The sequence below is a fragment of the Pseudomonas sp. KH_017 genome (assembly GCF_057840285.1).
Window position 1 is genome coordinate 4,079,727 of the sequence record NZ_CM174509.1, and the last position, 461,373, is coordinate 4,541,099.

General features: G+C 59.4%; 373 protein-coding genes, 12 tRNA genes, 3 rRNA genes and 15 pseudogenes (1 of these 403 cut by a window edge). 187 read left to right on the top strand and 216 right to left on the bottom strand.

Annotation, left to right across the window (positions count from 1 at the left end; all coding sequences use genetic code 11):
• On the top strand, positions 1-342 hold the 3' portion of the coding sequence (locus tag AC3IT6_RS18570; RefSeq protein WP_489351826.1) for a LacI family DNA-binding transcriptional regulator. It extends 651 nt beyond the left edge of the window; 342 of the gene's 993 nt are visible here — the last part of the coding sequence; its start codon lies beyond the left edge, outside the window; the stop codon is at positions 340-342.
• Positions 343-892: 550 nt separating this feature from the next.
• Here AC3IT6_RS18570 and AC3IT6_RS18575 read toward each other — a convergent pair.
• From AC3IT6_RS18575 to gabT, 4 genes and pseudogenes are all read right to left on the bottom strand, one after another.
• Positions 893-1,048: pseudogene (locus tag AC3IT6_RS18575) on the bottom strand (acetyl-coenzyme A synthetase N-terminal domain-containing protein); the annotation flags it as partial.
• Positions 1,049-1,259: 211 nt separating this feature from the next.
• Positions 1,260-1,748: an Lrp/AsnC family transcriptional regulator gene (locus AC3IT6_RS18580; RefSeq protein ID WP_489351828.1), complete on the bottom strand. Its 489-nt coding sequence runs from the start codon at positions 1,746-1,748 to the stop codon at positions 1,260-1,262.
• Between the two features lie 47 nt (positions 1,749-1,795).
• Positions 1,796-2,452, bottom strand: a complete 657-nt coding sequence (locus AC3IT6_RS18585) for an HAD family hydrolase (protein ID WP_489351830.1) — start codon at positions 2,450-2,452, stop codon at positions 1,796-1,798.
• Between the two features lie 93 nt (positions 2,453-2,545).
• Positions 2,546-3,838 carry a 4-aminobutyrate--2-oxoglutarate transaminase gene (gabT, locus tag AC3IT6_RS18590; RefSeq protein ID WP_489351832.1) on the bottom strand — a complete coding sequence of 431 codons (1,293 nt, stop codon included), beginning with the start codon at positions 3,836-3,838 and terminating at the stop codon, positions 2,546-2,548.
• A gap of 287 nt (positions 3,839-4,125) precedes the next feature.
• Here gabT and AC3IT6_RS18595 point away from each other — a divergent pair, with 287 nt between their 5' ends.
• From AC3IT6_RS18595 to AC3IT6_RS18615, 5 genes are all read left to right on the top strand, one after another.
• Positions 4,126-5,052: a 2-hydroxyacid dehydrogenase gene (locus tag AC3IT6_RS18595; protein ID WP_489351834.1), complete on the top strand. Its 927-nt coding sequence runs from the start codon at positions 4,126-4,128 to the stop codon at positions 5,050-5,052.
• A 409-nt stretch (positions 5,053-5,461) separates the two neighbouring features.
• On the top strand, positions 5,462-6,319 hold the full coding sequence (locus tag AC3IT6_RS18600; RefSeq protein WP_489351836.1) for a GNAT family N-acetyltransferase: 858 nt from the start codon (positions 5,462-5,464) through the stop codon (positions 6,317-6,319).
• A gap of 57 nt (positions 6,320-6,376) precedes the next feature.
• Entirely contained in the window at positions 6,377-7,084 is a 708-nt protein-coding gene (locus tag AC3IT6_RS18605; protein ID WP_489351838.1) for a cupin domain-containing protein, read from the top strand.
• An 84-nt stretch (positions 7,085-7,168) separates the two neighbouring features.
• Positions 7,169-7,390 carry a twin-arginine translocase TatA/TatE family subunit gene (locus AC3IT6_RS18610; RefSeq protein ID WP_489351840.1) on the top strand — a complete coding sequence of 74 codons (222 nt, stop codon included), beginning with the start codon at positions 7,169-7,171 and terminating at the stop codon, positions 7,388-7,390.
• 135 nt (positions 7,391-7,525) lie between these two features.
• Positions 7,526-8,710: an aminotransferase class V-fold PLP-dependent enzyme gene (locus AC3IT6_RS18615; protein ID WP_489351842.1), complete on the top strand. Its 1,185-nt coding sequence runs from the start codon at positions 7,526-7,528 to the stop codon at positions 8,708-8,710.
• Positions 8,711-8,884: 174 nt separating this feature from the next.
• Here AC3IT6_RS18615 and AC3IT6_RS18620 read toward each other — a convergent pair whose 3' ends face one another.
• Both AC3IT6_RS18620 and AC3IT6_RS18625 read right to left on the bottom strand, forming a co-directional pair.
• Positions 8,885-9,754 carry an NmrA/HSCARG family protein gene (locus tag AC3IT6_RS18620; protein ID WP_489351844.1) on the bottom strand — a complete coding sequence of 290 codons (870 nt, stop codon included), beginning with the start codon at positions 9,752-9,754 and terminating at the stop codon, positions 8,885-8,887.
• Between the two features lie 34 nt (positions 9,755-9,788).
• Positions 9,789-10,724, bottom strand: a complete 936-nt coding sequence (locus AC3IT6_RS18625; protein WP_489351846.1) for an NADP-dependent oxidoreductase — start codon at positions 10,722-10,724, stop codon at positions 9,789-9,791.
• Between the two features lie 102 nt (positions 10,725-10,826).
• On the opposite strand from AC3IT6_RS18625, the gene AC3IT6_RS18630 reads away from it, so the two are divergent.
• Positions 10,827-11,702, top strand: coding sequence for a LysR family transcriptional regulator (locus tag AC3IT6_RS18630; protein WP_489351848.1), 876 nt, complete (start codon positions 10,827-10,829; stop codon positions 11,700-11,702).
• Positions 11,703-11,920: 218 nt separating this feature from the next.
• Here AC3IT6_RS18630 and AC3IT6_RS18635 read toward each other — a convergent pair whose 3' ends face one another.
• From AC3IT6_RS18635 to AC3IT6_RS18690, 12 genes are all read right to left on the bottom strand, one after another.
• Positions 11,921-13,000, bottom strand: coding sequence for a tartrate dehydrogenase (locus AC3IT6_RS18635; protein WP_489351850.1), 1,080 nt, complete (start codon positions 12,998-13,000; stop codon positions 11,921-11,923).
• A 41-nt stretch (positions 13,001-13,041) separates the two neighbouring features.
• Positions 13,042-14,499: an NAD-dependent succinate-semialdehyde dehydrogenase gene (locus AC3IT6_RS18640; RefSeq protein ID WP_489351852.1), complete on the bottom strand. Its 1,458-nt coding sequence runs from the start codon at positions 14,497-14,499 to the stop codon at positions 13,042-13,044.
• Positions 14,500-15,551: 1,052 nt separating this feature from the next.
• Positions 15,552-16,709, bottom strand: coding sequence for an acetylornithine deacetylase (gene argE / locus AC3IT6_RS18645; RefSeq protein WP_489351853.1), 1,158 nt, complete (start codon positions 16,707-16,709; stop codon positions 15,552-15,554).
• Complete coding sequence (locus AC3IT6_RS18650; protein WP_489351854.1) at positions 16,706-17,860, bottom strand: NAD(P)/FAD-dependent oxidoreductase; 1,155 nt, start codon at positions 17,858-17,860, stop codon at positions 16,706-16,708. Before AC3IT6_RS18650 ends, argE begins: the two co-directional genes overlap by 4 nt.
• Positions 17,857-19,248: an FAD/NAD(P)-dependent oxidoreductase gene (locus AC3IT6_RS18655; protein ID WP_489351855.1), complete on the bottom strand. Its 1,392-nt coding sequence runs from the start codon at positions 19,246-19,248 to the stop codon at positions 17,857-17,859. Before AC3IT6_RS18655 ends, AC3IT6_RS18650 begins: the two co-directional genes overlap by 4 nt.
• Entirely contained in the window at positions 19,230-19,538 is a 309-nt protein-coding gene (locus AC3IT6_RS18660; RefSeq protein WP_489351856.1) for a (2Fe-2S)-binding protein, read from the bottom strand. The genes AC3IT6_RS18655 and AC3IT6_RS18660 overlap by 19 nt, the downstream gene beginning before the upstream one ends.
• Complete coding sequence (locus AC3IT6_RS18665) at positions 19,535-21,379, bottom strand: ABC transporter ATP-binding protein (protein WP_489351857.1); 1,845 nt, start codon at positions 21,377-21,379, stop codon at positions 19,535-19,537. Before AC3IT6_RS18665 ends, AC3IT6_RS18660 begins: the two co-directional genes overlap by 4 nt.
• A 1-nt stretch (position 21,380) precedes the next feature.
• Positions 21,381-22,253, bottom strand: a complete 873-nt coding sequence (locus tag AC3IT6_RS18670; protein ID WP_489351859.1) for an ABC transporter permease — start codon at positions 22,251-22,253, stop codon at positions 21,381-21,383.
• Positions 22,250-23,206 carry an ABC transporter permease gene (locus AC3IT6_RS18675; protein ID WP_489351861.1) on the bottom strand — a complete coding sequence of 319 codons (957 nt, stop codon included), beginning with the start codon at positions 23,204-23,206 and terminating at the stop codon, positions 22,250-22,252. The genes AC3IT6_RS18670 and AC3IT6_RS18675 overlap by 4 nt, the downstream gene beginning before the upstream one ends.
• Before the next feature lie 46 nt (positions 23,207-23,252).
• Positions 23,253-24,899 (bottom strand): ABC transporter substrate-binding protein, encoded by a 1,647-nt coding sequence (locus AC3IT6_RS18680; RefSeq protein ID WP_489351863.1) that lies wholly within the window; start codon positions 24,897-24,899, stop codon positions 23,253-23,255.
• A gap of 93 nt (positions 24,900-24,992) precedes the next feature.
• Entirely contained in the window at positions 24,993-26,267 is a 1,275-nt protein-coding gene (locus AC3IT6_RS18685; RefSeq protein WP_223458797.1) for an NAD(P)/FAD-dependent oxidoreductase, read from the bottom strand.
• A 36-nt stretch (positions 26,268-26,303) separates the two neighbouring features.
• Entirely contained in the window at positions 26,304-26,972 is a 669-nt protein-coding gene (locus AC3IT6_RS18690; RefSeq protein ID WP_489351866.1) for a haloacid dehalogenase type II, read from the bottom strand.
• A gap of 862 nt (positions 26,973-27,834) precedes the next feature.
• Between AC3IT6_RS18690 and AC3IT6_RS18695 the strand changes: the two genes are divergently transcribed.
• Positions 27,835-29,322, top strand: coding sequence for an aldehyde dehydrogenase family protein (locus tag AC3IT6_RS18695; protein WP_489351868.1), 1,488 nt, complete (start codon positions 27,835-27,837; stop codon positions 29,320-29,322).
• Positions 29,323-29,526: 204 nt separating this feature from the next.
• On the opposite strand, the gene AC3IT6_RS18700 is transcribed toward AC3IT6_RS18695, so the two are convergent.
• The 7 genes from AC3IT6_RS18700 to AC3IT6_RS18730 are packed head-to-tail and all read right to left on the bottom strand — an operon-like array spanning position 29,527 to position 35,810.
• Complete coding sequence (locus AC3IT6_RS18700; protein WP_489351870.1) at positions 29,527-30,231, bottom strand: 2-oxo acid dehydrogenase subunit E2; 705 nt, start codon at positions 30,229-30,231, stop codon at positions 29,527-29,529.
• A gap of 3 nt (positions 30,232-30,234) precedes the next feature.
• Complete coding sequence (locus tag AC3IT6_RS18705) at positions 30,235-30,468, bottom strand: biotin/lipoyl-containing protein (protein WP_489351872.1); 234 nt, start codon at positions 30,466-30,468, stop codon at positions 30,235-30,237.
• A 4-nt stretch (positions 30,469-30,472) separates the two neighbouring features.
• On the bottom strand, positions 30,473-31,498 hold the full coding sequence (locus tag AC3IT6_RS18710) for an alpha-ketoacid dehydrogenase subunit beta (RefSeq protein WP_489351874.1): 1,026 nt from the start codon (positions 31,496-31,498) through the stop codon (positions 30,473-30,475).
• A 24-nt stretch (positions 31,499-31,522) separates the two neighbouring features.
• On the bottom strand, positions 31,523-32,602 hold the full coding sequence (locus AC3IT6_RS18715) for a 2,3-butanediol dehydrogenase (RefSeq protein ID WP_489356612.1): 1,080 nt from the start codon (positions 32,600-32,602) through the stop codon (positions 31,523-31,525).
• Between the two features lie 56 nt (positions 32,603-32,658).
• The gene (locus AC3IT6_RS18720) at positions 32,659-33,648 is read right to left on the bottom strand and encodes a thiamine pyrophosphate-dependent dehydrogenase E1 component subunit alpha (protein WP_489351876.1); all 990 of its coding nucleotides are present in this window, start codon (positions 33,646-33,648) and stop codon (positions 32,659-32,661) included.
• A gap of 12 nt (positions 33,649-33,660) precedes the next feature.
• Positions 33,661-35,241 (bottom strand): GMC family oxidoreductase, encoded by a 1,581-nt coding sequence (locus tag AC3IT6_RS18725; RefSeq protein WP_489351878.1) that lies wholly within the window; start codon positions 35,239-35,241, stop codon positions 33,661-33,663.
• Between the two features lie 50 nt (positions 35,242-35,291).
• The gene (locus AC3IT6_RS18730) at positions 35,292-35,810 is read right to left on the bottom strand and encodes a gluconate 2-dehydrogenase subunit 3 family protein (protein ID WP_489351880.1); all 519 of its coding nucleotides are present in this window, start codon (positions 35,808-35,810) and stop codon (positions 35,292-35,294) included.
• A 496-nt stretch (positions 35,811-36,306) separates the two neighbouring features.
• Between AC3IT6_RS18730 and AC3IT6_RS18735 the strand changes: the two genes are divergently transcribed.
• On the top strand, positions 36,307-38,256 hold the full coding sequence (locus AC3IT6_RS18735; RefSeq protein ID WP_489351882.1) for a sigma-54-dependent Fis family transcriptional regulator: 1,950 nt from the start codon (positions 36,307-36,309) through the stop codon (positions 38,254-38,256).
• Positions 38,257-38,317: 61 nt separating this feature from the next.
• Here AC3IT6_RS18735 and AC3IT6_RS18740 read toward each other — a convergent pair whose 3' ends face one another.
• The 3 genes from AC3IT6_RS18740 to AC3IT6_RS18750 form a co-directional block, all read right to left on the bottom strand.
• Positions 38,318-38,869: a VOC family protein gene (locus tag AC3IT6_RS18740; protein WP_489351884.1), complete on the bottom strand. Its 552-nt coding sequence runs from the start codon at positions 38,867-38,869 to the stop codon at positions 38,318-38,320.
• A gap of 262 nt (positions 38,870-39,131) precedes the next feature.
• A complete protein-coding gene (locus AC3IT6_RS18745; RefSeq protein ID WP_489351887.1) occupies positions 39,132-40,544 on the bottom strand; it encodes an aldehyde dehydrogenase family protein in 1,413 nt (470 codons plus the stop codon).
• A gap of 5 nt (positions 40,545-40,549) precedes the next feature.
• A complete protein-coding gene (locus tag AC3IT6_RS18750) occupies positions 40,550-41,599 on the bottom strand; it encodes a homoserine dehydrogenase (protein ID WP_489351889.1) in 1,050 nt (349 codons plus the stop codon).
• A gap of 676 nt (positions 41,600-42,275) precedes the next feature.
• On the opposite strand from AC3IT6_RS18750, the gene AC3IT6_RS18755 reads away from it, so the two are divergent.
• A complete protein-coding gene (locus tag AC3IT6_RS18755; protein ID WP_489351891.1) occupies positions 42,276-42,638 on the top strand; it encodes a DUF6124 family protein in 363 nt (120 codons plus the stop codon).
• Between the two features lie 165 nt (positions 42,639-42,803).
• On the opposite strand, the gene AC3IT6_RS18760 is transcribed toward AC3IT6_RS18755, so the two are convergent.
• From AC3IT6_RS18760 to AC3IT6_RS18780, 5 genes are all read right to left on the bottom strand, one after another.
• A complete protein-coding gene (locus AC3IT6_RS18760) occupies positions 42,804-43,241 on the bottom strand; it encodes an Lrp/AsnC family transcriptional regulator (protein ID WP_477778217.1) in 438 nt (145 codons plus the stop codon).
• A gap of 22 nt (positions 43,242-43,263) precedes the next feature.
• The gene (thrC, locus tag AC3IT6_RS18765) at positions 43,264-44,643 is read right to left on the bottom strand and encodes a threonine synthase (protein WP_489351894.1); all 1,380 of its coding nucleotides are present in this window, start codon (positions 44,641-44,643) and stop codon (positions 43,264-43,266) included.
• Positions 44,644-44,659: 16 nt separating this feature from the next.
• A complete protein-coding gene (locus AC3IT6_RS18770) occupies positions 44,660-45,550 on the bottom strand; it encodes a LysR substrate-binding domain-containing protein (RefSeq protein ID WP_489351896.1) in 891 nt (296 codons plus the stop codon).
• 60 nt (positions 45,551-45,610) lie between these two features.
• Complete coding sequence (locus AC3IT6_RS18775) at positions 45,611-47,041, bottom strand: amino acid permease (protein ID WP_489351898.1); 1,431 nt, start codon at positions 47,039-47,041, stop codon at positions 45,611-45,613.
• 150 nt (positions 47,042-47,191) lie between these two features.
• Positions 47,192-48,469 carry a cystathionine gamma-synthase family protein gene (locus tag AC3IT6_RS18780; protein ID WP_489351900.1) on the bottom strand — a complete coding sequence of 426 codons (1,278 nt, stop codon included), beginning with the start codon at positions 48,467-48,469 and terminating at the stop codon, positions 47,192-47,194.
• A 155-nt stretch (positions 48,470-48,624) separates the two neighbouring features.
• Between AC3IT6_RS18780 and AC3IT6_RS18785 the strand changes: the two are divergent.
• Positions 48,625-48,825, top strand: a pseudogene (locus tag AC3IT6_RS18785) (S-(hydroxymethyl)glutathione dehydrogenase); the annotation flags it as partial.
• Positions 48,806-48,988: pseudogene (locus AC3IT6_RS18790) on the top strand (site-specific integrase); the annotation flags it as partial. The pseudogenes AC3IT6_RS18785 and AC3IT6_RS18790, both read left to right, overlap by 20 nt.
• 11 nt (positions 48,989-48,999) lie before the next feature.
• Here the strand turns inward: AC3IT6_RS18790 and AC3IT6_RS18795 are convergent.
• From AC3IT6_RS18795 to AC3IT6_RS18815, 5 genes and pseudogenes are all read right to left on the bottom strand, one after another.
• Positions 49,000-49,158, bottom strand: a pseudogene (locus AC3IT6_RS18795) (helix-turn-helix domain-containing protein); the annotation flags it as partial.
• Positions 49,159-49,300: 142 nt separating this feature from the next.
• Positions 49,301-50,554, bottom strand: coding sequence for an OprD family porin (locus AC3IT6_RS18800; RefSeq protein ID WP_489351902.1), 1,254 nt, complete (start codon positions 50,552-50,554; stop codon positions 49,301-49,303).
• Positions 50,555-50,646: 92 nt separating this feature from the next.
• Entirely contained in the window at positions 50,647-51,951 is a 1,305-nt protein-coding gene (locus AC3IT6_RS18805) for a CitMHS family transporter (RefSeq protein ID WP_489351904.1), read from the bottom strand.
• Positions 51,952-52,087: 136 nt separating this feature from the next.
• On the bottom strand, positions 52,088-53,413 hold the full coding sequence (gene dctA / locus AC3IT6_RS18810; protein ID WP_429382069.1) for a C4-dicarboxylate transporter DctA: 1,326 nt from the start codon (positions 53,411-53,413) through the stop codon (positions 52,088-52,090).
• 44 nt (positions 53,414-53,457) lie between these two features.
• Positions 53,458-54,540, bottom strand: a complete 1,083-nt coding sequence (locus AC3IT6_RS18815) for a 4-oxalomesaconate tautomerase (protein WP_102668720.1) — start codon at positions 54,538-54,540, stop codon at positions 53,458-53,460.
• Positions 54,541-54,706: 166 nt separating this feature from the next.
• Here AC3IT6_RS18815 and AC3IT6_RS18820 point away from each other — a divergent pair, with 166 nt between their 5' ends.
• The 12 genes and pseudogenes from AC3IT6_RS18820 (at position 54,707) to AC3IT6_RS18875 (ending at position 69,703) form a co-directional block, all read left to right on the top strand.
• On the top strand, positions 54,707-55,597 hold the full coding sequence (locus AC3IT6_RS18820; protein ID WP_015095835.1) for a LysR family transcriptional regulator: 891 nt from the start codon (positions 54,707-54,709) through the stop codon (positions 55,595-55,597).
• A gap of 594 nt (positions 55,598-56,191) precedes the next feature.
• On the top strand, positions 56,192-57,220 hold the full coding sequence (locus tag AC3IT6_RS18825) for an AraC family transcriptional regulator (RefSeq protein WP_489351906.1): 1,029 nt from the start codon (positions 56,192-56,194) through the stop codon (positions 57,218-57,220).
• 288 nt (positions 57,221-57,508) lie between these two features.
• Positions 57,509-58,786 (top strand): OmpP1/FadL family transporter, encoded by a 1,278-nt coding sequence (locus tag AC3IT6_RS18830; RefSeq protein WP_489351908.1) that lies wholly within the window; start codon positions 57,509-57,511, stop codon positions 58,784-58,786.
• 95 nt (positions 58,787-58,881) lie between these two features.
• Complete coding sequence (locus AC3IT6_RS18835; protein ID WP_489351910.1) at positions 58,882-60,360, top strand: DUF1254 domain-containing protein; 1,479 nt, start codon at positions 58,882-58,884, stop codon at positions 60,358-60,360.
• Positions 60,361-60,511: 151 nt separating this feature from the next.
• The gene (locus AC3IT6_RS18840; RefSeq protein WP_489351912.1) at positions 60,512-61,189 is read left to right on the top strand and encodes a DUF3313 domain-containing protein; all 678 of its coding nucleotides are present in this window, start codon (positions 60,512-60,514) and stop codon (positions 61,187-61,189) included.
• Between the two features lie 59 nt (positions 61,190-61,248).
• A pseudogene (locus AC3IT6_RS18845) lies at positions 61,249-61,676 on the top strand (hypothetical protein).
• A gap of 14 nt (positions 61,677-61,690) precedes the next feature.
• Positions 61,691-62,149, top strand: a complete 459-nt coding sequence (locus tag AC3IT6_RS18850) for a glycine zipper 2TM domain-containing protein (RefSeq protein WP_489351914.1) — start codon at positions 61,691-61,693, stop codon at positions 62,147-62,149.
• 495 nt (positions 62,150-62,644) lie between these two features.
• Positions 62,645-63,457, top strand: coding sequence for a transporter (locus AC3IT6_RS18855; RefSeq protein ID WP_489351916.1), 813 nt, complete (start codon positions 62,645-62,647; stop codon positions 63,455-63,457).
• A 319-nt stretch (positions 63,458-63,776) separates the two neighbouring features.
• On the top strand, positions 63,777-65,165 hold the full coding sequence (locus tag AC3IT6_RS18860; RefSeq protein WP_489356614.1) for a DUF1254 domain-containing protein: 1,389 nt from the start codon (positions 63,777-63,779) through the stop codon (positions 65,163-65,165).
• 291 nt (positions 65,166-65,456) lie between these two features.
• Entirely contained in the window at positions 65,457-65,933 is a 477-nt protein-coding gene (locus AC3IT6_RS18865) for a 2,4'-dihydroxyacetophenone dioxygenase family protein (RefSeq protein WP_489351918.1), read from the top strand.
• A 79-nt stretch (positions 65,934-66,012) separates the two neighbouring features.
• Positions 66,013-68,376: an arylsulfatase gene (locus tag AC3IT6_RS18870; protein WP_489351920.1), complete on the top strand. Its 2,364-nt coding sequence runs from the start codon at positions 66,013-66,015 to the stop codon at positions 68,374-68,376.
• A 58-nt stretch (positions 68,377-68,434) separates the two neighbouring features.
• Positions 68,435-69,703, top strand: coding sequence for an anaerobic sulfatase maturase (locus AC3IT6_RS18875; RefSeq protein ID WP_489351922.1), 1,269 nt, complete (start codon positions 68,435-68,437; stop codon positions 69,701-69,703).
• Between the two features lie 4 nt (positions 69,704-69,707).
• Here AC3IT6_RS18875 and AC3IT6_RS18880 read toward each other — a convergent pair whose 3' ends face one another.
• The 8 genes from AC3IT6_RS18880 to AC3IT6_RS18915 all read right to left on the bottom strand — a co-directional run bounded on the left by AC3IT6_RS18880 (position 69,708) and on the right by AC3IT6_RS18915 (position 83,388).
• Positions 69,708-71,342 carry a 3-(methylthio)propionyl-CoA ligase gene (locus tag AC3IT6_RS18880; RefSeq protein WP_489351924.1) on the bottom strand — a complete coding sequence of 545 codons (1,635 nt, stop codon included), beginning with the start codon at positions 71,340-71,342 and terminating at the stop codon, positions 69,708-69,710.
• A gap of 96 nt (positions 71,343-71,438) precedes the next feature.
• On the bottom strand, positions 71,439-73,874 hold the full coding sequence (locus AC3IT6_RS18885; RefSeq protein ID WP_489351926.1) for an efflux RND transporter permease subunit: 2,436 nt from the start codon (positions 73,872-73,874) through the stop codon (positions 71,439-71,441).
• Between the two features lie 36 nt (positions 73,875-73,910).
• Positions 73,911-74,975 (bottom strand): WD40/YVTN/BNR-like repeat-containing protein, encoded by a 1,065-nt coding sequence (locus tag AC3IT6_RS18890; RefSeq protein WP_489356616.1) that lies wholly within the window; start codon positions 74,973-74,975, stop codon positions 73,911-73,913.
• A 77-nt stretch (positions 74,976-75,052) separates the two neighbouring features.
• Complete coding sequence (locus AC3IT6_RS18895; protein ID WP_489351928.1) at positions 75,053-76,414, bottom strand: DUF1329 domain-containing protein; 1,362 nt, start codon at positions 76,412-76,414, stop codon at positions 75,053-75,055.
• Positions 76,415-76,447: 33 nt separating this feature from the next.
• A complete protein-coding gene (locus AC3IT6_RS18900; protein ID WP_489351930.1) occupies positions 76,448-78,277 on the bottom strand; it encodes a DUF1302 domain-containing protein in 1,830 nt (609 codons plus the stop codon).
• Positions 78,278-78,345: 68 nt separating this feature from the next.
• Complete coding sequence (locus AC3IT6_RS18905; protein ID WP_489351932.1) at positions 78,346-79,509, bottom strand: thiolase C-terminal domain-containing protein; 1,164 nt, start codon at positions 79,507-79,509, stop codon at positions 78,346-78,348.
• A gap of 174 nt (positions 79,510-79,683) precedes the next feature.
• A complete protein-coding gene (locus AC3IT6_RS18910) occupies positions 79,684-82,350 on the bottom strand; it encodes a winged helix-turn-helix domain-containing protein (RefSeq protein WP_489351934.1) in 2,667 nt (888 codons plus the stop codon).
• A 183-nt stretch (positions 82,351-82,533) separates the two neighbouring features.
• Positions 82,534-83,388 (bottom strand): helix-turn-helix domain-containing protein, encoded by an 855-nt coding sequence (locus AC3IT6_RS18915; RefSeq protein ID WP_489351936.1) that lies wholly within the window; start codon positions 83,386-83,388, stop codon positions 82,534-82,536.
• A 146-nt stretch (positions 83,389-83,534) separates the two neighbouring features.
• On the opposite strand from AC3IT6_RS18915, the gene AC3IT6_RS18920 reads away from it, so the two are divergent.
• From AC3IT6_RS18920 to AC3IT6_RS18950, 7 genes and pseudogenes are all read left to right on the top strand, one after another.
• The gene (locus tag AC3IT6_RS18920) at positions 83,535-84,818 is read left to right on the top strand and encodes an acyl-CoA dehydrogenase family protein (RefSeq protein WP_489351938.1); all 1,284 of its coding nucleotides are present in this window, start codon (positions 83,535-83,537) and stop codon (positions 84,816-84,818) included.
• A 41-nt stretch (positions 84,819-84,859) separates the two neighbouring features.
• Positions 84,860-85,990, top strand: a complete 1,131-nt coding sequence (locus tag AC3IT6_RS18925) for a saccharopine dehydrogenase family protein (RefSeq protein WP_489351940.1) — start codon at positions 84,860-84,862, stop codon at positions 85,988-85,990.
• A gap of 21 nt (positions 85,991-86,011) precedes the next feature.
• Complete coding sequence (locus AC3IT6_RS18930; RefSeq protein ID WP_489351942.1) at positions 86,012-87,568, top strand: class I adenylate-forming enzyme family protein; 1,557 nt, start codon at positions 86,012-86,014, stop codon at positions 87,566-87,568.
• Between the two features lie 55 nt (positions 87,569-87,623).
• Complete coding sequence (locus tag AC3IT6_RS18935; RefSeq protein ID WP_489351944.1) at positions 87,624-88,862, top strand: thiolase family protein; 1,239 nt, start codon at positions 87,624-87,626, stop codon at positions 88,860-88,862.
• Positions 88,863-88,919: 57 nt separating this feature from the next.
• The gene (locus tag AC3IT6_RS18940; protein WP_489351946.1) at positions 88,920-89,714 is read left to right on the top strand and encodes an SDR family NAD(P)-dependent oxidoreductase; all 795 of its coding nucleotides are present in this window, start codon (positions 88,920-88,922) and stop codon (positions 89,712-89,714) included.
• Between the two features lie 64 nt (positions 89,715-89,778).
• Positions 89,779-90,156 (top strand): hypothetical protein, encoded by a 378-nt coding sequence (locus AC3IT6_RS18945; RefSeq protein WP_489351948.1) that lies wholly within the window; start codon positions 89,779-89,781, stop codon positions 90,154-90,156.
• 478 nt (positions 90,157-90,634) lie between these two features.
• Positions 90,635-90,985: pseudogene (locus tag AC3IT6_RS18950) on the top strand (Arm DNA-binding domain-containing protein); the annotation flags it as partial.
• A 139-nt stretch (positions 90,986-91,124) separates the two neighbouring features.
• On the opposite strand, the gene AC3IT6_RS18955 reads toward AC3IT6_RS18950, so the two are convergent.
• Positions 91,125-92,234 (bottom strand): XdhC family protein, encoded by a 1,110-nt coding sequence (locus AC3IT6_RS18955; protein WP_489351950.1) that lies wholly within the window; start codon positions 92,232-92,234, stop codon positions 91,125-91,127.
• Between the two features lie 320 nt (positions 92,235-92,554).
• Between AC3IT6_RS18955 and AC3IT6_RS18960 the strand changes: the two genes are divergently transcribed.
• Entirely contained in the window at positions 92,555-93,220 is a 666-nt protein-coding gene (locus tag AC3IT6_RS18960) for a TetR/AcrR family transcriptional regulator (RefSeq protein WP_489351952.1), read from the top strand.
• Here the strand turns inward: AC3IT6_RS18960 and AC3IT6_RS18965 are convergent.
• The 4 genes from AC3IT6_RS18965 to AC3IT6_RS18980 all read right to left on the bottom strand — a co-directional run bounded on the left by AC3IT6_RS18965 (position 93,214) and on the right by AC3IT6_RS18980 (position 99,167).
• On the bottom strand, positions 93,214-96,783 hold the full coding sequence (locus AC3IT6_RS18965; RefSeq protein WP_489351954.1) for a molybdopterin cofactor-binding domain-containing protein: 3,570 nt from the start codon (positions 96,781-96,783) through the stop codon (positions 93,214-93,216). The two genes, AC3IT6_RS18960 and AC3IT6_RS18965, sit on opposite strands and share 7 nt — an antisense overlap.
• 14 nt (positions 96,784-96,797) lie before the next feature.
• Positions 96,798-97,286 (bottom strand): (2Fe-2S)-binding protein, encoded by a 489-nt coding sequence (locus AC3IT6_RS18970; protein WP_489351956.1) that lies wholly within the window; start codon positions 97,284-97,286, stop codon positions 96,798-96,800.
• Between the two features lie 258 nt (positions 97,287-97,544).
• Entirely contained in the window at positions 97,545-98,009 is a 465-nt protein-coding gene (locus AC3IT6_RS18975) for a MarR family winged helix-turn-helix transcriptional regulator (RefSeq protein ID WP_223531270.1), read from the bottom strand.
• Between the two features lie 105 nt (positions 98,010-98,114).
• Positions 98,115-99,167: a 2,5-dihydroxypyridine 5,6-dioxygenase gene (locus AC3IT6_RS18980; protein WP_489351959.1), complete on the bottom strand. Its 1,053-nt coding sequence runs from the start codon at positions 99,165-99,167 to the stop codon at positions 98,115-98,117.
• A 343-nt stretch (positions 99,168-99,510) separates the two neighbouring features.
• Between AC3IT6_RS18980 and AC3IT6_RS18985 the strand changes: the two genes are divergently transcribed.
• From AC3IT6_RS18985 to AC3IT6_RS19010, 6 genes are all read left to right on the top strand, one after another.
• Positions 99,511-100,659 carry an FAD-dependent monooxygenase gene (locus tag AC3IT6_RS18985; RefSeq protein WP_489351961.1) on the top strand — a complete coding sequence of 383 codons (1,149 nt, stop codon included), beginning with the start codon at positions 99,511-99,513 and terminating at the stop codon, positions 100,657-100,659.
• A complete protein-coding gene (locus AC3IT6_RS18990) occupies positions 100,656-101,474 on the top strand; it encodes an alpha/beta fold hydrolase (protein WP_223531268.1) in 819 nt (272 codons plus the stop codon). The genes AC3IT6_RS18985 and AC3IT6_RS18990 overlap by 4 nt, the downstream gene beginning before the upstream one ends.
• 30 nt (positions 101,475-101,504) lie before the next feature.
• A complete protein-coding gene (locus AC3IT6_RS18995) occupies positions 101,505-102,260 on the top strand; it encodes a maleate cis-trans isomerase family protein (protein ID WP_489351964.1) in 756 nt (251 codons plus the stop codon).
• A gap of 9 nt (positions 102,261-102,269) precedes the next feature.
• Positions 102,270-102,902 (top strand): N-carbamoylsarcosine amidohydrolase, encoded by a 633-nt coding sequence (locus tag AC3IT6_RS19000; protein ID WP_489351966.1) that lies wholly within the window; start codon positions 102,270-102,272, stop codon positions 102,900-102,902.
• A 268-nt stretch (positions 102,903-103,170) separates the two neighbouring features.
• On the top strand, positions 103,171-104,487 hold the full coding sequence (locus AC3IT6_RS19005) for an MFS transporter (protein WP_489351968.1): 1,317 nt from the start codon (positions 103,171-103,173) through the stop codon (positions 104,485-104,487).
• Between the two features lie 205 nt (positions 104,488-104,692).
• Positions 104,693-105,985: an OprD family porin gene (locus tag AC3IT6_RS19010; RefSeq protein ID WP_489351970.1), complete on the top strand. Its 1,293-nt coding sequence runs from the start codon at positions 104,693-104,695 to the stop codon at positions 105,983-105,985.
• 608 nt (positions 105,986-106,593) lie between these two features.
• Here AC3IT6_RS19010 and AC3IT6_RS19015 read toward each other — a convergent pair.
• The 9 genes from AC3IT6_RS19015 to thrS form a co-directional block, all read right to left on the bottom strand.
• Positions 106,594-106,670: transfer RNA gene (locus AC3IT6_RS19015), tRNA-Pro, on the bottom strand.
• An 89-nt stretch (positions 106,671-106,759) separates the two neighbouring features.
• Entirely contained in the window at positions 106,760-107,116 is a 357-nt protein-coding gene (locus tag AC3IT6_RS19020; protein WP_003179985.1) for a MerR family transcriptional regulator, read from the bottom strand.
• Positions 107,097-107,399: an integration host factor subunit alpha gene (ihfA, locus tag AC3IT6_RS19025; protein WP_002553164.1), complete on the bottom strand. Its 303-nt coding sequence runs from the start codon at positions 107,397-107,399 to the stop codon at positions 107,097-107,099. The genes AC3IT6_RS19020 and ihfA overlap by 20 nt, the downstream gene beginning before the upstream one ends.
• 3 nt (positions 107,400-107,402) lie before the next feature.
• Positions 107,403-109,781, bottom strand: coding sequence for a phenylalanine--tRNA ligase subunit beta (gene pheT / locus AC3IT6_RS19030; RefSeq protein ID WP_489351973.1), 2,379 nt, complete (start codon positions 109,779-109,781; stop codon positions 107,403-107,405).
• A gap of 26 nt (positions 109,782-109,807) precedes the next feature.
• Complete coding sequence (gene pheS / locus AC3IT6_RS19035) at positions 109,808-110,824, bottom strand: phenylalanine--tRNA ligase subunit alpha (RefSeq protein ID WP_007975711.1); 1,017 nt, start codon at positions 110,822-110,824, stop codon at positions 109,808-109,810.
• Positions 110,825-110,933: 109 nt separating this feature from the next.
• Entirely contained in the window at positions 110,934-111,290 is a 357-nt protein-coding gene (gene rplT, locus AC3IT6_RS19040; protein WP_007905879.1) for a 50S ribosomal protein L20, read from the bottom strand.
• A 28-nt stretch (positions 111,291-111,318) separates the two neighbouring features.
• Entirely contained in the window at positions 111,319-111,513 is a 195-nt protein-coding gene (gene rpmI, locus AC3IT6_RS19045; RefSeq protein ID WP_002553160.1) for a 50S ribosomal protein L35, read from the bottom strand.
• A 60-nt stretch (positions 111,514-111,573) separates the two neighbouring features.
• Positions 111,574-112,125, bottom strand: coding sequence for a translation initiation factor IF-3 (gene infC / locus AC3IT6_RS19050; protein WP_172668659.1), 552 nt, complete (start codon positions 112,123-112,125; stop codon positions 111,574-111,576).
• Positions 112,125-114,047, bottom strand: coding sequence for a threonine--tRNA ligase (gene thrS / locus AC3IT6_RS19055; RefSeq protein WP_489351975.1), 1,923 nt, complete (start codon positions 114,045-114,047; stop codon positions 112,125-112,127). The genes infC and thrS overlap by 1 nt, the downstream gene beginning before the upstream one ends.
• A gap of 375 nt (positions 114,048-114,422) precedes the next feature.
• Here thrS and AC3IT6_RS19060 point away from each other — a divergent pair, with 375 nt between their 5' ends.
• On the top strand, positions 114,423-114,725 hold the full coding sequence (locus tag AC3IT6_RS19060) for a hypothetical protein (protein WP_223448450.1): 303 nt from the start codon (positions 114,423-114,425) through the stop codon (positions 114,723-114,725).
• Between the two features lie 292 nt (positions 114,726-115,017).
• On the top strand, positions 115,018-115,230 hold the full coding sequence (locus tag AC3IT6_RS19065; RefSeq protein ID WP_003179963.1) for a cold-shock protein: 213 nt from the start codon (positions 115,018-115,020) through the stop codon (positions 115,228-115,230).
• Between the two features lie 70 nt (positions 115,231-115,300).
• On the opposite strand, the gene AC3IT6_RS19070 is transcribed toward AC3IT6_RS19065, so the two are convergent.
• Both AC3IT6_RS19070 and AC3IT6_RS19075 read right to left on the bottom strand, forming a co-directional pair.
• Positions 115,301-115,621 carry an I78 family peptidase inhibitor gene (locus AC3IT6_RS19070; RefSeq protein WP_489351978.1) on the bottom strand — a complete coding sequence of 107 codons (321 nt, stop codon included), beginning with the start codon at positions 115,619-115,621 and terminating at the stop codon, positions 115,301-115,303.
• 165 nt (positions 115,622-115,786) lie between these two features.
• Positions 115,787-116,092, bottom strand: coding sequence for a hypothetical protein (locus tag AC3IT6_RS19075; protein WP_007992468.1), 306 nt, complete (start codon positions 116,090-116,092; stop codon positions 115,787-115,789).
• A gap of 132 nt (positions 116,093-116,224) precedes the next feature.
• Here AC3IT6_RS19075 and AC3IT6_RS19080 point away from each other — a divergent pair, with 132 nt between their 5' ends.
• On the top strand, positions 116,225-116,416 hold the full coding sequence (locus tag AC3IT6_RS19080; protein ID WP_150752671.1) for a hypothetical protein: 192 nt from the start codon (positions 116,225-116,227) through the stop codon (positions 116,414-116,416).
• Positions 116,417-116,470: 54 nt separating this feature from the next.
• Here the strand turns inward: AC3IT6_RS19080 and AC3IT6_RS19085 are convergent, their stop codons facing one another.
• From AC3IT6_RS19085 to AC3IT6_RS19120, 8 genes are all read right to left on the bottom strand, one after another.
• Entirely contained in the window at positions 116,471-117,448 is a 978-nt protein-coding gene (locus AC3IT6_RS19085) for a nucleoside hydrolase (protein ID WP_489351981.1), read from the bottom strand.
• Positions 117,449-117,541: 93 nt separating this feature from the next.
• Positions 117,542-117,946, bottom strand: a complete 405-nt coding sequence (gene rbsD, locus AC3IT6_RS19090; protein ID WP_223448447.1) for a D-ribose pyranase — start codon at positions 117,944-117,946, stop codon at positions 117,542-117,544.
• A complete protein-coding gene (rbsK, locus tag AC3IT6_RS19095; protein WP_489351983.1) occupies positions 117,943-118,860 on the bottom strand; it encodes a ribokinase in 918 nt (305 codons plus the stop codon). Before rbsK ends, rbsD begins: the two co-directional genes overlap by 4 nt.
• Before the next feature lie 91 nt (positions 118,861-118,951).
• Positions 118,952-119,971: a LacI family DNA-binding transcriptional regulator gene (locus tag AC3IT6_RS19100; RefSeq protein ID WP_489351985.1), complete on the bottom strand. Its 1,020-nt coding sequence runs from the start codon at positions 119,969-119,971 to the stop codon at positions 118,952-118,954.
• A 3-nt stretch (positions 119,972-119,974) separates the two neighbouring features.
• On the bottom strand, positions 119,975-120,952 hold the full coding sequence (locus AC3IT6_RS19105) for an ABC transporter permease (protein ID WP_347907568.1): 978 nt from the start codon (positions 120,950-120,952) through the stop codon (positions 119,975-119,977).
• Entirely contained in the window at positions 120,949-122,502 is a 1,554-nt protein-coding gene (locus AC3IT6_RS19110) for a sugar ABC transporter ATP-binding protein (RefSeq protein WP_489351988.1), read from the bottom strand. Before AC3IT6_RS19110 ends, AC3IT6_RS19105 begins: the two co-directional genes overlap by 4 nt.
• 55 nt (positions 122,503-122,557) lie before the next feature.
• Positions 122,558-123,514 carry a sugar ABC transporter substrate-binding protein gene (locus AC3IT6_RS19115; protein WP_489351990.1) on the bottom strand — a complete coding sequence of 319 codons (957 nt, stop codon included), beginning with the start codon at positions 123,512-123,514 and terminating at the stop codon, positions 122,558-122,560.
• Positions 123,515-123,706: 192 nt separating this feature from the next.
• Complete coding sequence (locus AC3IT6_RS19120) at positions 123,707-124,168, bottom strand: hypothetical protein (protein ID WP_489351992.1); 462 nt, start codon at positions 124,166-124,168, stop codon at positions 123,707-123,709.
• A gap of 350 nt (positions 124,169-124,518) precedes the next feature.
• On the opposite strand from AC3IT6_RS19120, the gene AC3IT6_RS19125 reads away from it, so the two are divergent.
• The 3 genes from AC3IT6_RS19125 (at position 124,519) to AC3IT6_RS19135 (ending at position 126,753) form a co-directional block, all read left to right on the top strand.
• Complete coding sequence (locus AC3IT6_RS19125) at positions 124,519-125,607, top strand: asparaginase (protein ID WP_046041594.1); 1,089 nt, start codon at positions 124,519-124,521, stop codon at positions 125,605-125,607.
• Positions 125,608-125,789: 182 nt separating this feature from the next.
• Positions 125,790-126,059: a DUF1654 domain-containing protein gene (locus AC3IT6_RS19130; protein WP_150727134.1), complete on the top strand. Its 270-nt coding sequence runs from the start codon at positions 125,790-125,792 to the stop codon at positions 126,057-126,059.
• Positions 126,060-126,063: 4 nt separating this feature from the next.
• Positions 126,064-126,753 carry an endonuclease gene (locus AC3IT6_RS19135; RefSeq protein WP_489351994.1) on the top strand — a complete coding sequence of 230 codons (690 nt, stop codon included), beginning with the start codon at positions 126,064-126,066 and terminating at the stop codon, positions 126,751-126,753.
• Between the two features lie 85 nt (positions 126,754-126,838).
• Here AC3IT6_RS19135 and AC3IT6_RS19140 read toward each other — a convergent pair whose 3' ends face one another.
• Entirely contained in the window at positions 126,839-127,204 is a 366-nt protein-coding gene (locus AC3IT6_RS19140; protein ID WP_150727132.1) for an SPOR domain-containing protein, read from the bottom strand.
• Positions 127,205-127,454: 250 nt separating this feature from the next.
• Between AC3IT6_RS19140 and csrA the strand changes: the two genes are divergently transcribed.
• Positions 127,455-127,646, top strand: a complete 192-nt coding sequence (csrA, locus tag AC3IT6_RS19145; RefSeq protein ID WP_053161267.1) for a carbon storage regulator CsrA — start codon at positions 127,455-127,457, stop codon at positions 127,644-127,646.
• A 185-nt stretch (positions 127,647-127,831) separates the two neighbouring features.
• Here the strand turns inward: csrA and AC3IT6_RS19150 are convergent, their stop codons facing one another.
• Positions 127,832-128,287, bottom strand: a complete 456-nt coding sequence (locus tag AC3IT6_RS19150) for a DUF2214 family protein (protein ID WP_150727131.1) — start codon at positions 128,285-128,287, stop codon at positions 127,832-127,834.
• Between the two features lie 203 nt (positions 128,288-128,490).
• Between AC3IT6_RS19150 and AC3IT6_RS19155 the strand changes: the two genes are divergently transcribed.
• On the top strand, positions 128,491-129,243 hold the full coding sequence (locus AC3IT6_RS19155; RefSeq protein WP_489351997.1) for a carbonic anhydrase: 753 nt from the start codon (positions 128,491-128,493) through the stop codon (positions 129,241-129,243).
• A gap of 75 nt (positions 129,244-129,318) precedes the next feature.
• Here AC3IT6_RS19155 and AC3IT6_RS19160 read toward each other — a convergent pair whose 3' ends face one another.
• Positions 129,319-129,513 carry a hypothetical protein gene (locus tag AC3IT6_RS19160; RefSeq protein ID WP_150727129.1) on the bottom strand — a complete coding sequence of 65 codons (195 nt, stop codon included), beginning with the start codon at positions 129,511-129,513 and terminating at the stop codon, positions 129,319-129,321.
• A 251-nt stretch (positions 129,514-129,764) separates the two neighbouring features.
• Between AC3IT6_RS19160 and AC3IT6_RS19165 the strand changes: the two genes are divergently transcribed.
• Entirely contained in the window at positions 129,765-129,983 is a 219-nt protein-coding gene (locus AC3IT6_RS19165) for a hypothetical protein (protein ID WP_489351999.1), read from the top strand.
• Between the two features lie 209 nt (positions 129,984-130,192).
• Complete coding sequence (locus AC3IT6_RS19170; protein WP_489352001.1) at positions 130,193-131,617, top strand: DUF1254 domain-containing protein; 1,425 nt, start codon at positions 130,193-130,195, stop codon at positions 131,615-131,617.
• Between the two features lie 297 nt (positions 131,618-131,914).
• On the opposite strand, the gene AC3IT6_RS19175 is transcribed toward AC3IT6_RS19170, so the two are convergent.
• Positions 131,915-132,571 carry a serine protease gene (locus AC3IT6_RS19175; RefSeq protein ID WP_223448431.1) on the bottom strand — a complete coding sequence of 219 codons (657 nt, stop codon included), beginning with the start codon at positions 132,569-132,571 and terminating at the stop codon, positions 131,915-131,917.
• 1,559 nt (positions 132,572-134,130) lie between these two features.
• Between AC3IT6_RS19175 and AC3IT6_RS19180 the strand changes: the two genes are divergently transcribed.
• Positions 134,131-134,286, top strand: a complete 156-nt coding sequence (locus AC3IT6_RS19180) for a hypothetical protein (RefSeq protein WP_489352004.1) — start codon at positions 134,131-134,133, stop codon at positions 134,284-134,286.
• Between the two features lie 1,029 nt (positions 134,287-135,315).
• Here AC3IT6_RS19180 and AC3IT6_RS19185 read toward each other — a convergent pair.
• A complete protein-coding gene (locus AC3IT6_RS19185; protein WP_257605568.1) occupies positions 135,316-135,447 on the bottom strand; it encodes a hypothetical protein in 132 nt (43 codons plus the stop codon).
• Positions 135,448-135,760: 313 nt separating this feature from the next.
• Positions 135,761-137,380, bottom strand: coding sequence for a hypothetical protein (locus AC3IT6_RS19190; RefSeq protein ID WP_489352006.1), 1,620 nt, complete (start codon positions 137,378-137,380; stop codon positions 135,761-135,763).
• 352 nt (positions 137,381-137,732) lie between these two features.
• Between AC3IT6_RS19190 and AC3IT6_RS19195 the strand changes: the two are divergent.
• A pseudogene (locus AC3IT6_RS19195) lies at positions 137,733-137,831 on the top strand (histone deacetylase); the annotation flags it as partial.
• Positions 137,832-138,283: 452 nt separating this feature from the next.
• On the opposite strand, the pseudogene AC3IT6_RS19200 reads toward AC3IT6_RS19195, so the two are convergent.
• The 5 genes and pseudogenes from AC3IT6_RS19200 to galU all read right to left on the bottom strand — a co-directional run.
• A pseudogene (locus AC3IT6_RS19200) lies at positions 138,284-138,400 on the bottom strand (glycoside hydrolase family 19 protein); the annotation flags it as partial.
• A gap of 70 nt (positions 138,401-138,470) precedes the next feature.
• Positions 138,471-140,612 (bottom strand): hypothetical protein, encoded by a 2,142-nt coding sequence (locus AC3IT6_RS19205; protein WP_489352008.1) that lies wholly within the window; start codon positions 140,610-140,612, stop codon positions 138,471-138,473.
• A gap of 90 nt (positions 140,613-140,702) precedes the next feature.
• The gene (locus AC3IT6_RS19210) at positions 140,703-140,948 is read right to left on the bottom strand and encodes a hypothetical protein (protein WP_489352010.1); all 246 of its coding nucleotides are present in this window, start codon (positions 140,946-140,948) and stop codon (positions 140,703-140,705) included.
• Positions 140,938-141,132, bottom strand: coding sequence for a hypothetical protein (locus AC3IT6_RS19215; RefSeq protein WP_489352012.1), 195 nt, complete (start codon positions 141,130-141,132; stop codon positions 140,938-140,940). The genes AC3IT6_RS19210 and AC3IT6_RS19215 overlap by 11 nt, the downstream gene beginning before the upstream one ends.
• A 609-nt stretch (positions 141,133-141,741) precedes the next feature.
• Complete coding sequence (gene galU / locus AC3IT6_RS19220) at positions 141,742-142,581, bottom strand: UTP--glucose-1-phosphate uridylyltransferase GalU (RefSeq protein ID WP_489352014.1); 840 nt, start codon at positions 142,579-142,581, stop codon at positions 141,742-141,744.
• A 355-nt stretch (positions 142,582-142,936) separates the two neighbouring features.
• Here galU and AC3IT6_RS19225 point away from each other — a divergent pair, with 355 nt between their 5' ends.
• Positions 142,937-143,293 (top strand): tyrosine-type recombinase/integrase, encoded by a 357-nt coding sequence (locus AC3IT6_RS19225; RefSeq protein ID WP_489352016.1) that lies wholly within the window; start codon positions 142,937-142,939, stop codon positions 143,291-143,293.
• A 113-nt stretch (positions 143,294-143,406) separates the two neighbouring features.
• On the opposite strand, the gene AC3IT6_RS19230 is transcribed toward AC3IT6_RS19225, so the two are convergent.
• A tRNA-Val gene (locus AC3IT6_RS19230) sits at positions 143,407-143,483 on the bottom strand.
• A 184-nt stretch (positions 143,484-143,667) separates the two neighbouring features.
• Between AC3IT6_RS19230 and AC3IT6_RS19235 the strand changes: the two genes are divergently transcribed.
• A complete protein-coding gene (locus AC3IT6_RS19235; protein ID WP_489352018.1) occupies positions 143,668-144,951 on the top strand; it encodes an NAD(P)/FAD-dependent oxidoreductase in 1,284 nt (427 codons plus the stop codon).
• 35 nt (positions 144,952-144,986) lie between these two features.
• Here AC3IT6_RS19235 and AC3IT6_RS19240 read toward each other — a convergent pair whose 3' ends face one another.
• From AC3IT6_RS19240 to AC3IT6_RS19260, 5 genes are all read right to left on the bottom strand, one after another.
• Positions 144,987-145,958: an XdhC family protein gene (locus AC3IT6_RS19240; RefSeq protein WP_489352020.1), complete on the bottom strand. Its 972-nt coding sequence runs from the start codon at positions 145,956-145,958 to the stop codon at positions 144,987-144,989.
• A gap of 1 nt (position 145,959) precedes the next feature.
• On the bottom strand, positions 145,960-147,198 hold the full coding sequence (locus tag AC3IT6_RS19245; protein ID WP_489352022.1) for a c-type cytochrome: 1,239 nt from the start codon (positions 147,196-147,198) through the stop codon (positions 145,960-145,962).
• A gap of 2 nt (positions 147,199-147,200) precedes the next feature.
• On the bottom strand, positions 147,201-147,740 hold the full coding sequence (locus AC3IT6_RS19250; RefSeq protein WP_007982256.1) for a (2Fe-2S)-binding protein: 540 nt from the start codon (positions 147,738-147,740) through the stop codon (positions 147,201-147,203).
• Positions 147,733-150,564 carry a xanthine dehydrogenase family protein molybdopterin-binding subunit gene (locus AC3IT6_RS19255; protein WP_489352024.1) on the bottom strand — a complete coding sequence of 944 codons (2,832 nt, stop codon included), beginning with the start codon at positions 150,562-150,564 and terminating at the stop codon, positions 147,733-147,735. The genes AC3IT6_RS19250 and AC3IT6_RS19255 overlap by 8 nt, the downstream gene beginning before the upstream one ends.
• Positions 150,565-150,740: 176 nt before the next feature.
• Complete coding sequence (locus AC3IT6_RS19260) at positions 150,741-151,682, bottom strand: LysR family transcriptional regulator (RefSeq protein ID WP_489352026.1); 942 nt, start codon at positions 151,680-151,682, stop codon at positions 150,741-150,743.
• A gap of 125 nt (positions 151,683-151,807) precedes the next feature.
• On the opposite strand from AC3IT6_RS19260, the gene AC3IT6_RS19265 reads away from it, so the two are divergent.
• The 4 genes from AC3IT6_RS19265 to aldA are packed head-to-tail and all read left to right on the top strand — an operon-like array spanning position 151,808 to position 156,573.
• Positions 151,808-153,103 (top strand): MFS transporter, encoded by a 1,296-nt coding sequence (locus AC3IT6_RS19265; RefSeq protein ID WP_489352028.1) that lies wholly within the window; start codon positions 151,808-151,810, stop codon positions 153,101-153,103.
• A gap of 17 nt (positions 153,104-153,120) precedes the next feature.
• A complete protein-coding gene (gene rhmD / locus AC3IT6_RS19270) occupies positions 153,121-154,305 on the top strand; it encodes an L-rhamnonate dehydratase (RefSeq protein ID WP_489352030.1) in 1,185 nt (394 codons plus the stop codon).
• 14 nt (positions 154,306-154,319) lie between these two features.
• Positions 154,320-155,120, top strand: a complete 801-nt coding sequence (locus AC3IT6_RS19275; protein ID WP_489352032.1) for an aldolase/citrate lyase family protein — start codon at positions 154,320-154,322, stop codon at positions 155,118-155,120.
• A gap of 19 nt (positions 155,121-155,139) precedes the next feature.
• A complete protein-coding gene (aldA, locus tag AC3IT6_RS19280) occupies positions 155,140-156,573 on the top strand; it encodes an aldehyde dehydrogenase (RefSeq protein ID WP_489352034.1) in 1,434 nt (477 codons plus the stop codon).
• Positions 156,574-156,649: 76 nt separating this feature from the next.
• Here aldA and AC3IT6_RS19285 read toward each other — a convergent pair whose 3' ends face one another.
• The 27 genes from AC3IT6_RS19285 to leuC all read right to left on the bottom strand — a co-directional run bounded on the left by AC3IT6_RS19285 (position 156,650) and on the right by leuC (position 184,762).
• Positions 156,650-157,432 (bottom strand): IucA/IucC family C-terminal-domain containing protein, encoded by a 783-nt coding sequence (locus AC3IT6_RS19285; RefSeq protein WP_489352036.1) that lies wholly within the window; start codon positions 157,430-157,432, stop codon positions 156,650-156,652.
• Positions 157,429-158,220: an ABC transporter ATP-binding protein gene (locus tag AC3IT6_RS19290; RefSeq protein ID WP_223448418.1), complete on the bottom strand. Its 792-nt coding sequence runs from the start codon at positions 158,218-158,220 to the stop codon at positions 157,429-157,431. Before AC3IT6_RS19290 ends, AC3IT6_RS19285 begins: the two co-directional genes overlap by 4 nt.
• Positions 158,221-158,232: 12 nt before the next feature.
• Positions 158,233-159,264, bottom strand: coding sequence for a FecCD family ABC transporter permease (locus AC3IT6_RS19295; RefSeq protein WP_489352039.1), 1,032 nt, complete (start codon positions 159,262-159,264; stop codon positions 158,233-158,235).
• Entirely contained in the window at positions 159,257-160,246 is a 990-nt protein-coding gene (locus AC3IT6_RS19300) for a FecCD family ABC transporter permease (RefSeq protein ID WP_489352041.1), read from the bottom strand. Before AC3IT6_RS19300 ends, AC3IT6_RS19295 begins: the two co-directional genes overlap by 8 nt.
• Positions 160,246-161,187: an ABC transporter substrate-binding protein gene (locus AC3IT6_RS19305; RefSeq protein WP_489352043.1), complete on the bottom strand. Its 942-nt coding sequence runs from the start codon at positions 161,185-161,187 to the stop codon at positions 160,246-160,248. The genes AC3IT6_RS19300 and AC3IT6_RS19305 overlap by 1 nt, the downstream gene beginning before the upstream one ends.
• A 78-nt stretch (positions 161,188-161,265) precedes the next feature.
• A complete protein-coding gene (locus tag AC3IT6_RS19310) occupies positions 161,266-163,689 on the bottom strand; it encodes a TonB-dependent siderophore receptor (protein ID WP_489352045.1) in 2,424 nt (807 codons plus the stop codon).
• Between the two features lie 67 nt (positions 163,690-163,756).
• Positions 163,757-164,707 carry a FecR domain-containing protein gene (locus tag AC3IT6_RS19315; RefSeq protein WP_489352047.1) on the bottom strand — a complete coding sequence of 317 codons (951 nt, stop codon included), beginning with the start codon at positions 164,705-164,707 and terminating at the stop codon, positions 163,757-163,759.
• The gene (locus tag AC3IT6_RS19320; RefSeq protein WP_489352049.1) at positions 164,704-165,213 is read right to left on the bottom strand and encodes a sigma-70 family RNA polymerase sigma factor; all 510 of its coding nucleotides are present in this window, start codon (positions 165,211-165,213) and stop codon (positions 164,704-164,706) included. The genes AC3IT6_RS19315 and AC3IT6_RS19320 overlap by 4 nt, the downstream gene beginning before the upstream one ends.
• Before the next feature lie 378 nt (positions 165,214-165,591).
• A tRNA-Asp gene (locus AC3IT6_RS19325) sits at positions 165,592-165,668 on the bottom strand.
• 105 nt (positions 165,669-165,773) lie between these two features.
• Positions 165,774-165,850 (bottom strand) — tRNA-Asp (locus AC3IT6_RS19330).
• A gap of 53 nt (positions 165,851-165,903) precedes the next feature.
• A tRNA-Val gene (locus AC3IT6_RS19335) sits at positions 165,904-165,979 on the bottom strand.
• Between the two features lie 232 nt (positions 165,980-166,211).
• Positions 166,212-166,988 (bottom strand): SDR family oxidoreductase, encoded by a 777-nt coding sequence (locus AC3IT6_RS19340; protein WP_489352051.1) that lies wholly within the window; start codon positions 166,986-166,988, stop codon positions 166,212-166,214.
• The gene (locus tag AC3IT6_RS19345) at positions 166,985-168,196 is read right to left on the bottom strand and encodes an O-succinylhomoserine sulfhydrylase (RefSeq protein WP_489352053.1); all 1,212 of its coding nucleotides are present in this window, start codon (positions 168,194-168,196) and stop codon (positions 166,985-166,987) included. The genes AC3IT6_RS19340 and AC3IT6_RS19345 overlap by 4 nt, the downstream gene beginning before the upstream one ends.
• 81 nt (positions 168,197-168,277) lie before the next feature.
• Positions 168,278-169,783, bottom strand: coding sequence for an amidophosphoribosyltransferase (gene purF / locus AC3IT6_RS19350; RefSeq protein WP_007975670.1), 1,506 nt, complete (start codon positions 169,781-169,783; stop codon positions 168,278-168,280).
• Between the two features lie 41 nt (positions 169,784-169,824).
• The gene (locus AC3IT6_RS19355; protein WP_150727110.1) at positions 169,825-170,385 is read right to left on the bottom strand and encodes a CvpA family protein; all 561 of its coding nucleotides are present in this window, start codon (positions 170,383-170,385) and stop codon (positions 169,825-169,827) included.
• A gap of 98 nt (positions 170,386-170,483) precedes the next feature.
• Complete coding sequence (locus AC3IT6_RS19360; RefSeq protein ID WP_489352056.1) at positions 170,484-171,152, bottom strand: SPOR domain-containing protein; 669 nt, start codon at positions 171,150-171,152, stop codon at positions 170,484-170,486.
• Positions 171,136-172,443: a bifunctional tetrahydrofolate synthase/dihydrofolate synthase gene (folC, locus tag AC3IT6_RS19365; RefSeq protein WP_489352058.1), complete on the bottom strand. Its 1,308-nt coding sequence runs from the start codon at positions 172,441-172,443 to the stop codon at positions 171,136-171,138. Before folC ends, AC3IT6_RS19360 begins: the two co-directional genes overlap by 17 nt.
• Positions 172,440-173,360, bottom strand: coding sequence for an acetyl-CoA carboxylase, carboxyltransferase subunit beta (gene accD / locus AC3IT6_RS19370; protein ID WP_489319124.1), 921 nt, complete (start codon positions 173,358-173,360; stop codon positions 172,440-172,442). Before accD ends, folC begins: the two co-directional genes overlap by 4 nt.
• Before the next feature lie 217 nt (positions 173,361-173,577).
• On the bottom strand, positions 173,578-174,204 hold the full coding sequence (locus AC3IT6_RS19375; RefSeq protein ID WP_489352060.1) for a phosphoribosylanthranilate isomerase: 627 nt from the start codon (positions 174,202-174,204) through the stop codon (positions 173,578-173,580).
• Positions 174,205-174,267: 63 nt separating this feature from the next.
• Entirely contained in the window at positions 174,268-175,092 is an 825-nt protein-coding gene (truA, locus tag AC3IT6_RS19380; protein WP_095943676.1) for a tRNA pseudouridine(38-40) synthase TruA, read from the bottom strand.
• A 281-nt stretch (positions 175,093-175,373) separates the two neighbouring features.
• Positions 175,374-177,986 (bottom strand): motility hub landmark protein FimV, encoded by a 2,613-nt coding sequence (locus AC3IT6_RS19385; protein WP_489352062.1) that lies wholly within the window; start codon positions 177,984-177,986, stop codon positions 175,374-175,376.
• 206 nt (positions 177,987-178,192) lie between these two features.
• Positions 178,193-179,203 (bottom strand): aspartate-semialdehyde dehydrogenase, encoded by a 1,011-nt coding sequence (locus tag AC3IT6_RS19390; RefSeq protein ID WP_489352064.1) that lies wholly within the window; start codon positions 179,201-179,203, stop codon positions 178,193-178,195.
• Positions 179,204-179,469: 266 nt separating this feature from the next.
• Positions 179,470-180,582, bottom strand: a complete 1,113-nt coding sequence (gene asd, locus AC3IT6_RS19395; RefSeq protein WP_007975660.1) for an aspartate-semialdehyde dehydrogenase — start codon at positions 180,580-180,582, stop codon at positions 179,470-179,472.
• Between the two features lie 66 nt (positions 180,583-180,648).
• Positions 180,649-181,731, bottom strand: a complete 1,083-nt coding sequence (gene leuB / locus AC3IT6_RS19400) for a 3-isopropylmalate dehydrogenase (RefSeq protein ID WP_223448403.1) — start codon at positions 181,729-181,731, stop codon at positions 180,649-180,651.
• Between the two features lie 51 nt (positions 181,732-181,782).
• Positions 181,783-182,550, bottom strand: a complete 768-nt coding sequence (locus tag AC3IT6_RS19405) for a class I SAM-dependent methyltransferase (RefSeq protein WP_223448402.1) — start codon at positions 182,548-182,550, stop codon at positions 181,783-181,785.
• A gap of 137 nt (positions 182,551-182,687) precedes the next feature.
• On the bottom strand, positions 182,688-183,332 hold the full coding sequence (gene leuD, locus AC3IT6_RS19410) for a 3-isopropylmalate dehydratase small subunit (protein WP_007905962.1): 645 nt from the start codon (positions 183,330-183,332) through the stop codon (positions 182,688-182,690).
• Positions 183,333-183,343: 11 nt separating this feature from the next.
• Entirely contained in the window at positions 183,344-184,762 is a 1,419-nt protein-coding gene (gene leuC / locus AC3IT6_RS19415; protein ID WP_489352068.1) for a 3-isopropylmalate dehydratase large subunit, read from the bottom strand.
• Between the two features lie 147 nt (positions 184,763-184,909).
• Between leuC and AC3IT6_RS19420 the strand changes: the two genes are divergently transcribed.
• The 5 genes from AC3IT6_RS19420 to AC3IT6_RS19440 all read left to right on the top strand — a co-directional run bounded on the left by AC3IT6_RS19420 (position 184,910) and on the right by AC3IT6_RS19440 (position 192,122).
• The gene (locus AC3IT6_RS19420; protein WP_008047336.1) at positions 184,910-185,800 is read left to right on the top strand and encodes a LysR family transcriptional regulator; all 891 of its coding nucleotides are present in this window, start codon (positions 184,910-184,912) and stop codon (positions 185,798-185,800) included.
• Positions 185,801-185,865: 65 nt separating this feature from the next.
• Positions 185,866-189,144: a sensor domain-containing protein gene (locus AC3IT6_RS19425; RefSeq protein ID WP_223448400.1), complete on the top strand. Its 3,279-nt coding sequence runs from the start codon at positions 185,866-185,868 to the stop codon at positions 189,142-189,144.
• Between the two features lie 292 nt (positions 189,145-189,436).
• Positions 189,437-190,900, top strand: a complete 1,464-nt coding sequence (locus tag AC3IT6_RS19430) for a PAAR domain-containing protein (RefSeq protein ID WP_489352070.1) — start codon at positions 189,437-189,439, stop codon at positions 190,898-190,900.
• Positions 190,897-191,511 (top strand): hypothetical protein, encoded by a 615-nt coding sequence (locus AC3IT6_RS19435; RefSeq protein ID WP_460057067.1) that lies wholly within the window; start codon positions 190,897-190,899, stop codon positions 191,509-191,511. The genes AC3IT6_RS19430 and AC3IT6_RS19435 overlap by 4 nt, the downstream gene beginning before the upstream one ends.
• The gene (locus tag AC3IT6_RS19440) at positions 191,508-192,122 is read left to right on the top strand and encodes a hypothetical protein (protein WP_489352073.1); all 615 of its coding nucleotides are present in this window, start codon (positions 191,508-191,510) and stop codon (positions 192,120-192,122) included. The genes AC3IT6_RS19435 and AC3IT6_RS19440 overlap by 4 nt, the downstream gene beginning before the upstream one ends.
• A 167-nt stretch (positions 192,123-192,289) precedes the next feature.
• Here the strand turns inward: AC3IT6_RS19440 and AC3IT6_RS19445 are convergent, their stop codons facing one another.
• The 10 genes from AC3IT6_RS19445 to gltX form a co-directional block, all read right to left on the bottom strand.
• Positions 192,290-192,736 carry an Hsp20 family protein gene (locus AC3IT6_RS19445; protein ID WP_095965286.1) on the bottom strand — a complete coding sequence of 149 codons (447 nt, stop codon included), beginning with the start codon at positions 192,734-192,736 and terminating at the stop codon, positions 192,290-192,292.
• A 121-nt stretch (positions 192,737-192,857) separates the two neighbouring features.
• A complete protein-coding gene (locus AC3IT6_RS19450) occupies positions 192,858-193,817 on the bottom strand; it encodes a tRNA dihydrouridine synthase (protein ID WP_008050845.1) in 960 nt (319 codons plus the stop codon).
• 184 nt (positions 193,818-194,001) lie between these two features.
• A complete protein-coding gene (locus AC3IT6_RS19455; RefSeq protein WP_347907601.1) occupies positions 194,002-194,451 on the bottom strand; it encodes an acyl-CoA thioesterase in 450 nt (149 codons plus the stop codon).
• A 49-nt stretch (positions 194,452-194,500) separates the two neighbouring features.
• Positions 194,501-195,334 (bottom strand): alpha/beta fold hydrolase, encoded by an 834-nt coding sequence (locus tag AC3IT6_RS19460; protein ID WP_489352076.1) that lies wholly within the window; start codon positions 195,332-195,334, stop codon positions 194,501-194,503.
• A gap of 29 nt (positions 195,335-195,363) precedes the next feature.
• Positions 195,364-195,903 (bottom strand): TetR/AcrR family transcriptional regulator, encoded by a 540-nt coding sequence (locus tag AC3IT6_RS19465; RefSeq protein WP_057715584.1) that lies wholly within the window; start codon positions 195,901-195,903, stop codon positions 195,364-195,366.
• Positions 195,904-196,089: 186 nt separating this feature from the next.
• Positions 196,090-196,165, bottom strand: a tRNA-Glu gene (locus tag AC3IT6_RS19470).
• A gap of 80 nt (positions 196,166-196,245) precedes the next feature.
• Positions 196,246-196,321: transfer RNA gene (locus AC3IT6_RS19475), tRNA-Ala, on the bottom strand.
• 53 nt (positions 196,322-196,374) lie between these two features.
• Positions 196,375-196,450, bottom strand: a tRNA-Glu gene (locus AC3IT6_RS19480).
• Between the two features lie 79 nt (positions 196,451-196,529).
• Positions 196,530-196,605: transfer RNA gene (locus AC3IT6_RS19485), tRNA-Ala, on the bottom strand.
• Between the two features lie 202 nt (positions 196,606-196,807).
• Positions 196,808-198,289 (bottom strand): glutamate--tRNA ligase, encoded by a 1,482-nt coding sequence (gene gltX / locus AC3IT6_RS19490; RefSeq protein ID WP_007997532.1) that lies wholly within the window; start codon positions 198,287-198,289, stop codon positions 196,808-196,810.
• Between the two features lie 230 nt (positions 198,290-198,519).
• On the opposite strand from gltX, the gene AC3IT6_RS19495 reads away from it, so the two are divergent.
• Positions 198,520-199,608 carry an HlyD family secretion protein gene (locus AC3IT6_RS19495; RefSeq protein ID WP_489352078.1) on the top strand — a complete coding sequence of 363 codons (1,089 nt, stop codon included), beginning with the start codon at positions 198,520-198,522 and terminating at the stop codon, positions 199,606-199,608.
• Positions 199,598-201,148: an MDR family MFS transporter gene (locus tag AC3IT6_RS19500; protein WP_489352080.1), complete on the top strand. Its 1,551-nt coding sequence runs from the start codon at positions 199,598-199,600 to the stop codon at positions 201,146-201,148. The genes AC3IT6_RS19495 and AC3IT6_RS19500 overlap by 11 nt, the downstream gene beginning before the upstream one ends.
• A 119-nt stretch (positions 201,149-201,267) precedes the next feature.
• Here AC3IT6_RS19500 and uvrB read toward each other — a convergent pair whose 3' ends face one another.
• A complete protein-coding gene (gene uvrB / locus AC3IT6_RS19505) occupies positions 201,268-203,283 on the bottom strand; it encodes an excinuclease ABC subunit UvrB (RefSeq protein ID WP_489352082.1) in 2,016 nt (671 codons plus the stop codon).
• 335 nt (positions 203,284-203,618) lie between these two features.
• Here uvrB and AC3IT6_RS19510 point away from each other — a divergent pair, with 335 nt between their 5' ends.
• The gene (locus tag AC3IT6_RS19510) at positions 203,619-204,815 is read left to right on the top strand and encodes an amino acid aminotransferase (RefSeq protein ID WP_008050829.1); all 1,197 of its coding nucleotides are present in this window, start codon (positions 203,619-203,621) and stop codon (positions 204,813-204,815) included.
• Between the two features lie 235 nt (positions 204,816-205,050).
• Positions 205,051-205,260 carry a hypothetical protein gene (locus AC3IT6_RS19515; RefSeq protein ID WP_150672795.1) on the top strand — a complete coding sequence of 70 codons (210 nt, stop codon included), beginning with the start codon at positions 205,051-205,053 and terminating at the stop codon, positions 205,258-205,260.
• On the opposite strand, the gene AC3IT6_RS19520 is transcribed toward AC3IT6_RS19515, so the two are convergent.
• Positions 205,257-205,487, bottom strand: a complete 231-nt coding sequence (locus AC3IT6_RS19520; protein ID WP_007978659.1) for a hypothetical protein — start codon at positions 205,485-205,487, stop codon at positions 205,257-205,259. The two genes, AC3IT6_RS19515 and AC3IT6_RS19520, sit on opposite strands and share 4 nt — an antisense overlap.
• A gap of 227 nt (positions 205,488-205,714) precedes the next feature.
• Here AC3IT6_RS19520 and AC3IT6_RS19525 point away from each other — a divergent pair.
• Together AC3IT6_RS19525 and AC3IT6_RS19530 are read left to right on the top strand one after the other, a co-directional pair.
• Positions 205,715-205,790 (top strand) — tRNA-Asn (locus AC3IT6_RS19525).
• 162 nt (positions 205,791-205,952) lie between these two features.
• Positions 205,953-206,564, top strand: a pseudogene (locus tag AC3IT6_RS19530) (tyrosine-type recombinase/integrase); the annotation flags it as partial.
• Positions 206,565-206,846: 282 nt separating this feature from the next.
• Here AC3IT6_RS19530 and glyA read toward each other — a convergent pair.
• The 5 genes from glyA to serC all read right to left on the bottom strand — a co-directional run bounded on the left by glyA (position 206,847) and on the right by serC (position 212,653).
• Positions 206,847-208,112 carry a serine hydroxymethyltransferase gene (glyA, locus tag AC3IT6_RS19535; protein ID WP_489352084.1) on the bottom strand — a complete coding sequence of 422 codons (1,266 nt, stop codon included), beginning with the start codon at positions 208,110-208,112 and terminating at the stop codon, positions 206,847-206,849.
• Between the two features lie 48 nt (positions 208,113-208,160).
• Positions 208,161-209,333, bottom strand: a complete 1,173-nt coding sequence (locus tag AC3IT6_RS19540; protein ID WP_489352087.1) for an aspartate aminotransferase family protein — start codon at positions 209,331-209,333, stop codon at positions 208,161-208,163.
• A gap of 57 nt (positions 209,334-209,390) precedes the next feature.
• Positions 209,391-210,224, bottom strand: a complete 834-nt coding sequence (locus tag AC3IT6_RS19545; RefSeq protein ID WP_489352089.1) for a YggS family pyridoxal phosphate-dependent enzyme — start codon at positions 210,222-210,224, stop codon at positions 209,391-209,393.
• Positions 210,224-211,471 carry a benzoate/H(+) symporter BenE family transporter gene (locus AC3IT6_RS19550; RefSeq protein WP_489352091.1) on the bottom strand — a complete coding sequence of 416 codons (1,248 nt, stop codon included), beginning with the start codon at positions 211,469-211,471 and terminating at the stop codon, positions 210,224-210,226. The genes AC3IT6_RS19545 and AC3IT6_RS19550 overlap by 1 nt, the downstream gene beginning before the upstream one ends.
• Before the next feature lie 99 nt (positions 211,472-211,570).
• Positions 211,571-212,653, bottom strand: a complete 1,083-nt coding sequence (gene serC, locus AC3IT6_RS19555; RefSeq protein WP_489352093.1) for a 3-phosphoserine/phosphohydroxythreonine transaminase — start codon at positions 212,651-212,653, stop codon at positions 211,571-211,573.
• Between the two features lie 134 nt (positions 212,654-212,787).
• Between serC and pdxR the strand changes: the two genes are divergently transcribed.
• Complete coding sequence (gene pdxR, locus AC3IT6_RS19560) at positions 212,788-214,287, top strand: MocR-like pyridoxine biosynthesis transcription factor PdxR (protein ID WP_489352095.1); 1,500 nt, start codon at positions 212,788-212,790, stop codon at positions 214,285-214,287.
• An 89-nt stretch (positions 214,288-214,376) separates the two neighbouring features.
• On the opposite strand, the gene AC3IT6_RS19565 is transcribed toward pdxR, so the two are convergent.
• The 3 genes from AC3IT6_RS19565 to AC3IT6_RS19575 form a co-directional block, all read right to left on the bottom strand.
• On the bottom strand, positions 214,377-217,463 hold the full coding sequence (locus AC3IT6_RS19565) for an efflux RND transporter permease subunit (RefSeq protein ID WP_489352097.1): 3,087 nt from the start codon (positions 217,461-217,463) through the stop codon (positions 214,377-214,379).
• Positions 217,460-218,581, bottom strand: a complete 1,122-nt coding sequence (locus AC3IT6_RS19570; RefSeq protein WP_489352099.1) for an efflux RND transporter periplasmic adaptor subunit — start codon at positions 218,579-218,581, stop codon at positions 217,460-217,462. The genes AC3IT6_RS19565 and AC3IT6_RS19570 overlap by 4 nt, the downstream gene beginning before the upstream one ends.
• A gap of 177 nt (positions 218,582-218,758) precedes the next feature.
• Positions 218,759-219,379 carry a TetR/AcrR family transcriptional regulator gene (locus AC3IT6_RS19575; protein ID WP_109633246.1) on the bottom strand — a complete coding sequence of 207 codons (621 nt, stop codon included), beginning with the start codon at positions 219,377-219,379 and terminating at the stop codon, positions 218,759-218,761.
• An 87-nt stretch (positions 219,380-219,466) separates the two neighbouring features.
• Between AC3IT6_RS19575 and AC3IT6_RS19580 the strand changes: the two genes are divergently transcribed.
• A complete protein-coding gene (locus AC3IT6_RS19580; protein WP_489352102.1) occupies positions 219,467-220,984 on the top strand; it encodes an efflux transporter outer membrane subunit in 1,518 nt (505 codons plus the stop codon).
• 181 nt (positions 220,985-221,165) lie between these two features.
• Here AC3IT6_RS19580 and AC3IT6_RS19585 read toward each other — a convergent pair whose 3' ends face one another.
• From AC3IT6_RS19585 to AC3IT6_RS19595, 3 genes are all read right to left on the bottom strand, one after another.
• Positions 221,166-222,161, bottom strand: a complete 996-nt coding sequence (locus tag AC3IT6_RS19585) for an AraC family transcriptional regulator (RefSeq protein ID WP_489352104.1) — start codon at positions 222,159-222,161, stop codon at positions 221,166-221,168.
• Between the two features lies 1 nt (position 222,162).
• Positions 222,163-223,176, bottom strand: coding sequence for an AraC family transcriptional regulator (locus AC3IT6_RS19590; RefSeq protein ID WP_223448392.1), 1,014 nt, complete (start codon positions 223,174-223,176; stop codon positions 222,163-222,165).
• A 259-nt stretch (positions 223,177-223,435) separates the two neighbouring features.
• Positions 223,436-224,686, bottom strand: coding sequence for an OprD family porin (locus tag AC3IT6_RS19595; RefSeq protein WP_489352107.1), 1,251 nt, complete (start codon positions 224,684-224,686; stop codon positions 223,436-223,438).
• Positions 224,687-225,047: 361 nt separating this feature from the next.
• Here AC3IT6_RS19595 and antA point away from each other — a divergent pair, with 361 nt between their 5' ends.
• The 15 genes from antA to AC3IT6_RS19670 all read left to right on the top strand — a co-directional run bounded on the left by antA (position 225,048) and on the right by AC3IT6_RS19670 (position 239,189).
• Positions 225,048-226,451, top strand: a complete 1,404-nt coding sequence (gene antA, locus AC3IT6_RS19600; protein ID WP_489352109.1) for an anthranilate 1,2-dioxygenase large subunit — start codon at positions 225,048-225,050, stop codon at positions 226,449-226,451.
• Between the two features lie 2 nt (positions 226,452-226,453).
• Positions 226,454-226,945 carry an anthranilate 1,2-dioxygenase small subunit gene (gene antB, locus AC3IT6_RS19605; protein WP_150755152.1) on the top strand — a complete coding sequence of 164 codons (492 nt, stop codon included), beginning with the start codon at positions 226,454-226,456 and terminating at the stop codon, positions 226,943-226,945.
• A 19-nt stretch (positions 226,946-226,964) separates the two neighbouring features.
• Positions 226,965-227,987: an anthranilate 1,2-dioxygenase electron transfer component AntC gene (antC, locus tag AC3IT6_RS19610; RefSeq protein ID WP_489352112.1), complete on the top strand. Its 1,023-nt coding sequence runs from the start codon at positions 226,965-226,967 to the stop codon at positions 227,985-227,987.
• A 104-nt stretch (positions 227,988-228,091) separates the two neighbouring features.
• Positions 228,092-229,252, top strand: coding sequence for an ABC transporter substrate-binding protein (locus tag AC3IT6_RS19615; RefSeq protein ID WP_489352114.1), 1,161 nt, complete (start codon positions 228,092-228,094; stop codon positions 229,250-229,252).
• 66 nt (positions 229,253-229,318) lie between these two features.
• Complete coding sequence (locus AC3IT6_RS19620) at positions 229,319-230,230, top strand: branched-chain amino acid ABC transporter permease (RefSeq protein WP_489352116.1); 912 nt, start codon at positions 229,319-229,321, stop codon at positions 230,228-230,230.
• Between the two features lie 10 nt (positions 230,231-230,240).
• Entirely contained in the window at positions 230,241-231,257 is a 1,017-nt protein-coding gene (locus tag AC3IT6_RS19625) for a branched-chain amino acid ABC transporter permease (RefSeq protein ID WP_489352118.1), read from the top strand.
• Positions 231,254-232,003, top strand: a complete 750-nt coding sequence (locus AC3IT6_RS19630) for an ABC transporter ATP-binding protein (RefSeq protein WP_489352120.1) — start codon at positions 231,254-231,256, stop codon at positions 232,001-232,003. Before AC3IT6_RS19625 ends, AC3IT6_RS19630 begins: the two co-directional genes overlap by 4 nt.
• The gene (locus AC3IT6_RS19635) at positions 231,996-232,682 is read left to right on the top strand and encodes an ABC transporter ATP-binding protein (RefSeq protein WP_423505495.1); all 687 of its coding nucleotides are present in this window, start codon (positions 231,996-231,998) and stop codon (positions 232,680-232,682) included. The genes AC3IT6_RS19630 and AC3IT6_RS19635 overlap by 8 nt, the downstream gene beginning before the upstream one ends.
• A gap of 6 nt (positions 232,683-232,688) precedes the next feature.
• Positions 232,689-233,492, top strand: coding sequence for an alpha/beta hydrolase (locus tag AC3IT6_RS19640; RefSeq protein WP_489352123.1), 804 nt, complete (start codon positions 232,689-232,691; stop codon positions 233,490-233,492).
• A 242-nt stretch (positions 233,493-233,734) separates the two neighbouring features.
• The gene (locus tag AC3IT6_RS19645; RefSeq protein ID WP_489352125.1) at positions 233,735-234,679 is read left to right on the top strand and encodes a PDR/VanB family oxidoreductase; all 945 of its coding nucleotides are present in this window, start codon (positions 233,735-233,737) and stop codon (positions 234,677-234,679) included.
• Positions 234,680-234,696: 17 nt separating this feature from the next.
• The gene (locus AC3IT6_RS19650) at positions 234,697-236,028 is read left to right on the top strand and encodes an aromatic ring-hydroxylating dioxygenase subunit alpha (protein ID WP_489352127.1); all 1,332 of its coding nucleotides are present in this window, start codon (positions 234,697-234,699) and stop codon (positions 236,026-236,028) included.
• A complete protein-coding gene (locus AC3IT6_RS19655) occupies positions 236,018-236,551 on the top strand; it encodes an aromatic-ring-hydroxylating dioxygenase subunit beta (RefSeq protein WP_489352129.1) in 534 nt (177 codons plus the stop codon). Before AC3IT6_RS19650 ends, AC3IT6_RS19655 begins: the two co-directional genes overlap by 11 nt.
• The gene (locus tag AC3IT6_RS19660) at positions 236,551-237,144 is read left to right on the top strand and encodes a cysteine hydrolase family protein (protein WP_223448380.1); all 594 of its coding nucleotides are present in this window, start codon (positions 236,551-236,553) and stop codon (positions 237,142-237,144) included. Before AC3IT6_RS19655 ends, AC3IT6_RS19660 begins: the two co-directional genes overlap by 1 nt.
• Positions 237,141-237,929 (top strand): SDR family oxidoreductase, encoded by a 789-nt coding sequence (locus AC3IT6_RS19665; RefSeq protein ID WP_150755161.1) that lies wholly within the window; start codon positions 237,141-237,143, stop codon positions 237,927-237,929. Before AC3IT6_RS19660 ends, AC3IT6_RS19665 begins: the two co-directional genes overlap by 4 nt.
• A 27-nt stretch (positions 237,930-237,956) precedes the next feature.
• Entirely contained in the window at positions 237,957-239,189 is a 1,233-nt protein-coding gene (locus AC3IT6_RS19670) for a dienelactone hydrolase family protein (protein WP_489352132.1), read from the top strand.
• Positions 239,190-239,256: 67 nt separating this feature from the next.
• On the opposite strand, the gene AC3IT6_RS19675 is transcribed toward AC3IT6_RS19670, so the two are convergent.
• On the bottom strand, positions 239,257-240,774 hold the full coding sequence (locus AC3IT6_RS19675) for a nucleobase:cation symporter-2 family protein (RefSeq protein WP_458370003.1): 1,518 nt from the start codon (positions 240,772-240,774) through the stop codon (positions 239,257-239,259).
• 254 nt (positions 240,775-241,028) lie between these two features.
• Between AC3IT6_RS19675 and AC3IT6_RS19680 the strand changes: the two genes are divergently transcribed.
• On the top strand, positions 241,029-241,310 hold the full coding sequence (locus tag AC3IT6_RS19680; protein ID WP_150755163.1) for a BrnT family toxin: 282 nt from the start codon (positions 241,029-241,031) through the stop codon (positions 241,308-241,310).
• Positions 241,311-241,313: 3 nt separating this feature from the next.
• A complete protein-coding gene (locus AC3IT6_RS19685) occupies positions 241,314-241,619 on the top strand; it encodes a BrnA antitoxin family protein (RefSeq protein WP_489352135.1) in 306 nt (101 codons plus the stop codon).
• 55 nt (positions 241,620-241,674) lie between these two features.
• On the opposite strand, the gene AC3IT6_RS19690 is transcribed toward AC3IT6_RS19685, so the two are convergent.
• Positions 241,675-242,505: an arylamine N-acetyltransferase family protein gene (locus AC3IT6_RS19690; protein WP_489352138.1), complete on the bottom strand. Its 831-nt coding sequence runs from the start codon at positions 242,503-242,505 to the stop codon at positions 241,675-241,677.
• Between the two features lie 308 nt (positions 242,506-242,813).
• Between AC3IT6_RS19690 and AC3IT6_RS19695 the strand changes: the two genes are divergently transcribed.
• Positions 242,814-243,140, top strand: a complete 327-nt coding sequence (locus AC3IT6_RS19695; protein WP_489352140.1) for a hypothetical protein — start codon at positions 242,814-242,816, stop codon at positions 243,138-243,140.
• Positions 243,141-243,175: 35 nt separating this feature from the next.
• Here AC3IT6_RS19695 and AC3IT6_RS19700 read toward each other — a convergent pair whose 3' ends face one another.
• Complete coding sequence (locus AC3IT6_RS19700; protein ID WP_489352142.1) at positions 243,176-244,582, bottom strand: DUF1254 domain-containing protein; 1,407 nt, start codon at positions 244,580-244,582, stop codon at positions 243,176-243,178.
• Between the two features lie 112 nt (positions 244,583-244,694).
• Positions 244,695-246,266 (bottom strand): sensor domain-containing diguanylate cyclase, encoded by a 1,572-nt coding sequence (locus AC3IT6_RS19705; protein ID WP_489352144.1) that lies wholly within the window; start codon positions 246,264-246,266, stop codon positions 244,695-244,697.
• Between the two features lie 211 nt (positions 246,267-246,477).
• On the opposite strand from AC3IT6_RS19705, the gene AC3IT6_RS19710 reads away from it, so the two are divergent.
• Complete coding sequence (locus AC3IT6_RS19710) at positions 246,478-246,945, top strand: hypothetical protein (RefSeq protein WP_489352146.1); 468 nt, start codon at positions 246,478-246,480, stop codon at positions 246,943-246,945.
• Between the two features lie 128 nt (positions 246,946-247,073).
• Here the strand turns inward: AC3IT6_RS19710 and AC3IT6_RS19715 are convergent, their stop codons facing one another.
• Complete coding sequence (locus tag AC3IT6_RS19715) at positions 247,074-248,828, bottom strand: L,D-transpeptidase family protein (RefSeq protein WP_489352148.1); 1,755 nt, start codon at positions 248,826-248,828, stop codon at positions 247,074-247,076.
• An 85-nt stretch (positions 248,829-248,913) separates the two neighbouring features.
• Between AC3IT6_RS19715 and AC3IT6_RS19720 the strand changes: the two genes are divergently transcribed.
• The 6 genes from AC3IT6_RS19720 (at position 248,914) to AC3IT6_RS19745 (ending at position 254,566) form a co-directional block, all read left to right on the top strand.
• Positions 248,914-249,642 (top strand): murein L,D-transpeptidase catalytic domain family protein, encoded by a 729-nt coding sequence (locus AC3IT6_RS19720; protein WP_489319099.1) that lies wholly within the window; start codon positions 248,914-248,916, stop codon positions 249,640-249,642.
• A gap of 79 nt (positions 249,643-249,721) precedes the next feature.
• Complete coding sequence (locus tag AC3IT6_RS19725; RefSeq protein WP_489352150.1) at positions 249,722-251,428, top strand: copper resistance system multicopper oxidase; 1,707 nt, start codon at positions 249,722-249,724, stop codon at positions 251,426-251,428.
• Between the two features lie 10 nt (positions 251,429-251,438).
• Positions 251,439-252,326 (top strand): copper resistance protein B, encoded by an 888-nt coding sequence (locus AC3IT6_RS19730; protein WP_489352152.1) that lies wholly within the window; start codon positions 251,439-251,441, stop codon positions 252,324-252,326.
• 52 nt (positions 252,327-252,378) lie between these two features.
• Positions 252,379-252,762 carry a copper homeostasis periplasmic binding protein CopC gene (gene copC, locus AC3IT6_RS19735; RefSeq protein ID WP_489352154.1) on the top strand — a complete coding sequence of 128 codons (384 nt, stop codon included), beginning with the start codon at positions 252,379-252,381 and terminating at the stop codon, positions 252,760-252,762.
• Between the two features lie 3 nt (positions 252,763-252,765).
• On the top strand, positions 252,766-253,701 hold the full coding sequence (gene copD / locus AC3IT6_RS19740; protein WP_489352156.1) for a copper homeostasis membrane protein CopD: 936 nt from the start codon (positions 252,766-252,768) through the stop codon (positions 253,699-253,701).
• Positions 253,702-253,804: 103 nt separating this feature from the next.
• Positions 253,805-254,566: a transporter substrate-binding domain-containing protein gene (locus AC3IT6_RS19745; protein WP_489356618.1), complete on the top strand. Its 762-nt coding sequence runs from the start codon at positions 253,805-253,807 to the stop codon at positions 254,564-254,566.
• A gap of 68 nt (positions 254,567-254,634) precedes the next feature.
• Here the strand turns inward: AC3IT6_RS19745 and AC3IT6_RS19750 are convergent, their stop codons facing one another.
• The 3 genes and pseudogenes from AC3IT6_RS19750 to AC3IT6_RS19760 form a co-directional block, all read right to left on the bottom strand.
• Positions 254,635-254,856: a hypothetical protein gene (locus tag AC3IT6_RS19750; protein ID WP_489352158.1), complete on the bottom strand. Its 222-nt coding sequence runs from the start codon at positions 254,854-254,856 to the stop codon at positions 254,635-254,637.
• Positions 254,857-254,989: 133 nt separating this feature from the next.
• The gene (locus AC3IT6_RS19755) at positions 254,990-255,343 is read right to left on the bottom strand and encodes a DUF6124 family protein (protein ID WP_489352160.1); all 354 of its coding nucleotides are present in this window, start codon (positions 255,341-255,343) and stop codon (positions 254,990-254,992) included.
• Positions 255,344-255,731: 388 nt separating this feature from the next.
• Positions 255,732-255,833 (bottom strand): annotated as a pseudogene (locus AC3IT6_RS19760) (DUF6124 family protein); the annotation flags it as partial.
• A 374-nt stretch (positions 255,834-256,207) separates the two neighbouring features.
• Between AC3IT6_RS19760 and AC3IT6_RS19765 the strand changes: the two are divergent.
• The 8 genes from AC3IT6_RS19765 to AC3IT6_RS19800 all read left to right on the top strand — a co-directional run bounded on the left by AC3IT6_RS19765 (position 256,208) and on the right by AC3IT6_RS19800 (position 264,074).
• Positions 256,208-257,158: a glycosyltransferase family 2 protein gene (locus AC3IT6_RS19765; RefSeq protein ID WP_489352162.1), complete on the top strand. Its 951-nt coding sequence runs from the start codon at positions 256,208-256,210 to the stop codon at positions 257,156-257,158.
• A 2-nt stretch (positions 257,159-257,160) separates the two neighbouring features.
• Positions 257,161-258,057, top strand: coding sequence for a DapH/DapD/GlmU-related protein (locus tag AC3IT6_RS19770; RefSeq protein WP_489352164.1), 897 nt, complete (start codon positions 257,161-257,163; stop codon positions 258,055-258,057).
• Positions 258,054-258,683 (top strand): hypothetical protein, encoded by a 630-nt coding sequence (locus AC3IT6_RS19775; RefSeq protein WP_489352166.1) that lies wholly within the window; start codon positions 258,054-258,056, stop codon positions 258,681-258,683. Before AC3IT6_RS19770 ends, AC3IT6_RS19775 begins: the two co-directional genes overlap by 4 nt.
• 224 nt (positions 258,684-258,907) lie before the next feature.
• The gene (locus tag AC3IT6_RS19780) at positions 258,908-259,144 is read left to right on the top strand and encodes an acyl carrier protein (RefSeq protein ID WP_200667110.1); all 237 of its coding nucleotides are present in this window, start codon (positions 258,908-258,910) and stop codon (positions 259,142-259,144) included.
• A 133-nt stretch (positions 259,145-259,277) separates the two neighbouring features.
• On the top strand, positions 259,278-260,240 hold the full coding sequence (locus tag AC3IT6_RS19785) for a lysylphosphatidylglycerol synthase transmembrane domain-containing protein (RefSeq protein ID WP_489272784.1): 963 nt from the start codon (positions 259,278-259,280) through the stop codon (positions 260,238-260,240).
• A gap of 17 nt (positions 260,241-260,257) precedes the next feature.
• On the top strand, positions 260,258-261,010 hold the full coding sequence (locus AC3IT6_RS19790; protein ID WP_223442100.1) for a class I SAM-dependent methyltransferase: 753 nt from the start codon (positions 260,258-260,260) through the stop codon (positions 261,008-261,010).
• A gap of 14 nt (positions 261,011-261,024) precedes the next feature.
• Positions 261,025-262,164, top strand: coding sequence for a dTDP-4-amino-4,6-dideoxygalactose transaminase (rffA, locus tag AC3IT6_RS19795; RefSeq protein WP_489352169.1), 1,140 nt, complete (start codon positions 261,025-261,027; stop codon positions 262,162-262,164).
• A 266-nt stretch (positions 262,165-262,430) separates the two neighbouring features.
• Positions 262,431-264,074, top strand: a complete 1,644-nt coding sequence (locus tag AC3IT6_RS19800; protein WP_489352171.1) for a hypothetical protein — start codon at positions 262,431-262,433, stop codon at positions 264,072-264,074.
• Between the two features lie 55 nt (positions 264,075-264,129).
• Here the strand turns inward: AC3IT6_RS19800 and AC3IT6_RS19805 are convergent.
• Positions 264,130-264,351: pseudogene (locus tag AC3IT6_RS19805) on the bottom strand (site-specific integrase); the annotation flags it as partial.
• A gap of 98 nt (positions 264,352-264,449) precedes the next feature.
• Between AC3IT6_RS19805 and dusA the strand changes: the two are divergent.
• A complete protein-coding gene (gene dusA / locus AC3IT6_RS19810; RefSeq protein WP_489356620.1) occupies positions 264,450-265,454 on the top strand; it encodes a tRNA dihydrouridine(20/20a) synthase DusA in 1,005 nt (334 codons plus the stop codon).
• A gap of 54 nt (positions 265,455-265,508) precedes the next feature.
• Here dusA and AC3IT6_RS19815 read toward each other — a convergent pair whose 3' ends face one another.
• Positions 265,509-266,342: an undecaprenyl-diphosphate phosphatase gene (locus AC3IT6_RS19815; protein ID WP_489356622.1), complete on the bottom strand. Its 834-nt coding sequence runs from the start codon at positions 266,340-266,342 to the stop codon at positions 265,509-265,511.
• A 524-nt stretch (positions 266,343-266,866) separates the two neighbouring features.
• Here AC3IT6_RS19815 and AC3IT6_RS19820 point away from each other — a divergent pair.
• The 4 genes from AC3IT6_RS19820 (at position 266,867) to AC3IT6_RS19835 (ending at position 270,845) form a co-directional block, all read left to right on the top strand.
• Positions 266,867-267,607, top strand: a complete 741-nt coding sequence (locus tag AC3IT6_RS19820; RefSeq protein WP_489352173.1) for a winged helix-turn-helix domain-containing protein — start codon at positions 266,867-266,869, stop codon at positions 267,605-267,607.
• A gap of 29 nt (positions 267,608-267,636) precedes the next feature.
• Positions 267,637-268,380 (top strand): EAL domain-containing protein, encoded by a 744-nt coding sequence (locus AC3IT6_RS19825; protein WP_489352175.1) that lies wholly within the window; start codon positions 267,637-267,639, stop codon positions 268,378-268,380.
• 34 nt (positions 268,381-268,414) lie between these two features.
• Entirely contained in the window at positions 268,415-269,101 is a 687-nt protein-coding gene (locus AC3IT6_RS19830) for a winged helix-turn-helix domain-containing protein (RefSeq protein WP_489352177.1), read from the top strand.
• A gap of 349 nt (positions 269,102-269,450) precedes the next feature.
• A complete protein-coding gene (locus tag AC3IT6_RS19835; protein WP_489352179.1) occupies positions 269,451-270,845 on the top strand; it encodes an undecaprenyl-phosphate glucose phosphotransferase in 1,395 nt (464 codons plus the stop codon).
• A 56-nt stretch (positions 270,846-270,901) separates the two neighbouring features.
• Here AC3IT6_RS19835 and AC3IT6_RS19840 read toward each other — a convergent pair.
• Positions 270,902-271,113: pseudogene (locus tag AC3IT6_RS19840) on the bottom strand (IS66 family transposase); the annotation flags it as partial.
• A 380-nt stretch (positions 271,114-271,493) separates the two neighbouring features.
• Positions 271,494-272,024 (bottom strand): transcription/translation regulatory transformer protein RfaH, encoded by a 531-nt coding sequence (gene rfaH / locus AC3IT6_RS19845; protein WP_489356624.1) that lies wholly within the window; start codon positions 272,022-272,024, stop codon positions 271,494-271,496.
• Positions 272,025-272,672: 648 nt separating this feature from the next.
• Between rfaH and AC3IT6_RS19850 the strand changes: the two genes are divergently transcribed.
• From AC3IT6_RS19850 to AC3IT6_RS19915, 14 genes are all read left to right on the top strand, one after another.
• A complete protein-coding gene (locus AC3IT6_RS19850) occupies positions 272,673-273,113 on the top strand; it encodes a low molecular weight protein-tyrosine-phosphatase (RefSeq protein ID WP_458370021.1) in 441 nt (146 codons plus the stop codon).
• A 37-nt stretch (positions 273,114-273,150) separates the two neighbouring features.
• The gene (locus AC3IT6_RS19855) at positions 273,151-275,379 is read left to right on the top strand and encodes a polysaccharide biosynthesis tyrosine autokinase (RefSeq protein ID WP_489352182.1); all 2,229 of its coding nucleotides are present in this window, start codon (positions 273,151-273,153) and stop codon (positions 275,377-275,379) included.
• A gap of 338 nt (positions 275,380-275,717) precedes the next feature.
• Positions 275,718-276,836, top strand: a complete 1,119-nt coding sequence (wecB, locus tag AC3IT6_RS19860) for a non-hydrolyzing UDP-N-acetylglucosamine 2-epimerase (protein ID WP_489352184.1) — start codon at positions 275,718-275,720, stop codon at positions 276,834-276,836.
• 88 nt (positions 276,837-276,924) lie between these two features.
• Positions 276,925-278,193 carry a UDP-N-acetyl-D-mannosamine dehydrogenase gene (wecC, locus tag AC3IT6_RS19865; RefSeq protein WP_489352186.1) on the top strand — a complete coding sequence of 423 codons (1,269 nt, stop codon included), beginning with the start codon at positions 276,925-276,927 and terminating at the stop codon, positions 278,191-278,193.
• Positions 278,194-278,350: 157 nt separating this feature from the next.
• Positions 278,351-279,427, top strand: coding sequence for a hypothetical protein (locus AC3IT6_RS19870; RefSeq protein ID WP_489352188.1), 1,077 nt, complete (start codon positions 278,351-278,353; stop codon positions 279,425-279,427).
• The gene (locus tag AC3IT6_RS19875; RefSeq protein WP_489352190.1) at positions 279,424-280,641 is read left to right on the top strand and encodes a hypothetical protein; all 1,218 of its coding nucleotides are present in this window, start codon (positions 279,424-279,426) and stop codon (positions 280,639-280,641) included. Before AC3IT6_RS19870 ends, AC3IT6_RS19875 begins: the two co-directional genes overlap by 4 nt.
• A gap of 522 nt (positions 280,642-281,163) precedes the next feature.
• A complete protein-coding gene (locus tag AC3IT6_RS19880; protein ID WP_489352192.1) occupies positions 281,164-282,165 on the top strand; it encodes a glycosyltransferase family 4 protein in 1,002 nt (333 codons plus the stop codon).
• A gap of 225 nt (positions 282,166-282,390) precedes the next feature.
• Positions 282,391-283,080, top strand: coding sequence for a WecB/TagA/CpsF family glycosyltransferase (locus tag AC3IT6_RS19885; protein WP_489352194.1), 690 nt, complete (start codon positions 282,391-282,393; stop codon positions 283,078-283,080).
• A gap of 650 nt (positions 283,081-283,730) precedes the next feature.
• Positions 283,731-284,843, top strand: a complete 1,113-nt coding sequence (locus AC3IT6_RS19890; RefSeq protein WP_489356626.1) for a polysaccharide biosynthesis/export family protein — start codon at positions 283,731-283,733, stop codon at positions 284,841-284,843.
• 13 nt (positions 284,844-284,856) lie between these two features.
• The gene (locus tag AC3IT6_RS19895; RefSeq protein ID WP_489272757.1) at positions 284,857-285,516 is read left to right on the top strand and encodes a YjbF family lipoprotein; all 660 of its coding nucleotides are present in this window, start codon (positions 284,857-284,859) and stop codon (positions 285,514-285,516) included.
• A complete protein-coding gene (locus tag AC3IT6_RS19900) occupies positions 285,513-286,280 on the top strand; it encodes a capsule biosynthesis GfcC family protein (RefSeq protein WP_489352197.1) in 768 nt (255 codons plus the stop codon). Before AC3IT6_RS19895 ends, AC3IT6_RS19900 begins: the two co-directional genes overlap by 4 nt.
• A complete protein-coding gene (locus AC3IT6_RS19905; protein WP_489352199.1) occupies positions 286,277-288,361 on the top strand; it encodes a YjbH domain-containing protein in 2,085 nt (694 codons plus the stop codon). The genes AC3IT6_RS19900 and AC3IT6_RS19905 overlap by 4 nt, the downstream gene beginning before the upstream one ends.
• Positions 288,358-288,777: a VanZ family protein gene (locus AC3IT6_RS19910; protein ID WP_489352201.1), complete on the top strand. Its 420-nt coding sequence runs from the start codon at positions 288,358-288,360 to the stop codon at positions 288,775-288,777. Before AC3IT6_RS19905 ends, AC3IT6_RS19910 begins: the two co-directional genes overlap by 4 nt.
• A 214-nt stretch (positions 288,778-288,991) precedes the next feature.
• Positions 288,992-289,450, top strand: a complete 459-nt coding sequence (locus AC3IT6_RS19915) for a mannose-1-phosphate guanylyltransferase (RefSeq protein ID WP_489352203.1) — start codon at positions 288,992-288,994, stop codon at positions 289,448-289,450.
• 29 nt (positions 289,451-289,479) lie between these two features.
• Here AC3IT6_RS19915 and AC3IT6_RS19920 read toward each other — a convergent pair whose 3' ends face one another.
• Positions 289,480-290,106, bottom strand: a complete 627-nt coding sequence (locus tag AC3IT6_RS19920) for a hypothetical protein (protein WP_489352205.1) — start codon at positions 290,104-290,106, stop codon at positions 289,480-289,482.
• A 74-nt stretch (positions 290,107-290,180) separates the two neighbouring features.
• Entirely contained in the window at positions 290,181-290,549 is a 369-nt protein-coding gene (locus AC3IT6_RS19925) for a hypothetical protein (RefSeq protein ID WP_458370036.1), read from the bottom strand.
• 476 nt (positions 290,550-291,025) lie between these two features.
• On the opposite strand from AC3IT6_RS19925, the gene tal reads away from it, so the two are divergent.
• The gene (gene tal, locus AC3IT6_RS19930; protein WP_489352208.1) at positions 291,026-291,952 is read left to right on the top strand and encodes a transaldolase; all 927 of its coding nucleotides are present in this window, start codon (positions 291,026-291,028) and stop codon (positions 291,950-291,952) included.
• Between the two features lie 271 nt (positions 291,953-292,223).
• Here tal and rssC read toward each other — a convergent pair whose 3' ends face one another.
• The 3 genes from rssC to AC3IT6_RS19945 form a co-directional block, all read right to left on the bottom strand.
• Positions 292,224-292,706, bottom strand: coding sequence for an anti-sigma factor antagonist RssC (gene rssC / locus AC3IT6_RS19935; protein WP_008003418.1), 483 nt, complete (start codon positions 292,704-292,706; stop codon positions 292,224-292,226).
• The gene (gene rssB / locus AC3IT6_RS19940) at positions 292,706-293,887 is read right to left on the bottom strand and encodes a two-component system response regulator RssB (RefSeq protein WP_056722032.1); all 1,182 of its coding nucleotides are present in this window, start codon (positions 293,885-293,887) and stop codon (positions 292,706-292,708) included. The genes rssC and rssB overlap by 1 nt, the downstream gene beginning before the upstream one ends.
• A gap of 388 nt (positions 293,888-294,275) precedes the next feature.
• On the bottom strand, positions 294,276-294,965 hold the full coding sequence (locus AC3IT6_RS19945) for an MlaA family lipoprotein (protein ID WP_489352210.1): 690 nt from the start codon (positions 294,963-294,965) through the stop codon (positions 294,276-294,278).
• 201 nt (positions 294,966-295,166) lie between these two features.
• On the opposite strand from AC3IT6_RS19945, the gene pcrP reads away from it, so the two are divergent.
• A complete protein-coding gene (gene pcrP, locus AC3IT6_RS19950; protein WP_489352212.1) occupies positions 295,167-295,787 on the top strand; it encodes an HAD superfamily inactivated hydrolase PcrP in 621 nt (206 codons plus the stop codon).
• A 122-nt stretch (positions 295,788-295,909) separates the two neighbouring features.
• On the top strand, positions 295,910-296,173 hold the full coding sequence (locus AC3IT6_RS19955) for a DUF4404 family protein (RefSeq protein ID WP_008020667.1): 264 nt from the start codon (positions 295,910-295,912) through the stop codon (positions 296,171-296,173).
• A 173-nt stretch (positions 296,174-296,346) separates the two neighbouring features.
• Here AC3IT6_RS19955 and queF read toward each other — a convergent pair whose 3' ends face one another.
• Complete coding sequence (gene queF / locus AC3IT6_RS19960) at positions 296,347-297,177, bottom strand: NADPH-dependent 7-cyano-7-deazaguanine reductase QueF (protein WP_150717086.1); 831 nt, start codon at positions 297,175-297,177, stop codon at positions 296,347-296,349.
• A 61-nt stretch (positions 297,178-297,238) separates the two neighbouring features.
• Entirely contained in the window at positions 297,239-297,775 is a 537-nt protein-coding gene (gene copI / locus AC3IT6_RS19965) for a copper-resistant cuproprotein CopI (RefSeq protein ID WP_489352215.1), read from the bottom strand.
• A gap of 155 nt (positions 297,776-297,930) precedes the next feature.
• On the opposite strand from copI, the gene AC3IT6_RS19970 reads away from it, so the two are divergent.
• Positions 297,931-298,611, top strand: a complete 681-nt coding sequence (locus AC3IT6_RS19970) for a heavy metal response regulator transcription factor (RefSeq protein WP_489352217.1) — start codon at positions 297,931-297,933, stop codon at positions 298,609-298,611.
• Complete coding sequence (locus tag AC3IT6_RS19975; protein ID WP_489352219.1) at positions 298,611-299,960, top strand: heavy metal sensor histidine kinase; 1,350 nt, start codon at positions 298,611-298,613, stop codon at positions 299,958-299,960. Before AC3IT6_RS19970 ends, AC3IT6_RS19975 begins: the two co-directional genes overlap by 1 nt.
• 120 nt (positions 299,961-300,080) lie before the next feature.
• Here AC3IT6_RS19975 and AC3IT6_RS19980 read toward each other — a convergent pair whose 3' ends face one another.
• From AC3IT6_RS19980 to AC3IT6_RS19990, 3 genes are all read right to left on the bottom strand, one after another.
• Positions 300,081-301,325 carry a lipoprotein-releasing ABC transporter permease subunit gene (locus AC3IT6_RS19980; protein WP_489352221.1) on the bottom strand — a complete coding sequence of 415 codons (1,245 nt, stop codon included), beginning with the start codon at positions 301,323-301,325 and terminating at the stop codon, positions 300,081-300,083.
• Positions 301,326-301,388: 63 nt separating this feature from the next.
• Positions 301,389-302,072 carry a lipoprotein-releasing ABC transporter ATP-binding protein LolD gene (gene lolD, locus AC3IT6_RS19985; protein WP_173677889.1) on the bottom strand — a complete coding sequence of 228 codons (684 nt, stop codon included), beginning with the start codon at positions 302,070-302,072 and terminating at the stop codon, positions 301,389-301,391.
• 7 nt (positions 302,073-302,079) lie between these two features.
• A complete protein-coding gene (locus tag AC3IT6_RS19990) occupies positions 302,080-303,330 on the bottom strand; it encodes a lipoprotein-releasing ABC transporter permease subunit (protein ID WP_150724712.1) in 1,251 nt (416 codons plus the stop codon).
• Between the two features lie 94 nt (positions 303,331-303,424).
• On the opposite strand from AC3IT6_RS19990, the gene AC3IT6_RS19995 reads away from it, so the two are divergent.
• Together AC3IT6_RS19995 and AC3IT6_RS20000 are read left to right on the top strand one after the other, a co-directional pair.
• Positions 303,425-304,006 (top strand): PilZ domain-containing protein, encoded by a 582-nt coding sequence (locus AC3IT6_RS19995; RefSeq protein ID WP_489352223.1) that lies wholly within the window; start codon positions 303,425-303,427, stop codon positions 304,004-304,006.
• Between the two features lie 14 nt (positions 304,007-304,020).
• Positions 304,021-304,743, top strand: coding sequence for a glycerophosphodiester phosphodiesterase (locus tag AC3IT6_RS20000; protein ID WP_489352225.1), 723 nt, complete (start codon positions 304,021-304,023; stop codon positions 304,741-304,743).
• A gap of 42 nt (positions 304,744-304,785) precedes the next feature.
• Here AC3IT6_RS20000 and sthA read toward each other — a convergent pair whose 3' ends face one another.
• The 3 genes from sthA to AC3IT6_RS20015 all read right to left on the bottom strand — a co-directional run bounded on the left by sthA (position 304,786) and on the right by AC3IT6_RS20015 (position 309,200).
• Complete coding sequence (sthA, locus tag AC3IT6_RS20005; RefSeq protein WP_489352227.1) at positions 304,786-306,180, bottom strand: Si-specific NAD(P)(+) transhydrogenase; 1,395 nt, start codon at positions 306,178-306,180, stop codon at positions 304,786-304,788.
• Between the two features lie 207 nt (positions 306,181-306,387).
• Positions 306,388-307,404 (bottom strand): FAD:protein FMN transferase, encoded by a 1,017-nt coding sequence (locus AC3IT6_RS20010; RefSeq protein ID WP_489352229.1) that lies wholly within the window; start codon positions 307,402-307,404, stop codon positions 306,388-306,390.
• A 332-nt stretch (positions 307,405-307,736) separates the two neighbouring features.
• Positions 307,737-309,200 (bottom strand): glyceraldehyde-3-phosphate dehydrogenase, encoded by a 1,464-nt coding sequence (locus AC3IT6_RS20015; RefSeq protein WP_489352231.1) that lies wholly within the window; start codon positions 309,198-309,200, stop codon positions 307,737-307,739.
• A 363-nt stretch (positions 309,201-309,563) separates the two neighbouring features.
• Here AC3IT6_RS20015 and mfd point away from each other — a divergent pair, with 363 nt between their 5' ends.
• From mfd to AC3IT6_RS20030, 3 genes are read left to right on the top strand one after another with little or no spacing between them, the layout of a single operon-like run.
• Positions 309,564-313,013 (top strand): transcription-repair coupling factor, encoded by a 3,450-nt coding sequence (gene mfd / locus AC3IT6_RS20020; protein WP_489352233.1) that lies wholly within the window; start codon positions 309,564-309,566, stop codon positions 313,011-313,013.
• Between the two features lie 10 nt (positions 313,014-313,023).
• A complete protein-coding gene (locus AC3IT6_RS20025) occupies positions 313,024-313,602 on the top strand; it encodes a CsiV family protein (protein WP_223442024.1) in 579 nt (192 codons plus the stop codon).
• A gap of 11 nt (positions 313,603-313,613) precedes the next feature.
• On the top strand, positions 313,614-316,307 hold the full coding sequence (locus tag AC3IT6_RS20030) for an SNF2-related protein (protein WP_489352236.1): 2,694 nt from the start codon (positions 313,614-313,616) through the stop codon (positions 316,305-316,307).
• A gap of 144 nt (positions 316,308-316,451) precedes the next feature.
• On the opposite strand, the gene AC3IT6_RS20035 is transcribed toward AC3IT6_RS20030, so the two are convergent.
• From AC3IT6_RS20035 to AC3IT6_RS20045, 3 genes are all read right to left on the bottom strand, one after another.
• Positions 316,452-317,189 (bottom strand): S-methyl-5'-thioinosine phosphorylase, encoded by a 738-nt coding sequence (locus AC3IT6_RS20035; protein ID WP_007974037.1) that lies wholly within the window; start codon positions 317,187-317,189, stop codon positions 316,452-316,454.
• Positions 317,190-317,201: 12 nt separating this feature from the next.
• Positions 317,202-318,212 carry a beta-N-acetylhexosaminidase gene (nagZ, locus tag AC3IT6_RS20040; RefSeq protein WP_056722002.1) on the bottom strand — a complete coding sequence of 337 codons (1,011 nt, stop codon included), beginning with the start codon at positions 318,210-318,212 and terminating at the stop codon, positions 317,202-317,204.
• Positions 318,213-318,370: 158 nt separating this feature from the next.
• Positions 318,371-319,078, bottom strand: a complete 708-nt coding sequence (locus tag AC3IT6_RS20045; protein ID WP_223442011.1) for a TetR/AcrR family transcriptional regulator — start codon at positions 319,076-319,078, stop codon at positions 318,371-318,373.
• Positions 319,079-319,307: 229 nt separating this feature from the next.
• Between AC3IT6_RS20045 and lexA the strand changes: the two genes are divergently transcribed.
• Both lexA and sulA read left to right on the top strand, forming a co-directional pair.
• Entirely contained in the window at positions 319,308-319,916 is a 609-nt protein-coding gene (gene lexA, locus AC3IT6_RS20050; protein ID WP_007995278.1) for a transcriptional repressor LexA, read from the top strand.
• 10 nt (positions 319,917-319,926) lie between these two features.
• Positions 319,927-320,403, top strand: a complete 477-nt coding sequence (sulA, locus tag AC3IT6_RS20055) for an SOS-induced cell division inhibitor SulA (protein WP_489352239.1) — start codon at positions 319,927-319,929, stop codon at positions 320,401-320,403.
• 93 nt (positions 320,404-320,496) lie between these two features.
• Here the strand turns inward: sulA and AC3IT6_RS20060 are convergent, their stop codons facing one another.
• The 7 genes from AC3IT6_RS20060 to AC3IT6_RS20090 form a co-directional block, all read right to left on the bottom strand.
• Positions 320,497-320,730, bottom strand: coding sequence for a hypothetical protein (locus AC3IT6_RS20060; protein WP_046041430.1), 234 nt, complete (start codon positions 320,728-320,730; stop codon positions 320,497-320,499).
• 94 nt (positions 320,731-320,824) lie between these two features.
• Positions 320,825-321,349 carry a DUF6586 family protein gene (locus AC3IT6_RS20065; RefSeq protein WP_150724703.1) on the bottom strand — a complete coding sequence of 175 codons (525 nt, stop codon included), beginning with the start codon at positions 321,347-321,349 and terminating at the stop codon, positions 320,825-320,827.
• A gap of 143 nt (positions 321,350-321,492) precedes the next feature.
• On the bottom strand, positions 321,493-324,120 hold the full coding sequence (topA, locus tag AC3IT6_RS20070) for a type I DNA topoisomerase (RefSeq protein WP_150755196.1): 2,628 nt from the start codon (positions 324,118-324,120) through the stop codon (positions 321,493-321,495).
• 114 nt (positions 324,121-324,234) lie between these two features.
• The gene (locus tag AC3IT6_RS20075; protein ID WP_008050054.1) at positions 324,235-324,471 is read right to left on the bottom strand and encodes a DUF1653 domain-containing protein; all 237 of its coding nucleotides are present in this window, start codon (positions 324,469-324,471) and stop codon (positions 324,235-324,237) included.
• Positions 324,472-324,570: 99 nt separating this feature from the next.
• The gene (gene fadA / locus AC3IT6_RS20080) at positions 324,571-325,746 is read right to left on the bottom strand and encodes an acetyl-CoA C-acyltransferase FadA (RefSeq protein WP_053160736.1); all 1,176 of its coding nucleotides are present in this window, start codon (positions 325,744-325,746) and stop codon (positions 324,571-324,573) included.
• Positions 325,747-325,775: 29 nt separating this feature from the next.
• Positions 325,776-327,923, bottom strand: coding sequence for a fatty acid oxidation complex subunit alpha FadB (fadB, locus tag AC3IT6_RS20085; RefSeq protein ID WP_423502097.1), 2,148 nt, complete (start codon positions 327,921-327,923; stop codon positions 325,776-325,778).
• 513 nt (positions 327,924-328,436) lie between these two features.
• Positions 328,437-328,874, bottom strand: a complete 438-nt coding sequence (locus tag AC3IT6_RS20090) for a hypothetical protein (RefSeq protein WP_423502096.1) — start codon at positions 328,872-328,874, stop codon at positions 328,437-328,439.
• Between the two features lie 104 nt (positions 328,875-328,978).
• Between AC3IT6_RS20090 and AC3IT6_RS20095 the strand changes: the two genes are divergently transcribed.
• Entirely contained in the window at positions 328,979-329,419 is a 441-nt protein-coding gene (locus AC3IT6_RS20095) for a universal stress protein (protein ID WP_008050059.1), read from the top strand.
• Positions 329,420-329,625: 206 nt separating this feature from the next.
• Here the strand turns inward: AC3IT6_RS20095 and AC3IT6_RS20100 are convergent, their stop codons facing one another.
• Entirely contained in the window at positions 329,626-331,545 is a 1,920-nt protein-coding gene (locus tag AC3IT6_RS20100) for an ATP-binding cassette domain-containing protein (RefSeq protein ID WP_423502095.1), read from the bottom strand.
• A 215-nt stretch (positions 331,546-331,760) separates the two neighbouring features.
• Here AC3IT6_RS20100 and AC3IT6_RS20105 point away from each other — a divergent pair, with 215 nt between their 5' ends.
• Complete coding sequence (locus AC3IT6_RS20105) at positions 331,761-333,689, top strand: transglycosylase SLT domain-containing protein (protein ID WP_489352244.1); 1,929 nt, start codon at positions 331,761-331,763, stop codon at positions 333,687-333,689.
• 71 nt (positions 333,690-333,760) lie between these two features.
• On the opposite strand, the gene AC3IT6_RS20110 is transcribed toward AC3IT6_RS20105, so the two are convergent.
• On the bottom strand, positions 333,761-334,825 hold the full coding sequence (locus tag AC3IT6_RS20110; RefSeq protein WP_489356628.1) for a Fic family protein: 1,065 nt from the start codon (positions 334,823-334,825) through the stop codon (positions 333,761-333,763).
• Positions 334,826-334,879: 54 nt separating this feature from the next.
• Positions 334,880-336,697 (bottom strand): ABC transporter transmembrane domain-containing protein, encoded by a 1,818-nt coding sequence (locus AC3IT6_RS20115; protein WP_489356630.1) that lies wholly within the window; start codon positions 336,695-336,697, stop codon positions 334,880-334,882.
• A 251-nt stretch (positions 336,698-336,948) separates the two neighbouring features.
• On the opposite strand from AC3IT6_RS20115, the gene AC3IT6_RS20120 reads away from it, so the two are divergent.
• A complete protein-coding gene (locus AC3IT6_RS20120; RefSeq protein WP_007987263.1) occupies positions 336,949-337,128 on the top strand; it encodes a PA1571 family protein in 180 nt (59 codons plus the stop codon).
• 193 nt (positions 337,129-337,321) lie between these two features.
• Here the strand turns inward: AC3IT6_RS20120 and pdxB are convergent, their stop codons facing one another.
• Positions 337,322-338,464 carry a 4-phosphoerythronate dehydrogenase PdxB gene (gene pdxB, locus AC3IT6_RS20125; RefSeq protein ID WP_489352246.1) on the bottom strand — a complete coding sequence of 381 codons (1,143 nt, stop codon included), beginning with the start codon at positions 338,462-338,464 and terminating at the stop codon, positions 337,322-337,324.
• 283 nt (positions 338,465-338,747) lie between these two features.
• Here pdxB and AC3IT6_RS20130 point away from each other — a divergent pair, with 283 nt between their 5' ends.
• Positions 338,748-340,157 carry an MATE family efflux transporter gene (locus AC3IT6_RS20130; protein WP_489352248.1) on the top strand — a complete coding sequence of 470 codons (1,410 nt, stop codon included), beginning with the start codon at positions 338,748-338,750 and terminating at the stop codon, positions 340,155-340,157.
• Positions 340,158-340,204: 47 nt separating this feature from the next.
• Here AC3IT6_RS20130 and tusA read toward each other — a convergent pair whose 3' ends face one another.
• Complete coding sequence (tusA, locus tag AC3IT6_RS20135) at positions 340,205-340,456, bottom strand: sulfurtransferase TusA (RefSeq protein ID WP_056721984.1); 252 nt, start codon at positions 340,454-340,456, stop codon at positions 340,205-340,207.
• A gap of 57 nt (positions 340,457-340,513) precedes the next feature.
• Here tusA and AC3IT6_RS20140 point away from each other — a divergent pair.
• Positions 340,514-340,618: pseudogene (locus AC3IT6_RS20140) on the top strand (metal ABC transporter ATP-binding protein); the annotation flags it as partial.
• Between the two features lie 16 nt (positions 340,619-340,634).
• Here AC3IT6_RS20140 and rlmM read toward each other — a convergent pair.
• Positions 340,635-341,708, bottom strand: coding sequence for a 23S rRNA (cytidine(2498)-2'-O)-methyltransferase RlmM (gene rlmM, locus AC3IT6_RS20145; RefSeq protein WP_057715663.1), 1,074 nt, complete (start codon positions 341,706-341,708; stop codon positions 340,635-340,637).
• Between the two features lie 222 nt (positions 341,709-341,930).
• Between rlmM and acnA the strand changes: the two genes are divergently transcribed.
• The 3 genes from acnA to AC3IT6_RS20160 all read left to right on the top strand — a co-directional run bounded on the left by acnA (position 341,931) and on the right by AC3IT6_RS20160 (position 347,375).
• Positions 341,931-344,672 (top strand): aconitate hydratase AcnA, encoded by a 2,742-nt coding sequence (acnA, locus tag AC3IT6_RS20150; RefSeq protein ID WP_489352250.1) that lies wholly within the window; start codon positions 341,931-341,933, stop codon positions 344,670-344,672.
• A gap of 240 nt (positions 344,673-344,912) precedes the next feature.
• Positions 344,913-345,704, top strand: a complete 792-nt coding sequence (locus AC3IT6_RS20155) for a CPBP family intramembrane glutamic endopeptidase (RefSeq protein ID WP_489352252.1) — start codon at positions 344,913-344,915, stop codon at positions 345,702-345,704.
• Positions 345,705-345,809: 105 nt separating this feature from the next.
• A complete protein-coding gene (locus AC3IT6_RS20160) occupies positions 345,810-347,375 on the top strand; it encodes a methyl-accepting chemotaxis protein (protein ID WP_489352254.1) in 1,566 nt (521 codons plus the stop codon).
• Positions 347,376-347,534: 159 nt separating this feature from the next.
• Here AC3IT6_RS20160 and AC3IT6_RS20165 read toward each other — a convergent pair whose 3' ends face one another.
• Positions 347,535-348,212, bottom strand: coding sequence for an alpha/beta family hydrolase (locus AC3IT6_RS20165; RefSeq protein ID WP_489352256.1), 678 nt, complete (start codon positions 348,210-348,212; stop codon positions 347,535-347,537).
• Between the two features lie 96 nt (positions 348,213-348,308).
• On the opposite strand from AC3IT6_RS20165, the gene ccoN (AC3IT6_RS20170) reads away from it, so the two are divergent.
• The 18 genes from ccoN (AC3IT6_RS20170) (at position 348,309) to AC3IT6_RS20255 (ending at position 364,777) form a co-directional block, all read left to right on the top strand.
• On the top strand, positions 348,309-349,733 hold the full coding sequence (ccoN, locus tag AC3IT6_RS20170) for a cytochrome-c oxidase, cbb3-type subunit I (RefSeq protein ID WP_223532575.1): 1,425 nt from the start codon (positions 348,309-348,311) through the stop codon (positions 349,731-349,733).
• A 10-nt stretch (positions 349,734-349,743) separates the two neighbouring features.
• Positions 349,744-350,352, top strand: a complete 609-nt coding sequence (gene ccoO, locus AC3IT6_RS20175; protein WP_057715669.1) for a cytochrome-c oxidase, cbb3-type subunit II — start codon at positions 349,744-349,746, stop codon at positions 350,350-350,352.
• Between the two features lie 3 nt (positions 350,353-350,355).
• Positions 350,356-350,550 (top strand): cbb3-type cytochrome oxidase subunit 3, encoded by a 195-nt coding sequence (locus AC3IT6_RS20180; RefSeq protein WP_489352259.1) that lies wholly within the window; start codon positions 350,356-350,358, stop codon positions 350,548-350,550.
• The gene (gene ccoP / locus AC3IT6_RS20185; protein ID WP_489352261.1) at positions 350,547-351,500 is read left to right on the top strand and encodes a cytochrome-c oxidase, cbb3-type subunit III; all 954 of its coding nucleotides are present in this window, start codon (positions 350,547-350,549) and stop codon (positions 351,498-351,500) included. The genes AC3IT6_RS20180 and ccoP (AC3IT6_RS20185) overlap by 4 nt, the downstream gene beginning before the upstream one ends.
• Before the next feature lie 482 nt (positions 351,501-351,982).
• Positions 351,983-353,425: a cytochrome-c oxidase, cbb3-type subunit I gene (gene ccoN / locus AC3IT6_RS20190; RefSeq protein ID WP_008050393.1), complete on the top strand. Its 1,443-nt coding sequence runs from the start codon at positions 351,983-351,985 to the stop codon at positions 353,423-353,425.
• Positions 353,425-354,033 carry a cytochrome-c oxidase, cbb3-type subunit II gene (gene ccoO, locus AC3IT6_RS20195; protein ID WP_009042961.1) on the top strand — a complete coding sequence of 203 codons (609 nt, stop codon included), beginning with the start codon at positions 353,425-353,427 and terminating at the stop codon, positions 354,031-354,033. The genes ccoN (AC3IT6_RS20190) and ccoO (AC3IT6_RS20195) overlap by 1 nt, the downstream gene beginning before the upstream one ends.
• Positions 354,034-354,038: 5 nt before the next feature.
• Positions 354,039-354,224: a CcoQ/FixQ family Cbb3-type cytochrome c oxidase assembly chaperone gene (locus AC3IT6_RS20200; RefSeq protein ID WP_003175465.1), complete on the top strand. Its 186-nt coding sequence runs from the start codon at positions 354,039-354,041 to the stop codon at positions 354,222-354,224.
• Positions 354,221-355,198: a cytochrome-c oxidase, cbb3-type subunit III gene (ccoP, locus tag AC3IT6_RS20205; protein WP_489352263.1), complete on the top strand. Its 978-nt coding sequence runs from the start codon at positions 354,221-354,223 to the stop codon at positions 355,196-355,198. The genes AC3IT6_RS20200 and ccoP (AC3IT6_RS20205) overlap by 4 nt, the downstream gene beginning before the upstream one ends.
• A 181-nt stretch (positions 355,199-355,379) precedes the next feature.
• A complete protein-coding gene (locus AC3IT6_RS20210; RefSeq protein WP_095943287.1) occupies positions 355,380-355,634 on the top strand; it encodes a type II toxin-antitoxin system Phd/YefM family antitoxin in 255 nt (84 codons plus the stop codon).
• Positions 355,634-356,044 carry a type II toxin-antitoxin system VapC family toxin gene (locus AC3IT6_RS20215; protein ID WP_489352265.1) on the top strand — a complete coding sequence of 137 codons (411 nt, stop codon included), beginning with the start codon at positions 355,634-355,636 and terminating at the stop codon, positions 356,042-356,044. Before AC3IT6_RS20210 ends, AC3IT6_RS20215 begins: the two co-directional genes overlap by 1 nt.
• 204 nt (positions 356,045-356,248) lie before the next feature.
• Positions 356,249-357,664 (top strand): cytochrome c oxidase accessory protein CcoG, encoded by a 1,416-nt coding sequence (gene ccoG, locus AC3IT6_RS20220; protein ID WP_489352267.1) that lies wholly within the window; start codon positions 356,249-356,251, stop codon positions 357,662-357,664.
• A gap of 11 nt (positions 357,665-357,675) precedes the next feature.
• Positions 357,676-358,215 (top strand): FixH family protein, encoded by a 540-nt coding sequence (locus AC3IT6_RS20225; RefSeq protein WP_489352269.1) that lies wholly within the window; start codon positions 357,676-357,678, stop codon positions 358,213-358,215.
• A gap of 154 nt (positions 358,216-358,369) precedes the next feature.
• On the top strand, positions 358,370-360,823 hold the full coding sequence (locus tag AC3IT6_RS20230; RefSeq protein WP_489352271.1) for a heavy metal translocating P-type ATPase: 2,454 nt from the start codon (positions 358,370-358,372) through the stop codon (positions 360,821-360,823).
• 22 nt (positions 360,824-360,845) lie between these two features.
• On the top strand, positions 360,846-361,064 hold the full coding sequence (gene ccoS, locus AC3IT6_RS20235; RefSeq protein WP_007971444.1) for a cbb3-type cytochrome oxidase assembly protein CcoS: 219 nt from the start codon (positions 360,846-360,848) through the stop codon (positions 361,062-361,064).
• The gene (locus tag AC3IT6_RS20240; protein WP_489352274.1) at positions 361,057-361,740 is read left to right on the top strand and encodes a sulfite exporter TauE/SafE family protein; all 684 of its coding nucleotides are present in this window, start codon (positions 361,057-361,059) and stop codon (positions 361,738-361,740) included. The genes ccoS and AC3IT6_RS20240 overlap by 8 nt, the downstream gene beginning before the upstream one ends.
• Positions 361,741-361,940: 200 nt before the next feature.
• Positions 361,941-363,323 (top strand): oxygen-independent coproporphyrinogen III oxidase, encoded by a 1,383-nt coding sequence (gene hemN, locus AC3IT6_RS20245; RefSeq protein ID WP_489356633.1) that lies wholly within the window; start codon positions 361,941-361,943, stop codon positions 363,321-363,323.
• Between the two features lie 90 nt (positions 363,324-363,413).
• Positions 363,414-364,148 carry a fumarate/nitrate reduction transcriptional regulator Fnr gene (gene fnr, locus AC3IT6_RS20250; RefSeq protein WP_046041331.1) on the top strand — a complete coding sequence of 245 codons (735 nt, stop codon included), beginning with the start codon at positions 363,414-363,416 and terminating at the stop codon, positions 364,146-364,148.
• Positions 364,149-364,228: 80 nt separating this feature from the next.
• Positions 364,229-364,777: an adenine phosphoribosyltransferase gene (locus AC3IT6_RS20255; protein WP_489352276.1), complete on the top strand. Its 549-nt coding sequence runs from the start codon at positions 364,229-364,231 to the stop codon at positions 364,775-364,777.
• Positions 364,778-364,907: 130 nt separating this feature from the next.
• On the opposite strand, the gene AC3IT6_RS20260 is transcribed toward AC3IT6_RS20255, so the two are convergent.
• Entirely contained in the window at positions 364,908-366,056 is a 1,149-nt protein-coding gene (locus AC3IT6_RS20260; protein WP_489352278.1) for an acyl-CoA dehydrogenase family protein, read from the bottom strand.
• Between the two features lie 207 nt (positions 366,057-366,263).
• Positions 366,264-367,883, bottom strand: a complete 1,620-nt coding sequence (pvdP, locus tag AC3IT6_RS20265; protein ID WP_489352280.1) for a pyoverdine maturation tyrosinase PvdP — start codon at positions 367,881-367,883, stop codon at positions 366,264-366,266.
• 242 nt (positions 367,884-368,125) lie between these two features.
• On the opposite strand from pvdP, the gene pvdM reads away from it, so the two are divergent.
• From pvdM to AC3IT6_RS20290, 5 genes are all read left to right on the top strand, one after another.
• Positions 368,126-369,475, top strand: coding sequence for a pyoverdine-tailoring dipeptidase-like protein PvdM (gene pvdM, locus AC3IT6_RS20270; RefSeq protein WP_489352282.1), 1,350 nt, complete (start codon positions 368,126-368,128; stop codon positions 369,473-369,475).
• 31 nt (positions 369,476-369,506) lie between these two features.
• Positions 369,507-370,787, top strand: coding sequence for a pyoverdine-tailoring periplasmic protein PvdN (pvdN, locus tag AC3IT6_RS20275; RefSeq protein ID WP_489352284.1), 1,281 nt, complete (start codon positions 369,507-369,509; stop codon positions 370,785-370,787).
• 16 nt (positions 370,788-370,803) lie between these two features.
• The gene (pvdO, locus tag AC3IT6_RS20280) at positions 370,804-371,676 is read left to right on the top strand and encodes a dihydropyoverdine dehydrogenase (protein WP_489352286.1); all 873 of its coding nucleotides are present in this window, start codon (positions 370,804-370,806) and stop codon (positions 371,674-371,676) included.
• Between the two features lie 207 nt (positions 371,677-371,883).
• Positions 371,884-373,533: a cyclic peptide export ABC transporter gene (locus AC3IT6_RS20285; RefSeq protein ID WP_489352288.1), complete on the top strand. Its 1,650-nt coding sequence runs from the start codon at positions 371,884-371,886 to the stop codon at positions 373,531-373,533.
• Between the two features lie 127 nt (positions 373,534-373,660).
• Positions 373,661-376,078, top strand: a complete 2,418-nt coding sequence (locus AC3IT6_RS20290; protein WP_489352290.1) for a TonB-dependent siderophore receptor — start codon at positions 373,661-373,663, stop codon at positions 376,076-376,078.
• 170 nt (positions 376,079-376,248) lie between these two features.
• Here AC3IT6_RS20290 and AC3IT6_RS20295 read toward each other — a convergent pair whose 3' ends face one another.
• The 3 genes and pseudogenes from AC3IT6_RS20295 to relB form a co-directional block, all read right to left on the bottom strand.
• On the bottom strand, positions 376,249-376,755 hold the full coding sequence (locus tag AC3IT6_RS20295; protein WP_489352292.1) for a PaaI family thioesterase: 507 nt from the start codon (positions 376,753-376,755) through the stop codon (positions 376,249-376,251).
• Between the two features lie 66 nt (positions 376,756-376,821).
• Complete coding sequence (locus tag AC3IT6_RS20300; protein ID WP_008049764.1) at positions 376,822-377,358, bottom strand: glyoxalase superfamily protein; 537 nt, start codon at positions 377,356-377,358, stop codon at positions 376,822-376,824.
• A gap of 674 nt (positions 377,359-378,032) precedes the next feature.
• Positions 378,033-378,209 (bottom strand): annotated as a pseudogene (gene relB / locus AC3IT6_RS20305) (type II toxin-antitoxin system RelB family antitoxin); the annotation flags it as partial.
• Between the two features lie 537 nt (positions 378,210-378,746).
• Between relB and AC3IT6_RS20310 the strand changes: the two are divergent.
• Complete coding sequence (locus tag AC3IT6_RS20310) at positions 378,747-379,106, top strand: DUF6124 family protein (RefSeq protein ID WP_489352294.1); 360 nt, start codon at positions 378,747-378,749, stop codon at positions 379,104-379,106.
• Positions 379,107-379,252: 146 nt separating this feature from the next.
• Here the strand turns inward: AC3IT6_RS20310 and AC3IT6_RS20315 are convergent, their stop codons facing one another.
• The 7 genes from AC3IT6_RS20315 to AC3IT6_RS20345 form a co-directional block, all read right to left on the bottom strand.
• Positions 379,253-380,218, bottom strand: a complete 966-nt coding sequence (locus AC3IT6_RS20315) for an alpha/beta hydrolase (protein ID WP_489352296.1) — start codon at positions 380,216-380,218, stop codon at positions 379,253-379,255.
• Positions 380,219-380,311: 93 nt separating this feature from the next.
• Positions 380,312-392,116: an amino acid adenylation domain-containing protein gene (locus AC3IT6_RS20320; protein ID WP_489352298.1), complete on the bottom strand. Its 11,805-nt coding sequence runs from the start codon at positions 392,114-392,116 to the stop codon at positions 380,312-380,314.
• A complete protein-coding gene (locus tag AC3IT6_RS20325) occupies positions 392,113-395,211 on the bottom strand; it encodes a non-ribosomal peptide synthetase (protein ID WP_489352300.1) in 3,099 nt (1,032 codons plus the stop codon). Before AC3IT6_RS20325 ends, AC3IT6_RS20320 begins: the two co-directional genes overlap by 4 nt.
• Before the next feature lie 11 nt (positions 395,212-395,222).
• Positions 395,223-396,281, bottom strand: coding sequence for a TauD/TfdA family dioxygenase (locus tag AC3IT6_RS20330; RefSeq protein WP_489352303.1), 1,059 nt, complete (start codon positions 396,279-396,281; stop codon positions 395,223-395,225).
• A 52-nt stretch (positions 396,282-396,333) separates the two neighbouring features.
• Complete coding sequence (locus tag AC3IT6_RS20335) at positions 396,334-405,582, bottom strand: amino acid adenylation domain-containing protein (protein WP_489352305.1); 9,249 nt, start codon at positions 405,580-405,582, stop codon at positions 396,334-396,336.
• 273 nt (positions 405,583-405,855) lie between these two features.
• Positions 405,856-406,590 (bottom strand): thioesterase II family protein, encoded by a 735-nt coding sequence (locus AC3IT6_RS20340; RefSeq protein WP_489352307.1) that lies wholly within the window; start codon positions 406,588-406,590, stop codon positions 405,856-405,858.
• Positions 406,591-406,761: 171 nt separating this feature from the next.
• Positions 406,762-407,934 carry an MFS transporter gene (locus tag AC3IT6_RS20345; RefSeq protein ID WP_489352309.1) on the bottom strand — a complete coding sequence of 391 codons (1,173 nt, stop codon included), beginning with the start codon at positions 407,932-407,934 and terminating at the stop codon, positions 406,762-406,764.
• Positions 407,935-408,205: 271 nt separating this feature from the next.
• On the opposite strand from AC3IT6_RS20345, the gene AC3IT6_RS20350 reads away from it, so the two are divergent.
• Complete coding sequence (locus AC3IT6_RS20350; protein ID WP_489352311.1) at positions 408,206-410,029, top strand: glycoside hydrolase family 15 protein; 1,824 nt, start codon at positions 408,206-408,208, stop codon at positions 410,027-410,029.
• Between the two features lie 39 nt (positions 410,030-410,068).
• Here the strand turns inward: AC3IT6_RS20350 and AC3IT6_RS20355 are convergent, their stop codons facing one another.
• On the bottom strand, positions 410,069-411,052 hold the full coding sequence (locus AC3IT6_RS20355; protein ID WP_489352313.1) for a GlxA family transcriptional regulator: 984 nt from the start codon (positions 411,050-411,052) through the stop codon (positions 410,069-410,071).
• An 88-nt stretch (positions 411,053-411,140) separates the two neighbouring features.
• Between AC3IT6_RS20355 and inhA the strand changes: the two genes are divergently transcribed.
• Positions 411,141-411,827, top strand: a complete 687-nt coding sequence (gene inhA, locus AC3IT6_RS20360; protein ID WP_489352316.1) for an isonitrile hydratase — start codon at positions 411,141-411,143, stop codon at positions 411,825-411,827.
• A 267-nt stretch (positions 411,828-412,094) separates the two neighbouring features.
• On the opposite strand, the gene AC3IT6_RS20365 is transcribed toward inhA, so the two are convergent.
• The gene (locus AC3IT6_RS20365; protein WP_489352318.1) at positions 412,095-412,601 is read right to left on the bottom strand and encodes an SRPBCC family protein; all 507 of its coding nucleotides are present in this window, start codon (positions 412,599-412,601) and stop codon (positions 412,095-412,097) included.
• Positions 412,602-412,800: 199 nt separating this feature from the next.
• On the opposite strand from AC3IT6_RS20365, the gene AC3IT6_RS20370 reads away from it, so the two are divergent.
• On the top strand, positions 412,801-413,199 hold the full coding sequence (locus tag AC3IT6_RS20370) for a GFA family protein (RefSeq protein ID WP_489352320.1): 399 nt from the start codon (positions 412,801-412,803) through the stop codon (positions 413,197-413,199).
• Between the two features lie 62 nt (positions 413,200-413,261).
• A complete protein-coding gene (locus tag AC3IT6_RS20375; protein WP_489352322.1) occupies positions 413,262-413,663 on the top strand; it encodes a lysozyme inhibitor LprI family protein in 402 nt (133 codons plus the stop codon).
• A 140-nt stretch (positions 413,664-413,803) separates the two neighbouring features.
• Here AC3IT6_RS20375 and peaD read toward each other — a convergent pair whose 3' ends face one another.
• From peaD to AC3IT6_RS20400, 5 genes are all read right to left on the bottom strand, one after another.
• Positions 413,804-414,922: a quinohemoprotein amine dehydrogenase subunit beta gene (gene peaD, locus AC3IT6_RS20380; protein WP_489352324.1), complete on the bottom strand. Its 1,119-nt coding sequence runs from the start codon at positions 414,920-414,922 to the stop codon at positions 413,804-413,806.
• 21 nt (positions 414,923-414,943) lie between these two features.
• Positions 414,944-415,267: a quinohemoprotein amine dehydrogenase subunit gamma gene (qhpC, locus tag AC3IT6_RS20385; RefSeq protein WP_008016081.1), complete on the bottom strand. Its 324-nt coding sequence runs from the start codon at positions 415,265-415,267 to the stop codon at positions 414,944-414,946.
• Position 415,268: 1 nt separating this feature from the next.
• On the bottom strand, positions 415,269-416,699 hold the full coding sequence (gene peaB / locus AC3IT6_RS20390) for a quinohemoprotein amine dehydrogenase maturation protein (RefSeq protein ID WP_008056152.1): 1,431 nt from the start codon (positions 416,697-416,699) through the stop codon (positions 415,269-415,271).
• A 96-nt stretch (positions 416,700-416,795) separates the two neighbouring features.
• On the bottom strand, positions 416,796-418,376 hold the full coding sequence (peaA, locus tag AC3IT6_RS20395; RefSeq protein WP_489352327.1) for a quinohemoprotein amine dehydrogenase subunit alpha: 1,581 nt from the start codon (positions 418,374-418,376) through the stop codon (positions 416,796-416,798).
• 289 nt (positions 418,377-418,665) lie between these two features.
• Positions 418,666-419,613 carry an IS110 family RNA-guided transposase gene (locus tag AC3IT6_RS20400; RefSeq protein ID WP_489352329.1) on the bottom strand — a complete coding sequence of 316 codons (948 nt, stop codon included), beginning with the start codon at positions 419,611-419,613 and terminating at the stop codon, positions 418,666-418,668.
• Positions 419,614-420,078: 465 nt separating this feature from the next.
• Here AC3IT6_RS20400 and AC3IT6_RS20405 point away from each other — a divergent pair, with 465 nt between their 5' ends.
• Positions 420,079-421,569, top strand: coding sequence for an aldehyde dehydrogenase family protein (locus tag AC3IT6_RS20405; protein WP_489352331.1), 1,491 nt, complete (start codon positions 420,079-420,081; stop codon positions 421,567-421,569).
• A gap of 142 nt (positions 421,570-421,711) precedes the next feature.
• Here the strand turns inward: AC3IT6_RS20405 and qhpG are convergent, their stop codons facing one another.
• The 6 genes and pseudogenes from qhpG to AC3IT6_RS20435 all read right to left on the bottom strand — a co-directional run.
• On the bottom strand, positions 421,712-423,007 hold the full coding sequence (gene qhpG, locus AC3IT6_RS20410) for a flavin-dependent monooxygenase QhpG (protein ID WP_489352333.1): 1,296 nt from the start codon (positions 423,005-423,007) through the stop codon (positions 421,712-421,714).
• The gene (qhpE, locus tag AC3IT6_RS20415) at positions 423,004-423,681 is read right to left on the bottom strand and encodes a subtilisin-like serine protease QhpE (protein WP_489352335.1); all 678 of its coding nucleotides are present in this window, start codon (positions 423,679-423,681) and stop codon (positions 423,004-423,006) included. The genes qhpG and qhpE overlap by 4 nt, the downstream gene beginning before the upstream one ends.
• Entirely contained in the window at positions 423,671-425,389 is a 1,719-nt protein-coding gene (locus AC3IT6_RS20420) for an ABC transporter ATP-binding protein (RefSeq protein ID WP_489352337.1), read from the bottom strand. The genes qhpE and AC3IT6_RS20420 overlap by 11 nt, the downstream gene beginning before the upstream one ends.
• Complete coding sequence (locus AC3IT6_RS20425) at positions 425,389-427,293, bottom strand: sigma-54-dependent Fis family transcriptional regulator (protein ID WP_489352339.1); 1,905 nt, start codon at positions 427,291-427,293, stop codon at positions 425,389-425,391. The genes AC3IT6_RS20420 and AC3IT6_RS20425 overlap by 1 nt, the downstream gene beginning before the upstream one ends.
• 246 nt (positions 427,294-427,539) lie before the next feature.
• Positions 427,540-428,565 carry a histone deacetylase family protein gene (locus AC3IT6_RS20430; RefSeq protein WP_489352341.1) on the bottom strand — a complete coding sequence of 342 codons (1,026 nt, stop codon included), beginning with the start codon at positions 428,563-428,565 and terminating at the stop codon, positions 427,540-427,542.
• 151 nt (positions 428,566-428,716) lie between these two features.
• Positions 428,717-429,061: pseudogene (locus AC3IT6_RS20435) on the bottom strand (M20/M25/M40 family metallo-hydrolase); the annotation flags it as partial.
• Positions 429,062-429,324: 263 nt separating this feature from the next.
• On the opposite strand from AC3IT6_RS20435, the gene AC3IT6_RS20440 reads away from it, so the two are divergent.
• From AC3IT6_RS20440 to AC3IT6_RS20460, 5 genes are all read left to right on the top strand, one after another.
• Positions 429,325-430,176, top strand: a complete 852-nt coding sequence (locus tag AC3IT6_RS20440; protein ID WP_489352343.1) for a sugar phosphate isomerase/epimerase family protein — start codon at positions 429,325-429,327, stop codon at positions 430,174-430,176.
• Between the two features lie 14 nt (positions 430,177-430,190).
• Entirely contained in the window at positions 430,191-431,261 is a 1,071-nt protein-coding gene (locus tag AC3IT6_RS20445) for an isopenicillin N synthase family dioxygenase (RefSeq protein WP_489352345.1), read from the top strand.
• Positions 431,262-431,307: 46 nt separating this feature from the next.
• Positions 431,308-432,102 (top strand): ABC transporter substrate-binding protein, encoded by a 795-nt coding sequence (locus AC3IT6_RS20450; RefSeq protein ID WP_489352347.1) that lies wholly within the window; start codon positions 431,308-431,310, stop codon positions 432,100-432,102.
• A 64-nt stretch (positions 432,103-432,166) separates the two neighbouring features.
• Positions 432,167-433,714, top strand: coding sequence for an amino acid ABC transporter permease/ATP-binding protein (locus AC3IT6_RS20455; protein WP_489352349.1), 1,548 nt, complete (start codon positions 432,167-432,169; stop codon positions 433,712-433,714).
• 46 nt (positions 433,715-433,760) lie between these two features.
• Positions 433,761-434,549 carry an SDR family oxidoreductase gene (locus AC3IT6_RS20460; protein WP_489352351.1) on the top strand — a complete coding sequence of 263 codons (789 nt, stop codon included), beginning with the start codon at positions 433,761-433,763 and terminating at the stop codon, positions 434,547-434,549.
• 77 nt (positions 434,550-434,626) lie between these two features.
• Here AC3IT6_RS20460 and AC3IT6_RS20465 read toward each other — a convergent pair whose 3' ends face one another.
• The 5 genes from AC3IT6_RS20465 to AC3IT6_RS20485 are packed head-to-tail and all read right to left on the bottom strand — an operon-like array spanning position 434,627 to position 440,427.
• Complete coding sequence (locus tag AC3IT6_RS20465; protein ID WP_489352353.1) at positions 434,627-435,460, bottom strand: class I SAM-dependent methyltransferase; 834 nt, start codon at positions 435,458-435,460, stop codon at positions 434,627-434,629.
• Positions 435,454-436,611: an acyltransferase family protein gene (locus AC3IT6_RS20470; RefSeq protein ID WP_489352355.1), complete on the bottom strand. Its 1,158-nt coding sequence runs from the start codon at positions 436,609-436,611 to the stop codon at positions 435,454-435,456. The genes AC3IT6_RS20465 and AC3IT6_RS20470 overlap by 7 nt, the downstream gene beginning before the upstream one ends.
• Positions 436,608-437,474, bottom strand: a complete 867-nt coding sequence (locus AC3IT6_RS20475) for a class I SAM-dependent methyltransferase (protein ID WP_489352357.1) — start codon at positions 437,472-437,474, stop codon at positions 436,608-436,610. Before AC3IT6_RS20475 ends, AC3IT6_RS20470 begins: the two co-directional genes overlap by 4 nt.
• Positions 437,471-438,775 (bottom strand): glycosyltransferase, encoded by a 1,305-nt coding sequence (locus tag AC3IT6_RS20480; protein WP_489352359.1) that lies wholly within the window; start codon positions 438,773-438,775, stop codon positions 437,471-437,473. Before AC3IT6_RS20480 ends, AC3IT6_RS20475 begins: the two co-directional genes overlap by 4 nt.
• Positions 438,769-440,427, bottom strand: a complete 1,659-nt coding sequence (locus AC3IT6_RS20485; protein WP_489352361.1) for a glycosyltransferase — start codon at positions 440,425-440,427, stop codon at positions 438,769-438,771. The genes AC3IT6_RS20480 and AC3IT6_RS20485 overlap by 7 nt, the downstream gene beginning before the upstream one ends.
• A gap of 423 nt (positions 440,428-440,850) precedes the next feature.
• Here AC3IT6_RS20485 and AC3IT6_RS20490 point away from each other — a divergent pair, with 423 nt between their 5' ends.
• Genes AC3IT6_RS20490 through AC3IT6_RS20525 form a run of 8 tightly spaced genes read left to right on the top strand, consistent with a single transcriptional unit; the run spans position 440,851 to position 449,854 of the window.
• A complete protein-coding gene (locus tag AC3IT6_RS20490; protein ID WP_223443474.1) occupies positions 440,851-441,765 on the top strand; it encodes a GDP-mannose 4,6-dehydratase in 915 nt (304 codons plus the stop codon).
• Positions 441,762-442,733, top strand: a complete 972-nt coding sequence (gene gmd / locus AC3IT6_RS20495) for a GDP-mannose 4,6-dehydratase (protein ID WP_489352363.1) — start codon at positions 441,762-441,764, stop codon at positions 442,731-442,733. The genes AC3IT6_RS20490 and gmd overlap by 4 nt, the downstream gene beginning before the upstream one ends.
• 3 nt (positions 442,734-442,736) lie before the next feature.
• Complete coding sequence (locus AC3IT6_RS20500) at positions 442,737-444,179, top strand: mannose-1-phosphate guanylyltransferase/mannose-6-phosphate isomerase (RefSeq protein WP_489352365.1); 1,443 nt, start codon at positions 442,737-442,739, stop codon at positions 444,177-444,179.
• Entirely contained in the window at positions 444,180-444,977 is a 798-nt protein-coding gene (locus AC3IT6_RS20505; protein WP_154947769.1) for an ABC transporter permease, read from the top strand.
• On the top strand, positions 444,977-446,236 hold the full coding sequence (locus AC3IT6_RS20510) for an ABC transporter ATP-binding protein (RefSeq protein ID WP_489352367.1): 1,260 nt from the start codon (positions 444,977-444,979) through the stop codon (positions 446,234-446,236). The genes AC3IT6_RS20505 and AC3IT6_RS20510 overlap by 1 nt, the downstream gene beginning before the upstream one ends.
• Positions 446,233-447,609 carry a glycosyltransferase family 4 protein gene (locus AC3IT6_RS20515; protein ID WP_489352369.1) on the top strand — a complete coding sequence of 459 codons (1,377 nt, stop codon included), beginning with the start codon at positions 446,233-446,235 and terminating at the stop codon, positions 447,607-447,609. The genes AC3IT6_RS20510 and AC3IT6_RS20515 overlap by 4 nt, the downstream gene beginning before the upstream one ends.
• Complete coding sequence (locus AC3IT6_RS20520; RefSeq protein ID WP_489352371.1) at positions 447,593-448,723, top strand: glycosyltransferase family 4 protein; 1,131 nt, start codon at positions 447,593-447,595, stop codon at positions 448,721-448,723. Before AC3IT6_RS20515 ends, AC3IT6_RS20520 begins: the two co-directional genes overlap by 17 nt.
• On the top strand, positions 448,724-449,854 hold the full coding sequence (locus AC3IT6_RS20525) for a glycosyltransferase family 4 protein (RefSeq protein ID WP_489352373.1): 1,131 nt from the start codon (positions 448,724-448,726) through the stop codon (positions 449,852-449,854).
• 97 nt (positions 449,855-449,951) lie between these two features.
• Here AC3IT6_RS20525 and mrdA read toward each other — a convergent pair whose 3' ends face one another.
• The 6 genes from mrdA to AC3IT6_RS20555 all read right to left on the bottom strand — a co-directional run bounded on the left by mrdA (position 449,952) and on the right by AC3IT6_RS20555 (position 457,334).
• Positions 449,952-451,844 carry a penicillin-binding protein 2 gene (mrdA, locus tag AC3IT6_RS20530; protein ID WP_489352375.1) on the bottom strand — a complete coding sequence of 631 codons (1,893 nt, stop codon included), beginning with the start codon at positions 451,842-451,844 and terminating at the stop codon, positions 449,952-449,954.
• Between the two features lie 202 nt (positions 451,845-452,046).
• Positions 452,047-452,162 (bottom strand): 5S ribosomal RNA (rrf, locus tag AC3IT6_RS20535).
• Positions 452,163-452,325: 163 nt separating this feature from the next.
• Positions 452,326-455,219 (bottom strand): 23S ribosomal RNA (locus AC3IT6_RS20540).
• Between the two features lie 236 nt (positions 455,220-455,455).
• Positions 455,456-455,531 (bottom strand) — tRNA-Ala (locus tag AC3IT6_RS20545).
• 30 nt (positions 455,532-455,561) lie between these two features.
• Positions 455,562-455,638: transfer RNA gene (locus AC3IT6_RS20550), tRNA-Ile, on the bottom strand.
• A gap of 159 nt (positions 455,639-455,797) precedes the next feature.
• A 16S ribosomal RNA gene (locus AC3IT6_RS20555) occupies positions 455,798-457,334 on the bottom strand.
• The 16S, 23S and 5S rRNA genes sit together here with 2 tRNA genes alongside, the layout of an rRNA operon.
• A 613-nt stretch (positions 457,335-457,947) precedes the next feature.
• Here AC3IT6_RS20555 and rhtA point away from each other — a divergent pair.
• Together rhtA and AC3IT6_RS20565 are read left to right on the top strand one after the other, a co-directional pair.
• Entirely contained in the window at positions 457,948-458,835 is an 888-nt protein-coding gene (gene rhtA, locus AC3IT6_RS20560) for a threonine/homoserine exporter RhtA (protein WP_489352377.1), read from the top strand.
• A gap of 169 nt (positions 458,836-459,004) precedes the next feature.
• Entirely contained in the window at positions 459,005-459,286 is a 282-nt protein-coding gene (locus tag AC3IT6_RS20565) for a hypothetical protein (RefSeq protein WP_489352379.1), read from the top strand.
• A gap of 14 nt (positions 459,287-459,300) precedes the next feature.
• Here the strand turns inward: AC3IT6_RS20565 and AC3IT6_RS20570 are convergent, their stop codons facing one another.
• Positions 459,301-459,861 carry a TetR/AcrR family transcriptional regulator gene (locus AC3IT6_RS20570; protein WP_489352381.1) on the bottom strand — a complete coding sequence of 187 codons (561 nt, stop codon included), beginning with the start codon at positions 459,859-459,861 and terminating at the stop codon, positions 459,301-459,303.
• A 93-nt stretch (positions 459,862-459,954) separates the two neighbouring features.
• Between AC3IT6_RS20570 and AC3IT6_RS20575 the strand changes: the two genes are divergently transcribed.
• Positions 459,955-460,683, top strand: coding sequence for an SDR family oxidoreductase (locus tag AC3IT6_RS20575; RefSeq protein WP_489352383.1), 729 nt, complete (start codon positions 459,955-459,957; stop codon positions 460,681-460,683).
• A 36-nt stretch (positions 460,684-460,719) separates the two neighbouring features.
• A complete protein-coding gene (locus tag AC3IT6_RS20580; protein ID WP_489352385.1) occupies positions 460,720-461,310 on the top strand; it encodes a 2-hydroxychromene-2-carboxylate isomerase in 591 nt (196 codons plus the stop codon).
• Positions 461,311-461,373 lie beyond the last annotated feature (63 nt).

Genomic DNA, 461,373 nt, shown 5'->3' on the forward strand with positions numbered 1-461,373 from the left:
CTTTCCGATCATGATGCCTATGGTGAAACCGCAGCCATCCTCGACCGGCACATCATCGAGGGTCGTCCCCAGTTCGATGTTCTGATCTGTGGTAACGACCGCATTGCCTTTTGTGCCTATCAGCTATTGTTGGGCCGTGGCCTGAAAATTCCCGACGATGTCGCCGTGCTCGGTTACGACAACATGATCGGTATGGCTGAGCTGTTCATCCCGCCGCTGACCACGGTGCAACTGCCGTACTACGAGATCGGTCGCAAGGCTGCCCGGCACCTGATCGAGACCCTCGACGTATCGGGAGCCCAGCCAGTTGATTGTCCATTGGTGGTCAGGGCATCGCTATAAGATTTAGTTAATTCGGTGATTGCGCGCCCGCTTGCTTTCGATTTGCCACTAGCCTGTCACCGACCGCTTATGGCCCAAAGTGTGCTGCATTCCCCGCACTCCAAGCCTACCCTTCCGTTTTTGCACTACCTACAGTTCTATGTGCACTCGCGGAATCGAACCAATCAAGGCGCAGCTAAGAGCTAGTCTTGATATCTGTGATATGTGGTCGACAGTTTCCTCATATGCTAACTCGGTTAAGCGAGCGATTAGCGTGCTCGGAGCACGCCAGTTGAAGGTATTAATGGGCTGAAAGGCTTCTTTTCAGCACAAAAACAAACGCCCCGAACATGTCGGGGCGTTTGTTGGCGCCTTCGCCAGAGTGTTTTCACACAGCCTGTGAAGGGCCCTTTTGTACTCAAACCCAGCCCTTTCAAGGTCTTCGTTTAGAATCCCCTAAAAACCAGTCAGGGTGACGAAAACGATGTGGGCAGAAGTTCTAGCGCGGTTTGAAAAAAAGACACCGGCCAGTGTCATGACTAAATTGATACTGGAGCAGGCTGTTCCTGCCGAATGGGTTGATCCAGTCGAGGCGCTTGGCTTGCTCGCGCCAGAAGCCGTCGGGGTTGACGACCGACTGCTGGTATATGGCCTTGTAGGTCGCCTCGTCGGTCAGCGTGTTGGCCAGAACCTCGGGACGAACGGGATACAGGGAAGCCGCACTCATCTTTCTTGCCTCGGAGAATAGTTATTTTTGTTAAATGTTTTGCACTGATTGAACGTGCTCGGCTCGCAAGCGCTGCAGATGACATCTCAAGCCCGTCCGCGATGGTGTTGCGCTCTTTTAACGACAAGTCATATCCCGAAGCGGCTGAGCAATATGGATTTGGACTTCGTACTGTTTCTTACTTCGCCTGATCCAATTGACCTGGGTCGCATCAGTGACGTAATAGCTTACGCAGCGGGACCCCATCTTTAAGTACTGGGGATTTAATGACGATGTAACTGAAGTACTTGGAGATACCGATATTCTTGTCCAGCAGCCCTTCGATCACTTCCTGATAATGCTGAATGCTGCAGGTCATGAAGCGCACCAGGTAATCGTAACCGCCGCTGACTAAATGGCACTCCAGTACCTCATCGACCAAACGAATATTGGACTCGAACTTGGCGAAGTCCTCCCGTTTATGGTCGCTGAGCGTGATTTCAGTAAATACCGTGACCGAGTCGGTGATCTTGGCAAGGTTTAGATGAGCTCTATACCCGGAAATATATCCGGCCGATTCAAGTCGCTTTACCCGCTGCAAGCATGGACTGGATGACAGACCCACCGCATCGGCCAGACTGACGTTGGTCATTCGACCGTCTTTTTGAAGCTCAACCAGGATACTGATATCAATTCGGTCTAGTTTAATTAAACCTTCCATCGGGTACCTCTTGATTGCCGTTCAGATAGACAGTGGTTTTAGCAAACTCAACGTCGCAAAGATAGCTGATGCTGAGCGACCAGGTCAGCCATGCTAGTGATGTAAAAATCTGCGGAATTTTCCTGAGTATAATTCTCATGGCCACGGCGGATCAGGCACAATCCAGCCGATTTTGGCGGCTGCGCAGGAGGCCTGGAAATCTGCAGAATATTTTTGGGCTGCAGGTTGTTGGCCAGCAACCACTCGCTGTCCTCCAATGGATTACTGGCTCGGGAATGCAGGTCTTCGGGCATAATCCCCAAACGCTCGCAGAGCTGTTCGCGATCCTCGGCATCACGATCGCAGTACACCAGCAGCCGATAGAATTTGCGCAGATACAACATGGCACCGGGCGCGTCCTCGAACAGCGACCAGTTGCATGCCGAACGGGCGAAACTCATGCCCTCTTCCCAACTGGCCTTGAGCCCAAAACGCTCTGCCAGCTGACGATGGGCAAAGCACAATAAGCCACTGAAGCCCAGCTCGGAAAAACGTGGGTAGAGCGTGCGCACCGCCTCGTCAAACTCAGCCAATACCTCTTCCCTGCCTGGCATGCCCGGATGGTTTTCGAGCAAAGGTTGCAGGGCCGTCCAGATACCGGAATCCCGATCGACCAGGACTTCGTCGCAATCGATCAGCAGTGCACGATAATCAGTCAGGTACATGGTGTGTAGCCTCCCATGATGCATTCATCAATCCATGTGTGCTAAATGCCCTCGGTCGGCGCATTGCTACATTGCGCCAACCGAGACCTGAGATTAATCCAACACTCGTAATAATGCCGCTTCAAGAATTGTCAGCGCTTCGTCGATCTGAGTTTCTTCGGTTACCAGAGGAGCCAGGAAGCGCAGCACATTTCGGTACACCCCGCATTTGATCACCAACAGCCCACCAACCCTGGCCTGATCGATCAGTTGTTGGGTGAGTTCTGCATCGGGGCTGCGGGCCTCATCGTCTTTGATCAATTCGATTGCCAGCATGAAGCCGGTGCCGCGCACATCACCAATACGAGGGTGACGTGCCTGCAAGCGCAGCAGGCCCTGACGCAGTCGCTCACCCAATACCTCACCACGCTCGAGCAACTGATCCTGCTCGTAAGTTTCGATCACCGCCAACGCGGCCGCACAAGCCAGGGCGTTACCGCCGTAGGTACCGCCGAGACCACCGGGTAATGGCGCGTCCATGATGTGCGCACGACCTACCACGCCCGATATTGGCAAACCACCGGCCAGGCTCTTCGCGACGGTGACCAGATCCGGCTGAATCCCGGCGTGCTGAAAACCGAACCATTTGCCGGTACGGCCGAAGCCGGTCTGAATTTCATCGAGAATGAGCACGATGCCATGTCGTTCGGTCAGAGCCCGCAGCGCCTGGAGAAATTCCGGTGGCGCGGATAGGAAGCCTCCGTCGCCCTGCACTGGCTCGATGATGATCGCAGCCACTCGATCCGGAGCGACTTGGGTCGCCAGCAATTCGTTAAGCGCTTGCAAAGCCATCTCGCTGCTGAAACCGCGATAGGCGTTAGGGTATGGGGTATGGAAGACTTCTGGAGCGAAGGGCCCGAAGTTCTGCTTGTAGGGTTGGCTCATGCCCGTCAGCGTCGTACCGAGTAAAGTACGCCCATGGAAACCACCACGAAAGGAGATAACGGCTGGACGATTGGTATGTGCGCGGGCGATCTTCACCGCGTTCTCCACAGCCTCTGCACCGGACGTAAACAGAGCCGCCTTGTAGGCTTCTTCACCACCCACCAACTCGCACAAACGCTGTACCAGGTCGATATAAGGTTTGTACGCCACCACCTGAAAGCAAGCATGGCTGATCTTTTGCAACTGGGTCTGCACTGCCGCGACCACCTTCGGGTGATTGTGACCGATGTTCAAAACGCCAATGCCGCCGACGAAGTCCAGGTAGCGCGTCCCGTCCACGTCCCACACTTCAGAACCCTGGGCCCGGTCGATGACCAGCGGGTGTGCCGTGACCAAACCCCGTGGCACGAATTGATCGCGCTGACGGAGCAAACTCGGGGTTTCTTCGACTTTACTGTTCATGGCATCTCCCATAGTGAACCTGGCAACCGGGAAACGGCTGCGATGTGTTCCAAAGGTTAAGCTTTCGACGCAATTGTCTAAGCCGAACTTGGCCTCTGAGAAATTCGGATCGACTGTTTTCACCCCGGTAAACAGCAGAATCCTTCAGCTGTAGCCAGCTCCCATGGAATCTGCCGACGCGCACCCCATACAACGCAACGTTATGCGTTTACGCAGACTCTTTCGACATATCCTGCTCTGCCACTCGGGCATGCTGGATACTCCCAATCTGAAACGAGAAGTTACCCATGGCCCTGCTCTATAAAGCTGACCCGGTGCGCGGCGAACAATGGAAACGCCTATTCGCTGAGCACGCTCCGGATATCGAATGGCGTGCCTGGCCGGACATCGGCGACCCGAAGGATATTCGCTACCTGGCAGCCTGGCAGGCGCCGGACAATCTCGAAACATTGTTGCCAAACCTGCAGGTACTGTTCGCCTTGTCGGCCGGGGTCGACCAACTTGACCTTGACCGTCTGCCAACGACCCTGCCGGTGGTACGTTTACTCGACCCGAGCATCACCCGGGGCATGTGCGAGTACGCCAGTTTTGCGGTGCTCAGCCTGCACCGGGATATGCTCCGTTATCGCCAGCAACAAATGGCCCGGTGCTGGCAGGCTCACCTGCTGCAACCGGCAGCCAAACGTCGGGTAGGTGTGATGGGGCTCGGCACGCAGGCTCAACAGATTCTGGCCACCTTGCAGACCTTTGGATTCGACTTGTCAGGCTGGGCACGCAGTGAGCATCGCATTGCCGGGGTGGACTGCTTTGCGGGTGCCGAGCAACTTCCGGCCTTCCTCGGCCGTTGCGACATCGTGGTTTGTGTCTTGCCATTGACCGAGCAGACTAAAGGGATTCTCAACCGACAGTTGTTCCAGCACCTGCCCAAAGGCGCTGCCTTGGTCAACATGGGCCGGGGTGGGCACCTGATAGAAGAGGATCTGCTTGAGGCTTTGGCCAGCGGCCAGCTCAGCGCGGCGGTGCTCGACGTACTGGAACAGGAGCCAGCGGCGCCGGACCATCCCTTCTGGCACCACCCGCAGATATTGCTGACACCGCATATCGCTGCGATGACCCAACCGGAAAGTGCGTTTAGCGTGTTGCTGGAGAATATCCGCCGGCATCAACGTGGTGAATCAATGCTTGGCCAGGTTGACCGCGAGCGAAGTTACTGAGCAACGCGCGACCTCGTTCGAGAGCGATATCGACGAGGTCGCCTGATCATCGAGTACCCGCTGAGTATTCTGTAGCGGTTGAACCTGGCCGATCTTGTTCGTGGACCGGCCATTTTCTGAAGGTCTGCTTCTCGCTCCCCTAGCCTTGAGGCGTCCATCCGGGCGCAACTTTTTAAGCAATGTACCCATCAGCAGCGCCTTTTGCTTTGGCCTGTATCCTGAAAACCGACCCAGTATTTGCTGCCGATCCTGCCTCTCATTTGAGCAGCAACTGTGGCCTGTAGCGCTGTCACTTACAGAATCTGCCGAATCAATGGGGGCCTCTTGTCAGGCCTCGCAGCAGGTGAGATACCAATACTTTCAGCGGAGAAATCCGACCGGTCACGCTCCCTGTCTACGGAGATCTGTCATGTCCAACTCGCAACGCCCTGCGTATACCTATCGCCCCATGACCCCGGCCGATGTGCCGCTGGCCCACGCCTTGTCCGTACAGTTGAAATGGCCCCACCGCCTGGAGGAATGGGCCATGTTGCAGCGTATCGCCCAGGGTTTTGTCGTAGAAGATGGAGGTCATCTGATCGGTACCGCTTTCACCTGTGCGCAGGGAGATTACGCCACTATCGGCCTGGTGATCGTCAGTGATGAGTACCAGGGCCAGGGTATCGGTCGCAAGCTGATGGAGCTGGCACTTGAGGCTTGCGGATCACGTACCGCCATGCTCAATGCGACGCTGGCCGGGGCCCCACTTTATGCCAGCCAGGGATTCATTGACTTTGGACATATTCAACAACATCAGGGGCATGCGCTGTCCCCAGTACCCAATGATCTGCCATCTGGTGAGCGCTGCCGCCCGCTGACCGAAGCCGATCGAAGCGATCAAATCGAACTGGCCAACGCCGGCAGCGGCCTGAACAGACACGCCGTGCTCAATGATCTGTTCGATAGTGTCGAACACTCGGTCGGTATCGAGCGCGAGGGTCAGCTACGCGCCTTCGCCATGCTGCGCCCATTCGGCCGTGGTCGCTGCATCGGCCCGGTCATTGCGGAAAGTCCAGAGCAGGCCAAGCACTTGATCGCGGTGTTGTTGGCCCAAGTGCCGGACGCCTTCGTGCGCATGGACATACCGTCCGACAGCGGTCTGGCCCCTTGGCTGGAAGAGGCTGGGCTGAAGCACGTCGACACCGTCGCACAAATGGCTCGCGGTACCCCACCGCAGGCTATTGGCGCAGTGCACCAGTTTGCTCTGGTGACTCAGGCCATCGGCTGACAAACCGCACCGTTACATCCAACGCTATACGATGCATTTTCCTGGAGAAAGACCTTCATGCTAGAGCCCACTGCAGTGCTGTTGGCACACGCCGACGGCAGTCCCGTTCTAACAAAATTTACCCCCGGTTCGTTGGGGGCAAACGATCCTTTCGACAGGCACATTGCTTATGTCGGGCCGGATGACATTGCTGCCGGCGTGATCCAGGCGAGCGGACAATTCAGCGTCAATGAATATCCCTACAGCGAAATGATCGTGGTACACGCGGGACAAGTCACCCTGCAGAGCCAGGATGGCACTCTCCAACTCAACCCCGGTGATAGCGCAGTGATTGCCCGGGGTACGTCTCTTCAAGTCGATGCGCAACCCGACTCTCTCTGGGCATTCTGCGCCGATACCCAGTTCGTTGAAGCGTGTAATCCCGGGTTAACGCCTCTCCCCCAACTAACCCTGCTCTCTCCCTCGGCAGCACCTGATGCAGAAATTCTGCTAAGCCCGGCACCGCAATGTCGCTCGCACAATGTGTTTGTCGAAGAAGCGACCAACCTGCGCATCGGCGTCTGGGACTCGACACCCTATAGCCGCAGGGCGAGGCCGCACATGCTGCATGAACTGATGCACTTGCTCGAAGGCAGCGTCACCCTCCAGGTAGCGGACGGGACGCATCTGACGGTCAACACTGGCGATACGGTGTTCGTGCCCCGAGGCGCACCATGCGCCTGGAACAGCAGCGTCTATGTGCGCAAGTTTTACGTCGTCAAATAACTCGAACCGCGTTAGCGCCGGCAGATGAGTTTTCCTCCGCCGGCCCCACCACAAAACCGATCAATCAGTTGCGGAGTACAGACAATGGGATTGGGTGGCTTCAGTACCGGAAAACTCCTGATCATCCTGTTGATCGTGGTCATGCTGTTCGGAACCAGGCGCCTGAAAGGCTTGGGGTCGGATCTCGGCGACACGATCAGGGGATTGCGCAAATCCATGGGCGACGATAAGCCAGTCACTGAACCGCCCAGCGACCCGCCCATTGACGCTCAGGCGCGCACACTCGAAGACTCGGTAAAACCCTAATCTATATCGGCTTTCACGAACGGCTATTGATGGTCCAGGCAGCTCTAAAGAGATCACTAATCGTGGCGTTGAAGATCGTGGGTGTGGCGAGCACCCAAGCCCCAGTCACAATTCAAACAGAGGTGAGAAGCGGGAATGGAAGTGCAGCTGATGTCAGACAAGTCTGTCGCTGGGGAAGCATTCTGGGAGCGCGTGTGCGCAGCCTATCCTGAGCAGCGCCCCCTATTGAACCTGAACAACGCGGCCGTGAGTCCGCCGCCGCTGGTGGTAGAGCAGGCCATGATCGATGCCTATCGGCTGATCAGCCAAAACCCGGACGTCAATATGTGGAGCAAGCTCGACGCCTCGCTCCCAACGATCAAGCAACAGCTGGCTGACCTGGCCGATTGCGATCCCGATGAGATCGCCCTGAACCGCAACTCATCCGAAGGCTTGTCGACAGCCATCTTCGGCATTCCATTGAAGGCCGGCGACCAAGTGCTGGTCTCACAGTGGGACTATCCGAGTGTAATAGCCGGATGGTTGCAGCGTCAGCAGCGCGAAGACATCGAAGTGGTGACCGTCGACTTCGACCTGATGGACGATGAGAATGTCATCGTGCAAGCGTATGCTCAGGCAATTACCCCGCGTACCCGGGTGATCCAGCTGACCCACATGCTGCACTGGACCGGGCGGGTTCTACCGGTAAAGCGCATCTGTGCGCTAGCCCGGGCGCGGGCGATTATCACTGTGGTGGACGGTGCCCAGACGTTTGCACAGATGCCGCTCAGCTTCCGCGAACTGGATTGCGACTACTTCGTCACCAGCCTCCACAAATGGCTGGGGGCGCCGGTCGGCAATGGCCTGCTCATTGTCAGGCGCGACCGAATCGACAGCACCTGGCCGTTGCTGGGGCCTTTCGATCCTCCGCCGCTACAGATCGACAAGTTCGACCACTGGAATCTCGGCACCTATAACTCGGCGATACAGGCGGGCATTGCCCCGGCTATCCGTTTTCATGCGCAAATCGGCACGCGAGCCATTCACGCGCGCCTGCAGGAGCTGACCCGCTACTGGGTTGACCTCGCCAAAGACATTCCCGGTTTCAGGCTCCACACGCCACTTGATACCGTCGAGCTGGGCGCAGTAAGCCTGTTCTCCATCGATCAATGCGATGCTCGATGGGTGGAGCAGGAGCTTCGAAAAACCCACAAGGTGCATGTCAAATTCCGCCAGATCAGACACATCAGCGGACTTCGGGTATCGCCGGGCATCTACACGCAGAAGAGCGATCTGTGCCGCTTTGTCGAGGCGCTAAAGCAGGTGGTTGCAAGCAGGTAGCCCGGCGGGACGGGGGGGCAGCGCACTGGCCAAAAATAAATCTCCCTTGCCCTAACGCCAGTCAGTTAAGCGTGATACTGAACCTGTGGCGAGGGAGCTTGCTCCCTCGCCACAGGTTACTCATCGCTTGTTCTATCTCTTAACTGACTGGCATTACCCTCTTGCCCTGACTGTTTAAACCCCGGCAATGGCTTCGCGAACGAAGTCTTCATAGGTGCGCAGCGGGTGCCCAATGACGGCCTCTAGCCGGTCCACTGTTCCGTCAGCCGCTTGCATGCCGAACTTCTGGATACCCGCCATCATCAGGCGCATGTCATAAGCCAACCAGGTGGGACCGTACGAAGCCAGCTGTCCTTCGAAGGCCGCTACATCGTCACCGCCGTAGGCAATGTCGCGCCCCAGGGCGGAGCTCCAGATCTTCGCCACGGAGGCACCGGTAAGTGCCTGCGGCCCGACTAACTCCAGCGTTACACGATCCAGGGCAGAAGATGCTTTGTCGCGTCGCAGCAACTCTGCAACGGCAACATCTGCGATGTCACGCGCATCTATCATCGAAACGCCCGTCGTGCCGATCGGCATCGGGTATACCGAGTAGTTCTGAATCGTCTGCTGGACCATGAGTTCGTTTTGCATGAAGTAAGCCGGACGCAGAATGGTTGCGGGGATGTCGAGGCTTTCGATCATGCGTTCAACCGTATGCTTGCCGGTGAAGTGCGGAACATTGGTGAACTTGTCGGCATGAATCACCGACAGGTAGACGATGCGCTCGATGCCAGCTTCCTGAGCGAGGTTCAGCGTGATGAGGGCTTGCGTCACCTCATCGGGCGTAACGGCGTTGAGCAGGAACAGCGTCCGCACCGACGACAGCGCGACGCGCATCGACGGTACATCGGTGAGGTCTGCGACAACTTCAGTGACGCTGGCCGGGAAGTCGCGCTTACCCGATTGGCGCACAAGGGCTTTGACCTCGGCGCCCGCGTCGGCAAGGCCCTGAGTGATGAGTGAACCAATGGTGCCCGTGGCACCAATAACGAGAATGCTCATTTGTGAATCTCCTGCATTGAATATATAGGGTGGGTCAGCGAGAGAAGTCCGCAACGACCTTGCCAGTCCGTGAAACGCTGCGATTGCGTTCGATGGCCTCAGGGATGTCGGCGAAGCCAACGACCTTGCCGATCCTGTACTGCAGCGTGCCGCTGGCGATTTCCTGGGCCAGCGACTCCAGAAGTTCGGGGTCGGGTTTATTCATGAACCAAAGGCCTCGGCGATTCGCAGGTGTACGCGCCAAGATCTCGGGTGATGACGTGCCGACAACGACGCCGTTTTCCGCCAGCACCTGCCACGAGCGATTCAGTACCTCACCCCCGACGTAGTCGAGCACCAGGTCAATGTCCCGGACTACGTCCTCGAAACGTTGAGATTGATAGTCGATGACATGATCGGCGCCGAGGCTGCGCACATAATCCAGGTCAGCAGTGCCCGCAGTTGCGAAGACCTCGGCGGCGGCCCGTTTGGCGTACTGCACGGCATAGGCGCCCAGCCCACCTGCAGCGCCGTGAATAAGGATTCGCTGGCCAGGATGGATCGGTCCCGCATGATGGAGGCTCTTCCAGGCCGCCACGGCTGCGACGGGTACAGCGGCAGCATGGACGTCATCAAGATCCTCAGGCGTAAGGGAGAGGCTCGCTTCACTGACGCTCACGAATTCGGCGTAGGCGCCCAGTCCTCCCACCGCACCCATGACGCGATCGCCGACACGGAAGCGAGAGGCACCGGGGCCGACTGCATCGACAACCCCCGCCAGTTCGGCGCCCAGTACTATTGGCAATTGAAGTGGGAAGGCATTTCGCACATGGCCTTCGCGGACCTTCCAATCGATGCCGTTCACGCCGGCGGCCCGAACTCGAATCAGAACCTGGTCTTGTCCAGGTTCTGGCTTGTCGATTTCGGCCACTTGCGCGGCGTCAGCGCCACCGTATGCCCGGATCAGTACAGCGCGTTGCATGGTGCTCATAACAATTCCTCGTATCGAGTTCCGATGACGAGAAGATATGCTGTTGCACAGATAAAGCGGAGATACCAAAATACAGACACTTCGTTTCAAAAATGGAACACCATGAACCTGAACGCTCTGATCGATTTCACGCTCGTCGCAACGAATGAGGGGCTCGGGAAGGCGAGCCGTGCGAGCGGTATCTCCAAAGCCACCTTATCGCGCCGAATCTCCGACCTTGAGGAACAACTGGGCGTGAGGCTGATCGAGCGCAGCGCTCGCGGCCTGAAGCTCACCGAAGCCGGCGAAATGCTGATGGCTCGAACAGAAGGTCCGTTGAGCGAGGTGGCCGAAGCCATGACGGCGGCCCGTGAGGGCGTATCGACACCTCGCGGACGCTTGCGTGTTGCTTCCCCAGTCCTGTTCTCGCAGCTTGCAATGGGCCGCATTGGCGCTGAATTCTGTGCGGCCTACCCAGAGGTCGTAATCGAAGTGGTGGCGGAAGATCGCCTGGTCGACCTTGTCGAGGAACAATTTGACGTCGCCATCCGGATCAATCCGAGCCCAGACAGCAGTCTGGTCGGCCGCTGCTTCGCCAAGGACCGGCTGGTTGTAGTGGCTGCGCCTGAAGTACCTAAGCCAATGCCCGGCGCGACCAGACCGGTTCCCAGCATCGTGGTTTCGAGTTTCCAGCCCACCCACTGGAAACTCGATGGAGGACACTTGGTCCTGGAGCCCATCCCCAAGCTGCGGTTCTCTTCCTTCATGATGATCCGCGATGCTGCTGTCGCAGGTGGTGGTGCCGCCCTCATTCCACAGTCCATCGCATGGAACCAGCTTGCCAGTGGCGAGTTGGTTCAATGGGGCACGGTATCGGGTGTAGAAGCTGAACTCTGGGTCTTGCACACGTCCAGGCGCCTTGCTGCTCCCAAGGTTCGCGCATTTGTCGATTTCATGTGCGCTAAATACCCGGACATGTCTCTGGTACTCAAAGGGTAGAAGACCATTCATAGGTCTCGGGTACAGTTGCGCCAGGCGAGTTGCTACATTTCTGGCTTGAGCCGCCATCCGGTCGGATGGACTTTCCCCTGATGTTCAAGAAACTCTACCCAGTGCACATCGCTATTTACCAAAAAAAAGCCCGCAGTGTGAACGGGCTAAAAGGGTGATGCACAAGTATGAACAGAGCTTTCTGACCGACCTGTTGTTACCTCAGCTCAAAGTGCTGCGGCGATTGCCATACCGACATCCTGGGTCGAGCCCTGCCCGCCCAGATCGGGGGTGATCGGTCCTTGGGAGATAACCTGCTCGATGGCCTTGAGAATACCGTCATGGGCCGCACGGTAGCGCTCATCGCCATTGCCCAGGAAATCCAGCATCAAGGCACCGGACCAGATCATTGCAATCGGATTGGCAATGTTCTGCCCATAGATATCCGGCGCCGAGCCATGGACCGGCTCGAACAGCGAGGGAAAGCGCCGCTCCGGATCGAGGTTGGCCGAGGGGGCGATGCCGATGGTACCGGCGCAGGCCGGTCCCAGGTCGGACAGAATGTCGCCGAACAAATTGGACGCCACCACCACATCGAAACGATCTGGCTGCAGCACGAAGCGCGCACAGAGAATGTCGATGTGTTGCTTGTCCCAAGTGACGTCCGGGTACTGCTGTGCCATTAACGCCGTGCGCTCGTCCCAGTAGGGCATGCTGATGGAAATGCCGTTGGACTTGGTGGCCGCGGTCAGACGTTTGCGCGGCCGGGTCTGGGCCAGATCGAAGGCGAACTTGAGAATCCGGTCCACGCCGCGCCGAGTGAACACCGACTCCTGCAGCACGAACTCATGCTCGGTGCCTTCGAACATCTTGCCGCCGACCGACGAATACTCGCCCTCGGTGTTTTCGCGGATCACCACGAAGTCGATGTCCCCGGCTTCGCGTCCGGCCAGCGGACACGGCACACCGGGAAACAACCGCACCGGACGGATGTTCACGTATTGGTCGAAGTCACGGCGGAACTTCAGCAGCGAACCCCACAGGGAAATGTGATCCGGCACTTTGTCCGGCCAGCCCACGGCGCCAAAGTAAATCGCGTCGAAACCCTTGAGTTGTTCGAACCAGTCAGCGGGCATCATTTGCCCGTGTTCCAGGTAGTAATCGCAGTGCGCCCAGTCGAGCACTTCGATGCTCAAATCCAGCTGCCATTTCTTCGCGGCCTGCTCCAGTACCCGCAGCCCTTCAGGCAAGACTTCCTTGCCGATACCATCGCCGGCAATCGCGGCGATTCTGAATGTTTTACTCATCAATCGTGGCTCCTCAATGTCCTGTTCAAACGGTGACCGGATCACAGCCCACCGATGTGGAAGGCTTTGACTTCCAGGTATTCATCCAGGCCGTACTTGCTGCCTTCACGGCCCAGACCCGATTGTTTGATACCGCCGAATGGGGCGACTTCCATGGAGATGAGCCCGGTGTTTAGACCGATCATGCCAAACTCCAGCGCCTCGCCGAACCGCCATGAACGGCGCAAGTCCTGGGTGAAGAAATAGGCGCCCAAGCCATAAGGTGTGGCATTGGCCAAGGCCAGCGCCTCTTCCTCAGTAGTAAAGCGCATCAGCGGTGCAACTGGGCCGAAGGTTTCTTCGTTGGCCAGCAACATCCCGGCATGGGCCTCACCGAGCACCGTCGGCTGGACAAATTGGCTGTCGCCCTCGGGGACGCCGCCACAGAGCAGACGGGCTCCCTGACTCAAAGCGTCGTCGATATGTCGAGCGACCTTGCTCACCGCGGCCGCATTGATCAGCGGGCCAATGGTCACCTCAAAGTCCAGGCCATTGCCGACCTTGAGCTTGCCCACCTCCTCCACCAGGCGCTGGGCGAAGCGCTCGTAGATCCCGTCCTGCACCAGAATCCGGTTGGCGCAAACGCAGGTCTGGCCGGCGTTGCGGAACTTGCTGAGCATGATGCCGGCCACTGCCTGTTCCAGATCAGCGTCGTCGAACACAATGAACGGCGCGTTACCGCCCAGTTCCAGGCTCAAGCGCTTGATGTGTTCGGCGCTCTGGCGCATCAGCAGCCGACCGACAGCGGTGGAACCGGTGAAGGAGATCTTGCGCACCGTCGGGTTGCCGGTCAGTTCTTCGCCGATGCCGATGGGCATACCGGTCACTACGTTGAACACCCCGGCCGGAATGCCGACGCGCTCGGCGAGCACCGCCAGAGCCAGGGCGGACAGTGGAGTCAGATCCGAGGGTTTGACGATGACCGGGCAGCCGGCCGCCAAAGCGGGTGCACATTTACGGGTGATCATCGCGTTGGGGAAGTTCCACGGGGTGATCGCGGCGCAGACGCCAACCGGCTGTTTAAGCGTGAGCAAGCGGCGGTCGCCGCTGGGAGCCGGTATAGTCTCGCCATAAACCCGGCGGGCTTCTTCGGCGAACCATTTGACGAAACTGGCGCCATAGCGGACCTCGCCCTTGGCTTCATTCAGCGGCTTGCCTTGCTCGCAGGTCATGATCAACGCGAGATCGTCCAGGTTGTCGATCATCGCCTGATACCAGCGCTCCAGCAGCGCCGCCCGTTCTGCCGCCGGGCGTGCGCGCCAGGCCGGCCAGGCGCGTTCGGCAGCTTCGATGGCCCGTCGGGTTTCGCTGCCTTGCATCGCGGGTACGCGGGCGAGCAACTGGCCGCTGGCCGGGTCGATAACGTCCAGGGTGGCGTCGTTGTCGGCGCTGATCCACTGACCGTCGATGTAAGCGAGTTCTACCAGCAGGCTGGGGTCTTTCAGGCGATTGTTGAGCATGGTCGAGTCCTGTTCCGAGACAGCCTTCAGTCTATTGTGTCGTCCCGGACGAGGATGCTGAAAGCGCCGCCCCAGCAGTCGTCGAATGCTGAAAATCGGTATTCGACGGCAGGCTCTACTGTTGGTGGAGGGATGGATATTGTCGTGGGATTCACTGTCGGGGCCTGGTGGTTGGGAGTACATATCCGTTTCTGCGGTAACGGCCGCTGGCGGTTTCGCTTTTACAGCGAGTCACTTTCGAAAAGCGCGAAAGTAACCAAAGCGCTCTTGCCCCGCCATTCGGTGCCTCGCCTAGGCTCGGCATGCCCTCACTCCGGCATTGCTCCGGGGGCCCGTCGCCATCGGCCATCCATGGCCGGGGGCGACTACCTCGGCATCCTTGCCGCGGTGCCCCCTACGCAATACCTGCGTTCGGCCTCTGGGAAAGGGGCAACAGATCAAGATCAAAAGCCAAAGCCAAAGCCAAAGCCAAAGCAACGGCAACGGCAACGGCAAGATCAACAGCTTCGCGAGCAAGCCCGCTCCCACAGTTGGACTGGGTACATCCGGGGAAGATTGGTTGACTGACAGGCCGCCTTCGCAGGCAAGCCAGCTCCCACAATTGGAGTGGGTACATCCCGGGAAGATTGGTCGGCTGACAGGCCGCCATCGCAGCGATGCGGCGACCCGACAAGCCAGATCCCACAAAAAATCAGAGCACACCCGCTCTGCTTTTCAACACTCAACAGGCCGAGCGTTAGCTCGCCTGCAGCTGTTGATCTTGATGCACCGCCCCATCGAGAGGCCGAGTGGAGGTTCTGCGTAGTGGGCAACCCGGCATGGATGCCGGGTTAGCCGCGCACGGCCATGGATGGCCGATCGCGGCGGGCCCACGGAGCAGGACCGGAGCGAGGGCATGCCGAGCCTTAGCGAGGCACCGAACGACAGGGGCAGAAGCGCTTTGGTTACTTTCGCGCTTTTCGAAAGTGACTCGCTGTAAAAGCGAAACCAATAGAAGCCATGACCGCAGAAACGGATATGTACACCAGCAAAATCGGGAAGCAAACCGAACTCTAAAGCCGCATCGAGCCCAACAACCCTTGCAGGAAGTGCTCGCCGGCTTCCATCTGGCTGATCTCGATGAACTCGTCAGGCTTGTGCGCCTGTTCTATCGAGCCCGGGCCACAGACCACCACCGGCACATCCAGGCGTTGTTTGAACAACCCGCCCTCGGTGCCGAATGAGACTTTGGCAGTGCCGGTGTCCGGGGCGGCGAAGTTTTTCAGGAAGCGCACCGCTTCGACGCTCGGGTGGGTATCGAGGCCCGGATAGACGTTCAGGGTCTCGATCTCGATATCCGCCGCGCTGGACAGCTTTTTGGCTTCACGCACGACCACTTCGGCACGCTCGCGCATCTGTTCCAGGAACTGATCCAGGTCGTCCGCCGGCAAGTTACGCACTTCGAAATCCAGGGTGCACAAGTTCGGCACGATGTTCAGCGCCTTGCCGCCGACAATCTGCCCGACATGCACGGTGCTGTAAGGCACGTCGTATTCGGTGTCCTGAGCGCCCTGCTCTTGCAACTCCTGCTGGCTTTGGCGTAGCGCGGCAATGAAATCGCAGGCCACGTGAATCGCATTGACCGAACGCGGCGCCAGCGAGGAATGCGCTTCCAGGCCGCGACAGTAAGTGCGGTAAGAACCCTTGCCCTTGTGCCCGAGCACGAACTGCATGTTGGTAGGTTCGCCAATCACGCACAAAAACGGCCGTACCGGCGCCAGGTGCAGCACGTCGAGTAAACGCCGCACGCCGACGCAACCGATCTCTTCATCATGGGACAGCGCCAGTTGCAATGGCCGACTCAATGAATGGTCGGCGGCATCGAGCATGGCGTCGATAGCCAGCGCGACAAAGCCCTTCATATCGCAACTGCCACGGCCATAGATCCGACCGTCCTGCACGGTCGCCTGAAACGCCGGAAAGGTCCAGGCCTGCCCCGCTGCCGGCACCACGTCGGTATGGCCGGACAGCAGAATCCCCGGCACCTCCCGCGGACCGGTACTGGCGAACAGGTTGGCCTTTTTGCCGCTGGAGTCCTTGACGATCAGCGACTCGATGCCCTTGGTCAGCAGCAGATCGCGCACGTACTCGATCAAGGCCATATTCGATTCCGAAGAAACGGTTTCAAAGGCCATCAGGCGTTCAAGAATGTCCAGTACACGGGGCTTCATGAGGCCTTGCTCCGTTGCTCGACTGAGGAGGCGAAGCGGTTGATGGAGAACGGCGAAATCGAAGTGCTGGTGCTGCCGGTGCTGATCAGTTCCGCCATCACATCGCCCACCCCCGGCCCAAGCTGGAAGCCATGACCGCTGAAACCGAACGCATAGAACAAACCATCAACGGTGCCGCTCGGCCCCATTATGGGCAGGGAATCAGGCAGGTAACCTTCGATACCACTCCAGACCCGAATGATGTTCAGGTTGCCGACACCCGGCAGCAGGCGACGCATCTGATCGAACTGATTGAGAATGCTGCGCGGCTCGACATAGGCCCGGCGGTTGAGCATGTCCGGCTCGCTACGATAGCCACCACCGATGATGATGTTTCCACGGGGTATTTGGCGGAAATAAATCACTTCCTCGGGAATCTTGGTATAGACACCGATGACTGTCGGCAAGGCGTAAGGCACTGGCTCGGTCACGGCCATTTGCGGACCATGGGTTTCCAGCGGCACCGGTTCGCCGAATTGCGCCGAGAGTTTTTGGCCCCAGGCGCCAGCGGTGATCAACAGCTGAGCGGCGCAGAACTGACGACCGTCGGTGGTGCTGATGCTGAACTCGCCGCCGACCTTTAGCACCTCGGCCACTTCCGTGCGCTCTTCGATCTGCGCACCGAGGCGTCGTGCCGCGCGGGCAAATGCCGGGGCCGCCAGACGCGGGTTGGCATGCCCATCGTGGGGGGCATAAGAACCGCCTTTCACATCCGGGCCGAGAAACGGAAAGCGCTTATGCAATTCGTCGCCACTAAAGATCTTCAGCTCCAGCTGCTCTGCCTCAGGGGCGTCTGCGTAGGCTTGCAGCTCGGCGATCTCGTCTTCGCGGTAACACACCCGCATATGTCCACTTGCGATGAATTCCAGGTCATCGTCAATCAGTTCTGGCAGACGCTTCCATAACGCCCAGGAACGATTGGCCAGTTCCAGCTGCCCGAGGTAACGCCCTTGACGTCGCACGTTGCCGAAATTCACGCCGCTGGCGTACTGACCGATCTGGTCGCGCTCCAGCAAGATCACCGACTGCCCGCGCAGGCGCAGGAAAAACGCCGCCGCTGAGCCCATCAGGCCGCCGCCAACAATCACGACATCGGCTTTCTGTACCGTCATGGCGACACCTCCTCGGTGAGTATCGAAAGGGGTTTGACCGGCGCTTGACCCCGTTGTCGGCCAACCTGTTGCACACTGACACCCGCGGCGGCGGCAATCACCTCTGCCCCGGCCTGGGAGCAATAACGCCCCTGGCAGCGGCCCATGCCGACCCGGCTGAAGGCCTTGGCCCGGTTGACTTCACAGGCACCCTTCTCACTGACAGTACGGCGCAACTCGCCGGCCGTGATCATTTCGCAACGGCAGACGATCGCTTCGTCCGGCAGCACTTTGGCCTGGGCAGAAGGCCACGGAAACGCCTGGGCCAGTCCGAGACGAAACTGATCCATTACCGCCAGCGCGTGCCGTTGTTCGTCGCGCAACCCGATGTTCACCGGTTGCTGCAGATCCTCCAGCAGCGCCATGGCCACCAGGCGCCCGGCGTGCTCGGCCGCATCGGCACCGCGAATCTTCGAACCGTCACCGGCGGCATACACGCCGCTGACCGAGGTCCGGCCGTCTTCATCCGTGGCCAGCCACCATTGGCTCGACGCTTCATCGAAGCGCATACGGCAACCGGCCAGGTCGGCCAATTGAGTTTCCGGGCGCAGGTGATAACCCAGCGCGACGGCATCGCAATCCACCGTCAAGGTCTCACCACGTGCCGTGCGCACGCGTACGCCACTGACACCGTTGGCCGCATCGCCCTGCACTTGAAGCGGCGAAATGCCCAGATGCACCGGGATCTTCGCGCGATACAACTGCGCCAATAACTTCATCCCGGTGAACAGCAACCCCGGGCGTGCCAACAGTTTCGGCATGGCAAGAATCCGTTTGCTCAGAGGCGAAGTGTCGAGCACTGCCGCGACCTTCGCTCCCGCCTTCACATACTGACTGGCAACCAGATACAGCAACGGCCCGCTGCCCATGAACACCACGCGGTGGCCGATGGAAACCGCCTGGGATTTCAGGGCAATCTGCGCACCGCCGAGACTATACGTGCCCGCCAACTGCCAGCCTTCGATCGGCATCAAGCGGTCGGTGGCACCGGTGCAGAGGATCAGCGCATCGTAATCCAATGTCGAGTGCTTGCCCTGGCTGACACAGCACAATTGCCCCGGTGTAAGGTTCCACACCAGCGTGTCCGGGCGATAGTCGATCTGCCCGCGCAAGCGATCGAAGCTCTGGTGCAGGTCGTTGGCCTTGGCGGCTTCGGTACCATACAGCGTGGCGTAATCCCGGGTAAAACCTTCGGGCTGGCGACGGTAGATCTGCCCGCCATCCCGGCGATTTTCATCGATCAGGATGGGCTTGAATCCAGCGGCGACCAGGGTTTCGGCACAACGTATGCCGGCCGGCCCGGCGCCGACGATAACGACTCGGTGAGTGCTCAGCCGCGCAGTGGCCATGTCGCCTCCGGTTGTGTGGTGACAATATCCAGGCCTTCACGGACCTCATTGGAACAGGCCCGTAGACGCTCGCCGCTGCGGGTCCAGACCCAACAGTCCTGGCAGGCTCCCATCAGACAGAAACCGGCGCGGCGGCCCGAATCGAACTCCGATTGGCGCAAGGCCGAACCCTGAGTCAGCAACGCGACCATCAGCGTATCGCCCTGCAACGCCTCGATGGGCATGCCGTCTACCTTCAGTTTGACGATGGACCGGCCCTGTTCGGCCAGCCTTACGAAACGCCCGTTCATGCATAGGCTCCCGCGGTCATGCTGTTTGAATCCTTCTGGGTTTTCAGCAACTCGGCACTGTCGTGATGACAAAGGACTTCACTGCCGCCAACAATCAACCGACGATCCGGCGGGACGCAATTACACAGACCGTCAACCCGCACCGGGCAGCGATTGAGGAAGGTGCACAACCCTGGCGCATTGGCCTTCGCACCTATGGGCGGCAGCGTGCCACAGGTCGTTGTTCCGCAGCTTTCCAGCCAGCCCTGACGCAACTCCGGCACCGAATGGATCAACAGGTCGGTATAGGGATGGAAGGGTGCTTCAGCGTACGATTGTCGAGTACCGGCCTGAATCTTGTGGCCGCTATACATCACCACAATGTCGTCGCACAGGGCTCGCACGGTGGAGATGTCATGGCTGATGAACAGATAGGACACCCCCAGTTCCTGTCGCAGGTCGCGCAGCAGTTCGAGAATCGCTGCACCGACCACGGTATCCAGCGCCGAGGTCACCTCGTCGCAGAGAATCAGGTCTGGCTTGGCCGCCAGGGCCCGGGCCAGATTGACCCGTTGTTTCTGTCCGCCGGACAGTTCGTTCGGACGACGTTCAGCCAGCGTGCGCGGCAAACGAACGAGATCCAGCAACTCACCGATACGCTCGCGCAAAGCCGCACCCTTGAGGCCGAAATACATCTTCAGCGGGCGACTCAGAATAGTGCTGACGCTGTGCATCGGGTTGAGTGCGGTGTCGGCATTCTGAAAGACCATTTGAATGCGTCGGAACTGCTCATCAGTGCGCGACGACAGGCTGCCTCCCAGGGGCTGGCCATCGAAGGTCAGCCCGCCGAGGGCCGGCTCCAACAACCCGGCCACCACCCGCGCCAAAGTCGACTTGCCAGAACCTGACTCACCGATGACGCCAATCGCCTGGCCCCGCCGCACGGTCAGATCGATGTCCTCCAATACGAGGATCGATGGCATGCCATGCGCGTTCTTGTTGCCGTAACCGGCGGTCAGACCCTGGATGGTCAGCAAAGGCGTTTCTTCAGCAACACCGCAGGGTGGACGGATCGTGGTGTCCGGTCGTGCTGCCGCCAACAAGCTGCGGGTGTATTCGTGGGCCGGGCCTTTGAGCAAGGGTGCCGTGGCGCTTTGTTCGAAGATCTCTCCGCCATTGAGAACCACGATCTGATCGGCCATCTGCGCCACCACGGCCAAATCGTGGGATACGTAGACCGCCGTCGCGCCACGTTCACGGACCACCCGTTTGAAAGCGCGCAGTACATCAATCTGGGTCGTCACATCGAGTGCCGTCGTCGGTTCGTCGAGCACTACCAGCAATGGATCGCTGATCAGCGCCATGGCCGCCATCACCCGTTGCAATTGCCCGCCGGAAACCTGATGAGGGTAACGCTGGCCAATGTGATCGGGGTCTGGCAGGGCCAGGTCGCGGAACAACTCGATGGCCTTGGCCTCAAGCACAGTCCTGCTGCCCAGGCCATGAATCAACGCGCCCTCCACCACTTGGTCGATAAGTTTTTTCGCCGGATTGAACGCCGCGGCGGCGCTCTGGGCGATGTACGACACACGGTTGCCGCGCAAGCCTTGCAGCTCGCCTTCGCTCAACGCCAGCATGTCGTGTTCGCCGATCTGCACCACCCCGCCCGCCAACCGACAACCGCGTCGGGCATAACCGAGTAACGCCAGGGCGATAGTGGTCTTGCCGGAGCCAGACTCACCGATCAACGCCAGCACTTCGCCTTTCTGCAGGGAGAAGCTTACGCCCTTGACGATTTCCACCTCACCAAGCTCGCCACAGGCGACCACTCGCAGGTCCTGAACGCTAATTAATGCACTCATTTCAATGACCTCCCGAACGTCGACTACGTCGCGACGACAGTCGGTCGATAAACAGATTCACACCGATGGTCAGGGTGCCGATGGCCAACGCCGGAATCACGATGGCAGGCGCACCCTGGTAGAGACCGCCGATGTTCTCGCGAACCAGCGAGCCGAGGTCGGCATCCGGTGGTTGCACACCCAACCCGAGGAAACTCATGCCACTGAGCAGCAGCACGATGAAGCCAAAGCGCAAACCCAGGTCCGTCAGCACCGGGTTAAGCATGTTCGGCAGGATTTCCACGCAGGCGATGTACAGCCGACGCTCGCCGCGAGTACGGGCCACTTGCACATATTCCAGCGCTTCGATGTTCACCGCCATGCTGCGGGCGATGCGGAATGCGCCCGGGGTGAAGCTCAATACCGCCGTGCAGATCAGCAAGGTGACCGAGGAGCCGAAGGCCGAGACCATGATCAACGCCAGCATCTTGCTGGGGATCGAAATGAAGGCGTCCATCAAGCGACTGATCAACTCATCCAGCCACTTCGGCGACACCACCGACAGCAATGCGAAGCTAGTGCCCAGACCGCTGGCCAACACCGCCGCCACCAAGGCCAGGCCGACGGTGAATCGTGCGCCGACGAGGATCCGACTGAGCATGTCGCGGCCCAGGTAATCGGTGCCGAACGGGTAAGTAGCGCTCAGGGTGTCGAAGACATTATCAGAGACCACTTCCCCGACCGGATGCGGTGCCAGCCATGGACCGAAGATGGCCACCAGCAACCAGATCACACACATCGCAGCGCCGATCAGGCCGACCCAGGACGATCCGTGGGAAACCTTGCCCAGTGCCAATTTGGTAGTAGTCGGCGATTTCACAATGAGATTGTTCATTGATTTCTCAGCCTCGGATTGGAAAGAATCGCGCACAGGTCGGCAATCAGCACCAACGTCAAATACGCCGTACAAAACAACATGGTGCAGGCTTGAACCAGGGCCATGTCGCGGTTGGTCACGGCATCGACCATCAGGCTGGCGATGCCGGGGTAGTTGAAGATCGTTTCAACGATCACCACCCCGCCCAACAGGTAAGACAGGCTCAGGGCGATGGCATTGGCAATGGGTCCGATGGCGTTGGGCAAGGCATGGCGTAAAACGATCCGAATCTTGCTCACACCTTTGAGCCGGGCCATTTCCACGTAAGCGCTGTCGAGCTGATCGATCACCGCCGCCCGGGTCATGCGCGACATTTGCGCGACAATCACGCAGCACAGCGTCATCACCGGCAACGCGTAAGTGCGCATGAATTGCCAGGGTGAAGTGATGTCACTGGCGTAGGACAGCGCCGACAACCAACCCAGGTTCACCGCGAAAATCAGAACCGCCAGGGTCGCGACCAGAAACTCCGGCACCGCCACCATGGTCAAGGTGAAAAAGCTCAGGACACTGTCGATGCGCCCGCCCCGGCCCATGGCCGAACCGATGCCCAGAAACAACGCCACCGGTACTGACACCAGCGCCGTCGCGGCCGCAAGCATCAAGGTATTGGGCAGACGCCCGGCCATCAAGTCACTGACCGGCATGGCGTTGGACACCGACTGCCCCATATCACCGCTAAGCAGGTTCATCAACCAGTGCAGGTAACGCAACACACCGGGCTGATCCAGCCCCATTTTCAGGCGCAAGGCGGCCACTTGTTCCGGCGTGGCGAACTGCCCCAGAGACTGTTGCGCCGCGTCCCCCGGCAGCACCGCCGTGATGGCGAAAACCACCATGGACACAATCAACAAGGTCACGATCGCCGCGCCCAGGCGCCGGCCGATCAACCACAGTGTGTTGCTGTTCATCACCCTATCCTCATGCAATGTAGCTGCAGCAAAAACCCGACTTTCATCAAGCGTCCAGCCAGACCTGCTCGGCAAACATGTACCCCATGAAACCGCCCAGGGGGTTGGTGCCGTAGCCCTTGACTCGCTGATCGGCGCCATCGATGTTGCTGATGAACACTGGCACGCCGATACCGCTGTGCTCGTGCACCAGGGTTTGCATATCTGCGTACATCTTGCCGCGCTTGGCCTCGTCGGTTTCACCTCGGGCTTGTACCAACAGTTGGTCGAACTGTTCGTTTTTCCAGCCGGACTCATTCCAGGGTGCTGTCGACTGGAAGAACTGCGAGAAAAGCATGTCGGCATTGGGCCGCGGATTGATGTTGCCAAAGCTCAGCGGGTGCTTCGCCCAATGGTTGGACCAGTAGCCATCGCTCGGTAGGCGGTTGACGTCGAGCTTGAGCCCCGCCTGTTTGGCTGACTGCTGCAGCAGCACGGCGATGTCCACCGAACCGGTCGCAGCCGGCGAGCACATCAGCGGCATGGTGATGCTTTCCATGCCGGCCTTTTTGAGCAGGAACTTGGCTTTTTCCGGATCGTAGGCACGTTGTGGCAGGTCTGCGTTGAAGAAGCGCGCACCGGGTGCGATCGGGTGATCGTTGCCGACCCTGGCGTAGCCACGGAATATCGCCGACTTGATCTGGTCCCGGTCCAGCAGCAATTTCATGGCCTGGGTGAATTCCGGGCTTTGGCCTGGCAGCTGGTCCTGACGAATGATCAGGTCAGTGTAGTTACCCGACGGCGAGTCCACGACCCGATGCCTGGTGCTGCCTTTGATGCGAACCGTTGAGCGCGGGTTAACCTCGTTGACGATGTGTACGTCGCCCGACAACAGGGCGTTGACCCGTGACGACTCGTCGGCAATGGCAATAAATTCGATCTCGTCCAGATAGGGCAAGCCGGGTTTCCAGTAATTGGAATTGCGCACACCAATCGAACGCACCCCTGGTTTGAACTCCTTGGCCTTGAACGGGCCGGTACCGATGCCCTGACTGAAATCGCTCGTACCCTCGGGAACGATCAACATGTGAGAGATGGCAAGAACCGACGGCAATTCAGCATTCGGGCCGCTCAATTGTATCTGCACTTCGTGGGTGCCGACGGCCTTGACCTCGGCGAACTGCGACGCCAGCGGCAGGACCTTGGAACCGGTGATCGGGTCCTTGTGCCGCAACAGGGAAAACACCACGTCAGCGGCGGTCAGGGGCTTGCCGTTGTGGAAGGTCACTTCCTTGCGCAGGCTGATCACCCAGAGCGTGGCGTCAGTGGTTTCAATTCGCTCGGCCAACTCCAATTGCGGCACCATATGGCTGTCGAATCGGGTCAGGCCGTTGTAGAACATGTAGTGACGCACGTAGTCGGTGGACGACGAACCTTTGGCTGGATCCAGGGTGTCGGCGGTGGAGCTGGACGAGCCTGCAACGCGGATACGACCGCCGGGCTTGCCTTTGCCAGGGCTTGCACCTTCATCATCGGCAAACAGTTTGCCAGCGGCGCCGAACAGACTGCCAGCCCCCACTGCGGCCACCCCTGCCAACCCCAGCATTTGCAATGCATTGCGGCGTGACATGCCGCGATTGAGCCCTTCAAAAACACGCAGACTTTCTTCACCGGTGATCAACTGGGAGTCGATATTCTTTTTATCGTCAGTCATGTCAGTCCAACCTTTCGCAAATGATAAGGCTCAAGTGCTGGCGATTAAGCGCAGCGTGATTGAAACGTAAAAATGAGAAGCAACCACATGAACTCAGTGCAGGTAGTCCTGCAGGCGGTAATACGCACCCACCAGAGGCAGGAACCAGGGTTTGCCGAAATGCCCGGGAATGGCTGGCCAATCGAGTTCGCGCCACGGGTTGGCCTCGACCTTGCCGGCCATTACCTCGGCCATGACCTGCCCCATGTGTACCGACATTTGCACCCCATGACCGCTATAACCCATGGAGTAATAAACCCCTCCATGCTGCCCGGCCCGGGGCAACCGATCGGAGGTCATATCCACGAGACCACCCCAGCAGTAATCGATCTTCACGCTAGCCAGTTGCGGAAACATCTGGACCATCGCCGCCTGCAATACCTTGCCGCTCTTGGCGTCGGAAATGCTGTCGGACATGGCAAACCGGGCACGACCGCCAAACAGCAAGCGGTTGTCCGGCGTCAGGCGGAAGTAGTTACCGATCATGCGGCTGGTGACATAGGAACGCCGTGCCGGTAGCAAGCTGTCGATCAGGGCCTGCGGTAGCACCTCGGTGGCGATCACGAAACTGCCCACCGGCACGATCCGCCGCCGATACCAGCCCAATCCGCCCTGCTGGCATGTACCTGTGGCCAGCAGAATCTGCGTGGCGTGTAGCGAGCCCTTGGTGGTGTTGACCTGATAGCCGCCAGCGCTGGCTTTCCAGTCCGTCACTGACACGCCCTGAAAGATCGATGCGCCGTGACGTGCTGCTGCTTCGGCAAGCCCGACACCGAAGCGCCCGACATGCATCTGCACGCCGTTGCGCTGCAGCATGCCTCCATGGAACTGGGCCGAGTTGGCTTCAGCACGGGCTTCTTCTGGAGAGAGCAACTCGACGTCGGCGTCGACCTCCCGCCGAATCAATTCGCAGGTGCGCGCCAAACCTTCGTAATGCATCGGTTTGGCGGCCAGCTTCAGCTTGCCATTGCGCTTGAGGTCGCAGGCAATCTGCTCCTGCTCCACCAATGAAACGACGCTCTGTACGGCGCTTTCATAGGCTTGGTAATAAGCACGCGCCTTATCAGCGCCGAGGCTGGCGCTGAGTGCCGCGTAGTCCTGGGCAACGCCGGTGCTGCAGTGGCCACCATTGCGCCCCGAAGCCTCGCCAATCACCCGCCCTCCTTCCAGCACCACCACACTGGCCCCCTTCAAGGCCAGGGCTCGGGCCGCCGCCAGGCCGGTGAGACCACCACCGACGATGGCCACATCGACCTGCCCGGGCAATGCGCCGAGCTGAGCACCGGTGAATTGCGGTGCGGTATCGAGCCAATAGGACTCACTGCCCATATCTAACCCCTTTTGCCTTGAAGAGTGCCCTGAGGCTCAGAGACCGACCAACCCGGCCAAACCGCCGATATCCGGGATCTGGTGGTAGCCATAGACGGCATTCGCCGGCTGCTCGTGACCACGGGCAACGAAAGCCTTGTTCTTGATCTTCATGTCGTGAGCAGGCATCAGGTCATAACGGAAGCTCGAAGATACGTGCAGAACGTCCTCCGGCCCGCAGCCGAGGTTGTCGAGCATGAACTCGAAGGCGGCCAGGCGCGGCTTGTAGGCCTGGGCTTGCTGGGCGGTGAAGACTTTATGGAAGGGCGCGCCGAGCTTGTCGACGTTGGACATGATCTGCTCGTCCATCGCGTTGGAGAAAATCACCAGGGGAATCTTGTCGGCGATTTTCGCCAGGCCAGCCGGCACGTCGGCATGTGGCCCCCAAGTCGGTACGGCGTCGTAGTAGAGCTGGCCTTCACCTTTGTACTCGACACCCCAACGCTTGCAGACCCGCGCCAGGGAGGTCTTGATAATCTCATCATACGGCCGCCAGTCACCCATCACCTGATCCAGACGATAGGCGGAGAAGTCCTTGACGAACTGATCCATTTGCTCAAAAGGGACACGATCGGCGAACAGTTCGCGCGTCATGTTTCCCATTTGAAAGTTGGTCAACGTGCCATAGCAGTCAAAGGTAATAAACTTGGGTCGAAGAAAGCTCATGAGTGCGGTCCTTAATGATTGTTGAGGTCATGACGGGGCAAACAGTTACTCCGCTCTGGAAGCATCGGAGCAACGCTGCATCACGGATTTATTACAACACCAAGAGACCATGCATAAACTGTTAAAAGTATAGGCTGCTTGGTACAAACCACCGTTTTGCAGGGCTTGCTCAGCAGACTTTGCGGGACGCTCCAGACTCGGGCGCTCCACCCCCTGTTCTTAAGCCTTTGCGGGCTTTTATGGTGCGTTGGCAAGCCACGCACAACGCAATGTGCGGCAGTATTCATGACTGGCGAAAGGAGAACGGGGGCATTTTCTGAGGCGCGCCCGCTGATTGTGCTGCGAGGTGAGGCGGGGCCAGGCAAGACTTCAATGCGCTTGGGAACAACCTTGTTTCTATTAGCGATAGGTGTGACATACCGGTCAAAGCAACATCTGTACGCGTCGTGACAGCTCTACAAAGGCGGCGCATTGCACGATGCAGCACCACGTCCTTTCCTGCTTATCTATATGGCCCACCACCGCCACCGATGAGCCTGCGACCGCATTGACTGGTAATGGTCTCATCGAGCTGTCTATCAGCAAGGTTTCTGACGAAATCGGGTCAACTTGCTCTCATACAAAGTCAGCCTGACAGATACGGCAGATTCTCCCTTGCAAACCTCAAGAACAGCACATTTTATCTGGCACGCTTTGTTAGCTTATCGAGAAGACGCGGCATAGCGATGTCCTGGTCGCCACGGCGATGTTCTGGTGATTTCCACGTTCGGCTTGATCTATGTTTCAGCTGCCTTGCAGGGTCGCGAGCCAGACCGCCCTCTGCTGCTTGCAGTGCCTATTACCGCTCAAGGGAGCCAGTTGGATGACAATACAATCTTCGAATAGCTACAGCGCTGATCCGCAAACGGCTCAGAAATTTTATATCAATGGCTGTTGGTCTTCCCCGGCAATCCCGGCAAGTTTGCCGGTGGTCAATCCGGCAACTGAAGAGGTCGTTGCGCAGGTCGCGCAAGGCTCCGCCGCGGATGTTGATCGGGCAGTAGCGGCGGCGCGCGCAGCATTTGCTGGTTGGTCTGCTACCCGCGCAGAGTCACGCGCGCTTGTCCTTGGAAAGATCCATGAGCTCATCCTTGAGCGAAAAGAAGTGCTCGCGCAGGCCCTCTCCCTCGAAATGGGCGCTGCCATCGGTTCCGCCCGGGCAATGCAAGTGCCTCTCGCGGCCGAACACGTTCGGGTCGCCCGCGACCTGCTGTCCACTTATCGTTTCCAGACGGTTGAAGATGGAACCGCGATTGAACGCGAACCTATAGGCGTCTGCGGTCTCATCACTCCGTGGAACTGGCCGCTTTATCAAATCACCGCGAAAGTCGCCCCGGCTATTGCTGCCGGATGCACTGTGGTCCTCAAACCAAGCGAACTGTCGCCGCTGAGCGCCCTTCTTTTTGCACAACTGGTCCACGACGCGGGCCTTCCACCTGGCGTCTTCAACCTCGTGAACGGAAGTGGATCCGAGGTCGGCGCAGCGATGGCTGCGCACCCTGACATCGATATGATTTCGATTACCGGCTCCAACCGCGCGGGCGCGCTGGTCGCACAGGCAGCCGCCCATACGGTGAAGCGCGTCACACAAGAATTGGGAGGTAAATCCCCGAACATTCTGCTTCCCGACGCCGACTTTGCCAAAGCAGTCCCACTGGGCGTGATGTCAGCGTTCCGCAACGTCGGACAATCGTGCAGCGCCCCGACACGAATGATCGTACCTAAGGACCGGCTGGCGGAGGTTGAATCGCTGGCAGCCGAAACCGCCAATGCGATCATCGTGGGTGATCCGCGATCGGAAGCTACGGTGCTCGGTCCCATTGCCAACGAGGCCCAGTTCAATCGCGTGCAAGCCATGATCGAGGCTGGCCTGAGTGAGGGCGCAAAACTCGTTTGCGGCGGACCAGGACGTGTGCCGGGTTTTGAAAAGGGCTTCTACACTCGACCAACAGTATTCTCCGAGGTAGATACGGCAATGCGGATCGCCCAAGATGAAATTTTCGGGCCGGTGCTGTGCATCATTCCGTATGAAACGATCGATGAGGCGGTCGTTATCGCGAACGATACGGTATACGGGCTGGGCGCCCATGTTCAGTCTCAGGACCTTGATCTAGCGCGTGCAGTGGCCTCTCGTATCCGCGCGGGACAAGTGCTTCTGAATTACCCCGCCTGGAATCCGATGGCTCCATTCGGTGGTTACAAACGTTCTGGTAATGGTCGTGAGTATGGTGTCTATGGCTTGGAGGAATACCTGGAAACCAAGGCAATCATTGGATTCGGCGGATCACTTGATAGTACTTCCCGCACGTAAAACTCATTCAAATGTCCGGTACTGTCCAATTCGGCTAGCCACCGATGCGGACGCCCATCGCACAGACCGGTTGAATCCACAGCCAAAAGCGGACGCTTTTCAAACGTCCGCTTTTGGCTGGATTGTCTTAAGGAAATCGACTCGTCCTCAGTCTTTTTCGCTCAGCCTCCAGGCCGGCCTCGATACTGACGCGCCAGATCCGGCTCATGGTGGCTCTACCCCTTCGATTCGCTGGCACAGATCATCGAGGAAGTCTGCGGCAGGAACACCGTTCACGGCCCGGTGATCAAAGGTCAGCGAAAGGCCCATGAAGTCGCGCTCTGATAACGAACCATCGGCGCCTCGTTGCAGGCGACGCTGGATGCCTCCCAGCCCGATAATGGCCACCTGAGGGACATTGAGGATGGGCGTGAAGAAACGCACCCGCGACAGCCCCAGGTTGGTCACGGTCACCGTGGCACCCGTCAGTTCCTTCACCGAGAGCTTCCCGGACAGTGCCTTGTCCACCAGGGCCCGGCGTGCAAATGCCAAGCCCTGCGCATCCAGTTGGTCGGCATCGAACAGTGCGGGCGCCACCAGCAGATCGTCCGGCAGCGGGATCGCCAGACCGAGATGCACCGAACCATGCCGCGTGATTTGGTTATCCTGCAGGGTTGCGTTGAGTCCCGGATGGTTCTTCAGGGAACATACGATCTCATACAGCAGCAGGTCCTGGAGCGATACCTGGCTACCCACAGCCTTCAGTTGCGCCCGTTTCGCCTGCAGGTTGGTCAACTCGCATTCAGCGTGGTGAGTCAGTTGCGCGGCAGTCTGCAAGCTTTCGCTCATCTTTGCAGCGATCATTTTTCGCATGCCTTTCAAGAGCACGGTGCTACCGGAACCGGCAGCGACATTCTGTAGGTGCCCCATGGCTCACTCCACTAACCCGATGGTCGCGCCTTTGGCGACCACCGCGTCTTCTTCTTCGAGGATTTTCAGCACGCCGCAAGCCGGCGCCTCGATCTCGAACTGGGCCTTTTCAGACATGATTTCTGCCACCAGGTCGCCTTGACCAACTTCGGCGCCATCACTGACCAGCCAGGAAGTGATTACGGCTTCGGCGTCGCCTTCCCAGAGGTCGGCGGGAATCAGGATTGAGTTGGACATGTTGTTATTCCTCGTTCTTCAGGTTCTGGAAGGCCGCAACGATCTTTGCTGCGCAAGGCAGCGCCCATTGCTCCATAGGCGGTGTGAAAGGAATCGGAATGTCGGGGAAAGCCACTCGCTGCGGGCGCGCCTTGAGCATCCCGATGTCGTGTTCGACGACGCTAGCGATGATTTCGCCGCTCACACCAAAGCTGTGATAGTCCTCGTCGACAACGATGAGTCGGCCGGTCTTGCGCACAGAGGCGATGACGTGCTCACGGTCCAGCGGCACCAGACTGCGCAGGTCCACGACTTCGGCGCTGACACCCTGCTGCTCCAACTGCCGGGCAGCGCGCAGCGCGTGATGCACGCCGGCGCCCAGGCTGACGATACTGACATCACTGCCTTCGCGAACCGTCTTCGCCTTGCCGATCTCCACGGTATAGGGTTGCTCCGGTACAGCCACCGTGGCGCCCTTTTCGGTACCCAGCCAGCCCATGCCCTGCAGCGACTTGTGGAACAGGTAGACGACCGGGTTGTCATCACGAATGGCGGCGGTCATCAGACCCTTGGCGTCGTAGGCGTTGCTCGGCACCACCACCTTCATGCCTGGCAGGTGAGCGAAGGTGCCGTAAAGGCATTGCGAATGCTGCCCGGCGTCGGAGTAGCCGGCACCGGTGGATGCCATCAGCACCATGGGCACGCTGACCTTGCCGCCGGAGAAGTAGGTGTTCTTCGCCATCAGGTTGTAGATCGCGTCCATACAGACGCCGAAGAAGTCGACGAACATCAGTTCGACAATCGGACGCATGCCGTCAGAGGCCGCGCCCACGGCAGCGCCGATGAAGGCGGTTTCCGAGATAGGCGTATCACGAATGCGCGCGCTGCCGAATTCTTCATGCAGGCCACGGGTGTTGCCGAACACCCCGCCGAGTTGGCCAATGTCCTCGCCCATCACGAAGACGCGTGGGTCGAGGCGCATTTCCTGGGCCATCGCCTCGGCCATGGCGCGGGCGACGGTGAGTTTGCGTTCTTTGATTGTTGCGGACATGTCTGATTTCCTCCGTCGATGGGATCAGTGACCGGCAGCGGCAGGCGCGGACGGCCTGACGATGATCTTCACGTTCTGGTCCTTGTTGTTAACCAGCTCCTCGAAGCCCTGCTCGAGGATGTGTTCCAGTTCGATCCGCCCGGTGATCAGCGGAGTGACGTCCAGGCGGCCGTCGGCGATCAGAGCGATGACATCGGCGAACTCACCGTTGTAGGCCAAGGCGCCAATGACCTGCTTTTCGGTGGCGACGATTTCGAAGAAGTTGAATTCGCTGGGCTCCTCGAAGATGCCCACCATCACGCAGCGCCCGCCCTTGCGAATGACATCGATAGCCAACTTGGCAGTGGTCTTGTGGCCGATGCACTCGAAGGAAACCGCGGCACCATATCCATCGGTCAGTTCGCGCACCGAAGCAATGGCATCGCACTGGCTGGGGTCAAGCACCTCGGTGGCCCCCACCTCAAGCGCCTTCGCCTTGCGCGCCGTGGACATTTCGAGCGCGATGATCCGGGCCGCACCCGCGGCACGGGCGCACATGATGGTGCACAGACCGATGGTTCCAGCGCCGACTACCACCACGGTCTGGCCGAGGAGGCTGCCGGCCTTCTTCACCGCGTGCATGCCAACTGCCAGAGGTTCGATCAGCGCGCCGGCCTCATCAGGGAAACCTTCCGGTAGGCGGTACAGCAGATTGGCCGGGATGTTGACCAGTTCAGCGAACGCACCGTTGTTCATCAATCCGGTGAAGGCAAGGTTCTCGCACAGGTTGTATTGGCCCTGCTGGCAGAACCAGCATTTGCCGCAATGCTGGCAAGCATCGGCGGCCACACGCTCACCTACTGCAAAGTTCTGAACCCCCTCACCCAGGGAGACAATCTCGCCGCAGAACTCGTGGCCGAGAATGCACTGCCCTTTGAGGCCAGTGAGTGGATGGGCAGTATCAGTGGGAATGAATACCGGCCCGGCCAGGTATTCGTGCAGGTCCGAGCCACAGATGCCGCACCATTGCACACGGATTTGCACCCAACCCGCCTGAGGTTGCGGCGGGCAGGCAACGTCCTGCAGGCGGATGTCGCGTCGGCCATGCCAAACTGCGGCCTTCATCGTCGGTTGTCGGTACATGTCGGTCTCCTTCTTGTCGTTGTTGTGGCGGGCTCCGTTCACACGAACACCCTTTCCAGAGCTTCTTGCGGTGCCGGATAGGCACTGTCGCGGGCGAACTGCACCGCAGCATCGACGCGTCCCCGGGCACGTTCTTCAATGGCGGCGGCGCCGACCTCGTCCAGCACGCCCAGATCCAACAGGCGTTGGCGGTAAGCCGGAATCGGGTCCTTTGCCAGCAGGGCTTGCTTCTCGCCGGCAGGACGGTAGGTTTCGCCGTCACCCATGAAATGGCCGGCCAGGCGGTGAGTTTCGATCTCGATCAGGCTCGGCCCTTCACCGGCACGGGCCCGAGCAATGGCCTCACCGGCCGCGGCGAAGATGGCGTCAGCGTCGTTACCCGGGACGAACACGCCGGGCATGCCATAAGCGGCAGCACGCAGGTAGTTGCGCTCGATGGCAGTCGAAGAGGCCTTGGCCACCGAGATGCCCCAGGCGTTGTCCTCGATGACGAAGACTACCGGCAGCTTCCACAGCGCGGCCAGATTCAGGGTTTCGTGGAAGGCTCCCTGGTTCGCTGCGCCTTCGCCCAGGTAGGCCACGGCGACTCCGGACTTACCCTGTAGTTGGCGCGATAGCGCAGCACCCACCGCAGGGCCCATGCCTTGGGCGATGATGCCGGAGCAGGAGAAGTTCACCCGTGCGTCGAACAGGTGCATATGGCCGCCGCGGCCGCCAGACAGGCCGGTCTTTTTGCCGAAGATCTCGGCGACCATCTCGTCCAGGTCTACGCCCTTGGCCACGGCGATGTGGTGTGGGCGGTGGGTGGCGGTGACGATGTCCTCCACCGCGAGGTGGGCGCAGACACCGACGGCGCAAGGCTCCTGACCGTTGGACAGGTGCATCTCACCGGGAATTGGCCCATTGGCCATGTTGAATACAGGCGTCTTGCCTTCCATGTAGATTCGTTCGATAGACTCTTCCAGGTAACGGCTGACGAGCATCTGCTCGAGCATCCAGAGTCGCTGGGCTTTGCTGGGTGTGGTCATGGGATTGGCTCCTCAGAGGGCGCGCTGGTTCATCAACGCGCCGATGTGCTCGGCCTGGCGCAAGGCCAGAGCGACAATGGTCAGGGTCGGGTTCTGCCCGCCGCTGGTGGTGAACTGGCTTCCGTCGGAGACGAATAGATTGGGGATGTCGTGGCTCTGGCCCCATTTGTTCACCACGCCGTCGGAATCTTTGGCGCTCATGCGGTTGGTGCCCATGTTGTGACTGGCCGGGTATGACGGCAGGCGGATCACCTCGGTGGCACCGACCGCCTCGTAGCACTTGCGGGTCTGCTCCACGCCGTGATTACGCATGGCGATGTCGAAGGCATGGTCGTCCTTGTGCACCACCGGGACGGGCAGGCCGTACTGGTCCTTCTCGGCGCCGTGGAGGGTGATGCGGTTGCTCTCCATGGGCAGGTCCTCACCGCATAACCACACGCCGGACATATGGTCGTAGCGCTCCATCCGCGAAGCGAAGGCACGGCCCCAGCCCTGCGGGGTCGGATCGAGGAAGGCGGACATGAACGGCAGGCCGAGGGACAGAATTTCCAGCCGGTAGCCACCGACGAAGCCCCGCGAAGTGTTGTTGTAGGACTCGTCGGAAATGATTCCGGCACAGGTGGTGCCCCGATACATGTGAATCGGCTTGGGCAGCACTGCGTAGATGCCCGCGGTGGTGTGACACATGTAGTTGCGCCCAACCTGACCGGAGGAGTTGGCCAGGCCGTCCTTGAACATCGAGGACTCGGAGTTGAGCAACAGGCGCGGCGACTCGATGGAGTTACCGGCCACGCACACCACTCTGGCCTTCTGGCGCTGCTGGCGACCCTCGGCGTCGGCGTAAACCACCCCGGTGACTCGGCCGCGGGCATCATGTTCGATGCGAAGCGCCATGCTCTGCGGACGCACCTCACAGTTGCCGGTAGCCTCCGCGCGGGGGATATCGGTGTAGAGAGTCGACCACTTGGCGCCGATGCGGCAGCCCTGCATACAGAAGCCGATCTGCATGCAACCAGGACGACTGTCATAGGGCTGCGTGTTGATCGCCATGGGGCCGGACTGGATTTCCTTGTAGCCAATGCGTTGGGCGCCTGAGGCCAGGACCTTGAAGGAGTTGTGCCATTGGTGATAAGGCATTCCGGTGCTTGGACCGGTCACGCCCATGTGCTTCTCAGCCTTGACGTACCAGGGCTCCAGCTCCTCATAGCTGATTGGCCAGTCCAGCACATTGGCGCCCTTGATATCGCCGTTCTCGGTGCGCATGCGAAACTCGAAGTCGCGAAAGCGCAGGGCCACGCCGGCCCAGTGCACGGAACTGCCACCCACCGCTTTGACGATCCAGGCCGGCAGGTTCGGGTGGTTGCGCGCCACGTCCCAGCCGCCGGTGGCGATGCGTTTGTCGAGCCAGGAAATCTTGTTGAACATGGCCCACTCATCGTTTTCGATGTCGGACATCTCGTAACGCTTGCCGGCTTCCAGCACCACGGTACGGATTCCTTGCTTGGCCAAGGCGTGAGCCAGGGTCCCGCCGCCGGCGCCCGAGCCAATGATGACGACGACATCGCTGTCGTCCTGGGAGTATTTCGCTGCCATGGGGTTAACCCTCATTGTTGGAATGGATGGAGCCGCGAAGAGAAGGCTGATCAGAGCCAGTCGAGGTCGTTGAAGCCGCGCGCGATATAGCCACCTTTCTCCACCGACGAGCCCTCGTAGCCAAACAGTGGGAACAGCGTCTTGTTGTCGTAGATGCCAAACATCAGCGTACTGCGGGTTTCGCGGAAGAACGGCGTGGTCTCGATCTCGCGAAGCAGGGCGACACGATCGTCCTCACTGACGATCTCTTCGAAAGGCCGGCCATGTGTGGCGCGGGAGCGCCCCTGCAGGGCCTTCAAGCCATCGTTGACCAGGTCCGAGTGTTTACCGAGCAGCTCGACCAGCGACTTGGCATACGGCGCATCGCCGAGCCGGTCATGGGGATAGATATCGCGCCCCATCTGCAGCAGCCCGGCGGGCAACCGGGGCAACACGTCGTCGGCGATGGCGGTGACGGGAATGAGCTGGCTGAAAACGGCGGTAGCGCCGATGATCAGGGCCGATTGCCCCGAAAGACTGAGGAAGCGCCGACGGCTCAGAGGGCCACTCAGGGGTGAAGAGTCATGCATGGCAGAGCTCCAGGCTTTTGCCGGCACGCCTGTAAGGTGGGAACAGGTGTGGCCGACGTTATTGTTATTAGTCCGGGTGCCTTTTCGGCCCCTTCGGTAGTGAAGGGGCAACTTGTGTGCCAATGCCAAAAATAGATCTTAACCTACTGTTTTTAAATGATTTTTTAGCAATCAAAAAACATCTTTCGAGCATGACCTGTAAAGCGAAGGCTTTACACCTGTAAGCATCCGTCCAAGCCTTTTACATAAGTAAAGGCTGGCGATACCTGAACTGAGTGCGAGATCGCAGCGGCGGCATTGCCGGGCACCGCCAACCAATAAGGGGGACCATTTACCGGTCTTCTGGCGGTGGTCCAGCCGCGATCAACGAGGGAAGTGACAGCGCAGGGCTAAACTCGTAATGTGATTGCAACCGTGCCAGCCCGCCCCCCCACGTGCTGATGCCAAACAAGAACAAGATCGTCACGGGCTCCTCATCCCGTGTCCGGGAGGCCGCATGAGCACCCTTTCGACCCCCAGCCTGCACATCGACACTGTGCTGTCCTACGCCAGCGATAACGCCGGACACGAATCCATCATCACCCGGTCCTGGAAGCGTTGTATTCAGGATTACGGTCTGGATCCGGCCAAGCCCGCGCCGCCGCGGTTTGTTCCGCGTCAGGTATTGCGGGAACACCAGGACCACGCGGACGAGCTGATCAACGTGGCCCGTGCAGGCGTCGAGCAGCTGTACCGCCACATCGCCGAGCTGGGGTACGTCATTCTCCTCACCGATAGCCGGGGGATCACCGTGCAGTTCCTCGGCGATCCACTGGATGAGGCGGCGCATCGCAAGACCGGCCTGTACCTCGGCGCCGACTGGAGCGAGAACCACGCAGGAACCTGCGCGGTGGGGACCTGTATCAAGGAGCAACTGCCGCTGACCTGCCACCACCATGATCATTTCAGCGCCCATCACATCGCCCTGACCTGCACCGCAGTGCCCATCTTCAATCCCCACGGGCAGCTGCTGGCCGTGCTGGATATCTCGGCATTGAATTCACCACCGTCCAAGGACTCCCAGCAATTCGCCCTGCAACTGGTCAAGCAGTACGCGCGAATGATCGAGGATGCCTACTTCCTGCGCCGCTACCGTGAAGCTCATATCCTCTGCTTCGACCGTTCCCGCGAGTTCGTCCTGATCAATCGCCAGTACCTGCTGGCGATTGCCGGGGATGGCAGTCTCCTGGCGGCGAATACCGCGGCCCGTGTACTGCTCGCCGAATGTGGCTTGCAGTTGCCGGAGCGGCCTTCGGCACTGGCGCGTCGGATCGGTATCCAGGATCTGTTCGACTGCGAACCTGAAGACATCTTCGGCATCCCCCGCGCCAGCCCCGACCAGGTACGCGCCTTCCGTACCCACCGTCAAAACGCCCTGTTCTTTGCCGCGTTGATGGAGCCCAGCCGAACGCCCGTTGCCCCTCAAGCTCAACGTTCGAGTCAGGAACGCTGCCCACTCGATGAGCTCTCCGACGATGACCCCGCTATGCGCAAGATGCTCGCTCGTGCCAAGCGACTGTGCAACGAGCCGCTGAACGTGCTGCTCAATGGCGAAACCGGTACCGGCAAAGAACGCCTTGCCCGCGCTTTGCACGACAGCAGCAACAGGCGCAAGGCCCCCTTCGTCGCCATCAACTGCGCGGCAATGCCTGAGTCATTGATAGAGAGCGAACTCTTCGGCTACCAACCAGGCACCTTCACCGGTGCACGCAGCAAGGGTATGCGAGGGCTGATCCAGCAGGCCGATGGCGGCACACTGTTCCTCGATGAAATCGGTGACATGCCGCTGCATCTGCAGACGCGGCTGCTGCGCGTGCTTGCCGAGCAGGAAGTGATGCCACTGGGCAGCGAAAAACCGATCAAGGTCAATATCCGCTTCATCGCGGCCAGTCACCGCGACCTGCGGCAGTTGATTGAACGAAACGAGTTTCGCGAAGACCTCTACTACCGCCTCAATGGCGCGGTCCTGCGCCTGCCGGCGCTGCGCGAACGGGCCGACAGGAACTACCTGATAGAACGCATTTTCAGAGAGCTCTGTGAACAGCGCCAACGTCCCGCACGAATCCGGGGCGACGCCATGAGTGCTCTCCTCGGCTACGCCTGGCCAGGCAATATCCGCGAGCTGCGCAATGCGTTGCAGTACGCGCTGGCCACTGCGGAGACGGATGAAATCACTGTGAACGACCTGCCCGAAGAATGCCTGCCGAGCGTCAATCAAAAACAGGCCAGGAGTTCGGTTCCCGTACAGGAACAACAGACATCCCACGCACGCGAAATCGAGGACTGCTTGCGCAGGCAGCGCTGGAATGTCAGCGCCGCGGCACGCGAGCTCGGCATGTCGCGCCCGACCCTATATCGCTGGATGAAGCTTCACAACATCGTTCCTCCCAACGCCCTGGACAGCTAAACCAAAAATTTCAAATGCCCGTAACCGGGCCGAGCCGGGCCGGCCGGGCTTTCAAGTCGAATCAGTGCTCAGGTGTGCGCGGGTCCCAGAGAAGGCGCGTCACTCCTTTCTCGTAGCCCATCCCGTCCGGGAAACTCACCAGCTCCAGCTGCAGCCCCCAGGGCGCCAGGAAGTACACCCAGGTCAGGCCCTTGGCCGGGCCATCGGTGAAGGTCGATGGAGTATCCAGTACCTGCACGCCACGAGACTGCAGGTACTCCACCGCCGCCTCCATGTCGTCCACATAGAACGCCAAGTGGTGCCCGCCGACGTCGCTGTTGCGGGGCAACCGACGATTCTGGTCGGGAGCTGTGTACTCGAAAATTTCCAGGTTGGTGCCATTGCCACATCGGACCATCTGGAAGTCGCGAATAGACGTGCGCGGATGCACGTTGAGGTGCCGCTCCATCCAGTCGTCTTCAAAACGGAATTCGCCAAAGGTGAAGTATGGCTCGCAGCCAAGCACCTCGACGAAGAAGGCAACAGCCTCAGACAGGTTCGGCACCGTGATGCCGATATGCTGCATGCCGCGCATTCCCGGCAGAGCGTCATTCAGGTTGTTCTTGTGGGTCATGAGTGTCTCACTTGTTGTTGTACGAGATTAGCCAGCTTCGTGCTGACTCATCCCCTGCTGCACACCCAATGCCACAAACTAACCCATTGATTTTAATAGTAGTCACTCCCGCCGTTGGCAGCAGCGGTGTAAAGGCCTTTACAGCTGCAAGGCGTTACAACAGCCACCTCCCATCCTCTCTCGCCCCATTCAGCAAAACGCATTGGGCCGGTGACCAAACCGACCCAATGCCATACGAGCTGATCCATTTACCGCGAATCGACTAACCCAACGTGTTAAGGCACACCACCTTGGGTTGGGTCATTTCCTCGTAGGCAAAACGCACCCCTTCCCGGCCCAGGCTACCGTACTTGGAACCGCCAAACGGCATCGCATCGAAGCGGTAGTCGGAAGAGTCGTTGATCATCACTCCCCCAGCTTCGATCCTCCGTGCGGCGCTCATCGCGGTTGCCAGATCATTGGTGAAGATCCCCGCATGCAGGCTGTATTCGGGTTCATTGGCCAACGCGATGGCTTCATCGAAGGTTTCGAACAGCTGCAATACCACCACCGGAGCGAAGACTTCATTGCGCCAGAGTCGACTGGCGTGATCGACGTTTTCCAGCACGGTGGCGGCGTAGCACGATCCTGCACGCCGATGGCCGCAGAGCAACGTGGCGCCCTCTTGCAAGGCCTCGTTGACCACTTGCTCGGCATTCTGCGCAGCTTGCGCAGTAATCATGGGGCCGATATCGGTAGCGGCCAGCAATGGATCGCCGACCACAAGCGCACGGGCCTGGCTGACGAATCGCTCTCGGAACGCTTCATAAATCGACGCCTGTATCAGCAAGCGCTGAGTGCCGACGCAGTTCTGCCCCGCTGCCCAAAAGGCTCCGGACACGCAACTCTCGACAGCGGCCTCAAGGTCGCAGTCGCCCATAACGATTACCGGCGCATTGCCGCCCAGGTCCATGGCCAGTTTCTTCAACCCGGCCGTGCGGGCGATCTGCTCTGCGGTGACGAAACCGCCGGTGAAGGAAATCATCCGCACCTCACGGGCGGCAACCAACGCCTTGCCCAGTTCCGCACCGCCGGTGGCGACTGTGACCACGGATTCAGGCAAGCCTGCAGCGACCAGATAAGACACCAGTTTAATGGCCGACAATGGCGCGAGCTCGGAGGGTTTGAGAATCACCGCGTTACCGCCCGCAATGGCCGGACCGAGTTTGTGCGCCACCAGGTTCAACGGATCGTTGTACGGCGTGATCGCAACGATCAGCCCCAGAGGTTCACGGGAAAACCAGCCCTGACGCGATTCGGAGCCTTCATAAGCGTCGAAAGGCACCACCTCCCCGGCATTGCGCCTGGCCTCCTCGGCCGACAGCTTGAGGGTGTTGACGCAGCGCTTGACCTCCTTTTCCGCCTGTTTGAGGGTCTTCCCGGCCTCGTCGACGATCAGCCTGGCAAACACGCCGGCATCACGTTCGATATTGATTGCGGCTTGCTCAAGAATGCGAGCCCGACGATGACGTGCTAACGCGGCGCACGCTCGTGCGCCGCTGCGTCCTGTCTCCAACAACTGCGGAACTTGCGAGGCACAGACATTCGTTACGCTGCCGATGACGGAACCGTCATAGGCGTTAAAGACTTCAATGGGCGGCTCCACGATATCCAGAACCAGGCGCGATAATTTCACAGGGTTTACTCCTGGTTGCGGGCAGTGGATTGATGGATGCTGATGATGTCCGAGAGCAGCGCAAACGCTGTTTCCGTACGCCCGGCTCCCGGCCCCGAAACCGTCACCGCACCAAGCAGTTCGGAGGTAAACGACACCGCGTTGGTCGCGCCACCGACACTGGCCAGCGGATGGTCGTTGTTCAACAGCCGCGGTTCGACACTGGCACTGATCGAGCCGTCGGCATGGCGCATCGCCGACCCGATCAGCTTCCAGCGAGCGCCGTCCTGCCGGGCTTTTTCGATGTCGCCAAGGTTGAGGGACGAAATGCCGCTGCACGTGACGTCGCTGACCGTCAGCTTCGCGTCCAGCAGTTCATTCGCCAGGATCACCACCTTGAGGCGTACGTCATGACCCTCGACATCCGCCGTCGGGTCGGCTTCGGCGTAACCCAGCTCCTGAGCCTTGCTGACAGCCTCGGCAAAACCCAGGCCGCCTTCCATACTGGTCAGCACGAAGTTGGACGTGCCGTTGAGAATTCCTTCAAAACCGACAATGGAGCTGCCGGCCAGTGCCTGCCTGGCCAGGCGGATAACCGGCGTGCCGCTCATGACCGAACCTTCGTATTCAAAGGCGACATGCTTGCGTCGAGCCAGTGCCTTGAGCTCGGCGCCGTGCAAGGCGATCGGGCCCTTGTTGGTAGTGACGACATGCTGGCCGCCCTCCAGCGCCCAACGGCAGAACGAAGTCGCCGGTTCACCGTCAACTGGGTTGGTAAACGTGGCTTCAACAATAATGTCCGCGCCGGAATCCTTGATCACTGCTTCATTGAGGGCTGTGACCTCGCCACCCGACAGTTGCGCCAATGCACCTTTGACTGCCGGCAATTGGGCGAGCACATTGGCGTCCAGCCCTTCGCGGCCAATCACCGAACCGAGAAACAAGTCAGTCACGCCGACGATTTTCAGGGTGAAACCCAGTTCTGTTTTCCACTGTTCGTTACGTTCGGCAATCAGCTGAGCCAATGCCCGGTTAACACCACCAAAGCCAACCAGCGCCAATTTGTATTCAGTCATTTTGTTATGCCCTTGATCCGGGTGATGGGTTGTTGGGCACTAGGTTAGGGCTGAGTCCAGGGCAGTGACATAGGCCAATTTGCTCTATTTTGTGGGCGTTTTGACCAGTGTCAGGACAAAGCTTCAGAATCGAGCAGGAGGCGGATTTACATCTGCCTCCTACTTGATCCGCACCAATCTTGACCACCGCATCCCCCTTGTGGGAGCGGGCTTGCTCGCGAAGACGGTGTGTCAGGCAACATGAATGTTGAATGTGCCGGCCTCTTCGCGAGCAAGCCCGCTCCCACAGGTTTTGTGGAAAGCTCGCGCCACCGATTTGGCCTTTGAACAGTGCCTGTTTAACGCCTGTCAGTGTTACTCGATGAAAGCTACAACGCCTTGCGTCGTTGCCTACAGGTACGCCAGAATCCGCCGGCTTGTGCGCCTTGGAAGCCATCGGTAACTTGGCCCGCGTCACTGATTTCCAGTGATCGGGTTTAGCAGCCCGTGGTATTTGAAGATCGTACGAGTGTCCGTCAGGCAGGTATTCCATACCTGCATTTGATGGTGGCTGTGCGTAGGGCGCCCTTGGGCGCGCCGGCTTTCTTCTTTTCCCCGGTCTGCTAACCTGCGTACAGCCGCCACCCCCTCGTTTAGCAGCGACGGCGTGGCTGGACTACAACAGGAAAAGAAAATCATGTTCAAAGTCACACCCAATCCCCCGGACACCGATCCAGCCTCCCCATACGAAAGCTCCGACTCAAAAAAACTCAACGAAGCCGCCGAGCGCGCCCTCAACTTTCACTTCCCCACGACCGCCGACATCAAAGCCACCCCGCGAACAATCAGCACGCTGTTTACCGTCGACCCCGAGACCACGACCGAAACACTGGTCGTCTATCTGGTCGAGACCCTGGCCTCGGTCGATGTGATGGTGCATCAACTGGTGGATCATCTGGAGGGTGGTGACCGCAATGCCCTGCTGGGTATTTCCAATAACGTGATGCTCGCCGAAATCACCGCGAACCGCGTGCTCGATCAAATCGAACCGGTCGCATAAACCCGCAATACCACATACCCCTGTGGGAGCGAGCCTGCTCGCGATAGCGGTGGGGACATGGTTGCTTTTGCCCTGGCAACATTGGGATGAAACGGGTGAGAGTGCCATGCCTGGCGTACGCATAAAAGCCAACACAGGTTGGCTTTTGGCGGTACGAAAAATGGGCTATACGACAGACGACAGCACGAAGGAGGTCACGGTGTTTTCCACCCCGGGCAACGCGGCAATTTCAGTCCAGACCTTGTGCACCCGCTGCGGGCTCGCAGCGCCCACCCGCAGCATCAGGTCGAACTCGCCGCTCATGACATCGCACTGGATGACTTCCGGAATTGCGCGCAGCGCTTGCAACACCTCCGCCCCCCGCATCCGGTCGTAGCGGTAAACGAAAATCACCGCATTGATGTTCGATGTCGCTTGTCGCCCCTCCCCCGTGCGTACCGTATATCCCTGTATTACACCGTCGCGTTCAAGTCTTTCTATACGCTGGCGCACCGCATTGCGTGACAGATTGACCTTGGCTGCCAGCTCGGCATGTGCAGCCCTGGCATTGAGCTGTAGTTGCGCGATGATGTGTTCATCGAGAGGGTCCAGAATTCGCTTCACTTGGCCTCCTGTTGTCGCGCCTTCACAGCGCGCCGAGCAGTTCATGGATGGTGTCGAGATCGTCCGGTTGAATCCGGTAAACCTGCGCCTGTCCTTGCGTCGCGACCTCAGGTTTCAGCTCCGCCACACTGATGCCCAACTCGCCAAGCAGTGCCGCCGACTTGACCGGTGAGATTTCCCCCAGGGTCACCATGGGCGCCACCAGGCTTCGCCGATACAACCTGGCGGCCAGCACGCCAGTGGCCGTGTGCGGGTCGATGACGTATCCCGTGTCGCGATACAGCGAGGTGATTTCCGCCAGCGTCTGCTCATCACTGACCGCGTAGGAGTCGATGATCATCCGCGCCTGCAACCAGAACTCGTTGGCGATGACCATCTCGCCGCTGGACTCGAACCCCTCCATCAGGGCACACACCGCCTGGTCGTCTTGCCCGTAGAGCTCCCAAAGGAACCGTTCCAGATTGGAAAAGATCGACAGGTCCATGGCAGGCGAAAGCGTCTTGTTGGCTCGTGACCTGCTGTAGTGGTTCTTCTGAAACAACTGATGCAACGCGTCGTTCTGGTTGGTCGCAACAATCATCTGGGTGATCGGCAGGCCCATTTTTTGCGCGATGTAGCCGGCATACACCTCGGCAAAACTCGCCGCCGGCACACTGAAACCAATCGGTCGCTGGCCGCCTCCCAGTTGCAACACGGCGTGGAAGTAAAACACCAGTTGCGCCAACACACTGACCCAGTTACTGGAGTTGAAACTGATCACCTCGTACTGCGCATACGGCCATTGTCGGAACAGCCGGGTGACGATGGTCTGGCACTCGTCGAAGCTGCCGTTGACCGCGAACTGATGAACCCCTGGGTGCGCTGCTGCTTGCAGATGCTGGAGTTGGTCCCGGGGTACGCCCGTCTCCGGGTAAAACACCACCACGGGGGTGTCCTCGCAGTGCTTGAACGCCTCGATGGCCGCCAGCCCGGTATCGCCGTTGGTGGCACCGATCATCACCCCGCGACGCCCGCGCTTGCGCAGAAAATACGGCACCAGCCGCGCCTGCAATTGAGCGGCAAAATCCTTCGAGGAGCGAGTCGGCCCGTGGAACAATTCCAGCACCCACTCGTTACGATCGACCTGATGCAAAGGTGCCAGGGAGCGATGCCTGAATTGGCTGCCCGCCTCTTTGAGCAGGCGCTTGAGGTCTGTCTCGGGGATCGCTTCCCCCACGAACGGACTGATCACCCTGTAGGCCAGTTCGTCATAGGGCAAGGTCGACCAGTTGGCAATGTCCTGCGCTTCAAACAGCGGCAGTTCGAGCGGTACGAACAGTCCACCGTCCTCGGCAATGCCAGACAATACGACCTGTTCGAAGTCGACCTGTACGGCCGAATTTCGGGTACTCACATAACGCATGGTTGGCTCCGGCCATTCATTTGAAACGATGTGCCTGCTCGACCAGCCAGGTGGAAAACATCACCGCGTCGGGGTGCTGCTCGGCCCCGGAACCGCGCACAAGGTAAAAAGACTCGCTGGCTTCGATACGCTGGGTAAAGGGTTCGACCAATCGTCCATCCTGAAGCATCTCCTCCACCATCGAGGACCGCGCCAGGGCGATCCCCTGCCCTAACTCGGCCATGCGCAAAGTCGAGATCAATGTGTCGAACTGCATGCCGGTCGAGGAGTCGACGGTGTCCGCACCGACCATGTTCAACCAGTAACCCCAACCCTCTTCGTAACCCAGAACATGCAACAGCGGATGGTGCGACACGTCCGCGGGGACCGTCAGCGGCGACCTCGCCATCAGGTCCGGCGAACACACCGGGAACAGCGTGTCCCAGGTCAGGCGCTGCGACACCAGGCCGGGCCATTGACCGTGGCCCCAGCGAATCTCCATGTCATCCTCCCCGTCCAGTTCCTTGACCCAGATATTGCTGATGTAGCGGATATCGACATGCGGATGCGCCTGGCTAAACCCCGCCAGCTTGGGCGCCAGCCAATGCACGAAGAACGCCAGGCTGCCACGTACCTTGATCGGCCGACGTTTATGCTGGCCAAAAATCTCGTTGGTCCCCACTGCCAGTCGTGTGATCGCATCCTGCACCACCGGCAGATAAGCCTGGCCTTCCTCGGTCAGCCCCAGGCCTCGGGGCAAGCGCTTGAACAGTGCCACCCCAAGATGGCTTTCCAGTTGGCGGATCTGCTGACTGACTGCGCCCTGGGTCAAAAACAGTTCTTCGGCGGCATGGGTGAAGTTCAAACAGCGGGCAGACACCTCGAATGCCCGCAACCAGTTCAATGGGGGTAGCGTCTTTTGCTTCATGGCTTGAACCTCTTGGACGCCCCCTCCACCGAGCACGCTTGCCCATCCCGTCGACGCTGACTAGAACGCGTCCGACGGTTGTGCCAAGGGGGCAACCGACAAGCGTCGCTCGCGGCTTTTGCGGGTAATGTAATACACGAAATAGCACCAGGCGATGAAGGGCAAACCGAAGTACAACGCCACTCGCTGCTCCGGATCGAACGCAATCCCGACGCACGCCAGACTGCAGCAGACCAGCGCTCCCAGCGGCACCCATGGATAACCCCGGACACGGAATTTCAAGTCGCGGATGTCACCGCCGTTGGCCACATAGTGACGGCGGAAAGCAATCTGGCTCGCAGCGATGCTCATCCAGACCACTACCACCGCCAATCCGGAGATCGACACCAGCGCCAGATAGATGGTGTCGGCAGCAAACACGCTGCTGAGCAACGAGGCAGCCCCACCCGCCATGCTGACGATAATGGCGTTGAGCGGCGTCCCCATGCGAGTCAGGGCCGAGAACCGCTTGGGCAGGTGACCCTGGTCACTCAGCGTCCAGAGCATCCGTGACGCGGCATACAAACCGGAGTTGGCGGCCGACAGCAAGGCACTGATGATCACGAAGTTCATGATGTCAGCCGAATATGGAATCCCGATGTAAGTGAACACCGTGACGAATGGACTCTCTACCAGGCCGGCCTGCTCACGGGGTAACAGCGTCGCCAGGACGAAAATGGTACCTACGAAGAAGATCGCCAGGCGCAGCACGGTCGTGCGAATGGCACGCGGCACGTTGCGCTGCGGGTCCTTGGTTTCCCCAGCGGCAATACCGATCAACTCAGTGCCGGAGAACGCAAAAGACACCGCCAATAACGTCATGGCTATCGGCATGACGCCGGTAGGAAAAAGTCCTTCGCGAGTGAAGTTGCTCAACCCGATGCTGTGGCTCTGCTCAATGTGCAGCAAACCGAGAATCGCGCCACCGCCAATCATCAAAAACACAATGACGGTCACCACTTTAACCAGAGACAACCAGAACTCGGTCTCAGCGAACAGGCGCACCGAAATCACATTGGTCAGGAACACCAGACCTGCAAACAACGCACTCCAGATCCATACCGGTGTATCCGGGAACCAGCGCACCATCAAGATACCGGCGGCGGTGAATTCAGAACCGATGGCCACCGTCCAGGTCAGCCAATACAACCAAGCCACGGTATAGCCGGTACCAGGCCCCAGAAAGCGGGTGGCATATGTACTGAATGAACCGGTTTCCGGCATCTGTACCGCCAGTTCGCCCAGGCACATCATCACCATGTAAACCATGAGCGCGCCGATGATGTAAGCGATCACCGCGCCCAAGGGACCGGCCTGGTTAACCGTGTACCCGGACGTGAGAAACAGTCCGGTACCGATGACGCCGCCTAATGCCAACATGACAATATGCCGTGTCTGCATTTCCTTTTTAAAACCGGAACGCGAATGAAGTTGTTCTTCTTTTATGGACATGATTGTTCTCATGAAAGTTATTAGGGCGCGAATTAACGTCTGCGATGACTGACTGGGCAGAGAAAAAACAGATCGCCACTAAGTTTTATTATTATTCCACTTCATGAACGCCCCACTCACATCCTTGCAGTGAGGTTTAACGCTAACGCTTCAGTTTGCAACTTCGGCGCAATTTTCATTGATTGAAAGCTGCGTGTTTGATGGTGCGGGATCGTTGCCCGCCCCCCTGACAATTGCGAACGCCTGTTTCAGGTCGTCGAGCAGATCGTCGGTGTCTTCGATGCCGACAGAGATCCGCACCAGCCCCTCTGAAATACCCAGGGCCAGGCGTTCCTCCAGCGTGTTCTCGACATGGCTGGTGGTGCGGGCCGGACCGTAGATGGTTTCCACCGCACCGAGATTGCCCGCGCAGTGGGCGAATCGCAGTCGTGGCAAGAGCACCTTGACCGTGTCCATGCCGCCCGCCACGACAAAGCTGACGATGGCACCGAAGCCGGACATTTGCGCGCACGCCACCGCATGATTCGGATGGCCGGGCAAACCGGGATAATTGACCGACTCCACCAAGGGTTCAACGCAGAGGTACTCGGCCAGTGCGCGGGCACTGCGTTGCTGCTGACGCATGCGCAGCACCAACGTTTTCATGCCGCGAATGATCAGGTAGGCGGAGAACGGGTCGAGCGTCGCACCGTTGATTTCCCGGTAATGACGCACCTTGGCCATCAGCGATTCGCTACCGCACACCAGGCCGCCAAGCACGTCGCCGTGGCCACTGAGAAACTTGGTGGCACTGTGAATGACCACGTCCACACCCAGCGCCAGCGGGTTCTGATTCAACGGCGTGGCGAAGGTGTTATCCGCCACCACAATGGCACCGACACGCTTGGCTGCAGCCACCAGACGCTCAATATCGAGTATTTTCAGCGTCGGGTTGGTCGGTGTTTCCAGATACACCAATTGGCAGCCTTTGGCGATTTCGCGTTCGATTTCTTCGTGATCGAACGTCTCGCACAACGTCACGTTCACACCGGTACGCGGCAGGAACTCTTCAAAAATCTTGTTGGTGCCGCCATAGCTGTCCTTGGTCGACACCACCCGATCGCCATGGGCCAGGAAGGTGTAAAGCACACTGCTGATCGCCGCCATCCCGCTGCTGAAGGCCACGGCAGATTCGGCCAACTCCAACTCGCGAATCTTTGCCTCAAGGGTCTCGACTGTCGGGTTGCTCATGCGGCTGTAGATAAAGCCGGGCGCCTTGCCCAACGCTACGTCGTACCAGACGTCGATATCGTCATAACCATAAGCGGCACTGACCACGATGGGGGTTTGAGTGGCGTTGTAGGGATGCCTGACTTGCTCTCCACCCCACACTGCTCGGGTTCCCGCACCCGCATTAACAAACCCTGAGTTGCCTGGTTTTTTATTCATAAAGACTACTCGCACTGAGGGTGGCGAATGTTGAGTCACTCACCGGATCTGGCGGCCAATATATTGAAAAGCAGCGCCGCCGAGAAACGATGTTATCGGTGCCAAAGGGCTGCTTTTTTTAATGGCTGTGATTGCGTAGAGCCAGGTTAAAACAATCATCCGAAGGCGAGCCGATCCATCACTACACGGGGTGTTCGACGTTTTCTGAATACACCGTATTACCAGCAATCTCGTTGGCGAAAATCCCCAAGGAAGCGCCGCTGGAGAAGGTGTGTTTGCTCGGTTGCGGCGTCACCACCGGCATCGGTGCGGTACTGAATACCGCCAAGGTCGAGGCAGGCGCCACAGTACGCCTGCGGCTCCTGGCCGCGCAAATCCCTGACGGACATCCGCAAGGCCCGCAACCAGGGTCGAGCGCTTATTGATGAGCAGATCAAGCCCAACGAGCAAACGAAAACCGCCAAGGCACAGGCATACGCCGCTGCTAACGTAGAGGCCGGACAAGTAAAGACGTCAAAGAATACGTCCTAGTGTTCATTGTGCATCAACCGTCTTGTTTCATTCAGTCGCAGCCATTTTTGGTACTGCAGAGGGCTCATTGCGGCGAGTTGGCGGAAGTGGTGGTGAAAGGTCGGAGTGCTCATCTGCACACAGGCCGCAAGTTCATCGACGCGAAGCGCCGAAGCATGTCTTGCGGTTTCGGTGGAGGATACGCTCTGAAATTGGACGTAACCGTCAGCGTGCGCTGTCGATGATTTGGCCACCGTCCAATCCTTTGAAGCAGCCACTGAAAAGGCGGCCTGCGAAAATCGCGAGGGCGCAATCAGGGGATCACCAGAGTGCGATGTCGTAGGTAAAGTAGATTCGGTTGCTATCTCGGCCACGGGAATAATCAGAGCGGTAAACGTAGTTACGCAACCGCACACCCAGCCCCTTGAAGGAGCCTTGTTGCACGACGTAAGCCAGTTCGGCATCACGCTCCCACTCCTTGACTGAGGTGTCGGACTTACCGTCGTTGCCGCTCAGATACCGGGCGGAAAACGTCAGGCCCGGTACGCCGACGGCAGCAAAGTTATAGCCGTAATTAAGCATCCAGGTTTTTTCATCCTCCTCGACAAATTTGCCTATCCCGGCGTTGCTGAACGAATAAACCGTTGCGCCACTGATAAAAGGTAATCCGGCATCACCACTGAGGGTCTGGTATCCGCCACCGAAGGTATGGCCGGAAATGGCGTAGGACAATTGACCGCTCAGCATGTTGTTGTCGATCTTGCCACCGTAGGCTGAGCCGTTATCGACACTGTTGAAGTAGCGCAAGTCACTGGTCAGCACACCGCCGCCCAAGGGTAGATCGTGCTGGATACCTGCGAAATTCTGTCGGTAAAAGTTTTCCAGTTCGCCGTAGAAATAACTCAAACGAACGCTCTTTCCCAGCTTGTACTCGGCGCCTGCATAGCTGAAGTCGCCTGATTTATCTCCGCCGTAACCGTCGGGCACAATCGGCATGCTGTCGCTGGAATCACGCAGTTTGAATCGATCCAGGTAACCCCCGGTAAGGGTGAGGTTTTCAATGTCGACGCTACTGATCTGAGTGCCTTGGTACGTTTGCGGCAACAGACGCGCGTCGTTATAGATCAGCACCGGAGTCTTGGGTAGCAAGGTGCCGTATTTGACCGTGGTCTTGGCCAGTTGGGCTTTGGCAGTCATACCCAGACTTGCGAATTCGTCAGCCGCACGACCGTCATCATGCACCGGCAACAAGCCCGTGCCGCTGCGGCCACGGCCGGAGTCGAGCTTGACCCCGAGCAGGCCAAGGGCATCAACACCAAACCCGATAGTGCCAGGTGTAAATCCCGACTGGTAATCCAACAGAAATCCCTGGGCCCACTCGGTTCGTTCGCTCTTCGCCGTCCTTGCTGATTTGGCACTCATGCCATGCTCGTCGCGGAAATTCTCATTGAAATAGACGTTGCGCAATTGCAGCTTGAGCTTGCTGTCGTCGATAAAGCCTTCTGCACTGGCACTGGCCAGCGGCAACAAGCCAAGAAGTGAAAACAGCGCCCGTTGGGTATGCAAAGTGGTCATTGGCAAACTACTCATTGTTGTTATTTGGAGTGCAGAACAGCGCACGCCTCGCAAGCGGGGCGCGTCAGGAGAAAACAGATGCTTGGTGTGAATCAGGAGAAGAGACTGATCGCCCCGGTCAGCAGGGCTAGCGCGGTGACTACTAATGAAGTGAGTACCGCCCATTTGACGGTGGCTTTCTGGAAATCGCCGATATCACGATCGACCATACCCACCAGCAACAGGGTCGAGGCTACCAACGGACTCATCAGGTGTACTGGCTGACCGAGAATCGACGCGCGGGCGATTTCCACCGGGTCAATGCCATAGGCTGCGGCCGCGTTGGCCAGGATCGGTACCACACCAAAGTAGTAAGCATCGTTGGACAGAACAAAGGTCAACGGCATGCTGGTGATCGCCACCACCAGTGGGAACAGGTGTCCCCAGGATGGCGGAATCCAGTCCACTAGCGTTTGCGCCAGGGAGTCGACCATCTTGGTGCCCGAGAAGATCCCGGCAAAAATACCGGCGGCAAACACCAGCAGCACCACCGTCATTGCATTGCCGGAATGGGCGAGAATGCGCTCTTTCTGAATATCCAGTTGCGGGTAGTTGATCATCAGTGCCAGGACAAAGCCGATCAGGAACAGGATCGCCGAGTGCATGATGCCCATTACCAGCGCGACCATGACCGCGATCACCAGCAACAGGTTCACGTATGCAAGTTTAGGCCGTTTGTGCGGGGTATCACCCAGGATCGCGTCGATGTAGCAATTACCGCCACCGCTCTGTAGCTGCACATTACCGATGCGCTTACGCTCGGCACGGCCCAGGAGGAAAGCGGTGAACACCACCCACATCGCGCCGCCGATCATGGTCGGCAGCAAGGGCACGAAGTACTCGCCGGCATCCAGGCCCAGTGCCGCGATCGCCCTTGTAGCGGGCCCGCCCCATGGGGTCATGCCGCTCATGATGCTCAAGGACAACATGGCGATGGTCGCCAGAATCATCGGGTTCATGCCGATACGCTTGTACAACGGCAGCATTGCCGCGCAGGTGATCATGTAGGTGGTTGTGCCGTCGCCGTCGAGGGCGACCAGCAGTGACAGCAGCGCGGTGCCGATAGCGATTTTCATCGGATCGCCGTTTACACGCTTGAGGATTTTACGAATCAACGGGTCGAACAACCCGGCATCAATCATCAGGCCGAAGAACAGGATGGCGAACAGCAGAAGCGCAGCCGAAGGCGCAACCATCTTCAGGCCGTCGAGCATCATCTTGCCCGTAGTACCGCCAAAACCGCCAATCACCGCAAACACAATCGGCACCAACGTCAGGGCGACAATCGGCGATAGGCGTTTCGACATTATCAGATAGGTAAAAACCACCACCATGGCCAAACCAAGAAATGCGAGCATAGGTCAGTTCTCTTGTTCTTATCAGTAGCGTGGCCGATGCGCAGGCGCACGACCTCGAGCCCGCCAGACGGCACGATCAGCCGTGCCTGGCGGGGAGTTGAATGAAATGTTTGTTGGGTGTTTCAGGCGTGTCCGGTCAGACGTGTTCCGTGACCTTGCGACCATCCCAGTTTTCACTCTGGGTTTGTGCCAGGGCGGGCGACGGTTCGCCGTCAAGAGTCCGCATCAGTGTCTCGCGATCACAAGCGTTCTCCGAGATGGACATCACCACGGTAGCCACGGCGTTGCTTGCCAGACTGGTCAAGGCCCGGGCTTCCGACATGAAGCGGTCGATACCGATCAGCAGTGCAAGGCCGGCCAAGGGAATGTCATGGATCACAGTCAGTGTCGACGCCAGCGCGACAAACCCGGCTCCGGTCACACCTGCTGCACCCTTCGAGGACAACAGCATGATGGCCAGCATGGTCACGGTCTGTGTCAGGCTTAGATCGATGTTGCAAGCTTGAGCAATGAATACCGCTGCCAGCGATAGGTAGATTGCCGTACCGTCGAGGTTAAACGAGTACCCCGTTGGCAGCACCAACCCCACCACGCCTTTTTTGCAACCCAGGGCTTGCAGCTTTTCCAACATCCGCGGCATCACCGGCTCGGTTGAGGAAGTCCCGAGCACCACCAGGAACTCTTCGCGGAAGTAGCGCAGCAACTTCCAGAGACTGAAGCCATTTGCCCGGCAAATGCTGCCCAGCACCACAAAGACGAAGAAGGCACAGGCTACGTACAAGGTCATGATCAGCTTGGCCAGCGAGCCCAACGATGTAATACCGTACTGGCCTACGGTGAATGCCAACGCGCCAAAAGCACCGATCGGAGCGAAGCGCATCAGATAGGAGAAAATCTTGAACACCATGTGCGAGGCGGATTCCAGTACATCCAGTACCGGCTTGCCACGCTCGCCGATGGCCGACAGTGCGAAACCGCAAAGCACCGCGATGAACAACACCGGCAGCACTTCACCCTTATTGAAAGCGCCGATGAAAGTGTCCGGGATGATGTGCATGAAAAACTCGACCACTCCCAGCTTCGCGGCGGAATCGGTGTATTGCGACAGTCCCTTGGTGCTCAACTGGGCGGGGTCAATGTTCATGCCCACACCGGGTTTGAACAGGTAGACCGACACCAGGCCTATGATCAAACTGATCACGGTCAGTGCCAGGAACAGCAGCATGGTCTTGCTCAACAGACGCCCGAGGGAGCGTTTGTCGCTCATGCCGGCAATACCGGTGACGATGGTGCAGAACACCACCGGAGCGATCATCATCTTGATCAACTTGATGAAGGCATCACCAAGCGGCTTCAAGGCGATGGCCTGTTGCGACCAAAAATGTCCGACCAGCACACCCAACAGCACGGCGAGGAGAATCTGGAAGTAGAGCGATTTTACAACTTTCATGGCATCACCCATTTTTAGAATTGTGCTGATGCAAGAACGGCAATGACCAGGGGAAATTATCCGGCAAGTCGTTGGGAAGCCGTGGCGTAGACAAAACCGGAGAACAGCCTGCGCGATGTACGCACCACTGAGGCACGAATTGTCTCACCCTGATCGCCCGTGTAGGACAATACGACATCTATCCCGCCACTTGGATGTTCAATGCGTACTTGCTTCAAGCGCGGCTCGCTAACCCCGCCGAGCAATTGCGCGACCACACTGCCTTCAGTGACACAAGCGGTGGCAAGGCCGATGGAACCGGTGATCGCCAAGGCCCGGTGGCAGTTGTGTGGCATGAAGTAGCGCACCTGAATTGTGCCGCCAGCCTTGGCCGGTGACACCAGTACAGGCTTGGGAATCACTTTGTCGCTGACGTCACCCAGGCCCATTGCCAAGCCGGCTTGCAGTCGCAAGGACTCGAGGCGACGCAGGAACTCTTTGTCGGCATCCAGTTCAGCAGGACTTTCATCGCCGCGCTTACCCAGTTGGCCAGCTTCGATGATCATCATCGGCATCGCCATGTCGATGCAGGTCACTGGAATACCGTCGATCAAATCCTGCGTTTGCCCAGTCGGGAAAAGCTTGCCGGTCTTGCTGCCCGCAGCATCCAGGAAGGTGAGTTGCACAGGAGCGGCGGTACCCGGCACACCATCGATGGCGGTGTCACCTTCATAGCTGACCTTCCCACCGGGCGTCTGTACCTCGGCGTTCACAAAAGTGCCCGTGTTGAGGTTGCGAATACGCACACGTGTCAGGTCTTTGGAAGCTTTTACCAGCCCCTGCTCGATGGCGAACGGGCCAACGGCGCAAAGCATGTTGCCGCAATTAGGCGCGGTGTCGACTCGACGCTGGGAGACCATGACTTGAACGAACAGATAGTCGACATCCGCCTCAGGATGCAGCGACGGGCTGACGATCGCCACCTTGCTGGTTTGTGGGCTGCCACCACCGATGCCGTCAATTTCCAGTTCATGCCCAGAGCCCATGAGGTTGAGCAGCAGTTCATCACGGTCTTCGATCGCAACAGGTAGATCCCAGGCGAGGAACACTGGGCCCTTGGAAGTACCACCGCGCATTAGCACACAGGGAATTCGTTGCATGAACACTAACTCTTGTTGATCAATCGGGGTAATTGATGTCTTGTGAGCAAGAGTCGCAGGCTTTAAAAATTGTTTCCAATGCAAATATCAGCCTGATTATTGCGTTTTACGAATGATGAATTTAGGCTGACTGGGCTTAACAACTCTCGGCTAGTGAGATAAAAAAGTGAATTATGAGCTCAATGACATCCGATCTTTCGTGAAAATCGCCGAACTTGGAAGCTTCCACGAAGCTGCCGATGCATTGCATCTCTCTCAACCCGCGCTGAGTCGGAGAATGAAAAAGCTTGAAGAGGGATTGGGAACAGCGCTTCTTGATCGCACGACAAGAAGGGTAAGCCTCACCAGCGTTGGGCGAGACTTCCTGCCCAAGGCACGACGCTTATTGGATGACTTCGACGACTCGATACTTAACATCCGAGAGTTGGCGGAGCGGCAGAGCGGCCGTGTAACCCTTGCCTGCATCCCAACCGCAGCCTTCTACTTCCTCCCTTCGGTAATCCGCCTCTACAACGAGCGCTATCCACAAATCCGCATTCGCTTGCTTGATCTCAGTGCGAACGAAGGGCTGGAGGCTGTTCTGCGTGGCGAAGCCGACTTTGGCATCAACATGATGAGCGGACAGCACCCAGACATAGAGTTCGTGCCATTGGTCAACGAGCCTTTTGTTTTAGCTTGTCGACGCGATCATGAGCTGGCCGAGCGTAGCTCGGTAACCTGGTCTGAACTTAGCAATTACCGCCTTATCGGGGTCGGTCGCCTAAGCGGCAACCGCATGTTGCTTGACCACGCTTTGTCAGGCTTGAGCTGGCGTCCACAATGGTTCTATGAGGTGCAACACCTGTCTACATCGCTGGGCCTGGTAGAAGCTGGCTTAGGAGTCTCGGCAATGCCGAGCCTCGCAATGCCTGCTGTGGATCATCCAACATTGGTAAGCGTCCCTTTGATAGAGCCCATAGTTAACCGATCGTTGGGACTGGTTTACCGTCGAGGAGCTTCACTCTCTCCGGCAGCGGAAAAATTCGTCTCAATACTGCTCGAACAATGGGAAAAATGACCTCACGTTCTTAAGTCAGCATCTCTAGTATTGAGTCCTCATAGTGCGCAAACATCGCCGAGCACGTTCTTCAGCTTGATTTCGGCTTCATGGCCGGCAGAAATCGGCCAATAGCAGTCTTCGCAGATAAACGACATCGGACACATCTGCGTTCCCAAAGCGCCGGCAAGCTGCAACCCTTGAGCGCGGACAGTCGCCTTGCTAATCCAGAAAAAGAGGGCCCACTCCCCCTGTTGGCTTCACTTCATTTTTTATTTCTGACCAAGTACTCGAAACGAAAACACCAGAAGAATGCCCTCTAACCAATCTTCGTCGATGTATGGAAGCGGCTATTAGGATGGAGCATGGTCTCTATGGACCATTTGAAAAAAAGCGCATCCGTGCTAAAACCAATGTATTCAATATTATGTATTTTTGGATTCAATTAATGCGCACGACTCGTGTATTCGATGATTCGGTCCAAGGACTGGCGGCGCAGAACGGCCGCGAGGTGCCAGGCGCTGGCTCATGGGCGCTACGCTCTTTTGCTCGTCATGTGTCAGATGTTCGCCAGCGTGGCCAATGCGCCGGTTTCAGGAATGATAGCGAGCTAATATGCCCTCCAAAAAATCATCTTTAAGAATGGGCGGGCCTGGAGAAATTAGTACAAGCCCATTCCGTAGGTTCCCGGAAGTAGTTGACGCGATAGGGGGTTCCTCGAGAGGCGTTTTCAAAGACGCTGGTATCAGCCTTGAGCAATTTGCATATGAAGACAACCATCTCGCCTACATGGACGTTGCTCGTCTGTTCAACACGGCATTCGAACACACTCAGTGCCCCCATATTGGCCTGTTGATCGGTGAGCGCTTTTCGCTGGATAATTTGGGTCCGGTGGGTCAGCTTATGCGTCTTGCGACTACACCAGGCGATGCATTGAACGACCTGGTCGGGCATGCCAATCTCTATGATCGTGGCGCGACCCCACTCCTTCTTCCCTTGGCGGGCCAACACAGTTTGTTGGGATATGTCATTTATCGCCACGACCTGCCCAATCAATCATTACTTGTCGACACTGCCGTCATGGTCGGCCTGCAAATGTTGCGGACATTGTTAGGCGCTAACTGGACACCCGTTCGTGTGCAGTTTTCATATCGCAAGCCATCAGACATTACCCCGTACGTCAGAAAATTTCGCTGCAACATTCAGTTCAACGCAAGCATCTCCGGACTTGTAATAAACAATCAGCAACTCCGGCAAATTCAATGTACGGCGAACCCACGCTTACACCATCAGCTTAAACTGGCTATTTCAACCGCCACGTCACCTTTGACGATTTCAGAACAAATCAAGAGCCAGGCATACGCTCTATTATTGAAAGGCCAGGCAAACTCCAGGCACATCGCCAGTCAATTCTCATTGAATGAAAGAACGCTGCGACGCCGGCTGGATGCGGAAGGTTCTCACCTCAAAGAACTGATCACCGACTCCAGAAGCAACTTCGCGCGGCAGCTCTTGAAAAATACGGATTTGCCGATATCCACAATCTCTCAGACCCTTCAATACCAGGATCCAAACGCCTTCTCCCGTGCATTCAAAACGTGGACAAATACGTCACCGCAGCATTGGAGAAATGGGCTGGGGTAGCCTCCATTGAGGGTTGATTCAACAATTTCCATACACCCGTGATACCGCGCGTCGGTGTCCGAAAATGCAAGATGCCTTTCTGATGATTGCCGTAAAGTGAACGCGACAACAGGCTGGCTGCAAAGCTGATCTTCGGTTTTTTGTGCTGTTCATGAGGCTGGCGATTAGTTGCACCTGCGGTTGGAGTTCCGTGCAGACACTCAAGAAAGCCGCACGAGTAAAAGACGGCGCCCCGGCCTTGGGGCGATCCAAGCGATATCGATTGAGTGATCTGAAGAGAGGGATCTCATGCCATTAAATAAAAGTGTGTTGTCGATTACTGTTCTTGGTGCACTGACACTCCTTACCAGTGGTCGCAGTGTTGCCGGTGGCCTGATGTTGTACGAAATCGCCACCGACAACGTCGGACTGGCCAATGCCGGTGCAGCGGCCCGGGCACAGGGCCCTTCGACCATCGCCAGCAACCCCGCAGGCTTGAGTTACCTCAGCGGAACACAGATCTCCGCTGGCGCTCAGGTTCTTTTTGGTGACTTATCGTTTGATAAAGACAGTGAAACCAATACACCGGGCACTGGCAGTGGTAACGCGCTCGATCCCATACCGGGCGGCAGTTTCTTCATCAGCCATCAACTGGATGATCGGTGGTCCATCGGCTTCGGCTCCTATGGCGATTTCGGCCTCGCTGAAAACTACGACAACGACTGGTCCGGCCGTTATTTCGTGCAGAACGCGAGCATTGCGGGACTGTCACTGGTGCCCAGTGTCGCCTATCGCTTCAACGATCAATGGTCCGTCGGCGTCGGACTGAAAGCCATGTACGGGACGCTGAAGAGCGAAGCTGCGATTGATCAGGCGCCGCTCGGACTGACACAACGGGGTGACGGCCAATACAAATACCGGGACAGCACCTGGGGTTACGGCGCCAACGCAGGCGTGATTTATGCCCCAAAGCCCGGTACCCGGATTGGCCTGGCTTACACCAGTCAGGTTGACCTCGACTTCGAGGATCGCCTGGATGTGAAGAGCAGTGCTCCGTTGGTGAGTCGCCTCAACAGCCTCAACACCAAAATCGACCTGAAAGTACCGCAAACGGCGACCCTCAGCCTGTACCAGCAACTGGATACGCAATGGGCTGTCCTGGCCTCGGTCAATTGGCAGGACTGGTCGAAATTCGGTGACATCGGCATTGACGTAGACACGTCCAGAACCGGTTCACGGGCCACCTCAATCGATGCGCATTACAAAGACACGTATCAATTGGCGCTTGGCGCTCAATACCAGATGAACCAGGACTGGGTCTGGGATTTCGGTGTCGCCTATGACACGTCCGCCGTGTCCGACGGTAATCGTACGCTCACCGTGCCCATGGGCGCCGCCTGGCGCTTCGCCACTGGCTTTACTTATTCGCTGAATAAAGAGACAGACGTGAATTTCAGTTGGGTCACGGTGTGGATGGGGGACATGCCAGTCAATCAGCAAAAATCTCTGTCTGGCAATCGTGTATCAGGGGAGTTCGACAACGCCTGGATTCAAGCCCTGACCGCCAACATGACTTGGCGCTACTGAGAAAAATCCAAGAGCGTTTCCGGTGTCATGCCTAGTATCTAACCGTGGGCATGAACGCTCACGACGCCGGTTTGTACAAAACTAACGAGGTGAAAATGAACAGGAAGTCTCACAGTGGCTGGACATTGGCTGCGGCGGTCGTCGTAGGTTCAACGCTTTTCACCGGGTGCACGAGCAAGCTCGATCCGATCACACAGGCCGACAAGGCGGATGTGGCCAAGGGCGTTCCCGCGCCGAGCCTGGAGCAAACCAAGGCGATCGCCGAGGAAGGCTTTATCTACGGCTTGCCGCTGGTCATGAACTACGCCGTGATGAACGAATTCGCAGTGGACTCCAAGTCCAGCCAGTTCAAGGCGCCCTTCAACCAACTGCACAACGAGCATCGGGTCGCGACGCCCGCTGATACGGCCGTCATTACGCCAAACAGCGACACGCCCTACTCGATACTCTGGGCCGACCTGCGCGCAGAGCCACTCGTGATCACCGTGCCTGCCATCTCCAAAAAACGCTACTACTCGGTTCAGTTGATCGACGGCAACACCTATAACTACGGCTATATCGGGAACCGGGCCACGGCCAGCGCACCCGGGAGCTATCTGATTGCAGGCCCCGACTGGAAGGGTGCGCCCCCCCCTGGCATCGACAAGGTGTTCAGTTCTACGACCCCTTTCGCACTGACGTTGATCCGCACCCAGTTGTTCAATCCGGCCGACATGCCGAATGTCGAGAAGGTGCAGGCGGGTTACAAGGTCCAGCCGCTGTCCGCCTTCCTCCATCAACCCGCGCCGCCCGCTGCGCCGAAGATTGACTTCGTGCCGGCCACGACGGGGGGCATCAAGGCCAACTTCTTCGAGTACCTGTCAGCCGCGTTGGAGTATGTGCCGCCATCATCGGAGGACAAGGAGATCCGGTCCAAGCTGGCCAGCATCGGCGTAGGCCCCGGCCGGAGCTTCGAATTCAAAGACCTCTCGCTCGAGCACAAGGCCGCGGTCCTGCTCGGGATGAAGGCCGGCGATGAGAAAGTCGACAAGTTCCTCTCGAGCGGCATGAAAAACATCAACGGCTGGAGCGTCGGCGCGTTCTTCGGCGACCAGGCGTTCTACAAAGGCGACTGGCTGATGCGGGCTGGCGCCGCGAAGGCTGGTCTGTACGGCAATGACGCCGCCGAGGCGATGTACCCCATTACGCGTACCGATGGCAATGGCCAGACGTTGAATACCGGCAAGCACAACTACACGCTTACCTTCCCTGCCGGCAAACTGCCGCCCGTCAATGCCTTCTGGTCGGTAACCATGTACGACGGCAAGAGCCAGTTGCTGATCAAGAATCCGATCAACCGCTACCTGATCAATTCGCCGATGCTGTCGGCCATGAAGAAGAACGCGGATGGCTCACTGACGCTGTACATCCAGAAGGAGTCGCCGGGTAAGACCAAGGAGTCCAACTGGTTGCCGGCGCCTGACGACACGGCTTATCTGGTGATGCGCCTCTATTGGCCGAAGGCCACGCCGCCCTCAATTCTTCCCGCTGGCGCGGGCAACTGGCAGCCGCCGGCAGTGGTGGCATCGAAGTAACGCGACGCTTGCGACTGCTTGCAGTTGGCAAGCAGTCGTTCGATTGCTCAGGCTGAGATCCAGTGGGCCCTATTCCGAAAGGGCTGAGGCCACAGGGTCTGACCTTGAATAAAAGACATTCAGGAACACATCCCTCAAGGAGTACCGTTATATGAACTTCTCGCACAAATGGATAACGGGTGCCGCACTGAGCAGCTTGTTATTGACCGGCTGCGTATCGAAAGTCACTGAAGCCGAGCAATACTCGGGCTACCTGTCCAACTACAACAACTTGCAGGAAGTCAAAACGGCAAGCGGCGGCACAACAATGCGTTGGGTCAGTCCGTCGTGGAGCCCGAATGCCTATGACACGGTGGTGTTCAACAAGCTGGAGCTCTATCCCGCGCCCAAGCCCGATGAGCGGGTCAACCAGCAAACGCTGACCGACATCCAGAACTACATGACCAGTAAGGTCAAAGGCACCCTGGGTCAGAAATACCGTGTGGTTTCCAATACCAGCGCCGCGCCGGTGGGTTCCAACACCCTGCTGATGCGTGCGGCGATCACCGGGGTGAATGCCGAAAACGAAGGGATGAAATGGTACGAAGTGGTGCCGATCGCCGCCGTGGTCGGAGCAACACAGGCCGCCACCGGCCACCGTGATCAGGACAGCACTTTGTTCATCGAGGCCGAGATTATCGATGCGAGAACCAACCAGACGGTAGCCAAGGTTGTACGCAAGGTGTTTGGTACAACGCTGGAAAACGAAAGCCAGAAGATCACCGCCCAGGACTTCAAAGCGGCGATCGACAAGTTGAACGTCGATCTCTGGGCGTTCATTCGCAGTTAAGCCTTGATTGAACTGCCAACAGACGTTGGCTCAATACACGTCCAGCAGAGGCTGCTGACATGTCTTCCTCTTCATCGCTTCGACTCTCAGGATTGCAGCGGCCGTTACTCTTTGCGGCTCTCGTTACCAGTGTGCTTGTGTTAAGCGCCTGCGCATCGGTAGACGCACAGACAACCGCATACGTCGGGGTCGAACATTCCGCGCCGACCTTGCCTAGCGAAGTCCAGGTGCTAGGCACAGAACCGACAAGACCCCATGTGCGGTTGGGCGAGATCCTGATCGATGCCTCGGTCGCCCCTGCCCCGCCGATCACCCAGGTCGAACAAAAACTGCGTGAAGAAGGCGCCAAACCTGGCGCAGACGCCGTGGTTGTCGTTTACGACCGGATTCAACCCGTCACGGCCTATGTCACAGGTCCTCTGTGGAGCCGGGACATAGAAACGATTCAAGGACGCAGCTGAAAGGCATTGCAATCAAATACCAATAACGAGGTGCACCGCAATGAAAGTAATCCTGTCCTGGCTGTCAGTCACGTTGATGACGGTGCTGATAAGTGCCTGCTCCGCCGTCGGGTCAACCGATGGCGGCGCCGGTGAAATCGAGATTCGCTCAGGGAAGATCGAGCAGATATCGCTGACGCAGATGCAAACCAACCACGACAGTGGTGTCGGCGCCGTACTCGGTGGCCTTGGCGGCCTGGCGGTTGGCAGCTTGATCGGGGGCGGCACCGGGCGTGACGTCGCCATGGTTGCCGGCGCGCTCGCCGGTGCTGCTGGCGGTAACTACGCCGAGAAGAAAAAGTATGACCAACCGGTCGAGGCGCAACAGATCATCGTGCGGGTCAACAGTGGCGTGCTGGTATCGGTGACCCAACCGATCAATCCGTCCCTGACTAAAGGCTCGAAGGTGTATATCCAGGGCTCAGGCAATGATGCCCGCGTTGAGCCGCAAGGCAGTTAAGGCTGACTGTTCGGATTCGTAAAACACCGTACCTGCCTTCTTAACAAATTTTGTAGGAGCGAGCTTGCTCGTGATGGACTCAAGAGCGCTGCGTTTATTCTGTAAACACGCGATTTCGTTAACGACCATCGCGAGCAAGCTCGCTCCTGCAAAACCTCCCACCGGCAAAAAAAAGCAAAATTGCCAAATGGCCATTAGAGGCATGACCAGCGAGAGGCAGAGGCTACTCATGTAGTCATCACTGCAACGGTAAACTTTACGCCTCTCCTACCTAGACCCGACAAATACTTGACTGAGTGGGGAAGTTAAACTTGTAAAGTAAGTAACCTCAGCATAAAACAAGACGTGTCAACAACAGAATGGGGGGCTGATCGCTGTGCTTCAGTTAATTACGGCCCACTGAAATTGAGGTATTCAAGTAACTTCTGCTTGTCGTTGGCAGGCTCCCGTTGATAATCGAGGAGCCCGCGGCGATCCGCATTCAAGGATTTCGACATGTACAAGCGCATTGAACGGCTTTTGCTCTTACTTTCGGTTTTCGGTATATCCGTTTCCAGTCAGGCTGACGATCAGGCGGAGCTGGCTAAACAGTCATTGAATCCAGTCGCGGCACTGTACAGCTTGCCCATCCAATACAACTGGAATCAGAAAATGGGGCCCTCCGGCGATGGAATCCAGAGTGTCACCAATATCCAGCCGGTATTACCCTTCACACTTAATGACGATTGGAATCTGATCTCTCGCACGATCCTCCCGATCATTGATCAGCATGGACTGGCACCGGGGGGCATCGCCGATAAAAGCGGAGTGGGCGACACCTCGCAAAGCTTCTTTTTCTCTCCCAAAAAGCCCACCGAGGGCGGCTGGATCTGGGGCGCAGGTCCCGCGTTGTTGTTACCGACCGGCAGTGATGAGCTACTGAGTAGCGAACAATGGGGGATTGGACCGACAGCGGTGGCATTGAAGCAGGCCAACGGCTGGACGACCGGTATTCTGGCGAACCACATCTGGTCGCTGGACAACAACCCGGCCAATGACAAGGAGAAGGTCAATCAGACGTATCTGCAACCCTTTCTGGTCTACACCACAGCGTCGTACACCAGTTTGGGCATTAATACAGAATCCACTTACGACTGGGAAGCCAGGGAGTGGAATGTGCCGATCAACCTGTTCGTGACGCAATTGTTCAAAGTCGGCAAGCAGCCCATGAGCCTTCAGGTGGGGCCGCGATACTGGGCGGACAGTCCTGAAGAGGGTGCACACGGTTGGGGCTTTCGGGTGGCGTACACGCTACTCTTTCCTAAGTGAAACTATCCGCAAGATTTACTTTTAGCATCAGAGGACAAGTTGCTGTCATGTCAGCAGCGTTGTTTGATTTTCTGCTTATACTGACCGAGCAGTCTGAGCTTGTCATCCGTCGTGTTTCTCCTCGGTCAGCGTCGCGCTCGCGTCGACCAGTTTCAGAAAAAAACAAAGACTTACAGCAAGACAAGGAGCGTTATGAGATATCAATTCGTGAACAAACGCGACATTGAATATCACCTGATTAGCAGTTAAACCCATCTAATACGAAAAATGGAGTTTCAAGTTCATGATAACCACACTACCGAGAACATTTGGCTGTGCGATGGTATTGCTCGCGTCCTTTGGATTTACGCACGCCCAAGCAGCGGACATCACTCCCGCCGAAACGAAAGCCATCGCCGAGGAAGGCTACATCTACGGTCTGCCTATCGTGATGAACTACGCGACCATGTACGACTATGCCGTGGACAAGAACTCCGGCCAGTACAAGGCGCCGTTCAACCACATTCACAGCATGCACAATGTCTTTAGCTACAAGGACACGGCCATCGTCTCGCCGAACAGCGACACGCCGTATTCCTTGATGTTCATGGACCTGCGTAGCGAGCCGGTCGTGCTATCGGTACCGACGGTGGAGAAACCGCGGTACTACTCGGTGCAGCTCATCGATAACAACACCAACAACTTCGGTTACATCGGCAGCCGTACCACCGGCAGCGAAGCCGGCGATTACATGCTGGTCGGCCCAGACTGGAAGGGCGTGACCCCGCCAGGGATCAAGAAGGTGTTTCGTTCCAATACACAACTCCTCTTCGTGATCTTTCGCACCCAGCTCTTCAATCCGGCGGACATGCCAAACGTCGAAAAGATCCAGTCTGGTTATGCGGCCCGGCCGTTATCGGCTTATCTCAAGCAGCCCGCGCCGCCTGCCGCGCCGGCGATCAACTTTCCGAAGTTCGACAAGGCCATGGCGAAGACCGACTTCTTCAAGTACCTGGGCTTTGCCTTGCAGTTTGCCCCGGCCACACCGGATGAAGTGGCGATCCGCGCGAAGCTGGCCCGTATGGGCATTGGTGCCGGCAAGGACTTCAACTTCCAGGATCTCTCCGCCGAGCAAAAGGCCGCTGTGGTTGAGGGCATGCAGGCTGGGCATACGAAGGTCCAGAATGCGGTCAATCATCTCGGCACGCAGGTCAATGGCTGGAACATTGTGAGTTCCGGCGGTGATGCTGCGTTCTACAATGGTGATTGGCTAAAGCGTGCCGCCATCGCACAAGCGGGCATCTACGCCAACGACGCCGAAGAGGCCACGTATCCGATGGCCAAGATCCTGTCCGATGGTACGCCGCTTGACGGTAGCAAACACAACTACACCATCACCTTTCCCGCTGGACAGCTCCCGCCGGTCAATGCCTTCTGGTCGGTGACCATGTACGACGGCAAGTCGCAACTGCTGATCAAGAATCCTATCAATCGCTACCTCATCAACTCGCCGATGCTACCTGACATGAAGAAAAATGCAGACGGCTCGTTGACGCTCTATGTCCAGAAGGACTCACCCGGCGCGGACAAGGAAAGCAACTGGCTGCCCGCACCGAATGATCTGATCTACATGGTAATGCGCCTGTATTGGCCGAAGACGGAAACCCCTTCCGTCCTGCCTCCTGGCAAAGGCACGTGGAGTCCACCCGCGATCGTTAAAATCAATTGAACACCTAACGACCGGTTGCAGCGGACGGCGCTGGCGCGCCGCCGCTGAACCGGGGCGTCAGGGTTTCGCAGAGGCCTTGACCGTCCGCTGTGATGACCCAAAGGCCGGCGGTGGCCGCAAACCGTAGATGTTGTTGTTCTGGCGTTATTTGCACGGCACTCCGCATGCCGCGATTCAACGCCATTGGATGGATCCCCCTCCTCAAGAGGGGGGCGGTGTGAGCACGGCCTGTTCACGATGCTCTTGACGCACCGTGTAAATCCTTCCACCGTCCAACAGAGAACAACAAGCATGTTTTATGAAAACATCGACACCTCCTCCATCAACGACGAGGACCTGCCGTGGGTTCCGTTCGCACCTTACAGCGACGAAATCTTCATCAAATACATCAAATGCGACCCGGTTCGCGGGGAGACCATCACCCTGCTCAAGGCCCCGGCCGGGTCTTCTCTGCCCAAGCACCATCACTCCGGCACGGTCATCGTTTACACCGTCAAGGGTGGTTGGAAATACCTGGAGCACGACTGGATCTCAAAACCGGGCGGCGTGGTGTTCGAAACCGCAGGTTCCAGCCATACGCCGATCGTGCTGACTGAATATGGCGATGAACTGATCACCTTGAACATCACCCAGGGCGACCTGCTGTATTACGACGATAACAACAACGTCGTGGCCATCGAGAACTGGAAATCCAGCGTGGATCGTTACCTGGCGTTCTGCAAAGCCAATGATATCGAGCCCAAAGACATCACCAGCTTTGCGGTCTGACCAGCCCTCCAATCTCTCGGCCGTCCGGTGTTCGACCGGGCGGCTGCGCCGTTGTAATGAATAAAAAACGGAGACACCCATGTCCCAGAAGCTGCAACCCGCCGGACGTTTCACCCTGAAACTCTGCGCACTGTTGGCCAGCTCGGTCGCATCCGCACAAGACTCACTGCCCTTCCCGCCGACGCCTTCGGCCAGTGACGCCAAACCGACGCTGCAAGAATCCAAGCACCAGAAACGTCAGCATCAATCTCAGCTTCCTGCCGAGGCCCCCAATATTCTGGTGATCATGCTCGATGACGCCGGCTTCGCGCAGTCCGACACCGTCGGCGGCGCAGTCCATACGCCGACCCTGAGTCGAGTCGCCGACAGCGGTGTGCGCTACAACGCTTTTCATACCGCTGCGATCAGCTCCGCAACTCGCGCCGCTTTGCTTACCGGACGCAACCATCACCGAGTTGGCAACGGCGTCATCGCAGAACTGGCCACTGACTGGGATGGCTACACCGGCAAGATACCCAAAAGCTCGGCGACCATGGCCGAGGTGCTCAAGCAATATGGCTACAGCACCGCCGCGTTCGGCAAATGGCATAACACACCACCCCTGGACACCACGGCGGCCGGTCCTTTCGATACATGGCCGACGGCCTACGGTTTTGAACATTTCTACGGTTTCCTGGCCGGCGAAACCTCTCAGTACGAACCGCGTCTGTACCGCGACACAACGCCAATCGAACCGGCGCGAGATCCGAAATATCACCTCAGCGAAGATCTCGCCAATCAGGCCGTAAACTGGTTGCAAGACCATCAGACCTACGCGCCGGCAAAACCATTTTTCATGTATTGGACACCGGGTGCCGTGCATGGCCCGCACCAGGTGAATGCGCAATGGGCCGATAAATACAAAGGCAAGTTCGACGGTGGTTGGGACGCCTATCGTGAGCAGACGTTCGCTCGCCAGAAAGCTCTGGGCTTTATCCCGCAGGACGCCGTCCTTACCCCACGCCCGGCGGAACTCCCAGCCTGGGACAGCTTGTCTTCCGAACAGAAACAGTATCAGGCGCGGTTGATGGAGGTGTATGCCGGTTTCCTGGAACATGCCGACACGCAGGCCGGCAAGATCCTCGACGAACTGGAGCGTGAAGGTAAGCGCGACAACACGCTGATCTTTTATGTCTTCAGCGACAACGGCGCTTCTTCCGAGGGAATGGAGGGCACGATTAATGAGTTGTTGGCCCAAAATGGAATTCCAGTTCCCAAAGAGCAGCAGTTGAAAGTCCTCAACGAGATGTATGGCGGCTTGTCCGCACTCGGCGGCCCAAAACTTGAAAGCATGTACAACGCCGCGTGGGCCTGGGCAGGTTCAGGGCCATTCGTAGGCACTAAACTGGTCGCCGGCTACTTCGGCGGTACGCGTACGCCGCTGGCCGTTTCCTGGCCGAAACAGATCAAGGCCGACGCCAGAGTTCGCGCACAATTCCACCATGTCAACGACATTGCCCCGACTGTCTACGACGTGCTGTCGATCACGCCACCCAAAGAGGTTAACGGTATCGCTCAGGACCCAATGGATGGCATCAGCCTGCGCTACACCTTCAACGACGCTCAGGTGAAGTCGAAAAAACCGGCGCAATACTTCGAAGTCCTAGGCAGTCGTGGCATCTACAAGGATGGCTGGATGGCCTCGGTTTTTGGCCCGCGCAAACCCTGGGTGCAAGGTTTTGCGCAGTTCATGGGCTGGAATCCGGCGAATGATCAATGGTCGCTCTACAACCTGCAAAACGACTACTCCCAGGCCAACGATGTAGCCGCGAGTCATCCGGAAAAACTTGCGGAGCTGAAGGCGGAGTTTGACCTACAGGCCAAGGCTAACCATGTCTTTCCGATTGGTGCCGGTCTCTACCCCTTCCTCGATCCGACTGCACGAATCTCCAGCAGCCAACGCGAATGGCATTTCAGTGATCGCATCCATCGCTTTCCGGAATTTGCTGCCCCCAACCTGCGTAATCAGAACAGCAAAGTTGTCGTCGACGCCGACGTTCCAGCTAACGCCACCGGCGTGTTGTATGCCTTGGGCGGTATCGGTGGCGGGGTCAGCCTGTACATGGATGACGGTTTCCTGATCTACGAGTACAACGCGCTGGCTATCTCTCGAGTCAAACTGCGTTCGACCGAACGAGTACCCGCAGGCAAAGTCAGTATCGAAGTGCTGACGACCCTGTCGTCAGCCAAGCCCGGAGCGCCGGCCAATCTGAGCTTGCGACTTGACGGGCAGGAAGCCGCCAAAGGGGTGACACCGTTCACTCCGGCACTGACGTTCACCGCCAGCGAAACCTTCGACGTCGCTCAAGACCTCGGTTCCCCCGTCACCCTGGACTATTTCGAGCGTGCGCCCTTCGCATTCAATGGCAAGGTCAAGGATGTACACGTGACGTATTTGCCTTGACCCTCAATGCCGCCCGGACAACCGGGCGGCAGATTGATTACTCCCGGACCCTGCCCCCATGCCTACCCACGAAACCCCGCCCCAGGGCTTGCATCTCATGGCCAAACCCGTCGGGCCGATCTGCAACCTCGATTGCAGTTACTGTTTCTATCTCGAAAAAGAACAGCTTTACCCGCCCAGGGAACGCTTCAGCATGACCGACGAGGTGCTGCGTCTGTATGTGCAGCGCTACATCGAGGCCCAGCCCACGCCTGAAGTCGAATTTACCTGGCAAGGCGGCGAACCGACGTTGCTGGGGTTGGATTTTTTCCAACGCGCGGTCCTGTATCAACGCCAGTTCGCGGGGAACAAAGTCATTCGCAACACGTTGCAGACCAATGGCACGTTACTCAGTGACGACTGGTGCGCATTCCTCGCCCGTGAACGCTTCATGGTGGGGATCAGCCTCGATGGCCCGCGATTCGTCCACGACCTCTATCGCCCCGACAAGCGCGGACGCTCCAGTTTCGATGACGTGATGCGCGGTCTGGAACTGCTCAAGCAGCATGGCGTCGACTTCAATGTGTTGGTTACCGTGGCGCGCGATGTCGCCAGATTCCCCTTGGAAATCTATCGATTCCTCAAGTCTGAAGGCGTTCGTCATATTCAGTTCAACCCCGTGGTGGAACGCGAGCCCAGCGCCTCACAGGTCAGTCTGGGTCTGCATTTCGCTATCCCGCCAGAATTGCGCTTGCACGTAGTACCGGAGCCCGCGAAGGTGACGGAGCAAACGGTTGCCCCCGAGGCCTATGGCGATTTTCTCATCACGATTTTTGACGAGTGGGTGCGCCAGGATGTCGGAGAGGTGCATGTCATGAACTTCGAATGGGCACTGGCCTCATGGTGTCAGCTGCCGGCCTCGGTGTGCCTGTTCAGCCCGCGCTGCGGCAAAGCGGCGATCGTGGAGCACGACGGCAATGTCTACTCCTGCGATCACTACATGTATCCCGAGTATCTGCTGGGCAACCTGAAGACCGATGATCCTGCCGTGCTACTCGCCTCTGCTGCGCAACAAGCCTTTGGCGCCGCCAAGGAAGAGACACTGCCGACGTATTGCCAGCAGTGCGATTACCGCTTCGCCTGCCATGGCGAATGCCCGAAAAACCGCTTCATGAATGCGCCCAACGGCGAGCCGGGCCTGAACTACCTGTGTCCGAGCTACAAGAAATACTTCCGTCACCTGACGCCCTACATGAACGCCATGGCCCAACTGGTCAGCCACCGGCAACCCGTGGCGTTGATCATGCAGGCCTTCGCCGGCCCGCTGATCGTGCCCCTGGATAAATAGCCTTTCAGCTCTGAAATCTGAAGTCGCGAAACTGTTCGCGAAGCTTCATCTTTTGCAATTTGCCGGTGGCGGTATGCGGCAGCGCTTCGACGAAGGCCACACCGTCCGGCAGCCACCACTTCGCCACGCGGCTTTGCAGTACCTTCAGCAGATCGTCTTTGCTCGCGGTTTTACCAGGTTTGAGCACCACCACCAACAACGGCCGTTCCTGCCACTTGGGATGAGGGATGCCAATCACCGCCGCTTCGGCGACGGCCGGATGACTGACGGCAGCGTTTTCCAGATCAATCGAGGAAATCCACTCGCCACCCGACTTGATAATGTCCTTGGCGCGGTCGGTGATCTGCATGTAGCCGTCAGTGTCGATCGTTGCGATGTCACCGGTATCGAGCCAGCCCTCGCTATCAAGAATCTGCCCTCCCTCGCCGCCGTAATACTGGCTGGCGATCCACGGTCCCTTGACTAGTAGAAGACCGCTAGCCTTGCCGTCTCGCGGTAGTTCAGCGCCTTGCTCGTCGACAATCTTCATCGACACCCCAAACAACGCCCGCCCTTGTTTGGCCTGCAAGTCGAGCACTGCTTCCAGCGGAGCATCACGGTGTTTGGGCAACGGATTGCAGATGGTGCCCAGCGGGGACATCTCGGTCATCCCCCAGGCATGCAAAACACGCGCATTGAAACGGCTTTCAAACGTATCGACCTGGCTGCGCGGCGCGGCGGCACCGCCGATCACCACCCGGTTCAGGCACAGCTCTGTCGCCGGTTGCAAAGCCTGCGCCTCAACATGCTGTTGCAGCATCATCCACACCGTCGGCACACCCAGCGCCAGGGTCACCTGTTCATCCCGCATCAGCGTGTAGAGGCTCTCGCCGTCAAGTGCGGCACCCGGCAACACCAATTTGGCGCCACACATTGCGGCGGCATACGGCATGCCCCAGGCATTGACGTGGAACATCGGCACGACCAACAACGCTGAATCCGCCGCCGATAGACCGAAGCCATCCGAGGTACACAGCGCCAGCGAATGCAGGATCGAAGAACGGTGCGAATACAGCACACCCTTGGGATTGCCAGTGGTGCCCGAGGTGTAGCACATGGACGACGCCGTGCGCTCATCGAACTCAGGCCAGATGAAGTCATTGCTGTGCTCGGCGATCAGATCTTCGTAGCACATCAAACCAGGCACATCGATTGTCGGCATTTGCTCCCGGTCACACAAAGCGATGAACGCTTTGACTGTCTTCAGGCGCGGCGCGATCTGCTCGACCAGCTCAGCGAAGGACAGGTCGAAAAGCAGGTACTGATCCTCGGCGTGGTTGGCGATGAACTCGATCTGCTCGGCGAACAGCCGTGGGTTGATCGTATGCAGTACCGCGCCCATGCCCGACACACCGAAATACAGTTCCATGTGCCGGTAACCGTTCCAGGCCAGGGTGCCGATTCGCTCGCCAGGTTGCACGCCCAACGCAACCAGCGCATTGGCCACTTGTTTAGCGCGTTCGCCGATGTCGGCGTAAGTGCAGTGATGCACCGCTCCATCTGCCGTGCGTGAGGCAATTTCAGTGTGCGGATGCGCCTTCAGCGCATGTTCCAGAACGGAAGAAATCAACAGCGGTTGATCTTGCATCAAGCCCAGCATGGTTTTGTGTTCCTTTTATTCTTGTTTCATGTCGACGTTTCAGAAGCGGCAGAGACTCACAGGTAGCCGAGCGGAAAAATCATGCAAGCAGCCGTTTCAAGGCGCACGACGGAGCAAGAAATGCGACAGTGCAGGGATCAGCACCAGGGCGCCGACCATGTTCCAGATGAACATGAAGGTAAGCAGGATGCCCATGTCGGCCTGGAACTTGATCGGCGACCAAGCCCAGGTGATCACGCCCGCCGCCAGGGTGATGCCGACCAGCGCCACCACTTTGCCGGTGAATGCAACGGAGTTTTTGTAGGCTTCGGTCAACGACAGACCGGCACGCTGCTGAGCCAATTGAACGCTGAGCAGGTACAGCGCGTAATCGACACCGATGCCGACACCCAAGGCAATCACCGGCAAGGTCGCGACCTTCACGCCCATGCCCAGCCAGACCATCAACGCCTCGCAGAGAATCGACGTCAGCATCAACGGCACGACCGCCACCACCACCGCCCGCCAACTGCGGAAGGTGATGAAGCACAGCACGATCACCGCGCCATACACATAGAACAACATGGTGCGATTGGCGTCGCGCACGACGATATTGGTCGCCGCTTCGATCCCGGCGCTACCGGCGGCGAGCATGAACTGCCGATCGTCGTTACTGTGTTCACGGGCGAACTGATCGGCCACTTTCACGACGTGATCGAGGGTTTCGGCCTTGTGGTCGGAGAGATATGCGATCACCGGCATCATCGAACAATCACTGTCGAACAGTTCCGGGTTGTTCACCGAGGCCTGTTGCGCGCCGTAGTTCAGCACGTTCTGGTTGCGCGCGACGGTCAGCATTTTCGGGTTGCCTTCATAGGAACCCGCCGTGATCTGGCGCACAGCGTTGACCAGCGACACGGTAGTCTGCACGCCCGGTTGCTGTTGCAGCAGCCAGCCGAGACGATCGGCTTCCACCAGGGTTTCGTACTTCAGACAACCTTCGCTGGCGGTTTTGACCATGACCGCAAACTGGTCGCTGGACAGCGAATAGTTGGCAGTGATGTAAGCGTTGTCGCGGTTGTAACGTGAGTCGGCGCGCAGTTCGGGTGCGCCCGGATCGAGATCGCCAATCTTCAAATGCGTGCTGACCATGAAGCCACCTGCCGCCAGCAATCCGGCCACCACCACCGCCACCGTCGCCCAGCGACGCTCGGTAAAGCGGTCAAGCAGGCTCCACAAATTGCCCAGCCCTTTCCCTTTCAGCTCCTGACTTTCCTGACGCAAACTGCGCGCCGCCGCCTTGGGACTGACACCCCAATAAGACAGCAGCACTGGCAGCAACACCAGGTTGGTAAAGATCAAGACCGCCACACCAATGCTCGCGGTGACGGCCAGGTCCTGGATCACCGGAATGTCGATCAGCATCAGTACCGCAAAACCCACGGCATCGGCCAGCAATGCGGTCAGTCCGGCCAGGAACAGACGGCGGAAGGTGTAACGCGCGGCGATCAACTGATGGGTGCCGCGTCCGACGTCCTGCATGATCCCGTTCATTTTTTGCGCACCGTGGGACACGCCGATGGCGAACACCAGAAACGGCACCAGAATCGAAAACGGGTCGAGTACGTAACCGAACAAGGAGATCAGGCCCAGTTGCCAGACCACCGCAACCACCGAGCACAGAATCACCAGCGCGGTGCTGCGCACGCAACGGGTAAAACCAAAGATGATGGCAGTGGCGATCAGCGCTGCGGCGCCGAAGTACATCATGATCAGCATCAGGCCATCGATCAGATCGCCCACCAATTTGGCGAAACCGATCACGCGGATCTTGATCGGGCCTTTGCCCTCTTCACCGGCGATGTGTACCGCGCTGCTGCCGGCAAACTCAAACTTGTTGCGTAGCTGCTCTTCAAGCATCCGCGAAAAATGGTGATAGTCGAGTGCGGCGCCCGTGACCGGATCCTTCTCCAGCAGCGGCACCACAATCATGCTCGATTTGAAATTATTGCCGACGAGACTGCCGATGATTCCGGAACGGGTAATGTTCAAGCGCAATTGCTCGACGCCACTGGCCGAGCCGTCGTAGGAGTCCGGCATGACCGGGCCACCACGGAAGCCCTCCTCCGTGACCTCGGTCCAGCGCACGGCAGGCGTCCACAATGACTTTATCCAGGCCCGGTCCACGCCTGGGGTCAGGAACAAGGTGTCATTAACCTGCTTGAGCACCTCCAGGTATTTCGGGTCGTAGATATCACCGTCGGTGTTTTCCACCACCACCCGAACCGTATTGCCCAGCCCGCGTAACGACTGGCGATTCTCAAGGTAGTTTTTGATGTACGGCTGACTCTGCGGAATCATCTTTTCGAAGCTGGCATTGAGCGTCAGCCGAGTGGCCGCGAAATAGCTCAGCACTACCGTCACGATAAGGCAGGTCAGTACCACCAGCAGGCGATTGTTGAAAATCAGGCGTTCAAGGACATTGCCGGAGCGTGCATCGAAGCCCTTCAGCTCTCGGATCACCGGCATCGTATCGAGGTTGTAGTTACCCATGAAGTGGCTCGTCTCTTTTTATTTTGTGGGGTGGGCTCATTCGAAGGGCAACTGGCGCAAGCCCCGTGCGCCTGCGACCACCACGACGCCTGATGCGATGGCCTGCGCCGCAGCGGCGGGCCCCAGGCGGTCTTGTGGCTTTAGCGTGAAACTGGCTCCGTCGTCGGTGCTGACGAGCACATGCCCGGCCTGGCTGACCAGGATGATTCGGCCGTCGGCGGTGATCGTGCTCGCGGTGATGCTTGAGGACAGACCCAGCTCAACCTTGTCCCAGTTCACGCCGTGATCGACGCTGCGATAAACATTGCCCCGCAGGCCATAAACGAGCACCGAGCCCGGCTTGCCGGTGATGCCGAAATAGCTGCCGCTGTAGGGCGTCGGGATGTTGATGAAGCGTTGCGTTGCCGGGTCCAGTTTCAATACCAGGCCTTGCTCGCCGACAATGAACAGGTCATCACCGATTGCACGCATCCCGTAGAAATTCAGCGCCCCCGGATTGTCGGTGCGATCCATCAACGGAACCCAGCTCCGGCCGCCGTCTTCGGTGCGGAAAATCAGATTGAACGCGCCGACGATATATCCGGTTTTATCATTAGCGAACCAAACGTCCAGAAAAGGTTTGTCAGCCCCTTCATCGACCATTCGTTGAACCTCGGCCAATAACGCATCATCGGGCTGTTGCCCTTCTTGCCTCTGAATATGTTCGAGCATGATCTGCCCCATCTGACGGCCATCGAGCTGACGCGTCCAGGTTTCACCACTGTTGTCGCTGTGCAACACAATGCCGTCGTGCCCGACCGCCCACCCTTGCGTCGGGCTCGGAAACTGCACGGCCACCAGATCGGAACTCACCGGCACTTGTGCCTGGTGCCAGCGGCCACCGTCATCATCGGAATAAAAAATATGGCCGCGTTGGCCCACGGCGACCAGGCGCTTACCTGCACTGGTCAACCCGGTGAACATCCCGCTGATCGCCTTTTCACTCTGAATCGCGGGGCTCGACAGCACGTCGACAAATTCGGCGGCGACTACGGCTCTGGTGAATGGGGCAGCCAACGCCACAATTAGCGCAGTGAGCGCAATCCATCTAAATGTATTCATGAGATCTACTCGGCAAAAAAAACCGCCGAACAGTGCGGTACACACTGTCGGCGACAAAAAAACCCCTGCGTTATGGCTCAGCGAATACCCGTGCCGGCCAATGACTCAGGTGCCCACTGCGCTTTCGAAAGCGGGTCGATGTACTTGACGCCGCCGTACGGCCCGTAGATGCCGGTGATGTTGTAGCTGCCAGAGACCAGGTCATAAATCATGTGGTTATCGGAGTTCGGCGCCTGCACGTCATAGCTGTATGCCAGGTGTGCAAAGGATCCGCGGTACAGCTTGCCGCTGGCGTCATATTCATCCGAAGCCAGGGCGATCCAGCTGTCTTCGTCGAGGTAGAAGGTGCGCTTGCTGTAGATGTGGCGTTTGCCCGGTTTCAGCGTGGCTTCGACCACCCACACGCGGTGCAACTCCCAGCGCATCAGGTCCGGATTGACGTGATGTGGCGTGGTGATATCCGCAGCGTCCTTGTGATAGTTCAACTTGTAGGTGTTGTAAGGAACGATCATTTCCTTCTTGCCGACGAGTTTGAAGTCGTAACGGTCCATGGCGCCGTTGAATACCCAGGCATCGTCATAGGTCGAAGCACCGGCCGAGCCAGGGTTTGGCGTGTCGTAGGCGATATCCGGGGCGAGTTTCACGCGACGCTGACCTGGCAGGTATTGCCAACCACGACGCTCCATTTTCAGAGGGTTGACGGCATCCTGCACCAGGATGGCTTCGCCTGCGCGACGGGCCGGGGCCTGGTAATAGAGTTTGGTCTTGAAGAACAGATCCGTCTCTTTCGCCGGTTCCGTACGCTTCGGATCGTACAGCGGGTACTCCAGATAGCCATTACCGGTCGTGGCCAGAATTGCCCTCCCGGAACTGTCGACGTTCCAGGAGTCATATTTGATATTGGTGGCATAACCCTGATAACGCAGCAGGTGGTTCCACATGGCCTCATAGCCATCTTTCGGGATCGGGAACGGAACGCCCGGCAACGCGTTTTCCAGCGCTACTCCGCCTTCGAGTGTTTTGGTGCCGACGGCATTTTTTGCGGTGTTATCCAGCAACCGTTGAGGCAGCGCAACGCTGCGATGGGTCGGAAACACATCGACCCGGAACGTCGGGTAACGCTTGAGCAGTTCTTGCGTGGTCGCGGTCAGTTTGTCGGTGTATTGACTGACGTTTTTGCCATCGACGACGACGCGTGGCTTGTCGGCCTCATAAGGGTCCGGACGGAACGAACTGCCCGGTTGAAAACTGGCCGGCGCCGTGGTGAGACCGCCGGTGTAGGACGGAATGGTGTTGTCGGCATTGCCGGCCTTTTCAGCGCCGACGCCTGTCAGGCTGTTGCCGAGTCTGGCCGCTTCATCGGGGGCCACGGCTGCGTGTGCCGTACTCGCGATGGCAACGGTCAATGCAGTGAACAAAAGCGTGTTGACGAATTTCATGGAATGACTCCTGCTATCAAGCAAAGACTTCGATCAAATGGTCGTTTTGAAGGTAAAAGTGACCATGCCCCGATCCTTGAGCTGAGGCTGAGTACCGCCGAAAGCAGTGGTCTGCCCCGGTACGCAGTTGTATTGGCCGTTGGCCCCTGGTGCGGCACCCTCGCCCTGTGCACCTGCACCACCGGCTGAGCCGCAGGTGTCGAACGGACCAAAGTTGTCCACGTACTTCAGGTCAAACCGGTACTGGTTGTGCACGTCCATGCCAACACCCACCGAGTAGCTGCCGGAGTCCTTGTTACCTCCGAGCTGAACCGACGAGTTGCCCGCAAGGCCGACGCTGTAGTTGGCCGGCAGGTACATATCGATGCCGGGGAACACCTGATACCAGGTCGGGTTGAAGTTGACGCCCAGGACGTAGTTGTCCTTAGTGACCTTGTCGACACCGCGATACCAGTCTTCGCCTTTGAACAGCTGCTTGTTCTCGGTGACGTCCAGCCAGCGGCTGTAGCCGAGTTCAACCAGCAAGGTCGAGCTGTCCCAGACCGGTGTCGCACCGAAAGTGGTCAAGCCGTTGAGCACCGCGTGCACGGTGTTGCCTCGGGCCACGCCGTTGTCACCATCAAAGCTGCTGATGAAGCCCGGCAAACCGGCAGCACCGGCTGCCGGATTGACCGTTGCCGGCACGCTGGCCAGCGGCATGTTGTGGCGATAGTTCAGGTCGAGACCGACGCTGACACCTTCGATGCTTTTCGACAGGCTGATGCCGTAGATATCGATGTCGTCGACATAGAACTGGTTGTAGCTGCCGGCATTGCCGGAGATCAGTTGCGCAGGGCCGACCGCCGTTGGCTGCAACACCAGGTTCGGCAGAATGTCGGAGGTTTTGCGGTAGTAGAAACCCAGCGTACCCTGCAGCCATTCCGGGCTCCACTTGGCCATCAGGCCGAAGTCACCCTGGTTGTCCGGGGTAAACGTATGCCCGTTGGACAGCCGTAAAAACTGGTTGGCCCCCAGTGGGCCAGGTGTGCCGAACAGCGGGTTTCGGCCGCCGATCAACGACAGGTTGTGCCCGCCATTTTGAATGCCGTCGTTGAACCCCAGATAAGTGCCCGATTCCGGCAACCGCGCGGCGTCCCAGTCCAGGAAGTACTGCGCGGCGAGAGTCAGTTCCGGGTTGACCGTGAGGCTGGTGGACAACTGATTACGCGGAATGAACAGTTCTTTGGCTTCTGTTCCCGGGACCGCCAGCGACTTGGAGATATCCAGGCCGGACTGGCCATAACTGTTGCCATGGGCAAAGGCGAGGATGCTTTCGCCCCAGTAAACGGTGTGCTTGCCGAGCTTGCCGCTGAGCAGTGATTCATCGCCGACTTCAGTGCTGCCAAACACGAAGGCATCAAGGATTTCCGAAGAAGGACCGTTGTAATACCGATCGGCGTAACCGCTTTGATGACGAGAGTCCGGCTTACCGTTGTTGAGCTGATTGGTCGAGGCGTTATCGCTGCCAATATCGTCGTAGGCGTGGTCGTACCAGGTGTTGGCGCTGACACGGAAACCGACTTTTTCTTTGTAAACCACGTCCAGTTCGGACAGCACATCCAGTCGCTGAGCAACGGGACTGCCGGAGGAGAAGTTGCGATCCCCGTCATTGTTGTTCCATGAATTGGCCAACTTACTATTGGGGGCTTCCACGCGCTGGGCGTAGTTGAACTTCAGCGTGTTGTCGAAGCGAACCGCAAAGTCTTCATTCCCCGTGTTGATCTCCACAGCCCCCACGGGCGCGATGCCCAGGCCGGTGAGAATGGCGGAGGCCAACAACCCTTTGCGAAGGTTTGCATGGCAGATCTTATTATTTTTGTTCATCTAGCTTGCCACCTGCTCTATGGTTTACGAAAAGTCATGGGGTGAATCACGGCGTAATGAGCCTCCTCTCAGGTGCGCTGCAAAAGGGTGACCGACACCGCCCGGCCCAGGGCGGTGCTATGTTGTAAAGCCGTGCGGGCACCAGCAATTTGCCTGCCGTCGGCCATGTCGCGCAGTTGCCAGACCAACTCGACCAATTGCGCCAACCCGGTGGCACCCGGGGCGTGACCACGTCCCAGCAAGCCACCCGATGGGCACACCGCATTCATCTGTCCTTTCAGGCGGTGTCCTTGCTGCACGAATCGATCGATCTCGTCATCCCGGCAAAAGCCCAGCGCGGCGCTATTGATCATGAAGTCGCCGACGCTTTGGTCGTGCAGTTCAACCACGTCGATGTCTTCCGCACCGAGGCCCGCCTGCTGATAGGCCAGTTGTGCGACTCGCCGGGTGGTCGCCTGTCCGAGCACATCCAGCACGCAACCCGATTCCTGCTCTGAAGCGCTGTCACTGCCCCTGGCACTGGCCAGCACGGTGACGTCCGCCCGAGCGCCGAAGCGCAGGGCGAAGGCTGGGGTACAGAGCAGGATGGCCGCCGCACCGCAGGCTGGCGGGCACAGATAAGGCGGGAGCCAGCCGTCGCGATCCGGCACGCGGTTCAACACGGCGTAGGGATTGAGCCCGGCCTGGACCCGTGCCCGCTCAAGCACTTGATCGAAGCTGCTTTGAGCAATGCCCATGCGTGTCAATAACCAGCTGGTTTGGGCAGCGAACAGCAGCGCCGGTTGTTGTCGACGCTCGATAAAGCCGATGGGGTTCTCACCCTGCCTGACCTTTGCCGACTCATCGCGAGCGAGATCTTTCAAACCGAAAAACTCATGATGGGAAATGCGTGCCGGAATGCACTCGACGCCAACCAACAGGACACATTCAGCCTGACCGCACAGCAGGCTATTGCGGGCCAACTGGAAAGCACTACTGGCCGACCCACAGCCATCGCCGAGGCTGAAAATCGGCACGCCCGAGTAGCCAATCTGCGACAACATCTGCTCGGCGATACCGGCTTCACCGTGTACGCAGGAAGTAAACACCTGGTCGACCAGGTCATAGTCGATCCGCGCATCGGCCAGCGCCACGCGAATGGCTTGCCCCGCCAACGCCGCATGACTGTCAGAGCCACCCAGCGGTAGAAACGGCACCATTCCTGCACCGGCGATCAGCACTCTTTCAGACATGAACCTGCTCCCACTCGTCGATACGTTGGCGCTTTTGTGGGGGTCAGACTATTGCGAAGTCGAAAAGCGAACCCCCCCATTGACTGGGGGGGCGGCTGGAAATCGATTTTTTTGGGGGACGGGGGGGGGATTGAAGGATGATCCGAACGGATCACCTCGGGTGGTGGGCTCGCATTAGCCCGCCGTCTCGAGAATTCCCAGCATGTATGCACGCGCGACAACATGCTGTCTTGTACCGGCCTGGAATTTTCCAAACAGGTTTTTCAGGTGCCACTTCACGGTTTCCTCGCCGACATTCAGCGCCAGGGCGATTTGCTTGTTGGACAGGTTGCGAGCCAATAACTGCAATACCTCGCGTTCCTTGGGCGTCAAAAGACGACTTGGGGACACGCTCAATGGGGTGGATTCCGGTCGCGCAACAGGTGCGGGCGTAGAGGTCGCCGCGAGCAAATCGACGGTATCGCGCTGGAGCGTCTGCTCCCATTTGATCAGGTCCGGATGGGTGTCCTGCACCACGCGTAACATACCGTTTTCTTGCGCGAGGCTGACAGCCTCCAGCAAATAGTCAGTGCCGCCCTGCCCGGTCGCCCTGAGTGCCAGTGCCCTGAGCAGCTTGATCTGCACGATGTCTCGCCCACGACGCAGGTATTCGGCTGTTTCGCTAACCTTGTCCAGCACCGCCAGCATAGCCTCCCAATCACGTTGGGCCAGTAAGGCATAAGCGTTGGCTACCCCGGCCAGCAAGTCCAGCTCCGGCCCCAGCAACCCTGCTCGCTCACGGGCAATAACCGGCGTAAAACTGTCCAGCCGTCGCCATAATGCCTGACAGGTATCGCTGCGTCCCTGCAAGGCATGCAGGCGTATTTGTTCTCCCAGGGAGGCAATGCAAAATCGTGGAATATTTCGCTCTTCTCCAAGGGCGAATAACGCCTCAAGCAGATCCTGCCCGCGATGCCCCTGCCCCTGGATTGAAGCCAGCCGAGCGGCGGCGAGAAAACCCTGCACGATGGCATCGGGGGACGCCAATCGTTCAACGATATCCAGCCTGTTCGCCAGCACCGTAGCGGATTCCTGAATTTCCCCCTGTTCCAGCAACACCGTCGCCAGAGCGCTCGCTAAAATGACCGCCACCGGACTGCGCCGACCGATGTCCCGTTCGGCATGCAACAGGCTGTCGTGCAACGCCGTGCGCGCCGACACCATTCGGCCCTCGTATAAATAAGCAAGACCGACCACCCACTCGCCATACCCGCGAATGGCATCAAGGCCAGGATTACCCGCGTAACGCGGTGCTCGCTGAAGGATTCGTCGGGCTTTCTCCGGTTGTCCCTGCAATAGCGTCAGCCGGGCGATCTGGCTCGCGACAATGGCTTGCACCTTGATTGAGAATGAAGGCAATCGATCGACCCAAGGCATGATGAGTTCATGCGATTGATCCGGATGGTCCGCAAAGTAGGCGGCTGCGGCGGCGATGGCGGCCGCTTCACAACGTGTCGCCTCGTCGGCGGACGGATGCTGCTTGATAGCAGCAATCAATTGCGCCGCTTCTGCCTGACGCTCTCCCAATGCTAATGTCCAGGCCGCCGCCAGGCAGATGCGTGGATGCGACAACACGTCAGCGGGGCCAAGCTCCTCGACCCACTCCAGCACCCGGCTGAACTGCCCTTGCAACATGACTTCGTACAGGCATTTGCCGATCAACGTATAGGCCGGTTGAGGCATGCCGGCCAACAGATATTGCCGGGCGGCCTGCTCCAGGAAACCGTGGTGCTCCAGCCACACAGCGCCGCGCCGGTGATAACCCTGACGTTCCTCCAACTGTAAGTCGGCAAAACGGCCGAGCAGAAATTCCCGCGCCAATGGATGGATGCGCACCCAGTCACTGTCGATACTTTCAACAAAAATCGGTGTCGAGGCACATAACTCCTTCAGCAATTCACCCGAGCGACAGTTGCCCGTCAGCGCCTCGCATAACAAGGGCTGGACCATTTCCAACAATGCAATGCCGGTCAGAAAGCGAACCTGCTCCTCCCGAAGATGTGCGAGCAAACTGTCGACGAAATAACGCTGGATATCACCCAGACAAGTCGACAACTCTTCGACTGCCGCACTCCGATTCGGGCTCTTCTCCAACGCCGAAATCGCTAATTGCAGGCCAAGCGGCCAGCCTTCGGTTATCTCGTGCAGTCGCACGCAGAGGTCGGCATCAACCCTTGTGCCGAAACGGTCATTGAGGATGGCGATCGCCTCTTCCACATTCAGTCGTAAAGCCGCAGTCATGATCGTCGTGAAAAGCCCTCTTGCCACGAGGTCCGCCACCTGCAGATTCAACCGTGTGCGAGAGGCCATGATGATGCGCAAATTGGCCGGCGCGTTGTGCAACAGGTACGTCAGGGAGTAACGGATCGTCAGCTCGGGCAGGGTATCCACTTCATCCAGAATCAATACGGTTTCGCTACCCAGATCAGCCACTTCCGCCAACCACTGCGTCAGCCCTTCCTGTTCGTCACGCCCCAGTCCCGCAATAGGCTCGAATGCGCGGGCAAACGACGGCCGACCGCTACCAATTGCCATGGCAGCTCCCAGCCCCTGGACAAAACGAGCACCATCATCCTGTGCATCCAGCGTCATCCAGGCCACCACGGCGCCGTGAGACAAACATTCACGGCGCCATTGGGTCAGCAGAAAGGTTTTGCCGAAGCCTGCCGGCGCTTGAACGGCGATCACCACTTTGTCTGTCAGTTCCTGGGTATGGATACCCAGGCGGTTTCGCATCCGTGCTGATTTCTGACTGCGCGGCGGTGTCGTTTTGAGGATCAGTTGGGGCTCTATGCAATCCATTTCTTTCAGACCCTGGTGGTTGAGAGACGCTTACCCAAGGAGCGTCTGAAGGTCGCTGGATACAGTTCCAAACGGTCGAACACTACCATGGAATAGTCCGGGGGTTTGAACCCCGGTGCAATCCAACGCAAGCCGCTTGCGTACTTTCGGTGGAGTGACCTGCTCGCCACGCCAAAGCATCCGTTACCTTCCAGCCAGGGCTCTGTATTCGGCCGGCGTACTGGCGTGCGCAACCTTGAACGCTGCAGTCAGGTGGCTCTGAGAGCTGAAACCACACTCCAGTGCCACATGCAAAATAGGCAGATCGGTCTGCATGAGCAGATCACGTGCATGTTCCAGTCGTAGATTCATCACATAGCGATGGGGCGGCATACCCATGGCGCGCTGGAACAGCCGTCGGAAATGAGCCGGGCTGACACCCGCCTGGCCAGCCAGCGTGCTGATCGAGAGTTCCTGCCCAAGATTCTCGCGAATGAAGACCAGTACTGTATGCAGGCGCGCCAGATGAATATGCGGCGGATAAATACCTCTGCTCGCGTCAACTCGTAGCGCACGATACACCTGCTCAAGCATGACCATGGCCAACCTTGCCATGAACCCCTGATCAGCCCCTTTCCCAAGACTTAGCTCATCCATCAATTGCCGGGCCGCTACGCTCACCAAACCATCACTGACGGGCAATGGTGCCTGCGCGCCAGCGCATATCTCACGCAATTGTCGAAACACGCCATCAGTGCGCTCGGGCAAATAAAAAACCGCGAAATCAATGCTGCCGGAATAGTGCCATTGAGTGGCACAACCTGCAGGCAGCAGCATTGACAAGCGGGGCATCGATGTTGAGCGCAACTCGCCCCCTGCTCCCTCATCCGCCCGCGAGCCACCGAACTGGGTCAACAGGGCCATGAAGTCAACTGGCGGGACGGATAGATCAGTTTTATGCAGGAAGTAGCGCTCCGCATACAAGGGGATTTCACTGCACACCAAGCCGCCCAGCAAGGGCAATCCCAGTGTTTCATGGACCTGTTGTTGCGGATTCATGGGCATCTCGGGATGAGCATATTTTGACAAATATGACCGCTTTTCAGGTGAGTTGTCGATGCCGGGAGGAACAATAATCAACCGAATTTCCGCCGCTCGCATAAGTGCGAGGCAGATCGATCACAACTCCAGGTGAGGCCTTCACAATGATCACATTGCACGAAACCCTGCGATTGCCTGCCGTCGGTCTGACTGGCTTTGAAACGCCGCTGACTGAAGAAGAGCGCGCCATACAGCAGACGGTGCATCAGTTTGCCAAGCACGTACTACGTCCCATCGGCCGGGAGCTCGACAAAATGAGTGCCGCCGACGTGTGCGCACCAGGTTCGCCATTCTGGTCGGTGTTTCAAGAGGCCGCCAAGCTCGGTATCGAGCCAACTTTCTTCTCTCAGTTCGAACCCCAGACCGCTGTTCGTCTTGAGTCACTGATCGGCGAGGAAATGGGCTGGGGCGATGCCGGCCTGGGGATTTCACTGGTTGTCTGCGGTGCTCCCTTGCAGATGGCCATGGCCGCCGGTAATCAGGAGCTCGTAGAGCTCTGCGCGGGCAAGATCGGCTGCTGGATGGTTACTCATCCGGACAAAGGCAGCGATCTGATGATCTACGACATGAAGCGCGAATGGCCGCCCGGGCAGGAAGGCAACAAGGGCAGCCTCTGCGCCAAAGTCGGCAAGGACGAGATCGTTATCAATGGCCAATGTTCGGCCTGGGTTTCAAACGGTGCCGTGGCGCAAGTCGCGCTGGCTCACATGACCGCTGACTATGGTGACGGCTACTTCGATGCCGATGGCCGACCCCACGGCGTAGCTGTGATCATCCCGCTCGACCTGCCCGGTATTTCACGCGGCAAGCCGCTGGACAAAATCGGTCAACGCGCCCTGCCACAGGGTGAAATCTATTTCAGCAACGTGAAAATACCACGCCGCTTTGCCGTCGCCCTGAAAGATCAATATTACGGCAACCAATCCTCGGCCTGGTCCTACGCCGGTACGCACATGTCGCAGGTGTTCACCGGCGTCGCCCGCTCGGCCTTCGAAATGGCTTTGCAGTATTGCCATGAACGTAAACAGGGCGGCCAATTGCTGATCGACCATCAGCTCACACGCTACCGCCTGGGCGACATGATGCGACGCGTCGAACTGGCGCGCGGCGTCGCACGGCGGTCACTGGCCTATGCGCGTTTGTCGCCGTGCGCGCACCCCTACGCGACAGCTTCAGCAAAGGTGACGGTCACCGAAGAGTGCATGAAGGTTGCCAGCGAGGCGCTGCAGCTGTTCGGTGGCGCGGGCACTTCACGTGAATACCCGATTGAAAAGATCTTCCGCGATGCCCGCTCTGCACTGATCGAGGATGGTGAGAACACCATCATCACGATGCGCGTTGGCCTCTTGTGCCAACAGCTCTATGCCGAAGGTTGGTCACAGAATTGATGTTTGCAGTTATCCAATAACCAAAAACAAGAGACGCAAAAATGGCTAAATTCCCCGTAGTTGTCTATGGCGCCAGTGGCTACACCGGCATGCTGACCATGGATTGGCTGATCGACCAGAACATCCCGTTCACCGCCGTAGCGCGCAATGCCAAGCGCGCACAGGAAATGATGGCGCAACGTGTGGTACGCCTGGAGTCCGCGACCTATGAAATCATTGAGGCCGAGCACAACGTCGAGTCGCTGAGCGCCGCCTTCAAGGGGGCCAAGGTGGTCTGCAACACCGTTGGCCCCTTCGTCAACTTCGGTCTGACCACCGTCGAGGCCGCGCTCAAGGCCGGCTGCCACCACATAGATACCACCGGCGAGCAAAGCTATGTTCGTCAGGTTCGCGAGCAATTTGGTGAACTCTATCGTCAGGCTGGCTTACTGGTTTCGCCATCGCTGTCCTACATGTTCAGCTTCTCCGAGATCGCCGCCGAACTGGCGCTGGAAACCCCCGGCATCGACGTGCTGGAAACCGCCGCCCTGTGCCGCGGCCCGCGTGATGTCGCCGGGGTCAGCCTGGGCTCGGCGGCCTCGATTTTCGAATTGTTCCACAGGGAGCAGTTCTACCTGTGGGAAAACAAGCTGGTGCAGCACCCCGCCACCGCTTCGTTCAACATTGTCGACCCCAACTTCATGCAGCCGGTTTTCTCTCTGCCTTGGGGAGGAACCTCGCTGCCGATTTACTTCGAGCATGATCCGCGCGTGCGCGCCTGCACCTCCGCGGTCGGTTTCTACGACAACAATGTGATGCCGATGGTGCATGGTCTGAGCCAGAAGTGGGAAGCGGAATACAAGCACTTGTCCAAGGAGCAGCAGGACGCGGTGGTGAGGAGCCTGGTAGAAGCCACCACGCCGAGCATGCCGCCCCGCGAACGCACCACCTTGCAACGTAGCGTCGACATCGCTATCGGCCGCGGTCACCTGGCCGCCGTGCGCGCTACCGTGCATGGCGTCACACCCTATATTTCCACCGGTGCCCTACAGGCCGCGGCGGCGGTCAAGCTGCTCGACGGCGACACCAACAAGGTCGGCTTCGCTTCCGGTTCCAAGGCTTTTGGACACCGCTATCTGCTCGGCTTCCTGGAAGAGCGCGGCCTGGCCCGTGCCACCGTTACCAAACTCTGATTACCGGCACAGGAACCACTTATGGCCATCATCGACTTTTACGATCGCGGCTGGGGCATCAACCCTGCCGGGGTCGCCTACATCCAAGGCGAGCGCTCTTACACCTTCAACGAAATCGGCGAGCTCTCGTGTCGCATCGCCAACAAATTGCTCGCACTGGGCTTGCCGAAGGAAACCAAGGGGGCCGTCTGGTCAGGTAACGACGTCACCGCCTGGGCCTGCACACTGGGTCTATGGCGCGCCAACATGACCTGGATTCCAGTCAACGCGCGCAACTCGAGCGAAGAGAATCACTACATCCTCGATGCATTCGACTGCGAGGTGATGTTCTACCAGAACGACTTCGCGCAAATCATCACCGAGCTACGGCCCAAGCTGCCGAAGATCAAGCACTGGATCTGTATCGATGCCGACGCTGTCGATGCACCTTCGCTGGAGCTATGGAGTGCCGGCCAGCCGGCGAGCCGTCCCGAAGTCGCCTATGACATGGACGACGTGGTGGCGGTCTCACCCACGGGTGGCACTACGGGCACGCCAAAGGGAGTGATGAACACCCACCGCAGCCTGCAGACGTTCATCGCCCACTTCATGCTGACCTGTGCTTATCGCAATGGTGAAAAGCCGGTGAATATGGCCGCCGCACCGATGACCCACACTGCCGGCCTGTTGTCCGTACCCTGCACGGCGCAAGGTGGCACTGTAGTAGTTATTACCAAACCTGATCCGGCATTGATGTTGAACGCCATTGCGCAGCACAAGGTCAGCGAGCTCTTTCTGCCGCCAACGGTGATCTACAGGCTGTTGGAAATTCCCGGTATCGAGACGCTGGATTTCTCCTCGGTGAAGTACCTGATGTACGGCGCGGCTCCCATGTCGGTAGACAAGCTGAAGAAAGCTATCGAGATTTTCGGTCCGGTCATGACCGGCGGCTATGGTCAGACCGAAGCACCGGCCAGCATCGCCAACTTTCGTCCCGACGAACATCTGGTGGGTGACCAATTCGCCGACGACGAACGCCTGTCCTCGGTCGGCCGCCCTAACCCGCTGGTCCGCGTCGAAGTGATGAGCGACACCCACCAGATCCTGCCGCGCGGTGAAACCGGTGAAATATGCGTGCGCGGCGACCTGATCATGAAGGGTTACTACAAGCAGCCGGAGAAGACCGCCGAGACCATCATCGACGGTTGGCTGCATACCGGCGACATCGGCCATATCGATGCCGAAGGCTATCTGCACCTCACCGATCGCAAAAAGGACATGATTATTTCCGGCGGTTTCAACGTCTATCCCAGCCAGGTCGAGCAAGTGTTGTGGGGACATCCGGCCGTTCAGGACTGCGCCGTGATTGGCGTGCCCGATGAGAAATGGGGCGAGGCCGTCAAGGCCGTGGTCGAGCTCAACCCAGGCCAGGAAACCACAGAGCAGGAGCTTATCGAGCTGTGCAAAGTCAAGCTGGGGAGCGTGATGGCACCGAAGTCTGTCGACTTCACTACCAGCCTGCCACGCAGTCCGGTGGGCAAGGTGCTGAAAAAAGAACTGCGTCAGCCGTATTGGGAAAACGCAGCTCGCAAGATCTGACACAACCGGAGGGGTGCGAACTGGACACCGACCAACTGAATATAAGGAATTTTCAATGAGCAATATCTATATCGCCGGCATCGCCATGACCGTCTTCGGTCGCCACACCGAACGCAGCCTCGACGACTTGGCACGCGAGGCATTCCATGGCGCATTGAAGGACGCCCACTGCACTGCCGCCGATCTCGATATCGCATTTTATGCCGGCATGACCAATGGCCCATTGCAAGGCCAGCTCTCGATCCCCGGTCAAGTCGTGTTCAGCAAGATCGGTATTCAAGGCATTCCTATCTATAACGTCGAGAATGCCTGCGCTTCGGGTAGCTCAGCCTTCAATCTGGCCGTGCAAAGTCTCAAGGCCGGTACGGCCAGTATCGCGCTGGCGTTGGGTGCGGAAAAGATGAACATCCCGGATAAACTGAAAGCCCTCTCGCTGTTCGAGGCTGGATGGGATGTTTCTCGCGCCGAAGAGAATTATCAGACGCTGGTGAAAATGGGCGAAGGCGTGGTGCCGCCCGCCGGGTCGGAATCGGACAAGCCTTACAGTAAGTTCATGGCCATCTATGCCGCATTATGCCGCCAGCATATGAAAACCTACGGCACCACGCAGCGGCAGATCGCAGCGGTGTCGGCGAAAAACCACACCCACTCGGTCCATAACCCCTACTCGCAATTTCGCAAAGCCTTCGGTATCGACGAAATCCTTGCCGCCCCTCCGATCACCTACCCGCTCACCCTGCCAATGTGCGCGCCGCTGTCGGACGGCGCAGCAGCAGCCATCCTGTGCACCGAGGAAGGACTCGCACGCATCGGTGCCGACAGAAGCCGCTGCATCAAGATAGCGGCCAGCGTCATCCGTAGCTTCAGCCATCGCCGGCTCGATCAGCCGGAACTGAACGTCAGTCACCTGGCAGCTAACCAGGCCTATGAACAGGCGGGCCTGGGGCCGCAAGACATGCATGTCGCCGAAGTCCATGACGCCTCGGCGATGGGCGAAATCATTCAGGTCGAAAACCTGGGCCTGGTCCCGTTCGGTCAGGGCGGACCTGCGGCTGAACGTGGCGAATTCACGCTGGGCGGGCGCATCCCGGTCAATACCTCAGGTGGCCTGGAATCGAAAGGCCATCCACTCGGCGCTACCGGGATCGGACAACTCTACGAACTTGTGACGCAACTGCGCGGAGAGGCTGGCGCACGCCAGGTATATGGCGCACGCCATGCAATCCAGGAGAACGGCGGCGGTTTGCAGGGTATTGAGGAGGCAGCCGTCGCGATCCACATTCTCAGCAAATAGTTCTTGTCAGAAAAATTTGTAGTGGCCAAACCAATCAAAACAAGAAGGATAAAAAACATGTTCCAAAACAAAGTAGTCGTCATCACCGGCGCAGGATCAGGCATTGGTCGGGAGTTGGCTATCCAGATGGTGGAAGCTGGCGCGCATGTCGCCCTGTCGGACATCAACCAGATTGGTCTCGACAAAACCATGAAGCTATTGCCTGACGCCAGCAAAGCGAAAGGTTACCTCCTGGACGTATCGTCCTGGGACGCCTTCCAGGCTCATGCCGACGAGGTGAAACGAGATTTTGGCACGGCGCACTTCGTCATCAATAACGCAGGTGCCGCAGTCATCGGGACAGTTGCCAACACCTCCATCGATGAGTACGAGTGGCAACTCGGTATCAACATGTGGGGCGTGTTGTACGGTACCAAAGCGTTCCTGCCGATGATGCAGGCCCAGCGAGAGGGCTGCATCGTCAACATTTCCAGCGTATTTGGCCTGGTGGGTTTCCCGATGCAAAGCGCTTACAACATGTCGAAGTTCGCCGTACGTGGTCTGACCGAAGCATTATGGTCTGAACTCGATGGTAGCGGTGTACGCGCCGTGTGTGTGCACCCCGGAGGAATTCGAACCAATATCGAGAAGTCCGGACGACGTTGTAAAGCCGCCGGCAAAACAGAAGAAAGGTTCACGGCACTCGCAGACAAGATGCTACTGACGCCAGCGGCGGATTGTGCCGGCGACATCATCAAGGGGCTCCGCAACGGAACCAAACGCATTATCACAGGGAACAAGTCGAGCACCTTGTTCTGGATGAGCAGGCTGTTCCCCAATAGCTATCCGGCATTACTCAAGCTGCTTGGCTGAGACCCAAAAGCTACAGGATGTCTCTGCGTGATGCGAGGCGTCACCACCTCTCAGGAACAACCCCATGACCGACAGTTATACCCGCAAGCTGTTTATTTCTGCCGCTTGTTTCAACGTACTCGCGGGCCTTCCACTACTCGTAGCCCTACAACCCGTAGCTGCACTGTTGGGGCTGCAAATTACCCCTACCTCAACCCTCTTCATTCAACTCACCACGTGCCTGGTTATCGTATTCGGCTGGGCCTATTGGATGATCGCTCGCGATCCGCTGCAGTATCGTCCCTATATCCTGCTCGGGGTAATCCTGAAAGTACTGTTTGTTGTGGTGGTTTATGGTCACTGGCTGGCGGGCAGCATACCCTGGCCATTGCCAGTAGTGGCATCGGGTGACATCGTCTATGCATTACTGTTCTGGCGTTATTTCCAGCGTGCTGAGCGTTGAACTACGTAGTAAAAAGAACACACCGATAAGCAAGTGACCGAAAAGCAGCTTCCTTTTGTGTAGGTAGCTGCGAGACTTGCCCCGTGATCCACATCGACGCCATCTGGCTGGTCGCCGTGCCGATGGATATGCGATCCGGAACCGAGAAAGCTTTCGCCCATCTCCTCCGAAAGAAGTGAGGATTCCACCGAGAGCCAGTCGTTCTGTAGGGGTAAAAACGCCTAAAAATAAAAAGGGGTCGCGAGATAAAATCTCGCAACCCCTTGATTTATATGGTCGGAACGGAGTGATTCGAACACTCGACCCCTAGCACCCCATCTCCTTTTTCATACGTCTTGAAAGCTTCGAAAATCCTCCTCTGGATTTTCACAAGCGAGTATTTACTTGAGCTCCAGCGGTGTTCGGCGCTACGAGAGTCCAGGAACGTCCATCAAGAGCCGACGTTTTTGTGGGGGGAAAAGTAGGGGTAACCCATTTCATGGCCAAAATTACCATCAAAGAACTCGAGTCGCTGACCGCCAACGATGCCGGCCACATCCTCAGGGAGGATGGCAATCTCGCCGGTCGAATCTCCGTGCGTAAGGACGGTGTGTCGGTCAGCTTTTTCTATCGGTATCGCTGGGGCGAGCAGAACAAAGAGTACGCCTGCGGAACCTGGCCACGCAAATTCCTGACCGACATCCGCAAGACACGTAACCAGGCCCGAGCACTTATCGATGAACAGATCAATCCCAACGAACACAAGAAAACCGCCAAGGCACAGGCATAAGCCGCGGCTAACGTGGAGGCCGAACAAATAAAAACGGCGGTACAGAGGACACAGCAGGTGATCTGCCAGTTTAGAAAGCCTGAACCGCAAAACTGCACAAGTCCCTGTAGCCGCTACGCTTCCATTTTCGCCTGCAGGCCGCCCACCGCTGGAGAGCGGGTTGGCTCACAAGCTTGGTGAATGGTGGTCTTGCGGTATTTCAGCATGCCGCCACTGCGTTCATTATGAGGTAGGCCGTGATCTCGCCAACAATGGCCAAGGCCACGCTCGCCGGGGTATCGCCCCCCAAATCCAACCCAATCGGATAATGAAGCCCGGGCACAACTTCTGGCGAACGGGCCGATGCGCCCATCTCATCAAGCAGTCGTTCTGTTCGCTCTCGAGGACCCAACTGCCCGACATAGGCGGGAGAACATTGCAAAACGTTTTCCAGCCAATACCGATCTTGTCGATAGCTGTGGGTCATGATCACCACTGCGGCACCGTCGACAGCACTGGATAAGTTAAAGGGCTCGTTGATAGGCGCAACAATGACGTGGTTTGCTCCAGGGAACCGTTCCGGGCGAGCAAAGTGCGCACGCCCGTCCACCACCGTGACATGCCAGTTCAAATCCCTGGCGAACTGCACCAAAGGATGGGCGTCATGACCCGCGCCAAAGATCATCAGTCGACGCTGTGGCGCGATGTATTCAAGAAAGACCTCGACTTCATCGGCTCCGCTTCCGTAAATCATCAACTGAGACTTCTTGCGCGCAAGGGTACTGCGCAAATCACCCTGCAGGGTGTGTTGAAGCGCTTGGCACTGGATGCCCTCACACGCGTTCATAAAGGCGTTCAGTCCCATTCGAGCACCGACTCGCACACGGTTTTTTCGACCCGCCGAGATGACCGTTGCCAGTGCTGCCGGTTGACCGGTGGCCTTCACCTGTTGCAGCACATCGAGCAACAGACTCTGCTTGCCGGCATCATGGCGCTCCAGGAGTACATGCACGGTACCGTTGCAGCCCAGACCAAACGTCAGCGCCGCGTCTTCATCATCGGCGTCCTCATCTTCCTTGGCTGCAGTGCTGTAACGACGAACCACTGCGCCACCGGACTCGGTTAACCACCAGGCCTTCCTGGCCAATTCCTGTTCCAGACAACCACCGCTTATAGTTCCGACTGTCTGGCCAAAAAGCGGAATCAGCATCCTCGCACCCGGACGCCGATAGGCCGAGCCCTCGACCTTGACGACCGTGGCGAGTACAGCATCGATCTTTGTGCTGCTGGCTTGATCCAATGCATCGAGCAAGGCGTACAAATCAGACATGGTCACTCCCGGGTCAAATTCAGTTGATTGCTGCGCATCGTCTTCAAGTGATCGCCCCTAGTTTGCGGGGAAAAACAGCGTTGCCAACAACCCGCCGAACGCAGTGAACGGGAGTACTATTCATTCCCTTGCATTCGTCGAAGAACAATGCGCCATCGATCTATCGATCTAATGCATACGGTGTACGAGAAAACCCGGGGCGCCCAAATAAACCCTTTGGCCGGAGTGCCCAGTTCAGAGATCGGTGGCGCACTACCACGGAATGTCATGTCATTTCCTAGCCATAAATATCGCTACGCATAATCGTCAAGGGCAACAGCGTGAACAAAAAAACAGGTATCAGAGCCCAGCAGGCCGACCAGACCAAGGCTCGTATTCTCAAAGCCGCGGTCAAGATCTTCACCCGTGATGGTTATGCGGGCGGGCGGATCGAACAGATTTCCAGTGAAGCCGATTCCAATGACCGGATGATCTATTACTATTTCGGCAGCAAGGAAAACCTCTTTGTACGGGTGCTTGAACACACTTATGAAGCATTCAACCAAGCCGAAAGCATGCTACACCCGGACCTTTCGAACCCCGTGCAGGCCTTGCGTGATCGGGTAGCATTCGTCTGGCATTACTACGTAAAGCATCCGGAATTCGTCGCTATCCTCAATATCGAAAACCTGCACGAGGGCACGCACGCCAGACAGTCCAGTGAGCTTCGTCGCTTGTCCAGCACCACGCTGGGCGTGATCACACCGATCATCGAAGCGGGTCAGCGGCAGGGGGTGTTTCGCCAGGACATCGACATCAATCACGTCTACTTGATGATCGCCTCGCTCTGCTACTTCTATAACTCCAACCGGTACACCCTCACCTCATTTCTTGGTCAAGATCTGGCGGATCAAGGCCAGCAGCAGGACTGGTTGGCGTTCATCAGCGATCTGGTGGTGCGCGGCGTGCTGACACTGCCTGTGCCTCGGTTACCCGCTGATCAATGAGTGCCGGGATTGGCCCGCAAGTGCGCGACCTTCTGCTCCAGCCCTTGCCATGCAGGTTCAGCTGAGGCGAAGCGATTGCGCAGATAGGCCGTCAGTTCGGCGATCTGCCTGTTGGACAGGCTGTCCTTGAAACCTGGCATATAACCAAGGTCCGGCGTCGCCGGGTTGGAGATGCCTTGCAAAATGACCTTCAGCAGGTTGTCTGGCAGAGCACTGTGAAGGTTGGTGTTAGTCGCCAACGAGGGGCTGACACCAAACAATTTCGGCCCAAGACCATCGGCGTGACAGCCTTGGCAGGAACCTTCAAACACCCGCCGACCATTGCTCAACGACACCTCTGTGATGCTGGGTTGCGCTACGGTTTCGGTGCTTGAGCGGGTCTGTGCTTGCGCCGCTCCATCGAGCGACGCGAGGTAAACCGCCATCGCCCGTATGTCTGTTTTGGGCAGCTTCGCCAATTCACTCACCACTGGCCCCATGGGTCCCGCCGCGATACCGTGGGCATCGGAATAACCACTGCTCAGGTAGGTGAACAGTTGGTCTTCGGTCCACGGCGTAGGCGACTTGGATAAGCCATTGAGCGCAGGGGCTTCCCAGCCATCGACCATGCCGCCCGCCAGGAAATTTTTACCGCCCTTCTCCGCCCCCATCAGGTTGCGCGGTGAATGACAGGCCGCGCAGTGACCCAGCCCATTGACCAGGTAGGCGCCGCGATTCCACTGCTCGCTGCGTTGCGGCTGCACCTGGATTTCACCCTTGCGCAGGAATAAAGCGTTCCAACCCGCCATCAGCGGCCGCATGTTGAACGGGAACTGCATGTCGTTAACCTTGGCTGGCTGGCTCACCGGGGACTGAGACATCAGGTACGCGTAAAGTGCCTGCATATCGGCATCATTGATGTTTCTGAAGGCAGTGTAAGGAAATGCCGGATACAGATTCCTGCCATCGCGACTGATGCCATCGCGCATGGCCCGCTCGAACGCAGGATAGGACCAATTGCCAATCCCGGTTGTCGGGTCAGGTGTGATGTTGCTGCTGTACAGCGTTCCGAAAGGCGTCTGCATGGCCAACCCGCCCGCATTGGTCGCGCCGCCTGGCGCTGTGTGGCACACCGCGCAATCGCCAACTGCCGCCAGCAAACGCCCTCGCTCCAGCGTCGCCGCAGACCAGGTGCCGGCACTGGGTGGCGTGATCGGTGCGATTTCTGCACGCCAGGGCAAAGCCGTGGCAGCAACGCCAAGTATCGCGCCGAACGCTGCGAACAATGAGCCAAACATCCATTTCGAGCGCTTGGCCTTTGGCGAATCAGGGGGATTGGCATTCGCTTCGTCCGCCGAGCCTTTGAGCGCGGCCAGCACACGCTCAGCGGTGATCGGTAGTTCACGAAAGCGAATCCCGGTGGCGTCGTAGATCGCATTGGCTATCGCTGCCGCGCTCGGCACTGCCGCCGACTCACCCGCCCCCATGGGTGCTTCGTTCTGGCGCGGCATCATCAGCACATCGATTTCCGGTACCTGGGGGAATGTCAGGATCGGGTAGCCGCCCCATTCCTTGCTGGCAACGGTGGACTCTTCAAAGGTCACGCGCTCCTTGAGCACGCGACTGGTGGACTGAATCACATTGCCGTGAATCTGATGTTGCACGCCGGCCGGGTTGATCATCATCCCGGCGTCATGACCGATCACGACCCGTGTGACTGACACTTCACCGCTGCGCTTGTCCACCGCCACGTCCGCGACCCACGCTGCCCACGCAGCGCCAAAACCTGGAAATTTGCTGTGAATGTAACGGGCATAGGCAAAACCACGGCCGCGCAGGATGTTGTCTTGTTCCGGGATTTGCATCGGCTGCGTACGCGGCGTCCATTCGGCGCGGGCAGCCGTGGCCTTGACCAGATCCGAGGCGCGCTCATCATTCAGATAACGCAAGCGGTATTCGACAGGGTCGACGCCCGCGGCAAAGGCCAATTCATCGATATATGACTCATGGGCGAACGTATTGGGCAGCGCCGACACGCCCCGCATCCACGAAGCCCGGACAATGGGTGCCATGTCATTTACGCTCACGCGCATGTGTTCAAAATCATACGGAGGGATCGAAGTGCGGTCGCCCATTTCGAACATCGCCGCTACCGGTTCGACACGCCCTGTCAGCAGCAGTGCCAGGGTCGGCGCACCGTTGGACGGGTAGCTGGTCTGGAAATCGTAACCGGCCACACTACCATCGGCGTTGATGCCTCCATCGACTTCCATCAGTTGCGCCGTGCCTTTGGGCTCCCAGACATGCTCCTGCTCCCGGGTCAGTTGCACCCGTACCGGCAGGCCGACGGCCCGGGACAGTAACACCGCATCGGCGCAGACGTCGTCGGCGCAATTACGCCCGTAACAACCTGCCGCTTCCATGCGGATGATCTCGATCCGCTCTTCCGGATACTCCAACAGCCATGCCAGGTCAGCGCGCAGTAAATGCGGGTTTTGCGTGCCGGACCAGACGCGAATGCCGTCCTCGTGATAGTCCGCCAGCCCGCATGACGGGCCGATGGAGGCGTGAAGCTGATACGGCCACAGGTAGGTGCGGGCCATGCGCTCGCTGGCCTGCTCCAAGGCTTGCTCAACATTGCCCTTGTCCAGCACGACGCGCTGCACCCGGGGGTTGTCGCGAATGGCCTGCGCGATGTCACCCATGTTCGGCAGTTTGTGGTTCCAGGCTTTCCAGGTGACCTTCAGCGCCTGGGCGGCCTTCGCGGCCTGCTCTTCACGCAGGGCGACCACGCCGACAAAATCGCGAATCACCACCACCCGCACGATGCCGGGAATGTGCGCGATGGAAGACTCGTCCACCTCCAGCAGGCTTTTGCCGACGAAATCACCGCTGTCGAGCCCGGCGTAAGGTGGGCGAATCACCCGGCCATGAAGCATGTTCGGCAGCCGCATGTCATGCACGTAGGTCAGCTCACCGGTGGCTTTGCCCGGAATGTCCACCCGCGCTGCGCCCTTGCCCACCAGCCGATAATCTTCCAGACGCTTGAGCGGCGCATCGCCGGAAATCGTCAACTGGTCACGCTCGCCCTCCACCAGTTCGGCAAGCGTTAGCTGGCGACCGTCTTCGCTGCTGATTACCCCGCTGTTTATCCGTAAGGTGTCAGCCGCAACGGCAAAACGCCGGGCCGCCCGTGCCAGCAAAAATCGCCGGGCTTCAGCCGCCGCGTTACGCAAGGGGATGGCCGAAATCTGGATGGTCGCACTGGCGATGGTTGCGCCCTGGTTCGGCGCGCTATCGGTATCGCCAAGGACCATACAGACTTGATCCAGCGCCAGGTCCAGCTCTTCGGCGACGATTTGTGCCAGCGAAGTACGGATCCCGGTGCCCAGATCCACGTGGCCGTTGAACCCATAGACCTTGCCGTCGTCGTTGACCGCAATGAACAACGCCAGCTCCTGGGGTTTGATCAAGGGTACGCCACCTTTGGCCACAGGACCGGAGGGTGGCTGGATCTGATCGACGATCAACAAGACGCCGGACTTGGTCAACAGCTGAGCACGGGTGAGCGTTGCATGGGTCATGGTCATCAATCCGTTCAAGACTTTTGACGGGCGGCACGCAGTACCGCTCGAAGAATTTCGATATGGGTGCCGCAGCGGCAGAGATTGGCCGACAGTTCGTTGCGAATCTGTGCCTCGCTGGGGTGCGGGGTGCGATCGAGCAGGGCCTTGGCGGTCATGATCATGCCGTTCATGCAGTAGCCGCACTGCGCCGCCTGCTCCTCAATGAAGGCCTGCTGCACCGGGTGCGGATGCTCACGGGTACCAATGCCTTCGAGGGTGATGATTTCCCGGCCCTCGGCGCCGGACAACGGAAACACACAAGCCCGCGCCGCAACACCATCGATGATCACCGTGCAGGCGCCGCACTCGCCCAGGCCACAACCATATTTCGGGCCGTTGAGCTGTAAATCGTTACGCAGCACCAGCAACAGCGGTGTGTCGGCCATGGCACAGACCGTAGTGGTCTGGCCATTGACGTGAAGCGTCACGGTCTTTTCCGGCGCCAGTGCTTGCTCACTCATGTCGCACTCTCCAGGTGTTACCGCTCGCTCTCTTGATGAGGCGCGGCTTTTTATTAAGTAATCACTACATGAAAAAGGCGTGACCGGTACCGCATGCGCAGGCTGCGCAGATCCTGCGCAGTGCCATTGCGGGTTCTAAAGCTTGAAGAGGGGGATGGCTACCCGACTCCTCACGTTACCCCTGACTACATTTTTTTCATGAAGTATCCACTTCATGAGTCAGACGCAAGAAGAATGCCAGGGGCGGTTTCTTACTCGTCAATCGTCGGCGTCATCGATCATCTTGCGCAGCAGATACAGCATCGCAACGCGCTCGGCCGGGTTGAGATTACCCATGGTCAGTTCGCTGACGCGGGCAGCATGAGGCACGGTGTCACGCACTAATTGATGGCCACTGTCGGACAGGCCAACGATGACTTTGCGCCGATCTTGAGGGTCTGGCTCCAGGGTGATCAGGTCGCGCGCCTTGAGCCGCTCGACGATGCCTCGAATGGTCGCCTGGTCCACCGCAGTGGCCTTGACCAGCTCGGTCAATGAGCTAGGTCCGGCATCACGCACGGCGCACAGCGTGATGAACTGCACAGCGGTCAGCTGCGAATCGTCGACGTTCTGCTGGAAGATCGCCATGTTGCGCTGGTAAGCCTTGCGCAGCAAATGACCGACCTGCTCGGAAAAGGCATAGGGCGCGGTTGTCTGTGGGGTGTTGTCTGTCGTATCCGGCACGGCGGGCTCTATCAAAAAAAAGTAAGTGGCGTTTACATTAACCTGCGAGGGGGATCAAGGTAACTCAATCGTGGTGGGTCACTGGCTTGGGCCCCCTCTTTTATATCACCGCGCGATAGAGGCCTGCGGCGCTACCACATCACCGCCCAGGACCACCGCCTGATCATCGAGGTAGATATCGCAATGACGTAGCGGGATGTCCAGATGGCACGGGGTTTTTCGGGTACCGCCCACCTCGGTATTGGGCCCGGTGGAGAACAGGAAGTTGCCGTAGAACGCCCGGGCATCCATGCACATGCCGTCGTTTTTGTCATGCAAGCCCATGGCGGTCCACTGCGCACGCGGCTGCAAACCCCAGCCGATATGGGAGATGCCGTACACCTCGGGGTCGTTGAAGTACTTCATGTAGTCACGCAGGTATTCGGCCTCGAAGCCACCATGGATCGAAGTAATGAAACCCTTTTCGATTTCCAGGGTGATCTTCTCTCGCGAGTAATTCTTGAACGGCAACAGGATATCGCCGACGTCGATCACCAGTACGCCCTCGGCGGTTTCCTCGTTTGGCCAGGAGAATAGAAAACCGCTGGGCCAGTGATCCCAACGCCCCGGTTCATCGGCAAAACCGTACTCGGTGACCGCAGGGTATTGCCCGAGCAACGCCTTGAAATCACTGCCGGCCCTGGACTTCACGTGGATCGAGCGCGCCTGCTTCAGCAGCTTCTCGGCCGCCATCACCCGCTCTTTGTCCGCCAGCGTAGGCAGCATCCGCGCCAGCACTTCCGGTGGTTCGACCGCCAGCAGTATGCGCGTCCCGGTCTTGAGGATCTGCTCCTGCTCCGGCGAGTGCAGCAACATCATGGTGTCGACCACGAGGTCCGCCGCTTCCAGCGCCCGTTGCGCGGCGATATTGCCGGTCAGCGAGGTGTCGCCGCAGTAAGCGGTCATGTCGTTGCCCATGGCCATCGGGTGATTGAATGACGGCAACTCGACCGCATAGACCTTGGCCCCAAGACGCTGGGCGGCGTCCATGGCCGCCCGCACGGTACGCGAGTCGGAGTAGTGGCTTTTCAGCACCGCGACACTTTGAGTGGAGTCCACTTTCGACAGTTTCAACACGTGTTCAAACATCTGGGTCAGTTCGCAATCGCTTACCGGCATTTCTTGTCTTCCTCTTAACCTGTTGAGTTCGTTCGAGCCTCGCGCTCTGCGCACCAAAGCAAGGCAGCGGGCTTGGCAGCTGCACGAATTTGAAGTGTATACGCTATTTAATGACGATAGCACAACAAATTAACGGACGTCTCAAGAGAAGGAGCGAAACGTTACAAAGCGACACTCACCCGCTATTTATAGGTTACGAAGCGTTACGCGTACCGTTTATCGTTGATTTTTATTTTTCAAGCGGTCTCTTCCATTCGAAAAACAATAGCGTATACACTTCAATTCGCGGCGAGACGACAACCCGATCTCACCAGCCAAATATTCAAATCGAAGGAAAAGCCCCATGCGAAACAAACAAAAAATCGCAATCGTCGGCGCCGGTCTAGGTGGCGCTGCTGCTGCAACGCTGTTACAGAAAGCCGGGTTCGAAGTCGACGTTTATGAACAGGCGCCAGAGTTTTCCCGTATTGGTGCGGGCATCCACATGGGCCCCAACATCATGAAAATCTTCCGCCGCATGGGCATTGAGCAGAAGTTGAGCGACATGGGCTCGCACCCTGATTTCTGGTTCAGCCGCGACGGCGCCAGCGGTGACTATCTGTCCCGCATCCCCTTGGGTGAATTCGCTCGTAAGGAATACGGCGCGGCTTACATCACCGTGCACCGCGGGGACCTGCATGCACTGCAAATGTCAACTATTGCGCCGGGCACTGTGCACTTCAACAAGCGCCTGACCGGGATCGAGGAAACCGATGATCTGGTGCGCCTGCACTTCAGCGACGGCACCACCACCGAGGTCGACATCGTCATCGGCGCCGATGGCATCAACTCCAGAATTCGCGAAGAGTTGCTCGGAGCGGAAAGACCGCTGTACAGCGGCTGGGTTGCCCACCGCGCCTTGATTCGCGGCGAGGTGCTGGCCAAGTACAACATGGACTTTGAAAACTGCGTGAAGTGGTGGAGCGAAGATCGTCACATGATGGTCTACCACACCACCAGCAAGCGCGATGAGTACTACTACGTCACCGGCGTACCGCACCCGGCCTGGGACTTCCAGGGCAGCTTTGTCGATAGCAGCCGCGACGAAATGTACGACGCATTCCAGGGCTATCACCCCACCGTTCAAGCGTTGATCGAATCCAGTGAAAGCGTGACCAAATGGCCGCTGCTCAATCGCAACCCGCTACCGCTCTGGAGCCGTGGACGGATGGTGTTGCTGGGTGATGCCTGCCACCCGATGAAACCGCACATGGCGCAAGGCGCGGGCATGGCCATCGAAGATGCCGCCATGTTGACCCGCTGCCTGCAGGAAACCGGGCTCACCGATTACCGCACCGCGTTCAAGCTATACGAAGCCAACCGCAAGGACCGTGCCTCGCGAGTACAGGCGGTGTCCAATGCCAACACCTGGCTGCGCGCACAGGAAGATCCGGCCTGGGTCTATGGTTATGACCTCTACGGCCACCCACTGAAATCGGAAGTGGCCGCATGAGCACCTTCATTCAGGGCGGCAACGTTCAAGCCAATGGTATCCGCCAGCACTACCTGCGTTATGGCGGTCAGGGCAGCACCGGCAAACCGATAGTGTTGCTGATTCCCGGCATCACCAGCCCGGCTATCACCTGGGGGTTTGTCGCCGAGCGCCTGGGCCAGTATTTCGATACCTACGTACTCGACGTTCGTGGCCGCGGCCTGTCCTCCACCGGACCGGAACTGGACTACGGCACCGACGCCTGCGCCGATGACATCGGCGCATTCGCCAAAGCCATGGGCATCAATGCCTATCACCTGGTCGGCCACTCCATGGGCGCGCGGTTTGCCGTGCGCAGCGCCGTACGCAATCCAGAAGGTCTGCAAAGCCTGGTACTGATCGATCCTCCCGTCTCCGGCCCCGGCCGGCGCGAGTACCCGAGCAAGCTGTCGTGGTACGTGGACTCTATCCGCCAATCACTAAGCGGGATGGACGCCGACGCCATGCGCGCCTTCTGCCCGACCTGGACCGAGGAGCAGCTGCAAGTACGCGCCGAGTGGCTGCACACCTGCTACGAACCGGCCATCGTCCGCGCCTTCAACGATTTTCATGACGTGGACTTTCATCAAGATCTGCCGCACCTGCCTGTCCCTGCCCTGCTGATCGTTGCCGGTCGCGGCGGCGTAATCCAGGCCGGGGACGAAGCGGAAATTCGCGACCTGCAACCCGCGATCCAGATTGCTCACGTTGAAAACGCCGGGCACATGATTCCGTGGGATGACCTCGAAGGTTTTTTCGCGGCTTTCGGCGATTTCCTCGGCCAGCCCCTGACCTGAATTCAACGCACGTTGCAAAGGAGATAGCTTGTGATCGAGCCTTATCGTATCGGCCAGATTGTGCCGAGCTCCAACACCACCATGGAAACCGAGATCCCGGCGATGCTGGCAGCACGCCAATTGATCCGCCCCGAACGCTTCACCTTTCACTCCAGCCGCATGCGCATGAAGCAAGTGCGCAAGGAGGAACTGGCGGCCATGGACGGCGAGTCCGACCGCTGTGCCATTGAGCTGTCGGACGCCAAGGTCGATGTACTGGGTTATGCCTGCCTGGTCGCAATCATGGCCATGGGCCTGGGCTACCATCGCCAGTCCGAGAAACGCCTGCGCCAGGCCACCGCCGACAACGACGGTAACGCACCGGTCATCACCAGCGCCGGCGCCTTGATCGATGGCTTGAAAGTAATGGGCGCCAAACGCATTGCCATTGTCGCGCCGTACATGAAGCCGCTGACCGAGCTGGTGGTGGATTACATTCGCGAAGAAGGTTTCGAGGTGGTGGACTGGCGCGCCCTGGAAATTCCCGACAACCTGGCCGTCGCCCGCCACGACCCGGCCAACCTGCCCGCCATTGTGCGCGACATGAACCTTGAAGGCGTGGATGTGATCGTCCTGTCGGCCTGCGTGCAGATGCAATCGCTGGGAGTGGTCTCACAAGTCGAGGCCGAAACCGGCAAACCGGTACTCACCGCCGCCATCGCCACCACCTACGCCATGCTCAAGGCACTGGACCTGGAGCCCATCGTTCCGGGTGCGGGCGCGCTGCTGTCTGGCGCCTATAAATAGGAGAGTGTCATGAGCCAAGAACAAAGTGCCGATGCCAACTATCAGGGCGTGTGGGGCCAGCGCATCGGCTTTGGCAATAAGCCTGCGCTGTTGATGATCGATTTCATGCAGGGCTATACCCAAGAGGGCGCACCGCTGTACGCGCCAGGCGTGGTCAGCGCTGTAGCCGAGAGCGTCGAACTATTGGCCTGCGCCCGCCAACATGAAGTCCTGGTAGTGCATACAAACATTCGCTACCACCCAGGGCATTTTGCCGACGGCGGTATATGGGTCAAAAAAGCCCCCGTGATGAAAGACATGATCGAGGGCAACCCACTGGCAGCCTTCTGCGAGCCGGTGCTGCCCAACCCGGACGAAGTGGTCATCAGCAAGCAATACGCCAGCTCGTTTTTTGGCACCAGCCTGGCGTCGATGCTGCGCGCCAAAGGTATCGACACCGTGGTACTGGCGGGCTGCTCAACCAGTGGCTGTATTCGCGCGACGGCGGTAGATGCCGTGCAGCATGGATTCCGGACCATCGTTGTTCGCGAATGCGTCGGCGATCGACACCCCGCACCACACGAAGCCAACCTGTTCGACATTGATAACAAGTATGGCGATGTGGTGAGTAAACAGGAGGCCATGACGCAGTTCAGAAAATGAGAGGGCCATTGGTTTTCCCGGGCTGACACAGTGCCCTCCCGGGCAAGCCTGCAACCTCCACAGATTCACGGCTTTACCGAATAACCGGCAGAAATGGATATCTGCCGTCGAACCAGGCCGTAGAGCACTGGTCGCCAAATACTGAGCAAGGGTCGACATCAACCCTGCCCAGTCTTCTGACACTGCCTTTGGAAGCCGCCGTCCGGTGCTACCAAAGCATTGATCCGCGGCTAAACAACAATCACAAAGTCACCGCCAGGAGACACCCATGCCCTCTGCAAATGTAGGTACACCCACTGCGACCACCGTCGCAGACCCAGTCCAGGCGCTTTACCGCAAGATCACCTGGAAGCTTATTCCCTTCCTCTGCTTCTGCTATCTGGCCTCCTATCTGGACCGGATCAACGTCGGCTTCGCCAAACTGCAAATGCTTGAGCATCTGCACTTCAGCGAAACGGCTTTCGGCCTGGGCGCCGGTCTGTTTTTCGTCGGCTACATCATTTTCGAGGTTCCGAGCAATCTGGTCCTGGAAAAAGTCGGGGCGAAGATCTGGATCGCACGCATCATGATCACCTGGGGGCTGCTCTCGGCCTGCACCATGCTCGTCACTTCCACCACGCAGTTTTACATCCTGCGCTTCCTGCTCGGCGCCGCCGAAGCGGGCTTTCTGCCGGGGGTGCTGTATTACCTGACCACCTGGTTCCCGACTTATCGCCGCGGCCGCATCATCGCCTTGTTCATGATCGGCCTGCCGTTGTCCAGCGTGCTCGGCGGCCCACTGTCCGGCTGGATCATGGGGCATTTCGATAACGCTGGCGGCCTGCGCGGCTGGCAGTGGTTGTTCCTCCTCGAAGCGATACCCAGCGTGTTGCTCGGTGTGCTGACCTTCTGGGCTTTGCCGAACAACTACCGCCAGGCCAAATGGCTCAACGATGACGAGAAAAACCTGCTGGAACAGGAACTGCGCGCCGACGACGCCGACTCCACCGGCAGCAAGCACAGCTTTCGCGACGGTTTCTTCAACCTGAAGGTGTGGATGCTCGGCGGCATCGACTTCTCGATCCTGCTCAGCGCCTATGCCATGGGGTTCTGGATGCCGACCTTCATCCGCAACGCAGGCGTCGTCGATACCTTTCACATCGGCGTGCTCACCGCGCTGCCGAGCATCGCCGCGTTGCTGGGCATGCTGTTGATCGGCGCCAGCTCCGACAAACACCGCGAACGCCGCTGGCACATCATCGTGCCCTTTCTGGTAGGCGCAGCGGCCATGGCCAGTGCGCCCTTCTTTGTCGACAACGTGGTGGCGACCGTGGCGCTGTTCGCTATTGCGTCGGCGGCGATCATCGGCGCGGTGCCGGTGTTCTTCAGCCTGCCGGCAACCTTTCTCAAAGGCACCGCGGCGGCCACCGGCTTCGCCCTCGCCTGCTCGGTGGCGAACATTGCCGGGCTGGTCAGCAACTCGCTGATGGGCGTGGCCATCGACGTCACCGGCAGCAGCGCCGGCGCACTGTGGTTCTTCGCCGTCTGCCTGATTCTCAGCAGCTTCCTGGTGATCGCCCTGCCGGCCAAGCTGGTCAATCGTTGAGACACTTCAGCCAGGCGACTGCGCGTCCTGATGTGAGTCGCAAGGGGATCTCATACAGCCCCCCTTGCGGCTGATCCCACCGACGCGGAACAGCTCAAGCCAGGCCCGCGAGCCATCAGCCACCTCATGTTCAAACCCCTCCTGCGGACAGGCCTCGACCTCGTCTGACAGGAGGCGCTTTGTCCTCATTCCAGAGATCAACAGCATGCACACTCCTGCACTGCGCAAAGCCCATGCAATCAGCAGCACCCTCGGCGGCTGCCTGACGCTGGGCCTGGCCCCACCACTGCTGGCCGAAGAAGCCGGCTTCATCGAAGGCGCGACGGCCAACCTGCAACTGCGCAACTACTACTTTAGCCGCGACTTCTCCGACATCGTCGGCCCCAACAAGCAATCCAGGGCCGAGGAGTGGGCCCAGGGCTTTATCCTTGATGCCCGCTCAGGCTACACACAGGGCAGTATCGGTGTCGGCGTGGACGTGCTCGGCCTCTACGGTGTCAAGCTCGACAGCAGCCCGAGCCGGGCCAGGACCGGACTGCTGCCGACACACGACGACGGCAGATCCGCCGATGAGTACGGCCGCCTGGGTGCGGCGATGAAACTCAAGGTCTCCAGCACTGAGCTGAAGGTTGGTGAGCTGCGGCCCAACCTGCCGGTACTGGTCTACAGCGATCTGCGCCTACTGCCGCCGACCTACCAGGGTGCTTCGCTGGTTTCCAACGAATTGTCCGGACTAACCGTAAACGCTGGCCAGCTGCACTCCACTAGCCTGCGCGACTCGAGTAACACCCAGGAGATGTATGCACTGATCAATGACCCGATCAACCCGGCGCGTATCGCCAATTTCACCAGCGACCGCTTCAACTATCTGGGTGCCGACTACAGTTTCAACTCCAATCGCACCAGCGTCGGTCTCTGGCAGGCGCAACTGGAAGACATCTACCAACAGCGTTACTACAGCTTCAAGCACGCCGAGCCAGTAGCTGACTGGACGCTAGGCATAAGTGTCGGCTACTTCGATGCTCGCGACGACGGCCGAAGCATCGCCGGCAAGCTCGATAACCATGCACTGTTCAACCTGTTGTCGGCGAAGCGCGGCGGCCATACTTTCTACCTGGGCTACCAGCAGATCGGCGGCGACGATGGTTTCATCCAGGTTGGCGCCAACACCAACCCGCTTGGCAATACCCTGCCTACCTACGAGTTCGCCGCACCGGATGAACGCTCCTGGCAAGTCCGGCACGACTACGACTTCGTCGCCCTCGGAATTCCCGGTCTGACCACCACTCTGCGCTACGTGACTGGAGACAACGTCACCACTGGGCGGGGGTTTGAAGGTCAGGACTGGGAGCGCGATCTGGATATTGGCTACGCTGTCCAGAGTGGAGTGCTGCGTGGAGTGGGTATCCGCATCCGCAACGCTATTGCGCGCTCCAACTACCGTAGCGATATTGATGAGAACCGGCTGATCCTCAGCTATAACATCAGCCTTTTCTGATAGCCGTACCCGTCGGAACTTTCAGGCAGAGTAAGCCAAGAACCTGGGCACCATCAGCGACGGTGCCCAGGAGCCGACATGGCGAAGCAGAGCCTCAGCGAGCATCATCACCCTCGGGAAGATCACCCCGTAGTGAACCGGCGGTTGAGGTGCCACTACGCAAGGACCCAACATAAATCAGTAGCACGCTTCGGGCAGACGCTACGCTTCCATTTTCGCCTGCAGGCCGCCCACCGCTGGAGAGTGGGCGAGCTCACAAGCTTGGTGAATGGTGGTCTTGCGGTATTTCAGCATCCCGCCACTGTGTGTTCACGCCGACACCGAATTGACCCACGTGCCGACGCAAGACTGCCCCACCTCCAAATTGGTACGAATCCAGCGTAGGCGAAGGTTCGAGAGGAGTCGGACTGGATCAGTGGCATTTCGGCAACTGGATCAAATCGGCGTCGGCACGAACACTGGGGGGGGCATTGGCACACCGAAATCTTGCGTCCATCTCCTTCCCAAGAGGTGAGGATTCCACCGAAAGCCAGCCGTTTTGTAGGGGTAAAAACGACCTAAAATAAAAAGGGGTCGCGAGATAAAATCTCGCAACCCCTTGAAAAATATGGTCGGGACGGAGTGATTCGAACACTCGACCCCTAGCACCCCATGCTAGTGCGCTACCGGACTGCGCTACGCCCCGACTAGGCGTGAAACTCATCCCTCATCTCGAAGAACGCTCAAGAATATATCGCAAGCTTTTGAAAACTGGAAGTATTTAAAAGCGAGAATTTATTTCTTGAGTACCACCAGAACATCTTCGAGCTCGGCGATCATCTGGCGGATCATTTGCTTGTATTGGGTGGTGTCGTCTTTGGCTTCATCACCGGACAAACGCAGGCGCGCTCCGCCGATGGTGAACCCCTGATCGTAAAGTAGCGCGCGGATCTGCCGGATCATCAGCACGTCCTGGCGCTGATAATACCGGCGGTTTCCGCGGCGTTTGACAGGGTTGAGTTGAGGAAACTCCTGCTCCCAGTAGCGCAGCACGTGTGGTTTTACCGCACACAGCTCGCTGACTTCACCAATGGTGAAGTAGCGTTTGCCCGGGATGACGGGGAGCTCGTCGTTATGACTTGGTTCCAGCATAAGCCTCAACTCGGGCCTTCAACTTCTGCCCTGGACGAAAGGTGACCACACGGCGAGCCGTGATCGGGATTTCTTCCCCCGTTTTCGGATTGCGGCCAGGCCGCTGGCGTTTGTCCCGAAGGTCGAAATTGCCGAAACCGGACAATTTGACTTGTTCGTTGTCTTCGAGAGCGTGCCTGATTTCTTCAAAAAACAGTTCGACCAATTCCTTGGCCTCCCGTTTGTTCAGGCCCAGCTCTTCATACAGACGTTCCGCCATCTCAGCTTTCGTCAGAGCCCCCATACGTCACTTCCTTAACGTGGCGTTCAACCTTTGTTCGAGCGAGGTGAGGATGTTTTGCGTTGCGGTATTCACCTCATCGTCATTAAGAGTGCGCGATGGATGCTGCCAGGTCAAGCCGACTGCAAGGCTTTTTCTATCAGGATCAATGCCTTTACCCTGATACACGTCAAATAGCCTGAGGTCTGTCAGCCATTCGCCTGCATTTTCACGGATTACGTCCAGCACAGCCGTGGCTGCAACGTCTTTGTGCGCAATCAGTGCAAGGTCACGACGCACTTCAGGAAAGCGCGATAACTCGTGGAATTTTGGCATTTTGCCCGACGCTACTTCCGCCAGAACCAACTCGAAGACGAAGACCGGACGGTCGAGACCGAGGGTTTTCGACAATTCAGGGTGGATCGCGCCAATGAAGCCGACCAGACGACCGTCACGCTCGATGCGCGCGGTTTGACCCGGGTGCAGCGCTGGGTGTTTGCCCGGCACGAAAGTGAACGCATCCAGGGCACCGGCGAAGCCCAGCACCGCTTCCACATCAGCCTTGACGTCGAAGAAGTCGACGGTATCGCGACCCTGCGCCCAGCCTTCCGGCAGGCGACTGCCGCAAACAACACCCGCCAACATCGGCTCTTGCTTCAAACCTTCAAGCTGACCAACGAAACGCAGGCCGCTTTCAAACAGGCGCACGCGATCCTGCTGACGGTTCAGGTTGTGCTGAAGCGCCTTGACCAGACCCGGCCACAGCGACGAACGCATGGCGGCCATGTCATTGGAAATCGGGTTGGCCAGCAGCAACGGTTCAACACCCGGATTAAACAGTTCGAACTGTTTCGGATCGATGAAGCTGTAGGTAATAGCTTCCTGATAACCACGGGCAACCAGCAGGCGGCGCAGTTCAGGCAGGTCACTACGGGCTTCCGCCTTGGCTTGCGGCGCCAGACGCGCTTGCGGATAACGAACGGGCAAACGGTTGTAGCCGTACAGGCGTGCCAGTTCTTCGATCAGGTCGACTTCCAGGCTGATATCGAAGCGATGGCTCGGTACGTCTACACGCCACTGCCCTGCCCCGTCGGCAGTAATGGTCAGGCCCAAGGCATTGAGCAGACGCTCCACTTCGGCCGAATCCATTTCCATACCCAGCATCTGGGTAATGCGCTGGGCACGCAGGGTGATCGGAGCAATTTTCGGCAGGTGCTGTTCGCTGACGGTCTCGATGATCGGGCCCGCTTCACCACCGGTGATTTCCAGCAGCAAGCCAGTCGCGCGCTCCATGGCTTCGCGGGCCAGTTGCCAGTCCACGCCACGCTCATAGCGATGCGATGCATCGGTGTGCAGGCCATAGGAACGGGCCTTGCCTGCTACGGCGATCTGGTCGAAGAAAGCGCTTTCCAGGAACACATCACGGGTGGTCGCGGAAACACCGCTGTGCTCGCCACCCATGACACCGGCGATTGCCAGTGTGCGGGAGTGGTCGGCAATCACCAGCGTATCGCTACGCAGGCTGACTTCCTGACCGTCGAGCAGCACCAGTTTCTCGCCCTCTTCGGCCATGCGCACACGGATGCCACCGTTGATTTCGGCGAGATCGAAGGCGTGCAGCGGCTGACCCAGTTCCAGCATCACGTAGTTGGTGATGTCGACGGCAGCATCGATGCTGCGCACGTCTGCACGACGCAGGCGCTCAACCATCCACAGCGGCGTAGGCCTGGACAGGTCGACGTTACGAATCACACGACCGAGGTAGCGCGGGCACGCGGCGGGCGCCAGCACTTCTACCGAACGCACTTCGTCGTGGGCGGCAGGAACCGAAGCCACCACCGGACGGACCACCGCAGCGGCGTACAAGGCACCGACTTCACGGGCCAGACCGGCCAGGGACAGGCAGTCGCCACGGTTCGGGGTCAGATCGACCTCGATGCTGGCGTCTTCCAGGTCCAGATAAACGCGGAAATCCTTGCCTACCGGCGCATCGGCCGGCAGCTCCATCAGGCCGTCATTACCTTCACCGACCTGCAGCTCGGATTGCGAGCACAGCATGCCGTTGGACTCAACGCCACGCAGCTTGGCCTTCTTGATCTTGAAGTCGCCTGGCAGCTCGGCGCCGATCATGGCGAAAGGAATCTTCAGGCCCGGGCGCACGTTTGGCGCACCGCAAACAACCTGGAAGGTTTCCGAACCGTTGCTGACCTGGCACACGCGCAGTTTATCGGCATCCGGGTGCTGCTCGGTGCTCAGCACCTCGCCAACGACCACGCCACTGAAAACACCGGCGGCCGGCGTAACGCTATCGACCTCAAGACCGGCCATCGACAGACGAGCAACCAGCTCGTCGCGACTTACCTGCGGGCTAACCCAGCCACGCAGCCATTGTTCACTGAATTTCATCCTGCTCTCCTAAGAATTCGTTACGACTAGCGAAATTGCGCGAGGAACCGCAAGTCGTTGTCGAAGAACAGACGCAAGTCGTTCACGCCGTAACGCAGCATGGCCAGACGCTCTACGCCCATGCCGAAGGCAAAGCCCGAGAACTCTTCCGGATCGATACCGGACATGCGCAGCACGTTCGGGTGAACCATGCCGCAGCCCATCACTTCCAGCCAGCCGGTCTGCTTGCAGACGCGGCAGCCTTTACCGCTGCACATCACGCATTCCATGTCGACTTCAGCGGATGGCTCGGTGAACGGGAAGTACGAAGGACGGAAACGCACCGCCAGTTCCTTTTCGAAGAACACCCGCAGGAACTCTTCGATGGTGCCTTTGAGGTCGGCGAAATTGATGTCGCGATCGATCAGCAGGCCTTCGACCTGGTGGAACATCGGCGAGTGGGTGATATCGGAGTCGCTGCGGTACACACGGCCTGGGCAGACGATGCGGATCGGTGGCTGTTTCGACTCCATGGTGCGGACCTGTACCGGCGAGGTATGGGTGCGCAACAGCATGTTCGCATTGAAATAGAAGGTGTCATGCATCGACCGGGCCGGGTGGTGGCCTGGGATGTTGAGCGCTTCGAAGTTGTGGTAGTCGTCTTCGACCTCAGGGCCTTCGGCGATGCCGTAGCCAATACGGGTGAAGAACTGTTCGACACGTTCCAGAGTGCGGGTAACCGGATGCAGACCACCGGAGGTCTGACCACGGCCAGGCAGGGTCACGTCAATGGACTCGGCGGAGAGTTTGGCAGCCAGATCGGCTTCTTCAAACAATGCCTTGCGCGCATTGAGGACCTCTGTGACACGCTCCTTGGCAACGTTGATCAGCGCACCGACCTGCGGACGCTCCTCTGCCGGCAAATTCCCCAGGGTCTTCATCACCTGAGTCAATTCACCCTTCTTGCCAAGGTAGTGAACCCGGATTTGCTCCAGGGCATTGATATCTTCAGCGCTTTGCACAGCCTCTAGTGCTTGAGAGACGAGCGCATCCAGGTTTTCCATGTACAGACTCCAGATACAAAATAGGGGAAGAGCTTGAAGGCTCTTCCCCTATTTATGACGTTTAACACCTGGCCCCACAGAGGTGAGGCCGGGTGACTGTCGGGGGTACTTAAGCCAAGGTGGCTTTAGCTTTCTCGACAATCGCAGCAAACGCCGCTTTTTCGTTCACTGCCAGATCAGCCAGAACCTTACGGTCGATCTCGATGGACGCTTTTTTCAGGCCGGCGATGAAACGGCTGTAGGACAGACCGTTGATACGAGCACCAGCGTTGATACGAGCGATCCACAGAGCGCGGAACTGACGTTTTTTCTGACGACGGTCACGGTAGGCGTATTGGCCTGCCTTGATTACCGCTTGCTTGGCAACACGGAATACGCGGGAGCGTGCGCCGTAGTAGCCTTTAGCAAGTTTCAGAATTTTTTTGTGACGCTTACGGGCAATGACGCCACGCTTTACACGAGCCATGAGTTACTTCCTCTATTCTTGACTAAAATTAACGAAGGCGCAGCATGCGCTCGACTTTTGCCACGTCAGACGGATGCAGCAAGCTGCTACCGCGCAGTTGACGCTTACGCTTGGTCGACATTTTGGTCAGGATGTGGCTCTTGAAAGCGTGCTTGTGCTTGATACCGTTAGCAGTTTTCAGAAACCGCTTAGCAGCACCACTTTTGGTCTTCATTTTTGGCATGTTCGGATACTCCGCATTCAGTTGATAAACATAATCAGAAGGCCTGCCGTGCCCTGTTGATTACTTCTTCTTTTTCGGGGCGATGACCATGATCAGCTGGCGTCCTTCCATCTTAGGATGCTGTTCGACCGAACCGTACTCGAGCAAGTCACCTTCAACTCGCTTGAGGAGTTCCATCCCCAGCTCCTGGTGGGCCATCTCACGGCCGCGGAATCGCAAGGATACCTTGGCCCTGTCCCCATCACTCAGGAAACGTACCAGGTTGCGCAGTTTTACCTGGTAATCCCCTTCCTCCGTCCCTGGACGAAACTTGATTTCTTTAACCTGAATCTGCTTCTGGTTTTTCTTGGCCGCGGCAACCTGCTTCTTCTTCTCGAAGATCGATTTGCCGTAGTCCATCAGTTTGCAAACAGGGGGTACTGCATCGGCGGAAATTTCCACCAGATCCAGCTTGGCCTCTTCAGCCTTAAGAAGCGCGTCTTCAATTGACACAATCCCAAGCTGTTCACCTTCAGCCCCAATTAACCGAACCTCGCGTGCCGAGATATTCTCGTTGATCGGGGCTTTCGGTGCAGCTCGTTTATCTTGTCTCATTTCACGCTTAATAATAATTACTCCGAATCTGGGCGACCACGCCGGGAAACCGCTTGCGCGAGAAACTCAGCGAACTGGGCGACGGGCATCGAGCCCAGGTCAGCACCTTCACGAGTACGCACAGCGACAGTCTGCATCTCGACTTCCCGATCTCCGATAACCAAGAGATAAGGAACCTTGAGCAAAGTATGCTCGCGGATTTTAAAGCCGATCTTTTCATTTCTCAAGTCAGACTTGGCACGAAATCCGCTTTCGTTGAGGGTTTTTTCAACTTCAGCGGCAAAATCGGCCTGTTTATCAGTGATATTCATCACCACTGCCTGGGTCGGCGCCAGCCACGCAGGGAATGCACCCTCGTAGTGCTCGATCAGAATTCCGACGAAACGTTCGAAGGACCCCAGGATCGCCCGGTGCAACATGACCGGGTGCTTGCGGCTATTGTCTTCGGAGACGTATTCGGCTCCCAGACGGACAGGCAGGTTAAAATCGAGCTGCAGGGTACCACATTGCCAGACGCGACCGAGGCAATCTTTCAGCGAGAACTCGATCTTCGGACCGTAGAACGCACCCTCGCCCGGCTGCAGATCGTACGGCAGGCCCGCGCTATCAAGGGCTGCGGCCAGTGCAGCTTCGGCGCGATCCCAAAGCTCGTCGGAACCGACGCGTTTTTCCGGACGAGTGGACAGCTTCATCTCGACATCTTTAAAGCCGAAATCGGCGTAGACGTCCATGGTCAGCTTGATAAACGCGGCGGATTCGGCCTGCATCTGCTCTTCGGTGCAGAAGATGTGGGCGTCGTCCTGAGTGAACGCGCGCACGCGCATGATGCCGTGCAAGGCACCCGATGGCTCGTTACGGTGGCATGCACCAAACTCGGCCAGGCGCATCGGCAACTCGCGGTAGCTTTTCAGGCCCTGGTTGAACACCTGCACGTGGCAAGGGCAGTTCATTGGCTTGATCGCGTAGTCGCGGTTTTCCGACTGGGTGGTGAACATGTTGTCGGCGTAGTTGGCCCAGTGCCCGGATTTCTCCCACAGGCTGCGGTCAACGACTTGCGGCGTCTTGATTTCGAGATAACCGTTGTCGCGCTGAACCTTGCGCATGTACTGCTCGAGCACCTGGTACAAAGTCCAGCCGTTCGGGTGCCAGAACACCATGCCCGGCGACTCTTCCTGGGTGTGGAACAGGCCCAGGCGCTTGCCGATCTTGCGGTGGTCGCGCTTTTCGGCTTCTTCAATGCGCTGGATGTAAGCCGCCAGTTGCTTCTTGTCCGCCCATGCGGTGCCGTAGACGCGCTGCAATTGCTCGTTCTTGGCATCACCGCGCCAGTAGGCGCCGGACAGTTTGGTCAGTTTGAAGGATTTCAGGAAGCGGGTGTTCGGCACGTGCGGGCCGCGGCACATGTCGACGTATTCTTCGTGATAGTACAGGCCCATGGCCCGCTCGTTCGGCATGTCTTCGACCAGGCGCAACTTGTAGTCTTCGCCACGGGCCTTGAACACTTCGATCACTTCGGCGCGCGGAGTGACTTTCTTGATCACGTCGTAATCTTTTTCGATCAGCTGCTGCATGCGCTGTTCGATGGCGGCCAGGTCGTCCGGGGTGAAAGGACGCTCGAAGGCGATGTCGTAATAGAAACCTTCGTCGATGACCGGACCGATGACCATTTTGGCGGTCGGGTACAACTGCTTGACCGCATGGCCAACCAGGTGGGCGCAAGAGTGGCGAATGATCTCCAGCCCCTCTTCATCCTTTGGCGTGATGATTTGCAGCGACGCGTCGCTGTCGATGATGTCGCTGGCGTCGACCAGCTTGCCATCGACCTTGCCGGCAACGGTGGCCTTGGCCAGGCCAGCACCGATGGATGCGGCGACCTCGGCTACGGAAACCGGGTGATCGAATGAACGTTGACTGCCGTCGGGAAGAGTAATAGTTGGCATGGCGCCTCCTCTCCTAGTGGTGACCCCTACCAAAGGTCACGTGGGTTGGGATGAGCCAGTACAAGATCCGGTCCAGGCCGTTCAATGACGAACGCCTGCCTTACAGCGGCAGGAGCCTTGCGGCCAACCGGGAAACCGAACCAGAGTGACTGGGATTCAAATCAGGGTTAATCGTGCATCTGCCGCCACCGGGACTGAAGGTCCGTCGGAGCCTGCAAACGCCCGAGCCACGCATGCTAGCACAGATGAACGGTTGCCACGGTGCGCAGGTTTTGCGGCAGGGTAAATTGGCTGTTTTTATGCCAGAGTGCTGAACTTGAAGCGCACTCTCCCCCTCAGATAACAAGATATTTGACCCACAAGGAGTATCTCAGCATGCGTCTGAATCGTTTGTTCGCAGTAGTCGCCCCCGTCATTCTCCTGCTGCCACTGGTCGCCCACGCAGAATGGCCGAAAGGCGAACGAGAGAAATACATGGCTCAGTGCGTTCCTGCCGCTGCCGAGAAGATTGGTACGCCAGCAGCGAAATCCCACTGCGCCTGCGGTGCCGATGCTATCAAATCGTACCCTGCCGCCGATATTCAGGCCCTGATGAACAACACGGCCAGCGACACATTGAAGCAACAGGCACTGAGCAAAATTGCAGCCTGCAAGGCCACCAAAAAAGAGCAAAAATAAGCTCGTCACCGCGCTTTCAGCCCCTGAAATACTGTTAAAAAGCTGCTGAAACAGGTCCTTTCGTACAATTTATTCAGGTTTTTCAGCTTTTTTTATCGCCTTAACTTTCGGCCGTAAGCCTTATAGAACGGGGCTTTCAGCCGCTAAAGGACACAAAGAAAACACGACTGGATGGCAAACAGTGCGTCCGGGGGGCTCCCAAAGCGTACATTTCGACTATGATACCCGGGTGTGCCCAGTTGGCCTGAGCAGCACAGTACTACTGAAAATATATGTTTCTTGGAGATACACCATGTCTAATCGCCAAACCGGCACCGTTAAATGGTTCAACGATGAAAAAGGCTTCGGCTTCATCACTCCTCAAGGTGGCGGTGACGACCTGTTCGTACACTTCAAAGCTATCGAAAGCGACGGTTTCAAAAGCCTGAAAGAAGGCCAGACTGTTTCCTTCGTGGCTGAGAAAGGCCAAAAGGGTATGCAAGCTGCTCAAGTTCGCCCAGAGTAATTTCCAGGCGCACTAAAAAAACCCCGTCCATGTGACGGGGTTTTTTATGGGTGAAACAAAAGCCGGGCGATCAGCCGCAGTTGACGCGGGTCACTACCCGGCTGGCATCGGTGTTCAGGTTCAGGCGATCGGAACGGTACTCCAGCGTCACCATATCGGTTGGCAGCAGGAACCGTGCACTTTGCGCGCCTGAGCGGGTACGCGCCTGCTCGAGCAGCTGCGGCGACGCCTGTTTGCCGATGGTGAACTCGGCAGCCTTTGCCTCGCAGCGACTGTGACCCGTGTCAGTCGTCGCAACATCCGTTGTTGCCGGCTCCGTAGAGGCAGTGCTGCAGCCGGCCAGCATGGCAACGGCCAACAAAGTACCCAATGACGCGAGCTTCCAAGGCATGAAGCCTCCTTATTCAATGATTGAGCTGAGATCGTGCGACAACCAGACTGGCGTTTGGTTTCTCAGGGAGCACTTACACCCTGCCCATGATCCGGACGAGCCGCGATTCTGCCTGAGCGTCGCCCTGCCCTTAATCACTGAATCGTGACTGAATATGAACGGCGCTCAATAGACGTCGATGTAGTCGTAAGGCGGATTGGGCCAGTTCTCTTTCAAGGCATTGAAGATTTGCATGACCCAGACTTCATCGCTGGCTGCGACCCGCCCGACATAACCGGAGCCCTTGGCCCAGGTTTCGAGTCGAAACAACAACCCGTCGATATCGGTGCCGCCCACGACACCCGAGGAGATGTAGGCAATGCCGCCTTTGGTGACCCGCAACTGGGTGTGCTCATCGTCACTGGCGCTGGCCAGCAACTGACGCACCGCCTCAAGGGTCAGGCCATCCGGGGAGTTCAAATCGATCTGCACAGCGCATTCCTTGAATATTCGTCAGAGACCAAGTGTCGCACAGCCCTCCTTTCATGCCTAAGTCGAGGTGTCAAAAGCCCCGCAAAATGGTTAACTCGGCACTCAGACTTCCCCGACCTCACGAGCGCCATCATGACCACCGTAAGCATCGACGCTGACATCAAGGCCAAGTGGCAAGACGGCCACAGCTCCTACAGCCCAGGCAGCACGGAAGAGCTCGCCATTATCGGTATCGACCTGCTGGTCAGGGACCTTGGAACCGAAGCCGCCCAATCGTTCATCGAGCAGATTTTCGAGAAACACCTATCGGATCAAAAGACCTAAGCGGTTAGCGCGAGGGAGTAAAACCCGCAGGAAAGTACCTGCAGGAGATGATGCTTACTTCAGACGGGCCAGGCGCTCGGTCAGCAGATCGAAGAAGCCCTGGGCGTCGCCGCTTTCTACCCAAAAGGCGTTCTTTGGCGCGTTCAAGCCGTCATACCAGTCGACGATGGTTTGTCCAAAAGTCGGTCCTTCACGGCTGTCGACCACCACGTTGACCGAGCGACCGCTGAACAATTGCGGCTTGAGCAGGTAAGCGACAACCGTGGCGTCATGCACCGGGCCGCCTGGAAGACCGTAGTGTTCCATGTCGCCCTTGATGTACTCATTGAGAATGTCGCTCACCAATCGGCTGGCGTTGTTATTCAGCGCGGTAATCTGGTTCAGGCGTGCTTCGCTGGTAAGGATCTTGTGGGTCACATCCAGCGGCAGGTAGGTCAGCTTCACGCCACTGTTGAGCACCACTTCGGCCGCTTGCGGGTCGGCGAACAGGTTGAACTCGGCCACCGGTGTGATGTTGCCGCCGTTGAAGTGCGCACCGCCCATGACCACCACTTCCTTGATGCCCTGAACGATACCCGGCTCCTGGATCAGCGCCAGGGCCAGGTTGGTCTGTGGGCCTAGCATGGCGATGGTAATGCTGTGGGGCCTGGCCGATTTCAGGGTATCGATCAGATAAGTGATGGCGCTGCCCTTGGCCAGACCTTTCTTGGGCTCATGCACGGCAACGCCCGACAACCCTTCCTTGCCATGAATGTCCTCGGCGTAGACGGGTGTACGCATCAAGGGCTTCGGCGCCCCCGCATAGACCGGAACCTCTTCGCGCCCCGCCCACTCCCGGGCCAATCGCGCATTGCGCGAGGTCTTGTCCAGGCGAACATTGCCGGCAACAGTGGTCAATGCGCGGACATTCAGCTCGTCCGGCGACGCCAGGGCGAACAACAGCGCAACAACGTCGTCCGCCCCCGGATCGGTGTCGATGATCAGGTCGATCTTTGGTGCCGCCTGGGCGTTGGTTGCGGTAATCAGGGACAAAAGCAGCAGACTCCGGAGCAATGGGTGCAGTTTCTAAGCATAGCGATACGGGAGCACTCCTTGTGCCAGGGACATCAAAACGCGGACAACCAGTCAAAACGTAACGCCGGCGACCAGCACAATGTTGCAGTACGGCTGGCACTCGCCTGTACGAACAATCGCCTTCGCTTGTCGGCTCAGGACCTTGAATTGTTCATGGGTAAGCACTTCACGCCGACCCAACGCGCCTTCGCCGTTCAGCTCTTCCAGCGCGACCAGGGCCGACGGCTTTTTATCGAAGACTTCCTGAGCCAGCACATGGCTTTCGACCTGCATCTCGCTGAGCACGACCTTCAAGGTGCTGACAAAATCCGGAATGCCATGGGTCAGGGCCAGGTCGATCAATTCAACGCCCGGCGGAACCGGCAACCCCGCATCCCCGATGACGACCAGGTCGCCATGCCCCAATGAAGCGATCAGCCGCGACAGCGCAATGTTGAGCAGGGGTGTCTTTTTCATGGGGTTTTAAACGCCTGTACATCGCTCAAGGCGGGAATCGAAGGTTGCGCGCCGGCACGGGTGACCGACAGCGCCGCGGCCACCTGTCCGAAGCGGATCGCCTGCGCCTCATCCTTACCCGCGGCCAGCGCCGCGGCGAAACCGCCCACAAACGTATCGCCGGCCGCCGTGGTATCGACCGCCTTTACCACGGGCGCTGGGAAATGTTCGAAGCGTTGGCCATCGGCAAACAGCGAGCCTTGCGCACCGAGGGTGATGATCACCTTGCCGGCGCCCAGGGCAATCAGGCGCGTCGCCGCCGCTTGCGCGGTGTCCAGGGAGTCTACCGACAGACCGCTCAGGGCCGACGCTTCGCTTTCGTTGGGAATCAGGTAATCGACGGACGCGTACCAGTCCGCTGGCAGCGGACGGCTGGCCGGTGCCGGGTTGAGGATGACCGTCTTGCCCAGCTCGCGGCCGCGCTTGAGCGCATGACCAACAGAAGCATCGGGCACTTCCAGCTGACAGATGAGCACGTCCGCCGCGCGTATCACCGAATCAAAACGGTCAATGGCTTCAGCGGTCAACGCCCCGTTGGCACCGGGGACGATCACGATGCTGTTCTGACTGCTGTCGTCGACCACAATCAACGCCACGCCGCTGGAACCGTCAACGGTGCTCACCGCCTGGCAATCGATCTGCTCGGCCAACAGCGCCCCGCGCAGCGCCTCACCATAAGCGTCATTGCCCACGCAGCCGATCATCGAGACCTGGGCTCCCAGGCGCGCCGCAGCCACGGCCTGATTGGCGCCCTTGCCGCCGGAGACGGTGATAAACGACTGACCAATCAGCGTTTCACCGCCCTTGGGCAAGCGTGGTGCCCGGGTCACCAGGTCCATGTTCAAACTGCCTATTACCACTACTTTTGCTGGCATACATTGCTACTCATCGATTCTGTTTCGGCGGCGCTTTTGATTCAGCGGCTTTCTGTTTTCAACGGCTTTCTGCTTTCAACGGCTTTTTGTTTCAACGGAATTGGGCAAACACGCCGGCCAGCGGCGCCGTCGATTCGCGCATGACGATACTCGGCGTCACGATCCGCTGATCGGTCGCCAGGCCCGGCGTGGCGATTCGCCGTAAAAGCACTTCGGCGGCCATTTCGCCGAGCTGCAGGATCGATTGCCCGACCGTGGTCAACGACGGGTAGACATACCGACTCATCTGGATATCGTCGAAGCCGATCACCGACAACTCGCTCGGTACGCGAATATTGCGCTCGGCGGCGGCCCGCAGCACGCCGATGCCGATCATGTCGTTGGCGGCAAAAATGGCGGTAGGCGGATTTTTTTCCAGCAGAATCGCGGCAGCGCTGTAACCGCCGGTGCTGGTGAAATCGCTTTCCAGCATGCGCTCGGGAGAGACTTCGACGCCCGCCTCTTTCAAGGCCCGGCGATAACCCGCCAGACGCATCTGCGCCACACTGGTGTTTTCCGGCCCGCTGATGGTGGCGATATCCCGGTGCCCCAACTCCAGCAGGTGCCGGGTCGCCAGATACGCGCCGTATTCATGGTCGATGCGCACCAGGTCCGCATCGACGCCGTCCAGTCCGCGGTCGACGATCACCATGGGTGTGCGGACGCCTTTCAGGCCTTGTGCCAAGCCACTGTCGCCACCGGCCGAGGCGACAATCAGGCCGTCGATGCGTTTTTCCAGCAGCACACGCAGGTAGCTGCGCTGCTTGTCCGGATTGTCGTCGGAGTTGCACAGGATGACGCAGTAACCGTTTCGCTCGCAGTAATCCTCGATACCCCGGGCCAGTTCGGCGAAATACGGGTTGAGGCTGTTGGGCACCAACAAGCCGATGGTCGCCGTGGTCTTGGCCTTGAGCGAACGGGCCACCGCGCTGGGGACGTAGTCGAGGGTCTGGATTGCCGCCTCGACCTTGATCCGGACCTCTTCACTGACCGGGCGGGTCTTGTTCACCACATGGGAAACCGTGGTGTAGGAAATACCGGCAAGGGCTGCCACATCTTTAATAGTCGCCATGACTCAGGTCCGCCGGCTTGCGCGTTGACTGCGATAAGTATCCAGCACCACCGCCACCACGATCACCGCGCCGGTAATGATGCGCTTGGTCGGCTCGGTTGCCCCGATCTGCGCCAGCCCCGCGGCCAGCACGGAAATGATCAGGACGCCAAAAAACGTGCTGATCACCGAACCGCGGCCGCCCATCAGGCTGGTGCCGCCGATCACGACGGCCGCGATCACCTGCAACTCAAGTCCTGAGCCCGCATTCGGGTCGGCGGCTTCCAGGCGAGAAATCTGGAACAACGCGGCAATACCGGCCAGCAACCCCATCAGGCTGAAGACCAGGATCTTGTATGGCTTCGGATTGATCCCCGCCAGCCGCACAGCCTCTTCGTTGGTGCCGATCCCGATCAGGTAGCGACCGAACACCGTGCGGGTCAACACGGCCTGGGCGACGAAAATGATCAACAACGCAATGATGAACGACGGCGAAATGCCGAAGGCAATCGGGTTGGACAACCAGGCGAACGCATCGCCGATGTAGGCCGTACGCGAACCGGTCATCTGGTACGCCACCCCGCGAGCCATTTCCAGCACGCCCAGGGACACGATGAACGACGGAATCCGCCAGGCCACCGTTATCGAGCCGGTGACGGTACCGGCGAGCGCCGCGACGGCCATGCCCAGCAGCGCCGCCGGCAGCACGCCCCAGCCCCAGCCAAGAATCGCCACGCTCACGGTCGAGGCCGCCAGCGCCAGCACCGAGCCTACCGACAGGTCGATGCCACCGATGATCAACACAAAGGTCATGCCGACCGCCAGCACCATCAGGTCCGGAATCTGGTTGGCCAGGGTGCTGAAAGTATCGTACGACAGGAAGTGACTGCTCAGCACCGAGAACAGCACGATCATCGCCAACAAGGCACCCGCCAGCCCCAGATAGGTGCCCAGGCCGTAGAAGTTGCCACTGCGATTGCCGGCGAAAGAAGCGGTTTTCATGGAAGATCCCTAGGCGCGGCTTCAACGAGCTGCGCATCACGTTTTTGGTAGCCAGCGAAAGCAGCGGCGAGCAACTCATCCTGGGTCCAGCTGTCGCGATCGAATGTATCGATCAGGCGCCCGGCCGACAGCACGCCGATCCGGTCGCAGATCAGCATCAGCTCGCGCAAATCGCTGGAGACCACCACCAGCGCCTTGCCCTGGCGGGTCAATTCGCCGAGCAGGTTGTAGATATCGAATTTGGCGCCGACGTCGATGCCGCGGGTCGGCTCGTCGAACAGCAGCACCGAGCAATCGCGTTCCAGCCAGCGGCCGATGACGACCTTCTGCTGATTGCCGCCGGACAACTCGGACACCAACTGTGCCGGACCGGAACTGCGAATGCGCATGGCATCGATCTGACGCTGGGCCAAGGCGTTTTCGCCATCGTTGTCGACAAAGCCCGCACTGGAGATGCCGGGCATGTTGCCCAAGGCGATATTGGCGCCGATCGACTGCGTCAACAAAAGGCCTTCGCCCTTACGATCTTCAGTGATCAACGCGATGCCATGCCCGACCGCATCCACTGGCGAGCGCACATTGATGACCTGCGCCGGCGCCCCCAGGGCAATCGTGCCGCTGTCGGCGATATCGGCACCGAAGATCAGGCGCAGCAGCTCGGTGCGCCCCGCGCCGATCAAACCGGAAATGCCGAAAATCTCTCCGGCACGGACTTCGAACGACACGTCGCGAACCTTGTCGGCACGGTTCAGGCCCTTGACCGTCAACGCCGGAGCGCCGATCTTGCGCGCCCCCATATCGATGTGTTCGCCAAGTTCGCGCCCGACCATCAAGGTAACCAGTTGCTCACTGTTGTAGTTGGCCATCGGCTCGACACAAACCAGGTTGCCATCGCGCAGCACGGCAATGCGCTGCGCGACCCGCGCCAGCTCTTCGAGGCGATGGGAGATGTAGATGATCGATACGCCACGCGCCTGCAGGCGAGTGATCTGCTCGAACAGCATTTCGACTTCGCGTGCAGTGAGCATCGCGGTCGGCTCGTCGAGAATCAGCACATGACAATCGCCAATCAGGTTGCGGGCGATCTCGACCATTTGCTGGTGGCCGATGCCCAGTTCGCCGACCAGGGTGTCCGGGTCAATGGCGTCGAGCCCGACATGTGCCATGGCCTCGATGGCAGCCTTGCGCAACTGCTTGCGACTGATCCAGCCGCCTTTGCTGGGCAAGTTGTCGAGAAACAGGTTTTCCGCCACCGACAAGGTCGGCAGCAGATTGAGTTCCTGCATGACCATACGGATACCCAGCGCTTCGGCCTGAGCCCGGCTACCCGGACGATAGTCCCGCCCCTGAAACTGCATCTGGCCGGTGGTCGGCGTGACCAGCCCGCCAATAATCTTCGAAAGCGTGCTTTTGCCTGCACCGTTCTCGCCGGTCAACGCCAGCACTTCCCCGCGCATGAGCGTCAGGTCGATGCCGGCCAGGACCGGTTGGGCGTAGGTCTTGCCGATACCGCTGACCGAGAGGACAGCGTTCGGAGCGCAAACTGACATAAAAACTCTCCATGCGCTCGTCCGGCTGGACGAGCGCCGTTGCGTCGCCAGAAGGCTACTTGGTGACCAGCTCTACCGGTGTTTCGATCACGCCATTGGCGCCGCCGTCGACCTGCTCGCCCTTGAGAATCTTCAATGCAGTCTCGATGCCGAACACCGCCTGCCTGGCCGCGAACTGGTCCGCGGTGGCCAGCACGCGACCATCCTTGAGCATTGGCTGGATGGCATTGATGTTGTCGTAGCCGACCACTTGCACCTTGCCGGCCTTGCCCGCGGCGCGCACCGCAGACACCGCGCCGACCGCCATGCTGTCGTTGCCGGCCAACAGGGCCTTGGTTTGCGGGTATTCGCTGAGAATCGATGCGGCGACCTTGTTGCCCTTGTCGATCTCCCAGTCGCCGGATTGCAGGGACACGACCTTGATCTGCGCCGCCTCCATCGCATCCTTGAAACCCGCGGTCCGCTGCTGGGCATTGGTGGTGGTGGACACACCTTCGATGATGCCGACTTCGTCACCAGCCCTCAGCTGTTTGGCCAGGTAATCCCCCACCAGCCGCGCGCCCTTGCGGTTGTCCGGACCTACGAACGGAACATTGATGTTTTTGCTTTTGACGACGGCGGGGTCCAACTGGTTGTCGATGTTGATCACGGTGATACCGGCATCGATGGCTTTCTTGATCACCGGGACCATGGCTTTGGAGTCCGCCGGCGCAATCACCAGTGCATTGACCTTGGCCAGGATCATCTGCTCGACGATGCGCGTCTGGCCTGCGGTGTCGGTTTCATCCTTGATGCCGTTGGAGATGAGCTCGAATTCGCCGGAGTGATCTTTCTGGTAGGCCTTGGCGCCGTCTTCCATGGTCAGGAAGAACTCATTGGCCAGGGATTTCATGACCAGTGCGACTTTCGGCTTTTCAGCGGTTTCAGCAAAAGCCGAAGAGACAGGCAATGCAGCGGATGCGGCAGCCAGCATAGCGACAGCGAGAAGACGTCCAGCGAATGGCAGCTTCATGGGTTCACTCCGATCTTATGATTATTGTGAGCAACGCTTGCGCTGACGTAAGCTTCACGACCCACCGCGATGAAAAGTCATCACTGGCGTCGCGCAAACGTTTGCGTGAACCAAACTATGCGAACCCTGCCGGTATTTGTCAACGACCGGAAAAGTGCTTTCACGGATGTTTAGCGAAAAACGGCATTCAGCTCATGCCGTGGTGTTAACCACCGATCCCGTGCCTGAACCCTTGGCCAGCTCCTTGATCAGGCTCGCACTCACTTGCAGGATGGCGCCGTTGGTGTCGGCAACCTGCCCCTGAATGGCCGCTACCGCAGTGGTCTTGGCTTGCGGAGTCGGATAGGACGCCGCCTGGGTTTGCGCCAGTTGCTGCTGTTGCTCGCGCAATTGCTGCTGCAGCTCCTTCAGACGCTTGAGCAAGACCTTCACCGTAACGCTGGTGTTATCGCTGGTTTGCGATTCGGCCTGTGCCCCGGCACTTTCTCCCAGACCTACCGAGCCCGTTTTGACCTGGATGCCGTCGCTTTCCTTTGCACCCGGCGTTTGAGCAGCCGCATCAGCTGTCGCATCGCCTAAAGCACGAATGGTCGTCGCAGCCTTTCCCCCGATGGTGATGCCCGCGGCATTTGGCAAGCCAATAGATAACGACATGTGAACTCCTGCAGAAAAAGATCCCTTGAAGGAGCATCGACCGACGCGGGTGTTTCTTTAAGGGTTACTGATGATTTGACGCGTTGAAATCTTAAACAGAACTGCAATCCGTTTCGGAGAGCCGAACGCAAAAGCTGCATATGTTCGGCAATCCGAACATACAGACGCCAAATCACACTGGACACAAACAGCAATACCATTACAAATCATTAACTTAAGCGTGTTTTTCGATTCAGAGTATTACTGGTACAGATCCTGCTCTTCCCCTCACACCCCAGCGTTCAGATTCGTCTGGGGCGCATCTAGATGAACTTGCATCTGCACCACCTCACAACTAGAAGAGAAAAATAATGACATCTGCACTCAAGACCTTTGTTCCGGGCGCCTTGGCCCTCCTGCTGCTTCTGCCCACTGCCCTTCAGGCCAAAGAAGCCGAAACCCAACAGAAACTGGCCAACGTGGTAATCCTGGCCACGGGCGGCACCATTGCCGGCGCGGGCGCCAGCGCCGCCAACAGCGCGACCTATCAAGCGGCGAAAGTCGGCATTGAACAGTTGATCGCCGGCGTTCCAGAACTGAGCCAACTGGCTAACGTTCGCGGCGAACAGGTCATGCAAATCGCCTCCGAAAGCATCACCAACGAGAACTTGCTGCAACTGGGTCGCCGCGTAGCCGAACTGGCCGACAGCAAAGACGTCGATGGCATCGTGATCACCCACGGCACCGACACCCTGGAAGAAACCGCATACTTCCTGAACCTGGTGGAAAAAACCGAGAAGCCGATCATCGTCGTGGGCTCCATGCGCCCGGGCACCGCGATGTCCGCCGATGGCATGCTGAACCTGTACAACGCGGTGGCCGTGGCCAGCAGCAAAGACGCGCGGGGCAAAGGTGTGCTGGTGACCATGAACGATGAAATCCAGTCGGGTCGCGACGTCAGCAAAATGATCAACATCAAGACCGAAGCGTTTAAAAGCGCCTGGGGTCCGCTGGGCATGGTAGTAGAAGGCAAATCCTACTGGTTCCGCTTGCCAGCCAAGCGTCACACCATGGATTCCGAGTTCGACATCAAGACCATCAAGAGCCTGCCTGACGTCGAGATCGCCTATTCCTACGGCAACGTCAGCGATACCGCCTACAAGGCCCTGGCTCAATCGGGCGCCAAAGCCATCATCCACGCTGGCACCGGCAATGGCTCGGTATCGTCGCGGGTGGTCCCGACCCTGCAAGCCCTGCGCAAGGACGGCGTGCAGATCATTCGCTCCTCCCACGTCAACGCTGGCGGTTTTGTATTGCGCAACGCCGAACAGCCTGACGATAAATACGACTGGGTCGTGGCTCACGACCTGAACCCGCAAAAGGCGCGGATCCTGGCGATGGTCGCGTTGACCAAAACCAATGACAGCAAAGAACTGCAACGGATGTTCTGGGAATACTGATTCGCCCTCGCCCGACCGGATCCGGTCGGGCACCCCGTGCGCCATTCGCCAGCCTTGGCGAGTGGCTGCCGCTGGATCTGACAAAAAAACTCCCTTCGTCTTACGCCAAACGGAACAAACCGCTGTCAGAGGGTTTTCTTGTTTTTTAAGCAGTTGCGAAATGGCCTACAGTTAAATACTGTATGCACGTACAGCTTAATAAGGATAATTCCGTGGATACCACCTCCTCCTCTCCTGACACCTATGTACGCATGGGCCTGCGCGTTCAGAAAATCATCAACTCTCCCACCGCACAAAAGGCCAGGGCAGCGTTGATCTTCCGCCTTCCTGACGAACCGGTGGATGAATGGGAACGCTTGCTGGAAGAAATCGACGAGAACGACAACGTCACCCTCGCCTATCGCGACGATGGCGGCGTGCAGATTTTCTGGGTCTTGCCGAAGGAAGATTGAGTCGATGAGTGTCCGCTGGTTTGCTTTGCTGTTCCTGTTTTTTGTCGTGGGCGCGCAAGCCGACGCTCCGCGCACCTTCACCGAAGCGAAAAAGGTGGCGTGGAAGCTCTACGCTCCCCAGTCCACCGAGTTTTACTGTGGCTGCAAGTACACCGGCAACCGGGTGAACCTTGCCGCCTGCGGTTATGTGCCACGTAAAAATGCCAAACGCGCAGCCCGCATCGAGTGGGAGCATATTGTTCCGGCCTGGCAAATCGGCCATCAACGCCAGTGCTGGCAACAGGGCGGCCGCAAGAACTGCACCCGCTACGACCCGGTTTACCAGAAGGCCGAGGCTGATTTGCACAACCTGGTGCCCAGCATTGGCGAGGTCAATGGCGATCGCAGCAACTTCAGCTTCGGCTGGTTGCCCGAGCAGTCAGGGCAATATGGTTCCTGCCTGACCCAGGTCGACTTCAAGGCAAAGAAAGTCATGCCCCGCCCTTCCATTCGCGGCATGATCGCCAGGACCTACTTCTACATGAGCAAGCAATACGGCTTGCGCCTGTCGAAACAGGATCGGCAACTGTATGAAGCCTGGGACAAGACCTATCCGGTACAGACCTGGGAGCGCCAACGCAACCAGAGCGTGGGGTGCGTCATGGGACGCGGCAACGAGTTCGTCGGCCCGGTAGACATGAAGGCCTGCGGTTGAATCCAGGTCAATGAAACAAAAAAGGCCTCGGAGCTAAACACCCCGAGGCCTTTTTTTGTTTCTTCAACGTCTGCGCTACAGAACGTTATTGAGCGACCGGACGCTCAAGCACCAGCAATTCGATGTTCTGCTTCTTCGCGCGAGTGAGCGCCGCGCGGACTTCATCCTGCTTGGCTTCGGCTTCGGCTTTCGAATTGAACGGCCCCATCAGGACTCGGGTATTTCCATTCTCCTTGACGACGCTGGACATGAAACTGTGCTCGATCAGCCAGCCACTCAAATCGCTGACTGCTTGAGGGGTTTCCCCTCGCACTTCAAGATCCCATTGCGGGCCGGACACCGGCGCAGGTACGGCAGCCATGGCCGGCTTAGGCTTCGGCGCATCCACACTGCTACCCTCACCACATCCCGCCAGTGCCAATATCGCGATTACCAAAACCATTTTGCGCACGACGCTTCCCTCCAAATGCATAAAGCGCAGATTTTAACATCCATGAATACTTCGCGAGTGCCGTAAAATGGGCTCAAAACAACGAGATTGATGGTTGCGGCCTCTGTATAGTTACGCCTTGGGAATTAATGCCGCGTCTGCGCGTCAGAAAGAGGCACCCAAACCGTGAGACTTCGCACTAATCTATACATACCACCGACCTCTGCACTGTCCGAATCAGGTGCCCCACAAAGCAATCAAGGAGAAGACCATGCTGATACTCACCCGCAAAGTCGGTGAAAGCATAAACATTGGTGATGACATTACGATCACCATCCTGGGCGTAAGCGGCCAGCAAGTCAGGATCGGCATCAACGCCCCAAAGGACGTTGCAGTGCATCGTGAAGAAATTTATCAGCGCATTCAGGCCGGCCTCACCGCCCCGGAAAAGCCGCAACCCTGAATTCTGCTGCAGTCAGTAGCCAGCCCGTTCAGCCCGGAACCACGGCTGGCTAAAGATTCATCACCCCATCGCCCTCCGCTTGCGCTCCCACTCAAACCCCAGGGGCCGATACTAGCGGCAAGCTCCACTCTTTTGCTGTCAGACGTTTCTGGTTTACCCCAGGGAAGGACGCGTTCGCTGCGTGGTTAACCAAGCATCACGCCACGTGCCATGCCAGTCGCCGCCACCACCATCAGCAGCACCAGCAGCGCCTCGATATGACTGATCCGTGCAAACAGCTTCGCACGGCCGGTATCGATCGCCACTTTACGGCCCAGCGCTATCCGCCACTTGATCAGCGTCACCATGGGTGCAATTTCCAGCAGCAAGATCAGGACGAACAGCGTCATCTTCAGATGAAACAGCGGCTGATGCAGGTAATAGTCCGTGCCTTTCTCGTACCCGCCAAACGCTCGCATCCCCCCACTGATCAGTAAAACGACAGCTGAAATACCCCAGATATTGTCCGCCATCAGAACACTGCGCACTTGTGCCGCCCCGTCGGCCAAACGCCGAAAAGCCGTGCCTCGAACCAACACCGCCCAAAATCCCAAGGCCAAAGCCAGAAGGTGAACCGCCGCCAGAAACCAGTGAGTCAGCATCGAGAAACTCCTGCCAGGTCGAAGTTGTATGAGCCTGTCAGTAGTAGCCCATGAAATGGCTGCTTGCACGGCATCTGCGGACAATGTCCGGAACACAAAATGACAGACCAACTAGACTCCACTGCGCTGGCATTGAGCGTCCGTGGCAGTACCGGCCCCGACAGCAACTCACTCTCACCGCATTGAACTGAGTAAACAAAATCATGTGTGAATCATGTGATTCAAGCTCTGCTTCAAACACAACAGGCCGTCGTCGTTTTCTTCAATTTGCCGGATTGAGCGCAGGCGCCCTGCTGCTGACCGGCATACTGCCCGGCAAGATCCTCCAGGCAGCCGAAAAAGCGTCAGCCCCACCCAAACCTCAAAACGTAATCAGTCCCGATATGGCGTTGAAAAGACTGATGGAGGGCAATGAACGATATGTAAGCGGTACTTCCAAGACGCATGATTTCAAGGCAGAGCGAGAGGCCCTGGTGTCCGGTCAGAATCCGTTCGTGGCCGTGCTGAGCTGCTCTGACTCGCGCATCGCTCCGGAATATGCGTTTGACACCGCACGAGGCGATCTTTTCTCCATCCGCGTCGCCGGCAACTTCGTTACCCCGGAAGGCTTGGCCAGTCTTGAATACGGGGTTGCCGTGCTTGGCGCCCCGCTGATTCTCGTACTTGGACATGAGAGCTGCGGCGCCATCGAGGCCGGTATCAAGGCCGTCAAGGATCAGACGATTTTCCCCGGCCATATCCCGAAACTGACTGACGCACTCAAGTCAGCCGTCGAGGCAGTACTCAAGCAGCCCGGGAACCTGATGGAGAACGCCACCGCGCAAAACGTCAAGAATTCGGTCAACAGCCTGAAACAGGCCTCGCCACTGCTGACTGATGCGCAGAGCAAAGGCGCGCTGAAGATCGTGGGCGGTATCTATCGTCTGGCAAGCGGCAAGGTAGAGCTGATCGTTTGACCCACAACGCGCACATCACCAGCATCGGTGCATATCCGCGTATGCGAAGAGCCCAGCGCGAGGGCTGGGCTCTGGTTATTTTCGATTTTCCATCATTTTGTCGGCGAGGGTTTTGGCCCTCTCGATCAACAGGTTCTGCCTGTCTTCGTGAGTAGCCCCGCCAACAACCGGGGCAGTCAAATTGCTTTCGGCAATCAATGCAGCGCAGAAGTATTGATCCCAGACAGCCTTGTCCACAGATGCCGGTTTGATGATTTGATCGACGTTCATAGGCGGCTCCTTTCAATGAGGCAGCACCACTAGTTTACGCCCGAATGACCAAGAATCCTGGTCATCACTCACAGTGGCCCGCCATTCGTCGCCTGCCAAAACACAACGAGGAATTCGCCCGCATCCATGGCTTGTGGCTTGCACAGATCGCGTGTTGCAGCGCCGGAGCGACATGATTCTGACGCAGCGGCCACTCAATCAATGCTTAAGGACGCCAGCGATACGCTTGGTCAGTCACCGGGAGATGTAACGTGTCAACGCTCAACGAAATCGCAATGAACCACGCGAGAATGGCCAAGGAAAAAGCAGAAAAGTCGACCGAACTGAGCGAGCGCCACCTCCAGATCGTAGGGAGCTTCGAAGTACCGTCCTACTTTACTCATCCGGGCATCTCATCTTTCAAACACAGCGAAGTGACTGCCAACTGGATGCCAGGTTCAGCAAATAACACGCAATTACTTGTGGATTGAAAATCCATGGACTAGACATAACCCCACAGTCAGCTTCCCCACAAACCAATAATGATTCTTGGTACTAGTAAGGGTTTTATGCTCCTTGCCGTACGAGCAATAAAACAAGGTGCGTTATGCGAGCCCATGCCTTGAGCAAACGCTAGCGCCTGATTCGCAGTTAGTTGACCTACTCACTTATCCGGCTTGACGAATGGAGATGCATGTTCATGAAAAACCCACTACCGAGAGCCCTTGGCGGTACGGTGATATTGCTGGCGTCATTCATATCCACTTTCACCCACGCAGCTGATATCACTCCCGCTGAAATGAAGGCTATCGCCACGGAAGGCTACATCTACGGCCTGCCCATTGTGATGAACTACGCGATCATGTACGACTACGCCGTAGACAAAAACTCCGGACAGTTCAAGGCGCCGTTCAACCAGATTCATAGCCTGCACCATGTCGCGACCTACATGGACACAGCTGTAATATCGCCAAACAGCGACACGCCCTATTCGATGGTATTCATGGACCTGCGCAGCGAGCCAATGGTGTTATCGGTTCCGGCGGTAGAGAAACCGCGGTATTACTCGGTACAGCTCATCGACGGCAACACCTACAACTACGGTTACATCGGCAGCCGCGCCACCGGCAACGAAGCTGGCGACTACATGGTAGTCGGACCCGACTGGAAGGGCGCGACCCCGCCGGGCATCAAGAAGGTTTTTCGTTCCGGCACGCAATTCCCCTTTGCGCTCTTTCGCACCCAGCTCTTCAACACGGCTGACCTGCCGAACGTAATAAAGGTCCAGTCAGGCTACAAGGCACAGCCGCTATCAACCTTTCTCAAGCAACCTGCGCCGCCTGCCGCGCCGGCGATCGACTTCCCGAAGATCAACACGGACCTCGCGAAGACCGGCTTCTTCAAGTATCTCGACTTTGCCTTGCAGTACGCCCCGGCCGCACCGGATGAAGTGGCGATCCGGGAGAAACTTGCCCGGATCGGCATTGGCGCTGGCAAGGACTTCAACTTCCAGGATCTGTCCGCCGAGCAAAAGGCCGCAGTGGTTCAGGGCATGCAGGCCGGGCACGCACAGGTCGAGGAAGGGATCAAGAATCTCGGTACGAAGATCAATGGCTGGAACATTGTCGGTGCCGGCGGCGACAGCGCCTTCTACAACGGCGACTGGCTCAAGCGTGCCGCCGTCGCGCAAGCGGGCATCTATGCCAACGATGCCGAGGAAGCCACGTATCCGCTGTCCAAAACCCTGCCCGATGGCGAGCCGCTTGACGGCAGCAAGCACAACTACGCCATCACCCTGCCCGCCGGACAACTCCCGCCAGTCAACGCCTTCTGGTCAGTGACCATGTACGACGGTAAATCGCAACTGCTGATCAAAAATCCGATCAATCGCTACCTCATCAACTCGCCGATGCTGCCCGAGATGAAGAAGAATGCGGACGGCTCGTTGACGCTGTACATCCAGAAGGATTCACCGGGCGCGGATAAGGAAAGCAACTGGCTGCCCGCACCGAATGATCTGATCTACCTCGTCATGCGGCTGTATTGGCCGAAGACGCAAGCGCCTTCCATCCTGCCTCCCGGCAAAGGGACGTGGAGTCCGCCCGAGATCGTCAAAGTCAATTGAGCAAGTTGTTGTACCGCCAACCACTCAAGTGCCAACAAAGATTATGGGGGAGTCGGATGCGAAAAAAGCGCATTCGGCCAAGCCTTAACTCAGGGTCATACGTTAATTATGACCCTGTAGCCTTGGTTACAGAATTGATTACCAGCGCATGTTTTTAAGTGTTTACGATGTCATGAACATTCTGCAAGAAATCCAGGACAACAAAAAAGGGCTCACCTTTCGGTGAACCCTTCCAGACCGCCCGGTAGAGCGGATTTTTTTGTTAGGCACGATGGCCATTTGGTTGATAGCTGAAAGCTACTTCACCACATACCTCGCGCCCTGTGGATCGTTAAGTTTCGCCTGCAATATCCCCCACTCGCGCTGAATGATCGAGTAAGGAATGAAAATGCTGATCCTCTCAGCCCCCTTTACGCCGGAGTTATTGCTCACATCGTTCAGAGTGGTTGAATAGAAACCGATATTGATGCCGACAATACAGCCGTCACTGGTGAGGACCGGCCCACCCGACATGCCCTTGACCAGCGGGGCATCATGGATGGCATAGAGATCACCGCTGTGTTCATCGGCATTGACGAACGGCGTTTGATACACCTTGCCTTTCCCGGTAGCGGTCATGAGGTAAGGACTCGCCCCAACGGCAGTGATGCTCTCGCCCACACGCGGTGCGCGCCATGATGGGTAGCGGCCGTTGGCCTTGTGCAGGATGAAGACGAGATCGCAGCCTGTGCTGCAGCTGTACTTCACGTTGGGGATGAACGGAGTGTGGCGGGTGGTTACCGCATAGTCATCGTTCCATTGCACGGCCGAGGCCATGTATAGATACGGTGCGGGAAACCCCGAATAGACTGAAAAGTATGAATCATTGGCAGGACCCGAAAAGTCGGGTTTTACGATGCCGTTGCATCCTGCAGTTACAGCTCCAATTAAAAAGTAGGCCATGATCTTGATCATGATATATCACCGACTTAATTGGGAGAATGTGACTGTTTTTTGTTGTCAGTATTTTGGCTTTTGTCGGGTTGCAATACTCCTCGCCGCTTGTTCTAGTTGGACGTTTTCTTACTTATGGCTGAGTTTGTAATGACGCGTATGAATAAATCGCGCTAAGGCCAATCGCTTTTCGATCAACTCCAAAGTTCAAATATTTGGCGCCTGAAAAATGTTAACGATGAGAGAAAAAAACAAGAGTTTCTATAGACTCCTTCTTTAGTGATGCCTGCCTGAATCAATCGCTATACCTGTCATCCACAAGAGTGACAATAAGGCTATTGGTAGTCCAATCGTCCTGCCCGCAGCAGTGCCACAACTGGCTTTATATTCCGCCAAGTTGGACATGATTCATCCAGCTCAAGGAAACTTAAAAAAACTTGTCATGGGATCAACATAACCAGAGGTAAATATGACTGATAGCGAATCAACTCAACTGGCTGAAATTATTCCACATGTAAAAGGCCTGATTGATCCCGACCAGGAATCTTCTCTTATTCCTTTCGTACCTCGTGGCACAAGCAGTTGCTGCTCCCGGCCCATCTGGCGGAACAGTGCCACTTTGGGCTTGAACGTACGTAGCAAGCACCCTGGTGATTCCAAGGGGAGTAATTATCCTGGACGAGACCCCCTTGGTATCTATCCTCCTATGGCAAGCGGGATCAAACGTAGACTTTGTGACATCTGAAAACTTCTCGGCCTTTACCCGCACCGGCCTGCCAGTTGCAATAGATCACGTTGTAATCGGATGGGGCACTCGTGGTGGCCGTTAAACTGAGTGCGCAACTAACACATCTAACAATGCTTCGGTTGCACGCGACAATAACGGAGACAGCTGGACAAACCGCGAACCGCATAATGTCCACTGGCATGCGAAATGAAGGTGGGAACTATTTCAGTGAGGCTCTCGAAGGAACATACAAAAGAGCGCCCACTTATTGCACTATTCTACATTGCTTTCAGGGAGACATGAACTGAACAAGTGCAAGCGGTTGCAAGCGGTTGCAAGCGATCAGATTACTGCGGATGGCGGCTCGTTAGAAACTAATGCGGGATCGTGTCTGATCTCAAATCTTGACCAGTATTCACTGACCATGGAGCCGACATGGTTACATGTTTCGGGCTCTCGCAACATGATTGGAGGGTGGCGAGGCCCCGCTCGCGCGGCAGGGTCTACAGCCGAGCCAGATGCCTGGGTCGCCAGGATCACCGGTGACTTTAACCGCGTCGGTGTTATGCAGAAGCTGAACTACCTGGCTTGTCACCTGCATCTTGCCTGAATGGGTGCCCACCCTGACCAGTTGCTGGCCATTCAGTAATCCGTCTGAAACACACCAGGCCGGGCGAGCGGTCATGACTTTACCCAGCGCAGCGCCAAGTGTCCCGAACACAATCCTGAACAAAATTAACATTGAGCCTGCAGTTGAATGGCGGGCGAGGACCGCGTGTGAATACTTATCGACACACCAATCGGCGAAACCCGACAGGACGGGGCTCGCTTCCTTGCCGGGCGGCATGCGCCGGTGCCGTTCACGCGCCAAGACGACATGGGCATTGTCGCTGATGCCTGCCAGTCGTTCGTCTTCGACAACGGTGCATTTTCGATCTGGAAAAAAGGCGGCAGCCTGGACGTTGATGGGTACATCCGCCGGATCGAGCAATGGCACCTGGCGTTTTGAGTGGGGCTTTTGCAAAAATTTTGCAAATCGTAGACAACAAAAAAGGGCCCACCTTTCGGTGAGCCCTTCTAGACCGCCCAGCAGAGCGGATTTTGTTTGGTAGGCGCGATTGGACTCGAACCAACGACCCCCACCATGTCAATGTCTGCTTGAGCAAGCTGCAAGCGTTGGTGCTCAAGGGTTTCACAGAACGCCCATTCACAACATGAGGCGTCAAAAATGGCCACTTTCCGCTTACTTCCGTCCGGCAACTGGAATGCTCAGGTACGGGTTAAAGGCAAATCTCCCCAGTCGAAAACCTTCAGCACCAAGGCAGAAGCTGAGTCATGGGCGAACCATCTCGAAGCCGTGACGGTGGATCGCAAGCATCACACTATCTGCGCATTGTGCAGGTCAAAGCGCCCATTCGTGGCCTTCTCCAACGACCTGGTGCGTTTCGCTGACAACGATGAGCGCCTTGAAGGCAATGTGTCAGCCCCGGTTCGTGCCCAGGCTGTACGCGCAAGCGGATCTGGCAAATCTCTCCCTTCGCAAGGGCGACAAGCTCCTCGAAGGAAGTCGGCGATGCGAGAATGGCTTGTCGATCGGGGTCGACGCTGTCCGCGTAGAGCCAAGCTGCGAGGTCACGGTATATCAAACAAAGAATCAGGCCATAGAAAATGGCATGACCAAAGAAATATGCATTGTAGAGGGCAGCAGTGCATTTAGTTTCGACCACAGCACTGAAGGTGCAATCAAAAACCATATCAACAAATTATGCCAGTGCGGAGTTAGAAACGCTTACATTGAGTCAGCCCACACAGAGCCCCAAATGGGTATGAAGGGCATATCCTACATAAATCTGGTTGGGTTCAAATAGCACCTAACAAACAATGCGTATATGGACTCTCCTCACAAGTAGTGAGTAAAGCTCTTCCAACCCTGTCGTCAGTGCGGTTGCATTCGTATATTCGGCCTGTACTGGACGTTACCGCCCTGGCCACTCTGTAGTTCGCGCAGCGGGGATAACCAGGGACAGTCCACGATTAGTCAGACAAGATCGAAATAGATAACCGTTGTCTGTCCCCGATTGTCACGACCCCTTTGCAGCGTGATGGCACCGAAGATCGACACCAGCATCACCACCTCGGCGTGTTCGACCGCTTCATTGGTGGCTGCCATCACGCCCAGCGCCGAAGCCTACGTCGTCAAGCCGTCATACTCGCAGGCACGCCGATAGCCAAAGCCATCCCGGACAGACTGATCATTCGTCCGATAGATTTCAACTGCTTGCTCCTCAGTTGTCCGCATTGAGCCCGTTGAAATGCGGACGGTACGTTCCAAAGTCCTTCGCCTTGGAGGTTAAGTGACCCTTAGGATTTCGATGCCCCGGGCCGTCCGGGCCGGGGCCATCCGTTGTGTTCAGAACCAGCAGGAAGCCTTCACGCCGAACTCGCGCACCATGGTCACCAACAGGTCTGGGCACAATTTGAACCTATCTGGCACCGGCCGTTGCCTCGGGGCGATCTCTCAACGTGACCAACCCGTTCCGCACGCCGGCAACCATCACACCGCCAGGCAGGAAATTGATTGACAGCATCGGGCTGTCCAGCCTCTTTCCACTTCCAATAAATATTTCTGAAGCTAGTTTGCCAGTCTGGAAATCGAGGGCACTGAGATAAAATGCGTCCAGCTTGTCTCCAGCGCCCGATTTCATAGTGTATTGATAAACATAACCATCGGCAGTCGAAAGTTTGGGTGGAACCTTTGACGAAACCGAGTAATTCTCCCAGATCGTGTTGCATCCACTGTATCCAGGCCTGACATCGACTCTCGCAAGCCCGGGTTCGGATGCTGCCGGTTCAAAGAACTTCGACCCATAATTATTTTGAATTACAAGTGACTTTCCGTAACCCACAAATGTATTATCAAGATATCCTCTATCTTCTTTAAACACGGGATGCTCACATACGACCCTGGAGCTGCTTGCCATTGCTGCGCCGTCGGTTTTAAGTACCAGCACCCTCGCAAAGCGATGCGAGTCATCGTTCAAACCGAATGAGATCAACTTACCTTCATCGAACAGCGTCGGAGCGGTCAAATCACCACTTGAGTTGGACTGTCCATATTCATATCGCCAGCGAGTGATAATCTTTCCATCATCATCTATTTCAAAGCGATAAAGTGCCATGGTAGTGAGTACGAACGTCGCATCCGCGTTCAATGCCAGTGCCGTACCTGAAACCTCACCCCCCGGAAGTTTCATACGTTCTATCTTGCCGGTCATTTGGTTGATGTAGCCGACATAGCCATACATCGTGCTAAACCAGAGATTATTTTTCCAGTCAGGATGAACATCTGAAATTGGTTGGCCATCAGGCAAGGCGCTGCTTAGGTCATACTCTTTTTCAAGAGACCATTTGTATTGGTCATTGCTTCCAACAATAGAATATATCTGAACTTTTTGTTCCGGGTTCGCCACGATGGCCCGACCCAGAGCGTCGAGGCCGGTGTACCACCCCATTCCCGGCTCCAGGAAATTCATTTTCTTGCTGGTCGTGGCGACCTGCGCCGCGACCTTGAAATTGTTCTTGGGATCAAAAAGCACCAGCTGGCTCGGATTGCCCAAGCCGACGCACAAGGACGCCAGTTTTTCACTGGGCGTCATGAGCATGGGCGTGCACATCGAAATCTCGTTGCCGAGGCGTGTCGGCACATATGTCGCTATTGGCGCGATCCCGAGAGGCCCCGCATATGGCGTGGTACTGGAATTATACGTATCCCCATGAACCCCGCCGCTCGCGGTTTCATCCATAAGAAATGGATGGTCTGGCATAGGCAGTCTCGGCAGGGGGTGCGGAATCAGCGGGTGGCTTCCAACCAGCGTTGGCACCCTGATTCCGTCTGCCACTTGAAATTCGCGGTTTGCCGATCCATTGGCCAGGTGGCCAATATCGCCTGCCCCCCCGAGGATCTCCCGAAAGGCGGTCAGCGAGAGGGGCAGCTTATCCGCAACCAGGAACTTTATACCAATACAGGCCAGCACCAGCATCGAAGCTGACAGAAGAATATAGATCTTTTTCCTGGACCTGCGCTCATGGATATTTGTTGGCATGATTGGCAAATTCCGGATTAATTGAGAAGCCGCCATTGTCGAGCGCGCGCAAGCATCACTCATCGTCCAATGGGACTATTCCAAGGCCCGCTCGAGTCGCCTTCGTGGAAGTCTTTCCTGGAGACGCTCAAGGAGCACCAGTCGGTAGGCGTGGCGGCTAGGCATCCCCAGTTCGAACCCGCTGTCATCGATCAAATCGTCTTCCATCACGCACGCACCATACACTGTATATACAGACAGTATCGTGATAGGCGATGCAGTTCAATCCGTAGGGGATGGGTGGCAAACCGGACACTTACGACCAAACCAATGCAGCGACGTAGAACGCACGCCGCCTCCACTACATAAGTTGAAATACTGCCTGCTGCACGATCACCTGGTAGACAGCAGCCTGACCCGCGACGCAGATCTGCTACGACCGGAACTCTGCCCGCACACCATCCTCGACCTATTGCAAAATCCGATAGTCGTCGTACTAATAGCCACCTGACATCAAGGCTGGCCCCCCACTCAAGGAGAGGCGGAATGCATAGCGCACTGACGAATATAAAGAATGAACTCACCGGCATTATTGGTCAGTTGCAGGCAAAGATCCCCAGCGATGAGCCGTTTAACATAGGCCACGGCAACTAGTCCTTTCCTGGTTTAGCTAAAACGGACTTGATTGATGACGCCCAGGATCTTATCGACCAGTACGGAAGCGACGACCTCGGTAGCTGTGAACCAACCCTCAACGATTACCATCGACGCCTTCAGTACCTGCAAACACAGACCATCCCGAACATTTGGCCAAGTCCAGCTGCGGCAGTACCTGCCTACACCATTACGCTTAACGGCCTCCGTAGAGCACTTGCTACGCTGAAGCCGCTGGACAATCGGGCGGAAGTGTTAATCGACCTGCGAAACCCGGGTATCAATCTTAAAGCGAGTCATGGCCCGGTTGATCGCAGAAATAAAAACGCCCGCGACTGCGCTGGCGTTTGGGAGGATCTGCAGCAGCTGCTGTTGGGTGATGGTCATACTTTCTCCAGGCGAAAGAAAACCCGCGCGATGGCGGGCTTCTTTTGTGAGTTGGGATTAGCCTAGGGTCTTAGCTGATTTCTGTTAGCTGGCTGGACACTTCCAAGATGATGCCGATTTGCGCTGTCGTGCCGGTGCCATTTGTTGCCGACAACGAAACAACACTGTCAGCCGTAACGGACGCCGAAAGCGTCACACTACCGGCGGATGCTCCAGCGGCAGCATATGGAGCGCTCAGGGCTGCGATCCGAGTTCCGCCAACCTTCGAGATCACAATGTCTTGCTTGAACGAGGCGAATGTACTCGCCGTAATGTTGCGGAAAATGACGGTGGCAGTGATCACCCTGGCTGCGAAGTCGCTCAAGGTCGGGATTGCCACATCGGAGGTATAAATGCCTGCGATGGCCAGGGTGCCACTGTATCGGCCTGGGTACATGTATTGACCGGGAAGGTCGAAATAAACCGAGCTTGGATTTAATGCTCGGCTGACGTGGATTGCTCCCGAGCCTGGGACAGGTGCACTTGAGTTCCCGTATTCAATGAAATTTTCCACGTTGCCGGAGACGGCCACCGATCCATCCATGGTGTTGTTGGTCATGATGATGGAGGCTAGAGCATCCATGGAGATGGCGACCGACTGGTTGGATACATCCTTTGCGCGAAAGATGTTCCCGTCGATACGTGCACTTAGTACGAAATCATCCATGAACAACGAGCGCGCCTGAAGTGTTGGATTCCTGCACACGTTCCCGGAGATAAGCAGATTCGATATTTTTTTTGTTGGTGATACGCCGAATTGGGTACATGTAATTCGGCCGCAAGTGTTTCCGGTGATATTCAGGTTATCGACACCGATGGTTTGAGACGTAACCTTCAGGACGAGTGCAACACTGTTACCCACCACGGATACGTTTGAAGTGTCATCGATCCAAAGATCACCACCGAACGTATTTCCCTCTACTATCGAAAAAGATGCGCCGGAATTCTCAAGTTCGAAAGATGCATAGGTATTGTTTTGCTCGTAATTACCGATGCATTTAACGTTGGTGTTGCGATTGATGTAATTGTAAGAGGCCGCACCGATACCGCCGTAGGAACTGTTGCCGACAGTCACAACATCAGAGCATCCGACATGCTGAAAGTGTGCAGCATTGACGCCACCAGGCGGTGCTGTGGATACGCATCCGCGAACAGTGATCTTCTTGATGCTCCTGTTAGTCGGGTCGGTAGTAGTGGCGTCAAAGGCCCGGGCCCGGAAGTCTGTGCTGTAGTAAAATCCGCTAAAACGGATGTCCTCAATGGTGATGTTTGCGTAGTCAACCGCGTCCTCATAGGCGTAGCAGAGGAAACCTCTGTTGGTAGAAAGGTACGAAGGCGGCGACATCTGTATATTCTTCGCTGTGAAGTTACTGGTCTTGATCCGGACAGAATTGACGATTAGCGTCGCCCCTTCGCCTCGCAGAGTCACCGGGGAAGGGGCGACCAAATTGGTGCAGCGGTAGGTTTCCCCGTACACCAAATCAAGGATTCCGCCAGCCGCTAAAGCTGCCGTAAAGGCCGGAGTCCAGTCCCATGTAGCCGGGTCCGCAGGGGCTGGACGAGACGTCACGAGGTTAGCGAACTCCCAAATGGACCGGGGCTGAGCATCAAGCATCTGATGCACGCTGCTAATTACCTCGCGGAGCGGCGCCCGAACCCAGGCCACGTTCCTATTTCTGGGATCAGCCAGTTCCTGCCGAATCGAGGCGTCCCCCATAGCGAAAAACTTAGCGGAGTCCGCCGCCCAGGTGGTCGTCGTGAATGGCAGGTTCGCGTCGTGTGCCCGGTACAGCTCGCCACCCAAGCGCACAACTTGCGTAGGCCGGGTGATACCAAGACCAGCTGAGTAATCGACTGGGATCTCGAATCCGCTGCTCTCAAGAAAGTTATGAAACTCGACCGCGCGATCAGCTTGGTCCGCGCTGTGCTCCTCCTCCATCCCCTTCCACGATTTACGAGGTATGCCCTTTCGGTCGGGGTAGAACGCGTTCTCCCCATTGACCAAATAATCCAAATTCCGGGCGTTATCGGACAGATCTTTCGGAGAAGTAGAGCCAATCGCGTTTCCGGTGTTGTAGGCCATGGTTATGTTGCTCGCAGAGTACGCCAGCGGCGCCGCGAAAGAGGCGGTGCCGAGGGCGCTGATTTTTAGTAATTGCCGGCGATTAACCATGACGACCAAACCTGGAAACGGAAATGGCCGGCAGTATACCGGTCGTGGAGTCATGAGTTCGTGAAGACCGGGCCGGTCATCAATGGGCGTTTATTCGTCCAAGTGGCGAGGCCACACCTGATTCATCGCCTGGTCGAAGATGCTGGACATGTGGATGTATTCAGGCGCAATCAGCACCCACTCGGCACCCACAACTGGCCGCTGGAACAGCTCGAGCACGGCCGTGAATCGCCAATGACTCACGCCGACCATCGTCGGCCCCGAGTAAATATCCTTGAACCGGGCCTCGTATGTTTCCAACCCGAGCGGCGTTTTCAGGCGGCACTCAAACCACATGGTCCCCTAGATCAGGATCTTGATCGAACCACCCCTCGAACAGCTGCGTCTGCTCGTCGCTGAGCAGCCAGGACACAGAAGCTTCGGTGGGAACGTTGCGGTACAAGCGCCGCTGCACAGCTCGCCCACTCATTTTTTGTGACCGCAGCAGCGGCAGGGGCAATCCCTCCGGATAGGCAATCATGAGCAGTCCTTAATTGGGCGCGAGGCCGTTGTCGTAGTAGTCGTCGCGATACTCGATCGCTGTGAAGCTGCACGTTCCGTCGCTATCGGGGGCGATCTCGCTGAGCATTGCGCTGTAGCCCACTTGCGTGGATGCTGCGAACAGCAAAGCAAGCGCGCCGGCTCGATCGACAGGTCTGTGATCAGGTCAAAGTCCAGGGCGTCGGCTGGGATGCTCATCGTGTAGTCCGACAGCTGAGTCGACGCGATCAGTGGCGTGGCCGAGCCATCGTGCCGCCGAATCAAGATGCGCGGATTTTCCACGTTCCAGTCGAGCGGCTCGGTCACCTCAAGAATGTCTACCGCGCCCACCAACCGCCTCCCGATTCGCGTAGGAATACCCGATCAGCAGCACCGCCTTGAAGCTTGCCGGAAAGTCACCGACTTCAATGAGCTTTGGGTTGTCAGAAAACCAGAGGGCCCACACCAGTGCTGACTCGGCATACAGGGCTATGAGGTCGGCCACCTCTTCGATGCGTGACAAGAGCACGGGAGCAATCGGTACTCTGAGCACACATAAAAAAACCACCCGAAGGTGGCTTTCAATACAAGACAAGCAGCTCAGGCGCTATCAGTACGCCTTGCCCTGCTTGTAGAAATTCTCGAAGCAGAAGTTGGTCGCTTCGATGTAGCCTTCAGCACCGCCGCAGTCGAAACGCTTGCCCTTGAACTTGTAGGCAATCACGCAACCATCCTGCGCCTGTTTCATCAGGGCGTCAGTGATCTGGATCTCGCCACCTTTGCCTGGCTCGGTTTGTTCGATCAGGCTGAAGATGTCCGGCGTCATGATGTAACGACCGATGATCGCCAGGTTCGACGGGGCGTCTTCCGGCTTTGGCTTCTCGACCATGTTGCGCACGCGGTAGATGTCGTCACCAATCAGGTCGCCGGCAATCACACCGTATTTGCTGGTTTCTTGCGGGTCGACTTCCATGATCGCGACGATGGTGCAGCGATACTGCTTGTACAGCTGGACCATTTGGGTCAGCACGCCGTCGCCGTCAAGGTTCACACACAGGTCGTCCGCGAGTACCACGGCGAACGGCTCGTCGCCAATCAGTGGACGGCCGGTGAGGATCGCGTGGCCCAGACCTTTCATTTCGGTTTGACGGGTGTAGGAGAACGAGCACTCGTCGAGCAGCTTGCGGATGCCGACCAGGTATTTCTCCTTGTCGGTGCCCTTGATCTGGTTTTCCAGCTCGTAGCTGATGTCGAAGTGGTCTTCCAGCGCGCGCTTGCCGCGACCGGTGACGATGGAGATTTCGGTCAAGCCGGCATCCAGTGCTTCTTCAACGCCGTACTGGATCAGTGGCTTGTTTACCACCGGCAGCATCTCTTTGGGCATGGCTTTGGTCGCTGGCAGGAAACGAGTGCCGTAACCAGCTGCCGGGAACAAGCATTTTTTGATCATAAGAGTCCTTGATAAATCTGTGCGTCCTAATTTGCGCGCAGTCTAATCAGGCTGCGGGCACGGTTCAATGTTAGAGACGACTAACTAACATCTCCATAGAGAATTATTGCCACCAATAGTTACGACGCACGAATGCCCCGGTTCTTCCGAGCGCCCTGCGTTTTTTAATTTCCGCAGCACGGAGGATTTTCAGTCATGTAACCGACAGATGTCGAAGCCCGCCCAATGGCGGCAGCGACACACCGTAGAGGGTCTAAACAAGATACTGGAGTACGCGGGGACGCCGGTCTGGCTGAGGCGCGCCATTCGACTGGGGTTGCTGAGTCTTCAGCGGCGGGAGGTGGTGCAGGAGTGTATGAAACCGCCGGTCGTCTGCCCGTACCTGATCCACTACTCACCGAAGGCACGCAAGCGGACTCAGCTCGATGCCAAGCTACACTGGAAGGCAGTGACGGCGGACTCTCTGACCAAGTCTTTCGCCCAGGCGCGGGACGATTCGAAAGCCTATGAAGACGTACCGGTCGGCGAGCGCCCGACCTTCCACGAAATCCGAGCACTCGGCGCCTGGCTGTATGAGCAACAGGGTTTCGAGCAGGAATATATTCAGGGTCTGATGGGGCACGCTGACGTGAAGATGACGGAGCACTACCAGGCAGGACACGGTGATGACGCGGTGGTTTACATGAAGGTGAAAGCCGACCTGAAGGTGTAGCGCGGTGGTCGTTTGTCCAAAATATTCCCAAAGTTTGCCCAAACCCCAGGCAACAAAAAAGGGCCCACCTTTCGGTGAGCCCTTCCAGACCGCCCAGCAGAGCGGATTTTGTTTGGTAGGCGCGATTGGACTCGAACCAACGACCCCCACCATGTCAAGGTGGTGCTCTAACCAACTGAGCTACGTGCCTGCTGTGAGGCGGCATTCTACGGAATTCCGGAGGGGTGTCAACACCTTTTTTCGAGCTAACCCTATGAATATGCAAAATATTTAATTTCACCGGTACAAAGAAGATTTTCCGGGTGGCTGGCGGGCGATTTTCAACTCGGGTAGGATCAACGCACTCGTAAAATATATTAAACAGAGGCTGCCGGATGGCTAACACTCCCTACCCCGAGTCCTACTACGCCGCATCGGCCAATGCGGTTCCGTCGCGCCCGGCGTTGCAGGATGACGTGGAGACCGATGTCTGTGTAATTGGCGCCGGTTATACGGGGCTGTCCTCTGCCCTGTTTCTGCTGGAGAACGGCTTCAAGGTCACGGTGCTCGAAGCCGCCGGGGTGGGTTTCGGGGCGTCCGGGCGTAATGGCGGCCAGATCGTTAATAGCTATAGCCGCGATATCGATGTCATCGAGCGTACGGTCGGTCCCAAGCAGGCCCAGTTGCTGGGGCAGATGGCGTTCGAGGGTGGGCGAATCATTCGTGAGCGAGTCGCCAGGTACAACATCCAGTGCGACTTGAAGGACGGTGGCGTGTTCGCCGCGATGACCGCCAAGCAGATGGGGCATCTCGAATCCCAGAAGCGCCTGTGGGAGCGTTTCGGACATACCCAGCTTGAGCTGATGGATCAACGCCGCATTCGCGAAGTAGTGGCTTGTGATCAGTACGTCGGCGGCATGCTCGACATGAGTGGCGGCCACATCCATCCGCTTAACCTGGCACTGGGTGAAGCGGCGGCGGTCGAGTCCCTGGGCGGGACGATTTATGAGCAGTCGCCGGCGGTGCGCATTGTGCGCGGCGCCAACCCTGTTGTGCACACGCCGCAGGGCAAGGTCCGGGCCAAATTCATCATCGTCGCCGGCAACGCTTATCTGGGCAACCTGGTGCCGGAACTGGCCGCCAAGTCGATGCCTTGCGGTACACAGGTGATTACCACCGAGCCATTGGGCGAAGAACTGGCGAAGACCCTGCTGCCCCAGGATTACTGTGTCGAAGACTGCAATTACTTGCTCGACTACTACCGCCTCAGCGGCGACAAGCGCCTGATTTTCGGTGGTGGCGTGGTGTATGGTGCGCGGGATCCGGCGAATATCGAAGCGATCATCCGGCCGAAGATGCTCAAGGCATTCCCGCAACTCAAGGACGTGAAGATCGATTACGCGTGGACGGGCAATTTCCTGCTGACTCTGTCGCGCCTGCCCCAGGTCGGACGGCTGGGCGACAACATCTACTATTCCCAGGGTTGCAGCGGCCATGGCGTGACCTACACGCATTTGGCGGGCAAGGTGCTGGCCGAAGCATTACGCGGCCAGGCCGAGCGTTTTGACGCCTTTGCCGACCTGCCCCACTACCCGTTCCCGGGCGGACAAATGCTGCGCACGCCGTTCGCGGCATTGGGTGCGTGGTATTACGGATTGCGGGACAGGTTCGGGTACTAAGCGACACGCTCCCACAGGTTTTTTTTGGGGGGGGGTTAGAGACGATCTCGGGGGATACCGCTGCGAATCCGCAGGATGTCCGCCAGCACCGCCAGCGCGATCTCTGCTGGCGTCTTGCTGCCCAGGTTCAGCCCGATGGGCGCATGAATCCGCCCCAACTCGACCTCCCCCAAGCCACCAATACGCCGCAAGCGCTCGAAGCGCTTTTGCGAGGTCTGCATGGAGCCCATCACACCGATGTAAAACGCCTCGGTGCGAACCGCCTCCATCATCGCCAGGTCATCGATACGCGGATCGTGGGTCAACGCCACCACCGCCGTGTCGCTGTGACAGCCTCCATCGGCGATGAACACCGACGGCAGCTGGCGCCGAATCTCCACGTTTTCCAGCACGACGCCTTCCAGCACTTCGTCCCGCGGGTCACACAGAATCACCTCGAAGCCAAGCCCCACGGCAAACTCCGCACAGGCCTGGGCGACACTGGAATACCCCGCCAGCAGCAAGCGCTGGGCCGCGCCGACGCGCACGCGCACCCGGTCGATTTCACGCTCGATACGCACACCCTGCTCACGATCATCGAACAGACTGCGCGCACCGCTTTGCAGGTCGACTTCGCGGATCAACCGACGCCGGCCCAGCAGCGCCGACTCCAGTTCCCGCAGATGCGCTTGCACCTCGCAATCGGCGTCAAGCTTCTCGACCAGCACATCCAGCACCCCGCCACAGGGCAGGCTGACGCGCGAGCGTGGATCGTCGCCTTCGCCGTAACGAACAACGCTGACCGGCTCCAGAAACGCGCCCTCGGCGACTCGCTCGAGAAAGTCTTCCTCGACACAGCCACCGGACAACGAGCCAATCCAGTGCCCCTGCGTGTTCACCGCCAGCAGCGAACCCGGTGCGCGCGGTGCCGAACCATAAGTGGCCAACACTGTACACAACCAGATGCGCTGACCGGCCGCCGACCACTCCAGCGCCCGGCGTATCACTTGCAGATCCAGATGCTGCATATCAGTGGGCCTTGTGCTCGAGCGGCGGCGCATCGGCCCGCAACTTCTGCACGTCGTTTACAGCCAGATCATTCGGCTGACCGCCCCAACCCTGACGCAGGTAGTTCAGTAGATCCGTGAGTTGCGCGTCGCTCAACTTGTCGACAAATCCCGGCATCGGTTGCATGTGTTCGAACCCGGAGAACTTCTGCTCACCAATACCGTCGTCGATCACCCGTACCAGGTTGCGCGGATCTTCCAGGCGTAGCGTGGTGTTACCGCGCATGGCCACGGCGATGTGCGGCTTGCCCTCACCGCCCGGCGCATGGCAACCGGCGCAGACATTCAAATATTCCTGACGGCCACGCTGGGCGCTCGGGCTCAGCTTGTCCAAAGGCACTTCGGTGAGCACTTTCGCCGCTGGCGGCTGATCGCCGAGCAGGAAAGTCGCCATCGCCGCCAGATCCGGATCGCTGAGGCCCTGGGTGCTGTTGTGGAACACCGGGAACATCTCGTTGAACATCGTGCCCTGGGCGCTCATGCCGTGCTTGAGGAACGAACTCAGGTCCTGATGATTCCAGCCACGGGCCGCCAGGTCAGTGGCCAACAGGCTCGGCGCCAGATAGCCATTGAGAATGCCACCGGTCATGCGCTTGTCCATCTGCATCGCACCGGGCAGGCCGCGTGGGGTGTGGCATTCGCCACAGTGCCCCAGCACGTCGACCATGTACTGGCCGCGCTTCCAGGCTTCGCTTTTGCCTTCAACCGGCTCCAGCTTCACGTCCTTGCCGTACATCATGTTCCAGCCCATCAGGCCCAGGCGCACGTTGAACGGGAAGCTCAGGCTGGTGACCGGCGCTGCACGCTCGATCGGCTCGACGGTTTTCAGGTAGGCATGAATCGCGTCGGAATCCGCACGCGGTATCAGGTGGTACGAGGTGTAGGGCATCGCCGGATACAGGTTCGCCCCGTCGCGGCGCTTGCCTTCGGTCAGCGCGGCGAAGAACTCGTCATCGCTGTACTTGCCGATGCCGTGCTCTTTGCTCGGGGTGATGTTGGTACCGTAGATCGTGCCGAACGGCGACACGATCGGCAGGCCGCCCGCATAGGGCGCGCCACCCGGTGCGGTGTGGCACGCCATGCAATCGGCGGCGCGGGCGAGGTACTCGCCTTGCTTGACCTGCGCATCATCCGCGTGAGCCGCCACCACAGGCGCAGCCAGACCAACCGCCAACGCCAGGCGGCTAAGTAGAAGCTTCATGCTTAACCCTCCTTGACCAGGCCGAGATCGGTCAGCACGTTGCGGGTGGCGCTGTAGTAGCGCACGTACCCGGTGCAACGGCAGATGTGATGACCGAGGCTGTCCTCGATGACTTTTTCCAGCTGGCTTTTGACGATTGGCTGGCGCTGCAGCTTCTCCACCAACACCGTCGCGGCATTGACGAAGCCCGGCGCGCAGTAGCTGCACTGGAAGGCGAATTCGTCGACGAAGCGCTGCTGGATCGGGTTCAGCTCGGTGACCTTGCCCTGCTCGTCGCGGGTCGCATGGCCTTCGATGGTCCGCACCTTCTTGCCTTCGAAATAGTGTGCGCCGGTGATGCAGGTGCGCACTTCTTCGCTGGTGCCGTCGGGGTTGTCGACGATCACCACACAGGCGTGGCAGATGCCCTGGCCGCAGCCCAGGCGCGAACCGGTGAGGTTCTTGTATTCATGCAAGTAGTCGATCATCGGCAGGTCATCAGGGATGTCCACCGGGCCGACGGATTGACCGTTGAGGGTCAGTTGAAGCGGACGGTTAGCCATTGAGGGCCTCCTTGATGCGTGCAGAAGTGATAGGCAGGTCGCGGACACGTTTACCGATGGCATGGGCCACGGCGTTACCGATGGCACCGACCACCGGGATCATCACCACCTCGGCGATGCCCTTGGACGGGTCGCTCGGCGACAATGGCGGCAGGATGTCCGCCGTCTGTTTCCACACCGCAACGTGCCGCGCCATTGGCAGGCGGTAACGGTTGAAGTTCCAGTCCCCCTCCCCCGGCCCGCCTTCGTACAGCGGCATCTCTTCCATCAGCGCATGGCCGATGCCCATGGCGATCCCGCCTTCGAGCTGGCCCCTGACCAGTTCTTCCACCAGCACCCGACCGCACTCGACCCACGAGTGATGGTTAAGTACCGACACTTCGTTCGAACCCTTGTTGACCTTCACTTCCACCAGCGTCGCGACCGGGCTGTAGTAAGTCACCGCCGCGTTGTTCAGCTGGGTCGCCGGGTAGGCGATGCCCTGCCGATCCAGCAGATGGAAACCGGCGCTGTTCATCTGCGCCTTCTTCGCCTTCGGTGCACCGTCGCCGTACTTCACGGCCAGGCCGTCGAGCGGCAAGCGCTCACGCACGCCGTCGATGCTGAACTCGGCCTCGGCCCAGCTCCAGCGGTTGAAACCATGCACGGTGGCGCCGCTTACCAGGCCACGTTCGTGAACGCGCTTGGCGAGCATGGCGAATGGCAGTGGCTCCATCCCGTTGGCCGTGAGCTTGCCGTCGACCCAATGGGCGTCTTCGCGGCGCACCACGTAAGGGTTGGCCTGACCGCCGTAAGGGCCTTGTCGCCAGATCTCCAGCGCCGCCGGCCACAGGCCGTGGTTGAACAGCACGCGCGCCGCTTCACGGGTGGCGTGGCTGAAGTAGTACGCCGAGTTGGTTGCCGACGAAGCCGAGGCAACCTTGCCGACCCAGCGCGGATTGCGCAGGAAGTTGTCCTGCTCGGCCTGGCTCATGATGTACGGGTTGCCGCCACTGATCAGCTGCAACTCTTTCCATTCGGTTTCGCCGGTCTTCACTTCGTGCGCCGCAATACCGAGGAAATCGGCCACGACCATGGCTTGCGAGGTGGACATACCGGTGCCGATTTCGATACCGATGTGGCGCAGGCTGATGCGACCTTCGGCAGTGAATTCAATGCTGGCCATCGGCGCTTCGGAACCGGTGCCGAAGTCTTTCTGGCAGATGGCGAAACCCACCCCGTACCAGTTGTCCGGATCGGCGGCTTCGCGTTGTTTCTTGATCGCGTCGCGGTTTTTCCAAGTGTCGTGGACGGCCGCCTTGTCGAGAATCTCGTGCAGGCGCAAGGCACCGGCCGGGATCGCGCCCTGGGTGTTTTTCATGCCCGAGCGCAGTGCGTTCTTGCGGCGCAGTTCGATGGCATCGACACCGAGGCGACCGGCGATTTCGTCGACCATCATCTCGGTCGCCGCCATGCTTTGCAGGGTGCCGTAGCCGCGCATCGACCCGGCTTCAACGGCGCGGGAGTGATAGGCCGTGACCTGCAGATCGTTCTGCGGCATGTAGTAGATCGACTGTGCGGCCGTAGCGCCCACCGCCGCCACCGACGGGCTGTAGTTGATTCGTCCGCCACCGTCGACACTCATCTCGGAGCGGAAAATCTTGAAGCTGTGGTCGGTCTTGTCCACCGCCAATTGGTAGCGAATGTCGAACGGGTGACGCTTGATGCCGCTCTGGAACTGCTCGTAGCGGTCGTTGGCCAGGCGCACCGGCACACCGGCGCCGTACAACGCCGCGAGGGCTGCGTAGTAGACGAATATGTTGTGGTCCTTGGAGCCATAACCGACGGTGTAACCCGGGTGCATGTTCAGGTTGGCCAGGCCGAAACGCGACGGCGCGATCATCTTCGCGGTCTCGGTCGCGGTTTCCAGCGGACACTGGGTGGCGACGACGAAATGCAGGGTCTTGGTGGCCGGGTCGTACCAGCCGTTGCCGTTGTCCGGCTCCAGGGCGGCAGGCTCGATCGACGGGGTCTTGTAGCGCTCGTCGAACACCAGCCAGTTGTCCGGCGGCGTATCGATCTGCTGCTTCATGCGCTCGGCGTAGAACAGCCCGCGCTCGGTCAGGTTGCCGTGCAGGTTCGGCTGGGAGTTCCACACCGGACGACGGTTTTTCAGCATCGGGAACAGGATCGAATCCTTGAGGCTGGCGAACTCGTCTTCGTCCGCCGAGGTCGCGCCGCCAACGCGCACGTAGCGGAAGCTGCCGTAAGGATCGCCTTCATAGAACGGCGCTTTATCGCCGTAGCGGATTGCCTTGTCATTGAACTTGAGTTGGTTCTTGGCCTGACGGAAGCGCTCGAAATCGTTCCAGATCAGGATCGCCACCGGGTGCCCGATGAACATCGGCACCTTGCCGGCCGGCAACAGCGGATCCGGGGCGTGCTCCTCAGGGAACACGATACCGTCCTTGACCAGGTCTTCGGCGGTGACGATGCGGTCCGGCTGCAACTCGGCACCGAGCCACGACAGGTCGATGCCAGCAAAGATGTGGTCGGCCTTGATGGTTTTCAGCAACATGGCGTGGCCTTGCTGCTGCGGCCAGCCCGGCATGTCCTTGGCGCGGATGTCGCGTGCAAAGACCTTGCTGCCGCAGACCTTGGACAAGGCATCGTTACGGGCGCGCGCCTTGCCATTGTTGCCGAGCCACTGCTCGGACGGCACGGTCACGCTGTTCTCCATCAAGGCGGCCAGCGCCTGGCTGCTCAATGGCGTGAGCGTCACGCTCACACCCGCTACCAGCCCGCCCTGAAGGAACGAGCGCCGGGATATATCACGGTTGGACATGGATCATCCTCTGGGCGGTTATGGGGTCCGCCCTTCTGGTTATGTTCTGGAAATCTCGAGTCTTGCAGAAGCCCTTTTCGACGATGCAAAGGGCTGTTGTTGACAGTGCAAAGCTGACCGAAAGGTTAAGTTTATAGGCTTATGCCTTCGCGGAAAACCAAAAACTGACCAAGGAATCAAAAAACCGCGACTTTTCGACGCAGCAGATCGATGAACAACCCCAACTCCCGGCTGATGTGCTCGCCCTTGCGCAACAACAATCCGAAGGGCGCCATCTGCACATCCAGTTCCACCGGCAGCGCCACTACCAAGCCCATTTTAAGATAGTCGCGCAATGCGGTTTCCGACAGCACCATGATCGCGTCGGTCAGCTGAATCAGTTGCTGCATGGAGTACACCGAACTGCATTCGATGATGTCTGCCGGCAACGGCAACGCCAGGCGCTGCAACGCCTGATCCAGACCGATGCGCGCCGGACTGGTTTCCGGTTGCAGGATCCACGGCCAACCGCTGACCAGCTCCGCCATTTCCAGTTTTTTGCGCCGGGCCAGCGGGTGGCCGGCGTGCACCACCACCAGCAAGCGTTCGTTACCCAATTGCTCGAAGACGTAATGTTCACTGTCGGTGGCAGCATTGCGCCGGGCGATGGCAAGGTCGATGCGGCCCTGCTCCAGCAACTGGATCACCTGGTCGCTGGTGTCGCCCATGATGCGAATCCGCAACTGCGGATTGAGCGACTTGATTTCGGCAATCGAATCCATGACCAGACCCGGCGCCGCGCCCATGATGGTACCGATCGACAGATAGCCGTAGCCGCCCTGTTGCCGCGCCATCAGGTCCTCGGCACAACGGTCGAGACCGCTGAGGGCCGACTCGGCAAAGCGGATCAGTTCCTGGCCCAGCGCTGTCGGGCGCATCCCCCGCGGCAGGCGCTCGAACAGATCGCAGCCGAACATGTCTTCAATCTCATGGAGCATGCGGGTTGCCGCCGGTTGCGACATGTTCAGGCTTTGCGAAGCGCGGTGCAGGTTCTGGCTGCTGCTGAGCGTCACCAGCATGTGCAGATGCTTGTAGCGCAGGCGATTGAGCAGACTGCGGGAGATGGTCGGCGTGGTCATGGCGGGCCTTTTTTATCGATACCTTGAGGGTATCAGTTGTGAGCTAGATTCGATTTGTAACGCATCGATCAGCGGCCGTACAGTCTTCCCCATAAGAACAAATGCCCTACCAAAGGAAAACTGCGATGAAGACTCTACCCGCGCCTCTGCTCGCCAAAATTTCCTGGCGGCTACTCCCGTTTCTCCTGCTGATGTACATCATGGCCTTCCTCGACCGCGCCAACGTCGGGTTTGCCAAACAAGCCTTCCAGGCCGACACCAACATCAGCGATGCCGCCTTCGCCTTCGGCGCCGGCGTTTTTTTCGCCGGTTACGCACTGCTCGAAGTGCCAAGCAACCTGATCCTGCACCGCGTCGGCGCCCGCCTGTGGATGTGCCGGATCATGGTCACCTGGGGCCTGGTCTCCGCCGCCATGGTCTTCGCCCACACCGAAACCAGCTTCTACGTCCTGCGCTTCCTGCTGGGCGTGGCCGAAGCCGGCTTCTTCCCCGGGGTGATCCTCTACCTCACCTACTGGTTTCCCAGCGCCGTGCGCGGCAAGGCCATGGGTTTCTTCTATTTCGGTGCGCCGCTGGCGTTCATCTTCGGCAGTCCACTGTCCGGCCTGCTGCTGGAGCTGGACGGCTTTGCCGGTTTCCACGGCTGGCAGTGGCTGTTTGCCGTTGAAGGCCTGATGGCCACGGCGGTGGGCATCTGGGCCTACTGGTACCTGGACAACCGTCCGGCCGACGCCAAGTGGCTGACCGTCGAGGAACGCCAGCAAGTGCAGAGCCTGCTCGATCAGGAAGACAGCCATAAGCAGAACCACGGCCGCAGCCTGCTCAACGTGATCTGCCAACCCTCGGTGCTGCACCTGTGCCTGATCTACCTGTTGATCCAGGCCAGCGTCTACGGCGTGGTGTTTTATCTGCCGAGCCAGGTTGGCGGACTGCTGGGCACCAAGGTCGGGCTGATGGTCGGCCTGGTGACGGCAATCCCGTGGATCTGCGCATTGGTCGCCGCCTACCTGATTCCCGGCTACAGCGACCGCACTGGCGAACGCCGCCGCACCGCGTGCCTGACCTTGTTGATGGCCGCCGCCGGGATCGCCTGCTCGGTGACCTTCAGCAACCCGCTGCTGGGGATCATCGCCCTGTGCTTTGCCGCCTCCGGCTTCATCGCCGTGCAACCGGTGTTCTGGACCTTTCCCTCCAGCTACCTCGCCGGCAGCGCCGCCGCGGCCGGGATCGCCCTGATCAACTCGTTCGGCGCCCTCGGTGGCTTCATCGCCCCGGTGCTGAAGAACTGGGCCGAAGGCGCCTTCCATTCACCGGCAGCAGGCTTGTACGTGCTGGCCGCTACCACCGTCATCGCCGCGTTGCTGGTGCTGGGCATACGCGCGCCCGGCCATAAAGCCTCGAACAAACCGGCCACCGTTTAAACCTGAGGAGTCACACCATGGGCATTCCAACCATCAAACACGTCCGCGCTTTCACTCTGCGAGGCGGCGGCGCCGATTATCACGACCAGGCCGACGGCCACTGGATCGACGACCACATTGCCACGCCAATGAGCAAATACCCCGAGTACCGCCAGAGCCGCCGCACCTTCGGCATCAACGTACTCGGCACCCTGGTGGTGGAAATCGAAGCCAGCGACGGCACCGTCGGTTTTGCCGTGACCACTGGCGGCGAGCCTGCCGCCTACATCGTCGAGAAGCACCTGGCCCGATTCCTCGAAGGCGCCCGGGTCACCGACATCGAAAAAATCTGGGACCAGATGTACCAGTCGACCCTGTATTACGGGCGCAAGGGCATCGTCATCAACACGATTTCCGGCGTCGACCTGGCGCTGTGGGACTTGCTCGGCAAGATCCGCCAGGAGCCCGTACATCAGCTCCTCGGCGGTGCGGTGCGCGACGAATTGCAGTTCTACGCCACCGGCGCCCGCCCGGACCTGGCACAGAAAATGGGCTTCATCGGCGGCAAGATGCCGCTGCACCACAGCCCGGCCGAAGGCGAGGAAGGCCTGCGCAAAAACCTCGAAGAACTGGCGACCATGCGCGAACGCGTCGGCCCGGACTTCTGGCTGATGCTCGATTGCTGGATGAGCCTGGACCTCAACTACGCCACCAAACTGGCGGTTGGCGCCCACGCATACGGCTTGAAATGGATCGAAGAAGCCCTGCCGCCGGACGACTACTGGGGCTACGCAGCCCTGCGCAACAACGTGCCCAAGGGCATGCTGGTGACCACCGGCGAACACGAAGCCACGCGCTGGGGCTTCCGCATGCTGCTGGAGATGGGTTGCTGCGACATCATCCAGCCGGATGTCGGCTGGTGCGGCGGGATCACTGAACTGGTGAAGATCTCGGCCCTGGCCGATGCCCACAACGCGCTGGTGATTCCTCACGGTTCGTCGGTGTACAGCTACCACTTCGTCGCCACCCGGCATAACAGCCCGTTCGCCGAGTTCCTGATGATGGCGCCGAAGGCCGACGAAGTGGTGCCGATGTTCCATCCGCAATTGCTCGGTGAACCGGTGCCGGTCAATGGCCGCATGCGCCTGTCCGCGCTCGACCAGCCAGGTTTCGGCGTGACCCTCAACCCCGAATGCCAACTGCATCGGCCGTATAACCGCTGAGAAAGGAGTTCGACATGAACATGCCGCACAACGCGTTCAAGGCCGCGCTGAACAGCTCAGCGACCCGATATGGCATCTGGGCCGGGTTCGCCACCGGCTACGCCGCCGAGATCGTCGCCACCACCGGTTACGACTGGATGCTGATCGATGGCGAGCACGCACCCAACACAGTGCCCGGCGTACTTGCCCAGTTGCAGGCCGTGGCGCCTTACTCGACCGCGCCGGTAGTGCGCGCGGTGAATGGCGATGCCAACCTGATCAAGCAACTGCTGGATATCGGCGCGCAGACGCTGATGATCCCGATGGTCGAAACCGCTGAGCAGGCACAGGCACTGGTGCGCGCCATGCGCTACCCGCCCCACGGCATTCGCGGGGTCGGCGGCGGCCTGACCCGCGCCACCCGCTGGGACGGTGTGCCCGATTACTTGAATACAGCCCACGAACAACTGTGCCTGATCGTGCAGGTGGAATCGCGCACCGGCGTGGAAAACGTCGCAGCGATTGCCGCCGTCGAGGGCGTGGATGCGGTGTTTATCGGCCCGGCGGATTTGTCGATCGGCCTGGGCCACGCCGGCAACCCCGGCCATCCGGAAGTCCAGGAGCGGATTCAACACGCCGTGAACGCCACGCTGGCGGCCGGCAAGGCCTGCGGGATTCTCGCCCCCAACGAAGAAGACGCCCGCCGCTACCAGCACTGGGGCTGCCAGTTCATTGCCGTGGCCATCGACATCAGCCTGCTGCGCCAAGGCGCCATGGCCACCCTCGCTCGCTACCGCGAACCCGCCACCACTCAAGCGCCGTCACGCACTTACTGATCTGCCAAGGAGTCGCACCATGTCATCCGTGCCTGTTTACGAAAACTTCATCGACGGCCAGTTCGTGGCCAGCGCTGCCCACCTCGATGTGATCAACCCGGCTACCGGCGCCCTGTTGTCGAAAGTCCCGGCCTCGACCGCCGAGGACGTCGACCGCGCCCTCGCTGCCGCCCGTGCCGCGCAAAAGGACTGGGCGCGCAAACCGGCGAACGACCGCGCCGGATACTTGCGCCGGATCGCCGCCAAACTGCGGGAAAACGTCTCGCACCTGGCGCGCACCATCACTCTGGAGCAAGGCAAGATCAGTGGCCTGGCGGAAGTCGAAGTCAATTTCACCGCCGATTATCTCGATTACATGGCCGAATGGGCCCGGCGCATCGAAGGCGAGATCATCACCAGCGATCGTCAGAACGAAAACATCTTCCTGTTCCGCAAACCGTTGGGCGTGGTGGCCGGGATCCTGCCGTGGAATTTCCCCTTCTTCCTGATTGCCCGCAAGATGGCCCCGGCCCTGCTGACCGGCAACACCATCGTCATCAAGCCCAGCGAAGAAACCCCGAACAACTGCTTCGAATTTGCCCGACTGGTGGCCAAAACCGACCTGCCGCCCGGCGTGTTCAACGTGGTCTGTGGCGACGGCCGAGTCGGCGCGGCATTGAGCGGACACAAAGGCGTGGACATGATCAGCTTCACCGGCAGCGTCGACACCGGCTCGCGGATCATGGCCGCCGCCGCGCCAAACATCACCAAGCTCAACCTGGAACTGGGCGGCAAGGCACCGGCCATTGTGTTGGCGGATGCAGACCTCGACCTCGCGGTCAGGGCAATCCGCGATTCGCGCATCATCAACAGCGGCCAGGTGTGCAACTGCGCTGAGCGGGTGTACGTCGAGCGCAAGGTGGCCGATCAGTTCATCGAACGCATCGCAGCGGCCATGAACGCGACCCGCTATGGCGACCCGATTGCCCAGCCGGACGTGGAGATGGGTCCGCTGATCAACCGCCAGGGGCTGGACAGCGTCAATCGCAAAGTCCGCACCGCGTTGAGCCAGGGCGCAAGCCTGATCAGCGGCGGACAGATTGCCGACCTGCCGAATGGCTTCCACTTCCAGCCCACCGTTTTGGCCGGTTGCCGCGCGGATATGGAGATCATGCGCGAAGAGATTTTCGGACCGGTGCTGCCGATCCAGATAATCGACGACCTGGACGAAGCCATCGCCCTGGCCAACGACTGCGACTATGGCTTGACCTCATCGATCTACACCCGCGACCTGAGCAAAACCCTGCAGGCGATGCGCGAACTGGATTTTGGCGAAACCTACGTCAATCGCGAGAACTTCGAAGCGATGCAGGGTTTCCACGCCGGCGTGCGCAAGTCCGGCATCGGTGGCGCGGATGGCAAACACGGGTTGTACGAATACACCCATACCCACGCGGTCTATCTGCAAGGCTGAGCCACGCACCCTCTGTGAAGAGCACGCGCCTATGCCATCGCTTGGGCGCCTGCCCCATCACCCTGAAATAGACATCTCATCGGCATTTCCCCGGTCGTAGCAATGGGCAGGTCGAACAGTACTCAGCGGGTTCGGTGGCCAGGTAATAAAAGCAACAGGTTCGGCGAAAGCGGATGCTCCGCTGCCCTTCGTCCACCAGCGTCGGCGGTCGGCGGAAATGGCTCAGCGGGTTGTAATCGAGGCCGAACAACGCAGGCTCGGCTTGTGTCAGCAACCAATTGAAGTCCGCTTCACAGCGCTCGCGAATTGAAGAGTCTTCTATTTTCGCCATGCGCTTTTCATACAGCGAATAAATACGCACGGCGGTGTTTTCCCAGAGAATGCGCCGGGAAACTCCGGTGACACGATTGAAGGTTTGCCACAACGGTTTCAGCAGTCCGGCGAACAGTCCTTGCACCAGCATTTCCCGCCAAGCCTCGCGCTCATTGAGGCCATAGGTCAGCGGCTCACCGTGATGCAGCGGCATCGAAGACGTCCACAACCCGTCATCGTGGCCGTATTCAATCACCGTGTTGTCGAGCGTCAGCAATAGCCCTTTGTCATACGCCGACATCGCATACAAACAGGCGCCGGTCGCCAGAAACGACAAGCGCTTGCCCAACAGCGAGGCCGTGATCGCCCGGGTCGGCGAGCCGATCACCGGGCCCAGCGCATCCAGCAGTTGCTCGCACACGTCTTCCTGCAACAAGTCCCGGGCCTTCATCGAACGCAACGGGTCGCGCTCGTCGCTGTCCTTGAGCCGCAAGCCACCGGACAACAGCGCCCACTCCGACGCCGTGAAATGACAGGCCAGATTCATTGCGGCAACTCCCGGCCAAACGGAATGCACAGCGGCGTTGCGAAGAACGGGTCGGGAATGATTCGGCAATTGAGGTCGAACACGGTCTTGACCAGGGCCTCGGTCAACACCTCGTCGGGCCGCCCCTGGGCAAAGGCCGTCCGGTTGTGCACCGCAACCATGTGGTCGGCGTAACGACAGGCCAGGTTGAGGTCGTGCAGCACCATGATGATGGTCTTGTTTTCGAGCCGGTTGAGGTCGCGCAACAGGTCCAGCACTTCGATCTGATGCGCCAGGTCGAGAAAGGTAGTGGGTTCGTCGAGCAGCACGATACCGGTGTCCTGGGCCAGGGTCATGGCGATCCACGCGCGCTGGCGCTGGCCACCGGACAACGCGTCCACCGGTCGGTCCGCCAGGGCCAGCAGACTGGTTTGCGCCAGCGCGCGGTTGACCATGGCTTCGTCTTGCGCCGACCACTGTTGCATCCAGCTCTGATACGGATAACGCCCCAGCGCCACCAACTGGCGGACGGTGATGCCCTCCGGCGCGCTGGGGGTCTGGGGCAAAATGGCCAACTCCCGGGCCACGGCGGCCGTGGACTTTTGCTGGATATCCACACCGTTGAGAATCACCGAGCCCTGCTGCGGCTTGAGCAGTCGGGCGAAGGATTTGAGCAAGGTGCTTTTGCCGCAGCCGTTGCTGCCAATCAGTACCGAAATCTTGCCCTGGGGCAGTTGCATGTCCAGCGCGTCAATAATCACCTGGCGCTGATAACTCAGGGTCAGGCCGCGACTTGCAATCGACGTCATACGTTGAATTCCTCAATGACGCTGTTTGATCAACAAATAGAGAAAAAAGGGTGTGCCCAGCACGGCGACAAAAATCCCGGCCGGCAGATCCAGCGGCAAAAACAGCACACGCCCGGCGAGGTCGGCCAGCACCACGAGGTTCGCCCCAACCAACGCCGCCATCAGCGCCTGACCGCCGAAACCCGGGGCCACCAAACGCTTGGCAATGTGCGGCGCAATCAGTCCGACAAACGCTATCGCCCCGCCCCAGGCAATCGCCGCACCGGCCAATGCCACGCTTACCAGCAACAAACCGGCGCGCAACCACTGCACGGGAACGCCAATGCCTTGGGCTAGTTGGTCATCCAGCTGTTGCACCATCACCTGCCGGGCCAGCAGCACCAGCAGCGGGCAAATACCCAACAACCAGCGACCCAGCGCCAGCGGTTCCGGCCAACTGGCGCCGTACACGCTGCCGGTCAGCCAGACATAAGCCGACAGGGTCGTGGTCAGCGGACTGAAGACCAGAATGAAGGTGGTCGCGGCGGTCAACATCGCGCTGATGCCGACCCCGATCAACACCAGGCGCAGCGGGGAAGCCCCCTGTTTCCAGGCCAGCAGATAGATCGCCCATGCCGCCAGCCCCGCGCCCAGCATCGCCGCCAGCGGCAGATACTGTTGACCCAGTGCGACGGAGAAAAACGACAGGTACAGCACCGCCGCCGCACTGGCGCCGCTGGTGATACCCAGCAGGTCGGGCGATGCCAGCGGGTTGCGGATGATGCTTTGCAGAATCAGCCCCGACACCGCCAACGCCGCGCCCACCAGCGCCGCCAGCAGCATCCGCGGAAAGCGCAGTTGCTCGACGATGAACGTCAGGCTGGGGTCCTGGCTCGACAGCAAAATGCGCAGCACCTGCAGCGGCGACAGCATGACTTTACCCAACGACAGCGAGCCGAGCATGATCAGCGCCGTCACCATCAACGCCGCCAGCAACCGCCACAGCGTGGCGACATTGATCCGCCGGGAAAACCCGCTGCGGCGCCAAATCAGGACCTTATCCATAACGACCTCCACGCCGGGCCAACAGGATGAAGAACGGTGCGCCGAACAACGCCGTCATCACCCCCACCGGTACCTCCTGCGGCAGGATCAACACCCGCGACAAGGTATCCGCCAGCAGCAGGACAATCGCCCCAAGCAGCGCGCAACCCGGCAGCAACCAGCGATGATCGATGGACAAGCCCTTGCGCACCATGTGCGGCACCAGCAAGCCGATAAACCCGATGCTGCCGGCCAATGCCACGGCACTGCCCGCCAGACAGACCACCAGCACGCTCATCAGCAGCCGGATCAAACCGGTGCGCTGACCCAGGCCGGTGGCAATCTCCTCTCCCGCGCTCAGCACGTTGACCTGCCCCGCCAGCAACATCGCGCCGAACAGCCCGAGTACGCCACACATCAGCAGTGGTGCGGCGACCGACAGGCTGCGCTCGGTCAACGAGCCCGCCAGCCAGAACAGCACCGTGTCCAGGCCATCCTGATTGACCACCAGCAACGCCTGGCTGAACGCGGAGAACAATGCGGCCATCGCCGCACCCGCCAGCACAATACGCAACGGGCTGAGACTGCCCTGCCCCATGTTGCCGATCAGCCACACCAGGCTGCCGGCCACGGCCGCGCCGATGAACGCGCACCACAGCCAGGCATCCGGGGATGACAGGGAAAACAGCGAGGAACACAGGATGATAAAAAAAGTCGCGCCGGCATTGATCCCGAACAAACCGGGGGACGCCAGCGGATTGCGCGTCAGCGCCTGCATCAAGGCCCCCGCCACGGCCAGGCTCGCGCCCACGGCCATTGCCATCAAGGTTCGCGACAGGCGTGTGGTGGTCACCAGCACATGGCTGACGCTCAGCGGATCGGGATGCACGAAGGCTGCGGCAATTTGCGAAAGCGGAATCCAGGTCGCTCCGACTGCCAGGCTCAGCACACTGCTGAGCAGCAACACGACCCCGGCACAGCACAGCTTCAACCCATTGCTCATCAGGCCACATCCGCCGTGACCAACCGCGCAACATCATCGAGCATCAGGTTTGCCCCGAGCATTCCGCCCGACAGGCTCCAGGCCACGCCGTCGACCCGCCACACCCGCCCCTGCTGCGGCGCACGCATTTGCTGCCACAGCGGATGCTGCACCAGGCTTTCATAGTTTCGCTGCACCGCCGGTTTCTCCGCGCGCAAGAAGACAAAGAAAATGTCGGCATTCACCACCGCCAGACTCTCCTTGCTGGTGAGTTTGATCGATACCCCGCTCGCCGCCCGACTGGCCTCACTCCAGCCCAACCCCAGTTCAGTGACTACCGAACCTGGAAAACTGGCCGGCAAATAACTGCGGATATGGTCTTCGCGGACATCCAGAATCGACACCGTAGGCGGCCAGCGCCCGGCAAACTTCTGCTGCAGTTGCCGGCGCAGTTGCGCCGTACGCAGTTGCCAGCGGGCCAACACCTCGTCGGCCCGTTGCTGGCGGTGCAAGGCCAGGCCCATCAACGCCAGGGTTTTCTTGAATTCGAACACCTCCTCCAGCATCACCACCGGGACGATCTGCTTGAGCAAGGGTGCGATTCGCTCATGGCGAAAACGCGAGGCAATGATCACGTCCGGCTTCAGCAGCGCGATGTCTTCAAGGCTCGGCTGGGTTTCCAGGCCGACATGGGGCACCGGCTCCAGCGCCGAGCGCAGATAGCGATAGGTGGGCTTTTCACTCCAGGAATCGACGATGCCGCAGGGTGTGATGCCCAACGCCACGGCGCTGTCGGTGGCGCCCTGAAACAGGGTGATCACCCGCAGCGGCGCGGCATCGGCCAGAGCCCACGCCGACGGAGTGAACCTGAGTGCGAGCATGCCCAGGGACAGGCGCAGCAGCGTGCGCCTGGAGGGCGTGTTGACCTGTTCGTTCTTGAGCGGGTTAGTGAGGCTGGGCATGCTCTGGTCCTCTGCAATCGATGCATGACACAACTCGGCAGCGCCCTTCCCTGTGGCGCAACGCACGGTTGAATCGATTCAGAAGTCGACGGTCGCCGAAAGCAGGTAGGTGCGTGGCGTCGCGAGCGTCAATCCAGGCTCGCTGTCATCCGAGGCCCCGGCGGAACTCCAGTAGCGCTTGTCGGCCACGTTCTCGACATTGGCACGCAGGGTGATGTTCTTTTCTTCGACCTTGAACGCGTAGCGCGCGCCCACGTCGACACGCGTCCAGGCATCGATTTCCTTGTTGTTGGACTGGTCCAGATACTGCGAGCTGGAATAGATGCTGCGGCTGGTCAGGGTCAGGCCTTGTACATTCGGCACGTCCCACTCGGCCCCCAGGTTGACGTTGTATTCCGGCGTGGCGGGAGCGCGGTTGCCGTCAAAGGTGCCGTTGGTGGTATCGGTCAGCTCGCTGTCGATGTACATGACGCCGCCGAGCAGGCGGAAGCCTTTGAGCGGCTCACCGAACACACTGACTTCCACACCCTTGTTTTCGCGTTTGCCGTTCGGGCCGAAAACCCGCGTCGTGGCGTTGGTTTCATAGGCTGGCTGTTTGATCCGGAACACCGCAGTGGTGATGGCGAACGCACCCGCATCATATTTGGCACCGACCTCGACCTGCCGACTGATGAACGGCGGGAAGATTTCGTCCTCGTTCACCGAGGTCGACGGCGCGATCTTGCCCTGGCTCAGGCCCTCCATGTAGTTGGCATACAACGAGAGTTTATCGGTGGCCTTGAACAGGATGCCGCCCGAGGGCGAAACCTTTTCTTCATCGTAGCCCTTGTCGCCTTTGACATCATCCGTCCAGTCGTCAACCTGCACTCGCTGCCAGCGGGCGCCGAGGGTCAACAGTACCCGATCATCGAAGAACCCCAATGTGTCGGACAACGCCACGCTGCTTGAGCGGTTCTCGGTATACACCTCAGAATCGAGTCGCGTGGGAGTGATGGGCGTCGGTGTTTGCACCGGGTTGTAGATGTTGCTCGGGGCGGCGGCATAACGGGCGCCGCCGTTTTCGAAGTCCATGTAGAAATAGCTGGCAGCCAGGTTGATCTCATGGCTCACCGGACCGGTATGGAACCAGTTGCGCACCCCGGCATTGGCCGTGCGGACATTTTCGTCACGGGTGAAGTCACGTGGCAAAACGCTGAAATTACCCGCGTCGTTGGTGACCGCTACGGCGTGCCGGAGAAAGTCATGATTACTTTTACGCGCGCCCGCACCGGCGTACACCATGACGGAATCGCTGACATCGTACTCGCCGGTCACCGTACCGAAGGTGTCCTTGGTACGCGCCTTGCTCCACGGCTGCGCATAGTTGTGGCGAACATCGCTGGCGTGCGGAACCTGAGCGTTAGCGCCCACCTGCACACGCTCCTGCGGGGCGTCGGTGTCACGCTCGTTATGTCCGACGTCCGTCGAGAGCCGCAGGCGTTCACCGCGAAAATCCAGGCCCAGCACAGCCATCTCGCGGTCAACGCTCTGGTGATCCCATTCGGTGTCGCCGGACTGCTTCACGCCGTTGAAACGAACACCGAACATGTCCCCCTCACCAAAGCGCCGACCGATGTCCACGGCCCCGCCGACCTGGCTGTCGGAAGCGTAGTTGCCGGTAAACGAAGTAATGGGCACGTCGGTGGCGCGCTTGGGCACCACGTTGATCCCGCCACCCACGCTGCCCCGCGGCGAGATGCCATTGATCAGCTGGCTCGGGCCCTTGAGGATGTCGACGCGGTCGGCCATTTCCATGTCAATCGTGTACGTCGGCAGGATGCCGTAGAGACCGTTGTAGGAGACATCACTGTTGAACAGGCTCATTCCGCGAATGGTGAACTGCTCATACCGCCCACCCGCCGGATTGGTGGCGCGAACCGAGGGATCGCTGGCCACGAGGTCGCCCAAGGTACGCGCCTGCAGGTTTTTCACCAACTCACTGGTGTAGGTGGTCTCGCTGAACGGCGTCTCCATGAAATCTTTCGAGCCCAGCAAGCCTTGCGATCCACGGCGTGCCACCTGCCCGCCGACATACGGATCACCGTGCGCCGTGTCCGCCGTCGCATAAATAGAGGTAGCGCCCAATTGCAGGCTGCTGCCGGTTGGCACCGGGGTCAGCATGTACGCCTGTTCGCCCACCGGCTGCAGTTGCAGACCGGAACCCTGTAGCAGCCGGGCGAAGCCCTCCTCCACCGCGAAGTCGCCGGACAGACCGGGGCTGGTGCGCCCGCTCACCAGTGCCGGGTCCACTGACAGATTGACCCCGGCCAGCCCGGCGAAACGGGTCAGCGCAGCGTCGAGGCTACCGGCTGGCACCTGATAGCTGCGGCGCGGCGCGTCTTCGGCCCAACCGGCAGTGATGAACAACGGACAGGCACTCAGGCTCAACAACAGACTCAAGTGCAACAACGGGCGCAACCTGGATGGAGCCGGACGCATACTGCAAGACATCACTGCGGGCATTGTGAATCTCTCTGATTTCGTTTCGCTTACCTTGAATGACAAGCGAGGCGAAAAAAGGGGACACGCTTTAAACACTATTTTTTCGCGGTACCAGCGTTACCCAGTAACGCGTACGCGAATGCACTTCCAGCGGCAGGCTGGCCGCCAGCAGAGCCAGAATGCGATCAGTGTCTTCAAGGCGGAAACTGCCGGTGATGCGCAGCGATTCCAGCTCAGGCTCCCAACGCAATACGCCGGGACGATAGGTGCTGAGTTCGCGCAGAAAATCCCCCAAGGGCTGGTTCTGCGCCATCAGCACACCCTCACGCCAGCCTGGGGCCAGCACATCGAATGGCTCCACGGCACCGGCACCCGCTGCTTGAAGGCTGACCTGCTGGCCACCGCGCAACGAAAAGACTGGCCCGTGCAGAGGCTGCAACTGCGCCGTGCCTTTGAGCACCGAGACCTTGCAGCCCGCCAGCCCCTGACGAACGCATACTTCGCCCTGACTGACGACCACTTGCCCGAAACGCGTGAAAATCGTCAGCGGCGAGGCCCCAGGCACATTCAGCGCAATCTCGCCCTCGACAAGCTTCAGGCGCTGGTTTTTCAGGTCGATATCGACGGCACTGGCAGTGTTCAGTTGCACAGAGCTGCCATCGGCCAACCGGACCTTTTTGCTTTCCCCGGTGGCAGTCCGCAGGTCGGCACTCCAGGTATCCAGCGGCAACTGTCGACTGATCAGCCAGGCGGTCGGCAGCAAAGCCACCGCCCCGACAACGCGCTTGAGCACGGTACGTCGACTGGCTTGTGGCCGGTCCAGGCTGGCCATGGCCAGGGCCGATGGCAGGTCGGCAAAGCGTTGGCGCAATAGTTGCGCTTTCTGCCAGGCCTGCTCGTGACTGCAATGGCTATCGCGCCAGCTCTGCAGCTGCGACCGGTCCTGTTCATTGGCGCAGCCGGATTCCATGAGGGCCAGCCACTGCGCGGCGGCCCGCACGACTTGCCGGGCCTGGGCCGAAGGTGCCGAACCGTTCACATGTCCACCAGCAGGCAATGTTCGTAGGCTTGAGCCATGTAGCGCTTGATCGTGCGTTCCGAGACCTGCAGACGCTCGGCAATCTCTTGATAGCCCAGGCCTTCCAGCTGACTCAAGAGAAACGCGCGGCGTACCGGGCCCGGCAATCCATCGAGCAGTTCATCCAGGGCTTGCAGGGTTTCCAGCAGGATCCAGCGTTGCTCCGGGGACGGCACGCAGTCCTCGGGCAGCAACGCCAATGCATCGAGATAGGCTTGCTCCAGGCTGCGGCGCTGGTAGAAGTTGGCCAGCAGCCGCTTACCGACTGTCGCCAGATAGGCGCGAGGCTCTTGCAGGTCGGCGATGCGCTGAGAGCTGGCGAGCAAACGAACGAAGGTATCCTGGCTCAGATCCGCCGCATCGCTGCCATTGCCCATGCGTCGTCTCAACCATCCTTCGAGCCAGCTCCGATGGTCGCGGTACAGGTCGTGGAAGGTTTGCTCCGGCGGCAACGCTGCATCACTCATCTAAAGAAACCCTGCGCGAAGAAATATTTTAAATGCGACTCATTCTAATTAGTGTTGAGAGATCAAACCAAGTCCTTTGTGTGAATTGCACCTGGTAAAGGCTTGAATAATTTGATGACAGGCCGATATTTCGGCCGCGCGGTGCCGGTTTATCGAGGCTGCGGATTATTGAGGGGAGTTTTCAAGAGACAACGGAATTCACTGGCCATCCGCGCGTGGTCGGCAGCTGCGAAACCCTGAGGGTTGTAAGGAAGGAGAAAAAGCCAAATCGCAGAAACAAAAAACCCCGGTCTTTCGACCAGGGTCTTTGCTATCGACTCGAAGTAACCAGTGGCTTCTTCGTAGCTCCAAGGCGTTCAGTGGGCCTCGGGGCAGATATGGCGCAGCGGACGGGACTCGAACCCGCGACCCCCGGCGTGACAGGCCGGTATTCTAACCGACTGAACTACCGCTGCGTATCGCTTTGAGCTGACGCTCAATTAACTCGTCTGATTAAAAGCTCTGAGACTTTTCAATCTCTCTTTTAATCTCGAATCAGGGCGGACCTGACTCGGAAAATATGGCGCAGCGGACGGGACTCGAACCCGCGACCCCCGGCGTGACAGGCCGGTATTCTAACCGACTGAACTACCGCTGCGCGTCGGTGGAGGCATTTCAGCCTACCTCTTGCTTTCGCAAGTATCTCGGAAGTGGTGGGTGATGACGGGATCGAACCGCCGACATTCTGCTTGTAAGGCAGACGCTCTCCCAGCTGAGCTAATCACCCGTTTGCATCTCCGAGGCCGCGAAATTTACGCAGGTAGCGAACCTAAGTCAATAGCAGGATTGAAGTTTTTCTGAAAAAGACAAAATTATGTATGTGCAGCGAGTGCGCTTTCGTCGGAACGCCGCCCGGAGCAAGCCCGCTCCCACAGGGGAATGCATTACAAATGTGGGAGCGGCGGTGCGACGATTCGACTTGCTCGCGAAAGCAGCACATTCAACATCAATCCCGAAGCTTACTCGCTGTAAATCATCTTCTTGGTCATGCCGCCATCGACCACGAACTCCTGGCCGGTGACAAACCCGGCGTTCCTCGACAGCAGCCAGGTCACCATCGCCGCGACATCCTCGACCGTCCCTACCCTGCCCGCCGGATGCTGGGCATGATCGGCTTCGCTCAATGGTTCGGCACGTCGCACCGAGGGGTCGCGCGCATCGATCCAGCCAGGGCTGACGGCATTGACCCGAATCTCCGGGCCAAGGCTGATGGCCAACGCATGCGTCAGGGCCAACAAGCCGCCCTTGCTCGCCGCATAGGCCTCTGTGTCGGGTTCCGACTGCCCGGCGCGGGTCGAGGCCAGATTGACGATGGCACCGCTGTGAGCGCGCAGGTACGGCGCACAGTGCTTGGCCAGCAGCATCGGCCCACTGAGGTTCACCGCCAACACCCGATTCCAGTGGACCAGGTCGAGGCTTTCCAGGGTGATGTTGTGCGGATCGGCAACCGCTGCGTTGCATACCAGCGCATCCAGGCGCCCGAACTGGCCGAGCACCTCGGCCACGCCCAGCGCGACTTGCCCTTCATTCGAGACATCCATGGCGATGAACCAAGCGTTATCGCCCAGCACTTTCGCCACTTTCGAACCGCGCTCCCGGTCCAGGTCCGTCAGCACGACTTGCCAGCCTTCGCTGATCAGCCAGGCCGAGATCCCCAGGCCAATACCCCGCGCAGCACCGGTCACCAGCGCTACGCGGCCATTTGAGCCGGTGGTCGGCACAGGCAACTCGATCACAACGCTGCCAGGCCGCGCGCCAGATCGGCTTGCAGGTCCGCCACGTCTTCCAGGCCGACCGCAACGCGGATCAGGCTGTCACGAATGCCCGCCGCTTCACGCTCCTGCGGCGCCAGGCGACCATGGGAGGTGGTGCTCGGATGGGTGATGGTGGTCTTGCTGTCGCCCAGGTTGGCGGTGATCGAAATCAGGCGCGTGGCATCGATAAAGCGCCAGGCGCCCTCTTTGCCGCCCTTGACCTCAAAACTGACGACCGCACCGAAGCCCTTCTGCTGGCGCAGCGCCAGTTCGTGCTGCGGATGGCTCTTGAGGCCGGCGTAATGGACTTTCTCGATACCTTCCTGCTGCTCCAGCCACTCGGCCAGTTGCTGGGCGTTGGCGCAATGGGCCTTCATCCGCAGGTTCAGGGTTTCCAGGCCCTTGAGGAAGATCCAGGCGTTGAACGGGCTCAGGGTCGGCCCGGCGGTACGCAGGAAGCCAACCACCTCTTTCATTTGCTCGCTACGACCGGCGACCACGCCGCCCATGCAACGGCCCTGGCCGTCGATGAACTTGGTGGCCGAGTGCACGACGATGTCCGCACCCATTTTCAGCGGCTGCTGCAAGGCCGGGGTGCAGAAGCAGTTGTCGACCACCAGCATCGCGCCTTTGGCGTGAGCGATTTTCGACAGTTCGGCGATGTCTACCAATTCGGCCAGCGGATTGGATGGCGACTCGACGAACAGCAATTTGGTGTTGGATTTGATCGCCGCATCCCAACCGGACAAGTCCGCCAGGGCCACGTAATCGACTTCGATGCCGAAGCGTTTGAAGTACTTTTCGAACAGGCTGATGGTCGAGCCGAATACGCTGCGCGACACCAGCACATGATCACCGGCGCTGCACAGGCTCATGACCACGGCCATGATGGCCGCCATGCCGGTGGCCGTGGCCACGGCCTGCTCAGCGCCTTCCAGCGCGGCGATGCGCTCTTCGAACGCGCGTACGGTCGGGTTGGTGTAGCGCGAGTAAACGTTGCCCGGCACTTCCCCGGCAAAACGCGCGGCGGCGTCGGCAGCGGTGCGGAATACATAGCTGGAAGTGAAGAACATCGGATCACCGTGTTCGCCTTCCGGCGTACGGTGCTGACCGGCGCGTACGGCCAGGGTATCGAACGCTACACCTTCGAGGTCGCTGTCCAGCCGACCGGCATCCCATTCCTGACTCATGCTGTCACTCCTTGCCCTGCTCTTGATAGATGAAAGTCTTTTTGCCAGATACAAAACCGGCCCCTCAGGGCCGGTAGAAACTCAGTTGTTGTACAGATCAATGATCGCACTGACTGCCTGCGTCTTGACCTTGGAGGCATCGTTGCGTGCCTGCTCGATCTTGTTCAGGTAAGCCTCGTCGACGTCGCCGGTGACGTACTGGCCGTCGAACACCGCGCAATCGAACTTGTCGATCTTGATCTTGCCGCCACCGACCGCTTCGATCAAGTCAGGCAGGTCCTGATAGATCAGCCAGTCGGCGCCGATCAGGTCAGCCACGTCCTGGGTCGAACGGTTGTGGGCGATCAGTTCGTGAGCGCTCGGCATGTCGATGCCGTAGACGTTCGGGTAGCGAACCGCTGGCGCCGCGGAGCAGAAGTAGACGTTCTTGGCGCCGGCTTCGCGGGCCATCTGGATGATCTGCTTGCAAGTAGTACCGCGAACGATGGAGTCGTCCACCAGCATCACGTTCTTGCCGCGGAATTCCAGCTCGATGGCGTTGAGCTTCTGGCGTACGGATTTTTTCCGCGCAGCCTGGCCCGGCATGATGAAGGTCCGGCCGATGTAGCGGTTCTTCACGAAGCCTTCGCGGAACTTCACGCCCAGGTGGTTCGCCAGCTCCAGCGCGGCGGTGCGGCTGGTGTCCGGAATCGGGATGACCACGTCGATGTCGTGATCCGGACGCTCGCGCAGGATCTTCTCGGCCAGTTTTTCACCCATGCGCAGGCGGGCCTTGTAGACCGACACGCCGTCGATGATCGAATCCGGACGCGCCAGGTAGACGTGTTCGAAGATGCACGGCGTCAGGGACGGGTTGGTCGCGCACTGACGGGTGTACAGCTTGCCCTCTTCAGTGATGTAGACCGCTTCGCCGGGTGCCAGGTCGCGAATCAGGGTGAAGCCGAGCACGTCCAGGGAAACGCTTTCCGAGGCGATCATGTACTCGACGCCTTCGTCGGTGTGACGCTGGCCGAAAACGATCGGGCGGATGCCGTGCGGATCGCGGAAGCCGACGATGCCGTAGCCGGTGATCATCGCTACGACGGCATAACCACCGACGCAACGGTTGTGCACGTCGGTGACGGCGGCGAAAACGTCTTCTTCGGTCGGCTGCAACTTGCCGCGCTGGGCCAGTTCGTGCGCGAACACGTTGAGCAGCACTTCCGAATCGGAACTGGTGTTGACATGGCGCAAGTCAGATTCGTAAATCTCCTTGGCCAGTTGTTCAACGTTGGTCAGGTTACCGTTGTGCGCCAGGGTGATGCCGTAAGGCGAGTTGACGTAAAACGGTTGAGCTTCGGCCGACGTCGAGCTGCCTGCGGTTGGATAACGCACATGGCCAATGCCCATGTGACCGACCAGGCGCTGCATGTGACGTTGCTGGAACACGTCACGCACCAGGCCGTTGTCCTTGCGCAGGAATAACCGGCCATCATGGCTGGTCACGATACCGGCAGCGTCCTGGCCGCGGTGCTGGAGGACGGTTAGCGCGTCATACAGCGCCTGATTGACGTTCGACTTACCGACGATACCGACGATGCCACACATGCGACGCAACCCCTACTTAATGGATCTGAACTGAGCACTACTCACTGAGGCGTTTTGGCCATCGGCAAGAGTTGCTCCTTGAACGGAATATCAGCGGGTACGCTGATTCCGCTGGCAAGCCACTGACTGCTCCACCCGAGGATCAGGTTTTTGGACCAGTCTGCAACCAATAGAAATTTTGGCACGAGCTGTGACTCTTTCCACCACCCGTCCTGCTGTACCGGCCCCAGGCTCAACAGCCCGACGGCGATGACCACCAGCAACCCGCCACGCGCGGCGCCGAAGGCCATGCCGAGGAATCGGTCGGTCCCGGAGAGCCCGGTGACGCGAACCAGTTCGCCGATAAGATAATTGATCATTGCGCCTACGATTAAAGTGGCGACAAACATGATGGCACAGCCCGTGATTATACGTGCCGATGGCGTTTGAATGTACCCGCCGAGGTACTCGGACAGTGAGCCACCGAACATCCAGGCTACGACTCCTGCGATGATCCAGGTCAGCAGCGACAGTGCTTCTGTGACGAAGCCGCGGCTCAGACTGATCAATGCGGAGATGGCGACGATTGCAACGATCGCCCAGTCAACCCAGGTAAATGGCACAGTGCAGCCTACAGACGGATAAGGCGGCGCATTTTAGCAGAGCCCGTGCTTATCGGTAAGCTGCGATTGTCTGTGCATTTCAAATCGGGGCGATAGTTTTAGCCACGTTCTGGCTGAAAGCGCACGACAAACCCCTTGAGGTTCTGCTGGCGGTTCAGCAAGTCACGCAGCCGGTCGGCTTCAGCACGCTCGATCAGCGGCCCGACAAACACCCGGTTTTTGCCGTCGGCGGTACGGATGTAGGCGTTGTAACCCTGGCTGCGCAGGGTTTTCTGAAGCTTTTCTGCGCTTTCACGATTCGACAGGCTGGCCAGTTGCACCGACCAGCTGACAGACAAACCATTGGCATCGACACGGCTTTGCGTGGTGTCCGGCTTGCCCGGTGCCGCCGTGATGGGCTGGGCAGGCGCTGTCGCAGGTTTAGCCGCCAGAGCCGGGACCGGCGCGGGTGCAGCCGGCTTGGCTGCTGGCGCTGGAGCCGCAGGCGCCGGGACCACCGGCGCAGTTGGCACCGCCGATTCCTGCTGGGCGATTTCGTCATCGCTCGGCACGGGTTCCTGAGGCAAGGCTTGCGGTTCAGGCACCACCACGGGCTCGACCTGTACCTGGGGCATCGCTGGCGCCTGCGGAGCCGCAGGCGCTTCGACCGTCACCTGGCGCTGTTCGTCCTGGCGGGAAAACAGCATCGGCAGAAAAATCACCGCCAGCGCGACCAACACCAGGGCGCCAACCATGCGCTGCTTGTATGCCTTATCCAGCAATGCCATTCGCCGCGTCCTCCGTGGAGCGCCGGGCCAGCCATTCAAGGGCCTCGGCGACACAATAAAATGATCCGAACAACAGAATTTCGTCGTCGCTCGTAGCCTGCGCGCACTGCCCTTCCAGGGCGGCCGCGACACTGTCGTATGACGCGACCGAAGCCCCAAGGCCTTGCAGCGCGTCGTGCAAATCCGCAACCGAACGCGCCCGAGGCGAATCCAGAGGTGCGACAGCCCAGTGCTGGACACTAGCATTCAATTCGCCGACAACACCACCCAGGTCTTTGTCCGCCAGCAGCCCGAACACCGCCAGACGCTTGCCGACCGGCGGACGACTGGCCAGGCGACGAGCCAGATACTCCGCCGCATGGGGGTTATGCCCCACATCCAGCAATAGATTCAAGCGTTTGCCTTGCCACTCGAACTCGCGGCGATCCAGGCGACCGACCACCCGGGTGGCCCGTAGCGCCTCGATAATCTGCGCATCCACCCAAGGCAAGCCGAGCAGCAGGTACGCCTGCAACGCCAGTGCAGCGTTTTCCATCGGCAGATCGAGCAGTGGCAGGTCGCGCAGTTCAACCGCACGCCCTTGCGCATCGACACCACGCCACTGCCAGTTGTGATCGGTGACGCCGAGATCAAAATCGCGCCCACGCAGGAAAAACCGGCAATTGAGCTCGCGCGCCTTGTCCAGCAACGGTTGTGGAGGATTCAGATCGCCGCAGAGCGCAGGCGCGCCTTGGCGGAAGATACCGGCCTTCTCGAAGGCCACGGACTCTCGGGTATCACCGAGGTAATCCGCATGATCGACGCCAATACTGGTGACCAGCGCCATGTCGGCGTCCACCACGTTGACCGTGTCCAGGCGGCCGCCCAGACCAACTTCCAGCACCACTGCATCGAGCCCGGAGCGCTGGAACAGCCAGAATGCCGCCAGAGTGCCCATTTCGAAGTAAGTCAGGGAAGTGTCGCCGCGCCCGGCCTCTACCGCGGCAAAGGCCTCGCACAGCTCGGCGTCCGTGGCTTCGAAGCCATTGACCGTTACCCGCTCGTTGTAACGTAGCAGGTGTGGGGAGTTGTAAACCCCCACTTTCAAGCCCTGGGCTCGTAGCAAGGACGCCACGAACGCACAGGTGGAACCCTTGCCGTTGGTCCCGGTGACCGTGATCACCCGAGGCGCCGGCTTGCCCAGTCCCATGCGGGACGCTACCTGCTGCGACCGCTCCAGGCCCATGTCGATGGCCGAAGGGTGCAACTGCTCAAGGTAGGCGAGCCATTCGCCAAGGGTACGTTGGGTCATAGGCTGGCGGGTACCGGTGGAACCACGATCGGCTCGATGGGTGCAGCCACGAACTGCGGCGTCGGCAGGCCCATCATTTGCGCCAGCAGGTTGCCCAGGCGCGGGCGCAGTTCCTGACGGTCGATGATCATGTCGATGGCACCGTGTTCCAGCAGGAACTCGCTGCGCTGGAAGCCTTCCGGCAGTTTTTCACGCACGGTCTGCTCGATCACGCGCGGACCGGCAAAACCGATCAACGCCTTCGGCTCGCCGACGATCACGTCGCCCAGCATCGCCAGACTGGCGGAAACGCCGCCGTAGACCGGATCGGTCAACACGGAGATGAACGGGATGCCTTCTTCACGCAGACGAGCCAGCACCGCGGAGGTCTTGGCCATTTGCATCAGGGAAATCAGCGCTTCCTGCATCCGCGCACCGCCGGAAGCGGCGAAGCAGATCATCGGGCAACGTTTTTCCAGGGCGTAGTTGGCGGCGCGCACGAAACGCTCACCGACGATGGCGCCCATCGAACCGCCCATGAAGGAAAACTCGAACGCCGAAACCACGACCGGCATGCCCAGCAAGGTGCCGCTCATGGAAACCAGTGCGTCTTTTTCGCCAGTCTGCTTTTGTGCAGCGGTCAGGCGGTCCTTGTACTTCTTGCCGTCGCGGAATTTCAGACGGTCAACCGGCTCCAGGTCTGCACCCAGCTCGGCACGACCTTCAACGTCGAGGAAGATGTCGATACGGGCGCGGGCGCCGATACGCATGTGATGGTTGCACTTGGGGCAAACGTCCAGGGTCTTTTCCAACTCCGGACGATACAGCACAGCCTCGCAAGACGGGCATTTGTGCCAAAGACCTTCAGGCACCGAGCTCTTCTTGACCTCGGAACGCATGATCGAAGGGATCAGTTTGTCTACTAACCAGTTGCTCATGCTTTCTTTCTCCAGTACCGGTGGCCCGAACGCTCTGGTTCGCAGCCCCGTGTATGCCCTAGCGCTAAATTCATGTGTGCGAAGAGGGTCGATGGACTGCCACGGTCAGCGCGAAACATGACCTGCGTGCAACCACAATCCCTCGGATCTGCCTGCTGTGTGCAGTGCATCCGCTTTGTACAGTGCAGTGGACGGCGGCAGTCTGCCAGCCGTCACATCAACAGGTGCTACCGCGTACCGCTTTGATAAATGCCTGAATCCTTGCGTGATCCTTGATGCCCTTGCTCGCCTCGACCCCGCCGCTGACATCCACGGCATAAGGCCGGACGCGGGCAATCGCTTCGGCGACGTTATCCGGCGTCAGACCGCCCGCCAGAATGATCGGCTTGCTCAAGCCTTGCGGTATCAGTGACCAGTCAAACGCCTCGCCGGTTCCTCCGGGAACGCCTTCGACATAGGTATCGAGCAGGATTGCGCTGGCACTGGCATAAGCATCACAGGCCGCGGCGATGTCATCACCCGCCTTGACCCGCAGCGCCTTGATGTACGGACGATGCCAACCTTCGCACTCGGCCGCGCTTTCATCGCCGTGAAATTGCAGCAGGTCCAGGGGCACCGCGTCGAGGATTTCACCCAATTCGCAACGGCTCGCATTGACGAACAAGCCCACGGTGGTCACGAACGGCGGCAGCGCCTTGATGATCGAGCGCGCCTGCTGGAACGTCACCGCACGGGGGCTTTTGGCGTAGAACACGAATCCGATGGCATCCGCCCCGGCCTCGACGGCTGCCAACGCATCCTCTATGCGGGTAATCCCACAGATCTTGCTGCGAACGGCTGACATGTCGACACAACTCCAAGACAAATCCGGGAAAGTCCCGGATGGTAACAAAAGCATTCGAGGGCGTCAGCCGCCAAGTTCCGAGAAACCGGTCAGGAAGTGTGGACCGATGTAACGCTCGGGCAATTGGAACTCGTCACGGTACTCGACCTGAACCAGATACAAACCGAATGGATGCGCGGTCACGCCACCGGTCCGTCGAATCCGGCTTTCCAGCACCTCTTTCATCCACTCCACCGGACGCTCTCCGGCGCCAATGGTCATCAGCACGCCGGCAATGTTGCGCACCATGTGATGCAGGAAGGCGCTGGCGCGAATATCCAGCACGATCATCTTGCCGTGACGGGTGACGCGCAGGTGATGCAGTTCCTTGATCGGCGACTTGGCCTGGCACTGGCCGGCGCGAAAAGCACTGAAATCATGGGTGCCGAGCAGGTATTGAGCGGCCTCGGCCATGCGCTCGACGTCCAGCGGACGGTGATTCCAGGTGACTTCTTCGTTCAGGTGCGCCGGGCGGATCTGATCGTTGTAGATCACGTAGCGATAACGCCGGGCAATGGCCTTGAACCGCGCATGGAAATGCGCCGGCATGACCTTGGCCCAACTGACACTGACGTCGTGGGGCAAGTTGATGTTGGCGCCCATGGTCCAGGCCTTCATCGAACGCTCGACCTGGGTGTCGAAATGCACCACCTGTCCGCAGGCATGCACCCCGGCGTCGGTACGCCCGGCACACATCAGCGAAACGGGTGAGTCGGCGACTTTGGACAAGGCGTTTTCGAGGGTTTCCTGCACGGTGAGCACCCCGGACGCCTGGCGCTGCCAGCCACGGTAGCGCGAGCCTTTGTATTCGACGCCCAGCGCGATCCGGAAAAAGCCGTCGGCTGCCATTTCGGCGGCCGGGTTATCTATATTTGCCAAGGAGGGACAGCCTGATGATGTACCAAAGGCGGGCATTATAAGGCCGCCGGGCGGGGATGCCAGAGGGATCTCCTTTGACTGCACCGGCCTCATCGCGGGCAAGCCCGCTCCCACAGGTTTTGTGGGCAACATAAATCACTGTGGGAGCGGGCTTGCCCGCGATGAGGCCCGAGCAAACAACATCAATTCATGGACCAAACAAAAACGGCAGCCTCAATGGGCTGCCGTTCTGTTTACAACCTACCGATCACTCAAGCCAGGCGCGAAAGCATTTCCTCGGCTTCACTCTTCTGCTCGGCACTGCCTTCGCTCACCACCTCATTGAGGATGTCGCGAGCACCGTCGCTGTCGCCCATGTCGATATAGGCCTGGGCCAGATCGAGCTTGGTAGCGGCTTCGTCAGTACCCGAGAGGAAGTCGAAGTCATCATCGTCACCCAGTGCTGCATCAGCTTCGGTAAACGTCGGCTCGCCGATACTGCTGGACAAGCTCTCCAGCTCGGCGTTGACATCATCCAGCTCGGCTGCGAACGCATCCGGCGCGTCCATTTCGTCGGCCAGCGACAGATCGAAATCGGCCGGCAATTCCAGGTCATCCAGCGCGACCTCGGGAATAGCCGGGGTTTCGGCGACCGGAAAATCCTTCACGCCTTCGTCCAGATCCAGCAGGAAATCGTCTTCAGCCAGTATCGCCGGCAACGGTTCTGCACCGAGATCCAGGTCCAGATCGAAGTCCGACAGATCGTCGAGGTTTTCCTTGATTTCAGTCTGTTGCTGCAACACCGATTCAAAACTCAGATCGTCATCCAGCGGGAACTCGTCCAGGCCTGCCAGCGCCGCCACTTCGGGCTCCGGCGCAGGTGCAGGTGCCACAGGCGTAATCGCGTCCAGATCATCCAGGCTCAGGTCGAAGGCGCTGTCGAGGTCATCCTCGAACGACGCTGGCTCTGGTTCTGGTTCTGGTTCTGGCGCCGGTGCTTGCGGCTCATCGAGCAACAGATCCTTGACGTATTGCGCGTCCAGCTCGGCAGCAACGGCGGCTGCGGCGATGCCACCGGCAGCCACCAGCGCCATGGCCGGGAAGCGGCTTTTGAGTTTTTCAACCTGGGCGAAGTTGTCGCCATTGGCCACCAACTGACGCTCCTGGCCGACGAACGCATCGCGGTCGCCTTGCTGGCCGTAGACTTCCATCAGTTTCAAGCGCAAGTCGCTGCGCTTCGACTCTTGCTTGACGCCGTCCTCCAGCAACGCGGCAGCCTGGTTCAGGCGACCGGCATTGATGTGCGATTGAGCCTGGCCCAGCACGTCGTCGGAACGCTCGGCGGCCGGAGCCACCAATGGTGCGGCAATCGGCGTGGTCATCACCACCGGAGCAACCACCGGCGCTGGCGCGGGAGCAGGCGTCGGGGCAGTCGCCAGCTTCACACTCGGCGACGGAACTTCAAGGCCTTCGAAGCTGCTTTCCGGCAAGTCGAAATCGGCCGGGAACGGCTGTTCTTCGGCCAGGGCACGGGCCATGCGCATATGCTTTTCGGCTTCTTGCTGGGCTTTGCGGCGGCGCGCCAGCAACAGCAGCAGGAGCAGCAGAATCACCGCACCGCCACCCACCAGGCCGAGCAGCGCCGGATTGGTCAGCAACTCATTGAATTTCTGATCGTCGGATGCTGCCGGTGTCGCCTCAACGGGCTTCTCGGCCGGCGCCGCAGTTGCCTCGGGCGCTGGTGCAGTGTCAGCCGGACCAGGCGCTGCCGGGGTGGCAGCCAGCTCGGCCGACATCGCCGGAGCTGTCGCAGCCGCTGGTGCACCCGCAGCGCCCTCGGCCTGCAACTTGGCCAGTTGATTGTTCTTCAACTCGATCAGGCGTTGCAGCTTGTCCACCTGGCTTTGCAGATCGGTCATGCGGCTTTGCAGTTCGGCGTTATCACGACGGCTGCTGTCGAGGCTTTCCTGGGTCACCGCCAGCTTGTTGCTGAGGGCCTTGGCATCTCCGGCAGCCCCTTTGCCACGGCTCTTGCCGGACTCGGCAGACACCAGGCTCAGCTTGTCGGTGGTCGCTTGCGCCGGAGCACCATCGGTACGAGCGCGACTGGTGGCGTCAAGCTGTTGCTGCCCTGCCCCGGGTTTCGCCACGTAGCGACGCCCCTGGCGCCATGCGGTGTTCTGCGCAGCCACTTCGGCAATGGCCTTGGCTTGCGGCAGGCCCGTGCTCTGTGCCTGGTCCGGCAGGCGCAGCACCTGGCCGGTTTTCAAGCGGTTGATGTTGCCGTCGATAAAGGCATCCGGGTTCAGCGCCTGGATGGCCAGCATGGTTTGCTGGATCGAACCGCCATTACGCGCCTTCGCGGCGATTTCCCACAGGGTATCGCGCGGCGTGGTGGTGTATTGGGACGGTTTGGTCGCACCGGTGACGGGCGCGGCAACCGTTGACGTCGGTTGCGCAGCCGCTTCAGCGGTTTGCGGAGAGAATTTGGACGGATCGAGCAGCACACTGTAGTCGCGCAGCAAACGACCGTTCGGCCACATGACCTGAACCAGGAACTTCACCATGGGTTCGGAAAGTGGTTTGCTGGAGGTCACGCGCAGGATGCTTTTGCCGCTGGCGTTGAGCACCGGGGTGAAGGTCAAGTCGTTGAGAAACGCCTGGCGGTCGACACCGGCCTTGGCGAAATCGTCTGGTGAGGCCAGGCTCGGCACCACTTCGGCGGCGGTGAGATCCTTGACATCGAGCAGCTCGATTTCCGCTACCAGCGGCTGGTTGAGCGTCGATTTCAGGGTCAACTCCCCGAGCCCGAGGGCATGCGCCATACCGGAGGACAGCGCCGAGGCGGCCGCTATTGCTAACACCAGTTTGCGAACTTGAACCATTAGCTCATCCTTAGTTTGAACATTCCTCGGCCAGCGAGAAGGTATTGATAGTCGCTGCCGTAAGACATTGCGCGCAACGGCGAGGGTCGTCGCGCGCGGTCATTTCATTGATGCCCGGCAAAGCCCTGCAGAGTGGCTCTGCCTTCAGCACTCCGGCAAGCATAGGCTCGCGCGGAATCATTCGACAAATTGTTGCAAAGTATCTTTTACAGCAGGTCTTTAAGCAACAACTCGGCCAGCTGCACAGCGTTGAGCGCTGCGCCTTTGCGTACGTTATCTGACGTCAGCCACAGATTAAGTTCCGACGGGTCGTCGATACCCTGGCGAACACGACCAACGTAGACCACATCCTGCCCTACCGCATCGCCCACCGGGGTCGGGTAATCGCCGGCCTCCACCAGCTCGATGCCGGGTGCGTCTTCCAGGGCTGCATTGATTTTTGACAGGTCGATTTCACTCGCGGACTGCAGGGTCACGCTATAGCTATCGCCAAAAAACACCGGGGCTTGAATGCAAGTGACGGAAATCTTCAATGAAGGCCGCGCCATGACCTGACGCAGCTCACGCACCAGGCGTTTTTCCAGCAACGTATGACCTTGCTCATCCGGCTTGCCGACCTGGGCCAACAGGTTGAAGGCCATCTGCCGATCAAAGAATTTTGGCTCCAGCGGCCGCACATTCAGCAGCTCGGCGGTCTGCCGGGCGAGCTCGCTCACGGCTTCGCGACCCTGGGCCGATACCGCGAGGCTGGCGGTCAGGCTGATGCGCTGCAAATCGAGCAAATCCATCAATGGTGCGAGCACCACCGCCAGGGTAGTGGCCGACGGGCTTGGACTGCTGACCTGAAAGGGTTTTTTCAAGCCGGCCAACACCTGGGCGTTGGCCTCAGGCACGACCTGTGGCGCCTTTTCGGCCGGCAGGGCACCGGAGAGATCGATCACCGAGCAACCGGCGTCTGTCGCCCGGGAAGCATAACTCAACGAGACCGCCGGGCCGGCGGCAAAGAATGCCAACTGCACCTTGCTGAAGTCGAACTCATCGACCTCCCGCACCCGCACGTTCTTGCCGCGAAACGGCACCGAACTGCCGGCGGATTCGCTGCTGGCCAACAGGTGCAGGTTGCCGATCGGGAAATCGCGCTCTTCGAGAATCTGCACGAGTGTTTCGCCGACAGTACCGGTGGCGCCGATCACGGCAATATCAATGGACTGGCTCATGGTTTGACCTCTGGCGAAACGGGGGGAGCGGCACTTTACCGGGTGGGTGGGATACAGGCAATTCTGCCGGGCCTTGTGGGGCCTGTGATGGCCCCTTCGCGAGCAAGCCCGCTCCCACATTTGATCCCATGAGCACCGGAGATCAAATGTGGGAGCGGGCTTGCTCGCGAAGACGGCCGACCAGACAACGAAGAAGCCTCAGACTGTCAGGGATAAAAAAACCCGCGCCTCTTTCAAGGCGCGGGTTCTTTCATTGCATCAACCGATCAACGCTCGAGCAGGATCCGCAGCATGCGACGCAGCGGCTCGGCCGCGCCCCACAGCAACTGGTCGCCGACGGTGAACGCGCCGACGAACTGCGAACCCATGTTCAGCTTGCGCAGACGGCCAACCGGGATGTTCAGGGTGCCGGTGACCTTGTTCGGGCTCAGCTCCTGAATGCTGGTCTCACGGCTGTTCGGCACCAGCTTGACCCAAGGGTTGTGCTGGCTGATCAGCCCTTCGATATCGGCGATCGGTACGTCTTTGTTCAGCTTGATGGTCAGCGCCTGGCTGTGGCAGCGCATGGCGCCGATGCGCACGCAGATGCCATCGACCGGAATCGGGCTCTTGAAGCGACCGAGGATCTTGTTGGTCTCGGCCTGGGCTTTCCACTCTTCGCGGCTCTGGCCGTTCGGCAGTTCCTTGTCGATCCACGGGATCAGGCTGCCGGCCAGCGGTACGCCGAAGTTTTCGGTCGGGTACGCGTCGCTGCGCATGGCTTCGGCTACACGACGGTCGATGTCGAGGATCGCGCTGGCCGGATCGGCCAGTTGATCGGCAACAGCGGCGTGGGTCGCGCCCATTTGCTTGATCAGTTCACGCATGTTCTGCGCGCCGGCACCGGAGGCCGCCTGATAGGTCATGGCGCTCATCCACTCCACCAGGCCAGCTTCGAACAGGCCACCGAGGCCCATCAGCATCAGGCTGACGGTGCAGTTGCCGCCGATGTAGTTCTTGGTGCCTGCATCCAGCTGCTGGTCGATCACCTTGCGGTTGACCGGATCCAGAACGATCACCGCGTCATCCTGCATGCGCAGGCTGGAAGCGGCGTCGATCCAGTAACCCTGCCAGCCGGCTTCACGCAGCTTGGGGAAGACTTCGCTGGTGTAGTCGCCACCCTGGCAGGTCAGAATCACGTCGAGGGTTTTCAGCTCTTCAATGCTGTAAGCGTCCTTGAGCGGAGCAATGTCCTTGCCCACGGACGGGCCTTGGCCACCGACATTGGAAGTGGTGAAGAACACCGGCTCGATAAGATCGAAATCCTGCTCTTCCAGCATCCGCTGCATGAGCACGGAACCGACCATACCGCGCCAACCGATCAGACCTACACGTTTCATCGCAACTACACCTTCTTGAAATGTGGGCCGCTACCTTGTCTTGAATTTGGCAGCGGGCCCGAGAGATTACAGATTCCGCAGCGCGGCGACTACTGCGTCACCCATTTCCTGCGTACCGACTTTAGTGCAACCGGCCGACCAGATGTCACCGGTGCGCAAGCCCTGATCCAGCACCAGGCTGACGGCTTTCTCGATGGCATCGGCCGCGGCTTGCTGGTTGAAGCTGTAGCGCAGCATCATCGACACCGACAAAATGGTCGCCAACGGGTTGGCGATGCCCTTGCCCGCGATGTCCGGCGCCGAACCGTGGCACGGCTCGTACATGCCCTTGTTGTTGGTGTCCAGGGACGCCGACGGCAGCATGCCGATCGAACCGGTGAGCATCGAGGCCTGGTCGGACAGGATGTCGCCGAACATGTTGTCGGTGACAATCACGTCGAACTGCTTCGGTGCACGCACCAGCTGCATCGCGGCGTTGTCGACGTACATGTGGCTCAGTTCGACCTCAGGATAATCCTTGGCCACTTGTTCGACCACTTCACGCCACAGTTGGCTGGAGGCCAGTACGTTGGCCTTGTCCACCGAGCACAGTTTCTTGCCACGGACCATGGCCATGTCGAAACCGACACGGGCGATACGGCGGATTTCGCTTTCGCTGTACGGCAGGGTGTCGTAGGACTGACGCTCGCCGTTTTCCAGGGTACGGGTACCGCGTGGCGCGCCGAAGTAGATGCCGCCGGTCAGCTCACGCACGATCAGGATGTCCAGGCCGGCCACGATTTCCGGCTTCAGGCTGGAAGCCTCGGCCAGTTGCGGGTACAGGATCGCCGGACGCAGGTTGCCGAACAGGCCCAGTTGCGCACGGATCTTCAGCAGGCCGCGCTCAGGGCGGATGTCACGCTCGATGGCATCCCATTTCGGGCCGCCAACGGCGCCCAGCAACACGGCGTCGGCCGTACGGGCACGTTCCAGGGTCTCGTCGGCCAACGGCACGCCGTGCTTGTCGATGGCAGCGCCACCGATCACGTCATGGCTCAACTCGAAGCCCAGGGCGAACTTGTCGCTGGCCAGCTCAAGTACTTTAACCGCTTCGGCCATGATTTCCGGGCCAATACCGTCACCTGGGAGAATCAGAATCTGCTTGCTCATGCTTTCCTCATGTCATCAGTCGGTGCGCCCATGGACGCACCCGGAAAAATTCTATCGTTCAGCCATCAGCACCAGTACATCGGTACTGAACGAACCATCGGCCTCAATCTCGAAATATTCGCGTACTTCATTGCCCATCGACTGCTGCAACTCGCGGATCGCCGCGCGCATCACTTCAGGTGTGCGCATGCGCTCGACCCAGCTGTTGTACTCCAGGCGCAAACGCTGACGAGTGGTACTGCGGGTGTGCAGCCCCGCCTCGCTGACCTGGCGCAACCACTCGCCGGCGGAATAATCGCGCACATGGCTGGTGTCGCGCAGCACTTCGACGCTTTGCAGGTAAGTGTCGAACAGCGGGCTACCCGGTGACAACACGTCGACGAACGCCGCGACACCGCCCGGCTTCAAGACTCGACGCACTTCCCGCAGGGCCACGCCCAGATCGCTCCAATGGTGCGCCGAATAACGGCTGAAGACGAAATCGAATTCACCATCGGCGAACGGCAGGCGCTCAGCGGCACCATTGACCGTGGTCACGTTGCTCAAGCCACGATCGACAGCGGCAGCGGTCACCACGTCGAGCATCTGCTGCGACAGGTCGTAGGCCACCACTTCTTTCACCAATGAAGCTACGTGAAAACTCACGTGACCGGCACCGCAGCCAAGGTCCAGGACCCGGGCATCGCCCTGCCCGGCCAGTTCGGCCTGTAGCAGCGCGAATTCAGTGCCTTGAGCGTGGACGGCGCTGCTCAGGTAGGCCGAGGCCTGTTCACCGAATTGCTTCTGGACTACCTGGGTGTGCTGGGCGGTGCTGGTCATAGTTATGTCCTGATATTTGTGTTGTCTGATCTGCCGCCTTCGCGAGCAAGCCCGCTCCCACATTTGAAATGCATTCCAATGTGGGAGCGGGCTTGCTCGCGAAGAGGCCGGCCCTACCTACATCAATTTCGGATCAATCACGCATCGCGAAACAACCACGGCTGGCTCGCACGGTGTTTGGCTTCAAACGTGGCGATCGCCTCGTGGTCCTGCAACGTCAGGCCGATATCGTCCAGGCCATTGAGCAGGCAGTGCTTACGGAACGCGTCAATCTCAAAACTCAACACCTTGCCATCCGGACGGGTCACGGTCTGAGCTTGCAGATCAACCTGCAACTGGTAGCCCGGAGTCGCCTCGACCTGCTGGAACAGCTCATCGACTTCGGCATCGCTCAAGATGATCGGCAGCAAGCCGTTCTTGAAGCTGTTGTTGAAGAAGATGTCGGCATAGCTCGGCGCGATGATGCTGCGGAAACCGTACTCTTCCAGCGCCCACGGCGCGTGTTCACGGCTGGAGCCGCAACCGAAGTTCTCGCGGGCCAGCAATACGCTGGCGCCCTGGTAACGTTCGGCGTTGAGGACGAAGTCCTTGTTCAGCGGACGCTTGGAGTTGTCCTGGTAAGGCTGACCCACATCCAGGTAACGCCACTCATCGAACAGGTTCGGGCCAAAACCCGTGCGCTTGATCGACTTCAGGAATTGCTTCGGGATGATCTGGTCGGTGTCGACGTTGGCACGATCCAAAGGCGCGACAAGTCCAGTGTGCTGGGTAAAAGCTTTCATGCTGCGCTCCTTTAGATCAATTCACGGACGTCGATGAAACGACCGTTCACAGCGGCGGCCGCGGCCATGGCCGGGCTGACGAGATGGGTACGACCACCGGCGCCCTGACGGCCTTCGAAGTTACGGTTGGAGGTCGAAGCGCAGTGCTCGCCGGACTCCAAACGGTCCGGGTTCATCGCCAGGCACATCGAGCAACCCGGCTCGCGCCATTCGAAACCGGCTTCGAGGAAGATCTTGTCCAGGCCTTCCGATTCAGCCTGGGCTTTGACCAGACCCGAGCCTGGCACGACGATGGCCTGCTTGATGGTCGAGGCCACTTTGCGGCCCTTGGCGATCACGGCCGCCGCACGCAAATCTTCGATCCGCGAGTTGGTGCAGGAACCGATGAACACACGGTCGAGCTGAATGTCGGTGATCGCCTGGTTGGCGGTCAGACCCATGTATTTCAAGGCGCGCTCGATGGAACCGCGCTTGACCAGGTCCATTTCCTTGGCAGGATCCGGAACGTTCTGATCAACAGCCAACACCATTTCCGGCGAGGTGCCCCAGCTGACTTGCGGCTTGATATCGGCTGCGTCGAGTTCGACAACGGTGTCGAAGACGGCATCGGCATCGGAAACCAGGTCTTTCCAGGCTTCAACAGCCAGGTCCCATTCCGCGCCTTTCGGAGCAAATGGACGACCCTTGACGTAAGCCACGGTCTTTTCGTCCGCAGCTACCAGGCCTACGCGAGCGCCGGCCTCGATGGACATGTTGCAGATGGTCATGCGGCCTTCGACGGACAGGTCACGAATCGCGCTACCGGCGAACTCGATCGCGTGGCCGTTACCGCCGGCGGTGCCGATCTTGCCGATCACGGCGAGGACGATGTCCTTGGCGGTTACGCCGAACGGCAACTCGCCTTCGACGGACACCAGCATGTTTTTCATCTTTTTGGCGACCAGGCACTGGGTGGCGAGCACATGCTCGACCTCGGAAGTGCCGATACCGTGCGCCAATGCGCCGAATGCGCCGTGGGTCGAGGTGTGGGAGTCGCCGCAGACCACGGTCATGCCCGGCAAGGTTGCGCCCTGCTCCGGGCCGATGACGTGGACGATGCCTTGGCGAACGTCGTTCATCTTGAATTCGACGATGCCGTATTCGTCACAGTTATCGTCGAGGGTCTGCACTTGCAGGCGCGAGACCTGGTCAACGATGGCGTCGATGCCGCCCTTGCGCTCCGGCGTGGTCGGTACGTTGTGGTCCGGGGTAGCGATGTTGGCATCGATGCGCCATGGCTTGCGCCCGGCCAGACGCAGGCCTTCGAAGGCTTGCGGCGAAGTCACTTCGTGAATGATGTGACGATCGATGTAGATCAGCGCCGAGCCATCGTCGCGCTGCTTGACCAAATGCGAATCCCAGAGCTTGTCGTAGAGCGTTTTGCCGGCCATCAGACGGTTCCTCATCAGCTTGTTTCTATGCCCCGGATTTTGAAATGCTCAATAACCCTTTGGCTTGTGAGGCTGATCCTATGGGGTTACATTAAATAACTCAAATTCATATTTTTTATGCTTTGGATAACCAACTGGAATACAACCATGGACTTGGCCAACCTCAATGCTTTTATCGCCATCGCCGAGACCGGAAGCTTCTCCGGCGCCGGCGAACGGCTGCACCTGACCCAGCCCGCGATCAGCAAACGTATCGCCGGGCTGGAGCAGCAATTGAAGGTACGGTTGTTCGATCGCCTGGGTCGTGAAGTGGGCCTGACCGAGGCCGGGCGCGCCCTGCTGCCGCGGGCCTACCAGATACTCAATGTCCTCGATGATACGCGCCGCGCCTTGACCAACCTCACGGGCGAAGTGACCGGTCGTCTGACCCTGGCCACCAGTCACCATATCGGCCTGCACCGTTTGCCACCCTTATTGAGGGAGTTCACCCGACGCTACCCACAAGTGGCGCTGGATATTCAGTTCCTCGATTCGGAAGTGGCCTACGAGGAAATTCTCCATGGCCGTGCCGAATTGGCGGTCATTACCCTGGCGCCGGAACCCCATGCGCTGGTCAAGGCCACCCCGGTGTGGGACGACCCGCTGGATTTCGTGGTTGCCCCGGAGCATTCGTTGCTCAATAACGGCAAAGTCAGCCTGGCGGACATCGCCCGACACCCGGCGGTCTTCCCCGGCGGTAACACCTTTACCCACCACATTGTGCAGCGGCTGTTTGAAGCCCAGGGCCTGACGCCCAACATCGCCATGAGCACCAACTACCTGGAAACCATCAAGATGATGGTCTCGATCGGCCTGGCCTGGAGCGTTTTGCCGCGCACCATGCTCGATGACCAGGTGGCGCGCATACCTTTGCCGGGCATACAGCTCACTCGCCAGCTAGGCTATATCCTGCACACGGAAAGGACGCTGTCGAACGCCGCGCGGGCTTTCATGGCCTTGCTGGATGCTCAACTCGATCCGCCAGGGACTCAAGGCTGACTTGTGCTACTCCTATAGAGCCGCGAACTCCTGTGCCAAACGCCCATTCAGCCTAAGGCTTGCCAATGCCCAAATCTGTCGATCGTATTCCGCCAATGCCGCGTATACAGGCACTTGACCCGAAAAACTCCGAACAGAGCTGGGAAAGTGCCTCGCAATTGTTGGCCGCGCTCAACGGCGCGCGCCTGGGTGCCTGGTATTGGGACATCGAGCGCGGGCAGATCAGCTGGTCCCGGGGTACGCAGGCGCTGTTCGGCTTCGATCCCCGCAAACCGTTGCCACGGGATCTGGAATACCTCGACCTGCTGCCCCCGGAAGATCGCGCGAAAACCCTTCGCGCATTCCACGCGGTCATCGCTGGCGCGCCGCTGGAGCAAGCGATGCATCACCGCATCCGCTGGCCCGATGGCAGCCTGCACTGGCTGGAAATCAACGGCAGCCTGTTGCCGGACAAGCACGGCCGGCCACGGATGATCGGCGTAATCCGCGAGATTACCCACCAGCGCCAGCGCGAACAGGCGTTGAGCAGCTCGGAAAAACGCTTCGCCACCCTGTTCCACCTGTGCCCGAACATGGTCCTGTTGACCCGCCAGGAAGACGGCCTGATTTCCGAAGCCAACCAGTATTTCGAAAGCCTGTTCGGCTGGCCGGTGCAAAACGCGATCGGCCGCACCACCCTGGAACTGGGCCTGTGGGTGCATCCCGAACAACGGGCCGACCTGGTCAAGGCCACCAAAGCCAAAGGCGACCTGGTCAGCATGGAAGTGCAGTTTCGCGCCAGCAATGGCCAGGTCCATGACGGCATCCTCAGTGCGCAGAAAGTCGAGCTCGAAGGCCAGCCCTATCTACTGAGCACGTTCCTTGACACCACCGAACGCAAAGTCGCCGAACAGGCCCTCAAGGACAGCCAGGAACGCCTCGACCTGGCCCTGGACTCGGCGCAACTCGGCACCTGGGACTGGCACATTCCCAGCGGCATGCTCTACGGATCGGCACGGGCCGCCCAACTGCACGGCCTGGACGCCAAACCCTTTCACGAGTCCTTCGACGAGTTCTTCGAAGGCGTGCCCGGCGAAGAACGCGACACCATGCGCGACGCTTACCGCAGCCTGCGTGAAGGCCCGGCCGGCAACTATCAATTGACCTACCGCGTGCAATTGCCCGACGGCAGCTCGCGCTATCTGGAAAGCCGCGCCCGCCTCTACCGCGATGACAACGGCGTGCCGGTGCGCATGGCCGGCACATTGCTCGACATCACCGACCAGGTGGAGCGCGAACAACGGCTGGTGGCCTCCGAAGAAAAATTCGCCACGCTGTTCCAGGTCAGCCCCGATCCGATCTGCGTCACCCACCAGGACACCGGCCAGTTCATTGAAATCAACTCCAGCTTCACCCAGACCTTCGGCTGGAGCACTGCCGACGTGATCGGCCGCAGCGCCGACGAAATCGGCCTGTGGGACGCTTCGGCGAAAAGCCTGCGACGGATCGAACAAGTGATCCGCGAGCAAGGCCTGAACAACGTGGCCATTCTGGTCCAGCACAAGGACGGACAGGTCCTGACTTGCGTGATTTCCAGCCGTCAGATCAGCGTCGGCGACCAGGCCTGCATCGTCACCACGCTGCGCGATATCACCCAGCAACAGCGCTCGGAAGCGGCGCTCAAGGCCAGTGAAGAGAAATTCGCCAAGGCCTTCCACTCCAGCCCCGACGCCATCACCATCACCGAGCGCGACACCGGACGCTATCTGGAGGTCAACGACGGTTTCTGCCGCCTGACCGGTTACCGCGCCGAGGAAGTGGTGGGCCGCACGGTGTATCAGGTGGGGATTTGGGCTGAAGAAAAACAACGCTCGGCGTTGCTGGCCGAACTGCAGATCAAGGGCCGGGTTCATCACCAGGAAATGCTCGGACGCAACAAGCGCGGCGAACTGCTCACCGTCGAAGTCTCGGTGGAACCGATCACCCTCAATGAAACCGCCTGTCTGCTATTGACCGCGCGAGACGTCAGCCTGCTGAAAAACGCCGAAGCGCAGATCCGCCACCTGGCCTACCACGACCCACTGACCAACCTGCCCAACCGCGCCTTGCTGATGGACCGCCTGAGCCAGCAGATCGCCCTGCTCAAACGGCATAACCTGCGCGGCGCGCTGATGTTCCTCGACCTCGACCATTTCAAGCACATCAACGACTCCCTCGGGCACCCGGTGGGCGATACCGTGCTGAAAATCATCACAGCGCGCCTGGAGGCCAGCGTGCGCATGGAAGACACCGTCGCGCGCCTGGGCGGTGACGAATTCGTGATACTGCTCAGCGGCCTTGAAGGCTCGCGCAGCGAGGTCAGCGATCAGGTTCGCGAACTGGCCGACACCATCCGCGAACTGCTGTCCGAACCAATGTTCCTCGACGGCCAGCGCTTGCAAGTGACGCCAAGCATCGGCATTGCGCTGATCCCCGATCACGGCTCGACCCCGACCGACCTGCTCAAGCGTGCCGACATCGCGCTTTATCGCGCCAAGGACTCTGGTCGCAATACCGCGCAGATGTACCACAACACCATGCAGAAGGCCGCGAGCGAACGCCTGCGCATGGAAACCGACCTGCGCCTGGCGCTTTCCCGGGGCGAGTTTCGCGTGCATTACCAACCCCAGATCGACGCCCGGGGCGACCGCATCGTCGGCGCCGAGGCACTGGTCCGCTGGAATCATCCGGAGCTCGGCGCGCAATCACCCGCCGAGTTCATCAAGGTGCTGGAAGACAGCGGACTGATTCTGGAGGTCGGCACCTGGATCCTCGACGAAGCCTGCCAGGCCTTCAAGCAATTGATCGACGACGGCCTGGTGAATCCGTACAAATTCAGCCTGTGCGTGAACATCAGCCCACGCCAGTTCCGCCAGAACGACTTCGTCGAGCGCGTCGAAAACAGCCTGACCAGCTATGGCCTGCCCTGCTCCCTGTTGAAGCTGGAAATCACCGAAGGCATCGTCATCCAGAACCTGGAAGACACCATCAGCAAAATGCGCCGCCTGAAAAAACTCGGCGTGAGCTTCGCCATGGACGACTTCGGCACCGGCTACTCCTCGCTGACCTACCTCAAGCGCTTGCCGGTCGACACCCTGAAAATCGACCAGTCATTCATCCGCGACGCCACCAGCGACCCGAACGACGCCGAGATCATCCGCGCCATCGTCGCCATGGCCCACAGCCTGGATTTGAAGGTGATTGCCGAAGGGGTGGAAACAGCCGAGCAGCTGGAGTTCTTGCAGGGGCTGGAGTGTCACTTCTACCAAGGGTATTTGCACAGCCCGCCGTTGCCGGTGGAAGAGTTTCAAAAACTATTGAAATAACCCTTCCTGTAGGAGCGAGCTTGCTCGAGATGCACGCTAACGATGACGCGGGCTGATTGGAAAAACGCGGCTCCATCACCCTAATCGTCGTACGACCGTTGAAAAAAGCCATTCATCCCCATTTCCTACACGCATCTCGGAAACATCCTATTTACGTTTATTTCTCCGGCGCTGACCCTGTGCGCCGCACGTTGCCATGCCTCGATTTTCACTCGGGAGCCGGCACCATGTGCTTGCTGGCGGGCCCTTTGGAGCGGCTCGCTCAAGTCGCGAAAAAACAGGAGTTGATGCAATGGCCAAGGGATATTTCATTCGCAAGGGCGATAAGACCAGCTGCGGCGGCGAGGTGCTGGAGGGCGATACCCGCATCACGATGTTTGGCTTCGCCCATGCCCGCGAAGGGGACCGGGTGTCTTGCGGCAAGAGCAGCGAATTCTTTCAAATCCAGGGTGGTGTCTCGTTCATTGATAGTCACGGCAGGCCCGTAGCCGGCACGTTGGACAGTGTCAGCAGTTGTCCCTGCAAAGCCACGCTGCAGCATTCGATTACGATAACCAGCTATATCTCTCAGGCTACTCCAGCGCCCCCCACAGCCAGGGCCGTCCCTCAACCCGCGACTCCTCCTGCCCCTGCCAATCCGGTCGCGCCTCGCCAGTCCGGGCCTGCTTCGGCACCGAAGACTGCCACGCCGACCTTCAGCGAACGGCCGGGAACGGCCTGCGAGAACCTCTGGCGCGGCTACCAGCAACGGGTCGAAAACGTCGTGGCGCCGGGCGGCAAGCTGATCACCGACCCGAAAGCACGCAACAAGGCGATCAACGCCGCCTACGCCCAGCTGTGGCGCCACGACCCGCGTTTCCAGTGGGCCGGCCTTGCGGCCTTTGCCTCCAAGCAGGTGGGCTGCGGCCTGCTGCACGCGGCAGAGTCGATCGACAAGATGCAGACTGAAGAAGAGACGATGCAGCAGTTGAGGGACAGCGCCAGGCAAGGGCTGGTGGGTTTGCTCAGCCCCAGCGAGCGGGAAAAGCGGGCGACGATTCGGGAGTTTGAACAGCGCCAGCGCGACTACGAACAGGCCAACCGCGACAACCCGGTGTGGGGCTTCACCCATTGGGGTGTCGACAGTGCGTTGCCCCTCGCGCAACGGATGTACCGGTTCGTGCACGAGATGCTGGCCATGGGCAATACCACGCTGTTCCTGGATGTGTATCCGTTGCATGTGTTTTATGCGGAGCGGGGGTTGGAGGCGTTGAAGGCTTGTCTGGCTTCACGGAAGAACATCTATGGCACTGGTGAGCATCCGGTACTGTGGCCGGTCGGACAGGAAACGCTGAAGTTCGGGATTGACCATGATGAAATCCTCCTGGCCTTCGAGGCGATTGACGCTGGCAATATCGCGGAAAGTGTGGCGTTTCTTGCCACGCACGAGCAGGTCAACATCCTGCAACCGGCGATGTACGACGACACTGGACTGAAATGGTTGCTGCGCGGTAACCATTTCTCCTACGTCACCAACCTTCCTTCCGGGGCTGCTCAGGCCATTGAACTGACCCTGGCCAGTCAGTGCCGTCCCATCGAGGACGGGCGCACCGTTGGGTTTAGCAACTTTCCCTTCGCCGACCTGGCTGACGTCGAGCGGCGCATGGCCTTCGTGCTCAAGGCCGCGGCGCAGTTTGACGATCTGCTGCATAGCGACCAGCGCGATCGGATTGAGCAGTCGATTCGGGAGATTGCCGTCGGTGGTGGCGTGCGATGAGTCTGTTGCATCGTTTGGGCTGGCGCCGCAGCTTCTCGTTGCTGGCAGTCGCGGCCCTCCTGACAGCAACGGCGATTCAGGTCCTGTCGGATGAACCGGAAATTGCTCTACTCCTAGGTGAGCCCTATGAGGTTATGCGTCAGCGCTCCAGCGCGGCCATCGGTCCGGCTATTCCCGGGCAGGTGTCGTTCAACATTCCAAAGACGGATGCCCGTCTGCGTTTCATGGATCCCGAGTACGGCTTCGTAACCCCGCTAGCCAGCTTTTTTACGATTATTTACAACAAGGAGGTGATAAACAGTGTCCGCATGTCCCCGCAAATCGAACCACTACTGCTCGACGACACCCTCAAAGTCGTGCTGGATTTGCAGGAGCAATGGCGCAACGCTGGTTGGATACCTGTCCGAACCGAGAACTTCCCATCCTTCGCCGACACCCCGCAATGGCGAGCCCAACTTCGCGATGTCAACAAAGGCGGTACAGCCTATTGGCGAGCAGGTGACAAGTACCAACTGATGCTGGTGGTCAGTCGCTTCAGGGACAGCAAGCGTCCCACCGAGGAACGCTATCTCATCACATTGGGAATCCACCGATCACGGGGCATGCAATGAGTTTGCTGCAGTGCATAGGCTGGCGACGGGGTGCGTTGGCACTGGCTGGCGCGGTCCTCCTGACGTTGGCGGCGATTGAAGTCCTGTCGGATGAAGCGGAAATAGCCCTGATGATTGGCGAGCCTTGGGAAGATATGCGACAGCGCTCCAGTGCAGCCATTGATCCAGCGATTCCTGGGCATTACTGGGGGCGATTGCCGAAGTCTGATGCTCGCCTGCGTTTCGTAGACCCTCAATACGGATTTGTGACCCCATTGGCGCGTTTTCTCAGCGTAAGTTTCGACGATGAGCGAGTCGGCAATGTCCGCATGTCCCCGCAGATCGAGCCGCTATTGCTTGATGACACCCTCAAGGTCGTGCTGGATCTGCAGGAGCAATTGCGCGCAGCCGGCTGGACTCCGATCCGGGTCGAGGAAGATCCACCATTCGCCGATACGCCGCAATGGCGAGCCCAATTGCGCGACGTGAACAAGGGCGGCACCTCCTATTGGCATGCGGGTAACCAGTATCAAGTGATGCTGGTAGTCGGACGTTTCAAGGACAAAAAACGCCCCACGGAAGAGCGCTATCTCATCACGCTGGCACTGGCCAAGCCATGGACGAACCCTTGACCCAGGGTATCGAGCAGGCTGGCGACGCAGTTTGTTTTGCGGCACCGATCTTCTTTCACCTGGTGCGCTACGGCTGGACTTGAGTCAAAAAAAGACCCCGACAAGTCGGGGTCTTCTGGTGTCAGTCGGCTGGGTGACACTCACTCAGCCCGACCTCTGGTTCTGACTTAGTGTTGCAGAGCCGGCTTCTGCGCTCCGTTGATCGGGATGCGCTTGGCTTTCGCCTCTTCCGGGATCACCCGCAGCAGGTCGATGCTCAGCAGACCGTTGCTCAGGCCGGCAGCCTTGATCTCGATATGGTCCGCCAGACGGAAGGACAGTTTGAAGGCACGTTGCGCAATGCCCTGGTACAGATAAGTGACGTCTTCGTTCGCGTCACGCTTGCCGCCACTGATGGTCAGCACACCTTTCTCGACTTCGAGTTCCAGATCTTCTTCCTGGAAACCTGCGGCGGCAATGACGATGCGGTATTGATCGTCGCCGTGTTTCTCCACGTTATAGGGTGGATAGCTGCTGCCTGGCTCGTTGCGCAGGGCGGTCTCGAACAGGTCGTTGAAACGGTCGAAACCTACCGAGGAACGGAACAGTGGGGCCAGGGAAAATGTAGTAGCCATGATTCAAATCTCCTGAAAAAAATCAGCAAGGTTTTTTGTCTCCGCGACCCGAATTCGGCATCGCGTAATCCTTAGATAGGGACCGCTGATTGCATTTCAAGAGATTATTTTCTAAAAAGTATCAGGCCGCTTCAGCCACCGGCAAACCCAACAAGCGCGAGACATTATCCAGCTCGGTCTCACGACGCAGCACGGTGAACAGCTCTACCGCCTCGGGATAATTGCGGGTCAGCATCGCCAGCCATTGCTTCAGGCGACCCGGCGACTGGCGTGGCGTCATCTGTGCCTTGGCTTGCAGCCAGAAGTCTTGAATCAACGGCAGCAACTCGGCCCAGGTCATCTCGACCACTTCTTCACCGGCCCGCGCCGCGGCGATCTGCCGAGCAAGGTCCGGACGCGAAACCAGGCCGCGACCGAGCATGATGTCTTCCACGCCGCTGATCTCGCGGCAGCGACGCCAGTCTTCAACGCTCCAGATGTCGCCGTTGGCGAACACCGGCACCTTGACCACGTCCTGCACCCGCGGAATCCACTCCCAGTGCGCCGGCGGCTTGTAGCCATCCACCTTGGTCCGCGCGTGCACCACGATGTGTTCGGCGCCGCCTTCGGCCAGGGCCGTGGCACACACCAGCGAACCGTCCGGGCTGTCGAAACCCAGGCGCATCTTGGCGGTGACCGGAATGTGCGCGGGGACGGCACGACGGACGTGTTCGACGATCTGGTTGAGCAGCTCGGGCTCCTTGAGCAATACCGCGCCACCACGGGATTTGTTGACGGTCTTGGCCGGACAGCCGAAGTTCAGGTCGATCACTTCGGACCCCAGTTCACAAGCCAACGCGGCATTTTCTGCCAGGCACACCGGGTCGGAACCGAGCAGTTGCACACGCAGTGGCACACCGGAGGCTGTCCGGGCGCCGTTGAGCAACTCAGGGCCGAACTTGTGGAAATAGGCAGGTGTGAGCAACTGGTCGTTGACCCGAATGAACTCGGTCACGCACCAGTCAATACCACCCACGCGGGTCAGCACATCGCGCAGGATGTCGTCGACCAACCCCTCCATGGGCGCCAAAGCAATTTGCATGAAAAACACACTCGAGGAAAAACGTGCGGCAGTTTACTGGGTTCAGAGAAAATCTGCAGAACATCGCAGATCCATTGTGGGAGCGGGCTTGCTCGCGAAGGCGGTGTGTCAGCGAATTAAATGTTGACTGACACGGCGCCTTCGCGAGCAAGTCGGACCGCCGCACCGCCGCTCCCACATGGAATCAGGGTTGCACCAACTCCTGTGCCCGGATCGCCGGGCCATAGCCCTCGATGAACTCTACCGGCATGCGTTTGGGCTTGCCGGTGGACAGTTCGATACAAACGAACGTGGTCTGCGCGCGCAATAGCGTGGTGTTGTCACTGGGGCGGATCAACTGGAAGTGCCGGGTCATTTTCAGGCGCTGGTCCCAATCGACGATCCAGGTCGCCAATTGCAGCTCATCGTCCTCATAGGCTGCCGCCAGGTAATCGATCTCGTGCCGCACCACCGCCATCGCCCGGTCCAGCCGGCGATACTCGACCAGGTCCAGACCAAGGCGCTGGGAGTGGCGCCAGGCACAGCGTTCGAGCCAGGTCACGTACACCGCGTTGTTCGCGTGCCCCAACCCGTCAATGTCCTCGGCGCTCACTTGCAGATCAATGATGAACGGCGTTTCCCGATCCCAGCCCATGCCCGACTCCCTGGTCAGATAATTTCGACCGGGGCAGTGTAACGGAAGCTCAGGCGGATTGGCGTGATTGCAGGCTGCGCCCGGTCAGCAGTAATAACACGCCATCAATCACCCTCGGGTCGGCCAGCACTCGCTGATGACCTCCGTCCTTCAAACGCAACAAGCGGCTGTCGAACCAGGCTTCGTGAATCAGCTGGGATTCCTTCACCGGGACAAGGTTGTCGTCTTCGGCATGGACAATCAGGCCAGGCATGTCGAGTTGATAGTGCGCGACATCCAGCGTCGCGGCTCGCATGCCGACGTCTTGCTCGACCTGGCGAATGAACGCCGAGCGGGCCTTCGGTGGCAGCCCGACATAGCGGGCAAAACCACGCAACACGCCGAGAATTCGCGCCGGAGCGGCAATGGTGACCAGGGTTTCGGTGCGCAAGCCCAACTGGACCGCGAGCATCGCACTGGCGCCGCCCATGGAATGGCCGATGACCGCTTGCAGGGGTGGCAGTTCGGCGGCCGCTTCAAGCATGGCGCGGGCGAACAGCACCACATTCGCTTCACTGCCCGGTGAGCGACCGTGGGCCGGACCATCCAGGGCTACGACCGAGTAACCGGCATCGACCAGTGCGGTGATGAGGCTGGCAAACTGCGTCGGCCGCCCTTCCCAACCATGCATCAGCAAGACTGCCGGGCCTTGGCCCCAGCGCAAGGCCGAGAGGCCGAAGCGCAGGGTAATCCGCTCGGACCTGGCCAACAGTGGCAGCTCCCAGTCACGCAGCGGCAGATCCCGTGGCGTCATGAACGCCTGTCGCATTTTGCTGGCGACCAGTTTCGGGGCAAACCAGCCCAAGGTGCCATTAACGCCACGAACCCACTTTAACGCGCTCATCGCATTCTCCTCAGGCCGCAGCCTTCAGGTCAACGCACTGCCGATTTGGCGGCGCGCAGTAATCGATCGGACAACTCTCCTGGCCCCAGCGCCCGCGCCAGAGCCAGCCCACCCACCATCAAGGCCATGTCGGCCAGGGCTTTTTCGGTTTCTTCAGGGCTGGCCGCCAACTGCGCGACCATCAATTCCACATGCTCATTGAGCGCAACACGAAACGCTTCCGGCAGCCGCCCCAGTTCGCCGACCGATGCCGGGATCGGACAGGCCGATTCGGAGGAATCACGGTGCTTGCGCGACAGATAAAACGCTGCCACCAGCGCGCGGCGCTCTTCACCCGTCAACTCCGCGTCCATGTCGGCAATCAGGTCACGGCGGTGACCGAGCAATTGCCTGAACGCCTCGAGCATCATCGCGTCCTTGCTTTCGAAGTGGGCGTAGAAGCCGCCTACCGTCAGGCCCGCCGCGCCCATCACTTCGCCAACACTTGGCTCGGCCGGGCCGCGCTGAATCAGCGCTGCGCTGGCAGCCTTGAGGATGCGTTCGCGGGTTTGAGCTTTTTTATCGTTCATCGTTGCCTCCGAATATTACGATTGAAATATTATTCTCATAATAAATTTTAGCAAGTCATGGGTGTGACCGCTGGTCTGAAGAACAGTTTTTTTTGGAAATGGAGGAATTTGGCCAAACGCCAGACAAACAAAAGGGCCATTCAATAATTGAATGACCCTTATAAAATCCCGCAGAGCGGGTAATCGTGGCGTCCCCTAGGGGACTCGAACCCCTGTTACCGCCGTGAAAGGGCGGTGTCCTAGGCCACTAGACGAAGGGGACACAAACCCTTCTATACAACTGATCAGTGCTGAGAGCTGATCGATTCAAGGCCGGTGTGGCCAGACCTTGAACTGTAAAATTGGTGGAGCTAAGCGGGATCGAACCGCTGACCTCCTGCATGCCATGCAGGCGCTCTCCCAGCTGAGCTATAGCCCCGGATTTTTCGCCTCGCGGCGGAGCGACATCTTGCAACATCGCTTCTGTAAAACTGGCGTCCCCTAGGGGACTCGAACCCCTGTTACCGCCGTGAAAGGGCGGTGTCCTAGGCCACTAGACGAAGGGGACGCAAACCCTTCTATACAACTGATCAACGCTGAGTGTTGATCGCTTCAAGACCGGTGTGGCCAGGCCTTGAAGTATAAATTGGTGGAGCTAGACGGGATCGAACCGTCGACCTCTTGCATGCCATGCAAGCGCTCTCCCAGCTGAGCTATAGCCCCTCATCGTTGATGTCATCGCTGAGGACGGGGCGAATCTTAAGGGCGTATCGAAAGTCTGTCAAACTTATTTTTCAAAAAAATTGAAATTTTTTGCCGACATAACAACCACTTACCGCCCTCCCCCCACAAATTCGGGGGGAAACGCCGGAGGACAGGAACAAAAGATCCCGGCCTCCGACGGCTACCGCAGAGTCAGACGTGCTCAGGCGATAGCGCCCAACAGCTTTTCCCACTCCTTGTTTTCTTTCTTCGACACGCCGCCCAGCAGGTCAATCGCCTGGCGCAGACGGAAACGGGTCAGGTCCGGCCCAAGGATTTCCATCGCATCGAGCACCGACACCGAACTGGCCTGCCCCGTGATCGCAGCGAACATCAGCGGCATGGCATCACGCAGCTTCAGCTCCAGGGACTCGACCACCGCCTGAATGGTCGCGGTGATGCTGTCCTTCTCCCACTGACGCAGGCTTTCGAGCTTCCACAGGATCAACTGCATCAACTGGCGGACCTGATCGCCCGACAGCTTCTTGGATTCGAACAGCTTGGCATCGGGGTTCACGCCACCGGCAAAGAAGAACCCGGCCAGCGGTGCCACCTGGCTGAAGGTTTCGACCCGGCCCTGCACGTGCGGCGCGATCTTCATCATGTATTCGGAATTGAACGCCCACTTCTGCACCCGTGCGGCGAACTCTTCCACCGGCAGGTCGCGCAGCCACTGGCCGTTGAGCCACGACAGCTTCTCGATGTCGAAGATCGGCCCGCCGAGGGACACGCGCTTGAGGTCGAAGTTGTCGACCATTTCCTGCAACGAGAACTTCTCGCGCTCGTCCGGCATCGACCAGCCCATGCGGCCCAGGTAGTTGAGCATCGCTTCCGGCATGAAGCCCATGCGCTCGTAGAAGGTCACCGAGGTCGGGTTCTTGCGCTTGGACAGCTTGCTCTTGTCCGGGTTACGCAGCAGCGGCATGTAGCACAGCTCCGGTTGTTCCCAGCCGAAGTATTCGTACAGCAGGATCAGCTTCGGTGCCGATGGCAACCACTCTTCGCCACGCAATACGTGGGTGATGCCCATCAGGTGGTCGTCGACCACGTTGGCCAGGAAGTAGGTTGGCAGGCCGTCGGTCTTCATCAGGACTTGCATGTCCATGCGGTCCCACGGGATTTCAACGTCGCCACGCAGCATGTCCGGTACCACGCAGACGCCTTCGCTCGGTACTTTCATCCGGATAACGTGGGGCTCGCCAGCGGCCAGGCGACGGGCAACTTCTTCCTTGGACAGCAGCAGCGCGCGGCCGTCGTAACGCGGGGTTTCACCGCGAGCCATCTGCTCGGCGCGCATCTGGTCCAGCTCTTCGGCGGTGCAGAAGCACGGGAAGGCATGACCGAGCTCCACAAGCTGCTGGCAATACTTCTGATAAATATCGCCGCGCTCGCTCTGACGGTACGGACCGTGCGGACCACCGACGTCCGGGCCTTCACTCCAGTCGATCCCGAGCCAGCGCAAGGCGTCGAAAATCTGCTGTTCGGACTCGCGGGTCGAACGCAGTTGGTCGGTATCTTCGATCCGCAGGATGAACTCACCGCCGTGCTGCTTGGCAAAGCAGTAGTTGAACAAGGCGATATAGGCGGTACCTACGTGGGGATCCCCGGTAGGCGATGGCGCGATGCGAGTGCGGACGGTGGTCATGGCATGTCTCGAAAAGAATAAAAGCGAAGTTCAAACAAGGCGCGAATGGTAACAGGCGACACCCGCCCGGCTCCAGTGAACAGGGCATTTAAGCCAAGGTTGCGTCTGTAACGCCCGTATGACGAGGTGAATGGCCAAATATCAGCCGATGGCATTTACCGTTTATCGGCTGTATGCCAGATTTGCCTGCTGATAATTTCTCTTACAATTTCTCGACTACAGTTTGCCTCATGCCTGCCCAACTCAAGCGTCGCCTCTTCACGTTCCTGCTGATTGTCCTGTTGATTGCCGGGGGCCTGTTTGCCCATTGGCTCTTGAAGGGGCGCTTTTATGAAAGCACCGACAACGCCTATGTCCAGGGCGAGATCACCCGCGTGTCGAGCCAATTGGGGGCGCGTATCGATCAGGTACTGGCGCAGGACAACCAGCATGTCGAGAAAGGCCAGTTGCTGGTCAAACTCGAAGGCGACGACTTCCGCCTCGCTGTCGACCGCGCCAACGCGACCCTCGCCACCCGCGAGGCCGAGCGCCTGCAAGCCCAGAGCAAACTGACCCAGCAGGCCAGCCTGATTGCCGCCAGCGAAGCGCAAGTCGCGTCCAGCCAGGCCAGCCTGGGCCGTTCGCAGATCGACCTGACCCGCGCCGAAACCTTGCGCAAACCCGGCTATATCTCGGAAGAACGGGTAACCACCCTTTCCGCCGACAACCACATCGCCCGCTCGCAAGTGGTCAAGGCCCAGGCCGACGCGCAAAGCCAGCGCCAGCAGGTCAACGCACTCACCGCCGAGATCAAACGCCTGGATGCGCAGATCGCCAATGCCAAAACCGATCTGGCCCAGGCCGAACTGAACCTGACCCGCAGCGAAATCCACGCGCCCATCAGCGGTCTGATCGGCCAGCGTGCAGCCCGCGAAGGCCAATACGTGCAGGCCGGCGCTTACCTGTTGTCGATCGTGCCGGACGAAGACATCTGGATTCAGGCCAATTTCAAGGAAACCCAGATTGGCCACATGCAGCCCGGCCAGGAAGCCGAGCTGACCTTCGACGCCTACAGCGACACCCCGATCAAAGCCCGGGTCGACAGCCTGTTCGCCGCCTCGGGTGCGCAGTTCAGCCTGTTGCCGCCGGACAATGCCACGGGCAACTTCACCAAAGTCGTGCAACGGATTCCGGTAAAACTGACCTTCGCCGCGGACAATCCGCTGCGCGGCAAGATCCGCCCGGGCATGTCGGTCACCGCCAAGGTGAACATCAAGGACGCCCCTGAAGATGTCACCCCCAAAGTGAGCCACAAAGACGCCCCTGACGATGGCCGGTGATCAACTGATCCGCCCGGTCGGCGAACCGACCCGGCGGGACTGGATTGCGGTGATGAGCGTGATGCTCGGTGCGTTCATGGCGGTGCTGGACATCCAGATCACCAACTCCTCGCTCAAGGACATCCAGGGTGCACTGTCGGCGACCCTGGAAGAAGGTTCGTGGATTTCCACGTCGTACCTGGTGGCGGAAATCATCATGATCCCGCTGACCGCCTGGCTCGTGCAGTTGCTGTCGGCCCGGCGCCTGGCGGTTTGGGTGTCACTCGGGTTTCTCGCAGCCTCCCTGCTCTGCTCCATGGCGTGGAGCCTGGAAAGCATGATCGTGTTCCGCGCCCTGCAAGGGTTTACCGGTGGCGCGCTGATTCCGCTGGCGTTCACCCTGACCCTGATCAAGCTCCCGGAACACCACCGCGCCAAAGGCATGGCCATGTTCGCCATGACCGCCACCTTCGCCCCTTCCATCGGCCCGACCCTCGGCGGCTGGCTGACGGAAAACTGGGGCTGGGAATACATCTTCTACATCAACATCCCGCCCGGCCTGATCATGATCGCCGGCCTGATGTACGGCTTGGAGAAAAAAGAAGCGCACTGGGAATTGCTGAAAAGCACCGACTACGCCGGCATTCTCACCCTCGGCGTCGGGCTCGGTTGCTTGCAGGTGTTCCTGGAGGAAGGCCATCGCAAGGACTGGCTGGAGTCGAGCCTGATCGTGACCCTGGGCAGCATCGCGGTGGTCAGCCTGATCAGCTTTGTGATCGTGCAGTTTTCCAAACCCAATCCGCTGATCAACCTCGGCATCCTCGGCAACCGCAACTTCGGGTTATCCAGTATTTCCAGCGTCGGGATGGGGGTCGGATTGTACGGCTCGATCTATTTATTGCCGCTATATCTGGCACAGATCCAGAACTACAACGCCCTGCAGATCGGTGAAGTGATCATGTGGATGGGCGTGCCGCAGCTGTTTCTGATCCCGCTGGTGCCCAAGTTGATGAAGTATGTCTCGCCGAAATGGCTGTGCACGCTGGGCTTCGGGCTGTTCGGGCTGGCGAGTTTCTCTTCGGGCGTGCTGAACCCGGACTTCGCCGGGCCGCAGTTCAATCAGATCCAGATCATCCGCGCCCTGGGCCAACCGCTGATCATGGTCACCATCTCGCTGATCGCCACCGCCTACATCCTGCCCCAGGATGCGGGATCGGCCTCGAGCCTGTTCAACATCCTGCGCAACCTCGGCGGGGCCATCGGCATCGCCCTGCTCGCCACGCTGCTGGATGCGCGGACCAAGGTTTACTTTGACTACCTGCGTGAATCCATCGTGCCGAGCAATCCGCAGGTGGCAGAACGGATCGCCTCGCTGGCTGATCGGCTGGGCAACGAAACGGCAGCACTGGGCAAACTCAGCGAGATCGCCCACCAACAGGCGTCGATCATGGCCTACAACGATGCGTTTCATTTTGTCGGGATTGCGTTGGGGATCAGCATGCTGGCGGTGTTGTTGACCAAGAAGTTACCGGAGGGGTTGAAGGCGGGTGAGGCGCACTAGTCAAGTATTGTGGCGCCAAGACTGGCCCCTTCGCGAGCAAGCTCGCTCCCACAGGGATCACACTGAACCTTGTGGGAGCGGGCTTGCTCGCGAAGAGACCCGCACATTCACCGCAACTCTCAGACCGTCAGCAACCGCTCGCGCAACTTGACAATTTCGTCGCGCATCTGCGCCGCGGCTTCGAACTCCAGGTCGCGAGCGAGCTGATACATCTTCTCTTCCAGGGCTTTAATGCGCTTGGCGATCTCGCCCGGCGAACGCAATTCCGCTTCGTATTTGGCGTTTTCCTCGGCGGCCTTGGCCATGCCCTTGCGCTTCTTGCTGCGCGAACCAGGCACGATGGCGCCTTCCATGATGTCGGCGACATCCTTGAACACGCCTTTGGGCGTGATGCCGTTGGCCAGGTTGAAGGCAATCTGCTTGTCGCGACGGCGCTCGGTTTCGCCGATCGCACGCTCCATGGAACCGGTAATCCGGTCGGCATACAGAATCGCCCGGCCATTGAGGTTTCGCGCCGCCCGGCCGATGGTCTGGATCAGCGAGCGCTCGGAACGCAGGAAACCTTCCTTGTCGGCATCGAGGATCGCCACCAGCGACACTTCCGGCATGTCCAGGCCTTCACGCAACAGGTTGATGCCCACCAGCACATCGAAGGTGCCAAGGCGCAGATCGCGGATGATCTCGACCCGCTCCACGGTGTCGATGTCCGAGTGCAGGTAACGCACGCGCACGCCGTGGTCGGCCAGGTAATCGGTCAAATCCTCGGCCATGCGCTTGGTCAGCGTGGTGACGAGCACCCGCTCTTCCAGAGCGACGCGCTTGCTGATTTCCGAAAGCAAGTCGTCGACCTGGGTCAGTGCCGGGCGAATCTCGATTTGTGGGTCCACCAGCCCGGTCGGGCGCACCACCATGTCAATGACGCGCCCGGCGTGTTCGGCTTCGTAGTTGCCCGGGGTCGCCGAGACGAAAATCGTCTGCGGGCTGATGCTTTCCCACTCATCGAAACGCATTGGCCGGTTGTCCAGGGCCGAAGGCAGGCGGAAACCGTATTCGACCAGGGTTTCCTTGCGCGAGCGGTCACCTTTGTACATCGCGCCAACCTGCGGAACGCTGACATGGGATTCGTCGATCACCAGCAAGGCATCGGCCGGCAGGTAATCGTAAAGGGTTGGTGGCGCCGCGCCGGCTTCGCGGCCGGACAGATAACGCGAGTAGTTTTCGATGCCGTTGCAGTAACCCAGCTCGAGGATCATCTCCAGATCGAAACGGGTGCGCTGCTCCAGGCGCTGGGCCTCCACCAGTTTGTTGTTGGAGCGCAGGTATTCCAGGCGCTCCTGCAACTCGACCTTGATGCCTTCGACCGCGCCCATCAGGGTTTCCCGTGGCGTCACGTAGTGGCTCTTCGGGTAGAAGGTGAAGCGCGGCAGCTTGCGAATGACTTCGCCGGTCAGAGGATCGAACGCCGACAGGCTTTCCACTTCATCGTCGAACAGCTCGATGCGGATCGCCTCGAAATCGGATTCCGCCGGATGGATATCGATCACATCGCCACGCACGCGGAAGGTCGCACGGGCAAAATCCATGTCGTTGCGGGTGTATTGCAGGTCCGCCAGGCGTCGCAGCAATTCACGCTGATCGAGCCGGTCGCCGCGATCTACGTGCAACACCATCTTCAAATAGGTTTCCGGGCTGCCCAGACCGTAGATGCAGGACACCGTAGTGACGATGATCGCGTCCTTGCGTTCCAGCAACGCCTTGGTCGCCGACAGACGCATCTGCTCGATGTGGTCGTTGATCGACGCATCCTTCTCAATGAAGGTGTCCGAGGATGGCACGTAGGCTTCCGGCTGGTAGTAGTCGTAGTAGGAAACGAAATATTCCACCGCGTTGTTCGGGAAAAACGCCTTGAACTCACCGTACAACTGCGCCGCCAGGGTCTTGTTCGGCGCCAGCACCAGGGTCGGGCGCTGCACCTGGGCGATCACGTTGGCGATGCTGAAGGTCTTGCCCGAGCCGGTCACACCGAGCAGCGTCTGGTGCGCCAGCCCGGCTTCGATGCCCTCGACCATCAGGCGGATGGCTTCCGGCTGATCGCCGGCGGGCTCGAAGCGGGTGACTAGCTGGAATTCAGACATGAAATACCTCTGGATCACTCTTGCCGGTAAAATCGGCACGAACGAGAAAGACCGCAAACGACCGATGTCGCCCGAGGAAAAAACTGGATTGTGCTCAATGTGGAGCCGATTGCCAGCGCTTTCAAGGCAAACGTCCTACATCGCGCAAAACCTTTGCCGACGCCATTCGACTAACGGTCGATAAATAATCGGAAAAACTTACCCGAAATGCTGATTCGCCTGTCGCCAGCCATCGCCGATGGCCTCTATACTAGCTCCCCGTTTGTGCACCGCTCTAGTGCATTCGGCTGGAGCGCGACACGTCCCTCCACACTCCATTCAGAGCCGCCGCAATAATGAGCCTGTTCTCCGCTGTCGAAATGGCACCACGCGATCCAATCCTGGGCCTCAACGAAGCATTCAACGCCGATACCCGGACCAACAAAGTCAACCTGGGAGTCGGTGTTTACTGCAACGAGGAGGGGCGAATTCCACTCCTGCGCGCCGTTGTCGAAGCCGAAACCATTCGCGCCGCTCAACACGTTTCCCGTGGCTACCTGCCAATCGACGGTATCGCCGCCTACGACCAGGCTGTGCAGAAATTGCTGTTCGGCAATGATTCGCCGCTGATCGCTGCCGGCCGCGTCATCACCACCCAGGCCGTCGGCGGTACCGGCGCACTGAAAATCGGTGCCGACTTCCTCAAGCAACTGCTGCCGAACGCCGTCGTGGCGATCAGCGACCCGAGCTGGGAAAACCACCGCGCCCTGTTCGAAACCGCCGGTTTCCCGGTACAGAACTACCGTTACTACGACGCCGCGACCCACGACGTGAACCGCACCGGCATGCTGGAAGACCTGAACGCGCTGCCAAACGGCTCGATCATTGTTCTGCACGCCTGCTGCCACAACCCGACCGGCGTGGACCTGAGCCCGGCGGACTGGAAAAACGTCCTGGAAGTCGTTAAAGCCAAAGGCCACGTGCCGTTCCTCGACATGGCCTACCAGGGCTTTGGTGATGGCATCGACGAAGACGCCGCTGCCGTACGCCTGTTTGCTGAATCGGGCCTGACTTTCTTCGCTTCCAGCTCGTTCTCCAAGTCGTTCTCGCTGTACGGCGAGCGCGTTGGCGCCCTGTCGATCGTCAGCGAATCGAAAGAAGAAAGCGCGCGCGTGTTGTCGCAAGTCAAACGCGTGATCCGCACCAACTACTCCAACCCGCCGACCCACGGTGCCAGCGTTGTCGCTGCGGTGCTGAACAGCCCGGAACTGCGCGCCCAGTGGGAAGCCGAACTGGCCGAAATGCGCCTGCGCATTCGTGGCATGCGTACCCAGATGGTCGACCTGCTGGCACAAAAAGCGCCTCAGCGCGACTTCAGCTTCGTCGGTCGTCAGTGCGGCATGTTCTCCTACTCCGGCCTGACGGTTGAGCAAGTTCACCGTCTGCGCAACGAGTTCGGCATCTACGCCCTGGACACCGGCCGCATCTGCGTGGCCGCGCTGAACCAGAGCAACATCAAGGTTGTGACGGACGCTATCGTTCAAGTCATCTGATTACGCCTTGATTTGAAAACGGGAAGCCATGTGGCTTCCCGTTTTTTATTTACTTCAGATAATTCTCAACGCAACGACGCAGCCCTCTAAACTCCACACAATTCAAAATGTGGGAGCGGGCTTGCTCGCGAAGACAATCTGTCTGTGACATTGATGCCAAATGTGCCGCCGCTTTCGCGAGCAAGCCCGCTCCCACAGGTTATGCGTACACTCTGTTATTCCGATGAGAACCCACATGAAAAACGATGACCTACGCGCTGACCGCGATGACCTGGATGACCTGGATCACTTCACCCCCCGCGCCCCGACAAAACGCGGCAACAACCTGGTAATGCAAGTCGCTGCTGGTGTATTCCTCGGCGGCCTGGCCCTGTGGCTGGTGCAATTGGGGGCCACGGCGCTCTACGCCAAACTGATGCTTGCCACGATTACCTTCGGCGGTTAAGCCAGTTCGGTCGCACGCTGGCTGGCAGCGTCGTCGTAGGCGACATACAGCGATTCCGCGACCTGGCTCTTGATCGCTTTAGTGCTTTCCAGGCCCAGGACAAACCCTTCGGCCTTGCCACCCGCGCGGTTCAATGCTTCAGCGGTGCCGGCCTGAGTGATGGCGTCGAACAACTTTTCGGCGTGGGGGCCGACACCCTTGGGCAGGCTGATCTGAGAGATGCTCATGGGCGCACCCCGTGGTGTCGGGGTGTGAGGGTCAAATGATTCATGGCGCGTACCTTTTCGGCGAATGGCCGGCAGCGCGTGTCACCACTTCCGGGCGGCCATGGTAGACCTCTGAAGCGATCCTGGTAACCGCCAATCGCCGCTAAACCACCGCCCGTCCCGATGATTCGCTCCAATTGTTATTCGATGCTTGACTTCTCTTTTTGAATCAGTAAGATACGCGCCATTCCGCGATAGCTCAGTTGGTAGAGCAAGTGACTGTTAATCACTGGGTCCCTGGTTCGAGTCCAGGTCGTGGAGCCAGACAAGGTTCCAGAGAAGGCTTTCAAAATCTCTGAAACCCCCGAACAACCCGCCTTCTGGCGGGTTTTTTCGTTTTGGCGTTCCATCGGACCCCGGTGGGTACCAGCCGTTTTAAGGGTAGAGTTTGGGATAAAGGTCAGTTCGATAAAAGGGAGTACCCTTATGTCGCGCACTACTGCTCCACTCTCCGACGCCGCTTGCCGTTCGGCCAGGCCCACAGACCGCGCCTACAAGCTTTTCGACGGCGACGGCCTTTACCTTCCAGTCCAACCCAATGGCCGCAAAGGCTGGCGTCTCAGATACGTCAAACCTGATGGCCGGGAAGGACTGACCTCATTCGGCAACTACCCCATCGTTGGCCTCGCGGCTGCGCGCCGCAAGCGCCTGGAGGTCAAGCGAATGCTGGCGGATGGCATCGACCCTATAGGAGCCAAGAATCAAGCCAAGACGGACACTCTGATCAAAGGCCGCACCTTTGAAAGTGTTGCTCTCGGCTGGCACACGGAAATGTCAGCCAAGTGGGCACCGGACTATTCCAAGACAGTGATGAGTCGCCTCAGAACTCACCTCTTCCCGCTGATCGGCGCCCGCGCAATTGTCGACCTAGATACCCACGACCTTATGCGGCCCCTGGGCGCGATTAAGAAGCGCGGAACGATAGACATTGCTTTAAGGGTACAAAACTACCTGCAGAGCATCATGCGCGAGGCAAAGCGCCTCCGGCTTATTACCGTAAACCCTGCTTACGACCTGCCGATGATGGTGCCGCAGCCCACGGAATGGACTGCACCTGACTGACAGTCAGGTATGCCCCGATCATCGCATCACTGCCTTCACCTGACTCAGGATCTCGCTCAGGTACGACTCGGTCGTAGTCAATGATGAGGAAACGGATTCGACGGGTTCAACCAGGCAGCTTGAATTTGAGGAGCAACCCTGCAGTCAGAACTGCAGGGCGAGCAGGCTTTTAGCCTCGACTTGGGACCGGCGAATGGGAGTCCCCTTTTCTGCTCAAAAATACGAGGCGACGGCCGGCATCCATAATGGACATGGGGTTTACCGATATACAGGATGACGACGGCACAGCGCCACCACCTGTTCGCGCACATGATGCGCAACCTGCTCGCCGCCGCCGGATTCCAGTGCGTCCAGCACGTCACAGAGCCAGCCTGCCAGTTGCTCGCACTCCGGCACTCCGAACCCGCGGGTGGTCACGGCCGGGGTGCCGATGCGCAGTCCTGAGGTCACGAACGGCGAACGTGGATCGTTTGGCACCGAGTTTTTGTTGGCTGTGATGTAGGCATTACTCAGGGCTGCATCGGCGTCCTTGCCGGTGTAAGGCTTGTCGGACAGGTCGATCAGCATCATATGGTTGTCAGTCCCCCCGGAGACAATCTTGTAACCACGCTGCTGCAGCACGGCGGCCATGGCCCGAGCGTTGATCACGATCTGCTTCTGATAGGTCTTGAACCCGGGCGCCAGAGCTTCCTTGAAGGCAACGGCCTTGGCGGCGATCAGGTGCATCAGCGGACCGCCCTGGATACCAGGGAACACCGCCGAGTCGAGCTTCTTGTAAAACGTATCGTCCTGTCCCTTGGACAGGATCAAACCGCCCCGTGGGCCGCGCAGGGTCTTGTGGGTGGTACTGGTTACCACATGGGCGTGCGGCAACGGATTCGGATACTCACCAGCAGCCACCAGACCGGCTACGTGGGCCATGTCGACCCAGAAAATTGCCCCGACCTTGTCGGCGATGGCCCGCATGCGCGCCCAGTCCTTGTACCGGGAGTAGGCGGAAAAACCACCAATCAGCATCTTCGGTCGGGTTTCCAGGGCGATGCGCTCCATCTCGTCGTAGTTGATCAACCCTGTCTGCGGGTCGAGACCGTAGGGAACGATCCTGTAATGGCGGCCGGAGAAATTGGAGGGGTTGCCGTGGGTCAGGTGACCACCCTGGGCCAGGTTCATGCCCATCACGGTGTCGCCAGGACTGATCAGTGCCAGGAACACTGCGGCGTTGGCCTGGGCACCGGCATGAGGCTGGACGTTGGCGTAATCGCAATTGAACAGCGTCTTGACCCGTTCGATGGCCAGGCGCTCGGCCACATCGACATACTCGCAGCCGCTGTAGTAGCGCTTGCCCGGGTAACCTTCGGCGTACTTGTTAGTGAACACCGAGTTCTGAATCGCCATCACCAATGGGCTGGCATAGTTCTCGGAAGCGATCAGCTCGACGTGGTCTTCCTGGCGGTGTTCTTCGTCATGAATCGCCTCACACAGCTCGGCGTCGAATTCTGCAAGGGTCAGGGATGAGTCGTACATGATGATAGGGTCCTGTGGATTGGGAAAATGAACCGGTTGCAGTGCCTGCTACGACAAAAGCCGAGTGACACGCTCCGCGATGTCGTCGATCTGCGCTTCATCGCAGATCAGCGGCGGCAGCAGTCGGATGGTGGTGCCGCGGGTAACGGTGATGAGCAGGTGCTGTTCGTCCCGCGCCCGACCAACCAGCTCGACGCAGTTACGATCCAGCTCGATCCCGACCATCAGGCCCAAGCCGCGGATGGAAACGACATTGGGGTGGTTGTTCAGCGCCTCATGCAGGGCTGCCAGCAGCCGGTGGCCCAAGGTGGCGGCCCGCTGCGGGATGTGCCCGCGCTGCATGATGTCGACCACGGTGCAACCCACGCGACAGGCCAGTGGGTTACCACCGAATGTGGAGGCATGATGGCCCGGGGAAAACAGCTCGGCCGCCGTGCCCCGCGCCAGGCAGGCCCCAATCGGAAAGCCGTTGCCTAGCGCCTTGGCCAGCGTGATGACGTCAGGCACTATCCCCGAGTGCTGGAAGCCGAACCAGGTACCGGTGCGGCCCATACCGGTTTGCACCTCATCGACCATCATCAGCCAGTCGTGTTCGTCACACAGCTGCCGCAGGGCCTGCAGATAGCCGGCGGATGCCGCATGCACACCGCCCTCCCCCTGCACCGGCTCGACCAGCACCGCGACGATGTCGGGTGATTGCGCCGCTGCCTGACGGACCGCCTCGATGTTGTTGTAAGGCACCCGTAAAAAGCCCGGCATCAATGGCCCGAAGCCGAGCTGCACGGCAGGGTTCCCGGTCGCCGCCAAGGTTGCCAGAGTACGGCCGTGGAAACTGTTCTCCATGACCAGCACCTGCGGCTGTGCCACCTGCCTGGCGTTGGCGTGCAGCCGGGCCAGCTTGAGCGCCGCTTCGTTGGCTTCGGCCCCCGAGTTGCAGAAGAACGCGCGTCGCATGCCCGACAAGGCGCACAAGCGCTCACCGAGTTGCTCCTGCCATTCAATGCGGAACATGTTAGTGGTGTGCAGCAGTTGGCCGGCCTGCTCGGCGATAACAGCGGCAATTTCGGGGTTGGCATGACCGAGGCTGGTAACGGCCACACCGGCAATCGCATCCAGGTACTCGACCCCTTGCGTGTCCCACAGGCGTGCACCCAGGCCTCGGCTGAACGAGACTGGCTGGCGTGCGTATGTCTGCATGAGGTACGAGGGTGAAGAGGTCATGGCATTTCTTCCAGTAGGTCGCGGGTCAAAAGGGGGTCGGGGGGTTGAGGGTTCGCGCTAGTCATTACCGCCGGGCCTGGCATCCGCCGCAGGCCAGTAATAGGCGTCCGGCATGGCGCGCGCACCGAAGATGGCCTGACCGACACGCACCACGGTCGCACCTTCTTCTATGGCGATTTCGAAATCACCGGACATGCCCATGGACAGCTCCTCCAGCCCGACACCGGCCGGTGCGTCTTGGCGCAGGCGCTCGCGCAGTTCGCGCAGCAGCACGAAACAAGGGCGGACACGGGCGACGTCGGCAGAGAACAGTGCCAGCGTCATCAGGCCTCGCACGCGTAGCGCAGAGAACGCAGGTAGCGCACGCAAAAAGTCGGCGACCTCTTCGGGCGTCAGGCCGTACTTGCTGACCTCACCGGAGGTATTGACCTGGACGAACACATCCAGCTGCCGACCTTCGATTTGCAGGCGACGGTCCAGTGCCTCCGCCACACGCAGGCTGTCCAGCGCCTGGAACTCGCAGGCAAAACGAGCCACCTGCTTGACTTTATTGGTCTGCAGGTGGCCGATGACCGACCATTGCAGGTCGGTCAGGTCATCCATGGCTTTCCATTTACGCTGCGCTTCTTGCACCTTGTTCTCGCCCAGTAGCCGGCAACCCGCGGCGTAGGCCAGGCGCAGGTGTGCTTCGTCAAAGGTTTTGCTCACCGGCAGCAGACGCACGCTCGCCGAGTCACGACCGACACGCTGGCAGGCGCTGGCGATGCGCTGCTGCACTGCAGCCAGATTGCGGCGAAAGTCCTCAACGCTGTTGGCCTGCGGGTAGCGGCCGTGGTACTCGTGCAGGGTCAGGGTGTCGACTGCGGCGACCTCTTCAATACGAGCTTGCATCAGTTGGCGGCTCCTTTACGGGTGACAGGCTCGGCAGCAGGATTGACGACCGGCTCGCGACGCGGCAAACGGCCGTTGAGTACGGCGTACGCCACCAGACCAATCAGCAGCCCCCAGAACGCCCCGCCGATCCCGAACAACGTGATGTTGGCGGCGGCTGCCAGGAAGGTAATCAGCGAGGCTTCGCGGGATTTGGCATCGGCCATGGCGCTGGCCAGGCTGCCGCCGATAGTGCCCAGCAGGGCGAGCCCGGCCAGAGTAGTGATGAAGGCTGCCGGAAAGGCCATGAACAGCGCAGCGAGGGTCACACCGAAGACCCCGACGAAGATGTAGAAGACGCCCGCAGCAATGCCGGCGATCCAGCGCTTGGAGGGCTCTTCATGGGCTTCTTTGCCGGTGCAGATGGCTGCGGTAATCGCCGCGATGTTGAACGCGTGGGAACCAAAGGGCGCCATGAGCAAGGAACCTAGCCCGGTGATGGTCACGATCGGATTGGCACTGGTGCTGAACCCATCGTTGCGCAGCACCAGCATGCCAGGCATGTACTGACCGGTCAGGGTGATCAGAAACAGCGGTAGCGCGACACTGAGCAAGGCATTGAGCGAGAACTCAGGCAGGGTGAACACTGGTGCCGCGAGTTGCAGCTCCAGCCCCGACAAATCGACACGTTCCTGAATCAGCAGGAAGACCAGCCCCAGTGCCAGAATGCCCACCACCGCGTAGCGTGCGGTAAAGCGTTTGAGCACGATGTAGGCAACAATCAGCAACCCGACCAGCATCGGGTCAAGGCTCATGCCGCCAAAAGCACCGATGCCGAACTGCAGCAGGATACCGGCCAGCAACCCTGCGGCCACACCCGGCGGGATCAGTCGGATGACTTTTTCGAAATAGCCGGACAAGCCCAGCAGCACGAAGGCAGCGGCCGAGATCATGTAGGCGCCCACCGCCTCGGCATAGGGCGTGGTGGCCAAGGCGACGACCAGGAATGCCGCCGCGGGTGTCGACCAGGCGGTGATGATCGGCTCACGGGAAACCCAGCTGAGGAACAGCCCGGTAACGCCCACGCCAATCGACACGGACCATACCCACGAAGCCGTCAACTCAGGGCTCAGCCCAGCTACCTTGGCTGCCTGGAAGACCAGAATGAAGGTGCCGCCATAGTTGACGATGACCGAGATCAGACCGGCGACAATCGGATGAATGAGATCGCTGAGGCGAACAGGTGACCTGGATGCTGAAGAAGACATGGCTTTACTTTGCTCCTTGCAAAGCGAGGTGCTTGGCCTCGACTGGAAAGTGATTTATAGCGCTGCAATGGCCTGTTTAGCCCTGCGGCGGTCCTTGCCTTAGCCATGCACCCGGGCGAAGTCCTTCATGAAATCGGTCAATGCCTCGACAGCCAGCAGCGTGACCGCGTTATAGATACTGGCCCTGACGCCGCCGACCGAGGCATGGCCCTTGAGGCCTTTGAATCCGGACTGATCGGCCTGGTGCAGGAAGTCCTTTTCAAACGCGGTATCGGCGAGCACGAACGGCACGTTGTTGATCGAGCGAAACGGCACTTGCACACTGTTGCGATAGAACCCGTCGCTGTCGTCAATCGTGCGATACAGCAGCTCGGCCTTGGCCTGGTTGGTCTGGTGGATCTTCTCGATACCCCCGCAGCGTTGAATCCATTTGAGTGTCAAACCGGTGAGGTACCAGGCAAAGGTCGCCGGCGTATTGAGCATCGAATCCGCGTTGGCGATGTGCGCGTAATTTAGAATGTCGGGAGTTACCTCCAGCGCGGCATCGAGTAGCGCGGCGTCAATGATCACGATGGTAAGCCCCGCCGGCCCCATGTTCTTTTGCGCCGCGGCATAGATAAGGCCGTGTTTGGCCACATCAATGGGTTTGGAGAGCAGGCTTGAGCACGCGTCACAGACCAGAGGAACCGACACGCATGGCGCGCCGGCGAATTGCACGCCGTGTACCGTTTCGTTCTCTGTGTAGTGCAGATAAGCGGCGTTCGGGTTGAGGTTCCAGTCCGTCACGGCGGGGATGCGATCAAAGTCAGAAGCCTTGCTGCTGGCGGCGATACGAACGTCGCAGTAGCGCTGAGCAGCCTGGATGGCCTTGCCCGACCAGAGCCCGGTATGCAGATAGTCCGCAGTCCCTTTGTCGCCCAACAGGTTCATCGGCACCTGGGCAAACTGCTGCGAGGCGCCGCCCTGCACGAACAGCACCTTGTACTGGTTGGGCACCTGCAGAATCGCCCGCAGGTCCTGTTCGGCCTGATAAGCGAGTTCCATGAACACCTCTGAGCGATGGCTGACTTCCATCACCGACATGCCGGTACCGGCGAAATCGAAAAACTCTTCGTGCGCTTGCCGAAGCACTTCAAGCGGCAGCGCGGCTGGCCCTGCGCTGAAGTTGTGTGACCTTGCCATACCTTAATCCAGCCCTGTTCAAAGTTGCCCACCCAGCGATAGATCGCCGAGCACAAAGGCAATAGCGACGGACAGAGTCTACGGATAAACTGGCCTGCCTTTGCAGGCCAATTTATTCACATGAGGCAGACCGCATGGCGAAAACCTTCGAGCTCGAAACGCTGAAGATGCGACTCAACGATGCCGAGTTTCAGATGCTGGATCTGCATCAGCGGATTCAGCGAGCCCTGCGTGCACTGATCCTCGATGGTGCCCTTGACTCTGGCCTGAAGCTGCCGGCGACCCGGGCCCTGGCCAAGACGCTCGGCGTTGCCCGCGACACGGTCGAGAACGCCTATGTGCAATTGCACCGTGATGGCTTCATCGTGCGGCGCGAGGGCTCGGGCAGCTATGTATCCGAGACGGTTGGCACCGAATTACGCGGGGCTGCGCGCCGGCGCATGAAATTGCAAGACACCAAACGCAGCGAGGCGACGCCAGGATCGGGCTTGAGCCGGCGCGGCCGGATGATTTTCGACAGTGGTGGAGTTACCGATCAACAGGTGATCAAGGCCTTTGCCACAGGGCTGCCGGAAACCCGTACCTTTCCCACCGATATATGGGAACGCCTGCAACGCCAGGTCATGAAGGACTACCGGGGTAACGTCCTGCTGCATGGCGACCCGCAAGGCGCCGAGCCTCTGCGCAAGGCCATCGCCACCTACTTGAACCTCGAACGCGGGGCCAAATGCTCCCCCGACCAGATCCTGGTGTTGAGCAGTACTCGCCAAGCCCTGTTCCTGTGTGCCCAACTGCTAGTGGACGCCGGCAAACCGATCCTGCTGGAAAACCCGGGCTACTACGGCGCCAAGAAGGCCTTTGAAACGGCTGAGACCAAGGTCGTGCCCATTGACGTCGACGCACTGGGCATACGCACGGACCTGCTGCAGGCAGACCGCAGCGGCGCCAATTGCGTTTATGTCACGCCTTCTCATCAATACCCTACCGGGGCGACCTTACCGTTGGAACGCCGACTCGAGCTGATCAGATGGGCGACCGAGCATGGCAAGTGGATCATCGAGGACGACTACGACAGCGAGTTCCACTACGACGGGCTGCCGACCGCGTGCGTGCAGGGCCTGGACAAATACCAGCGCACGATCTACCTCGGTACCTTCAGCAAGACGCTCTATCCGGGGTTGCGGATGGGCTACATGGTGCTGCCTTTCGAGCTGGTCAAAGCTTTCACCTACGCGCGAAGCATCATGGACGGCCACACGCCACAGATCCTTCAGCTGACCCTGGCGCGCTTCATGGAAGACGGCCACTACAACTCCCACGTCCGGGCCATGCGCAAACTCTACGCCGGACGCCGTGCAACCATGCTCGATGCCATCGGCAAGCACCTGGACGGCATTGCCACGGCCTTACGCCCCCAAGGCGGGCTGCAGATTCCCTGCCTGCTGGCCGATGGCTGGTCGGAGGAAAAGACCATCCGCCAAGCCGCCAGCGCGGGCGTGCAACTGCCCGGCCTCAGCCGGCTGTACGCCGGCCAGGAAAAGAAACAAGGTTGGCTATTGGGCTATTCGTCCTTGGCCGCCTATGAAATCGAAGCGGCCATGCTGCGCCTGGCCAATGCGCTGAGCAAGAAATAGGACAGCGAATGGCTGGCCGAGCTGCAGGGTACCGTGCCCTTTTCTGCGCAACGCTACGGGGCAGACATGTTTCAGGCGCTGTCACGTGCCTACGATGAATGCCACGCGGTAACGCGCTCATGCGCGGGCTCAGGCTTGATCTTGAACCAGAGGGCGTACATCGCTGGCAGGAACACCAAGGTCAGCACGGTGCCGGCAAACGTACCGCCAATCAGGGTGTACGCCAGCGTTCCCCAGAACACCGAATGGGTCAGCGGAATGAACGCCAGCATCGCCGCCAACGCCGTGAGAATCACTGGCCGTGCACGCTGCACAGTGGCTTCGACCACTGCGTCATAAGGCGACAGACCGGCTTGCTTATTAGAGTGAATCTGGCCAATGAGGATCAGCGTGTTGCGCATCAGAATCCCTGACAAGGCAATCAATCCCACCAAGGCGTTGATCCCGAACGGCTGCTGGAACAGCAGCAGAATTGGCACCACTCCAATCAGGCCCAAAGGCGCGGTGGCGAACACCATCATCATTGCCGACATCGAGCGCACCTGAATGATGATGGTCAGCAACATCAGCGCGATCATGATCGGGAACAACGGCAACAATGCCTTGTTTGCTTTACCCGACTCCTCGATCGCGCCGGCAAACTCAATGCGGTAGCCCGCCGGCAGTTTTTCGATGATGGGCTGCAACTGCGTTATCAAGGCGTTGGAGACATCGGGGGGCTGAAGACCTTCAGCCACGTCACCGCGCACGGTGATGGTCGGCGTCCGATCACGACGCCGCAGGATGGGCTCCTCCATGCGCACATCCACCGCCCCTACCTGGGACAGCGAAACGCGCTGGCCTTGGACACCGGTCAGCGTGAAGGCGGCAATTTTCGATGGATCCAGACGCGTCTCACCAGCGGAGCGAGCGACCACCTGAACCGAACGAATGTCCTCACGCACCTCGGTGACAGGCACCCCCGTGAGCAGGAATTGCAGCTGTTGCGCGACATCGCTCGAGGTCAAGCCGAATGCTTGCAGGCGATCCTGATCCAGCGTGAGATGAAGTGCCGGCACGCGCTCGCCCAAGTCGGTGTTGACGGTCCTCATCATGGGGCTGACGCTCATGACCGCACGCACCTGAGCGGCGATATCCCGCAACACTGCGGGGTCGGCGCCCATCACCCGAAAGGCCACCGGATACGGTGAGTAAGGACCAAATACCAACTGCGTCACCCGCACGCGGGCTTCAGGCGCCAAACCATCGGCCGCGGCTTGCCTGAGCCGAATCTTGAGCGCCTCACGCTCTTGCTGATTCCGCGTCAGGACGACGATTTTTGCGAAGGACGGATCGGGTAGTTCAGGGGCCATCGCCAAGTAGAAGCGCGGCGCGCCCTGGCCAATGTAAGCGGTGACGATCTTGGCCTCCGGCTGCTGAGCCAACCACGCCTCGACCTTGGCCGCCGCCAAATCAGTCTGTTCGATAGAGGTGCCGTAAGGCATCTGCACCTCAACCAGCACCTCAGGTCGGTCGGACGTTGGGAAGAACTGCTTGTTGACCACGCCCATGCCCAGAATCGCAGCAACAAACAAGCCCACGACAGATGTCGCCACCAGGCCTTTGCGGCGGATCACACTGCCCAGCAGGCGCCTGAAACGCTGGTAGTTCGGTGTACCGTAAATCGCCGTATGCCCGCCTTCAGGCACCTTGATCTGCGGCAGCAGTTTGACGCCCAGGTAAGGTGTAAACACCACGGCCACCACCCAGGAGGTGATCAGCGCGATGCCAACGATCCAGAACATGTTCGCGGTGTACTCACCAGCGGTCGACTTGGCAAAACCGTTGGGCATAAAGCCGATCGCCGTCACCAACGTTCCCGACAACATCGGCGCGGCCGTGTGGCTCCAGGCATAAGCGGAGGCCTTGATTCGGTCGTAGCCCTCCTCCATCTTCACCACCATCATTTCAATGGCAATGATTGCATCGTCCACCAGCAGTCCCAGCGCCAGAATCAACGAGCCCAGGGTAATTCGATCAAAGTCCTTGCCCGTGGCCGCCATGACAATGAACACGGCCGCCAGGGTCAGCGGCACCGCCGCGGCAACCACAACGCCGACACGCCAGCCCATGCTGAGAAAACACACCAGCAGCACCACGCCCAAGGCAGCAAAAAACTTCACCATGAACTCGTTGACGGAGGCGCCAATATTCACCGCCTGATCCGTGACCTTGGTCAGGCTCATGCCCAAAGGCATCTGCTCGTTGATCGCTGTGGCCTCAGCGTCCAGCGACTTCCCCAAATCCAGGCCGTTCCAGCCGTCGCGCATGACCACGCCGAGCAACAGTGCCGGCTCGCCGTTGTTGCGTACCAGGAACGTCGCGGGGTCCTCATAACCACGCTTGACCTCAGCCACATCGGACAACTTGAGGGTTCTGCCCTGCACTGTCAGCGGGGTATTGCGAATCTTCTGCAGGTCATCAAACGCGCCATCCAGGCGGATGAAAACCTGGGGCCCCTTCGCTTCTACCGAACCGGCCGGCGTTATCATGTTTTGCGTGTTCAACGCACTGAAGATGTCTCGTGCAGAAATGCCCAGTGTCGCCAGACGCTCGTAGGACAGCTCGACAAAAACGCGCTCGGCCTGTTCACCGATGATGTTGACCTTCTTCACACCCGCTACATGCAGCAAACGCTGGCGCAAGCTCTCGGCTTCGCGCACCAACAGACGTTGGGGCTCGCCCTTGGCCTTGAGCGCATAGAGCGCGAAGGTGACATCGGAATACTCATCATTGACCATCGGGCCGATCACCCCAGACGGTAACCCCTTCTGCTCATCCAGAATTTTCTTGCGCGCCTGGTAAAACTCCTCCTGGACGGCTGAAGGCGGCGTGCTGTCGAGCAGGTACACCGTAGTGAATGCCAAGCCGGGCCGGGTAAAGGTCTCGGTCCGATCGTACCAACGCAGTTCTTGCATGCGTTTTTCCAGCTTTTCTACCACCTGGTCTTGCATCTCCTGGGCCGTCGCCCCAGGCCAGGCGGTGACCACCGTCATTTGTTTAATGGTGAATGCAGGGTCTTCCGCACGCCCCAGTTTGAAGAAGGCGTACAACCCACCCACAGAAATCAGCAGGATCAAAAACAGGGTGATTGAGCGCTCGCGTACGGCCAGCGCCGAAAGATTGAAGCCGCTCATCGACTTACCTCAACCACTGAATTTTGCGGAGCATCGGCGAGTTCAGTCCTGACCTTCTCTCCCTCGCTCAGCAAGTGAGCACCCAATGCGACAACACGATCACCCACCTGCAGATCCCCCGTCACGCGCACGCTGGCCTCATTATTCAGGCCGCGAACCTTGATCGGGCGCCATGCCACCTGCTCAGGTTCCCCGCCCACCACCCAGACCCCCGGGCCTTTACCGGCGTCGTAGAGGGCCCCCATGGGCACCTGTAATTCCTTGGCATCAGCAACATCCGTGTCAGCGATAACCACTGAGATCGTCGAACCCAGGGTGGCGTTGGAGAGCGCCCCCTCCAGCACATAACGCGCTTCAAACGTTCGGGTCTGTCGGTCCGCAGAGTCGGACAGCTGGCGTAAACGCGCTTTACCTGCAGTCTGGTGCTGGCCGTATAGCTCAACCGTCGCCGCCGAGCCCAGCGCAGGACGTAGCGTCTCGGGTAACTGGATCACGGCCTCGCGCTGCCCTGAATGGGCAACGCGTACCACCACCTGCCCTGCGCCAACTACCTGCCCCGGCTCCGCCAAGGTATCCACTACCACCCCGTCAGCATCCGCCAGCAACGTCGAATAACCGGTCGCGTTTTTCGCCACATCAGCCTGGGCCTGGGCAGCGTTGAGTTGGGCTTTCGCCGAGTCGGCAGCTGCTTTGAACCCTGCGTAAGCTGAAGCAGATACCGCTCCGACGGACACCAGATCACGGTAGCGAAGCTCGTCATCGGAGGCCTGCCGGGCTCGGGCCATGGCGGCCAGTACCGCTTCCTGCTGTGCCCGCGCGGTCAGCGTCAGGTCGTTGGCATCGATGCGCATAAGGGGCTGCCCGCGCTTGACACTCTGCCCAGAGTCCACCAAGCGCTCCAAGACTTTCCCAGGCACCCGAAAACCGAGATCGCTCTGAACTCGAGCCGCGACGATACCGGTGAATACCCGTGCCGCAGGTGCTGAGGGTTGAACCACACCAATGCGCACCAAGGGCATCTGGAGACGAGGATCTGCAGGCGTGGCCTCGTTGCAGGCCGTCAGGGCAAACGGCAACAAGCCAATGAAAATGAATGACAGGTGGGGGCGCTGGATCATAGAGACCTCTCAGTAGCGGATGCCCCATGTTTATTCAAGTGACCATTTCTGTCAATAGTCACTACCGAGATGAAGGAACATCGCCCACTTGATCAGAGCAAAGCAAAGAGGCTCGATATCTAGTTTTTTCAGGCGCACACGCTGATACGGATGCGCAGTGCATCCGTCAGCAGAGGTTTAAGGCATCAGGCTGCGCAGAACAAGATTGGAGATGAGAGAAGGGGCTTCTTCAACAAAATCGAGGTTGTACTGCAATAGCAGAGGATTGATGAAGGGCCGCAGAGCGAGATGAATCGCCTCTACCGTCTCGTCCAGCGGAGTCTTGCGTTCAAACTCGCCGAGTTCTCGCCCCTCACGCACGATTTGCAACACAAAGTTCTTGATCTGAGCGTCATAGACTTGCGAGCTCGGCCAGCGCTCCGACGCGGAGAACGCTGCGATGTCATAGAGTTTGCGGTCGTTAAAGAACAGGCTCACACCTGTAGCGATTAGGGTTTTGACCAATCGCCGAAAACGCTCAGTCGGCGAGATGCCGTCTGCATTGATGGCCTGCTCCACAGCTGCAACGATTTCCGTCAGGCAATTTGTACAGATAGCGTTACCAATCGCCTGCTTGGATTCAAAGAACTTGTAGATGTAAGCCTTGGAAAAACCGATGGCCTTGGCTAGGTCAGAAACCGTTGTTTTACCGTAACCGTACTGACTGAAATGCTCGTTGGCCGCCGCGACAATCTGGTCTCGGATGTCGTGATCGGCTGGGCCACGGGCGCTGGGCGAAGAAACGGATGGCTGATTCATGCGAGCAGCTTACTCATCCCAAAGGCGGTTGACAACTTGTGACCAAATTGTAATATCGTCACAAACCGACCCTTTCGCAGGTATCGCATGCACCCTCCTCCTCGTTTCGCCGTCTTACTGTGTTTGGGTATGGTTGCAGGTTGCGCAGTGGGCCCCGACTACTCAAAACCCCGTGTGGAATTGCCCGAGCATTTCTCCGCGCAAACGTCCAAGGCACGACAACTGGGCGCCGCAAATGACGATCTCGCCGCTTGGTGGAACGCATTTAATGACCCAATACTCAGTCAGCTGATAAATCGAGCACTTGAACAGAACCTCGATTTAGCCCAGGCAAACGCAAGGATCGAGCAGGCTCGCGCCGGTTTGGGCGCAGCTAACGCAGCCCTCCTGCCGTCGGCTACCGTCAATGGTCAAGCGGCCCGAGCCCGTCAGTCATTGGAGACTCCGTTGGGCCAAGTGCTGAATTCAGACCCTTCCTATAATCGCTACGGCAGTGCCTATGAGGCGAACTTGAATGCCGGCTGGGAGCTGGATGTGTTTGGCGGGCTGCGCCGAGGTAAAGAAGCGGCCTTCGCCGATTATCAGGCCTCGCAAGCCGGAGCGATTGCCACACGCCTGGCAGTGGTCGCGCAAACAGCCGACCTTTACATCAGCATCCGTGGCCTGCAAGCACGCCTGGAAATTGCCCGGCAGCAAGTAGACACACGACAACAACTGCTCACCACCATCGAACATCTCTACGCAAAAGGCCTGGCGGCTGAACTGCAGTTGAACCAGACCCAAGGCGCGCTGAACCAAGCGCAGGCCACCGTGCCGGTACTGCAAGCAGGCATTGACACGGCAATGAATGCGCTGGATGTCATGTTGGGCAAGGCGCCCGGCACTTACAGCGCGCAGTTGACTAAGCCGGCGCCCATCCCTGAGGTGCCAGGCCTCTCGGACATGGGCGCTCCAGCCGACCTGCTGCGTCGGCGTCCAGACTTGATCGTCGCGGAGCGCCGTCTTGCGGCATCCAGCGCGCGCATCGGCGAAGCCATGTCCGAGTACTACCCCAAACTGTCTGTGGCTGCGCTGCTCGGCAGTGCTACATCGGTATCCAGCGCAAACCTGTTCAGCAACGGCGCCAGTCAGGCTTCGGCGGCACTGGGATTACGCTGGCGGCTGTTCGATTTTGGCCGCATCAACGCCCAGATTGATTTGGCAAAGGGCCAGGAAGCCGAAGCCTTGGCCGCTTACCGCCAGTCCGTTCTGCGGGCCTGCGAAGATGTGGAAAGCGCTGTTTCGGCACGGATCAACCGCGAGCAACAATCGACCCAGCTCGCCCAGGGCGAGTCGGCGTATGCGAAAGCCAGAGCGACATCGTTTGCCGCCTATGAAAAAGGCGTGGTCAGCTTGATCGAAGTGCTGGATGCCGATGAACATCTCCTAGCGGCATCTGATGGCAGAGCCCAGGCACAAACTGAATCGGCTCGCGCTGCAGTGGCCACGTTCAAAGCATTGGGCGGCGGTTGGCAGCGAGACGACTCAGATGCTCGCGTTGTCTCAAAAAGAGCGGAAACTCGAATGTTTTTTCCTGATCCAGGGATATCGAAAGAACTCCAATAAAATACGGGCTGGATTAGGATAATCGTAGGGATATGAATACTAAAAAACAAAATAATTTCATTGTAAAACAAATGCTTATTTATCTGTTCGAGTCCATGTCGTCGACAAGGTTCGGAGATCAAAATCTCTGAGCACAAAAAACCCGCCTTCTGGCGGGTTTTTTCGTTTTGGCGTTTCTTGTTCATGCCTGAGACTTCATCGTCTGCCTGGGCAACTCTCCAAACCGCTGCCGATAGTAATTGGCAAACCGCCCCACATGCCCGAACCCGAACTCCAGCGCCACTTCAGTCACACTGGCGTGCGGCCGCGCCAGCAAGTATTCCCGCGCGGCTTCAAGCCGTAATCCGCGCAACCGGTCCATCGGGCTTTGCCCGTATTCGCGCTGGCATAGCGTGTTCAAGCTGCGAATGCTCACCCCGGCGGCTACCGCGAGCTCAGCCAGGCTGATGCCCTGCGCAAGGTGTTCGCGCATACAACTGTCGATTTTTTGCAGTTGGCGGGTAGGCTGCCGCGGCGAAGGCGACTCTTGTTGCGCAACGCCACAATGGCTGAGCAGAAACAGCGGCAGGCTTTGCTCCAGATGCTGCAACCAGCGCGAAGGCGTTGCGCTCGCTTCGCCCTCGGGCAAGTGCTCCAGCAACTCGCTGACCAGTCGAAACCAGCGCATCGCCAGTGGCCGTTGCAGGCGGCTGACCGGCGCCAACGTGAAGCCCGACGGCAAGTCATCGGCCAGCGCCCTCTGGCTGGCGTCGAGCAATGCCCGGGGCAGTTTGAGGATCAGTTGCTCACAGCCCTCCTCCCACACCACACGCGCGTGTTCACGCGGGGACAGAATCGCCACTTCTCCGGGGCTGACGCCATAGCCCATGCCGTCGGACTCAAGGGTGGCATTGCCGCGCAGCGGCATCTGTACCAGCACGAAATCTTCGAAAGGCTGCGGCCGGATCTCTACCTGGCCGCCGTAGCGCAGCGCATACAGTTCGCAACTGGCGACCTGGCCGCGATAGAACGCCGTATCGACACCGCCCCGCGGCCAATCCAGCTCATGCTCCACCAGCACTTGCCTCATCAACCGCTGGGTTTCCTGCGCCGAGCGGCTGGTAAAGACCGGCTCGCGGCACATCAGCGACAAGTTCAGGCCCACACTGTTGGCGGTGGCCGCGTGTAAAGTCGTCATTTCAAAGCGACCGGTTGCGACGGGCTTCGCTGCGTTGCAGGGTGGCACTGGGCGTTTCGTTGAACAGCTTGCGGTATTCGCTGGCGAACCGGCCCAGATGCGAGAACCCCCAGCACATCGCGATCACGGAGATGTTGCGCACCGAGGCGTCTTCGAGGATTTCCTGGCGCACCGCGCCGAGGCGATACTTTTTCAGGTAAGCCATGGGCGAGACGCCGAAGTGCTTGCGAAAGCCTTCGAACAGTTTGAAGCGGGACACTCCTGCTGCCGCCTCGATGTCTTCCAGGTGCATGTCTTCGCGGGCGTTGCTTTCGATGAAGTCCTTGGCGCGCACCAGGTAGTACGGCAACTTGACGCCCAGTTGGTCACGCAGTTCGGCACTGTAGTTGTTGGGCTGGGAAAGGATCAGGCCCTTGATCAGCGCGCTTTCGATATCGCGGGTGAAGAACACTTGATTGAACAGATCCTGGCCGCGCTCCAGCTCATCGATGTAGTAACGGGCCAGCCGCCACCAGGAGGCAGAGGCACCGTTGACCGCATCCATCACCGGCTCGAATTTCAGCGGCATTTCCAGCGGGCGTTGCAGCATGCCTTCCAGGGTCTGGCGCATGGCCATGCGGGTGATCACCACGGAGATCTTGTGGCAGTCACCGGCCATGGTCAGTGCCTGGGTTTCGTGGGGGGTTACGATCAGGCCCTGGTCCTGGTTGGAGTACAACCGGCGACCGTCCTTGAGCAGCTCCTGTTCGCCACGAATCGGCAGGCTGAGGCTGTAGCAATTGAGGTGTTCGGCATCCTCGACGCCGATGGTCACGTCGGTGCCGTATTCCATCCGGCCCAAGGTCGTGGACATGGATTTGAACACATTGGCCTTGTGGTGAAACTGAATCCGGTTTGGCTGGCTGGTCTGCAGTTCGTGCGGCCCGCAAATACCGGCCATCCACGCGCGGGCACCGGCCAGGTCGTAGCGATCTATGCGGATATCTCGAAACTGGGCAACATTTGGTTCGGTCATCTCAGTACACCCACGGCAATGGACATCGACACGCTCTTCGGCGCGTATTTTCATTGGGTTTGCAAGGGCTATGCCCAGCCGGTGCGAACAGGCGATATCCGCATTTTTTGGCTAGTAATCGGAAACTATCTGGATATCGAACGCGCTGTGCGGCGTTGATGCGCACAGCAACGGTGCCGGCAAGGGTCAACGCCATGGGTAATGCGCTACCCAAGGCGTCACTTCAGCGCACAACCGCGTTCGATTTGAGGGCAGGACGTTACCAAAATTTCCAGGTGTAAGTGGTGATCAGGCGGTTCTCCACCCAGTCATTGCCGTGGCTGAATTTGGCAACGACGTTGCCGGCCTCCACCCCCACGCCTTTGAGCGGGCCACTTTGCACCACATAAGACAGCACCAGGTCACGCTCCTGCTCCGCCGCCTGGCTGAGGTTGTCGCCACGGTCCACCGACGTACCCTTGAAGTAGCGGGTCATGAAATTCAGGCCGGGCACGCCGAGGGCGGCGAAATCGTAGTCATAACGGGCCTGCCAGGATTTTTCGTTGGGCTTGATGAACCCCACCCGCGACCAGTTCACCAGAAACGGCTGCGGGACAAAACCGCCCAGGGTCGGGAAGTTGCTGTCGCCGAGCATGCGCTGATATCCCACGCCAAAGCGGTGCCCGCCCTTTTTCAGCGAGGTCATGGCACCGTAGGAGCGGTTGTCGATGTCGCCGTAGAGGGCATCGCCGTCTTCGCTGTTGTTGAAGTAACGCAGGTCGGTCTTTAGCCCATAACCGTCGCCCAGATCCGCCAGATGGGTGATACCCAGGTAGTGCTGTTGATAGATGTCTTCCAGTTGCGCGTAGAAGTAGGTGCCGGTCAGCGAAGGAGTGAAGGCATAACTGGCGCCGGCGAGGTTAAGGCCGTCGCTGCCGTGGCGCACGCCGGAACCGGTCTGCAGGTACAGCTTTTCGTAGTTGGAGGAGTTACGCGCCCCGATCTCCGTCAGCCGTCCGGCGGTCAATGTCAGACGGTCGACTTCCTTGGACTCGAGCAAGGCACCGCGATAGGTCGTGACCAGTTGGCGCGAATCGTCAATGATCACCACGGGCAGCAACGGCCGCAACTCACCGACTTTCAGCTCGGTTTTCGAGTAGCGCATTTTCAGCGTCACACCGCCACGGCCGTATTCATCGGCCTGCTCCTGACGGCTCTGGCTGTAAGGGATGATGGTGTCATCGCCGCGCCCGCCACCGCCGTCCAGACGATAGGCATACTGCGCCTCTGCATCGAGGCCGAACTGCACCGGGCCTTCGGTATAGCCGGAGGCGAAACGCAGGTCGAAACCCTGGGTCCAACTGCCCACTCGCGAATGGGGCGGGTTGTTCTCCTTGTAATCCCGATCAATGTAAAAGTTGCGGGTACCCAACGTCAGCTTGCTGTCGTTGACCACATCCGCCTGTGCCAACAATGGCGTCAACAAGCCAACTGTTTGAACCCCCCGAACTAACCACGCTTTATGCAACATATTATTTCTTCCCCCGGCCGCTTATATAGCAACACATGAATAGAAGGCACTTCTGGTACGGAACCCAAGGCCATGAGAGATGGCAGTTTCCAGCGACCTGCAGCGAGACACTCTGGTGGTGCTTCGATTGAAATTAAGCCGCAACAAGTTCGTCAGCGGCTATCCCGTTACTGAACGACAAATAGCCATTTGCTCAGCCGACAAGCGCGACAAAAGCCAGTGTTTACGGGGATAGATCGCCGACAGTCGAGTATCAGGGCTTATTTTCCGGATGGGTTTCCACTAATAAGCGGATAGACCCTGCCAGCCACCACGGCGTTAAATTAACCCATGAATTAGCCCATTGGCCGAGGACTGGGATATGACAACTGCACGAAGTGTCGAACAGTGGAAAAATTACATAGAAAGTTGCCTGGACTTCCGCCCGCAAGACGGTGTTTATCGTATTGCCCGCGATATGTTTACCGACCCGGAATTGTTCGATCTGGAAATGGAACTGATTTTCGAGAAGAACTGGATCTACGCCTGCCACGAAAGCGAGATCGCCAATAATCACGACTTCATGACGATGCGTGCCGGGCGCCAGCCGTTGATCATCACCCGTGATGGTGAAGGTCGTCTCAACGCCCTGATCAACGCCTGCCAGCACCGCGGCACCACCCTCACCCGCGTCGGCAAGGGCAACCAGTCAACCTTCACCTGCCCCTTCCACGCCTGGTGCTACAAAAGCGACGGGCGACTGGTGAAGGTCAAGGCGCCGGGCGAATACCCCGAAGGCTTCGACAAGGCCACCCGCGGCCTGAAAAAGGCCCGTATCGAAAGCTACAACGGCTTTGTGTTCGTCAGCCTCAACGTGGAGGGCACCGACACCCTGGAAGACTTCCTCGGTGACGCCAAGGTGTTCTTCGACATGATGGTGGCGCAGTCGCCTACCGGTCAGCTCGAAGTGCTGCCGGGCAAGTCGGCCTACACCTACGACGGCAACTGGAAACTGCAGAACGAGAACGGCCTGGACGGTTATCACGTGAGCACTGTCCACTACAACTACGTGGCCACTGTGCAGCACCGCCAGCAGGTCAACACCGAAAAAGGCCTGAGCGCCGGCGACACCCTGGACTACAGCAAGCTGGGTGCCGGCGACAAGGAAACCGACGACGGCTGGTTCGCGTTCCACAACGGTCACAGCGTGCTGTTCAGCGACATGCCCAACCCGGCCGTGCGCCCGGGCTACGCCAGCATCATGCCGCGCCTGGTCAAGGAACATGGCCAGGGCAAGGCCGAGTGGATGATGCATCGCCTGCGCAACTTGAACGTCTACCCGAGCATGTTCTTCCTCGACCAGATCAGCTCGCAACTGCGGATCATCCGCCCGCTGGCCTGGAACAAAACCGAGATCAACAGCTTCTGCCTGGGTGTGGTCGGCGAATCGGATGCCGATCGGGAAAACCGCATTCGCCAGTTCGAAGACTTCTTCAACGTGTCCGGCATGGGCACCCCCGATGACCTGGTGGAGTTTCGTGAAGCCCAGCGCGGCTTCCAGGCCCGCCTGGAACGCTGGAGCGACATTTCCCGTGGCGAAGGCAAGTGGGTCAAAGGCGCCACCCGCAACAGCGAAGCCATTGGCATCGCGCCGGCACTGACCGGCACCGAGTTCACCCATGAAGGCCTGTACGTCAACCAGCACGCCAACTGGCAACGCTTTTTGCTCGAAGGCCTGGCGCGCAAGGCGGCCGAACAACAACCGTTGAAACTGCGTGAGGTGTGAACATGAATTCGCAACTGCAATACCGCATCGAGCAATTTCTTTACCGCAACGCCGAGGCCTGTGATGCCCAGGACTGGGACACCTACCTGGCCATGTTCAGTGACGACAGCGAGTTCCACCTGCCGCAATGGGATTCGGAGCACGTCTACACCACCGACCCGAAAAAAGGCATGTCGCTGATCTACTACCCCAACCGGGGTGGCCTGGAAGACCGGGTGTTCCGCATTCGCACCGGCAAGGCGGCGTCGACCATTCCGATGCCGCGCACCCTGCACCTGATCAGCAACGTGCGCATCGTGCCGCTGCAGGATGATGAGCTGGAGGTGCGCGTCAACTGGAGCACCCTGTACTACCGCATGCAAACCGCTGAACAGTTCTTCGGCCGCGCCACCTATCGCCTGCGCCCCGACGGCGAGAGCTGGAAGATCGCCCGCAAACACGTGGTGCTGCTCAACGACACGATCAACTCCGTACTCGATTTCTACCACCTCTGAACCCTGCGGATTAACGCCCATGACGTACAAGGTCGCCTTCAGTTTCGCCGACGGCAAAACACTCTTCTGCAACGTGCAGAACAATGAAATCCTGCTCGACGCGGCCCTGCGCAGCGGGATCAAGATTCCGTTGGACTGCCGCGAAGGGGTTTGCGCGACGTGCCAGGGCCGCTGTGAATCCGGACAGTACACCCAGGACTACGTGGACGATGAAGCGCTGTCGGCCGGCGACCTGGCTGAGCGCAAGGTGCTGACCTGCCAGACACGTGTGCAGTCGGACGCCGCTTTCTACTTCGATTTCGATTCCAGCCTCTGCGGCAGCAGCGGCCCGAGCAGTCTGCAAGGCACCGTGAGCGAGGTGCGACAGGTCTCCCCGACCACCGCGATCGTGCACGTGGAAGTCGGCGCAGCAGGCGCGGCGCTGGACTATCTGCCGGGCCAGTACGCACGCCTGCAAGTACCGGGCACCGAGCATCGGCGCTCGTACTCCTTTGCCTGCGCGCCGGGCAGCAGCAACTTGCAGTTCCTCATTCGCCTGCTGCCCAGCGGCGTGATGACCGACTATGTACGCGATCGATGCCAGGTCGGTGACGTGATTCACATGGAAGCGCCGCTGGGTGCCTTCTACTTGCGCCATATCGACCGCCCGCTGGTGATGGTGGCCGGCGGCACCGGGCTGTCGGCGTTCCTCGGCATGCTCGACCAGATCGCCGAGCAGCATGGCTGCGGTCACCCGGTACACCTCTACTACGGCGTGCGCGAGGCCGCGGACCTGTGTGAGGTCTCGCGCATCGAGGCCTATGCCGCCAGGATCCCGGGGTTCCGTTTCACACCCGTGGTCAGCAACCCCGACCCCGACTGGCCGGGCAAGACCGGCTATATCGCCGAACACCTGGAGTTGGCCGAGCTGCGTGACCAGCCGTTCGACCTGTACCTGTGCGGCCCGCCGCCAATGGTCGAGTCGATCAAGGACTGGCGTCAGCAGCAAGACCTGGATCAAAGCCGCCTTTACCTGGAGAAGTTCACCGAGAGCAACAGCTGACACAGCGACCCATAACAACAATCAATCGGCCCGACCGAACACTGAATCACTGCCCTCATCGATATCTACCGTGCGTTGGCACGACCTACTTCATAGGCCGCCTCATGAAAAACCTGGTATTGCGTGCATGTCTGGCAACCTCCCTCTGCGCAGCGACGGCTGCCCAGGCCGTGGAGCCTGTCCGAATCGGCTTCATCACCACCCTCTCCACCCCCGCCGGCTACCTGGGCGAAGACTCGCGAGATGGCTTTCAGCTGGCGATCGATCAGGAAGGCGGCAAGCTCGGCGGCGTGCCGGTGCAACTCATCGTGGAAGATGATGGCCTGCAACCGGCCAAGGCCAAGCAGATCGCCGACCGCATGAGCCTGGACGGTATCTCGCTGTACACCGGGGTGATTTTTTCCAACGTGCTGGCGGCCGTGATCAACACCGCCACCAAGGACGGTTTCTACGTCAGCAACAACACCGCGCCCTCGACCCTGGCCGGTGAAAAGTGCATGGCCAACTACTTCGTCGGCTCCTACCAGAACGACACCCCGCACGAAATGGCCGGTGTCGCCGCCAATGAGCTGGGCTACAAGAAGATGGTGATCCTGGCGCCCAACTATCAGGGCGGCCGTGACGCACTGGCCGGCTTCAAGCGCACCTTCAAGGGCGAAGTGACCGAGATCTACACCAAGCTCAACCAGCTGGATTTCTCGGTGGAACTGGCGCGCGTGCGTGCGCTGGCGCCGGATGCGATCTTCCAGTTTCACCCGGGCGGCGGCGGTATCAACTTCGCCAAGCAATACGGCGGCTCGGGCCTGTCGGCGCACATCCCGATGGTGGTACCGGTGTTCTCCATGGATGAACGCATGCTCGCCGCCACCGGCGAAGTGGCCAAGGGCACCAACATCGTCACCCTGTGGAACCCGCAATCGGACAACCCGGCCAACCAGGCCTTCGTCAAGGCTTTCACCGAGAAATACAAGCGCGTCCCGACGGTGTATGCCGCCCAGACTTACGACACGGCCCGACTGATCGGCGCCGCCCTGAAAACCTCCCAGGGCAATCTCAAAGACCAGGCGGCCTTCCGCGCGGCCATGAAGAACGTCAAGTTCGATTCCATTCGCGGTGACTTCAGCTTCGCCCAGAACCAGCACCCGGTGATCGACTGGTACCTGCTGCAAGTGCAGGCCGGCGCCGACGGCAAGCTGATCGAAGTGCCGATCAAGACCCTGGCGACCCGCCACGTCGACAGCTACGCCGCTCAATGCTCGATCTGACCGGCACCTGAATCCCGTCCTCGCCCTGCAGCACAACTGCGGGGCGTTTTCATGAGGAACGCAGCAATGTTATTGCTCGAACAGATTCTCAACGGCCTGCAATACAGCGCCTTGCTGTTTCTGCTGGCCTCAGGCCTGACCCTGATTTTCGGCATCATGGGCGTGATCAACCTGGCCCACGGTGCCTTCTACATGGTCGGCGCTTTCTGTGCCGCCTACACCGCCATGGCCACCGGTTCGTTCTGGCTGGGTGGCCTGGCCGCGCTGATCGGCTCGGCCTGTTACGGCGCGCTGATCGAAACCTCGATCATGCGCCGCCTCTACAATCGCGATCACCTGGATCAGGTGCTGGCGACTTTGGCCGTGGTGTTTTTCAGCAACGAACTGCTGACCCTGATCTTCGGCCGCAGCCCACCGGCGATGCCCACGCCCCAATGGTATTCAAGTTTTGTCGAAGTGCTGCCAGGGCTGATGTACCCGGTCAGCCGGCTGCTGTTTATCGCCGCAGGGCTCGTGGTGGCAGTCGGCATGTGGCTGCTGATCAACCACACGCGCCTGGGCATGCTGATTCGCGCCGGTGCCGACGACCATGAAATGGTCGGCGCGCTGGGCGTCAACATCGCCCGGCTGTACACCTTGGTGTTCGTATTCGGCTGCGTGCTGTGCGGCCTGGCCGGTTTCATGGCGGCACCGCTGCTGTCGGTGGAGATCGGCATGGGTGAAAAGATCTTGATCACCACTTTCGTGGTCATCGTCGTCGGCGGTGTCGGCTCGGTGCGCGGCGCGTTGGTGGGAGCCTTGCTGATCGGCATGGTCGATAGCCTGGGCCGTGCCTACATTCCGCCGCTGCTGGACCAACTGCTGCCCAGCGAAACCAGCGGCACCCTGAGCGCCGGGCTGATTTCCGCCAGCGCCTACATCGTCATGGCCCTGGTGCTGCTGGTGCGCCCGCGCGGCCTGCTGCCGGCCCGCGCCTGAGGAGAACGCTATGTCACCACGCCTCATCATCGACCTTGCGTGCCTGGCGACCTTCGCCTGCATGCCGCTGCTGGCCCACTGGTTACACGAACCTTACCTGGTCAGCTTTTTCACTCGTCTTGCAATCTACGGCATGGCGGCCATCAGCCTGGACCTGCTGATCGGCTATGGCGCCATGGTCAGCTTCGGCCATGCCGCGTTCTTCGGCCTGGGCGGTTACATCGTTGGCATCATTGCCTTTCACACTTCCCAAGGCCTGCCGCTGTGGGGCTGGGAAGGCAGCAACAGTGCGCTGGTGGTGTGGCCGCTGGCCCTGCTGGTGTGCGCGCTGCTCTCGCTGCTGGTGGGTTACCTGTCGCTGCGCACCAGCGGCGTGCAGTTCATCATGATCACACTGGCGTTCGGCCAGATGCTCTACTTCGTGCTCGGCTCGCTGTCGCTGTACGGAGGCGACGACGGCATTCTGCTCAACGAGCGCAATACCTTCGGCGCACTGGATCTGGGTGACGCCAACCACTTCTACTACCTGTGCGTGGTCTTGCTGTCCGGCTGGTTGCTGCTGTGCCGGCGACTGGTCAATTCACGATTCGGTTTTGTCCTGCGCGGGCTCAAGCAGAGCGAGCGGCGCAGCGTCAGCCTGGGCCTCAAACCCTTGCGCTATCGCCTGACGGCGTTTGTGATCGCCGGCACCGGCGGTGGCCTGGCCGGGATTCTGTGGGCCAACTACGCGCTGTTCGTCAGCCCCGACATGGGCGCCTGGCACAAGTCCGGCGAGCTGATGGCGATGGTGATCCTCGGCGGCGTCGGCACCCTGCTCGGCCCACTGCTGGGCGCGGCCACTTACCTGGGCCTTGAACAGGTACTGAGCCAGTGGACCGAGCACTGGATGCTGATCTTCGGCCCCCTGCTGTTACTGGTGGTGCTGTTCGGCAAGAAAGGCGTCTACGGTTTGCTGCTGAGCCTGTTGCAGCGCAAGCCGAAGGTGGTTGCCGTCAAACCGAACGCCGCCGTGGAGGCACGCCCATGAGCGCACAACTGTCGATTCGTGATCTACACAAAGCCTTCGGTGCAGTAAAAGCCACCAATGGCGCCAGCCTCGAACTGCTCAAGGGCGAACTGCACGCCATCATCGGCCCCAACGGCGCTGGCAAGTCCACTTTGATCGCACAGATTGCCGGCGAGATTTTCCCCGACCAGGGCCAGATTCATCTCAATGGCCAGGACATCACCCGCGTACCGGCCTGGCAGCGGCCGCGCCTGGGACTGGCGCGGGCCTTCCAGGTCAGCCAGCTGTATACCGAGTTCACCCTGCTGGAAAACGTCGCCCTGGCCATCGCCGCCCGCGACGGCAAGACGTTCGGCATGTGGCGTCCGCTGAGCCGCGACACCCGCCTGCTGGAGCCGGCGCTGGGCTACTTGCAGCAGGTGGGCCTGGGCCTTCGCGCGCAAGACCCGGTCCACGAACTTTCCCATGGAGAACGGCGGCAACTGGAGATCGCCCTGGCACTGGCTCAGGAAGCTTCGGTGCTATTGCTCGATGAGCCGATGGCCGGGATGGGGGCCGACGAATCCGCGCGCATGACCGAGCTGCTGCACAGCCTCAAGGGCCGTTACGCGATCCTGCTGGTCGAACACGACATGGACGCGGTATTCGCCCTCGCCGACCGCATCACGGTGCTGGTGTACGGCCAGACAGTGCTGACCGGCAGCGTCGAACAAGTGCGCAACGACCCGCAAGTACGGGCCGCTTACCTGGGAGAAGAACATGCTTGAAGTTCAAGGCTTGAAAGCGGGCTATGGCTTGAGCCAGGTGTTGTTCGACATGCACCTGAGCATCGAGCAGGGCCAGGTGGTGTCGCTCATCGGCCGCAACGGCATGGGCAAGACCACCACGGTCAAATCAATCATGGGGTTGCTCAAGCCCAGCGCCGGCAGCATCCGCATCAACGGCACGGAAATGCGCGGTGCAGCACCCTATCGCATCGCCAAGGCCGGCCTGGGGCTGGTGCCGGAGGGCCGACGCGCCTTCGGCACCTTGAGTGTGCGGGAAAATCTGCTGGCCACCGCCACGCGGGGCAAGTGGGATTTGGCGCGAGTCTATGAACTGTTCCCGCGCTTACTGGAGCGCCAGGAGCAGCTGTCACGCACGCTGTCGGGTGGCGAGCAGCAGATGCTGGTGGTCGGCCGCGCGCTGCTGACCAACCCCAGCCTGCTGATTCTTGACGAAGCCACTGAAGGCTTGGCGCCGATCATTCGCGAGCAGATCTGGAGTTGCCTGGCCACCCTCAAGGCTGAGGGCGAGACGATTCTGGTGATCGACAAGAACCTCAAGGAAATGGCGCGAGTGGTCGACCGCCATCACATTATCGAGAAGGGACGACAGGTCTGGGATGGCACACCGCTGGAGCTGGCCGCTCAACCCGAACTGTCGCAACGCTACCTGGGAGTGTGAGCAACCATGGACCTCAATCAGGCCTACAACAACGTCGCCGCCGTGGGTAATTTTCCACAGATCATGCAGCGTTTTCGCCAGCGCAGTGCCCAGACCTATGCGAGCCACGCCTGGCAGCGTGACGTGGCGTATGGCAATGCCATGCGCGAGCGTTTCGACTGGTATGCCCAGGCGAATGTCGGGGCGTCGACACTGCTGTTCATTCATGGCGGTTACTGGCAGGCCTCGGACAAGGACGTCTACGCCTTTATCGCCGAGGGCCTGATCGAAGCGGGTTTCAATGTCGGGTTGCTGGAGTACACCCTGGCGCCCGAGGCGAGCATGGGCACCATCGTCGGCCAGATCGGCAAGGCACTGGACTACCTGCTGGCGCATCGCGAAGCCTTGAACATCGGTCAGCAGGTGGTCCTGTGCGGGCACTCGGCGGGTGGCCATCTGACCGCGCTGCATCGCCGGCATCCGCTGGTGACCCTGGCCATGCCGATCAGCGGCCTGATGGAGCTGGAACCCATCAGTCGCTGCTGGCTGAACGACAAGCTGCAACTGAGCGCAGAGGACATCGAGCGCTATAGCCCGCAAAGGCTGATCGGCGATGGCGCACCGTTGCTGGTGACCGTGGGCGGGGATGAGTTGCCGGAGTTGATTCGGCACTCGCGCGAATACGTCAGTGCCTGCCTTGAGGCCGGCCAAACCGCAAGCCTCGTCGAGCTTGCAGGGTGTCATCACTTCGCGGTTCTGGACGATCTGGCCAGGGTTGATGGCGAACACGTGCGGGCACTGTCGAAACACCTGCCCCCCCATTCCCTGTAGGAGCGAGCTTGCTCGCGATGAACCAGAGAACACCGCGGGGAATCAGGATCCCCGCGTCATCGTTGACAACCATCGCGAGCAAGCTCGCTCCTACAGGGTACGGGGTGCAGTATCCAGATTGCGCGCGGTGTTTTCAGGAAGTGAATCACTCTCGCCAGATGTGGATACCGGTTTGCCGTTTGCGGCTTTTTTGCCCCCCTCAAGCTTCATAAAGTGACTACGAATTCAGACAGGAATTGCGTATGTCCAGCCTCTCGCTCAGGGTCCAACAGATCGAGCCTCTGACCTCCAGAATCCGCCGCGTGCTGCTGGTGTCCAGCAACGTCCAGCCACTGCCGGGTTTCACCGCCGGGGCGCACCTCGAGTTGCATGTCCCAGGCAGTCGCGCTCAACGCCGTGCCTATTCGCTGGTCAACCTGCCCGACGGCGAACACTACGAAATCGCCGTCCAGCTCGAAGAGGCGAGTACAGGTGGATCGCGTTGGGTGCACTCGCTCAAGGTCGGCGATGAACTGCTGGCCGATGCGCCACGCAACCACTTCCCACTGTGTGAAAACTCCGAACATGCCCTGCTGATCGCCGGTGGCATCGGCATCACGCCCATGCTTGGCATGGCCAGGTCGCTGCAAGCGGCGGGCAAGCCCTTCACCCTGCACTACGCCGGTCGCGATGAAGCACAGATGGCTTATCTGCCAGAGGCCCGCGCCTGCCTGGACAACCATTGCTGGATCAGCGGCGGCGACCCGCAAAAGCGCTTTCCTGCCGCCGCGATCCTGGCCGCGCCAAGACCCGGCCTGCACCTCTACATCTGCGGCCCGAGCGCCATGCTCAACAGCGTGCTGGCCTGCGCTCGTGAACAGGGTTGGGCAGAAGATCACCTGCATTACGAACTGTTCAGCGGCGCCCTGGAAGTGGCCGGCGATCAAGGCTTTGAGGTGCACCTGCGCGAAAGCGGCGTGAACCTGCAAGTGGCCGCCGGGCAAAGCGTGCTGGAGGCCATGCTCCAGGCCGGCCTGGACCCGATGTTCGACTGCCGACGGGGTGACTGCGGGGTGTGCGTCGCCCAAGTCATCGGCGGTCAGCCCGATCACCGCGACATCTGCCTGTCGGAGCGCGACCGCGCCAGCGGCAGTTTCTGTACCTGTGTCTCCCGTGCCAGCAGCGCGCTGCTGGTGCTCGATCTGTGACAAGCCGAGGACATCCCGTGATACCGACCAACGAGCAAATCGCTGCCTTGATCCGCGAGGACAGCGTACACAAGAGCGTCTACACCGACCCGACCCTGTTCAAGCTGGAGATGGAGCGCATCTACGGCAACGCCTGGATCTACGTCGGCCATGAAAGCCAGGTCAAGAACCCCGGCGACTATCACACCACGCGCATCGGCGATCAGGACGTGATCATGGTGCGCGGCGCCAACCAGCAGGTCAGCGTGCTGTACAACCGCTGCCCGCACAAGGGCGCCAAACTGGTGGCCGACGGAGACGGCAGTGTCGGCAAATTCTTCCGCTGTCCGTACCACGCCTGGACCTTCAAACTCGACGGCCAGCATCTGTCGGCGCCGCTCAAGAGTGGTTTCGAAGGCACTTGCTACGACCCCAGGCATCCGGATTTTTCCATGGTCAGCGTCGCTCGCGTCGAGACGTATCGCGGCTTCGTGTTCGCCAGCCAGGCGGCGTTCGGACCGGACCTGAAAACATTTCTGGGCGGCGTCATCACCTCCATCGACAACCTGTGCGACCGCTCACCGGTCGGTGAAGTCGAGGTGGCCGGCGGTATCTTCCGTGTTCAGCAGCGCTCGAACTGGAAAGTGTTCTACGAGAACCTGCATGACACCATGCACGCCCGCGTGACCCACGAATCGTCGGTAGACGCTGCGCGTGGCGAAGCCGAAGCCATCGGTGAAATGCCCTTCGAACTGCTGATCATGGACGGTAACGGCGAACCCTACGACTTCTGGGAAAAGCTCGAACTGCGCGCCTACCACAACGGCCACGGCTACATGGAAGCGATCTTCGACCCGGCCGCCGCCGAGCGCGACGAGGTCTCCCGCGCCCACTTCGAATGCCTGAGCCAGGCCTACGGCGAGCTGCGTGCCAAGGAGATCCTGGGCATGAACCGCCACAACACGGTGATTTACGGCAGCGGATCGCCGCACACGGTGTTCATGCAATTCCGGGTCATTCGCCCGATCGCCGTGGACCAGACCATGGTCGAGATCCAGACCTTCCGCTGCAAGGGTGCTCCGGATGCCGTGTTCGACCGCGCGCTGACCTACGCCAACGTCATCAACTCGCCCTCCTCCAACGTGATGCCCGACGACGTCGAAGTCTATGCCCGCTGCCAGGAAGGCAACATGACCCGCGGTGGCGAGTGGATCAGCATGCACCGCTACGCGGGCACCGATAAGCCGCTGGAGGACGGCGCAGTGTCCACCAATGGCACCAGCGAACTGCCGATGCGCAACCAGTTCGCCGCCTGGAAACAGTTCATGACCGCCACCCTGATTGCCAAGGAAAGCACCCATGCTGCTTGACCGCCGAATCGACGTCGACACCCGCCAATTGACCCCTGCCCAGGTCCCTGCCGAGACCCTGCGCCAGATCGAACAGTTTCTTTATCAGGAGGCGCGCCTGCTGGATGAGCGGCGTTTCTGGGAGTGGGACAAGCTGTTCACCGACACCGGCATGTATTGGGTGCCGCACAAACACGAGCAAGCCAACCCGTTCGACCATATCTCGCTGTTCTGGGAAAACCGCATGCTGCGCGAAGTGCGGATCCGGCGGGTGGAAAACGCCCGCAACTGGTCCCAGCAACCGCAGACCCAAACCGCGCACCTGGTCGGCAACGTGATGGTCGAAGGTCTCGACGCCCTGGGCCTGCTGGTGGTCAGCGCCAGCTTCCAGTACAGCGAATGGCGCCTGGAACAACGCCAGCTCGCCGGTCGCTACACCTACAAGTTGGCCGCCCAGGACGGTGGTGGCTGGCAGATCCAGCTCAAGCGCGTGGACCTCATCAACTGCAACGATGTGTTCGCCAACCTTGAGGTGTTCGTGTGATGAACGCGCCGCTGGTGATCACCCTGCACTATCAGAACGACGTGTTGCACCCCGAGGGCAAGATTCGGGTCGGGCTGGGGGCCGATGACAGCGTGCGTTCCGCGCTGCTCGATGCTGCCGGTCGATTGCTCGCCGGCGCACGCGCCAAGGGCTGGCCGATCGTCCACGTGCGTGTGGCGTTCCGCCCGGACTACGCCGACCTTATCCAGAACGCGCCGATCCTGCGCACGGTCGCCGCCCTTGGCGCGGTCCGGGAAGGCAGTTGGGGCGCGGAGTTCCTCAGCGCTCTTGCCCCACTGAACAGCCGCCACGAGTTCGTCGTCACCCATAACCGGATCAATGCGTTTTATGGCTCACCGCTGGAAACCGTGGTGCGCCGGTTCAATCCCTCGCACTTGTTGATCGCCGGCGTGGCGACCCACTCGGTGGTGGAAAGCACCGTGCGCCATGCGGTGGATTGCGGTTTCGAGGTGACGGTCGCAGCGGATGCCTGCGCCAGCGCGGACAGCGGCGCACACGCGGCCTCACTGGCGAGCATGGCGCTGATCGCCCGTATCAGTCACGTCAACGAAGCTCTGGAGGACTTGTCATGATGCTCGAAGGCAAAGTGGCGATTGTGACCGGCAGCACCCAGGGGCTGGGTCTGGACATCGCTCGGCAGCTGTTGGCTGAGGGTGCCCGGGTGATGCTGGTGGGGCGCAACGCCGACAGTGGTCAGGCATTGGCGCAAGCGCTGGATTGCGGATTCTGCGCCTGCGATGTGGAGCGCGACGAAGACATAGACGCGTGCATCGCTGCCACGCTGGCCCGCTTCGGCAGGCTCGACATACTGGTCAACAACGCTTGCCTGTACGCCGATCAGGGGCTGGCCTCGGACCGCGCACAGTGGCTGAAAACCCTGAACGTCAATCTGGTATCGGCGGCCATCTTCACCCAGAAAGCCGCCGTGCACCTGCCCAGCGGTGGCGTGGTGATCAACATCGGCAGTACCGGCGGCAAATTCGGCGCAGCCGGGCGCGCGCTCTACCCCGCTTCCAAGGCCGGCATCCTGCAACTGACGAAAAACCTGGCCATGACCCTGGCCCCGGAGCAAATCCGAGTGCTGAGCGTATCCCCGGCCTGGACCTGGTCGCCCAGCGTCGCCGAGTTCAGCGATAACGATCCGCAGCTGGCCGATCGGGTCGGGGCGCCCTTTCATCCGCTCGGGCGCATCGGCCGGGGTCATGAGATCGGCAGCGTTGTGGCCTTTCTGTGCAGCGCCGGTGCCGGTTGGATGACCGGTGTCGATGTGCCAGTGGACGGCGGTTTTTCGATTCTCGGGCCAGACCGCGGCGTGTCGCCGCGCGTGTGGTTCCAACAACACCGTGACAGCCAATAAATCTGATAACCGAATGAGGTAGATGACATGGGCAAGATGATTGAGATCCGGGCAACGGACAGCAACGCCACGTTCAGCGGTTACCTGGCCCTGCCGGCCAGCGGCAAGGGCCCCGGGGTGGTGATCGGCCAAGAGATTTTCGGGATCAACGCCAACATGCGCGCCGTGGCCGATTTCTATGCCGAGGAAGGCTATGTAGCGCTGGTGCCTGACCTGTTCTGGCGCCTGCAACCGGGCATCGACCTGGGCTACACCGAAGCCGACTTTGCGCTGGCCATCGACCTGTTCCAGCGCCTGGATGTGGACAAGGCCGTCACTGACATCGACGCCAGTTTCAACGCCCTGCGTGCACGGCCTGAAGTCGAAGGCGCGGGCCTGGGTTATGTCGGCTTCTGCATGGGTGGCAAGCTGGCCTGGCTGACCGCCACGCGCACCGATGTGGCTTGCGCCGTCGGCTACTACGGTATGGGCATCGAACACCTGCTGCACGAATCGGAAAACCTCAAGGGCCGCCTGGTCCTGCATTTTGCCGAAAACGATGGCTACTGCGACGCCAGTGCCCGCACCCAAATCAGCCAACACCTGGCCGGCAACGACAAAGCCGAAGTCTACGTGTACCCAGGCGTCGACCACGCCTTCGCCCGGGCCGGGAGTTCACACTACGACAAACCAGCCTCGCTGATGGCCCATGAACGCAGCATCGCCGCCCTCAAGCGCGAGATCGGCCCCCACTTCAACCTGTCAGCCCTGTGGGAAGACCACATCCGCCACGAGTTCGAGACCCGCGACGTACCTGCCACCATGGCGACCATGGTCGCCGAGCCCTACGTCAACCATATTCCCACCATGACCGGCGGCGTCGGCGCCAGGGAACTCAGCCGCTTCTACCAACACCATTTTGTCCACGGCAATCCGCCGGACATGAAGCTCATCCCGATCTCGCGCACCATCGGCGCCTTGCAGATCGTCGACGAATTCATCATGTGCTTCACCCACAGCACCGAAATCGACTGGATGCTGCCCAACGTGGCACCGACCGGGAAGTACGTCGAGATTCCGATGCTGGGGGTGATCAAGTTCCGGGGGGACAAGCTGTACCACGAGCATATCTACTGGGATCAGGCCAGTGTGCTGGTGCAGATTGGCTTGTTGAACCCTGAAGGGCTCCCGGTGGCCGGGGTGGAAACGGCGAGAAAGCTGTTGGATGAACAACTGCCGTCCAATACGTTGATGGGGCGCTGGACGCAAAGCGAGCAATAGAGACCGCATGAATGCAAAAGGCCGATCTGTCATTCAACAGATCGGCCTTTTTTCATCCGTCTAAACGTCAGACATGCTCACTGCTTTTCGCATGCACCGCGCGTGGCTCGCCATGCTCGTGGTCCACCTCAACCACCGGAATTTCCTTGCCATCGCAGTCGTGAAGCTTTCCGTCGCTGAAGTAGTCCCCTTCACGCAACGCCGCCAGATCCTGATAACGCAGCACCCGCTCGGTACCGGCCGCAAACACCGACTGCTGGTCGGAGTTACCGGCAGTGAGGTGGTTGAAGGTCAGGTTCAGCACGATGGCCATGATCGCCGAAGAACTGATGCCCGAATGGAAAATGGTCGCGAACCAGCTCGGGAAGTGATCGTAGAAGCTGGGTGCCGCGATCGGGATCATGCCGAAGCCAATCGAGGTCGCGACAATGATCAGGTTGACGTTGTTGCGGTAGTCGACCTTGGACAAGGTCCGAATGCCGCTGGCCGCAACGGTACCGAACAGCACGATGCCGGCGCCACCCAATACGGAGGTCGGTACGGCGGCGATGACCCGGCCCATGAATGGCAGCAGGCCGAGGATCACCAGGAACAGACCGCCAGTGGCTACCACGTAGCGGCTCTTGATGCCGGTGACCGCCACCAGACCGACGTTCTGGGCGAAGGCGCTCTGGGTGAAGGATCCGAAGATCGGCGCGAACATGCTCGACAGCATGTCGGCGCGCAGACCGTTGCCCAGGCGTTTGGAGTCAACCTTGGTGCCGATGATCTCACCGACGGCCAGAATGTCCGCCGAGGTCTCCACCAGCGTCACCATCACCACGATGCACATCGACAGGATCGCAGCGAAGTGGAAGGTCGGCATGCCGAAGTGGAACGGCGTCGGGAAGCCGAACATCGGGCCCTGGGTTACGGACGAGAAATCCGCCATGCCGAGGAACACCGCGATGATCGTGCCGATCACCATCGCCAGCAGAATCGACAGGCGAGAGATGGTCGCACTGCCGATTTTGCTCAGCAGCAGCACCAGCACCAGCGTTACCGCCGCCAGACCGATGTTCGCCATGCTGCCGAAGTCCGGCGCATGACTGTTGCCACCCATGGCCCAGCGCGCGGCTACCGGCATCAGCGTCAAGCCGATGGTGGTAATCACGATGCCGGTCACCAGCGGCGGGAAGAACCTGGTGATGCGCGAGAACACCGGGGTTATCAGCAAACCGATCAGGGACGCTGCTATCACCGCCCCCAGCACCGACTGAAACCCGCCCTCCCCGCCACTGCTGACAATCGCCACCATGGTCGCGACGCCGGAGAAGGACACGCCCTGTACCAGCGGCAATTGACAACCAAAAAACGGTAAACCCAGGGTTTGCAGCAACGTTGCCAGCCCCCCCGCAAACAATGAAGCAGCAATCAACAAACCGATGTCCGCCGGCGAGAGCCCGGCCGCCTGGCCGATGATCAATGGCACCGCGACGATACCGCCATACATGGTCAGAACATGTTGCAGGCCATAAGCCATATTCGCGCCGATCCCAAGATTTTCGTCCTCGGGCCGTTGGTGTGAAACATGGGGCGTTTTCATGGAGGGGGTTCCCTGGTTTTTGTTATGCGCACACTGTATGCAATAGTCAGGACAACTGTCTATAGAGTTGTATACAACTTATCAGTCACAAAATGGATACTTGTCCATTTCCACCTGATACCCACCCTCCTGGCCCCGCCAAAAACCTTGAAATACATCCCTCGCCGCCCACACCCGCGCGCTGACTAGTCTTTTGAATTCCTGGCGACCATCGGTAAGGCCCGCCCCTTCTATATACATATAAAGTATGCATAATGAAGTCATTCGAAATTCAGTTCCACAAGGCCAAGAACGCAGCCAACAAACTCAAGCACCAAGGCATCAGCCTCGCAGAGACTGAACCGGTATTCCATGACGAACGAGCGCTGACCATCGAGGACAACCACCATGATGAACAACGCTGGATCACCCTGGGGCTGGATGCCAAAGGCCGATTGCTGGTCGTCGCGTACACCCACCGCGATCCGGATTTCGTTCGAATCATTTCCGCGCGCATCGCCACCAAAAGCGAGCGCCGTCAGTATCTGGAGGCATGACCGATGAAAGACGAATACGATTTCAGCAACGCCAGGCGCGGGGCCGTGGTGCCCGCCAAAGGCAAGACCCGCATTACCATCATGCTCGATGACGCCGTCATCGAAGCCGCCCGGGCCCTGGCAGAAAACGAGGGGTACGGCTACCAGACGGCGATCAACAATACCTTGCGCCGAGCCCTGCTCAACGAAGGCAAGACCACACACCTGAAACAAACCCTCACCCCAGCCGAACTCAAGGGCCTGGAGCAGAAACTGACAGAGGCCTTGCGCGAAATTCAACGGGTGATGGAGCCGGGTGTCCGGCCCTGAAACACCAAGGGCCGATCTATCGGATCAGCCCTTTGCGATGTCTACGATCAGCCAGCTATTGCGGCGCGGCGATCAATCGCTCCAGCGTCCGCGCCAATTGCGCCTGTTCCGGTACGCGAATGCCGAACTCGCTGCCCAGCAGGCCAATCAGTTCCTGCACATCCGTCACCTCCCGTCGCTCGCTGTCATGGCCAATCCGGTGAATCGCGAAGCTGCCATTGTTGAGCGTACGCCGCCAGCCCTCCCCGGTGCGCGCCACCATCAACTGCTTGACGAAAGACGACTCGGGGTGGGTCGAGACGTACCAGTTGCCCACCGCAAAATCGATATCTTCCTGGCGTTGCAGGTCGAAGATGTACATCGCTCGCCATTCGCCCGCAACGCTGGCGCGCAGGGTAAAGCCGTCGACGTGCAGGTCGATGCGATAAGGCTCGTGCGGGGTGGGTTGTTCGGCGCGGGTATCAAGCAACAGGGGCGCGGTCGGCACCATGCCGCCGAAGCCGACGTCGGTGATGTAGCGCACGTCATCGATGATGACCAGGCTCAGGCGATGGGTCCGGGCAGTCCAGGCGCCCTCCGGCTGGCCCATCACCACCCGGCCGCTGATGGCACGGGCGTCGAAACCCAAATCCTGAAGCAAGGCCAGGAACAGGTTGTTGAGTTCGTAGCAGTAACCGCCACGACCATCGTGCAAGACCTTCTGCTCGATGGACGGCAAGTCGATCAGCACCGGCTCGCCGGATAACGTGGTGAGGTTTTCAAACGGGAAAACGCCGGTATGGCGCAATTGCAGTTGGCGCAAGGTTTCCAGGGTCGGTGCAGGAGGTGCATCGAAACCCAGGCGTCGCAGATACAAAGCACGGTCGGTCAGGCGTGGCTCGCTCATCGTTCAATCCTTTTGCACGCAAGCGGCGGATTGCTCCGCCAGTGGCCGCTATGTATACGGGATCAAGCACTGTCGCCGACAATTGATTTAGCCAATCGCCTTGTGCGGATAATGCGCGCAGGCTATTGACGGTGAACGAAGCGATCCGCAACTTCTTCCTGAACGGGCACTCCTAAGGATGAGGTGCCTCCCCCCACTGCGGCCCAGTGCCGGTTACGCTCAAGTCCGCGCCACTCGTCATCCGGTCGGCACCCACCGCGTGCCCCTTCACACCAACATCAGGTAACGACTCATCCCAGGAGACGACCATGATGAACATCAGAATGACTTCGCTGCTCTTGGCCGGATGGTTGTCGGCAACATCCCTGGCCACCTTTGCAGCGTCCGGCGATAGCCCTGGCGCGCCCGGTACGGCACCCGGCGCAACCCGCAACTCAACCTTGCTGCCAGACAACAACCGACCCAGTGACCCCTCGGGCAACAACCGCAGCAGTCGCGGCCCCAGCACGTCAAGCGGCAGTACTGGCGTCAATGGTCCGGGCAGTGGCGCGGGCGGTGGCACCGGTGCGCCCGGTGGCGGAACCGGCGGTGCTGGCGGCGGAACGGGTAGCTGGACAGGTAAAAGCCGCCAATGACCTGCAGTCATTGGCCGCTTTTTGTCGCCTGAGGCTTACATCGGCTTGACCGCCGGCGGGTTCCATTTGCCATTCAGTACCTCGGCTTTCGGGCCGTACAAACGCATGGTCAGGTTGAACGGCCCCTTGGGTGCCGGCAGCCAGTTGGTCTCCAGGTCCTTGCCGGGGCTTTCATTCTGGAAATAGAGGTCCAGCGAGCCGTCGGCGTTGTCCTTGAACGGCATCCAGCTACTGACCGCAAAACGATTGAGTGAGTTGGCGACCTGGAACCCTTCCGGGTCATACAGGGTGATCGACCAGAAGGCGTTCACCGGCGGCGCCTCGCCCTTGTTGAAATGCAGCACGTACTTGTTTGCACCCTCGAGCGGCTTGCCGTTGCTGTCGCCGATGTTCAGCGGATAGATCGCGTCCTCGGGCAGGTTGGCGCCGAGCCCCATCTGCGTAACGATGGCGCGCTTGAGGTAGTAGTTGCCGTAGACGCCCATGGTGTCGGTGTTCATCGACCAGCCATTGACCTCCCGCGCCAGGGTCGGCACTTTCCAGGTCATCAAGGCCTGCGCATCCTGGGGCACCCTTTGCAACGCCGCCTGGATTTGCGGGTCCAGAGCGTCCATGTTGAACGGCTTGCCAGCTTCGATGCCGATCCGTTTGATCTGCGCCAGCATCGGCTGGTCGGTGCTGTGCGGCGGGTTCACCTTCAGCAGTTCGGCAGCGTAAGTGAAGTAATTGGCGGCTGACATGGAATCGACCTGAATCTTCGGCGGCGTTTTCATGTCCACCGCCGGGTCGACTTTCACAGTGACGACTTCAGGTTCCTTACCCAACCGGGACAACGGCGTCACCGTGTAGCCGGCCTGGATCTTGTGCACCGCCGCGTAATCCGCCGCGCCGTCGGTCTTGGTGCGGCCGATGACCCAGACAAAGGGCGTTGGCGCCGGCAGGTGACTCATCCCGGCGGGCACCGTGCCGGTCCACCCTGGCGGCGTCACCAGAAATTGCCCGGCCTCGGTGCCTGTGGTGCGCCAGCCCGGCGAAGCGAACACGTCAGTCCACATATCCAGCATCGGTAACAGGTAGAAACGCCCGTCGGTATCGGGCGCGGCGATCACCAGCGGTTCCTTGTTCAAGTCCAGCCAGGCAATCGAATACAAGGTGTCGAAATTGGAACGCACCACCCCTTTGAAATCGGCAGGCGGGTACTGCGGCACACTCACAAACATGTTCATCGGGCCTTTGCCGAACTCCTTGCCCGGCTCGATATTGGTGAATTGCTTGCGGGTAATGTCCATGCTCAGCAGCGGGTAAAAATAGATGTAGGCATCCACGCCGATCGCGTGAGCTTCTTCGGCGGTGATTTTCGATTGCGCGTGGCTGGCCAGCGGGAAAATGGCAGCGGCTGCGACGGTCAGAGCAACGGCTGTCAATGTTGGAGGTAGCAACATGTTGGCGATCGTCCGTGCGAGGGGGAGCCTGTCGGGTTCGGCAGCGCTAACGGAACTCTAGACGATCAATTCAGCCAGGCCCGGGAGACGGACCACCGGCAGCAAAAGCACTTCAACGGTCGGAACGCATCAACGCCTCGACGCCGCCGGCCATCGACAACGTTGCCACGCGGTTTCGCCCCGAATGCTTGGCCTGATACAACGCCGCATCCGCCCGCTCGACGAACACGTCCATGCTGTCACGCCCCGACGGCACAAACGAATAGCAACCCAGACTGACCGTCACGTAACCGTTGGGCGAGCCGGTGTGATTGATGTGCTTGTCGATGACGCTACGGCGGATCTGCTCGGCAATCGTCATGGCGCCGTGGATGTCGGTGTCCGGCAGCAGCACCGCAAACTCCTCACCGCCGTAACGCACCGCCAGATCGGCCTTGCGGTGGCAACAACTCTTCAACGCGCGTGCCACTTCGGCCAGGCAGTGATCCCCCACCACGTGGCCGTAGGTGTCGTTGTAGCGCTTGAAGTAATCGATATCGAGCATGATCAGGCTCAAAGGGCTGGCCTGCCTGGCGCCGCGCCCGAACTCGATGCCCAGCGCCCGCTCGAACAGTCGGCGGTTGGCCAGCCCGGTCAGGCTGTCGTGGGTGGCGATCAGCTCCAGCGCTTGCTGGGCCCTGCGCAAATCCGACTCGACCCGCTCGCCAACACGCACCTGATGCAGGAACACCCACCCGAACAACCCCACGCCCAGCAACACCAGGGCAACGATGAGACTGGAGCGAAACGCCGTGTCGTACCAGCCTGCAAGAATGGCATCAGTGGACGACGCAGCGGCGACCACCAGCGGATACGCCTCTAGCTGTCGGTAGCCGTACATGCGAGTCACACCATCGATGGTGGACGTGAACAGCGCATTGCCGGAGGTGGCCAGTGGCAGGAACTTCTGGAAAATCTCGCCCTGGGCCAGCGACACGCCGATCTGCGCCTCTACAAAAGGTCGACGCGCCAGCAGCGTGCCATCGGTCAAGCCGAGAAACATCGAGCCGTTGTCGTCGAGGCTGAAACTTTTGAAGAACTGGTCGAAGTACGACATCTTGATGCCGGCCAGCAACACGCCCTGGAAATGCCCGTTCCTGTCGTTGACCCGCTTGGAAATCGGAATGATCCACTCACCGTTTTCCCGACTGCGGATGGCCGGGCCGATATGCGCCACCGACGATACGTTCTGCTGGTGGTACTTGAAGTACTCGCGATCCGCGACCCCGGCCCCCCGGGGCAGGTTTTCAAACGAGGTCACTACCCACTGGCCCTTCTGGTCGAACAGCAGGATGCCGTGCAACTGACCCAGCGCCAGCACCCGCCGGGCGAAAGTCTGCTGCAAGCGTGGCCGTTGGTCCGGGCCGAAACCGTCTTCCTGAATCCAGTCCACCAGACTGGTCAGCACCAGGTCGGCCTTCATGAAGGTGTCTTCGGCTTGCTGCGCCATGGCCCGCGTCAGGTTCGAAGACGCCACTTGCGCCACGCTCAGGTCATGGCGACGGGACTGTTCCAGTTGCAGGTAGAGCAAACCGCACAGGCACAGACACACCGTGGCAATGAACAATACCGCGGCCTTGCGCAGCGGTATGCGTTTCAATGCGACGCCAGGGGCGTGGTCCGGGTCGTTAAAGCGAGTGGGCAAAAAGTCATCCTGTCAGGGGCAAGGCATGGGCAACAACCCAACGCCTCAGTCTTCGGGGGGCGTAGTTTACGGGGTTATCCAGGACAAATGGGTGGCCACTTGCCCAGCGGTATCACTCCTGCCCGGCCTGCGCTGCAAACATGACCCAGGGCAAGCGCTGCCTGTGCGTCAACGAGCTACGATTAGACAGACCTCAACACAGGGAATCGACATGAGCAAAGCAGACGAACTCGCCGCAAAATTGAAACAGACACGGCTGACCAGCGCGGATCAGGCGATCGATGGCTGGCCGGGCCAGGTCTACGAACTGTATCAACGGATAGAGGCCTGGCTGCTGCCCTTGACCGAAGCGGGTCTGGTCCTGCGGCGCAACCCCACCCACGTGTTCGAGAGTCACCCCGATGGCGACGCTTACGACTACGCCATCGACCAGTTGGTGATTAGCGGCAACGAGCACAGCATTACCTTTGACCCGGTTGCACGCTTCACCGCCGATGGCGAGGGGCGGGTCGAGGTCCACACAACAGGCAACGAACTCGCCCTGTTGCGCACCGTGGACGAGCACGGTGAAACACACTGGTGGCTACAAACGATCGAGCAGGCCACCGCGCAGCTGGACGCGGTGGCGCTGACGGAAAGCGATCTGCTGGCAGTGGTGCAACAAGGGCTGGCGCTTTAAAAAGGGTACCCACCGCAAATCCTGTGGGAGCGGGCTTGCTCGCGAAGGCGTCGTGTCAATCGCCTCAGGGTGCGCTGACACACCGCTTTCGCGAGCAAGCCCGCTCCCACAATGCCCGGTGTTATTCGTTACTGCTTGCTCTGCCCCGTCACCACCAATGGTATCTCTGCGAGACGCAAGTCCAGGGCCGGCAACTTCGTAGGCTGACTCAAGCCCTGCAGTACCCTGGCATCGTAATCATAAATGTCGGGCTTGAACGTCACCCGCCCGTCATTGCTCAGGTCCACGGTCCAGTAAGCCAACAACACCGGCACTTTCACCGGCAGCAGGACGTTCTCGGTCCTGCCATTGGCCAACTGCTTCTGGATGCCGGCGCTGTTCCAGCGCACCGGGTCGTTGAACAACAGCTCGACCAGTTGCAAGGGGTTTTCCACGCGGATGCAGCCTGAACTGGTGGCCCGGACCGTTTTGGCAAACAGCTCGCGGTGCGGGGTGTCATGCAGGTAAATCGCATAGTCATTGGGAAAACGGATCACCACCTGCCCCAGCGAACTGTCAGGCCCGGCATCCTGACGCAGATGGATGCCCCGCGGGTTGCTCCAGTCAACGTCCGACGGGTCGAGCACATTGCCTTCGCGATCAAGCACGCGAATCCGGTTGGCCGCCAGATAGCCCGGATCGTTCTGGACTTTTGGAATCACGTCCTGCTTGAGGATGGTCGGCGGCACGGTCCAGGTCGGGTTGAACGTGATGTAGGTGATTTCGGCCTGGAACACCGGCGTACTGCGCACCGGTTTACCGACTTGCACCCGCGAACGCCAGATCGGCAGACCGTCGCGGTACATCGCCACCTTGTAGCCGGCGATATCGACGATCACGAACGTGCCCTGAAGCTTGTACAACAGCCAGCGGGCGCGCTCCATGTTGACCCGCACCTGATCGATCCGCGCCTCGACCGGCACGTTCAGCGCCGCCAGCGTCGCCGCCCCCGCCACGCCATCGACCCCCAGGTATTGCTCGGTCTGATACTTCTTCACCGCGGCAATGACCTTGTCGTCGTAACCGGCTTTTTTCGACAGGTGTGCATCCAGGTAACCGCCCGCCACCAGGCGCGCACGCAATTGTGCGACCGCCACCCCGTCCATGCCGGGCTTGAGCGATTGCCCTTCGGTCACTTTCGGCCAGCCGCCCGCAGCGTGCACCTGGCGCAACCGGGCCAGGCCTTCACGCAAATTGCGGTAAATCTCTTCCTGAGGCGGTGCATCGGCGAATGCACGCGCCACGTCGTGGGCATCGAGGGCGGCAAACAGATTGTTCATGTCCTCGTGGGCATCGCCGCCGGCAGGATCGAAATTCCAGTGAATGTCCAGCCGCGACGGATCGACTTTACCCTGTCGCAGTTGCAGCAGCGCGGTGATGAACGTGCGGGTCGCCGCCATGTCGAACATCGCCCGTTGCGCCGTGGAAGGCACGGCGGCCAGCAGCGATTCATGGGCTTGCGCCAGTTCGGTGATGCGGAAATCCGCCGGATTCAGGCCGTCGATCCGGGTGTCTTCAAGGCTCTTGAGCAACTGGGCCACATCACGATCATCCGTCCACGCGGCGCGATAGTTGCGATGCATATAGAAATCCAGCACCACCCGGCCGACATCCACACGCTGATGGCGCCTGGAGGTGAGCAACGGCGGAAAGGCCGACCGCAGCGGTTCCAGCGTCGCCTGAATCGCATGGCCGACCGCATCGCCGGGCACTGCGGCATCGATTGTGCTGCTCGCCACAGATACCGGCTCAATCGGCGAAGTTTGCCCAAACGCCGCACCGCTGATCAGAAAGCCCATAAAAAACATGCGGCTTATGACGAATGACCTTGTTAACTGCACCATGGATAATCCTTAATCCCCCGTTTCAAACGACTGGCTTTCCGCTAGCTGCTAGCTAGACTCGAAATTATCATGATGAGACCCGACTATGGCGCTAAACCGCTTTGGCCTTTTATTTGCCATTTTACTGACGTGCCTTTCAGTAACGTCAGCCTACGCCGATTCGCTTGAAAACGCGCTGGTCAAAGCAGCACCCGGCGCCGACGCCAAAGTGATTGCCCTGGCCGTTCGCGCCACCCAATGCAGCCGCGCCCAAGGTGTCGCCCCCGCCCAAAGACTGGCGGTGATCGATTACTCCCTGCCCTCGACCGAACAACGCCTGTGGGTCTTTGATCTTAAGCGACGCAAGTTGCTGTTTCACGAACTGGTCGCCCATGGCCGCAACAGCGGTGAAAACATGGCCACGCTGTTCTCCAACCGCAACGAAAGCCACGCCACCAGCCTCGGCCTGTTCCGCACCCAGCAAAGCTACCGCGGCCAGAACGGTTACTCGTTGCGCATGGAAGGCCTGGAGCCCGGCTTCAACGATAACGCCTTTGACCGAGCCATCGTCATTCACGGCGCGCCCTATGTCAGCCCGGTGCTGGCCCGCGCCAATGGCCGCATCGGCCGCAGCCTGGGTTGCCCGGCCGTCAGGCCCGCGATTGCCCATCGGCTGATTGACTCGATGAAGGACGGGCAGTTGTTGTTTTCCTACTACCCGGACCAACGCTGGCTGAAGTCCTCCTCCTACATCAACTGCGGCGGCGACACCGTGGCTTCAAGGGAAAAGTCCACTTCAAGCCAGAAAACGACGCCCAACCTGTCAAAACTGTAATCTTCGCCTCAGCCTGCTGAAAGCACCGCCCGCTAGACTCGTCGACAAGTTCAACAGGCTGACGGGCGGAACACACGGCATGCACTCCCACACTTCAAGACGCACCTTCGTCAAAAGCCTGGCCATCGGCGGGCTCTTCGGCGGCCTCGGGTTATGGCGCACGCCGGTCTGGGCGATCAGCAGTCCCGGCGAACCGCAGGTGTTGGCCGGTAATGATTTCGAGCTGTACATCGGCGAATCCCCGGTCAACTTCAGCGGCAGCCCACGCACCGCGATGAGCATCAACGGCGGCATCCCCGGCCCGCTGCTGCGCTGGCGTGAAGGCGATACGGTGACACTGCGGGTGCGCAACAAACTCAAGGACAGCACGTCCATTCACTGGCACGGCATCTTGCTGCCGGCCAACATGGACGGCGTGCCGGGGCTGAGCTTCAAGGGCATCGAGCCGGGCGGCATGTACGTCTACCAGTTCACCGTGCGGCAGAACGGCACCTACTGGTATCACAGCCATTCGGGGTTTCAGGAGCAATCCGGCGTCTACGGCCCGCTGGTGATCGACGCCAAAGACCCGGAGCCGTTCCAGTACGACCGCGACTACGTGGTGATGCTCAGCGACTGGACCGACGAAGACCCGGTCGGCCTGATGAAGACCCTGAAAAAACAGTCCGATTACTACAACTTCAACAAGCGCACCGTGGGCGACTTCATCCACGACGTCAGCGAAAAAGGCTGGGGGCCGACCGTCGCCGACCGCAAGATGTGGGCCGAGATGAAGATGAACCCCACCGACCTGGCGGACGTCGGCGGCGCCACCTACACCTACCTGTTGAACGGCCAGGCGCCGAATTCGAACTGGACCGGGGTGTTCCGCCCAGGGGAAAAGCTGCGGCTGCGTTTCATCAACGGCTCGGCCATGACCTACTTCGACGTGCGCATCCCCGGCCTGAAAATGACCGTGGTCGCCGCCGATGGACTGCACGTCAAACCGGTGAGCGTCGACGAGTTTCGCATCGCCGTGGCGGAAACCTTCGACGTTATCGTCGAGCCCACCGAAGCGGCCTACACTCTGTTCGCCCAGGCGATGGATCGCACCGGATACGCACGCGGCACCCTGGCGGTGAAGGCGGGACAGGTTGCGCCACTGCCGCCACTGGACCCGCGCCCCCTGGTGACCATGGATGACATGGGCATGGGCGGCATGGACCACGGCAGCATGGCGGGCATGGATCACAGCAACATGGCCATGGGTGACATGCCCGGCATGCAGTCCCACCCGGCCTCGGAAACCGACAACCCGCTGGTGGACATGCAAGCCATGTCCACCTCACCGAAACTCGACGACCCCGGCATGGGCCTGCGCAACAACGGTCGCCGCGTGCTCACCTATTCCGACCTGCGCAGCACCTTCGAAGACCCGGACGGCCGCGAGCCTGGCCGCACCATTGAGCTGCACCTGACCGGGCACATGGAAAAATTCGCCTGGTCGTTCAACGGCGTGAAGTTCTCCGATGCAGAGCCGCTGCGCCTCAAGTACGGCGAGCGGCTGCGGATCGTGCTGGTCAACGACACGATGATGATGCACCCCATCCACCTGCACGGAATGTGGAGCGACCTCGAAGACGAGAACGGCCAGTTCATGGTGCGCAAACACACCATCGACATGCCACCCGGCTCCCGGCGCAGCTATCGGGTCACAGCCGACGCGCTCGGCCGCTGGGCCTATCACTGCCATCTCCTGTACCACATGGAAATGGGCATGTTCCGTGAAGTTCGCGTGGAAGAATGAGGCGCACCCCATGATTCGATTCACCCCGTTTTTTTTGGCCCTCGCGACCTCGACGGCGATGGCCGCCAGCGATGACATGCAAGGCATGGATCACAGCCAGATGGACCACGGCCAGATGCAAGGCATGGACCACACCCAGATGCAAGGCATGGAAGACGGCCAGATGCAGCCCGCCGCCCCCAGCGAAAGCCGCACGCCGATCCCGGTGCTGACCGATGCCGATCGCGCGGCGGTGTATGCCGATCCCGCCGGTCACCACGTACACGACAGCACGCTCAATTCATTTTTCCTCGCCGACAAACTCGAGTGGCAGGACGCCGATGACGGCAGCACCCTGGCCTGGGATTTGTCCGGTTGGGTCGGTGGTGACATTGATCGCCTGTGGCTGCGCTCCGAAGGCGAACGCAGCAACGGCGTGACCGAGGACGCGGAAATCCAGGCCCTGTGGGGCCACGCCATTTCCCCGTGGTGGGACGTCGTCAGCGGCGTGCGCCAGGACTTCAAACCCGGCGCCCCGCAAACCTGGGCCGCGTTCGGCGTGCAGGGCATGGCGCTGTACAACTTCGAGGCCGAAGCCACGGCCTTCATCGGCGAAGGCGGCCAGAGCGCCGTGCGGCTGGAGGGCGACTACGACATCCTGCTGACCAATCGGCTGATCCTGCAGCCGACCGTCGAGGTCAATGCCTACGGCAAAAACGACCCGCAACGGGGCATCGGCGCCGGGCTGTCCAACACCGAGGCGGGTTTGCGCCTGCGCTACGAAATCCGCCGGGAATTCGCGCCCTACCTCGGCGTGACCTGGAACCGCACCTACGGCAACACCGCCGACTACGCCAACGACGAAGGCGAGGACCGCAGCGAAACCCGCCTCGTGCTCGGTGTTCGGCTGTGGTTCTGAACAGACTCACCTCAAACCAACAACAACCGCTTCAAGCGGTAAAGGACCTTGCATGCGCATCTTCAAACCCACCGCTATCGCAATCGCGTTGCTCAGCGGCCTGCTTGTCAGCACCCTCGCTCAAGCGCACCCCAAACTACTCTCTTCCACCCCGGCGGAAGGCGCAGAAGGTGCATCACCCGACAAGATCGAACTGCACTTTTCCGAAAACCTCGTCACCCAGTTTTCCGGCGCCAAACTGCTGATGACCGAAATGGCCGGCATGGCCCACGCACCGATGCCGGTCAAGGCCAAGGTCAGCGGCGGCAGCGATCCGAAAACCATGTTCATCACCCCGACAACCCCCTTGACTGCCGGCACTTACAAGGTCGAATGGCGCGCGGTGTCGTCGGACACCCACCCGATCACCGGCAACGTCACCTTCAAAGTGAAATGATCGATGAGCGACTCGGCCAACGTCGTGCTGCGGTTTGTGTTGTATGTGGATTTGATGCTGTTGTTTGGCGTGGCGCTGTTCGGGCTCTACAGCTTCAAGGGACAGGAACGGCTATCCGGCACCGTGTTGCCCTTTCGCCGATTGTTGACGGCAACAGCCGGGCTCGGCGCGCTGCTGTCCATCGCCGGCATGGTGCTGATGGTCCGCGCCATGAGCGGCGAATCAGACGTTACCGAGTTGCGCCCTCACCTCGAGATGATGCTGTTCGAGACAGACGTCGGGTTGGCCTGTGCTGTACGGATGATTGCGTTAGCGGTCGCGTGTTTGGCGTTGATGCTCAACCCACGCGCACCCGGCATCAGCCTGGTGATCGCCGCCACGGCCGGCGGCATCGCTCTCGCCAGCCTGGCCTGGAGCGGGCATGGCGCCATGGACGAAGGCAGTCGCCGTTTCTGGCACTTTACTGCGGACATCCTGCACCTGTTGGCGGCGGGCGCCTGGCTCGGCGCGCTGCTGGCGTTTGCCTTGATGGCGCAAACCCGGACCCTGCAAACCGAAGCCCACATACGGTTGCTGGCTCGTGCGGTCAAGCGATTCGAACCTGTCGGTGCGCTGATCGTTGTGATCATCACCGTGACGGGCGTGGTGAACTACCTGTTCATCGTCGGGCCGAAACTCGATGAGGTTTTACTCAGCCACTACGGAATTCTGCTGGCGATCAAGGTGCTGCTGTTTGCCGGGATGCTGGTGTTGGCGGCGTTGAACCGCTTTCATCTTGGTCCCTTGCTGGAGCAGTCGTTGCGAAAGGGCCAGTATCGCGCGGCAGCCCACGCACTTCGGCGCAGTGTGGTAGTGGAAATGGTCGCGGCGGTATTGATTGTGGGGTTGGTGGCGTGGTTGGGGACGTTGAGCCCGGAAGTGGAAATGAGCAATCTTTAGGCTGCGTTGATTTTTCACACCGGTGAAAGTTTCACTACACTCCCCTTCAAAACCACTCCAGCACAAAAGCCCGATAACAATGACGAAAATCAAAAGAGCAATGATGCTCGGCGGCTTGCTCGCACTCTCCCTTGGCGCCCAGGCAGAACCGTCGCACCTGGACAGCGTCATGCAACAGGGACAACTGCGCGTTTGCACCACCGGCGACTACAAGCCCTACACCCTCAAAACCGAGGACGGCGAGCATTCCGGCATCGACATCGCCATGGCCCGCGCCCTGGCCGACAGCCTTGGCGTCAAGGTCGAGTGGGTGCCCACCACCTGGAAAACCCTGATGCCCGACATGCTCGCCGGCAAGTGCGACATCGCCATGGGCGGCATCTCGGTCACCCTGGAACGGCAGAAAAAAGCCTTCTTCAGCAGCATCCTGGACGTCGACGGCAAAATCCCGTTGGTGCGTTGCGAAGACCAGGCGCTGTACCAGACCGTCGAACAGATCAACCAACCCTCGGTTCGCCTGGTCGAACCCGCCGGCGGCACCAACGAGGCGTTTGTCCACGCCCACCTGCCCAAGGCGCAACTGCAACTGCACGACAACGTAAGCATCTTTCAGGAACTGCTGGATAAAAAAGCCGACGTAATGATCACCGACGCCTCGGAGGCGCTGTATCAGCAGAAGCTCAAGCCGGGCCTATGCGCGGTCAACCCCACGCACTACCTGCAATACGGCGAAAAAGCCTACTTGCTGCCCCGCGACGACATCACCTGGAAGCTGTACGTCGATCAGTGGCTGCACCTGGCCAAGGCGACGGGCAACTACCAGAAGATCCTGCGCCAATGGCTGGCGGTGCCTGACGCCAAGTAACGGATCGTTTTTGCTCACAAAAAAAGGGCGCTCCCAAAGGAGCGCCCTTTTTCATTGCGGATCGCGTATCAATCGTCGTGCAGCAAACCTGAACTGTATTCGCCGAAGCTATTGCCGAGCGCACTGCCATGGAAATTCATCTTGTCGGGGTTGCTGTTGGTCGGCCCCGGGCCAAAGCCGCCCGGCTGCACCGAGTCGGTCGAATAATCGCTATGAGAGCTCACACCCGAACAGGCGCTCAACAACAAAGCACCAGCCATCAGCGAAACTTTGACGAGGTTTGCGATCATTTTTTTATTCCTGTGGGTTGAGGCGCGGGGACGTGACCTTTGGCGGTCATCCTATGCTTCGTCTGTGCCGGACAACGTGAAACTTTTTGGGGTGACAGCGTTGGTTCAGGAACCGTGTGCACCTGGCGATATCTCACCCCCCAACACCTTGCGGATCGACATTGTCCAATGCTCGATTCACCAACAACTCCCCCACCACCGCCAGTTGCTGAATCGACAGCGCCAAACTGCGGGTTGAACCTTCGAGCTTGCAAGCCAGGTCAGTGGTCAAGACGTTCAACGATGCAAGAGTTTCGCAGGCGTGACACAGGAGCGTTTCAGTATCGACGTTGGGAAGAATGGTGAACACATGGCAGACGGGATCAGCGTGATTCGGGTTTCGCAGACGTTTACTGACAACCCGCTGAGAGTCAGCGGATAGTTGAGCAAGATCGAGAGAATCGGAAGCCATTGCGGTTTCCGGAGGGTCAGGCGTTATCTTTTTCATCGTTTTCGTTCCTAGAATTAACCAAAGGAACTGCCAGCATCACTTCCACATGATGGGGTGGCAGCTGTGCACGGGTGTGGAAGACCGGGGATCTAGGAACCCAGCGCACCCGAAAGTGCCCCGCGCACAGCCGCCATAATTTAACAGCAGACATGAAAAAAGCGCCTGCTTAAATTTAGGTGGCGCCCTGTGCGCCTAGATCCTGTGAAGGGCTTCCACACCCTTGTCGCTGAATTTGCAGCGACGGAGGGAGGTTAGCCGGGTGATCAGAGGGAGGGCAATATGGGCAATGGGGACGCGACTTGAGGGAAATCTCCTACTTTTTCGTGATGTTATCAACGCAATACCCAGCACCTGCCCAATCGTCCTGAGGCATGCCCAAGCCCCATTAGCCCAAACTCCCCTTGCCTTGCGGATCGACATTGTCCAATGTTCGATTCACTAACAACTCCCCCACCACAGCCAGTTGCTGAATCGACAACGCCAGACTGAAGACCACTACACCCCGAACAGATTGAAAACGAGAGGTAAAGTTTCCAGCACCGTGACACCTCTCCCCCCTTAGCTTAAAATCCGCGCCCTTAACCGACCTATCAACTTGCTTCGTTCGGTGCCCTGTACACAGTTGTCCGACGCTTGGCTGCTGGTAGAGCCTGATGGCCCACTTTACATGAGCAGTAATGTAGTTCCTGTGTTCGGTGGCCGGTTCCCTGAGGATTACCAATCGATAGGCATATGGCATACCACCCCCGCTGCACGTGATGCCAAGTAGCAAACAACAACTCTACAAGCCTGTAAAATCCAGACAGGACGCGTTAGCAGCATGCGTCATCGCACAATCGAATGATCAGGATGAGGCTCAAGGTGATTGATAAAACCGTCTCAGTAAGCTTGGTGGTACCCGTTTATAAAAGCGCAAGTACGCTCCCGCAATTTTACGAGCGCGCGCGCGCGACTCTTGATCAGATTTGCGACGACTGGGAGATTATTCTTGTCGATGACGCGAGCCCGGACCAGACGTGGCTTGCCGCTCTGGCACTGCACGAACAAGACCGCAGAGTCAAAGTCGTTCGCTTCGCGAAGAACAAGGGGCAACAACATGCTACGTTGTGCGGCATCGGCTATGCCTGCAAACGCTATGTCGTGACAATCGACGATGACCTGCAGTGCTTCCCAGAAGACCTCCCACTGTTTATTGATCAACTTCAAGCCGGCAAGCATGTCGTCATCGGAAAGATCCCGCTGGCTGAAAAACAGCACAGCGCCTGGCGCAACATTGCTTCGCGCATCAACCAGAAACTGGTTAGCAAGGTCATGGGCAAACCGACCGGTTTCAGCCTCTCGAGCTACAGGGCCATGAGTCAACAAGTGGCTAGACAGCTCGCCAGATACCAGGGTTCACACCCACATATCGCCGCGATGCTTTTTAATTCGGTGCCCGTCAGCATGATGGCGAACGTGAGCATTCGCCACGCGCCGCGCGCTGATGGCGGCCCGAGCACTTACACCCTTGGCAAGATGTTCAAAACGCTTTCGTTCCTTATCGTCAATTACTCCCTGTTGCCACTTCGCTACGTGTCGATCTGGGGCTTTTTGGTCAGCGCGTCGAGCATTTTATTCGCTATGTATGTTCTGCTGCGCACCCTCCTGACCGATCAAATAGTGCCAGGCTGGGCATCGCTGGCGATCTTGCTGTCATTCCTCGCCGGTAACATCCTTCTGGCACTAGGTGTGCAAGGCGAGTACCTCGGAAGACTGGTCGAAAATGCAACCCACCTTAGTCAATTCCCCATTATTGAAGAGCATGTGGAGTAAAGATGACATCCGCTTACCGCGTCGTGGATTATTTCCCTGCTGAACACATTTTAAACAATGGGGTCTTTGCACACCTCGACGAAATCGATGCGCAAACACCAGGCGCACTGGTGTACTGTCAGAATTTGCACTATTTGCAAAAGGCTTTGGCTACGCCCAACGTCGCGTGTGTCCTGTGCCCCGAAAGTTTAAAAAATGAAGAATTAGCGACTGAAAAATCAATTGTATTCTGTGCCGACCCACGCACCTCTTTTTTCCGCCTCTACAACCGCTTGAGTGAAGAGACAAAGTGCGCAACTGCGCAGTCACCGAGCATCGGCGACAATTGCACCCTGCACCCCAGCGCCGTTATCTCGCCACTGGCCACACTGGGTAACAATGTCGAAATTTCAGCAAATGCGGTGATCGAAGGCCCTGTCGAGATCGGAGACAATGTCTACATCGGTTCAAATGCCGTTGTAGGCGCCGAGGGCTTGATCACGCTACGCAACGACAACGGCACGCTGATGGTGGTTAAACATCAGGGCGGTGTACGCATTGAATCGGGTTGCCAGATACTTGCTGGCGCAGTAATCGCGAGGTCCTTGTTCCAGCAGCCGACAACCATCAGAGAAAATTGCCAGATCGGCATCATGACCAACATTGGTCATGGCGCCGTGATTGGCAAGAACTCTGTGATTTCTGGCAATACCGTTATTGCAGGACGCACACGCCTGGGGGCCGGCGCATGGGTTGGCGCCTCTTGCTCCATCGCACAGGGCCTTGTGATTGGCGACGCGGTACAAATAAAAATGGGCTCGGTTGTCATCAGCGACATCGCGCCAAACAGCGTCGTTTCTGGAAACTTCGCAATCAATCACAGGGCTAACATGACAGCCCACCTCAGGAAACAAAAGTGATGCACTTCACCGAGCTATCACTGGGATTCAAAGGCGAACGAACCTACATACACGGGTCCGACATGCTCAATGCCACGATGCAGGCCATCACTCGCCATGCGCCGCACGCACGGATCGAAAAGCTGGACTTCAGAATCAGTAGAATGACCAACCACCTACTCACCTGTCACTGGTGGCCGAGAGCAACCCCTCGATCATTGCCAGGTGAGGCTGTCGCTACCTTCACCTTTCAACTCGATGGCATTGATCATGAAGGCAAATTGATTCAAGGCGAAGGTTGCGCCGATACACGACGTGCTTACGACGAGTCGCTGGTTGAAAAACAATGTGTTTTCACACCCGCCCATCGGTCAGTGAGCCTGACGACCATGCCAGATGACTTCTCTCCGATCGAAGTGCTGGTATCCATGAACAAGGCACTGCTTCTCAAGGAATTGAGCATACCCAGTGGCAGCCAGTGGGTTTTCTGTCGCTGGGAAAGCCCGAAGTGGCCGCCGTGTTCTGACTTGAGCGGGGTAGGGCTGACACTTGAGCAGACACTGGGCACTCGATTGACCCGTAGTCGCATTGAGCTCAATGCAGAACATATCGGTACGCTCTACTTCAGCGCCCTCAAGGTCGAGTAGCCTACCGCTGGCACACGAACCTTGCAGTAAGGCGAGGTGCCAGTTCAGCGAAGCTTATGGCTCGACGATCAACACTACACGCCTCTCTCGACAGCTGCTAATGTGCTACATCTTTTTGAAGCAGGCAACCTCGTCAACTGCCAGCAATGCCACAAAGCTTCCCTCCCGCAGTACAAACGTACCGGCCGGGGTAACTTCAACACCTCTACGATGAATTACTAACCATGCCCCAGACAAAAGAACAACTTATCAACATCATTTCCCAGGCTGATGTTGTAGCAGATGCCTCAACGCTACGCGACAATATTAGCCTCAGCGACCAGGGTGTTGACTCTCTCGGCATGTTCAATATCATTCTGTCTATCCAGGATCACTACGTCATCGAGATACCTGACGAGGATATTGAAGGCCTTAAAACCATCAATGACCTGGCCGATTACATAAAATCAAAACTGCAATAACCGACATCCCTTGTCATGTAGGGGAGGCAGACAGCATGTCCACTCTCCCTCATGCCGTTCTCGACCGTGACAGGGTTCACCTACCTATTATCTACACAGCGTCAGCCTCGCCCTCCTACGTTGAGCACCCTGCATGCCTTTGACGTTTTTGAAATTGTTGATCGCGTTTTTTATCTGTGCATTTCTCATACACACATTTGACCTTAAACTAACGGCATTAATCAGCGACATTACAGCATGGCACTACCTTGCGCTGGCGGCTGTTATCCCAATCACTTTGAGTTCTTTTTTTTCTGTCAACCGCTGGCAAGTGTTCCTGCGGCTCAATTCGATTGACGAAGCGTTAGCAAGCCTCTGGAAAATAAACCTGGTTTCTCAATTTCAAGGTTTGATTTTGCCCTCGTCGCAGGGAGCGGATGCCTTTCGTATGTTTCACATCGAACGACGCCACCCGAAAAAGCGGGGTACCGCAGGCAGTACGGTAATCATTGAGCGCATGATTGGACTATTGGTGTTATGTACCTTTACCCTTTTTGCCCTGCCCTTCTTGCCGGCATCAGACAACTACGCGCTGCTCATCATGACCGTCGGCGCCGTCAGCAGCATAGCCGTAGTGGCCCAAATAATATTGACCAGCAAAAAAATCCATACACTTTATAGCGGCCGCACCGTCAATAACCCGTTACTTTCCCTATTGCTGGGGTATATTCAGAAACTACATGCCAGCACGATTAACTTCCCCTACCGGCAGGCGCTCACGTCATCCCTGCTTTTTATCTGCTGCTATCAAATATCCCTGATATCGGTAGTGTATTTGGTATTTCGTGCCTACGGCTATGACATCCCCTTCATTCAGCACTTTGCTCTCTATCCGGTCATCGCCATCCTGACCATGGTTCCAATAACAGTGGGTGGGCTTGGGGTACGCGAAGGTTTTTTTGTTTATTTTTATGGTCTACTTGACGTTCCAGCCAATATAGCCGTGGGCGCCTCCCTGGCAAACTACATTCTAATGGTCCTGATCCCTGCCGCTTGCGGTGGCTTTATTTACTTGTGGGATACTATTCAGGAAAATCGCCTGAAAGATAAAAACTAAAACAGAGAGCCAGATTGATGTCCCCAGATCGCACCCCGTTCCCCAAGTCCGCCTTTGAGGCGCTTGCCCAGGCAGAGGCACGCCACTGGTGGTTTCGCGCCCGTAACCGCGTGATCATTTGGGTGCTGAAATCTCGCATCGGCAAAATCCGGAATTTCCTGGAGATTGGTTGCGGTACCGGCTTTGTGCTGGAAGGGATTCACCAGGAATTTCCCGAAACGACACTCTCCGGCACCGAGTTTTTCGAAGAAGGCCTGATGCATGCACGTCGACGCGTGCCCAGCGCAAGCTTTGAAAAGCTGGACGCGCGCGCCATGAACGATGCAGAGCGATTTGATGTAATTGGCGCTTTTGATGTCATCGAACATATCGATGAAGATGAACAGGTACTGGCGAATCTTTCCCGCGCACTGCATAAGGATGGTCATCTATTGCTGACCGTTCCCCAGCACCGCTGGCTGTGGTCCGCCGCGGATGAACGCGCCTGTCATGTGCGCCGCTACACACGACGCGAGCTTGTCGACAAGGTAGGCCGCGCCGGCCTTGAGGTTCAATACGTCACATCCTTTGTCACCCTGCTCGTCTCCTTGATGTGGCTGGCACGACAGCGCCCCGGTCAAAAAAATGCGCAAGTAAACAGCGAATTCGATATTTCTGACCGGACCAATCGGCTCCTTGAGTTCGTTATGAAGATAGAGCTTGGCCTTTTGAAGGCAGGCATCACCTTTCCTCTCGGCGGCTCACTCTTGCTGTTAGCCAAAAAACCATAATCTGGAGACCTACAGTGAGCGACTTTAAAATTCCCTTCAATCGCCCTTTCATGACGGGAAAGGAACTTTACTATATTGCAGAAGCAAAGTTCCTTAATAAGCTTGCTGGTGACGGCCCCTTCACTCGACGTTGCCATCAGTGGCTTGAACAGTACACCGCCAGCGAAAAGGCACTGTTGACGCACTCGTGTACTGCTGCCCTGGAAATGTCAGCCCTATTGCTCAATATTGAACCTGGGGATGAGATCATCATGCCCTCTTACACCTTCGTCTCCACTGCTAACGCTTTTGTATTGCGCGGTGGAATACCGGTGTTTGTCGATATCAGAAAAGACACACTGAACCTGGACGAACGCTTGATTGAGGCTGCGATTACACCTCGCACCAAGGCAATCGTTCCGGTTCACTACGCCGGCGTCGCATGCGAAATGGACACGATTATGGAGATCGCCCGCCGGCACGGTCTCCGCGTGGTTGAGGATGCTGCGCAGGGGGTCATGGCCTCCTATAAAGGAAGAGCCTTGGGCAGTATTGGTGATCTGGGCGCATATAGCTTCCATGAAACCAAGAACGTGATATCCGGCGAAGGCGGCGCGCTATTGGTTAACGACCCGACACTGTCATTACGCGCCGAGGTCATTCGGGAGAAAGGTACGGACCGCAGCCGTTTCTTCAGAGGTGAAGTGGACAAGTACACTTGGCAGGAAGTCGGCTCTTCCTACCTGCCAGGTGAATTGACCGCCGCTTTTCTTTGGGCGCAGCTGGAAGAGGCACAGTCGATCACACAAAATCGCCTGGATAGCTGGAACCACTATCACCAAGCGCTCGAAGGGCTTGAATCGACAGGCGCAGTACGCCGCCCGATCATTCCGGCAGAATGCACACACAATGCACACATGTACTATGTCTTGCTTGCTCCCGGCATCGATCGCCAACGCACGCTAGAGAAGCTTAAACACGACAATATCCACCCGGTATTCCATTACGTACCGCTGCATTCCTCACCGGCAGGACTGCGCTACGGCCGAAAACATGGCGCGATGACAAATACAGACAGCCTGTCGGACCGCTTGATCCGCTTGCCACTGTGGGTGGGGCTGACAGAGGAACAACAGGCAGGTGTCGTCGACTCGCTACAGCGCGCCGTTTCCTGAAGGGGAACACGCAGCGTGCAATTGCTGATCTGCACACTGCGTAGCTGCACCCATGACATTGGACGCACGGTATATCGTTGCCAGTAGATAAATGAACTAACCGCTCAGCACATCTGAGGACTTACCTGGAGCTTCCAGAGAGCTTTCAGGCTCGATGGGTACAATGCAGATTCAATGCTGGGATTGGGCTATCATTGGCGCCGATTAATAAGCCTTTACTGACGAATATGGAATAATCGATTTTTAAATCGACTGGATGCCAAAGAATGAGAGATGTTTTAACAAATAAAATTCCAATAATTGTTCTGGCATTGTTCTTTGCTGTATTACTGAGCGGGGTATTTCTTCCGGTTTATTCCGATGAAGTCATGACAAAGTTCAGGGTTGCGCGGCTCTTTCTGGAGGACGGAAATGCGGTTACCCTTTTTCCACAATGCACAACAACTGCAGGGCGGACAGTTTCATGGGTATTTTATCCGGCCGGTATATTACTGTCGGCGATCTATGCCCACCTGGGTCCGTTAGGCTTGAGAGTGAGCGGTATTTCTTTATCGCTGATCTGGTTTGCCTTGCTCGCTTATTGGTGCTTGAAGCAGGCGCGTGATGTTGAAGGGGCTCTTCAGCGTTTCGCTGGATTGGTGGCGGTGGCTTCACTGGGTGTCCTCCCCTATCTGTGGGTCTTGTCGCGTCCTGAACAACTTCTGATGCTGCCGATCCTGGTGCTTTGTTTGTTGGCACTCTTCTTCAAGGAGCAGAAGTCTGCGCGCGCGCAGGTGGCAATGACTGTTGGGCTTGCATTGCTGCTGACATTATTTTTCTATGCTCACCCGAAGAGCCTGTTCTATGCGCCATTCGCGCTAGCGGCCGTGTGGTTGGCGACGGCAACGTACCACAAAGCGATTCGCTATGGCTTGTGGCTGTTCGTCGTGGTTCTGTGCATTCAGAACTTTCACTATTTCAGCGCGCTGGCGGGCTGTCAGGATGCGCCGAACATTCAAAAAATGCTGGCGGCCAACACATTGTTACCGGGTATGCTGTTCTCTGCACCAGCTGAGTTTGTCAGCGCCGCATACAATAATTTAATAAGCTTCCCTGACCGGGTGTTGATACACCTGACCTTTAATGCCACTTTTCAATCAGGCTGGCTGCCTCCTATCGTCGGTAGCTTTGAAGAGTTGCCGCACCTCAACCTTGCCATTTATTATTTTCTGTACGCGTTTATTATCGGAATCCACGTTGTAAGCATCCCGGTATTTCTGTTCCAAGTGGTTCGCCGCAAAGTGTCTGCGTCTGTCGTGCTGGCGCTGTTGTTGGTCGGCGCAGATTTGATCAATGCGTTTTTCTACAACATCCAGAATTTTTATGCAGGCATTCAATTCATGCCTGTGTCGATCATCATCACAGCCCTGTTGATGCATTCCCGACGCGCAGTGAAGCCAAGTAACATACCCACGCTAGCAGCCTATTCACTGTTGTTGCTGCTATCTATGGCGTCGATGGTGACACTGTTAGCCCTCGTGACCCCTGGCATCACAGGCAACTCCTCCTTCGCTCAATCGAGCTTGCCCGGGCAGCCACTTTCGATTCCGGTGCTGGGGACTCAGCTTCACTTGGATTCAATCAGCAAGCTGGGGGCGTCATGTGGTATTCCCGCGGAGTCGGCAGAAAATGTCGTAGTGGACCACATGACATATTTTGCCTTTTTGCGCGACAAGAAACCGATCCACGTGCTCTACGTGTCTGAGTTCGGCTACGGTGGCGACTTGAGCAACGGCAGGCTGCTGCCATTTCTCAAAGGACTGAACAGCCCAGGCCTGATCACGCGTTGCGAATGGGTGCCGTCTGAATTCCGGCAGGCGCAGGAGAAGGACGATATGGGCTACTGCTGTGTCAATTTCGGCAAGATCTGACTAGCGTTACCGGCATTAGTGCCCTCGGCACCCCGGAAACGGGAGGCCGAGGGGGCTCGATCATTTCCCAGACCGTCACGCCCTTGCGATGGGCCTTGGCAATTGCACCAGGTTCGGCCAGCTCAGCTTCGCGCCGCTTGAGCCAGGCCTGGGTCGCGGCCTTGCGATCGAAGGTCTGGTTTTCCTGATAAACTGTCACACCCTTTTGCATGATGCGGATCTGTGCGGTGTACGCTGCAGAGCCATCCTTGCGCTTGCGAACGGTGATCGATCCCATGGATTTTGCTACACGAGTGGTTTGCGTTGTTACATAGCAGCAAGGCTCACTCATTATTAAGCAAAAAACCGTAGCAAATGAGAAGTAGCTAAATGCCGATGAAACCCGCAGAAAACCTAGCCTCCCCAACAGATACGGTATCCAGGAGGTTTTCTGTTGCGCCCATGATGGACTGGACCGATAGACACTGCCGCTTCTTCCTGCGCCTATTGTCGAAAAACGCCCTGCTCTACACCGAAATGGTCACCACTGGCGCGCTTCTCAACGGCGACCACGAACGCTTCCTGCGTCACAACGAAGCCGAACACCCGCTCGCCCTGCAACTCGGCGGCAGTGTCCCGCTGGACCTGGCCGCGTGTGCGCGCATGGCTCAGGAGCATGGTTACGACGAGGTGAACCTGAATGTCGGCTGCCCGAGTGATCGGGTGCAGAACAATATGATCGGCGCATGCCTGATGGGGCATCCGCAGCTGGTGGCCGATTGTGTGAAGGCGATGCGGGATGCGGTGTCGATTCCGGTGACAGTCAAGCACCGTATCGGCATTAATGGGCGCGACAGTTACGAAGAACTGTGTGATTTCGTCGGCACGGTGCGGGATGCCGGCTGCACCAGCTTTACCGTGCACGCGCGGATTGCGATTCTGGAGGGGTTGTCGCCGAAGGAGAACCGTGACATCCCGCCCCTGCGTTATGACGTGGCGGCGCGGTTGAAGGCGGACTTTCCTGAGCTGGAGATTATTCTCAACGGCGGGATCAAGACGCTGGAGGCCTGCCACGAACATTTGCAGACGTTCGACGGCGTGATGTTGGGCCGCGAGGCGTATCACAACCCCTATGTGATGGCCGAGGTGGATCAGCAGCTGTTCGGCAGCACGGCGCCGGTGATCAGCCGCGCCGAGGCGCTGGCGCAGTTGCGTCCTTATATAGCGGCGCACATCGCTGCAGGTGGTTCGATGCACCACATCACCCGACATGTGCTCGGGCTGGGCACCGGGTTTCCGGGAGCACGCAAGTTTCGGCAGTTACTGTCGGTGGATATTCACAAGGCCAAAGAACCTTTGGTGTTGCTGGATCAAGCCGCGGAGCTGCTTGAGGGACGTTAACGGTTAGCCGCCTCCCTGCGACCAGGCTGCATGTCCTGCAGCCTGGTGCGAGTGTCAGTGCGCCGCAGCCCCGGTCCAGTCAACCCAACCGAATACCCACGTTGCCAGAATCAGCAAACCGAATCCGATCCGGTACCAGGCGAACACGGCGTAGCTGTGGGCGGCGATAAACTTGAGCAAACCACGCACGGCGATCATGGCGAAAAAGAACGCCGTCACGAAACCCAGCGCAAACACTGGCAGGTCACCGGCCTGGAACAGATCCCGATACTTATAGCCTGAATACACGGCGGCACCGACCATGGTCGGCATCGCCAGAAAAAACGAAAACTCCGTGGCAGCCTTACGCGACAGACCAAACAGTAACCCACCGATAATGGTCGACCCAGAGCGCGAGGTACCCGGAATCATCGCCAGGCATTGCGCGAAACCGACCTTGAGAGCGTCCTGCCAGCGCATATCGTCAACATGCTCGACATACACCACGTGTTCCCGCTGCTCGGCCCACAACATGATGATGCCACCCGCCACTAATGCCACCGCTACAGTGATCGGGTTAAACAGATACTCATGGATCTTATCGGCGAACAACACTCCCAAGACCACTGCCGGAAAAAAACCGATCAATAGATTCAAGGTGAAACGTTGCGCATTGCGTTGGGTCGGTAAGCCCGTGACGATCTCGAGAATCTTGCGACGGAACTCCCAGACAACCGCCAGGATCGCGCCCAATTGAATGATGATGTTAAAGGCCATGGCTCGCTCGCCGCCGAAGCTGAGCAAGTCCGCGACAACAATCTGGTGCCCTGTACTTGATATAGGCAAAAACTCCGTCAGACCTTCAACCATCCCTAAAATCAACACTGTTATGGTTGTCCAAAGATCCATTAATCCTCCCTCAGCGACAAATACCAATGCGTCGACTTTGTTCCAACTCAACGCCAACACGATAGTAAAGCGCATCAGGCCGCTTAATAAAACTCTATGTTATGAAATGTCCATGACCGACCTCACCAATATGAACGTTAGATAACAGTTAATATCGGAGAGTGTCGGGCCAAACAAGAGCGACAACTCGCACTCGAAACAACAAAACCCCGCAGCCTCATGGCACCCGAACAAAAAAAATCAGGCAGCTGAAACTTTAGCGAGATGCACGGTCATATGGGGGCGAAAATGCGGGACATTTGGCCATTAGATGGCACAATGCTATGCCTGGTCAGCCCACGAGATTGTCATCGATGATTAGGCACCTCGAACCACAGGCGGGCAGACGATCACACCAGAATCACCGACGATGTTAAAAAAACGAGACGACCGCTAGAAAAAACAGTGAAATGTTACCAATTGTCAGTCACAAACGAGAATTGCTGCTTTAACATTCAAATGCCCGCACCCATCCGAGTCAAAGCATGATGCTTACAGGGAAATTAACGACTACAGGCCACAGCGACGTGAAGGAGGAGACAGGTATTCTCACCATTGGGCGAACCCATACGCTAGCTGAGGGCTTTAGGGAATTAGTCGCAAGCCACATAGGCAAGGATATTGCCGTTGATGCGATGTGCTATAGCAACTCATTCAAAAGGAACAATAGTACCCATTCATACCGTGCCATTTTTATCGTTATCGACAACCCTCAAGCGTTTGTTGAAAGCCTTGCCTTGGTAGAAAATATTCGCGCCGATAATTTGGCGTCAATAGTGATTGTAGCCATCACCGGCAGAGGCACCTACAACAAGATGAAATATTATCTGGCCGGGGCCGACTACTGTATTAATTGCGACACTATTACAGACGAAAATACGGACGCACTGTCCGAGTTTTTTAACAGCCCAGAATGGCAAAAAAAGCATAATCTGCTTTTGGACCCCACCCGGATGTGCCTGACTGGCGACTATAAAAAACTGGATGTATCGTTTGCGGAAATGAAAATTCTTGAGGCTTTTTCTCAAACAACAAACCAGATATTGAGCCATGATGAAATCGCCAGGATCATGGGGCTGAATATAAATTTTTATGACCCAAGAGCCTTGGAAAAGTCGATCAGTCGCCTTCGCGGCAAAATAAAAGGCATGTATGGCAGCAACGCCATTCAAAGTATCCGTGGGCATGGATATCGTTTAATCAGGGGTCTGATCTCGACAACCTGATTCTTAATGTAAAAGGGAGTTTCTGTTTTATGAACGCAACAGGGAGCGTGCGACTCTACGGTCACGCAGAGCATTACCTGTCTCGACAATTGATCCTCACTCGGGATGATTGTCCGTTTGGTAGCGAGATCAGAATACATTTTGACGACTCCGCTTCCGCCGCCTACGCGCCAGAGGCGCATCAGATGAGTGGGATCTACAGTGAAGTACTGATGCAAACCAGGCTGATTGCATTTTCGCTGAAAGATCACAACACCACCAACGGAAATAAATATTTAAGCCGCAGATTTGTTTGCGTAGGACAGTCAGATCTCGCCAACTCTGCGCTCACCGAAGAGCTGATTCAGTCCGGCGCTGCTCTGCGCGAATTTGGCCAGACACTGGTTATCGTGCTTAATGAACTCCCCCTCTCGGCAGTCAGCTTCGCAGAAAAAAAGAAAATCCTTCACAACGTATATCTGTTGAAAGATCACGGCATAGAAATCGCGCTCGACGACTACAACATCGACGATGAAAGTATCGAAATCTTCACAACCCTGAATCTATTCGACTATATAAAGATTTCCACATCCTCTCTAGACTTGAGCCTCAAGCTCAGTGGCAACCCAGAGTTATTCAATCGCCTCCACGAACGCATGACCACGCTCACTCACAACACAAAAGTCTCCTTTATAGCGGACAGAGTCGAGCATGCTGCCAGCCATATACTCGCACGCGCGCTGCCCTTCGATTACTTCCAGGGGAGTCATTACTCCCCTGCCGACAACCTTTGAACCAAGACCCAGACGTGCAACTCAGGAGAGAGCCATGGATAGCAGCACAAACCTCCCCAGAAAATATTTTGTCGTGGTGACACACAACCCCGCACTACAACTAGAGCTTGAGGCATTGCTGTCCAGCAAGCGATATAACGCTTACGGCACGTCACAGGCAAAGATGTTTTTTGAAGGCGTCGCTCCACCCACTTCCGCCCCCAAGCTTATGGAGTTTATTTCCCCGCATGTGGCCAAAATGGCTCCTCCGGTTATCAAGCATGATACGCAGCGCATACTTTCGAGCTTCAAGTCCGAATGGCAAGCTGCGCAAGCCATAACGAAATTTACTCATTTCACATCAACTGCAAACGACTCCAGGGATGACACCAGGGAATGCGTCTCCCAGCCGGCCAAACCGCACGTTGCGCCGACTGAAACCTGGCGACTGAGCGATGTCAGCGGCGTGTTGATCAAAGATGACGTGGAGATTGCCTTGACTGGCCTGGAAGCCACGCTGCTTAAAAAAATGCTGCACCATGATGATCGCGTGGTCAGCAAGGACGACCTTATCCGCAGCATCGGCAGAGAACCTGAGCATTATCGGGGTCTCGAAATGTGCCTGAGCCGGTTACAGGAAAAGTTTAAAAACGCCAGCAACGGCGAACGCCTTTTTCGTGCCGTAAGGAATCGTGGGTACTGCGTGATACAAAAAATCGTACGCGTAAAAAATCTGGCCTGAACAATTCAAATTGTTCGCCCCGGCAGTGCAATACAACAATAATAAAGCACGCCATTTTACCCCCGTACCCCCCCTCCCCCCCTCTATAAAGCTACGTTAAAAAAGCCTAATCCAGACTATTTATAACGCAGTTCTTGTCCAGACATATCAACCAGATACACCACCCACTCGTTAAAAGTCGTCAGACAGTGCCCGCACTAATAATTTAACCTATGTACCGATGACAGCGCCGCCCGCGTGGCGTTTCGGTCGTCAATGCTTCGCCATCTGATATGAACAATAACTCTTGCTGCACGTATTTTGGCTCTTGTCTGTCGAAACGCGAATGGACGTATTTTGGGGATACCGTATGGTTAACAATCTTCGTATCAATCGAAATACCACCCCCAAAGGACTGACCTTCTGGGGACAGTGGGCACTTGGCCAAGGCTTTGTTGTTGCCCTGTTATTAATATTGGTTTACTACCAGACGGGGACGGTAGAGTTCTATTATCGAGTCTGCGCAACGCTTACTGTGCTTGCATCGGTTCCGGCCTATACATGGTGCGGCGTCTATGCAAAGAAGGACAATTACCTGGAGGGCCTGGTAAGACTCCTGATGGGTTGGTCCATGACACTGGCAGCGCTGGCTATTGTCGCCTTCCTCTGCAAGGCCAACGAACTGTTTTCTCGCCAAATCATTCTGACATGGGCTTTCTGCAGCTACATCGGGCAGGCGCTGCTGTACGTCCCACTGCATGGTTTTTCGAAGTACTACCAACGGGCGCTTCAAATTGAGCGCAGAACACTGATTGTTGGTACTGGCGAGCTGGCACTGGGATTGGCTAACAAGCTTCGCGCCCTCGAGCACTTCCCATTGGTCGGCCTGGTAAGCTCCGACACCACTCCTTTACTGGAGACAGGTGCGCCACCTGTCGTAGGCCCGCAAGAAGAACTGCTCGAACTGATCAAGACCCATGACATCCGCCGCCTGTACATCACGCTGCCCCTGAGCGAAGCGGTACAAATCGAAGAAATGTATGTCGACTTGCTGGATGCCAACGTAGATGTTGTCTGGGTCCCGGACTTGAACAGCCTGACGCTGCTCAATCACTCGGTCAGTGATGTGGATGGCATGCCGGCAATCCATTTGATTGAATGCCCGCTGTCCAGCCAACCCACTGCCGCGTTGAGCAAAAGCCTGCTTGATAAAAGCGTGGCACTGATGGCCATTGTCGCTCTGAGCCCGTTACTGTTGATCATTGGCCTGGCCGTCAAATTCACCTCCCATGGTCCGGTATTTTTCAAACAGGACCGTCACGGATGGAACGGCAAGGTCATCAAGGTCTGGAAGTTTCGCTCGATGCGCGTGCATGACGATCACGAGGTCAAGCAAGCCAGTCGTAACGACTCGCGGATCACCCCGATCGGGCGCTTTATCCGTCGCACTTCCATCGATGAGCTACCGCAATTGTTCAACGTCTTGCAGGGCCATATGGCGCTGGTCGGGCCACGCCCTCATGCCGTTGCGCACAATAACTACTACTCCGGCAAGATTCTCGCCTACATGGCGCGCCACCGAATCAAACCGGGGATCACCGGGCTGGCTCAAATCAACGGTTGCCGCGGCGAGACCGACACCATCGACAAGATGCAGAAACGCGTCGAGATCGATCTCAAGTACATCAATAACTGGTCGTTGTGGCTGGACGTGAAAATCCTGGTGAAGACGCCGTTCACCTTGCTGTCAAAAGACATTTATTGATGGTGCGTCTGCAGGCTAACCAGGGAAAGCAAGCCATTTTCCCAGTGCGTTAGCCTCGTCACCCGTGGCTGGATCTTCACCAGCCACGCCTGCAACCGCACCAACACCGGCAAGTTGTTCTGCTGCCGACTTTCGTGGCGATGTTCATCGCCGACTTCTCTTAAATCTCCGCTCGATACCGTACAGCTTGTTGACCCGATATCAGGGCGATATCGGCACGCCCGGACTTACCTTCAGGCTGAACCTTTTGTACCTCAACAAACATACGTCAGGCAGGCGCAACGACAGCAGTCGATCGCTAAAAAGTGGATGCCGGGCAATCCCATGACGACAAAAACCGTATTCGCGAGCCGGAACAACAGCTACGCCGCAAAGATGCAGCCTTGGCTAAGAGCGCTGCTTTCCTGGCGCTGCGAAAGAAGCTTAATGCCTAGGGGGGAAGCGAAGATGAGGGCAACGGACCTTGTTGCCGGAACGGTATCCGCTCATTGATTGGCTGGCCGAGCGCATTGTGACGGGAGCCCACAAACATCCTGACGGATGCACGGGCTACAACCGCCAGATCCATACCCTGAGAGCGGCACGACATCGACCTTGAAAGACGCCGCAAGGAAGATTCCGATGATTACAAACGAGCAATGCACCGTATCAATGCTTACTGATATCAACCAAGGGGACGCTGATTCTTTGCTCACGCTGCAGCAGTGTCATCAGGAGCAACACTCGCTGCTCTCCCTCCATCGCCAGGAAGATCGCTTCCACATCGACAAAAGGCCCCTCATTGATACGCACCCTCTCCCCACAGGCAAACCGAGCCTCCACAGGGGCTGCGCTATCGTGCTCATAAAGTTGGGCGATCAAGTCATCACCTACGGGCAGCGGCTTGCCTCCAAAACTGACAATTCGCAATACACCGCGGGTAGAACGCAAAGGCGCCCAACTCTCACCTGAGCCGAGCTGGATAAACAGATAACCCGGAAACAGCGATTCGCGAACAGCCCTCTTGCGCCCCTGTAAAACACGCTCGCGCCGGTGCGTAGGGCGAAAACAGGTATACCCCTGGTTAACCAGATTGATCTCTGCACGCTCGTCCTGGCTCGCCTTGCATTGAACCAAATACCAGGCACTGGCAGTGAGACTCTCAGGCAAGGTCGTTTGAACTGCCGAAGCACTATGGATGGACACAATCAACCCCTTCTACGCCTATGTGGCCAAGTAGCTCCGTGGTTTTCTCCTCGACCTTGCGACGGATTTCTCCCAAGGATGGAAACGCACCCGAGAAACGGAATTGGCCGACCATGGAAACTGCGCCCTTTAAAAACATGCGAAACTTATTGTCAATAAACGAATGCTGGAGAACGCTTTACCCAAAGCAATCCCCGACACTAATCGTCAAACCGCGCCTCACGCTATTTAACACAGCCCAATACTGCACAACACAAAAAAGTCGAGAATGTTAGAATTTGTCCGATAACACCCGGCAATGTTATTTTAAGAGTTGGCAATGTTATTTAATATCTGACTTTATATATTGATATTTTTTTTCCGCGCGCACTCAATAATCACGTGGCATTTAATGGTTGAGTTTGTCGTGGGTTGCCAGTTATGATTTTTAGCATAGCAACTGTCAAGCACGCTCCCAGTCCAGATTCCAGCAGACCAGAGTCTTCGCAGTGAAAAGTTTCATCCAGTACGGTAACTCCTCACGGAAAGAGGCACACACCCAATAGCTGCAAGCCGTCATAAAAGTGCCATTGAAGAAAAACAGAATTTCAGTCTTTCCAATTGCACCATCACCGCAAGTGTGGAATTTCCAGGGAGGTTGCCTTGTTTAACAAGATTCTAATCGTTTGCATTGGCAACATTTGCCGAAGTCCTACTGCAGAACATTTGTTGCGAGAAGCACTGGTCCGGTCCGACATCGAAGTCAGCTCCGCGGGTCTTGGCGCGCTACAAGACCACCCTATCGAGCCCACCGCCCGGATCGTACTGGAAGAGCATGGCCATCTGCCAACAGAGCACAAAGCCAATCAACTGACCCCTGCCGCCATCAGCGAATCGGATCTGATCCTGGTGATGGAGCAGTCGCACATAGACCGTGTTCTCAAGATCGCGCCTGAGGCGCGAGGAAAGGTCTTCTTGCTGGGCAAGTGGCAGAACAACCGCGAAATCAGCGACCCCTACCGTCAAGGCAAACCGTCTTTTGTGCATGCATACGCGTTGATTGAAGAAGCAGTAACCGCCTGGGCAAGGCGTCTCGCACGCTAAACCATTCCTCGAATACTTGTTAAAAAAGAACTCACTTATGCAGCAAACTCCAGCATTAACCTCACATGACGATGATGATGAAATCGACTTGATGGGCCTACTCGGAACACTGGTCGATCATAAATGGTTGATTGCCGGGATCACTGCTGCCTCCATGGCCGTTGGAACGGCCTATGCGGTGTTGGCCAATCCTGTTTACCAGGCAACTGCCTTGATACAGGTGGAGGCTAAAAAAAATGACATGCTCGGTTTCTCCGATATCAACAGCATGTTGGGTAAAGAGTCACCTTCAGCCACAGAAATTGAATTAATCAAGTCGCGCGCCATCATCGGCAAGGTTGTCGACAATCTATCGCTCGATATCACTGTCGAGCCGAACCATTTTCCGGTGATCGGCGACTTTATTGCTCGCCGGTTCAAGCCAGACACTGTTAATGCGGTCGCGACGCCATGGTTCGGCATGAACAGTTTTGCCTGGGGTGGTGAAACCCTGAAAATATTTCAGCTCGAACTCCCACAGGAACTTCTGGGTGAGGAACTAACTTTCGTCAGCGGTGAAAGTGGCCACTTCACTTTGCTGGATGAAGATGACAATGTCCTGGTCGAAGGCCAAGTAGGCCAAGCCTATGACAAAGACGGCATTAAACTGCAGGTCGAAGTGTTGCAGGCAAATCCTGGTACAACGTTCAGCATTGTGCGTGACCCACGCCTGACCAGTATTTTGAAGTACCAAAAAGTACTTGATGTATCAGAGCGCGGTAAAGAATCCGGCATGATCGGAATGGCTCTTGAAAGCGAGGAGCCGGCCAAAGCCATTCAAATCCTCAATGAAATCGCCAAGCTCTATGTAAGGCAAAATGTTGAGCGGACATCGGCCGAAGCCGCTCAAAGCCTGGAGTTTCTAAACGATCAACTGCCTCAGGTCCGCAAAGACCTGGAAAAAGCCGAAAACGCCCTGAACAAGTATCAAATTCGTAGTAAATCCATCGATATCAGCCTGGAAGCCAAAGCCATTCTCGATCAGATCGTGGCGCTTGATACCAGCATCTCCGAATTGAAATTGCAGCAAGCGGAAATGGATCGCAAGTTTACCCGTCAGCATCCCGCCTATCGGGCCTTGCTCAGCCAATTAGGCGAGCTGACAAGCAAGCAGGATGGCTTGGCCAAAAAAGTCGAGGGCCTGCCTTCAACACAGCAAGAACTGCTTAGCCTCACCCGCGATGTAAAAGTCAGCACCGAAATTTATACCCAGCTCCTGAATAAATCCCAGGAACTGGATGTAATGCGCGCCGGCACCGTGGGCAACGTGCTCTTGATCGATACCGCCGATGTGGATCTGCGCAAGCCCGTCAAACCCAAAAAGCCCCTGATCGTACTTATTGCCACCCTGTTCGGGGCTTTTCTGGCTACTGCATTGGTGCTTTTTCGCAAAGCACTTAACCGCGGCGTGGAAAATCCGGATCAAATTGAACAGCTGGGATTGCCGGTGTACGCATCCATTCCTTTCAGCGCACTGCAAAAAGGTGAAGAAAACAAAACCCTCCGAAGTGGTCGAGGCCGCGCTAACAACGCCGCCCCCATACTGGCCAGCACTCACCCCACCGACCTGGCCATAGAAGGATTGCGCAGCCTGCGCACCAGCCTGCACTTCGCCATGCTCGAAGCCAGCAATAATCGCCTGATGATCTCCGGCCCGAGCCCCAAGGTTGGTAAAACGTTCGTTTCTGCCAACCTCGCTGCCGTCATCGCTCAGACCGGCCAACGTGTATTGCTGATCGACGTGGATATGCGCAAAGGGTATTTGCATAAAGTATTCGGGACTCCCGCTGAAAACGGGCTGTCGGATTTACTCGTCAAGCGCTGCGACCTGGCAACCGCGATCAATAAAACCGAATTCGAGCACCTTGACATTATTGGCCGCGGGCAAATACCGCCCAACCCTTCAGAACTGCTAATGCATGCGAACTTCAGTGCCTTCCTGGACGAAGTCAGCGCCCAGTACGACCTGGTGATTCTGGATACCCCACCGTTGCTCGCAGTGACGGATGCGGCGATTGTCGGTCGCCAGTCGGGCACTAGCTTGATTGTGACGCGTTTTGCACTTAACCCGGTTCGTGAAATTGAATTGACCATGCGCCGCTTTGCACAAAATGGCATTGATTTGAAAGGCGCCATTTTCAATGGCGTTGAAAAACGCGCCTCGGCCAAATATGGTTATGCCGATTATGGTTATTACAACTACGAATATAAATCAGAGAACGTTTAGTTAACTAACTGCTGTCGATACCCCGCTACCGTCGAGCAGAAGTGCATGGCGGTAGCCATATCAACTCCACCTTGCTACCTGCTGCTGAAAAAAGATGCAGACACATTAATAAATAATGGCGCTCTCAGGGACTGGCAATTAATCCTGGGGCGGTAGCGTGGAAAAAATCAAATTCGTGGTACCCCACGTCGATGGTTATCCGTTAATTCGGTGTATTTCTCTGGATCAACAAAGGTTGGGTCAACGTTGTTTTATACAGCATCGATCTGAAACGGCATTTGTTAGTCAGTCCAAACATCCCTCCACCTTCAGCTACGAACATAGCAATGGATCGCCCTATGAAGACCCTATGCATTTTTGGTACCCGTCCTGAGGCCATTAAAATGGCTCCACTTGCGCTGGCACTGGCGGCAGATGAACGCTTTGAGGCGAAAGTCTGCGTCACCGGCCAGCACCGTGAAATGCTCGATCAAGTGTTGGGGTTGTTTGCCATTGAGCCGGACTTCGACCTGAACATCATGAAACCCGGCCAGGACCTGACCGATGTCACCAGCGCGATCCTGCAAGGGCTGAAGAAAGTCCTGGCAGAATTCAAACCCGATATTGTGCTGGTTCACGGAGATACCGCCACCACCTTCGCTGCCAGCCTCGCGGCCTACTACCAGCAGATTCCGGTTGCGCACGTCGAAGCCGGCTTGCGCACGGGCAACCTCTACTCGCCGTGGCCGGAAGAAGGCAATCGTAAGCTCACGGGGGCGTTGGCCAACCTGCATTTCGCGCCAACCGAAACGTCACAAGCCAATCTGCTGCGCGAGGGCGTCGATCCAGCCACGATCGTCGTCACGGGCAACACAGTGATCGATGCCCTGCTGGATGTCGTCAAGCGTCTCGATCAGGACCAGGCACTGCTTGCCCAAGCCTCGGCACCGGCGGCCTTCCTGGACCCCGCTCGAAAACTGATCCTCGTTACAGGCCATCGCCGGGAAAGTTTCGGCGACGGCTTCGAACGCATCTGTCAGGCGTTGATGGAAGTTGCCCAGCAACATCCAGAGGTTGATATCGTCTATCCCGTGCACCTCAATCCCAATGTGCGCGAGCCGGTCAATCGACTCCTGACCGGCATTCACAACATCTACCTGATCGACCCCCTGGACTACCTGCCTTTCGTCCACATGATGAGCCGTGCGCACATCATCTTGACCGACTCCGGAGGCATCCAGGAGGAAGCGCCGTCACTGGGCAAACCCGTGCTGGTGATGCGCGATACCACAGAACGGCCAGAGGCTGTTGCCGCAGGCACGGTGAAACTGGTCGGCACCGAAACCGCCGATATCGCCCGCGAGTTGAACCGCTTGCTGACCGATACGGTCGCCTATCGCACCATGAGTTACGCCCATAACCCTTACGGCGACGGTAACGCCTGCCAGCGCATCATCGAGGCGCTGCTCGCTCGTTAACCCCCTCCCTTACTTAACAGCCGTGGCTTTGCCCGGCTGTTAGCTCGCATGAACAACGTATCTACACATCACCATTCAAGGACGCACCATGCCTTTCAACACCATCTCCGTCGTTGGTCTCGGGTATATCGGCTTGCCCACTGCGGCCGTCTTCGCTTCGCGCAAAAAACAAGTGATCGGTGTCGACGTTAATCAAAATGCGGTCGATATTATCAACCGCGGTCAGATTCATATCGTTGAACCAGACCTGGACATGGTTGTGCATGCCGCCGTGACTGAAGGCTACCTGCGCGCCTCCACCCGGCCCGAACCCGCCGATGCTTTTCTGATTGCGGTGCCAACTCCGTTCAAGGACGACCATGAACCGGACCTGAGCTACATCGAATCGGCCAGTAAAAGCATTGCACCGGTGTTGAAGAAAGGCGACCTGGTCATTCTAGAATCGACCTCCCCGGTCGGCGCCACCGAACAGATGGCCGCTTGGCTCGCCGAAGCCCGTCCAGACCTGAGTTTTCCGCAAACCCACGGTGAAAGCTCCGACATCCGCATTGCCCACTGCCCGGAACGTGTACTGCCCGGCCATGTACTGCACGAGCTGGTACAGAACGACCGAGTTATCGGTGGCATGACACCGAAATGCTCCGCATTGGCCATCAGCCTTTACAAGATCTTCGTCCAGGGCGAATGCATCGTCACCAACGCCCGCACTGCGGAAATGTGCAAACTCACCGAGAACAGCTCTCGCGATGTGAGCATCGCATTCGCCAACGAACTCTCGATGATTTGCGACAAGCTGGATATCAATGTTTGGGAACTGATCCGCCTGGCCAACCGCCACCCAAGGGTCAATATCCTGCAACCTGGCCCCGGGGTTGGCGGACACTGCATCGCAGTTGATCCGTGGTTTATCGTCAGTAAAACGCCGGAGCAGGCGCGCCTGATTCGTACGGCCCGCGAAGTGAATGACAGCAAGCCTCAATGGGTGATTGACAAGGTCAAACTGGCTGTAGCCGAGTTTCTGCAAGCCAACCCGGATAAGACGGCGCGAGAGGTGTCGATTGCGTGCTTCGGCTTAGCGTTCAAACCAGATATTGATGACTTGCGGGAAAGTCCAGCCCTGTTTATTGCCACTGAGATCGCAGCAACGCATTCAGGGCAATTGGTCGTAGTGGAACCGAATATTCAGACATTACCGGATACATTAAACAAAAAACTATCACTAAAAACTATTGAGGAAGCATTGACAGAGTCAGACATAGTTGTAGTTTTAGTTGACCACAAGGAGTTCAAAGAAGCTAAATTGCAAATTTTCGCGGGTAACCATATAGTTGATGCACGCGGACTAATGAGCAACTAACAAAGCAAACAATCAGCTACAAATCTGTCCATTTCACATACAACCCCATCTAAAGCGGTGGCCACAATTTAAACTTGGCCATCGCTTAGACTCGACAACATGTCTAATAATTTAAATTCCAAGACTCAACAAGCCGAATCAAGATGAGAAACAAACAATGCAGCACATAATTAGACTTTCCATAGATCAAGGACTGTCATCACTATCACTATTTATTTTCTCCATTACGCTAGCCCGCAAATTTGGCGCTGCAGACTTTTCAATATACGCAATTGCACTAAGCACGAGCCTGATGGTAACTGCAGTATTCAATTCCGCATACATCGAGCCCACAGTACTCAAAGGAAAAGCAGGACTTTCTCGAGGAGCAATAGTTACAAAGCTCTCGATATTAAGTTTAATAGCCTCAACACTTTGCCTGTTTTTTATAGAGCAGTCCCAATTCATCCCAATATTAGCATTCACTCTAGGAAACTCGGCACTATTCACAGTTAGAAGAATTAACGCACTAAGTGGAGAGCATAAAAAATCAACATTAGTCTCTACATCCAGCTTCGCAGTTACCATGATACTGCTATGGCCACTTAACCACACAGAAATATCGCTAGACGCATGGCTTATTATCTATGGAGTGATAGGCGTTATATATCTGTTTTTTTTACCCGCAATCAAACACGAAAGCGAAGAGAAAGTCGCCGCTGATTTAAGCAGCCTAACCACAGCAATCATGCTCTGGATATGCAGTAATTATTTTTTTTATTATTTACCGGCTGTTGGACGAGCGGATGAAAGCGGCCAACTAAGAGTCATCTATACTTTATTCATGCCCATCCTCCAAGCAGGTACAATAGCAGGATCTGTTCTTATATCGAAGAAAACAACCCACAGGGCCGCTCTCCCTATAATTTTATTGATTACCGCAGCCTATGGATTAACACTAATAGCTATAGGCTCTAAAACAATCCATAGCATTACCAACATCCCTATAACCACGCAGGAACTCGCATACGCCACACTTTTAGCAGTTGCAAACAATAGCGCCGGGTTATCATCAATATCATTGCGAATACAGAAACATATCACTCCGATCCTTATCTCCAGCATCATCTCAGCTTTAACACTTATTACAATTAGTTTCCTAGCAAAAAATCTAAATGAAGTTATCACATGCATCACACTAAGTTTTGTTTTAAGCATTATTCTATCGCGAGCCATTAGGCGCATGCAAAAGTGAAAACATCAAAAATCATTATACCTGCAATCCTACTATTCTCGCTCGACAGCTTGATAAAAATCAACCTTGAAGATTTCAGAATTCATATATCACACCTGCTATTAATAATAGCAATGGCGCTAAGCGCGTTATCTGCTAAAAAATGGCTTAGGCATTACACATACCACAACAAAACAATTATCCTTCTACTTATTTACCTTTCGCTTCACGCCTTTATCGCCACAGACTTAAAAACATATATAGTCGTACTTTCATATTTTGTTTTAGCCATAATGACACACGCCGCAATCTTCACGCACGCCAACCAAATCAACTTCAACTTATTTTTCAAAAGAACCCTAATCCTATTAGTAGCAACTGGCTTCGCCCAGTATTTATTATACGCAGTATTTAACTATCAAATTTCACTAGGCGGGCTTTCGGACACCTATTACAACGATGGCGGCAGCATTGCCAATCGTATGCGAGGTTTATTCCTTGAACCTAACTGGTATGGTTTGTATCTAGCTTCAGCTTTTATAGGATACATAATGACCATAAATAAAAAGTATCCTCCCATCCTCTTGATGACCCTTTCTTTTACATGCCTATACCTAAGTGAAAATAGGCTAACGCTATACTTTGCCTTGCTTTCGACTTCTATATTTTTTTACGAAAAATACGTCCACAAAATCCAAAAATATTTACTGATCATCGTATGTCTAATCCCAATGATATTTCTTTTAGTCTTAACCTTTAGTGACGCTTTATCGGGCGCGGCGGGGGATGATCGATCAGCATCCGCAAGAAGCGTTACAGCTCTTAAGACCGCAACCTATATCGAAGAAAATTTTTCACTACCTTCATTATTGTTTGGCAATGGCCTTTCTACTTGGGGGGAAATGGCTTACCAAGAAAATCTATCATCTCGGGCAAATTCGGAAAGAAGTAAATCGTCACGGGATACAAGCGAATCTTATGTAGTAGTGTTTGAACTAGGCTTAATTGGCGCCCTTTTGTTCTTTTTCGACTTTTACGCAACATGCAATTTTAAAACTAAAAGAACGGAAAAAACGCAGATGATAGTATTGTCCTCACTAGTATTTTGCGCGGCTTTTTATTACCCCACATTTTACTTCATGATGTATCTAGCACCATACTTTGCCGCCAGAACTTACTGCTCGTTAAGAAGTACTCCGCCAGGACAAATTGGTTCTTATCAAACCCAATCTTAAATACACTGCGCACAACACAGAACCAGATGCTCTATTAGGTGCGCGCCCTGCTGTTTACCTGTTAAGTTCTTGTACCGCCCTGCGCAAAAACCTTAGATTTTAACAATCCACTTATTAAGAAATTGCCATGCAGCGCATTAACTTTTTTAGTTCAGACCAGCATTAACTATAGAGCAAATTTTTACAGCTATATATATATATATATGCCGCACCCCATAGGCATAGCGACTGGAGATGGAGTTCGTTCAACCCATAGCATAAAAGCCTCGCAAGCTACTACTTTTTTTGGGAGGGAAGGTAATTTAGGCCAGTCTTTATGCATAATAGGCGAACTGATAAACAGCCACAGTTGTTTCGTATGGCTTATCGATATTAACTCTGTCGCTCTCCGACTCCTGACTTTCGAGAAAGTGCTTTTTAGTAGCAACCATTATTACCACGAGACAAATATAGATAAATCTCTCACATGGAACAAATTAACACAATTCACTAAACTCACAGCATCAAGAGACAACTCTATAAATGAAGCGAATATTACACCTCATAAATGATGCAACCCCGTTACGAGGCGGCGCGCAACGAATTTTAGCAATTCTAAGAAAAGATGATGCCGTACAAGGAAAAGAAACGTTCAGCTTTAGCAAATATAGACAAGACAATCTTTGTGACAAACACAACATTATTGGCGGAGGGTGTTGGGCTCTCAAAGCTCTATGGATTTCAATTCAATTGAAACCCGAATGGATCATCATCCATTCTAGATTTTATTTACCGCTGGTACCATTCCTTCGTTTTCTTGGAATAAAGACCTGCTTCTACGCCCATGCAGATTACAAATCAAAAAAAATAATATTTCGAATTTTTAAAACTGATAACTATGTCGCAGTCTCCGAAACCGTCCGCGACGGGTTTGTTAAAATGGGAATTCTTTCTCGCAAGATAAAGTTAATTAAAAACCCTATAACAGCCGACACTGCCACATATCCAGAGTATCCGGCAAACACCATAGACCTAAGCTACGTAGGGGGGCTTCATCCCTGGAAGGGCATTCTGGAGTTAATAGATTATATTGCGCTATCCGACGCCAAAATTCGATTAACCATTATAGGTGACGGCCCGTTAAAAGAGCAGATTCTAGATAAAACCAAACACCTGCCTGACAATATAAACTTAACTCTTCTAGGTGAAGTTGAAAGCCCTTTCACAAAAATTGCGCACTGCCATATAAATATCATGCCTTCTATTGAAGAAGGTTTCGGCTTAGTAGCAATTGAATCGATGTACCACGGTAGGATTCTAATCCACTCTGACGTTCCCGCATTGATAGAACTATGCTCCCTCGACGACTTATCAATTTCTTTCAGTCACGCCAACCCTGCATCGTTTTTAACGGCGCTCACCCATGCTATCGACTTATCGAAACAAGAAACACGAATGAAAACCCTCATCGACCGAAGTAGCTTGATAGCTAATCAGTATGGCATGAAACTATTTTTAGAAAACTATCGCGCAGCTTTGAAATAATCCGCGCAACTACCACTTCATCAGCCATCAATTAATCTGTTTATTAATCGAATGGATAGCTAACCGCAAAGTTAGAGCACATAACAATACTCACAGCTATAAATTTTCGTGCAACGCATAGAATGCTGCCACATCGCTCACGTGAATTATCCCAATACTATAGGAATACTGAATTTCATCATGAAGAGAATTGAGGTACTGGGCTGCCCCATGGATGTCGCCTCCATGAACAACACCGTCGTGACAATTCGCAACGCGATTACTGCCGGCCACTTCACCCAGCACGTGGTAGTGAATGTCGCCAAGCTTGTAAACATGCGCGACGACCCTCAGTTGAGCGAATCCGTTCGTTCTTGTGACATCATTAATATCGACGGTATGGGTGTGGTGTTGGGGGCCCGCTTTCTCGGCCACTCAGTGCCCGAACGCGTCGCGGGTGTCGACCTGTTTCATGAATTGCTGGAGATGAGCGCGGCCAACCACTTTTCGGTGTTCTTGTTAGGCGCCAAGGACGACGTCGTTTCCACCGCCGCCAGCAAGGTGAAGGCGCTTTACCCTGGGCTCAAAGTCGCCGGATATCACCATGGCTATTTCTGGGACGACGAAGCCGCACTGGTCGAGAAGGTTCGGGCTTCAGGTGCACAGCTGCTGTTCGTCGCCATCACCTCGCCAATGAAAGAAAACTTTATCAACCGCTGGCGCGATCAGTTGGGTGTCACCTTTGTCATGGGGGTGGGCGGAACGTTCGATGTGGTCGCAGGGAAGGTAAAACGCGCGCCGCAATGGATGCAGAAGTACGGGCTGGAATGGCTGTACCGTGTTATCCAGGAACCCGGCAGGATGTGGAAACGTTACTTGACTACCAACAGCAAATTCGCCTGGTTACTCATCAAGGAAAAGCTCAAGCGGTCTTGAATATCATCGCCGTGCTCGTGCCGCGGCGAAGCAATGTTAGAAACAGCGATCGCGTTAGAAAACGTCAGACCTGCCAGGCGTCCTACACAGGTATTCTTGAGTAATAATCGCAAGATAAGTCTCACTGAGAAACACCTCCAGAGGTCCACTCTCATCGAGTTCGAATCAATAACTATACTTAACGCTACTGGACGCTCAGAGTTTTTGGCTTTGCACGCTCGCTTCTTAGCTTCACCGCCAATACCGACGATGCATCAAAAAGGAATCTACCATGACCAAACTACTTGCTTCCGTTCTAATGCTTTCTTTGAGTGCCTCCGTTTTGGCCGCTGAGCCTCCCGCAGCGTCTTCTGCTCCAGGCACACCTGCAAAACCCGCAGCAAACGCTCCTTTGAGTCTGAACACCCCTCTCGTGGGCAGCCTGACCACAGGGACTGCTCTCGGCATCGGCGCCGCGGTTATCGCCGGTGCTGCTGCTGTGTCATCCAGTGGTGGCGGAAGCAACAATGACGGCGGCACTACTGGCACTACCGGCACCACAGGCACCACCGGTACACGCTAAGCGCACCGCGAGGTCGATAGCCTTCTACCACCCGGAGCAATCCGGGTGGTTCCGTTTTGATGTGTTCCCTCCACAAGTGTCCTCAATCATGATTCGTAGTTTGTCGCTCGCTGTGCTTGCAGGTATTGCCCTGCAAGGCTGTATGTTCTCACCCGGTCAACACCTGGATACCAGCCAGGTCGGCCGTGAAGGCTCACCGGAAAGCAGTCGGATCGAGTTGATTCCGATAACGCCCAAACTGATTGCCCAGAACGCGGCGACAAAAGTGCAAGCCTCGGTGCCCGCCGAGTTGTTGGCGTACAAGCCGAGTGCTTACCGGATTGGCGCCAATGATGTGTTGTACATCACTGTGTGGGACCATCCTGAGTTGACTGCGCCATCGGGTGCGCAACAGCAAATTGATGCGAACGGTCGCCTGGTACGCCCGGACGGCACCATGTTTTACCCCTATATCGGCAATATTCATGCCGAAGGCAAAACCATCGAGGAGCTTCGCGGTTTTATTGCTGAGCGCCTGACTCAATTCGTCGACAGCCCCCAGGTTGACTTGAGTGTTTTGCGCTTTGCCAGTCAAAAAGTCGTTATTTCCGGTGCTATTTTGAAAGCCGGTCAACAGCCCATTACCACTTCGCCGCTCAGTGTCGTCGAAGCCATGGGTACTGCTACTGTCGATCCATTGAATGCCGACCTTGCCGGCCTGACACTGACCCGGGACGGGCGTGAGTATCCGCTCGACCTGGACTCGCTTAACAGCAAAGGCTCGATGTTGCATAATGTCTATTTGAAAGACGGCGATCAGTTGTACCTGCCCTACAACGACCGGAAAAAGATCTACGTCATGGGTGAGGTCAACCAGCCTCGGGCGCTCACGTTCAAAATCAATCGGATGAATCTGGCGGATGCAGTCGGAACGGTCGGTGGACTGAACCAGACCACATCCAACGGCAATGCACTGTATGTCATTCGAGGCGCCGAGAACCTTGAAACCGAGCCGGCAAAAGTCTTTCAGCTGGAAGCCGAATCGCCGACCGCGTTTGCTCTCGCCAGCCGCTTCGATCTGCAACCCCAGGACATTGTCTACGTCGGCCCTGCAGGCGTGACCCGCTGGAACCGCTTGATCAGTCAGTTGCTGCCTTCGGCCGCTATCCTGGGTACCGGAGCATCGGCCACAAACAATCTCAGTGAAGCCAGCAGTCGATAAGGTTTGAGCCGCTTTGAAAACTTTGCGTAATAGCTCATGCCTGGCGGTGGGATTACTGCTGTGTGGCTGCAATCCCTTGATGCAGGCGTCCCTGGATACCTTTAAGGCCTCCACACTGGGCGTCCAGCCGCTGGAGTTGACTGCGGCGCAAGTGGACGCCGTGCCCTATGCGCAGATCAAGGTCACCACGGACGCCAGCGAAGGTGTATTGGCGAAGCTACGCCAGCAGGGCGACCTGGAGTTCTGGGTCGCCTCCGGCAAACAGGTGTTGTTGATGCGCGACGGTCTGGTCGTGCGCAGCGTCGGCCTGGGCATCAATCTCGATGGCACGCGCTTCGACGGGGAGTCGCCGTTCAAGCTTGGCTTGCAGCGATTGCCCGACGGCTACAGCAGTACCCGCTGGATAGATGTCTATCAGGGGCCGCAGGTCGGACTGGCGGTCAACAGTCGTTTCAGCCGACAAGACATCGAAACCGTCACCATCCTGGACAAGGACTATGCGCTGCTGCGCATAGACGAACGCATCGACATACCCGAGCTGGGATTCAAGGCCACCAACCGTTTTTGGGTCAGGCCTGACGATGGCTTGATCCTGCAGAGCGAACAACATCTTACGCCGGAACTTTTCTTGAAGATTGTGCAATTGCGCCCTGACCGGGAGACGGCTCGGTGAGATATTCGAAAACGCTGTCGGCTTGCCTGTTGCTGGCCAGTTCTGCGATGACTCAGGCCGCTGTCACGGTCACGGGTGATGTAAAAAACGCTGGATCCTTTGCGTTCGTGCCAGGCACCCGCTTGCTCGATGCCGTCAGCCAGGGACGCCCGAACGCCGAAAGTTACTGGCTGGCCGCCGCCTGGTTGCACCAGCCACTGGTGGAGCAGCAAGTCCGCCTTAAAGCCGGTGTGCTGTTCGATCTGAAATTGCTGCAACGTGGGGCCTTGCTTGAAGAAAAAAGCAGCCTTGCGGCCCTGGCGGCGCGCCTGTTTGAAGAGGTCAGCCGACTGCCCGTTACCGGCCGCAGAGTCGCGGTGCTCGACCCCGTGGCGCTGGAGGTTGCGTTCGCCCGCAACTACTCGCTCAGTGACGGCGACCAGCTGATTTACCCTCTACGCCCGACTACGGTCACTGTCCTGGGCGCAGTTGAACAGCCCTGCACGCTGCCTTATCGCGCCCTGCAGCCAGTCCAGGAATATCTCAAAAGCTGTCTGCCAGTGACCGACGCCGATGCCGATTACCTGTGGCTGATTCAGCCCGATGGTCAGGTCAGGCGAGTCGGTAACGCCGCCTGGAACCGCGAAGACGGGGTGTTTGCCGCCGCAGGCAGCACAATCCTGGTACCCGTGCGAAACGATGATCCGGACCTGCCCACCCCCGACTTGAACGAGCAGCTTGCCCAGTTTCTCGCCACCCAACCGCTGCCCGAGGTGGCCCCTTGAAGTTACGTTTTGCCGCCGTAGTGTTGTTGCCCTACAGCCTGGCTCATGGAGAGCCGCGTTTTACCCAGAATGATTTCGGTGGCGTGGGTTTGTTGCAAACCCCCACCGCACGGATGGCACCTGCCGGCGAATTCAGCCTGAACGCCAACCGGACCGACCCCTATTCGCGCTATAGCATTTCAATACAGCCCCTTGATTGGCTGGAAGGCAGTTTCCGTTATACCGCTATCAGCGACCGTAAATACGGGGCCGAATCGTTCAGTGGCGACCAGAGTTATAAAGACAAGGCGGTCGATGTCAAAGCCCGCCTCTGGCAAGAAAGCCACTGGTTGCCCGAGGTCGCACTCGGCTTTCGGGACGTCGGGGGCACCGGCCTGTTCTCCAGCGAATACTTCGTGGCGAACAAACGTTACTACGATCTGGATTTCAGCCTGGGCGTTGCTTGGGGCTACATCGGTAACCGCGGGGATATCGATAACCCGCTGGGGTACCTCAATGAGCGCTTTGATACTCGCCCGGTAAACACGGGCGCGGACGCGGGCAACGTCAATACCAACTCGTATTTTCGCGGCTCGCCCGCGTTGTTTGGCGGCGTGGCCTATCAAACGCCCTGGGCGCCCTTGAGCCTGAAACTCGAGTTCGACGGTAACGACTACAAGCACGAGCCGCTGGACAATAGCCTGAAGCAGGACTCGCCCATTAACATCGGGGCGGTGTTCAAGCTAACTGATTCAGTCGATTTGACCGCCGGTTGGGAGCGCGGCAACACCGCGTTGTTCGGTATTACTTTTCACACCAATTTCGCCAGCCGCAAGGCGCCGGCCAAACGCTACGACCCCGCTGTCGAAGCGCTGCCGGCACGCGAGCCAACCACGCCGCTCGATCAGGTCGACTGGGCTGGGGTTTCCAAACGACTGGAAAACAACGCAGGTTATAAGGTCGAGCGTATTGCTCAACGCGATTCCGAGCTGATTGTGTATGGCGAGCAGTCGCGCTATTTCTACTCAGCCAAAGGCGTGGGCCGGGCCAGCCGGATTCTGGACAACAGCGCGAATGACGAAATCGACTGGTTCACGATGGTGAACAAGCGTTACGACATGCCCGTGGAAGAAACCAGTGTGCCGCGCGAAACCTTCCGGGCCGTGGTGAACAACCAACAAGACCTTACAGACCTGCACCGCACCACCGAATTGAACCGGGCCACGCCGCACATTGAAAACACGCTGTACACCCAGGCACTCGAGCGTTTCACCTATGGTATCGGCTTGGGTTACAAGCAAAACATAGGCGGTCCCGACGGCTTGCTGTACCAGCTGACTGCTGATGTGGACGCAGAATACCGCTTTACCCGCAGCACGTGGACGAGCGGGGTCATCAGCACCAATCTGCTGAACAACTTTGATAAGTTCACGTACGACGCGCCGAGCAATCTGCCCCGAGTGCGCACCGATTTGCGCAAGTACGTCATCACCTCTGATGTAACAATGCCGACATTCCAGCTCAACCATGCCAAGCAACTGGATCAAGACTTGTTTGGCATGGTGTATGGCGGTTATCTGGAGTCAATGTTCGCCGGGGTCGGAGGTGAATTGCTGTACCGCCCCATGGGCGAGCGCTGGGCCTTGGGTGCTGATTTGAACTTTGTACGCCAGCGTGACTTTGACCAGGGTTTTGGTCTGCGCGATTACGATACCGTGACCGGTCACATCACCACCTATACCGAACTGCCGTTCGAATTGCAGGCGGCGGTCAGTGTTGGACGTTACCTGGCGCGCGATTGGGGGGCCACGGTCGATCTGTCGCATGAGTTCAGTAACGGCGTGAAGTTCGGTGGCTGGGTTACCCGCACCACGGCCTCGAAAGAAGAGTTCGGCGAGGGTAGCTTCGACAAAGGCATCTATATCTCGGTCCCCTTCGACGAGTTGATGAGCGTTTCCACGATGCGTCGCGCCAACCTGGTCTGGGCTCCGCTGACCCGCGATGGTGGCGCGCGTCTTAACCGCCAATATTCGCTGTACACAATGACCGATGGCCGCGACAAAGATGCGTTCTATAAGAACTTTGAGAAAATCACCGAATGAGTTCGTTACTCCTGGGTGTCACACAACTTTCCCAAAGCCTGCGCACGCTGCTTTTCATCGGCGTCAGTGTGGTCTTGCTGACAGCCGCTTTGCGAGCGCAACCGGTTCCCGAAGCCTTTGCCCAGGAAGACAAGCTGCATCACCTGCTTGGTTTTTTCGCGTTGTCTTTTAGTTGCCAGCTGGCCTTCCTGCGGGCCAAGGCGCGCTGGATCGCCTTGGGCTGTCTGCTGACGGGAGTCATGATCGAATATGCACAAGCACTGATGCCGCTGCGCACGGCATCACCTTACGACGCCTTGGCCAATGCTGTCGGTGTATCGATCGGCTTGATTGCGTGGCGTGGGATGCGCCATTGGTCGTACAAGCAGCGAGAAGCTCTCGATGTCATGCATCGCATGACAGAGCGAAACCGTTAGGCAGCCGGTCAGACAGTCCGTTGGGTTCCCACTCAAGACTATGGCTTCGTCCGTGAGCATCGCGCGAACACGTCTGTAAACATCAAAGCACTGAATTGGCGCAACCCATTTCTGTTATGCGATTTTTTATAAGAAAGGCCTGTAAACGGTATTTTTTAGCTCTTGGGTGCCGCGTTTTTTGAGCGGCTATAAACCTTTTGCAAGGCAGACCACTATGAACGCTTCCAGATCACCGATCGACGCTGTCTATAAATCGCTGGACCCTTTTGCACCGGGCAATATGGTTTTTGGACAGCCGTTCACCGAGGGCAACAGTGGATTGATGGCCTGGTTGCGGACATACGAAAGTGCGCCCTCCACTGTCACCCCACAGCCAAAGTTGTTGGTGGAGCGCATCGGGCTCTTTCCTTCCTCAGGTGATATTCGGCGCATGGTCGGTAATCCCATTGCGCTACTCGAGTACTTGCGGACCCTGTATGCCAGTGAAGCACTGGATGTGGATGACAGTGACGGCCTGAGCCTGACGTTCACTGAATGGCGCTTCAAGATCTGCCCATCGGAGAGCGAGATCCTGTTGAAGGTTGAGAGTCGAGGCGATGTTGCACTGATGCAGAAAAAAACTGCAGAGCTGCTGGAGCGAATCGAAGAAAAACATAGTAGTGAATCCTGGTGAGTCCACTCCGCCAGAACTCGAATCAAAACCTACAACCGTGACGATCCGCCGGGAGAGCGCCAGTGAGGCTGCATGAATGCCTTTTCTGCCCCCGAAAGAGTGACTGCGAAAGAGTTCAAGAGCCTCTCAGCGGTATATTTTGGAATACTCGTACTCAGCATGATAATCGCGAGCCCTAGCATGAGGGCCGTGCGGGGAATTTTGCGAACTTCCTTTCTCTCCAGCCTGAAAAGAAATACGCACGCCGCGGCTGACCCCACAACCGCCCCGGCAATCGCTTCCGGCAGAGGATGAATCGTCTGCCCGACATACTGCACGCTGAACCACCAGGTCGACAGCAGCCCCGCCCCCAGTGCCAACCATCGAAGCCGATGATCCAGTTGGCGCAATAGCAAACTCAGGACAACGGTCGACACCAGGCAGGCGTTCATTGCGTGGCCGCTGATGACCGCGATATCCAGGCTTTCCAGGCCGATACCCCAGCCCTTGAACAGCACTTTACTGAGACCTACGACGAAATAGGCTACGAACAGTACGCCTAGCCATAGGAGGGCGAGTTTTCTGGATGCCATGCTCCATAACCAACCAGCGACGACCATGGCCGCAGGAAGCATGACGGTGATTCCGGCGTATTGTGCGATGTACAGTTTTGACACCAATCTACTTTCTCACGTCTCATGCAATTTCCCAGCGTGCTGGACACTGGCCGCGTGCACAGTAGATACCACGTTCATCGATCAACAAAGCACTTCAGACGATTCTCTACGACAACCACTGAATAACTGGCGATGTGCATTGCCAGTCCGTCCTCTACCAGCGCGTCCAGCAAGGCAGCTTGTGCCGCGAAGCGCAGGTCGAGGTTGAGTTTTCGAGAGGCGTGCATCTGATCGATCAGAACATGGGTCACTTGATAAGGGGTGTTGACCCTCAAACGCCCCAACCAGACGGGGATTTTTTTTGCGGTTTTGGATGGCCTGATATCCAGCACGCCCGTTGCCTTGTCCGAAGCGGTGTTCTTCGAAACCTCCACGATTTCTTCAAACACGCCGGTCAACTTTTTTAGTGCGTAGCCAAGCATCAAATCATCAAACGCATCCAAAAACATATACCTCTTCACGTTGTGAAGTTATTTCTACAAACACGAATTCTCAATATCACATTACACTTTATTTTATATATGTACTGGACGTATTCTAACGATCAAAATCTCCGCCAGATAACATTACAGTTGTTACCGCGGAGATCAACTTTGCCAGGGTGTTAATTGACTTTTTATAACAATTATTGAGCCCGCAATCGAACTATATAGACTTCAACGATATCGGTAATTACACGTAAGGTGCCGCGAGCGTTATCAGAGGACTAGGGCGTCAGATGATCTGATTGCCAGGCGCTGACCGTCAGATCAGTTGAACCTGTGAGCCCGCCTGGCATCCTATTCATCTATACGGCACCCGACCTTTCAAACACCTGTTTTCAGGTTGTTGCCGCAGGGGCCATCGATACACGTACACGCCCTTGAGTGGCTGTCAGCGCTCGGGTAATGTCATCAGACCCATAGGACAGAGCACGCCCATGACTTCCAAGCTGGAACAACTTAAGCAAATGACCACCGTGGTTGCCGATACCGGCGACTTCGAAGCTATCGCTCGCGTTAAACCCGTGGACGCCACCACCAACCCTTCCCTGCTGCTCAAGGCCGCGGCCATTCCTGCGTATGCCGAGCTGCTGAACGCCAGCGTCAATGACTGCAAGGGCGATGTGGGCCTGGCCAGCGACCGTTTTGGCGTGGCCGTGGGGCAAGAAATCCTCAAAGTGATCCCGGGCCGTATCTCCACCGAAGTGGATGCGCGCCTGTCGTTCGACACTGATGCCATGTTGAAGCGTGCGCATCGCCTGATCGAGCTGTACGACAATGCCGGTATTGGCCGCGACCGCGTGCTGATCAAGGTCGCGTCCACCTGGGAAGGCATCCGCGCTGCCGAGATCCTGGAAAAGGAAGGCATCCAGACCAACCTGACCCTGCTGTTCTCCTTCGCCCAGGCGGCCGCCTGTGCCGACGCCGGGGTGTTCCTGATTTCGCCGTTCGTGGGCCGTATCTACGACTGGTACAAGAAAGCCAACGGCAACGACTACACCGGCGCGGATGATCCGGGCGTGCAGTCGGTGACGCGCATCTACAACTACTACAAGGCCAATGACTACAAGACCGTGGTCATGGGGGCGAGCTTCCGCAACCTGGGCCAGATCGAGCAGCTGGCTGGCTGCGACCGCCTGACCATCAGCCCGGACCTGATCGATAAGCTGGCCGCGGATACCGGCAAGCTGGAGCGCAAACTGGTGCCAGGCCATGCCGGTGAAGCGCGCCTGAGCCTCAACGAATCGCAGTTCCGCTGGCTGTCCAACGAAGATGCGATGGCGACCGAGAAACTGGCTGAAGGCATTCGTCAGTTCGCGCGGGATCAAGAGAAGCTTGAGGCGTTGTTGCAGGCCAAGCTGTGATCTGAGTGGGTGTGATGCAAAAAGGGCGAACCCTCACAGGTTCGCCCTTTTTTGTATGTGTGGTGACTGTCAGGACGCCATCGCGAGCAAGCTCGCTCCCACAGGGGAATGCATTTCAAAATGTGGGAGCGGGCTTGCTCGCGAAGGCGGCCTCGCACTCAACATCGCAGTGAACGGACTGACGCCTTCGCGGGCAAGCCCGCTCCCACAGTGGATCGTAGTGAATTGCAAATCTGTGTTCGGCCAGTCCGGCCCACATCACTTCAGGGGATCAGTGCCGCTCCAGCGCATTCACCAGGTCATGGAAGGCTTCACGATTGGTGTCGTTCAGGCCCATGAGGATCTTGTGTGCTTCGAGCACCTTGATCCGCACCACTTCTTCGGACTGATCCTGGTCTGGCAGGTCGTCCAGACATTCCGGGCACGGCACCGGCTGATCAACGATGTTGAACACCTGCTCGAAGCCCATGGACTGCAGCAGACGGGTGATGTCTTCGTGGGTGGTGACGACGGTCGGCAGCAGGCCGACTTTCTGCCGCGACAGGATCGACAGCTTGGCCAGCAGGCCAAGCGTGGTGCTGTCGATGCTGCGGGTTTCGGTCAGATCGATCACGATCGTGTTGAAATTCAACGCGCTGAAGATCCGCTCAATAGTCGCATCCAACGCCGAACACAGGGTCAGGCGAACTTCACCGACGAACTTCAGGACGAAGGTGCCATCCTGCTCGGCGAACTGGATTCTACCGGTACTCATCAAAGATTCCTGCTCAACACCAACAGGGCGATATCATCCGGCATCTCCCCTAGCGTGGCCAATCCAAAAACCTGCCGCAGCCCATCCAGGGTGCCGCCCGCAGCCTTGACCCGTTGGGGCAACGCTGCCTCTTTTTCTTTGAGTGTGGGTTCTGGCAAAAGGTCCAGAATACCGTCAGACATCAGCGTCAGGCTGAACGTCGGTGGCAGTTCCAGCACGTGGTCTTCGTAGGTGGCTTCGTTGAAGAGGCCCACCGGCAGACCACGCCCTTCCAGATAACGAACACTGTCTGGCGTGTACAACACTGGCAACGGCAGATGACCGCCGATGCTATAGGTCAACAAACCGGTCTCCTCGTCGATGACTCCACCGACCATTGTGACGTGTTTACCCAGCTTACAACTGATCAGGCCCCGGTTGATATGACCAAGAACCTCTGAAGGCTTGAATTCCGGCAAGGTACCGCTGCGCTTGGATTCGAACAGCAAGCGCGTGGTCATGAACTTCAACAGCACGGTGACGAAGGCTGAAGAGGCGCCGTGACCGGAAACGTCCGCCAAGTAAAAGGCGACCCGGCGCTCGTCGACGCGGAAGTAGTCGACGAAATCACCCGACAGATACAGCGACGGGATGATCTGGTGAGCGAATTTGAACTCGTCGATGGTCCAGGGGCTGACCGGCAGCATGTTCATCTGCACCTGGCGACCGGCGTTCTGGTCCTCCTGGAGCAGGTTCAGGCTGGCTTCGAGCTCGCGGTTGGCCTTCTCCAGCTTCTCGCGGTAGCGCTGGTTCTCCAGCAACAGGCGCGCACGATCCAGGGCCCGGCGCACGGAGTGCTCGAGCACGGCCAGATCTTCGAGAGGCTTGATCAGGTAGTCCGCTGCGCCCAGGCGCAGGGCTTCGACCGCGTCGTTCATCACGCCGGCACCCGACACCACGATCACCGGCGTTTGCGGCGAACGTTCGGTCACCTGGCGAATGAGTTCGAGTCCGCCCATCTGCGGCATGCGCAGATCGCAGATGACCAAGTCGGGCTTGTCTTGCTCGAATACCTGAAGACCCTGCTGACCATTGCTGGCCTGCAAGACGCTGAAACCACTGTCTTCCAAATAGGCGGCGAGGCTCGCGCGCACTACTTCGTCATCATCGATTATCAGCAGCGTGGCACTGGTTTTTGGCATGTGGGCAAACGGCGCCAGAATTAGGTTGGCGTAGCAGGCGGGGATTTTGGCCCGGCACTGACTACTGGATTCGCTTTCTAGCCTCTCTGTCGCACCGCTTTCGGGCATTTGCCCTACACACATGTACACCAGAGGTGCCCTTCTAAGGCGCAGACGGTACTCCCATCCGCGGGGCGTTTCAAGCTCACGCCGATGGTCGCTTGACGTCTTTATTTGTCAAATCACCGAGAGTTATAAGAACAGGCAAATCCGTAACCCAATGGAAGGATGGAACCCATGAGTCAAACCGCTCGGGACTGCAGCGAAAAGCGCGGTTTTATCCGCATGCAGGTCTTCGCAGACAAAAAAGGCGGCCTTGATGGCCGCCTTCTCAATTTACCGGTCGAGGTTAAAAATCGTCTTCAACCTGACCGTCTTTCACCTTGAACTCACGATTCTGCAAGTACGCATTACGGATGAAGGTGTACTTGTCGCCGGTGATCAGCTTCTCGCTCGACAGCAGGTTGGCACGGGTATCGACGATGTCCAGTGCGTGGAACGAGTTACGCACCGGAACGTCGTCTACGTAACGATAAGCACCGGTATAGCTGTCGACGTACTTGGACGGCGCATCACGCAAGGTGCTTGGCCCCAGCAGGGGCAGCATCAAGTAAGGGCCGCTGCCGACACCCCAGTAACCCAGCGTCTGACCGAAGTCTTCGTCATTGCGCTGCAGGCCCATTTTGGTGCCGACATCAATGACGCCCAGCAAGCCGAAGGTGGTGTTGAAAATGATTCGTGCGGTATCAACGCCTGCGGCGCGAGGTTTGACCTGCAGGATATCGTTGGCCAGGTTGCGCACATCGCCGATGTTGCGGAAGAAGTTGTGAACACCGTCTTCGACAAACTGCGGCGTCACGTACTGGTAGCCCTGGGCCAGGGGTTTGAGCGCGTAAGTGTCGATCACGTCGTTGAACTTGTAAATCGGGCGGTTGACGCTTTCCCAAGGATCATCTTCCGTGGCTGCCTGGGCAACGAACGGAACCAGCATCACACTGGCGCATACACAAATCCTGGCTAGATGATTGCTCCAGCGCATAGAAAAAAACTCCTTGGTTTGTACTGGCCCGGGCGCTCGGCCCAGGCAATAAGCTGGCAAGTATAAGGCGTAAACGCCGTTTAAGGCACTTTGCACGGAATCCACACCGAAGCAATCGTGCCCAATGTGAGCGATTCACATCCATGTCACTCAACTGTCACCGTCACCCACTAGCCTTCAGGCTATTTCAGGGACGTCCACATGCCGCTCGCCGAAGCCTTGCCCCAAACCGCACCCAGCCTGACCGCCGTACTGTTCGGCCTGAGTGGCTGCCTGGTGGATTTCGGCGCACACACGCACCGGCACGGCAGCCACTCGGCCGAACACGCCGAGGCCACACCCGGCGCACTGGATAGCCTGCGCAGCTTGCAGCGCCAGCAAATCCCCTGCGCCTGGCTCGATGAACTGCCCCCTGCCCTCAGCCAATCCCTGGCCGCGGCGCTGCCGGAATGGATCAAACCTTCGCATTATCCAGCAACAAATACCCCATGGCCCGCACCGAATGCCTGCTGGCAAGCCTTGATGACCCTGAACGTCGAGCGACTCGACGGCTGCGTGCTGGTGAGCGGCGAACCCCGCTTGCTGCAAGCGGGGCTCAATGCCGGGTTGTGGACCATCGGCCTGGCGTCCTGCGGCTCGCTGTGCGGGATGACGCCCGGGCAATGGCAAATGTTGACCCCGCAGGAGCGCGACATCAAACGTGCCAAGGCGACGATGCAACTGTTCGGCCTGGGTGTGCATTCGGTGATCGATCACCTCGGTGAACTCGACACCTGCCTGGCCGATATCAGCTTGCGTCGGCTCAAGGGCGAAAAGCCCTGATCGAGATCATGCACGTTGGGCGCGAGTGGATTAATCTAAAGATTAGCCATCGACCTTTGGCGCGCCGCCTTGGCGTGCCGCCTGGGTCTATGCCAGTGCCTATCGATAGAAGGAAGAACGCCATGCCTGCCCGCGAACTGCAAGAACAGCTCAATGCCCTGCGCGAGCAATTGGAACAGAATCCTCCATTGTCTGATGCCGAACGCGCCGAGCTACACGAACTGATGCAACAGATCGAGTTGAAGCTTGAGCTCGAAACCAAAACCCAGGATTCCAGCCTCGCCGATGGCGTCAATCTGGCCGTGGAACGCTTCGAACTCGAACACCCTACCCTTGCCGGCACCCTGCGCAACATAGGGCAGGCCTTGGCCAACATGGGGATCTGAACCCTGCTGATGCAAAAAAGCCCTGCTATCGCCAGCAGGGCTTTTTCGTTTCTACGACTGGCAATGCAAATCCCCTGTGGGAGCGGGCTTGCTCGCGAAGGCGGCTTCACATTCAACGATGATGTTGACTGACCCACCGCCTTCGCGAGCAAGCCCGCTCCCACATTAGATCTTCATTGGCGGACCAGGCGATGGTTCGGCAGTTGCACCTCTTCAGTGCTGCGATACGGGTTGATATCCAGCCCGCCACGACGCACATAACGCGCATACACCGTCAGTTTCTCCGGTTTCAGCAACCGCTGCAGGTCGAGGAAGATCCGCTCTACACACTGCTCATGGAAGTCCGAATGCTGGCGGAAGCTGACGATGTACTCGAGCAGGCTCGCGTGGTCCAGCGCCGCGCCACGGTACTCCACCGCCACGCTGCCCCAGTCCGGCTGGCTGGTGACCGGGCAGTTGGACTTGAGCAAATGGCTGTGCACGCTCTCCTCGACAATGCGCGAATCATCGCAACGCAGCAGTTCCGGCCGTGGATGCTCGTAGTTGCTGACGCTGATATCCAGTTCATCGATGCACACGCCCGGCAAGGCCACGACGCCTTCGCTCTCGACATCCTTGAGACTACGAATACGCACGCCCACCGGTTTGCCGGCAGCCGCCGACAAGTCCTTGGCCAGCGTCGCTTCAAGGCTCGCGGTATCGGCAAACGGCGTCTGGTTCAGGGAGTTGAGGTACAGCTTGAAGGACTTCGACTCGATGATGTTCGGCGAATCCGCCGGAATGCTGAATTCGCCGATCGCCACCACCGGTTTGCCCGACGGCAGCAACCAGGACAGCTCGAAGCAGTTCCAGAAGTCCACGCCTTTGTACGGCAGGGTTTGCGCCGTCAGGCCCAGTTCCGCCCACTTCGCGGTACGCGGGATCGGGAACAGCAAGGACGGCGTGTAGGTGGCGATGTATTCGCTGGACTTGCCCAGCGGCGAGTGTTCGGCTGCGGGATGCATGGCGGAAACCTGACTGAAGAATCAGCGGATTCTATCAGCCTTTGCTCCCGCCTTTGAGTGCTTACTGACTGACAGTCAATTTGCCGACCATGCCGGCCTGGTAATGACCGGGGATATTGCAGGCAAATTCCAGATTGGTGGCCTTGCTGAAGGTCCAGGTCAGCTCGGCGGTCTTGCCCGGCTCCACCAGCACGCTGTTCGGATCGTCATGCTTCATGCCGTGGTCCATTTTGCCGTGATCCATGCCGGCCATGTTGCCGTGGTCCATGGCCTTCATGCCGGTGGGCGTCAGCATGCCGCTCTGTTGCATCTGCAACATTTCCTGCTGGTGTCTGGCGTGCATCGCCGCATCCCCCAGGTTGAGCTCATGCAGCAACTGGCCTTTATTGACCAGCACGAAGCGCACGGTTTCCCCGGCCTTGATCTCGATGGCCTGCGGCGTGAAGGACATGTCCTCCATCACCACCTCGATGCTGCGGGTCGCCTTGGCCGCCGGGGCCGGCTGACCGAAATCGTAGGTATGCCCGGCGTCCGCCCACACCGGTGAACTCAGCGCCAGCAAACAAACGATTTGCGCCACGGATTTGCGTAAAAACATCGTCATACTCCAACAAGATAAGGCTCAGCATGGGCAAAACTCTAAACTGCTGCCACTGCCCGCAACCTGACAGCCAGATTACAACTTTGTCAGATTGCCCTGCGCCAATGCTGCCCACGGTATAAAGCGTTCGTTCCACTTGCCAAGAGTCGCCCATGAAACTGCTGATCGTCGAAGACCAACCGAAAACCGGCCAATACCTGCGCCAGGGCCTGGCCGAGGCCGGGTTCAACACCGAACTGGTGGCCGATGGCAACACCGGTCAGCAATTGGCCCTCAGCGGCGAATATGCCCTGCTGATTCTCGATGTGATGCTGCCGGGTCGTGATGGCTGGCAGATTCTGCAAGCGGTGCGCAGCGCCGGCCTGGACACGCCAGTACTTTTTCTGACCGCGCGTGACGCCGTGGAGGACAGGGTTCACGGCCTCGAACTGGGCGCCGATGACTATCTGGTCAAGCCGTTTGCCTTCTCCGAACTGCTGGCCCGGGTCCGCAGCCTGTTGCGTCGCGGCAGCACCACGCCGCAGGAGACCAGCCTGCAACTGGCCGATTTGCGCCTGGACCTGATCCGGCGCCGGGTCGAACGCAGCGGCCAGCGTATCGACCTGACCGCCAAGGAGTTCGCCCTGCTGGAAATGCTTCTGCGCCGCCAGGGCGAAGTCCTGCCCAAGTCGCTGATTGCCTCCCAGGTCTGGGACATGAATTTCGATAGCGACACCAATGTCATCGAGGTGGCGATCCGTCGTCTGCGCCTGAAGATCGACGATGAATTCCCCAACAAGCTGATTCACACCGTGCGCGGCATGGGCTACGTCCTTGAAGAGCGCCCCGCCTGATGCGCCAGCTGTCCTTGAGCAGCCGCCTGGCGCTGCTGTTTGCCGCGTGCACCGCGGTGGTGTCGTTGTTCGCCGGAGTGTTGTTCAGCCGCGCCAGTGAGGCGCATTTCGTTGAGCTCGACCAGCAACTGCTGGACGGCAAGCTGATTGGCTTGCGTCGAGCCCTGCACGACCTTCAGTCGAGTGACAGCGAGGTAAAACTGGCCGAGGAATTGAGCCGGCAGGCTGACCTGTCCCTGCGAATCACCGGCAGCGACGGCCAGCGCTGGTATGACAGTTCGACCAACATTCCCCAGGCATTACCGCGCCAGCCCGGGTTGTCGACGGTGAGCCATGAAGGCATGGATTACCGAGTCCTGAATGCACCGCTTTTCGCGGGCAAACCCGAGTCACCGCAACTGACCCTGCTGCTGGACATCACCCACCACCAGCACTTTCTGCAACGCATGCAGCATTTGATCTGGCTGACCGTCGGCCTGTCAGCCCTGGCCACCGCACTGCTGGGCGCCTGGGCGGCACGCAGCGGCTTGCGCCCGTTGCGGCGGATCAGTGCGGTGGCCAGCGGTGTTTCCGCGCAGTCGCTGAACTCGCGGCTGCCTGAAGAAAACATGCCGCCGGAACTGGCGGAAATGTCCCACAACTTCAACGCCATGCTCGGACGCCTCGACGACTCGTTTCAGCGCCTGTCGGCGTTCTCTGCCGACATTGCCCATGAGCTGCGCACACCATTATCGAACCTGCTGACCCACACCCAGGTCACCCTCACCCGCCCGCGCCCCATCGAGGACTACCGCGAAGCCCTGCACAGCAACCTTGAAGAGCTGCAATGGATGGCGCAATTGGTCAACGACATGCTTTATCTGGCCAAGGCTGATCATGGGTTGTTGATTCCCAAGCGCGAACCATTGGAGCTGGGACAGGAAACGGATCTGTTGCTGGAGTTTTTTGCGCCATTGGCGGAAGACGCCCGGGTCACGCTCACACGTGAAGGGCTGGGCCGCATGGAGGGTGATCGCAGCATGTTGCGGCGGGCATTGTCGAACCTGCTGGACAACGCACTGCGGTTTACGCCGGCCGAGGGCGAGGTTCGGGTACGAATCGTCGATCAGCCAAAAGAATTGCGCCTGACCGTTGAAAATACGGGCCAACAGATTGCCGAAGATCTATTGCCGCGCCTTTTTGACCGGTTTTACCGGGCCGACCCTGCGCGTCGTGAAGGCAGTAGTGAACATGCGGGACTGGGACTGGCGATCACCCAGTCGATCATCCGTGCCCATGGCGGGCAGATTCGTTGCGAATCGGAGAAGGGGTGGACCAGGTTTGTGATCGAGTTGCCAAGGGGGGATTGAGGCCAGTAGTTCCGGCCCCTTCGTCGGAACGCCGCCCGGAGCAAGCCCGCTCCCACAGTTGACCGAGTTGACTCAGATCTAATGTGGGAGCGGGCTTGCTCGCGAAGGCGGTGTGGCAGGTTACGAATACCGAAGAGCGTAAGCCGGCTCGATCTTCGCCGCCCGCCAGGCCGGGTAAACCGTGGCCAGGAAGCTCATGACAAACCCCGCCGTGCAGATCAATGCCACATCCGCGCCTTGCAGTTCAGACGGCAGGTTGCTGACGAAATACACGTCGGAACTGAAGATGTGCTGTCCGCTGACCCGCTCGATCCAGCCCACGATCTGGCTGACGTTAAGCGCGGCAATCACGCCCAACACGCCGCCAATCAGGGTGCCGACAATCCCGATCACCGTGCCCTGCACCATGAAGATCGCCATGATCTCCCGTGGCGTGGCGCCGATGGTGCGCAGGATCGCGATGTCCGCGCCCTTGTCGTTCACCACCATGATCAGGGTTGCGATGATGTTGAACGCCGCCACCGCGACGATCATCAGCAACAGCAGGCCGATCATGGTTTTTTCCATTTTCATTGCGCTGAACAGGCTACCCTGGGTGTGGGTCCAGTCGTCAGCCTTGTAGGCGGCGCCCAGCCCCGTGGCGATGTCGCTCGACACTTGCGGCGCGGCATACAGGTCCTTCACCGCCAGGCGCACGCTCTGCACCTGATTCGGCTCCCAGTGCTGCATCTGCGCGGCATCGGCCATGTGGATCAGCGCCATGGTGCCGTCCAGTTCGGCGCCAACCTTGAACACGCCGACCACATTCAGCCGTTGCATGCGCGGGGTGATGCCGCCCGGCGCATTGCTGACTTCCGGCACGATCAGGGTGATCTTGTCACCGACGTTCAAGCGGAAGCGGCGCGCCGTGATCTCGCCGATCACCACGCCGAATTCGCCCGGTTTCAGGGCTTCGAGGCTGCCCTGAACGATGTGCTTGGCGACAATCGACACTTGGCCTTCCAGTGCCGGGTCGACCCCGCTGACCTGGATTGGCTGCATCGTGCCCTTGTAGGACAGCATGCCTTCCATCTCGGTGAACGGTACTGCCGCCGTCACTTCCGGGTTTTTCATCGCGGCCGCTGCCACGGGCTTCCAGTCATCAATCGGATTGACGCCGACGATGGTGGCGTGGGGCACCATGCCGAGGATGCGCGAGCTCATTTCGCGCTGGAAGCCGTTCATCACCGACAGCACCACGATCATCGCCAGCACGCCGAGGGCGAGGCCGATCATCGAGGTCATCGAGATGAAGGAAACAAAGCGATTGCGGCGCTTGGCGCGGGTATAGCGCATGCCGATAAAGATCGATAACGGTCTGAACATTCGCTGGGGCACCGTATGGAAATAAATGACCCGACGCCTTTTCAGGCATCGGGTTTCAGCCAATCAGATAGGAGTGAGGCAACCTTCCTGCAGGTGCAGGACGCGATCCATCTGGCGGGCCAGGTTCATGTCGTGGGTCACCACCAGGAACGCCGTGCGCATCGAGGTGCTGAGTTCCAGCATCAAGTCCTGGATCCCCTGGGCGGTGTGGGAATCGAGGTTGCCGGTCGGTTCGTCGAGCATCACCAGGCCCGGATTGTTCACCAGGGCGCGGGCGATGGCCACGCGCTGACGCTCACCACCGGACAATTCGGCCGGTTTGTGCTCCAGGCGATGGCCCAGCCCTACCCGCTCCAGCAACGCCGTGGCACGCTGACGCGCTTCGGGGATCGCGGTCTTGCCGATCAGCAGCGGCATGCAGACGTTTTCCAGGGCGGTAAATTCCGGCAGCAGGTGGTGGAACTGGTAAACGAAGCCGAGGGCGCGATTACGCAGCAGGCCGCGTTTCTTCTCGCTCAGCGCCGACAGCTCTTCGCCGTCGAGCCAGACGCTGCCCTTGGTCGGTGTATCGAGGCCGCCCAGCAGGTTGAGCAAGGTACTTTTGCCCGAGCCGGACTTGCCGACAATCGCCACACGCTCTCCCGGGTGCAACTCCAGTTGCAGGCCGGCCAACACTTCCACCGATTCCGGGCCTTCCTCGTAGGACTTGCCCAGGCTGCGGCAGCTCAAGATTGCTTTATCACTCATGCCCGACTCACTCATAACGTAGCGCCTCCGCAGGCTGGGTGCGCGCGGCACGCCAGGCTGGATACAGGGTGGCGAGGAAACTCAGGACCAACGCCGCAGAACAGACCATCACCACGTCCTGGCTCTGCACCTGCGACGGCAGGTAATCGATGAAGTACACGTCGGCGTTGAGGAACTTGTGCCCGATCAGGCCTTCGAGGGCCGAGATCGCGGCGCTGACGTTCAGCGCGGCGAAGATCCCGACCACGGCGCCAATGGCCGTGCCGACCACGCCAATGACGGTGCCTTGCACCATGAACGTGCGCATGATCGTGCCCGGCGTGGCGCCCAGCGTGCGCAGGATCGCGATGTCGCCCTTCTTGTCGTTCACCACCATCACCAGCGTGGAAATGATGTTGAACGCAGCGACGGCAACGATCAGCAGCAACAACAGGCCGATCATGGCTTTTTCCATGCGGATCGCCTGGTACAGGTTGCCGTGGGTGCGGGTCCAGTCGCGGGCGTAGAAGCGGTCTTCGCCGAGGTCGCGGGCGATGCTCCACGCGGTGCGCGGCGCCTGGAACAGATCGTCGAACTTCAGGCGCAGGCCCTGGACCTGATCCGGTTTCCAGCGGTGCAGCCGGGCCAGATCCTGCAGGTTGGTGACGCCAAGATAGCCATCGAGCTCACCGGCGCCGACATGGAAGATGCCGACCACGGTAAAGCGCTTCATGCGCGGGAACATCCCGGCCGGGGTCACGGTGACTTCGGGCGCGACGAAGGTCAGCTTGTCGCCAATCGCGGCCCCGAGCTTGGCTGCGGCCTTGTCGCCGATGACGATGCCGAACTCGCCCGGCACCAGGTCGTCGAGTTTTCCCTGGGTCATGAATTGATCGATGATCGACACCTGGCGCTCTTGCGCCGGGTCGATGGCATTGAGCAGGACTTTCGAAACCTTGCCGTTGTTGGTCAGCAAACCCTGCATTTGCGTAAACGGCGCCACGGCCGTCACCTGCGGGTTCTGCTTGACCTTGGCGGCCAGGCTTTGCCAATCGCTGATCGCCTCGCCGGACTCGATGGTCGCGTGGGGCACCATGCCCAGCACGCGGGTGCGCATCTCATGATCGAAGCCGTTCATCACCGACAGCACCACGATCATCACGACCACGCCAAGGGCGAGCCCGATCATCGAAGTCAGGGAAATGAATGACACAAAATGATTGCGACGCTTTGCACGGGTGTAACGCGTGCCGATAAATACGAAGAGAGGTCTGAACATGTCGGGGCTTGTTCGGAGGGAAAAGGAACGTCCTTGTGGCGGGGGTCGATAACCAGCTTTACACTCAGACCACCGCCGCTACCATGGGTTCGCCATGTCGACATTAGATGAAGAAGATCGCCGCGAATACTACCGTATCGAGGATACGATCGCACTGGAAATTCGGCCCCTGTCCGCTCCCGAAGCCGCTGGCCAAGAAGTGTTGCAGGATGCTTCCCCACTCTTCAACTTGCTCAGCGAACTGCACCTGAGCGAATTCGAGTCGCAACACCTGTTGCGCCAGATCAGCGAACGCGACCGCACGACCGCCGCATTCCTCAAATCCCAGAACAAACGCATCGACTTGCTGAGCCAGGTGATCGCCATCACCGTGCTCGGGCAGATCGGCGAACCGCAGCCGGTGATCATCTCCGAAGGCGGCATCGACTTTCAGCATCCATCGCCCATTGCCACCGGCGCACGCCTGTCGGTCAAGCTGGTACTGATGCCGCAAGCCCTGGGCCTGCTGCTGCGCGCTCGCGTCACCCATTGCGACCGCAAGGGTGATGGCTATGACGTCGGCACAGAGTTCGAACACCTGACCGATGCCCAGCGCCAGCTCCTGGCCCGCCACATCTTGCAGAAGCAGGCCCAGGAACGACGCCTGGCCCGCGACCAACTCGAATCAGGCAATTAATTTAAGGAAGAACCGTGACCCTCATCTACGGCCATCGCGGCGCCAAGGGCGAAGCACCGGAAAACACCCTGACCAGCTTTCAGGAATGTCTCAAGCACGGCGTGCGTCGCTGCGAACTGGACCTGCACCTGTCCATGGACGGCGAGTTGATGGTCATCCACGACCCGACCCTCAAGCGCACCACGGACCGTCGCGGCAAGGTCGTCGAACACACGGCGGCCGAGCTTGTGACTTACGACGCGCGCAAAGGTGGCCCGGGCTGGCTCAAGCCGTGCCCGATTCCGACGCTGGAACAACTGTTCGAGAAATGCGACTTCGATCACTGGCAACTGGAAGTCAAAAGCGCATCGAGGATGCGTGCCGCGACCACCGTGCTGGCGATTCGCGAAATGGTGCAGCGTCATGGCCTGATGGACAAGGTGACCATCACCTCGAGTTCACGCGAAGTATTGAAGGCCGCGCTGGAACTGGTGCCGGACGTGTCCCGCGGGCTGGTGGCCGAGTACGCCTGGCTCGACCCGCTGAAGGTCGCGGCGAGCTATGGCTGCGAGATTCTGGCGCTGAACTGGACCCTGTGCACGCCGGAACGCCTGCAAAGGGCGCAGCGTCAGGGGCTGCATGTGTCGGTGTGGACCGTCAACGAGCCTGCGCTGATGCGCAGACTCGCCGACTTCGGCGTTGACAGCCTGATTACAGACTTTCCCGGTTTGGCCACCGCCACGCTCGAGAATTGCTGAAATCGGTCTCCCCGGCCGGCTCAGGCCACCGGCCGGAGCCCGTCAAAAAAGCCGGTTGAGGCCGTCGTACGCGGCTACCCGATAGGCTTCGGCCATGGTCGGGTAGTTGAACGTGGTGTTGACGAAATACTTCAGCGTGTTCAGTTCGCCCGGCTGGTTCATGATCGCCTGACCGATGTGCACGATCTCCGACGCCTGATAACCGAAGCAGTGAACGCCCAGCACTTCCAGGGTCTCACGGTGGAACAGGATCTTCAGCATGCCTTGCGGCTCGCCGGCGATCTGCGCCCGCGCCATGCTCTTGAAGAACGCCTTGCCCACTTCGTACGGCACCTTGGCCTGGGTCAGTTCCTGCTCGTTCTTGCCGATCGAGCTGATCTCCGGAATGGTGTAGATGCCGGTCGGCACGTCATTCACAAAGCGCCAGCTGCCGTTATCGACGATGCTGCCAGCGGCCGAACGGCCCTGGTCGTGGGCGGCACTGGCCAGGCTCGGCCAGCCAATCACGTCACCGGCGCCGTAGATATTCGGCACGCAGGTGCGGTACGCCTCATCGACTTCGATCTGGCCACGGCCGTTGACCTTCACGCCGATGTTTTCCAGACCCAGCTGATCGGTGTTGCCGGTACGGCCGTTGCACCAGAGCAAGGCGTCGGCCTTGATCTTCTTGCCGGACTTGAGGTGCAGGATCACGCCATTGTCCACGCCTTCGACGCGGTCGTAGTCTTCGTTGTGGCGAACCGTGATGTTGTTGTTGCTGAAGTGATAACTCAGGGCCTGGGAAATTTCCGAGTCGAGGAAGCTCAGCAACTGACCACGGTTATCCACCAGTTCGACCAATACACCCAGACCGCTGAAGATCGAAGCGTATTCGCAACCGATCACGCCGGCGCCGTAAACGATGAGTTTGCGCGGGGTGTGGCCGAGGCTGAGGATGGTGTCGCTATCGTAGATACGCGGGTGGTGGAAATCGATGTCCGCCGGGCGATAAGGACGCGAACCGGTAGCGATGATGATGTGCTTGGCCACCAGTTTTTCGACCACGCCGTTGGCGCAGACCACTTCGATGGTTTGCTCGTCGGCGAAGCTGCCGGTGCCGAAGAACACGTCGACGCGGTTACGGGCGTAGTAGCCGGTACGCGAAGCGACTTGTTTGGAGATGACCTTCTCGGCGCTTTTCAACACGTCCGGGAAGGAGAACCAGCGCGGCTCACCAATGGCCCGGAACATTGGGTTGGTGTTGAATTGCATGATCTGCCGCACCGAGTGACGCAGTGCCTTGGACGGGATGGTGCCCAAGTGAGTGCAGTTGCCGCCGACCTGGCGACGGCTATCGACCATCGCCACCTTGCGCCCTGCCTTGGCGGCGTTCATTGCCGCGCCTTCCCCCGCCGGGCCGGAACCCAACACCACCACGTCGTAGTTGTAGACAGCCATGCGTACTCCTCAGAACAGGCCGCGGCACCCTCGGCACCTGCGGCTAAATCACGCCAATGCGTGGCATGAAGGAACAATTTGGGGCCAGTGCAGAACCCGGACACAGTCTATAGAAGCGTCAACGCCGCGCACATTAACCCTTGGTCGCGTCGTAGGCTACTTTTGCCTGCGCTACAACGCCAGTTTTCAATGCTCAAATCGCCGAAATCATTCGGTTTTTTCGCCACTGAGGCGTTCAAAAGCGTGACTGCTGCGCGTGACGAAACCTGTATCGGCACGAATAACAAAAAATGCGCCGATATCGTGTTTTTCTGCGTAGTCCCAACCGCGCTCCGGGCCGAGAATCAGCAACAGCGTCGATAAGCCATCGGCCATCAACGCCGAAGGATGAATCACTGTGACCGACGCCAGGTTATGTGAGACCGGCGCACCGGTGCGCGCATCGAAGGTGTGGGAAAAACGCTGGCCGTCCTGCTCGAAGTAATTACGATAGTCGCCGGAGGTGGACAGGCCATGGCCGTCGACAACAATGACGCGCTCGGCCACCTGCCGATCATCCCGCGGCTCTTCCAGAGCGATGCGCCATGGCGAGCCATCAGCCTTCTTGCCGGACGCCTTGAGCTCGCCCGTCGCTTCGGCGAGGTAGTCGTGAATGCCCATCGCCTCGAGTCTTGCGGCAATCGTGTCCACCGCAAAACCGGCGGCGATGCTGTTGAAGTCGACCTCGACGGCGGCATCCTTGCACAACTGGTCGCCCTCGATGCGCAAGTGCTCATGGCCGACGCGTTTGCGGGCTTCGGCGAGCGCGTCGGCGGTCGGGACACTTTCCCCACGGGCCAGCGGACCAAATCCCCAGAGATTGAGCAACGGCTCCACTGTCAGATCGTAGGAGCCTTCACTTTGCACTGACAGTCGCTCGCCCACGCGGACCAATTCGAGGATCGACGCCGGCATTGCCTGACAGCGGTTGGCCGGCAATGCATTGAAGCGCTCGATGTCCGAGTCGCTGCGGTAGGTCGACATTTGCCGGTCAATGTCAGCGAGGATCTGCTCAACCTGGACGCGGACCTCGTCCGGCGCCGGAAGGCCGGCATGGCGCACATACTTGATCGAATAAGTGCTGCCCATGGTCGGGCCGCCGAAGGTTTCCAGAGTGTCGCCGTTGCCGCAGCCTGATAGTGCGCCGAGCAGCAAAAATGCCACCCCCTGCCACCTGATCAACAATTCCCGAGCTCCCCGAAATATCCCCTGACACACCGCCAGGGCCAGCCATTATGCGATAGAACTGTGGGAGCGGGCTTGCCCGCGAAGAGGCCGGCACATTCAACAGAGATGTCGACTGATCCACCGCTTTCGCGAGCAAGCCCGCTCCCACAATTTTGAACTTCAGTGACCGCCAATCCCACGGCCGGCCACAATCCCTGTGGGAACGGGCTTGGTCCGGGCGGCGATCCGACGATGAGGCCAGTCCGAACAACACATCCCTCAACAGACAAAAGCAGCACAAACAAAAACGCCCCGACCAAGGTCGGGGCGTTTCATGTGCAGCTAAAGGCTTAGCGCGGGAATGCTGGCGGGTTTACACCGGCCATGTCTTCCATCACGCGAACCACCTGGCAGCTGTAACCGAACTCGTTGTCGTACCAAACGTACAGAACAACGCGGTTATCCTGGGTGATGGTCGCTTCAGCGTCCACTACGCCTGCGTGGCGCGAACCAACGAAGTCGGTGGAAACCACTTCCTGGGAGCTCACGTAGTCGATCTGCTTGTGCAGGTCCGAGTGCATGGCCATCTGGCGCAGGTACTCGTTGATCTCTTCGCGAGTGGTGGCCTTTTCCAGGTTCAGGTTCAGGATGGCCATCGACACGTTCGGCGTAGGAACGCGAATCGCGTTGCCGGTCAGCTTGCCCTTGAGCACTGGCAGCGCCTTGGCGGCTGCGGTGGCGGCACCGGTCTCGGTGATAACCATGTTCAGCGGCGCGGCGCGGCCACGACGGCTGCCCTTGTGGAAGTTGTCGATCAGGTTCTGGTCGTTGGTGAACGAGTGAACGGTTTCGACGTGGCCGTTGATGATGCCGTACTTGTCGTTGACTGCCTTGAGCACCGGCACGATGGCGTTGGTGGTGCAGGAAGCCGCCGAGATGATCTTGTCGTCAGGAGTGATTTCGCCGTGGTTGATGCCATGCACGATGTTCTTCAGCGCGCCCTTGCCAGGTGCGGTGAGGATCACGCGGGCAGCGCCCGGGCAGGCCAGGTGCTGGCCCAGGCCGTCAGCGTCACGCCATACACCGGTGTTGTCGACGATCAGAGCGTTTTCGATGCCGAACTGGGTGTAGTCGACTTCGGCCGGGCTCTTGGCGTAGATAACCTGGATCAGGTTGCCGTTGGCGGTGATGGTGTTGTTGGCTTCATCGATGGTGATGGTGCCATCGAACGGGCCATGGACCGAGTCGCGGCGCAGCAGGCTGGCACGCTTGACCAGGTCGTTCTCGGCGCCCTTGCGGACAACGATGGCGCGCAGGCGCAGGCCGTCACCACCACCGGTCTTCTCGATCAGGATGCGCGCCAGCAGACGGCCGATACGACCGAAGCCGTAGAGGACAACGTCGGTGCCTTTACGGGCCGATGCGTTTTGCTGGCCAACCACGTCAGCCAGTTCTTCACGGACGAACTGCTCGGCAGTACGGCCATTGCCTTCGGCCTTGAATTTGGCCGCCAGCTTGCCCAGGTCCACCGAAGCGGCGCCGAGCTTGAGCTCGCTCATCGCCTTGATCAGCGGGAATGTTTCGTGGACGGACAGCTCGCTTTCGTCGGACTGACGGTGACGAGCAAAGCGGTGAGCTTTGAGAATCGCAATGACTGAACGATTGATCAGGCTGCGGCCATAGATCGAGCTCACCACGTTGTTATTGCGGTAGAGCTGACCGATAAGCGGAATCATCGCTTCTGCGAGTGCTTCACGGTCGATCCATTCACCAAGACACTGGTCGGGCTTCTGAGTCACGGGAACCTTCCACATGTAGGGGCAGAAAAAAGGGGCTACATTATGCCGCCGAGTGAGCGCCGTAGCAATGCGCGCCCGTCGTGCTTTACGTAACAAATCGTCGTTCAAAAAAATCACGCATCGCGCCAGCCCAATAAAGCCGGGGCTTTCAGCGCAGTCAATTTTTTGGTGGTCACGCTTCCTTGTCCGTAACCCTCCGTAACACTCGTTGTTTTTGCCACTACATATTCAGTAATTTTAGGTAAAAAACCGCCGAATTTTGTCTTTACCACTACATTTCGTCCGACCAGCGCTTTAGACGCAGTCAGCAACTGACAGGCGGCATCGTTGACCGCTACAATTGCCGACTTTGTCGCAACGCTTGGAGCTCAACCTTCCGTGCCCGTTCTGCGTCTACCGCTTCTCCCTGCCGCGGCAGGTAAACAGCACTGGGGCAACCTGCCCGGTGCCGCCCTGAGCCTGGCCATCGCCGAGGCCGCCAGCGCTGCCAAGCGCTTTACCCTGCTGCTGACCGCCGACAGCCAAAGTGCCGAACGGCTGGAACAGGAGCTGGGCTTCTTCGCCCCGGATTTGCCCGTATTGCACTTTCCCGACTGGGAAACCCTGCCCTACGACCTGTTCTCGCCGCACCAGGACATCATTTCCCAGCGCATCGCCAGCCTGTACCGGCTGCCGGAACTGAGCCATGGCGTGCTGGTGGTGCCGATCACGACCGCCTTGCACCGCCTGGCACCGACCAAATTCCTGCTCGGCAGCAGCCTGGTGCTGGATATCGGCCAGAAGCTCGACGTCGAGCAAATGCGCACCCGCCTTGAAGCCACGGGCTATCGCTACGTCGATACCGTGTATGAACACGGCGAGTTCACCGTTCGCGGTTCGCTGATCGATCTGTTCCCGATGGGCAGCAAGCTGCCGTATCGCATCGATCTGTTCGACGACGAAATCGAAACCCTGCGCACCTTCGACCCGGAGAACCAGCGCTCCATCGACAAGGTCAACTCGGTCAAGCTATTGCCGGCCAAGGAATTCCCGCTACAGAAAGAAGCGGTCACTCGCTTCAAGGCCAGGTTCCGCGAGCGTTTTGACGTCGATTTCCGCCGCTGCCCGATTTTCCAGGACTTGAGCAGCGGGATTACCCCGGCCGGTATCGAGTACTACCTGCCGCTGTTCTTCGAAGAAACCTCGACGCTGTTCGATTACTTGCCCCAGGACACGCAAGTGTTTTCCCTGCCGGGCATCGAGCAAGCCGCGGAAAACTTCTGGAACGACGTGCGCAATCGCTATGAAGAACGCCGCGTCGACCCGTCCCGTCCTTTATTACCGCCCGCCGAACTGTTCCTGCCGGTGGAAGACTGCTTCGCGCGCCTGAAGAACTGGCCGCGCGTGGTGGCCAGTCAACAGGATGTAGAAAGCGGTAGCGGTCGCGAGCGTTTCCCGGCACGCGAGTTGCCCAACCTGGCGATCGAAGCCAAAGCCACCCAACCGTTGGCCGCACTGGCAGAGTTCCTTGACCAGTTCCCCGGTCGCGTGCTGTTTACCGCCGAATCGGCAGGCCGCCGCGAAGTGCTGCTGGAACTGCTGGAACGCCTGAAGCTGCGACCGAAGACCGTCGACAGCTGGCCAGACTTTGTCGCCGGCAAGGATCGCCTGGCGATTACCATCGCCCCGCTCGACGAAGGCTTGCTGCTGGACGACCCGGCCCTGGCCCTGGTTGCCGAAAGCCCGTTGTTCGGCCAGCGCGTGATGCAGCGCCGTCGCCGCGAAAAGCGCACCGATGCCAACAACGATGCCGTGATCAAGAACCTCACCGAGCTGCGCGAAGGTGCACCGGTGGTGCACATCGACCACGGCGTCGGTCGCTACCTGGGCCTGGCGACCCTGGAAATCGACAGCCAGACCGCCGAATTCCTCGCCCTGGAATACGCCGAAGGCGCCAAGCTCTATGTGCCGGTGGCCAACCTGCACCTGATCGCCCGCTACACCGGCAGCGACGATGCCCTGGCCCCGCTGCACCGCCTCGGCTCCGAGACCTGGCAAAAAGCCAAGCGCAAAGCCGCCGAACAGGTGCGCGACGTGGCCGCCGAGTTGCTCGACATCTATGCACGCCGCGCCGCCCGCGAAGGTTATGCCTTTGCCGATCCGAAAGCCGACTACGCCACCTTCAGCGCCGGTTTCCCGTTCGAAGAAACCCCGGATCAGCAAACCACCATCGAAGCGGTGCGCGAAGACATGCTCGCGCCCAAGCCAATGGATCGCCTGGTGTGCGGCGACGTCGGCTTCGGCAAGACCGAAGTGGCGATGCGCGCCGCGTTCATTGCAGTCCACGGTGGACGCCAGGTGGCGATCCTGGTGCCGACCACCCTGCTCGCCCAACAGCATTACAACAGCTTCCGCGACCGCTTTGCCGACTGGCCGGTGAGCGTGGAAGTGATGAGCCGCTTCAAGTCGGCCAAGGAAGTGAATGCGGCGGTTGCGGACCTGGCCGAAGGCAAGATCGACATCGTCATCGGCACGCACAAGCTGCTGCAGGACGACGTGAAGATCAAAAACCTCGGGCTGGTGATCATCGACGAGGAACACCGTTTCGGCGTGCGCCAGAAAGAACAGCTCAAGGCCCTGCGCAGCGAAGTCGACATCCTGACCCTGACCGCCACGCCGATTCCGCGCACGCTGAACATGGCGGTGTCGGGCATGCGCGACCTGTCGATCATCGCCACGCCGCCGGCCCGTCGCCTGTCGGTACGCACCTTCGTCATGGAGCAGAACAAGAGCACGGTCAAAGAGGCCTTGCTGCGTGAGTTGCTGCGTGGCGGCCAGGTCTACTACCTGCACAACGACGTGAAAACCATCGACAAATGCGCCGCCGATCTGGCCGAACTGGTGCCGGAAGCACGGATCGGCATCGGTCACGGGCAGATGCGCGAGCGCGATCTCGAACAGGTGATGAGCGACTTCTATCACAAGCGCTTCAACGTGCTGATCGCCTCGACCATCATCGAGACCGGCATCGACGTGCCGAGCGCCAACACCATCATCATCGAGCGCGCCGACAAGTTCGGCCTGGCACAACTGCACCAGTTGCGCGGCCGGGTCGGACGCAGCCACCACCAGGCCTACGCCTACCTGTTGACGCCGCCGCGCCAGCAAATCACCCCGGACGCGGAAAAGCGCCTGGAAGCGATTGCCAACACCCAGGACCTCGGCGCGGGCTTCGTGCTCGCCACCAACGACCTGGAAATCCGTGGCGCCGGCGAACTGCTCGGTGACGGTCAGAGCGGGCAGATCCAGGCTGTCGGCTTCACGCTGTACATGGAAATGCTCGAGCGCGCGGTGAAATCGATCCGCAAGGGCGAGCAGCCAAACCTCGATCAACCGCTCGGCGGCGGTCCGGAAGTCAACTTGCGGGTACCGGCGCTGATCCCGGAAGACTACCTGCCGGATGTCCACGCCCGCCTGATTCTCTACAAGCGCATTGCCTCGGCCACCGATGAGGACGGCCTCAAGGATTTGCAGGTAGAGATGATCGACCGTTTCGGCCTGTTGCCGGAACCGACCAAGAACCTGATCCGCATCACAGCATTGAAATTGCAGGCCGAGCTACTGGGCATCAAGAAAGTCGATGGCGGCCCGCAAGGCGGTCGCGTCGAGTTCGCGGCACAGACGCCGGTCGACCCGCTGACCCTGATCAAACTGATCCAGAGCCAGCCAAAACGCTACAAATTCGAAGGCGCCACGATGTTCAAGTTCATGGTTCCGATGGAGCGCCCGGAAGAGCGCTTTAATACTGTAGAGGCGCTGTTCGAGCGCCTCGTTCCGAAAACTGCTTGAAGGACGCCGCATGCGCCTGTTTCGCTCTCTGACCTTGCTGACCCTGTTGATGCCAGCGCTGGTCGCACCCACGGCATATGCCGATGACCTGTATCAGGTCGAAATGATTCTGGTCCGTCAAAACGCCGTGCCGGCGGTTGTCAGCCGCGCCGCACCGGAAGACTGGGCGGCTGGCGCCCAACCGGTCAGCCCCGACAGCCTGCGTACGCCAAGCCTGAATGGCGAGGTGGAAAAACTCACCAGCAGCGCCGACTACACGGTGTTGCTGCACAAGGCCTGGCAACAGCCCCTCGGCGAAACTGCCAGCAAAGTGGCGATCAGCGACGGCAAGGAACAGTATGGTCAGTTCCCGATCGAGGGCACATTGAACATGACGCTGGGACGCTTTACCGACGTCGACGCCGATTTCTGGGTCAACCAGATCGATGCCAATGGCATGGTGACCGCCAGCGAGCGTCTGAAACAGGAAAGCCACACCAAGAACGGCCAGTTGAATTTCCTCGACAACGGGCACCTCGGCCTGCTGATCAAGATCACTTCGCTGACCGCTCCCGCCCCCCGAGCAGCTCCCGAAGAAATTCCGGACTGATTGAAGTCTCTATGTCCGCGACCCTGAGCAAACCCCTGGCACCGTCCTGGGTCAGCCGATTCAAGGAACAGAGCCTGGAGCGTGGCCGCCGCTACGCGCTGGAGAATCGTGTCAGGATCGTCGAGGCCGGCGACGCCACGATCATTGCCGCCTGCGAAGGCTCTGGCGGTAACGTTTACCGTCAGACCATTCGCCTGCGCGAGTCAGCCAAAGGCACGCTACTGATGGTCGACGCCACCTGCTCCTGTCCGGTCCACAACAACTGCAAACATTGTGCAGCGGTGCTCCTGCAAGTGCAGGAAACCCTCGACTACCCCGCTGCCGCCAAAGACGCCGAACTCCTGGAAAAGCTCCAGGCAGTCCTGGAAAACCGCAGCCCGAAAGCCCCGCCGCAAGTGCTGGTGGACAACGTGCAACCGGTACCGCGCCTGTGGCTGGCCAGCATCGAGTTCAGCGCGTTCGAACCGCGCAACGGCCGAATGCAGCGCTACATCCAGCATCGGGCGGCACTGTCCTTCAGTTACCTGGACGAGTACGTTTGCGGGCAGAAAAACGCCGACATCCTGATACGCCAGGAAATCCAGACGCTGCGGATAAAACGCCACCCGGAAGTGGAACAGTCCTACCGGGAACAATTGCGAATCCTCGGCTTCAAAGTCGCCACCCGGCAAAGCAAGGCCTTGCCGGAAAGTGCCGGCGAGCTGTTCGAGATGGTCAATGACAGCGCCTGGCTGACCTTTACCCTCAATGAACTGCCGAAGCTGCGCACCCAGGGCTGGGAATTGCAGATCGACGAGGACTTCGGTTTCGACCTGACCGCGGTAGACGACTGGTACGCCACGGTCGAACAGGCTCCGGAGCGCGACTGGTTCGATCTGGAACTGGGAATCATCGTCAATGGCGAACGCCTGAGCCTGTTGCCGATCCTGCTTAACCTGATGCGCTCGCACACCGAAATCCTCAACCCGGAACGCCTGGCCCGACGCCGCGACGACGAGCTGATCCTGGTCAATATCCCCAATCGCCCGAACTCCGAGCACGGCCCACTGCAAGTCGCCCTGCCCTTCGGCCGCTTGAAGCCGGTGCTGGCCACCCTCGGCGAGTTCTACCTGCAGGAGCCCGGCGACACCACGCTGCGCCTGAGCAAGGCCGATGCCACGCGCCTGAACCCGCTGGAAGACATGCCACTGCTCTGGGAGGGTGGCGAACAGATCCGCACCTTTGCCCAGCGCCTGCGTGACATCAAGAACCACACGGCCACCGCCCCGGACGGCCTGAATGCGACGCTGCGTCCGTATCAGCTTGAGGGCTTGAGCTGGATGCAATCGCTGCGGCAGCTGGAGGTGGGTGGAATTCTCGCGGACGACATGGGCCTGGGCAAAACCCTGCAGACACTGGCGCACGTGCTGAGCGAGAAAAACGCCGGCCGCCTCGATCGGCCGTGCATGGTGGTGATGCCGACCAGCCTGATCCCCAACTGGCTCGACGAAGCGGCGCACTTTACGCCGCAGCTCAAGGTACTGGCGCTGTACGGTGCCAGCCGCAAAAAGCACTTCGACAAGCTGGCTGACTACGATCTGATCCTGACCACCTATGCGCTGCTGCCCAAGGATGTCGAACGCCTGGCGGCGCAGCCTTTGCACATACTGGTGCTGGATGAAGCGCAATACATCAAGAACCCGAGCAGCAAGGCCGCACAGGCTGCCCGCGAGCTCAATGCCCGGCAGCGCCTGTGCCTGAGCGGCACACCGCTGGAAAACCATCTCGGCGAACTCTGGTCGTTGTTTCACTTCCTCTTGCCCGGCTGGCTGGGCGACGTCAAAAGCTTCAACCGCGATTACCGCGTGCCGATTGAAAAACGCACCAGCGAGGTCAGGCTCCAGCACCTCAACGGCCGGATCAAACCTTTCCTGCTGCGCCGCACCAAGGAACAGGTGGCCACCGAGCTGCCGCCGAAAACCGAGATCATCCACTGGGTCGAACTCAACGAGGCCCAGCGCGACGTGTACGAAACCATGCGCCTGGCCATGGACAAGAAAGTCCGCGACGAGATCACCCGCAAAGGCGTGGCCCGCAGCCAGATCATCATTCTCGAAGCACTGCTCAAGCTGCGCCAGGTTTGCTGCGACTTGCGCCTGGTCAACGAGGCGACCCTGCCAAGCCGTGGCGGCACGTCGGGCAAGCTCGACAGCCTGATGGAAATGCTCGAGGAATTGTTCGAGGAAGGTCGACGGATCCTGCTGTTCTCGCAGTTCACCTCGATGCTGTCACTGATCGAAGACGAACTGAACAAACGCGGCGTGGCCTACGCCCTGCTGACCGGCCAGACCCGCGACCGCCGCACCCCGGTGAAGGAATTCCAGAGTGGCAAGCGTCAGATATTTCTGATCAGCCTGAAGGCCGGTGGCGTTGGCCTGAACCTGACCGAGGCCGACACGGTGATTCATTACGACCCGTGGTGGAACCCGGCGACGGAAAACCAGGCGACCGACCGCGCATATCGCATCGGCCAGGAGAAGCCGGTGTTTGTCTATAAGTTGATTGCGCGCGGCACGGTGGAAGAAAAGATTCAGCACCTGCAAAAGGAAAAATCCGACCTCGCGGCCGGTGTATTGGATGGGCGCAAGGCCGGGGACTGGAAGCTGCAGAGCGATGATATCGAGGCGCTGTTTGCGCCGCTGCCGGAAAACCTTGAAAAGCGTTGAGACTTTCGGCGCCTGATCCGGCCTCTTCGCGGGCAAGCCCGCTCCCACAGTGTTTTTGTGTTGCCTCCACTGTTGAGGTTAAACACAAATCAAATGTGGGAGCGGGCTTGCTCGCGAAGGGAGCGACTCGGTATAGCGCCTGACTCAGCCCTTGAGCACCCGCGCCAGTGTCGATTTCACCTTGCCCATGCCGTCATGCAACGCCTGCTCGATCTCGGCCATGGTGATCACCGCCGTCGACTTGCCCGCCGCCGGGTTCACCACCAGCGCCAGACAGGCGTAATCCAGTTCCAGCTCGCGAGCCAGGGCCGCTTCCGGCATACCGGTCATGCCGACGATGTCGCAGCCATCGCGCTCCAGTCGGGCGATTTCAGCCACTGTCTCCAGGCGCGGCCCTTGCGTGCAGGCATACACGCCATGACTGCTGTAGCCCACACCTTCCGCTGCCAATGCCGCAATCAATTGCTGGCGCAATGGTTCGCTGTAGGGGTAGCTGAAGTCGATATGGGTAACGTGTTCCAGGTCATCGGCAAAGTAGGTGTGCTCACGACCGCTGGTGTAGTCGATCAACTGATGCGGCACGCAGAAATGCCCGGTGCCCATCGCGGCATGGATGCCGCCCACGGCGTTGACCGCCAGAATGGCTTCGGCACCGGCCTGCTTCAGCGCCCAGAGGTTGGCGCGGTAGTTGACCTGATGCGGCGGAAAACGATGGGGATGACCGTGACGCGCGAGGAACAGCACTTCCTTGCCGGCATACTCGCCGATCTGAACGTCGGCCGAAGGCGCGCCATAAGGCGTGTCCACTGCCAGTGACTGGCGAATGCTCAGGCCTTCGAGTTGAGTCAGGCCAGTGCCACCGATAATCGCGTAAACCGTCATAACGAACAGTCCTTAATCAATCAATTGAGCTTCTTTGAGCGCGCCGACAGCGGCCAGCCAGCGCGGGTCTTGACGGTATTCGGTACTGGCGAACGACTGGCCGCGCATCCGCGCAATGCGCTCGGAAGGCTTGACCTTCAGGCGTTGCGCAGCGCTCAGGGCCAGTTCGGCGGCCGCTCGATCGTTGCACACCAGGCCCATGTCGCAACCGGCAGTCAGCGCCGCTTCGATACGGCTGGCGGCATCGCCGACCACGTGAGCGCCTGCCATGGACAAGTCGTCACTGAAGATCACGCCATCGAACTGCAACTCGCCGCGCAGGATGTCCTGCAACCAGCGGCGGGAGAAACCAGCGGGCTGGGAATCGACTTGTGGATAAATAACGTGGGCCGGCATGACCGCGGCCAGTTGCTTGCTCAATTTGGCAAACGGCACCAGGTCATTGGCGCGGATCTCGTCGAGACTGCGCTCGTCGTTGGGAATCGCGACGTGGGAATCCGCTTCAGCCCAGCCATGGCCAGGGAAATGCTTGCCGGTAGCCGCCATCCCGGCGCTATTCATGCCGCGGATGAATGCACCCGCGAGCAAGGCAGCGCGCTCGGGATCACCTTCGAACGAACGGGTGCCGACAACGGCGCTGCGCTGGTAATCGAGGTCGAGCACCGGGGCGAAGCTCAGGTCCAGGCCAACGGCCAACACTTCGGTCGCCATGATCCAGCCGCACTGCTCGGCCAGGTATTCGGCGTTCGGATTGTCGGCAATGGCGCGCATGGCGGGCAAGCGCACGAAACCCTGGCGCAGGCGCTGCACGCGGCCACCCTCTTGATCCACCGCCAATAGCAGATCCGGACGAATGGCTCTGATCGCCGCACTCAATTCACGCACCTGGCGTGGGTGCTCGATGTTACGGGCAAAAATGATCAGGCCACCCACTTCGGGCTGGCGCAACAATTGGCGATCTTCAGCCGTCAGCCAGGTACCGGCGACGTCCACCATCAACGAGCCTTGCAAGCCAGCAGTCATAAAAATTCCTTGATAACAGTTAACCCGGCCCACACGGATTCGCCGCCTGGCACAGTGCCCGGCAGGTCGGCGATATCAATGGGAAACGGGTTCAGAACGAGAGTCGGCATGGGCGGCTAGCTTAGCGGATGTCAGCTGCCGCGCCCACCCGTGTGCGGTTAAACCTTGGCGGCAACCGGAGTCGATTTGCTGCGTGGACGCAACTGGGCCGTGGCCATGGCCACATCCGTCACACCGGATTCGGCACGCATGCCGGCAGCCAGGAATGGCACCATCAGGCGCATGACCTGCTCGATGGAGGTGTTCACGCCGAAATCGGTTTCGGCAATCGCGCGCAAGGCCTTGATACCGGACATGCTGAACGCCGCCGCACCCAGCATGAAGTGCACGCGCCAGAACAGTTCGATGGGCGGAATACGTGGCGCCGCTTCGTTGACCAGCATCATGTAGCGGCGGAACACCTTGCCGTACATGTCTTCCAGATAACGACGCAAGTGCCCCTGGCTCTGGCTGAACGCCAGCCCCAGCAAACGCATGAAGATAGACAGGTCGTTGCCACTGCGCGGTTGCACCACCAGTGCCTGCTCGACAAGGATTTCCAGCAACTCTTCGAGAGTAGGCTTGATGTCGGGCTTGGCCTGGCGCCGCTCCAGCTCTTTATCGAGACTGATGCAGAACGGCCCGAGGAACCGCGAGAAAACCGCCTGGATCAACGCCTTCTTCGAACCGAAGTGATAGTTCACCGCTGCCAGGTTGACACCGGCCTTGCTGGTGATCAGGCGCAACGAGGTTTCGGCGAAACCTTTTTCCGCGAACAACTGCTCGGCAGCATCAAGAATGCGTTCAACGGTTTCCGACTGGGCCATGGCTACTCCGCCTGACAAACACTTGTTTGAAACATACGTTTCAGCCTGTGCATTGTCAAGTCTGGCAGTTCGTTTCGGGAATGGTCGGTCAGACATTTAACCACACAACGGCGAAGCTTCAATCCACTGACTGTTCGACCGTCCGGCGGCGACTGAAAAATGGGGCATTGCCAAGACCGCCTCACTGTATATAATCCCAGTCACTGTATAAAAAAACAGAGCGATCGATATGCTAAAGCTGACGCCACGACAAGCAGAGATTCTGGCCTTCATCAAACGCTGCCTGGAAGACAACGGGTATCCACCCACCCGCGCGGAAATCGCTCAGGAACTGGGTTTCAAGTCACCCAATGCGGCGGAAGAACACCTCAAGGCACTGGCCCGCAAGGGTGCAATCGAGATGACGCCTGGCGCCTCCCGTGGCATCCGCATTCCTGGCTTCGAAGCCAAGGCCGACGACTCCACCCTGCCGATCATTGGCCGGGTCGCAGCCGGCGCCCCGATTCTTGCGCAGCAACACATCGAAGAGTCCTGCAACATCAATCCCGCCTTCTTCCATCCGCGCGCTGACTACCTGCTGCGCGTCCACGGGATGAGCATGAAGGATATCGGCATTTTCGACGGCGACCTGCTGGCGGTCCACACCACCCGCGAAGCCCGTAACGGCCAGATCGTGGTGGCGCGAATCGGCGACGAAGTGACCGTCAAGCGCTTCAAGCGTGACGGCAGCAAAGTCTGGCTGATCGCCGAGAACCCCGAGTTCGCCCCTATTGAAGTGAACCTTCAAGACCAGGAACTGGTGATCGAAGGCTTGAGTGTCGGCGTCATTCGCCGCTAAAGGAGGCTCCATGCAGTTCCCACAGCCATCACCACAGCAAACCCAACTGCCGTTGTTCGAAGCGTTCATGGCACAGCCATTGGCGCCGATCCTGAAAGACGTAGTCGAGTCCCCCTGGAGCGCCGAACCTGACGTTTTCAGCGAGCTGTCACTGCGTGGTGCAGCCGGGAACTGCCTGAACCTCCTGGCACCGATCCTCAGGGAATTGAGCCAGGACCAGGACGCACGCTGGCTGACACTGATCGCGCCGCCCGCCAGCCTGACTCAAGCCTGGTTGCGAGATGCCGGCCTCAATCGCGAGCGCATTCTGTTGCTGCAACCGCGGGGCACCCAGAGCGCCCAGCAATTGACCTGCGAAGCCCTGCGCCTGGGTCGCAGCCACACGGTGGTCAGCTGGATCAACCCGTTGAGCCCCCAAGCGCGGCAACAACTGATCAGCGCCGCCCGTACCGGGGACGCTCAGAGCCTGAATATTCGATTGGGTTAACTGGCAGACAAGACGCGTGCTTCACCGCGTGAGGCTTCTCCAGGGACAGAGAAGCCGATGAGTAACGACATCAAGAAAAGCGACAGACGGGGGTCAATGAAGAACCCGCGACCCCTCTTCCTTGTCGAATTCGCCTTCAACCAGGCGACCCGCCATCTGAACACCCACGCTCAACATCGCCTTGGCGACCTCCACGTGCTGCCCCTGCAGGAATGCCTTGGCGTCCTCGGAGAAATCCAAAGTAACCAGAGAACCCTCGTCCTCGGCCCTGCGCAGCTCGATACGGCCGTCTGGTAACTCGACAATTTCTAGAAAGGACGTTGGCATAAAGGACTGTTCTCCACGAAAGGCGGGGATTATATAGGCATCGCGCGGGCTTCGCTTGGGATCTTGACCAGATGTCATCCCAAAAATGTTTCTGTCAGCACTCGTTCAGGCCTTCACGAAAGCGGATCGCCAACCCCTTCAGATTCTGGCGCCAGCTCTCCAGCTCCTCCCGACTCAGCTCCTCCACTGCCTCCTCTTCATCCAGATTGACAGCCTGAATCAGTGGCTGGGTCACGTCCCCTTTCGGCTTGTGGGGTGCGCGTGGCGGCTGAAACAGCGCAGCATGGGCGGCCAACAGCTTGGCCAGCCAGGTCTCCGGGTTATTGGCCAACTCGACCAGCTCAGCCATTTCCGGAATGGCGATGGTTTCCAGCACCTCGCGAGTCAGCAACAACTCTGCACGGGGTGCATTGGCCTGGGGCAAGCGATAGAAACCGGCGATTTCGTGACACAGACCCAACAGCGCGCCGTACAGGTGAAACAGCGCGGATTCGCGTCCGGCCTGGATCAGCGCCAGCGAATTCATCGCCCGCCCCTCTTCAGTGCGGGCCAGTGCTTCGAGCGACAAGCCGGCGAAATAAATCTTCTGATTGGTACGGGTATACAGTTCGTGGGCCATGACGGCAGCCTCCACAACGAAATAATTGCTTCATGCAGGTTGGACAGTGTCGTGGATCAGCCGATCCGACCGCAAGCCCAAAACAATAAAGGCCGCATGAAAACCCGAGGGTTCTCATGCGGCCTTTTCAGTGCCGCGACGCTTTACGCCTTCGCTGCCGGGCGCTTGTCTTCGACCGTCCACTTGCCGCCGTCGTAGAACGCTTTCCAGCCAGTCGGCTTACCCTCGACCTCGGTCTGCACGTACTGTTCCTTGGTCTTGCGACTGTAACGAATCACAGTCGGGAGGCCATCCGGATCTTTCTTCGGCGCTTCGCAGAGGAAGTGATACTTCGGATCGATCTCATCCTTGTGCGGGACGATTTCCATCACCAGCGGAGCACGGGTCTCGCGGTTTTTCGGGAACTGGCTGGCCGCCAGGAACAGACCGGATGCACCGTCGCGCAGGATGTAGGTGTCGTTGACCTTTTCGCACTTCAGCTCAGGCATCTTCACCGGATCCATCTTCGGCGGCGCCGCATCACCGCTCTTCAGCAGTTTTCGGGTGTTCTTGCAGGTAGCATTGGTGCAACCGAAGAACTTGCCGAAACGGCCGGTCTTGAGCTGCATCTCGCTGCCACACTTGTCGCACTCCAGGCTCGGACCTTCATAGCCTTTGATGCGATAAGTGCCCTCTTCGATTTCGTAGCCATCGCAATCCGGGTTGTTACCGCAGATGTGCAGCTTGCGCTTTTCATCGAGCAGGTAGGCATCCATCGCCGTGCTGCAGATCGGGCAGCGATGCTTGCCACGCAACACCAGCGACTCCGACTCACCCTCGTCGTCCGCAGCGATTTCGTCGCCCGGCACCAGGTTGACGGTGGCCTTGCAGCGTTCTTTCGGCGGCAGGCTGTAGCCCGAGCAACCGAGGAACACACCGGTCGACGCGGTACGGATCTGCATCGGTCGACCGCAGGTGGTGCACGGAATGTCAGTCATGACCGGCTGATTGGCCCGCATGCCGTTTTCCGGGCTTTCGGCTACTTCGAGTTTCTTCTTGAAGTCGCCGTAGAACTCGTCGAGTACGTTTTTCCAGTCGCGTTCGCCCTGGGCCACGTCATCGAGATGCTCTTCCATGCCGGCGGTGAAGCCGTAGTCCATCAGGTTGGAGAAGCTCTCGGCCAGACGCTCGGTGACGATGTCGCCCATCTTTTCCGAGTAGAAACGACGGTTGTGCAGCGCCACGTAGCCGCGGTCCTGGATGGTCGAAATGATCGCCGCGTAGGTCGAAGGACGACCGATGCCGCGTTTTTCCATTTCTTTTACCAGGCTGGCTTCCGAGTAACGCGCCGGCGGCTTGGTGAAGTGCTGGGTCGGATCAAGCTTGATCAGCTTCATCGCGTCGCCCTGGGCCATGTCCGGCAGTACGTCGTCATCGCCTGGCTTGGCGATTTGCGGCATGACGCGGGTGTAACCGTCGAACTTCAGGATGCGGCCCTTGGCGCGCAGCTCGAAGTCGCCGGCACCCACAGTGACCGTAGTCGACAGGTATTGCGCCGGCAGCATCTGGCAAGCGAGGAACTGGCGCCAGATCAGCTCGTAGAGGCGCTCAGCGTCACGCTCCATGCCCGACAGCTTGCTTGGCTCGGTATTGGCGTCGGACGGACGAATCGCTTCGTGAGCCTCTTGTGCGCCTTCCTTGCTGCTGTAGACGTTCGGGGTTTCCGGCAGGTACTTCTTGCCGAACTCGCCTTCAATATAGGTACGCGCCATCGCCACGGCATCAACCGAGAGGTTGGTGGAGTCGGTACGCATGTAGGTGATGTAGCCGGCTTCGTACAAACGCTGGGCCATCATCATGGTCTTCTTCACACCGAAGCCCAGGCGGTTACTCGCGGCCTGCTGCAGGGTGGAGGTGATGAACGGTGCCGACGGCTTGCTGCTGGTCGGCTTGTCTTCGCGCTTGACGATGCTGTAGCTGGAAGCCTTGAGCTTCTCCAGCGCGGCCATGGCCTGGGTTTCGTTGAGCGGCTTGAAGGCTTCGCCCTTTTCGCGAGCCACGTCGAAACGCACGGTCGCGCCTTTGGCGGTACCGAGGTCGGCGTGAACTTCCCAGTATTCTTCCGGGATGAACGCACGGATCTCGCGCTCACGCTCAACGACCAGTTTCACGGCAACCGATTGCACGCGACCGGCGGACAGACCGCGAGCGATCTTGGCCCACAGCAGTGGCGAAACCATGTAGCCCACGACGCGATCGAGAAAACGACGCGCCTGCTGGGCATTGACACGATCGATATCCAGCTCGCCTGGTTTTGAGAAGGCTTCCTGGATCGCCTTCTTGGTAATTTCGTTGAACACCACGCGCTTGTAGCGGGTGTCGTCACCACCGATGGCTTCGCGCAGGTGCCAGGCAATGGCTTCCCCCTCGCGGTCCAAGTCGGTTGCGAGATAGATGGTGTCAGCATCCTTGGCGAGCCGGCGCAGCTCTTCGATGACTTTTTCCTTGCCCGGGAGGATCTCGTACTTGGCTTTCCAGCCATGATCCGGATCGACACCCATGCGCGCGACCAGTTGCTTGCGCGCCTTTTCTTTCGGCGACAGTGCCGGCACTTCACCCGCAGCAGCCTTGCCGCGCTTGGCGGCTGGCTCTTTGCTGGCGCTAGCCGAACCGCTGGTGGGCAGGTCTCGGATATGGCCGATACTCGACTTCACCACGTATTCGTTGCCCAAATACTTGTTGATGGTCTTGGCCTTAGCCGGGGATTCCACAATGACCAGCGATTTGCCCATGGATCAGAAAATTCCTGAATTCGAGAAGTGAAAGGCGGTTGGCGCCTGACGCGGCACCGCTATATATAGTGGCAACAAGGTGAGGTCAAGCGCAGGGTTTTGCGCGCACTCAGCTTATGGCTTGTTGAAAAGGCTTTCTTCGGCCTGCACCAAAGCAAAGCGTGGCACCTGTTCGCCGTCAACTTCGACAGACTCCAGGAACATGCTCAAGGGACGCACCCAAAAGCCGTAATCGCCATACAGGGCTTGATAGAAGACCACTTCTTCTTCGGTTTCCGAATGCCGCGCAACACTGAATACGCGGTACTGCGGACCTTTGTAATGTTGGTAGAGCCCAGGTTGTATCGGCATGCTTTGGCCCTCACTGAAATTTTTTCAAAATAAAAACAAAAATAAATCCGGAAAAACAAAAACCGGGGCACTTGGCCCCGGCTTCCATCAACGAAACGCTTAAACGCGTTCGAAGACGGTGGAGATGCCTTGGCCGAGACCAATGCACATGGTGGCTACCCCGAAGGTACCGCCATTCTGCTTCATCACATTGAGCAAAGTGCCGGAGATACGCGCACCGGAGCAACCGAACGGGTGGCCCAGGGCGATCGCGCCGCCGTGCAGGTTAACCTTCTCGTTCATCTTGTCGAGCACTTTCAGATCTTTCAGCACCGGCAGGGCCTGTGCGGCGAAAGCTTCGTTGAGCTCGAAGAAGTCGATGTCGGAGATACCCAGACCCGCGCGCTTCAATGCTTTTTGTGTGGCCGGTACTGGACCATAGCCCATGATTGCCGGATCCACACCTGCCACTGCCATCGAGCGAATCACCGCCAGAGGCTGGATGCCCAGGTCCTGTGCGCGCTGCGCTGACATCACGATCATGCACGAGGCACCATCGGTGATCTGCGACGAGGTGCCCGCTGTCACGGTGCCGCCCTTCGGATTGAACGCCGGCTTCAGAGCCGCCAGGCTTTCCAGGGTGGTTTCCGGACGAATGGTTTCGTCGTAGTCGAAGGTTTTCAGGAAACCGTTCTCGTCGTAGCCCTGCATCGGGATGATTTCGTCCTTGAACTTGCCTTCCACAGTCGCCTTGTGGGCGAGTTGGTGGGAGCGCACGCCGAAAGCGTCCTGTTGCTCGCGAGTGATGCCGTGCATCTTGCCCAGCATTTCCGCGGTCAGGCCCATCATGCCCGAGGCTTTCGCCGCGTACAGCGACATGTGCGGGTTCGGATCGACACCGTGCATCATGCTCACGTGGCCCATATGCTCGACGCCACCAACCACGAAAACGTCACCGTTTCCGGTCATGATCGCTTGCGCAGCAGTATGCAGAGCGCTCATGGACGAGCCACACAGGCGGCTGACAGTCTGGCCGGCCGAGGTGTGCGGGATCTGGGTCATCAGCGACGCCATGCGCGCGATGTTCCAGCCCTGCTCCAGGGTCTGGTTCACACAGCCCCAGATCACGTCTTCGACTTCGCTCGGGTCAACCTTGACGTTGCGTTCCAGCAGTTTGCTGATCAGGTGCGCCGACATGTCTTCGGCGCGGGTGTTGCGGTGCATGCCGCCCTTGGAGCGGCCCATCGGAGTACGACCGAAGTCGACAATCACGACGTCTCTAGGATTCAAGCTCATAAGTTCACTCTCACTCTAGTTGGGGGCGCTTAACCGAAGAAGCTCTGGCCGTTCTTGGCCATTTCGCGCAGCTTCGCGGTCGGGTGGTACAGCGCGCCCAAATCAGCGTACTGGTCAGCCAGGGCGACGAACTCTGCCACACCGAGCGAGTCGATGTAACGCAGCGCACCGCCACGGAATGGAGGGAAACCAATACCGTAGACCAGACCCATGTCGGCTTCGGCAGCGGTTTCGACGATGCCGTCTTCCAGGCAACGCACGGTTTCCAGGCACAGCGGGATCATCATCCAGTTGATGATGTCTTCGTCGGTGACTTCGCGCTGCTCGTAAACGATCGGCTTGAGCACTTCCAGCACCGACGGATCGGCGACTTTCTTCTGCTTGCCCTTCTTGTCGGTCTCGTAGGCGTAGAAGCCCTTGCCGTTCTTCTGGCCCAGGCGCTTGGCTTCGTAGAGCACGTCGACGGCCGAGCGACGGTCGTCCTTCATGCGGTCCGGGAAGCCTTCAGCCATCACGTCACGACCGTGGTGACCGGTGTCGATGCCGACCACGTCCATCAGGTAGGCCGGGCCCATCGGCCAGCCGAATTTTTCCATGATCTTGTCGATACGGACGAAGTCCACACCGGCGCTGACCAGCTTGGCGAAACCGCCGAAGTACGGGAACAGGACGCGGTTGACCAGGAAGCCCGGGCAGTCATTGACCACGATCGGGTTCTTGCCCATTTTCTTGGCGTAGGCAACGGTGGTGGCAACCGCCAGCTCGCTGGACTTCTCGCCACGGATCACTTCCACCAGCGGCATCATGTGCACCGGGTTGAAGAAGTGCATGCCGACGAAGTTTTCCGGACGCTTGAGGGCCTTGGCCAGCAAGGTGATGGAAATGGTCGAGGTGTTGGACGCGAGGATGGTGTCCTCTTTGACCTGGTCTTCAACTTCAGCCAGTACGGCTTGCTTGACCTTCGGGTTCTCGACGACCGCTTCGACCACCAGGTCCACGTGACCGAAATCACCGTAGGACAGGGTTGGACGGATGCCGTTGAGCACTTCAGCCATTTTCGCGGCGGTCATGCGACCTTTATCAACGCGGCCAACCAGCAGTTTGGCGGCTTCGGCCAGACCCTGCTCGATACCGTGCTCGTTGATGTCCTTCATCAGGATCGGCGTGCCTTTGGAAGCCGACTGGTAGGCGATACCGCCACCCATGATGCCGGCGCCCAGTACGGCGGCCTGCTTCACGTCCTTGGCGATTTCGTCGTAGGCCTTGGCCTTCTTCTTCAGTTCCTGATCGTTCAGGAACAAGCCGATCAAGCTCTGCGCGGCAGAGGTCTTGGCCAGCTTGACGAAACCGGCAGCTTCAATTTCCAGCGCCTTGTCGCGACCGAAGTTCGCGGCTTTCTGGATGGTCTTGATCGCCTCAACCGGCGCCGGGTAGTTCGGGCCAGCCTGGCCGGCCACGAAACCTTTGGCGGTTTCGAAAGCCATCATTTGTTCGATGGCGTTCAGCTTGAGCTTTTCCAGCTTCGGCTGGCGCTTGGCCTTGTAGTCGAACTCGCCGGAGATGGCGCGCTTGACCAGTTCCAGCGCAGCATCCTGCAGCTGCTCTGGAGCAACCACTGCGTCGACGGCGCCGACTTTCAGCGCGTCTTCAGGACGGTTTTCCTTGCCGGCGGCAATCCACTCGATGGCATTGTCGGCACCGATCAGGCGCGGCAGGCGCACGGTACCGCCGAAGCCCGGGTAGATGCCCAGCTTGACTTCCGGCAGACCGATCTTGGCCTTGGTGGACATGACGCGGTAGTCCGCCGCCAGGCACATTTCCAGACCGCCACCCAACGCGATGCCGTTGATCGCGGCTACGGTCGGGACGTTGAGGTCTTCGAAATCGCTGAAAATCTTGTTGGCTTCGAGGTTGCCAGCAACAAGTTCTGCATCCGGCAGCTTGAAGTTGTCGACAAATTCGGTGATGTCGGCGCCGACGATGAAGACGTCCTTGCCACTGCTGACGATCACGCCCTTGATCGAAGCATCTGCCTTGATGGTGTCTACGGCCTGACGCAGTTCGTTCAGGGTTAGACGGTTGAACTTGTTGACGGACTCACCCTTGAGGTCGAACTTCAGTTCGACGATGCCACTTTCAAGAGCCTTAACCGTGATGGCTTTACCTTCGTAAATCATCAACTGATCTCCACGATATGGAAGCTGAACAGTACACGTCGGACGCAGGCGAATGGCTTGGCAGGGACGTTGATCGTCAATGCTACGCCCATTCCCCCGGCACACCCGCCAACGCGATAGTCGGGATTCTGTAGGAGCGATCTGAAATACAAACGCTCAATTCATACGCCCGTTTGATTTGGGTACGTCACCTTCACGGAATTTCCGACAATTGTCAATCGCCTGAAAAACGGGTTGAAACGCGACTTTCCGGTCATTTCCGTACTGCGAAGACCTTAAACACGCCGAAGCATGCAAGGTCATTCATAGAATCAATTGTTAGAAAAGTCGCCCTAATTCGCTGCAGCCCGTGTTTAACAAGCTACGCTGGCGCAACCAGGGGAAAAAGTTGAACGCTTTGGCGAATGCCCAGCGTAAGATCAGCCCACACCGCTTTACCGGCCTGCCTGGCCAACCCCGCCCGATGATTTTGTCGGGCTTTTTATTGCCTGAAGATTTTTACTGCTTGCGGTGTCAGGCTAATGCCTTGAGCGTGGCATCGATCTGTTGCAACACCTCGGCCTCGCCCTTTTCGCCCCAATACAAGGCGATTATTTGCTTGTCGGCCTCGACCTTGAAGACATTGCCTGGCAATTTTTCGAAATGATCGAGCAGCGGCCGATCTTCACATATTTCCTGCCATTGATTGACCCAGACACCCGGTGATTTTTGCCAGTAACTCCAGCACGCCGGCTGACTGCCACGCCGCGGACGATGATACTGGGCGCAGGGGCTCGGCGGCTCCTGGCTGAGCCAGTGTGGCCACTCCTGAGGTGCCAATTGCATGGCCAGCCCGATGCGCCGGGCCTCCATCCGCAGGGCGATACGCCCACTCTGGGCACGTGAGGGGCGCAACCATGCCAGCGGGCTGAGTACCACCAGCAGGATTGACACCACTATCCAGACCGTCATATCTGTACTCCCGAATTTGAATGAGCCCATTGTGTCACTTTGGAACCAATGCGCTTGAAACCAGCCATACTTACCAATATTGCATCCCTCAGGAGGAGCACCTCATGCCCTACAACCATATTCTGGTCGCTGTAGATCTGACCGAAGAGTGCGACCCTGTCATTCACCGCGCTCGCGAACTGTCGGTGAGCAATGGCGCGAAATTGTCGCTGGTGCACATTGTCGAGCCGATGGCGATGGCCTTCGGCGGCGACGTGCCGATGGACCTGTCACAACTGCAACAGCAGCAGTTCGATCAGGCCAAGGAGCGTCTTGAACGCCTGAAGCACAAATACTCAGAGCTTGAGGGCTCCAATTGCCACCTCACCTACGGCCAGCCACGCCAGGAAATCCATCACTTCGCCAAGGAACAGCAATGCGACCTGATAGTGGTCGGCAGCCATGGCCGGCATGGCCTGGCACTGCTGCTGGGCTCCACCGCCAATGACGTGTTGCATGGCGCACCTTGCGATGTGCTGGCGGTGCGTCTGCAAAACAAAAGCTGACAACACAAATCATTGTGGGAGCGGGCTTGCTCCGGGCGGCGTTCCGACGAAAGCGGTGTGACAGACGACCCATTCGTTGAATGTTAAACCGCCTTCGCGAGCAAGCCCGCTCCCACATTGGATCTGCGGCAACCCGCAGATTGCATTGCATATGAAAAGCCCGGCGTTCATCACTGAACGCCGGGCTTTGTTTATTGCAGGATCAATCAGGCATCCAGTTCGGCCCAACGCTCGACCATGATGTCGAGTTCAGCCTGCAACTGCTCCAGCTGAGCAATCACCGCAGCGGTTTCCGCAGCTGGACGCTGATAGAAGCCCGCATCGGCCATCTGCGCCTCAACGACGGCAATCTGCTGCTCCATGGCTTCGATCTGCCCCGGCAACGCTTCCAGCTCGCGCTGCAACTTGTAGCTGAGCTTTTTCTTCGCCACTGGCGCTTCGACGACTGCCGCAACCGGCGCAGGCTCGGCCTTCACCACGGCGGAGTTCAGGTCGGCCTTGCCGGACTTGCTCTCGGTCACACCCAGCAGGCGCGGCGAGCCGCCCTGGCGCAGCCAGTCCTGGTAGCCACCGACGTACTCGCGAACCTTGCCTTCACCTTCGAAGACCAGGGTGCTGGTGACCACGTTGTCGAGGAATGCCCGGTCGTGGCTGACCATCAGTACGGTGCCGTTGAAGGTCAGCAAGACCTCTTCGAGCAGTTCGAGGGTTTCAACGTCGAGGTCGTTGGTCGGTTCGTCGAGTACCAGCAGGTTCGCCGGCTTGCTGAACAGCTTGGCCAGCAACAGTCGGGCACGCTCACCACCGGACAGCGCCTTGACCGGCGTGCGGGCACGCTGCGGGCTGAACAGGAAGTCGCCGAGGTAGCTCAGCACGTGGCGGCTCTGGCCGTCGATATCGATGAAGTCGCGACCTTCGGCCACGTTGTCGATCACGGTTTTTTCCAGGTCCAACTGATGGCGCAACTGGTCGAAGTAGGCGACGTCGATCCTGGTGCCCTCTTCCACTTTGCCGCTGGTCGGTTGCAGGCCACTGAGCATCAGCTTCAGCAATGTGGTCTTGCCGGTACCGTTGGCGCCGAGCAGACCGATACGGTCGCCGCGCTGCAGCACCATGGAGAAGTCCTTGATCAGGAACGGGCCGCCCGGGTGAGCGAAGCTCACGTTCTCGAGCACCATCACTTGCTTGCCGGACTTGTCGGCAGTGTCCAGCTGGATATTGGCCTTGCCGGTACGCTCACGACGCTCGCTGCGCTCGACACGCAGGGCCTTGAGGGCACGTACGCGGCCTTCGTTACGGGTGCGACGGGCCTTGATGCCCTGACGAATCCACACTTCTTCCTGGGCCAGGCGCTTGTCGAACAACGCGTTGGCGGTGGCTTCTGCAGCGAGTTCGGCTTCCTTGTGCACGAGGAAACTGGCGTAGTCGCCGTTCCAGTCGATCAGGCCGCCGCGATCCAGTTCGAGGATGCGGGTGGCCAGGTTCTGCAGGAAAGAACGGTCGTGCGTGATGAACAGCACGGCGCCCTGGAAATCCTTCAGTGCTTCTTCAAGCCAGGCGATGGCACCGATGTCCAGGTGGTTGGTCGGCTCGTCGAGCAGCAGCAGGTCCGGCTCGGACACCAGGGCCTGGGCCAGCAGGACGCGACGACGCCAGCCGCCGGACAACTCGGCGAGGGTCTTGTCGGCCGGCAGTTGCAGGCGGCTCAAGGTGCTGTCGACGAGGGTCTGCAAGCGCCAGCCATCGCGGGCTTCGAGGTCGTGCTGGACGTGCATCAGCTTGTCCAGATCGGCGTCAGTGACGATGTTCTGGCTCAGGTGGTGATATTCGGCGAGCAAGGCGCCAACGCCGTCCAGGCCTTCGGCCACCACGTCGAACACTGTCCGCTCGTCGGCCACCGGCAATTCTTGCGGCAATTCGCCGATCTTGAGTCCTGGTGCGCGCCAAACGGAGCCGTCATCGGGCTTCTGGTCGCCCTTGACGAGCTTCATCATGCTGGACTTGCCAGTGCCATTGCGGCCGATGATGCACACCCGCTCACCACGGGCGATCTGCCAGGACACCTTGTCCAACAACGGCATAGCGCCGAAAGCAAGGGACACATCGCTGAATTTGAGCAGGGTCATGAGCTTCTCCAAAAACCGGGCGCGCATTCTACCTGACTTGAGGCTTCAGAAGGCCGGCAATTTCACTCTCGTAGCACTCTGCATGACAAATGTTGCGAACTGACGCGGGAAGACCCGCAAAGCTTTCACCGGCTGCTGGCAAAAGGCTAAGCTACAGACAATTCAGCGCGGGCCTGGCCCGCGCTTGTCATGATTTTTCTCTGCCCGGACGTCTCATGCGCAGTCGCCTTTTCAATCTTTTATCTGCATTTTTACTGTCTGCCGCTGCCGTTCAATCCGCCCAGGCGGTGGACCTGTCCACCCAACGCCAGTATTACGATGAAGCCAAACGCGCTCTGGCCAAGGGCGATAGCGGCCCGTATTTCCGTTACAGCCAGGCCCTCGCCGATTATCCGCTGGAACCCTACCTGGCGTACGACGAGCTGACCGCGCGCCTGAAAACCGCGAGCAACGCCGAAATCGAGAAATTCCTCGCCGAACACGGCGACCTGCCCCAGGCCAACTGGATGAAGCTGCGCTGGTTGCGCTGGCTGGCGGACCGGGGTGACTGGGCGACCTTCATCAAGTATTACGACCCGAAAATGAACTTCACCGAACTGGACTGCCTGAATGCGCAGTACCAGATCAGCCACAACCTCAAAGCCGAAGGTTATGCCAATGCTGAAAAGCTTTGGTTGACCGGTAAATCCCAGCCCGAAGCCTGCGATGCCCTGTTCGGCATGTGGGCCGCCGATGGCCAGTTGACCCAGCAAAAACGCTGGGAACGCACCAAACTCGCCGCCCAGGCGCGCAACTACCCGCTGGCCAACAGCCTGGTCAACGGCCTGACCACCCTCGCCCCTCGCGGTCGCTTGCTGGTGGACGTGGCGCAGAAACCGGAACTGCTCAACCAGCCGTCACGCTTCACTCCGGCCGATGAAGCCATGTCCGACGTGGTCAGCCTCGGCCTGCGCCGCCTGGCCCGCCAGGACCCGGACAGGGCCATGAATCTGCTCGACGGTTACGCCAGCAGCATGCATTTCTCCCGGGATGAAAAAGTCGCAATCGCCCGGGAAATCGGGTTGACCCTCGCCAAACGTTTCGACGGCCGAGCCCTGGACGTCATGACCAAATACGATCCGGAACTGCGCGACAACACGGTTTCCGAATGGCGCCTGCGCCTGCTCCTGCGCCTGGCGCGCTGGGACGATGCCTATCAGTTGACCCGCCGCCTGCCCCAGGACCTGGCCAACACCAACCGCTGGCGTTACTGGCAGGCCCGCAGCCTGGAGCTGGCGCAACCGCAGAATCCGGAAGCGCTGACACTCTATAAAAACCTGGCCCGCGAACGCGACTTCTATGGTTTCCTCGCCGCCGACCGCTCACAGTCTCCGTACTCGCTGAACAACAAACCGCTGGTGATGAGCCAGGCGCTGATCAACAAAGTGCGCAACACCCCCGGCATACGTCGCGCCCTGGAGTTCCACGCTCGCGGGCAAATCGTCGACGGTCGCCGCGAGTGGTACCACGTCAGCCGCCACTTCAGCCGTGACGAGATGGTTGCCCAGGCCAAACTGGCTTACGACCTGAAATGGTATTTCCCGGCCATTCGCACCATCAGCCAGGCGCAGTATTGGGACGATCTGGATATCCGTTTCCCGATGGCCCACCGCAACACGCTGGTGCGTGAAGCGAAGAATCGCGGCCTGCATCCGAGCTGGGCGTTCGCCATCACTCGCCAGGAAAGCGCCTTCATGGAAGATGCCCGCTCCGGGGTCGGCGCCTCGGGCCTGATGCAACTGATGCCCGCCACCGCCAAGGAAACCGCACGCAAGTTCAGCATTCCCTATAGCTCGCCACAGCAACTGTTCAACCCGGACAAGAACATCCAGCTCGGCGCCGCGTACCTGAGCCAGGTGCACAGCCAGTTCAACGGCAACCGCGTCCTCGCCTCCGCCGCCTACAACGCCGGCCCGGGCCGCGTTCGCCAGTGGCTGCGCGGTGCGGATCACTTGAGTTTCGACGTGTGGGTGGAAAGCATCCCGTTCGACGAAACCCGCCAGTACGTGCAAAACGTGCTGTCGTATTCGGTGATCTATGGCGAGAAGCTCAACTCACCGCAGCCGATCGTGGATTGGCATGAGCGGTATTTTGATGATCAATAATGAAGTGATTTAACTCGCCGACAAAAAATGCCCGCATTGATTGATGCGGGCATTTTTATTGACGGGTCAAATCAGGGGCCGCCTATAGGTTTCGGGAACGTCGACACTGCTCGGTTTTTTTTTGCAGATTGCTTGCCATATTCGGTCAATCGATATCGTTGGGCCGGGCTATTGGGCGAGTCGGGATGAGTCATTTCAATCAATCCTTTACCCAATGCCGGTTTCAGATAGTTAGCCCGGAAAGTCGCCTTGTGAGCCAATCCCACTTCTGCCATCAACTCGCTTACCTTGCGCGGCTCAGTCCCTTCAAGCACCAAAAGCAGCCTCGCTACTTGGTCGGTTACTTGATCGGTTACTTGGTCGGTTACTGATGCGCTCCGTGACGCTTCCTTGAGCGCCACGCTCAAGGCCTGAAGCATAAACTCGACAAAAGGCGTCGGCTCGGCCGTCTGGTCCGCCTCGGACAACGCCGCATAGTAGGCATCCTGTTGATCCCGGATAACAGCTTCGACGGGTAGATAAGCCATTATCGGACGCCACTGGCTAAGTATCAGCGTTTGCCAAAGACGTCCCATGCGGCCGTTGCCATCTGCGAATGGGTGAATGAACTCGAACTCGTAATGGAATACACAACTGATAATCAACGGATGCCAATCCGAGGCGTCCACCCATGCCAGCAAATCATCAATCAAATGCGCAACGCGACTTGGAGGCGGAGCCATATGAACCAATCGTTCGCCACGATAAATTCCCACGCCGTCGCGCCGGAACCGTCCGAAATCGTCGATCAGCCCATGCATTAACAGCTCATGCGCTCGAAGCAGGTCGGCTCGACTGCCCGGCTGCCAGCCCGGCATCGATTCGTAGGCAGCAAAGGCATTACGCACTTCCTGGATTTCCCGAGGTAAACCCAGGACGCGCTGCCCCGATAGAACGGCGGTCACTTGTTCAATGCTGAGCGTATTGTTTTCGATTGCCAACGAAGCCTGAATCGTTCGAATTCGATTGCCACGCCGTAATTGAGGTGTCTGACGAGAATCATCCACAGCCGAAAGCTGACCAATCTGCTCACTGATCTCTGCAATCAACGCGAGTATTTTTGTGGTCAACGTCAACGGCGGTTGATATCGGTTCATTTCCTCATCCTGGCTCGTCACTGAGACCGCCATATTGCCCGAACCTTTCGGCATTTATTCAACCTCATGTCCCTTCCCGATTTTTTTGGAAAGGTGAGCGTCGTGATCATCGTCGGCACCAAACTGCAACGCCGCCAACCGCGCATACAACGCATTGCTGGCAATCAGCTCCTGATGCGTGCCCACCGCCACCAGCTTCCCTTGATCCATCACCGCGATGCGGTCGGCGTTTTTTACCGTGGCCAGGCGATGGGCGATCACCAGGGTGGTTCGGTTTTTCATCAGGCTCGGCAGCGCCTGCTGGATCAGGTGTTCGCTCTGGGCGTCGAGGGCGCTGGTGGCTTCGTCGAGGAGCAGGATCGGCGCGTCCACCAGCAACGCGCGGGCGATGGCCAGGCGTTGGCGCTGGCCGCCGGACAAGCCGAGACCGCCGTCCCCCAGATGAGTCTGGTAACCATTGGGCATGGCTTCGATAAAGTCATGGGCGTAAGCGATTTTTGCCGCTTCCTGCACCTCGGCCAAGGTCGCCTGCGGATTGCCGTAGCGAATGTTTTCTTCAATGCTGCCGAAAAACAGCGCCGGGGTTTGCGACACCAGGGCGAAGCAGCGGCGCAGGTCCAGCGGATCGAGTTGAGTCAACGGCACGCCATCGAGCAGGATGCGTCCCTCGGCCGGGTCGTAAAAACGCAGCAGCAAGTCATACACCGTGGATTTACCGGCCCCTGATGGCCCGACCAGCGCCAGCGTCTCACCGGCATTGACGGTCAGGCTCAAGCCGTCGACGGCATAACTTTCCGGCCGCGACGGGTAGGAAAAACGCACATTGTGCAGTTGCAGTTGGCCATCGACCCGTTCCGGCAGTTTCACCGCGCCAGCCACTGGCGGCAGGATGAAGTTTTCCGAACGCAGCAACTCGGCAATCCGCTCGGCCGCGCCGGCTGCCCGTTGCAACTCGCCAATCACCTCGCTCAAGGTGCCAAACGCGCTGCCGACGATCAGGCTGTAGAACACGAACGCCGCCAGCTCGCCGGCGGAAATTCGCCCGGCGATGACGTCCATGCCGCCGACCCAGAGCATCACCCCGACCGCGCCCAATACCAGCACGATCACCAGGGTAATCAGCCAGGCCCGCTGGAAGATGCGTTTGCGTGCGGTGTTGAACGCCTCTTCCACAGTCACGGCAAACCGGCGCTCGTCCTGGGCCTGATGGTTGTAGGCCTGCACGGTCTTGATCTGGCCCAGGGTTTCCGACACATAGCTGCCGATGTCGGCAATCCGGTCCTGACTCAGGCGTGAGAGGTTACGCACCCGGCGACCGAAGATCAGGATCGGCGCGATCACCAGGGGCAAGGCAACCACCACGATGCTGGTGAGCTTGGGGTTGGTGACAAACAACAGGACGATCCCGCCGATCACCATCAGCAGATTGCGCAGGAACAACGACAGCGAAGAGCCGATGACCGATTGCAGCAGCGTGGTGTCGGCGGTCAGGCGGGACTGGATTTCCGAGCTGCGATTGTCTTCGTAAAACCCCGGGTGCAGGTAAATCAGATGATTGAACACGTTGCGCCGGATATCGGCGACGCAGCGCTCGCCAATCCACGACACCAGGTAAAACCGTGCAAACGTACCGATCGCCAATCCCGCCACCAGCAACATGAACAGTGTGATGGACTGATTGAGCAGATGCGGGGACTGGGTCATGAACCCCTTGTCCACCAGCAGGCGGATGCCCTGCCCCATGGACAAGGTGATGCCCGCGGTGGCGATCAACGCCAGCAAGGCGCCAAAGGCCTGCCAGCGATACGGCGCGATGAAACGACTGGTCAGGCGAATGGCACGGCGGTGACGGGCAGAGAGCATCGTAATCATCCTGGACAAGGCAGTCATTAGGGTCAGCCTATACCGCTCAATGGGGTGGCTCGCTGCAAATCACAATGAGTCAGGTTAATTATGTCCACCAACACTAGAGGCTAGACGCTATTGGTCTAAAGTTCGGGTAGCCACGCGAAGGCATTTCTGCTGGACTGTTTCTGTCCCCCCGGAAAGATCGCAGGGAGTTGTCATAGCCCGGTCACCTGGCGGTTCTACAGTAAGCAAACAACCTGATGAGGAGACAGGCCATGTCCTTGCAACACAGCAGCGATGACAAGATTCAAGTGATCCGCACGCAACCAGACCAGTCTCTGGGTTGCTCGATTATTGACGAGCAGGGTCGCGAAGTACCGATCACTGAAAAAATGATCCAGAAAGCTTGCAGCGAACTGGAAAAGCGATTGGTCAAACCTGCCGAACAAAAGTGATATAGCCACCGTCTTCTTGACCCGGCCCGTTGTTGGCCGGGTTTTTTATGCCTGCTTAATCCAATCCGGGACTGTGGTGCGCCCATCGCGAGCAGGCTCGCTCCCACAGGGGATCCGGGTCGTACACAACATTTGTATCCAATAGCGGCTCCTGTGGGAGCGGGCTTGCTCGCGAAGGGGCCGCCACGGTCTATCAGATTGCCGTTGCGCCCAACGCCGCCACAATCCGCTGCAACTCAGGCGCATCCCCCTCGATCCGCACCTGCAACCCGTCGATCTCACGACGCGAGGGGTATTGCTTGCGCAACACATCGAATGCCGCACGCTGCTCGCTGACACTGCCGACAAGGCTGCGACGGAAATCGGCATCGTCACGACGCGGGTCATACACGCCACGGCACAGCATCGCCAACGCCCAGGCCGGGTCGCTTTGCGCATTCAGGGTCACGTGCGACAGCCACGGTGCCGGCAGCAAATCGCCCAGGCTGACACGGGCCGGCTGCCCGAGGAAATCGCAATACGCCTGATAAATCTGCGCGGTTCCCCGCTGCTTGCCGTCGAGGCTGTAACCGGCAATGTGTGGCGTTGCCAGCACGCACAGCTCGGCCAGCGCCACGTCGACTTCAGGCTCGCCCTCCCAGACATCGAGCACCGCTTGCAGGTCTTCGCGCTCCAGCAGCACGTCGCGCAGGGCCGCGTTGTTGACCACCGGCCCGCGACTGGCATTGATCAGCCAGGTGCCGGACCGGAGCTGGTTCAGACGTTTTTCATCGAACAAGTGCCAGGTCGATTGCTGACCCTGTTTAGTCAATGGCGTGTGCAGGCTGATGACGTCGCACTCGTCGATGATCTGCTCGAGGCTAACGTAGTCGCCACCTTCAGCGGCCTGCCGTGGCGGATCGCACACCAGCACCTTCCAGCCCAGGCCTTGCAGGACCTTGACCAGCCGTCCGCCCACTTCGCCGGCACCGACCACGCCGTAGGTACGCCGGGTCAGGTCGACACCTTCGATTTCGGCCAGAGTCAGCAGGCTGCCGAGTACATAGTCGACCACACCACGGGCATTGCAGCCCGGCGCGCTGGACCAGGTGATACCGGCTCGTTGAAAGTAATCCAGATCCAGATGATCGGTGCCGATGGTGCACGTACCGACAAAGCGCACCTTGCTGCCCTCGAGCAGCGCGCGATTGACGTTGGTCACCGAACGCACCAACAGCACATCGGCCTGTTCGACCGAGGCACGGTCGATGGCGCGACCCGGTACCCGGCGGATTTCACCGAAACCTTCGAAGAAGGCATCGAGCAGGGGGATATTTTCGTCGGCAACAATCAGCATGGCAGGCTCCTTTGGCGGATCGGCAGTGTAGGCGTAGATGCTGGTGGTGGGCCAGTGGGCATTGTTCACTTGGGTCTGAAGCACAAGTTACTTTGTGGGAGCGGGCTTGCTCGCGAAAGCAGTGTGCCAGGCAACATCAATGGTGACTGACACTCCCCCTTCGCGAGCAAGCCCGCTCCCACAGGTTTTTGATTACAAATCGGTAACACGGGTCTTTTCCTGACTGCCGCGTCAACGCGTAGAATGCGCGCCTGTGCATCGATACCTTTTGGACGTTTCGCCATTGAATCCTGTAATTGAGAATACCGCCGCCATTGCTCCTGCGCGGACGACACCCGTTCGCCTGGAGCTCAAAGGCCTGCTCGGCCTGGCCCTGCCGATCATGATCGCGCAACTGGCCACCACGGCCATGGGCTTCGTCGATGCGGTGATGGCTGGCCGTGTCAGTCCACGGGACCTGGCCTCGGTGGCCCTGGGCAATTCGATCTGGATTCCGGTCTACCTGTTGATGTCCGGCGTTTTGTTGGCCACCACCCCCAAGGTCGCGCAACGCTTTGGCGCCGGGCAGTTTGACGAAATCGGCCCGCTGGTACGCCAGGCGCTGTGGCTGGCACTGTGTGTCGGGTTGATCGGCAGCGGCCTGCTGCTCGGCGCCGAGCCGATCCTGCACTGGATGAAAGTCGATCCGCAATTGATCGAACCGAGCATGGGTTACCTGCACGGGATCGCCTTCGGCTTGCCGGGCATGGCGTTTTATTACGTGCTGCGCTGCTACAGCGATGGCATGGGGCGCACCCGTCCGAGCATGGTCATTGGCTTGTGCGGTCTACTGCTGAACATCCCGCTGAACTACACGTTGATCTATGGCCATTTCGGCGCACCGGCACTGGGCGGCGTCGGTTGCGGCTGGGCCAGCGGCATCGTGATGTGGTTCATGGCGTTGAGCATGGCCGGCTGGACGTTCTGGGCGCCGTTCTATGCCCGCACCCGTGTGCTGGTGCGCTTCGACCGGCCGAAATGGGCCGTGATCAAGCGTCTGGTCAGCATTGGCCTGCCGATCGGTATCGCCGTGTTCGCCGAGTCCAGCATCTTCGCGGTCATCGCCCTGTTGATCGGCAGTCTTGGCTCTACCGTGGTGGCTGGGCATCAAATCGCCCTGAATATCAGCTCATTGCTGTTCATGATTCCTTATTCGCTGGGCATGGCGGTGACCGTGCGCGTCGGTCAGGCACTGGGGGCCGGCAATCCTTGGCAGGCGCGCTTCGCGGCGAAGGTCGGGCTCGGCGCGGCACTGGTGTTCGCGGCGTTCTCGGCAGCCCTGATCCTGCTCCTGCGTGAACCTATCGCCTCTATCTACACGCCTGACAAGGCCGTGATCCAGATTGCATCGATGTTGATTGTCTATGCCGCGCTGTACCAGTTTTCCGATGCCATCCAGGTGATTTGCGCGGGTGCGCTGCGTGGGTACCAGGACACCCGGGTGACGATGATCCTGACCTTGTTTGCCTATTGGGGCATCGGCCTGCCGGTCGGCTACGTGCTGGGACTGACCGATTGGTTCGGCCCGGCCAGCGGCCCGAGCGGGCTGTGGGAAGGGTTGATTGCCGGTTTGAGCTGTGCGGCGCTGATGCTGTCGATCCGTCTGACGCTCAGTGCGCGCCGGCGGATTCGTAACAGCCGCTCGGCGGGTTGACTGCACAAACAAAAAGACCTGCTTTTGCAGGTCTTTTTTGGCTACCGTTAAACGGACTTCTTGCGAATCCAGTAGAGGTAGGTGCCCTCATCTTCGTGCTGCGCCACCAGTTCATGGTCGAGAAACACACAGAACTTGGGAATGTCGCGACGGGTCGACGGGTCAGTGGCGATCACCTTGAGCAGGCCGCCGGGCACCAGGTCACGGATGTGCTGGTGCAGCATCATCACCGGCTCTGGGCAGTTGAGGCCGGTGGCGTCGAGGGTGCCGTCTACCGGCGTATCAAGCATTTCACTCATGATTCACTCCTGAAACTGGCCGGCATTGTCGCGCATTGCCGGGTGTAACGTCATCTTTTGGCTAGCACCGTACCTGTGGGAGCGGGCTTGCTCGCGAAGGCGAACTGTCAGCTGACATCATTACTGAATGACCCACCGCCTTCGCGAGCAAGCCCGCTCCCACATTGGTCCGCGTGTATCAGCGGGACTTGGGCTTCTTCACGTCCAACCGGCGCAAATGGCAGGTCACTTCCTCGCGGTCGTGGTACAGCTGCTTGCAGCCGATCTCGACCTTGATGCCCCGGGCCTTGAAGCCATCGGCAATGCGTTCGAGCAAGCGCTTCACTTCGGCATAGCGCTGTTTCATCGGCAGCTTGAGGTTGACCACCGCTTCGCGGCAATGGCCGTCGCCGATCCACTCTTCCAGCATCGCGGCGTTGCGCGCCGGCTTCTCGACGATGTCGCAGACCATCCAGTCCACCGGTTGCTTGGGCTTGAAGGTGAAACCGTCGGCCATCAAGTGCTGCACCAGGCCAGTGTCCATCAGGCTTTCGGCCATCGGGCCGTTGTCGATGGCGGTCACCAGCATGCCGCGGTTGACAAGTTGCCAGGTCCAGCCACCGGGGGCGGCCCCGAGGTCGACGCCGGTCATGTCGCCGTGCAGACGCTCGTCCCACTGGTCGCGCGGGATGAAGTGGTGCCAGGCCTCCTCCAGCTTGAGGGTCGAACGACTCGGCGCCTCGCGGGGGAACTTCAATCGCGGAATGCCCATCGGCCACATCGCCGAGTTGTTCGACTCCGCCAGGCCCATGAACACTTCGCGGCCACTCTTGAAGGTCAGCAACAGACGCGGCTTGTGGGCATCCTCCACCAGCTTGCCGGCCGCCATCAGCGCCTTGCGCAGGTGCACTTCGAATTTCTTGCAGAAGTTCGACAGTTCCTTGCCGTCATTGGTGTCGACCATTTCCAGCCACAGGCTGCCGCACAGCGGAAAGTCCGCCATATGCGCGAGGATCACGCTGATGCGGTCGGTTTCCGGCAGATCGATGAAGATCCCCCGGGCCCACTGGCGCGGGAAGATCAGCTCGGCGAAACGCTGCCCGCGCATCAAGCGCTCGGCGCCGTCTTCTTCGGTGCAGACAAACTCGGCGCAAGCAGTTGCAGCCTTGGCCTTGGCATAACCGGCCACGTTCAAGCGCGCGGCGAGGTCGGAAATCTCGGAACAGACTTCGCCTTCGAAGCCCGGCCGGCAATGCATAAAGAGGGTGTTCATTCTTACTCCTGGGCAATGGCGAGGAATTTCGGCCACTGCGCGATGCCCAGGCTTGCGTTGAAGCAAAGCCTGTCACGAAAACCCGCGCATGATAGCCGACTTCGGAACCTCGGACTTAGCGATAGAGTCCAGTTATTAGCCAGCTACTTAAAACAGGGCTAGGTTTAATGCTCTGCCCGTCCCCTCAGTCCGTAGCCGTGCGGACTCAAAGGAGTGATCGTAATGCCGTCCCTCGATAGCCTGAAAACGCTCAAGACCCTGCAAGTCGGCAACAAGACCTACCACTACTTCAGCCTGCCCGAGGCCGCCAAAAGCCTGGGCGATCTGGACAAGTTGCCGATGTCGCTGAAAGTCCTGCTGGAAAACCTGCTGCGCTGGGAGGACGAAAAGACCGTCACCGGCGCCGACCTCAAGGCGCTGGCCGCGTGGCTCAAGGAGCGTCGCTCCGACCGCGAAATCCAGTACCGCCCGGCGCGGGTGCTGATGCAGGACTTCACCGGCGTACCGGCGGTGGTCGACCTGGCCGCCATGCGCGCGGCGATGGCCAAGGCCGGCGGCAATCCGCAGCGGATCAACCCGCTGTCGCCGGTGGACCTGGTGATCGACCACTCGGTGATGGTCGACAAGTTCGCCAGCAGCAGCGCCTTCGAGCAGAACGTCGACATTGAAATGCAGCGCAATGGCGAGCGTTATGCGTTCCTGCGCTGGGGCCAGAGTGCCTTCGACAATTTCAGCGTGGTGCCGCCGGGCACCGGGATCTGCCACCAGGTGAATCTTGAATACCTCGGCCGCACGGTCTGGACCAAGGACGAAGACGGCCGTACCTATGCCTTCCCCGACACCCTGGTCGGCACCGATTCCCACACCACCATGATCAACGGCCTCGGCGTGCTTGGCTGGGGCGTCGGCGGTATCGAGGCGGAAGCGGCGATGCTCGGGCAACCGGTGTCGATGCTGATTCCCGAAGTCATCGGTTTCAAACTCACCGGCAAGCTCAAGGAAGGCATCACCGCCACCGACCTGGTGCTGACCGTGACCCAGATGCTGCGCAAGAAAGGCGTGGTGGGCAAATTCGTCGAATTCTACGGCGACGGCCTGGCCGACCTGCCCCTGGCCGACCGCGCGACCATCGCCAACATGGCCCCGGAATACGGCGCCACCTGCGGTTTCTTCCCGGTGGACGACATCACGCTGGAGTACCTGCGCCTGTCCGGCCGGACCCTGGAAACGGTGCAACTGGTCGAGGCCTACAGCAAGGCCCAGGGCCTGTGGCGCCTGCCCGGCCAGGAACCGGCGTTCACCGACAGCCTGGCGCTGGACATGGGCAGCGTCGAAGCCAGCCTCGCCGGACCAAAACGTCCACAGGACCGGGTGTCGCTGCCCAATGTCGCGCAAGCGTTCAGCGACTTCGCCGACCTGCAATTCAAGCCCACCAGCAAAGAAGAAGGCCGCCTGGAAAGTGAAGGCGGTGGCGGTGTTGCCGTCGGTAATGCCGATATGGCCGGCGAAGTGGATTACGACTACGAAGGCCAGACCTATCGCCTGAAAAACGGTGCCGTGGTCATCGCCGCGATCACCTCCTGCACCAACACCTCCAACCCCAGCGTGATGATGGCGGCCGGGCTGGTGGCGAAGAAGGCCGTGGAAAAAGGCCTGAAACGCAAACCCTGGGTGAAGAGCTCGCTGGCCCCCGGCTCGAAAGTGGTCACCGACTACTACAAGGCGGCCGGCCTGACCCATTACCTCGACGAATTGGGCTTTGCCCTGGTCGGCTATGGCTGCACCACCTGCATCGGCAACTCCGGGCCGCTGTCGGAACCCATCGAGAAAGCCATCCAGCAAGCCGACCTCACCGTGGCCTCCGTGCTCTCGGGCAATCGCAACTTTGAAGGCCGGGTGCATCCGCTGGTGAAAACCAACTGGCTGGCCTCCCCGCCATTGGTGGTCGCCTACGCGCTGGCCGGCACGGTGCGCACCGACCTCAGCCGCGAGCCGTTGGGCGATGGCAAGGACGGCAAACCGGTGTACCTGCGAGACATCTGGCCAAGCAGCAAAGAAATTGCCGACGCCGTGAGTCAGGTCAACACCGCCATGTTCCACAAGGAATACGCCGAAGTGTTTGCCGGTGACGCGCAATGGCAGGCGATTGAAGTACCGCAGGCGGCGACCTATGTCTGGCAGTCCGACTCGACTTACATCCAGCACCCACCGTTCTTCGACGACATCGGCGGCCCGCCGCCAGTGGTCAAGGATGTCAACGGCGCCAGGATCCTCGCACTGCTCGGCGACTCGGTGACCACCGACCACATCTCCCCGGCCGGCAACATCAAGGTCGACAGCCCGGCAGGGCAATACCTGCGCGACAAAGGCGTGGAACCGCGGGATTTCAACTCCTACGGTTCGCGGCGCGGCAACCATGAAGTGATGATGCGCGGCACCTTCGCCAACATTCGCATACGCAACGAAATGCTCGGCGGCGAAGAAGGCGGCAACACCCGCTACCTTCCCACCGGGGAAAAAATGTCGATCTACGACGCCGCCATGCGCTATCAGGCTTCAGGCACGCCGCTGGTGGTGTTCGCCGGCCAGGAATACGGCACCGGTTCGAGTCGCGACTGGGCGGCCAAAGGCACCAATCTGCTGGGGGTGAAAGCGGTCATCGCCGAAAGCTTCGAACGGATTCACCGCTCCAACCTGGTGGGCATGGGTGTGCTGCCGTTGCAGTTCAAGCTGGATCAGAACCGCAAGAGCCTGAACCTCAATGGCAGCGAAACCCTGGACATCCTCGGCTTGACCGGCGTCGAGCTGACGCCACGGATGAACCTGACACTGGCCATCACCCGCGAAGACGGCAGCAGCGAGAAGATCGAGGTGTTGTGCCGCATCGATACACTCAATGAGGTGGAGTACTTCAAGTCGGGGGGGATTCTGCATTACGTGTTGCGGCAGTTGATCGCTTCGTAACGGACGACCGACAAAAACACCGCCTTCGGGCGGTGTTTTTGTTGGGGACAGTCAGTAAGCTATCGCTCGCTCCCACTTTGATATCAATCGGCGACCTGACACGGACTACTGTGGGAGCGGGCTTGCTCGCGAAAGCAGTGTGTCAGCAGCGCTGATGTCGACTGACACGACGCCTTCGCGAGCAAGCCCGCTCCCACAGAGGTTGGTGGCGCATCGCAAATTCCGACTCAAGGACTTCAAATGATTGCCCTGCCATGGACGTTTCTGGCCCTGCTTTCCATCGGCTACGGCCTGGCACTGACCTACGGCCATCTCGGCTGGCTCTCGGCAATCTCGGTGTTTTTGTTGCTGGTCGCGGGTGTCGCCGTCCGCCAACGCGAGATCCCTTTTGCCCGCTACCTCGGCCACGGCCTGTTCATCGTCCTGGCTCTGGTCCTGGCGACGCATTGGTTACCCGGCTTCTACAACGGTCGCGTTATCGATCCTCAGCGTTTCACCGACAACGCCGCGATATTCGCCATGCACCTGAATCTGGACAAACCGCTGATCGGCTTCTGGCTGTTACTGGTTTGTCCGTGGATTGTCGGCCGCCGTTCGCTTCGGCTATCGCTGTATGCCACCGCACTGGCACTGACCTTGAGCGCCCTGCTGGCGTTGGGCGGCGCACTGTTGCTCGGGGTCATCGCCTGGGCGCCGAAATGGCCGGATCAAGCCTGGCTGTGGTTGCTGAACAATCTGCTGCTGGTGACGCTGGTCGAGGAAGCGCTGTTCCGTGGCTACATCCAGGGCGGCCTGAGCCGGTACCTCAAAGACCGGCCCTACGGTGAACACCTCGCCCTGCTGCTGGCGTCATTGGTCTTCGGCCTGGCCCATGCCGGCGCGGGATGGCGATGGGTGTTGCTGGCCACGCTGGCCGGGGTCGGCTATGGCCTGGCCTACCGGTTCGGCGGGCTGGGCGCCGCCATCGCCAGCCACTTTTGCCTGAACCTGCTGCACTTCGGCCTGTTCACCTATCCGATGCTCGCCGGCTGACGCAAGGGTCATTTTGCGACGCATCACTGATGATCGAAAAATAATCTCAACAATCCGCCGGCCTTGCCGATACAGCACTTGAAAGCCTTGCGGATTAAAAAAGCCATGCGTAACAACCAGCCTATTACACAACGCGAGCGGACCTTCCCGGCTCAGCAACGGTTGATTTCCACCACCGATGCCAAGGGCATGATCACCTACTGTAACGACGCTTTCGTCGAGATCAGCGGGTTTCCCCGAGAGGAACTGATCCGTGCACCGCACAACCTGGTCCGTCACCCCGACGTCCCGGCCGCGGTGTTCGCACACATGTGGGTCACGCTGAAACAAGGCTTGCCATGGATGGGCATTGTCAAGAATCGCTGCAAGACCGGTGATCATTACTGGGTGAATGCCTATGTGACACCTATCTTCGAAGGCAATCAGGTGATCGGTTACGAGTCGGTGCGAGTCAAGCCCAGCGCCGAACAGATCCGCCGCGCCGAAGCGCTCTACCAACGCATCAATCAGGGCAAGTCGGCCGTTCCCTCCTCGGATAAATGGTTGCCGATCCTGCAGGACTGGCTGCCGTTCATTCTGGTCAGTCAATTGAGCTTCATGATCGGTGCCTCGCTGAACTCCCATTGGGGGTTTGCCCTGGCTGCCGGTCTTTCGGTGCCGCTGGGCCTGATGGGTCTCCAGTGGCAACAGCGTGGCCTCAAGCGTTTGCTGCGCCTGGCCGAGCAGACCACCTCCGATCCGTTGATCGCACAGATGTACACCGACAGTCGCGGCGCCCAGGCGCGTCTGGAAATGTCCATCCTCAGTCAGGAAGCACGCCTGAAAACCTGCCTGACGCGTCTGCAGGACACGGCCGAACACCTGACCGATCAGGCCAGACAGTCCGATGCCCTGGCGCACAACAGCTCCAGCGGCCTGGAACGTCAACGCGTCGAAACCGAGCAAGTGGCCACCGCGGTCAACCAGATGGCCGCTACCACCCAGGAAGTCGCCAGCCACGTGCAACGCACCGCCGATGCCACACAGGAAGCCAATCGCCTGACCGGTCGTGGTCGTGACATCGCCGGGGAAACCCGCGAAGCCATCCAGCGCCTGTCGGTAGTCGTCGGTGAAACCGGCGTGACCGTGACCCAATTGGCCAAGGACAGCAACGAAATCGGTGGCGTGGTCGACGTGATCAAAGGCATCGCCGACCAGACCAACCTGCTGGCCCTGAACGCCGCCATCGAAGCGGCCCGTGCCGGCGAGATGGGTCGTGGTTTTGCGGTGGTGGCCGACGAAGTCCGTCAGCTGGCGCAACGCACCAGCGAATCCACCGGGCAGATTCATGCACTGATCGCCAAGCTCCAGCAAACCGCCGGCACCGCCGTGCAAACCATGGAGGCCGGGCATCGTCAGGCGGAAGAAGGCGTAGCGCGGGTACTGGAAGCGGACCAGGCACTGGTAGGAATCAGCGAAGCGGTGGCCAACATCACCGACATGACCACCCAGATCGCTGCCGCGACCGAAGAGCAAAGTGCCGTGGCCGAAGAAATCAGCCGCAACATCAGCAACATCTCGGAGCTGGCGGACCAGACCGCGGAACAGGCGCAGAACTCGGCGTTGCTGAGTGAAGAGCTGACCAGGACTGCCAATACCCAGTATTCGCTGGTGGAGCGGTTTAACCGCTGATTTTTATTGCCAGTCTGAAATGCATATCGCCTGGACAGGCCTCTTCGCGGGCAAGCCCGCTCCCACAGGGTTGTGCATTAATCACAAAATCGAGCCACACCAAAGATCACTGTGGGAGCGGGCTTGCCCGCGAAGAGGCAGGCCCAGACGCCATTCATTTCACTGAAGGAATGAAGCCACCTGCTGCGCCGCAGCCGCCAAATGCTGCTCATGGCTAAACCCCGAAGCCTTCAACGGCTTCAAGTCATGATCCCCCGCCACCAGCCAGAACACCTCGATACCCGGCGATAGCGCATACCCCTCGACCGCCTCCCGGTTGCCCAATGCATCGCGTTCGCCTTGCACGATCAAGGTTCGAGTCTTCAGCCCGGCCAAATGCTCAACCCGTGGTTTCTCCGGTTTACCCACCGCATAAAACGGATACCCCAGGCACACCAGCCAATCCGCCCCCAACTCATCGGCCAGCAAACTGGCCATGCGCCCGCCCATGGACTTGCCGCCGATGGCCAGCGGCCCAGTGACATGGCGTCGCACCTGGGCATACACCTCGCGCCAGCATTCCAGCAGTTTCGGCGCCGGGTTCGGCGGGCGCTTGCCGCCATCGAGGCGCCGCTGCGCCATGTAGGGAAACTCGAAGCGCAACACGTTGACGCCTTGCGTGGCAAGGCGTGCAGCCATGTCGCTCATCCACTCGCTGTCCATCGGTGCACCGGCGCCATGGGCGAGGATCAGCGTCGCCGCAGCCTTGCCAGCGGCGGCATTCCACAACCATCCATGATCCCGCACGCACTGCGCCCATTGATCCCCGTCAATACCGGCCTTGTGCCCTTTGTCCATGCTTGCCTCGCTTTTAGTCTGCCTATAACTCCGGCCGAAGGGTGCACTGCCAAGCGCTACGCGCGCTCACTTCGGCTGAACCGTGGATGGGGAACCATGAACACTTCTATCAGTACCGCCTACAACTACAAGGTGGTCCGCCAATTCGCCATTATGACGGTGGTGTGGGGCATCGTCGGCATGGGGCTCGGGGTTTTTCTCGCTGCCCAGTTGGTCTGGCCCGAACTCAACTTCAATTTGCCGTGGACCAGCTTCGGCCGTTTGCGCCCGCTGCACACCAACGCGGTGATCTTCGCGTTTGGCGGCTGCGCGTTGTTCGCCAGTTCGTTCTACTCAGTGCAGCGCACCTGCCAGACCCAGCTGTTTGCGCCGAAAATCGCCGCGTTCTGTTTCTGGGGCTGGCAGCTTGTGATCCTGCTGGCAGCCATCAGCCTGCCGCTGGGCTACACCAGTTCCAAGGAATACGCCGAGCTGGAATGGCCGATCGACATCCTGATCACCATCGTCTGGGTCGCCTACGCCATCGTGTTCTTCGGCACGATCATGCAGCGCAAGACCAAACACATTTATGTCGGCAACTGGTTCTTCGGTGCGTTCATCATCACCGTGGCGATCCTGCACATCGTCAACAACATGGAGTTGCCGGTCAGCTTCACCAAGTCCTACTCGCTGTACTCCGGCGCCACCGATGCGATGGTGCAATGGTGGTACGGGCACAATGCCGTCGGCTTTTTCCTCACCGCCGGTTTCCTCGGGATGATGTACTACTTCGTGCCGAAGCAGGCCGAGCGTCCGGTTTACTCCTATCGCTTGTCGATCGTGCACTTCTGGGCGCTGATCACCCTGTACATCTGGGCCGGTCCGCACCACTTGCACTACACCGCGCTGCCGGACTGGGCACAGTCGTTGGGCATGGTGATGTCGCTGATCCTGCTGGCACCGAGCTGGGGCGGGATGATCAACGGCATGATGACCCTCTCGGGCGCCTGGCATAAGTTGCGCAGCGACCCGGTCCTGCGCTTCCTCGTGGTATCGCTGGCGTTCTACGGCATGTCGACCTTCGAAGGGCCGATGATGGCGATCAAGACGGTCAACGCCCTCTCCCACTACACCGACTGGACCATCGGCCACGTACACGCAGGCGCCTTGGGCTGGGTGGCGATGATCTCCATCGGCGCGCTGTACCACATGATCCCGAAAGTCTTCGGCCGCGAGCAGATGCACAGCATCGGCCTGATCAACGCGCACTTCTGGCTCGCCACCATCGGCACCGTTCTGTACATCGCCTCGATGTGGGTCAACGGCATCGCCCAGGGCCTGATGTGGCGTGCGGTGAACGAAGACGGCACGCTGACTTACTCCTTCGTCGAAACCCTGGTGGCCAGCCACCCTGGCTTCGTCGTGCGGCTGGTGGGCGGTGCGATCTTCCTCAGCGGCATGTTCCTGATGGCCTACAACACCTGGCGCACCGTGCGGGCCTCGCAGCCTGCCGAAGTCGCCGCTGCCGCGCAGATGGCCTGAGGAGTCCGCCATGAAACACGAAACTATCGAGAAAAACGTCGGCCTGTTGCTGCTGCTGATGATCCTGGCCGTGAGCATCGGCGGCCTGACCCAGATCGTCCCGCTGTTCTTCCAGGACGTGACCAACAAACCGGTGGAAGGCATGAAGCCCTACACCGCGCTGCAACTGGAAGGTCGCGACATCTATATCCGTGAAGGCTGCGTCGGCTGCCACTCGCAGATGATCCGTCCGTTCCGCGCCGAGACCGAACGCTACGGGCACTACTCGGTGGCCGGCGAAAGCGTCTGGGATCACCCGTTCCTGTGGGGCTCGAAACGCACCGGGCCTGACCTGGCCCGGGTCGGTGCACGCTACTCGGATGACTGGCACCGCGCGCACTTGTACAACCCGCGCAACGTCGTGCCGGAGTCGAAGATGCCGGCCTACCCGTGGCTGGTGGCCAACCCGGTCGACAGCAGTCATACCGAAACCAAGATCAAGGCCATGCGCACCCTGGGCGTGCCGTACACCGACGAGGACATCACCGGCGCCGTCGCTTCGCTCAAAGGCAAGAGCGAGATGGATGCACTGGTCGCCTACCTGCAAGTGCTCGGCACCGCCATCAAGAGCAAGAGGTGAGCAATGTTTGAATTGAGCACTGGAATGATCCGCGGCCTCGGCACCGTCGTGGTGTTCGTGGCCTTCGTCGGCCTGACGCTGTGGGTATTCAACGGCAAGCGCAGCCCGGAATTCGCCGAAGCGCGCCTGCTGCCATTCGCCGACGAGCCACAACCCGACATCACTGAAGAATCAGCAACAAGGAGTCCCCGGCCATGACCACCTTCTGGAGTACGTGGATCTGCGTACTGACCATCGGCAGCCTGATCGGCCTGACCTGGCTGCTGCTCAGCACCCGCAAGGGCGAAACCAAGGGCAGTGTCGACCAGACCATGGGCCACAGCTTCGACGGCATCGAGGAGTACGACAACCCGCTGCCGCAATGGTGGTTCATGCTGTTCGTTGGCACCCTGGTGTTTGCCGTCGGTTATCTGATCCTCTATCCGGGCCTGGGCAACTGGAAAGGCGTCCTCCCCGGCTACGAAAACGGCTGGACCGGCGTGCACGAATGGGAAAAGGAAATGGCCAAGGCCGACACGAAGTTCGGGCCGATCTTCGCCAAGTTCGCGGCGATGCCCGTGGAAGAAGTGGCCAAGGACCCGCAGGCACTGAAAATGGGCGGCCGCCTGTTTGCCTCCAACTGCTCGGTGTGCCACGGCTCGGACGCCAAGGGTGCATTCGGCTTCCCCAACCTGGCCGACAGCGACTGGCGCTGGGGCGGCAACGCAGAAACCATCAAGACCACCATCATGGGTGGCCGGATGGCGATGATGCCGGCCTGGGGTGAAGTCCTGGGGGAGGAAGGCGTGAAAAACGTCGCCGCTTATGTGCGCCATGATCTGGCCGGCCTGCCGTTGCCCGCCGAAAGCAAAACCGACCTGCAAGCCGGACAACAAGCCTTCAGCACCACCTGCGTCGCCTGTCACGGGGCTAACGGCCAGGGTACTGAAGCCATGGGCGCGCCGAACCTGACGCACCCGGCCGGCTTCATTTACGGTACGAGCCTGACGCAGCTTGAACAGACGATTCGGCATGGTCGCCAGGGCCATATGCCGGCGCAGAACGAACTGCTCGGCAATGACAAGGTGCAATTGCTCGCCGCGTATGTGTACAGCCTGTCCCACGGTTTGAATACCGAACGCTTACAGGCTGAAGACAACCGCAAATAAATCCCGACCGCTCTGCTGCCGCATTCTCCCGGATGCGGCAGTTCCCTGCCCCTTTGCGACTCATTGTCGCACCCCCGCACAGACTTTCTTTCGGATCCCCGGATTCAGGTCTAAGCTTCCCCCGATGCGGACTGGCCGGTGCCGGTTCCAGGTCGATCCTGAACGATGTGTTCGACGAATCTGCCCGATGACAGGCCGCAAAGGCTGGTAGATACCGGCTGTCGCACCAATTGCCTTCGGTCAGCCAAACGTTGCGTTTGAACACACCCCGTTACATCCGACCTGACCCCCTCGCCTGATCAGTCCGCCGGGATGTTTTGCCCGCGGGCAAATTTGTCCTTACGCGGCGCATGGAAAGGCCGCAGAATCAGCTTTTGAAAGCATTGACCCAGGTCATGGCGCGTTGCAATGACCCCTTGCTTTCTCCATACTTGCGGCCGATTTTTAATCCTAATAAAACACCCAAACCGTGGAACCTTAGAATGAGCACAGCAATCAGTCCGACTGCTTATAACTATAAGGTAGTCCGCCAGTTCGCCATCATGACGGTGGTCTGGGGGATCCTTGGCATGGGGCTCGGTGTCTTCATTGCCTCGCAACTGGTCTGGCCGGAGTTGAACTTCGGTCTGGCATGGACGAGCTTTGGACGCCTGCGCCCGCTGCACACCAACCTGGTGATTTTCGCCTTCGGTGGATGTGCACTGTTTGCCACTTCTTATTACGTCGTGCAGCGAACCTGCCAAACGCGACTGATTTCCGACAGCCTCGCCGCCTTCACCTTCTGGGGATGGCAAGCGGTGATCGTCGGCGCGATCATTACCTTGCCGATGGGTTTCACTACCACCAAGGAATACGCGGAACTGGAATGGCCCCTGGCTATTCTGCTGGCCATTGTCTGGGTCACCTACGGTCTGGTGTTCTTCGGCACCATCGTCAAGCGCAAGACCAAGCACATCTATGTGGGTAACTGGTTCTACGGCGCGTTCATCGTCGTGACCGCGATGCTGCACATCGTCAACCACATGTCGCTGCCGGTCAGCCTGTTCAAGTCCTACTCGGCCTACTCGGGTGCGACGGACGCGATGATCCAGTGGTGGTACGGCCACAACGCCGTGGGCTTCTTCCTGACCACCGGCTTCCTGGGCATGATGTACTACTTCGTGCCGAAACAGGCCGAACGCCCGATCTACTCCTATCGCCTGTCGATCGTGCACTTCTGGGCACTGATCACCCTGTACATCTGGGCCGGTCCGCACCACCTGCACTACACCGCACTGCCGGACTGGGCACAATCCCTGGGCATGGCGATGTCGATCATCCTGCTGGCGCCAAGCTGGGGCGGCATGATCAACGGCATGATGACCCTGTCGGGCGCCTGGCATAAGCTGCGCACCGACCCGATCCTGCGCTTCCTGGTGGTCTCCCTGGCGTTCTACGGCATGTCGACCTTCGAAGGCCCGATGATGGCCATCAAGACCGTCAACTCGCTGTCGCACTACACCGACTGGACCATCGGCCACGTACACGCCGGCGCTCTGGGCTGGGTTGCGATGATCTCGATCGGCGCCATCTACCACATGATCCCGAAACTGTTCGGTCGTGCGCAGATGCACAGCACCGGCCTGATCAACACCCACTTCTGGCTCGCGACCATCGGTACCGTGCTCTACATCGCTTCGATGTGGGTCAACGGCATCACCCAGGGCCTGATGTGGCGTGCAATCAACGATGACGGCACCCTCACCTACTCGTTCGTCGAAGCGCTGCAAGCCAGCCACCCGGGCTTCATCGTCCGCGCCCTGGGCGGTGCGTTCTTCGCCACCGGCATGCTGTTCATGGCCTACAACGTATTCCGTACCGTACGCGCCTCGAACCCGGCTGAAGCCAAAGCCGCCGAACAGATTGCCGTAGTTGGAGCTCACTGATGAAGCATGAAGCAGTCGAGAAGAATATTGGCCTGCTGGCCTTCTTCATGGTCATCGCCGTCAGCATCGGCGGCCTGACCCAGATCGTTCCGCTGTTTTTCCAGGATGTCACCAACAAGCCGGTCGAGGGCATGAAGCCCCGCACCGCCCTTGAACTGGAAGGCCGGGACGTTTATATCGCCAACGGTTGTGTCGGCTGCCACTCGCAGATGATCCGTCCGTTCCGTGCCGAAACCGAACGCTACGGCCACTACTCGGTCGCCGGTGAAAGCGTCTGGGACCACCCGTTCCTGTGGGGTTCCAAGCGTACCGGTCCGGACCTGGCCCGTGTCGGCGGTCGTTACTCCGATGACTGGCAGCGTGCGCACTTGTACAACCCGCGCAACGTAGTGCCCGAGTCGAAAATGCCGGCCTACCCGTTCCTCGTGGAAAACAAGCTCGACGGCAAAGACACCGCCAAGAAAATGGAAGTCTTGCGCACGCTCGGCGTCCCTTACACCGACGAAGACATCGCCGGCGCCAAGGATGCTGTGAAGGGCAAAACCGAAATGGACGCGCTGGTGGCCTATCTGCAAGGCCTGGGCACCATCATCAAAAGCAAACGGTGAATTGGATGGATATCGGGATGATTCGTGGCCTGGGCACCGTTGTCGTGATGGTGGCCTTCATCGGACTGGCACTGTGGGTGTTCAGTCCCAAGCGCAAGTCGGAGTTTGAAGACGCGACCTTGCTGCCTTTCGCGGATGATCCCGAAGCCATCAAGCACGTCGAGCAAGCTTCTAGGAGTAACAAAGAATGACTACATTCTGGAGTCTGTACGTCACAGTCCTCAGTCTCGGCACCATCTTCGCCCTGACCTGGCTGCTGCTGTCCACCCGCAAGGGCCAGCGCGCCGAGCAAACCGACGAGACGGTTGGTCACTCCTTCGACGGGATCGAGGAGTACGACAACCCGCTGCCGAAATGGTGGTTCATGCTGTTCGTGGGCACCATCATCTTCGCCCTCGGCTACCTGGTGCTGTACCCGGGCCTGGGCAACTGGAAAGGCCTGCTGCCGGGTTACAACTACCTCGATAACGAGAAGCAGACCGCGTTCGCCAACGGCCAGACCGGCTGGACCGGCGTTCACGAGTGGGAAAAGGAAATGGCCAGGTCGGACGCCAAGTTCGGCCCGATCTTCGCCAAGTTCGCGGCCATGCCAATCGAAGAAGTGGCCAAGGACCCGCAAGCCCTGAAGATGGGTGGCCGCCTGTTCGCCTCCAACTGCTCGGTTTGCCATGGTTCCGACGCCAAGGGCGCCTACGGCTTCCCTAACCTGACCGACGCCGACTGGCGCTGGGGCGGCGACGCGCAAGCCATCAAGACCACCATCATGGGCGGCCGTCACGCGGTGATGCCTGCGTGGGCTGAAGTGATCGGCGAACAAGGCGTGGCCGACGTGGCCGCGTTTATCCTGACCAACCTCGATGGCCGCAAGCTGCCGGAAGGCGCCAAGGCCGACCCGGTTGCCGGACAGAAACTGTTCGCTACCAACTGCGTGGCGTGCCACGGCCCGGAAGGCAAGGGCACGCCAGCGATGGGCGCACCTGACCTGACTCACCCGGCAGCGTTCATCTACGGTTCGAGCTTCGCTCAACTGCAGCAGACCATCCGTTACGGCCGTCAGGGCCAGATGCCTGCGCAAGAGGCAATGCAGGGTAACGACAAGGTTCACCTGCTGGCCGCTTACGTCTACAGCCTGTCTCACGGTGAGAAGGCAGCGGACGCCAAGTAAGGCAAACGCTTGAAGCAACAAAAAACGGCCCCGCCAATGTGAATTGGCGGGGCCGTTTTGTTTGTTCGGCAGTGTCCAATGGTTTCGACCGATGGTAATGCCCGGCACCTACTTCGAGGTTGTCGATCGCCACACACAGTAGTAACGTTTCTACAAAGCTACTTCAGGAGGGCCAACCATGATGGCCATCACCACAATATCCAGCCGCGAATTCAACCAGGACACAAGTGGTGCCAAAAAAGCCACTCGCCAGGGGCCCGTTTTCATCACTGACCGAGGCAAACCGGCCCATGTACTGCTAAGCATTGAGGACTACCAAAAACTGACTGGCACCAACGCCGACATCGTTGAATTGCTGGTGATGCCGGACGCAGCAGACATCGAATTCGAAACCGAGCGCGCCGTGATCAATCATCGCCCTGTGGATCTGACCTGATGTATCTACTCGACACCAACGTGATTTCTGAACTGCGCAAACCGCATGCCGACACAAACGTCGTTGCATGGGCCAAAAGCGTGATTGCACCACGCATGTTCATTTCAGCTATCACCTTGAAGGAACTGGAGACTGGCGTTCTACGAATAGAGCGCCGGGATGCCGTCCAAGGGAAGATACTGCGCACCTGGCTGAAGCATCACGTTATGCCAGCATTCGATAGCCGAATCCTGCCGGTCGATACGGCCGTAGCGATCCGCTGTGCAGGACTGCATGTCCCGGACCGTGCCAATGAAAGCGATGCATTGATTGCAGCTACGGCGCTGGTTCATGGATTGACCGTCGTTACACGCAATGTCGCAGACTTTCAGTCCAGCGGTGTACAACTGATCAACCCATGGGCCGAATGACCGGCGACATGCGCAAAACCGTCCATAATTTCCAAGTCAATTGATTCAAGTCATTACACCATCAAATGATTTTGCCAAACGTGACCAAAGGTCGCACCCTTGGACTAGAGCGACAGGCGTATCATTGCGCCACTGCAATACCCCTTTTTGACCGCGGTCGGCACGTACTGACCGAGGCATTTTCCACTGCCGTGGGATGCAATGATGAGCAACCAGATTCCGGTACACGACGTCACTCCACCCAACAGGAACGCGAACAACAGCGTCGACCTCTACGCCTCCAGGGAAAAAATCTACACCCGCGCCTTCACCGGTCTGTTTCGCAATCTGCGGATTTCCGGCGGAGCCCTGTTGTTCCTGCTGTATTTCGGCACGGTGTGGCTGAACTGGGGCGGTCATCAGGCCGTGTGGTGGAACCTGCCGGAGCGCAAGTTCTTCATTTTCGGCGCCACCTTCTGGCCCCAGGATTTCATTCTGCTGTCCGGCATGTTGATCATCGCCGCCTTCGGCCTGTTCTTCATCACGGTGTACGCCGGACGGGTCTGGTGCGGCTATACCTGCCCGCAAAGCGTCTGGACCTGGATCTTCATGTGGTGCGAAAAAGTCACCGAAGGTGACCGAAACCAACGCATCAAGCTCGACAAGGCGCCGATGAGCGCCAACAAGTTCCTGCGCAAGCTCAGCAAACACAGCCTGTGGCTGCTGATCGGCTTCGTTACCGGCATGACCTTCGTCGGCTACTTCTCGCCGATCCGCGAACTGGTGTTCGACTTCTTCACCGGCCAGGCGGATGGCTGGTCGTACTTCTGGGTCGGTTTCTTCACCCTCGCCACTTACGGCAACGCCGGCTGGTTGCGCGAACAGGTGTGCATCTACATGTGTCCGTACGCACGCTTCCAGAGCGTGATGTTCGACAAGGACACCCTGATCGTTTCCTACGACCCGCGCCGTGGCGAAGGCCGTGGCCCGCGTAAAAAAGGCATCGACTACAAGGCCCAGGGCCTGGGTGACTGCATCGACTGCACCATGTGCGTCCAGGTCTGTCCGACCGGTATCGACATCCGCGACGGCCTGCAAATCGAATGCATCGGTTGCGCCGCCTGCATCGATGCCTGCGACGCCATCATGGACAAAATGGAATACCCGCGCGGGCTGATCAGCTACACCACCGAGCACAACCTGTCCGGGCAGAAAACCCATAAACTGCGTCCGCGCCTGATTGGCTATGCCGTGGTGCTGCTGGCGATGATCAGCCTGCTGGCGACGGCGTTCTTCATGCGTGCGCTGGTGGGCTTCGATGTCAGCAAGGACCGCGTGCTGTACCGCGAGAACGCCGAAGGCCGGATCGAAAACGTCTACAGCCTGAAAATCATGAACAAGGACCAGCGCGACCATACCTACCTGCTCGAAGCCTCCGGCCTGCCGGATCTCAAAATGCAGGGCCGACGCGAGATCAAGGTCGCGGCCGGCGAGATCGTCAGCCAGCCTGCCGAGCTGTCCGTCGCACCGGAAAAACTGCCGTCGAGCACCAACGAGGTGAAATTCATCCTCAAGGACGCCGATGACGACAGCGTCCACATTGAAGCCAAGAGCCGGTTCATCGGCCCACAAATTCGTTGAGAGAACTGAACATGCCCGCAGCAACTGCCGCAAGTCCCTGGTACAAGCACCTCTGGCCGTGGATCATCATCGGGATCCTGGCCTGCTCGGTGGCCCTGACCTTGTCCATGGTGACCATCGCGGTGAACAACCCGGACAACCTGGTCAACGACAACTACTACGAGGCCGGCAAAGGCATCAACCGCTCCCTCGACCGTGAGCTGCTGGCCCAGACCCTGAAAATGCGCGCCAGCGTTCATCTCGACGGCATGACCGGCGAGGTTGACCTGCGCCTGAGCGGCGACAGCCAGCCCGGGACCCTGGAGCTGAACCTGATCTCGCCGACCCAGCCGGAAAAGGACCGCAAGATCACCCTGACCCGCAGCGAAACCGAACAGGGCCGCTACATCGGCCAGTTGAGCGACAAGATCGAAGGTCGGCGTTTTGTCGAGTTGCTTGGCACTCAGGACGAGCACATCTGGCGCATGTTCGAAGAGGAACTGGTCGGCCATGACAAGGACCTGCTGCTGGGTGACGAACCGCTGCAAGGTGCCGAAGACCTGAAGAAATAAAGCCGCGCTTCGCGCATCGCGAGCAAGCTCGCTCCCACAGTTGATCACCGCCATGCTCAGAACCTGAGTACACCCATGATCCCTGTGGGAGCGGGCTTGCCCGCGAAGAGGCCCTATCCGACGATAGAGATTCAGCAGTACCAGTGAATACTCCATGACCACCACCCCACTCCCCTGCTACCACTGCGCCCTGCCCGTCCCCGCCGGCAGCCGCTTCACCGCTGCGGTCCTCGGGCAAACCCGCGAATTCTGCTGCCCGGGTTGCCAGGCCGTGGCCGAAGCCATTGTCGCCGGCGGCCTGGGAAGCTATTACCAGCACCGCAGCGAAGCCTCGGCCAACCCCGAAGCGCTGCCGGTGCAACTGGTGGATGAACTGGCGCTGTACGACCGTGCCGATGTGCAGCAACCCTTCGTTCGCCACGAAGGCGAACTCGCCGAAACCACGCTCTTGATGGAAGGCATCAGCTGCGCGGCTTGCGGCTGGCTGATCGAAAAACACCTGCGCACCTTGCCAGCCGTGGCCGAGGCGCGCCTGAATCTGTCCAACCATCGCCTGCACGTGCGCTGGGCCGATGGGCAATTGCCGCTGAGCCATCTCCTCAGTGAACTGCGCCACATCGGTTACGCCGCACACCCGTATCAGGCCGACCAAGCCTGCGAACAACTGGCCAGCGAAAACCGCCTGGCCCTGCGCCAGCTCGGCGTGGCCGGGCTGCTGTGGTTCCAGGCGATGATGGCAACCATGGCCACCTGGCCTGAATTCAACATCGACCTCAGCCCTGAACTGCACACCATCCTGCGCTGGGTCGCGCTGTTCCTCACCACCCCGATTGTGTTCTACAGCTGCGCGCCGTTCTTCAAAGGCGCCATGCGCGATCTGCGCACCCGTCACCTGACCATGGACGTTTCGGTGTCGCTGGCCATCGGCAGCGCCTACATCGCCGGGATCTGGACGTCGATCACCGGGGTTGGCGAACTGTATTTCGATGCCGTCGGCATGTTTGCCCTGTTCCTGCTGGCCGGGCGTTATCTGGAGCGGCGCGCCCGCGAGCGCACCGCCGCCGCCACCGCGCAGCTGGTGAATCTGTTGCCCGCCTCGTGCCTGCGATTGACAGCCGATGGCCAGAGCGAACGCATTCTGCTCAGTGAACTGCGTATTGGCGATCAGGTGCTGGTTCATCCGGGTGCCATTCTCCCGGCTGACGGCAAGATCCTCGACGGCCAGTCGAGTGTCGACGAGTCGCTGCTGACCGGCGAATACCTGCCACAACCCCGCACCCTCGGCGACGCGGTCACCGCCGGCACAATGAACGTCGAAGGCGCACTGACCGTCGAGGTCCAGGCCCTGGGCCAGGACACCCGCCTTTCGGCCATCGTTCGCCTGCTCGATCGTGCCCAGGCCGAAAAACCGCGCCTGGCGGAAATCGCCGACCGCGCCGCGCAATGGTTCCTGCTGTTGTCGTTGATCACTGCTGCCGCGATTGGCCTGTTGTGGTGGCAGCTGGATGCCTCGCGAGCCTTCTGGATCGTGCTGGCGATGCTCGTCGCGACCTGCCCGTGCGCCCTGTCGCTGGCGACGCCGACTGCACTCACTGCTGCCACCGGCACATTGCACAAACTAGGGCTGCTGTTGACGCGCGGCCATGTCCTGGAAGGCCTGAACCAGATCGACACGGTGATTTTCGACAAGACCGGCACCCTCACCGAAGGGCGCCTGGCGCTGCGTTCGATCCGCCCCCTCGGCGCGCTCGACAGCGATCAATGCCTGGGCCTCGCCGCCGCCCTGGAAAACCGCTCCGAACACCCGATCGCCCGTGCTTTCGGTCGTGCGCCGATGGCTGCCGAAGAAGTCCACAGCACACCGGGCCTTGGCCTGGAGGGCCTGGTTGATGGGCGACGCCTGCGCATTGGCCAGCCGCGTTTCGTCTGCGAACTCAGCGGCGCCGTGGTGCCGTCGATGCCCGAAGAAGCCGGCCAATGGCTGCTGCTTGGCGACAGCCAGGGGCCGCTGGCCTGGTTCGTCCTCGATGATCGCTTGCGGGCCGATGCGCCCGCGCTGCTGGCCGCGTGCAAGGCGCGGGGCTGGCGCACGCTGCTGTTGTCTGGCGACAGCTCGCCGATGGTCGCCAGCGTGGCGGCGGAACTGGGCATCGATGAAGCCCGTGGCGGCCTGCGTCCGGACGATAAACTGCAAGTCCTGCAACAACTGCACAAAGAAGGCCGCAAGGTGTTGATGCTGGGGGACGGGGTCAATGACGTGCCGGTGCTGGCGGCTGCGGATATCAGCGTCGCCATGGGCTCGGCCACTGACCTGGCGAAAACCAGTGCCGATGCCGTGTTGCTGTCCAACCGCCTCGATGCGCTGGTGCAAGCCTTCAGCCTGGCGCGGCGCACCCGCCGGGTCATTATCGAGAACCTGTTGTGGGCGGGGTTGTACAATGGCCTCATGTTGCCCTTCGCCGCCCTCGGCTGGATCACCCCGGTATGGGCGGCGGTGGGCATGTCGATCAGTTCGTTGACCGTGGTGTTGAACGCGCTGCGCCTGACTCGCATGCCGAGCGCGCCCGCCCCCGGCACCACGCCAGAAACCCGCCCGCTGCCGGCCTGAGCCGCGCGGGCATGGAGTCCAGATGCCAGCTCTTTACGTGATGATTCCCGCTGCGCTGCTGATCGTGGCCATCGCCGTCTATATCTTCTTCTGGGCGGTGGACAGCGGTCAGTACGACGACCTCGACGGCCCGGCCCACAGCATCCTGTTCGACGACCAGGACCCGAACCACACCGCTGCCGTCGATGAGGCCAGCGGCCAACCGGCCAAGCCGCAAGACAAGGCCCCGCCCCATGCTTGAATTGGCGCCACTGCTGGTGTCTGCGGTGATCCTCGGCTTGCTCGGCGGTGGCCATTGCCTGGGCATGTGCGGCGGCTTGATGGGCGCGCTGACCCTGGCGATTCCCAAGGAACAACGCAGCCGGCGCTTTCGCCTGCTGCTGGCCTACAACCTGGGCCGGATTCTGAGCTATGCCTGCGCCGGACTGCTGATCGGCCTGGCCGGATGGGCCGTGGCCAGCAGCCCGGCGGCGATGTTCCTGCGTATCCTCGCCGGGTTGCTGCTGATTGCCATGGGCCTGTACCTGGCCGGCTGGTGGAGCGGCCTGACCCGTATCGAAAGCCTCGGTCGCGGCCTGTGGCGGCATATCCAGCCAGTCGCCAACCGATTGCTGCCGGTGTCGAGCGTGCCGCGTGCGCTGCTGTTGGGCGCGCTCTGGGGCTGGCTGCCGTGCGGTCTGGTTTACAGCACCTTGCTATGGTCGGCCAGCCAGGGCAACGCGCTGGACAGCGCCGTGTTGATGCTCGCGTTCGGGCTCGGCACCTGGCCGGTGCTGCTGGCGACAGGCCTTGCCGCCGAGCGCGTCACCGCAGTGTTGCGCAAACGCAGCGTGCGGATGGCGGGCGGATTGCTGGTGATGCTGTTCGGCATCTGGACCTTGCCGGGGCCGCATCAGCATTGGCTCATGGGGCATTAAACCGGCGGCGCGCCCATCGCGAGCAAGCTCGCTCCCACAGGGGAGTCGCTGTGTACACAAAACCTGTGGGAGCGGGCTTGCTCGCGAAGAGGCCAGCACAGACACCACAATTCTTGACTCTTGATGCAAATCAAGATGCCCCACCCCGCCCTCGCATAAAGTGGCTGACACTGCCAGCCTATCCGGGGAATGCCCGCATGATGCTCGACGCCATTCGTTGGGACACCGATCTGATCCGCCGTTATGACCTGGCGGGACCACGCTACACCTCGTATCCGACTGCCGTACAATTCAACAGCCAGGTCGGCACCTTCGACCTGTTCCATGCCCTGCGCGACAGCCGCAAGGCCCAACGCCCGTTGTCGCTGTACGTGCACGTGCCGTTCTGCGCGAACATTTGCTATTACTGCGCCTGCAACAAGGTCATCACCAAGGATCGCGGGCGGGCGCAGCCGTATTTGCAGCGCCTGGAACAGGAAATCCAGTTGATCGCCTGTCACCTCGACCCCACGCAGAAAGTCGAGCAACTGCACTTCGGTGGCGGCACGCCGACCTTTCTCAGCCACGACGAACTGCGCCAGTTGATGGCGCATCTGCGCAAACACTTCAATTTGCTGGACGACGACTCTGGCGACTACGGCATCGAGATCGACCCGCGCGAGGCCGACTGGTCGACCATGGGCCTGCTGCGGGAACTGGGTTTCAATCGGGTCAGCATCGGCCTGCAAGACCTCGACCCGGCGGTGCAACGTGCAGTCAATCGCCTGCAAAGCCTGGAAGAAACCCGCGCAGTGATCGATGCCGCCCGCACCTTGCAGTTTCGCTCGATCAATATCGATCTGATCTACGGCCTGCCGAGACAGACGCCGGAGAACTTCGCCCGCACCGTCGAAGAGGTGATCAACCTGCAACCGGACAGGCTATCGGTGTTCAACTACGCCCACTTGCCGGAACGCTTCATGCCGCAGCGGCGCATCAACAGCAATGAACTGCCGACACCCGCGCAGAAACTGGAGATGCTGCAGCGCACCATCGAGCAATTGACCGGCGCTGGCTACCGCTACATCGGCATGGACCACTTCGCCCTGCCCGACGATGAGCTGGCGATTGCCCAGGAAGAATCGACCCTGCAACGCAACTTCCAGGGCTACACCACCCACGGTCATTGCGATCTGATCGGCCTCGGCGTGTCGGCGATCAGCCAGATCGGTGACCTGTACTGCCAGAACAGCAGCGACCTGACCGAGTATCAGAACGTCCTTGCCACGTCGCAACTGGCCACCAGCCGCGGCCTGCTGTGTAATGCCGATGACCGGCTGCGGCGCGCGGTCATCCAGCAATTGATCTGCAATTTCAGTCTCGAATACGCTGACATCGAACAGGCCTTCAACATCGATTTCCAGGGCTATTTCGGCGATCTCTGGCCCCAACTGCAAGACATGGCCAAAGACGGGCTGATCGAGCTCGATCGCGACAGGATCACCATCCTGCCCGCTGGGCGGCTGTTGGTGCGCTCGGTGTGCATGGTGTTCGACGCGTACCTGGAACAACACAGTCGCCAGCGCTTTTCACGGGTAATCTAATTCTGCAAGCAAGCGCCCCAGACTGGCCTCGATATCCTATGGTGAGTTACCCTTACGTCTTATGTGTGAATTCCCACAAGGATTGAAGAAATGTCCGAGCCAGTAAAACTGCGCGCTCATAATCAAGCCCATTGCAAGGATTGCAGCCTGGCCCCTCTTTGCCTGCCACTTTCGCTGAATCTGGAAGACATGGATGCGCTGGACGAAATCGTCAAACGCGGCCGGCCGCTGAAAAAAGGCGAATTTCTGTTCCGCCAGGGCGATACCTTCGATTCTGTCTACGCAGTCCGGTCTGGCGCCCTCAAGACCTTCAGCCTGAGCGACACCGGTGAGGAACAGCTCACCGGTTTCCACCTGCCCAGCGAACTGGTCGGCCTGTCGGGCATGGACACCGAAAAGCACCCGGTGTCGGCACAAGCCCTGGAAACCACCTCGGTGTGTGAAATTCCTTTCGAACGCCTCGACGAACTGGCCCTGCAACTGCCGCAGTTGCGCCGTCAGTTGATGCGGGTGATGAGTCGCGAAATCCGTGACGACCAGCAGATGATGCTGCTGTTGTCGAAAAAGACCGCCGACGAACGCATCGCCACCTTCCTGGTCAACCTTTCGGCACGTTTCCGCGCCCGGGGTTTTTCCGCCAATCAGTTCCGCCTGAGCATGTCGCGTAACGAAATCGGCAACTACCTGGGCCTGGCAGTGGAAACCGTGTCCCGGGTCTTTACGCGCTTCCAGCAAAACGAACTGATTGCGGCAGAAGGCAAGGAAATCCGGATTATCGACCCGATCCAGCTGTGCGCCCTGGCCGGTGGCTCGCTGGAAGGCTGAAACAAAACGTTGCGGCTGAGCGAAACGGTTCAGCCGCCGTTATACTTCGTTGTTTGTAGCCCTGCCAGGACACCACGACGATGGTCTTCGACTCCTTCGACATCAAATCCCTCATCCGCCCTGTCATCGACTTCCCGAAACCAGGTGTGATCTTTCGCGACATCACCCCGCTGTTCCAGTCGCCCACGGCCCTGCGCCTGGTGATGGACACCTTCGCCCACCGTTACGTCGAGGCTGACTTCACCCACATCGGCGCGATGGACGCCCGTGGCTTCCTGATCGGTTCGGTACTGGCCTATCAGTTGAACAAGCCGCTGGTGCTGTTCCGCAAGCAAGGCAAACTGCCGGCTGAAGTGTTGGCCGAGGGTTATGCGACCGAATACGGCGAAGCCTTCCTGGAAGTGCACGCCGACAGCCTGTGCGAAGGGGATTCGGTGGTGATGTTCGATGACCTGATCGCCACCGGCGGCACCCTGATTGCCGCCGCCAACCTGGTCCGCCGCATGGGCGCCCGGGTGCATGAAGCGGCGGCGATCATCGATCTGCCGGAGCTGGGTGGCTCGCAGCGCCTGGAGGACATGGGCATTCCTACGTTCTGCCTGACGCAGTTTGCGTTGAGCGACAAGTAATCTGGCGCCTGTACTGACGCCTTCGCGAGCAAGCCCGCTCCCACAGTGAATTGCATTCCTTCCGACAGAACGCAGTCAAATGTGGGAGCGGGCTTGCTCGCGAATGGCGTCAGCCGCTACACCACCAAACTCAAAGCCCCATCTGCTTGCTGATGATCTCGTTCATCACTTCCCGCGTCCCGCCGCCAATCGACAGGATCCGGCTGTCGCGGTACAGCCGCTCCACCAGACTCTCGCGCATGTAACCCAGCCCACCGAGTATCTGCACCGCATCGGTGACGATCCGGTCTGCCGTATCCGTCGCAAAATTCTTCGCCATGGAGATCTCCTTGATCACGCTCTGCCCCGCCGCCATCTTCGCCGCCTGGCGGTAAGTGAATTCCCGGGACACTTCCAGCGCGGTCGCCATCTCGGCGAGGCGATGCTTGATCACCTGAAACTTGCCGATCGGCTTGCCAAAGGCTTCGCGCTGGCGTGCCCATTTCAGGCTCTCCTCCAGCGCAAGTTGTGCGGTCATGTTGGCCATCAACGCCAGGGCCAGGCGTTCGCTCTGGAAGTTGCCCATGATGCAGGCAAAGCCCATGTTCTCGGCGCCGATCAGGTTTCCTGCAGGCACTCGGCAATCATCGAAGAACAGTTCAGCGGTGTCTGACGCCCACCAGCCCATTTTCTTCAGCTGTCGTCCTACGGTGAAACCGGGTGTGCCTTTCTCGATCAGTAACAGGCTGATGCCACCGAAACCTGGCTCGCCCGTTCGCACTGCAACAGTGTAGAAATCCGCGCGCACGCCGCTGGTGATAAAGGTCTTGCTACCACTGACCCGGTAGAAATCGCCGTCGCGCACGGCACGGGTTTGCAGGTTGGCGACGTCGGAGCCGCCGCCAGGCTCGGTGATTGCCAGGGCGCTGATCTTCTCTCCCGACAGCACCTGGGGCAGCACACGATCCCTTACTTCGGGTCGGGCCCACTTGAGAATGGGCGGCAAGCCGATATCCAGCGACCCCAGGCCGGCAACCAGCCCGCCTGAGCCGCAGCGCATCAACTCTTCACTGGCGGCAACCTTGGCGAACAGATCCCCTTCGTGGCTGCCTCCGTAGTTTTCGGGGTAACCGATTCCGAGAATCCCCGCTGCGCCGGCCTTGAGGTAGAGCTCGCGAGGGAAGCTTTCGGCTTCTTCCCACTGCTCGATATCAGGAAGAATCTCGCGTTCGACGAAACGTCTGACGCTGTCGCGGACCAATTGGTGGCTGGGGTCGAAGTACTCCTGAAAGGCAGACATCGGCGAGCTCCATTGAAGGGGTCAGTGAAGTTAACCGAGCGCTTGCTTGGTTTTCAACAGGATTGTGAAACCGCGTCGCCTGCATCGCGAGCAAGCCCGCTCCCACATTTGATCTTGGTCGTACACAAATTTTGTGTTCACTGACGATTCACTGTGGGAGCGAGCTAGCTCCGGGCGGCGATCCGACGATTGAGCGATAACGCGGTATCAAGCCTGGCTCTGTCTGGCCTTCAGATTGCGCGCATACCACGGCCGCTGCGGCACTTTGCGCAACAGATCCTTCAGCTTCTTCTCGTCCTCGCCAAAGGTGATGCGCAGCGCCAGCTTCATGGTTTCCGGGTCCATTTCCACTGACTTGCCCGCCTGCAATCCCGGCGTGGTGCTACAGCCATGGGTGATCGGCCCGAGCCAGGGGTCATCGATCTCGACCCAGCGTCCCGGCGCGAACCATTGCACGCCGTTGACCTGCAGCCGACTGACCTGCCCCGGATGGAAGCGCTCGTGGGCGCGGAACCAGTCTTCCAGGCGATCGTCGATCCAGCCGTGGAAATGCCAGAACACCGGGCTCACATGGGAAGAAAACGGGTCGCCGAGAAAATCGTTTTCCGCTGCAAACCAGCGCGCGGAAAAGTCCGCCGGATCCCGGGCGAACGGCACCGGCTGACCGTTGGACGGATCACGCGGCACCGAAGCCCAACGCATGTGCAGCCAGTCGTGCAGGCCCAGTTCGACCTCCGAGCCGAACTGGCCGAGGGTCAGTGTCGACAGGTAACGCGGATCACGGTAGCGGGATTCCCAGACCTGGAAGTTGCTGTGATACGTCTCGCCAGTCTTGATATCGCTGACCCATTGCGTGTACTCGTCATCGTCCTCGGCCAGCCAGGTGGGCGGCAGCGCCGTACCGTCGTGGTTGTCGAAGTAACGCGCAAAGCCCAGCCGGTCCCGCGCCAGTTCCGGCTGCGGCAACGGGAAGTGCGTCCAGGACGGCAGGTCCTGCATCGAGCGCGCGGTACCGAGCATGTGCCGATGCATGAAGAAAAAGTCCACGCCCGAACCGTTGCGATCCTTGCGCTCGCCACGGGCATCGCGCTCCTGGTCCCGAGGGCCGGGCTGCCAGCCGAGCCCGTGCAAGGCGCCGCGCTGATCTTCGGACAGCTTGTGCCACTTGTCCCGGGTGGCATGCCAGAGCTGGTGGAACAACCGGTGCTCCGGTGATACCAGCCAGGCGAGCAGGGTCGGATTGAGGCCGGCGCGCTCGCGGGCTTCAGGGAATACCCGTTTGACGGCAATGAATCGATTGTCCTGGGCCGTCAGCATCAGCGGGCGATTCAGGTCCAGCACGCGCCCACTGAGACTGCCGCTGCCGGCGTTACCGAAACCGGCCCAGACCTCGTCCAGTGTCATCTCGAATTCGTAATCGCAACAGCCGCTGGCGCCCAGCAATCGCCAACCCAGCTGCTTCGGGTTGGTCCCGGACAGATCGCCGAGCACCCGGTAACGGGGCTCTTCGGTGGAACGCAAACGCTCGGCGGTGTCGAGATAACCACTGACACCGCGCCCCTTGTGGCCGATGTCGAGGAACACCTCCAGACCTTCGAGGGGCAACCCTTCGATGCCGGCGTCACGACCCTCGAAACGAATCTGCCAGACACCGCGCAAGGTATCCGCCAAGCGTTGGCCGGCGACATCCGCCACATCGAACGAGGCTTCGCCGGGGGTGATGGTCGGGTCCGGCCTGGTCAGTTCGCGATGCCCGTAATACGCCGCCGGCACGGCGGCACTGGTCAGCGCCAGACCCGCGAGGAACCATCGTCGAGAAATCGTCATTGCCCTACCTGTGTCAGCCATGGAGCAGGCTTTATCCAAGCTAGAACGTTTGTTGCGCCGGAGAATTTAAGAGCTTCGCGAGCAAGCCCGCTCCCACATTGGAATGCGGTCACCTGTGGGAGCGGGCTTGCTCGCGAAGAGGCCGGCACAAACACCTAAATTCTCGGCCCAGCCACTCGTTCCCCCCAGATAGCAAAGGCCCCCGCGCCTGATCCTCGACGGCGAACCTGACTGAGACGGCAATGACAAAACCACGTTCGAAAAAGGCTCTTTTCATCGGCCTGCCGCTGGCCCTGGCGATCAGCGCGGGTGCAGGCTTCGCGGTCTGGGACTACTGGTTCAGGGACAACCCCGGCTACCCGGTCAAGGTGATGAAACAGGCCGATCAGTTGCAGGAACGCATCCTCTCGTTCGACAGCCACATCACCGTGCCCATGGACTTCGGCACCGCCGGCAACGAAGTCGACAAGGACGGCGAAGGCCAGTTCGACCTGGTCAAGACCGGTCGCGGACGCTTGTCCGGGGCGGCGCTGACGATTTTCGGCTGGCCGGAAATCTGGAACGGCCCCAATGCCCCCCATCGCCCTACCACCGGTTTCGTCGACGAGGCCCGCTTTGAGCAGGAAACCCGCTACAAGATCATCAGCGCGATGGTCCGTGATTTCCCCAACCAAGTGGCCATCGCCTACACCGCCGACGACTTCCGCCGCCTGCACGGCGAAGGCAAGTTCGCGGTGTTCATCAGCATGCTCAACGCCTACCCGCTGGGCAATGACCTCAACGCCCTGGACAAGTGGGCAGCGCGCGGCATGCGCATGTTCGGCTTCAGCTACGTGGGCAACAACGCCTGGGCCGACTCATCGCGGCCGCTGCCGTTTTTCAATGATTCGCGGGATGCCCTGGGCGGGCTGTCGGACATCGGCAAGCAAGCGGTGCATCGCCTCAACGACCTGGGCGTGATCATCGATGTGTCGCAGATGTCGACCAAGGCCCTGGAGCAAGTGGCGCAACTGAGCCGCACGCCGATGGTCGCCTCCCACTCGGCACCACGCGCACTGGTGGATATCCCGCGCAACCTCAGCGACCTGGAAATGCAGCTGATCAAGAACAGCGGCGGCGTGGTGCAGATCGTCGGCTTCCCGACCTACATCCGCCCGCTGAGCCAGGCCACCCAGGACAAGCTCAACGCCCTGCGCGCCCGTTTCGACCTGCAACCGCTGCAAGGCCTGGAGATGGCCCTGATGCCCGGCGACCCGGTGATCACCGTCTGGCCCGAGCAGCGCTTCGGTGAGTACGCCAGCCAGCTCTATTCGATCCTCGACGAAGAACCCAAGGCCACCCTCAAGGACTACGGCGATGCGATCGACTACACAGTGAAAAAAATCGGCATCGACCACGTCGGCATCAGTTCCGACTTCAACGACGGCGGCGGCCTGGACGGCTGGAAAGACGTCAGCGAGGCCCGCAACGTGACCGCCGAACTGATCAGCCGCGGCTACAGCGACGCCGACATCGCCAAGCTCTGGGGCGGCAACTTCCTGCGGGTCTGGGACCAGGTGCAGAAGTCCTCCCGGCCTGTGGTCCAGAACTGATTTTCATCTATTGCCAAAGCGAACCGAATCCATGACCAACCGTCGTTCATTCCTCAAGCAGGCCGGCATTCTGGCAGCCGGTTTCCCCTTGGCCTCGGCCGTGAACCTGCCGGCACTGGCCGCCAGCCCTGCGCCGTTGCCCAAGGACAAATGGGACCAATTGCGCCAGTTGTTCACCCAGGACCCGAACTACCTGCACTTCGCCAACTTCCTGGTGACCTCGCACCCGCTTCCTGTGCGCGACGCCATCGAGATGCACCGCATCAATCTGGATCGCAACCCGGGCCTGGCCATGGACTGGCATCGCGGCGAAACCGAACGCCGCGAAGAAGAGGTGCGCGTGTGGGCCGGGCGTTACCTGAAGGCCAAGCCGTCGCAGATCGCCCTGACCGGCAGCACCACCGAAGGCCTGGCGATGATCTACGCCGGCATCCACGTGCGCCCGGATCAGGAAATCCTCACCAGCGAACACGAGCACTACGCTGCCAACAGCGTGTTCGAATACCGCACCCGGAAGGACGGCACCCGGGTTCGCAAGATCAAATTGTTCGAAGACCCGTACAAGGTCTCGACCGCTGAAGTGCTGGCCGCGATTGAACGCAACATCCGCCCCGAAACCCGCGTACTCGGCATGACCTGGGTGCATTCCGGCAGCGGCGTGAAGCTGCCCATCGGCGAGATCGGCAAACTGGTGGCCGAGAAAAACCGTGGTCGCGCCGACAAGGACCGCATCCTCTACGTGATCGATGGCGTCCACGGCTTCGGCGTGGAGAACGTCGATTTCCCGGACATGCACTGCGACTTCTTCATCGCCGGCACCCACAAATGGATGTTCGGCCCACGGGGCACCGGGATCATCTGCGCCCGCTCCGACGAGCTCAAGGACGTGACTCCGACCATCCCGACCTTCTCCGAAGCCACCCAGTTTTCCACGGTGATGACCTACGGCGGCTACCACTCGTTCGAACACCGCTGGGCGCTGACCGAAGCCTTCAAGTTGCACCTGGAGCTGGGCAAGGCCGAGGTCGCGATGCGCATTCACGCCATCAACAGCTACCTGAAAAAACGCTTGCAGGCACACCCGTCGGTGGAGCTGGTCACGCCGCTGTCACCGGAGTATTCCGCCGGTTTCACCTTCTTCCGCATCAAGCACCGAGACTGCGAAGCAGTCGCCAATTACCTGATGGATCAGCGCGTGGTGTGTGACGCCGTCGACCGCGATGTCGGACCGGTCATTCGTGTGTCGCCGGGGCTGCTCAATACCGAAGCGCACATCGACCGCCTGATGGAACTGCTGGCCAACCAGGTCTGACTGAGCGAGAGCCAATATGAAAAGCACCCTGAAAAAACTCGGCGCCCTGACGCTGTTGGCCGTGCTCGGCAGCGCCTTGCCCGGCCTCGCCCAGGCCTACACCGCGCCATTGCCGGGCAAGGTCTTCAAGGATTGCCGCAACTGCCCGGAAATGGTGGTGCTGCCCGCCGGCACCTTCACCATGGGCACCCCGGAAGGCGAAGTCGGCCGCGAGCCTGATGAGGGCCCGATGCATGAGGTGACGTTCGACAAACCGTTCGCCATGAGCCGTTACCAGATCACCGCCGGCGAATGGAACCAATACATGAAGGAAACCGGGATCACTCTGCCCGATGGCGATACCCGCCCCAGCCGCGCGTGCACCAACGGCAAGCCGAGCTACCCCCAGGCCCTGCGCCAACCGGCGGTGTGCATGAACTTCGCCGAAGTCAGCGCCTACGTCGCCTGGCTGTCGATGAAGACCGGCCAGCACTACCACATCGTCAGCGAGGCCCAGCGCGAGTACGCGGCCCGCGCCGGGTCAACGGGGCCGTTCCCCTTCCCGTTCGACCCCGGCACCGAATACAGCATCGCCACCCACGCCAACACCTACGGGCCCACCGATGGCTACAGCTATTCCTCACCGGTGGGCAACTATCCGGCGAATGCCTTCGGCCTGTACGACATGCATGGCAACGTCTACGAGTGGATCGCCGACTGCTACCACCCGGACTACGTCGGCGCACCCACCGATGGCAGCGCCTGGACCGAACCGAACTGCGACACCCTGCGTATCCGTGGCAACGACTGGGGCGAAGCGCCGGTGTTTTCCCGCTCGGGCAACCGCAATGACATCGACCCGCAAACCCGTGGCGACTGGATCGGATTCCGTGTAGTACGCACTCTCTAATCCCTCCCCCAACCCTTGTGGGAGCGGGCTTGCTCGCGAAAGCGGTGGATCAGAGAAGTTGATGTTGGCTGACACGACGCCTTCGCGAGCAAGTCGGATCGCCGCACCGCCGCTCCCACAGATTTTGTGTCACCCACCGTTTAAATTAAGCCCTCCATCAGACGTTCTACTGGGTATCTGCCTCAAGACCCAAGGAACCCTCTGCTCATGACCCAGCCAACGCGCGGTGCAATTCATGAATTGTTCACCCTCCTCAAACCGTTCCGGCTCGTCGTCAGTCTGTCGATCCTTTTGGGCATGGTGGGTGGCCTGAGCGTGACGGTGCTGCTGGCCACCATCAACAACGCGTTGCACTCGGCGGATGGCCTGACCCAAGGCGTGGTCGCCCTGTTCGGCGGCCTGTGCCTGCTGGCACTGGGCAGTTCGATCTGCTCGGACATCGGCACCAACTACGTCGGCCAACACATCATCGCCAGGCTGCGCAAAACGCTGGGGGAGAAAGTCCTTTCAGCGCCCATCGAGCAGATCGAGCGCTACCGCAGCCACCGCTTGATCCCAGTGCTGACCCACGACGTCGACACCATCAGCGACTTCGCCTTCGCCTTCGCGCCGCTGGCGATTTCCCTGACTGTGACCCTCGGCTGCATGGGTTACCTGGCGATGTTGTCGTGGCCGATGTTCCTGATGATGGTGCTGGCGATCGCCATCGGCAGCGGCATCCAGTTCTACGCCCAAGGCAAGGGCATCCAGGGCTTCATGGCCGCCCGCGACGCCGAGGACGACTTGCAAAAGCACTACAACGCCATCGCCGGCGGCGCCAAGGAGTTGCGCATCCACCGCCCGCGCCGCCAGCGCATGTTCGTCAAGGGCATCCAGGGCACTGCCGATTTCATCTGTAACACCCAGGTGCGTTCGATCAACACCTTCGTGATCGCCAAGACCCTGGGCTCGATGCTGTTCTTCGTGGTGATCGGCCTGGCGCTGGCCCTGCAATCGTTCTGGCCCAGCGCCGACCAGGCGGTGATGAGCGGCTTCGTGCTGGTGTTGCTGTACATGAAAGGCCCGATCGAGCACTTGGTCAGCACCTTGCCGATCGTCAGCCGGGCGCGCATTGCCTTCCGCCGTATCGCCGAACTGTCCAGCCAGTTTTCCTCGCCCGAGCCGCACCTGTTGCTCAACGACCAAGGCACCCCGCCGACCGTGGTCAACCGCCTGCAACTGGACAACGTCAGCTACGCCTTCCCCGCCGCACCGGGCAGCGACGCGTTTCGCCTGGGCCCGGTGAACCTGACCATCGAGCAAGGCGAGATCATTTTCATCGTCGGCGAAAACGGCTGCGGCAAGACCACCCTGATCAAGTTGCTGCTGGGCCTCTACGCGCCGCAACAGGGTTCGATCCTGCTCAATGGCCAAGGCATCGATGCGCACAATCGCGACGACTACCGCCAATTGTTCACCACGATTTTTGCCGATTACTACCTGTTCGATGACGTGGTCCAGGACGACCAGCACATCCCCGAAGACGCCAACAAATACCTGCAACGGCTGGAGATCGCGCACAAGGTCAGCGTCAGGGACGGTAGTTTCACCACCACAGACCTGTCCACCGGCCAGCGCAAGCGCCTGGCGCTGGTCAATGCCTGGCTGGAAGAACGCCCGGTGCTGGTGTTCGACGAATGGGCCGCCGACCAGGACCCGACCTTCCGCCGCATCTTCTACACCGAGCTGCTGCCTGACCTCAAACGCCTGGGCAAGACCATCATCGTGATCTCCCACGACGACCGTTATTTCGACATGGCCGATCAACTGGTACGCATGGAATCGGGCCGGGTCGTCACCGAGCGCGCAACCGCCTGAGTGCCGTTGCCGCACGCAAATCATTGTTTTTTTGAAGTTTGTTTTCCGGTTTAGCCAAAGTGGTACGTCTAATAATAATTATCATTAACTAAAACACTGCACACACCATTCTGGAGCGATTCGAGCAATGCAAAGCCTTACTCTGTCCCGCGCACCCTTGGCGTTAGCCATCGAACGGCAAAAGAAATTCCGAACGGTCGTGCCGGGCGCGCTGCTGACCCTGTTGTTGTTGGGCACGTCCCAGGTCGAGGCAGCCCCGGTGAACGTCAATGTACCGGCTCAGTCGCTGGCCAGCGCATTGCGCCAACTGGGCCAGCAGACCAACCTGCAGATTCTCTACAGCCAGGACATGGTCAACGGCATCAAGTCCACGGCGGTGTCCGGCAACATGGAACCGGAACAGGCACTGAAAACCTTGCTGCTGGGGAGCGGCATCAATTTTCAGTTGAATGGCAACACCGTGTCGCTGGTGCCATCGGCCGGTGACTCCAGCGCACTGCAACTGGGTGCGACGTCCATCACCGGCGTGGCGCTGGGGCCGACCACCGAAGGCACGCACTCCTACACCAGCGATGAAGTGACCATCGGCAAAGGCAACATCAAGGTCAAGGACATCCCGCAGTCGGTGTCCGTCGTCACGCGCCAGCGCATGGACGACCAGAACCTGAACAGCCTGCAGGACGCCCTGCGTCAGGTCACCGGCGTGACCATCAAGACCTACAACTCCGGCTCCAGCCTCAACGACGTCTACATGCGTGGTTTCCTCGTCGACCAGGTCCAAGTCGACGGCGTCTCGCAGCCCACCGGCCAGGGCGACATGGCCACCAGCTTCGACCTGGCGATGTATGACCGCATCGAAGTGCTGCGCGGCCCGTCGGGCCTGTACCAGGGCGCGGGCGAACCCGGCGGTACGATCAACGTGGTGCGCAAGCGCGCCCTGAGCAAATTCGCCCTCGGTGGCGAACTGGCCGCAGGCTCCTACGATCGCTACCGTTCTTCGGTGGACGTCACCGGCCCGTTGAACGACCAGGGCACCGTGCGCGGTCGTTTCATCACCGCCTACGAGAACAACCAGTCTTTCGTCGACTACGCGCAGAACGAACGTCCGATGGTCTACGGTCGCCTGGAGTTCGACCTCGACCCGGCCACCACCCTGTCGGTCGGCGGCGCTTACCAGAAGAACAACTCCACCCCGGCCTTCGGCTTGCCGGCCTACGCCGACGGCTCATTGCTCGACGTACCGCGCTCGACCTTCGTCGATGCCAAGTGGAACACCCTCAACGAAAAAGTCTGGGAGTCCTTCGCCGAACTCGACCACGAACTGGACAACGGCGGTCAGTTCAAGACCACCCTGACCTACCGCGACGCCGAAACCCCGGAGCGTAACTTCACCTGGGCCGACGGCGCGGTCGACCCGGCCACCGGTGACAGCTGGGCCGTGGCCTACGACTACTACACCCATATCAAGACCATCGGTGTCGACAGCTTCGTCACCACGCCGTTCGAATTCGCCGATCGTCGGCACGAGTTCACCGTGGGCGCCGAGTACCAGCACCTGGACAAGGACTTCACCTACGGCGGCGGTGAGTACTTCCCGATCAACGTGTTCGATCCGGGCAGCATCGACATTCCCCGCAACGACTATGCGCACGTCAACGGCAACTGGTCCAAGTCCGATCAGTACGGCGTCTACACCCGCGCCAAGTTCAACGTCACCGACTGGCTGGATGTCATCGGCGGCAGCCGCGTCACCTGGTACGAAAGCGATGCGAAGAACGCCAACGCCTTCTTCAACAACTTCGGCGAAGCCCACACCAGCATCAACCGCAAGGTCGTGCCGTACGGCGCCATCATCGGCAAGATCACCCCGCAACTGTCGACCTACTTCAGCTACACCGGCGTGTTCAAACCGCAGAGTGAAATCGGAACAAATGGCGAGCCGGTCGGCCCGCGCGAAGGCAAGCAGTATGAGATTGGCCTCAAGCGCGAATTCTATGACGGACGCCTGAACGCCAGCCTCGCCGCCTTCCGCATCTACGATGAAAACCGCGCCGAATACGACAACACCTCCGGTGCCTACATGACCGAAGGCAAGGCACGCAGCCAGGGTTGGGAAACCGAGTTGAGCGGCAACCTGACCGACAACTGGAGCATCGTCACCGGTTACGCCTACACCTCCACCAAGTTCCTGGACGGCGATCAGGCCAACAAAGGCAAGACCTTCAGCACCATCACGCCCAAGCACAACTACAACCTGTGGACCAAGTACGAGTTCACCGACGGTGCGCTCAAGGACTTCAGCGTCGGCGGTGGCGTGCGTGTGGTCAGCGACACCTACTACCAGCGTGACGTGAAGTTCCAGCAAGGCGGCTATGCCGTTACCTCGGCGCAGGTCGGCTACAAGTTCAACCAACACCTGTCGTCGACACTGACCGCCAACAACCTGTTCGACCGCAAGTACTACGACCGCGTCGATGCCTCCTGGGGCACCAACTTCTACGGCGACCCGCGCACCCTGACCCTGAGCCTGCGCGCGCAGTACTGATGGCTAAAAACTTCATCTGCAACAAGAAACCGGGCCGTTGTAGGAGCGAGCTTGCTCGCGATGGACTCAAGAGCGCTGCGTTTAGCCAGTAAACACGCGTTATCGTTAACGACCATCGCGAGCAAGCTCGCTCCTACAGGGGCCCGGTGGTGAAGAGTTTGCGCTTATCGTCAGGATTCCACCTGACGCTCGTGCGCGGCGGCCCTGAGTTGGTCGGTATCGACGCGGACAAACGTGGAGTCCCCGACAGCGGTCAGGACATCCCCGGCGAAGACCTCGCAAATGACCCGGCTTTTGCGCCCGACCTCGCCCTCGACTCTGGCACGCAGTGTCAGGGGGACACCCATCGGGGTGGGCTTGATGTACTTGATGCCCAGGTTACCGGTGACGCAGGTGATGTGGGGCAAGCTGCCCACCTCGCGTTGCTCTGCCCGGTAGTGATAAGCCATCGCTGCCCAGTTGGAGTGACAATCGACCAGCATCGCGATCAAACCACCGTAAACCAGACCCGGCCAGCCGCAGTACTTTTCATCCGGCATGTGCTGCGCCACGACATGCACCCCGTCTTCATGCCAGAAGCTCTTGATGTGCAGCCCGTGCGGGTTCTGGCTGCCGCAGCCATAACAAACGCCTTCGGGCGCGGCGATGTCTTGAAGCGAAGTGTCCTGCGTGGTCATACCGTGTTCCTCCTTAATACCGGGTGGTTGAAAGCGGACCGGGTCACCCCGGCCCGCAGCGCCTGATCAATATTGGCAGAAGCGAATCCGGTTGCCGAACGGGTCGTAGACTTGCAGCTCTTTGCCCCAGCCCTGCTGGACAATATCAGGGCGTCCATACCCGTAGCGCTTGCCCTGCAATTCGTCCCTGAGCAGTTCGATGTTTTGCATGGGCACGAACACCGTCGAGCCCGGGCTGGCATCACCGTGATGCTCGGAAAGGTGCAGTTGCAGGCCGTCGCGACTGATGCCCAGGTACAGCGGCAGATCAGCCTCGAAACGATGCTCGAACTCGACGCTGAACCCGAGGAAATCCAGATAGAACTCGCGCGCCTTGGCTTCGTCGAAACTGCGCAGGATTGGAATGGGTTTGTCGAAAGTCACAGCAGGCGTGGACGGCGTACTTGCCTGGGAAAGCATCGCCGACGCGGTGTTCCAGTCCTTGTAGCCCAGTTGTTGCGCGACCAGTTCCAGCGCGGTGGAATGGGTCACCGCCTGATTGCGCTCCTCCAGCGAGGCGCGCAACTGTTTGGCCATTTGCTTGGCTTGCTCGATTGAAAACATGACTGCTCCTGTAGCCGAGATGCTTTGGTGCTCGCATTGCCAAACCTCGACCGTCAAGAGAGGCGACAGGGTTTGTAGAAGGAGGAAATGCTTTCACCTTTCCCAACGGGAGCGAGCGGCGGGCAGCATCAGACCGATGTCGATGATACATAGCCGATAGGGGATGCGGAAGATGGCTCGGCAGAACCCTGTCCGAGGCCTGATGACTATTCCTTCAGGCGTGAAAATTGCTGAATCAGGAATGCGCTCACGGTGGCTGCGCAGGCTGCCCATGCGCAAGCCACCTGCCAATGCCTGAGTGGACCGAGCACGTCTCCCATCAGAAAACCGCTTGAAAGCAGAAACAGAAACAATGAAATGGCCGCCAGGGTGACGCGTGGAATCGCCATTGCCCACCGCCACCAGGCACCGGGTTCAAAGCGCCGCGTAACCCATCGAGTCAACCCTGTCAGCCCCGCCAGCAACGGCGCAGCAATCACCAGCAGGATCGGAATGATAAAGAGAGCCAGCGTGGGTTCGATTTCTCCGCCGTCCTCGCCGGGTGTGTAGAAGTTTTCTGCCCAGATGTCCCTGCACAGGGCGAAAGTCAGATAAATGACCGCGACAGGGGCGATGGGGAATATCAGGCAACTGATGAGGTTTTTTTTAAGATCCATCATTGAATCGTCCTTGGTTTTTTCAGAGCTCCGTTCGATGAGGGCTCGCATATCAGCCATCATCCGATCGTGTGGGACATTCGGGCGCGGGTCGTCTATCGAAGCTTGCACCTTGGCGCGGAACCAACGGTCATGGCTGGCGGCCTGCTCTTCGGTCTCAAGCCCTGAAACGATGGGGGAAAAGTCGGCGCTCATAATGGCCTCCAGAGCCGCTGTCGTCATTGGCAATGATGAATGTCATTGGGTTAGCCAACCATTGCGTCGCGTCAGATCGTAAGGGCTGTACTTCCGAGGGCCAACCGCAAACTGTCGTAGGACTCTTCCTGCCGATTCCGAGGATTTCAACGCTCTCTGACAAGGCAAAACAGCAGGTTAAAAACCACTCGATAGCGTCTGTTTAAGCGGCCTACAGGTTACTTTGTGAAAGCCACAACGCCTTGCGCCGTTGCCTACAGGTACGCCAGAATCCGCCGGCTTGTGCGCCTTGGGGGGGTGTCGGTAACTTGGTTCGGGTCACTGATTGTCAGTGATCGGGTTTAGTAGCCCGCACTCCCCACTCTCGGTTGCACAAGCATCATTTGGTCAGGCTCGCCTGCACTCAATGGTGGCTGTGCGCATGGCGTCCTCGGACGCGCCGGATTTGGTGGGTTCTCCGGTCTACTAACTTGCGCACAGCCGCCACCCTTTCGTTTAGTAGCGAAGTGGTTGTGGCCCCCATTAGGAAATCCACCTATGTTCAAAGTTACTCCGAATCCGCCGGAATCCGATCCGGCCTCCCCGAACGAAAGCCCCGACTCAAAACAATTCCACGAAGCCGCCGAACGCGCGCTCAATCACTACCTCAACCCGGGCGCCAACATCATGGCCACCCCGCGCACACCCAGCACCATGTTCATCGTCAATCCCGAACTCAGTACCGAAACCTTGCTGGTGCACGCCTGCGAATCGCTGGCGTCGGCCAATGTCATGGCCAACGATCTGGTGGATCATCTGGAGGGGACAAGCCGCAATGCGCTGTTGGGGATTGCGCAGGTGATCATGTTGGGGGAGCTGGCGGTGAATCGGGCGCTGGATCGGCTTGATCCGCCCTGACCACAATCTCCAGATCACCGATAGACCTGTGGGAGCGGGCTTGCTCGCGAAGGCGGTGTGTCAGGCAACTTATTTGTCGGCTGAAATATCGCTTTCGCGAGCAAGCCCGCTCCCACAGGGGGACAGCGTCGCTGATCACTAATATGTCAGGCCAGGCTCTCGCTGATCTGCGCCGCCAGTTGCACCAGCATCCCCGGCACTTCCTGGACCATTTCGCCCATGCGCGCAAAGTCGTGGGTCATGCCGGCCTTGACCTCCAGCACCACGGGTTGCCCCGCCGCGCGCAGTTTCTCGACCCAGGCCTGGCCTTCATCGATCAATGGATCGTACTCGGCCAGCCACAGCACCGTCGGTGTCAGCCGTTGCAGGTGCTCGGCGTACAGCGGCGAAAAACGCCAGTCGGCGCGGTCCGCTTCAGTGCGTTGGTACTGCTGATAGAACCACTCCAGCGTGGTGGCTTCCAGCAGGTAGCCTTCGGCGAATCGTTCAAGGGACGGGCGCTTTTTTACCGCGTCGATCACCGGGTACAGCAGCACTTGCAGGCGCGGCACCAGCGGCCAGCCCAATGGGTCCTGGGCGATGGCGATGCACAGCGATGCCACCAGGCTGCCGCCGACGCTGTCCCCCGCCAGCGCAATGCGCCTGGCGTCGAGGCCCAAGGCCTTGGCTCCGGTGATGGCCAGCCAACGGGTGATGTCTTCGGCATCGTGGTAAGCGGTGGGAAAACGGTGTTCCGGCGCCAGGCGATAATCCGCCGACAACACGGCAAACTCCCCCGCCAGCGCCAGGCGCCGGCACAGGGTGTCGTGGGAGTCGAGGCTGCCCACCACGTAGCCGCCGCCATGGAAGTACAGCAACACCGGGCGCGACTCACCGTCCGGTTGCGGTTTGGCGTACAGCCGCGCGTTGAGCACATGACCGTCCCGCGCAGGAATGCTGACCGACTTCACCGTCAACGCGCCCGTTGGCGCCGCATCGAGCAATTGCGAAGTCTGTTCGAACTGCTGCCGTGCTTCGCCGGGGCTCAGTTCATGCATGGGTTGGCTTTTGCCGCTGAGGCGGCCGAACTCGGCCAGCTCTAGAAATCCTTCGATGTCCGGGTGCAGTGCCATGGGCGGTAGTCTCCAAAAATAAACAGGCTCGCCCAATAAACGAACCGTGAGGGCCGTTCATTAGGGAGAGCCTGTTTTTGTCGCGGGCAAGCCCTAGGGCTGCGGCACCACCTCCCGGCCCAGCGCCGCCACCACGGCGTCCAGGCACTCATCCTGCTGCAGGATATCGAAGTGGCCGGCCGTTACCCTTTGCACCTTGCGCAGCCGTGGTTGCTGACGCTCCAGGGTCGCGCGTTCGGCCGTCGGGTTGCCATCGGCCCACCAGCAATGCAGTTCGGCCTGAGGAATCGGCAGGGTTTCGACCTGCCGCGACAGCGCCTTCAACCGTGTGCTGACCATGAACGTCTGGGCCAACTCGTCGGCTCCAAGCAGCGCGTAACCGCTGGCCTGATCGCTTTCGCTGTCGATCACCGCGCGAATGATCCGCGCCACGGCGTCGTGGTCCCCCGCTCTCTCGGCACTCAATGCCTGGGCGATCACTGCGTCGTCCATGCCCAAAGTTGCACCGAGGAACTCGGCCAGATCGGTGCGCCACTCATCCGGGCTGGCGACGGCATTGGCCTGGGTCGGCACAAAGCTGTCCACCAGACCAACGAACGCCACAGGCTGGCCCTGCTGTTCGAACAGGTCACTCACCATCAACGCCAACGCCCCGCCCAGCGACCAGCCCAGCACGTGGTAAGGCCCCTGGGGTTGCCGGGCGCGGGTCGCCTCGACGTAGTCGGCGGCCATCTGCGCCAGCGAGGTGTCGTGCCACTGCCGGTCGAGCAGCATCCGGCATTGCACGCCGTACACCGTGCGCTCACCCTCCAGGCGCCGGGCCAATGGCTCGTAATCGAACACTGTGCCGAAACCGGCGTGCAGGCAGAACAGCGGCGGCTGATCGCCTACCACCTGATTGAGCAGCAACAGCGGTTGCGGACTCTGTCGCAGCGGCTGCTCATCGACACCGGACAACCCGGCAATCGTCGGCTTTGCCATCATGTCCCGCAGCTTGAGCTGGAAGCCAGGCTCATTCAGGGCGCGGACTTTCGAGATCACCTTGAGGGTGCGCAGCGAATCACCGCCCAGCTCGAAGAAGTTGTCGGTGATGCCGACCTTCTCGATGCCCAGCACCTGCTGCCAGATCTCCGCCAGCGCCCATTCCAGCGGCGTGCGCGGGGCCACGTAGTCGCGACCGCTGAAGGCCGGGTCCGGCAAGGCCTTGCGGTCGAGCTTGCCGTTGGGGGTCAGCGGGAAGCGCGGCAGCACCACGACCTGCGTCGGCACCATGTAGTCGGGCAGGCTTTCGCGCAATGCCGCCTGGCAACGCGGGCCGAGGCCATCGTCTTGCGCCGCTACCACATAGCCCACCAGTTGCGGCCCCTGCCCGTTGTCACGCACCACCACCAGCGCATCGTTGACCCCGGCCTGCTCGCGCAAGCGGGCTTCGATTTCGCCCAGTTCGATGCGGAAGCCGCGCACCTTGACCTGATGGTCGATACGCCCGACGTAATCGAACACGCCATCTTCGCGACGGCGCACCAGGTCGCCGGTGCGATACAGGCGCCCGCCTTCGGCGCTGAACGGGTCGGCGACGAAGCGCTCGGCGCTCTGCCACGGATGGCGATGGTAGCCGCGCGCGACACCCCGACCACCGATGTACAGCTCGCCAACCATGCCCACCGGCAGCGGGTTGAGGTCCATGTCCAGCACGTGCAGGCTGCGGGCGCCGACGCGTCGGCCAATCGGCGCGTACATCGCCTGGCACTGGCCGTCGGCGGCGATTTTCCACAGCAGTGGCGTGACCACGGTTTCCGTCGGGCCGTAGCCGTTGACCAGGTATTGCGGCTTGAGTGTGTGCTTGACCCGTTCGAAGGTGGCGTCCGGCACCGCATCACCACCGAAGCAATAGATGCGCACCGGCGGTGGATCGCCACCCTGCAACTCGGCGTGCTCGGCCAGTTGCAGCAGGTACGCCGGCGGGAAGCAGGCGACGCTGATGCGCTGGCGGTGCAGCACGGCCAGGGTCTGTTCGGCGGTCCACAAGGTGTTGTCGCGGATCACCAGGGTCGAGCCGCTGATCAACGCGGTGATCCAGCGTTCATGGGCACCATCGAAGGCGAACGACATGAAATGGAGTTCGCGATTGTCCGGATCCATCTCGTACAGCTCGGCGATGGCTTGCACGTGCATGCTCAGCGGCCCGTGGGCCACAGCGACGCTTTTCGGCTTGCCGGTGGAGCCCGAGGTGTAGATCAGGTAGGCCAGTTGCTCGGCATGCACGGAACACGAAGGCTGCGTCACATCGACATCAAGGTTCAAGCGATCCACTGCGACCATCGCCGTACCCGGGTTGAGTTGCGCGCTATCGCGCAGCCGCTCCTGGGTCAGCAACAGGCGCATGTCGCTGTCGGCCATCATGTAGCGCAAGCGTTCCTGCGGGTATTGCGGGTCCAGCGGCACGTAGGCGGCGCCGCACTTCATCACCGCCAGCAGCGACACCACCAGCTCCAGCGAGCGCTCCATGAACACGCCGATCACGTCTTCGACCTGCACGCCTTGTTCCAGCAGATGCGCCGCCAGGGCATCGGAGCGACGGTCCAGCTCGGCGTAGCTCAACTGCTCGGCGTCGCGCTCGGCGTAACTGAGCACCAGCGCCGTGTGATCCGGTTGCAGTCGCGCACGCTGGCGGATCAGCTCGTGCACCGGCGTCTCGTCACCCTCGGCCACCACCGGTAGTTCGCCGTCCAGCGCCCGGCCTTCGTCCAGGGTCAGCAGGCCCAGCTCACCGACGGCGCGCCCGGCGTCGTCGCACAGACGCTGCATCAGGCTTTCCATGTGGCCGCGCAGGACTTCGACGGTCGCCAGATCGAACTGATCGCGCTGGTGCATGTACTCGATGCGCAGCCCTTCATCGAGGCTGACCATCAGGTCCATGGCGAAGCTGGTCAGGCCGAAATCGGAAACGTCCTCGAAACGCAGGGAGTCGCCGTTCCACTCGCGCAGGGTGCGGTCCACCGGCTGGTTTTCGAACACGATGATGCTGTCGAACAACGACTGCCCGCCCTGCCCGGCCCAGCGCTGGATATCGCTGAGCGGGGTCTGCTGGAAGTCGCGGATGTCGAGGTTGTAGGCCTGGATTTCCCGCAGCCAGTCGCCGACGCTGGCTTCAGTCGGCACCGTGTTGACCACCGGCAACGTGTTGATGAACAGCCCGAGCATGTTCTCCGAACCGTTGAGGGTTTCCGGGCGCCCGGACACGGTGGCGCCGAAGGTCACCGTGCGCTGGCCGGTGTAGCGCTGCAACAGCAACAGCCACGCGGCTTGCACCAGGGTGTTGAGGGTCACTTGCTGTTGCTGGGCAAAGGCCTGCAAACTCGCGGTCTGCCCGGCACTCAGGTGCGTGTAGATCGCGTGATAACCCGCTTGCGGCGCCTTGACCGGCAGTGCGCGGGCCAGGTGGGTGGCGCCTTCGAGATTATTGAGTTTGCCTTTCCAGAAGGCCTCGCTGGCCTCGGCGACTTGCTGGCCGAGCCAGTCGATGTAGTCGCGATAGGTGGCCACCGGCTCGTGCTCCTCACCGCTGTAATGGCGCAGCACTTCACCGATCAGGCGCGACACGCTCCAGCCGTCCATGAGGATGTGGTGGTAGGTCCAGATCAGGCGATAGCGGTCGTCCTCCAGACGTACCAGCAACAGGCGCAACAAGGGTGCACGGTTCAGCGAGAAGCCGCGTTCACGTTCCTCAAGCGCCAGTTGGCGTACACGCCCGGGCTGATCATCCAGGCCACGCCAGTCCAGTTCGGTGAGCAGTGACGGCGCGTCACGCAGCACCACTTGCAGCGGTTCCTTGTCGCCTTCCCAGAGGAATGCGGTGCGCAGAATCCCGTGACGTTGGGCAGCATCCACCCAGGCTTCGCGGAAACGCGCGCCATCAACCCCGCGCACGCCCACTTCGATCTGGTTGACGTACAACCCCGAGTCGCCGTCCTGCACCGAGTGGAACAGCATGCCCTGCTGCATCGGCGACAGCGGATACACGTCCTCGACTTCGTCCGCCGTCAGTTTCAACGCCTGATATTGCGCTTCACTCAGTTCGATTTTTGCTGCCGGTGCAACCACAGCCGGTAAGGCTTGATCCGCCGTGAGCGGTTGAGCGACCGTCGCCAGTTCGGCGATGGTCGGGTGGCTGAACACGTCCTTGGGTGAAATGCTCAAACCGGCCTTGCGTGCGCGGCTGACGGCCTGGATCGAGACGATGGAATCGCCGCCCAGTTCGAAGAAGTTGTCGAAAACGCCCACCTGCGGCACTTCGAACAACGCCTCCCACACCGCTTGCAGCGTCGCTTCCACGGCACTGCGCGGCGCAACGTATTCGCGCACTTGCTGGTCCGGCTGCGGCAATGCGCGGCGGTCGAGCTTGCCGTTGGGCGTCACCGGCAACTGATCGAGCAGCAGCACGTGGCTCGGCTGCATGTGTTCGGGCAGCGCGTTGCGCAGGTGTTGCTTGAGTGGATCAAGGGCAGCATCACCTGTGACGTAAGCCACCAGTTGCTTGGACTTGCCAATGTCCAAGGCGATCACCACCGCTTCGCGCACCGACGGATGTTCCAGCAGGCAGGCTTCGATTTCCCCCAGCTCGATGCGCAAGCCGCGGATCTTCACTTGATGGTCGATGCGCCCGACGTATTCGATCACGCCGTCCTCGCGGTAACGCGCCAGGTCGCCGGTGCGGTACAGGCGCTCGCCCTGCTCACCGAACGGGCTGGCGACAAAGCGCTCGGCGGTCAGGTCCGCACGGTTGTGATAACCACGGGCCAGGCCGATGCCGCCCAGGTACAGCTCACCGACGCAACCCTGCACTTGCGGTTGCAGGCTGTCGTCGAGGATGTAGGTCACCAGGTTGGCGATCGGATAACCGATCGGCACGCTGAAGCCGCCGTCGTCGACACAGGTCCAGTGGGTCACGTCGATGGCCGCTTCGGTCGGGCCGTAGAGGTTGTACAGGCCGACGTTGGGCAGCACGCGGAACAGGCTGTGCTGCAAATCCGCCGACAAGGCTTCGCCGCTGCACAGGATCTGCCGCAGGCTGGCGCAACGCTCGAAGCCTTCGCCCTGGACAAACGCCTGCAACATCGACGGCACGAAATGCAGGGTGCTGACCTGGTACTGCTCGATCAGGCTGACCAGTTGCGCCGGATCGCGATGGGCGCCCGGTTCGGCCACGGCCAGGCGTGCGCCAGTCATCAATGGCCAGAAGAACTCCCAGACCGACACGTCGAAACTGAACGGGGTTTTCTGTAAGACGGTGTCACGCCCGTCCAATGGGTACGCTCCCTGCATCCACGACAGGCGGTTGTACAAGGCATCGTGACGGTTGGCCGCGCCCTTGGGTTTACCCGTGGAGCCGGAGGTGTAGATCATGTAGGCCAGCGATTGCAACTCGACCACGCAGGGCAGGTTTTCTTCGCTCAGGCCCTCGAGCAACGACGCCATGTCGTCCAGGCAGATCGCGGTGGTGGCGGCTGGAATCGGCAACTGTTGCAGCAGATGCCGCTGGGTCAGCAGCAGGTGCACGCCGCTGTCTTCGAACATGTGGTCCAGGCGTTCGCGCGGGTAGTCCGGGTCCAGCGGCACGTAGGCGCCACCGGCCTTCATGATCGCCAGCAGGCCGATCACCAGCTCCAGCGAACGCTCGGCGGCAATGCCCACCAGCACTTCGGCGCCGACGCCCTGGCTGCGCAGGTAGTGCGCCAGCTGGTTGGCCTGTTGGTTGAGTTCGCGATAGCTGAGGGTCTGGCCGGCAAACACCAGGGCGGGGGCGTCCGGGGTTTGCAGTACCTGGGTTTCGAAGCATCGGTAGACCGGGCGTACATCCGGCCAGGCCTGCGCGGTGCGGTTGAAACCTTCGACCTGCTGCGCAGTTTGTGCGGCATCGAGCAGGCTCAAGCGCCCCAATGGCTGCTGCGGCGCACGGACCATGGCATCGAGCAACGCCAGCAGGCGTGCACTCAAGCCTTCAATGGCTTCGGCGCTGAACAGTGCCGTGTCGTAGTTGAAACGCAGGTCCAGGCATTCACCCAGCTCGGCGGCGATGGCCAGGGGGAAGCTGGTCTGGTCGTGGTTGCTGATGCCGGAGAACTTCAATGCGCTGGCGTTACCCTCCTCCAGCGCTTGCGCCACTGGGTAGTTTTCGAACACCACCAGCGTGTCGAACAGCGCTTCGCCAGAGTGACCAGCCCAGCGCTGCACATCCGCCAGCGGCGTGTATTCGACTTCGCGCAACCTGAGGTTGAGCGCCTGGACTTCATCGATCCATTGGCTGACCGTGCGTTCGGGGTGCGGTGTGGCGATCACCGGCAGGGTGTTGATGAACAGACCGATCTGCTGCTCGATGCCTTGCAATTCGCTTGGACGACCTGACACGGTGGCGCCGAACGCCACAGTCTGCTGCCCGGTGTAGCGCTGCAACAGCAACAGCCACGCCGCTTGCAGCACGGTGTTGGGCGTGACGCGGGCCTGACGGGCGAACCCGCTCAGGCGCTCGGTGGCCGCGCGGTCCAGGCTCAGGTGCAGGGTGCGATGAGCATCGCCCTGCCCCGCAACCGGCCCCTGCAAGGCGCCGGCCAAACGAGTCGGCTCGGTGAACGACTGCAATTGCTCCAGCCAGAATGCTTCACACGCGGCGCGATCACGGGTGCCCAGCCAGGTCATGTAATCGCGATAACCGCCAACGACTGGCGCCGGTATGACACCGGAGTAGCGTTGCAGCACTTCGCCGAACAACTGCGAGGTACTCCAGCCGTCCAGCAGGATGTGGTGGTTGGTGAAGATCAGGTGATGGCGGTCATTGGCGGTCTGCACCAACGTCAGGCGCAACAACGGCGCCAATGTCAGGTCGAAACCGCGCAAACGGTCGTCCTCGGCCAGGCGATCCAGCGCTTCGGCAACCTTGGTTTGATCGCGCCAGTCGAGCACGGTCAACGGCAGCGTGGCGTCGGCCAGTATCACTTGCAGCGGCCGCGAGCCGTTGCTTTCGCTGAAGAACGCCGCGCGCAGCACTTCATGGCGCTGCAGCGCCTGTTGCCAGGCATCGCGGAACGCCTCGACGTCGAGCCCCTGCACATCCACGCGCATTTGCGGGATGTAGGCCCCGGCATCCGGGGCGAACAGGCTGTGGAACAACATGCCTTGCTGCATCGGCGACAGCGGCAGGATGTCTTCGATCTGGCTGGCCGCCAGCGGCAAGGCATCCAACTGCGCCTGATCGACATGCACCAGTGGCACGTCGCTCGGGGTCAAGCCACCGGCACCGCTCAGGCAATGTTCGATCAGCTGTTGCAGTTCCAGGGCGTAGGCATCGGCCAGACGTTGCACCGTCTGCGGCTTGAACACTTCACCGCTGAAGGTCCAGCTCAGGCGCAGTTGCCCGGCGTAGACCTGGCCGTTGATGCTCAGGCCTTGGTCAAGTGCTGCCGAGACACCCTGCTCGGCGCCACCGTTTTCCCGGGCCGGGCGCCACGGTGCCTGCTCGTCGAAGCTGGCGTCGAACTGGCCCATGTAGTTGAAGGTGACCTGCGGCGTCGGCAGACCTTCAAGGCCGGCGTCAGCCAGATAGCGCAGGATGCCGAAGCCGATGCCTTTGTCGGGCACGGCGCGCAGCTGTTCCTTGACCGCTTTGATGCTGCCGGCCAGATCGCCGGCCGGGGTGAGTTTCACCGGGAAAATCGAGGTGAACCAGCCCAAGGTGCGGGTCAGGTCGATGTCGTCGAACAGGTCTTCACGGCCATGGCCTTCGAGTTTCACCAGTGTCGAAGTTTGACCGGTCCAGTTGCCCAACACCCGCGCCAGCGCCGTCAGCAACAGGTCGTTGACCTGGGTGCGGTAAGCCGCCGGAGCGTCTTGCAGCAGTCGGCGGGTCAAGGTGCTGTCGAGCACGGTTTCCACGCTGACGGCGTGCTGGCTGGCCAGGCTGCCTTGGGGCTTGTCGGCGGGCAGTTCCACCCGCACGTCGCGGTACTGGTCTTGCCAGTAACTGGTCTGGATGGCCAACCCGGCACTTTGCGCATGGGATTGCAGGCGAGCGGCCCAGGCCTGATAGGCACTGGTTTTCGCTGGCAGACGCAGGGGTTGAGCTTGCTGCGCTTGTTGATACGCGGTTTGCAAATCTTCCAGCAGCAATCGCCAGGACACGCCGTCCACCGCCAGGTGATGCACCACCAGCAGCAGGCGCTGGCCCGCCGCGCCCATGTCCACCAGCAAGGCACACAACAGCGGGCCGTCCTGCAGATTCAGGCTGGCTTGCGCGGCGTTGCACAGTTCCAGCAATTCATCGGCATCGGCGGCCTGGCGCTGCCACAGCACCTCGGCGCTGTTCCACTGCTCGGCCTGGGCCTGTTGCCAGACGCCGTCGACCTGACGCAACCGCAGACGCAACGCGTCGTGATGTTCTACCAGCGCGGCCAAGGCCTGTTGCAGGCTGGCACTGTCCAGCGGTTCGCGCAGTTCCAGCAGCAGCGACTGGTTCCAGTGGTGACGGGCCTCGATGTCTTGCTCGAAGAACCAGTGCTGGATCGGCGTCAGCAGCACCTCGCCACGCACCAGCCCCTGATCGATCACCAATCCGGCGCTGCGTACCGCGATCTTCGCCAGGCTCTGCACGGTCTGGTGCTGGAACAGGTCCCGCGGGGTGATGCGAATCCCGGCCTGTCGCGCGCGGCTGACCACCTGGATCGAGATGATCGAGTCGCCGCCCAGTTCGAAGAAGTTGTCGTCGATGCCTACGCGCTCGAGCTTGAGCACGTCTTGCCAGATCGCCGCCAGCTCGGTTTGCAGCTCATCCATCGGCGCCGTGTAAACCTGCTGCGCCAGCGTTGCGTCAGGCTTGGGCAATGCAGCGCGATCGAGTTTGCCGTTGCCGGTCAGCGGCCATTGGTCGAGTTTGATCAGGTGCGACGGCACCATGTAATCCGGCAAACCGGCCTGCAAATGTTCGCGCAGGGACTGGCGTAGATCGCTGTCGTCGCCGGTCGCGGTGAACCACGCGACCAACTGCTGGCTGCCATTGACCTCGGGCGCCAGCACCAGCGCTTGTTCGATGGCCGGATGGCTTTGCAGGCGATCCTGGATTTCCCCCAGTTCGATGCGGAAACCGCGAATCTTCACCTGATGGTCGATACGCCCGGCGTACTCGATGCTGCCATCGGCGCAGTACCGCGCCAGATCACCGGTGCGATACAGGCGCGCGCCCGACTCGGCGGCGAACAGGTCCGGGGCAAACCGCGTGGCGGTCAGGTCGGTACGCTGGTGATAGCCGCGAGCGAGACCGGCACCGCCAACGTACAACTCACCGACGCAGCCCTTGGCCACCGGGTTCAGGCGCGGGTCGAGCACGTACCAGCGCAGATCGCTGATCGGCTCCCCCAGCGGCGAGTTGTTGGCGCCATCGAGGTCGGCGCGGGACAGCGGCCGGTAGGTCACATGCACGGTGGTTTCGGTGATGCCGTACATGTTGATCAGCAACGGCTGCCGGTCGTCGAAGGCGTCATACCACGGACGCAGGCTGGCCACATCCAGTGCCTCGCCGCCGAACACCACGCAGCGCAGGGCCATGGCTTGCGCGTCGGCACAGGCGAACGGCATCAATTGGCGAAAGGCCGAGGGCGTCTGGTTGAGTACGGTGATGCGCTCGTCGCTGAGCAAGCGGGCGAAGTCTTCCGGAGAGCGGCTGACCGCGTGGGGCACCACCACCAGCTTGCCGCCGTAGAACAACGCGCCAAAGATTTCCCACACGGAAAAGTCGAAGGCATAGGAGTGGAACAGGCTCCAGACATCGTCGGCGTTGAAACCGAACCAATGTTCGGTGGCACTGAACAGGCGCGTCAGGTTGCTGTGGGGCAGCAGCGTGCCTTTCGGTTTGCCGGTGGAACCGGAGGTGTAGATGACATAGGCCAGGTTCGCTGGCGCGGTCAGGTTCGGCAGGTTGTCGGCACTGGCCTCGGACAGCCAGTCGCCTGCGTGATCGAGGCAGATCACTTCAATCTCTTCGTTCAACGGCAGGCGCGGCAACAGCGCGGAATCGGTCAGTAACAGGCGCGTGCCGCTGTCGGCGAGCAGGTAGGCCAGGCGATCCTGCGGGTACTCCGGGTCCAGCGGCACATAGGCGCCACCGGCCTTGAGGATCGCCAGCAGGCTGACGATCATCTCCAGCGAACGCTCCAGGGCGATGCCCACCAACACGTCGGGGCCCACACCGCGCTCGCGCAGGCGATGGGCGATGCGGTTGGCGCGGCGGTTCAGTTCGGCGTAAGTGAGGGTGACGCCGTCGCAGGTCACGGCAATGTTGTTCGGGTGCGCGGCGGCCTGGGCTTCGATCAGTTGATGGGCGCACAGCAGGTTCGGCTGATCGCTGGTCAATCCGGCAGTGCGATTCCAGTCGAGCAAGGTGGCCTGCTGCTCGGCGGCATCGAGCATGCACAGGTCCGCCAGGGCAACCGTGCTGTCCGTGCAAATTGCCTGCAACAGGTTCAACCAATGCCGGCCGAGGCGCTCGATGGTCGAGGCGTCGAACAGTTCGGTGGCGTAGACGAACGACGCATGGATGCCCTCGTCGCCCTCGACGGTGTCGAGCATCAAATCGAACTTGGTGGTTTTCTCATCCCAGATCAGCGGTTCGACGCTCAGCCCCGGCAGGTCCCAGCGTTGCGGGCCGCCACTGTCGCGCTGGTGGTTGAACATCACCTGGAACAGCGGCGTGTGGCTCAGGCTGCGCTCCACACCCAGGCCATCGACCAGTTGCTCGAACGGCAGGTCCTGATGGGCCTGTGCGCCGAGTGCCGCGGCCTTGATCTCGGTCAGCAATTGCCCAAACGGCTGGTCGGCCCGTGGCTGGCTGCGCAGCACCTGGGTGTTGACGAAAAAGCCCAGCAGGTTTTCCACGTCCTGGCGGGTGCGGTTGGCGATCGGCACGCCGACACGGATGTCCTGTTCGCCGCTGTAGCGATGCAGCAACGTCTGCAATGCCGCCATCAGCAGCATGAACAGGGTACAGCCTTCGCGGCGGGCAAGATCACGCAGTTGAGTGGTCAACGCAGTGGAGATTTCCAGCTCGACGCTGGCGCCCTGCTGGCTCGGGATCGCCGGGCGACGACGGTCGGTCGGCAGATTCAGTGGCGGATGCTCGCGGCCCAACTGCCCGCGCCAGTAATCGAGCTGGCGCTCAGCCTCGCCCGCCTCCAGCCACAGGCGCTGCCAGCGGGCGAAGTCGGCGTACTGGATGCCCAGCTCCGGCAGCTGCGCAGGCTGTCCGGCACTCAGTTGCGCATAAAGCAGGGTGAACTCCTGCAACAGGATCGGCAGCGAGCCGCCGTCGGTGACGATGTGGTGGAAGGTCAGCGCCAGCACATGTTGCTGCGCATCGAGGCGGATCAAGCGACAGCGCATCAACGGACCACTGTGCAGGTCGAACGGCTGCTCGGCGTTCAGAGCGATCTGCCGTTGCAGTTCGACCTCGTCGCCAGCGCTGACTTCAACCAGCGGCGCATCCATCCGTGGGTGAATCTTTTGCAGCACTTGTTGCTCATCGAAGACGAAGGTGGTGCGCAGCACTTCGTGACGCTGCACCAGCGCGCTCAAGGTCCGCGCCAGCGCCTCAGTGTTGAGCTCGCCGCCCAGGCGGAAGGCACCGGTCAGGTTGTAGGCCGTGGCCTGGGGTTGCATCTGCCAGAGGAACCACAAGCGCTGCTGTGCGTAGGACGCCGGCAGCGTGTCGACAGCGCGGTCCCGAGGCGGGATCGGCAGCAGTTCCAGGGTCAGCCCCTGGGCGTGCATCTTCTGTTGCAACGCACGCCGGGCGTCCGCGCTCAAGCCGCAGAAACGCTGGGCCAGGGTCATCATTCTGTCCGGTGCAGCACTCATCGCGCGTGTTCCTCATCCACTTCGTCGAACAACGCTTCAAGGGCGTCTACATCGTTTTCTTTATGTTCACTGTGCTGACGGAACTGCTCGATCTGCGCCGCCAGTCGTTCCAGGGTGTCACCGTCGAAAAACAGCTTGAGCGGGATCGCCAGGTTCAGTTCTTCCTGAATCCGCGCACGAATGCGCGTGGCCAGCAGCGAGTGCCCGCCGAGTTCGAAGAAGTTGTCGTGCACGCCGACACGCTCCACGTGCAGCGCTTCGGCCCAGATCGCCGCCAGGGTTTTTTCCAGTTCGTTGCGCGGCGCGACAAAAACGCTGCGGCGCACATCGAGATCGAGCAAGGCCTGGCGATTGAGTTTGCCGTTGGGCATCAGCGGGAAACGCTCCAGCACCTGCAAGCGCGTCGGCTGCATGTGCTCGGGCAGCGCTTCGGCCAGATGGCTACGCAATTCGTTGAGGCGGATGTCGGCGGTGTCGGCCGGGGACACCACGAAGCCCAGCAGTTGCGGACCGGTCGGGGTTTTCCGGGCAATCACGGCGGCGTCTTCGATGCCCGGCGCGTTGCGCATGGCCGACTCGATTTCGCCCAGCTCAATGCGGAAGCCGCGGATTTTCACCTGCTGATCGACCCGGCCCAGATACTCCAGCACGCCATCGGCGCGATAGCGCGCCAGGTCGCCGGTGCGGTACAGGCGTTGGCCCGCCGCCTTCGCGAACAGGTCGGGGACAAAACGCTCGGCCGTCAGCGTGGCCCGTTGCAGATAACCCCGGGCGATGCCGGCCCCACCGACGTACAACTCGCCTTCGACACCTACGGCCACCGGTTGCAGGTCCGGACCGAGCACGTGGAGGCGCATGCCGGCAATCGGCTGGCCGATCGGGATGTTGTCATCGTCCTGATCAAGCGGCAGTTCCCAGGCCGAACACCACACGGTGCCTTCGGTCGGGCCGTATTCGTTGACCAGCGCCACCCCCGGCAATGCCTCGCGATGTCGCTGTACCAGTGCGTTGCCGCAGGCTTCGCCGGCGACGATCACACAGGCCAGCGCCTGGCGGTCGAGGTACTCGAGAATCTGTGCGTGGTAGGACGGCAAGGTCAGGTAGTGGGAAACCTCTTCACGCTGGATCAACTCGGCCAGTCGGGCCGGATCCTTGTAGCTGTCTTCGTCCGGCAGGCACAGGGTCGCGCCCTGCCCCAGCGCCCAGAAAACCCCGGCCACCGAGCTGTCGAAGGAGAACGACGAGAGCATCAGGAATGCCCGCAGCGGCTGGCGATAAAAAGCGTTGCGCGCCAGGGTCGAGGCCACGGCGTTGGCATGGCTGATCATCACGCCCTTGGGTTTGCCGGTGGAACCGGAGGTGTAGATGACGTAGGCCAGATTGGCGCTGTCGCCCTGTGGCTCAGGCCGGGTTTGCGCGGCGGACCAGACTTCGGCCCCCGGCTTCAGGGATATTGTCCGCTCACTGCGTAATGCATCCGGCAGTGCCTGACAGGCCAGCACATGACGCGCGCCGGTATCGGCAAGCATGAACGCCAGACGTTCGATCGGGTAGTTCGGATCCAGTAGCAAGTACGCAGCGCCGGCCTTTAGCGTGCCCAACAACGCAATGACCATTTCCAGCGAGCGCTGGCCGTAGACTGCCACTATCTGGTCCGGCGCCACGCCTTGGGTGTGCAGGGTATTGGCCACCTGGTTGGAGCGCGCATCCAGTTCGGCATAGGTCAGGCGCTGACCGTTGACGCTCACGGCGATGCGTTGCGGATGCAGGCTCGCCTGTTCGCTGAACAGTTCTTGCAGGAAGCGGCACGGCAATGCCTGCTCGGTGGCGTTCGGGTTGAAGCCTTCGATCAGGCGAGTCCGTTGCGCAGCACTCAGCAGATCAGCCTGAGCCAAGGTCAATTCGGGCGACCCCAGCAATTGGTGGCTGAACTCGACAAACTGCTGCAGCCATTCAACCAGCATCGATTCGGGCAGCGCACCGTCAAGACACGACAACTGCAACTGATCGCCCTGCACTCGCAGGCGCAGGACTTCTGGGTTGCCGTCGTCCATCTCGATAGCGCTTTCAATGGCGGCCTGATAGACGAAGCCATAACGCAGCGGCGCGGTACCTTCGGCGCTCAGTTCGAATTCATTGAGGCAATCGAGCCACGACAGCGACTGTTCGACGCTGGCGGCAAACGCCACCAGCGCTTGCGCCAGGGTCTGCTGGCTGCGGTGCTCGAAAGCCACCGGCAAACGCCGGGCGAAGCGTCCGAGGGTGGCGATGGTTTGTTCGTTGCGACCTTCCACCTGCCAGCCCATCAGCAGCTTTTCCTGATGGCCGATGCGCGCAACGAATGCGGTCCACAGCAAGAGCGCCAATTGCTCTGCCTCAACGCCAGCTTCAAGCGCGACCCGTTGCACGCCAACCAGCCATGGGGCGTCAATCAACCTTGCCTGACGACGAGCCAGCGTGACCTCGACGGCTCGTTCGAACGGCAAGCGATGGGCCACGGCGAATTGCTGTTGCAGGTTGCGCCAGAACGCCGCGCCCTGGTGGCCGATGTCTTCTTCGCGCAGTTCTTCCTGCCATGCGCTGTAGTCCAGGTATTGCAGCGCGTCCTCGTCGTCGCCCAGGGTTTCACCGCGCAACAGGCAGTCCAGCTCACTTGCCAGCACCCGCAGCGATGCCTCATCGAAACTGCATGCCGGGGCCAGCAGGGTGATGAAAGGCTGCCCTGCTCCGCCTTCAACCTGCGCCACCACCAGCGCCTGACTCGAATCTTCCACCATGACTTCGCGGCTGCGGCTCAAGGCATCGGCCACCGAAGGCTGGTTGCCCAGAAGTGTCAGCGGCAAGCCATCGCACAGGCTTTGCACCGGCCACTTCATGCCCGGCAGGCGGCGGTACACCGTGCGCAGGATTTCATGGCGCTGACCGAGGGTTTCCAGTGCCGTGCGCAACGCCCGGGCGTCCACTGGCCTGGCGACCGGCAACGTCAGCGCGGCGAACAGCGGCCGTGCGCCCAACTCCTGGGCCCGCAAATAAAAGGCCTGCTGGGCCGAGGTCTGGAATACGTCTACCGAAGGTTCGAGGGCGGTGGTGTTCATGTCGGGTGTCCTTATTCCTGATCCAGGTCGGCGCTTTTCTGCGCGATGGCCATGGCCGTGAGGATTTTTCTGTAGCCGGTGAATTCGTTGCGCGCATGCACGCTGAGGATGTTGTCGAGCAGCACCACGTCGCCCTTCTCCCAAGCAAACTCGACCATCACCTCGCGGTAGATGCCTTGCAGGTGGCGGATCACATCGTCGGGAATCGGCGAGCCGTCGCCGAAGAAGGTGTTTTGCGGCAGGTCCTGCGGGCCGAATTCACGCAGCAGGTTGTCGCGGATGCTGTCCGGCAGGGTCAGTGCGTTGAAGAAAGTGCCGTGGTTGAACCAGATGCGCTCGCCGGTCAGTGGATGGCGCACGATGGCCGGGCCGTTTTGCCGCGTGCGCAGGCGGTTGCCCGACTTCCATTCCGCCTGGATGCCGATCTTGGCGCAGTACGCCTCGACTTCTGCGCGGTCCTCGCTCTGGAACACGGTCTGCCACGGCAGGCCCATGCCGTCACCGTAGTTGCGCACGTACTGAATGCGTTTGCGCTGGAATTCCTCGCGCACTGCCGGGTCGATCCGCGCCAGAATCCGGCGGGTATCGCCGAATGGCGTTTCACCGCCGGTGGCCGACGGCGTGTCGCAGTAGAAGTACAGGTGACGCGGGAACACCGGCGAGTACGAGTGTTCGTTGTGCGGGAAGATTTTTTCCGGCGCCGGGTAATCGGTGGAGCTGTAGATCTTGAACTGGCCGCTGATCTGGGTCCGTGGCGAGGCGCGGAACAGGTACTCCAGGGCACCGCCGGAAATTGCATCGACGCAGCGGTTGAACTCGCTGATGTCCGCCACCTGGAAGCCACGGAACAGGATCACCGCGTGTTCCAGCAGCTTGCTTTCGATCAGCGCGCGATTCTGGGCCGCCCACTCCACCAGGCTCACGCCGGACACGGCCGGACGGCACACCAGTGGCATGCTCAGGCCTTCGAACATTGGCGCAAAACTCACCAGCCGCGTCGGATCGGTGGACAGGCTTTTGCGGGCACCACGGCCCATCCTGGGCATGGACTTGGTCGTTGAAACGGTCATAAACCCCTCCAGAAAATGTTGACGGCGGCGCTCAGAGGCGCCGCCGACTGAATCAGTCCGCCGCGGATTGCGCTGCCGGCGCGCCACGGTTCGCCGAGCGACGCTTGATCGCCATGGCGCCGCCGAGCAAGGCCTTGCGTTGCTCGTTCAAGCGCGCATCGGCACGGCGCTGCACATCGGCCGCCAGGTCCAGCAACTCGCCGACCTGCAACCCGTCAGCGCGTATCAGCGCTTCGAGTACCGCCCGGATCTGCTCGAACAAGGACTCCAGCGTGCTCGGCAGGTACTGGCCCACTGGCGTTTCGAAACTCAAGTGGATGTGCTCGGCATCGTTGTAGAACGCGGCGACCATGCCGATCTCGGCGGCCTGACGCCCGGACGGGAAGTCCTCGACCTGCAGGCCCTCCATCGACGGCAGGCGACCGACGCCTTCCTGATAAATCAGCTTGATGTCGAACAGCGGCGAACGGCCGGCCCGGCGTGGCAGGCGCAAGGCTTCCACCAGACGCTCGAACGGCAGGTCCTGATGGTCCGAAGCCTCCAGCACCGCCCGGCGACAAACCTCCAGCAACTGCGCCGCCGACTGCTCGGCATCGACCTCCACTTGCAGTACTAATTGGTTAACGAAGAAGCCGACCATTTCTTCAAGCTCGGCTTGATTTCGGTTGGCGATATCGGTGCCGATGCGCACCCGACTGACCTCGGTACGCTGGCGCAGGACCAGGGTGAATCCGGCCAGAAGCAGCATGAACAGCGACAGATCGCACTGTTGGGCAAAGTCGCGCAACTGCTGGCTGAGTTCGCCGCTGAAGGTGAAATGGGCGCTGGCACCTTCCTGCGCCGCGCGCCCGTCACCATCGGCGGGCAACTCCAGTACCGCCTGTGGCTCGGCAAGGCGCCGCTGCCAGTAGTCGAGTTGGCGCTGCAACTCGCCGCCCTGCTCCAGCCACTGGCGCTGCCATTTGGCGAAGTCGGCGTACTGCACGCTGTGCGCCGGCAGTTGCGGGGTCTGGCCACGGTTGAGGGTTGGATAGAGCGTGACGAATTCATTGATCAGCACGCGGAACGACCAGTCATCGGCGACGATGTGATGCACGGTCAGCAACAGCACATGCTGGTCATCCGCGACCCGCAGCACCCGCACCCGCAGCAACGGACCGTGGCGCAGGTCGAATGGCCGGGCGATTTCCTCGCGGGCCAGTTGCTGCGCTTCGACGTCCGGCGCCGGCCGATGCCGCAGGTCGCTGGCCTCGAAGCTCAACGGCAATTGCCCGTGGACCCGCTGCCAGGCCTGGCCGTCTTCTTCGTAAAAGGTGGTGCGCAATACGGCGTGACGCTGCACCAGGGTTTCGAAAGTTCGGCGCAGGGCTTCGAGGTTCAACTCGCCGCGCAGGCGCAAGGCACCGGGCATGTTGTACATCGAACTGTCCGGCTCCAGATTCCACAGGAACCACAGGCGCTGCTGGGCAAAGGACAACGGCTGGCGTTCGCCTGAGGTGTCCGCCACCAGCGCCGGGCGTTCACAGCTGTGTTGCAGCGTTTGCACCTGAGCGGCGAAATCCTCGAGGCGCGGATGTTCGAACAGGCTGCGCAGACTCACCGACAGGCCCAGGCGCTGGCGGATCTGCGAGACGATTTGCGTCGCCAGCAACGAATGCCCGCCCAGTTCGAAGAAGCTGTTTTCCCGGTCGACGCGAGTGACCTGCAACACCTGCCGCCAGATCTGCGCCAGTTCGATTTCCAGTGCGCCTTGGGGTGCGCTGCCGACTTCGGCCTCCCAGACCTGCGGGGCCGGCAACGCGGCGCGATCGAGTTTGCCGTTGCGGTTGAGCGGCAATGAGGCCAGCAACACCAGTTGCGCCGGCAGCATGTAGTCCGGCAGGCGCTCGCCCAAGGCGCGGCGTACGGTGTCGGTGAGTTGACGCGCATCAGCGTCCAGCCATTCATCTGAGGCCGGCACCACATAGCCGATCAATTGCTTGCCGCCGACGCCTTCGTGCACCAGCACTGCGGCTTCGCTGATCATCGGCAAGCCTTGCAGATGCGCTTCGAGTTCTCCAAGTTCGACCCGGAAACCACGGATTTTCACCTGATGATCGATGCGCCCCAGGTACTCCAGCGCACCGTCCTCGCGATAGCGAGCCAGGTCGCCGCTGCGGTACAGCCGCGCACCCGGTGTGCTGGAAAACGGATCGGCGATGAAGCGCTCGGCGCTCAAGCCCGGTCGCTGGTGATAACGCTGGGCAAGGCCGGCGTCGCCACCGATGCACAATTCACCGACGCAGCCGGTCGGCAGCAGGTGGCCTTCGCTGTCCAGCACATACAGCGCACGCCCCGGCAACGCTTTGCCGATGGGCACGCCAAGGTGATTGCGGGTATCGGCCAGCGTGCACTCATGGGTGCTGGACACCACCGTGGCTTCGGTCGGCCCGTAGGTGTTGAGCAGGCGCACATCGCCCAAACCGGCGGTGTGCCACAGCTTCAGGCCTTCCAGCGACATGGCTTCACCGCCGACGTGGACCTGACGCAAGCGCCCCTTGTTCCGCTGCGGTTGCGCGGCCCACTCCTGAGCCAGCAGGAACCAGTAGGCCGCCGGCAAATCCGCCAGGGTCACGCCCTGTTCGATGATCTGGCGATAGAGGGTGTCGGTGTCCCACAGTTCATCGTCGCGCATCACCAGCGCCGCGCCCACGCACAGTGGCGGGTAGCACTGCTCGACAAAGCCGTCGAAGCTGAACGTGGCGAATTGCAGCACGCGGTCTTGCGCGGTGAGTTGTGAATAGTCCGCCGCGATCACGCAAAACTCGCGCAGTGCGGCATGGGCCAGGCACACGCCTTTCGGCCGTCCGGTAGAGCCAGAGGTGTAGATCAGATAGGCGAGGTCTTCGGCGCTGGCGAGGTTGACCAGGTTGTCGGTGCAATACCCGGCGTCTGCCCCCGGCTCCAGCGCCAGGCGCGGCAAACCTTGCGGCAACGCTACATCGGCCAGCAGGCCCGGTTGCGCCAGCAGCAGGTCCATGCCGCTGTCTTCGATCATGTAGGCCAGGCGTTCGGCCGGGTAGTCCGGGTCCAGCGGCACATAACCGGCGCTGGACTTGAGGATCGCCATCAGGCTGACGATCATCTGCGCATTGCGCCGCACCGACAGACCCACCCGCTGCCCCGGCGCCACACCCTGGGCGCGCAGGCGATGGGCGAGCTGGTTGGCCTGGGTGTTGAGTTGGGCGTACGTCAGGCGTTCGTCACCGACCATCACCGCCAACGCATCGGGGGTGCGGGCCGCTTGTTGCTCGAAGCGCTGATGGGCCAGCAACGGACTGTCCAGTTGTGGTGCCGGTGGACGCGAGCCGCGTATTACCTGGGCTTGGGTCTGAGCGTCCAGCAGGCTGACGGCACCGAGCGCCTGTTGTGGCTGGGCAACAAATTGCGCCAGCACATACAGCAGGCTGGCGCCCAACTGGCTGATCTGCTCCGCGCTGAACCGGGTGCGGTCGAAACTGAAATCCAGTCGCAACGTGGCGCCGACTTCAATACCCAGGGTCAGCGGGTAACTGGTGATTTCGTGATTGTGCAGCGCGCCGAAGGTCAGGCCCGCCGGCGCTCCTTGCTTGAGGGCTTCGGCCACCGGGAAGTTCTCGAACACCAGCAGGCTGTCGAACAGCGCCCCCTGTTGCCCGGCCCAGCCCTGAATATCGTACAGCGGCACGTGTTCGAACTCGCGCAGGCTCAGGTTCAGGGCTTGCAGGTCGTTGAGCCACCGGGCCACCGACTGCCCTGCCTGCGGCGCGGCGATGATCGGCAAAGTGTTGATGAACAGCCCCAACTGCTGTTCGATGCCCGGCAACGGCGCGGAGCGTCCGGCTATCGTTGCGCCGAACGCCACACAGGACTGGCCGGTGTAGCGCTGCAACAGCAGGCCCCAGGCGCCTTGCAGCAAGGTGTTGAGGGTGATTTTCCGCTGGCGGGCGAAATCGCTCAGGCGCTCTAGTGCGGCGCTTTCAAGGCTCAATTGATGTTCGCCCATGCCGTGCCCCTCGGCGGGCGCAGGCAAGGCTTGCGCCAACAGCGTCGGCGTTTCCAGCGGCGCCAGCGCCTGTTTCCAGAACTGCTCGGCGGCCAGCAGCGGCTGCTGTTGAATCCAGCCCAGGTAGTCGCGGTATTGCCCCAACGGCCTGGCCAACGTCTGGCCGGCATAGTGCTGGATCACTTCGCCGAGCAACTGGGCGTTGCTCCAGCCGTCCATGAGGATGTGATGGCTGGTATGGATCAGGTGCCAGTCTTCACTGCCCCGACGCACCAGCAGCAGGCGGAACAACGGCGCGGCGCTGAGTTCGAAGCCACGGCTGCGCTCCTCGGCGGCCAGTGCATCGAGGTCGACGTCGGCCGCTTCGATCACTTGCAGTTGCAGGTCGATCTGGCGATGAATCACCTGATGCGCGCACTCGAGCCCCAGCCAGTGGAAGCTGCTGCGCAGGATGTCATGCCGGTTGATCGCCGCCTGCCAGGCCCGGCCGAATGCCGCCAGCTCCAGGCCCTGAATGTCCAGGCGCAGTTGATTGATGTAGGCCTCGGCCTGGGGTTCGTACAGGGTGTGGAACAGCATGCCCTGCTGCATCGGCGTCAGCGGGTAAACGTCCTCGATGGCCGGCGCCGCAACAGGCAAGGCATCGAGTTGTGCCTGGGTGATGCGCGCCAGCGGGAAGTCCGACGGCGTGACCTGGCCTGCCACGGTCGAGCAGCAATGTTCGATCAGCGTCTTGAGTTCTTCGGCGTAGGCATCGGCCAGTCGTTGCACTGTGGACTCGGCAAACAGGTCACGGCTGAAGCCCCATTGCAGCGAGAGCTGCCCGCCATACACCTGGCCCTCCACGGTCAGCCAGTTGGCCAGCGGCGCATCGTCGCCCTGGGCCTGGCCGCCGCTTTCCGGGGCCGGGACGAACAGCGCGGCGTCGTCGAACTGACGGTCGAACTGCCCCAGGTAGTTGAAGGTGATCCGAGGCGCCGGCAGGTCTTGCAGGGCCTGACGCTGTGCCGGTTCACCGAGATAACGCAGCAAGCCGTAGCCCAGGCCTTTGCCGGGAATGGCGCGCAGTTGTTCCTTGATCGACTTGATCGAGTTTGCCACCTCGGCCTCGGGTTGCAGGCGCACTGGAAACAGGCTGGTGAACCAGCCGACGGTGCGGCTCAGGTCGAGGTCGTCGCCCAGGTCTTCGCGGCCGTGGCCTTCCAGCTGGATCAGCGTCGAGCCCTGCCCGCTCCAGCGGCAGATGACCCGCGCCAGCGCCGTGAGCAACAGATCATTGACCTGGGTGCGATAGGCCGCCGGGGCCTGTTGCAGCAACAGGCGGGTCAGTTCGGCGTCCAGTTTCGACTCGATCTTTTGCCCGTGGCGCTGCTGCAAACTGCCCTGGGGGTTGTCACACGGCAGGTCCCGGGCATCCGCCAGTTGCGCCTGCCAGTACGGCATTTGCCCAGGCACGGTGCCGGCATGCTGTTGCAGTTGCGCGGCCCAGGCCTGGTAGGCGCTGGTTTTCTCGGGCAGCGCCACTTGCCGATAAGCCTGCTGCAAGTCTTCGAGCAATACCCGCCACGACACCCCGTCCACCGCCAGGTGATGGACCACCAGCAGCAGGCGCTGGCTGCCGTCGTCGAGGCTGACCAGCAAGGCACGCAGCAGCGGCCCGCCGGCCAGATCGAGGCTGCGTTGCGCCTCATCGCACAGGGCGGTCAAGGCTTCGCTCGAAAATGCCCGACGCTGCCACAATCCAGCTGACTCGACTGGCGCTGCATGGTGCTGCTGCCAGCCTTCGGGGCCGTCTTCGGAGCCGTCGATAAAGCGCAGGCGCAAGGCGTCGTGGTGGTTGATGACGGTAACCAACGCCCGCTCCAACGCTTCAGGATTCAACGCTTCCCGGGGCGTCAGCAGCAGCGACTGGTTCCAGTGCCGGCGCTGGGCGATGGCCTGTTCGAAGAAGTAATGCTGCGCCGGGGTCAGGATCACTTCGCCACTGACCGGGCCTTGATCGATGCTGCTGTGGCTGTCGAACGCCGCGACCAACGCCAGGCTGCGCACAGTCTGGTACTGGAACAGGTCGCGCGGGCTGAGGCGAATGCCGGCCTGACGGGCACGGCTGACCACCTGGATGGAAATGATCGAGTCGCCGCCAAGTTCGAAGAAATTGTCTTCAAGCCCCACGGGGCCCGCGCCCAATACGTCCTGCCAGATCTGCGCCAGCGCGGTCTGCAGCGCATCCTGCGGCGCGACGAATGCCTGTTGCGGCACGGCGTCGGGTGGCGGCAAGGCCTTGCGGTCGAGCTTGCCGTTGGCGGTCACCGGCAAGGCGTCCAGCGGCATCAGGTAGGTGGGCACCATGTATTCCGGCAGGCTGCCGAGCAACCAGGCCTTGAGGGTTTGCGGCCACTGCGGGTCGGCATCGGGATTTTCCAGCACCAGATACGCCACCAGATGCTTGCCGCCCTGCACCAGCACCACGGCCTCACGCACCAGCTTATGCTGCATCAGGCGGGTTTCGATTTCCCCCAGCTCGATGCGCAGGCCGCGCAATTTGACTTGATGGTCGAGGCGCCCGAGGTATTCGATCACCCCGTCGGCACGCTGCCGAACGCGGTCGCCGGTGCGGTACAAGCGCGCGCCGTCATGGAAGGGGCACGGCACGAAACGCTCGGCGCTGAGCGCCGGACGCCGGTGATAACTGCGCGCCAGCCCGGCGCCACCGAGGTACAACTCCCCCGCCACGCCGGCCGGAACCGGGAGCAATTGCGCATCCAGCACATGGGTGCGCAGGTTGGCGATGGGCCGGCCGATGGGCACGCTGTCGGCGCCTTCGTCGATGCAGGTCCAGTGGGTGACGTCGATGGCCGCCTCGGTCGGGCCGTACAGGTTGTACAACCCGGCGCCCGGCAGCTTTTTGAACACCTGCAATTGGGCATCCAGCGGCAAGGCTTCACCGCTGCAGACGATGCGCTTGAGGGCGGTGCAAGCCCCGACACCCGGTTCGTGGATGAACGCCTGCAGCATCGACGGCACAAAGTGCAGCGTACTGATGCCGTGGTCATCGATCAGGCGGATCAACTGCGCCGGTTCACGGTGCGCCCCCGGCGGCGCCACCACCAGGCGCGCGCCGGTCATCAGCGGCCAGAAGAATTCCCACACCGACACGTCAAAACTGAACGGGGTTTTCTGCAACACCGAGTCGCTGCCATCCAGCCCGTAAGCCTGCTGCATCCAGCACAAGCGGTTGACCAGCGCGGCGTGACTGTTGCCGGCGCCTTTGGGCTTGCCGGTGGAGCCGGAGGTGTAGATCACGTAAGCCAGGTTCAGCGGATGCACTTCAACCTGCGGGCAAGACTCACTGTAGCGGTCTAGCCAGTCTTGCTCCTGATCCAGGGCGATGACCTTGACGCCCTCGGTGGGCAGTGCGCCGAGTAAAGTGCTTTGGCTGAGCAACAAACCAATCGCGCTGTCTTCGATCATGTAGGCCAGGCGTTCGGCCGGGTACTCCGGGTCCAGCGGTACGTAGGCACCACCGGCCTTGTGAATCGCCAGCAGGCCGATGACCATTTCCAGCGAACGCTCGACGCAGATCCCCACCAGCACATCCGGGCCGACACCCTGCTCGCGCAAGCAGTGCGCCAGTTGATTGCTGCGGGCATCGAGTTGCCCGTAGCTGAGCTGACGATCGCCAAACACCAGCGCCGACGCGTCGGGGGTGCGTCGGGCCTGGGCCTGGATCAGCTGGTGCATGCACTGCTCGACCGGATAGGCCTCGGCGGTGCGGTTCCAGTCCTGCACCAGCACTCGCTGCTCATCCGCCGTCAGCATCGGCAACTCGCCGATTTTTTGCGTCGAGTCGTCGACAATCGCCTGCAACAGGCGCGTCCAGTGCCCGGCCATGCGCGCAATGGTATCGGCCTCGAACAGGTCGTTGGCATAGGTCAGCGCGGCGTGCAGCTTGCCGCCCTTCTCCCAGGTGTCGAGGGTCAGGTCGAACTGGGTGGTGCGGCTTTGCCAGTCGATGCTGTCCAGTTCCAGGCCGGACGCTGTGCTGACCGAAGCCATGTCGGCCACCTGCGGCTGGTGGTTGTACATCACCTGGAACAACGGCGTGTGGCTGAGGCTGCGTTCCAGTTTCAGCGCTTCGACCAGACGCTCGAACGGCAGGTCCTGATGGGCCTGGGCGCCGAGGGCGGTTTCCTTGATGGCGCGCAGCAGGTCGTCGACCCGGGTCTGGCCGTCCAGTTGCGTGCGCAGCACCTGGGTGTTGACGAAGAAGCCGATCAAGCCTTCGATTTCCGCGCGGTTGCGGTTGGCGATGGGCACGCCGACGCGGATGTCGGTTTGCCCGGTGTAGCGATGCAGCAACGCGTTGAAGGCGCCGAGCAACAGCATGAACAGGGTGATGTTGTGCTTCTGCGCGGTGCTGCGCAGTTGCTCGGCCAGTTGCGCCTCGACCGCGAATTCATAGCGAGTACCGCGATAACTCGACATCGCCGGGCGCGAATGATCCAGCGGCAATTCCAGCACCGGGTGTTCGCCACCCAATTGCGCCTGCCAGTACGTCAGTTGCCGCGCCTGCTCGCCCGCCTCCAGCCAGCGGCGCTGCCACAGGGCGTAGTCGCTGTACTGGATCGGCAATGGTGCCAACTGCGGTTGTGCGCCCGCATCGAAGGCGTCGTAGCAGCGGATGAATTCGTCGATCAGCACGTTCATCGACCAGCCGTCGGAGACGATGTGGTGCAGGGTCAGCAGCAGGACATGTTCCTGCTCGGCGAGCTTGAGCAAGGTGATCCGCAGCAGCGGACCGGTCGACAGATCGAACGGCAGAACTGATTGCTGTTCGGCGGTTTCAGCCACTGCACCTTCGCGCTCATTGGCAGGCAATGCGCTGAAATCCACCTGTTCGATGACCAGCGGCGCAGCGGCCGGCACTTGCTGCAAGCTGTCATCGGCCTGACGCTGGAACACCGTGCGCAGTGTTTCATGCCGCGCCACCAGGCTGGCGAATACCTGTTCCAGCGCCGACAGGTTCAGGCGACCAGTCAGCCGCACCGCGCCCGGCAGGTTGTACGCGCCGCTGTGGGGGTCCAGTTGCCAGAGAAACCACATGCGTTGCTGGGCGTACGACAGCGCCTGGCGATCCTCGGCCTCGATGCCGGCCGGAATCGGGAAACGGGCGAAATCCACGTCCTCCTTGTGCAAGGCCGCAAGGAACATCTGGCGCTTTTCCAGGGGCAACCCGATAAACCGGCGAGCAAGTTTCAAGGAGTCTTCAGCATTCATCTATCGGCATCCGCATCAGTAGGCAGCAGGCGCAAAGGCGCGTCGTGCCTATAAAACGAATGCAGGCGGGAAAAATTAGCGGATGGGAACAAGTATCAGGAGGGAGGTAAAACACGAAAAAGCGCGGTTGTTGCAGTTCAAAATGTGGGAGCGGGCTTGCTCCGGGCGGCGCTCCGACGAAGGCGGTGGGTCAGTCACATGCATAGCGTCTGATACACCGCTTTCGCGAGCAAGCCCGCTCCCACAGGGATCGGGTGAAATTTGGGAGTGGTGTTAACTCACGGCAGCCATGGAAAGCCGCCGATGATGCACCTCAAGCTGATCCTTGATCACCCGCAGCACCTTCGCTTCCTGCTCATGGATGAAGAAGTGCCCGCCCGCCAGCATGTCCACCGAAAAACTGCCGCGGGTTTCCTGGCTCCAGCCGATCAACTGTTCGGCGGTGGCGCGATCGGTCTTGCCGCCGAGCACGTGCACCGGGCACTTGAGCAACGGCCGCTGCACCGGTTCGAAACGTCCGCACAGCAGGAAGTCCGCGCGCAGCACCGGCAGGGTCAGGCTCATCAACTCTTCGTTGGCCAGGATCTCTTCGCTGGTGCCGTTGAGGGTGCGCAGTTGCTCGATCAGTTCGGCGTCGGTCTTGGGCTGGGCAAAGCCCCGGTCGTAGTCGGCGCGCAGGGTCGGCGCGGCGGTGCCCGAGGCGAACAGCGCTACCGGTTCCGGGCAACCCAGCGAGCGAAACGCGTGGGCCATCTCGCAGGCCAGCAGCGCGCCCATGCTGTGCCCGAACAACGCGTACGGCGCCTTGAGCGTGGCTTTCTGTTCCTGGGCCAATTGCAGCGCCAGGCGGCGCATGTCGGTGTGCAAGGGCTCGCCGTACCGCGCGCCGCGCCCCGGCAGTTCCACCGGTTGCAGCGTGAGCCACTGCGGCAGCTTGCGCCGCCAACGGCTATAGACCATGGCACTCGCGCCCGAATAGGGCAGGCACAGCAATGTCAGCGGGGTCACCGGGTTTTCCTCGAGAGTTGTCTGCTTGGAGAACGGATGAGGTGCCCAAAGAATTAGCCATACGAATAACCCTGTGGGAGCGGGCTTGCTCGCGAAGGCGGTGTGTCATGCAACATTGATGTCGACTGACACGACGCCTTCGCGAGCAAGCCCGCTCCCACAGGTAAATCTTCATTTCAGATGGCGATAACTCGGGATCGCCGAACCGAGCACCACCGCCCCCGCCGCAATCGCCAGCCAGAACCCGCTGCGTGCGCCGAAGGCGTCCACCAGCCAGCCGGAGCCGGCGGCGCCGATCGCCACGCCGATGCTCAGGCCGGTGACCAGCCAGGTCAGGCCTTCGGTGAGTTTGGCCGGCGGTACGATCTGCTCCACCAGGGCCATGGCGACAATCAGCGTCGGGGCAAAAAACAGGCCGGCGACAAACACCGCCAGGGACAAGCCGAAAATGTTCGTCGCCAGCAGCAACGGCAAGGTGGTCACCGCCGTCGCTACCCCGCCGTACAGGAACAGGCGCGCCAGCGGCACTTTCGAGCGCAATGCGCCGAACGCCAACCCGGCCAGGCACGAGCCGATGGCATACACCGACAGCACGATGCTCGCCGCCGCCGGTTGGCCCTGGTGTTGCGCGAAGGCGACGCTGACCACGTCCACCACGCCGACGATGGTGCCCATGGCCACCATCAACAGCATCAGCAGCTGAATGTCGCGAGAGCGGATGATCGAGCCTTGATGGTGTTCTTCATGGGGATGCACCGGCGGTTCCGTGCTGCGCTGCAAGACGAACGCGGTGACGCCGATGGCCAGCGCCAGCAAGGCCGCCAGCGGCCCGGCCTCGGGGAATGCCACCACGCACAGCCCCACCGACAGTGGTGGCCCGACGATGAAACAGACTTCGTCCAGCACCGACTCCAGGGCGTAGGCAGTCTGCAACTCGGGGCGGCCGCGATACACCTCGGTCCAGCGCGCACGGACCATCGCCGACATGCTCGGCATGCAACCGGCCAGCGCGGCGAAGAAAAACAGCATCCAGTGCGGCGCCTGCAATCGCGTGCACAGCAACAGCAGCAACAGTGCCCCACCGCCCAGCAACGCCGCCACCGGCAGAATCCGCCCCTGGCCATAGCGATCCACCAGCCGCGAAACCTGCGGCGCACAAAAGGCCGTGGCCAGGGCGAACGTAGCCGCCACCGCGCCGGCCATTGCGTAGCCACCCTGCAACTGCGAAAGCATGGTGATCAGGCCGATGCCGGTCATGGAAATCGGCATGCGCGCGATCATTGCGGCCAGCACGAATGCGCTACTGCCGGGGGCTTTGAACAACTCGCGATAGGGGTTTGCCATGGGACGGGTCTCATCAGGGGACTGCACGTTGCCATAACGGCTGATTGTGGGGGAAGCGTGGAATTGTTGGTTGAATGTGAAGGCCCCTTCGCGAGCAAGTCGGATCGCCGCACCGCCGCTCCCACAGTTGATTTGTGTACGCCGTCCAATGTGGGAGCGGGCTTGCTCGCGAAGGGGCCAGCTAAACCACCACAACCACCCCGCCAAATGAACTCTCGGCCACCCAAACCAGTCAGCTGATTAGGCCTCAGGTTCCCGGAGTTTCGCGACAATGGTTGATCCCCCCGAACGCCAAAGCCCCATCGACGCCCACGGCATCATCGGCGACATGCGCAGTGCGGCGCTGGTCAACGACAAGGGCAGCGTGGATTTTTTCTGCTGGCCGGAGTTCGACAGCCCGTCGATCTTCTGCTCGCTGCTGGACACCCCCGAGGCGGGGATTTTCCAGTTGTCACCGGACTTGCCCGACGCCCGCCGCGAACAAATCTACCTGCCCGACACCAATGTACTGCTGACCCGCTGGCTCAGTGATCGCGCCGTGGTCGAAGTCACCGACCTGCTGCCCGTCGGCGACACCGAGGATGACTTGCCGTTGCTGATGCGGCGGGTCCGAGTGGTCAGCGGCCGCGCCACCTTCCACATGTGCTGCGCCGTGCGCCATGACTACGCCCGCGCCCACACTCGCGCACGCCAGAACAAACAGGATGTGGTGTTTGAGGCTGACGGCCAACCGACTCTGCGGCTCTCTGCGGATCAGGCATTGCGCATCGACGCCAACGTGGCGGTCGCCGAGTTCACCCTCGAACAAGACCAGACCGGTCAGTTCCTGCTCGGCGCCCTCGACGATCCGCGCTTCAAGGAAGGCGCTGCGCAACTGTGCCTGGAGCGCACCCTGAAGTTCTGGCGCGACTGGATCGGCCAGTCCAACTACCGCGGCCGCTGGCGCGAAATGGTCAACCGCTCGGCCCTGGCGATGAAGCTGCTGACCTCGCGCAAACACGGCGCCATTCTCGCCGCCGCCACCTTCGGCCTGCCGGAAAGCCCGGGTGGCGCACGCAACTGGGACTATCGCTTCACCTGGACCCGCGACGCCTCGTTCACCGTCTATGCGTTCATGCGCCTGGGCTTCGTCGAAGAGGCCAACGCCTACATGCGCTGGTTGCGCGGGCGGGTCAGCGACTGCCGGGGCAAGCCGATGAAACTCAATATCCTGTATGCCATCGACGGTCGCCAGGAATTGCCGGAGATCGAGCTGACACACCTGTCCGGTCATGCTGGCGCACAACCGGTGCGCATCGGCAATCAGGCCTACGAACAGGTCCAGCTCGATATCTTTGGCGAGTTGATGGACGCGATTTACCTGGTCAACAAATACGGCGAAGCCATCTCCCATGAAGGCTGGAAACACACGGTGGAGGTGATCGATCAGGTTTGCGAAACCTGGGAGCAAAAGGATGTCGGGATCTGGGAGATGCGCGGCGCGCAATACCATTTCCTGCATTCACGGCTGATGTGCTGGGTCGCCTTGGACCGCGCCATCCGCCTCGCTTCAAAACGCTCGCTGCCGGCACCCTTCGCGCGTTGGGACCAGACCCGCCAGGCGATCTACGCCGACATCTGGGAGAACTTCTGGTGCGAGGAACGCGGACATTTCGTCCAGCACATCGGCGGCACCGGCCTGGACGGTTCGATGCTGCTGATGCCACTGGTGCGTTTCGTCAGCGCCCGCGACCCGCGCTGGCTGGCGACCCTGCGAGCCATCGAAAAGAGCCTGGTGCGCGACGGCATGATCTACCGCTACCGCAACGACGACAGCCAGATCGACGGCCTGCCCGGCAGCGAAGGCGCCTTCGCCGCCTGCTCGTTCTGGTACGTCGAATGCCTGGCCCGCGCCGGCCAACTCGACAAGGCCCACCTGGAATTCGAACAACTGCTCAGGTACGCCAACCCGCTGGGGTTGTATGCCGAAGAGTTCGACAGCCATGGGCGGCACATGGGCAACACGCCGCAGGCATTGACGCATCTGGCGTTGATCAGTGCGGCGTGCTTTCTGGATCGGAGGTTGAGTGGGGAGAAGGTTATTTGGCAGCCGTGAATACAGGTAAACAATATTCGAACTCAGGCAGAAGGTGGTTCAAGACACCACTGGATCTACGCCAGCACTGACCGAAAACCGCTCCCGATAGGCCTGTGGCGTCACGCCCATGGCCCGCAGGAAGCTGCGGCGCAGGGTTTCTTCGCTGCCGAAGCCGCATTGCACCGCCACCCGCTTGATCGGCACGCCGGTATCGCTGAGCAAACGCCGCGCGGTTTCGACGCGGATCAGTTCGATGGCCCGGGCCGGGGTCTGGCCGGTGTCGGCGCGGTAGTGGCGCACGAAGCTGCGTTCGCTCATGCCGGCCTGCAAGGCCAGGGTCGGGATGCCAAGGTCGTGGGTCAGGTTTTCGCTGATCCAGGCATGAAGTTCGTCGAAACGGTTGCCTTCCTGTTGCAGTGACAGGGTCACGCTGAATTGCGACTGGCCACCCGGACGCTTTAAAAACACCACCAGTTGCCGGGCGACTTCGAGGGCCATGCTGCGCCCGAGGTCTTGTTCGACCATGGCCAACGCCAGGTCGATGCCGGCGGTCACCCCGGCCGAGGTCCAGACCGGGCCGTCGTTGATGAAGATCGGGTTGGGCTCGACGTGCAATTGCGGGTGCTGCTGCGCCAGTTGCTCGCAACGGGTCCAGTGGGTGACCACGCGCCGGCCGTCGAGCCAGCCGCTGGCTGCCAGCAGGAACGCGCCGGTGCACACCGAGGAAACGCGCCGGCAACCACGGGCATGTTCGCGCACCCAGGCGACCAACGGCGCATCTTCAGCCGCTGCGTAAACACCCCAGCCACCGGCGATGATCAGGGTATCGGTGCCCTCCTCCGGTAACGGTTCGGCCAACAGCGCCAAGCCCGCCGACGACATCACCGCCCCGCCGCCGCTGGCAATCACCGTCGGCGCGTAGGGTGGCGGCAGGCCTTGCTGGCGGGCTATGTCGTTGGCCGAAGCGAATACCTGCAACGGCCCGGTGACGTCGAGCAATTGCACGTTGGCGAAAGCGAGCACATGGATGGTTTTCGACATTTGGCGTAATTCGTGGGGATATTGGCGTATGCGCCAAAGCCTACGAGCCTAAAGTCAAACCGTCCACCCACTTCACGAGAAAAACACCATGACGTTGCAGATCGGTTTTCTGTTGTTTCCACAGGTCCAGCAACTGGACCTGACCGGCCCTTACGACGTACTGGCCTCGCTGCCGGATGTGAAAGTGCATCTGATCTGGAAAGACCTGATGCCGGTCACCGCCAGCACCGGCCTGCTGTTGAAACCCACCACCACCTTCGACGATTGCCCGGCACTGGATGTGATCTGTGTGCCCGGTGGCAGTGGCGTCGGCCCCTTGATGGAAGATGACCAGACCCTGGACTTTCTCAAGGCCCAGGCCGCCAACGCCCGCTACATCACTTCGGTGTGCACCGGCTCGCTGGTGCTGGGCGCGGCGGGATTGCTCAAGGGCAAACGCGCCACCACTCACTGGGCGTATCACGAATTGCTCAAGCCGCTGGGCGCAATTGCGGTGCAAGACCGCGTGGTTCGCGACGGCAATCTGTTGACCGGTGGCGGTATCACCGCCGGTATCGACTTCGCCCTGACCCTGGCCGCCGAGCTGTTCGACCAGGCCACCGCCGAGCTGGTGCAGCTGCAACTGGAATACGCCCCGGCCCCGCCGTTTAGCGCGGGCAGCCCCGAGACGGCCCCGGCCAGTGTGCTGGAGGAGGCTCGCCAACGGGCTACCGGCTCGTTGAAACTACGGGCGCAGATCACCGAGCGCGCGGCGGCGAAACTCGACCGACAGTGAAGAAATGGCGGCGGGAACCCGGTTCCTGCCGCCAGGACCTTTCATGCGCTCACAAAAAAACCCGCCGAAGCGGGTTTTTCCAAGACCATGACGACTCCTTGTCGTAGCGTTCCTTGCAGATGGTCGATCATCCATGATCCTGAGCACATCCTGTGCTTCAGTGGGTGAGGCGAGAATACGCATCGGATCCAATTTGTAACAGGCGACATTGCTACCATCGCGTGTAAGACATTCGCTATAAACCGCCTTCCGAAACCCTTGAACGCCTCAGGTTTCGAGCCGACTTCCGCCACTCTGTTGCTCGTGGGACTTGGCATTGTCGATCAAAAACTGCTCGATATTGTTCATTTGCTCTTCCCAACCACGACTGTCCATGCGGAAAGCCCTCTCGCGACGGGCCTGGGGAACGTGATCGAAACCGGACTCGGAGACCCTGAGCAACGTGCCGTCGTCCATGTCTTCGAGCTCGAATTTCACCAGTGTGGTGGGCTCCTGGGAGTAATCGACTTCCGGGTTCACGGCATAAGGGTGCCAGCGAAACGAAAACAACCGCTCCGGCTCGACCCGCTCTACCAGTACATTCCAGCGCAAATGCTCATAACCGGGATAGGTAATCTGCCCCTGGGTCCACTCGCCGGCCACAAAACGCTTGCCTTCCAGTGCCACGCCAAACCACTGTCCGAACAATTCGGCATTGGCCAGCACACGCCAGACCTGTGAACGCTTGGCCTTGAGCAGGATTTTCCTTTCAATGCGATCAGATGCTGGGTTCATAAGTCACCTCCTGTACATGAACAGTAGGTCAGTAAGAGCACAAGACCAACCCTAAAGTTGTACCAATCGGGATGTGCAATCAACCATACCTGAGATATTCGGTTGCATTTACGACAATAAGTTCTGGAGCGGGAGAATAGTCAGAGAATCGAAACTGCTAACGTTCTCCATCGAAATCTTCCCCTGAAAGGAGTCAGCCATGAATAAACTGCGCGGCAGTTGCCTGTGCAAGGCCATCGAATACCAACTCGATAGCCTCGACATGCCCATCAGCCATTGCCATTGCCAAACCTGTCGCAAGGCTCACGCGGCGGCTTTTGCATCGACCGCCGGGGTCATGCGCGAGCATTTTCGCTGGACCAAAGGCCAGGATCGCCTGAGCCGCCATGAATCGTCGCCGGGCAAGATTCGGTATTTCTGTTCGGCCTGCGGTTCACACCTGATAGCTGAACGGCCGACCCAGCCGCACGTGATCGTTCGGGTGGCGACACTGGATACCGATCCGCAGATGACGCCCCAGGCGCATATCTGGACGGCCCATGACGTGCCATGGCTGGAATACGATTCGGTGGAAAAGCACGCGCAATGGCAAGCGTAGCGGGCTGAATGCCCCTCGGCGCTACACTGCATCTCTCTTTCGGTCACAGCGAACACTCCAGCATGAAACCACGCTTACTATTGGCGCTGACGCCCCTGATGTTCACCTCCATGGCGTTCGCCGTGGACTGCGACAATGCCAGCGACCAGGCGACGATGAACCAGTGCGCGGCGCAGCAGAATGCGGCCGCCGACAAGGAATTGAATGCGCTGTACCAGCAGATCACTTCGCGACTCAAGAGCAACCCGGACAGCAAGAAGCAGCTGATGGGTGCGCAGCGGGCGTGGGTTGCGTTCCGCGATGCCGAGTGCAAGTTCTCGGCGTCCGGGGTGGAAGGCGGGAGTGTGTATCCGCTGATCTACAGCAACTGCACCACGGAGCTGACCAAGGCACGGGTTCAGACTTTCAAGCAGTACTTGAAGTGCCAGGAGGGGGATTTGAGTTGTCCGGTGCCGGGGGTTTGAGTGTTGCAGTGTTTTTGAGGGCCTCATCGCGAGCAAGCTCGCTCCCACAGGGTTCGGGGGTGTTCACACAATAGTGGTCACACTGAAAATCCACTGTGGGAGCGGGCTTGCCCGCGAAGGCGTCAGTTCAGGCGCCGCAATTACCGGACAAAAATCTGCGCCGTGGTAATCGCCATGTCTCCGCCCGGCAACTTGATGCTGCCCGTTTGCTTGAGGCTGTCGGCATCAAAGATCGCCACGTCGTTGAAGGTCCCCGCCAGGTAGATCTTGCTGCCGTCCTTGTTGAAGGAAATGCAGTAGTAGGAATGATCCAGCGTGGCGGACTGGAGCATTTTCTTCTGCTTGATGTCGTACTTGGCCAGGCGGTTGAGCACGCCAAACATCAGGTTCGGGTCCTTGGGCGAGCGCATGCCGCTGAAGTAGATTTCGGTCAGAGGGCCGAAGTCGGTGGTTTCGGTCTTGCCGGTCTTCAGGTCGATACTGAACAGGCCGTACAGGTATTCGGCGGTGGCCGGGTCCTGTTTCTTGTCCTTGAACTTCGCCGCGGTGTACAGCAGCGAGAAGTCATGCCGGTAAGTCTGCTGGTTCCACACGTAGAGCACGTCCGGTGCGCTGTAGTTCGGGCGTTTCCAGTGACGGCTGGGGATCAGCACGTCGAACTTGCCGGTTTGCACATTGACCTTGTAGACGTCCGCCCCGGCCACGTACAGCGTGCCGTCGTCACCGCTCTGCATGATGGTCAACTGGCGCGGCGCCGGGAAACTGCGCACAGGCTTGGCGTCCATGCCAGCGTCGGTTTTGTACACGTCGAGCCGGGGCTGCTGCACTTCGTAGCGATCGCTCATCATCAGCGTCGGGTTGGCGACGGTGTACAGCTCCTTGCCGTCGTGGCTGAGGGTAAAGGCGAACATCGACTTGGCCTTCTCCCCCGGCTTCTGGGTGATGCTGGCGTGGAACACCTGCTTGCAGTTGTCCAGTTCGACGCCGTAGACATCCGCATAGTGGTTGTTCAGCACGTAGGCGGTCTTGCGGTCCGGCGACAATTGCACGGTGCCGGGGCCGAAGGCGTCGGGCATCTTGCAGGTCTTGAACAGGGTGTCGGTGGCCAGGTCGATCACGTGCAGGTTGTTCGGGTAGTTGGTGGTCAACATGTATTCGTGACCGACTTGCAGCGCGGTGTTTTCATCGGCCAGAACACTGACAGAACAGCTGCTCAGGACGGCGAACGCGGCCAGGCCGCAGGCTTTGATGTTGTGCATGCTGGAATCCTTCTTCTGTGATCACTTGTCTTTGGGGAAGACAGTGCCGAGGTTGCGCCAGTTGTCGTTGGACGCCTGGGCATCCTTGTTCCAGTCCGGGTAGGTGCTCATCATGTCGGGCACCTGGGCCGGCCACCAGCAGGGGTCGGAGCAACCGTAGAGGTCGGCCTCCATCGGCTGGCACAGCGACGACACACCGCCGAACGCATCGATTTCCCAGCCCGGGTCGGTGGTCGAGGCACAGCCCGCCACGGAACTCATGGCCACCACTTCCTCTATGCGGTTTTCATCCGCGGCCTGATCCAGCTTCAACGCTTTGTTATTGATTGCCTTGAGATGTTTCATATCAGTGAGCCTTGCGCGGAGTGATGTAACTGCTGATGAACGCAGGGTTATTGGCCATGATCCGGGTGTAGACCTCGATGCCGAAGTCGACCCAATCACGCATCAGTTCGCAGTAGTGATAGGTCGGGTGGGTCGGGTCGCCGTAGCGGGCGTAGCTCTCGTGGTAGCAGCCGCCGGAACACAGGTTGCGGATCTGGCAGTCTTCGCAACCGGTGTTGGTGCGGTCCAGGCGCTGGGACAGGAAGTCGTTCAACTCCACCTGTTTCACACCGCTGTGGACGTTGCCGAAGGTCGGCAGGCTCGAACCGGTAAAGCGGTGGCACAGGTTCAGCTCGCCCTTGTGATCCACCGCCAGCATCTTCAGGCCCGCGCCGCATGGCAGGGCTTTCTTGTGGCCTTCGTGGATGTCGGTGATGAGTTGGTGCAGGTTGGAGAAACCGATGTTGCGGTGCTCCAGCGCCGCTTCCAGGTAACGACGACCGAGGGCCTTCATGTTGGCGAACACCTGCACCAGTTCATCGCTGGTGAGGTTGAAGCTGCTGATGTCGCCGGAGGTCACCGGGGCAAAGCCGACTTCGGCAAAACCCAGTTCGTTGAACAGGTGATCCCAGATGGTTTCGACGTCGGTCACGCCGGTGGTCAGGGTCACCCGGGCGCCCACCGGACGGCTGTTGTAGCGCGACAGCAGCATCTCGGCCTTGCGCCGCACCACGTCATAGGTGCCCTGCCCGCCCACGGTGATGCGGTTGCGGTCGTGCACGGTCTTCGGCCCGTCGATGCTGACCGACAGCCCGAAACGGTGGGCATTGAGGTAGTCCACGGTTTCTTCGGTGAGCAGCGTGGCGTTGGTGGTCATGACGAATTCGACGAACTTGCCCGCCTCGCGAAAACGCTTCTCACAGTAGTCGACCATGTACTCGATCAGCTTGCGGTTGCTCAGCGGTTCGCCGCCGAAGAACACCACGGTGAAACGCTCTTCGTCCGGGGATTCGCGCAGCAGCATTTCCACCGAGGCGATCGCCGTTTCGACGTCCATCTTTTTGCCCGCCGACGGCTTGTCGAGGTCTTCCTTGTAGCAATACGTGCAGCTCAGGTTGCAGCCGGTGTTGACGTTGAGCACCACGGTATTGATCGCCGTGCGCTCAACGCGCTTGGTGGCGATGTCCGGGGTCAGCGGCGACCCGTCGCTGACCAGTTCCAGGGCCATCAGCTCGCGCAGGGTCTCGGTGATTTCCTCGCCATTGAACCGCGCGGCCAGGCGCTGGATCAGGTCGTCCGAGGAACAACCGGGCCCGCGCAAGGTATCGATGATGGTGCCCGTCAGTTCATCGCTGGCGAACAGCGAACTGCTGGGGATGTGAAACAGCATGCGGTCGGCATCGACCTGCACTTCGTGCAGGTTGCGTTCGACCAGATTCAAGATAGCGCCCATAACCAACCTCCTGTGCAGGCCCCGCTTGGCGGGGCTTGCGGTCATTCCGAAAAGTGTCTGTAGCCTTGAAGCTGTGTTAAGCCAAGGACAGCCAACTCATGGAATGGGTGGATTGTTCCAGCGTTGCACGGTCACGATCATGTGGCCTTCGCCGGTCAGGGATTTCCCTGCGTCGTCGACGGCGGCGATCACCTTGAGGTTGCCGGCATTGTTGGTGGACATCTTGCGTGCCGGGTTCGGCCCGGCATCGCCCGGGGTGAACACGCCGGTGTCGGCCTGCATGGTGCCGGCGAACTTGACGTCTTCGTCTTCCTTGGCGCGGTCGTCGAAGGCCTCGACTTTCCACTGCGCCGGGAACACGCCGATGCGATACGGCTTGCCGTCAGCGCCCTTGCCCCAGGCTTCCGCGTCGAAACGGCCCTGGACTTTCGGCGTCGAACCACCGCCCTCGCCGATCCGCGCCACCGAGAATTCCGGCACAACCTTGACCGAGGCGATCTTGCTGTATACCGACAGGCTTGGGCCTTTCAACGCGCCGACGCTGACCGCGCGCACGCCCGGTTGGGCATTGGCCGCAGCCTTGAGCTTGACCTTGATCCGCTCGGGGCTCTGCTCGACCACTTCGAGCACTTCCACGCCTTTGCCGAAGTCCGGCTTGCCGGTCAGGCCGCTGCCGATCAGGGTCACTTCGGTTTCGCTGCCGGCCTTCAGATAACCCGGCTGCACCGCCAGCAAACGGTTGGAGCCTTGCTTGGCGGCGACGAAGTCCAGGCCGCGCTCGTCATGCTCGGCCTCGAACATCCGGCCCTGCATCGCATTGCCCCGGGCGGCGAACACCTGGCGCATGGTCACGCCATCGATGGTCACGTTGCCGCGCCATTCGTAGCCGGTGTAGAGAATCGCACTGCCGTCGCCATTGAACGGGCTGCCGTCGGCGTACTGGCCTTTGACGCTGACCTTGAAGGTGTCACTGCCATCGGCACTCACGGTCATGACACCGGCCAGCTCACCCTTGCCCGGCAAGTGGCCGCTGAAGCTCCAGTCGCCCACCAGGGCTTCGGCTTTCGGCGCCGCGCTCTGCCATTTTTTCCAGGCCGGATTGTCCAGCGGATAACGCTTGGCCAACAGCGGCACCATCTCTTTGCGGGCCATATCGAACCAGTCGCGGTCCCGGGACAGCGCCTGGTATTCCAGGGACGGCCATTGGCCGAGGTGGAAGTTCACCAGGCGTTCCCACTCCTGGGCCGGACGCCGTTGCAGGGCGACCCGCGCACCGGAGTGGCAGCGGCCGCACATCTGGCTGGTCTGGTCGTCGAACTGCTCGACGGTATTGAGCCGGCGCTCCAGCGCATAGCGCACGCCGTCGGTTTCGCTCGGCGCCAGGCCCTGGGTGTCGGCCAGGTACTTGACCAGCGTGCGACGGTCGTCATCGCTGATCTGCAAACCGTGCATGGTCTGCATCCGGGCGATGCTCATCAACCAGCCTTCCGGTGTTTTGCGCTGGTGGCTGATGCGGCTGAGGGCGTTATCGGCTTCGGGGGTGTGACAGCCCTGACAGGTTTCCTTGAGGATGGTCTGGGCGTCGCGGGCTGCCAGGCTATGAGGCGAATGCAGCGCTACACAAGCGGCTACGGCCAGCAGGCTGGCGCTCATGCCTGATCGGAGTTTTCTCTTCATCAACGTCGAACCTCGCACGGTGCGTTCTTATTGTTGTGGCTTATCGTTTTTATGGTTTCTGCCGCCAGCTTTGATCCGCTGACGGAGGCAAGAGAAACGTCTGCGATGAGCAATACACGGAGCGTGCCAGCTTATGAATACCTCTATGAATCAATGATTTGCCGCTTAATACCGGTTTTTTGCCAATGGCTGGATCTACGTTCCTCGTTTAATTTCGCGACAGCTGTTGCAACCTGAGACAAGCATAGTTCTGCTCTCTGTGGGAGATTCTATGGTTGAGGGGAAGCCCTCAACCTGCTTTCGGTTGGTATTCACCTTGCCCTTTCAGCAGTGCAAATACGATCCGGGCAAGTTTACGGGCCAAGATCACCAGTGCCTGCGTAGTACTGAACCCTTTAGCTCTTTGTTCTTGGTAAAAACCTTTCCAGGCGGCTGTGCGGCTGGCCGACATGGCAGCGTTGTGCAAAAGCCGACGCGCCTCCGGATCGCCTCGCTTTGTCAGGCTGCGGCGACCGTCTTTTTGTCCTGACTGCGATACCCGCAAATCCATCCCCAAAAACGCGATGAAGGCATCTGCATTTCTGAAATCGCCTCGCTGAAAGGCCGCGATCAAGCGGGCGCCAGTCAGAAAGCCAATACCTTCAACTTTCATGCAACGCTTCAACTGGGCAAGCAAGCCGGCCTCTTTCAGGCGGTCGTTGATCATTTTCTCGACCAGCCCTTCAAGCCTCTGCATGGAGGCCACTTGCTCGGCAAAAGCGGCTTTGAGCAGCGGTTCATTTGTCCAGCTCTGCACCAGGCCAACCCGCGCCTGAACCAGCGCCGCGCGCCGGCGGAAAAGGCTCAAGAGGCAGCGGTACAGCGGCGATGGCGGAATCCATGGATGGAGCTCTTCATACTCGTTCTTCAGATAACGAGCGAGCAACTTTGCATCCAGTGCGTCCGTTTTGGCGCGAACCTTCACACCTTTGCGGTAGTGACTCAGTTCATAGCCGCCGACCATGTAAATGGTGCAACCGGCCTCATGGGCCAGGTCGGCGAACTCCAGGTGATAGATATTGGTCGACTCAATCGCGACATCGACCGGTGCCGGCAAGGCTTTCAGCCATTTCTTGATGGCTGGCTTGTTATTGGGAAGCGTCTCAAGCAGATCCAGTTCGGCCTGATAGATCATCAATTCATTCTTGGCGACATCCACGCCCACGATTGGTTTGATAGCAGAAACCGGCATTGCCATTGAACATCCCCCGAGATATGGTTTTGAGCACTTGAAGGGCTCACCCAGAGGCGCAGGCTTGTTCCTATCGTCGGTCTAGCCAGATGCATTCTTTATCGGCGCTTGGGTGAAAGGAGGAGGGGCGAAATCTCCCACGGATCTGTACTGCGCTAACAGTCAGAATCGAGCCTTGTCCCTCCTCCTCCCTTCAAGTCCTAGCATACAAGCGAGCCTGCTCGCGATGGACGTCAACGATAACGCGGGGTGTCTGAATGCCTTGGTTGTCTGGAGGTTTTTCGCGAGCAGGCTCGCTCCTACAAGGGTGTACTGATGTCTCACGTCGTCGCAATTTGCGACGCTTGCCCACGCCGAGGCCATTCGAAAAACAACCTGCAAGCCCGCCCGTTCGGGCTCGAAACAAAGAAATCAACAACTGGCACAACCGTTGCGAAAGACCTCGCCACACGAACAAGACGAGGTCTCATCATGTCGCTCCCAAACCTGCTTCCCGCCACTTCGGCATTCATCCAGCGCGCCCCGCGCATGCTCATCGGCGGTGACTGGGTCGAGGCCGCCGACGGCCAGACCATGCCCCTGCACAACCCGGCCACCGGTGAGGTGTTGTGCGTGGTACCACGGGCAACACCGAAGGATGTCGACCGCACGGTACTCGCCGCCCGCCAGGCGTTCGACGATTCAGCCTGGACCCGCACCCGTCCCCGGGAGCGGCAGAACCTGCTGTGGAAACTCGCCGACCTGATGCAGCGCGACGCCGAACTGCTGGCGCAGCTGGAATGCCTGAACAACGGTAAAAGCGCGGCGGTGGCCCAGGTGATGGACGTGCAACTGGCCATCGACTTCCTGCGCTACATGGCCGGTTGGGCGACCAAGATCGAAGGTTCTACGGTTGACGTGTCGGCACCGCTGATGCCCAACGACCAGTTCCACAGCTTTATTCGCCGCGAAGCGGTGGGCGTGGTCGGCGCCATCGTTGCCTGGAACTTCCCGCTGTTGCTGGCCTGCTGGAAACTCGGCCCGGCCCTGGCCACCGGTTGTAGCGTGGTGCTCAAGCCCGCCGACGAAACCCCGCTGACCGCACTGAAACTCGCCGAACTGGTGCTGGAGGCTGGTTACCCCGAAGGCGTGTTCAACGTGGTCACCGGCACCGGCATCACCGCCGGCTCCGCCCTGACTCATAACCCATTGGTGGACAAGCTGACCTTCACCGGCTCCACTGCGGTGGGCAAACAAATCGGCAAGATCGCCATGGATTCCATGACCCGGGTCACCTTGGAGCTGGGCGGCAAATCACCGACCATCGTCATGGCCGACGCCGACCTGAAAACCGCCGCGGCCGGGGCCGCCAGCGCGATCTTCTTCAACCAGGGTCAGGTCTGCTGCGCAGGTTCCAGGCTGTATGTACAGCGCAAGCACTTCGACAATGTGGTGGCGGACATCAGCGACATCGCCAACGCCATGAAACTCGGCAACGGCCTGGACCCGAGCGTCGACATGGGGCCATTGATCTCGGCGCGCCAGCAGGAGCGCGTCTACGGCTATATCGAAAAGGGCCGGGAAAGCGGCGCGACCATCGCCTGCGGCGGTGAGCAGTTCGGCCCGGGGTTCTTCGTCAAGCCGACGGTGATTGTCGACGTCGATCAGAAGCACTCACTGGTGCAGGAAGAAATCTTCGGGCCGGTGCTGGTGGCGATTCCGTTCGATGATGAGGCCGATGCATTGCGCATGGCCAATGACAGTCCGTATGGGTTGGGCGCGAGCATCTGGTCCAATGACCTGGCGGCGGTGCACCGGATGATTCCACGGATCAAGTCCGGGTCGGTGTGGGTCAACTGCCACAGCGCCCTGGACCCGGCGCTGCCGTTCGGCGGCTACAAGATGTCCGGGGTCGGGCGTGAGATGGGGTATGCGGCGATCGAGCATTACACCGAGTTGAAGTCGGTGTTGATCAAGTTGTGATTTGTAGCGTCCTTTAGGCCGCCTTCGCGGGCAAGCCCGCTCCCACAGGGTTTTTGTGGTGTAGCTGCAATTTAGGGCAACACGCAAATCCACTGTGGGAGCGGGCTTGCCCGCGAGGAGGCCGGTCCAGGCAGCTAAAATCTCAGGGTTTGAACCCCTGAGCCAACAACCAACCCCTGACCATTCGCCCCTGTTCCACCGTCAACCCAGCCAACACCTGCTCAGCCGGTTCACTGCGCAACCTCTGCACCAACGCCGCCACCTCAACTCCATGCACATGCCAGATCCCCAACGGCTGATCCATCGTGATCACCACCTCGGCTTCATCGACAAACCCCTCACGCAATACCGGCGCCCGCTCAATCCTCAGCGCATTGAAATCCGCCTCTGCATGGGCCACCTCGGCGTCCGGCCAGTTTCGTCGTGCCTGCCAGAACGGCTGATCCAGCCAGCGTTGCTCATCGGCATAAAAATCCCGGCCGATCCGCGCAAATCGCAAAAACAACTGTTCCACTCGCTGCTGGTGGAAACGCTGGGCCAGAGTCGCCCGCTCGGGTTTGCACAGCAGCGTGTTGATCACTGCCGGCGCCTGCAACGCCGAAGACAAGGACTGAAAGATCCCGTTGCCCGACAACGGGTCGACCGCCATTGCCGCATCGCCGACCCGAATCCAGTTGTCGCCACACACCTGCGGGCTGAGAATCGCCGTGCTACTGCGGGCGTGCAGCTGTAGATCAGCTTCCGTTTCGCCAGCAAAAAATGCCTTGGCCAGCTTCGAACCCTGGCGCCGCTGTCGGCAGTAATCGAGCAACATGGCCTTGCCCGGCAATCCGGCGCTGGCCACGTCCACCGTCCATTGCCAGTAACACTGGCCGTCGGCGCGCCGCGCCATCCATGCCCAACCGTCCTCGAGGCTTTCCACGGCGCTGGCGGTGTTGCCCGGCGAACCCTGCCAGCGATTGAGCAAGCTGACGGTCTCGGGGCAACGCAAGCCTTTGCCGATAGCGGGGGCCTGACGTCCGCGGGCCTCCACGAGAAACGGCGCGAGCAGCGGTTCGCGCCCGTTGATTTCGATTCGATGACCATTGGCCGATGACTGAACCGTCAGCACCCGGCCTTCGATCAGCTCGACCCCCGCCAGGCGCAAATCCTCGCGCAGGCCTCGGTCAAACAGCGGACGGTCGAGCAAGTATTCGATGTTCTGCGCGTGGTGCTGGCCATTCCACGAAACCTGGCGCTGGGACGGCAGCGCCGCTTGCGCCAACGCCTGATGCAGGCCCGCGCCGCGCAAGGCTTCCAGAACCCGCACTGACACGCCTTCGAGCGCGGCAAACCGGCGCCATTCGCTGATCAGCGTGACGCCATGGCCCAACCGTCGCAGTCCCAATGCGACGGCGGCACCGGCCGGCCCGGCGCCAAGAATGACGATGTCGGTCATGGCCCGAAGCGCCGTTCAGGGCCACGATAACGGGCATGCTCGCGCAACCACTCGATGACTTGCGCATTGCTGGCGTCAGGCTGTTCGGCGAGGAATCCGGCGATGTGTCCGCTCAACGCGGCACAACCGAGGCTCGCCCCGGATTGCCCCGGGTAGGTGCCATGCACACAGGCGGCGAAATCCGCCTGGGCGCTGTTGAGCCACGACCATTCCTGCTCGGCGCACCGCGCATCGCCGGTCACCCGCACCACCTGCGGATAGTTCGCCGGAAACACCCCTTCCCCCTGGGCCGGGCTCGACGCACACAGCAACACGCCCCTTGCGACCGCCGCCGCGCAGGCCGCGCGCAGCAGGCTGCGATCCTGGCGCAGGCCAAGGCTCAAATTGATCAGTCGCACGTCCTGCGTCAGCAGCCAGTCAATCGCCGTGGCGATCTGCAAGGCGCTGGTGACACCCCGCTGGTCGAACACCTGCGCCACGCAAAACAGCGCCGAGGGGGCGCGCCGGCCGATCGCCTCGATCACCGCGCTGCCATGCCCCAGCGGGTCTTCGCGCAAGTCGCCCTCGGCCAGGCCGTCTTCTAGCAATGAAAAGCGCCGACCGGCGATCACTTGCACCCGTTGTGCCGCCGAGTGGCCGCTGTCCACCACACCAATGCGCAACTCAGGTTTCATGCAGCACCGTTTTCGAAGTCAGCACGCCGTCGAGCAACTCGAAGCGCAGATCGGCATCGGCCAGGGTTGAAGGACGATGGCTGATCAGGATGCGCGTACGCCCGGCAAACAAGCGGTCGATGGCGTCGATGACTTCGCGCTCGGTGGCTTCATCCACCGCGGACGTGGCTTCATCGAGTACCAGGATCAAAGGGTCCTGCAACAGCGCCCGGGCAATCGCGATGCGTTGTTTCTGCCCGCCGGACAACTGCTGACCGCGCTCGCCCAACGGGCTGTCGAGGCCTTCGGGCAACAGCTCGATCAGGCTGTCGAGTTGCGCCAGTCGCACCACTTCGGCAATCGCTTCGCGGCTGGCGTCGGGCACCGCATAGGCCAGGTTGTCGGCGAGGCTGCCGCGAAACAGCACGATGTCCTGGCTGACGATGGCGATGCGCCGACGCAACTGGAACAGATCCAGTTCGCGCAGATCGACGTCGCCCAGCAGTACCCGGCCCGATTGCGGATCGTGATGACGTTGCAGCAGGTCGATCAGGGTGGATTTACCCACGCCCGAGCCGCCGCTGAGGGCCACTTTCATACCGTAGGGAATCCGCGCCTCGATGCCGCGCAGGGTCGATTGGCGGCCGGGATGAGCGAAGTGCACGTTGTCGAACCAGAGATCGCCGCCATTGGGCATCGCCCGTGGCGTGGCGGGCGTCAGCACGGTCGGTTGTTCGCCGCGTAGCTCCATGACCCGGCCGAGGCTGACGGTCATCCGCTGGATCGCGACGTAGAGCCCGAGCAAGCTCTGCACTGGTCCCACGGCCATGCCCAAGTAAGTGGAAAACGCAATCAGGGCGCCGAGTTGCCAGGTGCCCTGCACCACCCAGTAACCGCCGATCAAGAATGCGCAGGCCCGGGACAGCGAGGTCAGGGTACCGGGCACGGCCTGGGTGAAAAATTCGGTGACTTGCAGGCGCAGCAACTGGCTCATGTAGCCCTGCCCCAGCGTCTCGAGGCGCCGTGCTTCGCGCTGTTGCTGGCCGGCGGACTGGATGAACTTCATCACCGGCAGCGTCTCGACCATGAACGACGACATGTCCGCCGAACGCTCGCGCAACTGCCGCACATCGCGCTCGACCTTGCGCCGCATCCAGCGCAGCCACAGGACATCGAGGGGAATCAGCACCAGGGCCAACAGCGATAACTTCCAGGACAAGGTCAGCAGCATCGCCACCGCTACCACCAGGCCGATCACGCTGGACACGGCCGAAAACAGCGAGTCCACGGCAAACCGCTGGATTTCCGCGACATCGCCATCGAGGCGCGACATCAGGTCGCCGATGCGCCGCTGACCGTAAAAGCCCGGCGACAGAGTTTGCAAATGCCGGTACAGGTCATCGCGCAGGGCAAACAGCATGCGCCCGGACAGTCGCGTGTGCAGGTAGCGGTTGATGCCCGAAAGCGCCGTGCCCAGCAACCCGGCGACAATCATCAGCCCGGCGATCATGACCAGCATCGGGAAGTTGCGCGCCAACAGGCCATCGTCGATCAGCAGTTTGGTCAGCCACGGCTGCACCAGCACCAGCGCCGAAGCGCAGACCGACAAACCCAACAGCCCGGCAATCGCCAGGCGATGGGGTCGCACGAAGCTGTACAGCCAGCGCAGTGACGCTTGCAGCGCCTCGGGGTTCTGGCTGTCGATCAGCCGAACGATCAGGCGCTGCATCACGGACGCAACTGTTTGAGCTTGCGATACAGGGTCGCGCGGCTGATGCCCAAGGCGTCGGCGGCGGCCGAGACGTTGCCCTGGTGCGTGTCCAGGGACTGACGGATCAGCTCCAGTTCGTTTTCCCGGATGCTGCCGGCCTGGGGCCGTTCGCTGGCGGTCAACTCGTCGAGCATGCTGTCGGGCAAGTGGTCGAGGGTCAGCACAGTTTCACCCGGCTCGCGCATGGCCAGCGCGGTGCGCAGGACCATCTCCAGCTGACGGATGTTGCCCGGCCAGTGATAGCCGCTGAGCAAGCGATCGAGATCGTCGTGCAGGACCACGGCGGGTGCGCCCAGTGTCGTCAGCATGCGACTGACTAGCGCGCCGAAATCTTCGCGTTCGCGCAGGGCCGGGAGCATCACGCTGATGCCGTTGACCCGATAGAACAAGTCTTCCCGAAAGTGTTTTTCTTCCACCAGACGCTTGAGGTCGCGGTGAGTGGCGCAGATCAGCGCGACGTCGATGTCCTGCTCTTCGCCAGCGCCCAGGGGCGCGACCTTGCGATCCTGCAACACCCGCAACAGCCGGGCCTGCAAGGCCAATGGCATGTCGCCGATTTCATCTAGGAACAGGGTGCCGCCGTGGGCCTGCTGCAGCCGTCCGACCATGCCGCCCCGGCGTGAACCGGTGAACGCGCCTTCGCGGTAGCCGAACAGTTCGGACTCGATCAGGCCTTCGGGAATGGCCGCGCAGTTCACCGCCACGAAGGGTTTGTCGCAGCGCGCTCCGGCCATGTGCAGGGCGCGGGCGATAACCTCTTTACCGGTGCCGGTTTCGCCCAGCAACAGGACTGGCAATTCATTGGCCAGGCCTTGACGGGCCATGCGCAAGGCTCGGGCGTAGCGCGTATTGCTGCCAGCGAGCGCTTCCAGATCCGGTTGCGTCTTGGCGGGTTTCGCTGCAGTGCGCGGTGAGCTGCTGAGGTTGATCGAGCGTTGCGGCGCGCGCAGGGTTTTGTAGAAGAACTCCCCCTTGGCGGTTTGCAGGCTGCCGGTTCCACCCTGATGCAGACGCGCCAACAACTGCAGGCCGTCGACGCCGAGAAACTCCTCGCAGCGCCGACCGACCAGAGCTGAGCGCTCGGCGTGGAGCAGCTGGCAGGCCTGGGCACTGACCGCCAGGATCTGCCCGCCGAGGCTCACGGCCAGCAGGCCTTGCCACGGGGATTCCAGGTATTGCCTGCGGCTGTGGAAGGCCAGGACGATTTCGTCCGGATAACTGGCGTTGAACACCCGGCTTTCGATCTGGCTGACCGCCATGGCCAGCAGCGCAGTGCTGTCGTGTGCGCGGCCGAGGGGGCCTTCGCGGGTCAGGTCGAGGACGCCAAGAATGTCGCCCTGGGGGCAATGGATCGGCACCGAAGTGCAGGAAAAATCACTGAGGCGATCCAGATAATGTTCGCCGCAATCGATCAGGGTCGGCCGGGCTTCCACCAGTGCCGTGCCGAGGGCGTTGGTGCCGCGAACGGCTTCGCTCCAGCAGGCGCCGAGGGTGATGTCCTGCAGGCCACTGCCCTTGAGACGGTCGGCGCGGCCTTCGACGGCGAGGATGGTGGCATCGGAGTTGGCGAGGATGATCAGCCCTTCCTTGCCCTGACGCTCGGCCAGGTAATCGATGGCCGGCAGCGCGGCGTCGATCAGCAAGCGGTTGCTGGCCAGCAACACGTCGAGGCTGGCACTCGATTCCAGCGCCAGCTCATGCTTGGCATTGAAATGCACGCCATGGCTCAGGCTGCGTCGCCACGAGGCATCGATTTCCGCTCGCAGGACGCCATCCGGCACTTCGCCTTCCAGGTGCAGCTTTTCCCGGGCCAGCCGGGCTTCGCGATGCAGTTTGGGGGAGTTTGTTTTTATTGGCGTCATCAAGCGCTCCGGGTCATCAGCCCTGCGCCTTCATACGTCGGCGCCCTGGCGCAATCTTTACGTTAACGTAAGGGCTATGGCAAGTGCCGTAGGGCGCTTGTAATTCACCAGATAGACCGAGTTATCGTTCTTCGCGAGCAAGCCCGCTCCCACACTTGACCGTGTGAACCAAAAATGTGTGGTCAACATCGGACAAGTGTGGGAGCGGGCTTGCCCGCGAAAGCGATCTTCCAGACACCCAAGATCTCAGAGTTGCCACACCTCAGGGTTCACAAAAAACGCCTTGGCATTATCCTCCAGACTCTCCAGGTGATACCCGCCCTCCTGCACGATCAGGCACGGCAACCCCAGGCTGCGAATCCGCTCACCAAGCACGGCAAACCCTTCCCGTGTCACCGCCACTTTGCTCTGCGGGTCCAGTTCGAAAATATCGAAGCCCAGGGACAGCACCAGCACCTCGGCGCCAAAGTCCGTCACCGCCTTGAGTGCTACATCCAATTGCCCGAGAAAATCTGCCTCGCTGGCGCCATGGGCCATCGGAAGGTTGAGGTTGAAACCCTCGCCCGCCCCGACACCGCGCTCATCGGCAAAACCTGCGACGCCCGGATAGAAGTTGGTCGGATCGCCATGGACCGAAACGTAGAGCACGTCGTCACGGTCGTAGAAAATTTCCTGAATGCCCTGGCCGTGGTGCATGTCGGTATCCAGCACCGCTACCCGCGAAAAACCGGCGCGCAATACCTGCGCCGCCACCGCCGCGTTGTTCACATAACAGAAACCACCCGCCGCTTCGGCCCGGGCGTGGTGGCCCGGTGGACGGCACAGGGCATAGGCTGCCGGCTCGCCATCGAGCAACGCCCGGGCCCCGGCGATGGCGCTTTGCGCCGACCAGTAAGCCGAACGCCAGGTTTGCTCGCCCACCGGGCAACTGCCATCGGCCAGATAGCGCGCCGCTTGCGCGAGAATCCCGCGCAGGGCATTGGGCTCGCGGACGAAGATATTCGACATCACCTCGTCGCCCCAATCCTCGGGAATCTCTTTCCAGCGCTGATGGGCCTCCTGCAAGAACCTCAGGTACGGTGCGCCATGCACCGCCAGCAGCGGATCGAGCCCGGCATCGGCCGGTTGCTCGACATTGAAACCCAATACATGAGACGCCTGCACCAGACGCTGCACACGCTCCGGCACTTCCTGCGGCGTGCGCATCTGGCCACGGGAGTAGTAACTGCGTGGATGGTGGAGCAATTGTTCTGGGTGGAAAAAACTGCGCATGGGATGAATACCTGTCAGTTAACGTAGATCTTGAAACCAACCACATTCAACTGTGGGAGCGAGCTTGCTCGCGATGAGGCCAGCACATTCAAAATTGATGGTGACTGACCCACCGCTATCGCGAGCAAGCTCGCTCCCACAGGGATCGTGTTTATTCAGTGCTTCCGGCGCGGGCCAACACCGCGTTGAGCAACACATCCGTGCCCTGGAGCACATCTTCAGGCAGCACGTCTTCGGCTTCGTTGTGGCTCAAGCCACCCACGCACGGGATGAACACCATGGCCGTCGGGCAGTACCGCGCCAGGTGGATCGCGTCATGCCCGGCGCCGCTGACAATCGATTGCTGAGCGTAGCCCAGGGCGTCCACGGCCTGTTGCACCGCCGCCACGCAGTCCGCGTCGAACGGCGTCGCCGGGCTGATCCAGTGCGGGGTGATCGCCAGGTTCAAACCGCGAGCGTCGGCTATCGCCGGCAGCCGCGCACGGACCTGTTGCTTGGGACTCTTCAAAATGATGCCGTAACAGTGGCATCTCTCTAATATCCAACGTAGTCACATACTCGCCCTCAAAACCCCTCCTGGCCAACGGGATAAGTAGCTAGCTATTTGTTAATGAAAGCCTGAAGTATTCATTTGAACTTTCAGATTCTTTCAGTGCGCGGCCTGTGCCTAACATCGGCTCCACAGCGAACCAGCCTCTTGGCAGCCTGGCGCCGTCGAAGTGCATTTGCAGTAGGCCTTGGGATTTTTGAGGATCACCGATGAAGCTGGAAATTTTCCGCACGCTGTGGGGCTATACCGCCAGCAAGGCTCAGGCGCTCGAGGAGTTGCTGCAAGCGGGCTTTGATGGCATGGAGGCACGCCTGCCACTGGACGCCCGTGAACGGAGCGAGTTTGGCGCTTTTCTGCAGGCCAATCGCCTGGGCTATATCAGCACAGTCTTCACCGCGTACGACGTGCTGCCGGAGCAGTCGGCAACGCCTGCCGTCCACCTCGATGACCTCGACCGGAAACTCGCCTGGGCTGCCGAACTCGGCCCACGCTTCGTCAACGTGCTGGCGGGCAATGACCGCTGGTCCTTGCCACAACAAGTGGATTTTTTTGGCCAGGCGCTGGATCTGGCGCGCAAGCACGGCCAGGTCTGCAGCTTTGAAACCCACCGCTCGCGTTCGCTGTTCAACCCCTGGGTGACCCTCGAGTTGATCCGGCAATTGCCCGATCTGTTGTTCACCAGTGACATCAGCCATTGGGTCGTGACCTGCGAGCGCCTGTTGAATGACCCGGCCGATGACCTGAGCGCTTTCATCGAGCGGGTGCACCATATCCAGGCCCGGGTCGGTTATGACCAGGGACCGCAGGTTCCGCACCCGGCGGCTCCCGAATATGCAAGGGAACTGGCCTTCCATCAGCAGCACTGGGAAAGCATCTGGCGCTCGCAGCAAGCCCGCGGTTACCAGGTCAGCACCCTGACCCCGGAATTCGGCGCCGACGGCTACCTGCATCATTTGCCCTTCACCAATGTCCCGGTCGCCGACCTGTGGTCATTGAACGTGTGGATGGGCCAGACCGAACGCGAACACTTCGACCGTTTCAGCCACTCAAGCCATCCTTAGGGAGCCGATGCGTCATGCCTGACAACAAAAACAACAGCGCAAGCAATGACACACACAGAGCCAACTTCAATAGCATCCCGGTGGTCAACATCGCCGGTCTGTTCAGTTTTGAACTGGAACACCGTCTGGCCGTGGCCGAACAATTGGGGCGCGCCGCCAGCGAGGTCGGGTTCCTCTACATCACCGATCACGGTATCGACCCGCAACTGATCGCCAACCTGCGCAAGGCTGCCAAGGACTTTTTCGACCAGCCCCTGGACGCCAAGATGCGCCACTACATCGGCGCCTCGCAAACCCACAAGGGCTTTGTGCCCGAAGGCGAAGAGGTCTATTCCAAGGGCAAGCCGGACCACAAGGAAGCCTTCGACGTCGGCTTCGAAGTCCCGGCCGATGACCCGCTGGTGCTGGCCAACACCCCATTGCTGGGGCCCAACGACTGGCCGCAGCTGCAAGGTTTCAAGGCGTCGGTGCAGGCCTACTATGAAGCCATCTTTGCCTTGGGCCGGCGCTTGTTCGGCGGCTTCGCCCTGACCCTGGGACTGGAAGAGAACTATTTCGACAGCCTGGTTACCCGTCCGCCGTCCAAGCTGCGCCTGATCCACTACCCCTTCGACGGTGCCGCCCATGACGCACCGGGTCTTGGCGCCCATACTGACTACGAGTGCTTCACCATCCTTTTGGCCGACAAACCGGGCCTTGAGGTGATGAACAGTCTTGGCCAATGGATCGATGCACCACCGATTGCCGATGCCTTTGTCGTCAACATCGGCGACATGCTGGAAGTGATGACGGCAGGCGCTTTCGTTGCCACCGCGCACCGGGTGCGCAGCGTGAAGGAGGAGCGTTATTCCTTTCCGCTGTTTTACGCCTGCGACTATCACACCCAGATCAGACCGCTGCCCGGGTTCGCCCAGGCAGGCAACGACTACGAAGAACTAACTATCGGCGAACACATGTATGGCCAGGCGCTGCAGACCTATCGGTATCTGCGCCAGAGGGTGGCCAGCGGGGACGTTCAACTGCCAGGCAAGGCACGCAAGCCCGCCAGTTTCGGACATTTGAAAAATCAGGCTCAACCGTCCTGATTGAAGTTTTCAGCTAAACCCCTACCTACGCCGGAGTCAGCACATCATGAAAAACAACAAGAAAAACCTTTTGAGCCTGGCTGTATTGGCAGCCGGTATGTTCGGTGCCTCGGTGAGCATGGCCGCGGCAGATACGTTCAAGGTCGGCATGGAGATCACTTACCCGCCCTTCGAGTCCTATGACAAGGACAAAAACGTGGTGGGTTCCGACCCCGAACTGGCAACGTCACTGGCCAAGCACATGAGCGCCAAGGTGGAGTTCGTCGACACCAAGTTCCCGAGCCTGATCCTCGGCCTGAACTCCGGCAAGTACGACGCGATCATTTCCGGCATGTACATCACACCGGAGCGCCAGACCCAGGCCCAGACCATCGCCTATGCAAACACCGGTGCCGCGGTCATGGTGCCCAAGGGCAGCGAGATCAATGCGAAGAAGCCTGAAGACCTGTGCGGCCTGAAACTGGGCCTGGAACAGGGCACTACCTGGGTCAAGGAATTCCGCAAGCTGTCCGATGAATACTGCGTGCCGAACAACAAAGGCGCGATCACCGTCAGCGAATACCCCTCGGCACCCGAAGTGACCCAGGCCCTGTTGTCCAAGAACATCCAGGCCCAGGTTGAAATCGCTGGCGCGGCAAAAATGATCGCGGAAAAGACCAATGGCCGGGTAGTGATCACCACCGAGCATCCGATTTATCAGCAAACCCTGGGCATCTTCGTCAAGAAGGGTAACGACGAAACCTACCAGGCCGTGCAAAAGGCCTTCGAGGAGAGCAAAAAGAGCGGTGAATACGCGGCAATTCTCCAGAAATATGGCTTGGAAGAACCGACTGCCAACTAAGAACCTGTCCTTGTAGTCTGGTCATCTGCCTCCCCTGCACCGGGGCGGCAGATCGAGGTGCCCCATGCAATTCGATTGGTCGTATTTCTTATCCCTGTTCTCCCTGCCGGACTTCTGGAAGGCCTGCGTCACGGTGGTCCAGCTCAGTGCTTTGGCCTGGTTCATCGGCATGCTGCTGGGTTTTGTCCTGGCCACAGCCAAGCTGTCCCAAACGCCCCTGTTGCGCATTCCCGCAGCGGTCTACATCTGGTTCTTCCGCAGCATCCCGTTGCTGGTGCTGGTGGTCTTCGTCTACAACCTGCCGCAATTGTTTCCCGGTAGCGGACCGATTCTGTCCAACCCCTTCTACGCAGGGTTGCTGGCGCTGGTGGTCACGGAAGCTGCGTACATGGCGGAAATCCATCGTGGCGGCCTGATCTCCGTGGCCAAGGGTCAGAAGGAAGCCGGGCGCGCGCTGGGTGTCGGCCTGTTCGGCATGCAACGCCTGATCGTGATCCCCCAGGCGTTCCGTATTTCGCTGCCCACGCTGATCAATGAATACATCACGGTGGTCAAGCTGACCTCGCTGGTCTCGGTCATCTCCCTGACCGAAATCCTCACGGTCGGCCAACGCCTCTATGCCACCAACTTCCTGGTCATGGAAACCCTGGCGGCGGTAGGCGTCTATTATGTGTTGATCGTCACCGTGTTCGGTTACTTCCTGCAGCGCCTGGAGCGCTACCTGGACCTGAACTTCCGCAAGCCGCACACGCTCGACACGGCCACCATCGACCGGTTCAGGGCTAGCGCCGAAGCGTTGCCCGACACTGCGCGCAAAGCTGCCGGCAACAACGCGACGCCCATCCTGCAATTGAAGAACATCCAGAAGAGCTATGGCACCCACAAGGTGCTGATGGGTATCGACCTGAATGTCGGATACGGCCAGGTGGTCTCGATCATCGGGCCATCCGGCTCCGGCAAGACGTCGCTGATTCGCACGGTCAACGGCCTGGAAACCATCGATACCGGCGACATTCTGTTGTTCGGTGAAAAATTCATCGAAGCGTCGGACAAACCCAACAGCTCCCGCCTGCGCAAAGGCGTGCGGCACATCGGCATGGTGTTCCAGAACTTCAACCTGTTCCCGCACCGCACCATTCTCGACAACGTCACGCTGGCACCGCGTTACCACGGCCAGCCGGGCGAGCTGAGTGAACATCGAGCCTATGCGCTACTGGACAAGGTCGGCCTGCTGGCCCATGCCCACAAGTACCCGCACCAGCTCTCCGGCGGGCAGCAACAGCGCGTGGCGATCGCTCGAGCCCTGGCGATGGAGCCGCAGATCATGCTGTTCGACGAGCCGACCTCGGCCCTCGACCCGGAACTGGTCAACGACGTGCTGAACGTGATCCGCGACCTGGCCAAAGAAGGCATGACCATGCTGATCGTGACCCACGAAATGGACTTTGCCATGTCGATATCCGACCGGGTCGTCTTCATGGAGAACGGTAATATCCAACTGGATGCCGCACCGCAAACCATACGATGCGATGCCGTAGGAGAAAGAGTACGGCGCTTCATGGGCATCAGTACTCGATCGCCGAGCCTGTCTGCAACGCTGGATCATGCGTGAACAGACAACCACTTTCTTCGAACTTCCTTCTTTCAGGAAAACGTACATGAATCTGGGAATAGCAGGACGCTGGGCGCTGGTATGCGCCGCCAGCAAAGGTCTGGGCAAAGCCTGCGCACAGGCACTCGTTAACGAAGGCGTGAACGTAGTGATCACCGCACGCGGCGAACAGACGCTGAATGAAACAGCCCGTCAGCTCAGGGCGATCAATCCTGAAGTGACGGTCATCGCCGTCGCCGGAGATATTTCGACGCCCGAGGGTCGGGCGGCAGCGCTCACGGCCCACGGGCATTTCGATATCTTGATCAACAACGCGGGTGGCCCTCCTCCCGGGGATTTCCGCGAATGGAATCGCGACGTCTGGCTCAAGGCGCTGGATGCCAACATGCTGACGCCTATCGAGCTGATCAAGGCCACGGTCGACGGTATGGCGGCACGCGGATTTGGCCGGATCATCAACATCACGTCGAGTGCCGTGAAGTCCCCTATCGAAAGCCTGGGTCTGTCCAACGGCGCACGCAGTGGCCTGACGGGGTTTGTCGCAGGGCTTGCCCGGCAAGAAAACATTGCCAGTCGCAATGTGACGATCAACAACCTGCAACCGGGCTCGTTCGACACCGATCGACTGCGTGACAACCTGGTCGCTGCTGCTCAGGAGTCGGGGCAGGACAGCGAGGTATTCCTTGACCAATGCCGCAGCGAAATTCCCGCCAAACGCTTCGGCTCAGCCGAGGAATTCGGTGCGCTGTGTGCCTTCGTTTGCAGCAGTCATGCGGGCTACCTGACCGGGCAGAATCTGTTGATTGATGGTGGGGCTGTTCGCTCCAGCCAATAATGGGCCGCCAACCGGATCGGCACCGCATGGTGGTGCCGGACGGCCTGGTGAAGACCGTCGCTCACACAGGCGGCTAATCAGGGTTTGCGCGCAATGATCACCTGACTTTTCGCCACCACCGCATCCAGCGCCTGCTTGATCTGCGTACCCCGTGGCGAAGCCAGGATCGCCTGCCAGGTATCCGCCCAGTGGTTGAGCAACGGATGGTCCGGGTTGCTGAAATCGACCTTGGCTTCCCAGAACAGCAGCATCCACATCGACCAGTAGAATCCGTACTGGCTGTGGCTGATCACTTCCAGGCCGGCATCGCTGACCATCGCCTTGAACTGCTCCTCGCTGATGATGCGGATGTGGTTGGGCTTCTGGAAATACTCCGCCGCCGCGATATCTTTCTGCAGGTCTTCGGAGCTGGGGTGCGGGACGCTCAGCAGATACAACGCGCCCGGTTTGCCGACGCGCACCAGTTCAGCGAGGAACTGCGCCGGATCGTCCACGTGCTCGATGACTTCGGTGGACACCACCCGCGTGGCGGTCGCATCGGCTATCGGCAGCGGGTTGCAGTCGGTGACATGGCATTCGACGTCCCGGGCAGGTGTATCGCCCAGGCGCTGGCGGGTCGCCTCGACCTTGGCCGCATCGATATCGGCGATGATGATCTTCGCCCCGCGCATCCCGCAGAAATGCACATTGCCGCCGTCGCCACAGCCGACATCCAGCAGTGTGTCTTCGGGGGCCACCGGGAATCCGGTGAACAGTTCGCCGGTCTGCTGATTGAACCAGCCGCTGAGCATCGCATCGTGCAGGCCGAGCATGTAGGGGTCGACCTTCTCCGCCACTGGCGCCGCGGGCGGTGTCTCTGGCTGCACAGGCGCGGGCGTGCCCGCCGTGAGTTTCTTCAAAAGGCTCAGCATGAGGTGGCTCCAGAGGATGGGACGGCTGTTCGGGAGGTGCCCAGGCGTTTGACCAGCGAGGCACCGCGGTTGCGCATGGGCATTTCAATGAAGCGATAGTTGAGTTCGCTCAGCAGCATGATCAGGCCGCCAGCCATCAGCAACATCAGAATCGGATGGCCAGCCGGACTGGGTAGCCCGGCAGCCTGTAAACGGCAAATGAACTCACGAACCAGCAAGTAGGCCGGGATGTGGATCAAGTAAATCCCGTAGGAACGACTGCCGACCCAGGTCATCAGGTTCTTGAACGTTCCCTTGGGCATCAGGTAATCGCGGTTGTAGGACGCGATCCACACCAGCAGCGCGCACAACAGCGCAATCACACCGATCCGGTAATGGGTAAAGGTGAAACGGTCCGTCGCCATGAAACCGAGCACCAATGCAATCCCGACCAATGCCGACAAGCCGGCCCAGGGGCGACGCAGGAAAGTCGGCTCCCAACGCCGGTACGAAGGCTGCACGCTCCACATCGCCAACAGCACGCCAAGGGCCAGCGCGTCGGTGCGCACCACCATCAGGATCGGCGTGCGCAAGGTCAACAATTGCAGCGCAACCAGCGCCAGCAACGCCCACACCAGGTGCTTGCGAAACAGCACGATCATCAGCGGAAACAGCAGGTAGAACTGCTCCTCCAGCGACAGGCTCCAGTACACGAAACTGGTGCCGTACTCGTAGCGATAAAAACTGTCGGCAAAGCGGAAATTGGCGTACTGCGCGACGCCGGCCAGGGTCGCCTGAAGGTTCGCGTGCAGGGTGCCGAACGCGCCGGAGTGGTTGAGAAAAAGGCACGCCAGCAACATCAGCGCCAGCCATAACCAGGCCGACGGCAGCAAACGAAAGGCCCGGCGCAACCAGAAATTGCGCGTCTGTTGCCAATACTCCTGACGCGTGGTGCAGCGGCGCAAGGCCGGGATCAGGCTGCGGGCAATGACGAAGCCCGAGATCGCGAAGAACAGATCCACGCCCCACCACGGCTGGCTGTACAGCGTGATGGCCTGCAACAACGGCACAGACGCCGCGAACAGGCTGTCCTGCAGGTGATGAAACAACACGCCAAGCACCGCAATGCCGCGCAGCAACTCGATGTCCATGATCCGTTTTTCGTTGCTCATGCGCCCTCCTGGACATGAGGTTTGCGAGCAATGATCACCTGGCTCTTGGGCATGAACCGGTCCAGCATCTGCTTGATCGCCAACCCGTCGGGCTGGGCCAGCAAGTCCTGCCAGGTTTTCGCCCAGCTCTCCATCAGCGGCGGATACGGTGCCTGAATCCGGTCGCGAACCGCGCCACCCAATTCACGCCCGGCAGCCCGCTCGCTGGCCCAGAAAAAAATCATGCCCATGACCCAGAAAAACCCGGTGGCCTGGCGATGCTCGATGACCAGGCCCGCGTCTTCCACCAGCGCGGCGAATCGCTCGGGGCTGAAAATCTGCACGTGATTGGGCGATTGAAAATAGCTGGCCGGAGCAATGCCTTTCTGCAGATGCTCGCCCACCGGGGACGGTACGCTCAGCAGGTACAGCGCGCCGGGGCGGCCCATGCGCACCAGTTCGGCCATGAAGGGTTCTGGCTGATCGATGTGTTCCAGCACTTCCATGCACACGACTTTGCTGGCGCAGCCGTCGGCCAATGGCAGCGGCAAACTGTTGCTGACCAGACCCAGGTTCGGTTTGTCCGATTGTGCCGCCACTTGCCAGGCAAGCTCGCGGACCTTGTCGTGTTCACTGTCGGTGAAGATCACCGAAGCGCCCTGGCGGACCGCGAACAAAGTCGCCACCCCTTCACCGCAACCGACATCCAGCAAGGTGTCGTCGGCGGTGATGGCAAACCCCTTGAGCAATTCACCGCTGTCGCCGAGAAACCAGCCGTCGAGCAGGGCATCGTACAAACCGATGTCCCTGGGCGAGACCCGCGTTTCTGGCTGGGCGACCGCTACCGGTGCGGGCCGCAACTTCGCAAGCAGGCGCCGAATCATGTGCCCGACGCTTGTGCGCAGTTTGCTTCACGCCGTTGCAGCAATTGCTCGAACACCGCCTTCAGGCGCTGCTCGGCAACGGCCTGGCTGCAGAATCCCTGCAGGCGGCGCACGGCATGGGCCGACATCCGTTGATAGCGCTCGACGTCTTGCCTGGCGACGTCATGGCTGGTGGAAAATGCCGTGCACAGCGAGTCCCAATCCGTGACGTAACGCAGAGTGCGATACGCTGCCCGAGGATCGTGGGGCCAGGATGTCAGTTCGTCGGTGCCTTCGACGATAAACGCGTCGTCACGGTCGATGTAGTCGGCCATGGCGGTGTTCAGCGGCGCAATCGCCGGCTTGCCGCAGGACATGAACTCCATCAACGGCAGGCACTGCCCTTCACCGTAGGAGCAGTTGACGACGTAACTGGTGGCCTCGACCAGGCGCTCGTAGTCGATGTCGGACAGATAGCCGTGGATCAGCACGATGCGGCACTGATAGGACTGATTCTTGTAGACGTGGTGCAGCATGTCGTTCAGCGCGTTGGCGATGTCATGGTGCGTGAGCTTGAGCACCAGGGTCGCGTCGGGCGTGTCGCGGAAGGCGGTGCAGAACGCACTGATCATGTCCTTCCAGTTCTTGCGTCCGTCGTAGGGATTGAACACCGAGGTGTAGACCACGCCCTCGAGCAGCAGCTCACAGTCGCGCGGCGGCTGGTCAAAGGCGATCGGCGTGCCCTCGCGCAAGCGTTCGGGGCCGTAGGGGCGCAAGTCCGTGGTGCGACTGTCGATCAACAGCCCGCGCAGGTTCAGGCGCGTGGGGCCCACGACCGGACGCTTGTCCAGTAGCTCGCCACGGGCGGCAAAACGGTCCCAGACAGGCGCCGCGATAGCGCTGATCGGATAATCGGGGCCCATCACATCGCGCACGGCATTCACGGTAAAACTGGAGTGGGTAATCGCCGTCCCGCTGGCGCCCAGCACCATCCGCCAGTCATGCCGTGGTTCGCCCTGCCAGCTCTCGGTGGGAATGGTGCTGAACTCCCAGGCGAACACCGGGATCGTCGGGCACGCGTAGTGGACCGGCGTGCGATGCGGCGGGGAGAAGGACAGGAACACACAGTCTTCGCCCCGGCTCAGGCAATCAAAATACAGCCGGTCGACCAGCTCGTCCGGGTTGCTGACCTCGATCACCTGCCCCAGCCGTTCGAGCACCGGGCGGAATTCCTTGAGGACAAAGTAATAGCTGTACTCGGGCCGCCCCAGGTTCTGCTGGATGTTGCTCTTGTTGGTTTCCGAATGAATGATGATCAGCACGATGCAGCCCCCGTTTCGGCAACCAGCGGCACGACGTCACGGGCAGGTTCCTGTTTGAAGAACAGCGCCAGACGCTGCTGCACCGGGGCGAAGCTGCAGTACGCGTGCATGCGTTCGCTGGCCGCATCCGCCATGGCCTGCCAGGCATCCGGCTGGTTCTTTGCCATCGAGTAGCTGTTCTCATAAGCCATTTTCAACGAGCCCCAGTCCGGACGGTGGCGCAAGGTGCGGTACAGGATGCGCGCGTCTTCCGGCCAGATCGTCGGCTCCTGGCTGGACTTGACGACGAAGGCCACACGCTCGTCGATGTAGTCGCGCATCGCCGTGTGGTTCGGGGCGATGACAGGCCTGGCGCAGGACATGAACTCCATCAGCGGCAGGCACAGGCCTTCGCAGCGTGAAGCGTTGACGTAGTAACTCGCCGCGCCATAGAGCCGGGCGAACTGCTCGTCCTGCAGATAACCGTGCATGACCACCACGCGACAGGCGAAGGGCGAGAGCTGGGACAGCAAGGTGATGAGCTCGACGTAATAGGTCGAAAGGTCGTTCTGGGTCATCTTCAACACGAGCGTGGCGTCTTGCACATCACGCAGCGCCCAGCAGAACGCCGTGATCAGGTGGTGCCAGTTCTTGCGCCCGTCATCGGGGTTGAACACGCTCACGTAGATGACGCCATCGACCTCGATTTCCACCGTTTGGCTGGTGTCGGGGAAAGCCGCTTGTGGATGCTCGTCCTGCAAAGGGGCTTGGCTGATTGCAGGCGCATCCGGCGCGGGCGCTTCGCTGACGGCAGGTTCAACCGGCAACGGTTGAGGCGTGCGAAACCTGGCCAGCCATGGACGAACGACATCCGGTACCAGATCGCGAACGGCTTCGCGGTACCACAACAGCAGGTTGTGTTTAAGCAGGAACAGCGTCGAGTGCTCGCTCTCATTCGAAAACGCTCGACAGGCTTCGCGCAGGTAATGCTTGGTGATGAAGAGGCGTCGCCGCGGGGTCAACGGTGGCGCTGGTTCCGGTACCGGGTCGGATTCTTGTTCTGACTCGGGTTCGACGATTTCCTGCGGCGGTTGCTCGATCAGAGGCGCGATCAAACCATCGGCGGACAACCCCATCGAGCGACTGTCCAGGATGCAACCCTTGATCTGCAACGTGGTGCCCGCGTTCACCGGCGTACCGGGATATTGCTGGCGGATGTCGGCGAAGCGTTCCCACAAAGGCGTCGGCAGCACCAGCACCGGGAAGTCGTCGCCCAGGGTCCGGCGGATGGCTTCGGCGGTGTGGGTGGACAAGGTGATCACCCGCCCCAGGCGCGCCAGTGTCTGGCTCCAGTCTTGACGCGGATCGTTGTCCCAGTGCTCGGCGGGAATGGTGTCGAACTCCCAGGCGACCACGCACACCATCGGGCATTGCAAGTCGGTGGGGGTCTTGTGCGGTGGTGCGAACGAAATGAACAGGCAGTCCTGACCGGCCTGCTGCAACTGCCGATACAGTGGGTCGACCTCGGCGGCCGATGACACCACATGCACCGGTCCGAGGCTTTCGAACCGCGGTCGATACGCCTTGAGCACGAAGTAGTAACTGTACTCGGGACGGCCGAGACTCTGGCTGATGGAGCTGTCGTTGACGTCGGAGTAAAGAATGAAATTCATGGCATCCCACGGTGACGCCGCCATCCCGGCAGCCTCACGCTATGACGGGGAGGATACGGTTCGAGTCAGTGTTTACTGGCGCTCGTCCATCGTCTTCCCGCCCGTCTTCGTTCTTGTTTTAGTGGTCAGTTTCTCGCAGTTTCGAAGCGACGCTGGAGAACCCCGGGTAATCGTGACGAGGGGCATTCTAACCACATCCGTTGAGGATCCGTGAACCGCCCGACGAGAATAAATCAGGCTACGCTGACGAGAACTGATCAGTCACGGTTGGACCTGTTGAAATTGCCGAGCAAATGGCACAGATTGACCACCAAACAACTACAACAAACATTTCATCTGTCTTTGCGAGCGATCCTGTTGATTCGTGAGACCCTTCCATCAGGTCTGTAGGACTGGATGAAATGTATGACCGGGGGGTCGCTGTTGAAAAAACGTCTGTTTGTCACGGGCCTGACTGGATTCACAGGGCAACACATCCAATCGCGTTTGCAGGCCGATGCCTCGGAATGGGAGCTTCTGCCTGTTCCTTGCCGCTACGATCTCGGCGTACCGGAAAGCCTCGAAGGCTTGTGGCCGCAAATGCCCGATGCGGTGATTCACTTGGCGGGCCAGACTTTCGTCCCGGAGGCCTTTCGTGATCCGGCGCGCACCCTGAACATCAATCTGCTGGGCACCCTGAACCTGCTGCAAGCCCTCAAGGCGCGCGGATTCACCGGCACGTTCCTGTACGTCAGCTCCGGTGATGTCTATGGCCAGGTCACTGAAGCCGATTTGCCCATCACTGAATTGCAACCACCCTGCCCGCGCAACCCATATGCCGTGAGCAAACTGTCGGCAGAGTTCCTGAGCCTGCAATGGGGCCTGAGCGAAGACTGGCCCGTACTGGTTGCCCGCCCGTTCAACCACATCGGAACCGGGCAGAAAGACAGCTTCGTCATCGCCAGCGCCGCACGTCAGATCTGCCGGATCAAGCAAGGCCTGCAAGGGCCACAACTGGAGGTCGGGGACATCGACGTCACGCGCGATTTCCTCGATGTCGGGGACGTGGTCTCGGCCTACCTGGCCTTGCTGGAAAAAGGTACGCCGGGGCAGGTCTACAACATTTGCTCGGGGCGCGAGCAGAGCATTCGCAGTTTGATCGAACAGCTGGCAGATCTTGCCCAGGTCGACCTGCAACTGGTCCAGGACCCTGCGCGACTTCGCCGCGCGGATCAGCGTCGGGTGTGTGGCAGCCCTGCCAGGCTGGCCCAAACCACCGAATGGAAGCCTGAAATCACAACACAACAATCCCTGCGGGCGATCCTGTCCGACTGGGAGAAGCGAGTACGACAAGAATGACTAAAAGTGCATTGATCACAGGTATCACCGGCCAGGATGGCGCTTATCTGGCGAAACTGTTGCTCGACAAGGGCTACAAAGTCCACGGCCTGGTGGCGCGTCGCAGCAGCGACTCGCGCTGGCGCCTGCGCGAGATGGGAATCGAGGCGGACATCGTCTACCTGGACGGCGACATGGCCGATGCCTGTTCAGTGCAGCGCGCGGTGATCAAGTCGGCGCCGGACGAGGTCTACAACCTCGCCGCGCAAAGCTTTGTCGCGGCCTCCTGGGATCAACCGGTGACCACTGGCATCGTCGACGGCCTGGGCGTTACCCACCTGCTCGAAGCGATTCGTCAGTTCAGCCCGCATACACGTTTCTACCAGGCGTCCACCAGCGAAATGTTCGGCCTGATCCAGGCCGAGCAGCAGGACGAGAACACGCCGTTCTATCCGCGCAGCCCTTATGGCGTGGCCAAGCTGTACGGCCACTGGATCACCGTGAACTACCGCGAAAGCTTCAACCTGCACGCCAGCAGCGGCATTCTGTTCAACCATGAATCTCCGCTGCGCGGCATCGAGTTCGTGACGCGCAAAGTCACCGACGCCGCCGCCCGAATCAAGCAGGGCAAGCAGCAGGAACTGCGCCTGGGCAACATCGACGCCAAGCGCGACTGGGGCTTTGCCGGGGACTACGTCGAAGCCATGTGGCTGATGCTGCAACAGGACAAGCCCGACGACTTCGTGGTGGCCACCGGCGTCACCACCACCGTGCGCGAGATGTGCCGGATCGCCTTCGATCATGTGGGACTGAACTACCGCGATTACGTGAAGATCGACCCGGCGTTCTTCCGCCCGGCCGAAGTCGAAGTGCTGCTCGGCAACCCGGCCAAGGCCCAGCGTGTGCTGGGCTGGAAACCAAAAACCGATCTGGATACCTTGATCCGCATGATGATGGATGCGGACATGAAACGCGTCGCCAAGGAGTAGGCCATGCTGATTCCCGTGATTCTCTCCGGCGGTGCCGGGACCAGGTTGTGGCCGGTGTCGCGTGAAGGCCATCCCAAACCGTTCATGGCCTTGCCCGACGGCCAGTCGCTGCTGGGCAAGACCTATCGGCGTGCCGCGGAGCTGCTCGATGGCTGGGGCGATATCGTCACGGTGACCAACCGTGAGCACTACTTCCAGAGCAAGGATCACTTTCGGGACGCGCACCTGGGCCGGCATCGCGGGCACTTCCTGCTGGAGCCGACGGGGCGCAATACGGCGCCGGCCATTGCCGCCGCCGCCCTCTCCCTGCAGGCCCTGCATGGTGACGACGCGATCATGCTGGTCATGCCCGCCGACCACCTGATCGTCAATGTCGACGCGCTGAAGGACGCGGTCGAGCATGCCGTGACATTGGCCAGGCGCGGTCACCTGGTGACCTTCGGTGTCGTGCCGAGCGCTGCGGAAACCGGTTTTGGCTACATTGAAGCCGGCACATCGCTGGACGATAAAGGCGCTGCACGCGTGCGGCGCTTCGTCGAAAAACCCGACCTGCAAACCGCGACGCATTACGTGGAAAGCGGCAACTTCCTATGGAACTCCGGGATGTTCTGCTTCTCGGTCGCCAGCCTGCTGGCCGAACTGCAAACCCATGCGCCCGCCTTGCTGGAGCAGACGCAGACCTGCATGGCCGCCAGCGCTGCGGTGGAAAACGCCGGGAGCCTGCAACAGGAACTGTCGCCGGCCCTGTTTGGCGAAATCATGGACATTTCCATCGACTACGCGTTGATGGAGCGCTCCGACAAGGTGGTCGTCGTGCCGGCCCGTTTCGACTGGAGTGACATCGGCTCCTGGGGTGCGGTGGCTGCGCTGGTACCGGCGGACGCACAAAACAACCGCACCGTTGGCGAGTCGATTTTCATCGACAGCCACAACAACTTCGTCCAGAGCGATAACCGTCTGGTCGCGACCGTGGGTGTGGATAACCTGATCATCGTCGACACCGCCGACGCGGTGCTGGTGGCCCACGCCGACCGCGCCCAGGATGTGCGCCGGGTGGCCAGGCAACTCAAGGACAAAGAGCACGAAGCCTATCGCCTGCACCGTACGGTCAGCCGGCCATGGGGCACCTACACCGTGCTCGAGGAAGGCCTGCGCTTCAAGATCAAACGCATCGTGGTCAAGCCCGGCGCCAAGTTGTCGCTGCAGATGCACCACCATCGCAATGAACACTGGGTGGTGGTCGAAGGCATGGCCAAGGTCACCAACAATGGCACCGGCACGCACCTGGTGGCCAAGAACGAATCGACCTTCATTGCTGCCGGCCACAAGCATCGCCTGGAGAATCCCGGCGTGATTGACCTGGTGATCATCGAAGTGCAAAGCGGCGAATACCTGGGGGAGGACGACATCGTCCGCTTCGAAGATCAATACGGCAGGACGGATTGAATGCTGCGTAATCTTTACCAATCGCTGTGGAGTTACCGGGGTTTCATCCTCGGCAGCGTCAAACGGGAGTTTCAGGCGCGTTATCGCAACTCGCTGTTCGGTGCCTTGTGGACCGTGCTCAATCCGCTGTCGATGATCCTGGTCTACACGGTGATCTTCTCCACCATCATGCGCGCCCGCTTGCCGGGCGTGGATGACGGGTTGGCCTACAGCGTCTACCTGTGCGCCGGCCTGCTGACCTGGGGCCTGTTCGCCGAGATCACGACGCGCAGCCAGAGCATGTTCCTGGAAAACGCCAACCTGCTGAAGAAAATCAGCTTCCCGCGCATCTGCCTGCCGGTCATCGTGCTGCTCAATGCCGGGATCAATTTCGCGATCATCCTGGGGTTGTTCCTCGGCTTCCTGCTGATCAGCGGGCGGCTGCCCGGCATGGCGTTGCTGGCGCTGGTGCCGCTGCTGGTGCTGCAAGTGATCTTCGCCGCGGGGCTGGGGATGATCCTGGGCGTGCTCAACGTGTTCTTTCGCGACGTCGGGCAGTTTTTCGGCATCTGCCTGCAATTCTGGTTCTGGCTGACGCCGATCGTTTATCCGCTGTCGATCCTGCCGCCGGGCATCCAGCGCTTTATCGAGCTGAACCCGATGACGGCACTGATGAACAGCTACCAGAACCTGTTTCTCTACAACCAATGGCCAGACTGGAGCTCGCTGGTCCCGTTGCTGGTGATCGGCCTGTTGTTCTGTGGGATGGCGCTGCGGCTGTTCCGCCAGCGTGTCGGTGAAATGGTGGACGAGCTCTGATGGGACATATACGTGTCAGTGGCCTGGGCAAGGCCTACAAGCAATATCCGAATCGCTGGAGCCGGCTGTTCGAATGGCTGGTACCGTTTTCCCCCTCCCGGCATCACCTGCACTGGGTGCTGCAAGGGGTCGATTTCGAGATTCAGCCGGGCGAAGCCGTGGGCATCGTCGGGGTCAACGGAGCCGGCAAAAGCACGCTGTTGAAGATGATCACCGGCACCACCCAGCCCACCTGCGGCGAGATCCAGCTGCAAGGTCGCGTGGCGGCGCTGCTGGAACTGGGGATGGGCTTCCACCCGGACTTCACCGGTCGGCAGAACACCTTCATGGCCGGGCAATTGCTTGGCATGCAGGTAGAAGAAATCGAAGCGCTGATGCCGGAGATCGAGAATTTCGCTGAAATCGGCGAGGCCATCGACCATCCGGTTCGCACCTATTCCAGCGGCATGCAGATGCGCCTGGCCTTCAGCGTGGCCACCGCGCGGCGGCCCGACATTCTGATCGTCGATGAAGCGCTGTCCGTGGGTGATGCCTACTTCCAGCACAAAAGCTTCGATCGCATCCGCAACTTCCGCAAGGCCGGCACCACGTTGCTGATCGTGTCCCATGACCGCTCGGCGATCCAGTCGATCTGCGACACCGCCATCCTCCTGGAAAACGGGCGCATGGCCATGCGCGGCAAGCCCGAAGAAGTGATGGACTACTACAACGCCATGCTCGCCCAGCGCGAGGGCCAGACGGTGCGCCAGGAAATGCTCGCCAACGGGCAGGTGCAAACCATTTCCGGGACAGGCGAAGCGGGCATTCTCAGCGTCCGCCTGCTTGACCCCAAGGGCCGTTCGGTGGAGGTGGCTGAAGTCGGCCAGGCGATGGTTCTGGAAGTGCAGGTCGAGGTGCGCCAGGACATCGAGCGGCTGATTCTCGGTTTCATGATCAAGGATCGCCTCGGTCAGCCCATGTACGGCATCAATACCCACCGGGTCGACAAAGCCCTCACCGACCTGAGTGCCGGCGAACGCGTCACCTACCGTTTTGCCTTCGACATGCGCCTGGGCAAGGGCAATTATTCGGTGGCCCTGAGCCTGTCGCGGCTGGATTCGCACCTGGATCGCAATTTCGAATGGCGTGACTACGGGCTGGTCTTCCACGTGATCAACAATCGCCAGGAAGACTTCGTGGGTTGCTCCTGGCTCGAAGCGCAGACCAGCGTGACCCGTTCCAGCGAAACACGGGTGGAATCCGTTGGAGTGACGCGATGACCAGACTGTTGGTGGAATGTACCTACGTCTTCGAACACCCGGATGCCAACTCGGGCATCCAGCGGGTCGTGCGCAATGTGATTCAGCAATTGCCGGCCGCAGACGCCCGGCGTGAATGCGTTCCGGTGGTGATGATCAATGGCGCGTTGTTCGAGGTGAAAAGCCTGGCGCCCTTGCCGACCGTCAAAGTGGACCTGATGAGCCTGCGGGTGAAGCTCGAACAGTTCGCCAATCAGTTCTGGCTGCGCCACCGCGCGCTGGAACGACGCCGCCCTTTCAGCCAATCGAAGTTCGCCCGCCGGGTGCTTTACGTCGGTTGCCGCCTCACCGCGTTCGCCTGTCTGAGCCTGCCGATGCGCCTGCTCGATCGGGCACTCAAGGGCCAGAAGGTTCCCGAGCGCTGCGTGCCGTTGCAGCATCGCGCCGGCGATCAATTGGTACTGCTGGATTCGTCCTGGCACGCCAACTTCTTCCCCCTGGCCGAACAACTCAAGCGTGACGGGGTGGGCATCGTTTCGGTGATCTACGACCTGATTCCCCTGACCCACCCGCAGTTCTGCGACGCCGGACTGGTGAAGGTCTTCAACGAATGGTTCGACTGGATCGCCCGCACCGCCGATGGCTACGTGGCGATCTCGACCACCATCCGCGACCAGGTTCACCAGGAGATGACCCGCAGGATCGGCACCGCGCAGGTTCAGCAACGCTGGTTCGACTACTTTCACCTCGGTTCCGAACTCGACCTGACCGATGCCCGGTCCACCGTCGACCCGGGGCTGCTGCAAATGTTCAAGACGCCGGACCCTGTGTTCCTGATGGTCAGCACCATCGAGCCGCGCAAGAACCATGCGTATCTGCTGGACGCGTTCGAGCGCGCCTGGGCGGCCGGGTCCAAGGCCCGGTTGTGCATCGTCGGCAAGATTGGCTGGAAGTGCGAGGCGCTGATCGAGCGTATTCGCCAGCATCCGCAATTGAACCAGCGCCTGTTCATGTTCAACACGCTTTCGGACAAGAGCCTGGAACACGCCTACTCCCACGCAACATCGCTGGTGTTCCCCTCCTACGTCGAAGGGTTCGGTTTGCCGCTGGTCGAAGCCATGCAGCGAGGCCTGCCGGCCATGGCCAGCGACATCCCGGTGTTCCGCGAAATCGGCGGTGAGTACATGGCGTATTTCGACCTCGCCGACCCGCAGAACCTGGCCGACCTGGTCATCGACATGGAAAGTGGCGGTGCGTTTCCAGCGCCCCTCAACCTGGATAACTGGCGCTGGCTGAGCTGGCGCGAGGCAAGTGCGCAACTGGTCGAACGCATCCAGAGCAACCTGCACAGCGATGCGAAGGTACCTGAGAGTCAGCATGCGCATTGCCCTTAACGCCCGCATCCTCCAGGCGCCGCGCACCGGCATCGGCCACTACGTCGCCGAACTGGCGAACGCCCTGGCGGGTGAACCGGATATTGAACTGGCGCTGTTTCATGGCTGGGGCTGGAGTGCTGTGCTGCCTGAAGCGGCCATGCCCGGTTATTCCCGACTGACGCCATTGCTGCGGCAGATTCCGGGGGCCTATCAGGCCCGACGGTGGCTGGAGCAGAAACGCTTCGATCAAGGCCGCGCGCAAGCCATCGACCTCTACCACGAACCAAGTTTGTGGCCGCTGTCGTTCGAAGGCCCGACCGTCATCACCCTGCATGACCTGACTCACCTGCACTATCCGCAAACGCAGCCACCGGCGCGCTTGCGAGAAATCGAACGGCGCGTGGCCGACGGCGTGCGACAGGCAAGCCTGATTCTTACCGACTCGCAGTTCATTGCTGACGAAGCCCAGGCGCATTTCGGGTTACCGGCCGAGCGATTTGTCGTCGCACCGCTGGGTGTAGCCGCGCGTTTTCACCCGCGGTCCCCCGAGGCTATCGACGCCGTACTCAAGACCCATGGCGTCGAAGCGCGGGAATACTTCCTCTGTGTCGGTACCCTGGAACCGCGCAAGAATCTGTCCCTGGCCCTGCGCGCCCACGCCCGATTGCCGGAATCAGTCCGTCAGCGTTTTCCATTGCTGATCGTCGGCATGGCTGGCTGGCAGCGCGAGCAGTTCAGCGAAGAATTGCACCAGGCCCTGGCCAGCGGTCATGTCTGTTTGCTCGGCTATCTGCCAGACGAACACGTTGCGCAGCTGTTGGCCGGCGCCCGGGCCTTGATTTTTCCGTCGCTTTACGAAGGTTTTGGCCTGCCGGTGCTGGAGGCCATGGCTTGCGGCACACCGGTCATTCTGACCAGACGTTCGGCCATGCCAGAAGTGGCAGGCTCTGCAGGTAACTATGTTGAACCGGATGAAACCGACGGCTTGCGAGATGCAATGAGTCGTCTGATCGAGGATCTAGCGCATTGGCAGGCATGCCGAGAAGCCGGATTGCTACAGGCAAGGCTTTTTACCTGGCAACGCTGCGCGCAAGTCACGGCCAGCGCTTACCGCCAGGCAATGGGAGGTTGAATGCGAGTTCTTCATTTTTTCAAGACGTACCTGCCTGACTCGGTCGGCGGGATCGAACAAGTGATTTTCCAGTTGTGCGAAAGCGGTGCCTTGCACGGCGTTGAAGGCAAGGTGCTGACACTCAGTGCCGATCCGACACCGCCGGTGATGCAGATCGCTCAACATGAAGTCCATCGAGCCAGGCTCGACATTCAGTTCGCCTCTACAGGGTTTTCCTGGAGCGTCTTCAAACAGTTTCGCGAGCTGGCAGCCGAGGCCGACGTGGTCAATTACCACTTTCCATGGCCGTTCATGGACCTGGTGCATTTCACCAGCGGCCTGAACAAACCCAGCGTGGTGACGTACCACTCGGACATCATTCGCCAGAAACAGCTGCTCAAACTTTACCGGCCGCTGATGAATCGCTTTCTGCACAGCGCCGACCGGATCGTCGCTGCATCGCCCAATTACCTGCACACCAGTGATGTGCTGCAACAGTTTCAGGACAAGACCCGAGTGATTCCCTATGGACTGAACAAGGCAGGTTATCCACAGCCTGACAGTGATCGAACGGCCCACTGGCGGCAAAAACTCGGCGACAAGTTTTTTCTGTTTGTCGGTGTGATGCGCTACTACAAGGGTTTGCACATCCTGCTCGATGCCCTGAAGGACCTGGATTACCCGACAGTGATTGTCGGTGCCGGCCCACTGGAAGTAGAGCTGCATGCCCAGGCCGCCGCCTTGGGTTTACGCAATGTTCACTTCCTCGGGCGTCTGGGGGACGAGGACAAAGTGGCGCTGCTGCAACTGAGCTACGCCATCGTGTTCCCATCGCACCTGCGCTCCGAAGCATTCGGCATTTCGCTGCTGGAAGGCGCGATGTATGGCAAACCGATGATCTCCAGTGAAATTGGCACCGGCACCAGTTACATCAACATCCATAACGAGACCGGGCTGGTGGTGCCGCCGAGCAATCCATCGGCATTTCGTGAGGCAATGCGTACGCTTTGGGAAAACCCGGTGCTGGCGGCGCAAATGGGCGAGAAGGCGCAGGCCCGTTATCAAAATCTGTTTACGGCGGACGAAATGGGCCGCAAATGGGCGGAGTTGTATGAGGAACTGCTGGAAGAAAAAGCCCTCGCCTACGCGTGAGGCTTTACAGAAGATGAGCCAAGCCGAAAGGGAGTTCCTCGAGAGCTTCCAGCACATGCTCAACATCCGTGAGCCTGCGCTGTGAAGCCGTGAGGGTTCAGACGTGAGGATCGCCCGGCGCCTTGTTCGGCGCGGCGTACTGCGGCTTGAGGTGCCCGTCCTGATCGAGTAGCCAGGCGTCCATGATCTCCCGCACCACGGGACCTGCGACGCGACCGCCGGCCTCGCCGTTTTCGATCATCACCGAAATCACGATCTTCGGATGCTCGGCCGGGGCAAAACCGACGAACAGGGCATTGTCGCGGTTACGCTCGCGGGTTTTCTCCCGGTTGTAACGTTCGCCCTGCTTGATCGCCACCACCTGCGCGGTACCACTCTTGCCGGCGATACGGTACTGCGCGCCCGCCGCTGCCGCCCGGGCGATCCCGCGGGCATCGTGCATCACCATCTGCATCCCGTGGTTGACCTGCTCCCAGTCGCGAGGATCCTTGAGCAGAATGTTCGGCATCGGATGCTCATCCACCGGCGCGACACCGTCCACGGTTTTGGCCAGGTGCGGGCGATTCCACACGCCTTTGTTGGCAATCAGTGCCGTCGCCTGGGCCAACTGCAGCGGCGTGACCTGCATGTAGCCTTGGCCAATGCCGAGAATCACCGTCTCGCCCGGAAACCAGGCTTGACGGCGGGTGGCACGCTTCCAGGCCTGGGATGGCATCAGGCCGGGGGATTCTTCATTCATGTCCAGGGAGACTTTCTCACCCAGTCCGAACATGGCCATGTAGTCGTGCAGGCGATCGATACCGAGCTTGTGTGCCAGGTCATAGAAGTAGGTATCGTTGGAACGCATGATCGCCGCATCCATATCTACCCAGCCGTCACCGCTGTGGTTCCAGTTGCGGTACTTGTGATCGAAATCCGGCAGTTGGTAATAGCCCGGGTCGAACACACGGGTCTGTGCCGTGACGACACCCGCATCGAGGCCGGCGATTGCCACTTCCGGCTTGATGGTCGAACCCGGCGCATAGAGACCACGCAGCACACGGTTGAACAGCGGTCGGTCGATTGAGTCCCGTAGCGTCGAGTACTCCTTGGAGCTGATACCGGTGACGAACAGGTTTGGATCGAAACTCGGGTTGCTGACCATGGCCAGTACTTCACCGGTCGACGGATCCAGCGCGACCACCGAACCACGGCGATCGCCCAGGGCGTGCTCGGCGGCTTCCTGAAGCTTGACGTCGAGGCTCAGGACAATGTTTTCGCCGGGCACCGGGTCGGTGTGCTTGAGCACTCGCAGCACGCGGCCCTGGGCATTGGTTTCGACTTCCTCATAACCGACATGGCCGTGCAGCTGCGACTCGTAGAATTTTTCGATCCCGGTCTTGCCGATGGATTGGGTGCCTCGGTACTCAACGGTATCCAGAGCCTTTGACTCCTTCTCGTTGATACGTCCGACGTAGCCGACCGAATGAGCGAAGTGCTCGCCCAATGGATAGTGTCGAACGAATTGCGGCTCGACATCGAGGCCCGGCAGGCGGAACTCGTTGACGGCGAGTACGGCAATCTGTTCTTCGCTCAGCTCATAGAACAGCGTCACGGGTACGAACGGATGACGTGCCTGCTTCATTGCCTTGTCGAACAGCGTGCGATCTTCAGCGGGCAATTGCAGGAGATTGACTACCTCGTCCAGCTCTTCGTTTACATCGCAAGCACGTTCGCGGGTGATGGTCAGGTTGTAGCTGGGACGGTTGTCTGCGAGGAGTACGCCGTTGCGGTCATAGATCAACCCGCGGGTCGGCGTAATCGGCAGGACATGTACGCGATTGTTTTCGGAGATGGTCGAGTGATAATCGAACTCGACTACCTGCAGGACATACATGCGCACCACCAGTGCACAGGTGACAGCGGCAACGAACAAGCCGCAGGCCAGCAGCCTTTTATTGACCAGGCGTGTCTCTTTCTCGTGGTCCTTGATGGGTATCGGTCCGGGCATTTCTACAGCAGCTCTTTGAAAAGAATGCCGATCCGTGGGCGCAAACTCAGTCCATTAAAAATGAGCTGCACCTTACCAAAAGCGCGAAGTCAGGTTTATGTGATTTTTTTTACAATGACCATGTAGGAGCGAGCTCGCTCCTACATGGCGGACAAAAACAAAACCCCTACCTGCATACGCAAATAGGGGTTTCGGAATTTAATCTTGACGATGACCTACTCTCACATGGGGAAACCCCACACTACCATCGGCGATGCATCGTTTCACTGCTGAGTTCGGGATGGGATCAGGTGGTTCCAACGCTCTATGGTCGTCAAGAAATTCGGGTACTGAGTCGTGACCAGCTGGCCGCGCTTCAGCAAATTGGGTATGTAATAGATTTGTGTGTTGCTCTCGAACTTTCGGTTCTTTCGTCTTCACACACCGCAATCTGGTCTCTTTCGTTTCTTCAACTAGGAGCATCAAATTGCTTGGGTGTTATATGGTCAAGCCTCACGGGCAATTAGTATTGGTTAGCTCAACGCCTCACAGCGCTTACACACCCAACCTATCAACGTCGTAGTCTTCGACGGCCCTTCAGGGGACTCAAGGTCCCAGTGAGATCTCATCTTGAGGCAAGTTTCCCGCTTAGATGCTTTCAGCGGTTATCTTTTCCGAACATAGCTACCCGGCAATGCCACTGGCGTGACAACCGGAACACCAGAGGTTCGTCCACTCCGGTCCTCTCGTACTAGGAGCAGCCCCTCTCAAATCTCAAACGTCCACGGCAGATAGGGACCGAACTGTCTCACGACGTTCTAAACCCAGCTCGCGTACCACTTTAAATGGCGAACAGCCATACCCTTGGGACCGGCTTCAGCCCCAGGATGTGATGAGCCGACATCGAGGTGCCAAACACCGCCGTCGATATGAACTCTTGGGCGGTATCAGCCTGTTATCCCCGGAGTACCTTTTATCCGTTGAGCGATGGCCCTTCCATACAGAACCACCGGATCACTAAGACCTACTTTCGTACCTGCTCGACGTGTCTGTCTCGCAGTCAAGCGCGCTTTTGCCTTTATACTCTACGACCGATTTCCGACCGGTCTGAGCGCACCTTCGTACTCCTCCGTTACTCTTTAGGAGGAGACCGCCCCAGTCAAACTACCCACCATACACTGTCCTCGATCCGGATAACGGACCTGAGTTAGAACCTCAAAGTTGCCAGGGTGGTATTTCAAGGTTGGCTCCACGCGAACTGGCGTCCACGCTTCAAAGCCTCCCACCTATCCTACACAAGCAAATTCAAAGTCCAGTGCAAAGCTATAGTAAAGGTTCACGGGGTCTTTCCGTCTAGCCGCGGATACACTGCATCTTCACAGCGATTTCAATTTCACTGAGTCTCGGGTGGAGACAGCGCCGCCATCGTTACGCCATTCGTGCAGGTCGGAACTTACCCGACAAGGAATTTCGCTACCTTAGGACCGTTATAGTTACGGCCGCCGTTTACCGGGGCTTCGATCAAGAGCTTCGCGTTAGCTAACCCCATCAATTAACCTTCCGGCACCGGGCAGGCGTCACACCCTATACGTCCACTTTCGTGTTTGCAGAGTGCTGTGTTTTTAATAAACAGTCGCAGCGGCCTGGTATCTTCGACCGGCGTGGGCTTACGGAGCAAGTCCTTCACCCTCACCGGCGCACCTTCTCCCGAAGTTACGGTGCCATTTTGCCTAGTTCCTTCACCCGAGTTCTCTCAAGCGCCTTGGTATTCTCTACCCAACCACCTGTGTCGGTTTGGGGTACGGTTCCTGGTTACCTGAAGCTTAGAAGCTTTTCTTGGAAGCATGGCATCAACCACTTCGTGTTCTAAAAGAACACTCGTCATCAGCTCTCGGCCTTAGAATCCCGGATTTACCTAAGATTCCAGCCTACCACCTTAAACTTGGACAACCAACGCCAAGCTGGCCTAGCCTTCTCCGTCCCTCCATCGCAATAACCAGAAGTACAGGAATATTAACCTGTTTTCCATCGACTACGCTTTTCAGCCTCGCCTTAGGGACCGACTAACCCTGCGTCGATTAACGTTGCGCAGGAAACCTTGGTCTTTCGGCGTGGGTGTTTTTCACACCCATTGTCGTTACTCATGTCAGCATTCGCACTTCTGATACCTCCAGCAAGCCTCTCAACTCACCTTCACAGGCTTACAGAACGCTCCTCTACCGCATCACCCGAAGGTGATACCCGTAGCTTCGGTGTATGGTTTGAGCCCCGTTACATCTTCCGCGCAGGCCGACTCGACTAGTGAGCTATTACGCTTTCTTTAAAGGGTGGCTGCTTCTAAGCCAACCTCCTAGCTGTCTAAGCCTTCCCACATCGTTTCCCACTTAACCATAACTTTGGGACCTTAGCTGACGGTCTGGGTTGTTTCCCTTTTCACGACGGACGTTAGCACCCGCCGTGTGTCTCCCATGCTCGGCACTTGTAGGTATTCGGAGTTTGCATCGGTTTGGTAAGTCGGGATGACCCCCTAGCCGAAACAGTGCTCTACCCCCTACAGTGATACATGAGGCGCTACCTAAATAGCTTTCGAGGAGAACCAGCTATCTCCGAGCTTGATTAGCCTTTCACTCCGATCCACAGGTCATCCGCTAACTTTTCAACGGTAGTCGGTTCGGTCCTCCAGTTAGTGTTACCCAACCTTCAACCTGCCCATGGATAGATCGCCCGGTTTCGGGTCTATTCCCAGCGACTAGACGCCCTATTAAGACTCGCTTTCGCTACGCCTCCCCTATTCGGTTAAGCTCGCCACTGAAAATAAGTCGCTGACCCATTATACAAAAGGTACGCAGTCACCCAACAAAGTGGGCTCCCACTGCTTGTACGCATACGGTTTCAGGATCTATTTCACTCCCCTCTCCGGGGTTCTTTTCGCCTTTCCCTCACGGTACTAGTTCACTATCGGTCAGTCAGTAGTATTTAGCCTTGGAGGATGGTCCCCCCATATTCAGACAAAGTTTCTCGTGCTCCGTCCTACTCGATTTCATGACCAAGAGATTTTCGCGTACAGGGCTATCACCCACTATGGCCGCACTTTCCAGAGCGTTCCGCTAATCTCAAAGCCACTTAAGGGCTAGTCCCCGTTCGCTCGCCACTACTAAGGGAATCTCGGTTGATTTCTTTTCCTCAGGGTACTTAGATGTTTCAGTTCCCCTGGTTCGCCTCTTGCACCTATGTATTCAGTACAAGATAACCATCTTATGATGGCTGGGTTCCCCCATTCAGACATCTCCGGATCAAAGTCTGTTTGCCGACTCCCCGAAGCTTTTCGCAGGCTACCACGTCTTTCATCGCCTCTGACTGCCAAGGCATCCACCGTATGCGCTTCTTCACTTGACCATATAACCCCAAGCAATCTGGTTATACTGTGAAGACGACATTCGCCGAAAATTCGCGATTAAACTCACAAATTTTACCTTAGCCTGATCCGTTACCAGTGAAAGTAACGTTCAGTCTATCTTTCTATCACATACCCAAATTTTTAAAGAACGAACTAGTCAAAGACTAGAAATCAACATTCACCATCGATTCGATGGAATGCTCATTTCTAAGCTTTATACAATCAGAAGCAGTAGTGGTGGAGCCAAACGGGATCGAACCGTTGACCTCCTGCGTGCAAGGCAGGCGCTCTCCCAGCTGAGCTATGGCCCCGTATTTCTACAGGCGTTTCCCACACAAAATTGGTGGGTCTGGGCAGATTCGAACTGCCGACCTCACCCTTATCAGGGGTGCGCTCTAACCAACTGAGCTACAGACCCAATTTCGAGCTGCTAAGGCCGACCTCACCCTGCTCTTAACCACAGAGCATGGGGTACGCTCTAACCAACTAAGCTACAACCCCAAGGCTGCTTCTTATCGTCTTCTTCAATGAATCAAGCAATTCGTGTGGGAACTTATGGAGCAGCTGAGTCGTCGATTAAGGAGGTGATCCAGCCGCAGGTTCCCCTACGGCTACCTTGTTACGACTTCACCCCAGTCATGAATCACACCGTGGTAACCGTCCTCCCGAAGGTTAGACTAGCTACTTCTGGTGCAACCCACTCCCATGGTGTGACGGGCGGTGTGTACAAGGCCCGGGAACGTATTCACCGCGACATTCTGATTCGCGATTACTAGCGATTCCGACTTCACGCAGTCGAGTTGCAGACTGCGATCCGGACTACGATCGGTTTTGTGGGATTAGCTCCACCTCGCGGCTTGGCAACCCTCTGTACCGACCATTGTAGCACGTGTGTAGCCCAGGCCGTAAGGGCCATGATGACTTGACGTCATCCCCACCTTCCTCCGGTTTGTCACCGGCAGTCTCCTTAGAGTGCCCACCATTACGTGCTGGTAACTAAGGACAAGGGTTGCGCTCGTTACGGGACTTAACCCAACATCTCACGACACGAGCTGACGACAGCCATGCAGCACCTGTCTCAATGTTCCCGAAGGCACCAATCCATCTCTGGAAAGTTCATTGGATGTCAAGGCCTGGTAAGGTTCTTCGCGTTGCTTCGAATTAAACCACATGCTCCACCGCTTGTGCGGGCCCCCGTCAATTCATTTGAGTTTTAACCTTGCGGCCGTACTCCCCAGGCGGTCAACTTAATGCGTTAGCTGCGCCACTAAGAGCTCAAGGCTCCCAACGGCTAGTTGACATCGTTTACGGCGTGGACTACCAGGGTATCTAATCCTGTTTGCTCCCCACGCTTTCGCACCTCAGTGTCAGTATCAGTCCAGGTGGTCGCCTTCGCCACTGGTGTTCCTTCCTATATCTACGCATTTCACCGCTACACAGGAAATTCCACCACCCTCTACCATACTCTAGCTCGTCAGTTTTGAATGCAGTTCCCAGGTTGAGCCCGGGGCTTTCACATCCAACTTAACGAACCACCTACGCGCGCTTTACGCCCAGTAATTCCGATTAACGCTTGCACCCTCTGTATTACCGCGGCTGCTGGCACAGAGTTAGCCGGTGCTTATTCTGTCGGTAACGTCAAAACACTAACGTATTAGGTTAATGCCCTTCCTCCCAACTTAAAGTGCTTTACAATCCGAAGACCTTCTTCACACACGCGGCATGGCTGGATCAGGCTTTCGCCCATTGTCCAATATTCCCCACTGCTGCCTCCCGTAGGAGTCTGGACCGTGTCTCAGTTCCAGTGTGACTGATCATCCTCTCAGACCAGTTACGGATCGTCGCCTTGGTGAGCCATTACCTCACCAACTAGCTAATCCGACCTAGGCTCATCTGATAGCGCAAGGCCCGAAGGTCCCCTGCTTTCTCCCGTAGGACGTATGCGGTATTAGCGTTCCTTTCGAAACGTTGTCCCCCACTACCAGGCAGATTCCTAGGCATTACTCACCCGTCCGCCGCTGAATTCAGGAGCAAGCTCCTGTCATCCGCTCGACTTGCATGTGTTAGGCCTGCCGCCAGCGTTCAATCTGAGCCATGATCAAACTCTTCAGTTCAAACATCTTTGGGTTTTGAGAAAACCCTAAACTTGGCTCAGCAATCGTTGGTTACATCTTTGATTTCTCGCGGAGTAACTTGTGATGCTGATAATCTGTTGACTAGCAGTCTGACTCCACAAGCACCCACACGAATTGCTTGATTCAGTTGTTAAAGAGCGGTTGGTTAAGATCTTTCGTCTCAACCGAGGCGCGCATTCTACAGCAGCCTCATTTGCTGTCAAGTGATTATTTTCAGAAGTTTTCAAAGTTTCCCTTGTAACTTCAACCACTTGCGCTTCAGATCTCTCATCAGCGGGAGGCGAATTCTACAGCGTTACACGCTGCTGTCAACACCTCTTTTTCAACTCCCTTTCGGCTTCGATGAACTGAAGCAACTTGCTGTCGAAAACTGCATAACTCTTTGTTTACCAAGGAGTTTTCCGTTTCGACTGCGCCGGAAGTGGGGCGAATTATAGGCTCCCAGAATCTGCCGTCAAGCACTGATTTGGGTTTCTACCGAAATGTGCAAAAACGCTGCTTATATATAGACGCGCCCGCAGGGAATGCGCAGTATATTGCCCAACACAAATAGAAATACCCTTGATTCCTATATTTCGGACGATGCCACGCAATGAATGACCATCCTCGCAGCCTAGCCTCTACCTTGTTCTCGGTTGGGCTGCTGCTCATAGCCATGGCGTCGATCCAGTCCGGAGCCTCCCTGGCCAAAAGCATGTTCTCGGTTGTCGGCCCTCAGGGGACGACAACATTACGACTGATTTTTGCCAGCATAATAATGATGCTGATACTGCGTCCATGGCGGGCAAAACTCACCGCAAGATCCCTGCGCACCGTCATCGTCTACGGGATGGCGCTGGGCGGCATGAACTTCCTCTTCTATATGTCATTGCAAACAGTCCCGCTCGGCATCGCGGTGGCTCTTGAATTCACCGGCCCGCTGGCGGTGGCGATCTACTCCTCGCGTCGCGCGATCGATTTTTTGTGGATCGCCCTGGCTGCCGTCGGCTTACTGTTACTGATACCGACAGGAGAAGCGAGCGCAGACATCGATCTGGTAGGCACCGGTTATGCCTTGGGTGCCGGGGTCTGCTGGGCGCTGTACATTTTGTTCGGCCAAAAAGCCGGGGCCGACAATGGCGTGCAAACCGCCGCGCTGGGGGTGATGATCGCTGCGCTATTCGTAGCCCCCATCGGCATTGTCCATGCCGGTTCCGCTCTGCTGACCCCGTCATTGATCCCGGTAGCCCTCGGCGTCGCCATCTTGTCCACTGCCCTCCCCTACACCCTGGAGATGGTCGCACTGACCCGCATGCCGGCCAGAACCTTCGGCACACTGATGAGTATCGAGCCTGCCTTCGGCGCGCTATCTGGCTTGCTGTTCCTTCATGAATACCTCTCTCTGTCACAATGGATGGCAATCATGTGCATCATTCTGGCATCCGTCGGCGCAACCATGACCATGAGCACTGCCGCCAGGCCAGTAGTAACGGCAGATTGAGAGCGGATATGACACGGGTCTGGTATTTGCCGCCCAATTAGGCCATGTTTAGCCCCGCAACCCAGAGTCATACCACGGATAATTTCAGGTAGGGATATCGGTACGCGTCTCGCGAAAGCGAATGCAGCCAGACCCGGGCACAAGATCCGGGGACGCTATAAGGACAGTAATGAAACGAATTTTGATTTTGATCGCCGTACTTGCAATTGCGGGCTGCGCGGCGACATCAGACACACAGATCAAGCACGGCAAGAGAGGGCTACACATCAACTGTTCCGGACTGTCTTCGTCCTGGGACAAGTGCTACGCCAGCGCTGCCAACTCCTGCGCACCCAAGGGATACAAGGTCATCGCCAAATCGGGAGATGCCGTGGAAGAGCCCGGCGATTATCCGTTTGGCCTCAATCCTGCGGGTTATACCAGCCGCAGCATGATTGTCATCTGCAAATAGGCAGCGCTGTCGCGTCAGGTTCTCGGACTTGCGATCTGACGGCCGATTTCCTCGTAACTGGACTTCAGCACTGTGCGCTGGATATCCGGGCTAGCCAGCATGCGCGCCACGACCAGCGCGCCAATACATTGCGACAGAATCGCCCATGCCAGGCTGTCGCTTTGCAGAACACCCGCCCAACGTTCATGAAGCCGACAAATCCAGTGCTCTGCCTGTTGACGGACAGTCAGGTCGGAACGGGCAATTTCCGCTCCCAATGCCGGCAATGCACAACCGGTTTCCGGATTCTCGACGTGAGACATACTCAGGTACTGTTTCAAGCAGCGCTCAAGCTTGTCACGGTCCTGCCCCTCCCCCAGTCGCGTCAGGCTTTGCCCCAACTCACGCTCGACTATGCTTGCGAACAACTCGTCTTTCGACGAGAAGTGGCTATAGAAGGCGCCGCCACTCAAGCCAATCGCTTTCATCAGGCCGTCCACGCCCACCGTTGAAAATCCGGACTTCTTGGCCGATACCGCACTGCTTTCCAGCAGCCTTTGCCTGGTTTCCAGCTTGTGACTGGCCGAATAACGCATTGTCCTTCCCCCTGGATTGCTCGCCTTGACGTCTGTCGAATCATAGCATAACGTTCGTTTAGTTAACGATCGTTTACCAAAAGGGATCTACCCATGAATAACAAGAAGGTCGTACTGGTCGTCGGTGCAGGTGATTCCACGGGCGGCGCCATTGCCAAGCGTTTTGCCCAGGAGGGTTTTGTCGCCTGCGTCACCCGCCGCAGTGCGGACAAGCTCCAGCCACTGGTGGATGCCATCGAGGCCGATGGTGGCGAGGCCCACGGTTTCGCCTGCGATGCCCGCAAGGAAGACGATGTGGTGGCACTGGTCGAGCAGATCGAAAGCGAGATCGGCCCCATCGAGGCGTTCGTGTTCAACATCGGCGCCAACGTGCCGTGCAGCATTCTCGAAGAAACCGCCCGCAAGTATTTCAAGATCTGGGAAATGGCCTGTTTTTCCGGTTTTCTCAATGCCCGTGAAGTGGCCAAACGCATGGCCAAGCGCCAGCGGGGCACGATCCTGTTCACCGGTGCTACCGCCGGCCTACGCGGTGCCGCCGGCTTTGCCGCATTTGCCGGTGCCAAGCACGGCATTCGTGCACTGGCGCAAAGCATGGCCCGAGAGCTCGGCCCGATGAATATTCACGTTGCCCATGTCGTCGTCGACGGCGCCATCGATACCGATTTCATCCGCGACAGCTTCCCCGAGAAATACGCGACCAAGGATCAGGACGGCATCCTCAACCCCGAACACATTGCCGAGAATTACTGGTACCTGCACAGCCAGCCCCGCGACGCCTGGACTTTCGAACTGGACCTTCGCCCCTGGAGCGAACGCTGGTAAGCCCTCCCCTACAACAATAAGCAGAGCGCACCGACCATGAGCAAAACCGTGGAATTCCTTTTTGACCTGGGCAGCCCCACCACTTACCTGGCGTATACCCAGCTACCGGCAATCTGTGAGCAAACCGACAGCCAACTGATCTACGTCCCGATCCTGCTCGGCGGTGTGTTCAAGGCCACCGGCAACGCCTCCCCGGCGACCGTTCCGGCCAAGGGCCGCCACATGATTCAGGACCTCGACCGCTATGCCCGGCGCTACGGCGTGCCACTGAAGTTCAATCCGCATTTCCCGATCAACACCCTGATGCTGATGCGTGCCGTGACCGGCATTCAGCTGCTCTATCCCGAGCGTTTTGTCGCGTTCATTGACTGCCTGTTCAAGGCCCTGTGGGTCGACGGCCGCAACCTCAATGACCCGGCAACCGTGGCCGCGGTGCTGAGCGGCAACGGTTTTAATCCCGATGAGGTGCTGGCACTGACCGCCGACGAAACAGTCAAGGCAACGCTCAAGGACAATACCGACAAAGCGGTGCAGCGCGGTGTATTCGGCGTACCAAGCATGTTTGTCGATAACCAGCTGTACTTCGGCCAGGATCGACTGGACTTCGTTCTCGAAGCCTTGAGTTAAGTCCCGACCATCAACCGCCCCTTTACCGCTCCCGACAAGAGCAGTACATGGGCTGTTAGGCTG

Excerpts from the sequence above, each read along its gene's own strand:
- AC3IT6_RS18580 (WP_489351828.1), bottom strand. The coding sequence starts at position 1,748 with ATGGAAGGTTTAATTAAACTAGACCGAATTGATATCAGTATCCTGGTT.
- AC3IT6_RS18585 (WP_489351830.1), bottom strand. The coding sequence starts at position 2,452 with ATGTACCTGACTGATTATCGTGCACTGCTGATCGATTGCGACGAAGTC.
- gabT (WP_489351832.1), bottom strand. The coding sequence starts at position 3,838 with ATGAACAGTAAAGTCGAAGAAACCCCGAGTTTGCTCCGTCAGCGCGAT.
- AC3IT6_RS18595 (WP_489351834.1), top strand. The coding sequence starts at position 4,126 with ATGGCCCTGCTCTATAAAGCTGACCCGGTGCGCGGCGAACAATGGAAA.
- AC3IT6_RS18600 (WP_489351836.1), top strand. The coding sequence starts at position 5,462 with ATGTCCAACTCGCAACGCCCTGCGTATACCTATCGCCCCATGACCCCG.
- AC3IT6_RS18605 (WP_489351838.1), top strand. The coding sequence starts at position 6,377 with ATGCTAGAGCCCACTGCAGTGCTGTTGGCACACGCCGACGGCAGTCCC.
- AC3IT6_RS18610 (WP_489351840.1), top strand. The coding sequence starts at position 7,169 with ATGGGATTGGGTGGCTTCAGTACCGGAAAACTCCTGATCATCCTGTTG.
- AC3IT6_RS18615 (WP_489351842.1), top strand. The coding sequence starts at position 7,526 with ATGGAAGTGCAGCTGATGTCAGACAAGTCTGTCGCTGGGGAAGCATTC.
- AC3IT6_RS18620 (WP_489351844.1), bottom strand. The coding sequence starts at position 9,754 with ATGAGCATTCTCGTTATTGGTGCCACGGGCACCATTGGTTCACTCATC.
- AC3IT6_RS18625 (WP_489351846.1), bottom strand. The coding sequence starts at position 10,724 with ATGAGCACCATGCAACGCGCTGTACTGATCCGGGCATACGGTGGCGCT.
- AC3IT6_RS18630 (WP_489351848.1), top strand. The coding sequence starts at position 10,827 with ATGAACCTGAACGCTCTGATCGATTTCACGCTCGTCGCAACGAATGAG.
- AC3IT6_RS18635 (WP_489351850.1), bottom strand. The coding sequence starts at position 13,000 with ATGAGTAAAACATTCAGAATCGCCGCGATTGCCGGCGATGGTATCGGC.
- AC3IT6_RS18640 (WP_489351852.1), bottom strand. The coding sequence starts at position 14,499 with ATGCTCAACAATCGCCTGAAAGACCCCAGCCTGCTGGTAGAACTCGCT.
- argE (WP_489351853.1), bottom strand. The coding sequence starts at position 16,709 with ATGAAGCCCCGTGTACTGGACATTCTTGAACGCCTGATGGCCTTTGAA.
- AC3IT6_RS18650 (WP_489351854.1), bottom strand. The coding sequence starts at position 17,860 with ATGACGGTACAGAAAGCCGATGTCGTGATTGTTGGCGGCGGCCTGATG.
- AC3IT6_RS18655 (WP_489351855.1), bottom strand. The coding sequence starts at position 19,248 with ATGGCCACTGCGCGGCTGAGCACTCACCGAGTCGTTATCGTCGGCGCC.
- AC3IT6_RS18660 (WP_489351856.1), bottom strand. The coding sequence starts at position 19,538 with ATGAACGGGCGTTTCGTAAGGCTGGCCGAACAGGGCCGGTCCATCGTC.
- AC3IT6_RS18665 (WP_489351857.1), bottom strand. The coding sequence starts at position 21,379 with ATGAGTGCATTAATTAGCGTTCAGGACCTGCGAGTGGTCGCCTGTGGC.
- AC3IT6_RS18670 (WP_489351859.1), bottom strand. The coding sequence starts at position 22,253 with ATGAACAATCTCATTGTGAAATCGCCGACTACTACCAAATTGGCACTG.
- AC3IT6_RS18675 (WP_489351861.1), bottom strand. The coding sequence starts at position 23,206 with ATGAACAGCAACACACTGTGGTTGATCGGCCGGCGCCTGGGCGCGGCG.
- AC3IT6_RS18680 (WP_489351863.1), bottom strand. The coding sequence starts at position 24,899 with ATGACTGACGATAAAAAGAATATCGACTCCCAGTTGATCACCGGTGAA.
- AC3IT6_RS18685 (WP_223458797.1), bottom strand. The coding sequence starts at position 26,267 with ATGGGCAGTGAGTCCTATTGGCTCGATACCGCACCGCAATTCACCGGT.
- AC3IT6_RS18690 (WP_489351866.1), bottom strand. The coding sequence starts at position 26,972 with ATGAGCTTTCTTCGACCCAAGTTTATTACCTTTGACTGCTATGGCACG.
- AC3IT6_RS18695 (WP_489351868.1), top strand. The coding sequence starts at position 27,835 with ATGACAATACAATCTTCGAATAGCTACAGCGCTGATCCGCAAACGGCT.
- AC3IT6_RS18700 (WP_489351870.1), bottom strand. The coding sequence starts at position 30,231 with ATGGGGCACCTACAGAATGTCGCTGCCGGTTCCGGTAGCACCGTGCTC.
- AC3IT6_RS18705 (WP_489351872.1), bottom strand. The coding sequence starts at position 30,468 with ATGTCCAACTCAATCCTGATTCCCGCCGACCTCTGGGAAGGCGACGCC.
- AC3IT6_RS18710 (WP_489351874.1), bottom strand. The coding sequence starts at position 31,498 with ATGTCCGCAACAATCAAAGAACGCAAACTCACCGTCGCCCGCGCCATG.
- AC3IT6_RS18715 (WP_489356612.1), bottom strand. The coding sequence starts at position 32,602 with ATGAAGGCCGCAGTTTGGCATGGCCGACGCGACATCCGCCTGCAGGAC.
- AC3IT6_RS18720 (WP_489351876.1), bottom strand. The coding sequence starts at position 33,648 with ATGACCACACCCAGCAAAGCCCAGCGACTCTGGATGCTCGAGCAGATG.
- AC3IT6_RS18725 (WP_489351878.1), bottom strand. The coding sequence starts at position 35,241 with ATGGCAGCGAAATACTCCCAGGACGACAGCGATGTCGTCGTCATCATT.
- AC3IT6_RS18730 (WP_489351880.1), bottom strand. The coding sequence starts at position 35,810 with ATGCATGACTCTTCACCCCTGAGTGGCCCTCTGAGCCGTCGGCGCTTC.
- AC3IT6_RS18735 (WP_489351882.1), top strand. The coding sequence starts at position 36,307 with ATGAGCACCCTTTCGACCCCCAGCCTGCACATCGACACTGTGCTGTCC.
- AC3IT6_RS18740 (WP_489351884.1), bottom strand. The coding sequence starts at position 38,869 with ATGACCCACAAGAACAACCTGAATGACGCTCTGCCGGGAATGCGCGGC.
- AC3IT6_RS18750 (WP_489351889.1), bottom strand. The coding sequence starts at position 41,599 with ATGACTGAATACAAATTGGCGCTGGTTGGCTTTGGTGGTGTTAACCGG.
- AC3IT6_RS18755 (WP_489351891.1), top strand. The coding sequence starts at position 42,276 with ATGTTCAAAGTCACACCCAATCCCCCGGACACCGATCCAGCCTCCCCA.
- thrC (WP_489351894.1), bottom strand. The coding sequence starts at position 44,643 with ATGCGTTATGTGAGTACCCGAAATTCGGCCGTACAGGTCGACTTCGAA.
- AC3IT6_RS18770 (WP_489351896.1), bottom strand. The coding sequence starts at position 45,550 with ATGAAGCAAAAGACGCTACCCCCATTGAACTGGTTGCGGGCATTCGAG.
- AC3IT6_RS18775 (WP_489351898.1), bottom strand. The coding sequence starts at position 47,041 with ATGTCCATAAAAGAAGAACAACTTCATTCGCGTTCCGGTTTTAAAAAG.
- AC3IT6_RS18780 (WP_489351900.1), bottom strand. The coding sequence starts at position 48,469 with ATGAATAAAAAACCAGGCAACTCAGGGTTTGTTAATGCGGGTGCGGGA.
- AC3IT6_RS18800 (WP_489351902.1), bottom strand. The coding sequence starts at position 50,554 with ATGACCACTTTGCATACCCAACGGGCGCTGTTTTCACTTCTTGGCTTG.
- AC3IT6_RS18805 (WP_489351904.1), bottom strand. The coding sequence starts at position 51,951 with ATGCTCGCATTTCTTGGTTTGGCCATGGTGGTGGTTTTTACCTATCTG.
- dctA (WP_429382069.1), bottom strand. The coding sequence starts at position 53,413 with ATGGGTGATGCCATGAAAGTTGTAAAATCGCTCTACTTCCAGATTCTC.
- AC3IT6_RS18815 (WP_102668720.1), bottom strand. The coding sequence starts at position 54,540 with ATGCAACGAATTCCCTGTGTGCTAATGCGCGGTGGTACTTCCAAGGGC.
- AC3IT6_RS18825 (WP_489351906.1), top strand. The coding sequence starts at position 56,192 with ATGCCCTCCAAAAAATCATCTTTAAGAATGGGCGGGCCTGGAGAAATT.
- AC3IT6_RS18830 (WP_489351908.1), top strand. The coding sequence starts at position 57,509 with ATGCCATTAAATAAAAGTGTGTTGTCGATTACTGTTCTTGGTGCACTG.
- AC3IT6_RS18835 (WP_489351910.1), top strand. The coding sequence starts at position 58,882 with ATGAACAGGAAGTCTCACAGTGGCTGGACATTGGCTGCGGCGGTCGTC.
- AC3IT6_RS18840 (WP_489351912.1), top strand. The coding sequence starts at position 60,512 with ATGAACTTCTCGCACAAATGGATAACGGGTGCCGCACTGAGCAGCTTG.
- AC3IT6_RS18850 (WP_489351914.1), top strand. The coding sequence starts at position 61,691 with ATGAAAGTAATCCTGTCCTGGCTGTCAGTCACGTTGATGACGGTGCTG.
- AC3IT6_RS18855 (WP_489351916.1), top strand. The coding sequence starts at position 62,645 with ATGTACAAGCGCATTGAACGGCTTTTGCTCTTACTTTCGGTTTTCGGT.
- AC3IT6_RS18860 (WP_489356614.1), top strand. The coding sequence starts at position 63,777 with ATGGTATTGCTCGCGTCCTTTGGATTTACGCACGCCCAAGCAGCGGAC.
- AC3IT6_RS18865 (WP_489351918.1), top strand. The coding sequence starts at position 65,457 with ATGTTTTATGAAAACATCGACACCTCCTCCATCAACGACGAGGACCTG.
- AC3IT6_RS18870 (WP_489351920.1), top strand. The coding sequence starts at position 66,013 with ATGTCCCAGAAGCTGCAACCCGCCGGACGTTTCACCCTGAAACTCTGC.
- AC3IT6_RS18875 (WP_489351922.1), top strand. The coding sequence starts at position 68,435 with ATGCCTACCCACGAAACCCCGCCCCAGGGCTTGCATCTCATGGCCAAA.
- AC3IT6_RS18880 (WP_489351924.1), bottom strand. The coding sequence starts at position 71,342 with ATGCTGGGCTTGATGCAAGATCAACCGCTGTTGATTTCTTCCGTTCTG.
- AC3IT6_RS18885 (WP_489351926.1), bottom strand. The coding sequence starts at position 73,874 with ATGGGTAACTACAACCTCGATACGATGCCGGTGATCCGAGAGCTGAAG.
- AC3IT6_RS18890 (WP_489356616.1), bottom strand. The coding sequence starts at position 74,975 with ATGAATACATTTAGATGGATTGCGCTCACTGCGCTAATTGTGGCGTTG.
- AC3IT6_RS18895 (WP_489351928.1), bottom strand. The coding sequence starts at position 76,414 with ATGAAATTCGTCAACACGCTTTTGTTCACTGCATTGACCGTTGCCATC.
- AC3IT6_RS18900 (WP_489351930.1), bottom strand. The coding sequence starts at position 78,277 with ATGAACAAAAATAATAAGATCTGCCATGCAAACCTTCGCAAAGGGTTG.
- AC3IT6_RS18905 (WP_489351932.1), bottom strand. The coding sequence starts at position 79,509 with ATGTCTGAAAGAGTGCTGATCGCCGGTGCAGGAATGGTGCCGTTTCTA.
- AC3IT6_RS18910 (WP_489351934.1), bottom strand. The coding sequence starts at position 82,350 with ATGGATTGCATAGAGCCCCAACTGATCCTCAAAACGACACCGCCGCGC.
- AC3IT6_RS18915 (WP_489351936.1), bottom strand. The coding sequence starts at position 83,388 with ATGAATCCGCAACAACAGGTCCATGAAACACTGGGATTGCCCTTGCTG.
- AC3IT6_RS18920 (WP_489351938.1), top strand. The coding sequence starts at position 83,535 with ATGATCACATTGCACGAAACCCTGCGATTGCCTGCCGTCGGTCTGACT.
- AC3IT6_RS18925 (WP_489351940.1), top strand. The coding sequence starts at position 84,860 with ATGGCTAAATTCCCCGTAGTTGTCTATGGCGCCAGTGGCTACACCGGC.
- AC3IT6_RS18930 (WP_489351942.1), top strand. The coding sequence starts at position 86,012 with ATGGCCATCATCGACTTTTACGATCGCGGCTGGGGCATCAACCCTGCC.
- AC3IT6_RS18935 (WP_489351944.1), top strand. The coding sequence starts at position 87,624 with ATGAGCAATATCTATATCGCCGGCATCGCCATGACCGTCTTCGGTCGC.
- AC3IT6_RS18940 (WP_489351946.1), top strand. The coding sequence starts at position 88,920 with ATGTTCCAAAACAAAGTAGTCGTCATCACCGGCGCAGGATCAGGCATT.
- AC3IT6_RS18945 (WP_489351948.1), top strand. The coding sequence starts at position 89,779 with ATGACCGACAGTTATACCCGCAAGCTGTTTATTTCTGCCGCTTGTTTC.
- AC3IT6_RS18955 (WP_489351950.1), bottom strand. The coding sequence starts at position 92,234 with ATGTCTGATTTGTACGCCTTGCTCGATGCATTGGATCAAGCCAGCAGC.
- AC3IT6_RS18965 (WP_489351954.1), bottom strand. The coding sequence starts at position 96,783 with ATGACCCATGCAACGCTCACCCGTGCTCAGCTGTTGACCAAGTCCGGC.
- AC3IT6_RS18970 (WP_489351956.1), bottom strand. The coding sequence starts at position 97,286 with ATGAGTGAGCAAGCACTGGCGCCGGAAAAGACCGTGACGCTTCACGTC.
- AC3IT6_RS18980 (WP_489351959.1), bottom strand. The coding sequence starts at position 99,167 with ATGCCGGTAAGCGATTGCGAACTGACCCAGATGTTTGAACACGTGTTG.
- AC3IT6_RS18985 (WP_489351961.1), top strand. The coding sequence starts at position 99,511 with ATGCGAAACAAACAAAAAATCGCAATCGTCGGCGCCGGTCTAGGTGGC.
- AC3IT6_RS18990 (WP_223531268.1), top strand. The coding sequence starts at position 100,656 with ATGAGCACCTTCATTCAGGGCGGCAACGTTCAAGCCAATGGTATCCGC.
- AC3IT6_RS19000 (WP_489351966.1), top strand. The coding sequence starts at position 102,270 with ATGAGCCAAGAACAAAGTGCCGATGCCAACTATCAGGGCGTGTGGGGC.
- AC3IT6_RS19005 (WP_489351968.1), top strand. The coding sequence starts at position 103,171 with ATGCCCTCTGCAAATGTAGGTACACCCACTGCGACCACCGTCGCAGAC.
- AC3IT6_RS19010 (WP_489351970.1), top strand. The coding sequence starts at position 104,693 with ATGCACACTCCTGCACTGCGCAAAGCCCATGCAATCAGCAGCACCCTC.
- AC3IT6_RS19020 (WP_003179985.1), bottom strand. The coding sequence starts at position 107,116 with ATGCTGGAACCAAGTCATAACGACGAGCTCCCCGTCATCCCGGGCAAA.
- ihfA (WP_002553164.1), bottom strand. The coding sequence starts at position 107,399 with ATGGGGGCTCTGACGAAAGCTGAGATGGCGGAACGTCTGTATGAAGAG.
- pheT (WP_489351973.1), bottom strand. The coding sequence starts at position 109,781 with ATGAAATTCAGTGAACAATGGCTGCGTGGCTGGGTTAGCCCGCAGGTA.
- pheS (WP_007975711.1), bottom strand. The coding sequence starts at position 110,824 with ATGGAAAACCTGGATGCGCTCGTCTCTCAAGCACTAGAGGCTGTGCAA.
- rplT (WP_007905879.1), bottom strand. The coding sequence starts at position 111,290 with ATGGCTCGTGTAAAGCGTGGCGTCATTGCCCGTAAGCGTCACAAAAAA.
- rpmI (WP_002553160.1), bottom strand. The coding sequence starts at position 111,513 with ATGCCAAAAATGAAGACCAAAAGTGGTGCTGCTAAGCGGTTTCTGAAA.
- thrS (WP_489351975.1), bottom strand. The coding sequence starts at position 114,047 with ATGCCAACTATTACTCTTCCCGACGGCAGTCAACGTTCATTCGATCAC.
- AC3IT6_RS19060 (WP_223448450.1), top strand. The coding sequence starts at position 114,423 with ATGCGTCTGAATCGTTTGTTCGCAGTAGTCGCCCCCGTCATTCTCCTG.
- AC3IT6_RS19065 (WP_003179963.1), top strand. The coding sequence starts at position 115,018 with ATGTCTAATCGCCAAACCGGCACCGTTAAATGGTTCAACGATGAAAAA.
- AC3IT6_RS19070 (WP_489351978.1), bottom strand. The coding sequence starts at position 115,621 with ATGCCTTGGAAGCTCGCGTCATTGGGTACTTTGTTGGCCGTTGCCATG.
- AC3IT6_RS19080 (WP_150752671.1), top strand. The coding sequence starts at position 116,225 with ATGACCACCGTAAGCATCGACGCTGACATCAAGGCCAAGTGGCAAGAC.
- rbsD (WP_223448447.1), bottom strand. The coding sequence starts at position 117,946 with ATGAAAAAGACACCCCTGCTCAACATTGCGCTGTCGCGGCTGATCGCT.
- rbsK (WP_489351983.1), bottom strand. The coding sequence starts at position 118,860 with ATGCCAGCAAAAGTAGTGGTAATAGGCAGTTTGAACATGGACCTGGTG.
- AC3IT6_RS19100 (WP_489351985.1), bottom strand. The coding sequence starts at position 119,971 with ATGGCGACTATTAAAGATGTGGCAGCCCTTGCCGGTATTTCCTACACC.
- AC3IT6_RS19105 (WP_347907568.1), bottom strand. The coding sequence starts at position 120,952 with ATGAAAACCGCTTCTTTCGCCGGCAATCGCAGTGGCAACTTCTACGGC.
- AC3IT6_RS19110 (WP_489351988.1), bottom strand. The coding sequence starts at position 122,502 with ATGTCAGTTTGCGCTCCGAACGCTGTCCTCTCGGTCAGCGGTATCGGC.
- AC3IT6_RS19115 (WP_489351990.1), bottom strand. The coding sequence starts at position 123,514 with ATGAAGCTGCCATTCGCTGGACGTCTTCTCGCTGTCGCTATGCTGGCT.
- AC3IT6_RS19120 (WP_489351992.1), bottom strand. The coding sequence starts at position 124,168 with ATGTCGTTATCTATTGGCTTGCCAAATGCCGCGGGCATCACCATCGGG.
- AC3IT6_RS19125 (WP_046041594.1), top strand. The coding sequence starts at position 124,519 with ATGACATCTGCACTCAAGACCTTTGTTCCGGGCGCCTTGGCCCTCCTG.
- AC3IT6_RS19130 (WP_150727134.1), top strand. The coding sequence starts at position 125,790 with ATGCACGTACAGCTTAATAAGGATAATTCCGTGGATACCACCTCCTCC.
- AC3IT6_RS19135 (WP_489351994.1), top strand. The coding sequence starts at position 126,064 with ATGAGTGTCCGCTGGTTTGCTTTGCTGTTCCTGTTTTTTGTCGTGGGC.
- csrA (WP_053161267.1), top strand. The coding sequence starts at position 127,455 with ATGCTGATACTCACCCGCAAAGTCGGTGAAAGCATAAACATTGGTGAT.
- AC3IT6_RS19150 (WP_150727131.1), bottom strand. The coding sequence starts at position 128,287 with ATGCTGACTCACTGGTTTCTGGCGGCGGTTCACCTTCTGGCTTTGGCC.
- AC3IT6_RS19155 (WP_489351997.1), top strand. The coding sequence starts at position 128,491 with ATGTGTGAATCATGTGATTCAAGCTCTGCTTCAAACACAACAGGCCGT.
- AC3IT6_RS19160 (WP_150727129.1), bottom strand. The coding sequence starts at position 129,513 with ATGAACGTCGATCAAATCATCAAACCGGCATCTGTGGACAAGGCTGTC.
- AC3IT6_RS19170 (WP_489352001.1), top strand. The coding sequence starts at position 130,193 with ATGAAAAACCCACTACCGAGAGCCCTTGGCGGTACGGTGATATTGCTG.
- AC3IT6_RS19175 (WP_223448431.1), bottom strand. The coding sequence starts at position 132,571 with ATGATCAAGATCATGGCCTACTTTTTAATTGGAGCTGTAACTGCAGGA.
- AC3IT6_RS19185 (WP_257605568.1), bottom strand. The coding sequence starts at position 135,447 with ATGGCAGCCACCAATGAAGCGGTCGAACACGCCGAGGTGGTGATGCTG.
- AC3IT6_RS19190 (WP_489352006.1), bottom strand. The coding sequence starts at position 137,380 with ATGCCAACAAATATCCATGAGCGCAGGTCCAGGAAAAAGATCTATATT.
- AC3IT6_RS19205 (WP_489352008.1), bottom strand. The coding sequence starts at position 140,612 with ATGGTTAATCGCCGGCAATTACTAAAAATCAGCGCCCTCGGCACCGCC.
- AC3IT6_RS19210 (WP_489352010.1), bottom strand. The coding sequence starts at position 140,948 with ATGTGGTTTGAGTGCCGCCTGAAAACGCCGCTCGGGTTGGAAACATAC.
- AC3IT6_RS19215 (WP_489352012.1), bottom strand. The coding sequence starts at position 141,132 with ATGATTGCCTATCCGGAGGGATTGCCCCTGCCGCTGCTGCGGTCACAA.
- galU (WP_489352014.1), bottom strand. The coding sequence starts at position 142,581 with ATGATCAAAAAATGCTTGTTCCCGGCAGCTGGTTACGGCACTCGTTTC.
- AC3IT6_RS19225 (WP_489352016.1), top strand. The coding sequence starts at position 142,937 with ATGAAACCGCCGGTCGTCTGCCCGTACCTGATCCACTACTCACCGAAG.
- AC3IT6_RS19235 (WP_489352018.1), top strand. The coding sequence starts at position 143,668 with ATGGCTAACACTCCCTACCCCGAGTCCTACTACGCCGCATCGGCCAAT.
- AC3IT6_RS19240 (WP_489352020.1), bottom strand. The coding sequence starts at position 145,958 with ATGCAGCATCTGGATCTGCAAGTGATACGCCGGGCGCTGGAGTGGTCG.
- AC3IT6_RS19245 (WP_489352022.1), bottom strand. The coding sequence starts at position 147,198 with ATGAAGCTTCTACTTAGCCGCCTGGCGTTGGCGGTTGGTCTGGCTGCG.
- AC3IT6_RS19250 (WP_007982256.1), bottom strand. The coding sequence starts at position 147,740 with ATGGCTAACCGTCCGCTTCAACTGACCCTCAACGGTCAATCCGTCGGC.
- AC3IT6_RS19255 (WP_489352024.1), bottom strand. The coding sequence starts at position 150,564 with ATGTCCAACCGTGATATATCCCGGCGCTCGTTCCTTCAGGGCGGGCTG.
- AC3IT6_RS19260 (WP_489352026.1), bottom strand. The coding sequence starts at position 151,682 with ATGACCACGCCGACCATCTCCCGCAGTCTGCTCAATCGCCTGCGCTAC.
- AC3IT6_RS19265 (WP_489352028.1), top strand. The coding sequence starts at position 151,808 with ATGAAGACTCTACCCGCGCCTCTGCTCGCCAAAATTTCCTGGCGGCTA.
- rhmD (WP_489352030.1), top strand. The coding sequence starts at position 153,121 with ATGGGCATTCCAACCATCAAACACGTCCGCGCTTTCACTCTGCGAGGC.
- AC3IT6_RS19275 (WP_489352032.1), top strand. The coding sequence starts at position 154,320 with ATGAACATGCCGCACAACGCGTTCAAGGCCGCGCTGAACAGCTCAGCG.
- aldA (WP_489352034.1), top strand. The coding sequence starts at position 155,140 with ATGTCATCCGTGCCTGTTTACGAAAACTTCATCGACGGCCAGTTCGTG.
- AC3IT6_RS19285 (WP_489352036.1), bottom strand. The coding sequence starts at position 157,432 with ATGAATCTGGCCTGTCATTTCACGGCGTCGGAGTGGGCGCTGTTGTCC.
- AC3IT6_RS19290 (WP_223448418.1), bottom strand. The coding sequence starts at position 158,220 with ATGACGTCGATTGCAAGTCGCGGCCTGACCCTGAGTTATCAGCGCCAG.
- AC3IT6_RS19295 (WP_489352039.1), bottom strand. The coding sequence starts at position 159,264 with ATGGATAAGGTCCTGATTTGGCGCCGCAGCGGGTTTTCCCGGCGGATC.
- AC3IT6_RS19300 (WP_489352041.1), bottom strand. The coding sequence starts at position 160,246 with ATGAGCAATGGGTTGAAGCTGTGCTGTGCCGGGGTCGTGTTGCTGCTC.
- AC3IT6_RS19305 (WP_489352043.1), bottom strand. The coding sequence starts at position 161,187 with ATGCCCAGCCTCACTAACCCGCTCAAGAACGAACAGGTCAACACGCCC.
- AC3IT6_RS19310 (WP_489352045.1), bottom strand. The coding sequence starts at position 163,689 with ATGCCCGCAGTGATGTCTTGCAGTATGCGTCCGGCTCCATCCAGGTTG.
- AC3IT6_RS19320 (WP_489352049.1), bottom strand. The coding sequence starts at position 165,213 with ATGAGTGATGCAGCGTTGCCGCCGGAGCAAACCTTCCACGACCTGTAC.
- AC3IT6_RS19345 (WP_489352053.1), bottom strand. The coding sequence starts at position 168,196 with ATGAGTCAGGAATGGGATGCCGGTCGGCTGGACAGCGACCTCGAAGGT.
- purF (WP_007975670.1), bottom strand. The coding sequence starts at position 169,783 with ATGTGTGGCATCGTCGGTATCGTCGGTAAGTCGAACGTCAATCAGGCG.
- AC3IT6_RS19360 (WP_489352056.1), bottom strand. The coding sequence starts at position 171,152 with ATGGCATTGCTGGATAAGGCATACAAGCAGCGCATGGTTGGCGCCCTG.
- folC (WP_489352058.1), bottom strand. The coding sequence starts at position 172,443 with ATGACCCAACGTACCCTTGGCGAATGGCTCGCCTACCTTGAGCAGTTG.
- accD (WP_489319124.1), bottom strand. The coding sequence starts at position 173,360 with ATGAGCAACTGGTTAGTAGACAAACTGATCCCTTCGATCATGCGTTCC.
- AC3IT6_RS19375 (WP_489352060.1), bottom strand. The coding sequence starts at position 174,204 with ATGTCAGCCGTTCGCAGCAAGATCTGTGGGATTACCCGCATAGAGGAT.
- truA (WP_095943676.1), bottom strand. The coding sequence starts at position 175,092 with ATGGCAGCCGACGGCTTTTTCCGGATCGCGCTGGGCGTCGAATACAAA.
- AC3IT6_RS19385 (WP_489352062.1), bottom strand. The coding sequence starts at position 177,986 with ATGGTTCAAGTTCGCAAACTGGTGTTAGCAATAGCGGCCGCCTCGGCG.
- AC3IT6_RS19390 (WP_489352064.1), bottom strand. The coding sequence starts at position 179,203 with ATGAGCCAGTCCATTGATATTGCCGTGATCGGCGCCACCGGTACTGTC.
- asd (WP_007975660.1), bottom strand. The coding sequence starts at position 180,582 with ATGAAACGTGTAGGTCTGATCGGTTGGCGCGGTATGGTCGGTTCCGTG.
- leuB (WP_223448403.1), bottom strand. The coding sequence starts at position 181,731 with ATGAGCAAGCAGATTCTGATTCTCCCAGGTGACGGTATTGGCCCGGAA.
- AC3IT6_RS19405 (WP_223448402.1), bottom strand. The coding sequence starts at position 182,550 with ATGACCAGCACCGCCCAGCACACCCAGGTAGTCCAGAAGCAATTCGGT.
- leuD (WP_007905962.1), bottom strand. The coding sequence starts at position 183,332 with ATGAAAGCTTTTACCCAGCACACTGGACTTGTCGCGCCTTTGGATCGT.
- leuC (WP_489352068.1), bottom strand. The coding sequence starts at position 184,762 with ATGGCCGGCAAAACGCTCTACGACAAGCTCTGGGATTCGCATTTGGTC.
- AC3IT6_RS19420 (WP_008047336.1), top strand. The coding sequence starts at position 184,910 with ATGGACTTGGCCAACCTCAATGCTTTTATCGCCATCGCCGAGACCGGA.
- AC3IT6_RS19425 (WP_223448400.1), top strand. The coding sequence starts at position 185,866 with ATGCCCAAATCTGTCGATCGTATTCCGCCAATGCCGCGTATACAGGCA.
- AC3IT6_RS19430 (WP_489352070.1), top strand. The coding sequence starts at position 189,437 with ATGGCCAAGGGATATTTCATTCGCAAGGGCGATAAGACCAGCTGCGGC.
- AC3IT6_RS19435 (WP_460057067.1), top strand. The coding sequence starts at position 190,897 with ATGAGTCTGTTGCATCGTTTGGGCTGGCGCCGCAGCTTCTCGTTGCTG.
- AC3IT6_RS19440 (WP_489352073.1), top strand. The coding sequence starts at position 191,508 with ATGAGTTTGCTGCAGTGCATAGGCTGGCGACGGGGTGCGTTGGCACTG.
- AC3IT6_RS19445 (WP_095965286.1), bottom strand. The coding sequence starts at position 192,736 with ATGGCTACTACATTTTCCCTGGCCCCACTGTTCCGTTCCTCGGTAGGT.
- AC3IT6_RS19450 (WP_008050845.1), bottom strand. The coding sequence starts at position 193,817 with ATGCAAATTGCTTTGGCGCCCATGGAGGGGTTGGTCGACGACATCCTG.
- AC3IT6_RS19455 (WP_347907601.1), bottom strand. The coding sequence starts at position 194,451 with ATGGGCTGGGATCGGGAAACGCCGTTCATCATTGATCTGCAAGTGAGC.
- AC3IT6_RS19460 (WP_489352076.1), bottom strand. The coding sequence starts at position 195,334 with ATGAGCGCGTTAAAGTGGGTTCGTGGCGTTAATGGCACCTTGGGCTGG.
- AC3IT6_RS19465 (WP_057715584.1), bottom strand. The coding sequence starts at position 195,903 with ATGAACGATAAAAAAGCTCAAACCCGCGAACGCATCCTCAAGGCTGCC.
- gltX (WP_007997532.1), bottom strand. The coding sequence starts at position 198,289 with ATGACCACCGTCCGCACTCGCATCGCGCCATCGCCTACCGGGGATCCC.
- AC3IT6_RS19495 (WP_489352078.1), top strand. The coding sequence starts at position 198,520 with ATGCCTGCCCAACTCAAGCGTCGCCTCTTCACGTTCCTGCTGATTGTC.
- AC3IT6_RS19500 (WP_489352080.1), top strand. The coding sequence starts at position 199,598 with ATGGCCGGTGATCAACTGATCCGCCCGGTCGGCGAACCGACCCGGCGG.
- uvrB (WP_489352082.1), bottom strand. The coding sequence starts at position 203,283 with ATGTCTGAATTCCAGCTAGTCACCCGCTTCGAGCCCGCCGGCGATCAG.
- AC3IT6_RS19510 (WP_008050829.1), top strand. The coding sequence starts at position 203,619 with ATGAGCCTGTTCTCCGCTGTCGAAATGGCACCACGCGATCCAATCCTG.
- AC3IT6_RS19515 (WP_150672795.1), top strand. The coding sequence starts at position 205,051 with ATGAAAAACGATGACCTACGCGCTGACCGCGATGACCTGGATGACCTG.
- AC3IT6_RS19520 (WP_007978659.1), bottom strand. The coding sequence starts at position 205,487 with ATGAGCATCTCTCAGATCAGCCTGCCCAAGGGTGTCGGCCCCCACGCC.
- glyA (WP_489352084.1), bottom strand. The coding sequence starts at position 208,112 with ATGTACGACTCATCCCTGACCCTTGCAGAATTCGACGCCGAGCTGTGT.
- AC3IT6_RS19540 (WP_489352087.1), bottom strand. The coding sequence starts at position 209,333 with ATGACCTCTTCACCCTCGTACCTCATGCAGACATACGCACGCCAGCCA.
- AC3IT6_RS19545 (WP_489352089.1), bottom strand. The coding sequence starts at position 210,224 with ATGCAAGCTCGTATTGAAGAGGTCGCCGCAGTCGACACCCTGACCCTG.
- AC3IT6_RS19550 (WP_489352091.1), bottom strand. The coding sequence starts at position 211,471 with ATGTCTTCTTCAGCATCCAGGTCACCTGTTCGCCTCAGCGATCTCATT.
- serC (WP_489352093.1), bottom strand. The coding sequence starts at position 212,653 with ATGGCAAGGTCACACAACTTCAGCGCAGGGCCAGCCGCGCTGCCGCTT.
- pdxR (WP_489352095.1), top strand. The coding sequence starts at position 212,788 with ATGGCGAAAACCTTCGAGCTCGAAACGCTGAAGATGCGACTCAACGAT.
- AC3IT6_RS19565 (WP_489352097.1), bottom strand. The coding sequence starts at position 217,463 with ATGAGCGGCTTCAATCTTTCGGCGCTGGCCGTACGCGAGCGCTCAATC.
- AC3IT6_RS19570 (WP_489352099.1), bottom strand. The coding sequence starts at position 218,581 with ATGATCCAGCGCCCCCACCTGTCATTCATTTTCATTGGCTTGTTGCCG.
- AC3IT6_RS19575 (WP_109633246.1), bottom strand. The coding sequence starts at position 219,379 with ATGAATCAGCCATCCGTTTCTTCGCCCAGCGCCCGTGGCCCAGCCGAT.
- AC3IT6_RS19580 (WP_489352102.1), top strand. The coding sequence starts at position 219,467 with ATGCACCCTCCTCCTCGTTTCGCCGTCTTACTGTGTTTGGGTATGGTT.
- AC3IT6_RS19585 (WP_489352104.1), bottom strand. The coding sequence starts at position 222,161 with ATGACGACTTTACACGCGGCCACCGCCAACAGTGTGGGCCTGAACTTG.
- AC3IT6_RS19590 (WP_223448392.1), bottom strand. The coding sequence starts at position 223,176 with ATGACCGAACCAAATGTTGCCCAGTTTCGAGATATCCGCATAGATCGC.
- AC3IT6_RS19595 (WP_489352107.1), bottom strand. The coding sequence starts at position 224,686 with ATGTTGCATAAAGCGTGGTTAGTTCGGGGGGTTCAAACAGTTGGCTTG.
- antA (WP_489352109.1), top strand. The coding sequence starts at position 225,048 with ATGACAACTGCACGAAGTGTCGAACAGTGGAAAAATTACATAGAAAGT.
- antB (WP_150755152.1), top strand. The coding sequence starts at position 226,454 with ATGAATTCGCAACTGCAATACCGCATCGAGCAATTTCTTTACCGCAAC.
- antC (WP_489352112.1), top strand. The coding sequence starts at position 226,965 with ATGACGTACAAGGTCGCCTTCAGTTTCGCCGACGGCAAAACACTCTTC.
- AC3IT6_RS19615 (WP_489352114.1), top strand. The coding sequence starts at position 228,092 with ATGAAAAACCTGGTATTGCGTGCATGTCTGGCAACCTCCCTCTGCGCA.
- AC3IT6_RS19620 (WP_489352116.1), top strand. The coding sequence starts at position 229,319 with ATGTTATTGCTCGAACAGATTCTCAACGGCCTGCAATACAGCGCCTTG.
- AC3IT6_RS19625 (WP_489352118.1), top strand. The coding sequence starts at position 230,241 with ATGTCACCACGCCTCATCATCGACCTTGCGTGCCTGGCGACCTTCGCC.
- AC3IT6_RS19630 (WP_489352120.1), top strand. The coding sequence starts at position 231,254 with ATGAGCGCACAACTGTCGATTCGTGATCTACACAAAGCCTTCGGTGCA.
- AC3IT6_RS19635 (WP_423505495.1), top strand. The coding sequence starts at position 231,996 with ATGCTTGAAGTTCAAGGCTTGAAAGCGGGCTATGGCTTGAGCCAGGTG.
- AC3IT6_RS19640 (WP_489352123.1), top strand. The coding sequence starts at position 232,689 with ATGGACCTCAATCAGGCCTACAACAACGTCGCCGCCGTGGGTAATTTT.
- AC3IT6_RS19645 (WP_489352125.1), top strand. The coding sequence starts at position 233,735 with ATGTCCAGCCTCTCGCTCAGGGTCCAACAGATCGAGCCTCTGACCTCC.
- AC3IT6_RS19655 (WP_489352129.1), top strand. The coding sequence starts at position 236,018 with ATGCTGCTTGACCGCCGAATCGACGTCGACACCCGCCAATTGACCCCT.
- AC3IT6_RS19660 (WP_223448380.1), top strand. The coding sequence starts at position 236,551 with ATGAACGCGCCGCTGGTGATCACCCTGCACTATCAGAACGACGTGTTG.
- AC3IT6_RS19665 (WP_150755161.1), top strand. The coding sequence starts at position 237,141 with ATGATGCTCGAAGGCAAAGTGGCGATTGTGACCGGCAGCACCCAGGGG.
- AC3IT6_RS19670 (WP_489352132.1), top strand. The coding sequence starts at position 237,957 with ATGGGCAAGATGATTGAGATCCGGGCAACGGACAGCAACGCCACGTTC.
- AC3IT6_RS19675 (WP_458370003.1), bottom strand. The coding sequence starts at position 240,774 with ATGAAAACGCCCCATGTTTCACACCAACGGCCCGAGGACGAAAATCTT.
- AC3IT6_RS19680 (WP_150755163.1), top strand. The coding sequence starts at position 241,029 with ATGAAGTCATTCGAAATTCAGTTCCACAAGGCCAAGAACGCAGCCAAC.
- AC3IT6_RS19685 (WP_489352135.1), top strand. The coding sequence starts at position 241,314 with ATGAAAGACGAATACGATTTCAGCAACGCCAGGCGCGGGGCCGTGGTG.
- AC3IT6_RS19690 (WP_489352138.1), bottom strand. The coding sequence starts at position 242,505 with ATGAGCGAGCCACGCCTGACCGACCGTGCTTTGTATCTGCGACGCCTG.
- AC3IT6_RS19695 (WP_489352140.1), top strand. The coding sequence starts at position 242,814 with ATGATGAACATCAGAATGACTTCGCTGCTCTTGGCCGGATGGTTGTCG.
- AC3IT6_RS19700 (WP_489352142.1), bottom strand. The coding sequence starts at position 244,582 with ATGTTGCTACCTCCAACATTGACAGCCGTTGCTCTGACCGTCGCAGCC.
- AC3IT6_RS19710 (WP_489352146.1), top strand. The coding sequence starts at position 246,478 with ATGAGCAAAGCAGACGAACTCGCCGCAAAATTGAAACAGACACGGCTG.
- AC3IT6_RS19715 (WP_489352148.1), bottom strand. The coding sequence starts at position 248,828 with ATGGTGCAGTTAACAAGGTCATTCGTCATAAGCCGCATGTTTTTTATG.
- AC3IT6_RS19720 (WP_489319099.1), top strand. The coding sequence starts at position 248,914 with ATGGCGCTAAACCGCTTTGGCCTTTTATTTGCCATTTTACTGACGTGC.
- AC3IT6_RS19725 (WP_489352150.1), top strand. The coding sequence starts at position 249,722 with ATGCACTCCCACACTTCAAGACGCACCTTCGTCAAAAGCCTGGCCATC.
- AC3IT6_RS19730 (WP_489352152.1), top strand. The coding sequence starts at position 251,439 with ATGATTCGATTCACCCCGTTTTTTTTGGCCCTCGCGACCTCGACGGCG.
- copC (WP_489352154.1), top strand. The coding sequence starts at position 252,379 with ATGCGCATCTTCAAACCCACCGCTATCGCAATCGCGTTGCTCAGCGGC.
- copD (WP_489352156.1), top strand. The coding sequence starts at position 252,766 with ATGAGCGACTCGGCCAACGTCGTGCTGCGGTTTGTGTTGTATGTGGAT.
- AC3IT6_RS19745 (WP_489356618.1), top strand. The coding sequence starts at position 253,805 with ATGCTCGGCGGCTTGCTCGCACTCTCCCTTGGCGCCCAGGCAGAACCG.
- AC3IT6_RS19750 (WP_489352158.1), bottom strand. The coding sequence starts at position 254,856 with ATGATCGCAAACCTCGTCAAAGTTTCGCTGATGGCTGGTGCTTTGTTG.
- AC3IT6_RS19755 (WP_489352160.1), bottom strand. The coding sequence starts at position 255,343 with ATGAAAAAGATAACGCCTGACCCTCCGGAAACCGCAATGGCTTCCGAT.
- AC3IT6_RS19770 (WP_489352164.1), top strand. The coding sequence starts at position 257,161 with ATGACATCCGCTTACCGCGTCGTGGATTATTTCCCTGCTGAACACATT.
- AC3IT6_RS19780 (WP_200667110.1), top strand. The coding sequence starts at position 258,908 with ATGCCCCAGACAAAAGAACAACTTATCAACATCATTTCCCAGGCTGAT.
- AC3IT6_RS19785 (WP_489272784.1), top strand. The coding sequence starts at position 259,278 with ATGCCTTTGACGTTTTTGAAATTGTTGATCGCGTTTTTTATCTGTGCA.
- AC3IT6_RS19790 (WP_223442100.1), top strand. The coding sequence starts at position 260,258 with ATGTCCCCAGATCGCACCCCGTTCCCCAAGTCCGCCTTTGAGGCGCTT.
- AC3IT6_RS19800 (WP_489352171.1), top strand. The coding sequence starts at position 262,431 with ATGAGAGATGTTTTAACAAATAAAATTCCAATAATTGTTCTGGCATTG.
- dusA (WP_489356620.1), top strand. The coding sequence starts at position 264,450 with ATGAAACCCGCAGAAAACCTAGCCTCCCCAACAGATACGGTATCCAGG.
- AC3IT6_RS19815 (WP_489356622.1), bottom strand. The coding sequence starts at position 266,342 with ATGGATCTTTGGACAACCATAACAGTGTTGATTTTAGGGATGGTTGAA.
- AC3IT6_RS19820 (WP_489352173.1), top strand. The coding sequence starts at position 266,867 with ATGATGCTTACAGGGAAATTAACGACTACAGGCCACAGCGACGTGAAG.
- AC3IT6_RS19825 (WP_489352175.1), top strand. The coding sequence starts at position 267,637 with ATGAACGCAACAGGGAGCGTGCGACTCTACGGTCACGCAGAGCATTAC.
- AC3IT6_RS19830 (WP_489352177.1), top strand. The coding sequence starts at position 268,415 with ATGGATAGCAGCACAAACCTCCCCAGAAAATATTTTGTCGTGGTGACA.
- AC3IT6_RS19835 (WP_489352179.1), top strand. The coding sequence starts at position 269,451 with ATGGTTAACAATCTTCGTATCAATCGAAATACCACCCCCAAAGGACTG.
- AC3IT6_RS19855 (WP_489352182.1), top strand. The coding sequence starts at position 273,151 with ATGCAGCAAACTCCAGCATTAACCTCACATGACGATGATGATGAAATC.
- wecB (WP_489352184.1), top strand. The coding sequence starts at position 275,718 with ATGAAGACCCTATGCATTTTTGGTACCCGTCCTGAGGCCATTAAAATG.
- wecC (WP_489352186.1), top strand. The coding sequence starts at position 276,925 with ATGCCTTTCAACACCATCTCCGTCGTTGGTCTCGGGTATATCGGCTTG.
- AC3IT6_RS19870 (WP_489352188.1), top strand. The coding sequence starts at position 278,351 with ATGCAGCACATAATTAGACTTTCCATAGATCAAGGACTGTCATCACTA.
- AC3IT6_RS19880 (WP_489352192.1), top strand. The coding sequence starts at position 281,164 with ATGAAGCGAATATTACACCTCATAAATGATGCAACCCCGTTACGAGGC.
- AC3IT6_RS19885 (WP_489352194.1), top strand. The coding sequence starts at position 282,391 with ATGAACAACACCGTCGTGACAATTCGCAACGCGATTACTGCCGGCCAC.
- AC3IT6_RS19890 (WP_489356626.1), top strand. The coding sequence starts at position 283,731 with ATGATTCGTAGTTTGTCGCTCGCTGTGCTTGCAGGTATTGCCCTGCAA.
- AC3IT6_RS19910 (WP_489352201.1), top strand. The coding sequence starts at position 288,358 with ATGAGTTCGTTACTCCTGGGTGTCACACAACTTTCCCAAAGCCTGCGC.
- AC3IT6_RS19915 (WP_489352203.1), top strand. The coding sequence starts at position 288,992 with ATGAACGCTTCCAGATCACCGATCGACGCTGTCTATAAATCGCTGGAC.
- tal (WP_489352208.1), top strand. The coding sequence starts at position 291,026 with ATGACTTCCAAGCTGGAACAACTTAAGCAAATGACCACCGTGGTTGCC.
- rssC (WP_008003418.1), bottom strand. The coding sequence starts at position 292,706 with ATGAGTACCGGTAGAATCCAGTTCGCCGAGCAGGATGGCACCTTCGTC.
- rssB (WP_056722032.1), bottom strand. The coding sequence starts at position 293,887 with ATGCCAAAAACCAGTGCCACGCTGCTGATAATCGATGATGACGAAGTA.
- AC3IT6_RS19945 (WP_489352210.1), bottom strand. The coding sequence starts at position 294,965 with ATGCGCTGGAGCAATCATCTAGCCAGGATTTGTGTATGCGCCAGTGTG.
- pcrP (WP_489352212.1), top strand. The coding sequence starts at position 295,167 with ATGCCGCTCGCCGAAGCCTTGCCCCAAACCGCACCCAGCCTGACCGCC.
- AC3IT6_RS19955 (WP_008020667.1), top strand. The coding sequence starts at position 295,910 with ATGCCTGCCCGCGAACTGCAAGAACAGCTCAATGCCCTGCGCGAGCAA.
- queF (WP_150717086.1), bottom strand. The coding sequence starts at position 297,177 with ATGCATCCCGCAGCCGAACACTCGCCGCTGGGCAAGTCCAGCGAATAC.
- copI (WP_489352215.1), bottom strand. The coding sequence starts at position 297,775 with ATGTTTTTACGCAAATCCGTGGCGCAAATCGTTTGTTTGCTGGCGCTG.
- AC3IT6_RS19970 (WP_489352217.1), top strand. The coding sequence starts at position 297,931 with ATGAAACTGCTGATCGTCGAAGACCAACCGAAAACCGGCCAATACCTG.
- AC3IT6_RS19975 (WP_489352219.1), top strand. The coding sequence starts at position 298,611 with ATGCGCCAGCTGTCCTTGAGCAGCCGCCTGGCGCTGCTGTTTGCCGCG.
- AC3IT6_RS19980 (WP_489352221.1), bottom strand. The coding sequence starts at position 301,325 with ATGTTCAGACCGTTATCGATCTTTATCGGCATGCGCTATACCCGCGCC.
- lolD (WP_173677889.1), bottom strand. The coding sequence starts at position 302,072 with ATGAGTGATAAAGCAATCTTGAGCTGCCGCAGCCTGGGCAAGTCCTAC.
- AC3IT6_RS19990 (WP_150724712.1), bottom strand. The coding sequence starts at position 303,330 with ATGTTCAGACCTCTCTTCGTATTTATCGGCACGCGTTACACCCGTGCA.
- AC3IT6_RS19995 (WP_489352223.1), top strand. The coding sequence starts at position 303,425 with ATGTCGACATTAGATGAAGAAGATCGCCGCGAATACTACCGTATCGAG.
- sthA (WP_489352227.1), bottom strand. The coding sequence starts at position 306,180 with ATGGCTGTCTACAACTACGACGTGGTGGTGTTGGGTTCCGGCCCGGCG.
- AC3IT6_RS20015 (WP_489352231.1), bottom strand. The coding sequence starts at position 309,200 with ATGTGGAAGGTTCCCGTGACTCAGAAGCCCGACCAGTGTCTTGGTGAA.
- AC3IT6_RS20025 (WP_223442024.1), top strand. The coding sequence starts at position 313,024 with ATGCGCCTGTTTCGCTCTCTGACCTTGCTGACCCTGTTGATGCCAGCG.
- AC3IT6_RS20030 (WP_489352236.1), top strand. The coding sequence starts at position 313,614 with ATGTCCGCGACCCTGAGCAAACCCCTGGCACCGTCCTGGGTCAGCCGA.
- AC3IT6_RS20035 (WP_007974037.1), bottom strand. The coding sequence starts at position 317,189 with ATGACGGTTTACGCGATTATCGGTGGCACTGGCCTGACTCAACTCGAA.
- nagZ (WP_056722002.1), bottom strand. The coding sequence starts at position 318,212 with ATGACTGCTGGCTTGCAAGGCTCGTTGATGGTGGACGTCGCCGGTACC.
- AC3IT6_RS20045 (WP_223442011.1), bottom strand. The coding sequence starts at position 319,078 with ATGGCCCAGTCGGAAACCGTTGAACGCATTCTTGATGCTGCCGAGCAG.
- lexA (WP_007995278.1), top strand. The coding sequence starts at position 319,308 with ATGCTAAAGCTGACGCCACGACAAGCAGAGATTCTGGCCTTCATCAAA.
- sulA (WP_489352239.1), top strand. The coding sequence starts at position 319,927 with ATGCAGTTCCCACAGCCATCACCACAGCAAACCCAACTGCCGTTGTTC.
- AC3IT6_RS20060 (WP_046041430.1), bottom strand. The coding sequence starts at position 320,730 with ATGCCAACGTCCTTTCTAGAAATTGTCGAGTTACCAGACGGCCGTATC.
- AC3IT6_RS20065 (WP_150724703.1), bottom strand. The coding sequence starts at position 321,349 with ATGGCCCACGAACTGTATACCCGTACCAATCAGAAGATTTATTTCGCC.
- topA (WP_150755196.1), bottom strand. The coding sequence starts at position 324,120 with ATGGGCAAATCGCTGGTCATTGTGGAATCCCCGGCTAAGGCCAAGACC.
- AC3IT6_RS20075 (WP_008050054.1), bottom strand. The coding sequence starts at position 324,471 with ATGCCGATACAACCTGGGCTCTACCAACATTACAAAGGTCCGCAGTAC.
- fadA (WP_053160736.1), bottom strand. The coding sequence starts at position 325,746 with ATGAGCTTGAATCCTAGAGACGTCGTGATTGTCGACTTCGGTCGTACT.
- fadB (WP_423502097.1), bottom strand. The coding sequence starts at position 327,923 with ATGATTTACGAAGGTAAAGCCATCACGGTTAAGGCTCTTGAAAGTGGC.
- AC3IT6_RS20090 (WP_423502096.1), bottom strand. The coding sequence starts at position 328,874 with ATGACGGTCTGGATAGTGGTGTCAATCCTGCTGGTGGTACTCAGCCCG.
- AC3IT6_RS20095 (WP_008050059.1), top strand. The coding sequence starts at position 328,979 with ATGCCCTACAACCATATTCTGGTCGCTGTAGATCTGACCGAAGAGTGC.
- AC3IT6_RS20100 (WP_423502095.1), bottom strand. The coding sequence starts at position 331,545 with ATGACCCTGCTCAAATTCAGCGATGTGTCCCTTGCTTTCGGCGCTATG.
- AC3IT6_RS20105 (WP_489352244.1), top strand. The coding sequence starts at position 331,761 with ATGCGCAGTCGCCTTTTCAATCTTTTATCTGCATTTTTACTGTCTGCC.
- AC3IT6_RS20110 (WP_489356628.1), bottom strand. The coding sequence starts at position 334,825 with ATGAACCGATATCAACCGCCGTTGACGTTGACCACAAAAATACTCGCG.
- AC3IT6_RS20115 (WP_489356630.1), bottom strand. The coding sequence starts at position 336,697 with ATGATTACGATGCTCTCTGCCCGTCACCGCCGTGCCATTCGCCTGACC.
- AC3IT6_RS20120 (WP_007987263.1), top strand. The coding sequence starts at position 336,949 with ATGTCCTTGCAACACAGCAGCGATGACAAGATTCAAGTGATCCGCACG.
- pdxB (WP_489352246.1), bottom strand. The coding sequence starts at position 338,464 with ATGCTGATTGTTGCCGACGAAAATATCCCCCTGCTCGATGCCTTCTTC.
- tusA (WP_056721984.1), bottom strand. The coding sequence starts at position 340,456 with ATGAGTGAAATGCTTGATACGCCGGTAGACGGCACCCTCGACGCCACC.
- rlmM (WP_057715663.1), bottom strand. The coding sequence starts at position 341,708 with ATGAACACCCTCTTTATGCATTGCCGGCCGGGCTTCGAAGGCGAAGTC.
- acnA (WP_489352250.1), top strand. The coding sequence starts at position 341,931 with ATGCCGTCCCTCGATAGCCTGAAAACGCTCAAGACCCTGCAAGTCGGC.
- AC3IT6_RS20155 (WP_489352252.1), top strand. The coding sequence starts at position 344,913 with ATGATTGCCCTGCCATGGACGTTTCTGGCCCTGCTTTCCATCGGCTAC.
- AC3IT6_RS20160 (WP_489352254.1), top strand. The coding sequence starts at position 345,810 with ATGCGTAACAACCAGCCTATTACACAACGCGAGCGGACCTTCCCGGCT.
- AC3IT6_RS20165 (WP_489352256.1), bottom strand. The coding sequence starts at position 348,212 with ATGGACAAAGGGCACAAGGCCGGTATTGACGGGGATCAATGGGCGCAG.
- ccoN (WP_223532575.1), top strand. The coding sequence starts at position 348,309 with ATGAACACTTCTATCAGTACCGCCTACAACTACAAGGTGGTCCGCCAA.
- ccoO (WP_057715669.1), top strand. The coding sequence starts at position 349,744 with ATGAAACACGAAACTATCGAGAAAAACGTCGGCCTGTTGCTGCTGCTG.
- AC3IT6_RS20180 (WP_489352259.1), top strand. The coding sequence starts at position 350,356 with ATGTTTGAATTGAGCACTGGAATGATCCGCGGCCTCGGCACCGTCGTG.
- ccoP (WP_489352261.1), top strand. The coding sequence starts at position 350,547 with ATGACCACCTTCTGGAGTACGTGGATCTGCGTACTGACCATCGGCAGC.
- ccoN (WP_008050393.1), top strand. The coding sequence starts at position 351,983 with ATGAGCACAGCAATCAGTCCGACTGCTTATAACTATAAGGTAGTCCGC.
- ccoO (WP_009042961.1), top strand. The coding sequence starts at position 353,425 with ATGAAGCATGAAGCAGTCGAGAAGAATATTGGCCTGCTGGCCTTCTTC.
- AC3IT6_RS20200 (WP_003175465.1), top strand. The coding sequence starts at position 354,039 with ATGGATATCGGGATGATTCGTGGCCTGGGCACCGTTGTCGTGATGGTG.
- ccoP (WP_489352263.1), top strand. The coding sequence starts at position 354,221 with ATGACTACATTCTGGAGTCTGTACGTCACAGTCCTCAGTCTCGGCACC.
- AC3IT6_RS20210 (WP_095943287.1), top strand. The coding sequence starts at position 355,380 with ATGGCCATCACCACAATATCCAGCCGCGAATTCAACCAGGACACAAGT.
- AC3IT6_RS20215 (WP_489352265.1), top strand. The coding sequence starts at position 355,634 with ATGTATCTACTCGACACCAACGTGATTTCTGAACTGCGCAAACCGCAT.
- ccoG (WP_489352267.1), top strand. The coding sequence starts at position 356,249 with ATGAGCAACCAGATTCCGGTACACGACGTCACTCCACCCAACAGGAAC.
- AC3IT6_RS20225 (WP_489352269.1), top strand. The coding sequence starts at position 357,676 with ATGCCCGCAGCAACTGCCGCAAGTCCCTGGTACAAGCACCTCTGGCCG.
- AC3IT6_RS20230 (WP_489352271.1), top strand. The coding sequence starts at position 358,370 with ATGACCACCACCCCACTCCCCTGCTACCACTGCGCCCTGCCCGTCCCC.
- ccoS (WP_007971444.1), top strand. The coding sequence starts at position 360,846 with ATGCCAGCTCTTTACGTGATGATTCCCGCTGCGCTGCTGATCGTGGCC.
- AC3IT6_RS20240 (WP_489352274.1), top strand. The coding sequence starts at position 361,057 with ATGCTTGAATTGGCGCCACTGCTGGTGTCTGCGGTGATCCTCGGCTTG.
- hemN (WP_489356633.1), top strand. The coding sequence starts at position 361,941 with ATGCTCGACGCCATTCGTTGGGACACCGATCTGATCCGCCGTTATGAC.
- fnr (WP_046041331.1), top strand. The coding sequence starts at position 363,414 with ATGTCCGAGCCAGTAAAACTGCGCGCTCATAATCAAGCCCATTGCAAG.
- AC3IT6_RS20255 (WP_489352276.1), top strand. The coding sequence starts at position 364,229 with ATGGTCTTCGACTCCTTCGACATCAAATCCCTCATCCGCCCTGTCATC.
- AC3IT6_RS20260 (WP_489352278.1), bottom strand. The coding sequence starts at position 366,056 with ATGTCTGCCTTTCAGGAGTACTTCGACCCCAGCCACCAATTGGTCCGC.
- pvdP (WP_489352280.1), bottom strand. The coding sequence starts at position 367,883 with ATGACGATTTCTCGACGATGGTTCCTCGCGGGTCTGGCGCTGACCAGT.
- pvdM (WP_489352282.1), top strand. The coding sequence starts at position 368,126 with ATGACAAAACCACGTTCGAAAAAGGCTCTTTTCATCGGCCTGCCGCTG.
- pvdN (WP_489352284.1), top strand. The coding sequence starts at position 369,507 with ATGACCAACCGTCGTTCATTCCTCAAGCAGGCCGGCATTCTGGCAGCC.
- pvdO (WP_489352286.1), top strand. The coding sequence starts at position 370,804 with ATGAAAAGCACCCTGAAAAAACTCGGCGCCCTGACGCTGTTGGCCGTG.
- AC3IT6_RS20285 (WP_489352288.1), top strand. The coding sequence starts at position 371,884 with ATGACCCAGCCAACGCGCGGTGCAATTCATGAATTGTTCACCCTCCTC.
- AC3IT6_RS20290 (WP_489352290.1), top strand. The coding sequence starts at position 373,661 with ATGCAAAGCCTTACTCTGTCCCGCGCACCCTTGGCGTTAGCCATCGAA.
- AC3IT6_RS20295 (WP_489352292.1), bottom strand. The coding sequence starts at position 376,755 with ATGACCACGCAGGACACTTCGCTTCAAGACATCGCCGCGCCCGAAGGC.
- AC3IT6_RS20300 (WP_008049764.1), bottom strand. The coding sequence starts at position 377,358 with ATGTTTTCAATCGAGCAAGCCAAGCAAATGGCCAAACAGTTGCGCGCC.
- AC3IT6_RS20310 (WP_489352294.1), top strand. The coding sequence starts at position 378,747 with ATGTTCAAAGTTACTCCGAATCCGCCGGAATCCGATCCGGCCTCCCCG.
- AC3IT6_RS20315 (WP_489352296.1), bottom strand. The coding sequence starts at position 380,218 with ATGGCACTGCACCCGGACATCGAAGGATTTCTAGAGCTGGCCGAGTTC.
- AC3IT6_RS20320 (WP_489352298.1), bottom strand. The coding sequence starts at position 392,116 with ATGAGTGCTGCACCGGACAGAATGATGACCCTGGCCCAGCGTTTCTGC.
- AC3IT6_RS20325 (WP_489352300.1), bottom strand. The coding sequence starts at position 395,211 with ATGAACACCACCGCCCTCGAACCTTCGGTAGACGTATTCCAGACCTCG.
- AC3IT6_RS20330 (WP_489352303.1), bottom strand. The coding sequence starts at position 396,281 with ATGACCGTTTCAACGACCAAGTCCATGCCCAGGATGGGCCGTGGTGCC.
- AC3IT6_RS20335 (WP_489352305.1), bottom strand. The coding sequence starts at position 405,582 with ATGAATGCTGAAGACTCCTTGAAACTTGCTCGCCGGTTTATCGGGTTG.
- AC3IT6_RS20345 (WP_489352309.1), bottom strand. The coding sequence starts at position 407,934 with ATGGCAAACCCCTATCGCGAGTTGTTCAAAGCCCCCGGCAGTAGCGCA.
- AC3IT6_RS20350 (WP_489352311.1), top strand. The coding sequence starts at position 408,206 with ATGGTTGATCCCCCCGAACGCCAAAGCCCCATCGACGCCCACGGCATC.
- AC3IT6_RS20355 (WP_489352313.1), bottom strand. The coding sequence starts at position 411,052 with ATGTCGAAAACCATCCATGTGCTCGCTTTCGCCAACGTGCAATTGCTC.
- inhA (WP_489352316.1), top strand. The coding sequence starts at position 411,141 with ATGACGTTGCAGATCGGTTTTCTGTTGTTTCCACAGGTCCAGCAACTG.
- AC3IT6_RS20365 (WP_489352318.1), bottom strand. The coding sequence starts at position 412,601 with ATGAACCCAGCATCTGATCGCATTGAAAGGAAAATCCTGCTCAAGGCC.
- AC3IT6_RS20370 (WP_489352320.1), top strand. The coding sequence starts at position 412,801 with ATGAATAAACTGCGCGGCAGTTGCCTGTGCAAGGCCATCGAATACCAA.
- AC3IT6_RS20375 (WP_489352322.1), top strand. The coding sequence starts at position 413,262 with ATGAAACCACGCTTACTATTGGCGCTGACGCCCCTGATGTTCACCTCC.
- peaD (WP_489352324.1), bottom strand. The coding sequence starts at position 414,922 with ATGCACAACATCAAAGCCTGCGGCCTGGCCGCGTTCGCCGTCCTGAGC.
- qhpC (WP_008016081.1), bottom strand. The coding sequence starts at position 415,267 with ATGAAACATCTCAAGGCAATCAATAACAAAGCGTTGAAGCTGGATCAG.
- peaB (WP_008056152.1), bottom strand. The coding sequence starts at position 416,699 with ATGGGCGCTATCTTGAATCTGGTCGAACGCAACCTGCACGAAGTGCAG.
- peaA (WP_489352327.1), bottom strand. The coding sequence starts at position 418,376 with ATGAAGAGAAAACTCCGATCAGGCATGAGCGCCAGCCTGCTGGCCGTA.
- AC3IT6_RS20400 (WP_489352329.1), bottom strand. The coding sequence starts at position 419,613 with ATGGCAATGCCGGTTTCTGCTATCAAACCAATCGTGGGCGTGGATGTC.
- AC3IT6_RS20405 (WP_489352331.1), top strand. The coding sequence starts at position 420,079 with ATGTCGCTCCCAAACCTGCTTCCCGCCACTTCGGCATTCATCCAGCGC.
- qhpG (WP_489352333.1), bottom strand. The coding sequence starts at position 423,007 with ATGACCGACATCGTCATTCTTGGCGCCGGGCCGGCCGGTGCCGCCGTC.
- qhpE (WP_489352335.1), bottom strand. The coding sequence starts at position 423,681 with ATGAAACCTGAGTTGCGCATTGGTGTGGTGGACAGCGGCCACTCGGCG.
- AC3IT6_RS20420 (WP_489352337.1), bottom strand. The coding sequence starts at position 425,389 with ATGCAGCGCCTGATCGTTCGGCTGATCGACAGCCAGAACCCCGAGGCG.
- AC3IT6_RS20425 (WP_489352339.1), bottom strand. The coding sequence starts at position 427,293 with ATGACGCCAATAAAAACAAACTCCCCCAAACTGCATCGCGAAGCCCGG.
- AC3IT6_RS20430 (WP_489352341.1), bottom strand. The coding sequence starts at position 428,565 with ATGCGCAGTTTTTTCCACCCAGAACAATTGCTCCACCATCCACGCAGT.
- AC3IT6_RS20440 (WP_489352343.1), top strand. The coding sequence starts at position 429,325 with ATGAAGCTGGAAATTTTCCGCACGCTGTGGGGCTATACCGCCAGCAAG.
- AC3IT6_RS20445 (WP_489352345.1), top strand. The coding sequence starts at position 430,191 with ATGCCTGACAACAAAAACAACAGCGCAAGCAATGACACACACAGAGCC.
- AC3IT6_RS20450 (WP_489352347.1), top strand. The coding sequence starts at position 431,308 with ATGAAAAACAACAAGAAAAACCTTTTGAGCCTGGCTGTATTGGCAGCC.
- AC3IT6_RS20455 (WP_489352349.1), top strand. The coding sequence starts at position 432,167 with ATGCAATTCGATTGGTCGTATTTCTTATCCCTGTTCTCCCTGCCGGAC.
- AC3IT6_RS20460 (WP_489352351.1), top strand. The coding sequence starts at position 433,761 with ATGAATCTGGGAATAGCAGGACGCTGGGCGCTGGTATGCGCCGCCAGC.
- AC3IT6_RS20465 (WP_489352353.1), bottom strand. The coding sequence starts at position 435,460 with ATGCTGAGCCTTTTGAAGAAACTCACGGCGGGCACGCCCGCGCCTGTG.
- AC3IT6_RS20470 (WP_489352355.1), bottom strand. The coding sequence starts at position 436,611 with ATGAGCAACGAAAAACGGATCATGGACATCGAGTTGCTGCGCGGCATT.
- AC3IT6_RS20475 (WP_489352357.1), bottom strand. The coding sequence starts at position 437,474 with ATGATTCGGCGCCTGCTTGCGAAGTTGCGGCCCGCACCGGTAGCGGTC.
- AC3IT6_RS20485 (WP_489352361.1), bottom strand. The coding sequence starts at position 440,427 with ATGAATTTCATTCTTTACTCCGACGTCAACGACAGCTCCATCAGCCAG.
- gmd (WP_489352363.1), top strand. The coding sequence starts at position 441,762 with ATGACTAAAAGTGCATTGATCACAGGTATCACCGGCCAGGATGGCGCT.
- AC3IT6_RS20500 (WP_489352365.1), top strand. The coding sequence starts at position 442,737 with ATGCTGATTCCCGTGATTCTCTCCGGCGGTGCCGGGACCAGGTTGTGG.
- AC3IT6_RS20505 (WP_154947769.1), top strand. The coding sequence starts at position 444,180 with ATGCTGCGTAATCTTTACCAATCGCTGTGGAGTTACCGGGGTTTCATC.
- AC3IT6_RS20510 (WP_489352367.1), top strand. The coding sequence starts at position 444,977 with ATGGGACATATACGTGTCAGTGGCCTGGGCAAGGCCTACAAGCAATAT.
- AC3IT6_RS20515 (WP_489352369.1), top strand. The coding sequence starts at position 446,233 with ATGACCAGACTGTTGGTGGAATGTACCTACGTCTTCGAACACCCGGAT.
- AC3IT6_RS20520 (WP_489352371.1), top strand. The coding sequence starts at position 447,593 with ATGCGCATTGCCCTTAACGCCCGCATCCTCCAGGCGCCGCGCACCGGC.
- AC3IT6_RS20525 (WP_489352373.1), top strand. The coding sequence starts at position 448,724 with ATGCGAGTTCTTCATTTTTTCAAGACGTACCTGCCTGACTCGGTCGGC.
- mrdA (WP_489352375.1), bottom strand. The coding sequence starts at position 451,844 with ATGCCCGGACCGATACCCATCAAGGACCACGAGAAAGAGACACGCCTG.
- rhtA (WP_489352377.1), top strand. The coding sequence starts at position 457,948 with ATGAATGACCATCCTCGCAGCCTAGCCTCTACCTTGTTCTCGGTTGGG.
- AC3IT6_RS20565 (WP_489352379.1), top strand. The coding sequence starts at position 459,005 with ATGAAACGAATTTTGATTTTGATCGCCGTACTTGCAATTGCGGGCTGC.
- AC3IT6_RS20570 (WP_489352381.1), bottom strand. The coding sequence starts at position 459,861 with ATGCGTTATTCGGCCAGTCACAAGCTGGAAACCAGGCAAAGGCTGCTG.
- AC3IT6_RS20575 (WP_489352383.1), top strand. The coding sequence starts at position 459,955 with ATGAATAACAAGAAGGTCGTACTGGTCGTCGGTGCAGGTGATTCCACG.
- AC3IT6_RS20580 (WP_489352385.1), top strand. The coding sequence starts at position 460,720 with ATGAGCAAAACCGTGGAATTCCTTTTTGACCTGGGCAGCCCCACCACT.